Source organism: Burkholderia pyrrocinia (assembly GCF_001028665.1).
Classification (GTDB): Bacteria; Pseudomonadota; Gammaproteobacteria; order Burkholderiales; family Burkholderiaceae; genus Burkholderia; species Burkholderia pyrrocinia.
This window is the reverse complement of the sequence record NZ_CP011504.1, coordinates 864,503-1,325,875: the sequence shown is the minus strand read 5'-3', so window position 1 is coordinate 1,325,875 and position 461,373 is coordinate 864,503. Positions and strand designations below refer to the sequence as shown.

Here is a 461,373-nt window from a genome sequence, read left to right as displayed (position 1 = left end):
GCTCAACATCCTGAACGTCGGCCTGCCGCCGCTGCGCGAGCGCGCGGCCGACATCCCCGCGCTCGCGGCGACGCTGCTCGTGCAGGCCGCGCGGCGCGAGCCGCGCCTCGCCGAACGCCTGCGCGATGCCGGCGATGCCGCGCGCGTGCTCGGCGCGACGCAGGCCACGCTTGCGCGCTACCGGTGGCCCGGCAACGTGCGGGAACTGCAGAACGTGATCGAGCGGATCGCAGTGGAACTCGCCGAGGAAGTCGATGAAAACGATCCCGCCGCCGCGTGCGCCGCGCTCGATCCCGACGCGTTGCAGGCGATCGCGCCCGAGCTGTTCGCGGCGCCGCCCGACGCGGCCGATACCGACGATACGCAGACGCTGCACGCGCGCCGCCGCCGCGCGGAAGCCGACGAGATCCGCGCGGTGCTCGACGCGTGCGGCGGCGACCGCGACCGCGCATGCGCGATGCTCGGCATCAGCAAGACCACGCTGTGGCGGAAGTTGTCGGCGAAGTAGGCAGGTTCGGGTTCGACGCGCCGGTATGTGCGTGCCTGAACGGTCCCGTCAGTCGGCCTTGTGATAGTGGCGGTACGCCTTCGCGCGATTGCCGCACGACGACATCGAGCACCAGCGGCGACTGCCGTTCTTGCTGTCGTCGATGAACAGCCACTGGCATGCGTCGTTCGCGCACCGCTTGACCTTCGCGAGCCGCGCGCCGCCGAGCAGGTCGATCGCCGACCACAGCACCGGGCTCAGCAGCGCCGCGAGCGTTGCGCCCGCATCCCCGATCCGCCACGCATAACCGCCGTCGACGCGCGCCAGCGCGACGCGCGGCGACGCTTCAGCCAGGAAGCCGCCGAGCAGCGCGAGATCGTCGGCCTGCGGCTCGCGCCGCTCGGCCTGCGCATGAAAGAGCCGATACAGCGCCTCGCGCAACGCGAGCGCACGCGCCAGCATCGCCGGCTCGCCTTCCTCCACGCCGCGCACGCGGCACCGGTCGGCCAGGCCGGCCGGCACGCCGGCCTGCTCGCGGCACCACACCAGCAGGTCGTCCATCGTTCCGAAGGTTTCCGTCGGCAGGTCGCTGCCACGCCAGTACAGCGTGTTCGCGAAATCGATGCTCAGGGTTTCGGGCGGCGCCGGAATCAGGCAGTCCATCGTGACGGAAGGTTGCGTATCGCTCATGACACCATCGTATCTAACCACCATGCTGGTTGACAAGCGTCCGGACGCTTTCTAACATAACCAGCATGCTGGTTAAAAAAGGTCTGCTGCACTGACGTCCCCTTTCAGTTCAAGGAGCCACAGATGATCGATCGTCTTTCCTGCGGAGTTATCCACAACGACCGCAACCGCGCGTTCTACGACAGCACGCTTGGCGCGTTCCGCTACAAGCGGCTGGCATGGTGCTTATAAGCGGGTTTGCTGCACAGAGGTCCCCCTTCAATTCAAGGAGCCAACAGATGATCGATCACCTTTCCTTCGGCGTCGCCCACATCGGCCGCAGCCGCGCGTTCTACGACAGCACGCTCGGCGCGCTCGGCTACAAGCGGCTGTATGGCGACGACGGATCCATCGGGTACGGCACGACCGAACCGCAGCTGTGGTTGCAGCACGCTGCCCGCCCGGTCGCCGCCGATCCCGAATCGGGGCTGCACCTGTCGTTCAAGGCCGCTTCGCCCGTCGAGGTCGACGCGTTCTACCGCGCCGCGCTCGAGCACGGCGGCCAGGACAACGGCGGGCCCGGCAAGCGCGAGCACTACGGCCCCGGCTACTACGCGGCGTTCGTCGTCGATCCCGACGGGTATCGGCTGGAAGCGCATTGCGAACTCGACAACGTCGTGTGATCGAGCCCGCGTACACCGCGTACAAACGGCAAGGGCCCGATTCCGCGTTGCGCGGAATCGGGCCCCTGGTTTTGATACGTTAGTTTCAGCGTCCTGTTTCCGGCGACCGCCTGCAGCGGTCGCTCGACGGGATCGACGCTCGCGCGGTTACTGTGCGCCGCGCGTGTGCTGCAACTGCTCGCCGAGCCCGTCGATCCCCAGGCGCACCATCTGGCCGGCCTTCAGGAAAATCGGCGACGGCTTGATGCCCATGCCGACGCCCGGCGGCGTGCCGGTCGTGATCACGTCGCCCGGCTGCAGCGTCATGCAGGTCGACAGATAGGCAATCAACTGCGCGACGGTGAACACCATCGTGCGCGTGTTGCCGTTCTGATAACGATGGCCGTCGACTTCGAGCCACAGGTCGAGACGCTGCGGATCGGGCACTTCGTCGCGCGTGACGAGCCACGGGCCGATCGGGCCGAACGTGTCGAAACCCTTGCCCTTGTCCCACTGGCCGCCGCGCTCGATCTGCCACTCGCGCTCGGACACGTCGTTGACGACGCAATAGCCCGCGACGTAATCGAGCGCACTCGCTTCGTCGACGTCCTTGCACCGCGCACCGATCACGACGCCCAACTCGACTTCCCAGTCGGTCTTGACCGAACCCTTCGGGATGTCGATGCCGTCGTTCGGGCCGCAGATGGAACTCGTCCACTTGCCGAACACGACCGGTTCCTTCGGCACCGGCATGCCGGCTTCGGCCGCGTGATCGGCATAGTTCAGGCCGATGCCGATGAACTTGCCGACGTGCCCGACACACGCGCCGATGCGCGGCTCGCCGGACACGAGCGGCAGCGTCGCCGGATCGATCGCGCGCAACCGCGCGAGACCCGCGTCGGACAGCACATCGCCGGCAAGATCCGGCACGTGCGCGGACAGGTCGCGAATCCGGCCGTCCGCGTCGAGCATACCGGGCTTTTCCTGGCCGGACGGGCCATAGCGAAGCAGTTTCATCGTGGTCAACCTCTGTTGTCGAATGGGACAGGATACCGGCCGACGCGGCCATTCGCGGCCGCACGCCGGACTGATTGTCGATCGTCGATTGCGCGCGTCGGCGCCGCATCCGGCCTGCCGTCGACGCGCGAGGGTCGCGCGGGCGCAGCGATCGCGGCGCCGCACGAAAAGCACGGCGCGCATCGAACGGGCGGCCGCCGGTCTGCGCATCGGCGACGACGGCCCGGCACCCGCGACGCGTGCCGGCCGATGCCGGCCGACTTCACGCGCGGCCGCACCGTCGCTGGCCCGCAAGCCTTTGTACCATCGGCCGCGCGCCGTGAAATGACGCGCGACGGATACCGACTATTGGTGCACCTGCAGACGCTGCGGCGCAACATCGGACGCACCCGCGCAGCGCGATCCGCCGCGCAGGCCGGCATCGCCTGCCATCTGGGCATGAATACTGGCTATTCGGGGTGCCCCTGTCATCGGAAACGTTTGCCAATCCGTTCTTATCCGGTAATGATCGGTAAAAAGACGCTGCATTGCACACTGTTTGTTTATTGCTAAGCTCGTACGAATGGCTTTCATCGCCATACGCGGGCCCTACTTATGCGCGTGCAGAACCGGCCAGCGTGCGTCGCCAACCGATCGACGGTAATCCCCAACCCCACACCCAAAATGCAGACAACCAACGACCCGCTTCCCGGCAGCGACGCACGGGAATCGATGGCCGCCATCGACCGCTATCGCGCACCCGCGCTCGACAAGGGCCTCGACATTCTCGAACTCCTGTCCGAGCAGAAAGAAGGACTCACCCGCACCGAAATCACGAAGGAACTCGGCCGCAACGCGAGCGAAATCTACCGGATGCTCGAACGCCTCGTCGCGCGTCGCTATGTGATGCGCTCGACCGGCGGCGACCGCTACACGCTCAGCCTCAAGCTGTTCGCGCTTGCGCACCGGCATCCGCCGATGAGCCGGCTGATTGCCGAGGCATTGCCGCCGATGCAGCGCTTCGCCGATGCCGCCGAACAGTCGTGCCACCTGTCCGTCTACGATCGCGGCAACCTGCTCGTGATTGCGCAGGTCGACGGGCCCGGCCCATGGGGCGTGTCGGTCCGGCTCGGCTCGCGCGTCGGGCTGGCCGATACGGCGTCGGGGCGCGTGATGCTGTCGTTCCAGGGCCCCGAACAGCGCACGCACATGCTGGCCGAGCATCGCAAGGTCAAGGGTGAAGCGGCGCTGAACGAGCAGGAGCTCGCGTATGCGTGCCAGTCCATCCGGCAGGATGGCTACCTGCGTCAGGACAGCCGCCAGGCGTACGGCGTGACCGACCTGACCGCGCCGATCCTCGGGCCGGCCGGCCAGGCGATCGCGGTGCTGACCTGCCCGTACATGCGCCGGATCGACGCGCACGCGGCGCCGTCCGTCGATGTCGTCGCAGCAGGGCTGCGCGACACGGCCGCCCATCTGTCGATGGGCCGCACCGAGACCTGCTGACGCGCGGGTTCGACGAAGCGGACCGGGTACGGCGCAGTTGCGCCGGCCCGGTCGCGCGCGACACCTGTGCAGTGCGCGATGCGCGGTGCCATATCGTGCGCACACGGCGCTACGCTAGAATAGCGGCCCTCTCAAAAACTACGGCGGCCGGTTGTCACGGTTGTCGTGTCCGATGGATGTCATGGCCAAACTTCTGAACGATCAAGAATTCCAGCGTTTCTCCGAACTTCAGCAGAAGCAGGCAAGCTTCACGATCACGCCCGAAGAGGCGGACGAGCTGCGCGATATCGTCGCGCGCGCGCAGAAGAAGCGCGACGATCGTACCGCCGCGATGCAGGCGATCGAGAACTACATCGAGCAGTTCGACATCACGCCCGACGAACTCTTCTCGCCCGAGCAGATCGGCGATGCGGCCCGCACCTACGGGCTCATCACCGCGACCAAGAAGGAACGCACGCTGCCGCCGTCGATCACGTTCAACGGCAAGCCGTACCAGTGGACCAAGACGCTTCCGGACGACGTGCGCGGCGCGCTGTTCGAAGCATTCACGTCCGGCGAGTCGGTCAAGCGTTTCATCGCAATGCCGAAGGACACCGCGCGTTGCGCGCTGACGATCGCCCGCCTCGAGCGCGAAACCGGCGCAGTCTATGCCGATCCGCACCTCGAGGAACTCGCGATTTCGCGCGACCAGGTGAACGACGCGGCATCGAAACTCGCTGCCTGAATCTGAGCGCGGGCACGGTTCATGCGTGCCCGCACCCGCGTGTGACGCCGGCATTGGCCGGCGCCGCACTCGCGGGAGCGGTGCGTCCGCATGCTCCCGAAAAGTCTCACCTTGGTGTCCCGCAAGCACTCACCAACACTTCCCGAAAAAGCTCACCCAAGGCTCCTGGAGACCCTCACCAAAGTCTCCCGAATGTCCTCACCGAACCCTCCCGCAGACCCTCACCAACACGTCCCGGAAAGGCTCACCAGCGCCTCCCGCAGGTGCTCACCAGCCGCTCCCGGGAAGGCTCACCGAACGCTCCCGTATCGGCTCACCACGCATCCCCGGAAAAGCTCACTCGCAGCTCCCGAAAAGTCTCACCTTTGCGGTGATGCCGAATTGGCGAGGCCGGAATGCAGTTGCGAATGCACGTGAACACATCGCGTGAAACGGCCGTGCGGAGCGGATAGCGCGGCACACAGCAAGCGCCTCCTGAAGCTATGCGGCCATCGATATCGCCAATGCGAACGGCCCCGATACGTCTGGGCGTTTCGTACAAGAGACCGGCTTAAATGCTTTGCATCCCTGAATGAACGGATGCGTACTGCGATGAAGGACTGGCGCCATCGACCGCATACGATGACGCCGCGCTTCACGCGGCAGGCAGACGCTACTGCTGCAACTTCATCCTGAAGCCCACTACGCCGGGCTCCTCCGTCGTCGACACCGCAAAACCGCACGACTTCGCGAGCGAGATCATCGCCGAGTTCTCGCGCAGCGCCTCGCCGATCATCCATGCGGTTCCGCGCGAGCGTGCGTAGTCGATGATGCGGGTCATCATCAGCCGGCCGAGCCCCTTGCCCTTCTGATCGGGCCTCACCGCGATCGCGAACTCCGCCGTCTCGTTGTCGGGATCGGCGACCGCGCGTGCGACCGCGAGCGTATGGTCACGCCCCGACATATCGGTGAACGACACGATGAAGGCCATCTCACGGTCGTAGTCGATCTGCGTCATGCGGGCCACCTGCGAATGATCGAAGCTGCGCACCGCGCCGAAGAAACGCATTCGCAGATCGTCCGGCGTCATCGCGCCGAGCAGTTCGTTATGCGCGGCCTCGTCTTCCGGACGGATCGGACGAATCGTTACCGTCTCGCCGCGCCACTCGAGCGTCTGCTCGAGGTGGCGTGGATACGGCATGATCGCAAGCCGGCTGCGCCCCGTAGCCAGCGTGATGCGCGGCGCGATCACCTGCGCGCGGTCGGACAACACGCGCAGCGTGACGGACATCGCGACGACTTCGCGAACGTCGCAGACGACCTGCGACAGCGCCGTCAACGCGTCGAGCGTCGGCTCGACGGGCGTGCTGCGCGCATACGGCGAGCGTTCCATCACCGCGCGGGCGAGCACGGTGTTCAGCGGCGGCAGGCCGTAGACGACGAACGGCGCCGACACGCCGTCCGCAGGCGGCACGGCATAGCGAAACACCGGCCCGAAGTTCGAATCGTCGTACATGTCGACCGTGACATCGACGACTTTCGCGCCGGCCGGCTCGCCGGCCTGCTCGCCCTGCAGGCCGAAATGGGACAGCCAGCGCAGCGCGGCGTCGCCGGCCAGTTCATGCTGGCCGGCTTCGACCATCCGGCGCGCGTCGGCCTGTGCGGACGCGACGCACTCGGCCGGCTGCAGCGGCGTGCCCTCGGGCGTCTGCATCAGCAGTTGCCGCCCGAGGCTGTAGTCGACGAGACGCGCATACGCGCGCGCGAGCCGCTGCGGCGTTGTGTGCACGGGAATGCCGTTCGCGTGCAGCGCATCGCGCGTCGCCGCGTCGACCGCACCGAAGAAACACGCGAGGATGCCGCGATGCGCGTGCTGTCGCGATTCGATCAGCGTGCGCGCGACCGAATCGGCCGGCGCGCTATGGGACGTCGAATGGACGACGAACAGCGTGCCTGTTTGCGGGAATGGCGCGAGCGCCTCGATCGCCGCGGCGAAGTGCTCGGGGCGCGCATCGTCGCCCAGCGTCAGCGGATTGCCGGGCGCAGTCAGGTGCGGCAGCGCGGCCGATACGGCCGACGTTGCCGCCGGCGACCAGTCGGCGAGCGCGACGCGCACCTCCGCGACCGCATCGACCGCGAGTTTCGCGACGCCCGCGTCGCTCGTCACGAGCGTCGCCGCGCCGCGCGCTGAGACACGGCCGACGCCGAGGGTCTCGATCTCGTCGAGCAGGTCGTCGAGCGCATCGACGCGCACCATCCCCGCGCGCTGAAACGCCGCCGTATAGAGTGCGTCGCCGGGATCGGTACGCCCGGTGCGCAACGCGAGCACCGGCTTGTTGCGTGCGGCCGCGCGCGCGGCCGACATGAACTTGCGTGCCGCGCGCACGGTATCGAGTTCGAGCAGGATCGCACGCGTGCCGGGGTCGCTCGCAAGATAATCGAGCACGTCGCCCGCATCGACGTCGGACTCGCTGCCGAGCGCGACGACATGCGAAAAGCCGAGGCCCCGCGCATCGGCCCAGCCGAGCACCGCGTTCGTCAACGCGTTCGATTGCGACACCCATGCGACGCCGCCCGAGCGCGCCGTATAGGCCGGTGCGCCGAAATGCGCATGCCGCGCGGGCGACAGCACACCGAGGCTACCGGGCCCGACGATACGGAGCACGAATGGCTTTGCCGCCTTCAGCGTGCGATCGAGCGCGGTGAGATCGGCATCCGTGCGCGCCTCACCGACGATCACCGCGACGCGCGTGCCGAGCTCGCCGAGCTTGCGCACGATGCCGGCCCAGGTCGCGGGCGGCGTGCAGATCACGGCTACCGATGGCGGCGCGGGCAGCCGGTCGACGTCGGAGACGACCGTATGCCCGTTCAGCTCCCGGTATTTCGGATTGACGGGCCACACGGGTCCGTCGAACGCGCCGTCGAGCACACGCGACCACACCATCGCGCCGATACTGCCCGCGCGCGACGACGCGCCGACGACCGCAACGGACTTGGGCTGGAACAACGCATCGAGATGGCGAACGGTCACATCGGCTCCCTGCGGTAACGAAAGGCGACCCGAGCGGCATACGGCACGGACGGGCCGTGCGCCGCTCGACGCGAACCCCAAGCATAGGCGAAGCGCATGCGGCTGCCTATATGCCGAACGGCCGACTACCCGACGAACGTCAACGCTCGCACCATGGACCTGCAATACAGGCGCGGCCCGACATCGCAGCATGCCGCAAGCAACGCGGCGCGACGCTGCCGCCGCTTCCTCAAAGGTGAGGATTTACAGGAGCCAGGGTGAGTATCTTCGGGAATTGCACGGCACAACGCGCAAGCGCGCGAAAGGTGATGGGAATCCGCGGTGCATCTGCACCGCGGAAATCGCGAATGCCAATGCGCATGCACTGCGCAATTGCACGGTTGTTTACCGCAATTGACCGCGATAGGCAGCCTAATCGCGGCGAATTCGCAAAACGGGATCCGTTAATCGCGCGGCATTGCACTTCCATTCGTCAACGGGAATTGCACGGCAGCGGCACAAAAACAAAACGGTGCGACGGCCGCATGGCCGTTCGCACCGTCAGTCAACGCACGAAAGGTGAGGCTTTTCGGGAGTCAGTCCTTGATCAGGAAACGTGCGCGGTTCTTGCCGAGCCACGTCGGCGCCCGCCCGCGGCCACTCCAGGTTTCGCCCGTCTTCGGGTTCAGGTATTTCGGCGGCAACGTACGCTTCGGCTTCGCGGTAGCGGCGGCGGACCCCACCGGACGAAAACCGAGCTCTTCCGGCGTAATGTCGTATTCGTCGATTTTCGCGCGGATATCGGCAATCGCGTCGGCAATCGCCTTTTCGCGTTCCTTGTCGATCTTTTGCTGAAGTCGTTCGAGCTGCGCGGTCAGTTGCCTGTAGGTCGCCATATGGATGGGACTCCGTGAGTGTTATTCGTGAAAAATAGGTGACTCTAAGCAAACAGAAAAGCGCTTCGCCCGATCGTGGTCTCCTCAGCCGGTCATGTCGGGATCAATAACCGCTTTTCTTCTTGCATGCGAAGAGAAGGTTTCGCGACGCGTCATCAGTCGATTGCTGGATCACTTCGAAATCCCCGTTGCAGATGGCCCGGGCATTGTCCGTGCAGTTGCTCCAGCCGCTGCCGGTGCATTGCACTTGCGTGGTCGGACGCCCGTCCGAAGTGAACAGCGGCGCGCTGCCACCGCACCCGCCGAGCGCTGCAACCAGAGCCACCAATCCGGCCGCCCGAGGCCACCGACCGACCGACGCAAGCATGTGTTTCATTGTTCTTCCCGTCAACCATTTTTTGAATGTCGCGAGTATGCCATGCGTGGCCCTTCCGTCGTCAGTTCGGCGCGCGGCCAGGCTGCCCGCGCGCCTTGTACGGCAAGCTCCGGCGCGGATCGTCGGTGATGCGAACGAACACCTGCTCGACGTCCGGAAGCGCCTCGAGTTCGCGTTGCAACGCCTGGCGATCGAACGCCGTATCCGCGCATCCTTCGACATAGATAAAACGCCGCTGCACGGTGATCCACAGGCTCGTACCGTGCAGGCGATCGGAGCCCGCGAAGTGCGCCTTCGCGGCATCGCCGATCTCCGCGTCATACATATACGAGTTCGGTTTCGTGCAGCGGTGGGCGAGCCAGCAGGTCGTCCCGCGTTCGGCGCGGTAGTGCGCGTCGTCCGTCATCTCGGCGCGGGTCATCCATGGGCCGAGCGGCAACGGGCATTCGGCCAGGTCCTGCGACAGCGCAATGAACGGATCGTTGTACCAGTTGCGCCGCGCCTCGGGCACGTTCGCGTCGCCGGACTGCGCGAACGCGGCGGTCGCCAGCAACATGGTCACGCATCCTGCGATGCCGATCCGCTTCATCGTGATCTCCTGTTCGATGCTTCACGTCCGACCGCATCGGCATCGCCGATCGGCCTACCGGTCGATGCCCAGCGCCGCCAGCTTCTTGTACAGCGTCGCGCGGCCGATCCCGATACGCGCGGCCGCTTCCACGACCTTGCCGTCACAGGCCGCCAGCGCGTCGGTCAGGAACTGACGCTCCCACGCCGCCAATGCATCGGCATACGAAGCGAGCGGCGCACCGGACGCACCGGTCGCGTCGCCCGCGCCCCGCTCGACCGGCGCCGCGGCAATCCTCTGCGCCTGCGACGCGCCGTCCGTCGATACGCGCACCGGCCCGAGGAACGGCGCGAGCGCGCGCGCATCGATCACCGAACGGTCCGACAGCATCAGCGCGCGTTCGAGCGTATTGCGCAACTCGCGCACGTTGCCCGGCCACGGATACGCGCACAGCATCCGCAGCGCATCGTCGGTCAGCTCGCAATGCGCGGCACGCCCGTGCTGGGCGGCCAGTTCCTCGAGCGTCGCATAAACGAGCGCCGCGATGTCGGACGCCCGCTCGCGCAGCGGCGGCGCGTGGATCGTCAGCACGTTGAGACGGTAATAGAGATCCGCGCGAAAACGTCCGGCGTCGACGAGCGCCGGCAGGTCGGCCGACGTCGCGGCGATGATCCGGACGTCGGCGCGCACGATCCGGTTCGAGCCGACCGGCTCGAACTCCTTGTCCTGCAGCACGCGCAGCAGCTTGCCCTGCAACGGCAGCGGCATGTCGCCGATCTCGTCGAGAAACAGCGTGCCGCGATCGGCCAGCTCGAACTTGCCGATACGCCCCTTGCGGTCGGCGCCCGTGTACGCGCCGGGCGCCGCGCCGAAGAATTCGGTTTCGAGCAGCGTGTCGGGAATCGCGGCGACGTTGACGGTCACGAGCGGCTGGAGCGCACGCGCCGACGCCGCGTGGATCGCATGCGCGAGCAGTTCCTTGCCGGTGCCCGTCTCGCCGAGCAGCAGCACCGGCGAATCGACCTGCGCGGCGCGCCGCGCCTGGCGCTTCGTTTCGAGGCTCGCGGCACTCGTGCCGACGAAGCTCGCGAACGTGTATTTCGCGCGACGCGCCTGCGCGAGCGAACGCTGCGTCGCGATCAGTTGCTGCTGAAGCTGCGCGTAGCGGGAAAAGATCGGCGTAAGCGTCTTCAACTGGTCGAACAGCGCGAAGCCGATCGCGCCGACCGTCTCGCCGGCCTCGTTCTTCAGCGGCAGGCGCGTGACGACGAGCGGCTCGCGGCCCGTCTCCATGATGTCGAGCAGGATCGGCTGCCCGGTCGACACGACCTCGCGCATCAGGCTGTTCGGGATCACGGCCTCGCAGTCGAGGCCGACGGCCTGCTGCGGATCGGCGAAACCGAAGCGCGCCGCGTAACGCTCGTTCATCCACACGACGCGCGCGTCGCGATCGACCACCACCGTGCCCGCGCTCGAATCCTCGAAGGTCCGGAACAGCGACTCGGCGGCGCGCCGCAGCACGTCGCCGTAGTTGACGGGCAGGCGGGCCCAGTCATTCATCATCGTGTCTTCGTCTCCGTGTATTTTCGACCGGATGTCTCCGGAACGAGACGGATTATCTCACTTTGGAGACACGCCACAATGCGTTGTCCGGAAAAGCCCTGCCCGATTTTGCAGGCTGGCCGGACAGCCATATCGTCTCCGGATCGAGACGTTTTCTGTAGAATCGTCAGACATGGACCGGCGCGGCCCCGCCGGTCTCCGGCGGACCCACGTCCGGCGGCGCAATCCGGCCGATGGCACGAAACCTGCACGAACCTGAGCCGGTCCGCGACACGTCGCGCGATCGAACAACTATCAAAGCCATTAGGAGACTCCCCTTGTCTTTCGTGATCGTCCTCGCCGCGCTGGCGTTCCTGATGTACGCCGCGTATCGCGGCTACAGCGTGATCCTGTTCGCGCCGATCGCCGCACTCGGCGCGGTGCTCCTGACCGAACCCGCCGCCGTCGCACCGGTCTTCTCCGGCATCTTCATGGAGAAGATGGTCGGCTTCGTCAAACTGTATTTCCCGGTATTCATGCTCGGCGCAGTGTTCGGCAAGGTGATCGAACTGTCCGGGTTCTCCGAGTCGATCGTCCATGCGGCGATCCGCTACATCGGCCGCTCGCGCGCGAACGCGGTGATCGTCGCGGTGTGCGCGCTGCTCACCTATGGCGGCGTGTCGCTGTTCGTCGTGGTGTTCGCGGTCTATCCGTTCGCGGCCGAACTCTATCGCCAGAGCAACATTCCGAAGCGGCTGATGCCCGGCGCGATCGCGCTCGGCGCGTTCTCGTTCACGATGGATTCGCTGCCCGGCACGCCGCAGATCCAGAACATCATCCCGACCACGTTCTTCAAGACCACCGCGTGGGCCGCACCGGCACTGGGCACGATCGGCTCGCTGTTCATCGTTGCCGTCGGCCTCTCTTATCTGGAATGGCGCCGCCGCTCGGCGATGGCGAAGGGCGAAGGCTACGGCACGTCGCTCGTCAACGAGCCGGAGCGCGTCGAGGCGACGTCGCTGCCGCACCCGGCGCTCGCGATCCTGCCGCTGATCCTCGTCGGCGTGTCGAACTTCCTGTTCACGAAGCTGATCCCGCAGTGGTACGGCGCCGCGTCGTACACGGTCGCGCCGGACGTGCTGCCGGGCGTGCACACGCCGGTGACGACGTCGATCAAGACCGTCGTCGCGATCTGGTCGGTCGAGGCCGCGCTGCTGCTCGGCATCGTGCTGGTCGTGCTGACCGCGTTCAATCGCGTCAGCGACCGCTTCGCGGCCGGCTCGAAAGCCGCCGTCGGCGGCGCACTGCTCGCCGCGATGAACACCGCGTCGGAGTACGGCTTCGGCGGCGTGATCGCCGCGCTGCCTGGCTTCCTGGTCGTCGGCGATGCGCTGAAAAGCATCCCGAACCCGCTCGTCAACGCGGCCGTGTCGGTCAGCTCGCTCGCCGGCATCACGGGCTCGGCGTCGGGCGGCATGAGCATCGCGCTCGCCGCGATGTCGGACCTGTTCATCAAGGGCGCGCAGGCAGCCAACATTCCGATGGACGTGTTGCACCGGGTCGTCGCAATGGCGAGCGGCGGCATGGACACGCTGCCGCACAACGGCGCGGTCATCACGCTGCTCGCGGTCACGGGCCTCACGCACCGCGAGTCGTATCGCGACATCTTCGCGGTCACCGTCATCAAGACGCTCGCGGTGTTCTTCGTGATCGCCGTGTATTACACGACGGGGCTTGTGTAAGTACCTGCATGAGGCGGCGTTCCGTACGCCGCCTCCCGGCCGGCCGCATCGCCGCAGCCGGCACCCGCCTGTCACGATCGGACCGCATGCGACCCGGAATGGATTCCGGAATCCGCATTCGGTCCGATTTCATTTCCTCGCTCGCCGGAACCGGTCGAATCCGCACCGTCGCAACACTCGCGCGGCGTCTCGCCCGTCACTCTCGTCAAGCCACCATCCGGCATCCGCCCGCCCATTGTTGCCCGCAACAAAACACTGCATTGGGCGCGATCGCATTTTTCGCACGCCCGCCCCGGCCTACACTGGGTTCAACGTCGCCCGGCGCTTCGACGAACGAAGCGCGGCGAATCACCGGAATCCTGGAGTCCCGATCATGAAGCGCCTGATCCAAGCCGTTGCCATTGCCCTGGCCGTATCGGCCCCGCTCGCCGCGCAAGCGCAGTCGAACCAGCCGCTGACACGCGCGCAGGTCCGCGCCGAAGTGAAGGCGCTGAAGCAGGCCGGCTTCCAGTCGAGCGACTGGTTCTATCCGGCCAGCATCGTTTCCGCCGAAGCGACGATTGCCCGTGAGCACGACGCCGGATACGGCAGCGATCGCGGCGCGTCGTCGGAGTCGGGCCGGTAATCGACCATCCGGCCCGCTCGACGATGTGTGCGTGCGCCGTTACGCCTTCACCGGCTGGATCAGCTTCGCGCACGCCGCTGCCTGCGGATCGCCCGCGGGCAGCTTCCCGCAGACGCCGTCGAGCTGCTTCACGACCGACCGGACCGATGCATCGTGCGCGCCGCCGCTGCGCCAGCGGTTCAATTGCGTGACGACCTTCGTCAACGCGCGCAGGTTCGCACCGTAGAACGCGTCCCGGGTCTTGTCGGCCTGCGCGAGCACGCTTGCGGCAATCCCTTCGATGCGCGCCGAATCGTCCGGCGCCAGTTCGACCGCATTCGCAAAATAGGTCGCGCCCCAGCGCAGCTTCGTCGCCGGCCCGCTCGCCGAGTCATATGCCTTGCGATACCAGTCGAGCGCCGCGGCCTTGTCGCCGCGCGCCTTCGCATTCGCGGCCAGCCCTGACATGAAGTAGTACGGCGTGGACGAACGCGGCAGCTCGGCCTTCAGCAATGCATCCGACTCGTCGTACAGCCCCGCGTCGGTCAGCGTGTCCGCGCCCTCGCTGACGAGCGCCTGCCGTTCATACGCATTCGCGGCACCCTGCACCGATGCGACAATCTGCTTGCGCGCGGTGTCGGCCAGCGCCGGCGCAGCGAGCGGCGCGCCCTTGCGCGCGTCGCCGCGCGCGAGCAGCACGCGCCCGTGCAGCGCCATCAGCCGGTCGATCGACGACAGCGTGGTGTCGGTCGACAGGCGCGCGAGCGCCGTGTCGTACGCGCCGCGCAATGTCGCGCGCTGCGCGTCGTCGCCGCCGAGATACGCGACCACGCGTGCGGGCGCCGCGACCAGCACGTCCGAATCGGCCCGCGACAGCGCGGGATCGCGCAGCACCGTGCGCAGCGAATCGGCGAGCGCCGCCTTGTCGAGCGCGCCGGCCTGCGCCGGATCGTCCGACGCGGCGACCACCGCCGACTTCAGCGCGAAGCGCGCCGATTCGGCCTTCGCGCCCGCCGCCCGCGCGCGTTGCGCGAGCGACTGCAGCGTCTCGGCGACACGATCGGCCGGCACCGGCAGCGCGCCGTCGGTATCCCACGAATAATCGGCCAGCAGGCGCCATTCGTCCGGCGTCAGCGACGCGCCGTTCTTCAACGCAGTCGCGAGCGTCTGCCGCACCGGATGCGCGGCCGTCATCCCGAGCGACAGCGCCTGCATGTAGCGGTCGAGATCGGCCTCGCCCGGCAGCCGCGTCACTTCGGTGCCGTCGGGGCGGAACAGGATCATCGTCGGATAGCCGTGCACCTTGAAACGCTCGCCGAGCTTCTGCGCGCTTTCGGTATCGCCGTCGAGATACACGGGCACGAAAAACGACGAACGGGTCTTGAATGCCTGCTGGCTGAAGATGGTCGACTTCACCTGGTTGCACGACGGGCACCACACCGCACCCCAGTACAGCAGCAGCGGCTTGCCGGTGCGCTTCGCCAGCGCGAAGGCGGCATCGACATCGCCGTGCTGCCACGCGATGCCGGGCGGCAGATGCGCGCCTTCGGCCGACGCGCTCGACACGGTGGCGCCCGCAGGCGCGGCAGCGGCAAACGCCGCACCCGCGGCGGCGAACAGGCAGGCGGCAGTCAGATTCCGGAGAGCGGTTTTCATCGAAGCGGGTTCCGTTGAAAGAGACGGTTGCGGGAAGGTGTGTCACGCGAAACGACGACCATGAAGCGATGTTCATGAAGCGATGAAGCGCACCGACGTGTGGCAAGACGCACGCCGGAATGCGGTGGCGCATGGCGCGCGCAACGACGCGAAAAGGCGGACGCCGGCCGAAGCGACCGGCAAATCGATCAACGATACGACCAGCGCAGCCCGCGGGAAACGAACGAAATCTCGAATGAATATGACGCGCGGCACTGCAGAAGCGCGTTCCGTCACGCCTGCGCCGATCGCCCGTTCACGCCCGGCCCTTGATCCGCGCCATGTGATACACGGCCTCATGCACGCCGTCGCGCAATGCATAGCCCGGCGATTCGCCTTCGATCCGGAAACCGTGCTTCTCGTAGAGCGCGATTGCCGCGCGGTTGTCGGTGAACACGGTCAGCTCGAGACGCGTGATGTTCAGCCAGTTTTCCGCGAGATCGATCGCGGCCGCGAGCAGCCGGCGGCCGACGCCGCGCCCGTGATGGGCCGCATCGACCATCATGCCGAGCCCCGCCGCATGGCGCCGGCGCGGATTCGGCTCGACATGCAGGCCGAGATGGCCGACCACCGCGCCGCCAATTTCGGCGACGAGGCTCACGCCGCGCTCGTGCACGTTTTCGAGCCGCTTCTGCCATTTCTCGAGCGACGGAAACGGAAGCTGCAACGTATTCATGTACACCGCGGGATGGGCGGCGATCTGCCGGATCGCGTCGACGTCGTGCGTCTCGCTGTGCCGGATCTTGATGTCGGTCATGGGTAGGCCGGTCCGAAAAGTCGCGCCTGCGGCGCGGACTGCGCACATGCGCAGCAACGTTTCGAGCTTATCCGATTTCACGCATTTGAAACATGGGCGTCACGTCGTCGCGCGATGCCGTTGCATCCGCAACGACACGCAATCACGCTGCCGGCCGCGATTCGGAAAAATATGACCGATTCCGCTTGCGGCGATCGGTAATTCCTTACCCCTTTCCGTCATGCATCGCGCCCGAACAAATCGTTGCGCACACAACGTCACGCGCGCGACATGCGATGTCATTTCTTCATCACGTCGACGTCATGCCGCCTCCCTAGACTGGGTGCCGCCCAGTCCGGCATGCGTCGGGCCGGTGTGTGCCGACGTCCTGGCCCGCGCATCACGAGCGCGCGACGCGCAGGATCGCGACGACGGCCAATGCATCCGCGCGACGCGGTTCGACACGACGCGTCGCGCGATGCGAGCACCACCGCCTCGCGCGGCCGACGCACTCGCACGCACACGCATCGCGGATCGTCCCAGGAGGGACGACGCACGGGCGCCGCCAGACGAAGTCACGAACGCTCCCACCATCACAGGATCCGAACGCCATGACGTCACGCCGCAAATTCCTTCAACAGACCGCGACTTCCGGCCTCGCCGCCGCCGCGCTCGCCGCGTTTCCGCCGAGCATCCGCCGCGCGCTCGCCATTCCCGCGTTTCACGAAACGGGGACCATCAAGGACGTCAAGCACGTCGTGCTGCTGATGATGGAGAACCGCGCATTCGACAGCTACTTCGGCACGTTCAAGGGCGTGCGCGGCTACGGCGACCGCTTCGCGGTGCCGTCGCCGAACGGCCGCGACGTGTTCTACCAGACGTACACGAAGGCGACGCCCGCGACGACCTGCACGCCGTATCACCTCGACGCAAGCCAGGGCAACGCGCAGCGCGCGGGCGGCACGCCGCACACGTGGGCCGATGCGCAGGCCGCGTGGGACCACGGCCGGATGAACCGCTGGCCCGACGCGAAGACACCGCTGTCGATGGGCTATTACGACGCGGCGGAAGTCCCGTTCCAGCGCGCGCTCGCCGATGCGTTCACGCTGTGCGACCACTACCACTGCGGGATGCACACGGGCACGATCGCGAACCGCCTGTTCTACTGGAGCGGCACCAACGGCCCGAACGGCATCAGCCCGGCCGACGGCAGCCGCGTGAAGATCGCCGCGCTGAACAACCAGTTCAACGGCGGCAACGACATCGGCCCGTCGAGCCAGGGCTGGACCTGGACGACCTACGCCGACCGGCTGCAGCAGGCCGGCGTGAACTGGAAGGTCTACCAGAGCCTGATCGACAACTTCGGCTGCAACGAAATGATGAGCTTTCGCCACTGGCGCGCGGCGATCGAGCAGATGCCGGCCGCGCGCCGGCCCGCGTACGTCGCGTCGACGGACATCACGCAGCCCGTGACGGCGGCCGGCGCGTTCTACGATCCGGCGATCGACGATCCGTTGAGCCCGCTCGCGAAAGGCTTCGGCAACACGATGCCGTACGGCTTTCTCGAAACGTTCCGCGACGACATCCGCAACGGCACGCTGCCGGAAGTGTCGTGGATCATCCCGCCGTCCGCGTACAGCGAACACCCGGGCCCGTCGAGCCCCGCGCAGGGCGGCTGGTACGTGCAGGCCGTGCTCGATGCGCTGACGGCGAACCCGGAGGTGTGGAGCAAGACGGTGCTGCTGGTCAACTACGACGAGAACGACGGCTTCTTCGACCACATGCCGTCGCCGGCCGTGCCGTCGCGCAACACCGACGGCACGCTCGCGGGCGGCCATACGCTGCGGGATGCCGACATCGCCGTCGAATACCACGACTTCACGCCGGCCACGTCGAACCAGCCGGCGACCGACGGCCGTCCGTACGGCCCGGGCCCGCGCGTGCCGATGTGGGTCGTGTCGCCGTGGAGCCGCGGCGGCTGGGTCAACTCGCAGGTGTTCGACCATACGTCGACGCTGCTCTTCCTCGAGAAGCGCTTCGGCGTCGCCGAGCCGCAGATCAGCGCGTACCGCCGCGCGGTGTGCGGCGACCTGACGAGCGCGTTCAACTTCCGCTCGCCGAACCACGAACCGCTGCCGACGCTCGCGGGCCATACGACGAAAAGCCAGGTCGACGCGCTAAGCGCCGCGCAGCAAGCCGCGCCGAAGATCGTGCCGCCGGCCGCGCCGGCGCTGCCCGCGCAGGCCACCGGCGTGCGCCCGTCGCGCGCGTTGCCGTACGAACTGCATGCGAGCGCGCGGACCGATGCCGGCACCGGCACGGTCACGCTGAAGTTCGCGAACACGGGCCGCGCCGCCGCCGTGTTTCACGTCTACGACAAGCTGCATCTCGACCGCCTGCCGCAGCGCTACGTCGTCGAGCCGGGCAAGACGCTGCACGGCGACTGGGCCGCGCGCGCCGACAACGGCGGTAAATATGACCTGTGGGTGCTCGGCCCGAACGGCTATCACCGCCGCTTCACCGGCGACCTGAGCCGCCTGGCCGGTGCGCGCGCGCCTCATCCGGAAGTTCGCGTCGGCTATGCGGGCGCGAGCGGCAACCTCCACCTGCGGCTGCGCAACGACGGCGGCGGCACGGTGCGCTTCACGGTGAAGTCGAACCAGGTTTACGGGCCGCTGCCCGGCCGCGGCGCGAACGACGATCGCGGTCAGGGCCATGGCAACGAGGACGGCAACAGCCAGGGTCACCATTACGGCAATGGCAACGGCACGGGCACCACGTGGACCGTCACGGTGCGTGCCGGCGACCAGTCCGAACTGCACTGGAAGCTCGACTCGACCGGCCATTGGTACGACTTCATCGTCACCGCGGACAGCGACGCGAGCTTCTCGCGCCGCGTGGCCGGCCGCGTCGAAACGGGCCGCCACTCGGTCAGCGATCCGGCGATGGGGCTGGCCGACCGCTTCTGACGCCGCCGCGGCGACGCGCGTTGCACCGCGTGTCGCCCCTCGCGGCGGCGCGGCCGCGAACGCCGGTCGGGCGCCGGCCGCGGCCGCGCCCGATCCGGCTGAAACGCCCGCCTGGCGCGGCTCAAACATCAGATGGATCGGTGGTTCAGCCCTCATTTCGCCCCGCGAAAATGCTCCGTGTTGCGGACCGTTCGCGTTAAACTGCGACAAGCTGTATTCAACAAAGACATCTTTGCCGCTACGGCATCCACGACGCGAGGATAGGTTCGATGCGCACAACCGGCTCATCCGGGGCAATGACCCTGCTCACCGAACACGACCCGGCCGACGGCCGCGAACTGCGGTCGCTCCGGCTCGAAGCAACCGGCGACGGCAAGAGCGTGCTGCTGATCGAGATCGACGAACGCAAGCCCGGCATCCACCGCGAGGTTCGCTACGAGATCACGCCGGCCGAACTGATCGCGGCGATCCGCTCGCACGGCGCCGAGTTGCCCGGCGAAAACCACGGCGCCGCGTCGCTCGCCCGCACGTCCTCCTGATTTCGAACGGTGAGCCGCGCGCAGCGCGCCGGCTCACCGGTATCCCCCTGCCGCCGTCAGGCGCTTTCCGTCATTCCCGCCGCTGTCTTGAAAATGGCCGATAATCGGCCCATCTGCGTTTCCTGCCCACGCATTTCCTTTTCGGCCAAGCCGTCATGCTCCGTGACCTCGTCGCCCAATACGGGCCGCTTCTCGTCTTCGCCAACGTGCTCGCGGCGGCCGTCGGCCTGCCGGTGCCCGCGATGCCGACGCTCGTGCTGTTCGGTGCGATGGCCGGGATGCACCCGGAAATAATCGGCTCGCAGCTCGTGACGGTGGTGGCGCTGTCGGTGTTCGGCGCGCTGATCGGCGACACCGTCTGGTACGTCGCCGGGCGGCGTTACGGCGGCACGACGCTGAAGACGATCTGCCGGCTGTCGCTGTCGCGCGATACCTGCGTGCGGAAGACCGAGCGCTTCTTCGGCCGCTACGGCGTGCGCGTGCTCGCCGTCGCACGCTTCATCCCCGGGCTGTCGCTCGTGTCGGTGCCGATGGCCGGCGCGCTCGGCACGAGTTATCGCACGTTCGCCGGTTACGACGCACTCGGCGCCGCGCTGTGGACGATCGTCGGGCTGGTGGTCGGGATCGTGTTCTACCGGCAGATCGACTGGCTGTTCGCCGGCGCGAGCCACCTCGGCCACGCGGTGCTGCTGGTGATCGTCGCACTGCTGGCCGTGTACGCGGCGATCCGCTGGATGCGCCGCCGCACGCTGATCCGCCAGCTCGCCCATGCGCGGATCGGCGTCGACGAACTCGAAAATCTGCTGCGCGACGACGCCGCGCCGGTGGTGCTCGACGTACGCTCGCCCGAACACCGCAAGCTCGACCCGTTCTCGATTCCCGGTGCGCAATTCGCCGACGAGCGGCAGATCGCCGACATCGTCGCGCGCTATCCGTTCTCGCAGAAGTTCGTCGTGTACTGTTCGTGCCCGAACGAAGTGACGGCCGCGCTGATGGCGAAGCGCCTGCTCGACGCAGGCTTCACCGATGCGCTCGCGCTGCGCGGCGGCCTCGACGCATGGCGCGATACGGGCCGCCAGCTCACGTCGCTCGCGGAAGAGATGCCCGCCGCGAACGACCCGGTCGCGGGGTTGCACAAGCCGGCCTGAGCGCACTGCTCGCAGGCCGGCCGCGCGAGGCGGGGGACCCGGCGTCCCCCTTCGATCAGAACGCGTGCAGCGGCAGGTTCACGACCAGACGGTACTCCTTGTTCGTCGCGTCGGAGTAGTGAGTCGAACCGGTGTGCCACATCGCGATGAACGTGACCTTCGTGTCCTTCAGCTTGCCGCTCTGGAACGTGTACGACGGGATGAAGCCGAACTCGTGGTGACGGCCCTGGACCGGCGCGCCGTTGCTCCAGTAGATGCTCGACTTGGTCGGGTCGTTCGCCGCGCCCGCGCTGCCGTCCGCACCCCAGCCCGTCACGCCCCAGACCATCGCCTTGAAGCCCGGCAGGCCCGCTTCCTTGCCGTAGAACGTGTAACGCAGCTGCAGCGACTTTTCGTGCGGCGCGTTGTAGTCGACGTCCATCGAGTTGGTCAGGAAGATGCCGTTCGTTTCGTTCAGGTAGTCGAAGAACTGGTCGCCGAGCACCTGCTGGAAGCCGAGCAGCAGCTCGTGCGGGCCGTGCTGCGCGGCCACCGACAGGCTGTATGCGTTGTTGTCGATCTTGCCCTGCAGCGCGTCGCCCGTGTCGTGCGTCGAGTAGACGTTGCCGAAGCCGGTCCACTTGATCGTCTGCGGGCTGCCGATGCTGTGCTTCACCGACGCGTAGTACTGGTGCCACACGTCGTCGGCCTGGTTCGCATACAGCGCGACTTCGCCGTTCGGCGAGTAGTCCCACGTGCCGCCGACATACGACAGGCGATTGATGCGTGTGCCGCCGTATTGCGTCGTCAGGTTGGTGAGCGTCGTATGCCCGCGCGCGTTGGTCTTCGTGAAGCTGCCGGCCTCGAGCATCACGTTCTTGAATTCATTGCTGACGATCGTCGTGCCGAGGAACGTCGGCGGCAGCGCACGGTTGTCGTGCTGCTCCATGAACGGGTTGTCGATGGCCTGCAGACCGTACTTGATCACCGTGTTCGAGATGCGCGCCTTGATGTCGTAGATGCCCGGGTAGGCCCACGCGAGCTGGTTGCCGCCGCCGCCGCCCTTCGCGATGTGCACCATGCTGCCGGCGCCCTGGCCGCCGTCGAGCTTCAGTGCCGCATACAGCGACGCGTCGAAGCCGATACCGATCAGGCCCGTCGTATAGCCCGACTCGAAGTTCGCCATCGCGCCCTGGACCCATGCGTGGCGATGCGGGCCGCCCTTGCTGTCGAGCACGTCCGCATAGTTGCGGAACAGGAAGTCGAGATGGCTGTCGGCAATGAAGCCCTTCGACTTCGACTGCGCCGACGGCTCGTCGGGCGGCGTGACGGCCTGGGTCGCCTCGGCATTGATAATGGCGTTCTGTGTCGGTGCGCCCGTGCCGGCGGACTGCGCGACCTGCAGCGGCGCGGGCGCCGCGTCGTCGGCGTACGCCACGCCCGTCAGCGAGACACCGGCGAGTGCCGGCAGTCCCCATGCAAGCAGCATCTTCGATGCCGTCCCGATCGTCTTCTGTTTCTTCATCGTCATTCTCGTCTTGTGTTGATATCGTCCACGCCGGTTGCGATCCGCTCCCGGCCCCCCGGCGCGCCCGGTTAAGGACGCGCCTGTACCCCGCGACGCGAAGATCGTTCGCGCCGCCCCTGCCCCTGTTGACCAGCCTTGGTTTTGTTTGCCGAGTTACTTCAGATCACGCCGCGCCCGCACGAATGCACGCGACACGCGCCGCCGACCCCTGCCGCACTTCCGGCAGCGGCACGTCCTGCGCGCACGCGTCGATCGCGACCGGGCAGCGCGTGCGGAACGCGCAGCCGGACGGCGGGTTGAGCGGCGAGGGCATCTCGCCCGCCAGCAGCATCGGACGGCGAGCACGCTCGCGCGCCGGCTCCGGCGTCGGCGCCGCATCGAGCAGCGCCTTCGTGTACGGGTGCTGCGGCACGCCGTACACGTCATGCCGCGTGCCGAACTCCATCACGCGGCCGAGATACATCACGAGCACACGCTGGCTGATCGCCTTCACCACGGCGAGATCGTGTGCAACGAACAGATAGGACAACGACAGTTCGCGCTGCAGGTCGCGCAGCAGGTTCACGATCTGCGCCTGGATCGACACGTCGAGCGCCGACACGGGTTCGTCGCAGATCACGAGCTTCGGCTCGCCGATCAGCGCGCGTGCGATGCCGACGCGCTGGCACTGCCCGCCCGAGAATTCGTGGGGATAACGCAGCAGGTGATGCGCGTTCAGGCCGACGCGTTCGAGCATCGAGACCACGCGGCGGCGCACTTCGGTGCGGCCGAGGCCGGCCTGGTGCGTGACGAGGGGCTCGGCGACGACCTGCTCGATCGTCATGCGCGGATCGAGCGATGCGAGCGGATCCTGGAAGATCATCTGCACTTCGCGCCGCATCGAGTTGCCGCGCAGGTGGTCGGGCGCAACCGCTTCGCCGCGCCATTTCACGGTGCCGGCCGTCATCGGCACGAGGCCGATCAGCGCGCGCGCGAGCGTCGACTTCCCGCAGCCCGATTCGCCGACGAGCCCGACCGTCTCGCCGCGCTTCACGTCGAACGACACACCGTCGACCGCGCGCAGCGTGCCCTTTGGCGACCACGGATAGCCGCCCAGCGGCACGCGGAAATGCACCTTCAAATCGTCGACGGACAGCAGCGTGTCGTCCGTCGCGCCGGCATTGCGGCGTTCATCGACGCTCATCGCAGACCTCCCGTCAGATCGGCCACGGGGCGGTGGCACGCGCGCACCGCGCCCACGGCGCCAAAGGTTTCGAGCGCGGGGCGCGCGGCGCCGCAGCGTTCTTCCGCATACGTGCAGCGCTTCGCGAACGCGCAGCCGGCCGGCGCGGTGCCGGGCATCGGCGGATTGCCGGGAATCGCGACGAGCGGCGCATCGTCCGCGTCGGTCAGGCGCGGCAGCGCGTTGAGCAGGCCGATCGTGTACGGATGCGACGGCGCCGCGAAGATCGAATCGGCCGGCGCGTATTCGACGGTGCGGCCCGCATACATGACCATCACGTCGTCCGCGAGGCCGGCGACCACACCCATGTCGTGCGTGATCAGCACGATCGCGGTGCCGCGCTCGCGGTTCAGCTCGCGCAGCAGGTCGATGATCTGCGCCTGCACGGTCACGTCGAGCGCGGTGGTCGGTTCGTCGGCGATCAGGATTTCCGGCTCGGACAGAAGCGCCATCGCGATCATCACGCGCTGGCGCATGCCGCCCGAGAACTCGTGCGGATACATGCGGATGCGCCGCGCCGCGTCGGGAATGCGCACCGATTCGAGCGCCTCGATCGCGCGCTTGGTCGCCGCCCTGCGCGACAGCTTGCGATGCAGCTGCAGCGTCTCCGTCATCTGCCGCTCGATCGTCAGGAACGGATTGAGCGACGTCATCGGATCCTGGAAGATCATCGCGATCCGGTCGCCGCGCACCTTGTTCAGCGCGCGCGTATCCATGTCGAGCAGGTTGTCGCCGCGATAGCGCGCGGCGCCGGTCGTCGTGCCGTTGCCGGCCAGCAGGCCGAGCAGCGCCATCACGGTCTGGCTCTTGCCCGAGCCCGATTCGCCGACGATGCCGAGCGTCTTGCCGGCTTCGAGCGAAAACGACACGCCGCTCACCGCATCGATCGGCGGCGCGTCCTTGCTCGTGAAGCGCACGCCGAGGTTGTCTACTTCGAGTAATGCGCTCATGTCAGCCTCCGCCGGGCCGCCGCGCACTTCGATGGAAGCGCCTGGGGGAGACGGGGGGGCTGCGCCCCCCCGAGCGAACAAAGTGAGCGTGGGGGTTGTTTCATCTCAGCGATCCTTCGGGTCGAGCGCGTCACGCAGGCCATCGCCGACGAAGTTCACGCAGTAGAGCGTCACGCACAGCATGACGGCCGGGGCCAGCAGCAGCCACGGCATCGATTCCAGTTTCTGCGCGCCGTCCTGGATCAGCACGCCCCAGCTCGTCATCGGCTCCTGCACGCCGAGGCCGAGGAACGACAGCACCGATTCGGTCAGCACGATGCCCGGCACCGACACGGTCGCGTACACGACCACCACGCCGAGCAGGTTCGGCACGACGTGGCGCAGCACGATCGACGTCGGCGTCACGCCGATCGCGCGTGCCGCGTCGACGAACTCGCGGCTGCGCAGCGACAGCGTCTGGCCGCGCACGACACGCGCCATGTCGATCCACGAGAACGCGCTGATGGTCAGCACGACGAGCATGAACGAGCGGCCGAACAGGGTCATCATCAGGATCGCGATCAGCAGGTACGGGATCGCGTACATCATGTCGACGATGCGCATCATCACGGAGTCGACGCGGCCACCCGCGAAGCCCGCGGTCGCGCCCCACGCGACGCCGAACAGGCCCGACACGAGCGTGCCGAGCAGGCCGACCTCGATCGACACGCGCCCGCCGATCAGCGTGCGCACGAGCAGGTCGCGGCCGAGCTCGTCGGTGCCGAACCAGTGCTGGTTCGCCCAGGTCGGCGGCAGGCTGATCGAGCCCCAGTCGCTTGCGGCGGGGTCGGCCGCGAGCACCCACGGGCCGACGAAGCACGTGATCGTGATCAGCGCGAGCAGCACGAGGCTGAACACGGCCGCGCGGTTGTGAAGGAAACGCGCCATCGCAAGCGCGAGCGGCGAGCGCGAACGCGGCGGCGAGTCGGTCTGCACGGGCAGGCCGACGACGGGAGTAGTCGGAGTCATCGCTGTGCCTCGCTCAATAACGGATGCGCGGATCGAGCCACGCGTACGCGAGGTCGACCAGCAGGTTGAACAGCACGGCGCAGACGGTGGTCAGCACGACGAGGCCGAGCACGAGCGTGTAGTCGCGGTTGATCGCGCCGTTCACGACGAGCTGGCCGAGCCCCGGCAGCGCGAACACCGATTCGGTGACGACGGCTGCGGTGATCGACGAGATGCAGACCGTGCCGAACAGCGACACGACCGGCATCAGCGCGGGCTTCAGCGCGTGGCGCAGCACGATCGTCGAGCCCGGCAGGCCCTTCGCGCGCGCGGTGCGGATGTAGTTGCTCGACAGCGTCTCGATCATCGAGCCGCGCATCACGCGCGCGAGCAGCGACATGTTGATGAAGGTCAGCAGCACGATCGGCAGCAGCCGGTACTGCCAGCCGCCGTCGCCCCAGCCGCCTGCCGGCAGCCAGCCGTTGCCGGCCGAGGTTTTCAGCAGGATCGCGAAGATCCACACGAGCACCGGGCCGAGCACGAACGGCGGCACGACGTTGCCGATATTGCCGATCAGCATCACGATGCGGTCGATGAAGCTGTCGCGGCGCACGGCCGCGACGGTGCCGAGCAGCACGCCGAGCCCGATCGAGATCGGGATCGATACGCCGCCTACGCCGAGACTCACCGGCAGCGCCTTGCGCACGAGATCGTTCACGGACCAGTCGACATAGCGAAACGACGGACCGAGGTCGCCGTGCAGCAGCGCGTCGAGATACAGCAGGTACTGCTTCCACAGCGGCTGGTCGAGGTGGTACTTCGCGTTCAGGTTCGCGAGCGTTGCCGCGGAAAGCTGCTTCTCCGTATCGAACGGTCCGCCGGGTGTGAAGTGCAGCAGCAGGTAGCAGACGGTGACGACCGCGAGGATCGTCGGCACCGCCCACAACGTGCGTCTCAGTGCGTAGGCCAGCATGATCGCTCCGCTCAGTGCTTGATCAGGTACATGTCCTGCGAAGCACGCATGTCGATCACGTTCTTCAGCGAGTAGCCGCCCACGTAAGGCTTCACGAGACGGTCCGCCGAGTACTGGAACAGCGGCACCATCGGCGTGTCGTTCAGCGCGAGGTCGTGTGCCTGCGTGAGCAGCGCGGCACGCGCCTTGTCGTCGAGCTTCTGGTTGCCTTCGTCGACAAGCGCGTCGGCCTGCTTGTTGCAGTAGCCGACGGTGTTCTGCGCGCTGCCGCAGCGCAGCAGGTCGAAGAACGTCATCGCGTCGTTGTAGTCGGCGAACCAGCCGTCGCGCGCGATCTGCACCTTGCCGTCATGCCGCTCCTTCATCAACACCTTGAACTCGACGTTCTCGAGCTTGGTGTTGACGCCGAGCTTGGTGCGCCATTCCGACGCGGCGAACAGCGCGACCTTCTTGTGCAGGTCGTTGGTGTTGTAGGTCAGCGTGAACGCCAGCGGCTTCGCATCCGAGTAGCCGGCCTGCTTCAGCAGGTTCTTCGCCGTCTCGACGCGCTTGGCCATCGGCCACGACGCCCAGTCCGGCGTGAACGGCTGCACGCCCTTCGTGCCGTTCGGCATCAGCCCGTACATCGGCTTCTCGCCGGCCTGCGTGAGCTTCGAGGTCAGCACCTCGCGATCGAGCACCATCGACAGCGCCTGGCGCACGCGCTTGTCCTTCAGCGCCGGATCGCTGTTGTTCAGGTAGTAGTAGTACGTCGCGAGCTGCAGGCCCTGGCGCAGTTCGCCGCCGAACTGCTTGCTGACCTGCTGGAAGATCCCCGACGGAATCGAGTAGCTGTAGTCGATCTGGCCGGCCTGGTACATGCGCATCGCGGTCTCGTCGCTCTCGATCGGCAGGTACGTGACCTTGTTGATCACGACCTTCGGCGCGTTCCAGTACTTCGCATCCTTCGAGATCACGATGCGGTTGTTCGGCTGCCAGTCGACCAGCTGGAACGGGCCGTTGCTGACGATGTTCCCCGGGCGCGTCCACGCGTCGCCGAGCTTCGTCACCGTGTCCTTGTTCACCGGCGCGAGCGGCACCATCGCGGTCAGCTCCGGGAAGAACGCGACCGGCACGTCGGTCGTCACCTCGAGCGTGTACGGGTCGATCGCGCGCACGCCGAGCGTCGACGGCGCGGCCTTGCCCGCGATGATGTCCTTCGAGTTCTTCACGAACTCGACGAGGATCGTGTATTTCGAGCCCGTCTTCGGATCGACGAGGCGCTGCCACGCGTAGACGAAATCGGCGGCCGTCACCGGCTGGCCGTTGCTCCACTTCGCGTCGTGGCGAAGCTTGAAGATCCACGTCTGCGGCGTCTTGCGCTCCCACGACAGCGCGACGCCCGGCACGACCTGGCCGGCCGCATCGATGCGGGCAAGCCCTTCGAACAGGTCGAGGCCGATCGTGTTGCCGGTCCACGATTCGATGTGCGCGGGGTCGAGCGACTCGACCTCGGCGGGCACCTGTCGCGTCAGGTCCTGTTGAGGAGCGAGCGCGACGTTCGACGGAACGGTAACGGCGTGGGCGACGGGCGTCGTCAGGGCGAGCGCGGCCAGCACGGCCGACATGGCATGCAAGGATTTCATCGTGGCAGTCTTGAGAAAGTGTGTTCGGTGAGCGTCGCGCGGCGAATGCCGCGGCTTACGCGTGAGACGCTGACGGGTGCAGCGATTGAGGAGGCCCGTGGTTCTCGTATTGCATATTAGTATTCCTTACGTTTCTTTCGACAGGCATCCCGTCTTGGAAACGAAGGAATACCTGTGCGTTAGAACAGCCTCGGTGTACCGACCCAGACCACCACCGACTCGATCTTCGCGGTGTTGACCCAACTGTGCGGGACCGTCGACTGATAGTGCGAACTGTCGCCGGCCTGCAGGACGAACGTCTTGCCTTCCAGCGTCAGCGACACTTCCCCTTCAATCACATACAGGAACTCCTCTCCTGCATGTGTCGTCACTTCCGACCGCTTCTGCCCCGGCGGCAGCCTCACGAGGATCGCCTCGAGCTGTCGCCCTTCGGATACGTTCGTCAGCCGCGCGAACAGGTTCGCCGAATCGGCAAACCCGAAGAAGCGCAACTGCTCGCCTCGGCAGACCGAGCGTTCCTCGCTCGGTGTATCCACGAAGTACTGCACCGTCACACCGAGCGCGTGCGCGATACCGGCCAGCGACGTCAGTGACGGCGACGCGAGCCCGCGCTCGACTTGAGACAGAAACGGCTTCGAAATCCCCGCGGCGGTAGCGGTGTCGTCGAGCGTGCGCTTGAGTCGTTGGCGCAACGCGCGAATCTTGCTGCCCAGTACGGCGGCAGCGTCTGCGGACCGCGGGTTTTCAGTGGGGGGAACCATAGCAGGCCGAAAAGTAGTCGTCAAAAAATGTTTGATGGAAAATAACTAAGTTAGATCGATATAGCTTAGTCTTCGGGTTCGCACACGTCTTCGATATCGAGCCCGGTGCACTAAACAGGGCACGAAGCGAGCGAAACGACGCGCTATCTTGCCAGACTCGCCGGCTTCACAGGCAAGCTGCAAGCGGCTCTCCGGGAATCTTCGGAGGGCCGGTCGAGAATTTTACAAATAGATGACGAGACGAATGTTCCTGAAAGCTGCTGCCACATCGGGAGTTTCCCTGAGTGGCGCATACCTGACGCACCGGACCGGCGAACGTTACCATTCGCGCGCCGGTCGGGGCCACTCGCCGCCTCATCAGGCGGTGTCCGACCCCGGCCCGGGCTAGGGCCCGTTCCTGCCAATAACGGGCCCTGAGCCCGACTGTTCCATCGCCAGCGCAAGACCTACCCGGCCCATTGTGCATCGGCGCCAGTTCGACCCCAAGACGACGCGTGATCCGTGCCGTCCGTTTCAACCGAGATTGATGATGCATTCACCTGTTTCACAAACCCGATCGTTTACGACGGTCTTCCTCATCGAAATGTGGGAGCGCTTCGGCTACTACGGCATGGCCGCGCTCCTGGTCCTCTTCATGGTCGACCGGCTCGGTTTCACCGACAGCCATGCGAACCTGACCTGGGGTGCGTTCACCGCGCTCGTCTATGCGGCACCGTCGATCGGCGGCTGGATCGGCGACAAGGTGCTCGGCGCCCGTCGCACGATGATCATCGGCGCGGCCGTGCTGTGCACCGGCTACCTGATGCTCGCGGTACCGAACGACCAGCTCACGTACATGTACGCGTCGCTCGGCGTGATCGTCGTCGGCAACGGCCTGTTCAAGGCCAACGCGGCGAACCTCGTGCGCCGCATCTATGAAGGCGACGATGCGCGCATCGACAGCGCGTTCACGATCTACTACATGGCGGTCAACATCGGCTCGACGGTGTCGATGCTCGCGACGCCGTGGATCAAGGATCACTGGGGCTGGCACACAGCGTTCGCGGTCTGCTGCGGCGGCATGCTGCTCGCGATCCTCAACTTCATGCTGATGCACCGCACGCTCGCGCACGTCGGCTCGCAACCCGACGAACAGCCGATTCGCTGGAAGCGCCTCGGCGCGGTCGCGGCAGGCGGCGTCGCGCTCGCGCTGATCACGCTGTACGTGCTGCAGCACAAGCAGCTCGCAGTCGCCAGCGTGTGGACGGCGGCGTTCGCGATCCTCGCGATCTTCGCGTACATGATCGCGAAGTCGGAGCGCTCGGAACGCGCGGGCCTGATCGCGGCGCTCGTGCTGATCGGCCAGGTGATCCTGTTCTTCATCTTCTACGTGCAGATGTCGACGTCGCTGACACTGTTCGCGCTGCGCAACGTCGATCCGCGCTTCATCCTGTTCGGCACGACGCTGTTCACGTGGAGCGCCGCGCAGTTCCAGGCGCTGAACCCGATCTGGATCATGCTGCTGAGCCCGGTGCTCGTGTGGGTCTACAACTCGGTCGCGAAGGGCGGCCGTGACCTGCCGGTCGCCGCGAAGTACGCGCTCGGCTTCGGCGCGGTCGCCGCGGGCTACCTGGTGTTCACGATCAGCGGCCGCTACGCGGTCGACGGCCGCGTGTCGTCGTGGTTCATGGTGTGGGGCTACGGCCTCTACTCGCTCGGCGAACTGCTGGTGAGCGGCCTCGGCCTCGCGATGATCGCCCGCTACGTGCCGGCGCGCATGAGCGGCTTCATGATGGGTGCGTATTTCGTCGCGACGGGCGTGTCGCAGTATCTCGGCAGCGTCGTCGCGAACTTCGCGCAGATGCCGTCGCACGAACTGCCGGCCACCGAATCGCTGCCGCTCTACCTGTCGCTGTTCGAGAAGCTCGGCTGGCTCGCCGCGATCGGCATGCTGCTCGCGCTGCTGCTGCTGCCGCTGATGAACCGCCTGTCGCGCCAGCATCAGCGCTGCGCGGAAGAGCGCCGCGAAGAAGCGCTGCAGGCGCAGGGCGCCGTCGCGACCCAGTAAGTACTATCCCTTGGCGTGCGGCATGCACGCCACATTCTCCTGCCGGTTGCGCGATCGCGTCCTACACTGGTTGCAAGAAGCGCTTCGACCGATACGCGCGACAGGCAGGGGAATACGATGAAAAGCAAGACCACGCGAATCCTGAGGATACTGTCGGACATCCGGCACGCCCAGCGCTGCACCGCGATGCGCGCCGCCCGGGCCGCGGCCGAAGTCGACGCGGTACTCGCGGAGCACGACGACCCGGCGCCGGACGAACGCGACGACGCCGAATCCGGCGAAGCAACCGCCGTTCCCCGCTCCCGTATCGGCTCACCTCACTGACGCCGCGCGGCACGTTGCGTGCCGCACGCGCCTCTTCCCGCGCCGCTCACGCGGCCGCACTGCGCCACCGCGCGATCCACGTTCCCGAACCAGCGACGGCCATCATCAGCCCGAGCGCGCATGCGTCGGCCACGAGGCCCACGCCGACATGCCGCAGATCGGCCCCGTGCGCGACCGGGTGCAGCAGCGAATCGATGACGAGCGAGATCGCCGCGCCCGCGACGAAGCAGATCAGCCCGCGCTGGCCGACCGCGACGACGGGCCGCACGCCCTGCGCGATCCGCGCGATCCAGCCGTAGCGCACGCAATCGGCCATCAGCCACGCGATGGCCGCGAAGCTCACGACGCGCGGCAACGCGAGATCGCGCTTGAGCACGCCTTCGGGCAGCGGCAGCCCGGAGAACAGCTTGTAGCTCGCGCAACCGAGCACGACCGCGCACGCGACGCCGGTCGCCGCGGCGCCCCACCGCCCGAGCGCGATGCGCCGGTAGAACGGCTGGCAGCGCGCGAGCACGCCGGCGACGAACAACAGTTGCCATGCGAACGGATTGAAGCTCCAGCGGAAGCCGTCGGTGTCCAGCAGCTCGGGGCCGAGCCAGCCCGCCGCCAGCCACGACGCGACGCTGAGTGCGACCAGCAGCCATGGATGGCGGCGCGCGAACCGCACGAGCACCGGCGACGCGAGCGCGAACAGCACGTACATCGGCAGCACCGACGCGAGATACGGCTGGCGCTGGAACGTCAGCAATTCGGCGAGGCCCGTGAGCGGCGATGCGAGCATCACGCTGACGTCGTCGAGCGCGAGATTCGGCGCGTCGATCCCGTAGTGATCGAGCACGGCCGATACGACGAGCATCAGCGTCGACGTCGCGAGAAACGCGCGGTAGATCTGCATCGCGCGGTGCACGAACCGGCGCTGCGCGGCGCGCGCGCCCTGCCGTTCGGCGATCGCGCCGTACGCGCTCGCGGTCGCGAAGCCGCCGAGGAAGACGAACACTTCGGCCGCGTCGCACAGCGCGAACGCGTGCAGCGTCACGCGCGACAGCACGCTCGCTCCGATGTGATCGACGACGATCATCAACAGCACGAGCCCGCGGAAGAAATCGACTTCGATCAGGCGGCCGCTGCGCGACGGCTGAACCGCGGCGGAAGACGGCATGCTCAACGACATGAGCGCACCCGCGCAACGGCGGCGCGACATGCGCCGGGGAATGGATCGTGAAAGAGAAGGCGAGCGCGATCAGCGGCGATACGCGTATGCCCGCATCGCGCCGACCCGGCCGGCCAGGCACGGGGATGACCGTTCATCGGAAAGCTGCATACGAAGGGAAGTCGGTCAGGCCAGTCTAGTGGCCGATCCGGGGAGACCCTAAGTAACAAAGTGCAACCGAATCTTCTATTCGATTACAAGCGCGAGACCGGCAATATGAAGCAGGCAGTGTCGCCAGATCCACGCCAGCGCGACGCCAGTTTGCGGTCAGCATCGATGCGTTCGACCGCGGTTTGATCGTCGATCGTCGAGCAGTGCGCGATGCACGGCGCGTTCCGTGCGCCGCGGCACCGTATGCGAAATCGAAGCTTATCCGCGTGCGGGCAATCGCCGCATCAGCATGGCGCTGTGCCACGCGGTCAGCGCGACGGCGACCCAGATCGGCCCGTACGTCGCGAGGTTCGCGACGCTCAGCGTCTCGCCGAGCAGCAGCAGCGATACCGCGACGAGCAGCACGGGCTCGACGTAGCCGAGAATCCCGAACAGCGCCATCGGCAGCATCCGGCTCGCCTTCAGGTAACTCGCGAGCGCGAGCGTGCTGAGCACGCCGAGCCCCGGCAACAGCGCGGCCCACAGCAAAGGATGGGGGCCGACGCGCGTCGCGCTCGTCGCGACCATCGCGAACGCGATCGGACACAACAGCACGATCTCGACCGCGAACGCGGCGAGCGAATCGGCGTTGATCCGCCGGCGCAGCACGAAATACGGCGGATAACCGAGCGCGACGACGAGCGTCGGCCATGCGAACGCGCGCGTCGCCCACACTTCGTGCGCGACGCCGAGCGCGGCGCACGCGACCGCCGCCCACTGCAGCGGGTCGAGGCGTTCGTGATAGTAGAAGCGGCCGACGAGCACCATCGTCAGCGGCAGCAGGAAATAGCCGAGCGACACTTCGAGCATGCGGCCGTGCAGCGGCGCCCACAGGAACAGCCACAGCTGCAGGCCGAGCAGCGCCGCGCTCGCGGGCAGCGCGATCAGCAAACGCCAGTCGCGCACGCTGCGCCGCGCGAGCTCGGCGAGCGCGGGCCAGCGGCCGCGCAACGCGATCAGCGCGAGCGCGCCCGGCGCGGTCCACAATACGCGCCACGCGAAGATGTCGAGCCCCGTGAGCGGCGCGAGCAGTTTCGCGTAAGCCGACATCAGCGCGAACAGCGTCGATGCCATCACCGACAGCATGAGGCCGCGCCCGGCTTCCGGATACCCCGTCATGGTTGTTGCGCGCCTCTTACTGCTGCTGGAAACGCTCGAAGCGCCTTTCGGTCTGACGTTCCTCGAACGTCACCTCGGTCACGTGCGCGGCCGGCGGCCCGTGGCGCAGCCACGCGAGCATCCGGTCGATCTGCGCGCCGGGGCCCTGGATCATCGCCTCGACGCTGCCGTCCTCGAGATTCGCGACCCAGCCGCGCAGCTTCAGCGCATGCGCTTCGCGCACCGTCGCATGACGGAAACCGACGCCCTGCACGACGCCGCGCACCCGCACGTGGTAGGTCTCGATCCGTTCGTCCAGTTCATTGCGGCTCATCGCGTCGCCCTCCCGTTGCATTCAAGCCCGGCATTGTAGTCGCGTCGGCCGCTTCGCACACGCGTCCGGCGGACCGGCCGCGCGCCGCCGGATATGAACGGCCCGCCGGGTGCGCCGGCGTTGCGTCGCCGCGCGCGCCGACCACGTACAATCTCGCCGATGCTCAACCGCCGCGCCGCTCGCGCGCGGCCCCGAAGGAAACGCATGACTGATACCTCCCGCGATCTCGTTCTCGTCACCGGCGCGTCCGGTTTCGTCGGCTCGGCCGTCGCGCGCATCGCGCAGCAGAAAGGCTTTGCGGTGCGCGTGCTCGTGCGCCCGACCAGCCCGCGTACGAACGTCGCGGATCTCGACGCCGAGATCGTCACCGGCGACATGCGCGACGAGGCGTCGATGCGCGCCGCGCTGCGCGGCGTGCGCTACCTGCTGCACGTGGCGGCCGACTACCGGCTGTGGGCGCCCGATCCCGACGAGATCGAGCGCGCGAACCTCGAAGGCGCGGTCGCGACGATGCGCGCGGCACGCGCCGAAGGCGTCGAGCGGATCGTCTACACGAGCAGCGTCGCGACGCTGAAGGTCACGAGCGCGGGCGACCCGTCCGACGAAAACCGGCCGCTCACGCCCGAGCAGGCGATCGGCGTCTACAAGCGCAGCAAGGTGCTCGCGGAACGCGCGGTCGAGCGGATGATCGCCGACGAAGGGCTGCCGGCCGTGATCGTCAACCCGTCGACGCCGATCGGCCCGCGCGACGTGAAGCCGACGCCGACCGGCCGCATCATCGTCGAGGCCGCGCTCGGCAAGATTCCCGCGTTCGTCGACACGGGGCTGAACCTCGTGCACGTCGACGACGTCGCGCACGGCCACTTCCTCGCGCTCGAGCACGGCCGGATCGGCGAGCGCTACATCCTCGGCGGCGAGAACCTGCCGCTGCAGCAGATGCTGGCCGACATCGCGCAGATGACGGGCCGCAAGGCGCCGACGATCGCGCTGCCGCGCTGGCCGCTGTACCCGCTCGCGGTCGGCGCCGAAGCGGTCGCGAAGTTCACGAAGAAGGAGCCGTTCGTCACCGTGGACGGGCTGCGGATGTCGAAGAACAAGATGTATTTCACGTCCGCGAAGGCCGAGCGCGAACTCGGCTACCGCGCGCGTCCGTACCGCGAAGGGCTGCGCGATGCGCTCGACTGGTTCGGCTCGGCGGGGTACCTGAAATAACACAAAGCGGCGCGCTTCGCGCCGCGTTGCGCACTTTGTTACACGTCGCGCACGGACCGGCACCGGCGCAGCGGGTAAAATCGCGGGTCTTACGCAGAGAAGACACGCATGAACCTGAACGATCAGATCGATTCGCTCAACACGGGCGTCGATCAGCTCCTCCACGATCACCACGCCGCGCAGCAGGCGGCCCGCAGCGCAGAAGCCTTCGCGCGCGCCGCAGCCGCGGAAGCCCAGGCCGCCGCGCAACGTCACGCTGCAGCGGAAACCGAAGCGCAGGCCGCCGCGCAACGCCACACGGCGGCAGCCGCCGACGCCGAAGCCGCGCAGCAGCGCCACGCGGAAGCCACCGCCGCCGCCGAAGCCGCCGCCCACCGTCATACGGATGCCGCCGCGCAAGCCGAAGCCGCCGTGCAGCGCCATACGGAAGCCACCGCACGGACCGAAGCGCTCGCGCAACGTCACGCGGACGCCGAAGCCGCATCGCAACGGCACGCAGCGGCGATCGCCGAAGCGGAGGCCGCCGCGCAACGCCATCACGCCGCCGCGACCGAAGCCGATGCGGCCGCGCAGCGCCATGCGGCAGCGACCGCCGAAGCCGAGGCCGCCGCGAAGCGTCACGCGCAAGCGACCGCCGAAGCCGAAGCGGCCACGCAGCGTCACACGGAAGCGATTGCCGAAGCCGAGGCGCTCGCGCAGCGTCACACGGAAGCGATCGCCGAAACGCAGGCCGCCGCGCAACGTCATGCCGACGCGGCCGCCGACGCGGAAGCCGTCGCGCAGCGCCACGCCGAAGCGATCGCGCAGGCCGAAGCCGCCGCGCAACGCCACGCCAACGCCACCGCGCAGGCCGAAGCCGTCACGCAACGCCATGCCGAAGCGATCGCGCAGGCCGAAGCCGCCGCGCAGCATCACGCGAAGGCCATCGCCGACGCCGAGGCGCTGGTCGAGGCCGTCGTCAAGGAAGCCGCGACGAACGCAGTTGCCGCCACGGCGGTTGCTGCCGAAGTCGTCGAACCGGCACCGGCAGGCACGCCGGCGGCGGAACCGGCCGTGATCGCATCCGCGCCGGCTGCGGCCGATGCGACGGCCGACGCAGGCACCGCTGTCGTCGCGACGGCGCAAGCCGAAACTGCGACTGCGACTGAAACCGAAGCCGCTGCCGACCCGGCCGACAAATCGACGCTGCACGTGTCGCGTCCGACGCAGAACGAACTCACGCTGACCATCAACGGCGAATCGATCAAGCTGAATCCGGAGCAACTGGGTCAGTTGATCGAGGAACTCGCGCATGCGCGCGCGTCGATGCAGCCGGAGCCGCCGCCCGGCATCCCGGCCGGCTGGCGTTTCGTGACGACGAAGAACCCGATGATGGCCGTGCAGAAGCAGTCGAACGGCGACCGCCTGCTGGTCGCCCGCCACACCGGCTACGGCTGGGTGCCGTTCACGTTCTCGCCGGACGTCGTGGTCCAGATGTACATGATGCTGACCCAGCGGTAAGCGTGGACGCATCGGTCCGCCATTGGCCGAAAACGCAACAGCCCGACCGGTTTCCGCCGATCGGGCTGTTTGCTGTCCGGCTGCCGCAAAGGCAGCGTCCCGGGACGCGCGCCGGCGGCGCGCGAAACGCTCAGCGCTCCACCGGCGCCTGCACGCGCGCCTTCCATTGGCCGCCCTTGCCGCGCCAGTAGCGCCACGCGGACGCGAACGTCGCGCCCACATAGAACAGCGCGACGAGCGGCAGCGCGGGCGCCCACAGCGGCGAGCGCCGGTAGTAGCGCAGCATCGGCGCATACGCGGCGCACATCGACGCCCACGCGAGCCACGCCGGCCACGCGCGCGCGCCGTACGCGAGCGCCGCGACGGGCGGCACGAGGTAGATGATCGCCATCCCGAGCAGCGTGCCGGCCAGCAGCAGCGGCGAATAGTGCAGCTGCGTGAACGCGGTGCGCGCGATCATGTTCCAGATGTCGCGCCAGCTGTCGTACGGGCGCAGCGACACGCTGCGGTCGGCCAGGTCGAGGCGGATCGGATGGCGGCCGCTGCCGCGATGCTTGATCTGCGCGGCGAGGCTGCAGTCGTCGATCAGCGCGCCGCGGATCGACTCGATGCCGCCCGCTTCCTCGAGCGCCGTGCACTTCACGAGCATGCAGCCGCCCGCGGCGCCGGCCGTCCGGTTGCGCGGGTTGTTGATCCACGAGAACGGGTAGAGCTTCGCGAAGAAGAACACGAACGCCGGGATCAGCGCCTTTTCCCAGAACGAATCGCAGCGCAGCCGCACCATCAGCGACACGAGATCGCGGTTCTCGGCCTGTGCGCGCGTGACGAGCTGCGCGACGGCGTCGGGCGGATGGCCGATGTCGGCATCCGTCAGCAGCAGGTAGTCGGCCGGCAGGCCGAGCGTCTGCACCGCGACGATCCCCTGCGACTGCGCCCACACCTTGCCCGACCAGCCGGCCGGCAGCGGCTTCGCGGCCAGCACCGTCAGCCGGTCGGCGCGGTTGATCGCGAGCGCCGCCGCGCGGGCCGCGTCGGCGGTGCCGTCGTCGCTGTGGTCGTCGACAATGATCAGATGAAAGTCGCCGGGATAATCCTGCTCGAGCAGCGAAGTCGCTGCACGGGCGATCACGTCGGCCTCGTTGCGCGCCGGCACGACCGCGACGACGGCCGGCCAGCCGGCCTCGGCCGCCGCGCCGCGCGCGTCGGCCGGCAGCGACCGCGCGGGCACTGCGCGCCAGAAGCCGCCGCGCGCGACGAGCAGCACGATCCAGATCATCAGCGACAGGCCGGACACCAGGAAAGCGATCGCCAGCATCATCGGCGCGCCTCCTGCCGAACGCTGGCATTTTCAATGGGGGTCAGGAACAAAACACCCAAAACCGCACAGGCGGCCGGGCAATACGCGTAAGAATCGACGGTCATCGAATGGCCTTGAAATGAGCGCGACGCCGGGCAGCCGGAGCGGCCGCCCACGAAACCGCGTAGTTTACTGGGTTCCGCGCGCGCCAGCGCCGACGCGGCTATCCCGCAATTGCAACAGGGCCGACACGGCACCAGAGCAAGGACTGCCCGATAGGGTTAAAATGCGCGATTAATTCGGGGTTCCGGGGCCTGGCCTGGCCGGTTCGTTCCTGCCTTCATAACTTCAAGCCGGGGCGAGCGAGCGGTGCCAGCTCCTCGAACCCCGGTGTCTGTCGTCGGAGTTCGCTTACCTATGCGAGTCATCCTTGCCCAGCCCCGCGGCTTTTGTGCGGGGGTTGTCCGTGCGATCGAGATCGTCGATCGCGCGCTGCAACAGCACGGTGCGCCGGTCTATGTGCGTCATGAGATCGTTCATAACCGGCATGTCGTCGAAAATCTGCGTAATAAAGGGGCACGATTCGTTGAGGAACTCGACGAGGTGCCTCACGGCGCTGTCGCGATCTTCAGCGCGCACGGTGTCGCCCAGACGGTCGAGCGCGACGCGGAAACGCGCGGGCTCGACGTGCTCGACGCGACCTGCCCGCTCGTCACGAAGGTGCACGTGCAGGGCCGCCAGTATGCTGCGGCGGGCCGCCGGCTGATCCTGATCGGCCACGCGGGCCACCCGGAAGTCGAGGGTACGATCGGCCAGATTCCGGCCGAGGTGATCCTCGTGCAGAGCGAAGCCGAAGTCGATACGCTCACGCTGCCCGTCGATACGCCCGTCGCGTACATCACGCAGACCACGCTGTCGGTCGACGACACGCGCGGCATCATCGAAGCGCTGCAGCGCCGGTTCACCGACCTGGTCGGCCCGGACACGCGCGACATCTGCTACGCGACGCAAAATCGCCAGGCCGCCGTACGCGAGCTGAGCGAACAGGTTGACGTGCTGCTCGTCGTCGGCGCGACGAACAGCTCGAACTCGAACCGCCTGCGCGAGATCGGCACCGAAAGCGGTGTGCCGAGCTATCTCGTCGCCGACGGCTCGGAAGTGAAAGCCGAATGGTTTGCGGGCGTACAGACGGTCGGCCTGACCGCCGGTGCGTCGGCGCCCGAAGAGATGGTCGAGGATGTAATCGGCGCGCTGCGCGCGCTGGGGCCCGTCGATGTCGCGACGATGGCGGGCCGTGAGGAAAAAGTCGAATTCAAGCTGCCGGCGAAGCTCACGCAAGCTGTCGCCCGCGAAGTTTAAGGAGGACATCCCTTGTCTATTCCGCTGCTCCAGCAAGTCCGTGTCGGCGCCTATATCGTGCGCCAGCACCTGTCCGGCAACAAACGCTATCCGCTCGCGCTGATGCTCGAGCCGCTGTTCCGCTGCAACCTCGCGTGCAACGGCTGCGGCAAGATCGATTATCCGGATCCGATCCTGAACCAGCGCCTGTCCGTCGAGGAATGCCTGCAGGCCGTCGACGAGTGCGGCGCGCCCGTCGTGTCGATCGCCGGCGGCGAACCGCTGCTCCACAAGGAGATGCCGGAAATCGTCAAGGGCATCATGAAGCGCAAGAAATTCGTGTACCTGTGCACGAACGCGCTGCTGATGGAAAAGAAGATGGACGACTACGAGCCGAGCCCGTATTTCGTCTGGTCGGTCCACCTCGACGGCGACCAGCAGGCGCACGATCACTCGGTGTCGCAGGAAGGCGTGTACGACAAGGCCGTCGCGGCGATCAAGGAAGCGAAGCGCCGCGGCTTCCGCGTGAACATCAACTGCACGCTGTTCAACGACGCGGTGCCCGAGCGCGTGGCGAAGTTCTTCGACACGCTGGGGCCGATCGGCGTCGACGGCATCACGGTGTCGCCGGGCTACGCATATGAGCGCGCGCCGGATCAGCAGCACTTCCTGAACCGCGACAAGACGAAGAACCTGTTCCGCGAAATCCTGAAGCGCGGCGAAGGCGGCAAGCGCTGGTCGTTCAGCCAGTCGTCGCTGTTCCTCGACTTCCTGGCCGGCAACCAGACGTACAAGTGCACGCCGTGGGGCAACCCGGCGCGTACGGTGTTCGGCTGGCAGAAGCCGTGCTACCTGGTCGGCGAAGGTTACGTGAAGACCTTCAAGGAACTGATGGAAACGACCGAGTGGGACAACTACGGCGTCGGCAACTACGAGAAGTGCGCGGACTGCATGGTCCACTGCGGCTTCGAGGCTACCGCCGTGATGGACACGATCGCGCATCCGCTGAAGGCGTTGAAAGTGAGCCGCAAGGGCATCAAGACCGACGGCCCGTTCGCACCGGACATCTCGATCGCGAAGCAGCGTCCGGCCGAGTACGTGTTCTCGCGCCACGTCGAGATCAAGCTCGAGGAAATCCAGCGCGCCGGCAAGGGCAAGCTGCAGAAGCCGGCGAAGCCGGCAACGGCGGCTTAAGCGCGTTTCGCCACGCGGGGGCCAAGCCTCCGCGCAGGCACAGCATGAATGAAGCGCCACGGAGTTCGCTCCGTGGCGCTTTTGTTTTGGGCCGGCGGATTGCCCGCACCGCGTTGTCGCGGCAGCCGCGCAATCACCCGCGTCGCGCGATTGTATCGGCCGCGCCGGTGCGGCCGGCCCTGTCTCCTCCATCCTCCCCGCGAAACCGGTTGCGGGGCGCTACGCGGCCAGCGATTCGGCCGCGTGCATGCGCATCTTCTCCGCCGCGCTCGCCACGAGCGCCGGCTGGCCGCTCGACGCGAACGTGCAGACGTGACGCCACAGCTCGGCAAGCCGATGCCGCGTAAGCGTCGCGATGCAGGTGTCGTGCGCCGCGAGCACGCGCTCGAGCACCGCGCATTCGTCGTCGCGCAGCACCCATGCACCGCTTTGCGCCGCGCGCGCCACGCCCGCATCGAGCGCGCGCTCCGCATCGACGCACAGGTCGATGTCCGCCTCCGCGCACACCGCATCGTCGAGCGCAAGGAACACCAGATAGACGCTCGTGCGCAATCGCATCAGCAGCGCCTCGTTGCCGTGCTCGCCGCGCAGCGCGACGAGTGCCATGTGGCATTTCAGCGAGATGTCGCGGGCATGCACGGGCGGCAGCGGCAGCAGCCACTCGCGGGTCAGCGGCACGTGGCGACGGTTTTTGCGGGCGGCTTTCATGAGTCGCGCCCGCCTGCGGCAGCGTCGCTCGCCGCGAAAACCGCCGATGCGATGCGGCATGCGACAGCGCCACGGCCTGCATGGCGGTTGTGCTTCGCACGACATCGCGCGCCGTGCATGTCGTTGCGTCGCCGCGTCGCTCGCGCATCCGGCAACCAACGCGGTGCCGACGCGCGCACGACGTCGGCGAATCGGATCGGGCAAGCCATGCTCGTCTCCTGCATCAGAACGTGTTCTCGCCCTTCAGGTAGTACGCAGCCTTCACGAAGAACGCCTTGACCGGATGGCCGCCCTGCACGTCGCGCGCGGCGCGCGCTTCCATCGCGGCCCGCTCTTCGCGCGACCGGTCGGGCACCGGATTGCGGACACGTTCGAGCGCACGCTGCATCGCGAGCGGATAGTTCTGGTTGCCGGCGGTCGTCGCGCGATAGCCGGCACGCGTCATCTGCATCAGTTGCGCGTCGGTTTCGGCGCGCGCTGCCGACCAGCTCAGCCGTGCGGTATTCGGCGACCAGTCGGAACCGGCCGACTGCGCGAAGCTGACGGCGGGCAACGCAACGAGTGCGCAGGAGAAAACAGCAACGGGAACGAGGGATCGCATGGTGGCCTCCAGATGGTTGTCCCCGCATCGATCGCGATCGTCGATGCGTTGAAACCATCGTATGTCGCGCTGCATTTCGCTTGAATAGCCGATTTCGCAATTGATATTTTCTGCTTTGCTTTCGGCGCGCGATCCGCGTCATTCACCCATCTCGCCAAATCGGAATTTCTTTATTTCATTCAATTACCTGATCGCACTTTTCCGGGTGCCCCAAAGCACGCGCACACCGCTTTTTCAATTTCCGAAATGACGTGTTGCCGGTGCGATTGCGGCCAGCGCACGTGCCGACAAGGCTCCCGGCGTGATATCGCGCATACGGATACCACGGGAGCGGTTTCATCGGATCAAACGGTTCTTCTGATACAGGACAAATCATCTGCTTAGGATTGCCGGACCGCGACACGACGCATACGGCAAGGACGCGCGATAATCACGCATCGGCCGTTTCGCACGGCGCCTCATGCATTCCCTTTTTTATCGAGTCCTTCCATGGCTGCCCTCGACACCACCGCCATCGACAGTTGGCACGCGCACGTCTATTTCGATGCAGCCAGCCGCGACGCGGCCTGGGCGTTTCGCCAGGTCGTCGACGAACGGTTCGGCGCGGTCATCGAACTCGGCCGCTTTCACGAGCGCCCCGTCGGCCCGCATCCGGCATGGTCGTACCAGATCGCGTTCGACGCCGCGCGATTCGACGACATCGTGCCGTGGCTCGTGCTGAACCACGGCGCGCTCGATATCTTCCTGCACCCGAATACCGGCGACGACCTGCGCGACCATCGCGATTGCGCGGTGTGGATCGGGAAGTCGTATGTGCTGAATCTCGACGCGCTGGCGGGTTAAGGTCTGACGCGCGGCCGCCCTCAACCAGGGCCGCATCCACGTTTCGGGCCGACGTGAAACGTCTCGCGGCGGCGCGCCAATACAGTGGGTTCCGTTATCGACACTTCCGGGACCCCGCCATGACACACGCCGACGCCGATGCCCGGCGCACCCATGAAAGCTGGCACGCCGCCGTCGTCGCTCGCGACCTCGATGCGCTGATGTCGCTGTACGCCGACGACGCGATACTCGAAACGCCGCTCGTCGTCGTCACGCTGCCCGAACACGGCTCCGGCGTGCTGCAAGGCAAGGCCGCGATCGGCGAATTCTTCGCGGCCGGCCTGCGCACTCCGGGCAACAGGCTCGGACGCTGGTACCGGACCGGGCTGTTCTTCTCGAACGGCCGCCAGCTCACGTGGGAATATCCGCGCGCCACGCCGGAAGGCGACCAGGTCGATCTCGTCGAGGTGATGGATCTGCACGACGGGTTGATCGTTCATCATCGCGTGTACTGGGGATGGGTCGGCTTTCTCGCGCTGCAGGCCGCCACGCCGGCGCCCGACCGCGCATGACGGCCGCCGCGCCGAACCGGGCCAAGGCCATGCAGACCGCCGCGCGCCGATAGCGCATTTCCCGGCAGGCGCGCACTTAGCGCGTCGTCACCGGCTCAACGCGGCACTCCGCTCACGCGACATACATCGCGACACTGACGAACTGGCACAGGCTGCCGGCCAGCACGAAAAGATGCCAGATACCGTGCCCGTGGCGGATGCGCTCGTCGTTGATGAAGAAGTAGATTCCCGCGCTGTAGATCACGCCGCCGGCCACGAGCCACGCGGTGCCCACCGGCGGCAGCGCATGGATCAGCGGGCGTACCGCGACGAGCGCCAGCCAGCCCATCAGCACGTACAGGATCATCGACAGCATGCGCGTGCGCCGACCGAGCGTCAGTTCCTGCACGATGCCCAGCACGGCGAGCCCCCAGCTCACGCCGAACAGCGACCAGCCCCACGGGCCGCGCAACGTGACCAGCGTGAACGGCGTATAGCTGCCGGCGATCAGCAGGTAGATCGCCGAATGGTCGCATTTCTGCAGGATCGCCTTCAGGCGCGGGTTGCGCACGCTGTGGTACAGCGTCGAAATCGCGTAGAGCAGGATCAGCATCGCGCCGTACACGCTGAAGCTCACCACCTTGTACGGGTCGCCTTCGAGCGCGCCCATCGTCACGAGCGCCACGAGGCCAGCCACCGACAGCACCGCGCCGACAAGATGGGAAATGCTGTTGAAACGCTCACCGACATGCACGACGTGTTCTCCTGCGGGTCCATCGGGGAAAATGAACCCTATGATACCGGCGGCAGGAACTTGCCGTGCTGCGCACCGGCAAACAGCGAAGCGACAGCCGCACGACACGCGCCTCCGCCCCGCCAAAGAAAAAGCGCCGCGAAATCCATCGCGGCGCTTTCTTGTCCATCACCGAACCGTTTCACCGGCCCGGCTGGTTCAGCAACACTTCCCCGCCCCCGACCCGTACCGCGCATTCTGACGTTCGCGGAAAAATTCCTCGTACGTCATCGGCTCGCGGTCCGGATGGGTTTCGCGCATGTGCGCGACGTAGGTGTCGTAGTCGGGCAGGCCGACCATCAGCCGCAACGCCTGCCCGAGGTAACGCCCCGCGCTGCGCAGGTCGCTGCCAAGATCGCTGAACATCGCGGCCTCCCCTTAACGTCCGCTGCCGAGCGCCTGCGCGGCCGGCATCGCTTCGTACGGCGTCTCGCGCACGGTCGGCTTCGACTCGCGGCGCGCGCGCAGCACGGCGATCACGCCGTACACCGCGATGCTGATCACGACGAAGATGAACAGCCCGGCCAGCGCCGCATCGATGTAGTCGTTGAAGATGATCCGCTTCATCTGCGCGAGCGACTTGGCCGGCGCGAGCACCTTGCCTTCGTCCACCGCGGCCTGCAGCTTCGCGGCGTGCGCGAGGAAGCTGACCTTCGGGTTCGCATCGAAAATCTTCTGCCAGCCGGCCGTCAGCGTGCAGATCAGCAGCCACGCCGTCGGCACCATCGTCACCCATGCATAGCGCTCGCGCTTCATCTTGAACAGCACGACGGTGCCGAGCACCAGCGCGATCGCGGCGAGCATCTGGTTCGAGATGCCGAACAGCGGCCACAGCGTGTTGATGCCGCCGAGCGGATCGACCACGCCCTGGTACAGGAAGTAGCCCCACGCGGCCACGCACAGCCCGGTGGCGACCAGGTTCGCGGGCAGCGACTCGGTGCGCTTGAGCGCCGGGTGGAACGTGCCGAGCAGATCCTGCAGCATGAAGCGGCCCGCGCGCGTGCCGGCGTCGACGGCCGTCAGGATGAACAGCGCCTCGAACAGGATCGCGAAGTGATACCAGAACGCCATCATCGCTTCGCCGCCGATCACCTGGTGCAGGATGTGCGCCATGCCGACGGCCAGCGTCGGCGCGCCGCCCGCGCGCGCGATGATCGTCGTTTCGCCGACGGCCTTCGCGGTCTGCGTCAGCATGTCGGGCGTCAGCACGAAGCCCCACTGCGTGACCGTGTTCGCGACGGCTTCCGGCGTCGAGCCGAGCACGGCGGCCGGTGCGTTCATCGCGAAGTAGATGCCCGGCTCGATCACGCACGCGGCGACCAGCGCCATGATCGCGACGAACGATTCCATCAGCATCGCGCCGTAACCGATGAAGCGCGCGTTGGTTTCGTTGTCGATCAGCTTCGGCGTCGTGCCCGACGAGATCAGCGCATGGAAGCCCGACACGGCGCCGCACGCGATCGTGATGAACAGGAACGGGAACAGGTTGCCCGCCCACACCGGGCCCGTGCCGTCGACGAACTTCGTCAGCGCGGGCATCTTCAGTTCCGGCGCGACGACCAGGATGCCGATCGCGAGACCGAGGATCGTGCCGATCTTCAGGAACGTCGACAGGTAGTCGCGCGGCGCGAGCAGCAGCCACACCGGCAGCACCGATGCGACGAAGCCATAGCCGATCAGGATCCACGTGAGCTGCGTGCCGCTGAACGTGAACCATGCGGCGAGCGCGGGCGAAGCGCTGACGTTCTGGCCGAACGAGATCGCCGCCATCAGCCCGATGAAGCCGATGATCGACACTTCGCCGATGCGGCCCGGACGGATGTAGCGCGTATAGACGCCCATGAACAGCGCGATCGGAATCGTCGCGGCGACGGTGAACGTGCCCCACGGCGAATTGGTCAGCGCCTTCACGACGATCAGCGCGAGCACCGCGAGGATGATCACCATGATCAGGAACGCGCCGAACAGCGCGATCACGCCGGGCACCGTGCCGAGCTCCATCTTGACGAGATCGCCGAGCGAGCGGCCGTCGCGGCGCGTCGAGATGAACAGCACGATGAAGTCCTGCACCGCGCCGGCAAACACCACGCCGGCCAGGATCCACAGCATGCCGGGCGTGTAGCCCATCTGCGCGGCGAGCACGGGCCCGACGAGCGGCCCCGCGCCGGCGATCGCGGCGAAGTGATGGCCGAACAGCACGTACTTGTTGGTCGGCACGTAGTCGAGGCCGTCGTTGTACTTGACCGCCGGCGTCATCCGCAGCCCGTCGAGCTGCATGACCTTGCTGGCGATGAAACGGCTGTAGAAGCGATACGCGATCAGATACACGCAGACTGCGGCGATCACGATCCAGAGGGCACTGACGCGCTCGCCGTGCGCGAGTGCGATCGTTCCGAACGAGAACGCGCCGAGCAGCGCGACCGCGATCCAGAGCAGGGTACTGGAAGCCCGATTCATGGCGTCTCCTGGTCTCCAATGTGGTTTTGATGGCATGCGGCGAGGTGGCCGCACACGCGTGACGTCGATGCGTCGCGCCGCGGTCTCGCAAAGGCCGCGGCGATGGGCCGTAGTATTCCGTGCGATGGGGGCGGCTTACAAGCGGATAACTACGTATGCGGGGCTACGTAGAATTACGTAGAACTGCGTTCCGGCCGAACCTTGCGCGAGACTGCGGCAGGCATTGATCGATGCGCCCGGTTTGCTGCCCAAGAGCGAGGAAACCGGCACCTCGCCGTGCGCAACAGGGCCGCGAGCTGGCGCGCCACCGGCCGATGCCGGTATTCCGGCCATCGCGCGCGGCAGCCGGACGGGCGCTTCGCCGCCCGTCCGGCGCGCGCCCTCGATCATTTGACCTTGCACTGCGCATGCATGTTGGCCGCCCCGGTTTCGCGCCACGGACCCCATTCGCCGCCCTGGCCGGGCACGTCGCCCAGCACCCACCAGCCGTTCATCCAGCGCTTGCCCGCGTAAGCGACCTTCTGGCAAGGGGCGGCGTAGGTCCGCTTCGGATCCCATGACTCGACTGCCTCGCCGGCATCGGCCTGGACCGTCACACGGTGCGTGGCCACGGACTGGCGGTTCAGCACATCGGTCACCGTCACGCGGAAGTCATATCCGCGCTCGCTCCCGGCCTTCGGCGCGACGAAGCTCGCCGTCGCTCCCTGCTGGCTGAGCTGCACGCCGGGCGGGCTCGTCCACGCGTACGACAGGCCCTTCCCGGTCGATTGCGCGCCCGACAACGTGACGCGTTCGCCGCCCACGGCCCGTGTCGGGCCGGCGATCGACGCGCCCGGCGGCGCGATCGTCCCTTGCGCCTTCACCTTGAGCACGTGCGTCGTGCTGGCCGCATACCCGTTGCCGTTGATCACGGTCAGCCCGAACGCGTACTCGCGATCCCGGTCGGCCGGCGGGACGACCACGTTCGCACGGCTGCCGTTCTGCTCCAGCGCGACGCCGGCCGGCGCGCTCCATCGGTATCGCAGGCGATCGCCGACCGATGCGTCGCCGGACAACGTGACCGTTGTGTTCGCATCGGCTTGCGCGGGCCCCGTGATGGCGGCCTCCGGCAGCAGCACGCCGTCGTTCTTCACGGTGACCACGGCGCCGTCCGGCCCGACCGAGTTCACCGTGACGATCTTGCCGGACAGCGTGTCGTGCAGCGCGTGACCCGGCATCAGCGGGGCATCCTTCATGCCGCCGGCGCTGCCGGGCGTCGTATCCACCAGCGTATTCTTCAGCGAACTGCCCTGATACCGGACAGTCCTCACGATCACGCCGTTGACGAACGGATCGTCCGCCTTCCAGTCGTCGAAACCGCGCAGCGGCTGCCGGAATTCGAGCCACAGCTGCGTGCCGTCGCTTCGCGCGATGCGATAGCCTTTCGCACCCGCCTGGTCGCCGAACAGCGGCATCAGCCTGTAGGTGCCGGACTCGCGAATTTCCGGCACCTGGGCTTGATCGAGCCAGCCGGAGAACAGCTGGTAGCTGCCGGGATAAAGGCGACGGCCGCCGCCGCCGACGGTGTCGGACGGATCGTCGACCTTGCCCGTGCGGCACGCGGCACCCACCTGCACCGTGCCGCCGACGGTCGGGCAGTCGATCAGCGAATCGGGGTGGGACGCGCCGAGCGAATGACCGAATTCGTGTGTCCACATCCAGTATCCGCGGCCATTGCCGTTCGACAGGATCCAGTTGCCCGGCTGCGCCGCCAGCCCCGCCCAGCCGCAACTGCCGAGCTTCGAGAAATCGACGAGCAGGTAGTCGAATCGCGCCGGATCGGTGCCCTGCGCCAGCGCGGCCTTGCGGGCCGAGTCGAGCAACGCACCCGAGCTGCAGGTCGCCGGGCGGGCGCCCAGGTCGACGTCGCCGAGCACGGTCCCGCCCAGCGTGGCCTTGCCGTGGGACGCCACTTCGATATAGCGGCGCAGCGACGAATAGTCGTCGCCATCGCCGAACACGGCCTTGCGGACGATCTCGGGATCGTTCGCCGCGGCGTTGCTGAAGTGCGCGGTCAATGCCAGCGCCGTCCTGTTGCCCATCAGCGGGCGCTGCGGCGGCGCAAACGTCGTCGCCGACACCCACGCCGCCGATGCCTCGCCGCGGGCGAACTGCATCGCGACGCCCTGGCTCCCGGCCCGGATCGCGAGCACTTCGTCTCGCCCCGTCGAGATCCGGTACGCGTTCAGCATGCCAAGACGGCCGGCCGGCCCCGTCTCGAAGCGCCACTGGGACATCTTCGCGTCGCCGCTGGCGCACGCGTCGATCGACACGCCGCCCATGCCGGTATTGCCGGCCCGGGTGCGCAGGCACATGTCCTGGCCGCGTGCCTGCGTGGCCCCGGCATTGCGGATCTGGTAATACCCCGCGCCCGGCACAAACGCCCAGTCCTGCGCGGCGGCGCCGTCGCAGGTCGCGACGACGGGATCGGCGTTGCCCGGCTGCCACGCGAGGCATTGCTCGACACCGTCCTGGTAGTGCTTGATCGGCGCGTACGCGGGAGTGGCGGATGCGCCGGACGGTACCAGGATGGCCGCGACGGCCGCGGACAGCGCGGTCAGTGCGAAGGCATAGCTAAGGTTCTTCACGATCATGGAATGGCAAGGCGCAAACGGCGCGAATGGAAAGGAATCCGCATTGTTGCGACGCCCCGCTCCCCGCTCAAACATCCTCAACCCATTCTCAACGCGCCGACCGGCACCGCCGGTTTCGTTCCGGAGCGATTTCGCCCCGCCGCCTGCTCCCGAACGGCGCAAACAACGCTAGACTCTCCCGACGGGAAAACCCGCATGGCGCGAACCGGCAAGCATCGTTTGCCCGGGGCGCCCGGCGCTGCAGCATCCCGGTCGACATCCAACAACATCTTGTTCGAGGAAACGCCGCCCTATGCTCGACAGGCTCCGCCAGGTTCCGGGAATCGCAGCGTCGGCACGCCCGTCCACATGGCTGCTGCTGACCGGCGTCGCCGCGCTTGCGGCACTGAGCTGCACCGCCGCCGTCGAGACGCTGCTCTCGCCCGTGGATCGACTCTACTGGCACGTCGTTTCATCCGGCATCGATCGCGGGCCGCGCGACAAGGTCGCGGTGATCATGGTCGACAAGAAGACGCTCGCCGAACTGGGCGGCAGCGGGAGCTACACGCGCACGGCCTATGCGGGGGTGCTGGATCGCGTCGCCGGCGCGTCAAGCGTCGTCCTCGACATGACGATGATCTCGCCGGCGCAGGACGACGGGGTGCTGGCGGCCGCGATCGCGAGGCACGGCCGCGTGGTCTTGCCCGCCCAGATGTCGCCGGTTCACGACAGGGCCGATACCGTGATCCTGCCGGCGCGGTCGCTGCGGGAAGCGGCCGCGGCGATCGGCCAGCGCAGCATCGTGCTGGGCAGCGACCATCTGGTGCAGGGCATCGTGCCCTATGTCAAGAGCAGCAGCGGCGACGAAATTCCTCATGTCGGCCTGCAGGCGATCCGCGTCGCCAACGTGCCGCAGCCGGACAGCGACGTGCGTCGCCACGTGCAGCCGCATGTCACCAGGATGGGAAGAGTCGAAGACGGCACGATCCTGCTGGGCCTTCCGTTGCGCTTCGACCTCGCGAGCTACTCGTTCGTCGACGTGCTGAAGGGCCGCGTGCCCGCGTCGGCATGGCGCGACCGCATCGTGTTCATCGGCGACGGGATGTCCGAGATGACGGGCGTGTTCTATCTGTCGACGAGAAGCGGCGGAAGGGTGAAGCGTGTCGAGGTCGATGCGCTCGCCACCGAAGCGTTGCTCGACGGACACCTGATGCGGCGCGTGCCGGCCGGGATCCAACTGGTCGTCAGCATGGCGGTCACGATCGGCATGCTGCTGATCTGCTTGCTCGTGCCGGGCCGACGCATGTACGGATTCGCGCTGGCGTGGCTGGCTGCCTACGTCGCCGGCGAAACGGCGCTGCTCGTGTACGGCGCATACTGGACACCGGTCGGGCCGTCGCTTGCCGTGTGCGTGACGATCTTCGCCGTCTGCGGCTGGCGGCGCGCAGGCAGCCTGCGCGCCGCACTGATGAAGGAATACCGCGGGTTGCGCGGGCTGGCCGGCCGGCACGCGTTCGCGGGCCTTGCGCAAACGGGCGACGCCGACGATGCGGCGCCGACGGACGACGACGTCGCGCAGGCGATGTCGCGCATCCGCGAATGGCAGTCGACCTACGTCGACGTGATCCATACGCTGCCTTATCCCATCTTCGTCGAACAGGACGGCAGCCTGCTGATGTGCAACGAACGCGGCAACGCGATGCTGAAATCGATCGACGTCGACAGCGATGCGGCCGCCCGGCAGGTGATCGGCATCGCCTACGACAAAATCCTCGCCGCGAAGAAAACCGGGCGGATCCACTCGACCGAACTCACGCTGAACGCGCGCACGCACATGATGATGGTGACGCCGTTCGGCGACGGCGATCGTCATCGCTCCACGGCCAGCATGATCTGCCTCGTCGACATCCACAACATCACGGCGGCGGTCGAAAGCGACCGCATGACACTGCGCCACATGGCGCACGATCTTCGCAATCCGCTCTCGACCGTGCTGTCGCTGCTCGAGCAGCACAGCGTCACCGACGGTTCGACCGATCCGGATTTCCTCGCGGACCTGCACAAGCTCGTCGACTACAGCTTGCGCGTCGCGCAGGATTTCACCCAGCTCTCGCGCGCGGAGCATCTCGACCAGGGTGCCTACATACCGGTGTCCGCGAGCGACCTGGCGATGGAAGCGGTCGATCAGGTCTGGCACAGTGCGGGCGCGAAGCGGATTCGCGTCGACGGTCCGCATGAAGACGGCGACGAAGCGTTCGTGCTCGGCAATCGCGACATGCTGCTCCGCGCGCTGACCAACCTGCTCGACAACGCCATCAAGTATTCGGACGAAGGCACGGTCGTCGACGTACGGATCACCTCCGACGAGCGCCACGTCTCCATCGCCGTGGCGGACAACGGCATCGGCATCCCGGCCGAGGCGATGCCCCGGCTGTTCGAGCCGTTCTTCCAGGTGGATGGCACGTATCGCGATGCAAGCGGCGGCGTCGGGCTCGGGCTGCCGTTCGTCAAGACGGTCATCGAGCGCCACGGCGGATCGATCGACGTGACGTCCGCGCCACGGCAAGGCAGCCGCTTCACCGTGCACTTGCCGATGACCCGCGCGGGCACGGACGACGCCGCATAGCGGCCGGCGGCCGCCAGAAACAAAAAACCCTCGCACGAGGCGAGGGCCGGGCCGGCATCGGTCGATGCCGGTTCGAGGATACGGGTTCGACGCCGGCCCGGGCATGCAGCGCGGGCCGGCGTAACCGGGGAGCGGGCGTCAGTCCTTGTGTTCCTCCCAGGCCTGATCCCACGCGGTGCCCTTGCCGGGCTCGTAGGCCCAGGCAGCCATCGAGCACCAGTTGGTGTACGGGAACGGCTTGCAACGGTACAGCTTGCCGTTGTTCGACACGATGTCGCCGGCGCCGTACTTGGTGCCTTCCTTGTACTGCGGATGGTTGCCGCCGCTTTCGCCGCCGCCGTTGCCGCCGTTGCCGCCGCCTTCATCGTTGCCGAAGATCGTCCACGCATCGCTCCACGCGGAGCCCTTGCCCGGTTCGTAGGCCGCCGGCGCACCCGAGCACCAGCCGCTGTACGGGAACGGCTTGCACTGGTACAGCTTGCCCAGGTTCGACACGACGTCGCCGGCCTTGTACTGCGTCCCGGCCTTGTAGGCCGGGTACTGGCCGCCTTCGCCACCGCCGCCGTTGCCGCCACCACCATTGCCGCCGCCCGTCTCCGTCGCCTTCACGAGCACCGTGTGCTGAGCGGTGGACGACAGCTTGCCGTCGCCGACCTTGACCGAGAACGTGAACGACTGGTCCTTCGCAAGCTTCGGCGCGGTGAAGCGCAGCGTCGCGCCGGAAGGCTGCACGTCGATGCCGGACGGAGCCGTCCACTGGAACGTCAGTTTGTCGCCGTCAGGATCGGTCGATTTCTCGGCCGACAGGACCACGGCCTGACCGCCTTCCGCCTGCGCCGGACCGCTGAGTCGCGCGACCGGCGGACGGTTTTCGGCCGGCGGCGGCTCGACCGACGCTTCGGCCTGCGCGGTCACGACGACCTGCGCGGCACCCTTCAGCCCGGCCGGGTCGGTCACCGTCACGCGGAACGTGTAGCGGGTGTCCTGCTTGACCGCCGGCACGTCGACCGTCGCCTTCGCACTGTCCGGACTGCCGATCTTCAGTGGATCGCCGCCGATCTGTTCCCACTTGAAGGTCAGCTTGTCGCCGTCGGGATCGCGCGACTTCGACGCGTCGAGCGTCACCGTCTGCGGCCCGGTGACCGTCATGGCCGTTCCCGCGTTCGCGATCGGCGGACGATTCTCCGCGCCGCTTCCGCCGTCGCCGTGGCCGAGACCTTCGTGCATCGCGTTCAGGATGTCGCCGTTGTCCGCGTCGATTTCCCACGAGAACATGCCGCCGAGCTGCTGCTTGCGCACGTAGTCGCCCTTGGCGTTCACCGAGCGCGGATCGTCGAACGTGAGGAGTTCGCCGGTGCTCTTGTTGAACACGTACGGCGCCTCGGCCGTCTGGTCGTAGTGGTACTCGTAGCCGTTGATGCCCGCGTTGTTCGGGCCGATCATCTCCGCCTTGAGCTTCTTGTAGTCGAGAATGCCGGCTTCCCACTGCCCCTTGTGCGGCCCCTTCGCGGTGCCGGTGAACGGATTGCCGTCGGTGTAGCCCGAAACGCCGGTCCAGCCGCGGGCGTATGCCGCCGCGCCGACGACGAGCTTCTTCGGATCGACGCCCTGCGCAAGCAGCGCCTTGATCGAGTTGTCGGTCGTGTACTTGGTGTCCGGTCGCCACGCGGGCGCGTGCAGTGCCGTCTGGTGACCCAGCTCCGTCAGGCTGAACGCACCGTAGTAGTCGTACGTCATGTCGAAGATGTAGTCCATGTACTTCGTGGCTTCCTTGTAGTTCACCACGTCGATCTTGTCCTTGCCCGCGCCGATCGCCGACGTCAGCTCGTAGGTCTTGCCGGTGTCCGCCGACACGCGGTCGAGCATCTGCCGCAGTTCCTTCATCAGCGTCACATACAGCGCGCCGTCCGTCTGCGGATTGCCGATCGCGCCGTTCGCGCCCTTGCCGCCCGGGAATTCCCAGTCGATGTCGACGCCGTCGAAGAACTTCCAGGTGCGCAGCAACTGCTCGGTCGAATCGACGAACACCTTGCGCTTGGCCGGGTCGTGCAGCTGGAAGAACGGATCGGACAGCGTCCAGCCGCCGATCGACGGCAGGATCTTGAGGTCCGGATTGCGTTTCTTCGCGGCCATCATCTGGCCAAGCACGCCCTTGAGCTTCGAGTTCGCGGTCTGGCCGGGCAGCGTCATGCCCATCTCGCCCCACGTATCGTGGATCGCCACGCTGAAGTCGGGCAGCCCCGCGCACGTCTGCTGCAGTGCGCGGAACGAATTCGGCACGTCGCGCGCGAGCGACGCGTTGATGTTCGCTCCGCCGCAGATCGGCACGAAGCCATACAGCATGTGCGTGAGGTTCTCGACCGGCACGTTGTCGACGTTGAACTTGCGGTCGTAGACCGACCACGTCGCGAAGTAGGTGCCGACCACCGAGCCGGACGTGTTCTTGAAACGCTTGTGCGCCTTGCTCGCGTTGTCGGGCAGCGTATCGGCCAGTTCCGGAATCGTGTCGAACACGACCACGTCGATCGGCGCGCTGTCCGTCGACGCGCCGTTCGCGTCGATCACCCGGACCTGCATCTTCTTCACGCCCGGCGTCTTGACGTTGGCGATGACGGTGCCGCTCTGGGTGCCGCCAGGCGTCAGCTTGAGTTCCGACGCGGCATCGACCGCGCCGTCGACCACCGCGACCGCCTTCACGGCCGTTCCGTTGCTCCAGATGTCGAACGGCAGCGGCACGTCGACCTTCTTGTTGAGCTTGACGAGGTCCTTGTAGGGCGCGCTTCCCGCTCTCTGCAGATCGATCTCGACGAAACCGTGCGGCTTCGACGTGATTTCGTATTGCTTGAGACTGGGCTTGCCGGGGGCGGCGAACGCGGCGTTCGCGAAACACAGCGCGCTGGCCGTGGCGATCGTCGCGAATGCAAGCGTCTGGGTGCGGCCGGACGCAACGCCGATACGCGACGGATTGAGGTTGAGTTTATTCAGGCGCAATTTGATCGTCGTCCTTGAGAAATTGAAAGAGTGTCTGAATCGACCGTCGCATTGTTTTTTCCCCGCCGCCCCGTGCCAATCAATCTCAAGGATGTCTCAAGAAATGCCGGCTTTTTCAGAAACCGGAAGCCGGATTCTTGATGAATCGTTCAGGAAGATTCTCGCCCCCGCCGCGCTCGCGGAAACTGCAACCCGTGTCGCATCCCACTCGATGCACGACGCGCAAACGCCGGGCACCGTGCCGGCTTCGATCAACCGCTCTTTCGAAAGCAGTACCGACAGATACGATCCATCTCCTATACACCATGAACAAACACACCGCGAGCCGAACGCTCTTCAAACTTTCGCCGCTGGTCGCATGCGCATCCATGTTCTTCGCGCAACATGCGTTCGCGCACGGCTACCTCTCCGATCCGCCGTCGCGCAACCTGATGTGCAGCTCGAAGCAGGGCCCGGCGCAAAACTTCAACTGCGGCTCGGTCACATGGGAGCCGCAAAGCGTCGAAGGCAAGCAGGGCTTCCCTCAGGCCGGTGCGCCCGACGGACAGATCGCAAGCGGCGGCGTCGTGCAGTTCAGCAAACTGAACGAGCAATCCGTCGACCGCTGGAAAACCAACGACATCAAGCCGGGCGCGCACCAGTTCAAATGGACGTTCACAGCGCCGCACGTGACGAAGAACTTCAAGTACTACCTGACGAAGCAAGGCTGGAACCCGAACCTGCCGCTGACGCGCGACCAGTTCGACCTGACGCCGTTCTGCACGGTCGACGGCGGCATGCAGAAGGCCGACGCGATCGGGCCGCACAACTGCACGATTCCGTCGGACCGCACCGGCCATCACGTGATGCTGAGCACGTGGCACGTCGGCGATACGGCCGGCATGTTCTACAACGTGGCTGACCTCAACATCAAGGCGGACGGCGGCCCGACCGACCCGGGCAAGCCGAGCTGGTCGTCCGTCGGCACCATCGCGCCGACCGTCGACCTGAAGGCCGGCGACAAGGTCATGAACCGCGTGTTCAAGTCGGGCGGCGAAGTGCCGTCGATGAAGACGACCGTCACGATCGGCACGGCCGAACAGGGCGAACGCAACATGTGGCCGATGCTGCTCGCGAAGGAAATCAACCGCGTGCAGTCGGCCAGCCTGCTGGCAGGTATCGAGCGCGACGGGCGCATCGAGCCGGGGCTGGGCGCGAACAACGTGTTCGCCAAGAGCGGCAGCGGCATCGTGCGCACGGAGACGACGGTCGAGAAGAAGCCGGAATCGGGCATCGACGAAGGTTTCAGCGTCACGAGCAACCCGGAATTCAGGATCGAGAACGGCAAGGCCACCGCGAAGTTCTTCCTGAAGTTCAATCACGCGAAGGACACCAGCGTCACGATGAAGGTTTACGACGCGGCCAATTCGCTGGTCGGCTCGAAGACGGCAACGATGCGGATGCAGGGCGACCTGACCGTCGACATCGCGAATGCGAAGGCCGGCGCGCACACGGCCGTGGCGACGTCGCAGATCGAAGGCGGCACGCTGAAGCAGGAAACCGTCACGTTCAAGCTGACCGGCGGCACGGGCGGCGGCGAAGGCGCGCAGTGCCAGGCCGCGTGGAAGCAGGGCACGGCCTATACGGGCGGCGCGAAGGTGCAGCACAACGGTCGCACCTACGAGGCGCGCTGGTGGACCCAGAACGACGTGCCGGGCTCGCCCGCGACGACCGGCGCCGATCACACCGGCAAGGTCTGGAAGGATCTCGGCGCATGCAGCAAGTAAGGATTCCCGTATGAATCCCGCGAGCCGCGCGCCAACGGCGTGCGGCTCGCCCGTCCTCGACGGGTGCATGCGCGGCGCGTTTCGAAGTTTGTTGAGACATCCTTCATGAAAATTGCCGCGCCTGCATCGCGTTTGCAAAATGACGTTATCAAACGGCGCTCGGGCCCGAACAAGCCCCCTTCCCACAGCGCGCCATTCATCAGTCGTCCGCAATACGACGACACTCCGACCCGCGAATCGCGTCGGAACTTAAACCGAGGGCATACAACGTGAAATCGAACTATCCGAAATGGACGAAGAAGCGAGGCCAGCGTGGCTTCACCTTGCTCGAATTGCTGGTGGTGCTGCTGATCATCGCGCTGCTGGCAGGCTATGTCGGCCCGAAACTCTTTTCGCAGGTCGACAAGGCGAAGGTCCGCTCGACCGAATCTCAGATGAAGACGCTCGGCGACGCGGTCACGCAGTTCAGGCTCGACACGGGCCGCTATCCGAGCGCCGACGAAGGGCTCGATGCGCTGGTCAAGCAGCCGCAGAACACCGACGGGTGGAACGGCCCCTATCTCGCGAAGGCCGTGCCGAAGGACGGCTGGGGCCGGGCCTATCAGTGGAACGTGCCGGGCCGAGACGGCGAGGCGGAGATCGTGTCGCTCGGTCGGGACGGTCGTGTCGGAGGGAGCGGCAACGATGCGGACCTCGTCTACGGCATGTAAGGGCCTGCGTCGCTGGACCGTCGCGGCGGCGATCGCCGTCTGCGCGTCCGGCGCCGCAGCCAAGGATTGCTTTACCCAGGCAGGCGAGCGGCACGGTATCGATCCGCTCCTGCTCGTCGCGATCGCGAAAGTGGAATCGTCGCTGAATCCTCGCGCGATCAATTACAACCGCAACGGCACCTACGACATCGGGCTGATGCAGATCAACAGCTCACACCTGCCGCGATTGATCAAGACAGGCGTCACGCACGGGCGCCTGATCAACGAGCCCTGTACGTCGATCGACACCGGCGCGTCGATTCTCGCCGGCTTCATCGAACGGCACGGCTACACATGGAATGCCGTCGGCGCCTACAACGCCGGATCGTCGGCGAAGCGCGAACCGGTGCGCAAATCGTATGCGACCAAGGTCTGGCGCGAGTACCAGACGCTGACCAGCAATCGCGTCGCCAGCTCGGCGTTGCTCGACGAATGGCGGAGGTAGCCATGCAATCGTTTCAGGTTCGGGTGCTTGCCGACGGCAAGGTCACCCTGCAGACGATCGAAGCAGCGAGCGAAGCAGACGTGCGGGCCCGGATCGCGGCGCAAGGCGGTGTCGCGCTCGACATTCGCCGCGCACGCCTCGCCAGACGCAAGCGCGCACCGAAATTTGCGCTCGCGCTGTTCCTCCAGGAACTGTCGACGCTGCTCGATGCGGGCCTCGTGCTGATCGAAGCGCTCGAGGCGCTGCGCGACAAGAACGATGCCGGCAAGGCGTCGAAGCAGGTGATCGACCGGATCCTGTCGGTGATGTATCAAGGGCAGCCGTTATCCGCGGCGCTTGCGCGGCAGCCCGACGTCTTTCCGGGGCTGCTCGTCGCGACGATCGCGTCGTCGGAAGATAGCGGCCAGTTGCCCGCCGTACTGAAGCGCTACCAGCAATACGAAGTGCGGATCGAGCAGATCCGCAAGCGGGTCACCGGCGCGCTGATTTATCCGGCGGTCGTGATCGGCGTCGGCATCGCGATCCTGCTGTTCATGGCCTTTTTCGTGATTCCGCGTTTCGCGGTGGTGTTCGAGTCGCTGACCACGCTGCCGCCGACAGCGCAGGCGATGCTCTGGTGGGCGACCCTGTTGCGCGAGAACGGCGCGGCGGTCGGCATGGCGGCCGCCGCGGCGGCCGTCGGCGCGGGGCTGGCGGTGCGCTCGGCCGCCGCGAAGCGCGCGGTGCAGCGGCTGATGTGGCGGGCGCCGAAGGTGCGCGACGTTTGTGCGCTGTTCGCCCTGACCCGGTTCTATCGAACCGTCGGACTCCTGATCGCGGGCGGCACGCCCGTGATCGACGCGCTGGAATTGTCCGGCAAGGTGCTGCCCGCGCATTTCGGGGCGCGCCTCGCGACCGCGCTGACCGAGTTGCGTGCCGGACGATCGGTATCGACCGTCTTCGCGGCCCATGCACTGACGACCTCCGTCGCCGAGCGGCTGCTGCGCGTCGGCGAACAGAGCGGCGACCTGGGCGGAATGTGCGAGCACATCGCGCAGTTCCACGACGGCGCGCTCGACCGGTCGATCGAAATGATCAGCAAGGTTTTCGAACCGGTGCTGATGCTCGCGGTCGGCGCAACGGTCGGCGCGGTGGTCCTGCTGCTGTACATGCCGATCTTCGAATTGGCCGGCAGCGTCGGATAGCGGTCCCGGTCGGCCAGATGCCCGCCTTCCCGCTTCCCAACTGGAGAATTCAAGATGACTACGCAACACCTGATTCAACGCTGGCACGCGGAAAGCGAGGCGTCCGGCATCGGTTTCGCAGAGTATGTAAACGACCTGATGCGCGCCGACGCGACGCGTCTCGCCGAAGTGGCGGCCTGCCTCGGCATCGATCCGATCGACGCCGACACGCTGCGCGCCGCGCCGACGCATTTCGACCTGTTGCCGCTGCACGACGCGCTGGCGCTGCGCGCGCTGCCGATCAAGCACAACGGTGCACCGTGCATCGTCGTCGCCGATCCTGTCGCACGCACCGTGCGCGACGAACTGCTCTCGCGCGTCGGCGCCCGGCCGGTCAGTCTCGCGATGAGCACCCCCGGCGAAGTCGAGCGCCTGCTCGGCGATCTCGAATCGAACGAACGCGCGATGGACGACGTGACGATCGACGCATCGGGCGACACGCTCGCGCGCGTGACCGAATCGATTTCGCTCGCCAGCATCGCCCGGGACGAAAGCCCGATCATCCGGCTGGTCAACTCGACGCTGTACGACGCGCTGCAGAGCCGCGCGAGCGACATTCACCTCGAATCGGCGGCGGACGGCCTGTCGATCCGCTACCGGATCGACGGCGTCCTGCAGTCGATCCGCCACATTCCCGGCATCGAAGTAGCCACGCAGACGATGTCGCGGCTCAAGGTGCTCGCGGCCCTCGACATCGCGGAAAAACGCGTGCCGCAGGACGGCCGCTTCAAGATCGTGATGCAGGGGCGCGAAATCGATTTCCGCGTCTCCATCATCCCCGGCACCTACGGCGAGAACGCGGTGATGCGCGTGCTCGACAAGTCGCAACGCGGCGACAGCGTGAGCCTCGACGTGCTCGGCTTCGACGCGTCGACCGCCCGCCGCGTGCGTGCGCTCGCTCATCGCCCCTACGGGCTCATGCTCGTGACGGGGCCGACCGGAAGCGGCAAGTCGACGACGCTTTATGCCGTGCTGTCGGAGGTGAACACGGGCGACGACAAGATCATCACGATCGAGGATCCGGTCGAATACGAGCTGAAGGGCGTGCTGCAGATTCCGGTCAACGAGCGCAAGGGCCTCACCTTCGCGCGCGGGCTGCGTTCGATCCTGCGGCACGATCCGGACACGGTGATGGTCGGCGAGATCCGCGACGAGGAAACCGCGTCGATCGCGGTGCAGTCGGCACTCACCGGCCACCGCGTGCTGTCGACCGTGCACGCGAACGACGGCTTCAGCGTGATCGACCGCTTCATCTACATGGGCGTGGAACCGTCGACCTTTCTCGAGGCGCTCAACGGCGTCGTATCGCAGCGACTGGTGCGACGGATCTGCGCGACCTGCGGCGCTCCGGCGACGAGCGGCGCGGACCTGGCCGATGCGCCGCCCGACGTGCTTCGGCGCGAGGTGGCGCCCGGCGCCGGCTGCGACACGTGCCGTGGCACGGGCTATCACGGCCGGATCGGGCTTGCCGAAGTGCTTGCGCTGGATGCGCCGCTGAAGGCGGCCCTGCTCGAGCGCTCGATCGAGAAGCGCGCACGCGCACTCGCGGAGAGCCCCGACTACCAGTCGATGCGCGACGCGGGGTTGGCGGCGGTGCGCGCACGAATGACGACATTCCAGGAGGTGCAGCGTGCGATCGCCCTGGAATGACGTCACCGTGCTGATCGACGCCGATACGCTGCACGTCCGGGCGCATGAAAGCCGGCGCGCACGGCGCACCGGTGCACCGCTCGCCGTCGTCGCCCACGAGGGCCGGCCGGCCGACGCGCTCGCGCAGGTGCTCGCCGGCCTGCCGAAAGCGCGCCTGCCGATGCGCAACCGCCTCCACGTCGTCGTCGGGCATCCGTGGTCGCACGGTGTGGTACTGCCCTGGCAGGAAGGCCTGGTGTCGGACGCCGCGTGGGATGCGTACGCCCGCATGCTGTTCGCCGCGCGCGCGCAGCGCGGCGCGTTGCGCATCCTCATCGAGGACGAACGGCGCGGCCGCGCGCGCCTCGCGGTCGCGGCCTGCGACGAACTCCTCGCGGCGCTCGTCGACGCGAGCCGCGCGGCCGGCTGGCGGCTCGCCAGCTTCCGCGACGCGCTGTCGGCGTCGCTCGCCTCGCACGCCGCCCGGCTGGTCGGCGACGATTTCCGCTTCGCGCTTCGCCAGCCGCACGTCGTGACGTGCATTTTCCGGCGTTCGGGCGAATGGGCCGACATCGTCACGTTGCCGCGCGCCGGCGACCGCCCCGACGACTGGTTCGCCGCGGCGGCGCTGATCGCCGGGCAGCCGGCCGGCGGCGACGCGCATGCATGCCGGTTCGACGGTTCGATGTTCGCCGATGGCGACGCGGCGTGCGCGCCGACGGATGGCCGCACGGCCGAACCGATGGATGTCGCGGCGGAGGATCCGGCATGAAGCGCCTGTCGGAACTGAACTTCGTCGCGTCGCGCACGCGCCTGACGCCGTGGGCCGGCATCGCGCTGTGCTGCGCGCTGGCTACCGGGCTCTTCGCCGGCAGCGAATGGAACCGCGTCGAAGCACTGCGTGACGATGTCGAGCAGGTCGAGAAGCGCATCGAGCAGCGTCAGCGCGTCATCGAGCGCGAACAGCGGCGGGAGAAGGCCAAGACGCCCGAGCAGCGGCGCATCGAGCGCGTGCTGGCCGAACAGACGATGACCGACAAGGGATCCGGCCTGTCGGTGATCGACTGGATCGAGCACGCCTGGACCCCACAGATCGCGCTGAAGTCGCTGACGGTGGACAAGGCGGGCCGCGAGGCGCGCATCGAAGGCGGTGCCGCGGAGCTGTCGCACATCTACCTGTTCGTCGACCGCCTGCACGACCGCCATCCGGACCGCATGATCGGCCTGCTCCAGCATCGGATGAAGACCGAGGACGGCAAGGCCATTTTTCACTTCAGCCTGAGCATCGAACATCCATGACCCACCTGAATGCACTCGACAAAACGGCGCTTGCTGCGCGGTTGCGCTGGGGGCGCTATGTCGCGACCCGCAAGCTCGGCGTGCCCGGGCTGCTGGCGGCCGGCGCGGTCGTCGGCCTGCTCGGCCTGCACGCGCTTTATATCCAACCGGGCGGCACGCGACTCGACGCGACGCGCGGCGCGCTCGCCAAGGATCTGGCCGCGTTGCCCAAGCCCGGCCCGAAGGCCGGCGACAGCGGCATGACGCTGCAGGACGTCCAGCAGCTGCGCAGCCGCGAGCAGGCGTATTCGCTGTTCGAGATCCTGTCGCAGAACGGCCTGGAACGGAAGCACGCGACCTACCGGCGCGAGGCCGAGGTGAAGGGCAAGCTGCGACGGCTCACGATCAGCATCGCGCTGAGCGGCAGCTACGCCGGATTGCGCGAAGCGATGCGGAAAATCGCCGACCAGCCGATGGTGCGTATCGAGAGCGTCACGATCGAGCGCGAAAAGATCGACAGCCCCGTCGTCAACGTCGATCTGCGGGTCAGCCTGCTGGGGCCCGACGCATGATGCGCCGCATCTTCATACGCGTCGCGGCGGCGCTGGCCGTTGCCGCCGCCGGCGGCAGCCTCGCGCACGAGTCCGTCGACCAGCCGCGCATCGTCGACGTGTTCCCGGCCCAAAACTGGGTGTCGCTCGGCGCGGAAGACGCGCCCCCCGCCACGCCCGACCCTGTCGAACCGCCCGCGGCGGAGCCGCCAGCGCTGAGCGATCCGATCGACGCCGCCGCCGCGCCGCCGATGCCGTTCGAGATTGCCGGCGAATGGCGCACGCAAGGACAGCGCATCGTCGTGCTGGAAGGCGACGGCAAGACATTCCTGCTGTGCGGACGCCGCTGCGGTGTCCGCGATGCCGTATTGCCGGGCGGCGAGATCGCCGACGGCTACCGGCTGAAAACGCTGGGCGAAACAGGTCCGGTCGTCATGACCCGAAACGGCTCGGACATCGAGCTGTCGCCGCCGTCGCCGACCCATTGAATTGCGAATCGAACTTCTATCGAACACCATGATGAAACGAACCATCAGTCTATTGCTCCTGACCTCGGCGCTGGCGCTGGCGGGATGCTCGAGCCTCCCGGCCGGCAGCCCGCCCGCCACCGCCGGAACATCCGCCGAACGCCTCGGCACGCTCCAGCAGCAGAAGGAAGCCGCACCGGAAGACATCCGGATCGCCACGTCCCTCGAACTCACGCGGCAGGAATACGTGCGCGCCGAGCTGAAGGCCGCCGACCGGCAAAACGCACAGGGCAACCACAGCGCGGCGATCGATCACCTGAACAACGTCTTGGCCGAGGACGCCGGCAATCTGCGCGCCCGTCAGGAACTCGAGCAGGTCAAGCGCCGCCAGCAAATGGCGGTCGAGCTGTCGCGCGCACAGCGCATCCGCGGCGAGCAACCGCAGGAAGCCCTCGAGATCGCGCGGCGCATCCTTGCCGAACAGCCGAACCACGCGGAAGCCAAGCGGCTGCGCGATGCGCTGCTGCGCGCGTCGCAGGCGAGCCGTCCCGTGCGCCCGCAACTGTCCGACGCGCTGCGCAAGCCGGTTTCGCTCAATTTCAAGCAGCAACCGATGTCGAACATCTTCGACGTGATCTCGCGCGTGTCCGGCGTGAACTTCGTGTTCGACCGCGACGTCGATACCAACCAGCCCGCCACACTGTTCGCCGAGCGCACCACCGCCGAGGATGCGATCAACCTGCTGCTGCGCACGAACCAGCTCGAGAAGAAGGTGCTCGACAAGCACACGCTGCTCGTCTACCCGTCGCAGCCGGAGAAAAGCCGCACCTACACCGAGTTCGCGCTGCGCACCTTCTTCCTGTCGCACGCGGACGCGAAATCGGTGATGGCGGCACTGCGCCAGATGATCAAGCCGAAGGACATCTACGTGGACGAGCGTGTCAACGCGGTCGTCCTGCGCGACACACCCGAAACGATCCAGGTGGCCGAGCGCGTCGTGATGGGGCTGGACATCCCCCAGTCCGAAGTCACGCTCGACGTGCAGGTGCTGGAGGTCAACATGAACGACAGCCTCGATCTCGGCGTCCAGTACCCGGGCCGCGTCCAGTTCGGCGCGCTCGGCGGCGCGGAGGGCGCGGCGCTGACGCTCGGCGACCTGCTGCGCCTGAACCGCGACCGGATCGGCGTATCCAGCGAATCCGGCGCGCTGTCGCTCGCGATCGACATGCTGCAGAAGCAGGGCAAGACCAAGACGCTCGCGAATCCGAAGATCCGCGTACGCAACATGGAGAAGGCCAACATCAAGATCGGCGAACGCGTGCCGATCGTCACGACCACGAACGCCAACGGCGTCGTCACGGAATCCGTCAGCTACCAGGACGTCGGCCTGATGCTGAAGGTGGAGCCGCGCATCAGCCTCGACGACGAGGTCAGCGTGAAGGTCAACATGGAAGTCAGCAGCATCCTGTCGAAGGAAACGACCAAGACCGGCCTCGTCGCCTATTCGCTCGGGACGCGCAATGCGGAAACCCTGATGACCGCGCGAAACGGCGAAACGCAGATCCTCGCCGGCCTCGTCAAGCGCAACGAGATCGAGAACGTCTCGGGTCTGCCCGGCATGTCGGGCCTGCCCGTCGTCGGCCGCCTGTTCGGCTCGAACGGCCGCAGCAACGAGCGCTCGGAAATCGTGCTGCTGATTACTCCGCACATCGAGCGCAACCTCGACCTGCCGACGTCGGCCGTCACCACGTTCCTGTCGGGGACCGAGACGCGCGTGACGACCGAGGCGCTGACGCTCGAATCCGCATCGGCCGCACCGGCCCCGACGGCTTCGTCGGCTTCGTCGGCTTCGTCGAACGCCCCGGATCTCGATGCGCCGATCGAACCGGCTGCACCCGTCACGAACGCCGCGCCTGCCGCGCAACCGGGCCCGGACGAGGCCGTCGATACCGCGCCGGGCGCTGAAGCCTCCCCGGCTGAAGAATCGGGCGACGCCGGGGCCGTATCGGGCAGGCCCACGATGAAAGGCGGCAGCATGATGCGTGTGCGTGCAGAAGCGGCCGCCTTGCCGCTGCCTCGCGCGCATGCGATCGAGCCCGCCTCGGCCACGCGCGCCGTGCCGCCGCCGAAGGCCGAGGCCGCCGTCGTCGCGGCGGCGGACCTGCCGGCCGACGTGGCGGCGTCCGCGACCGAAAAGCGCGGGCTGCTGGCCATGGTGCGCTCGCTGATCGGCTCGCTGGTGTCGTTCGTGGCGTCCATCAACGGCGGCGCCGTGCCCGGATCGACCCTGCACGCCGATGCGCCCGGACGGCTGCCCAGCCCCTGGAGCGTCGCATGAGCGCCGCACGGCGCCGCCGCGCGCGCGGCTTCACGCTGATCGAGATGATGGTCGCGCTGACGCTGCTTGCGCTGCTCGCCACCGTCGCCTTGCCGCTGACCGATCTCGCCAGGCGCCGCGCCGACGAAACCGAGCTGCGCCGCGCGCTGGTCGTCATCCGGTCGGCGCTCGATGCCTACAAGGCGGCGGCCGGCGAAGGACGGATCGAGCACAGCGCCGACGCGAGCGGCTATCCGCCGGATCTGCGCACGCTGGTCGAGGGCGTCGAGGACAAGACGTCCCCGAACGGCGCGCGGCTGTATTTCCTGCGCAAGATTCCCGCCGATCCGATGTGCGATTGCGACGGCAAGGCGCCCGACGAAATGTGGGAAACGCGCAGTTACGCGAGCGATCCGGCATCCTTTTCGTCGGGCGAGGACGTGTTCGACATCCGTTCCACCAACCGCAAGGAGGGCATCAATGGCGTCCCGTACAACCAATGGTAGACGTGCGCGTCGCACCGCCGGCTTCACGCTCGTCGAACTGCTCGTCGTCATGGCGATCATCGCGGCGCTGACCGCGTTCGTCGCGCCCGGCTATCTGAAGCAGGGCGACCGCGCGAAGGAAACCGTGCTGCGCCACAACCTGAATACGCTGCGCCAGTCGATCGACGATTATCGCGCCGACCACGGCCGCGACCCGGCCTCGCTCGAGGCGCTCGTCGAAAATCGCTACCTGCGTGAAGTGCCGCTCGACCCGGTGACGGGCAAGCGCAATTCGTGGCGCGCTCTGGCCGGCGACAGCGGCGGCGTGGCCGACATCAAGAGCGGCGCAAAGGGAAACGCGCTCGACGGAAGCAGCTATGAGACGTGGTAACCTGCGGCAACGCCCGCGCACCCAACGCGGCATCGCGTATCTCGGCGTGCTGATGCTCGTCGCGGCGCTCGGTCTCGGGATGACCGAGGCGACGCGCATCTGGAGCACCGTTCAGCAACGCGACCGCGAAGCCGAGCTGCTGTTCGTCGGCGACCAGTATCGCGCGGCGATCGAACGCTACTACGGCGCAGCGGGGCAAAACCGCTATCCCGAGTCGCTCGACGCGTTGCTGGAGGATCGCCGGACCTTGCCGACCCAGCGCCATTTGCGACGCCTGTATGCCGACCCGCTGACCGGGTCGACCCAATGGGGGCTCGTGAAGGCGCCGGACGGCGGCATCATGGGCGTGTTCAGCGAAGCGGCCGGCCGGCCGCTGAAACGCCAGGGGTTCCCGGTCCGATACGAGTCGTTCGGCGACCGCGACACATATGGCGAATGGATTTTCGTTTACCTGCCGCCGGCGCCCGGCGACGGTGCTGCAAACGCGGCCGGCACGTCGGCAACCGGAGCCGCACACTGAAAGCGGAAACAACATGATCGTTGCAATCCTGGAAGACATCGTGACGCAGGCGGGTGTCGTAGCCCGCTGGCTGGAGAAGGCCGGCTACGAAACCGAGGTCCGTCACGACGGCGAGAGCTTCGTCGAACTGGTACGCTCGACGCGCGTCGACGTGCTGCTGCTCGACTGGGACGTACCCGGCATGTCGGGCATCGACGTGATGCGCTGGGCGCGCGATTCGTTCGCCGACGCGCTGCCGATCATCATGATGACGCAGCACGACGGCGAGGACGACATCGTGTTCGGCCTCAACAATGGCGCCGACGATTATCTCGTCAAGCCGCTGCGCGAACGCGAACTGATCGCGCGCGTGAGCGCCCAGGCGCGGAAGTACTATCCGGAAACGCAGCGGGCGAAGATCGTCGAGGTCGGGAAATTCGCGCTCGACACCGGTACGCACGTCGCCACCGTGGACGGCGCGCCCGTCGAACTGGCCCGGCGCGAATTCGATCTCGCGCTGATGCTGTTCGAGAGTGTCGGCCGGATCGTGTCGAAGGACATGATGATCAAGCACGTATGGGGCGTCGTCGACCGGAAATACGACGCGACTCTGGCAACCTACGTGAGCAAGCTGCGCAGGAGTCTCGGGCTGCGGCCGAAGAACGGGCTCGTCATCACGACGATCTACAACTACGGGTACCGGCTCGAGCGGACCTGAGCCGTTCGCGGCCGAACGCGGCCCGCGCGGCTGTGACGGGAAGGCGCCGCGCGCGTTGAGAAATCCTTCATAAACTTTTACGTCGCGCGGCACGGTCAAGATAATTCTCATCTTTAAATCATGTCGATCAACCGATCGACACCCGATCAAGGATGTTGAATCATGTCTTCCGTTTCCCTGCCGCACGTGCGGCACCGATCACCGCAGGTCCGCCGATACGATCGGCTCTCCCGCGCGATGCACTGGATCTTCGCGGCCATCATTCTCTACACGATGGTTGCCGGCATCTCGCTTCACTTCATCACGCAACCGGCGATCTGGGGCTTCGTGTCGACGCTCAACATGTCGCTCGCGACCTGCCTGATCGCGCTGTTTCCGCTGCGGTATCTCTGGTCGTTCTTCCGCAAGGCGCCGCCGGATCTTCAGTCGATTCCGGAAAAGCAACGTGCGGTCGCGCATCTGGTGCATTCGCTGATCTATGCGCTCATCGCCGTTGTCCTCGTGAGCGGCTACCTGATGGTGCCCGAAGGGTACTGGCTGTTCTGGACGGTATTCGTGAAGACGCCGTTCTCGGCAGGGCCGGTGACGGAGCACTGGTTCGCCCTCCACAAGATCGCCTGCTACACGCTGGCGGCCCTGGTGGCGGCGCATGCCGGTGCCGCGCTCAAGCATCATTTCGTGTCGAAGAACGATGTGTTGAAGCGCATGCTGTGATCTCGCATTGCATCGACATACCCCCATCTCGCAGGGCGCGGCCCGCGAATCGAGCCGCCCTCACGGAAACGTAAACTCGGCGGCGCCGGTACGGATGTATTGCGCGCGCAGCGGAATCGTCGCCATGTTGCCCACGCGCTTCATCGGGTACTGCCCGGCACTCACCGGATCGCCACAGGCAATCCACTCGCCGGTCGATGCCTCGGTCATCACGAGGTTGAAACCCTGCGCCACCGCGCGAGCTGCCGCCGCGCTCAACTGCAACAGCGTCTTGTCCGCGTTCGGTTGTGCGGCCTTGTCGTGCAAGCCGATGGTCGGCTTCGCGGAGGCCGCGCAATTGCCGAGCGAGATGCCGTTCGACAACACGTCGCATTTGTTCGGAACGGTGACCGATCCGCCGCCGCCGATGCCGAGATTGCCCGCTCCCGTATGGCTGATCGGCAGCTTGCACGGATTCGGCGGCGTGGCGGTGGCCAGCACGTCGAATACCTGGGTGAGCGAGCGAAATTCGGGGACTGAAACGACGCGTCGAGCGATGCGCTGTCGACGAATCCGGATGAAATCACCGAATCCCCTGGAATAGAGGCGGTTTTAACGAAAAAGCCATCATGTGAATGGGCGCTCGAGGTCCTGGCGTCGTCCCTCGACGCGGCGATCGCCTGCACCCCTCCATGCAGCCCGACAGGAACGCAAGGGAAGGAACCCCAGCAGGCGCCCTATCGACGCAGCCGCGACAAGAACAAATTTATGCAAACCGCCGGTCCGGCATGCGATTGATCGGGAACGGCGAGTCACGTACAGTGTTCGCCTGTCTCCCTGCCGGAACCGCCATGCCGATCGGATTTCAGAAGATGAACGCAAACGGCGATGACTTCGTCATCGTCGACCTGCGCGGTCAGGATCAGGATGGCGCGCCCCGCCTCGATCGCGACCTCGTGCGGCGCATGGGCGACCGGCACAGAGGCATCGGCTTCAACCAGCTTGCCGTCGTGTCGGACTGCGACGACGCGGCGGCCCGCGTCGCGTTCTGGAACGCCGACGGCTCGCCGCTCGACACCTGCGGCAGCGCAACGCGCGGCGTCGCGTGGCAACTGATGCGGGAAACCGGCATGGCGTCGCTCGTGCTGCGGACCCGCCGCGGGTATCTCGTGTGTTCGAGGGAGACGAACGGCCTGATCACCGTCGAGATGGGCACGCCGCTCACCGGCTGGCGGGACGTGCCGGTCGCCGACGCACTCGACACTCTCGCGCTGCCGCTGCCCGGCGCGCCGGCCGCCTGCAACATGGGCAACCCGCATTGCACGTTCTTCGTCGACGACCTCCACACGATCGACGTCGCGGCACTCGGCCCCGCCATCGAAGCGCATCCGCTGTTTCCGCAGAAAACCAACGTGCATTTCGTTCAGGTCATCGATCGCACGCATATTCGCCTGCGCATCTGGGAGCGCGGCGGCGGCGTGCCGCTCGGTTCGGGATCGTGTTCGTGCGGTGCGGTCGTCAACGGCATCCGGCGCGGGCTGCTCGACGATACGGTGCGGGTGACCTGCGACGGCGGCGACGTCACCGTTCGATGGGACGGCGCCGGCAGCGTGCTCCTGAGCGGGCCGGTTTCGTTCGGATTCGACGGGGTGTGGGTGGACGAAGAGAAGCCGGCGATCTGATCGCCGGCATCTGCGGCATTCACGGCGTGTGGCGGCGCACCGCGCCGGTCCGCACACGATGCGCAGCCGCATCGGCATCGATCGTCGGGGCAATTCGCCCGGAGCCATGATGCGAGGCCGAGCCCCCGCCGACTCGCGCCGACTCGCATGGCTATCGACGAACGGCGGTCGCCGGACCCGGCGCGGTGCGCGCCGGGCTGCGATACATCGAATCGACGATCAGTGCTTGTCGTCGACCTTCTTCGGCTTCGGCGGCGACGGCACCTTCGCGTACTGGAACGCCGGCGTCGCCTTCAGCGCTTCCTTCGTCGCGCCCGGCAGGTAGATGTTGCCGTTGCGCACGTCGAGCGACGCGATCGGCACCGCGACGTCGTGCGCGGCCACGCCGAGGAAGCCGCCGGCCGACACGATCGCCGCGGACACCGAGCCGTCCGGCGCGACGATCAGGTCGCGCACGGTGCCGACCTTCTGGTTGTCGTCGTTGTAGACGGCCTTGCCGAGCACGCTCTTCTTCACGCTCCAGCCTTCGAGCAGCGCCTGCGATTGCTCGACGGTGACGCTGATCGGCTGCGCGCCGGCGATCTGCGCGTGTGCGCTGACGCTCGATGCGAGGACGGTTGCTGCGATGAGGGTTTTGTAGAACGCCATGCTTTTATGCACTCCGGTGAATTGTTGTCGGTATCGACGGCCGGCCTCGCCGCCTCCGTGCGCGACACATCGCACCGGCCCATGTTAGCGCCACTCGCGAGATGCTGCATCGAACGTGATGACGCAGCACCCGTCGCACCGCCCGTGCGATTCGCTGCATGACGGACAACGCAGCGAATCGCGTACCTGCCGGAATTCAGGCAGATAGCGCGCGCCGTTGCCGCACCGCCTCCGCCAGCACATCGAGCACCGGCTCCGTCTGCGTCCAGCTCAAACACGCGTCGGTAATCGACACCCCATACTTCAGCGGAACACCCGGTTTCAAATCCTGGCGCCCGGCCTCGAGATGGCTCTCGACCATCACGCCGACGATCCGGTGCTCGCCCAGCGACAGTTGTCGCGCGAGATCCTGCGCGACGTCGATCTGCCGCTCGTGCGACTTGTTCGAGTTCGCGTGCGAGCAGTCGACCATCACCTGCTCGCGCAGCCCGGCCTTGCGCAGCACCGCGCAGCACGCCTCGACATGTTCGGCGTCGTAGTTCGGGCCGGTCTTGCCGCCGCGCAGGATCACGTGCGCGTCGTCGTTGCCGCGCGTTTCGAAGATCGCGGCCATCCCCATCTTCGTCATCCCCATGAACGCATGGCTCGCGGCCGCGGCGACGATCGCGTCCGACGCGACCTGCACGCCGCCGTCGGTGCCGTTCTTGAAGCCGATCGGGCAGCTCAGGCCCGATGCGAGCTGGCGATGGCTCTGGCTCTCGGTCGTGCGCGCGCCGATTGCACCCCACGCGATCAGGTCGGCGATGTACTGCGGGCTCAGCAGGTCGAGGAATTCGGTCGAGGCCGGAAGGCCGAGCGCGTTGATGTCGAGCAGCAGTTGCCGCGCGGCGCGCAGCCCTTCGTTGATGCGGAAGCTGCCGTCGAGGCGCGGATCGTTGATGTAGCCCTTCCAGCCGACCGTCGTGCGCGGCTTCTCGAAGTAGACGCGCATCGTGATCAGCAGGTCGTCCTTCAGCGCATCGGCGGCGGCCTTCAGGCGGCGCGCGTAGTCGAGCGCCTGGTCGTGATCGTGGATCGAGCACGGGCCGACGACGAGCAGCAGCCGGTCGTCGCGGCCGTGCAGGATGTCGCCGATCGCGCGGCGCGTATCCTCGACGAGCGTCTGCGTGGCGGCCGGCACCGGCAACTCGTCGAGCAGCAGCGCCGGCGAAATCAGCGGACGCACGGCGCCGATGCGGACGTCGTCGATGCGCGTGGTGTCCTGCGTCGCGTCGGCGCTGCCTACCTCGCGATCGTGGGAAGGATTGTCGAGGTTCTGCATGGTGATTCTCCGGGGGACGTCTGGAATGATGTGCAGGCTCGATTATGGCACCCGGGAGAGGCGGCAGAGGGTTGCCGCAGGGGAATGCGTGCGGCGGCGGTCGGGGCAACGCGACCGACGTCAAAACGCGCGAAAAAAAAGGGCGATCCGCAGCGGATCGCCCTGCCCTTCACCGCGTCGCCCGGCGCGTCTAGTGCAGCGTCTCGGGCGCCAGCGAATTGCTCGGCAGCAGCGCCGTCAGCCAGCAATTGCTCGGCGCAGCTTTCCCGTTGAAGCGGTCGTAGAGCCACGGCAGCATGCCGGCCACCCAGGGCACGATCGCGCCCGCATGCTCGAGCGGATACTCGGTGTACGTGACCGGCGTGCCGCTCGCGCAGAACTTCTGCGCCAGCGCGCGCACGTCGTACGCAAGCATCACGCCGTCGCCCACCTGGCTGCTGAAGGTGCCGTCGAGCGCGCCCGCCGTGCCCTGGCCGATATACATCGGGATCGTCGGCGACGCGGCCAGCCCCGCATTCACCTTGTTCGCATACGTCACGTACACCGGAATACTGTTGATGTCGTTCGCGTATTGCGGCTTCAGCAGCGTCCCCCAATGCAGGCCCGTGTACTTCGGCAGGATGTACGCGAGCGACTGGCTCTGGATGTCCTTGAACACGGCGACGCCGGTGTCGCTGAGATAGGGCGTCAGGTCGAAGTTGTAGCCGCGCGCCAGCCCGGCGAGCGCGGCCGCGGCGACGCCGCCCCAGACGATGCTGCCGTCGACATAGCGCAGGTTGTGCGCGGGGTCGACCAGCACGCCGCCTTCGGCCGCGCCGACGAGCTGCTTGTTGATGTCGGGCGCATAGCTTGGCGCGAGTTGCGCGGCCCAGTTCGTCGCAATCGCGCCGCCGGAATAGCCGATCATCGCGACCTTGCTCGACGGATTCAGGCCCGTCGACGGCGTGTTGAGCGCCGCGCGGATCGAATCGAGCGTCGTCATCCCGTATTCGGGGCCCGCGGCGAAGTCCGCAGTCTGGCCTTCCGTATCGGGCACGATGATGTTGTAGCCCAGCAGCAGCAGCGTCGACAGCGGAATCGATTCCGCGCTGTAGAGCAACGTGCCCACGTTGATGACCTTCGTGACATCGCGGTCGCCGGCGATCACCTGCGACGGTTCGTCGTACGGGTTCAGCGAATCGTAGGCCGACTGGTACGAGATGGCCTGGCCGTTGCTGACCGCGCTCCGGATCACGGACGTCACGTTGACGACCGGCTGGTTCTGCGCGTTGTTGGTGCGGTACAGCAACTGCTGCGCGGTCAGCGCGGTCGGAATGCCGGCCACGTGATAGGTGACGTTGCGCGTCTTCAGCACCGTGCCCGGTGGAATCGATGCCAATGGCGTGGCGCCGGTGTACGTATAGAACGGATCGGACACGGTCGGCGCGGCGGCGCTGGCCGGCGGTGCGGCGATGGCCAGCGCGGCGGACACGGCGACCGCGGCAATCATGAAACGTCTGGAGGACATGGGTGGGGGCCCCTGGGATAACCTGCTTTCATCGAAGGAATTTCGGCGGTGTTGCAGACCATCGTGTGTGCCGCTTCAAAACCGTTTCCGTGCCATCGACTGTCTCCTGTGAATGAATCATCCGGATTGTTCCGGATACGCAGTTTTAGTAGGAGTACAAACCGGATGAATTGAAGCACAACAGGAACGCGATCGACGTGCGTTTTCCGTTGTTTGAAGGTAAACGCCTAAATCCGCCGTAATGCCAGGCAGACGCCCCTGCCGTTCGGCCGACTGTCCGCGCCCGGATGAAGTGCCGTACGATCACGGCTGTGCGGTACCGAAGCGGCCCGTCGTGCGACGCCGGCCGCACGGCGCGCCGCCTGCCTGTGACCGATCGTTTCCTGCCCAACCGACACGCCACGATGACCGTATCCGAACTGCTCCGTGCCATCCGCCAACCCTATGCCGAACTGCTCGCGAAAGCGGCAGCGCAACCGGCGGTGATCGTCGAACCGGCCTACCGGCAGGCCGACGGCACGCTGGCCACCGAAGGGCCGCTCGCGCTGCCGTGCCGGGCCGACACGATCCCGGCCGAAGGCGACGCGGCCGGCCAGCCGTCGATGATCGATTCGACCTCGCAACTGGAATTCGAACCGTTCGCGTTCGACCTCGAGACGGCGGCCGTGTCGATCCGTCCGTTCGTGTGGGACTGGGCCGCGATCGAGGCCGACGGTCTGGACGAAAGCGCGGCGGTCGACGCGTTCAAGACGTGGTTCTTCGCGTGGTTCGATGTGGACGACGAGAACGCGCCGGCCGAAGACGGGCTGCATGGCATCGTTCACTACCTGTCGGAACCGGTTCGCACGGAACAGGGGTGGCGCGTCAACGCGGATCTCGGCTCCGCGCCCGAGACGGCCGTCGAGGATCTGCTGTTCCGGCTCGTCGATGCCGGGGCTACGCGGATCAGTGTCGGTTGAAATGCCGCTTTATCTCTTGCACACCACCATCATGAAAAAAATCCTCGCCGCGGTACTGCTTTGCAATTCGTTGCCCGCACTCGCCAAGGTGTCCACCGAAGTGATCTGCTTCACATCGGATGGCGACAAACCCGTGCGCTTCGAGATGCGCACCTACTACGACGATACGGTCAAATGGACGGGCGGCATGGTCCGGTACGCGAAATCGAAAACGGCCCTCCCGCTGGTGGTCGAACACGAGGAGGACGAAGTTCTCGCCGAAGACCGTCCACACCAGTTCACGACAACCTGGGTCGAAATGGTCGACGGCAAGATCAACGGGCGATACGAAATGATGTCCCAGGGCGCGAACATCTATTCGATGACCTACACCAATGCGCGCACCGGCAGGAAAACCGCGTTCGGCAGGGCGCTGGATGTCGACGCATCCGAACAGACCGGGTGCCGCTGGTAGCGATGGCGTCGCGGCGCGCGTGCACGCGCCGGCACCGCGTCGCATCGCGCTGTGGATCAGCCTGCGTCGCCCTGCGCGTCGACGTCGATCCCGAGTTCGCCGGCCATCCGGTGAACCAGCGCACTCAGTCGCGCCACTTCATCCGCGAGGCGTTTCTGTTCGGCCTTCAGCGCCTCGAATTCGGAAGGCGGCACGGAATCCGCGCCGCCGGCATCCGCGCCCGCGAAGTCGGCCACGTTCACCTCGCCGCACATCAGGTGCATCCAGCGGTTCTCGCGCGCGCCCGGCGCACGCGGCAGCCGGATGACGAGCGCCTGCGCGCGCGCCGCGAGTTCGTCGAGAAACGCCTCGACCGACGAGATATCCGCGAAGCCGTGCAGCCGCGCGCTGTTCAGGCGCAGTTCGGCGGCCGTCTGCGGGCCGCGCAGCAGCAGGATCGTCAGCAGCGCGATCGCCTGGCTCGGGATGCCGAGCACGCGGTTCATGTTGTGCTCGAAGCGCGGCACACGGCTGCTGCTGCCTTCCATCACGAGGCTCAGGTGCTTCAGGCCGTCGAGCGCGGTCGTGACTTCATCCTCGCTGACGTTCATCACCGGCGCGCGTGCGGTTTTCTGGTTGCAGCCCGCGGTCAGCGCATTCAGCGACAGCGGGTAGGTGTCCGGCACCGTGTGCTGTTTCTCGACCAGCACACCGAGAATGCGGGCCTCGAGAGGCGTGAGTTCGCGAAGGGCGCGTGGCGTGGGCATATCCGGCGTGGTGTTCATGGGTGGCTTCGCAGCGTGCAGCAGGTGAAGGGAAACGGTCGCGGCCCGTCCGGCATCGCAAACGGGCGAGCCATATGATAGCTCGCGACACGTGGCCCGGCGCCGCTCGCCTTGCCGGCGCGCGCACTTGCCGCAGCCGCTTTCGTCCAACGTATCGGCCTCCCGGTGCCGCGCGGCGACGCACGCGCACGGCATTTGCGAATTCGCGCTCCACACACGCCGCGGCCTGCGGCTCATGCATGGCGGAGTCACCCCCGCGTTTGCGCGACACGCATGCCGGCGCTACGATACGCGTTCACGCGGACATCCGCGGCGCCGCGCGCAACTACCTCTGCACACCTCTGCACACCTCTGCACGCCGATACCGCGCATCACCCGCCCTACACGCACTGCCGCCGCGCCTGCGCGCCGCTCGTCAACACCGCACACCCTTTCATCCCTTCACCGGTTCACCGCCATGACTGCATCCTCACCCGCGCCGCACGTGCGCGCCATCGTCACCGGACACACGCGCGGTCTCGGCGCATCGCTCGCCGAACAACTGCTGCAGGAAGGCATCGCCGTGCTCGGCGTGTCGCGCAGCCGCCATCCGTCGCTCGCATCGCAAGCCGGCGACCGCTTCGCGGAAGTCGAACTCGACCTGTCCGACACGTCGGCCGTCGCGACCTGGCTGGCCGGCGACACGCTGCGCAGCTTCGTCGACGGCGCATCGATCGTGCTGCTGTTCAACAACGCGGGGATCGTCGATCCGATCGGCCCGCTCGCCGCGCAGGACCCGGCGATCGTCGCGCGCGCGGTCGGGCTGAACGTCGCGGCGCCGCTGATGCTGTCGGCCGCGCTCGCGCAGGCGGCATCCGCCGCGACCGAATGCCGGATCCTGCACCTGTCGAGCGGTGCGGCGCGCAATGCGTACGCGGGCTGGAGCATCTACTGCGCGACCAAGGCCGCGCTCGATCACCATGCTCGCGCAGTCGCGCTCGACGCGAACCGCGCGCTGCGGATCTGCAGCGTCGCGCCGGGTGTCGTCGACACCGGCATGCAGGCGACGATCCGCTCGACCAGCGAAGACAACTTCCCGATGCGCGAAAAGTTCGACCAGTTGAAGTCGAGCGGCGCGCTCGCGACGCCCGAGGCGGCCGCACGCCAATTGATCGGTTATGCGCTGAGCGATGCGTTCGGTTCCACGCCGACGGCCGACGTGCGCGAACTGCCGGCCCGGTAAACCACGGGCCGCGAGATAAGCCGCGAAACGCGGCCCGTCACCCCTCGAGCCGTTTCGTCCAGTCTTCGACCTGCCGCTCGGTCCGGCGCTTTTCAAGCATCTTGCGCCAGCCGGGCGGCAGCACCGGGACATCGCACAGCGCATCGAGCGCGGCCATGTCGAGCGTGCGCCGGTACAGCACATCGAGCACCGTCGACAGCGGCCATTGCGGATAGCGGCGCTCATGCAGCGCCAGCACGTCGCCCGGCGCGACCCAGCCTTCGTGCAGCACGCGGTAGTACCAGCCGGTCCGGCCGCTTTGCTGCACGAGCGCGGCCATCCGCGGATGATCGAAGCGCGCGTTGAGCTTCCAGCACGGCTGCCGCGACTGCGTCACCTGAAGCACGGCGCCGCCCAGCGTGAACACGTCGCCAACGCACACGTCGTGCTCGGTCACGCCATGCGTCGACAGGTTCTCGCCGAATGCGCCCGGTTGCGCCAGCACGTCGCGTGCGCCGATCTGCGCGGACCACCACGCATAGTGATCGTTCGCATAGTGGTGGACCGCCTTGTCCGGCCCGCCGTGATGCCGCGCATCGGCCTGCTCGTCGCCGGCAAAACCGAGCGCGCCCAGCCACAGACGCGCGTCGACCGGCCGCTTGTCGATCGCGCTCGCGTGCGGCGTGCCGGCCAGCGGCCGGCTCGTGCCGACCCGCACCGCGCCGATGATGGCCGCGATCGCCGGCCGTGCTTCATCGCTCATGCCGGGACACCGTCCGGCAGTGCCGCGAGCAGGCGTTCGAGTTCGCGCGTGCGCGCATCGCCAAGCGGCAGCAGCGGCTTCCTCGGTTCGCCGGCGTCGAAGCCGCGCAGGCGCAGCCCGGCCTTCACGGTCACCGGCAGCCCGCCGTTGACGATGAACTGCAGCAGCGGCAACTGCGCATGAAAGGCCGCCCGGGCGCGCGCGAGGTCGCCCGCGCGCATCGCGTCGACCAGCGCGAGCGGCAACGCGGCGTTCAGGTTCGGCGCGGCCGTGCACCATCCGGCCGCGCCCGCGGCCAGCGCGGCGAGCGCCATCGGATTGCTGCCGTTGTAGAACGGGATCGTCCCGTCGCTCAACTGCGCGAGCCGGTGCATCCGGCTGATGTCGCCGGTGCTCTCCTTGACCATCGTGACGTTGTCGACGGTCCGGCAGATCGTTGCAATCAGGTCGGGCGACATGTCGACGCCGCTCGTCGCCGGGTTGTTGTACAGCATGATCGGAATGCCGATCGCGTCGCCGATCGCGCGGTAATGCGCGACGATCTCGTCGTTGCCGAGTTTCCAGTACGACACCGGCAGCACCATCACCGCATCGGCGCCGGCCTGTTCGGCGATGCGCGCGCGGCGCACCGCACCCGCCGTGGTGAGATCGGAGATGCCGACGACGGTCGGCACGCGCCGGCGCACCGCGCGGATCGATGCGCTGGCAACCGCCTCCCATTCGGCATCGGACAGGTACGCGCTCTCGCCGGTACTGCCCAGCGGGGCAATCGCATGAACGCCGTCGGCGATCAGGCGCTCGATCAGCGCATCGAGCGTATTCAGGTCGACGCAGCCGTCGGCGGAGAACGGCGTGACCGGGTAGGCAATGATGCCTTGCAGCAGGATAGACACGATGTGTATTCCTCAATGATCAGTGAACGTGACGGAAGCGTTGCGCTCGTTCACGCGACGCAGTCGCGATGCGTGCGCAGTGCGCGGCGCGCGTAATAGTCGAATGTCACGGCATCGCGCTTCGGTTTCGAGATCCAGTCGTGCGCTTCCCGCGCCAGCGCCGGCGGCACCGGCTTGATCTCGCCGGCCGACATCGCGAGCAGTTGCAGCTTCGCGGCCCGCTCGATCAGCAGCGCGAGCATGCATGCTTCCTCGATCGTCTTGCCGACCACGAGCTGGCCGTGATGCGACAGCAGGATCGCGCGCTTGCTGCCGAGCGCCTTCGAGATGATCTCGCCTTCCTCGTTGCCGACCGGCACGCCGGGCCAGTCCTTCAGGAACGCGCAATCGTCGTACAGCGGGCAGGTATCCATGTGCGACACGACGAGCGGCTGCTCGAGCATCGACAGCGCCGCGACGTGCGCCGGATGCGTATGGATGATGCAGTTCACGTCCGGGCGCTCGCGATAGATCCACGTGTGGAACCGGTTGGCCGGGTTCGGAATGCCTTCGCCGTCGACGACGTCGAGATCCTCGTTGACGCGCAGCAGGTTCGCGGCCGAGATCTCGTCGAAACCGAGCCCGAGCCGCTGCGTGTAGTACGTGCCGGCGTCGCCCGCGCGACAGGTGATCTGCCCGGCCAGGCCGGAATCGTGGCCGGCGTCGAACAGGATCCGGCACGCGAGCGCGAGCTTCTGCCGCGCGGACCAGCCGCTGTCGCCCACCTCGTTGTCAAGACGCCGCTCAGCCAGCGCGACCAGCGCCGCCTTCGTCAAATTCAGCGTTTCCGCCATGTTCACCTCCTGAATGGGTCGGATGTGTCGCGTCGTCCGCAGCCGTTTTCCCGGGATTCGTGACACGCGATCCATTATATGACACAACGTGTCATGCGCTACAATCGGTTTTTCGAAGGACACCTGGCGCCCCATGACGATTCGCCTGAAGCTGCTCAGAAAACAGAAGGGCTGGACGCTCGATGTGCTGGCCGACGAGACCGGCCTCACCAAGAGCTACCTGTCGAAAGTCGAGCGCGGCCTGAGCGTGCCGTCGATCGCGGTCGCGCTGAAGCTGTCGAAAGCGCTGAATGTCGACGTCGAGCAACTGTTCTCGGAAAGCAGCAATCGCGAGCTGATCACGGTCACGCGCGCCGGCGAGCGCACGGCGATGGGCGCGGCGGCCGACAGCCACGCGCACCGCTTCGAAAGCATCGCGGCCGGCGTCGCGCCGAAGAAGATGCTGCCGTTCGTCGTGCATCCGCCGCACGAGTTCGTCGCGTCGACGTTCCGCGAGCACGAAGGCGAGGAATTCCTGTTCGTGCACAAGGGGCGCGTCGAAATCGAATTTCCGAACGAGACGGTGCAACTCAAGACCGGCGATTCAGTCTATTTCAACGCACTCATCCCGCACCGCACGCGCAGCCTCGGCGCCGCGCAGGCGGAGATCCTGGTCATCGTCAGCCACGACGACTAGACTCGTCACCTCTTCGCGCAAGGATCCTCCGATGGTCACAAAGGCCACCGCACCGTTCCAGCAGATCAAGACGCTCGTTCGCCAGAACGTCGAGTCGGGCGACTGGCGCCCCGGGGACCGCATTCCGTCCGAGCTCGATCTCGCCGCGCAGTTCGGCGTTGCACGCATGACGGTCAACCGCGCGCTGCGCGAGCTGACCGAGGAAGGCGTGCTGAAGCGCATCGCGGGCGTCGGCACCTTCGTCGCCGAGGCGAAGCCGCAGTCGAACCTGCTGATGATTGCGCATATCCGCGACGAAATCCGCGCGCGCGGGCACGAATATCGCTGCCGCGTGCTGAGCCGGTCGAGCGAGCCCGCATCGTTCGACGTCGCGGCCGCGTTCGGCCTGCCGGTCAACACGCCGGTCTTTCATGTGGTGTGCGTGCACGAGGAAAACGGCCGCCCGATCCAGTTGGAAGACCGCTACGTGAACCCCGCCGCCGCGCCCGGTTTCATCGACCAGGATTTCCAGACCGAGCCGCCGTCCGAGTACCTGTACAACAACGTGTCGCACTACGAACTGGAAATCGAGCACGTCGTCGACGCGGCGCTGCCGACCGGCGAACAGGCGCGCCTGCTCGACATGCGCGCCGACGAGCCGTGCCTCACGCTCACGCGCCGCACCTGGACGGACGGGCTGCCCGTCACGTTCGTGCATTTCCTGCATCCGGGCAACCGTTACCGGCTCGGCTCGCGTTTCAAGCCGGGCGCCGGGCGCCACCCGACCTGACCTTTCGCCACACGTCGGCACGCACGAAAACGCGCGGCGGCCGTTTCGTAGGGAAACGGCCGCCGCGCTCGTTACATGCGCCGGTCAGATCGCGCGGACCTGCCCCGCGCCGCGCGACCACACGACCGGAAACAGCGGGTGGTCGAGCGGCGCGCCGTCGGGCAGTTGCTCCGCGAGCCCGGGGAACTCGGGCGACGTTTTCCAGCGGCGCGGCGCGTGACGGATATCGTCGCCGACGAAGCGGATCGAGAATGCGCGCCGGCGGTTCTGCGTGCCGCCGGACGCATGCAGCGTGAGCATCCGGAAGCACACCATGTCGCCGGGCTCGAGCGCCCAGTGGCGGATCGGGAACGCCGCGCGATCGGCTTCGATGTCGGGCAGGTCGGCGAGGCTGCCTTCCGGAAACCACTTCGCCTCCTTGTCCATGAACGTGCGCGGCATCAGCCATGGCCCGCGATGCGAGCCCGCGACGAATTCCAGCGTCGATTCGAGCGGCACCGGATCGACCGGAATCCACATGCTGACGTTGTCGTCGCCTTCGATGTTGTAGTACGGCTGGTCCTGGTGCCACGGCGTGCGCTGCCGCGTGCCGGGCTCCTTCACGAGCAGGTGATCGTGATGCAGCCGCACGTGCTCCGTGCCCATCAGCGCGGCAGCCACCGACGGCGCCGGCGAGCGCACGATGAAGTCGCGATACGCGTCGTTGTGCTGCCAGTTGCAGAAATCCTCGAAGAACCAGCCCGGATCGTCGGGCCGGCTCGCGACTTTCGCGCGCTCGCTCGGTTGCGCGAGATTCGCGTCGATGCCGGCCCGGAGCGCGGCCACTTCGTCGGGCGAAAAGATGCCCTTGATGCAGACCGCGCCTTCCTCGCGGAACGCGGCGATCAGTTCGGGCGTCACGGCTTGCGCGACGCGGTCCTGGATACTCGTCATGGTTTGCCTGTCGATTGAGTGAATCACGGAGTCACGGAGTCACGGTGCGGCGGTCAACTGCTTCGCGCCGTAGATGTCGAAGTCGAAGTATTTCGCGGCGATCTTCTGGTACGTGCCGTTCGCGCGGATCGCGACGATCGCGTCGTTCAGCCGCTTCTTCATGTCGGCGTCGCCCTTGCGCAGCCCCATCGCGACGCCGTAGCCGGTAATGCGCACGTCGGTCACGTCGGGGCCCGCGAACGCGTAGCCCTTGCCGCGCTGCGTCTTCAGGAACGAGTAGCCGGCCTGCGTCTTGTCCTGGAAGGTCGCGTCGAGGCGGCCGTTGACGAGATCCTGGTACACCTGATCCTGGTTCTGGTACGAGACGATCGTCACGCCCCTGGTCGCCCATTCGGCCTTCGCGTACGCCTCCTGCGTCGTGCCCTGGTCGATCCCGATGCGCTTGCCCGCGAGCGACGCCGCGGTCGGCAGCAGTTTCGAGCCGACCGGCGCGACGAGCGCGCCCGGCGACGCATACAGCTTGTTCGAGAAGTCGATCTGCTTGAGCCGCTCGTCAGTGGCCGTCATCGCGGACATGATCACGTCGAACTTGCGCGCGCGCAGCGCCGGAATCATCCCGTCGAAGCCCTGCTCGACCCACACGCACTTCGCACGCAGTTCCTCGCAGATCGCATTGCGCAGGTCGATGTCGAAGCCGGCGAGCGAGCCGTCGGGCTGCTTCGCCTCGAACGGCGGATACGTGGGATCGATGCCCCAGCGGATCGTCGACGTGTCCTGTGCGAACGATACGAGCGGCGCGAACGCCAGCGCGGTAACGAGGAGCTTTGCAGTGCGGTTCATGACGTGTCCTTGATGGTCTCGACGCGGCGGGCGACCGCCGGCGTCCGGTGGATGGCACCGCGCCGGGATGCCGGCACGGTGCGGTGCGCGAAAGACGGGGACTTCGATGAAACTGCGATGCAGTCTAGACCGCTCAATTTTTGAGCGCAAGCAGGAGAAGGCGGGATGAGTGAATCGAGACCCGGTGGGAGTGGGAAAAATGGGATGGCGCTCGAAACAAGCCTGTATAGCGGGCATTTTCGCGGTTTTCGGGTGTTTACCCTGCGCGACGCATGCCCACCACAGAGCGTGTTTTTCCGGATATCCGTGGAACGACGATGTCTATACAGGTCTCGCCTGGTCCCGTTCCGACGATATTGACGATGCGTCCTATACCGCTCCAGAGATTGCACGGGGCCAGTGGCTCATCCGAATGTGTAAGATATACTTTACATCCAAGAGCACCGAACCCGCGCCGGGAGGTCAACATGCAACTCTATGAAATCGGTCAGGCCGTTGCGAAACGGAGGGCGGAGCTCGACCTCACGCAGGCCCAGCTTGCCAAGCTCGCCGGACTGTCTCGGTTCACCGTCAACCAGCTCGAAGCCGGAAAGGTCAAGGATCTCGGAATCAACAAGCTGATCCCGTTGCTCAGCGTGCTCGGCATCGAACTCCTGGCGCTGCCGCGCCAACCTCACAACGGCCTCTACAAGGCCGTTGTGAGCGCGAACGTCAGCTACAAGGGTGAATTGACCGAGCGCCTGCTGGCAGACGCGTTGACCACCGGACACATTCCGGAAGGATACGAATCGCAGTTCTCCGTCATCCTCGACGAGGTGCCGCTGCCCGTGGTCGTAAAGGCGGCCGAAGAAGCCGCCGAACGCTCGGGCACGCCGCTTCGGACCATCTGGAAAAACCTCGCGGCATGGTCGAAGGATCTTCATCTCTATCGGGAGGTATGGGCATGACCGCACCAACCGCGTTACCCGACGGCCCGTGGCAGGGCCTTTTCCGTCACGCGCTGACGCTGGTCGACGAGATACGGAAGCATGGCAAGTCGAATCCGTTCTGGACGTTCGGCGGCGGCACGGTTCTCATGCTGCGCCACGGCCATCGCGTCAGCAAGGACGTCGACATCTTCGTGCCCGACCCGCAGTATCTCGGGTACGTGAACCCCCGCATCAGCGACGCCGCATCCGACATCACGACGGACTACGAGGAACACGCCGGTTTCGTGAAACTGGTGCTGCCCGACGGCGAAATAGACTTCGTGGTCTCCCGAAATCTGATGTCTCCCGGCTACGACGAATGGATGCTGATGGATCACGTCATCAAGGTCGAGACTTCCGCTGAAATCGTCGCCAAGAAGATGTGGCACCGTGGCGATCGCCCGACCGCGCGGGACCTGTTCGATCTGTGTCTGGTCATCGAGCGGGAACCGGAGAGCCTGATGGAAGCCAGTGCATTTCTCGTTCGGCATCGCGACACGTTTTTGCGTCTGCTCAACGAGCATCGTGCCTTCGTAAAGTCGCGCTTCGACGACATCCGGACACTCGGCTACACACCGTCGTTCGACTACTGTGTGGAACTGGCCGACGCATTCCTCAGGCAGCTGCCCGGCACTACCCCGGAGCGCAAATCGCGCCCCCGCTGAAACCTACCGCGCCCCCGCCCCCACCAGCACCCGCTCGATCTCCCCATACCCGCGCCGCCGCGCATGCTGCAGCGGCGTCTCGCCGTTCGAATCCGCGAGATTGACGTCCGCATGCCCGTCGACGAGCAACTGCACGATCCGCACATAACGCTCGCTGCCGTCGCCGAGCATGATCGCCTCCAGCAGCGCGGTCCAGCCGAGCCGGTTCACGTGGTCGACGTTCACGCCCGCGTCGATCAACGTGCGCACCGTGTCGACATGACCGCGCTCCGCCGCCGGAATCAGCGCCGTGCCGCGATAGCGGTTCGTGCTGCGCAGGTCCGCGCCGTGCGCGAGCGTCAGCCGCAGGATGTCGAGATAGCCACGCGCACCGGCATACAGATACGGACTGTCCTGGATCGCATCCTTCGCGTTGACATCCGCGCCTGCTTCGATCAGCACGCGCGCCGCATCGACGTGATTGCCGTGCGTCGCGATCAGCAGTGCGGTGCGGCCCTGCCTGTCGCGCGCATCGACCTGCGCGCCGCGCTCGAGCAGCGTGCGCACCTCGCCGGCTTCGCCGCGGTCGGCTGCGCTGCGTAGCCGGCCCTCGAGCGCGCCGCCGTCGGCGGCCGCCACGGCCGACGTAAGCGTCGTCAATGCAAACGAGCCGATGATCGCGATCCGTCTGAAAAACATCCCGTTTCCTCCTTGCGTGCCCGCGCTCGCCGATGCGCGGCCGATGTGTTGCGTCAGGCGCCCCCGCGACGCAGCGCGGCGCAACATCGCGCAGGTCCGGCGAAACCGCGATTGCCCGCGGCGTCCGGCCATGTTAAAAGTCGTCGCACGCATTTGGAAATGAAATGTTCGAATCAGAAAAAGTTCAGAAATGAATAGACCCCTGTTCGACCTCGACCTGCTGCGCGCGCTCGTGATGGTCGCCGACTGCGGCAGCTTCACGACGGCCTCCGCGCGCCTGCACTCGACGCAGTCGACGGTGAGTCAGAAGGTGCGCCGGCTCGAGGAAATCGCCGGACACCGCCTGCTCGACCGCGGCACGCGCGACGTGCGGCCGACCGACGCGGGCGTGACGGTGCTCAGCTATGCGCGGCGCATGCTCGCGCTGAACGACGAGATGCTGGAAGCGCTGTCGGGCGCAACGGTCGCACTGACGATCCGGCTCGGCGTGCCCGACGATTTCGCGGCGGGCCGCACGACCCATGCACTCGCCGCGTTCAATCGCGCGCATCCGCAGGTCAAGCTCGAAGTGATGTGCGGGCTGAGCCGCGACATCAGCGCCGCATACGACCGTGGCGAGCTCGACCTCGTCTTGATCAAGCAGCGCCGCGACAGCCGCGAGGCCGTCGTGCGCTGGCCCGAGAAATTGCGCTGGATCGACAGCGCGAAGCATCCGTCGATCGATCTCGACCCGGTGCCGATCGTCGTGTTTCCGCCGCGCGGGCTCTATCGCGACGACATGATCAAGGCGATCGAGGAGCGCGGCCGCCGCTGGCGGATCAGCTTCACGACGTCGAGCCTGAGCGGCATCCAGGCCGCGGTCGCGGACGGGCTCGGCATCAGCGTGCTGCCCGCGCGCGTGGTGACGGACGAGCACACCGTGCTGACCGCGAAGCAGGGTTTCGCGCCGATCGAGCACATGGACATCGCGATCCTGCATCGGCCGACGGCCGACCCGATGGTCAGCGAGCTGACGAAGACGCTCGCGGCGATGCTGGAGCACGAGGAATAGTCGAGCGGCGGAGTTCGTTCAGGAAGGAAGAAGGGGGCCGCCCACCCCGGACAACTCAGACTCAGAACATCGTGTTCCCGTTCGCGGCCTGCTCGGGCACCGGCTGGTTGACGTCCCAGTGCTCGACGATCTTGCCGTTCTCCAGCCGGAAGATGTCCATGATCGCGCTGCCGCGCGTGCCGGGTTCGCGCACCGCGTGCACGTGCAGGATCACGTAGTCGCCGTCGACGAACGAGCGTTTGATCTCGCTGTGCGACTGCGGATACTTGTCGCGCAGGAACGCGACGAACTTGCGGAAGCCGTCGCGGCCATCGGCCGCGTTCGGGTTGTGCTGCACGTAACGCTCGCCGACATACGCGAGCGCGGCGTCCGCGTCTTTCTCGTTCAAGCCTTTTTCGTAGAACGCGAGCACGGCCCGCCGATTGGCTTCCTGCTGCGCGTCGTTCGGGCCGGCCGCCACCGCATGCGCGGCGGTCACGGCGAACAGGGCCGCCGCCATCCATCGTGCGGCCCGTGCCGCTGTCGTGCGTCGCATCGTCGTCTCCCGGGAAATCCGGCTGAAAACCGGATCATACCGGGGGCGACACGCGCTCAGACCAGCGCGCCGTTGCGCGCGACGATCTTCCCCGACGACACGACGAGACGCCGCACCGGCCGCGCGACGACGGCCTCGGCGAACGTCAGCGCATCGACGAGCACGACATCAGCGCGGCCGCCCGGCTGCAGCCCGTAGTCGGCAAAACCGCAACCGCGCGCCGCGCTATGCGTCACGCAGTCGAGCGCGACTTCGAGCGCATCGTCGCGGCGGAAGTCGTTGCGCATGCCGATCAGCATCGCGCGTTCGAGCATGTCGGGCGAACCGTACGGCGTCCACGTGTCGCGCACGCCGTCGTTGCCGCCGATGACGGTCACGCCCGCCGCGCGGCACGCGGCCACCGGCGGCACCGGCACCGCCGCCGGCGCGGTCGTGACGATCGCGACGCCGAGTTCGGCCATCCGCGCGAGCAGCGCATCGCGCTCGCGTTCGGCGATATCGCCGAGACAGAACCCGTGGCTGATCGTGACCTTGCCCTGCATGCCGTGCGCGGCCGTGCGCTGCAGGATCAGGTCGAGCGAATACGCGCCCATCGACGCGCGCTCGTGCAGGTGGATGTCGAGCCCGCGGCCGTGGCGCTCGGCGATCGCGAACAGCACGTCCACCGCCTCGACCGGATCGCCTTCGATCGCGCACGGGTCGAGCCCGCCGAGCAGATCGGCGCCGGCGCCGAGCGCGTCGGACAACAGCGCGTCGGTACCCGGCCGCTTGAGCACGCCCGATTGCGGAAACGCGACGATCTGGATTTCAACCTGCCCGCGCAGCGTCTCGCGCGTCGCGAGCACACCGTGCAGGTGCCGCAACCCGGCTTCGGTATCGACGTCGACGTGCGTGCGGATGCGCGTCGTGCCGGCCGCGAGGAACGCGCGCGCCAGCGCGAGCGATGCGGCGCCCGCGTCATGGCCGCTCGTCGCGCGATAGTGCCGTTCGTTCTCGATGCGGTCGACGAGGCGCGGCCCGACCTGGTTGCGATACCACGGCATTCCCCAGTGCGTCTTGTCGAGGTGCGTGTGGCCTTCGACGAGGCCGGGCAGCGCGAGCGCGCCCGCGCCGTCCTCGATCGCGCAGCCGGCGGGCGCGTCGAGCGACGGGCCGACGCGCGCGATGCGATCGTCTTCGATCAGGATGTCGAGCGCAGCGTCGGCGCTCGTGCGGACGTTGCGGATCAGCAGGTTCGTCATGTCGGTTCCGGTGTGGTCGGTCAGTGCGAAGCGGGCACGGCGCGTGTGCGGTGCCCGCGCTCAGGTCGGTCAGCGCGTGAAGCGCAGCGACGGGGCGAACGGCGCGCCGGTGTCGCTTTCGCCGCGGCGGAACACCCGGCGTTCGGCCGGCACGCCCGCGACGGCCGCCGCCGCATTCGGCGCGCGCACCGCGACGAACGTCGCGTCGCAGCCGACCGCGATTCCGTAGTTCTCCTTGCCGATCGCGCGAGCGCCGGCATGCGTCGCCATGTCGAGCGCGACGCCGAGCGCTTCGTCGGTGTAGAAGCCCGACCGATAGCCGACCATCATCGCGCGCTGCAGCATGTCGCCGTTGCCGTACGGCCACCACGCGTCGCGGATGTTGTCGTTGCCCGCGAACACGTGCACGCCCGCATCGCGCAACTGCTGCACCGGCGGAAACGCGCAGTCGCCGGGCGCATTCGTCAGGATCGACACGCCGGCTTCGGCGAGGGCCGCGGCGGTGCGTTGAACATCGTCGTAACCGACTTCGCCGAGCGCATACGCATGGCTCACGTTCACGCGCCCGCCGAGCCCCGCCGCACGCGTGCGCGCCGCGATCCGCAGCAGTTGCGCGATGCCCGTTTCGCCCGGCTCGTGCAGGTGGATGTCGATCTTCGCGCCGCGCTTCTCGGCGATGCCGAACACGATGTCGAGCTGGCCATCCGCGTCGCCGTCGAGCGTCGTCGGGTCGATCCCGCCGACCACGTCCGCGCCTTCGCGCACGGCCGCGTCGAGGATGTCGGCGGTGCCCGGGCACGTCACGACGCCGGCCTGCGGAAACGCGACGAGTTCGATGTCGACGATCCCGCGCCATTGTTCGCGCGCGGCCATCACGGCCTGCAGGTTCGACAGGCCCGTCGTCGCATCGACGTCGACGTGGCTACGCATCGCGACCGTGCCGAATGCGGCGGCCTGCGCGATCAGTGCGTTCGCGCGCTCGACGATCGGCGGCGCGGCCGCGAGCAGGCGCTTCTCGACCACGAGCCGCTCGCGCAGCGAGCCGACCGGTTCGTGCGGCACCCAGCGATCGCCGACGAAACTCTTGTCGAGGTGAATGTGGCCGTCGACGAAACCGGGCAGCACGACGCGGCCGTCGAGGTCGATCGTCTCCGTGCCGGGCGCAGCCGCGCAATCGGCGCCGATCGCGGTGAAGCGGCCGTCACGAACGACGAGGTTGATAGGCTGGCCGCCGGCGTCGACGGCGTTGATGAAAATACGATCGGTCATGGCTCGGAATGTGGGGCGGTCGCTGCGCGACACCGGCGCGGACAGGGGAAGGAACCGCAGCCGGCGCGACGCGACCGTTGGCAGGGAATCCGGCCACGATATCGGACGCCGCTGCCCGAAGCCAATTAAATGTCGCGATGCCGCGCATTCGATTTCGCGATGCGCGGCGCAAACGCCACGCGAGCGAGGTGCGGCGGCGGGGTCCGATCTCGTCGGAGGTGGCCTGCATGCCAATGGCCCGTCGGGCGACGTCGCGAAAGCCGAGGTTTCGGGCGCCGGAATCGACGCGCCGACCGCCTCTGGAGACACTCCGCCGGACCGCTATCGATACGCGTCATCGAAGCTGCCGAACGGGCGCCGGCGCCCTTGCCGGCCCTCGCTTCAGCGCCCGACCGACCGGCGATTTACGCGGCAACAGACTTTACACGTTGTTACCCGGCCGCACCGGACGCGCATCCGGCCATTACTTATACTCACGCCGAGTTCGCCACCCTTCCGGGTTCCGCCGGCGAACACGTTGCCGATGCAGGAAACATCATGATGCGCATGCCTACCACGAAGACCGTTCTGTTCGCCTCGCTTGTCGCCGTGGCGGCGCTTCCGCTGACCGCCTGCGTCGCGCCGGGTTATTACGGCGCGCAGCCGGGCTATCCGCAGCAGCAATACGCGACGCCCGCCTATGCGCAGCCCGCGTATTCGCAACCGGGCTACGTGCAGCAGCAACCGTACGATCAATACGGCAACCAGCCGCAATACGGGTCGCAGCCATATGACCAGTACGGCAATCAGCAACAGCAATACGGCAACCAGTACGGCAACGGCTACGGCACGCAGTACGGCACGGTGGCGAACATCCAGCCGGTCAACGGCTCGGTCGGCCCGTCGGGCGTCGCCGGTACCGTCGTCGGCGCACTGATCGGCGGCGTGCTCGGCAACCAGGTCGGCCGCGGTCACGGCCGCGAAGCGGCCACCGTGATCGGCGCGCTCGGCGGCGCGGTCGCGGGCAACCAGATCGGCCAGCAGATGGGCGCCGCGCAAGCGCCGAGCAGCTACCGGATCGACGTGCAGGTCAGCGACGGCTCGACGCGTTCGTTCGACGTGCAGTCGCCGGGCAACCTGCGGCCGGGCGACCGCGTGCAGATCAACGGCAATCAGCTGTCGCGGTATTGATGCCGATTCGGTGCGCCTGACCTGAGCGGGCGCACCTCGCGCGTTTGACGTCGTGTGCGGGTTAGGCACGACGGCGCGCGTGCTTCACGTCATCCTCATCCTTCGTGCCGGCGCGACGCGCATCACGCGCCGCCGGTGCTGCCGCCGTCCGTTCACCTTCGCGTCCGCCTCCGGCGCACCCATCGCACGGCCGTCCCACCGCTCGCCTGCACGGACCGATCGCGTCGCAATCACACGCGCTCCGTACCGAGCGCGATGCGCGTCGACCGCGCGGCCGCCTGCAGACGCCGCGAACGCCGGTAGACGATCGCCATCAGCACCATCACCGCCGCACCGGCATACAGCGACCCGCGCGTCGACGGATCGAAGCCGAGCATCACGAACACGAACGCGACGAACACCAGGCAGATCCACGACGTGACCGGCGCGCACGGCATGCGGAACGCCACCGTCTCGCCGCGCGCGGCCATCATGCGCCGGAATCGCATGTGCGTCAGCACGATCATTGCCCAGATCACGGCCACGTCGAACGACAGGAACGACATCAGCCAGCCGAACACGCGCGCGGGAATCACGTAGTTCAGCACCACCCCGACCGACATGAACAGCACGGTCGCACGCACCGCGCGCGACGGCGACCCGCTCGCGCTCAGCGCCGCGAACGACGCCGGCGCGAGACCGTTCCCCGCCATGCTCGACAGCATGCGCGCGCCGCTGAACACGATGCAGTTGAAGCTCGACAGCGCAGCCGTCACGACCACGAAGTTGACGATGCCGGCCGCCTGCCGCAGCCCGAGCGATTCAAACGTCGTGACGAACGGGCTGCCGTGCGCGCCGAGTTCGTTCCACGGGTAGAGCGCCATGATGATGAACAGCGCACCGACGTAGAAGATCAGGATGCGCCACAGCACCGAGTTGATCGCGCGCGGGATCATCTTCTGCGGCTCGCGCGCCTCGCCGGCCGTGAGGCCGATCATCTCGACGCCCGCGAACGAATACGCGACGATCGGCAGTGCACTCACGACCCCGAGCACGCCGTGCGGAAACATGCCGCCGTGCCGCCACAGGTTCGACAGGCCGACGGGTTCGCCGTGATGGCCGACTCCCGTGAACACGATCAGCGCGCCTCCCGCGATCATCAGCACGATCGTCACGACCTTCACGATCGCGAACCAGAACTCCAGTTCGCCGTACACCTTCACGTTGAGCAGGTTGAAACCGGAGATCGCTGCGATCGCCGACACGACCCACAGCCACTGCGGCACATCCGGAAACCAGAAGCCCATGTAGATGCCGATGGCGGTCGTCTCCGCGACGCCCACACCGACCATCAGCAGCCAGTAACTCCAGCCGACCACATAACCGGCGAACGGCCCGAGGTATTCGAACGCATACGCGCCGAACGAGCCGGACACCGGCCGGTGCACGGCCATCTCGCCGAGCGCGCGCATGATCAGGAAAATCATCGCGCCGCCGATCAGGTAGGCGACGAGCGCGCCGGGCCCGGCCGCCTCGATCGCGGACGCCGAGCCGAGAAACAGGCCGACGCCGATGGCCATGCCGAGGGCCATGAACGAGATCTGGCGCGCGCCGAGGTCGCGCCGCATCGTGTGCTGTTGCATGTTGTCTCCAGTCGTTGATCGTCGCGGTCAGCCGGATCGGCCGGCCGCTGGACGGGCGGCCGGCGTCGTGTGCCGGGCCGCCCTGCTGCATGGCGCGGGCGCCGGGCTCAGCGGCCGCGCAGAAAGCGTTCGACGCGAAACGGCACCGGGTCGACGAACGGACGCGTGCCGGTCATCAGGTCCGCGATCAGCCGGCCGGTCACGGGGCCGAGCGTGAAACCGTGATGCGCATGCCCGAACGCGAACCACAGATCGCGGTGGCGTGGCGCGGCGCCGATCACGGGCAGCATGTCGGGCGTGCATGGCCGGCGGCCGAGCCACGGTGCGCCGTCGACGCGCGCGCCGAGCGGAAACAGCTCGCGCGCGACCGGTTCGACGGCTGCGAGCTGGGTCGGCGTCGGCGGCGTATCGCGATACCCGAGCTCGACGCCGGTCGTCAGGCGGATGCCGCGCGTCATCGGCGTGATCAGGAAGCCGCTGTCGGCATCGAGCACGGGCCGGTTCAGCCGGGCGCCCGGCTGCGCCGCGTAGTGCATGTGATAGCCGCGCTTGACCGCGAGCGGCAGCGTGTAGCCGAGCCGCTCGCACAGCAGGTCCGACCAGGGCCCGAGCGCGACGACCGCCGCGCGCGCGTCGACCGGGCCTTGCGCGGCGTCGACGCGCCAGCCGTTCGCGGCCGACAGCGTCAGCGCATCGCCGGTCAGGATGCGGCCGCCGAGTTGCTCGAAGTGCCGCGCATAGGCGGTGACGAGCGCATTCGGATCGCTGATCGAATCGGATCCCGTATAGCGCAGCGCGCCGACCAGCGCGCGGCTCAGGTTCGGCTCCGCGTCGCGCAGCGCGGCCGCATCGAGCGTGTCGAAGGTCACGCCGTATTCGGCGCGCCAGCGTTCGGCGTCGCGCGTTTCGGCATCGCGCGTCGCGGCCGTGCGGAACACCTTGAGCCAGCCGCCTTCGCGCAGCAGCGCGCCGGCGCCGGCCGCTTCGATCAGCGCGCGATGCTCGGTCACGCAGTGTTCGATCAGCGGCGCATACGCGCGCGCGATTTCGGCATGACGCGCCGGATGCGAATTGCGCCAGTAGCGGTACAGGAACGGAATCAGCTTCGGCAGCGCGCCGACGTGATAGCGCACATCGGGCGAGCGGTTGCACGCGTATTTCAGCAGCGTGCCGAAGCCGCGCGGAAACGCATACGGGTACACGCCTTCGCGCTGGATCAGCCCGGCATTGCCGAGCGACGTTTCGTTGCCGGGCGCCTTGCGGTCGACGAGCGCGACCGACAGGCCGCGCTGTTGCAGGTGAACGGCGACGGACACGCCGATCATGCCGCCGCCCAGGACGAGCGTGTCGAACTTCATCGGGGGGACTCCTCGGAGCGGGCGGCGCCGTGCTCAGGCGAGCGCGGTCACGGCGATCTCGACGTCGAGACCGGGCTTCATCAGCAGCGCCTGCACGCATGCGCGGGTCGGCGCGTGGCCAGCCGGCACCCACGCGTCCCACACCGCGTTGAACGCGTCGAAGTGCGCGGCGTCGCTGAGCCACACGTTGGCCGTCAGCACGCGCGTCTTGTCGACACCCGCCGATGCGAGCAGCGCGTCGATGCGCGTGAGGATCTCGGTCGCCTGTACGGCGATCGGCGCGCCGGCCGTATCGGGCACCTGGCCGGCCAGATGGACGAAGCCGTTCGCGATCACGACCTGGCTCATGCGCGTGCCGGTCTGCAGACGTTTGATTTCACTGGACATGGATTGCACCTTCGCGAGCCCGGCCACGACGGGCCGGGGAAATGACTGGGAAAAACCGCCGCCGCACACAGCGCCGCGAGTTTCGCGTCGTCCGATGCTAGAGTGGCCGTCACGCCCACCGTTGGCGATTTCGACGAAAATTATCATATACGAGAAAATATATTCTCGTATACGACAAAACCCGTATTCACGCCGCGCGTCGCGCCCCGTATCCGCATGCCCAAATCCACCGTTCCCGTTCCGCCGCCCACCGACGCTGCGCCGCAGCTCGACCACCAGACGGTCGGCGCGCGGCTGCGCGACGCGCGCAAGTCGCGCGGCCTGACGCTCGCGCAACTGTCCGAGCGCTCCGGTATCGCGGTGTCGACGATTTCGAAGGCCGAGCGCGGCGACATCGCGCTCACCTACGACAAGTTCGCGGCGCTCACGCACGCGCTTGCGCTCGACTTCGACACGATGTTCGGCCGACCCGCGCCTGCCGGCGCGATGACGCCGTCGTTCACGCCGGCCGGCCAGCAGATGGTCTACGACACGCCGAACTATGCATACGGGATGCTCGCGAACGACCTGACCGGCAAGCGGATGGTGCCCGTGCGCGGGCGGATCCATGCACGCAAGCTGTCGGACTTCGCCGACTACATCCGGCACAGCGGCGAAGAGTTCGTGTTCGTGCTGAGCGGCGAGCTGGAGCTGCGCTTCGAGAACGGTCATGCGTACCGGCTCGGCGCCGGCGACAGCCTGTATTTCGACAGTGCGGTCGGGCACGTGTACCTGAGCCTCGGCGACACCGATGCCGAAGTGCTCGCGTGCTGCGTCGACGGCGATGCGCGGCGGCCGCGCGACGCGATCTGAGGATCCGAGGACAAGCGCGCGCGGGCATCCACGACGCATCGAACGCCGCCACGCGTCATCCGGATTCCGATTAGCATAGCCACGATGCATCGCACGGCCGCAGCAGCCCGCGCCGGCATGCACGGTCCCTCCACCGGAATCCCCTCGATGACGATCACGACCCGCCTGCTCGACGCGACCGACGCCGCCCGTTTCCAGACCGTCCGCCTGCGTGCGGTCGACACCGCGCCCACGTCTTTCCTGCCCACGCTCGACGAAGAATCGCAGGTGCCCGTCGACGAATTCGCGACGCGCATCACGCCGACCCGCGAGCGCGCCGTGTTCGGCGCGTTCGACGGCGACACGCTCGTCGGCATCACCGGCGTGCGCCGCGATGCGCGCACGAAGATCGCGCACAAGGCGACGATCTGGGGCGTGTTCGTCGATCCCGCGTATCGCGGGCAAGGCATCGCGCAAGTGCTGCTCGAAAACGCGACCGCACACGCGGCACAGGCGTGGCAGTGCAAGCAACTGATGCTGTGCGTGAACGAGGTCAACGCCAACGCCGAGCGGCTGTACGCATCGCAGGGGTTCGTCCGGTTCGGCACGGAGCCGCGCTCGCTGTTCGTCGACGGCCGTTTCTACGACGAACACCACATGGTCAAGACGCTGGCTTGACGCGTTCGATCCGGTTTGCGTTCGCGTGCAGCGGCCGGCCGCACGCGAACGCTGCTCCCCTTTCCCCTCACGTCACCGCTTGTCGGTGATCGTCGTGTTGACGATCTGCCCGGCGATCGTCACGTTCGTCAGCGTCATCGCGCCTTCAGCGTATGGGTATCGACACGCCTGGCGGCGGACCGTTATTTATACGTCGTCACATCACAACGCGCAGTCTAAATGCGATCGAAGCCGGACACGGATTTGCCATCTACCCTGCTTTTACTGAATTAATGCAGCGAGTGTGTGCGCCTACTCACATTGTCGAATGCAATGCCAGAGATATGTTGTCGTACATTTATGCGCACAAACTTCAACTGAAACGCCCCGGCCGACACCGTCCGCCGGGGCAACGACCTACTCGCCGGCAGTCGCTACCGCACCCGTCGCCGGCTCGCGTCCAGCCGAAGCGGCCGGTTCGAACATCAGCACCAGATCGCCGTGGTAACTCCCGTTGGTCGAGGTCGCCCCGCTGACGACCGGCACATGGGCGCTGACTTTCAGGTTGCGGGTTTCGTCGTAGCCGTCAAAGCCGTCGTGCCCGGGCTTGACCAGCGTGATCGTGCGAGCGGCGCCGGATGCGATTTCCGCGTCGCCCGCCTTGCCCGTCAGCACGACCTTCGCGTTGGCCATCTCGTCTCGACCGTTCGACAGCCGCAGCGGCTGCAACAGCGTGACGTTGATATCAGGGTTCGTCGTGCGCACGCGGATCGGCAGCGTCGTGGCGAATGTCTGCTGTGTACGGTCCGTCGCGTTCAGTTCGACCACGTCGTACCACGCGGAATTGTCCGGCTTTGACACGAACAGGCTGTCGCCAATGTGCGCCGTCAGCGTGATCTTCTTGACGACCGCTTGCGGCGACGTCGGACCTGCGTGCGCGATGCCGGTCAATGCGCCGCACGCAGCGAGTGCGGCAAGATGTTTTCCGATCTTCATTGTGTTGCCCCACATTCTGGATGATTGAAATCCGATCGCCGAAAAGCCGGCCCGCTTCGGGCTCACGATCCCGCCATTACAGGAAAATCCGGTATTCTCTTATCTCGAAATTAACAAGCAAATCCCTGCGGAATTCGAAATACCCAGCCGCACGCGCGATCGATCGAGTCGACCGGTTGCATTCGCAACCGCGTATCAAATTACCCCGTCAGCCAGCGACGACCGACTCGGACGAACACCTCACGCCACGGCGTGCATTAACGATAGGCCACGAGAACCCGGATAAATATCCATGGAAACCTTCACGGTTCTTTTCGGCTTCCATTCACCAGTGCCATCTCCAAATCAAATAAAACTCTTGCGGGATACGCCTGCCGACCCGCTCGGCAACGTCATCGTCAATCGCAACGGATATTCGCGCACCCTCACTCGCCTCGGTAATTCCGCCCCTGTTCAGCCCCCCGCCTCCCGCGCTATCGTTTCCCCATCTTCACAGCCCAGGAGCCCCTCTTGTCTTCCCGCCACGGAGTCGACCTCATCCGCGCCCGCGCGCTGTTCGACCGCGAACGCCGCGCATTCACCGAAGCCATGCCGGCGTCCCGCGCACTGTCCGCGGAAGCGTCCGAGCACCTGCTGTTCGGCGTGCCGTTGCACTGGATGCAGGACTGGTCGACGCCGTTCTCGCTGTATGTGAAGGAAGCTCGCGGCGCGACGTTCACCGACGTCGACGGCCATCGCTACGTGGATTTCTGCCTCGGCGATACGGGCGCGATGTTCGGCCATGCGCCCGAACCCGTCGCCCGCGCGCTCGTCGAGCAGGCCACGCGCGGCTACACGACGATGCTGCCGAGCGAGGACGCCGCGTGGGTGTCGCGCGAGCTCGCGCGCCGCTTCCGGCTGCCGGTCTGGCAGTTCGCGCTGAGCGCGAGCGATGCGAACCGCTTCGTGCTGCGCTGGGCGCGCGCGGCCACCGGCCGCAACACGATCGTCGTGTTCAACGGCTGCTATCACGGCACCGTCGACGACGTGTTCGTCGATCTCGTCGATGGCCGCCCGGTGCAGCGGGACAGCCTGCTCGGGCAGTCGTACGACCTGCTCGCGAACACGCGCGTCGTCGAATTCAACGACCTGGACGCGCTCGAAGCAGCGCTGAAGGACGGCGATGTCGCGTGCGTACTCGCCGAGCCCGCGATGACGAACATCGGGATGGTGTTGCCCGACCCGGGCTTCTGGGATGCGGCGCGCGAACTGACGCGCCGCTACGGCACGCTGCTCGTGATCGACGAGACGCACACGATCAGCAGCGGCCCGGGCGGCTACGCGGTCGCGCACGATCTCGAACCGGACATGCTGGTGGTCGGCAAGCCGATCGCAGGCGGCGTGCCGTGCGCGGTGTACGGTTTCAGCGCGGAATTCGCGGAACGCGCGAAGCAGGCGAAGCTGAACGCGCCGCCCGGCCATTCGGGCATCGGCACGACGCTCACCGCGAACATGCTCGCGATGCATGCGATGCGCGCGACGCTGGCCGAAGTCGCGACCGACGCCGCGTATGCGCACATGTTCGAACTCGCCGCGCGGCTGGCCGCCGGGCTCGAACAGGCGATCGCGAAACACGGGCTGCCGTGGTGCGTGACGCGCATCGGCGCGCGCACCGAATTCCAGTTCGCGCCCGAGCCGCCGCGCAACGGCACGCTTGCCGGTGCGCAACTCGACAGCGAGCTCGAACACATCGTGCACCTGTATCTGCTGAATCGCGGCGTGCTGATCACGCCGTTCCACAACATGATGCTCGTGTGCCCGAAGACGACGAGCGACGATGTCGACCAACTCGTCGCGCAGTTCGACGCGTGCCTGGGCGAGCTGGCGTGATGCAGTGACGCACGGCACGGCGCGGCGCTCGCGTGAGCGGGTACCGCGCCGTGCGCTACGCAGCCCGCAACGCCCGCCGCGCCACTTCTGCGAAATAACGCGCGCCGACCGGCAGGATCTCGTCGTTGAAATCGTACGTCGCGTTATGCAGCGGCACGCCGCCGCGGTCGGCCGTTTCGCCGTTGCCGATGAACACGAAATTGCCGGGCACGGCCTGCAGGAACGCGCCGAAATCCTCGGAGATCATCATCGGCTGCACGTCGGCGTTCACCGCGCCGGCGCCTGCGACATGCGCCGCGGCCTGCACGGCCGTGTCGACCCACTCAGGAGAATTCACCGTCGGCGCGAACTCGTGCGTGTAGTCGAACGTGCAGGTCGCGCCGTGAGTACGACAGATCCCTTCGCTGATCTCGCGCATCCGCGTTTCGAGCAGCGCCTGCACGTCGCGCGAATAGCTGCGCGTGTCGCCCTTGATCGTCACGGTCGACGGCAGCACGTTGCGCAGCCCGTCGGTGATGAATTCCGTGCACGAGATCACCGCCTGCTGGCCCGGATCGAGGTTGCGCGACACGATCGTCTGCAACGCGAGCACGATCTGCGAGCCGATCACGATCGGATCGATGCCCATGTGCGGGCGCGCCGCATGCGTGCCGCGCCCGTCGATCCGGATCACGAAATTGTCTTCGCTCGCCATGATGCCGCCCGCGCGCGTCGAGAACGTGCCGGCGCGCATGCCCGGCATGTTGTGCGCGCCGAAGATCGCGTCGACCGGAAAGCGCTCGAACAGCCCGTCGACCATCATCGCCTTCGCGCCGCGGCCATGCTCCTCGGCCGGCTGGAAGATGAAGCGCACCGTGCCGTCGAAGTCCTTCCGCTCGGCCAGCAACTGGGCGGCGCCGAGCACCATCGACATGTGGCCGTCGTGCCCGCACGCATGCATCTTGCCGGGCGTGCGCGACGCGTGTTCGCGGCCCGGCGCGTGCTCGGCGATGTTCAGCGCGTCCATGTCCGCGCGGATGCCGATCGCGCGTTGGCCGGTGCCGACCGTCAGGTTCGCGACGAGCCCCGTACCGCCGATGCCGCGATGCACGTCGAGCCCGAGCGTCGTCAGGATGCGCGCGACATAGTCCGACGTGTTCACTTCTTCGAAACCCGTCTCCGGATGCTGGTGCAGATGGCGGCGCCAGGCCTTCAGTCGCCCCTGCAGCGTGCTTTCTTCGATTGCGTCGATTGCATCGATTGGGTCCATTGCGCTTGCCTCGTCGGTTGTCATGTCGTTCAGGCCGCTACCGCCGCGCGGTTCAGCCAGTCGCGCTGCCGCGCGAGCACGGCGTCGGCCGCCTCGCCGACGCAGTTCCGGTACACGGACGGAGCCGTCGCGCCTTCCGTATTGATCGCCAGCACGCGCGAGCTCGCGTCGAGCCCCGCCTGCCGCGCGAGCGCAGGGTCGCGCATCAGCACTTCCAGCCCCGCAACGCCGGCCGCACCCGATTCGCCGGCGACGAACGGGACGTCGCGCTCGCTGCCGGCCGCGAGGCCGCGCATCGCGTGCACCGCGTCTTCATCGTCGATCAGCATGAAATGGTCGATGCACAGCTCGAGGAAATCCCAGGCGAGCGGCGACGCCTCGCCGCACGCGAGCCCGGCCATCACCGAATCGACGCTGCCGGTCGCCTTCGCCGCGCGCCCCGCGAGCGCGCTCTGGTACAGGCAGTCGGCCTGGCGCGGTTCGACGACGATGAAATGCGGACGCTGCGCGCCATCGCGCTCCCACAGGTAGCTCGCCACGCCCGCGGCGAGGCCGCCCACGCCGCCCTGCAGCAACACGTGCGTGAACGGCCGCCCGTCGCGTTGCGCCGCCTGCGCGGCGGCCTCGGCGGCGATCACGCCATAACCCTGCATCACGTCGCGCGGAATCGCTTCGTAGCCGTCGTACGACGTATCCGACACGACGTACCAGCCGTTCGCCTGCGCAAGCTGCGCCGCGCAGACGACCGACTCGTCGTAGTTCCCCGCGATGCGCACGATCCGCGCGCCGTACGCCGAGATCGCGCGTTCGCGCTCGGCGTCGACATTCGCGTGCAGCACGATCACGCACCCGCAGCCGATCGCGCGCGCGGCGGCGGCCAGCGCCCGGCCGTGATTGCCGTCGGTCGCGCTGATCACCGTCAGGTCGGCCAGCTGCGCTGCGTAGCGGCCGGTGACCAGCCCCTGCGGATCGAGATCGTGAGTGCGCCGCAGGCGCTTCACGAGACGCACCAACGCGATCGGCGCGCCGAGCGCCTTGAAGCTGCCGAGCGGCGAGCGGCACGACTCGTCCTTCACGCTGATACTCGCGACGCCGAGCCGCGCGGCGAGGTCGGGCAACGCGCGCAGCGGCGTACGCGCGTTGCCGACGAGCGGCCAGTGCGACAGCCACGCGCCGCTTTCGTCGGCCGACGCGATGTTCATCACGCGGCGCAGCGCGTTCGGATAGGCGGCGCGCGACGCGCGGGGGTTGGCGATCAGCATGGCGAAAGGCTCCGGAGCAGGACCGCGCCGGCGGTCCGTCGGGTGGTTCGGATCGGGCAAGCGCGGGTTGCGTTCGCCGTCGGTCCGAAAAATAATATTGCGCATGCCGGTCAACAAAATCGCCAAATTGGTTGCCTGGACGCAAAAAATTCTCATTCTTTCGAGGTTTCGCGCACCATCATGACGACCCCACTCGATGCGTTCGATCGCAAGCTGTTGATGGAAGTGCAGCGCGACGCGCAGACGCCGCAAAGCGAACTCGGCGCGCGCGTGAATCTGTCGACGGCGGCGGTGAACCGGCGTTTGAAGCGTCTCGCGGAAGACGGCGTGATCGAGCGCTATACGGCCATCGTCGCGCAGGACAAGGTCGATCATCCGCTGACGATCGTCGTGAACGTCGAGGTCGAGAGCGAGCAGATCGACCAGCTAGACGCGATGAAGCGAACCTTCGAGCGGTGCCCGCAGATCCAGCAGTGCTATTACGTGACGGGGGAATGGGATTTCGTGCTGATCCTCGCCGTGCGCAACATGGATCAGTACAACGCGCTCACGCGCGAGCTGTTCTTCGCGAACAACAACGTGAAGCGGTTCAAGACGCTGGTGAGCATGAGCCGCGTGAAGGTCGGGCTCGAGGTGCCGGTCGAACCCGGCGAATGAGTGCCCCAATGAAACGGCCGGCGCACGACTGCACGCGCCGGCCGCATCCCATCGACGGCTACGTCAGCGGCAACTGAAGCTCGCCGCCGAGTTCACGTCGCCCGAGCCGTTGTAGCGCGCCACCTGCGGATACGGGCACAGCGGGCGCGTACGCCCCGCGCCCCACGACGCCGGCACGTCCACGTTCGGCACCGCGTTCGTCGTGTCGCGCGCGGCGGCCACGATCGCGGCGGGCGCCTGCCCCTGCTCGACCCACGCGACGAGCGGCGTCAGCATGTCGAACTGGTCGGCCGCCGGCCCGCCCGCACAGTGGTTCATCCCGGGCACCGGATAGAAGCGCGCGAAGCTCGACGCATCGCCGCCGTTCGCCTGCGCGACCCGCTGGTACCAGTCGGTCGTGTCGTTGGACGAGAACACCGGGTCGCCCGTGCCGTGATAGACCAGCAGCTTCGCGCCGCGCGACTTCAGCGCGGACAGGTTCGTCTCGTCGGGCGGCGTCATGAACGACCACGCGGATTGCGTGTACACGCCGTTGGTCGCGAAGATCGCCGGCGCGTCGTTGTCCATGTCGAAGCCGAGCGCGAAACCGGGCAGGTTCGCGAGCGTCGCGGTGCTTTTCGGCGGCGACGTGAACGTGAACGCCATCGCGACCGGGTCGAGCGTGATGGAATTCGATTGCTTCCACGCGGCCCAGCCGCCGCCGGCCACGCCCGGATCGTACGGAAAGCTCGCATAGAGCGCCGCGCCCGCGAACACGTTTTCGAGCGCGGTTTTCTGCGCGGTCGTCAGGCATGCGCCGGTGCGCGTGCCGTTCGCGCAGGTCGGGATGTCCGTCTCGACGCTGAAGTGCGCCTGGCACGCGGCGACGTCCTGCACCATCCCGTCGGTCACGCCGTCGAGCGCATCGCATTTGTCGAGGATCTTCGCGCCGACGAACTGGCGCTCCGTGTCGGTGAAGCCGCTGCGGATGTCCGGCAGCCCGTTCGATCCGGTCGCCGACGCGATCTTCGCGAACTGCTGCGCACCGTACATCTCGCCGATCGCCGCTTTCGGCAAATGGAAGCCCGGATCGCCGGCGATGATGCCGTCGTAGTCGGCCGGGTTGCGCACCGCCGTGACCATCGCGTGACGGCCGCCGTTCGAGCAGCCGCCGAAATAGCTGCGGTCGGGCGCCTTTCCGTAAGCGAGACGGATCACCTGCTTCGCCATCGGTGTCAGCGCATCGACGGCGCCATAGCCGTAGTCGAGCCGCGCCTGCGGATCGAGGCCGAACAGCGGGTTCTGCGCGCCGCTGTGCCCGGAGTCCGAGCTGATCACCGCGAAGCCCTGGTTCAGTGCATCGGTCAGCGGCCCGCCGCCGCCGATCTCGCCGGTCGCGGTCACGACGTTGCCGTCGAGACCGCCGTTCGCCTGGTAGAAGAAGCGGCCGTTCCACGCCTTCGGCAAGCGCATCTCGAAGCCGATCGCATAGGTTTTGCCGTCGACCGCACTCACGCGTTCGTTCATCTTTCCTTCGATCACGCAGTGCTCGGCGATCGGCTTGCCGGCCACCGTCAGCGCGCCGGCGGCCGCGGTCGCAACCGACGTGAACGACGTGTTCGCATACGCAAGCTTCGCGGCGAGCGCGTCGCAGGTCTGCGCCATCGCGGCCGGCGTTGCGGCGCTCAGGTGCGTGGGCGCGGAGCTGACCGAATCGTCGCCGCCGCAACCGGCGAGCATCGCGACGGACAGCGGTGCAATGCAGAGGAATACCGATTTTCTGTTCAAGATGTCTCCCGTTCGTCAGGTTGCCGGATCAGAACAAGTGCTTGACGCCGACCATCGCGCCGAGCTGCCCCATCCCCGCGCCGGGCGTCGTGCCGGGGCCGCCGCCGCTGACCGCATAGCGCGCATGCGCGCTGTTCCACAGATACGAGCTTTGCGCGTAAACCGACGTGCGCTTCGTCAGCAGGTAGGTCGCGCGCATCGTCGCCATCGTCGCGCGCGTGTCGTGCGCGCTGTTGACGATCCGGTAGCCTTCGCCGTCGACGATGAAATCCGGCTTGACCGCATACGACGCACCGACGAAGAACAGGTCGGAATGCGCGCCGGGCGCAGCCGGCGAACCGGTCGACACGCGCCGCCCGATCCAGCCCGCGCCGATCCTTGCGCCCGCCGCCTGCGCATACGCGCTAACGTGCACGCGCGCGTCCTTGCCCGCGCTGCTCGTGAACGCGGCCGGCGCGACGCCGTCGAAGAAGTTCGCGGCCGCGCCGGTGCCGCCGCGCTGCTCCTCGTACGACGCCGCCGCACCGAAATACGCGCTGTCGTACTTGAGCATCGCCGACCAGTTGCGGCATTCGACCGCGTGGCCCGGCACCTGCCCCGCGCACGTGCCCTGCCCCGGCGAGTTGCCGGTGCCCGCGCCGTCGCGGCCGAACGAATAGGCGGCGCCGAGCGTCACGCCGCGATAGGTGCCGAGGTAGGTCACCGCGTTGTCGGCGCGGCCGTTCGGCACGTACGCGTCGAACGAGCCGAGCCCGTAGATGTCCGGGCCGATGATGTCCGCGCCCTGCAGCGCGAGGTAGGTCATCGTGTACTGGCGGCCGAACGCGAGCGTGCCGAAGCCGCCCTTCAGCCCGACGAACGCCTGCCGGCCGAACAGCCGGCCGCCCTGGCCGAGATCGCCGCCGCGCACGTTGAAGCCGCTTTCGAGCACGAACACGGCCTGGTAGCCGCCGCCGAGATCCTCGCTGCCGCGCAGGCCCCAGCGCGACGGCATCTCGCCGGTCACGCCCGGCATCCGCACCACGTGGTCGCCGGCCGCGTTCGCGTGCGACACGAATTCGACGCCGGTGTCGATGATCCCGTACAGCGTCACGCTCGACTGCGCGTGCACGCTCGTCGCGGCCAGCGCGCATGCGCCGGCCGCCAGCAAGGCTTTGGTGTGCTTCATGGTTAGTGTCTCCAGACCTGCGTCGATATCGCGCTCTGCCGGCGCTCGTGGGTGAAAGTAAACAAACTCAGTCGTGTGCCTGCGGCCTGCGGATCAGCACCAGCGCCGCGACGGCGGCGACCAGCGTGACGGGGATGCTCGCGCCGATCACGACCGACGCGCTGCGGCCCATCGCGAGCAGTTCGGCGGCCGCGAGCGGGCCGACCACGGAGCCGAGCCGGCCCACCGCCACCGCGGAGCCGACGCCGGTGCCGCGCATCGCGGTCGGGTAGTACATCGCGGCCAGCGCATACAGCACCGACTGGCCGCCGACGACGAACATCCCCGCCGCGAACGCCGCGGCGGACAGCCATACGATCCCGGGCGCGATCGCGAGCGCGGCGAGCGACAGCACGATCCCCGCGTACATGCCGCCGACGACGCGCGACGGCCGCATCCGGTCCATCGACATGCCGATGCCGAGCACGCCGAGGCCGCTGCCGATGTTGAAGAAGATCTGCACGATCCCGGCCTGGCTGCGCGCGAGCCCCTTCGCCGCCATCAGCGACGGCAGCCAGTTCAGCAGGAAATACAGCACGATCAGCGTGCAGAAATAGCTGAGCCAGAGCGCGAGCGTGGTGCCCGTGCGCGCGCCGCCGAACAATGTCTGCCCGACACCCGGGCGCGCGGCGCCCGATGCGCTGACGTCGAGGAACGCGCGCGACTCCGGCAGCAGCGCGAGCAGCAGCGGGGCAAGCAGCAGCGGCCCGATGCCGCCGACGTAGAAGATGTGTCGCCACTCGGTGTCGCCGGCCAGCAGCACGCCGATCAGCGACGCGATCACGCCGCCGAACGGAATGCCGCAGTACATCACCGCGACCGCGCTGCTGCGCGAGCGCGCGTCGGCCGCTTCGGAAGACAGCGCGATCAGGTTCGGCATCGCACCGCCGAGGCCGAGGCCGGTCAGCGCGCGCACGACGACCAGCATCGCGAAGCTCGACACCTGCGCGGTCGCGATCGACAGCAGCCCGAACAGGCAGACCGACGCGATCAGCACATGCTTGCGGCCGATCCGGTCGGCGAGCCAGCCGCCGAGCATCGCGCCCGGCAACAGGCCGAACGTGCCTGCGCTGAACGCGAGCCCCATCTGCGAAACCGTGAGCCCGAACTCGTGAGCCATGCGCGGCGCGGCGACGCCGACCGACTGCAGGTCGAGCCCCTCGAGCAGCGCGATCGCGAAACACAGGCCGAGCGTCGTCGCGACGGCCGGCCTCTCGGCAACGGAAGTGTCCATGTCGTCTCCAAACCTTGTACTGCGCGTCATGCCGGGACGCATGCGCGGTGTCTTTGTCGTGATCGGACCGTGCTTCAGAAATTATCAGGTAGCCTGATTCACTGTCCGAAATAAAATCCGCGCGACCAGCCGGTCGTGCGGACCGTCATCCCATCGAAGGACGGGATGATTTAATAACAGGTAACCTGATATTTCAAGGGTGTGACGCGCCGGTGTTAACCCGCAACGCGCGCGGAAGCCGGCCGGACAAGGCCGTGCGGAACGACGAATGAAGCGAAAACGCGGCTCAGTCGCGCAGGTTGCGCACGAACAGCTCGAGCGTGCGCTGGACCTGCACGGCGTCGGCGGCGGTGAGGTCGTCGCCGAGCATCCGGCGCTCGAGCGGCCGCAGCACCCGTTCGCATTCGCGCAGGATCGCCGACCCTTCGTCGGTCAGGCGCAGCAGGATCACGCGGCCATGATTCGGATCGGCCTCGCGCGTGACGAAGCCGCGGGCCGCCATCGCGACCATCACCTCGTTCGCGGATTGCGGCGTGATGAACGAGCGCACCGCGAGCTGCGCATTGGACAGCGCGCCGCGCGCCTCGAGCACCGACAGCGCCGTGTATTGCGCGAGCGTCACGCCGAGCGGGGCGAGCGCATCGCTCATCTGGCGGCGCAGCAGCCGATCGAGATTGCCGATCAGGTAGGTCAGCCGCTGCTGGGCACGCACGGGCGGCTTCGCCTCGGAGGCACGGGCAGCGCGTTTCGCGCCGGCCGGTTTGACGGGTGTCGAACTCATGAAGGTGTCGGGAGGAAGATCGCGGGCCATCTTACCTCACGCGGCCCGCATGGCGGACAGGCTTGCATCGTCTGCTTCGCGGTGACTGGCGCGCTGTATACAGCACGAACCCGACCCGGCGGTTTCGATCGTGGTTTACCCGCTGATTTGCACGATTCAGCTTGAATGCACGGCAGGGATGTATACAATTTTATCAAGTAACCTGATAACTCCGCACGCCTGCACCGGCACTGCGGCACAGCCCCCGATATCCGCCATGACCGACCTCGACGCCCCGACTTCCGACACCCGTGCCGCTTCCCCGTCGCAAACGGTCCGCACGCTGCTCGGCCTGCGCGAGCTCATCGTCGGCGGAGAGCTCGCGCCCGGCGCGCGCATTTCCGAACTGTGGGTCGTCGAGCGGCTCGGCGTGTCGCGCACGCCGGTTCGGGCGGCGCTGATCCGGCTCCAGGAGGAAGGGCTGATCGAGCCGATCGCGACCGGCGGGTTTGCGGTGCGCGCGTTTTCGGCGCGCGAGATCGGCGATGCGATCGAACTGCGCGGCACGCTCGAAGGGCTCGCCGCGCGGTTCGCGGCCGAACGTGGCGTGCCGCCGTCGATGCTGCGCGACCTGCACGCGTGCGCCGACGAGATCGACGTCCTGCTCGCCGGCCCGCTGACCGACGACACGTTCTCGCGCTACGTCGACGCGAATGCCCGCTTCCACCGGCTGCTCGCGGCCGCGGCCGGCAGCGACGTCGTCGCGCGGCAGATCGACAAGGTCGCGACGTTGCCGTTCGCGTCCGCGAGCGCGTTCGTCGTCGTGCAGTCGCTCGATCCGCGCGCGCACGAAACGCTGATCGTCGCGCAAGCCCAGCATCGCGCGGTGCTCGACGCGATCGAACGTCGCCAGGGGGCGCGCGCGGAAGCGCTGATGCGCGAACACGCGCAGATCGCGCACGACAACCTGCGGCGCGTGCTCGACAGCCAGCGCGCGATGACGAAGCTCAAGGGCGGCAACCTGATTCGCCGCGACGCCGGCTGACCGGCACGCGGCACCTTCGCGCGGCGCACGACGCGCCGCTCATCCGACGATAGACACGGCGTGTGCACACGCCATGGAGGAGACGCATGTTCCTGAAAAACGCGTGGTATGTGGCCTGCACGCCGGACGAATTCGCCGGCAAGCCGCTGGGGCGGCAGATTTGCGGCGAACGCATGGTGTTCTTCCGCGACGCGGACGGCGCGGTCGCCGCGCTCGAGGATTTCTGCCCGCACCGCGGCGCGCCGCTGTCGCTCGGCACCGTGCGCGACGGCCGGCTCGTGTGCGGCTATCACGGGCTGACGATGGGCGCGGACGGCAAGTGCACGAGCATGCCGTGCCAGCGCGTCGGCGGCATTCCGGCGATCCGCCGCTATCCGGCCGTCGAGCGGCACGGCTTCGTGTGGGTGTGGCCGGGCGATCCGGCCCAGGCCGATCCGGCGACGATTCACCGGCTGCACTGGGCCGACGATCCGGGCTGGGCGTATGGCGGCGGTCTCTATCACATCGACTGCGATTACCGGCTGATGATCGACAACCTGATGGACCTCACGCACGAGACCTACGTGCATGCATCGAGCATCGGGCAGCCGGAGATCGAGGAAGCGGCGCCCGCGACGAAGGTGAACGGCGACACGGTCACGACCAGCCGCTTCATGGAAGGCATCGTGCCGCCGCCGTTCTGGGCCGCCGCGCTGCGCGGCAACGGGCTCGCCGACGACGTGCGCTGCGATCGCTGGCAGATCTGCCATTTCACGCCGCCGAGCCACGTGATGATCGAGGTGGGCGTCGCGCATGCGGGCAAGGGCGGTTATCACGCGGACCCGCGCGACAAGGTGTCGAGCATCGTCGTCGATTTCATCACGCCGGAAACCGAGACGTCGATCTGGTACTTCTGGGGGATGGCGCGCAGCTTCGCGGTGGACGACCGCGCGTTGACGGAGACGATCCGCAACGGACAGGGCGCGATCTTCGCCGAGGATCTCGACATGCTCGAAGCGCAGCAGCGCAACCTGCTGCGCTGGCCGGACCGGCCGCTGCTGAAGCTGAACATCGACGCGGGCGGCGTGCAGTCGCGACGCGTGCTCGACCGGCTGATCGACCAGGAGCGCGCCGCCGCGCTGTCGTGCTGACCGCGTGCCGCTCCGCGCCGCATGGCGGCGCGGCACGCCTACTTCACCATTCCCCATGAAAGTCACGCTCATCCGCAAGCTTCCCGTCGCGACCGACATCTGCGCGTTCGAACTCGCGCCGGCAGACGGCACACCGCTGCCGCCGTTTACGGCCGGCGCGCATATCGACGTCCACGTCCGCGGTTTCGTCCGCCAGTATTCGCTGTGCAACAGCCCGTCGGAGACGGGCGTCTACCGGCTCGGCGTGCTGCGCGAGCCCGCGTCGCGCGGCGGCTCGCTCGCGATGCACGCATGCGAGCCCGGCACGACGCTCGACATCAGCGCGCCGCGCAACCACTTCCCGCTCGACCCGCGGGCCGCGCACACCGTGCTGCTCGCCGGCGGCATCGGGATCACGCCGCTGCTCAGCATGGCCGCGCACCTGATCGAGACCGGCCAGTCGTTCGAGCTGCATTACTGCGCGCGCGAGCCGGCGCGCGCCGCGTTCCTCGACCGGCTCGACACGCCCGGGCTCAAGGCCCGCACGCGGCTCTGGTTCGACGACGCGCCGGACGGTCGGCGCATCGATTTCCCGCACGTGCTCGCGAAGCCGGATGCGCACACGCACCTGTACGTGTGCGGGCCCGGCGGGTTCATCGGCGCCGTGCTCGCGGCGGCCGCGCAAGCCGGCTGGGATCCTGCGAACGTGCATCGGGAGTATTTCGGTGCGGCCGGGATAGGTGCGGCCGGCTCAGGCGTGGATGCCGCGGCTGCCCCGGCCGAAGACGGAGGCGACCAGGCGTTCCAGGTATCGCTCGCGCAATCGGGCCGCGTCGTCGACGTGCCTGCCGGCACGACGATCGTCGACGCGCTGCGCGGCTGCGGAATCGAGGTGCCGGTATCGTGCGAGCAGGGCGTGTGCGGCACCTGTCTCACGCGCGTGCTGTCCGGCACGCCCGATCATCGCGACGTCTACCTGACCGACGACGAACGCGCGGCCAACGATCAGATGCTGCCGTGCTGTTCGCGTGCGGTCACGCCGCTGCTGGTGCTGGATCTGTGAAAGTGCGTGCGGCGCGGTAGACGCGCCGCACGCCGTGCGCGCGTTATGCGCCCCGCGCCGCGCCGGCGACGATCACGCCCGCATCGGCCGCGTCGCGCGCATACATCGCTTCGATCACTGCCGCGCGCTGCGTCAGCACCGCGCGCTGGTTGATCGAACCCTTGTCGGTGATTTCGCCGAGATCGAGCGACGGCGGCGTGTCGAGCAGGCACAGCCGCGTGATGAACGTCGCGCTGCCGGTCGCGTCGCGGTTCAACCGCTGCAACAGGTCCGCAAAGAACGCACGCACGGCCGGCGCCTGCAGCACGGCGCGCACGTCGGCGTCCGGCCCCGCGCCCGCGAGGCGGCGGCAATCGTCGACGCGCGGGAAGATCATCGCGCCGACGTCGTCGCGGTTCATCCCGGTCACGACCGCGTCCTGCACATACGGCGCGCCGTTCGACACGATCCGCGCGCGCATCGGCCCAACGCTCACGAAGGTCCCCGTCGACAGCTTGAAGTCCTCGGCAATCCGGCCGTCGAACATCAGCCCGATCTCCGGACGCTGCGGGTCGACGAAGCGCACCGCGTCGCCGCTGCGGTAGTAGCCTTCGTCGTCGAACACCTCGCGCGCGTCGTCGCCGCTTGCGCGCCAGTAGCCGGCCATCACGTTCGGCCCGCGAAAACGCGCCTCGAGCTTGCCGTCCACCGGCACCAGCTTCGCGTCGCAGCCGGGCGCGGGCAGGCCGATGTAGCCGGCGCCCGACATCGGCCCGGTGGTGAACATGCACGACGGCGCGGCTTCGGTCATCCCCAGGCCCGCCATGATCCGGATGTGCTCGCCGCAGTGCGCGAGCGTCACGCGTTCGAGCCGGTCCCACGCGGCCTGCGACAGCCCCGCGCCCGCGAAGAAATACATCTTCACGCGCGAGAAGAAGGTCGCGCGCAGCGTCGCGTCCGTTTCGAGCGCGGCGGTCAGTTCCTCCCAGCCTTTCGGCACGTTGAAGTACACCGTCGGCGCGATCTCGCGCAGGTTGCGCAGCGTCTCGTCGAACTTGCCGGCGACCGGCTTGCCGTCGTCGATGTACAGCGTGCCGCCGTTGTACAGCGCAATCCCCACGTTGTGGCTGCCGCCGAACGTGTGGTTCCACGGCAGCCAGTCGACCAGCACCGGCGGCTCGATGCCGAATTGTGGAAACGTTTCGAGCAGCATCTGCTGGTTGCTGCACAGCATCCGGTGCGTGGTCGGCACCGCCTTCGGCAGCCGCGTCGAACCGGACGTGAACAGGAACTTGGCGATCGTATCGCCCGTGATCGCCTCGTGCGCGGCGTCGACGCTGCCCGGCGCGGTGTCGAGCAGCGACGCGAAGCGCGTGACGCCGTGCATCCCGTCCGGCGCCGACACGACCACGCGCTCGATGTCGGGCGGCACCGTCGCATCGAGCGCGGCACGGAACGCATTGCCGTCCGCGGCAAATACCAGCCCCGGCGTCAGCAGCGCCAGCGCATGGCGGAGCTTGCCGTAGTCGCTCGACACGAGCGAATACGCGGGCGACAGCGGCGCATACGGAATGCCGGCCCACAGTGCGCCGAACGCGACCTGCAGGTGTTCGAGATCGTTGCCGGACAGGATCGCGACCGGCCGCTCGGCCGACAGCCCGCGATCGAGCAGCGCCTGGCCGATCGCGCGCGCGCGATCGAGCATCTGCGCATAGCTGATGCCGATCCATGCGCCGTCGGGGCCGCGCCGCGCGACGAGCCAGCGGTCCGGGTGCGCTTGCGCACCGCTGACGAGCCGGTCGGTCAGCCGGCGCGGATACGCGCCGAGCGCGGTCGATGCGCGCAGGGTCCAGCAGCCGTCGCGTTGCGCGATGCAGGGCGGTGCCGCACCGATCGCGACGGGGCGGTAGCCGGCGGGGGCCGGCTGCGCGGCGGCGATGCCGCGCAGTTGGGTCGGATCCGCATCCAAGGTCTGTCTCCAGTCGGTTCCGCCGGCGCGCTCGCGGCGCGCGGCGGGAACTTCATTGTGTCTTTGTCGGTGCCGCGCCGCGGCGGCCCGCTCAGATCGGGTAGTGGCGCGGCGCGGTCTGCACGGTGATCCAGCGCAGGTCGGTGAATTCGGCGATCGACGCCTTGCTGCCGAACCGGCCGTAGCCGCTCGCCTTCACGCCGCCGAACGGCATCTGCGCCTCGTCGTGCACGGTCGGGCCGTTGATGTGGCAGATGCCCGACTCGATCCGTTTCGCGACCTGCATCGCGCGTGCGATGTCGCGGCTGAACACCGCGGCCGACAGCCCGTATTCGCTGTCGTTCGCGGCCGCAAGCGCCGCTTCGTCGCCGTCGACGCGCTGCACGGTCACGACCGGCCCGAACGATTCGTCCGCATAGAGCTTCATGTCGCGCGTGACGCCGTCGACGATCGTCGGCTGCATCACCGCGCCGTCGACTTCGCAGCCGAGCGGCAACGCCGCGCCGTGTGCGCGCGCATCGGCGACCAGCGCCGCGATGCGCTGCGCGGCCGCCGCGCTTTCCAGCGTGCCGAGCACGACGCCCGGTGCGGCCGGGTTGCCGGCCTTCAGCGTACGCGCCTTCGCGACGAGCCGCTCGACGAACGCATCGGCGACTGTCCGGTCGACGATCACGCGCTCGGTCGACATGCAGATCTGGCCCTGGTTGAAGAACGCGCCGAACGCGACCGCGTCGACCGCCGCATCGAGATCCGCGTCGTCGAGCACGAGCACCGGCGCCTTGCCGCCGAGTTCGAGCAGCGCCGGCTTCAGGTGCTGCGCGGCGAGCGTCGCGACGATCCGGCCGACGCGCGTCGACCCGGTGAAGTTGACGCGCCGCACCGCCGGGTTCGCGATCAGCCGTTCGACGATTGCCGGTGCGTCCTGCGATGCATGCGTGATCACGTTGACGACGCCGTCGCCGAGCCCCGCGTCATGCAGCACGCTGCCGATCAGCCGGTGCACGCCCGGGCAGCCTTCGGACGCCTTCAGCACGACCGTGTTGCCGCACGCGAGCGGCATCGCGAGCGCGCGGGTCGCGAGGATCACCGGCGCGTTCCACGGCGCGATGCCGAGCACGACGCCACACGGCTGGCGCACGGCCATCGCGAGGCTGCCCGGCACATCGGACGGGATCACCGCGCCGTCGATCTGCGTCGTCATCGCGGCGGCCTCGCGCAGCATGTTGGCCGCGAGCATCACGTTGAAGCCGTACCAGTTCGCCATCGCGCCGGTTTCCGCGCGGCCGATCTCGATGAATTCGCCGGCGCGCGCGTCCATCCGGTCGGCCGCCGCGAGCAGCCGCCGGCGGCGCTCGGTCGGCGCGAGCGCCGACCACGCGGGAAACGCGCGCGCGGCCGCCGCGACCGCGGCATCCGCATCGGCGAGCGTCGCCGCAGCGGCGCGCGACGCCACCTGTCCCGTCGCCGGATCGATCCGGTCGAACGTACCGCCATCCGACGCGCCGCGCGACACGCCGTCGATCAACAAACTCACTTCGTGCATTTCGCTGTCTCCGCTCTGTCCGGTTGCGTGCCGCGTCGCGCGTCAGCGCTTGTACGCCTGCAGGCCCGGCTTGATGCTCTTGTCGTCGAGGAACTGCTTGAGGCCCTGCTCGCGGCCGCCTTCCGGATCGCGATAGTTCGCCTGGTCGAGCTTCGCGTACAGGTAGTCCTCGTTCTGCTCCCACGTCAGTTCGCGGCAGCGCTTGAAGCCGTGCTTCGCATTGCGGATCACGACCGGATTCTTGTCGAGCAGCTTCGCGGCGAGCGCGAGCACTTCATCGCGCAGTTGCGCACGCGGCACGCTCTTGTTGACGAGCCCCATCTTCGCGGCCTGCTGCCCGGTGAAGGTATCGCCGGTCATGATGTAGTACAGCGCCTCGCGATGCCCGACCGTGTCCGCCATCGCCTTGCTGACGAGGTTGCCCGGCGGGATGCCCCAGTTGATTTCCGACAGGCCGAACACGGCTTCGTCGGCCGCGATCGCGAGATCGCACGCGACGAGCGGCGAGAAACCGCCGCCGAAACACCAGCCGTTGACCATCGCGATCGTCGGCTTCGAATACATGCGCAGCAGTTGCCACTGCCAGCGGCTCGCGTCACGGCGGATCTTTTCCTGCAGGATCTCCGGGCCCGCGTCCACTTCGCGGAAATACTCCTTCAGGTCCATCCCGGCCGTCCACGCGTCACCCTCGCCGGTCAGCACGAGCACCTGCGCTTCGGCGTCGAGCTCGACCGCTTCCAGCACGTCGATCATCTCCGTGTTCAGCGTCGGGCTCATCGCGTTGCGCTTGTCCGGGCGGTTCAGCGACACCCAGGCGATCCCGCCCTCGACCTCGACCTTCACCGTTTTCCAGCGACCTTCGTAACTCATCTTCGTTCTCCAATGACAGTGCCGCCCTGCGCGACTCGACGCCAATTTACTATCAGGTAACCTGATATGTAAAGTAGAATGGAAGCGGCTCGGGACAAACCCCTAAACGGGCCCGAACGCGCGGCTTCGCGCCGCGCGGCGCCTGCGCTTCACGACATGAGGAGACACGCTTGGACGTCCGCAACCTGATCGCCATCGACACGCACGTGCATGCCGAAGTGTCGTGCTGCCAGCCGCCCGACCTGTTCGCGAAGGCATTCGACGACGCGGCCGACAAGTACTTCGGCACGGTGCTGAAGCAGGGCCGCCGGCCGACGATTCCGGAGACGATCGCGTATTACCGCGAGCGCCGCATCGGCTTCGTGATGTTCACCGTCGACTGCGAGACGAACATCGGCCGGCGCCGCATTCCGAACGAGGAAATTGCGCAATTCGCGCAGGACAACGCCGACATCATGATCGCGTTCGCGAGCATCGATCCGCACAAGGGCCGCTTCGGCGCGCGCGAGGCGCGCCGCCTGATCGAAGAACACGGCGTGAAGGGCTTCAAGTTCCACCCGACGATGCAGGGGTGCTTTCCGAACGACCGGCTCGCGTATCCGATCTACGAGGCGATCGCCGAACACGGGCTGCCGGCCGTGTTCCACAGCGGCCATTCGGGGATGGGATCGGGCATGCGCGGCGGCGGCGGGCTACGTCTGAAGTACTCCGAACCGATCCATCTCGACGACGTCGCGGCCGACTTTCCGGACATGAAGATCGTGATCGCGCACCCGTCGTGGCCGTGGCAGGAGCAGGCGCTGTCGATCGCGCTGCACAAGCCGAACGTGTACATCGATCTGTCGGGGTGGTCGCCGAAGTATTTTTCGCCGGAGCTGGTCAAGTATGCGAACACGCTGCTCAGGCACAAGGTGCTGTTCGCATCGGATTTTCCGCTGATCCGGCCGGATAGATGGCTGGAGGATTTCAACGGCGCCGGGTTCCGGCCCGACGTGCATCCGCTGATTTTGAAGGACAACGCGGTCGCGTTGCTGGGGCTGGGGCTCGACGCGCCGCACGAGTGACGCGCCGAGTGGTGAATGCGCCGATCGCGGCGTGGCGGCCGGCGCGGTCGTGCGACGATGTCGCGTCCGCCGGCCGCGCCGCGCCGCTCAGGTTGCGCGCTTCGGCATGAACCGCGCCGTCGGCAGCCCCGCGTGCCGCGTCTGCGCGACGAACACGCCGCCCGCATGCGCATCGCTTGCCAGCGCGTCGTCGCTCAGCCCGACGCGTGCGCTCGTCACGTACAGGCGGCCTTCGCCGTCGAGCGCCGCGCAGCTCGGCTGCGCGGTCGGCACGTCGACGCGCTCCGTCTCGACGCCGTCCGGCCCGTAGCGCACGACCCGCCGTCCGCCCCACTGCGCGTTCCACAGGCCGCCGTCGCGATCGATCGTCGAGCCGTCCGGGTCGCCGTCCGGGTCAGTCAGGCGCGCGAACGGCCGCACGTTCGCGACGTCGCCACCCGCGCGGTAATCGCAAACGAAAATCTCGCGCACCAGCGAATCGCAGAAATACATCTTCGAACCGTCCGGCGCGAACGCGATGCTGTTCGCGATCGCCGCCGGCGGCAGCGCGAGCCGTTCGAGCGTGAGATCCGGATTGAGCCGGTAGAACCCGCCGACCGCGCGCGGCGGCTCGCCGCCTTCGTCCTTCATCCCGAACACGAACGCGCCGAACGGATCGCAGCGCCCGTCGTTCAGCCGGGTCGGCAGTTCGGGCTCGACGTCGACGATCCGCGTGAACGCACCGCTGCGCAGGTCGAAGAACGCGAGATGCGTCGCGAGCCCGACGAGCAGCACGCCCGGATCGCCGGTCAGCGCGAAACACGCGAGCCGCTCGGGCATCGCCCACGACGTCAGGTCGGAACCGTCCGCGCGGCATCGCCACAACTGCGCGCCTTCGATGTCCGTCCAGTACAGCGCGTGCGTCGTATCGCACCACGTCGCGCCTTCGCCGAGCGTGCTGCGGCTGTCGGCCAGCAGCGTCGCCGACGCGGCCGGATGATTCTGTTGCATGCCGTCTCCCGATATCTGTCGCGAATATCCGTCGCGTTAGCGGGCGGCGCGCTGCCGGTCAGATCTTCATCGCGCGCCGCTGGTTGCGACGATACTGGTCGAACAGCACCGCGAGCAACAGAATTCCGCCGCGTATCAGATATTGGTAAAAGGTCGGCACGTTCAGCAGGCTCATCGCATCCTGCACCGCGCCCATGATCAGCACGCCGACCAGCACGCCGGAGATCGTCGCGACGCCGCCCGTCAGCGACACGCCGCCGAGCACGCACGCGGAGATCACGCCGAGCTCGAGGCCGACCGACGTCTTCGGATCGCCGAGGCTCATCCGCGACGCGAGCATCACGCCGGCGAAACCCGTCACGAGCCCCTGCAGCACGAACACGGTGATCTTGATGCGCATCACCGGCAGCCCCGCGAGCAGCGCCGCCTCGCCGTTGCCGCCGACGGCGAGCACGTTCTTGCCGAACACCGTCTTGCGCAGCAGGAAGCCGAACACGACGAAGCCGATGATGTTGCTCCAGATCGGATACGAGATGCCGAGGAACGAGCCGGCCCCGAGTTCGAAGAAGCGTTCCTCGGAGATCATCACCGCGTCGCCGTTCGACGTGATGAACGCGAGCCCGCGCACGACTTCCATCATCGCGAGCGTGACGATCAGCGAATTGATCCGGTAGCGCGCGATCAGCACGCCGTTGACGAGCCCGACCGCGCCGCCCGCGAGCACGCCGGCCGCGGTGCCGAACAGCACGCTGTGCGTCGCGGTGATCAGCGTCGACGCGACGACGCCCGAGAACGCGACGATCGACGCGACCGACAGGTCGACCTCGCCGAGCGCGAGCACGAACATCATCGTCACCGCGATCGAACCGATCAGCGTGACCGACAGCAGCAGGCCCTGGATATTGCGCGGCGTGAGGAAGTCCGGCACCGTCAGCGACAGCGTCGCGAACAGCACGAGAAACACCATCACGATGCCGGAACGGTTGATCAGTTGCCACACGCCGCCGCGCGCCTTCATGGGCGCGGCAGCGGCATCGGGGGATGGAGAGGTACGTTGGGGTTGCATTGCCTGGCTCATATCATTTGCATTCCGGTTGAACAGCAAGCCGCTAGCGCGGCAGCGCGAGCTTGATCAGTGCGTCGGGCGTCGCCTGCGCCTTCTCCACTTCGCCCGCGATCCGGCCTTCCTTCATCACGATGATCCGGTCCGACACGCCGATCACTTCGGCCAGATCGCTCGACACGAGGATCACCGTGCGGCCCGCTTCCGCGAGTTCGTAGAACAGGTTGTAGATTTCCGCGCGCGCACCGACGTCGATGCCGCGCGTCGGCTCGTCCATCAGGAACACGTCGATACGTTCGGCGAGCCAGCGCGCCAGCACGACCTTCTGCTGGTTGCCGCCGGACAACGCGCCGATCGGCGTGTCGCCGTCGCGGGTCTTGATCGCGAGCCGCTCGATGTAGCGTTGCGCGAGCTCGCGCTCGCGCCGCGTGTCGAGCAGCATGCGCGCCGGGCTGAAATGCCGGCGCGCGCTGATGTTCAGGTTGTCGGCCACCGACGCGATCGCGACGATGCCCTCCTGCTTGCGGTCTTCCGGGCACAGCGCGATGCCGGCGCGCACCGCGTCGCGCGGGCTGGCAAACGCGACACGCCGCCCGCCCAGCTCGACGTACCCGGCGCTCGGGCGCACCGCGCCGTACAGCAGCTTCATCAGTTCCGAGCGGCCCGCGCCGACGAGCCCGAAGAAGCCGACGATCTCGCCGCGCCGCGCAGTGAACGACACGGGCTCGGACAGCCCGGGCCCCGCCAGCCCCTTCGCCTCGATCAGCACGTCGCCGGCCGCGCGCGGCCGGTAGCCGTACACGTCCTCGATCGAGCGGCCGACCATGCAGCCGATCAGCCGGTCGCGGTCGAGATCGGCGACCGAATCGAACGTGTCGATCCGGCGGCCGTCGCGAAACACGGTCACGCGGTCGCACAGTTCGTAGACCTCTTCCATCCGGTGCGTGACGTAGATGATCGCGCGGCCTTCCGCGCGCAGCGCGCGGATGATCCGGAACAACTGCGTGGTCTCGCGCGCGGACAGCGAGCTCGTCGGTTCGTCGAACGCGATCACGCGCGCGTCGCGCATCAGCGCCTTGCCGATCTCGATCATCTGGCGCTGGCCGATCGACAGATACTTCACCGGGATGCCCGGATCGATGTGCTCGCCGAGCCGCTCCAGCGCATCGAGCGCACGCGCGGCGAGCGTGCGCTCGTCGACCACGCCGAGCCGGCTCGGCAACTGCCCGAGCATCAGGTTCTCGGCGACCGTCAGCTCGGGCACCAGGTGAAGCTCCTGGTAGATGATCGCGATGCCGGCCTCGAGCGCCGCGCGCGTCGACGCGAAGCGCTGCACCGTGCCGTTCAGCGTCAGCGTGCCGGACTGCGGCTGGTTCACGCCGGACAGCACCTTCAGCAGCGTCGATTTCCCCGCGCCGTTCTCGCCCATCAGCCCGTGCACTTCGCCTGCACGCACCGACAGCGACACGGCGTCGAGCGCGCGCACGCCCGGGAACGTCACCGTGATGCCGTCGAGCGCGAGCAGCGGGGCGTCCTGCGGCGGTGCGCCTGCCGCAGCGTCGTTGCTGCGGGACACGGCCGTCATCGTCTGCGTCGTCATCGCGTTTTCGCCTCGCACCGCTCAGATGCCGAGTTCGGCGCGCACGGCCTGCCAGTTCGCGCGCGTCATCAGCTTGCCGCTCGTCTGCGTGTCGGCCGCCGGCGTCTTGCCGTTGCGGATCCAGTCGACGAGGTTCTGCGTGCTGTCCTTGCCGTGGTTCGTCGAACTGACCGCGATCGTCCCGTAGAAGCCGGTCGGCTCCTTCTTCTGGAACTCGGCGAACGCTTCGCCCGCGCCGTTGATGCCGACGCCGATCACGTCGGCCGACGGGATGTGCAGCTGTTCGGTCGCGCGCACCGCGCCGAGCACGGTTTCCTCGTTCAGCGCGTAGACCACCCATTTCTTCACGTTCGGATGCCGTGCGAGCACCGGCGCGGCCGCGCTGAAGCCGCCTTCGTCGTCGGTCGTCTTCTGCGGCGCGTCGAAGATGTTCTCCTTGCGGAAGCCGTTCGCGAGCAGCGCCTGCGTCGCGCCGTCGGTGCGCAGCTTCGCGGTCGGCAGCTCGTTGTTGGTGATCCGCAGCGCGCCGACTTCCTCGGGCTTCCAGCCGCGCCGCTTCATCTCGTCGGTGATCGCCTGGCCGACCTGGTTACCGATCTTGGTCGCCGACATCCCGAGGTGCGGCACGTTCGCGAGCGGCTTGCCGGTCGAATCGACGAGCTGGTCGTCGACGGTCACGAACTTCATGTTGTAGCGCTTCGCGCGCGCGGAGATCGCCGGGCCGAGGCGCACGTCGGGCGCGCAGATCACGAAGCCCTGTGCGCCCTGCGAACCGAGGTTGTCGATCGCGGCGAGCACCTTCTCGCCGTCGGGCGTGCCGATCTTCACGACCGAGAAATTCTCCTTCTGGCCGAGCGCGGACGCCGCGTTCTGCTCGTTGATGAACCACGCCTGCTCGGGCATCTTCACCAGGAAGCCGATCTTCAGCGGCGCGTCGGCGCGCGCGGCGCCCTGCATGCCGAGCGGCGCGATGCAAAGCGCGGCCAGAAGGGCACGCAGGGTGTGTCGGCGAATCGTGTGAGTGGTGCGGGTCATGTGGTGTCTCCTAGTATCGACTTGGGTCTTCATCATTCATCGTGCGCGGTCGCGGCGAAGCGCGCCGGCACATTCAGCGGCCGAACGCGTCGGTCTGCACGCGCCGGCCGAACAGAAACGCATCGGCGACGAGCCGCAGCGGCCGCACGTCGACGTCGCTTTCGCCGCGCGCGATCAGCGCGCGGAAGTGAGCATACAGTGCCGGATACTCGCGTTCGGGGCCGATCTCGACCGGCTCGCCGTTGATCGACAATTGCGCGCCGCCGCGGCTGATCGCGAGCACGCCGTCGGCCGTGTCGACCGCGATCTCCCATTGCTCGACCGGGCCGTGCCGCCAGTCGAATTCCGCGCGCACGGGCACGCCGTCGGTATCCGCGCAATCGAGTTCGGCCGCGATCGGCGTCTGTACGTCGCTCGGCACGAACAGCGTCGCCTCGCGCAGCACGAGCTCGCGCGGCAGGATCCGCGTGACGATCGACAGCGCATTGATGCCCGGATCGAACACGCCGAGGCCGCCCGGCTCCCAGATCCACTGCTGCCCCGGATGCCAGCGCCGCACGTCCTCCTTCCAGCGCACCTGCACCGCGCGGATCGTGCGCGTCGCGAGCCATGCGCGTGCGGGCTCCACCGCGCTCGCGCAGCGCGAATGCCAGGTCGCGAACAGCGTGAGGCCGCGCGCGTGCGCGAGCGCCTCCAGCGCGGCCACTTCGCCGAGCGTCGCGCCCGGCGGCTTCTCGAGCATCACGTGCTTGCCGGCTTCGAGCGCGGCGCGGGCCTGAGCGTAGCGCACTTGCGGCGGCGCGCACAGCGACACCGCGTCGAGCTCGCGCTCGGCGGCCAGCAGCGCGCGGAGATCCTGATAGTTGCGCACGCCGGAAACTTCAGCGTGGCGGCTCGCGCATGCAGTCAGCGCGAAGCCCGGTTCGGCGGCGATCGCCGGAAGATGCTGGTCGCGCGCGATCTTGCCGATCCCGACGACGCCCAGCGAAACCTGCTTGCTCATTGTGCGTTCCTCCTTTGCGAATCGCTCAGTGCGCCCAGCGCAGCACGAGCGGATCGAGCCGGCGCGCGATCGCGAGCAGTTCCGCGCGCGTGTCCGGATGCAGTTCCGGCATCGGATGCCGCGGCCGCTCGCACGCGATCACGCCGCCTTCGCGCATCAGCGCCTTCGCGGTGAGGATCCCGGACTGGCGGTTCTCGTGATTGATCAGCGGCAGCCATGCCTGGTAGCGCGCGTACGCGTCGTCGTGGCGACCTTCGCGCCATGCTTCGAGGATCGGCCGGATGCCGTCCGGAAACGCGCCGCCCGTCATCGCGCCGGTCGCGCCCGCGTGAAGGTCGGCGAGCAGCGTGATCGCCTCCTCGCCGTCCCACGGCCCCTCGATCGCATCGCCACCGAGCCGGATCAGCTCGCGCAGCTTGTTCGCAGCGCCGGGCGTCTCGATCTTGAAGTACGAAACCTGCTCGATCTCGCGCGCCATCCGCGCGAGGAATGGCGCCGACAGCGCGGTGCCGCTCGCGGGCGCGTCCTGGATCATGATCGGGATCTCGATCGCGTCGGACACGCGCGCATAGAAATCGAAGATCTGCGCTTCGGGCACACGGAACGTCGCGCCATGATACGGCGGCATCGCCATCACCATCGCCGCGCCGAGCTGCTGCGCGCGCAGGCTGCGCACCGCGCACACCTGCGTGCTGTAGTGCGACGTCGTGACGATCACCGGCACGCGGCCGGCGACGTGTTCGAGGATCGTGCGCGTGAGCACGTCGCGTTCGTCGTCGGTGATCGCGAATTGCTCGGAGAAGTTCGCGAGGATGCACAGCCCGTCCGAGCCCGCGTCGATCATGAAATCGACCGCGCGTTTCTGGCTCGCGAGGTCGAGCTCGCCGGTGTCGGTAAACGTCGTCGGGACGACGGGGAAGATGCCGCGATAGCGCGGCGTGCTGCTCGATGTCATGGTTCGGTCCTGCGTCGGTCGAATCGGCGTTCAGCCGGGAAACAATGCGTTCAGGATTCGCGGGCGAGCGCGCCCGCGGCCGGCTGCGGCGTGCGCAGCGTCGCGCGGACCACGAACGTGATCAGCACCGCGAACAGCAGCGTCGCCGCGAGGAAATACAGGCCGGCCGCGAGGCTGCCGGTCGCCTGCTTGATCAGGCCGATGCCGTACGGCCCGACATAACCGCCGAGATTCGCGAGCGAATTGATCGCGGCGATGCCGACCGCCGCGCTCGTCCCGGTCAGGAACTCGCCGGGCAGCGCCCATACGACGGCCTGGATCGAGTAAAGCGAAAACGCGGTGAGGCAGATGAACAGGAACTGCAGCGCGGGCTGCCGCGCCCATGCGCTCGCGGCCATCGTCAGCGCCGCGGCGGCCGACACGACGACGATGTGCCAGTAGCGTTCACGCGTGCGATCCGAATGACGCGGCACGACCAGCAGCCCGACCACCGCGAACAGGTACGGCACGGCGGACAGCAGGCCGGTGGCCGTGTCGCCCGCGCCGAACGCGTGAATGATCGTCGGCAGCCACAGCGACAGCCCGTAGATGCACAGCGGGAACGGCAGGAACAGCGCCGCGAGCAGCAGCACGCGCCGGTCGGCCAGCGTGGCGAGCGGTTTGCGGTGCGCGTCGGGGCGATACGTGTCGCGATCGGCGGCGAGCTGGCGCGCGATCCAGCGCCGCTCGTCGTCGTTCAGCCAGCGCGCGCGGTCCGGCGATTCGGGCAGCAGCCGCAGCGTCGGCCACACGAGCAGCACGGCCGGCAGGCCGCTGACGACGAACAGCGTCTGCCAGTTCGACAACCCGAACAGCCCGTGCGTCGACAGCAGCCAACCCGCGAGCGGCCCCGTCACGATGCCGGCGATCGGCTGCGCGAGCACGAGCAGCCCGATCACGCGCGCGCGGCCGCGCATCGGAAACCACTGCGTGAGGAAATACAGGATGCCCGGATACAGGCCGGCTTCGGCCGCGCCGAGCAGGAAGCGCAGCACGTAGAAGCTGGTCGGCCCCTGCACGAGCGCCATCGCCATCGTGATCACGCCCCACGTCGCGAGAATGCGTGCGAACCACACGCGCGCGCCGAAGCGGCCGAGCGCGAGATTGCTCGGCACCTCGCACAGGAAATAGCCGATGAAGAACAGGCCCGCGCCGAGCCCGTACGCGGCGTCGCTCAGACCGACGGCCGCGTTCATGTGCAGCTTCGCGAAACCGACGACCGTGCGGTCGACATAGGCCACCACGTAGATCAACGCGAGAAACGGCACCAGCCTGCGCGTGAGCGTGCGCATCAACTGCCGTTCGTCGACGGCAGCCGACGGGCCGGATTCAGCCGCGGCCGGTGTCGCGGACGGGTGCTGCGTCGTCGTCATCGTGTCTCCATGGGTGGGCTGCGCCGGCGTCGTCGCCGGTCTGCCCTGCTTCACCTGTGCGTCGTTTCGCGCACGCCGATCAATGCGAATGGCTCGGCACGTCCGCGCCGCGCATGCCGACCAGGAAGTCGAGGTCGCACCCCTCGTCGGCCTGCAGCACGTGATCGATGTACAGCCGCGCGTAGCCGCCCTTGCCGAGCTGGCCGGCCACGCCCGGCGCCGCGGTCGGATCGACATCCGACAGGCGGCGCTGCAGTTCGTCATCCGCGATGTCGAGATGCAGCGTGCCGGCGTCGCAGTCGAGCTCGATCCAGTCGCCGTTGCGCACCGCCGCGAGCGGCCCGCCGGCGGCGGCCTCCGGCGCGACGTGCAGCACGACCGTGCCGTAAGCGGTGCCGCTCATCCGCGCGTCGGAAATCCGCACCATGTCCTTCACGCCCTGGCGCAGCAGCTTCGGCGGCAGCCCCATGTTGCCGACCTCGGCCATCCCCGGATAACCGCGCGGCCCGCAGTTCTTCAGTACCAGCACGGAGCTCGCGTCGACATCGAGCGCTTCGTCGTTGATCGTGGCCTTGTAGTGTTCGAGGTTCTCGAACACCACCGCACGGCCGCGATGCTTCAGCAGCTCGGGGCTCGCCGCCGACGGCTTCAGCACCGCGCCGCGCGGCGCGAGATTGCCGCGCAGGATGCGGATGCTGCCGTCCGCGATCAGCGGCCGGTCGAGCGGGCGGATCACCTCGTCGTCGTAGTTCGGCGCTTCGCGCACGTTGTCCCACAGCGATTTGCCGTTGACCGTCAATGCGTCGGGGTTCGGCAGCAGCCCGCCTTCGCCGAGCCGGCGCAGCACGGCCGGCAAGCCGCCCGCGTAATAGAACTCCTCCATCAGGAAGCGGCCCGACGGCATCAGGTCGACGATCGTCGGCGTGTCGCGGCCGATGCGCATCCAGTCCTCGAGTTCGAGCGGCACGCCGATGCGGCCCGCGATCGCCTTCAGGTGAATCACCGCGTTCGTCGAGCCGCCGATCGCCGCGTTCGCGCGGATCGCGTTCTCGAACGCGGCGCGCGTCAGCACCTTCGACAGCACGAGCCCTTCGAGCGCCATCTCGACGATGCGGATGCCCGACATGTGCGCGAGCACGTAGCGGCGCGAATCGACGGCCGGAATCGCCGCGTTGTGCGGCAGCGTGACGCCGAGCGCCTCGGCCATGCACGCCATCGTCGACGCGGTGCCCATCGTGTTGCAGGTGCCGGCCGAGCGCGACATGCCGGCTTCGGCCGACAGGAAGTGATGCACGTCGATCTCGCCGGCCTTCAGCGCTTCGTGCAATTGCCACACGGCCGTGCCCGAACCGATGTTCTTGCCTTCGAGCTTGCCGTTCAGCATCGGCCCGCCCGACACGACGATCGCCGGCACGTCGCAGCTCGCCGCGCCCATCAGCAGCGCGGGCGTCGTCTTGTCGCAGCCGGCAAGCAGCACGACCGCATCGATCGGGTTGCCGCGGATCGCCTCCTCGACGTCCATCGACGCGAGGTTGCGCGTGAGCATCGCCGACGGCCGCAGGTTCGATTCGCCGTTCGAGAACACAGGGAACTCGACCGGGAAACCGCCCGCTTCGGAAATTCCGCGCTTCACGTGCTCGGCGAGCTTGCGGAAGTGCGCGTTGCACGGCGTCAGTTCAGACCACGTGTTGCAGATGCCGATGACCGGCCTGCCGTCGAACTCGTGATCGGGGATGCCCTGGTTCTTCATCCAGCTTCGGTACATGAAGCCGTTCTTGTCGTTCGTGCCGAACCATTGGGTGGAGCGCAGCCTGGGTTTTGTTGCCGACATCGTCAGTCCTGTGGTGACGGGATACCGGCGCAGTCTAGGCAGAATTTTGATAACTCGCTAATGACGTTTTAGGCGATTACGATATCGATTCCGATATCGATATAAACCCGTACGATGACTGACGCCAGCCCGTGGGGCAACCGCAGCCGCCTGAAAACCCGCCAACTCCTGCTGGTCGTCGCGCTCGCCGACGAAGGCAGCATTCATCGCGCGGCGGCCGCGCTGAACATGACGCAGCCGGCCGCGTCGAAGCTGCTGCGCGAACTCGAGGAGTCGATCGGCGCGGTGCTGTTCGAGCGCCTGCCGCGCGGGATGCGGCCGACGCTGTACGGCGACGCGCTGATCCGCCACGCGCGCGCGGCGCTCGGCAGTCTCGACCAGGCGCACGAGGAACTGGCCGCGCTGAAGGCCGGCCATCTCGGGCATGTGGCGGTGGGCGCGATCACGTCGCCGGGCCTGCGGCTCGTGCCGCCGGCAGTCGCCGCCGTGAAGGGCACGCATGCGGGCCTGCATGTTTCGGTCGAGATCGACACCAGCAACGTGCTGCTCGAACATCTCGCGCAGGACAAGATCGACATCGTGCTCGGCCGGCTCTCCGCCGAACACGACAAGCTGCGGCTGCGCTACGAACCGCTGACCGGCGAAACGGTGGCCGCGGTCGTGCGGCCCGGCCATCCGCTGCTCGCGCACGCGCCGCTGTCGCTCGCCGACGTGCAGCGCGCCGCATGGGTCGTGCCGCCGGCCGGCAGCGTGCTGCGCCATCGCTTCGAGCTCGTGTTCCAGCGCGCGAGCCTCGCGCCGCCCGCGAACCTCGTCGAGACGTCCGCGCTGCTGTTCATCACGCAACTGCTCGAACAGAGCGACATGATCGCGGTGCTCGCGGAAGACGTCGCGCGCTACTACGCGCGACACGGGATCGTCACGGTGCTGCCGCTGGAGATGGATTGCCGGATGGACGATTTCGGGATCATCACGCGCACCGACCGGCTGCATTCGCCGGCCGTCACGGTGATGGCCGATGCGATCCGGGCGGCTGCGCGCGAGGTTTATGGCGTCGCGCTGTGATGCGGTGGCTGGAATCCTGGACGCCTGGGGGAAAGCTTTGCCCTTTCGTCGATCGAAACACTTCCGTCGTGCAGTTCGTAGGGTATCAAGTGTTCAGATAGCTCACGTTTGTTCGCCCACGATATGCATTCGGCCGTCCCGATCGATCACCTCCCGTCGCATCGAAAACAGCCGACCGCATCCTGCACATGACCAGCCGCGGCCATCCGTATGTTGCGCCGTTCCCACACGGCCACAAAACGGACACGGCGTCGTCTCGTCTGGCGTGACACCCAAGCGGATTCTCGAGGACAGGCTGCCGCTCGGGTCGAGTCGCAGCAACCAGCTACGCCAGGCCGTGACGCGCTCCGCGATATCTGAAGACAGGCTGCCCATCCGCTCTCCCGCTTCGAGACATGAGATCGGTTGCGACAGCAGGGACACGAACAGGTCGAGCTTCTTGAGGTGTTTTTCGCCCAGCGGCGTGTCGACGGTGCGGCCGAAATAGCGCTGGCACGTCTGGCATTTGAACATCGGCAGCCGGCCGATCGGGCGTGTTCTGAATCCCGCACTCGTGATATGGCTGCCGCCGCGCCGTGGACAACGGGGCCGCGGCTCGTGGCTCTCGGACAGCAGCGTGGCGATCTGCTCGGTCAGAAAGACTGTCAGTTCTCGATCCTCGCCGGTGTCGTCTCCGACGACACCGGGCCGAGTATGGGATTGCGCCCTCATCATCAGAACTGTGCCGTGACCTGAAAACCAACCGTTACTCGCGCTGTCGGGAACCCGGACGGCTTGTAGATCGGTGTGCCGGCAAACAGGTCGTAACCATAGGCTCCCAATCGGGTCGCGATGCTGCCCTTCACGCCGATCACCGCGCCCGCCAGTTGCGTGCCGACGAGGGCGACCGGCTGCGGGCCCCACACCCGCCCGTAATCGAGTCCGGCGTAGACCGCCTGCCCGGTCTGCCCGATCGGCGCCTGCAGTTCGTTGCGCCAATAGAAGCCACGTGACGCGGCCAGCATCGTCTCGCCGTCGAAGCCGCGCACCGTGTAACGGCTGCCGATCGTCAGGTCGTCGATGTAGTACAGCGTATTGCCCGTGTACTGGCCGTGGAACGTCGTCACGTAGCGGAACGGCTGGTTGGCGATGGCGAACGGTACGGACAGGTTGGCGTCGAGCACGGCCATCTTGTAGCGGTAGGTCGGGCCGCCGTCGGCCGACAGGGTGTCGTCCTGCGCGCCGAACGCGCCGATCCCCTGCCGGTACGCGAGCGTGCCGTCGAATTGCGCGTTGCCGAAGTAGTGGCGATCGGTCAGGCCGAACTCAACGAACGTGTTGTTGCGGCGCTGCTGCGGAATCTCAGTGTCCTCGATGAAGCTCTGGCCGAACCGACGCGACAATCGGAACTGCGCGCCGAACACATCGTTCTGGCTACGCGACAGCACACGGTTCAGCTTGAAGTCGACCGTCTTCGAATTACCACTGGCGATGAAGGTCTGGTTCACGCCGGCGATCTGCTGGTAATACGTATTCGTGTACGCCGAGAGCGTCGCGGTCCAGTAGCCCCACGGGATCGAATAGAACCCGTTCCAGCCGTGCGAGCCGAACCGCTTGTCGCCGAACTCGAGATCCTGGCTCACGCCGACATTGAAGACGTCGTTCAGGCCCAGGGGATTGTCGATGCCGAGCGACAGGTTGCCCTGCAGCCGGCCGGTCGCACGCGTGCCCGAGTTGTCGATCGAAGCGACGACCGTCCACGGCTTCCCGCGCTTCACGTCGAGCACGACGTCGCTTTCGCCGGGCACATCGGCCGGGACGATCTGCATCGACACGTCTTGGCTCGTCACGCGCTTCATCTGCTCGAGGCCCTGTTCGAGGTCGCGCAGGTTCAGTAGCTCACCGTCGCGAGTCGGAAAGGCAGTTTTCCAAGTGCCGCGGAGCTTCTCGTCGGCAAAACGCACATGGCGGATTACGCCGGGGATCAGTGAAAACCTGAGGGTGCCGGTTGACAGATCCTGTTCGGGCAGCAGCACGCGTGTCGTCACATACCCGCGCGCCAAGATGGCTTGCGATAGGCCCTTGACGAGCATGTCGAGACCCTGTTTGCCAACGCACTGGCCGGTGTAGTGCTCAAGCCATTCACGCGCGAACGCGAAGCGGTCCATCGGCAATGCCGACGCGCCTTGCGATTTCACGGAAGCGGGTAGCGCATCGGGTACGTCGAGTGCGAAACGCTCGATCCGAAAGCAGGGCGTTTCCGAAGGCAGTGTTGGATACTCAGCGCTCGCCACCACTTCCGATCGCACCCCGGGCGCGGAGACTGCCCGTTCGCGCTCACGCGCTTCTTCCTGCTGTCGAGTTTTCTGATCGTTGCCCGGGATGATCAGGTGCGGAGCTTCCTGCGCCGACACGCTAGTTGCGATAAACAGCAATGCAGCCGCAGCAGAATTTCCCCGGCGAATAGTTTTCATGTGTTTTTCTAGATATGTGATCGCGGACTAAGTCAGGTGTCGGGTCGATCTTCCTTGGCTTTCTTGGCAGCGCTGCGACCAAGGTATGCGACAAACGTCGTGCTCACCGATAGGCTTGTGAAGATGAGCAAGGGAAACGGGGCAAACAATTCGGAAAATATTGGCAGAGCTTTTTCAAAACCGACCAATACAATTCCCATTAGAAATGCTCCTCCATATAAAATCGCAAACGTCACTACGAATACTTTCCATAGGCGGAATTTTCCGAGAATTTTTGCAATGAAGGTCCCGAACAACCCACCAATTAATCCGTTTATGATCTCGCCTGGCATAGCCCCTCCTGTCACAGTACGTTCTCGACCGATGCGGACGAATGCACAAACATAAGCAGGCCCAAACTCACCAAGTCGATCATCATTTGAACCAGGGGCCAAATTTTTTGGGGTCATCACTTAGAAAACCAGATTTCCTAAATTGCGCCGGAAATCGTTTTACAAAAAAAACAAACAGCGCAAGAAAAATAGGTAGCCCAATGAAAAATATTGATATAATTTCGCTTACGCCAATAAATTTTTGTGCGCCAAATATTATCAAGAACGCATAAAAGCCTGCGGCAGCGATAGACGCCCCCCCGACAACAAAAAACGTCTGAATGGTTGCATACAATCGCATCCAATTCACTTTTTACCTCCTGATCCTTGGATATCGTTTATGACGCTCATACCTTTTGCGCCGACACCGAATAATAACATTCCTTGCGTCGCCCCGTATGGCAGCGCTTGATTTACAAATGGGATCAATGTTTTGTTGTTAATTCTAGGGACCATCACTCCGAATATTGAATTTGGACGATTCAACCCATCCGCGACTCCCATTTTTAGCGGAACCGGTGCGTAAAGAGCTGCAAGAGATGCAGCCAGACTCAACCCATCGTATGCGATGGGACCCCAATATCCGGATAATGTTTGATTAAACTGATCGCGAAGAGCGTTTGTTCCGGGTACATTAATTCCATTGTATCGGTTATACAGGCCGTCAGCGCCTTCGGCGATTTCACTTGTTCCAAATACGATCATCGGAACGCCAGCCGCGCATCCAAGGCCAGTCGTGCAGAACCCTACCCCGGTTTTTGTCGTTACACTGCCGAGGGCCACTTTGACAGCATCCTTTGCCACTCCGACTGGATCGTTCTTGATGGCGTCTCCACCTTTCTGCAAAGCGGTATATTCGAATAGACCAGAACTCTTCTGTTGGTTCACCCAGTCGAGTTCCTTTGTGAGTGATGCCACCTCAACTTCGCTCACAAAATTCTTTGTTCGTTCATCGCTACCAGCGGGATATTCCGCCCAGCATTTCACGGCATAACACGCGGCACGCGTAAGACGTTTTTCCTCATCTTTGTCGCCGTTTGCCTTATCTTGAATAGCCTTCTTTTCGTCCGGATGCAACTGCCGATTGAACCGGTCAACGTTGTACCCCGAGAACGCCCCCGATTCCCCGCCCACTGCCGCTCCAGCCCCCGTCGCGAGCGCGTTCACCACGATATTACCCAGCGCCTGATTCATATTGGCGTTACCGGTCGGATCGCTGCCTGCGATCGCGCTACTCAGTTCGTTCAGCTTGCCCGACGCGATCGACGCAATCGCCGCACCGGCTGCGCCACCTACCGCATTGCCGCCCGCCAACCCCGTTACCAGCGCCGCGCCGGCGCCTTGCATCAGCGCCCGGTTCGCTCCGCCTTCCTTCCATGCGTCGACGCCTGCCTGGTCGCCATTCGCCGCGGCATCTTTCATCATCTTGTCTGCATAGTCCCCAATCCGGCGCGACACCGCTTCACCAGCCGCGCTGGCCGCAGCCATCATGTCCGCTTGATTGCTCAACAGATTCTGCATGTCGGGGAGTTTGGCGACCGTACCGTTCGTATTCGTCGTGTCGCGGTTCAAGCTCGCCACGTCCTGCGTCTGGTTCGCCGAATCCGTGATCGTGACCGCCCCCGTGCTGACGCCGCTCTTCGTCGTCGCGCTATCACTGCCGCTGTCGTTCTGGCCAAGCATGGGCGCGGCGCCCCCCGCATTCTTGCCCGACGTGCTGCCGTGCGTGCTGTAATTCATCCCGCCGTCGCCGGTCGTCGCGCCCGCGCTGAAGCCGCTCGAGCTCGCGTCGTAGTGCGACTGGTTCCGGATGTCCGAGAAGGACAGCGAACCCGTCGTCAGCGAGTTCTTCGACGCATCCGCGTCGCTCGCGATCAGCCCGCCTTTCAGGTCGGTATTGCCAGTGACGTTGATATTGAAGCCACCGTCGCCCGCATGAATCCCGGCTTGCTCGTTGACACCAGCATAACTGCCCGAGGCATTGCCCTTGCTCTGGCTGAAGTTCGCACTCGCACCACCCTGGCTGACGCTGAAACCGCCGCCCGAACTCGACTGATGTGCCGCACTCGACAACGTGTCCTGCACACTCTCGATGTTCAGGTTCCCGCCCACATCGGCGTTCACCTGATTGCCCTTCACGTTCGAGCCGATGATGTTCGTATCGCCGCCCGAGATGATCGTCACACTGTTTGCCGCGTTCACATGGCTGTTGTTCTGCGTGGCCAGATCGCTGTTGCCGTCGCCGTTAGCTTTCGACATCGCCGCCGAGATACCGAAGCCGCCCGTGCCGACCGATACGCCCACACTCGCGCTCTTCGATTCATTCGTGCTGCGCGTCGAATCGGTATCCGTCGTATTGATGATATTGACCTGATTCTTCGCTGCCAATATCACGTCGTTTGCGTTCACGTTCGAGCCGGCGATCGTCACATTGCCGCTGCCCGACTGACCGTTGCCGGTCGCCGCAAACGCCACCGTCCCGCCTGCATTCACGTTCGAGCCTCGATTCGTCACGCTGTTCTCGGTGAATGCGCTGTTGCTGTGGCTGCTGCCGACACTGACTTCAACCTTGAACTGAGGTGTCTCACCCGCTCCCAGCGTCCTGACCAGATCGCCGGCCGCCATGTTCGCATCCCACGCCGCGCTCGCCGCGGCCATTCCGTGCAGCGCTGCCGCGCGACCATCCTGGCTACTGCTGGACGCGCGCGACTGATCCACCGCGTTCGACACCGCATCGATTACCGGTGCCTTCAATGCCAGTGTCAGGCCGCTCTTCGACACTTCCTGCGTCTCGCCGCGGTGACGCGTGTCCTGCGCAGCATCGATCGTCACGTTCGCGCCTGTACCGCTGAGATTCTTCGCTGCGATCAAGTCGCTTCCCGTCACGTGCAGGTCGTTTCCAGCAGTAATGCTGACGTTGCCCTTCAGCGAACCGATCGTGCTGCCGTTGTTCGACACCTCGGTCGACAGACTGGTCGTCTTCAGCGAACTGCTGCCAACCGACACCGACAGGCCGCCCCCCGACATCAACCCCGATTCCTTCTTGTCGTAGTAGCTCGACGACTGCAAGGTATCCTGCGACGTCGTAACCGTCACGTTGCGTGCTGCCGTGAGTGTCACGTCGTTCGTTCCGACGATGGTGCTACCCTGAACATTGACGTCCTTCCCGCTGACGATATTCACGCCGTCCGCTGACACCAGACTGCCCTGATTCAACGTCATGGTCTGGTCGATCCCGCTTGCGATCTTCGCGCCGCTCACCACGTTGCTATGGCTATGCGTTTCGTGCGAGTTCAGCTCGTGTGTCTCGGTTGCCGCGCCGATGTTCACATCGCCGGCCGCCAGCAGGTTCGCGTTGCCCTTATCGAGACTGATCGCGCTGCCGGAGAGCGTAATGTCCTTGCCCGACACGATGTTGACCGTGTCGCCGCCCTTGAGCGTCGTGCCGGTCAGTGCTTGATCCGACGTGTGCAGTGTTTCCGCGTAGCTGCCATGGCTATCGCTGCCGGAACTGTTGCTGTTCACGGTCGACGTCGCGCTCGCCGCGCCGAGCGTCACGTTGCCCTTGGCTGCAAGCGTCCCACCTTGCCCGAGATCGATCTGCGCGCCCTTCGCGGTAATGTCGCCGCCAACACCGATAATCGATTGCCCACCGACCGTCACCGAGCCGCCGGTGACCTTGTTGATGTCGGTGTTGGACACACCGTTCGCCCGCTGCACGATCTTGTGCTCGCCCGTCTGCACCGCGCCGAGATCCCAGTTGCCGCCAACGTTCATGCCGAGATTGCCGCCGACCGACAGGTTGCCCGCGTTCTGCTGGAAGTTGCCGCCCGTCGTGATCGACGCATCGCCCGCAACGTCAAGTTTGGCGGTCGGCCCGAGCGTGGTCACCACGCTCGTCGCGCCGTCGCGGCTCACACGCGTGTTCGTCTTCGTCGCCGTGTCGAGAATCAGATCCTTTCCGGCGTCCAGCTGCAAACTGCCGGCTTTCACGTTCGCCGACGTCAGGTCGATGTTGTTCTCGGTCTTCAGCGACATCAGCCCACCGCTTTGCAGCGCGCCGAATGCGTTGTCGATCTGCTTGCCCTGGATCGCCAGCGTGTTGTCCGCCTTGATCGTGCCGCTGTTCGTGAACGACTGTGCATTCTGGAAATCGACGTTCGTCGCACTGATCAACGGGCCATCGATATTCTGCTGGCTGGCCTTCGCGAGATATACGACCGGCACGAGCACCGACTGACCGTCGACCACCCGCGTTTCCATCATGACCACGTTGCTGGTCAGCCTCGACACCTGATCGGCCGACAGGCTCGCGCCGATCGGTAGATCGAGCGACTTCGACAGATTCGCACCGGCCGCCATCAGCGATTGATACATCGTCTCGAGGTCGGCGTACGGCCCGAGTACCGCCTTGCCAGTCAACGACGTGACTTCGTTGCGCACGAGCTGCTGCTCATAGAAACCGTCGCCGAGCCGCTTCGGGATATGCGTCAGATCGACGCCGATCTGGCTGAAGAAGTAGTCGCTCGAGATGAAATTCTTCTGGTTCGTGAACGCCGGATTCGTCTCGATCACGTAGTTCGCGTTTGGCGCCGTGGTCGGCTTGTACAGTCCACCCTGCGGAATGGTGAGGTTGTTCAGCACGTTCAGCGCCGTCGCACTGGCGATAATCGGGTCGACCGGCGCGAGCGCACCACCGTGCACAGACGACGCCCCCGATTTCGCACCGCTCGCGTTACCGCTCAGGTTCGTAGGCGTGAGACCCGGCACCGACTGACCCGGCAGCAGCCCGAGCGACGGAATCGATGCGTTGCCCGCCGAGTTGTTGACGCTGACACCCGTTCCCGAAATCGTGCCGTTCGAACTCAGCGTCGAGCTGTAGCCCGGCAGCTTGTAGTCCTTGATCGAGGCCGGCGCCGCCTGCGTGTAGCCGCCTGGCCGAGAGCCGACAAACGGCGCATTGCCGAACGGCAGCTTCCAGTCATATTCGGAATTATCGTAGTTGTTGTAGTGATATTGCCCCGAGTACGAGACCGTCACACCCGGCAGTTTCTGACCGGACGCCGCCCAACCATCCGCATCGTAGCGCGCCGGCATCTTGACATCGCCGACCGCCGCGATGTTGCTCCAGTAGTTTTGCAGCGTACCGACCGAAGATGCGTCGATCTTGCCACCCGACACGATCTGGGCGGCCGGGCTGATGTCCGTTACGGTCGTCGCCGTTGCGCTGTCCGCATAGTAGGTCGTGAACTGATACGTGCTGTTCCACTGACCGCCATGAGGCGGCTCCGTGTAGACGCCGCCGATGCTGTCCGGATCCTTCACGCCGACCTGACCCGTGCGGCCGCTGATCGGAATGCCGAACTGCGCGAGCGATGCCGGATCGATCTGGCTGGTGGAAGTCTTCATCACGCGGCGCGTACTCGTTACCTTGTCAGCATGCAACTCCATGTCGCCGCCGGACTGGATCAGGGCAGACACGTTATTGACCAGCGCCGCGTTCGTGTAGTTGCCGCTCGCGTCTTTGCCGCCTGCCAGCACGACCTTGCCCATGCCGAAGATGGCGGTCGTGGCCATCGAATCAGTCGCGGTCGTATCCTCCCGGTTCTCGATGTCATGCGCGAGAATCTCGAGCGTACCGTTGCTGTCTGAACCGCCAATCAAAGCGGTCGGTCCAAGGTTCGAAATCGTATTCGTCGCGTTGAGCGATACGCTGGCGCCGACCAGCGCACCCGTGTTGGTCAAATCGGTCGACTGCGTCCGCAGCAAGCCGCCGGCCGTCAAGGCGCCCGCGTTGACGATGTTGCCCGCGTTGACGCTCAGGTTGTTGACCGATTGCAGGTTCGCGTTGTTCGTAAAGGTGCCGGGCAACGTGAAGGCGAGATCGTGACCGACGTTGAACTGCGTGTCGGATGCCGCCGTGTAATCGCCCTGCAGGTTCACGTTGGCGTCATGCGTCGCGCTATATGTGCCGCCGCCTTGCAGCGTGGCCGCCGCGACCGACAGATCGTGCGTCGAGCTGATCTGACCGTTCGTGTTCGTGATCGCGCCGGTCGTAGTGACGTTCACGTCGCCCTTCGAATTCGTGACGTTGCCGATGGTGCCGCCACTGTTGTCGAGGGTGTTCCCCCGGACATGCAGCGATGCACCGCTGAGCTGACCACCCTGCGTGTTGCTGATCGACGCGGCACCAACCGTCACGTCGCCGTTACCGGTGATGGCCCCCATACCCGACACACCACCGGCACGGCTGTTCGAGATCTGGCTACCGCCTTGCACCGTCATCTTGCCCGCACCGAGGTCGACAATGGCGCCGTCCGCGTTGTCGATCGAGGCCGATTGAATGTCGAGCGTGCTGGTGTCGCCCGCAGCCGATTGCCCGGCCTGGACGTGGCCGCCTCGGTTCGACAACGCGCCGCCGTTCTTCAATGACAGCGACCCATCCGAACGAAGCAGGCCCTGTGCGTTGTTCACGTCGCCCGCAATCGTGGCGTTGATGCCGCGCTGCGCAGCGAGGATACCGCTCGCGTTGTTCCAGGTGGCCGCGTTGACGATGGCTTGTCCCTTCATCACGATGGTGCCTGATGCGTTGTTCAGCGCGCTGGCGCCATTACCCGGCGCGATCGTCAGCGTGCCCGTGCCGGCATGTGTGATGGTGCCGCCTGCGTTGTTCAGCTCAGCTGGCGTGAGCGTCAGATCCGTGCTGTTCGTCTGGATCACGCCAGCGGCCGAGTTGTCGAGCGTGCCGCTGACATTCATGCCCATCGCTGACGACCCATACTGCGTGATCGTGCCGCCGTGGTTGACGAGGTTGGCGGCCGTCAGCGCAAGCTGATTGGCCTCGAGCTTGCCGCCGCTGTTGTCGAGCGTCGAGTCGGCTGTGACCGACAGGTTCGGCGCGACGATCGAACCGCCCTGATTCGTCATCGAGCCTGTGTGGATTGTCGCGTTCGTGCCTGCGCCGATTTGCCCACCGTCGTTCGTCAGCGTGCCGCTGGTGACGCTCAGATCCGTATTCGACAGCAGCTTGCCGTTCGCGTTGTTCAGCGTGCCGCCGACGGTTGCCGTCAGTCCGGTCTGCGCATTGATCGAGCCCGACGTGTTGTTCAGCGTGCCGGTTTGCGCGACGACGCGCCCGTTGCTCGCAATCGCACCGCCCACGTTCGACACCGAACCTGCGCCGCTGCCGAGCGTCAGCGTGCCGGTGCCTGCATGTGTAATCGTGCCGCCGTCGTTAACAAGCACTGCCGGGGCGAGCGTCAGGTCGGTACTGTTGGTTTGCAGCGTGCCGCCATTGGAATTGTCGAGCGTGCGCGACACATTGACGGCCATCGGGCCAGTCCCGGTCTGCGTGATCGTGCCGCCGTGGTTCACGAGGTCGGTCGCGTTCAACGATACCTGGCCGGCCTGCACTGTGCCGGCGCTGTTGTCGAGCGTCGTTGCGCTGACGGTTGCCGTCTGACCGGCAATCGCGCCGCCGTTGTTCGTGAGGCGTGCACCGGCATCGACCGCGACGTTCTGCGCGGCCTGCAGGGTGCCGCTGCCGTTGTCGACCGACTGGCCCGCGACATGCAGATTCGTGTTGGATGTGATCGCGCCGCGGTTGACAACGTTTGCGCCCTGGACCGACACATCACCGTTGCCGCCGATGACACCGCCTTGCGCGCCGTTCGCGGTCGTGCCCGCGGCGTTGGTCAATTGGCCGCTCGTCGTCACCGACAGGCCGTCGCCGTTGAGCGACGTAATCCGTCCTGCCGTGTTATCCAGCGACGCACCGGCCACCTTCATGCCGGCCGCGCTTTGGAGGGTGCCCTGGTTGTTCGCGATGGCGCCGCCGTGCACGTCCGCCGTGCTCTCGGACACCATCTCGCCAGACTGGTTAGCGATCTGGTTGGCGACATTCACCGACAGCGGCCCCTGCGACGAGACCTTGCCGCTCTGGTTCGAGAGGGCACCACCGGTCAGCGTCGTGCTGCCGCCGCTCGACAGGCTGCCGTGGTCGTTGATCACCGTGCCCGAAGCGTTCGCAGAGACTGCGCCTTGCGCGCTCGTCGTCGCGTTCGCGAGATTCATGTCGCCGGCCGTCGCGTTCAGCGACAGATTGCCGTTTGCGGCCGTCGTGCTGCTGGCGAGATTCACGCTACCACCGGTCAGCGACGCATTGCCGCCCGCGACATTCTTGCCGGTTGCGCTCAGTTGGCCTGAGACTGCCAAGTTCAGATCGCCGCCATGGCCTACCGAACCGTCGTCGTTCACGCCCGCGCCGAGCGTGCCGGTCGAATTGACACTGCCGGCATTCACTGTTGTATTCTGCTGCGCCGCGAGCGTCCCGCTGTTCGTGAGATCGGCGCTTGTGCTGGCCGACAGCGATTGCTGCGCGTACGTCGTGCCGCTGTTCTGGATGCCGCCTGCGGCCGACAGCGCCAGGTTGCCGCTCGCTGTCGTCCTGCCCGTGAGCACGAGCCGGCCGTTCGACTGCAGCGTCAAATCGCCCGCCTGCGCCGCGATCGTACCGGCGTTGGCCACCCCCACGCCGTTCTCATTCGCAGCGAGGAAGATCCGATTGCTATACATGCCGCCCAACTGACTCACGTCGATTGCAACCGACGGCGCGGGGCCGTCGCCAGCGATCGGCGTCGCGGCAAGCGTGTCGTGGTTGACCTGGCTCGCGCCGGCGATCACGTTCAGATTCTTCGCATAGACCGCCGCGTTCACCTGCACCGCTCGTGCAATCAGATCGACCTGATCGATATTGGCTGCATTCAGGCCCGCGCCAGCGACGGTCACGAGGCCGCGGTTAACGTTGTAGCCGGCAAGCGACCCATCGGCACCATAGAACGGCACGCCGGTTGTCAGGGTCGCGCGACTGGTATTGAGAAAGCCGCCGCCGTCGACAAAAATCCCGGACGGGTTAGCCAGGACGAGTTCTGCACGGGCGCCTGCTATCTCGACTGTGCCGCGGATTTGTGACGGGTTCGGGCTGTTGACCTGATTGACGATGATCCGCGCGGCCTGTCCGGCTCCGTAATTCGGGTTGCCGTTGATCCAGCCCGCTTGCTGGGTCTGAACCATCGTCGCCGAGTTGTTCAGGATCGCCCCAGCCTTCTGTACATCAAACTGGTTGTAGGTGTTGACCGAGACACCTGCGCTCGACGGACGCGCCACGTTGACTTGAGGCAAGCCGTTCGGCGTCTGGATCACCTGCGTGCTGGTACCCGGCGTCGGGACGATCTGCGCACCGGACAGGGCGGGTAGCACGCCGAGCACCGCGACGCCCAACGCAACGGCGCGCGTGCCCGACGCCGATGAACGCCGCCGCGCACGCCTCTCACCCGTTGCCGATTTCCCCTCAGCCGTCGCCGTCTCCGCGACGGCGACCACCATACCCCGAAGCCTGGAATACACCAGGCGGTGCGTATTCTTGTTCATTCTCGTCGACGCGGCCCGCGTCCATTCGTTGGTTATTGGACGCGAGCTTACTGAAACACCGAAAAATGACTGTCAAAAATTGCCAAGCTGTTGAGGGGAAACCACAAATTTCAAATTTCAGATTCGTTCAATTGACGTGCGCTCGCGCATCTCTGATCGAGTTCCTAAGGCATACCGGAAACAAACCAGATCGACTTCTCGCGTCTGTCGTGTGCCTACCTGTTACGCACGAATTTTGTTCACGGTTGAACGTTTCGACGTGCGATTAATCGCACAAGAGCCTTTCGAGATTTATGTAAAGTCGCCAATCCCCCTCGCATCGCGGAACTCACAACCTGAATCGCGATCGCGAGGCTGCATCCCTGCGGTTCAGTAGGCAACGGTATAACTTTGCACCCAGTGCAAAATTATCCTTCCTGTCTCGTTCCGCGCTGACCTCGCACTCTTTGAAGGGCCCGCTTACGGCTTTGAACGTGCAGTCCGGTTACACCCACGGCGACGCGAGCCCTTCGGTCTGCAACGCCCGCTGGATGGCCGGGCGCGCGAGAACCTGCTGCAGATAACCGCCGAGCCGCGGCCGTTGCCGCGGCTCGGCAAAGCCGCGGGTCCAGCGGCACAGCATCAGCGCATACGGATCGAGCACCGTGTAGTGCGCGCCGAGCAGCCAGGGGCCGCCGCTCACATCGAGCTGGGCTTCGAGCTGATCCAGCAGCGTGCCGATTTTCGCCTCCGCGTGCGCCTTCACCTGCGCGGCGCCCGACGTATTGCCCGCATCGACCCAGCGCTCCGGATAAAAATACGCGATCAGCGTCGCCTGGAGCGTGTTGGTGAGCCACATCAGCCATTTGTAGAACTGCGCGCGCTCGGGTGTGCCGAGCGCCGGGGCAAGCCGCTGCTCCGGGTGCGTATCGGCGAGATGCAGGCAAATGGCGGCGGTTTCGTACAGCACGAGGTCGCCATCGACCAGCACCGGGATGAGTCCGTTCGGATTGAGCGCGAGGTAGTCCGGCGACTTGTGCTGATCGTGGGAGCGGTCGACGAATGCAAGCTCGAACGGCTTGCCGATTTCTTCGAGCACGAAGTGCGGCGCCATGCTTGCGTTGCTGGGGTAGTAGAAAAGCTTCATCGTGATTTCCGTTGCCGACGCGTCACGCCGCCGCAAACTCGATTACCGGTTCGCAGCGGATCGGGAAGTTGACCGAGTTCGCGATATAGCACTTCGCGTGCGCATCATGATGCAGATGTTCGGCCCGCTCGCGATCGTCGCCGGCCTGGATGGTCACGTGCGGGCGCAGCACGATTTCGGTGAAGCGTCCCTCGTCGGGACTGTCGAGCATCGTTCCTTCCGCGTTGTCGACGTACGCGAGCACGCGGATACCGGCCTCGGAGCACAGATGCAGGTACCAGAGCTTGTGGCACGCCGATGCCGACGCCAGCAGCAAGTCTTCGGGGTTCCAGCGCGACGCGTCGCCGCGGAACGCCGCATCGGACGAACCGGGAATGTCCGGCTTCGAACCGGCACGAATCACATGATCGCGGCCGTACTCGCGATAACCCGACGTGCCGGTGCCGCGATTGCCCGTCCACTGCACTGCGACACGATATTTGTGTTCACCAGATGCCATCTCGCTCTCCATGGATATCGGTTGCTTCGACCGGGCCGGATTTCATTTCAAGGAGCCCGCCCGTGGCCGCCATTGTGGCACCGGATTTCCATTTGGTATACCATTATTCCAAATTGAGGAACACGCAGGCATGGAAGCCAAACTCGACTCCACCGCCGACGCGGTGGCCGCATCGCTGCGGGACATGATCATCAACGGCGAGCTGGAAGCCGGCGAGCGGCTCGTCGAGCGCGACCTGGCCGAGCGCTTCGGCATCAGCCGGATTCCGATGCGCGAAGCGATCCAGCGCCTGGAACGCGAAGGATTGCTGGATATCTTCAGGAATCGCGGCGCCGTCGTGCGGATGCTGAGCGCGTCGGACGTGCAGGAAATCTACGATCTGCGCGCGCTGCTCGAAGGCGATGCGATCTACCGGAGCGTGAAACGGCTCGACGACGAGACGCTCGCGCGTGCCGAGCTCGTCCATCGCCTGCTCGGCGACGCGACCGTACCGCGCCGGCAGGGCGAACTGAACCGCGAATTCCACGCGTTGCTGTATTCGTGCTGCGGCAACGCGCGGCAGTTGAAGACGATCGGCGAATTGCGCAGCCAGGTCGAACGCTACGAACGCCTGCAGGCCACGCTGCTCGCGGATACGCCGTCGTTCCAGGTCGAGCACGAGGAGATCCTGCAGGCGTGCCGCGAACGCAACGCGCGCGCCGCACGAGCGATGACGGTCGCGCATCTCGAATCGGCCAGAAGCATCGTGATGCGGCTCGTCGAAGGCGAGTGAGGCCGGCACTGCGTTTGCCGTTTCCTACACCGCACGCAGCTCCGCGCCGGGCCGCGCCGATTGCGTCGGCAAACTCGACGTACTCGGCGCCGCCCCACGCGGTGTCTTCTTCTTTCTACCGCGTCGCGCTCTCACGCGGAACACGGCCTGTCGTACCGCGCACCACCAGCCGCGGCAGCGACGCGGTACGCACGCGCGACGCATCGTCTAAACGGTCGCCCGCCTCGCGCAGCGCGTTGAGCAACTCGACCGCGAGACCGGCGGCTTCGCCGGTCGGGATCGCGACGGTCGTCAGCGTGGGCCGCGTGTCGCTTGCCAGATGGATGTCGGTAATGCCGACGATCGACAGGTCGTCGGGCACGCACCTGCCGCGATCGGCCGCCGCGTGCATCGCGCCGATCGCGGGCAGGTCGTTGGTGGCGACCAGTGCGGTCAGCCGCGGGTGAGCGTCGAGCAGCCGACCCGCCGCGCGCACGCCGCCTTCGATCGAATCATGCTCGGCCGCGACGATCGACGCGTCGAGCCCCACTTCGCGCATCACGTCGACGAAACCGTCGTAGCGCGCCGCCTGCACGCCGCTCGCCGCCCCGCCGACGATCACGCCGATGCGCTCATGGCCAAGTTCGATCAGATGCCGCGTCGCGATCCGCCCCGCCTCGCGGAAATCGATGGCCACGCACGGCAATCCGTCGGGCGGCGCCTCGGGCCGCTCCCACAGGCACAGCACGACCGGCACGCCGCGCCGCGCGACGTCGAGCAGATCCGGCAGGTGCAGGTTCGCGTTGGTCACGAGGATGCCCTCGGAAACCGTGCCGGCAATCTGGTCGAGATAAGCGCGCCCCTGCAGCGGGTCTTCGTTCGTATTGCAGACGATCAGGAACTGCCCGTTGCGGCGCACCGCGCGCTCGACCGCCAGCGCGAACTCCGGATAGAACGGGTTCGCGATGCTCGACACCATCAGCGCGACCGTCGGCGCGCGCCCTTCCGCCAGCGCCCGAGCAGCAAGATGCGGCCGGTAGCCGAGCGCCTCCACGGCCTCGAGCACCCGAGCGCGCGTGGTTTCGCCGACCCGGCCACGGTCGCGCAGCACGTTCGATACCGTCGCGGCCGTCACGCCGGCGCGGCGCGCAACTTCATCCAGTGTCGCCATGGTTTGCTCACTATATGAGACGTCGATCCAGTATTTGCTTCGGTTATCGAAGCGGCGCACTATCGCCGCACACCTTGCCGCCCGACCATCGGGTGCGACTCGGCCGCGATCGCGTCGCCTCTTTTTTTGATCGCGATGATTAAGCGCTTAATCAGACATGATGGCGCATTAAAACATGGAGCGGAGACAATGGCGAGCATCTCGATGCGACGCGTGCAGAAAGCCTATGGCGATCACGCGCCGGTCATTCGCGACGTCGATCTGGAGATCGGCGCGCACGAGTTCTGCGTGTTCCTCGGGCCGTCCGGATGCGGCAAGTCGACGCTGCTGCGCATGATTGCCGGGCTCGAGGACCTGAGCGCGGGCGAGCTGTCGATCGACGGCCGCCGCGTCGACGACGTTCCGGCCGCCGAGCGCGGCGTCGCGATGGTGTTCCAGAGCTACGCGCTGTTTCCGCACATGACGGTCTACGAGAACATGGCGTTCGGGCTGAAGCTCGCACGCGTGCCGAAAGCCGAGATCGACCGGAAGGTGCGCGATGCGGCGCGCATCCTGCAGCTCGACACGCTGCTCGATCGCAAGCCGAAGGCGCTGTCGGGCGGCCAGCGGCAGCGCGTCGCGATCGGCCGCGCGATCGTGCGCGAGCCCGGCGTGTTCCTGTTCGACGAACCGCTGTCGAATCTCGACGCGGCGCTGCGCGGCCAGACCCGCATCGAGATCGCGCGGCTGCACCGGCAGTTCGAACGCGCGAGCGTCGTCTACGTGACGCACGACCAGACCGAAGCGATGACGCTCGCCGACAGGATCGTGCTGCTGCACGCCGGCGCGGATACCGCGCAGCACGGCAGCATCGCGCAGGTCGGCGCACCGCTCGACCTCTACCACCATCCGGCCAGCCGCTTCGTCGCCGGCTTCATCGGCTCGCCGCGCATGAACTTCCTGCCGGCCGTCGTCACTGCCTCCGATGCCCGCCGCACGACCGTCACCGTCGCGCCTTCCGGCGAAACCTTCACGCTGCCGCGCGACGGCTCCGCGCTCGCTGCCGGCGCAACCGTGACGCTCGGCATTCGCCCCGAGCACCTGACGCTCGGCGACGCGCACGACGCGACGACGCTCGTGCGCGACGTCGCGCTCGTCGAACGCCTGGGCGAACAGACCTACGTGCACCTCGACCAGCCCGGCGGCGCGCCGCTGATCGCGAAGGTGCCCGGCGACGCGCAGGTGCACAGCGGCGAACGCGTGCACGTGCATGCGCCGGCCGCGGCCTGCCATCTGTTCACCGAAGACGGCCGCGCGGTGCCCGCGTGCGCCGACGTCCACGTTCATCACTACGCTTAAGGATCGCGTATGCGCCTCGGAGTCTGCTATTACCCGGAACACTGGCCGGAATCGATGTGGGCGAACGACGCCCGCCGGATGAAAGCGCTCGGCATCGAGCAGGTGCGGATCGCCGAATTCGCATGGAGCCGCATCGAGCCGTCGCCGGGCGAATACGACTGGGGCTGGCTCGACCGCGCGGTCGACGTGCTCGGCGCGGCCGGCCTCGAGATCGTGATGTGCACGCCGACCGCGACGCCGCCGAAATGGCTGGTCGACCGTCATCCCGACATCCTCGCGATCGGCGCGGACGGCCGGCCGCGCGCATTCGGTTCGCGCCGCCACTACGATTTCTCGTCGCCGACCTATCTCGAAGCGTCGCGCCAGATCTGCACCGCGGTCGCCGAACGCTACGGCCGCCACCCGGCCGTGCGCTACTGGCAGACCGACAACGAGCTGGGCTGTCACCAGACCGTCGTCAGCTACTCGCCGGCCGCGCTCGTGCGCTTTCGTGCATGGCTGAAGGCACGCTACGGCACGATCGACGCGCTGAACCGCGCGTGGGGCACCGTGTTCTGGAGCATGGAGTATCGCCATTTCGACGAGATCGACGCGCCCGTCGGCACCGTGACCGAGGCCCATCCTTCGCATCGCCTCGACTACCGGCGCTTCGCGTCGGACGAGGTCGCGCGCTATCACCGGATGCAGGTCGACGTGATCCGCGCGCACTCGCCGGGGCGACCGGTCGCGCACAACTTCATGCAGCTGTTCACCGAGTTCGACCACTACGAGGTGGCGCGCGACCTCGACATCGCGACGTGGGACAGCTATCCGCTCGGCGCGCTCGAGGAGCAATGGTTCGCGCCCGACGTGAAAGCACGCTGGCTGCGCACCGGCCATCCCGATTTCGCGTCGTTCAATCACGACGTGTATCGCGGCATGTCGAAGCTGCCGTTCTGGGTGATGGAACAGCAGCCGGGGCCCGTGAACTGGGCGCACTGGAACCCCGCGCCGCTGCCGGGTATGGTGCGCCTGTGGAGCTGGGAGGCGTTCGCGCACGGCGCCGGCTGCGTGTCGTACTTCCGCTGGCGGCAGGCGCCGTTCGCGCAGGAGCAGATGCATGCGGGCCTGCACACGCCGGACGACCAGCTCGACGAAGGCGGCCGCGAGGCGCAACGCGTTGCGCGCGAGATCGCGGCCGTGCACGACGCCGGCGCGGATGCGGACGATCCGGTGCGCGCGCCGGTCGCGCTGATCTACGACTACGAAGCGAAGTGGCTGTTCGAAGTGCAGCCGCAAGGCGCCGATTTCCACTACCCGCGTTTCGCGTTCGAGTACTACTCGGCGCTGCGTTCGCTCGGCCTCGACGTCGACGTGGTCTCCGTGCATGCGCCGCTCGACGGCTACCGGCTCGTGGTCGTGCCGCCGCTGCCGATCGTGCCGGACGATTTCGCGGCACGGCTCGCCGCATCGGGCGCACATGCCGTGTTCGGGCCGCGCACCGGCTCGAAGACCGTCGACCTGCAGATTCCGCCGGCGCTGCCGCCCGGCCCGCTCGCATCGATCCTGCCGATCCGCGTGTGGCGTGTCGAATCGCTGCGGCCGAACGTGACCGAGCGGATCGACGGCACGCTGCGCGACGGCTCGCCGCTCGCGGGCGATGCGCGCCACTGGCGCGACTTCGTCGAGCTGCACGACGACACGCGCAGCGTCGTGCGTGCGCGCTTCGCCGACGGTCATCCGGCCTGCGTGTCGCATGGCACGCTGCACTACTGGGCCGCGTTGTTCGACGACGCGACCACCGCGCAACTGTTCGCCGATGTCGCGGCCGAAGCAGGCCTCGTGCCGACGCCGCTCGGCGACGGCGTGCGCGTCAGCCGGCGCGGCGGCCTGACCTACGTATTCAACTATGGCGACACGCCGCACACGATCGACGCGGTGCCGCCGTCGGCGTTCGTGCTCGGCGCCGCGCAGGTCGAGCCGCAAGGCGTCGCCGTGTACCGAAGCCGTTCGTAGCACCCGCCACTGGCGCGGCGACGCGCCGGTCACGCACAACGACACACAGGAATGGAGACAACCATGACACATCGCCCCCTTCGCGCCGCCGCCCGGCTCGCCGCGGCCGCCGCCATCGCGTTCGCTTCGTTCGGCGCCGCCGCGCCGGCGAGCGCCGGCACGCTGACGATCAACATCGCGTTCAAAGGCGCCAGCCAGCGCGCGGTCTGGCAGTCGACGCTCGACGCGTTCCACAAGGCGCATCCCGACATCGACGTGAAGGCGACCTTCGTCGACGAGGAAGCGTACAAGGTGCAGCTCCCCGCGTGGCTCACGACCGTCGCGCCCGACGTCGTGAACTGGCACGCGGGCGAGCGGATGGCGTACTACGCGAGGCGCGGGCTGTTCGAGGACCTGAGCGGCGACTGGACGAAGAACGGCTGGGGCGCGATGTATGCGTCGACGCGCGACGCATCGTCGTATAACGGCAAGCAGTACGCGGCGCCGACCGTCTATTACTCGTGGGGCCTGTTCTACCGCAAGGACCTGTTCCGCAAGGTCGGCATCGCCGACGAGCCGAAGACCTGGGACCAGTTTCTCGATGCGTGCAAGAAGCTGAAGGCGGCCGGCATCACGCCGGTCGCGGTCGGCGGCCGCGACGCGTGGACGCTCGCCGGCTGGTTCGACTATCTCGACCTGCGCGTGAACGGCAACGCGTTCCACCAGCAGCTGATGGCCGGCGATGTGCCCTACACCGACCCGCGCGTGAAGAAGGTCTACACGACGTGGAAATCGCTGATCGATGCCGGCTACTTCATCGACAACGCGCTGTCCTACGATCTCGACGGCGCGCAGCCGTTCCTGTTCCAGGGCAAGGCCGCGATGATGCTGATGGGCACCTTCATCGCCGCCGGCTTCCCGCCGAACGTGAAACAGGAAATGGGCTACTACCGCTTCCCGATCATCGACCCGAAGGTGCCGACCGCCGAGGACGGCCCGGTCGAATCGCTGCACATCCCGGCGAAGGCGAAGAACAAGGCCGACGCGCACACGTTCCTCGCGTTCGTGGAGACTCCCGAGATGGGCGCGAAGCTCGCGGAAGGCCTCGGCTCGCTGTCGGCCAACAGCAAGTCGCCCGAGCCGGCCGACCCGATCTCGCGCATCGGCTTCCGGATCCTCGCCGACACGAGGGGCGGCGTCGCGCAGTTCTACGACCGCGACATGACGAAGGAAATGGCCGACGAAGGGATGAAGGGCATGCAGCAGTTCCTGGCCGATCCCGCGCAGCTCGATACGGTGCTCGCGCAGCTCGAACAGACCCGCAAGCGGATCTACAAGAAGTGACCGCGTGACCCAGACGGCGGCCCGGTGCCGCCGCGTCAGTACAGGAGGCTTGCCGTGTCCAGTCCGATCACGTCCACCCCGCCCGCCGGCGCCGCGCCGCCGCCGCGCGGCGCACCCGCCGCCGCATTGCCCGCGCGCCGCCCTTCGCCCGCCGTGCGGCGGCAACGGCGCGCCGCGTGGCTCTTTCTCGCGCCCGCCTGCGCAATGGTTGCCGTCTATGTGATCTGGCCGATCCTGTCGACGCTGTGGCTGAGCCTGTACAACTGGGACGGGATGACCGAGCGCAGCTTCGTCGGGCTCGCGAACTACGTCGAACTGCTGCACGCGCCGACGTTCTACACCGCGCTGCGCAACAACGTGATCTGGCTCGCGCTGTTCATGCTCGCGCCGCCGCTCGGCCTCGCGCTCGCGCTGTACCTGAACCAGGCGGTCGGCGGCATCCGGCTCGTGAAATCGCTGTTCTTCGCGCCGTTCGTGCTGTCCGGCGTGGTCGTCGGCCTGATCTTCTCGTGGTTCTACGATCCGACGTTCGGGCTGCTCGCGCTGCTCGCCGGGCACGGCATCCCGGTGCTCGGCGATGCGCGCTACGCGACGCTCGGCATCGTATTCGCCGCGCTGTGGCCGCAAACGGCGTACTGCATGATCCTGTACCTGACCGGCCTCACGTCGGTCAACCCGGAACAGATCGAAGCGGCGCGGATGGAAGGCGCGCGCGGCTTCGCGCTGCTGTGGCACGTCGTGCTGCCGCAACTGCGGCCGACCACCTTCATGGCGATCGTCGTCACGGTGATCGGCGCGCTGCGCAGCTTCGACCTGATCTCGGTGATGACGAGCGGCGGCCCGTTCGAGAGTTCGACCGTGCTCGCGTATTACATGTACGACCAGGCGATCAAGTACTACCGGCTCGGCTATTCCGCGTCGATCGCGGTCGTGCTGTTCGCGATCATGCTCGTCTACATCGTGTTCCAGTTGCGCCGCATGCTGCGCAACGAGCAATAACCTGACCGGTGGCCATCATGTTTCCGACTCCCGTTGCCCAATGGAAGCCCGTCTCGCGCCGGCTGTACAAGCTGTCGCTGCCCGTCGCGCTGCTGATCTGGCTGCTGCCGATGATCGCGGTGTTCGTCACGTCGGTGCGCTCGACCGAGGAACTGGTCGAAGGGCACTACTGGGGCTGGCCGCGGCACTTCGCGATGGTCGAGAACTATCGCGACGCGCTGACGACGTCGCCGATGCTGCATTACTTCTGGAACAGCGTGCAGATCACGGTGCCGTCCGTGCTCGGCTCGATCGCGCTCGCGTCGATGGCCGGCTTCGCGCTCGCGACCTACCGGTTTCGCGGCAATGCCGCGCTGTTCGGCACGTTCGTCGCCGGCAACTTCGTGCCGGTGCAGGTGCTGATGATCCCGGTGCGCGACCTGTCGCTCCGGCTCGGCGTGTTCAATACCGTCGAAGCGCTGATCCTGTTCCATGTCGCGTTCCAGACCGGCTTCTGCACGCTGTTCCTGCGCAACTTCATCAAGCAGCTGCCGTTCGAGCTGATCGAGGCCGCGCGCATCGAGGGCGCGGGCGAATGGACGGTGTTCTGGCGGATCGTGCTGCCGCTGATCCGGCCCGCGCTCGCGGCGCTCGCGATCCTCGTGTTCACGTTCGTGTGGAACGACTACTTCTGGGCGCTGTGCCTCACGCAAGGCGACGAAGCCGCGCCGATCACGGCGGGCGTCGCGGCGCTGAAGGGGCAATGGACGACGTCGTGGAATCTCGTATCAGCCGGCTCGATCCTCGCCGCGCTGCCGTCGGTCGCGATGTTCTTCGCGATGCAGAAGCATTTCGTCGCGGGGCTCACGTTCGGCGCGACGAAAGGCTGAACGCGCGCCGCCTGCACACTCGCATCTCCTCCTCCGCATCGTGAGGTTGCCCGCTTCGGCGGGCTTTTTTCATGCAGCGCGGATTTCCATGGGTGACGCTGATCGACCCTGACGAAACACTCGGGCCTCTCGAAAGCGGCCGTTCGAAATGCCGGCTGGCTAGCTGGAGCCGGCTCCGACGCTGCGAGCAACGTGTGCGACGCAGACATCGATCCGCCCGTAGACGACACGGGCCGGCTCAGCCCTGTTCGTCGCCGGACGGCTCCCATGCGATCACCAGTTGCAGCAGTCCCGGAAATCGCGAATCCAGATCCTCGGTTCGCACGCGGCTGCGTCGCTCGAGCCCGTATTGACGCTGGCGAATCACGCCCGCTTCACGCAGCGCCTTGAAGTGATGGGTCAATGACGATTTCGCACGATTGAAACCGAACCAGCTGCACGGGTGGTCGTACGCCTCGGATTCCAGCAACAACCGGCGGACGATCGTCAGGCGCAACGGGTCGGCCAGTGCGCCGAATATCGCGTCCAGGCGCAAATCGGACACTGCCGGTTCCGGCAGCGGATCGGGAAGGTTCGCCGGTACTGCGGCGGCCAGGTCGGGGTGGGGCGTGCGTTTCATGTTCACGACTATATCACTGTACGAGTTTTTTCGAACTAAGCTATAGTACGAAAAAACTCGTACAAGGAAGATCATCGTGTCCGACACTGCCGCAGTGCAATCCAGCCGCGCGTCCGCGCACATTTCCCCCGACATGTGGCGCGCCGCATGGACGGTCACCTCCGTGTTCATGCTGTCCAATTCCCCGACGCCGCTGTATGTGGTCTGGCAGCGCACGCTCGGTTTTTCATCCGGCACGCTGACGGTCATCTTCGCCCTTTACATCCTTGGACTACTGGCCACGCTGTCGGTCGCCGGACAGTTATCGGATCGTTACGGCCGCAAGCCGGTTCTTCTGCCGGGGATCCTCGTGGCGCTGGTCGCATGTGCGTTGTTCGCCAGCGCAACGTCCATTGCAACGCTTGCCGTGGCCCGGCTGCTGACGGGTATCTCGGTCGGCGTCATCGTGTCGGCGGGCATGGCGTCCGTGGCGGACCTCGGCGGCGGTGAGCGTCGACGTCAGGCCGCCCTGCTCGCATCGGTGGCGATGGTTCTCGGCGCGGGCCTCGGGCCGTTGCTGGCCGGCGGCGCTGCGCAAACGGTCGCGCATCCGGTCGCGCTGGTGTTCGGTATCGAGTTCCTCGTGCTGCTGAGTGCGCTCGTCATTGCGTGGCGGTTGCCCCTTGGCCGGCCGGCAACGGCAACCGGCAATGTCGCGCGTCTGCATCTGCCGTCGGTCCCGGCGACGAATCGACGGCACGTCGCGGCCGGTATCGGCGTGTTCGGGCCCGGCATTACGGCAACATCGTTCGTGCTTGCGTTGGGGCCTTCGTTACTCGCCCGTCTGCTCGAGGTTCGCAGCCCGTTGCTCGCCGGCGGCATGGCATGCACGATGTTTCTCGCTGCAACGGGCGTTCAGTTCGCCGTGCGGCACTGGTCGGTACGTGCGTTGTTCATGGCAGGTACGGCGGCGACCATGCTGTCGATGGGTGCACTGTGTGGCGCGGTGCATATGCTGTCGGCACCCGTTCTGGTGGCCGCCGCGCTGTTCGCGGGGGTAGCGCAGGGCCTTGGGCAGTTGGGCGGCTTGACGCTCATCGGCCTGCATGTGCCGGACACGCGCAGGGCCGAAGCCATTGCCGTCATGAATATCGGCGGTTACCTGCCGGCGGGGCTGCTGCCCGTCATGACCGGCTACGCGATCGACTTCTTTGGCCTGGCGGCCGGTGCCACGGCATTTGCCATCGCACTGGCGCTGATTGCGCTTGGGGCCGGTTGCATGGTGTTTCGATCGTTGAAACTCGGCGGCGATTGACTGTAGGCACGCGTCATTCCGTGGGTGTCGCCGAACGGCCCGTTCCCGCCATTGGAGACACCGGACCGCAATCGACAACTTTCGCGTGTTCGACGGTCGAATGGCTGGCCGGGAGCGGCCCGCGCGCAGGCTCAGCGTCGTTCGAGCCCCCGCTCCCGGTTCGCTACGCGGCAATCACGCGGTTTCGCCCCTGATGCTTTGCCTGATACAAGCGCTCGTCCGCCTTGCGCAGAATCGCGTCGATCGTCTCCCCGTCACGGCCAAACTCCGATATGCCGACGCTCACCGTGACCTCGATCGGTTTGCCATCGCCATTCTCGAATGGCGTGCCGGCAATCGCTGCGCGAATGCGCTCGCCGACCGAGCGGGCAGTATCCAGGGCGGCCTGCGGCAACAAGACCATGAATTCTTCGCCGCCCACCCGCGCCACGCCGTCGTACGGGCGGATCGCGTCGAGGCATTTCTTGACGAAGCGTTGCAGGACCTGGTCGCCCGTCTGATGCCCATAGCTATCGTTGATTGCCTTGAAGTGGTCGAGGTCGAGTGAAAGCAGCGAGAACGGTGCGCCGTTACGTCTCGCGCGGGCAATTTCCGCCTCGACGCGTTCGATGAACCGCCGCCGGTTGGCCGCGCCGGTCAACGGATCGGTTGAGGCCATGTATTCGAGTTTCTCGTTGGTTCGCTGCAGTTCCTGCAACGCACGTTCCGTGCGGGCCATCGCTTCGCGCAAGCGGGCAAACAGCTCTTCCTGGCTATAGATGGTCGAGAACGAGCGCGTTGTGTGAAATGCTTGCACGACACCGTAACTCAGCAGGAAAAACCCGCTGGCGAAGATCACATGCGCGAGCCACCACATATGGTTCCACGGGCGGCCGAGGATGAACGCAAGCGACGAGAGCGCGAACGACGAAACCGAGATGCCGTAGATCAGCATGAGCGGGGTGCGGATGCGCCGCACCACCAGCGCGATGACGTTGATGGTCGAAAAGGCGAGTGCACCGCCTTCCATCGACAGGCGAACCCACGGACTGCCGGCAAATGGCGAGTACGCGACCCAGGCCACCAGCACATCGATCAGCACGAACAGGACGACCCACGGCACCCACGCCCGACGATCGACGCGGAACGCCTCGCTGTCCGCCGACCGACTGTACGAGAGCTGTCCTACAAAGATCAAGATCGACATGACGAGGCGCGACGCCGGTCCATACAACAGGAACAGCCAGATATTGTGGTGCGCCATGCCGGTGAAGGCGCCGTGCAATGCGTAGATCAGCGAAAAGCCCAGAAAGCCGAGCGTCAGCCAACGCAACAGCGGCTCTCCCGACAAGCGATAACAACGCCAGCACACGTAGGTGACGAACACTCCTTCGAGCGTCGCGGCTGCGATCGCCAACTCGTGGAATGCGTGATTCTCGAATTTCAGCGAGGGGTCCTGAAAGAAATAGAGGTACGCGATCAGAAATGCCGGCACCAAAGCGAAGCCGGCGAGCAGCAGCCTGGCGTAGACCCTGGTGATGAACTGAATGGCGGCGGCCGGCTCGTTTGCGGATGCGGCGATGCTCATCGTTTCCCCTCCGGATTTCGTCGGATCAATCCAGTATAGGCATAGCGATTTGCATTTGATACTGGCCGGACATCTTAGAATCGCGTGCAGTAAACAGATCGTTGAATTGAATCGAATCGAAACCGGTTCTTACAACCGTAATCCGAGCGTTGCGGATGACGGGGATGGTCAGTGACGCAACGTTCGCTTTCGCCAATCGAACGTTTGTTTGCAGGACGGGCCGGATGTCGGCGCGGTCAGGCGGCGCACTTGGCGAGTGACGCTTCGTGGCCGGCCGCCGCCCCTTTGCCCGCGTTCCCCGCCATTCCGCGAAGCACCCGTTTTTCGGGCGGCCGCCACTACACGCTGCCCGACTCCCCGTCGCGCAACCGCGCATCCACTGCGCCGATGTTCTTCTCGTGCGCGACCAGCATCAGCGACAGCGCGTGGTGGATGTCCGGATCCGCGAGCGTCGGCAGCAGCGTCTGCAACTTGCGGACGACCCAGCGCTGGCCGCGGCTCAGGAACGCCATGCGCTCCGCCAGATCGTCGATCGCCATCGCCTTTTCGTAGAACGCGCCGGTCGCGCGCGTCGGCGTCGCGTCGAGCGACCGGATCGCGTCGACCAGCACGCTGCACCAGTGCGCTTCGTCCTGGCGGATATGTGCGATCAGCCGATGCAGTTCGGGGTCGTCCGTCACCTCGGCCGCCGTCTCGGAAGCGACACGCGCGCCCGCGCGCTCGGCCTCCAGCAGTTCATCGAGCGCCGCCAGCAGCGCGGTGCGGCGTTCATGCGGAATCTGGACGGCGCGGGCGTCGGGCCCGTCACCACGCGTCGGGATCGACATGCGGCATCCTCCTTTCAGGATCGGCGGCGCGTCACGCTCGACGGCTCGAAACGCGTGCTGCGCGGATGTGCGCAGGTCATGACGACGCGCACGCCTAATAGATCACATTGTGACATATTCTATTGTGGCGCCGCATCGGCAACGCACTTTTCTTGATTCGCATCATCGCGCGAACGATCCGGCGCCCGCTCACGTCCCCCCTTCGAGCCGCAACATCGAGCGCACGAGCCGCTCGACGCGCTGGACGATGCGACGCCACGCCGCGTCGCGGTCCACTGCCCGTGCACGCTGCAGCACGCGCAGCGCCCCGGCGGCGCGGTCGAACGCATCCTGACGCGGCTCGGCTTCGATCTGACGAATGTCGCCGACGGCCACCGGTGCTGCGGCTCGGCCGGCACGTATTCGCTGACGCAGCCCGAACTCGCGACGACACTGCGCGACAACCGGCTCGACGCGCTCGAAGCCGCGCGGCCGGACCTGATTGTCACGGCCACCGTCGGCTGCCAGACTCACCTGAACGGCGCGGGCCGCACGCCCGTGCGCCACTGGATCGAGCTCGTCGACAACCGGCTCGTCAACTGACCTGGTTCCGGAGGACATCCATGCAAACGAAACCCGAACTCGAACTCGCCGATGCCGACCGCATGCTCGCCGCCGCCCGCGCGGAAGCGGAGCGCCACGGCTGGGCCGTGTCGATCGCCGTCGTCGACGACGGCGGCCACCTGCTCGCGTTCGCACGGCTGAACGGCGCATCGCCGGCCAGCTCGACTATCGCGCAGGACAAGGCGCGTGCGGCGGCGCTCGGCCGTCGCGAGACGAAGGCGTATGAGGATATGATCAACGGTGGCCGCACCGCGTTTCTCAGCGTGCCGCTGACGGGGTTGCTCGAAGGCGGCGTGCCGGTCACGGTCGGCGGCCGGATTGCGGGCGCGATCGGTGTGTCTGGCGTAAAGTCCGAACAGGACGCGCAGATCGCCCGCGCCGGCGCACAAAGCGTCGTGGAATAACCAGCCAAGCCGCGCGCATTTTTCCCCGGGAGGATTAACGATGATCGACCAAGCAGGACTGCAAGTCGCGCCAGCGCTGAGCCAGTTCATTGAAAACGAAGCGCTGCCGGGCACCGGCATCGACAAGGCCGCGTTCTGGAGCGGGTTCTCGGCCCTGGTGCACGACCTGGCGCCGCGCAACCGCGAACTGCTCGCGGAACGCGACCGCCTGCAGCAGGAACTCGACACCTGGCACCGCGCGCACCCCGGCCCCGTACGCGACCACGCCGCGTATCGCGCCTTCCTCGAACAGATCGGCTACCTCGTGCCGGTCCCGTCGAGCGTCGCGGCAGCCACCGCGAACGTCGACAGCGAGATCGCCACGCAGGCCGGCCCGCAGCTCGTCGTGCCGCTGTCGAACGCGCGCTACGCGCTGAACGCCGCGAACGCCCGCTGGGGCAGCCTGTACGACGCGCTGTACGGCACCGACGCGCTGCCTGAAGACGGCGGCGCCGAACGCACCGCGACCTACAACCCGACGCGCGGCCAGCGCGTGATCGACTACGCGCGCGACGTGCTCGACAACGCGGCGCCGCTCGCGAGCGGCTCGCACCGCGACGCGCTGCGCTACCGCGTGCAGGACGGCCAGCTCGCCGTCGAAACAGGCAAGGGTGTCGTGCATCTGGCGCAGCCGGCGCAATTCGTCGGCTACCAGGGCGCGGCCGACGCACCGTCCGCGATCCTGCTGAAGCACAACGGCCTGCACCTCGAGATCCAGATCGATGCGTCGACGCCGATCGGCCGTGCCGATCTCGCGAACGTGAAGGACGTCGTGCTCGAAGCCGCGGTCAGCACGATCATCGACTGCGAGGATTCGGTCGCGGCGGTCGACGCCGACGACAAGGTCCAGCTCTACCGCAACTGGCTCGGCCTGATGCAGGGCACGCTGGTCGAGGAAGTCGCGAAGGGCGGCAAGCGCTTCACGCGCCGCCTGAACGCCGACCGCGAGTACACGACGCCCGACGGCGGCACGCTGTCGCTGCACGGCCGCTCGCTGCTGTTCGTGCGCAACGTCGGCCACCTGATGACCAACGGCGCGGTGCTCGACCGCGACGGCAACGAGATTCCGGAAGGGATCCTCGACGGCGTCGTCACGACGCTGTGCGCGCTGCACGACCTGAAGGCGAAGCGCAACTCGCGCACGGGTTCGATCTACATCGTGAAGCCGAAGATGCACGGCCCGGTCGAAGTCGCGTTCGCCGATACGCTGTTCGCGCGCGTCGAGGATCTGTACGGCCTGCCGCGCAACACGCTGAAGATGGGCATCATGGACGAGGAGCGCCGCACCAGCGTGAACCTCGCCGCGTGCATCGCGGCGGCCGCCGCGCGGGTCGCGTTCATCAACACCGGCTTCCTCGACCGCACCGGCGACGAGATGCACACCGCAATGGAAGCGGGCCCGATGATCCGCAAGGGCGACATGAAGTCGTCTGCGTGGATCACGTCGTACGAGCGCAACAACGTGCTCGCTGGCCTGTCGGCCGGCCTGCGCGGCCGCGCGCAGATCGGCAAGGGCATGTGGGCGATGCCGGACCTGATGCACGCGATGCTCGAGCAGAAGATCGCGCATCCGCGCGCGGGTGCGAACACCGCGTGGGTGCCGTCGCCGACCGCCGCGACGCTGCACGCGCTGCACTACCACCTCGTCGACGTGCAGGCCGTCCAGCAGGAACTCGAAAAGACGCCGTACGCGAGCGAGCGCGACGCGCTGCTCGAAGGCCTGCTGACCGTGCCGGTCGTCGAGCGCGCCGAATGGAGCGAAGACGAGATCCTGAGCGAGGTCGAGAACAACGCGCAGGGCATCCTCGGCTACGTGGTGCGCTGGGTCGAACAGGGCGTCGGCTGCTCGAAGGTGCCGGACATCCACGACGTCGGCCTGATGGAGGACCGCGCGACGCTGCGCATTTCGAGCCAGCACATCGCGAACTGGCTGCGCCACGGCGTGATCACCGAGGCCTTCGTGCTCGACGTGTTCAAGCGGATGGCGCGCGTCGTCGACCAGCAGAACGCCGGCGACCCGAACTATCGCCCGATGGCGCCCGGCTACGACCAGTCGACCGCGTTCAAGGCCGCGTGCGCGCTCGCGCTGCAGGGTACGTCGCAACCGAGCGGCTATACCGAGCCGCTGCTGCACCGGTTCCGGCTCGCGTACAAGGCGCAACAGCACGGCGCCTGAGCATGCGCATGCGGGCCCGCCCCGCATGCCGGCTCCACGAAACGGGCGGCCTTCATGGCCGCCCGTTTTCATTCTTACGTTCGCGCGGCCGTTGAAACCGTACGTAGAACCGATAATCGGCACATATCGCGCGCTTTCAAGTTTCGCCTGCGACTGCCGTTAATCCGCCTGAATCGGCGGCCGTACGCGGCGCGCGTGCACCCGCCATGCGGCAAAGCCTTGCGCAGTAACGCTTTGCCCGATATTTGCAAGTCCGGGATTCCACTGTAATTTGATCCGGATCAACGGGTCGCAACATTTTCCGCGCGCGCGAATGCGCGCGTTATACTCCGTTGAATCCGCGCCGCCCGATTCGTCGGATCATCGAATCGCGGCAGATGTCACCGATGAATGCACGATTTACCGGTATATCTGGCCGCGAATATCGATAATCGGTGCCCGTTTTCTCCGCCGGGCGGGAAGAAGGCGCCGGAAGGGCCGCGCACCGGATCGCCGCCGACACGTCATACGAACAATCGCATCGGCCCGCCGCCTGGCGACGATGCCCATCGATCCACGGACCATGGCAGAAACCGACTACGCAATGCCCAGCGAATCCGGCCGGACAAGCCGTGTCGCCGCTCATTTGCGCCGGTTCCTGCTGCCGCACCTGATCTTCTATACGGGGCTGCTGATCGCGCTGCTCCTGCTGCTCCTGTGCGGGATCCTGCTGTACGAAGGCCGCATCGACGCGCGCGACCGCTCGCGCACGATGCAGCAGAACCTCGCGCTGATGGCGTCGTGGGACATCGAGCGCAACATCGAGATCTATTCGCTGTCGCTGCAGGCCGTCGTCGAAGGCGAGAACGACCCGGCGGTCGTCGCGCTGCCGATGTCGCTGCGCCGCCAGGTGCTGTTCGACCGCGCGACGACGGCCAAGTACCTCGGCGGCATCTACGTGCTCGACGCCAAAGGCGACATCGCGGTCGACGGCATGAGCGACATACCGCGCAAGGCCAACTTCGGCAACGAACCGTACTTCACCGTCCACCGCGACCGCCCCGACGTCGGCCTGTACGTCAGCAACCCGTACCATTCGCGGCTGCGCGGCGGCTCGCCGAGCATCGCGCTCAGCCGGCGGATCACGAAGCCCGACGGATCGTTCGGCGGCGTCGCGGTGATGTCGATCCGGCTCGAATATTTCCAGAACCTGTTCTCGCGCCTGTCGCTCGGCGACCGCGGCTCGGTCGCGCTGATCAACACGAGCGGCCTGATGCTCGCGCGCGAACCGTACGACCCGAAGATCGTCGGCCGCGACATCAGTCGCGCCAGCACGTTCCGGCATTTCATGACCGCCAGCGAAGGCAGCTTCGCCGACACCGCGTCGATCGACGGCGTGCGGCGCCTGTACGTGTTCCGGCACCTCGATCACCTGCCGCTCATCATCATGGTCGCGCGGTCGGAAGCGGACACCTACGCCGCGTGGTACGACCGCGCGATTCCGATCGGCTCCGCGATGTGCGCGCTCGCGATCGGCTTCGTCGGCCTGTCGCTGCTGCTCGACGTGCAGCTGCGCAAGCGCCACCGCGCGGAAACCGAACTGCAGGCGCTCGCGCGCACCGACGGCCTCACCGGCCTCGACAACCGCCGGATGCTCGACGTCACGCTCGCGCGCGAATGGCGCCGCGCCGCGCGCTCGCAGCATGCGCTGTCGCTGCTGTTCATCGACGTCGATTACTTCAAGCGCTACAACGACACACAGGGCCACCAGGCCGGCGACGACGCGCTCGCCGCGGTCGGCCATTGCATCGCCGGCTGCCTGCGCCGCCCGGCCGACTATGCGGCGCGCTACGGCGGCGAGGAGTTCGTCGTCGTGCTGCCCGACGTCGACACTGACGGCGCGGTGACGATCGCCGAGACGATCCGCACGGGCATCCTCGATCTCGGCATCCGGCACGACGCCGGCATGAGCGGCCGCCTGACGGTGAGCGTCGGCGTGACGACGAGCTATCCCGAACACGACGACGACATGCAGGCCGCGCTGAAGCTCGCCGACGATGCGCTGTATCGCGCGAAGGAAGGCGGGCGCAACCGCATCGTCGTGCTGACGCCCGCGCCCTCCGACGATCTCGAGTCGCGACGGGCCTGAGCGGCGGGGCGGCCGCCCGGTCGCAGCCGCCCGCGTGCAAAATCGCCGACAATGTCGGTTCGATACGCCGCCGCGCGGCTGACGCACCTGGCCGGCCGCACCTCGCCGGCCGCACCGGTTCGCGGCCGCTTCGCACCACCATGAGACTCAAGGCAAAGATCTTCCTTCTGGCCATCGTGCCGTTCCTGCTCGCGATCGCCGGCATCGGCTTCGGCGTGCGCCAGCAGGCGACGTCGCTCGCGCGCACGCAGCACGCGACGATCCAGGCCGCGTACCTGTCGAGCAAGGAAGTCGAGCTGAAGCACTACGTCGAGCTCGCGACGAGCGCGATCATGCCGCTCTACGACGCGAGCGGCCGCAATGCGCGCGACGACGCGCTGCTGCGCACGCAGGCGCTCGCGATGCTGCAGAAGATGGATTTCGGGCCCGACGGCTATTTCTTCGTGTACGACCTGCACGGCAATGCGCTGATGCACCCGCGCGAGCCCGAACGCGTCGGTCACAACTTCTGGTCGATGCGCGACCCGCAGGGTGCGCTGACGATCCAGAAGCTGATCGGCGCGGCATCGCACGGCGGCGGCTACGTGCGCTACGCATGGCAGCGGCCGTCGACGGGCCGCGTCGCGCCGAAGCTCGGCTACGTGGTCGCACTCGAACGCTGGGGCTGGATGGTCGGCACGGGCATCTATCTCGACGACGTCGACACCGCGCTGCAGCGCATCGACGCGCGCGCGTCCGCGAACATCGAGCGCACGATGAGCTGGCTCACCGCGATCGCGCTCACGGGCGCGGCGGCGATCGCCGTGTGCGCGCTGGTGCTGAACGTCAGCGAGTCGCGCAGCGCCGACGCGAAGCTCAAGCTGCTCGCGCAGCGCGTCGTCGAATCGCAGGAGCAGGAGCGCGCGCGGCTGTCGCGCGAACTGCACGACGGGATCAGCCAGATGATGGTGTCCGCGAAGCTGATGCTCGAATCCGCGCTCGCGCGTTTCGAACGCGGCGCGTCGCGCGTGCCCGAGGCCGAACAGGCGCTCGTATCGGGCGTCGGGCGGCTCGGCGACACGCTGCGCGAAGTGCGGCGCATCTCGCATGCGCTGCGTCCGTCGATGCTCGACGATCTCGGTCTCGCGGCCGCGCTCGAGCAGCTCGTCCGCGAGCTCGGCGCCGAAAGCGGCATCGACATCGGCTATACGCAGGTCGCGCACAGCGGCACGCGGCCGCTGCCCGAGGCTGTCAACACCGCGCTGTTCCGGATCGCGCAGGAGGCGCTCAGCAACATCGTGCATCATGCGCAGGCGACGCGCGCAGCCGTCACGCTCGACGTCGGCGCGCACTCCGTCACGCTGACCATCGCCGACAACGGCTGCGGCTTCGACGCCGAACGCTCGCAGGCCGACGCGCGCCGCGGCATCGGCCTGCGCAACATGCGCGAGCGCCTCGACGCGCTCGGCGGCATGCTGACGATCTCGTCGCAGGTCGGCCACACGATCGTCGCCGCACGCGTGCCGCTACGCAGCGCCGCGTGAAAACACCCCCCATAACAGGAGACCTGTCACGCATGAGCGCCCCCGACACTGCCCGGCCCGCCGCCCGATTGCTGCTCGTCGACGATCACCCGCTCGTGCGCGACGGCTTGCGGATGCGGCTCGAAGCAGCCGACCTGTCCGTGGTCGGCGAGGCCGGCAACGCCGACGAGGCGCTCGCGCTCGCCGCGTCGCTCGAACCCGATCTCGCACTGATGGACGTCGGCATGAACGGGATGAACGGCATCGCGCTGTCGGGCGTGTTCCACGAGCGTTTTCCCGGCATCCGCGTGCTGATGCTGTCGATGCACGACAACATCGAATACGTGACGCAGGCCGTGCGGGCGGGCGCGAGCGGCTACCTGCTGAAGGATTCGCCCGCGAGCGAGATCGTCCGCGCGATCGGCGCGGTGCTGGCCGGGCAGACGTTCTTCAGCGAAGGGCTCGCCGCGCGGATGATCCATGCGAGCGCGACCGCGTCGCCGCTCGATCGGCTGACGCCGCGCGAACGCGACATCCTCGACGCGCTGGCCGAAGGGTTGTCGAGCAAGCAGATCGCGCAGCAGACGGGGCTGTCGGTGCGCACGGTCGAAACGCACCGGCTCAATTTGAAGCGCAAGCTCGAGATCGAAGGGCAGGCCGAACTGATCAAGTTCGCGGTCGAGCATCGGCGGCGGTAGGCACGCCCGACGCGGCGATCCGCTGCGGAAGACTCGACCAGCCGGCCTGCACGCAGCATCTTCCGGCTGCGAAGACGTCATGCACGACGCCGTCGTCGGCGATTGCCTGCGGATGCTCGGCGCCGGCGAATAATGCGCGACGGGCGGGTGCCGCACGCGCGGCCCGCAACGAACAAGGGCGCCCGAGGGCGCCCTTCATGCATCCGGACTGCGGACCGCGCGGCGGCCGTCAGTTCGTCCGCGAATTGTGCTTCTGCAGATACGCGATCAGCCCGGCGATCCCGCCCGACGCGAGCTGGCTCTTGAACTGGCCCTGGTAGACCTGGATCAGCCACGCGCCCGACATGTCGATGTCGTAGATCTTCCAGTCGTTGCCGACCTTGCCGAGACGATAGCCGACCGACTGGCTGTCGCCCGGCGTCGTCACCGTCGACTGCACGAGCGCGTCGGCGCCCGACGCGCCGCCGGCCTTGAACGAGAACTTCGCGTCCTGGCCGCCGAGCTGCGCGAGCGACGCGGCATAGGTGCGCGTCATCAGCAGCTTGAACTGCTTGTACAGCTCCTGTTGCTGGTCCGGCGTCGCCTGCTTCCACGCGTCGCCGACGGCGATGCGGGTCGTGCGCTCGAAGTTGGTCGCGGGCAGGAAGCGCTGCTCGACGACCTGCGTGACCTTCGCCATGTCACCGCCGCGGGCGGCCGGATCGGCCTTCATCGCGGTGACGGTGCCCTCGACCGCATTGCGGACGATATCGACCGGCGCGCTCTGCGCGAAAGCGGAAACCGACACGGCGGCGGCCGCGACGAAAGCAAACAGATGACGTTTCATACGGATATCGATATCGCACTCAATGGGAAAAAACGACCGGCTCTTTGCATCGGCCGGTGGGGCAAAGTATACCGGGGCTGACGCCCGGTTGCCGCGCCGTGACCGACTGTTACCTTTCAGCTTCGTTTGTCACAGGTGCGCGCGGCGTCGCGGCAAGGCAGCGCGGCGCCGATTATGTAAGTATCCCCTTACAAAACAACCAGCCGCCGGCATCGATTCCGCCGCCGCGAACAAATCTCCTTCCCGCCCCGAAACCCGCAACGTCACGTCCGTCGCCACGCCGCGCCGGTATACTTGGCTACTTTGCCCTTGCCAGCCGCTCCCCACCGCCACATGGTGACATCTCTCATCGTCCGACTCGTTGCGTGGTCGGTGCGCCGCCCCGTCTGGGTCGTCGTCCTGTCGCTCGTCATCGCTGCCCTCAGCGGTGTCTACGTCGCGCAGCATTTCAAGATCAACACCGACATCAGCAAGCTCGTCGATGCGGAACCGCAATGGGCCGCGCTCGGCCAGGCCGTCGACAAAGCGTTCCCGCAACGCAACGGCACGATCCTCGCGGTCGTCGAAGCGCCCGCGCCCGAATTCGCGAATGCCGCCGCGCAGGCGCTGACCGAAGCGCTGCAGAAGCAGGCCGAAGCCGGCCGCATCGGCCAGGTCGCCGAACCCGGCGGCGGGCCGTTCTTCGAGCACAACGGGCTGCTGTTCCTGTCGCCGCAGGAAGTCTCCGATACGACGTCTCAGCTCGCGAGCGCGCGCCCGCTCGTCAACGAACTCGCGAAGAACCCGAGCCTGACCGGGCTCGCGACGACGCTGGCCACCACGCTCGGCCAGCCGCTCCTGACCGGCCAGGTGAAACTGCCCGCGATGGCGAAGCTGCTCGCACGCAGTGCCGCGACGGTCGACGACGTGCTGGCCGGCAAGCCGGCCGCGTTCTCATGGCGCGCGCTGGTCGACAGCGACGCCGCGCGGCAGCCCGCGCGCGCATTCGTCACCGTGCAGCCCGTGGTCAACTACGGCGCGCTGAAGGCCGGTGCGGAAACCAGCCAGGTGATCCGCGACGCTGCCCGTTCGCTCGACCTCGAGAAGCGATACGGCGCGGCCGTGCGCCTGACCGGCGAACAGCCGCTCGCCGACGACGAATTCGCATCGGTCGAGGACGGCGCGGCGCTCAACGGCGCGCTCACGCTGCTCGCCGTGCTCGTCATCCTGTGGCTTGCGCTGCGCTCGAAGCGGATGATCGGCTCGGTGCTCGTCACGCTGTTCGTCGGCCTCGTCGTGACCGCCGCGCTCGGCCTCGCGATGGTCGGCTCGCTGAACATGATCTCGGTCGCGTTCATGGTGCTGTTCGTCGGCCTCGGCGTCGACTTCTCGATCCAGTACGGCGTGAAGTACCGCGAGGAACGCTTCCGCGATCCGCGCATCGATCACGCGTTGATCGGCGCCGCGCACTCGATGGGCATGCCGCTCGCACTGGCCACCGCGGCCGTCGCGGCGAGCTTCTTCTCGTTCATCCCCACCGCCTATCGCGGCGTGTCCGAGCTCGGCCTGATCGCGGGCGTCGGGATGTTCGTCGCGCTGCTGACCACGCTTACGCTGCTGCCCGCGCTGCTGCGCCTGTTCGCGCCGCCGGGCGAATCGAAGACGCCGGGCTTCCCGTGGCTCGCGCCGGTCGACGATTTCCTCGATCGTCATCGCAAGCCGATCCTGATCGGCACGCTCGTGGTCGTGATCGGCGCGCTGCCGCTGCTCGCGTTCCTGCGCTTCGACTTCAACCCGCTGCACCTGAAGGATCCGCACAGCGAATCGATGGCGACGCTGCTCGCGCTGAAGGATTCGCCCGAAGCGGCCGTCAACGACGTCACGCTGCTCGCGCCGTCGCTCGCCGACGCCGATGCGGCCGCGAAGCGTCTCGACGCGCTGCCGGAAGTCGGCCGCACGACCACGCTGTCGACCTTCATCCCCGCCGACCAGCCGGCCAAGCGCGCGGCGATCGCCGCGGCCGCGAGCGACCTGCTGCCCGCGCTGACGCAGCCGGCCGCGCCGCCTGCGACCGACGCGCAGCGCGTCGCCGCGCTCAAGCGCGTGTCGGACCTGCTCGGCTACGCGGCGGAAGATCACCCGGGCCCGGGCGCGGCTGCCGCGCAACACCTGTCCGCGTCGCTCGCGAAGCTCGCCGCCGCCGACAGCGCGACGCGCGACCGCGCCGAGCGCGCGTTCTCCGATACGCTGCGCATGGCGCTCGGCCAGCTCGCGGCGCTGCTCCAGCCGCAGGACATCACGCGCGAATCGCTGCCGCCGCAACTCGTGCGCGACTGGGTCGCGCCGGACGGCCACGCGCTCGTGCAGATCTCGCCGAAGGTGCCGAAGGGCGTCGACCCGAACGACGACACGATGCTGCGCCGTTTCGCGCAGACCGTGAAGGCCGCGGAACCGGGCACGACCGGCGGGCCGATCTCGATCCTGCATTCGGCCGACACGATCATCAACGCGTTCCTGCACGCGGCGCTGTGGTCGATCATTTCGATCACGATCCTGCTGTGGCTCACGCTGCGCCGCTTCGGCGACGTGCTGCGCACGCTGGTGCCGCTGCTCGTGTCGGGCGTCGTGACGCTCGAGATGTGCGTCGTGCTCGGCATGCCGCTGAACTTCGCGAACATCATCGCGCTGCCGCTGATGCTCGGCGTCGGCGTCGCGTTCAAGGTGTATTTCGTGATGGCGTGGCGCGCGGGGCAGACGGGGTTGCTGCATTCGAGCCTCACGCACGCGGTGCTGTTCAGCGCCGCGACGACGGCGACCGCATTCGGCAGCCTGTGGCTGTCGCACCACCCGGGCACGTCGAGCATGGGCAAGCTGCTCGCGCTGGCACTGACCTGCACGCTGATCGGCGCCGTGGTGTTCCAGCCCGTCCTGATGGGCAAACCGCGCGTCAGACGCGCCAAGAACCAATTGCAAGGAATCAATGAATAAGGTGCGAATCATTGCGGCGACCGTCGCCGCCAGCGCAATGCTGACCGGCTGCGCGACGGGACCGAACCGCAATCCGAACGACCCGCTCGAGCCGATGAACCGGACGATGTACAAGATCAACGACGCCGTCGATTCGAACATCGCGGTGCCGATCGCGAAGGGTTACCAGAAGATCACGCCGACGCCCGTGCGCACCGCGATCAGCAACTTCTTCTCGAACCTCGGCGATCTCGGCAACATGGCAAACAACCTGCTGCAGTTGCGCATCACCGATGCGACGCAGGATCTGATGCGCGTGGCGATGAACTCGCTGTTCGGCGTCGCCGGCCTGATCGACATCGCGACGCCGGCCGGGCTGCCGAAGCATCACCAGGATTTCGGCCTGACGCTCGCGCGCTGGGGCGTGCCGTCCGGCCCGTACCTCGTGTTGCCCGTGTTCGGGCCGAGCACGGTCCGCGACGGCGTCGGCCGCGCGGTGGACGTGCGCTTCAACCTGCTCAACTACATCGAGCCGGCCGCGCGCAATCCGATGTACATCGCGCAATTCATCAGCGCGCGTTCGGACCTGCTCGGCGCGACCGACCTGCTGAAGCAGGCCGCGCTCGATCCGTATTCGTTCGTGCGCGACGCGTACCTGCAGCAGCGCAAGTCGCTGACGTATCGCAGCCAGTCGTCGTCGACCGCGCTGCCGAACTACAGCGAGCCGGGCGAATCGGGCGCCGCGCCGGCCGCGACGCCGGCCGTGCCGGGGCTGCCGAACTACGAGGATCCGGGCGAGTCGGGCGGCGCATCGGGCGCCACGCCGAACAACGCGCCGGCCGCGCCGGGATTGCCGCAGTACGACGATCCGGGTGCGGACAATGCGATGCCCGCGAGTACGCCTGCCGCGGCACCGGCGCCGGCATCGTCGGGCCCGGCGACGGTGCCGGCTGCTGACGTCACGCCGGCCGGGCCGGCAACGCCTGCGAGCAGTCCGGCCGCGCAGTAACGCCGCACCGGCGACCGCCGCACAAGACAAAGAGCGCTGCATCGTGCAGCGCTCTTTTTTTGTCCGCGAGAAACGGGAAACCGGGAAGAGGAGGGTGAGAAACGCGGCGCGTGCCGCTCAGACGATCCGCATCGCGCCCGTACGCTCGAATGCGTGCCGTGCCTGGATCAGCGTCGTGCGCGCCGCGCGCGCATCGCTCGCGACCTGCAGCAGCGGGCCGAGCTGCGACGGCTGCTTCAGCAATTCGCGCAGAATCGGCAGGATCGCCGTGCTGCCGTCGTCGCGCAGGCCGGCCGTTGCCGCGCGCGGCAACGTGCGCCACGCCGGATCGACGATCGCGCGGCACACCGCGAACGGCACGCCGCGCGCAGCCGCGAAGGCCGCCGCGATATGCGACTCCATGTCGACGGCGAGCGCGCCCTTCGCGTGGTGCAGCGACGCCTTTTCCTGTTCGCTGACGACCGGCGCACCGACCGCCGCGATCGTGCCGCGCGTGACGCGCGCCCAAACCGGCGTGTCGTGCAGCGCCGCGACGAGCCGCGTACTCCAGCCCGCATCGGTCTCGACGCGGCCGAACGGCCCGTCGATCGCGGTCGCGATCACGAGCGCGCCGGGCGCCAGGTCGGGCGCGAGCCCGCCCGCGGTGCCGAAGCTCACGATGCCCGCGCAACCGCGCGCGGTCGCGTCGGCCAGCGCGCGCTCGAGCCGGTCGGCCCGCGCGGCGAATACGGCCTCGACGCCGTCGCCGCGTGCGATGCGCGCCTCGAACGCCATCCCCGTCACCGCGATGACGGGCAATGCGCCGTTGTGCCGTGAGGTGCCCACGCGTTACATCCCGACCGTGACGCGCGTCGTGTTGTCGCGCTTCAGGTTGCGGTAGCGCGCGAGCGCCCACAGCGGGAAGAACTTGCGATAGCCGTGATAGCGCAGGTAGAACACGCGCGGGAAGCCTGTCGCCGTGAAGCGCGTCTCGTCCCACAGACCCTCTTCGTTCTGCTCGGCGATCAGGTAGTCGACACCGCGCGCAACGGCCGGGTTGTTCACCTCGCCGGCCGCCATCAGGCCGAGCAGCGCCCAGGCCGTCTGCGACGCCGTGCTCGGCGCCTGCTCGAAGCCGCGGTAGTTCAGCTTGTAGCTGTCGCCGTCCTCGCCCCAGCCGCCGTCCTTGTTCTGGATCGACAGCAGCCACTGCGCGCCGCGCTTCACGCGCGGATCTTCCGGCCCGAGGCCGGCGGCGTTCAGCGAGCACAGCGCCGTCCACGTGCCGTACACGTAGTTCATCCCCCAGCGGCCGTACCAGCTGCCGTCCGGCTCCTGCTCCTTCAGCATGTAGTCGAGCGCGCGACGGGTCGGCTCGCTGTTCGCGGCCGTCTCGCCGAGTTGCGACAGCATCGACAGGCACCGGCCCGACACGTCGGACGTCGGCGGATCGAGCAGCGCGCCGTGATCGGAGAACGGGATGTTGTTCAGGTAGTACTGCGTGTTTTCCGGCTCGAACGCGCCCCAGCCGCCGTCGCTGCTCTGCATGCCGACGACCCATTCGCGTGCGCGCGCCATCGAATCGCGGTACGCGTCCGACTTCCTGAGCTTCTGCGCGCGGTCCATCGCCATCACGACCACGGCCGTATCGTCGACGTCCGGGTAGTGCGCGTTCGCGTACTGGAACGCCCAGCCGCCGGGCCGCACGTTCGGGCGGCGCGAGATCCAGTCGCCGCGCACGTCGAGGATCTGCAGCGGGCGCAGCCAGTCGAGGCCGCGCAGCACGGCGTCCTCGGCGCGCGCATCGCCGGTTTCGAGCAGCGCGTGCGCCGCGAGCGACGTGTCCCACACCGGCGACAGGCACGGCTGGCAATATGCTTCGTCCTCCTGCACGACGAGCAGCTTGTCGAGCGCCTTGCGCGCGATCGCGCGGTTCGGATGATCTTCCGCGTAGCCGAGCACGTCGTACATCATCACCGCGTTGGCCATCGCCGGATAGATCGCGCCGAGGCCGTCCTCGCCGTTCAGGCGCTCGTCGACGAACGACACGGCCTGGCGGATCGCGCGTTCGCGCGTGTAGCTCGGGAACAGGCCGTCGACCGCGCGCAGCGCATGGTCGACCACGCGGAAGAACGCGAACCAGCCGGCGCTCTGGTGCCCCTGGCGCGGCAGCAGCCCGGCGTTGACGGGCGGATCGATGAACAGCTCGTCGATGCGCACGCCGCGCGGGTTCTTCGCGAGCGGGCGCTTCGCGTTCAGCACGAGCAGCGGCACGATCACGGTACGCGCCCAGTACGACACCTTCGACAGGTGGAACGGGAACCACTGCGGCAGCAGCATGATCTCGACCGGCATCATCGGCACCGCGCGCCACGGAATCGCGCCGTACAGCGCGAGCTGGATGCGCGTGAACACGTTCGACATCTCGGCGCCGCCCATCGCGTGGATCGCCTTGCGTGCGCGCTGCATGTGCTCGGCGTTCTCGTCGTCGCCGATCACCTTCAGCGCGAAATACGCCTTCACGCTCGCGCTGATGTTCGGCGCGCCGTCGGTGAACAGCGGCCAGCCGCCGTCCGCCTGCTGGATGCGGCGCAGATACCGGCCGATCTTCTGTTCGAGCTCGAGGTTCGGCGTCTCGCCGAGATAGTGGACGAGCAGCACGTATTCGGCGGGAATCGTCGAATCGGCTTCGAGTTCGTAGACCCAGTGTCCGTCCGCGTTCTGCGCGGCCAGCAGCGCGTCGGTCGCACGCGCGACGGCCGCGTCGACGCCGGCCGGCACGGTGCCGGCGGACAGGGTAGCCATTTCGGTGAGATCGTTCATCGGTCCCTCTCTTATTGTGTCTGGAGCACGTCCGCGGCCAGCTGGCCGGAACGGATCGCGCCCTCGATCGTGGCGGGCAAACCGGTGGCAATCCAGTCGCCCGCCAGCACAAGATTGGTCCAGCGCGTACGCACGGCCGGACGTTTCATTTCCTGCGACGGCACCGCCGCAAAGCCCGCGCGCGGCTCGACGACGAGCTGCCACGCAGGGATGGTTTCCGGGTTCGCGCCGGTCACGCGCGCGACGTCTTCCCAGATTCGCCGCGCGAGCACGTCGCGCGGCGTGTCGAGCCAGCGGCCCGCATCGCGGATCGTCGCCGCGAGCTGGCCGCCGCCGGCGCGCACCGCGTCGACGGTGCCATTGACGACGGTCGTCTGCAGCGGGCTGCCGGCTGGCGGCTCGACCGCGAAATAGGCGGTCACGACCGCGCTGAAGGTATCCGGCGCGGTGAGTTCGGGTACGAGCGGCAACGCGACCTCGGGCGGCACGGCCAGCACGACCGCGTCGCCCGGCGCGAGATCGATGCGCCCGCCGCCGATCGCGACCGCGTCGACCGCATTGCCGTGCGCGCCGAACTCGAACGCGTCGAGCCGCGAGTTCAGCCGGATCTGCGCGCCGCCGTGCTGCAGCATGCGCAGCGCCGGTTCGACGAATGCGCTGCCGAGCCCGTGGCGCGCAACGAGCGGACGGCAACCGGGGCCGCCCGCGGCAAACATGCTGCACAGCACCGCGCGCGCGAGTTCGGCACTCGCGTGGCGCGGCTCGACGTTCAGCACCCCGAGCCAATACGGCCGCAGCCAACGATCCCACAGCACGCCGTCGCATCGCATCGTCTGTGCGAGTGAACGGCCCGTGAGCGCAAACGCGAGCGGGGCGAGCGCGAGGTAGTCGAGCGGCGTCGTGCCCGGCGCGCGCGACGCGGCATCGAACAGCCACGACGGCCAGTGCCCGTTGCCGAAACGCAGCGTCCAGCGCTGCTGCGACGCGACGTCGACGACCGGAAATTCAGGCAGCGCGGGCCCGACCAGTTGATCGGCCGCGCCGGTCGCGCGCAGGTAGCGCTGCGTTGCCGCCTGCCCGGCGAACACCGAATGCAGCCCGCTGTCGAGCGTCGTGTTCAGCGTCCCGTCGAACCATGACCGGCAGCGGCCGCCCGCATGCGCGTGCGCATCGTGCAGCACGATGTGCCGCCCGCGGCGTTGCAGCTCGACCGCGGCCGACAGGCCCGCGAGTCCGGCACCGATCACGTGGACGGTTCTGGGCATCGACTCGGTCGACTCAGAACAGCGCGTAGCGCGCGGCGACCATCAGCATGCGCGCTTTCGGCTTGCGCAGCGGGGCGCGCGGGGCGGCAAAGCCGCGTGCGACCGCGGCTTCGAGAATGCAGCGATACGCGCCCGACATGATGCGCGGCGCCTTCACCTGCGCACGCGGACAGGTATCCATCACCGCGTCGGCCTCGCGGAAGTGCTCGAGCGCGCGCTCGACGAGCGTCGCGCACACGCGCGGCAGCGCCGGATCGCGCACGATCGTCGCCGGATCGGTGATCGCGATGCCTTCGCGCGCAAGCAGCTCGCGCGGCAGGTAGCAGCGGTTGATCGCCGCGTCGTCGTCGATGTCGCGCAGGATGTTGGTCAGTTGCAGCGCGCGGCCGAGGTGGTGCGACAGCTCGATCCCTTCGGCTTCCGGCATCCCGAATATCCTCACCGACAGCCGGCCGGCCGCGCTCGCCACGCGATCGCAGAAGAGGTCGAGCGTCGGCTCGTCGGGCGCGCAGATGTCTTCCACCGCGTCCATCGCCATCCCGTCGATCATCGCGTGGAAATCGTCGCGCTGCAGGTTGAATGCGCGGATCTCGCGATCGAGCGCGGCCAGATGGCGCGGCGGGCGGCCCGCGAAGCACGCGTCGATGTCCGCGCGCCAGCGATCGAGGCCCGCGTTGCGCTCGGCGCGCGGCAGGTCGCTGTCGGCGATGTCGTCGACCGCGCGGCAGAACGCATAGACCTGGAACATCGCATCGCGCTGCACCGCCGGCAGGATGCGCATCGCAAGATAGAAAGAACTGCCCGATGTGACGGCAGCGGCGTCGGTTTCTTGTTCGTCCACGACGGAATTGGAAACGGCCAAGACAAGCTCCACGGAGACACCCACGCGGGGCGATTGAAGAAGCCATGCCCGGCTGGGATGGTCAGGGTGTCAAATGCGTGCGAGATATGCGAACGATCGACGCAGACAGGCACAAATTACCGGCCGGATGCCGGAATTGGGCGAAAGTATAGCAATCTTTGAAGTTCGATGGCGGACACGCGCCACGCCCGGCGGGGCGCCGCGAGCCGTTCGCAGGCCGGCCTCGGCGGGAACAGGCGCCGCGCGGCGCCGGCGGCTCGTCAGCCGTAAACGATGTCGCGCTGCAGGTCGAGCGCAATGAGCCCCATTTCGCGGGTGAGCTGCAGCATCGAGCGGCGTTCGAGGCGCGAGCCCATGAAACTCGTCACCCGGCCGTCGGGCTCCGCGGTGAACTGGAATACCGCGCCGCCCGTGCCGAACCACGCGCCCGGCACGTCGGGCGATTCGTGCCAGTCGATCTGCTCGAACACGCGCGCGATGCCCGCGCGCACCAGGTCGCCCGGGCCGATCGGCGGCGCGATCTCGCCCAGGTCGTCGAGCGAATAGGGGCCAGGTTTATTCGGCCTCCGATAGAAGAGATAGTCGACGTTCATGGGGCGCAATCACGGGCAAAGCAACAAATTAGCGCGCTTCGGCTCAAATGCATATCGGATATGGACGAAATGTGGCCTGCGTGAGACAAGAGGGACGGATCGCAGCCCGTCGCGCAATCGTGCCGTGCGTTCGCGCTTGGATGCGCACGGGTTCGTCTAAGATGACACCTTTCTCGAAAAAACACGAACGCCATGGAGACGACCGTAACCGCCCCCCCGCAGTCCGACCATCCCGTCTTCGTCCTCGTGCACGGCGCCTGGCACGGCGCGTGGTGCTACGCGCACGTCGCGGCCGCGCTGGCCGCGCGCGGCTACCTGTCGATCGCGCGCGACCTGCCCGCGCACGGCATCAACGCCCGCTTTCCCGCGTCTTATCTCGAACGGCCGCTCGACAAGGGCGCGTTCGGCGCCGAGCCGTCGCCGGTCGCGAACACGACGCTCGACGATTACGCGTTGCAGGTAATGCAGGCCGTCGACGACGCGTATGCGCTCGGCCGCGGCAAGGTCGTGCTGGTCGGGCACAGCATGGGCGGCCTCGCGATCACGGCGGCCGCCGAACGCGCGCCGGAAAAGATCGCGAAGATCGTCTATCTCGCGGCATTCATGCCGGCCTCGGGCGTGCCGGGCCTCGACTACGTGCGCGCGCCCGAGAACAACGGCGAGATGCTCGGCCCGCTGATGCTCGCGAGCCCGCGCGTGGCCGGTGCGTTGCGCATCGATCCGCGCAGCGGCGACGCCGCGTATCGCGACACGATGAAGCGCGCGCTGTACGACGACGTGCCGCAGGCCGACTTCGCGGCCGTCGCGAACCTGATGACCTGCGACGTGCCGGCCGCGCCGTTCGCGACCGCGATCCCGACGACCGCCGCGCGCTGGGGCGCGATCGACCGTCACTACATCAAGTGCCTGCAGGACCGCGTGATCCTGCCCGCGCTGCAGCAGCGCTTCATCGACGAAGCCGACGTGTTCGCGCCCGGCAATCCGACCCACGTGCACCAGCTCGACAGCAGCCATTCGCCGTTCGTGTCGCAGCCGGCCGTGCTGGCGGGCGTGCTGGCCGACATCGCGAAGAGCTGAACGCGGCACGCGCGGCGTGCAGCCGCTGCGCGCAATGCGGGGCGGGCGCGCCTATGCGTAGGCGACCGAGCGGTCGCGCCCGAGCCGCTTCGCGCGATAGAGCGCAGCGTCGGCCTCGTTGACGAGCACGTCGCTGGTCGGCGCGCCCGTCTTCGCGCACGCGCCGCCGACGCTCGCCGTCACCGGCACGCTGACGCCTTCCGCATCGACCGGCACGCTGCCGATCGCGTCGCGCACCTTGTCGGCCACCAGCATCGCCTCGTCGAGATTCGTGCACGGCAGCAGCAGCGCGAATTCCTCGCCGCCGAAACGGCCGAACGTATCCTGCGCACGCACGATCGACGCGACGCGGCGCGCCGTCTCGCGCAGCACGGCGTCGCCGGCCGCATGCCCGAAGCGGTCGTTGATCGTCTTGAAGTGGTCGAGGTCGAACAGCAGCACCGACATGTCGCCGCCGTAGCGCTGCCAGCGCGCGAATTCGTCGCCGAGCCGCGCTTCGAAGAAACGCCGGTTCGCGATGCCGGTCAGGCCGTCGCGATTCGCGTGTTCGCGCAGCTTCGCGACCGCTTCCTCGCGCTCGCGCTGCATCACGCTCACATGCGTGACGTCCGAGATCGTCACGCACACGGCCTCGACATCGCGGCCGCGCGTGAGCGGCATGAACGTACAGTCCTGCTGCATGTAGTCGATGCCGCCGGTAATCGGCCGGTCGTGCTCGAAGCGGAACAGGTAGGGCCGCTGTTCCCACGAGCTGAACGCGAAGCTGCCGAGCTGGAACACGCTCTCGAGCTTGCGCGACAGCCACGCGCGCGGCAGGTCCGGAAAGCAGTCGAACAGCTTGCGGCCGATCACGTCGGCGGCCGGGATGCCGCTGTGGTCCTGCATGAAGCGATTCCACATCAGCACGGTCATCGACCGGTCGAGCACGAACAGGCCGAAGCCCACCCGCTCGATCACGAGGTCGCTCAGCGACGGCGCGGCGGCCGTCATAGCGCGGACAGCAACGCGTCGAGCGCGTCGCCCATCAGCCGGATCGAATCCTCGGCCATCAGCATCACGAAGTGGGCACGGAATGTGTGGTCCTCGAGCCCGAAGTTCACCTCGAGCAGCAGCGCGACGCTCCACGCGAGCACGTTCGGCTGGAATACGTCGTCGAACGACACGTTCGCGCCGAGCAGCCCCGGCGGAAAGAACACGGGTTTGCGGCCGAGCTCGTCGAGGATCGATGCGACGCATGCGCCCATCAGCACGTTCGCGACGTCGAACACGAGTTCGTCCGGCGTCGCCATCCCGCCGGACACGCCTTCGCCGAACGTACGGTCGACGATCGACATGAGCCGCGCGACGCCCGCGCTGCGGCACAGCACGATCGCCTCGCCCTTGATGTCGGAACGGAAGCCCTGGCGCACGGCGGTCACGTTGTCGTGAATGCCCGTCATCTCGCGCAGCGCGTCGCCCGCGTCGGCCGCTTTCACGACGCGCACGCGCGGCACCGACAGTTCGATGAAGCGCCCGAGCAATAACGCAAGCCGCGCGGCGGCGCGGCCCATTGCAAGGTTGGCGATCTCCTGCAACGCGTCGCGTTGCTCCGCCGTGAACACCGATTCAGGCATACAACCCATACTCCTTGAGAATGGGCAGCAATGCCTCCGACGTCACGGGCTTGGCAACGAATGCGATCGCGCCCAATTCACGCACGCGTGCTTGCGCCTGCGGCTGGATATCGGCGGATACCACGATCACGAACGTGTTCAGATCTTCGTGGCGCAGTGTTTCCAGTACCTGATATCCGCTCATGTCGGGCATCGTCAGGTCCAGAAACATCACGGAAGCTTTGCCGTCACGATAGAGCGCCAAGGCCTCGCGACCATTCGCTGCATACGCGACGTCAACGTCCCAGTCTCCCGGCAACGCCTTTGTCAGAAGTTTGCGAGCGAGCAGTGAATCGTCGGCAATTACAATCGGCAAAGGCATGGAGCGAAGCGGTATACGGAATGGTCTCTCTCGCGTTAACGACCGCGCGGCGCGCTTCTTGAGGCGCCATGCGTTCGGGCGCGGGCAACCGCCTTGCAGCCGCGCGCGGGCGCCGCGAGCGGGTGCGCGCGACGCACCGCGCGGCGAATGCCGGCGGGCGCATATATCTGTCATAGGGAAAGCAAGGCGCGATTCTCTGAGTAAACCGGAGGCGATGCAACTCGCCATATTCACCATTTCGAACAGAATCGGTCCGATCGCGCGTCATTCCGAAAACAGCCGCGACCATTTTCGAGATAAGTACGCAAAATTTTTCCTTGTGTACGTTTGCGCTGCCGGATTCGTCGCGTTTTCAATCTGACAATCTCCCCCTGTCGGAATCGACAGGATCGTGCGCGTACGGGGCCGCGCGGCGGGCCGTCGCAACTCGTTTATGATGGCAGGCACCTCTGCCTCACCGCTGCTTCGATGACGTCCGACCGGCCTGCCGACTCCCACGATCCCGCCTCCACTCCCGCCGACGACTGGCAGGACGACGGCAACTATGCGGCCGGCGCGCCCGAGCACGATTTCGCGGTCCGCCGCGTGACGCTGATCGTGCTGCTCGTCGCGGCGATCGTGCTGCCGTGCATCTACGTGATGGTGATGGCGTACAACGACCTGAAGGCGCGCGAGGCCGCCGCGAGCGACGTGACGATGCGCACGGTGCGGGTCGCCGAAGAGCACGCGCTCAAGGTGTTCGACCTGAGCGAAACGCTCGATGCGCGCATCGTCGATCTCGTCCAGGACATGGACGACGCGACCGTGCGCAACAGGGAATCCGACATCCACGAAGCGCTGAACACGATCGGCGGCGGTTATCCGCAAGTGGCCGCCGTGTCGATCTTCGGCGCGAGCGGGATGCTGCTCGCCAACAGCCTCTACTATCCGGCGCCCTATGCGTCGATCGCGAACCGCGACGACTTCGCCGGCATCCGCGACGGCAAGGTCATCGAACACATCTCGCGGCTGATGATGGGGCCGCTCAAGCTCGAGAACATTCCGGTGTTCAACACGGGCGTCGCGCGGCGCCATAGCGACGGTTCGTTCGCCGGGATGGTGTCGATCGCGCTGAAGTCGTCGTATTTCAACGCGTTCTACCGCGACCTGCTCGGCGGCGCGAGCACGCCGATGACGATGGCGCTCGCGCGCTCGGACGGCGCGGTGATCGCGTCGTATCCGCCGCCGCCGTCGCTCGCGCACACCGATCGCGCAGCCACGTTCGGCGATGGGCGCAACGATCCGCGTGCGGGCGTCGTGCGCGTGCGCCACGACGGCGCGAGCAGCGAGATCGTCGCGTACCGCCAGGTCGGCAGCTATCCCGTCTACGTGTCGTGTGCGTATCGCACGTCGGCGATCTGGCATGAATGGTACGAACACCTGAGCGTGCTGTTCATCTCGATGTTCGCGCCGTCGATCGCGCTGTGGTCCGTGATCTGGCTGTCGCTCAAGCGGCTGAAGGCGGAAGAGGAGGCGTGGGACCGCTGGCAGGCCGAAGCGTCGATGCGGCGCTCGATCGAATCGGCGTACCGGCAGTCGCGCAAGATGCAGGCGCTCGGCAACCTCGTCGGCAGCGTCGCGCACGACTTCAACAACCTGCTGATGATCATCTCGAGCAACGTGCAGATCGCGCGGCGGCGCGGCGTCCAGCATCTCGACAAGGAACTCGGCGCGATCGAGCGCGCGCTGAAGAACGGGCAGTCGCTCACGCGCCAGCTCCTCGGCGTCGCGCGCAAGCAGCCGCTGCACAGCGAGACGATCGACGTCGGGCAATGGGTCGGCACGTGCCGCGAACTGCTGAAGACGTCGCTCGGTTCGAAATCGTCGCTGGTCGTCGCGATCGAGCCCGGCGTCTGGCCGATCCGCGTCGACGTCGCGGAGCTCGAGCTCGCGGTGATCAACCTCGCGGTCAACGCGCGCGACGCGATGGCGGTCGGCGGCCGCTTCACGGTCGGCGCGCGCAACGTGACGCTGCGCCGCGAGGACGGCTTTCCGCTGACCGGCGATTTCGTGCAGATCTCGCTCGACGACACCGGCTCGGGCATGGCGCCCGACGTGCTCGCGCGCGCGTTCGAACCGCTGTTCACGACGAAGGCGCAGGGAATGGGGACGGGGCTCGGCCTGCCGCAGGTGTTCGCGTTCTGCGAACGCTCGGGCGGCCTCGCGACGATCGACAGCGCGGTCGGCGCCGGCACGTCGGTGCGCCTCTACCTGCCGCGCGCGCGTGCCGAGGACGTCGTCGCGCGGCCGCCGGCCGTCGTGCACGACACGAGCGCGCTCGCCGGGCTGCACGTGCTGCTCGTCGAGGACAACGGCGAGGTCGCGGCCGGCACCGAAGCGCTGCTGTCGCTGCTCGGGCACCGCGTGACCTATGCGCCCACCGCCGACGACGCGTTGCGCCTGATCGAAGGCGCGGCCGCGAACGACGCGTTCGACCTCGTGATTTCGGATATCCACATGCCGGGCCGCCTGAACGGCATCGACCTCGCCGAAGCGGTCGAGAAGCGGCCGGGGAAGCTGCCCGTGATTCTCGTCACGGGTTACGCGGAGGAGCTCGACCGCACGCGCACCGTCAACGTCCGCGTGCTGTCGAAGCCGTTCGACATCGCACTGCTCGACGAGATCCTGCTGGGCATCCGCGAAGCGCGCGACGCGCGACACGCCGGCGCGTGACCCGCGGTGTGCGGGCCGGCGCCGGCGTCGGCGGCATGAACAGCCGCGGCGATCGGGCCGAAGTCGTCAGGCCGCCTTCAGCAGGCGCACCCAGCCCGCGTAGCGATCGACGAAGCCCTGCAGGAACTTGCGGGTGTCCTCGCTGACGATCTGCCCCTGCTCGTCGATGCGTGCCGGGTCGTGCTTGATGAACATCTCGGGCTGTCCGAGCGTCTTCACGTCGAGGTACGCCAGCACGTTGCGCAGGTGCTGCTGGGCGAGCGCCGTGCCGGTCGCGCCCGGCGACGTGCCGAGCACCGCGCCCGGCTTGCCCGACCACGAGTTGGCACCCCACGGGCGCGAACCCCAGTCGAGCGCATTCTTCAGCACGCCCGGCATCGACCGGTTGTACTCGGGCGTGACGAACAGCAGTGCGTCGGCGGCTTCGATCGACTGCTTGAAGCGCTTCGCGACGTCCGGGAAATCCGCGTCGTAGTCCTGGCTGTACAGCGGCAGTTCGCCGATCTCGACGAACTCGAACGAAAAATCGGCGGGGGCGAGCGAAATCACGGCGTGCGCGAGCGCGCGGTTCGACGAAGCGCGGCGCAGGCTGCCGACGACGACCGCAATACGATAGGACATGGCATTCTCCTTCCGGTGAGTGAGGAATCGGATCGATTGCTTCCGAACAGGCGACAAAGTTCTGTTTATAGGCAAGCCAGCCCGTGAACCGCCCCACGGGGCCGTCAGGCCGACTTTCCACAAGGTTTTCCACAGAAATTGTGGATAACTCGGCCGTTATGTTCTGATGTTACAAACCACCCGCCGCGCGACGCCGTCGACGCGCGATACGGGTTTCGGCAAGCATAGCGCAGCGCGCCGGCCGGTTTCGTGAATTCGTGACGGAACATACGTTGCAGGCCGGCACGGCGCCCAGTAAGCTGCTCGCACCGCGATGCGCCCGCCCGGTGGCGCCAGCGCGATCGCCTCGAGACACTGCTACCCAGACATGCCGTCCGCGTACGACGACCCCGTTTATCTCGCGCAACTGCGGCGCGACCTGCTGCGCTTCGCGCGACTCCAGCTCCGCGATGCCGACGCGGCTGAAGACGCCGTGCAGGAAGCGCTGACCGCCGCGTGGTCGCACGCAGGCGATTTCGCGGGGCTGTCGGCCCACAAGACCTGGGTGTTCGGCATTCTGCGCAACAAGCTGATCGACGTGCTGCGTGCGCGGCAGCGGACGGTGAGCCTGTCCGCGCTCGACGCCGAGCTCGACGGCGAATCCGTGCTCGATCGCGAGCTGTTCAAGGAAAACGGGCACTGGGCTCCGCATGCGAAGCCGCGGCCGTGGCCGCGCCCCGAAACGCTGTTGCAGCAACAGCAGTTCTGGACGCTGTTCCAGGCCTGCCTCGATCACCTTCCGGAGCAGATCGGGCGCGTGTTCATGATGCGCGAATTCCTCGATGTCGAGATCATGGATATCTGCAGCGAATTGACGCTGACGACGAATCATTGCAGCGTGCTGCTGTATCGGGCGCGCACGCGCCTGCGAACCTGCCTGAGCGAAAAAGGACTGACGACCGAAGATGCTGCCGGGGAAATGTACTGACGTGACGCGACTGCTGTCGGATGCGCTCGACCGGCATCTGACCTTGCATGAACGCCTGCAGGTGCGCGTGCACCTGCCGACCTGCAGTGGCTGCAGAGCCTATCGCGGGCAGATCGCGCTGCTGCGAACGGCCGCGAAAGCGGCGGCGGGGCGGGAACCGGGCGATGACGACACGTCGCCCGGGGCAGGCTAGACGCGGCCGGAGTTGCCGCTATCGTCCGGGCGGCCGGTGGTGCGCTGCCCGACAATCGCACCGGCTTCGACTGCGGGTGCGATCGCCTGGCTGATGCAATAAGAAAAATACGCCGGCCAAGAATTATTCGAACAGCGCTTGCACCGCTTCGGGCGGCCGACCGATGGCCGCCTTCCCGCGATAGACGACGATCGGACGCTGCAGCAAAACCGGATGAGCCGCAATCGCTTCATAGGCTTGCGCATCGGTCAGATCCGCACGGGCCAGATTCAGCGTCTTGTACGGCTCCTCGCCGTCGCGCAGCATGTCGCGAACCGGGCGGCCGAGCTGCCGATGCAGCGCTTCCAGTTCCTCGACCGTCGGCGGCGTCTTCAAGTACTCGACGACGTTCACCGGCGTGCCGGTCGTGTTCAGCGTCTCGACCAACGCAAGCGTCTCGCGCGACTTCGAGCATCGGGGGTTGTGGTAGATCGTGATCATCATTCGGGCCTGGATGGGAGAGGGCTGTATTGTAGCCAGTCTGCATCGGGGGTTTTTGCGCGGGCGGCAGTGGGGTAGCGGTGTGCGGATTCGGTGCTTTGGAGAAGCTGGTTGGCGGGAAGGTGCCGCCAGCGACACGGGCCTCGGGCGAAGCGATGCATCCGGGATGTGCTTCAAAGGACCGATGTGTTTATGCGCATAAAGTCGTGCGGCCCGCTATCTCGCGGCAAGGATAAGGATTCGCAAGCCTGCGCATCGTGATGTGTGTTTCGGGTGGCAAAGAGCGCAGGCGATCGCGTGGTACATCGACTGGTTTATGCGCATAAAGCCCGTGATCGCTCGACAGGGTACCGGGGTTCATCGCGCCGACGAGCATCGACAGTCACGGCACCGATGCGATCGTCGCATCGATGTGCTGCCGTGTCAGCGCATCCCGGTTTGCCGACATTGATGCAGGGTCGGCACGAGATCGCTCCGCACGCGCCGTTCATCGACCGCGGTTTATGCGCATAAACGTAGCGGCTCGACATCGCGTGATGCCGATGCACATAGGCTCAATGGCGCACCTCCCGAGCTGCGTATCTGACCAAGGCGGACAAGACCACACCCGCGCTCGGGAATGCCCCGTTGTCCTGCCGCACGGTTGACCTCCCCGGTCGCCGCAGAGTTTATGCGCACAAACTCGCCCGCTCGCGGCCCGACCACCCACCACCATCACGCGAAAGGGCAGCGCACTTCGATCTCGCCAGAACCCGCTGCACGTGCCGACGACGCGCGTCGTGATGACACAACCATCGTGTGGCTCGTCAACGTCCGCAGACATCACCCACACCATCCGATCACGCCACCGATCGCCGCAGGTCCGTTTATGCGCATAAACCGATAGCCCGAATGGCTAACGCGTAGTTGTCGAACGACAATTTCATTGAAATATAAATATCGTCCTGTAGAATTCCAACGACCAAAATAGGAGTGAAAATTGGCCGCGGAAATCATTGCAGTCACTCAACAAAAAGGTGGCGTCGGCAAAAGCACGATTGCCATGCACCTCGGCGCCGCGTTCCATGAAAAAGGGAAGCGCATCCTCGTCATCGACGCAGACCGTCAAAACACCCTGGTTCACTGGTCGAGCGCATCCGGCGACAGCGACACCGGCATCCCGTTTCCGGTCGTCAACCTCGCCGAAGCCGACGGCCAGATCCATCGCGAGATCAAGAAGTTCATCAACGACTACGACATCATCGTCGTCGACTGCCCGCCGTCGATCACCGAGAAGGTATCCGGCGTTGTCCTGCTGGCCGCATCGATTGCCGTGATCCCGACTTCGTCGTCGCCGGCCGATTACTGGTCGAGCGTCGGGCTGGTCAAGCTGATCCAGCAGGCGCAGGTCATGAACGAAGACCTTCGCGCGGTATTCCTGCTGAACAAGACCGAAGAGAAGCGCATGCTGACCCGCGAGCTCAAGCGCGCGCTCGAAGAGCTCGGCTTCCCGCTGCTGAAGACGCAGATCCCGACCCGGGAAGCGTACAAGCAGGCGATGGCGCTCGGTCAGACCGTGCTGCAGATGAACGATCGTGGCGGCAAGCTCGCCGCCGCCGAAATTCGCGCATGTGCCGACGAAATCGTCGCCATGCTGCCCTGACTTTATGCGCACAAAGGAGTCACATGAAACCTTCCCAATTTGCAAAAGGATTCCAAGCGCGCCCGGATATCACGACGAGCGAGAAGCGCACGGCACTCGACCGGCTCAATGCGATTGACGGCATCGTCAAGTCCGAGACGCCCGCCGCCGTACCGACCAAATCCGCGAAGAAAGACATCGCGCCGCCACCCGCGCCGGAGCTCACGCTCGATCCGTCGATCGACGAATCGACGCAATATCGCGCGTGGCGTCTCGAGAACCGCTATGCACCGGGGCAGGTGATCGAGTTGTCGCTGAAGGCGATCAAGCATAGCCCGTTCAACCCGCGACACTTCTATCTGAAGTCGTCGATTGCCGAACTCGCGGTCAACCTCGCGAAGCAGGGGCAGCAGCAGGCGATCCACGTGATTCCGGATTACGACAATCCGGGCACGTATTTCGTCAGCGACGGCGGCCGTCGCGTGCGGGCGCTGAAAGAGGCGAACAAGGAATCGGTCAAGGCGATCGTGATCGACGTGCCGATCGGTATCCAGAGCTACAAGCTCGGCTACGACCTCAACGTCCAGCGCGATTCGCAGACGGTGTTCGACAATGCCGTCGTGTGGCGCCGCTTCCTCGACGACAAGCATTTCCAGAGCCAGAAGGAGCTTTCCGAGCATCTCGGCCTCGACGAGTCGACGGTGGCCGTCGCGTTGTCGATCGGCAAGTTGCCGGAAGCGATCATGCAGGAAATGGTCGCGCGTCCCGATCGCTTCGGTTCGAACATGGCGTATCAGGTCGGCCGCTATCACAATGCGCGCGGCACCGAGGCCACGCTCCGGCTGATCAACAAGATCGTGTCGGACGATCTCAGCACGCGCCAGGTGTCGGACATCGTCAAGGGCCGTGTCGCCGCGCAGGAGACGCCGAAGGCCGCAGGCCGTCAGCGCTACGCGCAGCGTCTCGAGATCAAGCTCGGCGGCAAGTCGGTCGGCGACCTGAAGTCGTATGGCGAAGACCGCATCGAATTGCGCCTGCGCGGCCTCCCGAAGGACAAGCGCGACGCGATCCTCGAGCAGCTCGAGCGGATGCTGTTGTCGGAATAATGGAAGCGGCCGGCAGGGCCTGGTGAGGACGCCGGGCCCGCCCGGCTGAGCGGGCGGCCGGCGGCGGCCCGTCAGCGGGCCTGAGCGGGCCTCAGGCGGCCCGCGACTGATTCAGCGTGAACGACAGCAGGTCGCCGTCCGTCGGCTCGCCCCAGGTCTTCTGGGCCAGCCAGTCGAAAAAGGCCGTCTCGGCCAGCTTGGAATCGAGGCCGCGCTTGCGCCAGTCGTCGCGCAGATGCGTGCCCATCGTCGGCAGCGCCTCCGACTCGAACGACTCGCGCGCCACTTCGCGCTCGGCGTCGCCCTGCTCCTCGTACAGCACCTTCGCTTCCTTGCGGCGGAACGCCGCGAACTCGCTCAGCAGGCGTGCCTTCAGATCTTCCGGCTGCGCCGCTGCGACCTTCGCGGACGGCGTGCCGGCAGGCAGCGCGTCGACCGACTCGACCGGCGGCGCATAACCCTTCTTCAGCGCATCCTTGAACAGCGCAGGCGCGCTGCGCACCGGCGGCAGCGTCGTGCTGCGCATCCGCTGCTCGGTCATCTGCAGGGCGGCGCGAATCCGGTTCTCCTCGCTGTCCGCATAGAGCGTCTGCGCTTCCTTCAGCGGGATCCCGAGCTTCACCATCCGGTCGACCAGCGTGCTGTCGAACACGTTCGGGTGTTCGTCGAGCGCCAGCATCGGCTGCTTGCGCTCGGTCACGCGGAACTGGATCTCCGCAACCCGGCGCCCTTCACGGTGCTCGATCAGCTCGACGAAGATATTGGTGACCGCGTTGACTTCCGCGATCGCGGGACGCAGATAGTCGCGCTTGAAGTACTTGTACTCGCGCTTCGCCTCGTCGCCCGCTTCCGTGTCGGGCGTGCCCGACAGGATCGGCCGCCACCACTCCCACGGCTCGCGCATCGTCAGGTGGCTCGGGTTCGTCAGATAGCGCACGCAGATCTCGTACAGCGCCAGGCCGGCGCTGCTGCGCAACTGGCTCTGGAACTGCAGGCTCAGACGCGCATACTGGACCGGGTCGAGCAGCTTCTTCTTGATCTTCGGCGCGAACGAGAATTCGACCCACACGCGGCGGGTCGTCGGATCCTCGAGAATTTCCGCGTCGGCGATCAGCGTCGAGATCCCCCACTTGCGGCCCGGCTTCTGGCTCGACGTCCCCGTGCTCCATTCGACCTGCACCGACACCATGCGGCGCAGGTGTTCCTTCACCAGTGCGGTGTCGTTCGAATCGAAGGCGGAGTTGGCGACGATATCCGACAGCAGCGCGCGATACGTATCGCCCGAGTCGTCGGCCTGCTGCGCGACGGCCAGCAGGACATTGAACAGCTTGCGGGTCAGCAGCGTGATCTTGCCGCTCTTCGGCTGAATGGCGATCGCCTCGACGGCCTTGCGCAATTCGGCTGAACTGGCACTCACCACATCCACATCGGTTTTCTTGGCGCGCTTCGTCGTGGCCATACGTCGGGTCGGAGGAGAAGTTTTCCGGAAGGATAGCGCCTGCGGTGATGTGCGTCCAGAACGACATGCTCACCATAGCCGGTGAAGTGCGCGTGCAAAACGGCACTCACCCCAACCACTCCCGAAAACGCTCACCGGTCCGGAATTGCAGCGTTCCGGACTCGTCCAGACGTGCCGCGGGATGCGCCGATTCACAGAATTTCGCCTGTGCGTGACACGTGCGAAACTCGCTCCCGTATCGGCTCACCTTTCGATTTGTCGTAATTTTGCGACTGCATGGCTGTGAGTTCGCCACAGGGTTGCGATCGCACCTCACAGTGCATCCCCGATCGCGCCGCATCGGGCTGTATGCATGTACAGGCGCGGCTCGCCGGGAGATCGGGATCGCATCCGGCACCCGGAAACGCGCCTTCGAAACCGGCCCGCGCCGCCCGATCGGACCTGCTTTGCCGGCCCGGGCGCGCATTGTACAGCGCACAAACCGTGTCGGGTCCCGAAAATACTCACCTTGAGCACAGTGTGTTCTTTCGTCTCGATGCCGCCGAATGTCCGGCACACGCGGGATTGGCCACCAGAGTCTCCCGAAAACGCTCACCTCATTGAAAAAATGCGGCACAGCAACGGGCACGGGAATGGCTCCCGAAAAATCTCACCGTAACTGTCGCGGTATCAAAAAACCCAATGCCTTCCGATACTTATGCACTGAAGGCATTTGGCTGTGCCCGGTAGACATCCCCCGAAAAACCTCACCTTTCGACGGAAATCCTTCATACGACAACCGTATGTAGGCTCCCGAAAAATCTCACCTGTACCAAAAAGGGGCACAGCAAAAACGAGTTTTCTTCCAGTCCTGGCGGGCTTTTCGGCGAATTCGGCCGCTTACAGGTCCCGAAAAGCCTCACCTGTGACCATTTTTCGAGCAAATACCGTTCCCGAAAATGCTCACCTGTGACCACGATCACAGCCTGTGATCCATGCCCCGAAAAAGCTCACCTTAGCGAGATCGGGGCAGGAAAACCCGGATTTCCCTCCCGAAAAGCCTCACCTTTAGTGCATCACAGGCCCCGGAAAGCACTTTTGCTGTGCAAAATGGCGTTCGCCTCCCGGAAATCCTCACACCAAATTCCCGTGGAGTCCCGTGAAACCTCACCTTTCGCCAAAACTGCCTAAAAGATGGGCAGAATCGGGGCGCGAAGAAGGTCCCGCAAATTCTCACCTATGTCTGCACAGGCAGAAAACTGTGCAGTCAGGCACAGCGCGGGTTCTGTGGCTGTGAGGCCCCGAAAAACCTCACCTCTGGGAAATCTCGTGTTTCACTGTGATCCCGAATCCGCTCACGACCTTTCCTGCAACGGCTCACGCAGCTCCCTGAACCCAATCACGTCAGCTCCCGCAGACGATCACCTTGGCTCCCGTAAAACTTCACCTTGCCGGCCGGAAAGCCTTGCTACATAAGGCTGTGCCGTGGTGTTAACGTTTTTAACTAAGGGTTCAAGGGTGTTTACTTCTAATACTCTCAAGACATTGGCTGACGAGTTTTCCACAGATACCCCAACCCCTGAACACCCACAGGGAATCGGATCGTCCGTCATGTGAAACAAATGCCGATTTTCGGTGACTGCTGGAAAACGCTTGTATTACAAAGGCTTGGCTGGCTTTCCTCGCTTTGTTTCACGGAATTCTGGACCACGTTCGTCCGGAATGACTCACAGGCCCGATTTCTGTGCAAAGCGACGTAAATTCGCAACGTCGACCCGGAACAGGTATCAATAGATACGTATTTCGTTATGATTGCCACATTTCAATGTCTGTGAGCTCTGCCATGACCCTGGACGAAATGCGCCAAGTCATTCGGGACGAACTGGAATCGCTGCGTGCAAGCGGTGCGCGGCGTCAGGATTTGTCGTTGCACGCATGCAAGCGTCTGTTCTTCGATCTTGGCATCCGGCCGTCGGCCGCCAACGTCCGCGATCTCACCCAAACCGGCAGCGCCAGCGACATCCCGAAAGACATCGACCATTTCTGGGAACGCATCCGTTCTGCGTCCAAGATCAGGCTCGACGGTGCGGCAATTCCGAAGGCCGTCGAGGAAAAGGCTGGTGCGCTGCTCGGCGCACTCTATGAAGAAGCGTTGAAAGCGGCACGTGACAGTCTCGACGGCGATCGCGAGCAGGTTCGCGCCGGCATGGCCGACGCCGAACAGCGGTTGCGCGATGCAACCGTCCGCCATGAGACGCTCGAAAGTGCGCTCGCGCGAGGTGAAGCCCGAAACGAGCAATTGCAGGCGCGCGTGACCGAACTCGAGGTTCAGCTCGCGTCGCAAACGACGCACGGTTCGGCAAGTGAAGCGACGTTGCTCACCACAGTTGCCCGACTGGAGAAGGAACTGGCCGCCGCGGCCGGCCGCGTCGACGCCGAACAAGCGCAAAACGCCACGCTGCGCGACCGCATCGATGCGCTACAAGCCGAATTGCAGCAGCGCACCGAGCACTACGCACAGCAGATCAAGGACGCGGTGGCCGAAGCCGAGCGCCGCGTGAAGCCGATGCTGGTTGAGCTGGACTCGCTACGCAGCATGGCGTCGACCTACCAGAGCGGTTTGCGCGACGTTCAGCGCAAGGAATTCGATTTCCTTCAGCAACTGAGCTCGGCCAAGGCACGCGCCGACCGGCTTGAAGAACAGTTGCGCAGCCAGAGCGATGAACTGGCACGTGCGACGCGCGACGTGAGTTCGTTGCGCGCGAGCCGTGGGATGAATCCGGAAATTGCCGCGCTGATCCGGCGTCTGGCCGATGCCGGACAACTCGATGCGGACGCGTTTGCAGCGATCGGGACCTCGCTGGATGAGGAGATTCCGGTGCCGGCCCAGTGCCCGCGTTGCGACGGGGAGCCGGAGCTGTCGCACGGCGAAGAGGGTTTTGAAGTGGCGTGCCCGGAATGTGAGCACGCGTCGGGCGCATGGCCGTCCCGGTTCGAAGCGATCGCGCGCTTTGCGCACACCTGACCCGAAGATCGGCCGAACCTGCACAGGTGAGACGATCCGGGACGCTTGAGGTGAGGTTTTTCGGGAGCTGTGAAACGGTGAGGCTGCGCCACGCAAGGCTGCTCACGGATCGTGTCACGTGAGCAGCCGTTTTCCGATCAGTGAGTTTCGTCGCTGTCGGATGCGTCACCGTTGCTGTCGGCCAGGCCGTTGCGCCAGTTTTTCCATGCGCGATGCAGGCGGTTCGACGAGATCGGCCGCATGAAGCCCAGCCATGTGCCGACCCGCTCGGGCGGCACGTCGTGTTCGAACAGTTCGGCCGCGTAGGAATTGCGCAGCGTCTGCGGGCTCGCGCGCGCGGTGCGCGATGACGTGAGCCCGGCCGATTCGACGATCGCGTCGATGGCGCGCAGCATCGTCGCCTTGTGCATCGGCCGCCCGGCATGCGATGCCGGGAATACGAGCTCGCCAGGAATGTCCTGGCGCTTGCGTTCCGTGAGCCACGCTTCGAGCAGCGCGATCGCGAACGAGGCCAGATGGGTGTCGCGCGCGTGATTCGGGTGCGCCGACTGGATCTGCAGCGACGTTCCGCTGGTATCGATGCAACTAATCGTCAGCGCCCGCGCTTCGCCGGTTTTAATGCCGGCGCCGAGAAACGCGGCCACGAGTGCGCGGTCGCGCCGCTCTTTCCAGTACGCGGAACCGGATACGCCGATCGGTGAAAACAGATACGCGAGCAATGTCGCGCGTTCGGCCGGCGTCAGGAAACCGGTCGGCTCGTTGTCGCGCGCCTTGCGCCAGTTCGCTTCGCCATCCTGAGCAATGAAACGGGCCGGGTTGGTCGATGCGTACTCGGTGCGCCGGATATGATCGAGCACGCGCTCGATCAGCCGCAGATAGCGCATCCGCTGGGTTTTCCGGATCGGCAGCTCGCCGACGAAGTTCGCAATCGTTGCGGTATCGACCGTTGCCAGATTTTTCTGATGTGCGCGCATCCACGTGAGAAACGCGCCCCATTGCGCACGATAGACGTCGGCCGACGAGCGGCGATAGTCCTGCATGGCCAGCCATGCGTCGAATGCGGCTTCGGGCGACACGATCCAGTCGGATGCACCGCGGTCGAACAGATCCTTTTCTTCCGGGCGTGCAGGCGTGTCGGGAGATGCGGGAAGGGACATGTTATTTGTTCCGTTAGTTGCGTATATGGTAGCCCTTTCCGCAACGTCTCGGGCAGCAAGAGGCTGAACGGGCCGCCATGCGCGGCGGCTTGGGGTTGGCAGTCAGTCGCCCCACGCCTTGGACGGGCGGTGAGCGCGCTCGCGAGGCGCCGTGCCGTGCGACGTTGCCGCCGCTTCATACGCGAGAACCGCGAACGAAAAGACGGCGGGCAGCGCGTTCGAGCGCCCGAAGTCGATCGGATCGTCCGTTTCGGGAAACGTCATGTCCGACGGCCGTTCGAACAATTGACGCATGCCGGCCTCGTGCCGGCTGGCAAAGCCGAGATCGGCGAGCGCCTCGGCTTCAATCGCGTGCAGCAGGCGCCACGTCAGCGGGACGCGCTGACGGATGTAGCGCCCGGCAATATGGCGAACGATCAGCTCGAGGTCGTGCGCGGCAGCCTTGAAGCTGAGCGCGGCCAAATCTTGTTCTTCTGTCATCGCAGGCTCCTGTCGGCCGGAGCGGGCGCCTCGGTGCGCCGGCTCCGGCCCATGCATGGCGGAATGTCCGTATACTGTACAAACATACAGTACTTTCCGCAACTGGGCCTTTGGCCAGCTATACGCGCCGTCAGCGATGTATCACGATCAGCAGTGCCCGCGCTTCGGCCTTGCCGGGATTGCGGATCGCATGCGGCTCGTCGGCCGGGTAGCGTGCCGTGTCGCCGGCCTTCAGGCGCCGGCTGGCCGCCGCGGCTTCGATCTCCATCGCGCCCTGCAGCACGGTGAGGTGCTCGCGCGTGCCGGGTTCGTGCGCGTTCGATACGAGTGCGCCGCCGCCCGGCAGCGTCAGCTCGTACCACTCGAACTTGCCGGCGAGGTCGATCGGGCCCCATACACGAAGCTGGTACCGGCCGTCGTGGCCGGCGAGTGTCGGAATGTCGTGCGGGCCGTCTACACGGATCGTCTCCGGTGCCTTCGGCTGCGAGAACAGCTCGTCGAGCGTGATGCCGAGTGCGTTCGTCAGCCGCCAGGCGACGGCGATCGTCGGGTTGGCCTTGTCGCGTTCGATCTCGGAGAGCATCGATTTCGATACGCCGGCCGCGCGCGACAGGTCGTCGAGTGTCAGCTTGCGCTCGTTGCGCAGCCGCTGGATCTGCTCGCCGACACGCGGCGGCGTGGCGGCCGGCGGTTGCGGTGCGGCGCCGGCAGGCGTGCGCCGCGATCCGGAGGAACTTGCCATTTGGATTCCGTTCGCTTAGAGTTGTTCGGTATTTCGAATTCTAGTTCGGAATATCGGATAAATGCGGTCAACCGAACGACCGACTATAACAGTAGCAGGCCGCTGCGCCGCCGCCACGAGCGGTGCGCTGCGGAATGCGAATCCCTGTCAGGAGCTTTGCGATGCGTGATGCCTTTCTCGCCCGGGTGCGCGGGACGCTCGACCAGATCCGCGCGGACGGTTTTTACAAGACCGAGCGCGAGATCGCGAGTCCCCAGGCCGCGGCCGTGCGGCTCGCCGGCGGTGCCGGCGTGCTCAATTTCTGCGCGAACAACTATCTGGGTCTGGCGAACGATCCGCGCCTGATCGACGCGGCCAAGGCCGGTCTCGACCAGGACGGCTTCGGTATGGCATCGGTGCGCTTCATCTGCGGCACGCAAACCGTGCACAAGCAACTGGAAAGCGCGCTGGCCGCGTTTCTCGGCACCGAGGACAGCATCCTCTACTCGAGCTGCTTCGATGCGAACGGCGGGCTGTTCGAGACGCTGCTCGACGAGAACGACGCGGTGATCAGCGACGAGCTGAACCACGCGAGCATCATCGACGGCATCCGCCTGTGCAAGGCGAAGCGCTTTCGCTACCGGAACAACGACCTGTCCGACCTCGAGGCGAAGCTCAAGGAAGCCGATGCGGCGGGCGCGCGCCACAAGCTGATCGCGACCGACGGCGTATTCTCGATGGACGGCATCATTGCCGACCTGAAAGGCATCTGCGATCTCGCCGATCGCTACGGCGCGCTCGTGATGGTCGACGATTCGCACGCGGTCGGCTTCATCGGCGCGCACGGCCGCGGCACGCCCGAGCATTGCGGCGTCGAAGGCCGCGTCGACATCATCACCGGCACGCTCGGCAAGGCGCTCGGCGGCGCATCGGGCGGCTATGTCGCCGCGCGCCGCGAGGTCGTCGAACTGCTGCGCCAGCGCTCGCGCCCGTATCTGTTCTCCAACACGCTCACGCCGAGCATTGCCGCGGCATCGTTGAAGGTGCTGGAACTGCTCGGCAGCGACGAAGGCGCAAAGCTGCGCGAGCGCGTGCGCGAGAACGGCGTGCGATTCCGCGAGCAGATGACAGAAGCCGGCTTCACGCTCGTGCCCGGCGCGCATCCGATCATCCCGGTGATGCTCGGCGACGCGCAGCTCGCGACGAACATGGCCGACAAGCTGCTCGCCGAAGGCGTCTACGTGATCGGCTTCTCGTTTCCCGTCGTGCCGCGTGGTCGCGCGCGTATCCGCACGCAGATGAGCGCCGCGCATACGCCCGAGCAGATCGACCAGACGGTCGCCGCGTTCGTGCGCGTCGGCAAGTCGCTCGGCATCGTTTGACGGAGGCGCGACCATGAAAGCACTGGCAAAGCTCGAACGCGGCCCCGGCCTCACACTCACGCGCGTGAAGCGTCCGGAAGTCGGCCACAACGACGTGCTGATCAAGATCCGCCGCACGGCGATCTGCGGCACCGACATCCATATCTGGAAGTGGGACGACTGGGCGCAGAAGACGATCCCCGTGCCGATGCACGTCGGTCACGAATACGTCGGCGAGATCGTCGAGATGGGGCAGGAAGTGCGCGGTTTCGCGATCGGCGATCGCGTGTCCGGCGAAGGCCACATCACGTGCGGCTTCTGTCGCAACTGTCGCGCGGGGCGCCGGCATCTGTGCCGCAACACGGTCGGCGTCGGCGTGAACCGCGAAGGCGCGTTCGCCGAGTATCTGGCGATTCCGGCGTTCAACGCGTTCAAGATCCCGCCCGAGATCTCCGACGATCTCGCGTCGATCTTCGATCCGTTCGGCAACGCGACGCATACGGCGCTGTCGTTCAACCTCGTCGGCGAAGACGTGCTGATCACCGGCGCGGGCCCGATCGGCATCATGGCCGTCGCGATCGCGAAGCACGTCGGCGCGCGCAACGTCGTCATCACCGACATCAACGACTACCGGCTGGAACTCGCGCGCAAGATGGGCGCGACGCGCGCGGTCAACGTCGCACGCGAGTCGCTGCGCGACGTGATGGCCGACCTGCACATGACCGAAGGCTTCGACGTCGGTCTCGAGATGTCCGGCGTGCCGAGCGCGTTCACGAGCATGCTCGAGGCGATGAACCACGGCGGCAAGGTCGCGCTGCTCGGCATCCCGCCCGCGCAGACGGCGATCGACTGGAACCAGGTGATCTTCAAGGGGCTCGAGATCAAGGGCATCTACGGCCGCGAGATGTTCGAGACCTGGTACAAGATGGTCGCGATGCTGCAGAGCGGCCTCGACCTGTCGCCGATCATCACGCATCGCTTTGCGGCCGACGATTACGAGAAAGGCTTCGCCGCGATGCTGTCCGGCGAAAGCGGCAAGGTAATTCTCGACTGGACGGCCTGAGTGCCGAAGGGGCAGCGCGGCTTGTTGGTCGCCTGCCCCGCTTTCGTTTGCGGGTGCGTCGTCGAGATCGGAACGCGCGAATCCGGGCTTGAGGTGAGATTATTCGGGAGCTGTGTTTGCGCGCCGAATCGCGATGCGATCGCACATCGGTGACTTGCAATCGCACGTTCGATTCACCTGTCAGCCCTCGTCACGCTCCCCCCATCACGCCATTCGGCGCCTGTTCTGCCTCTTCCGCACGCTTCCCTGCTTCGCTTGTCGAGCAATCGCTCGCTACACATCGCGTGCGATGCCGTGCCGAACCGGGACGTCAACCGTGAGTCGGTGAACCTCGTCACGACTCACTCATACGCCAGGCAATCTGCATCGAGCGGTGCGCAGACCGCTACTTGTTCTGTTCACCCTTCAACCATCGCGGTTCGAGCTGGAGATTCAACACGACGAGCCAGCGCTTCGGGCACTGCGGGGCAACGTCGATCAGATCGCCGTCCATGCCGGAAACCGTAACGAATCCGTGCTGCGCCGCGTACCGATAGGCGCGCAACGCATCGGCTTGCAGCCAGAAACTGACGAGCGCGCAGGTCACGAAGCGGAACAGCAGCAACGTCGCGGCTTCGGGCGCGAAACCGGCTGCCACCAGCACACCTTCGAACGCGAACGTCAGCGCATGCGCGACCGCGATCGTGACGATCGTCAGCTTCATCACGCCGCGCAGCCGCAGCGCCGCACGCACGCGTGCCTGCCTCACGGCGAGCTGCGCGCGATCGTCGTCGCCATCGTGCTTCGGCACGTCGTGTTTCATGACGCCGCACCGGCTTGCCGCGCAACGTCGATCTGCGCCGTGTCGCAGGCACGCATGCGGTCGTCCGCGACGCCGACCGATTTGCACAGGATCGCGCTGTCGTAGTTGTGTCCCGGGAAGCGCATCACGTCGACCGGTTGAAATCCTTCGCGACGATAAAAAACGATGAGCCGGACCGCCGCGTACGGCGCGTCGAGCGCGAGGTGCGTCGCGCCGCGCGCGGCAGCCCGCCGTTGCGCGAACGCGAGCAGCGAGCGGCCGATGCCGCGTTCCTGCCAGACGGGATCGACGGCCAGTTGGCCGAGTGTCGCGACGCGCCGGCTGCGATACGGATCGCAGCGCGAATCGGGATCGTGCGAATGCATCGTCATCGTCGCGACCAGATGCGCGTTGCCGAGCGCGACGAAGCACTCGCCGGTGAGCACGCGTTCGCGCGTCGCCGATGCCGGCTGGTCGACGCACGGGCAGTTGAAGCCCAGCGCGCTGAGCGGCGCGAACGCACGATGCAGCAGCGCGGTCAGCGTGTCGTACGAATCGCTGCGCGGATCGAAGCGCCGCACGACGATGCGGCCGTCGAGCCGCTTGGCATAAGCCGCATAGGCGCGCGCGGGGCGCGCGGATTCCGGTCGCTGCATGATGTCCTTTCGCCCAGACAGGGTGACGGAAGTGTAGTGAGCGTCGCGTATCCGCTTCAAGAAAAAATGTCGTAAACGCGGTGGGCTGCATCGCACGGCGGCCGCGCAGTCAGGCCGCGAATCAGCCCTCCCGCCGACATGGCTTTTTCACACAGGAGTTGACGAGGGAGAACGATCGTTCTACCGTAAACGCATGAACACACCACACGACACTTCCGGCGAACCGGGCGTTCGCGACCGGCTGCTCGACGCGGCCGAAGCGCTGATTTATTCGGGCGGCATCCACGCAACGGGTGTCGACGCGATCGTGAAGCGGTCCGGCGCGGCACGAAAGAGCTTTTATTCGCAGTTCGAATCGAAAGAGGCACTGGTAGTCGCCGCGCTCGAACGCCGCGACGAGCGCTGGATGCGCTGGTTCGTCGACGCCACCCATGCGCGCGGCAAGGCGCCGCGCGCGCAGTTGCTCGGCATGTTCGACGTGCTGCGCGACTGGTTCGGGCAGCCCGACTTTCATGGTTGCGCTTTCCTGAACGCGTCGGGCGAGATTCCCGACGCCGACGATCCCGTGCGTGTCGTCGCGCGTATGCACAAGGCGCGTCTGCTGGCATTCGTGCGCGAGCGGTTCGATGCGTATGCCGACGAAACGGGAATCGAGCGCCGCGGGCTCGCGCGCATAGCGCGTCAGTGGCTCGTGCTGATCGACGGCGCGATCGGCGTGGCGCTCGTCAGCGGCGATGCAAACGCCGCGCGCGATGCGCGCGCGACGGCCGAACTGCTGCTCGACACCGTTTCGCGGTAGTCGGTGCAGCGAATCCGAACCGGCCGCGGGCGTCCGCGGCCAGAACCCTGAACAGGAGCAACTCATGTCAGCTTCCCCCGAAGTCCGTCCGCCCGTTCCGCCTTTTACGCTCGAATCGGCGCGCCAGAAGGTGCGCGCCGCCGAGGATGGCTGGAATACGCGCGACCCGCAGCGCGTGTCGCTCGCCTATACGCCGCAAAGCCAATGGCGCAATCGCGCGGAATTCGTGACCGGCCGCGACGAGATCGTCGGGCTGCTGCAGCGGAAATGGACGCGCGAACTCGACTACCGGCTGATCAAGGAGCTGTGGGCGTTCGGCGGCAATCGCATCGCGGTGCGCTTCGCGTACGAATGGCATGACGATGCAGGCAACTGGTTCCGTTCGTATGGCAACGAAAACTGGGAGTTCGATGAAAACGGCCTGATGGCGCATCGTTACGCGTGCATCAACGACCTGCCGATTCGCGAGGAAGATCGTCTTTATCACTGGCCGCTCGGCCGCCGTCCCGACGATCATCCGGGGCTGTCCGATCTCGGACTGTGACGTTGTCGCCGCGCCTGTTCAGCGGATCGGCGAACGCATCACCTGAGTCCGAAGGTGAGGAAATTCGGGAGGCGATGCGCTGAAGGTGAGGTTTTTCGGGACCAGGTGAAATGTCGCGTCGGACTGTGCGCTTCGCGCAGATCGATGCGGTATCGCACCGGGCATATCGGACACGTCGCTCACGCCGATATCGCTTGATGCAAGTATCGGCGCGCAGCGGTGTGCTTCACCACGCGATGCATCTCACCGATCGAACCGGTTCGACAATCTGTTGCTGACCGGTGTGCGTGAACGTGACGTGCAACTCACCGATCGGATCGATTTCAACCTGAGTCAGCGCAAGCAGTGCGCGTGGTGGTGTGTCGTTGCTCACCGCTCGACCTCACCACGCACGCATCGGAACCTGCGCGGGTGTGCAACCGCATCGCGTGTTGCTCACCGCCGCCTGATTCGTGAAGTGGTTTCCCGGCGCGATCGCTCGCGCCGGGCCTGATCGTCAGCCTGCAATCCGTGCGGCGATCGCCTCGCCCACTTCCTGCGTCCGTGCGTTGCCGCCGAGATCGCGCGTATGCGGCCCGGCGCGCAGCACGTCCTCGATCGCGGCGACGATCGCATCGTGCGCTTCGCGTTCGCGGCCCGCGCCGTTGCCGAGGAAGTCGAGCATCATTGCCGCCGACCAGATCATCGCGACCGGATTCGCGATGTACTGCCCCGCGATGTCGGGTGCGGAGCCGTGCACGGGTTCGAACAGCGACGGAAACGTGCGGTCGGGGTTCAGGTTCGCCGACGGCGCGATGCCGATCGTGCCCGTACAGGCCGGCCCGAGATCCGACAGGATGTCGCCGAACAGGTTCGATGCGACGACGACGTCGAAGCGGTCCGGCTGCAGCACGAAGCGCGCGCACAGGATGTCGATGTGCTGCTTGTCGACGGCGATCTCGGGATAGCGTTCGGCCATCTCGGCCGCGCGCGCGTCCCACCACGGCATGCTGATCGCGATGCCGTTGCTCTTCGTCGCGACGGTGAGACGCTTCGCGCGCCGCTGCGCGAGCTCGAACGCGAATTTCAGCACGCGCTCGGTGCCGTGACGCGTGAAGATCGACTGCTGCATCACGACTTCGCGATCGGTGCCTTCGAACATCGTGCCGCCGACCGACGAATATTCGCCCTCGGTATTCTCGCGCACGATCATGAAATCGATGTCGCCCGGGCGGCGGCCGGCGAGCGGCGACGGCACGCCGTCGAACAGGCGCGCGGGCCGCAGGTTGATGTACTGGTCGAACTCGCGGCGGAATTTCAGCAGCGAGCCCCACAGCGAAATGTGATCGGGCACCGTCGCGGGCCAGCCGACCGCGCCGAACAGGATCGCGTCCATGCCCGACAGTTGCGCCTTCCAGTCGTCCGGCATCATCGTGCCGTGCTGCGCGTAGTAGTCGCAGCTTGCCCAGTCGATCTGTACGAAGTCGAAGCGGATGCCGAAGCGCGCGGTGACGGCGTCGAGCGCGCGCAGGCCCTCGGGCATCACTTCACGGCCGATGCCGTCGCCGGGGATCACGGCAATTCTGTAGGTCCTGTCGGTCATGCAAAGCTCCTTGGCTGGTTGGCCTGCTGCCGGGGATGCAGTGGCACGTCACGCCATTCTATTTATTTCCATTCGGATTAGAATCGTGCGAAAGGTTAATCGACTTTCCACGAATCGTGAACAAATCACCGAACCTCGACGACCTGCGCGTGTTCAGCCTGGTCGTCCGCCTGACGAGCTTCAGTGCGGCCGCCGAGCAGCTCGCGGTGTCGCCCGCCTATGTCAGCAAGCGCATTGCGCTGCTCGAGGCGCAGCTCGGCACGCGCCTGCTGCACCGGTCGACACGCCGCGTGACGGTCACGGAAGCCGGCGAACGCGTGTTCGCGCGCGCCGAGAAGATTCTCGACGACGTCGATCATCTCGTCGAGGACGTGTCGACGACGCGCACGGTGCCGCGCGGCACGCTGCGCATTTCGAGCAGCTTCGGCTTCGGCCGGCACGTCGTCGCGCCGGCGCTGCTCGACTTCTCGGCACGCTATCCGCAACTGAACGTGCGGCTCGATCTGTTCGACCGGCTCGTCGACGTCGCGGGCGAAGGCTACGACCTCGACGTGCGCATCGGCGACGACATCTCCGATCACCTGATCGCGCGCCGCCTCGCCGCGAACTACCGCGTGCTGTGCGCGTCGCCCGACTATCTCGCACGACGCGGCACGCCGCGTTCGCTCGCGGATCTCGCGTCGCACGACTGTCTCGCGATCAAGGAGCGCGATCACCCGTTCGGCGTCTGGCGGCTGAACGTGCGCGGCGAAACGGCCACGGTGAAGGTTGGCGGCGCACTGTCGACGAACCACGGCGAGGTGGCCGTGCAATGGGCGCTGGCCGGGCGCGGGATCGTGTTGCGCTCGATCTGGGAAGCCGGGCCGCTGATCGAACGCGGCGCGTTGTGCCGCGTGCTGCCGGACGCGATCCAGCCCGCGAACATCTGGGCGGTTTATCCGGAACGCGTCGCGGCGTCGGCGAAAGTGCGCGTGTGCGTGGATTTTCTGGTGGAGACGCTGGCCGGCCTGAATGCCGCAGCGGGTGACGATACGGCCTGAGAACGGCCAAAGGTGAGCTTTTACGGGGAGATGAACCGTGGGTGACCGGCCAGGCGCGCAAAGTCGAAACGTGAGGCGCGCGACGTCGTGCAAATCACCATTGAACTTGCGCGACGACGGCGCCGATCCGTTCGCTTGTCACAGCCGGTTGTCCTTCGCCAGCATCAGCACGCGCGCCCAGCGCTGCGCATCGCGCTTGTCCGTCATCGGCAGCTTCCATTCGCTGCGCACCGCGTCGCGCACGCGCACGACGAGATGCCAGCGGCCGCCGATCGGCGCGGCCTGGCAGCCGTCGAGCTGCGACAGCGTATAACGGCCGTCCGCGCCGTCGTGCGACAGCCACAGCAGCCCTTGCGTCGCGGACAGGCGCAACTCGCCCCACGCGCGATGCACGACGTGCGTCCAGCCTTCTTCCCTGGTGTTCGGTGCGATGTCGCGGCGGCGCTTGATCCACCACGCGACCAGCGCGATCAGGATCGCGGCGGCGAGCACGGCGGCCGCGATCGCGACCGGCTGCCCGAACTGCGCGGCGATGACGTGAAACAGGTGAACCGCGCCCCATCCCATGGCGATGAGCGCGAACAGTGCGATGAAAATCGGCATGTCGAATCGGAGAAGAGGACGGACCGGCGCATGCATCGCGCCGATCCGTCGCACACGGCATCACCGGCGGCGGTGAATGTCGTGCGTCACGAAGCCCGCGTCGTTGTTGGGCAGCGCGAGGCCGTCCTTCACTGCGAGCGTCTTGCGGATGTCGTCGAGACCTGCGGACCAGTGGTCGCGCATCGTCGACAGACCGAACTGATAGTCCTTGTAGTGATGCTCGTACGCCTTCTGCTGATAGATCAGGTGCTGGATGTTGTACTTCTTCCCGCTCGACATCGCGTCGGCCTCGACGCACCACGGGTCGTTCTTGCGCTGCTCTTCCGGCACCTGCTCGAGCACGTGGCGCAGCACGTTGCGGTAGCGCTGTTCGCGCTGCAGCGTATCGGTGACGAAACGCGTGCGGCTCGAATACTGCACGTCTTTCGTGCGTTCGGCGACGTCGGCCATCGTGCGCGGCAGCGGCCCGCGTGCGCTCCACAGATCGACCTGGAACGCGAGCGTGTCGCGGCGCGGTCGTGCGCGGAGCACTTCCATCAGCGGCGTGTTCGACACGACGCCGCCGTCCCAGTAATACTCGCCGTCGATCTCGACCGGCGGGAACGCGGGCGGCAGTGCACCGGACGCCATGAAATGCTCGGGCGCGAGACGGATGCGCGAGTTGTCGAAGTACACGAAGTTGCCGGTGCCGACGTTGACCGCGCCGACCGATATGCGCGTCTCGCCCGAATTGATCCGGTCGAAGTCGCACAGCTTCAGCAGCGTCGTGCGCAGCGCCGACGTGTCGTACCAGCTGATCTTTTCCGGATGGTCGGACACGCCCGGCAGCGGCGGCGGGAAGCGCGGCGAGAAGAAGCCCTGCTGGCCCTGCATCATCGCGCTTGCAGCCTGCGACGCGGTGAAGAACGTGCGGATCTGGTCGATGCTGTTGAACAGCGCGAATTCGAACGCGGCCGGAATCGCCGGAAAGAACGCCGGCTGGCAGATCGTTTCCCAGAACTCGCGCAGCCGCTCGACGCGATGCTCGGGTGCATTGCCGGCGATCAGCGCGGTGTTGAGCGCGCCGATCGAGATGCCCGCGATCCAGTCGAGCGGAATGCCCGCCTCGTGCAGCCCTTCGAACACGCCGGCCTGATACGCGCCGAGCGCGCCGCCGCCCTGCAGGACGAGCGCGATCGTTTCGTACGGCAGCGACCGCGCAGCAGTCGGCGCGCCGGCTTCGTGCAGGTCCGTCTCATCGACGGCCTGCTTTTCGGTGCGGGCGTGCGGCTTCATTGCATGTACCAGCCGTGACTGACCACGAACGACTGGCCCGTCAGCGCGGCGCTCGGGAACGCCGACAGGAACAGCACCGTCTGCGCGACGTCCTGCACCGTCGTGAACACGCCGTCGACCGTGTTGCCGAGCATCACCTTCTTCACCACCTCCTCTTCGCTGATCCCGAGTTCCTTCGCCTGCTCCGGAATCTGCTTGTCGACCAGCGGCGTGCGCACGAAGCCCGGACACACGACGTGCGAACGCACGTTGTGCTTCGCGCCTTCCTTCGCGAGCACCCGTGCGAGGCCGAGCAGGCCGTGCTTGGCCGTCACGTACGCCGACTTCAGCGGCGATGCTTCGTGCGAGTGCACCGAACCCATGTAGATCACGACGCCGCCGCGATCGTCCTTGTACATGTGCTTGAGCGCGGCCTTCGTCGTCAGGAATGCGCCGTCGACGTGGATCGCCTGCATCTTCTTCCAGTCGGAGAACGCGTAGTTCTCGATCGGGTTGACGATCTGGATGCCCGCGTTCGACACGAGGATGTCGACCGAGCCGAACGTTTCGGCAACCTTGTCGATGCCGCTGTTCACGGCTTCCTCGTTCGTCACGTCCATCGCGACGCCGATCGCCTTGCCGCCTGCCTTGTTGATCTCGTCGGCGACCGCATTTGCGCCGTCCTGGTTCAGGTCGGCGATCGCGACGGCCGCGCCCGCTTTCGCGAGCTCCAGTGCGATTTCCTTGCCGATGCCGCTCGCGGCGCCCGTGACGACTGCGGTCTTGCCATTCAGGTTGCTCATTTCGAATTCCCGTGGTGAAAGGTTTGACAGGGAGAAAGGACTGCGGACGTGTTACTGAGCCAGGTAATCGTAGACGACTTCGCCGAGACCGAGCGTCAAATCTGCGACGAGGTGCCGGGCTTCGACGATCTCGAGCACGGGCAGGTCGGCGACCGGCGCGAGCGCGTGCGGCGCCAGCTCGAGCGATGCGGGGCCTGTCCACGCGCCCTTCATCTTGATGTCCTGCAGGTAGTAGCGCACGAGTTCGCACACACGCGCGGTGCCGTCGACGTGCGGAATGATCTTCAGCAGGAAATTGGGGCCGGCGAGACGCCTGGTCTGCTCGGCGATGTCGAGCTCCTTGTGCTTGTAGCCCATCGTGCCGGTCGCGACGCGCACCTTGCCGTAGTCGAGCGTGCCGAGGAGGTGATCGGTGTTCACGTGAAGGGTGGGCGACGCGAGCTTCTTCGGGAAGCCCCACAGCTCGCGGCCGCCGGCGATCGGCGGGTGATCGTCGAGATACATCGCGAGCGTGTAGCCGCCCGGCTGGCCGTTGTATTCGACGGGAATCACCTGGCCGCTTTCGGTGTAGTCGCCGAAGCCGGTCGAATCGGCCATGCGGATGAATTCGTAATGCACGAGCGGCTCGGTGACCTGCAGCGGCTCGGGGACAATTTCGCGGAGACGATCCGGATCGGTGCGATACGTGATGATCAGAAACTCACGGTCGACGAAACGGTACGGGCCCATCGGGAAGGCGGGGCTGGTCAACGGCATCGCAAACGCTTTCGATCGGACATCGCTGGGTTTCATGCGGACTCCTTGTTGTTGATCGCTTCGTGGATGAGTGCTCGTAATCGTATGCCTGTGCGTTGCCGTTGTGCGATGCCGCATCTGGAATTAATTGTTGCCGATTTCGAGAGATTTACGGCGTAAATATTGAGACGAATGACGCAAACGGCCTGGATGGCGCCCGGCGCCCCGATGTTCGCACGCGTCGATGACGCCACGATGTGAAACAGGTGAGCCTTTACGGGATGCCAGGTGAGCCTTTCCGGGAAGCGGTCGCGCTGGAATATGACAATTTCGTGAACTTGTGTTGCACTGCAGGTTCTAAGTGCGTTCGCCGCGGCGGTCGCGCCCTGTCCCGCAGGTCTGCCGCATTAAGCATCGCTTAAGCGGGCGCGCCCTAGCATCGTTCCTGTCCGACCGGGTAACCGGTCGAATCTTTACGTCCCACGCAACCGGATTCATGCAGAACCTCAATCTCGCCCTCTTTTCCGCCATCAACGCCGGGCATGCGCCGCAGCCGGGCGTGGCCCGCCTTGCCGTCTTCGCCGCCGACTGGCTCGTCTATGCGCTGCCCGCGATGCTGCTGCTGACCTGGATCTTCGGCGCCCGCCCGACGCGGCGCCAGGCGATCGAAGCCGGCGTCGGCGTATTCGTGGCGCTCGCGCTCGCGCAGGTGCTCGGACACTTCTGGTTCTCGCCGCGCCCGTTCATGGCCGGCGTCGGCACGCAACTGATTCCGCACGTGCCGGACAGTTCGTTTCCGAGCGATCACATGACGTTCGCATGGAGCATGGCGGTCGGCCTGATGGTCGGCGGCACGACCCGGCTCACCGGGTTCGTGATGGCCGCGATGGCCGCGGCGATTGCGTGGGGGCGCGTCTATGCGGGCGTGCACTGGCCGTTCGACATGGCGGGCGGCGTGCTGGTCGGTACGGCCGGCGCACTGGCCGCGCACCTGTACGGGCAACGCGTGACTGCGCTGCTCGAACGATTCGGCGATTCGGTGCACGCGGTCGTGATGGGGCGTCGGCACGCGCCGTAAGCGGAAGGAAGCCGGGCAGGACGCCGTCAGCCGGGCGAACCGGGCGCGCGGGCCGGTTCGGCCGATGTGGACGGGCCGCCGCCCGCATCGTGCAGTTCGGGCGTATCGGCCGGGTGCTGCGCGGCGTCGCGCTCAAGGGCGCTTTCCTTCAGGATCGCGCACATCGCGACGAACAGCGCGAGTACGACCGCGGCGAGGCCGCAATAGCCGGCGATCTTCAGGTTGCGAAGGAAAGGCGAAGCGTGGCTTTCTTTTGTCATGACCGGGCGCTCCTGGGCGGGCTGCGGCGGCTGTCGCGTGATAGCGGCGTCGCAGACATACATATATACCAGCCGCGATGCCGATGCCAAGCCCGTCGGTGCGCAGGCGCCACGGTCGCATCCCCCGCCTTCTGCCGGCCGGGTGCCCGTAAGCCGGGTATCAGTCAGCCGGATGCCCGTCGCCGGGTGCCCGTATGCCGGATGCCCGTCGCATCAATCTTCCAGCGTTTCGTGCACGGCCGCCGTGCCGCGCTTCCAGTAGGCCGCCGCGCGGATGCGCGACTTGTCGACGCCGCGCTCGCCGGTCAGGTGCTGACGCACTGCGCGCATCGACAGCGCTTCGCCGGCCGCCCACACGTAGCCGTCGCCGGACGGCGGCAGCGGCAGGTCGCGAACCGCATTCAGCAGCACGTCGCCGTGCGCCGCGTCGGCTTCGGCGCGGAAGCGCCAGATTTCATGCACGTCGGCACGCGTATCGAACGAAATCTGCGCGGTGCGATCCGCGACTTCCAGCACGACCGCCGCGCGCGCACCGGCGGGCAGTTCCTCGAGACGCCGTGCGACAGCCGGCAGTGCCGTATCGTCGCCGATCAGCAAATGCCAGTCGAAACCGGTCGGGATGACGAACGAACCGCGCGGCCCGCCGATACCCAGCCATTGGCCGACACGTGCCTGCGCAGCCCACTGCGATGCGGGGCCCGGATGGTTCAGCGCGAATTCCAGATCCAGTTCGCATGCGGCGCGGTCGAAGCGGCGCGGCGTGAAGTCGCGCGCGACCGGCTTCGGCTCGCCTTCGGGAAACTCGGGGCCGTTCGCGCCGAGCGTCGGCATCGCGGGCCGTTCGGCGCCGGGCGGCGGGAAAAACACCTTCACGTGATCGTCGAACGATGCGGATTCGAAATCCGCGAGATCGGGGCCGCCGAGCGTGACGCGCAGCAGATGCGGCGTCACGGCGTGCACGCGCAGGACCTGCAGCAGGCGGAACTTGAGGGTATGGCGCACGCGGGTGACGGTGCGCTCGGATGTGTTCTGCATCGATCCGTACTCCTTGGTTTTTGACGGGGCGGCGCGGGTTACGCGCCGGTGCCGCCTTCGATTTCGGCCGTCGCGCGGCGCATGATGGCCGCGATACGGCGCTGTTCGTCGGGGCCGGCTGCGCTCTTGTGCAGCAGCGCCCGCTTGAGCGCGACGCGCGCCTCGACGAACTCCGGCAGCCAGCCGGCCTGCGATTCGTCCTGCGCGTCGTTGCCCGCCGATTCCCCGGCGAACGCACGGCGCATGAATTCCATCTTGCGGGCGAGGTGCGTGAGGCGCGCGAACAGCGTGTCGACGCGTTCGCGCTGCGCGTCGAGATGTGCGCGGCCGGCGTCGGTCAGCGCGTAGCGCTTGCGATTGCCTTCCGCCTGCGACGCGACGAAGCCGACTTCTTCGAGATACGTGAGCGCCGGATACACCATGCCCGGGCTCGGGCTGTAGAAACCGTTCGAACGCGTGTCGAGCGCCTTGATCAGCTCGTAGCCGTGGCTCGGTTGCTCGGCAACCAGCGCGAGCAGCAGCAACTGGAGATCGTCGGAGCTGAACTGGCGGCCGCGCGGCATGCCGTCGTCGCCGAAATCGCCAAAGCCGCCGCGCCCGCCACGGCCGCCGAACGGGCCGCCACCGAAAGGATCGTGGCCGCGACGGTGGCGGCCGATCGCGTACCAGAGACCTGCGAACCAGTCAGGGCGGGCATGCGCGCCATGACCGTCGCATCGGGCATGGCCGCGGGAGGGGTTGTGTCGCATGATCATGTCCTATATGTCGTAAAACATATCTAAAGATATATATCGAAAGATATGTCGTCAAGGGGGTTTATTTGGGGTGCGATGGGCGGGGAATGTCTTGTAGGTTGGCAAAAAAGGGCCTTTTTTGCAGTATTTGAACAAGACTATCTATTTGTTCTAATCGATAGTAATGAAGCTGCAACGCAGGCTGGACTGCCGTGGATATTCGGACGCGAGCCACCGGCACCGCGGTACTTGGCTAACTACCCGGGGAGGTTTTCGAAACTGCCCTTTACACAAATTTGCGCATCGTCACCGAAAGCTCCTGGGCCTGGAAAAAACCCGGTGCCATGGGGTCGAGGCGAATCCCCCCCTCCCGACCCTCGAGCCAATATCCGGCAATGACGCGCTGTAGCTGCATTCCGTTTCGAAGTATCGAAACAGCGTGTTGCGTCGTTATCGCTCGGCCGGCGACAACGTGACTATCCGATGATGCGTCACCTGTTTGCGACTCTGCTCCACCCGATTCATACCGATGATTCCCCTCGTGGAAAAAGAACATTTCCGGCTGATCGATGGGGGCAAATTCGACGCTGGAATCATCACTGTCGATTCGTTTTGGATCGGATACGTTCCCTGCAGGTTGATATCCGGCAACAGCGACGTGGCACAGCCTTGCCAACGTCGACAATTGAGGGGCGTCGATTTTGCCGGACAGGTAAGGAAGCAGCGCCGGCAATCCGGAAAAAGCGGTACAGACAAGCGCCTCGCGGCGCCACCCCTGATTCTCCAATCGTTCGATCCATGCGGGAACATCGGACGGGGGCAAGGCGGTCATGGCACGATAAAAGAGTTCGGGGCATTCCAGATCCGCCCACTGAGCGCCCCAAAGCCGATCGAGCGCTGCGGCATCATCGAGCCGAAGCAGCGCCATCAACGCTGCGCACCTTACCGCTTGGTCCTGATGTTCCAGCAGGATCGTCATATCGGCCGCAAAACGCTGTAATCCGAACTTGCGTACCGTATTGGCAATCGCCGTCAAAACTTCTGGTGTCGAATTCCTTGGGGTGGACGCAATGACATCATCAGCCTCCCCGGGCGTTGCTGCCGCGGTCAGCCTCCATATGACGTCGAGACCGTTATCGTTCCGGGCGAGGCTAAACTCACCGATCCGATGCCAGGCAGGCGCGATCCATCTTGCAATTTTTTCCATCAATGGATAACGCGGCACCCGATCGTCCAACCATGCCCGATATTCCTCGAGTCGTTGTTGATCGCCGCCCGCGAACGCAACGATGCCTGCCGCAAACAACACACCAGGTTTGGCCCCTTGAACGTCGATGTAATTCCTTATGCATCGCCACGCCATCGCTTCGCGTAACGTCAAACCTCTCAAGTGGCCGAGCAGGCGCCTGTCCATTCGGACGAAATCACCGAGCGTAAAATCCGACAGAAGCAAGGCCCGCTCGCGGACCCGGTCCAGATGCGCGATTTCCTCAAGGTGCTCCGTGCAGAAACGTTCGGAAAACAGTTCGTTGTTATCGGACATGGCATCAGGACACTGTCAGTCCGCGGATTCGCCGACCATCACGATGCATTCTCGACAGATAGCCAACGAGCGCGTCGAAGCATGCCAGATCGACTCTGAAGACGTAGTCGAAACTCGAAGCAATGGTATGCGAGTCGTACTGATAGGGGCCGCTCGCGAACGTTCCGGCATTGGCCGGATCGATGCCGGGTGGAGCAAAGCCGCTCCGGGCGACAACGTTCGCCCAAGTCTCGATCTCGGTACAGATCGGGGCTGCGACATCTTTGGTGAGGGGCTGGTCGAATTCAATGTGCACTTCGCACCCGCGAATCGAGTCACGCTCGTCGAGTTGCCGTGCGAACGTAAATGGCGCTTCGACCAGAGGTTGCGGCCATGCCCCTTGATCCACAACAAGCGCCCGCTCTACCAAACCGACGTCAAATTCTTCGACTTGCACGATGCTGGATCGAATGCCCATGGCCGCGAGAAGATTGGTCGCGATACGCAACTGCCAGTCAGGCATGTGCTCCGTGGCAAGGCACCAACGTTGCGTTTCGCTCGCCGGATCCCACGTCGACGACATAACCTCCACGGATGCGTGACGATTCTCGCCGGAGTCGCTCACATAAAAGCCGAGATCGATGTACCGGGCAAATAGCGGCATCGGATCGGACATGACCAGATCGGAGGTCTCAAGCGAGGTACCCTCCGCATTCTTCTCGAGATAGGCGACGCCCATGCCTTGCCCCGTGATGTCGACTCGCATCACTCACACCTCGTCAGTTATCCGATCGATCGAAGGCATCGAGCCATTCCTGCACCCCGTGCTGTCGAAACTCCCACGGCAGCAGGCCGCCATCCACCGTATCGAGCCTGACCGGCCGCACCAGTTTTGCCACGGGACCATATGCAATCACGTAGTCGTCGCGCGAGGCATCCCCAAGCTGCGGCTCCGGCGCGGCCTGCAAGCAGACACCATGTTCGAGCTGGCGCAGACGCACCGATGTTCCGGCAATGCGCTCCTCGATCCCCGAAAGGCCGCCGATCCAGTCGACCTGATTCTCGCTCAGGAAGGTCAACCAGTTCGCCCGCTTCAGATAGGGGCGCGCCATAGCCGCCTGATGCCGCTCCGTGAACTCGGGGTCACGCTGCCGCAACTTGTTGCCCACACCGACCATGACGCTCACGACATCAAACCCCGGGTATCGCTGCATCAGCGCAGCTACCCGGTTGCGGGTCTCCGAATCGAGATCGGGTGACGGAAAATTGATGGGAAAGTTGAGACCAAACCCGCAGGACCCCGAAATGAAGCGTCTGTTCGCAACGATATCGAACTCGCACAACCAGTCCGCGACACGATTGCCGGTCACCAGCGGATGGTCGAGCGGCAACGTCAGATTGAGCATGGTGTGCATCGGGAGCGATCGCCGCTCGGTCGCACGCCATTGCTTCAGTTCGGCGGGTGCCGGCTCGACATAGGGACGATGGGCGAAGTCGATCCTCAGGCTGCTGGCCGTCGCCCCCACGTCGGCACCGTTTTCCATCAGGCAATAGAATTTTTTCGGAAACGGGACCGGGTTTTCGCACCAGGTCGCAACGAGGCTTTCCGAGCGCTTGTTGATGGGTTTCCAGCGTCCGTCACCGGTGTTGTAGTGCGTCAGACGATCGCCCAGTGCTTCACGCGCACGCCTGTAGAAATCGAGGATTTCAGGACCTTCGTCAAATTCCATCGCCCACTCGAACAACAGGCACGGACTGATCAAAGCGACATCGGCCTTTTCGAAGCCGAGATTCGTTGCGTCTTGCATCATGCTCCTCACGGAATGACGAATTCGGGCACCATCCCGCCAGCCCCGGCCCCACCCAGGCCGAAAGATGGCAACCCACCGGGATATTCCAGAAGCGGCATGCCATACATCCCCATGCCCGGAACGGGAACCTGCTTCAAGACCTCTTCCTGCTGGACTTTGGTCCCCTTTCCGCACCCGCATTTCTCAGGGTCCAGACTCGGATCCTCATTGGAGTACGGATTACGTCCGCCGTTCTCCTGCTCGTTGATCGTGTTGTAGTCCTGACGCTGCAAATTGCCATTACCCGCACCGGGGTTCGTCCGCCAGGTATCCACGGTTCCATCGGATCGCGTGAACTTCAGATCGAGTACGCTCGTTTTCCCTCCGTTAGTCACCGTGAGGTCCGGAAAGCGCATTTGTTCGGTCGACCCTTTGAGAAAACTGTTGAGCAAGTGCTGCCAGCTGGAATAGTTGCTGTTCCAGCTGCCGTCGGAACGTTGCCCCCAAGGCTTCTGGGACTCGATATCCAAGTCCTTGTTGCCGGTTGCGTCCTTGTATTTGTCCCATGCTTCCTGGAAGCATTTCTCTTTCGCCGACATCTTGGGCATATCGAATCTCCGAGCGTCAAGCCGTTATCCCGCCCATTGGCACGTTCTTGATCTTGACGAAATCACCACCATCGTTCCCCGCATCGCACCAGCAAAAAATGCGGCAAAGAATTCCACCCTGATCGAGCAGATTTGACTGCACCTCGGCAGGAGTATTGGTATTCGGGTTGTTGCCATTCATCATCATGGGATCGGAGAGCCGCGCGACATTGCGCCCCTCGATCTTGACGTCGTAGCTGTAGTTCGTAAATTTTGCCCATCCGCGGTTGACCCCCGACACCACGCCGCCCCCCACACCTGGCTCGTCGCCATAGCTGGGCTTGAACTCCGACTCTTTCAGCGCTGCGGGAACCCCATTCGTACGAACGGTCTTCGATCCATTGACGAGATCGCGCGAAAACGCAACATTCGTATAAGGCACAACGCCGGCGCCCGGTGTCTTGCAGAAGTCGGGTGCTGCGCAGGTCGCCACCCCTCCGCTTTTCGAATGAACATTGGTCAGCTTGTTGACGATTACTGTAGATGCCATGACGCCCCCTCTCCATCAGAACCAATACGTTCAAGCAGGCAGGCTGCGCGTGACAGCCTGGTGTCGGACGCGGCAAAAATCAGCGAATGTCGCCGCGGCGTCACGATATCCATTAATTCGTCGTGCGCCAACATGCACAGCATTGCCGCAGATGCCGCGCCGGTGTCTCCCCAGATGTCCGCCGGGTGGCTGATATCGAGCGGGTGCGCGAATTGGCGGCCGTTGCGCAAAAACGCGAAATCCCACTCCGCACTGCGCCAGGTCTCGCCGGTCAGATCGCCATAGCAATTGTCCACCCGGACGCCTGTAGACAAACACTGCGAGATTGCAGCTGTCAGGCCATCGCCACGCGAGGCATGATCGGCATACCACGGCATGGTTTCCGCAGCGAAACCAACGGCGCGCAACACGACGCGTGGCGTGTTCTCCGCCGACGCTCGCCCCGCGTCTGCCCGCAGAAGGGCAAAAACCGCACCCTCGCCAGGAACCATGCCGAACGGATTGTCCTGGTGCTTGAGTCGATCGGTATCGTCGAGCCAATGCAGATAATCCATATCGAGCGGTGAATCCACACCGCCGACGATACAAAAATCCGCCTCTCCGGCCGTCAGGATGTCGAATGATTTGGCCAGGCCCGCGATAAACCCCGTATGGCCGCTGCAAAAAAAACGACTCCCGCTACGGGAAAATTGCGGCATCGACTTGCAGATTTCCCCGGCGACAGAAGCGATATCTGCGTGCGACAGCCCAGGACGCTCCGGGGGGAGTGAAAGCAGAACCGGAATGCCCCGTGCCGACATCCCGCCGGCTGCGCTCAGGATATGAGCGTGACGAGACAACAAATCGGACAGTGCGCGATGAGCCAGTTCCGTCATTCGCGAAGCACAGGCCATGTTGTCATCCAGACACTCCTGCTTCGCCAGTGCAATGGCGCCACCCCTGCGGGCATACGGGTAGCGTTTGTGTCGCGCGATGCGTGACACGCTCGAAAGTACGGCGTTGCAGGATTCGGCGGCGGACAAGCCCACCGACGTGCACGCACCGAATCCGCTCACCATGATCGGGCTGTCAAACACCATAAAATCTCCCGGTGTGCAGATCCTTCCTGGTATCGACATACGTGGCCTGCACACGACGAGCATCGCGCCCGCATGGCAGGACACTGCGCCAAACCATCACCACCCGGCTGTCGTCCGGCTCGATGATGACGCGGTCCAGTTGCGTGCGTTGCCGAACCGTGCGGCCCTCCATCGTCGTCAACAAATTGAAGTGCACGCGAGGCAGCCGAAATGCGATCTTTGTCGACGGCGTAAGGTTGGCGAGCACAACACGTTCGCCGCCGCGCAGCGGAACGTTTGTCGCCATGCCCGGAGAGGCCGCGTTGAAGAACGCTACGTCGAAATCGTCTGGAACCAGCGGCGCGCGCGTCGTGATCCACTGCTCGTCGGTCGTGCCACCGAGGCGCGCACGTGCCGGCCACGCTGGCGGAATCGCGTTCATACCGGCCGGCGCGGGTCGATCTTTCCACGATTTGATCAGGCAGCGCGGATCCTCGATATGGGGCAGCTTGCCATCGCGTGCATCGTCTCGGTCCACAAAGAATCCCATGCCCACCGGATTGTCCGAAAACCATTCCTCTTGCCGCGGACTCATTCCACCGTAGGCAAATTCGTAACGTAACGGCCAACGTGAAAACAGTTCCGGCTCGGTCATATGCAGCCCGAAGAATCCAGCCTCCCAGTGACGCGCACCGAATACCTTGAGTACTCGATGCATCGGTCCGACCGAGACGCCGACGTCAAGCTCACGCAAGGGTTCACCCTCGGGCGCGCATGCGGAACCGTTGACCATGATGGCCGTACCCGGATGCGCGAACACGATTTCGGCATCTCGTCTCAAAGTCGAGTGCCCCTGTTCCCCGAAATACTCCGGATGCGTTTTCACCGGCTCCTGCTGCTTTGACAGCGACAGCGTGCCGTCAGGGTGCAGATCGTAAGTTGCCTTGACAACCACGACCCAAAGGTGCCCCCCTTGTCGGTCGAACTGCACGGCCCGTTCCGCAGCAAACGGCGTCACATTTTGCAATTGCAACATGTCGAGTTCAGTTCAGCTCGACAACGGCTCCGCGCAACCGGAGCGTACCGTCAGCATAGGTCGCAACATTCGTCCCGCGAACAATGACGCGCCCGTCCTTGTTCAATGTGAGACTTGCCTGCCCGCACTTCAGCGTCATCGCTTCGATGGCTTCGAGGCACACATGCGATGCTTCCGTAGCGGTGGCGGTGTCCGTGGCGGGTATGACGGCATGAACGCCGGCCTCGGATTCGGCCTGATTTCTCACGCCATGCCGCCGCAGGAGGCCCATGAGAATAGGTTGGCCCGGGTCGCCCTGCACGAACGCCAGTACTACTTCGCGCCCGACATCGACGGCAGCGACACTCGCGGCGCAAATCGCGACAAGCGGAGTTCGGTATGGGTTGTCAGCGTAGTCGATCCAAACGCCACGATTCGACTCGACCTTGACTATGGTTCCGAGAACCAGTTCCGCCGTTCGTTGAACCGGCTGCGCAACGCTGAATGCGGCAATCTGCTCTGCGACTCCCATCGAGGCCCCCTATGAATTGATATCCACGTTATTTCCGCTGATTTTCACCGGACCCGAGCCATCGATGGACAGCGTAGCCCCGCTGATCGCGATGTTCCCGTTGCTCTCAAGGATGATGCGCGCCTTGCCGACCTTGATCTCGAGCCGATCGCCGGCGCTGATCGACCAGGTCTTGCCGACGACCGTATTTTTTGACAGACCGATTTCTTCCGCCTGAGCGAGACCTACCGCCGTGTTCATCGCGCCGGCAACCGTCACGGTATAGCCGGCACCGATTGTCAACGCCTTGGCAAGCCCGATCGTCTCGGCCGAGGCAAGCGCAATCAGGAGGTTTTGCCAGCCCTCGATCGTCTCGTTCCGATTACCCCCAACCGTCAGCGTCTCGTTGCTGCCGACGCGTTCAGTACGATCCACGCCGATCGTGACGGTCTCGTTGTTGTCAACCGTCTCGGTTCGGTCATGGCCGACATGCACGGTCTCGTCGTGGTCGATGTTCTTCTTGCGATCGTTGCCGACCCAGTGCGACTCATCATGCTCGACCTCGAGGCGCTGATCCTTCTCGGCGTGCAACCAGACCTCCTCCGAGCCCTTTTTGTCCTCGAAGCGAATGGCATTGGCCGTGTTGACGTTCCCGGTCTTGGTCGAGCGGGTCAGAATTCCGCTCTGCGTCGCATTCGTGGGCAATCCCCACGGCGGCATGTTCCCCGAGTTGTAGACGCTCGAGATAATCAGGGGTCTATCCGGATTACCGTCGAGGAAAATGACGACCACCTCGTCACCTATCCGCGGAATCTGGATCATCCCGAATCCGCGACCGGCCCATGGCTGCCCGACGCGCACCCAACATGAACTGCCCTGATCGCGCTTGCCCAGCCGATCCCAATGGAACTGCACCTTCACGCGGCCGAGGTTGTCCGTGTAAATTTCCTCGCCTTCCGGCCCTACAACGACAGCAGTTTGAGGACCGATGATCGACGGTCGCTCGATCGTGAAAGCCGGGCGATACGGGATCTTCTTGCGGATGCAGGTGAAACTGCACTGGTAGTTCGCCGCACCTTCGCCGGCCTGATAGTTGTTCGTGCCGCTGTGGGAGACCGTCGTCAGCAGAAACTGACGGTCCTCGGCTTTGGCGTTGCTGTGGTCGTAGTGATCGTCGAGCTCGAAATACTGGCACGGCGACAACCGCCGGCTCGTGCTGGTCCCGACGAAAATCTTGCTGTGTGCGGCGAGCGCCTGCGTCCTGAAACGCGTCAACGCTTCGCCGCGATCGCTGTCGGCAAAGCCGTGCTCGCCCAGGTAGTCGTAGACTTCGTACGATGGCACTTCGCCCTGGTTGACTTCGGTTCCGCCCGACACGAATCGCCGTGCGTGTGGCGCCTTGTAGTCGAACGTCTTCAATCCGACGCTACTGGACTCCAGTTGCCGGCTCGCCTGGAACGACGTGACGACAGCCAGGTTGTCGAGTGCTTCGCCTTTGGTGTACTGCAGCACCGGGCTGCGGCCGCTGATCGGCTTCGCGGCAATCGAGTTGTCCGAGATGATCAGCTTGTGGCTGTCGTTCGCGTGCTCGAAGAAGAAGAACAGGCCGTCTTCCTGCATGAGGCGCTCGACGAATTCCAGGTCGGTTTCCCGGTACTGCGTGCAGTAGCTGCGATTCTTCGTCGCCCTCGACAACCGAAACTCGAACGATGCAATTTTTCCGTATTCCTGAAAGATTTTCGAAAGAATTGCCTCGGTATTCTCTTCCTGAAAAATTCGGATGTCGCGACTGCGCGAGAGCATCCAGAGCCATGGCACGAGCGTCGCGCCATAGACAGTGAAGCTGCCGTCGTGGTCGAGGTGTGTGAAGTTGGCCACGTAGCCGTGGAAGTACCGTTCTTCGGAACTTGCCAGCGCATCGGTCAGCTGTAACGTAATCGTCACAGGTTGACCGATCAGCTTTTTCAGTTCGATATTCGAGTCTTGAGAGGCGAGCCGAACATGGAACTCAAAATTCCGGGATAAGCCCTCGGTACCGTGAAAATCGACGAGCACCAAGTCGGACCGGCCCTTCATGGGCGTCTGGATGGTGAACAGCCGGTTGCTCTGTAGCCCAAAGAAACTTGGAATATCTGACAGTTGCATGGCGCCCTCGGAACCCCGCATCGGAACGGCAGGATATTATTCGTCAGTGAATTTTAAACTGCGTTCCGTCGTAAAGATCAAGTTTCGCGATTCTTGTACCTTGAATATGGGGACGGAGTTGTAGGGGAGGTGAATGGATAACCTGCTGCCCCACTACGAATACGAGGTCGGCCTGCTGTTACGCGGCGTCACGGAATTTGCCCGACGCTATCCGAAGATCGGCGCGCGACTCGGGGTTGCAAACGGGCAAGGCGATCTGCATGTCGACCGGATGATCCAGACGTTTGCACTGCTTGCCGCGCGTGTTGACGCGAAGCTTGAGGACACCTATCCAGAATTTACCGATTCGTTGCTCGAAGTACTGTACCCGCAATACCTGCGGACCGTGCCTTCGTGTGCTATCGCGCAATTCGACCCGACCGATCTATTCGGTCAACTGACGACGCCGTTCACGATGCCCCGTGGCACGTTGCTCGATGCCAATGCGGCACCGTGCCGGTTTCAGACGATTTACGACGTCGCGTTGTCGCCATTGCGAATTCACTCGGTACGCTACGCGCCGGCCACATTGGTTCCCGCCGTCGTCAGATTGCCTGCAAATGTCACCGGCATACTCTCCGTCGGGTTCGCCAGCACGACGCCGACCGAGACCTTCGATGACGCGATCCCGTCCGGTGCGGTTCGCATTTACCTGTCCGGCGATCGGCCGCGTGTCGCCGCGCTCGTCGATGCGCTGCTGCTGCGTGCGGGCGCCGCGTTTGTCGAGGTCGATCAGAGTGGCCGGTGGACGGCACTATCCAAAATCCCGATTGAATCGGTGGGCTTCGGCGAGAATGAACGGCTGTTGCCGAAGGAATCGACCGACACGTCGGACGCGTACCAAGCCCTGATCGAGTCTTTCGCGTTCCCCGAGAAATTCGACTTCGTTGACATCGATCTGGGACGAATGCGGCGCGCTGCGCACGCGACGGCGGCAAAGCGACTGACGTTGCACCTCGCAATCCTGGACACACCGGCGGAATCGGCCAGCGCACAGGTATTGACCGACCTCGATGCTGCATCCTTCCGGCTGTTCTGCACACCGGTGGTCAATCTGTTCAGGCGAGATGCGACGCCGATCCAGTTGACGAGCGCCGATAGCGCGTACCCGGTCACGCCGGAGCCGCTGGAAACCGGTTCCCCGCTCGACGTGTATTCGGTCGATGCCGTTCATCTGGGCGATCGGATGCAGTCTGAACAGGAAAAAAGCGCGCCATCGACCAGGAACCCGGCACGAACGAACGTGCTGCCCTATCGCGCGTTCAGCCATGCCCGCTCCGTCGATCCCGCGGTCGCCTACTGGACCGCGTTTCGCGATCCGTACGCAGCGGCCGGAACCGCGCGAGCGCCGCTCCTGCTATCGCTCGTCGGACTGGAAGGTAATGCCGCCCAACTGAAGCATCCGCAAGTCGACGTCGATGTCACGGCCACCAACGGCGACCTGCCTTCGCGGTTGCCGATCGGCGCGCGGGACAGCGACCTGCTTCACGAGGGCGCGGCGCTGGCGTGCCCGATTCGGTTGCTCACGCGCCCGACCTTGCCGAGTACTCTGCCGCGCGGGCACGATACCTTGTGGCGAGTCTTGGCCGGCATGTCCTTGCACCCGTTCGACCTGACCCGAACGGGCTTGAAGGCGTTCAAGGACTTTTTGAGATTGCACGCGCCGCGTGCGAGCATCGTCGCGCAACGGAGCATTGACGCGATCGCCGGCCTCGACCACCAACCCGCTATCCGGTGGATGTCACTCGACAGCCAGTTTCCGTCGTTTGTGCGCGGTGTCGAAATTGTCGTATCTCTTGATGAAACAGCGTTGCGCGACGTCACGTTGCACCTGTTCGCGCGTATGCTCGACCGGCTGTTCGCACCGTACGCTCCGGCGAACAGTTTCGTAGAACTGGTTATTTCCTCGTCGCAGACGGGTCGGGAACTGCAACGCTGTCCCGCGCGGACCGGAACGCGGCCGTTGATCTAGTCAATGCAGATAGCCGACCAATATGCCGGCGCCAGCGCCTGCCTGCAAGCCAACGGTCGTGCCGCCCATCAGCAGAACCGCAGGGGCATGCGCAATCGCGATATCCGCGAGCCAGGTCATCGCGGGATTCGACAACCCCAGGGCGAGCTGCGCTGAATTGATTCCAAGAATCATCGCCGACCCTGCCTTGCCGTATCCGATACCTACGCCGCCGTCGAGGTACACCGTGGCGCCCTGCAAATCGGACTTGGCGAGTTCAGTACCACTGAACGCTGGCGCCATGTACACGAGCCCTGCACTGTCGAAGGACTTGAGAGAGCCCGCTCCCCCGACCTCGTGCCCGGCGATCTTCGGTATCTTGATCTCCGGCAAGGAAAACCGCGGGAGCTTGATCTTCGGGAGACGAAGACCGAAACCGATGCCGACTCCTGCACCGCCGTAGTAAAAATCGGTTTCATGTCCGCCGGGGTCGGCGAGAACGATTGTGCCTCCCGAAGCGACGACGAATTCGATGCTGATGCCCCCCGTCGCGCCGGTCTTATAGCTCCAGTTGCTTGGTCTCAGAATTGACACGGCCGATCCTCTCAGATGCTGTTATTTTCTGGGCGGAAAATTCATCACCGCAAAGAAGATGAATCCGGCGCCGAAAATTGCCGCCATCAACGTCCAGTTCCACACGGCGCCAAACCGGTCGATCGTGGCAGTGCGTGCGGGCGCCTCCGGTTGATACAAAACAGTGACCTTATCGCCGACCTTGGTGCCGTAGATCATCCCGCCTTGCGGATAAGATACGCGTTCGCCGGTTTTCGTCACGAACTCGATCTGCGGGTGGCTTCCACCGGCATTGAGGCTCACGACTTCGCCGGGGACGGCGATCGCAGTGTGCAGAAAATCGCGGGTAGACCATCCGATGACAGCCGCGATAACGAGAAAAACGACCCCGATCGCAATGCCTGCTATAGCCTTGAACATGAGCCCTCTCGATTTCTTTCTATGGCACGCAAGGTTCGAACGTCTGCCTGCCCGCGGTGATTCTAGCGCATTGCCCGTCACCGATTGCTGGTGAGCCGGTCAGATAAATAGCGGTGCCAGATTGCGCTTGGCCGGTCCGTCGCAACCCTGCGTCGGTACTCATTTCCAGGCAATTTCCTGTCGTCGCTTTCGGTGCGCACGCTGCCGACATGTAATTGCTGCCTGGCGAACTGCTGTCGCCGACGTCGACGCAACAGGCGCTGCGCGGCGCGTTCAATAAGGCGCCGCCGTGCCGACCCTTATTCGCTTGCCGATCACACTGCGAGAAATTCGCCGTGACGCAAAGGCATGTCGGAATAAATGAAGGAACGCTGATTTACAAAACGCCGGCGACCATCATTTAAATTACCGAAATGATTTAATTTATTATCGGTTCATCAAACAAAATGTCCGCGCCGGCAAAGGTGCTTGAATCCGTCACGTCATTCAATGTGATCTCACCCAGGAAATGCACATCGGTCATGGCCCGCAAGCCGATGAAGATTTTCGACCCTTTATTTGCACCCCGAAAATCCGTAGAAAATGTAAAGCATTGCAATATAAAACCCGGGATTGAGTATTCCGGTTGCGGTGCATGATTTTATTTGGCAGGATTTTCAACAAGTTGCTCGATTTTAAAACAACAAAACGGTCGATAATTCAATCGATCGAAATAACACGTGCCGGATGAGCAACGATTCGAAAGGAAGCTGACGAGAAAACAGGTAACGAGGCGGCGAACAGTCGGCATTGTTCGCGATCATCGAATCAATCGCTCGCCCGGCAGCGCCGATGCGTCACTCGAGCGATCCGGGCGAATCCGACGCGGAGCGGCCATGGCGATACTGAAGAACGATTCCTCCGGAGAAGCATGCCTGCTCCGCGCGTATCACGTGTTCGGCCGCGACGCCGCGCGCTGCGACACGGTCATCCGGGATGCGTCGGTGTCCCGTGTTCATGCCCATATCCGCTGGATCGGCGGGCTGTGGGAGCTCCACGATCACAGCAGCAACGGCACGTCGGTATCGGGCGTGCGGTTGCGCGACGGCGAGCACGCGGTGCTGCAACCAGGCGACGTGATCCGGTTCGGCAGGGCAGGCACCGCACCGTGGCGGGTCGATGCGCTCGACGATCCGGCCGATACGTTGTGGCCGATACGAGGCGCCGCGCATCCGATCGTGCTCGCGCCGCGCCAGATCCTGGCCGCGCGCGCCGCGCAGCCGGTCACGATCGTCCGGTCGCCGGCCGGCGAATGGCTGTGCGACGACACGTTGCCGCCGCGCGCGCTCCATGACGGCGATGAAGTATCGACCGGCGACATCACGTGGCGCCTGGCGCTCGTGCGCAACGGCTCGACGATGATGCTCGCCGCGCCCGCCGATCCGGCCGCGTCGGCGCAACTGCTCGAATTCTTCGTCAGCCGGGACGAAGAGCACGTGCGCATGCTGCTGCATGTTCGCGGCGGCGTGGTCGACCTCGGCGAGCGCGCCCATCATTACGGTCTCGTCACGCTCGCCCGGGCGCGCTCGGCCGACATGCAGGCCGGCTACGACGCCGCCACGCAAGGCTGGATCGAACTCGAGCGGCTGGCGCGCATGCTCGGCATCGATACGTCCCACGTCAACGTGCAGATTCACCGCGCCCGGAGCCAGTTCGCGGCGCTGCCGGGGCTGGACGCGAGCCAGCTCGTCGAGCGCCGGCGCGGCAGCGTCCGGTTCGGCGAATTTCCGTTCCGCGTGATGCGCGGCGAGCATCTCGAATGCCAGTCGGTGCCGGTCGGCCAGCCGCGTATCGACGTGCATCGTCCGGCGCCGGACCCGGTCGTCCATTGCTCGTGAACACGCGAGAACCGGCCGTGTTGCCGATCGCGCTCCGCGCGCCCGTCGTGCAGGAAGCACTTGATCCCCGGCGGCCCGCCGCGCCTTTCGCCGAACTTGCCGGCAAGTGGCATTACCGGCTCGGCGCGCTGCTCGGCGAAGGCGGCAATGGCGTGGTGTTTCGCGCGACCTGCGGCGAAACGGGACAAGACGTCGCGATCAAGCTGATGCGGGATGACGCCACGCGGACCGCGACGGAGCGCATGCGCCAGCGTGCGCGCTTTCGGCGCGAGACGAGCCTGTGCGAGGCGCTGCGGCACCCGAACATCGTGGCGTTGCTGGACAAGGGGGAAGCACCCGACGGCCGGCTGTTCGCCGTATTCGAGCTGGTACAGGGCCGGACCTTGCGCGACCGGCTTGCGGTGGAGGGGCCGCTGTCGGCCGTCGACACGGGCCGGCTGATGACGGAGGTGCTCGACGGGCTCGCGGCCGCGCATCGACGGGGCATCGTGCATCGGGACCTGAAGCCGCAGAACATCGTGATCACGATGGCCGACGACGGGCCGCACGCGAAGCTCCTCGATTTCGGCATCGGCGCGTTGTTGCCCGGCACGGAAGACATCGCGCGCCAGACCTCGACGCTGGCGACCGAGGTGCTCGGCTCGCCGCCCTATTGCGCGCCCGAGCAATTGCGCAACGAGCCGCCGACGCCCAGAAGCGACCTGTATGCGTGGGGACTGGTCGTGATCGAATGCCTGACGGGCGATGTCGTCATGCGCGGCGCGAGCGTGGCCGACATTCTCTATCAGCAGCTCAGCCCGGTGGATGTCGCGCTTCCTCCGTCGATCGCGTCGCATCCGCTCGGCTCGGTATTGCGGCGCGCGCTGAGCAAGAATCCGGAACAGCGCGCCGCGTCGGCCGACGAACTCGCGGCGACGTTTCGCACGCTCAACTTCGCCGCGCTCGTCGGCCAGTTCGATGCCGGCCGCGCAAGCGGGCAGACGCGTCCGCGCCCGTTCGCACCGCGTAACGAGACGAGCGCGACGGCCGGCGAGTACCGGCAGATCACCACGCTGTGCTGTTGCGTGACGATTACCGGAACGGGCCGGCAACGCCACGCCGGAACCGATCACGGCGACTTGCTCGGCGGCTACGAGGAGCAATGGTTGACGAAGTGCGCCGACATCGCCGTCGGTTATGGCGCGCAGGTCGACGGACAGCTCGGCGACACGCTGCTGTTCCATTTCGGCCTGCGAGGCGACATCGACCGGCCGGCGCGCCGCGCGGCGCGCGCGGCACTCGACATGGTGCGGGTGGCCGAGCGCGCACGGCTGCCGGCGGCGGCCGGCAGCCACGCCGGTGGCGAAAGCTGGCGCGTCGAAGTGGCCGCCGCGATTCACGTCGGGCAGGTTCTCACACATGCGTCGCGCATGTCGGGCGTATCGACGCCCGCGGCGGCGGCGCGGCTGCTGCGGCTTGCCGGGCCCGGGCAGATCCTGATCAGTGACGATGCGCGGCTCGCGCTCGAACGGCATGCCGACTACCGGCCGACCTCGTTGCGGCTGGCGCGGGCGGGCGTCGTGCCGCAGCCGGTTCATGAATTGCTCGGCGAACGTCGCGCCGATACGCCGTTCGATTCGCTCGATGCCGGCATGCGGGCGCCGATGGTCGGCCGCGCGCGCGAACTCGACGCGCTGTTGCGCGCGTGGCAGGAGACGCTTGCACGACATCGTCGTGCGATGCGCGGCGAGCCTGCGCCGTGCGGCGTGCCAAGGCTCGTCGTCGGCGACGCGGGAATCGGCAAGTCGCGCCTCGTGCACGAGTTGTGCGAGGCCGTCCGGATCCAGGGCCACGCCTTCGCGCATTGCGGGTGCCTGCCCGAGCGGGAGAATCATGCGCTGTTTCCGATCCTGCGATTCATCGGCGCGCATTGGCATATCGACGCCGACAGCCCGGCCGGTTTCGCGCTCGCGGCGATCGACGCCATGATCGCGCCGCTCGAATGCGATCATGCGGCAGCCCGTGTCGCGCTCGCGACCTGGCTGGGGCTGCCCTGCGATGCGAAGGGGCTGCTGTGGTCGAGTGCGCGCGAACAGCACGCGCTGTTCGACGTCCTCGAGCAACTGATCGTGTCGCTCGGCAACGGCGCTCCGGTACTGCTCGTCGTCGAGGACGTCCAGTGGATCGATCGCTCGACCGAGGACTTTCTTGCGTACCTGCAGCGCTCGCCGCGCGCAGCGGCGCTCGGCATCGTGTTCACGTCGCGCCCCGACAAGCTCGGGCGCTGGCGCGGCGCGACCGAACGCCTGGTGCTGCGCCGCTTGCCGCGCGACGACGCGCGGCGCCTGATGTCTGCGTGTCTGGGCCAGGGCGCGCTCGATCCGGCCTGGCTCGACCAGCTCGCCCATCGCACGGCGGGCATCCCGCTGTTCATCGAGGCCGTCGCGCGCGAGCTGACGATGAGCGGCGCGGACGGCTCGCTCGCCGCGCTGCGGGACACGGACCCTTATCCGCTTCCGCTGAGCCTCGGCGGCATGCTCGGACTCGCGTTCGACCGGATCGACGACGCGCGCGACACCGCGCAGCTTGCCGCGACCATCGGGCTCGAGGTGGATGCGCAATTGCTCGCCGACGCATCGCCGCATGATCGCGCCACGCTCGACACGCATCTGCGGCTGCTGCTCGAAGAGCGGATCGTGTACGCGCAACATCGGCGCGATCGCGTGTTCTATTCGTTCCGCCACGCATTGATTCGCGATGCGGCCTATGAATCGATGCCGCCCGCCGTGCGGCGCGCCAACCACGCACGCGTCGGCCGCGCGCTGGTCGCTCAAGCCGATCGCGGCGCCGGTGCGCATGCGTTCGGCATCGCCGGGCACTTCGCGCGCGCGGGTGCGTTCGCCAACGCGATCGCCCACGGCATCGACGCGGCGCGCGGCGCGCTCGAACGTTCCCGGTACGACGATGCGATCCGTTACGGGCAGGCCGTGTTCGACTGGCTCGGCAATGCCGACTACGCGCAACGTGAGCACGACAGCGCGCGTATCCGCACCACGTTGACGCACGCGACGATGGCCCGGTTCGGCTGGGCGGATCCGCAGGTGCGCGAGCATGCGGAGCAACTGTTGCGGCAGATGCAGACGCTCGACGACCCGGTGCTCGAGATCAGCGCGCTATGGACGCTGTCGACCTACTACCACGTCGCCGGCGATCGCCCCACCGTGCGCGGGATCGGCATGCGGCTCGACGCGCTCGCGACCGAGCGCGGCGACGCCGGCGTCCAGGTCGCGGCGGACGCGATGCGCGGCATGAGCCTGTGGGTCGACGGCGACTATACGCGCGCCCGCGCCGCGTTCGACGCGGTGCTGGCCGGCTACGACGTGCGGCGCGACGCGGACCATCGGCGCCTCCTGGGGCTCGATACGCGCGCGTGGACGATGGCGTCGCTCGCGAGCGTGCGCTGGTGCATGGACGACGATCCGCAGGCCTCGCTCGCGTTGGCGCGCGACGCGGTGTATTGCGCGACCTGCCTCGACCATCTGCCGACGCTCGGCGTCACGATGATGTACCTCGCACGCACGCACCAGCTGGCGGGCGATCGCGACGCAGCCCGCACGCTGTCGGAAGCGATTCTCCGTCTGTCGGAAGTGCATCGGCTGCGCGCGGTCGGGCACTACGCCGCGATCATTCATGCGTGGGCGCAAGGGGATCGCGCGGGCGTCGTCGCGCATCTCGATGCGCAGCGGCGGTCGGGCGGCCTGCTCGGGCTGACCTACTACGCGTCGCTGCTTGCCGAGCTGGATGCCGAGCGCGGCGACTACCCCGCCGCGCTCGCGCAGATCGAGCAGTGCCTCGCATGGTGCGAGTCGACCGGAGAACGGTATTACGAAGCACAGCTGCTGCTGAAGAAGTGCGAGTACCTGCGCCAGGCCGACCCGCGATGCGGCGGCGTGGCCGCGCTGGCCGCGTGCCGGCGCGCATGCGAAGTTGCAACAACGGCGGGCATGGGCCGCATTGCCAGGCTCGCCGGAGCGATGTTGCAGTCGTTGCCGTAAGTCGTTCCATTCGTCAATCAGGAGAACATACCGATGAGCAAGGATCTTCGATTACCGACGTACGAACAGTTTCTCGAATACCGGGCAACCGTCATCCGGGCGATAGCGCTCGCGTGGCATTCCAAGGCGTTTCTCGAGGAACTCGAGGCCGATCCGGTCCACGCGTTGCGCGAGCATTTCGACTATCACTTTCCGTTCGATCTCGACCTGAAGGTGCAGACCAAGTCGTCGGCCTGGACACCGGGCGTCAACGGCGACTGGACGGCCGGCCAGAAAAACAAGCTCACGTTGTTTCTGCCGCCCGCGCCGGCGTACGAGAAGCACTTCGCGCAGGCGCTGGCTGCCTACAACGCGAACCACATCACCATCATGGAATGACTTCAGGGAAACCGACATGGCAAAGGACAACGCTAATCCGACGCTCGAATCGATGCTGGAGTTTCAGAAGGTCTATCTGCGTGCGATCGCGCTTTCATGGCGAAACCCGGACTTCAGGGGCGAGCTGCTGGAGAAGCCGCTGGACACGCTCGCGAAATACTTCGGTTACCAGTGTCCGTGGATCATCGATATCGAGGTCGTCGAACCACCGGACGGCGATCATGGCTGGAGGGACAACGGGAAGGACGGCGGGAGCTGGCACCTGCCGCGCAACGTGATGACGGTCGGCATACCGGAACAGCCGTTGAGCCGGGACGAAGAGGCCGTTGCACTCGCGGCGTACTGCGACGCCGGGTCGACTTACCTGTTCACCTGCTGCTGACCCGGCGCGGTCGAGCCGCGCACCGTCGCGCGGCGCGACCGCGATGTTTGCTTACCCGCTGCACGGAACCAGACGATGCTTGATGATTTTTCGCGCGTGTTGCGCTTCAAACCGCATTTGCTCGTGCTCGATGCGGGCCCCGAGACGCTGTTCGTCGTCGACGAATTCAAACGCGCGATGCTGTCCGGCGCGATCTTCGTGCGGATCGCCGCCTGCTTGCGGGCGCGGATGACGATCGCCGAGATCGTGACATCGCTTGCCGGCACGTTCGGAGAATGGGACGTGCTCGCGCGGCTCGATCACCTGGTGCGCCGCGGGTACGTACGCGCCGACTCGCCGCACGACGACGATGCGGTGCGCGGTTTCTTCGAGCGCGCCGGACTCGACGGCGACGCGGCTTGTGCGCGCGTCGTTCAACTGCGCGTCGCAGTCGAAGCGTTCGGCGCCGACGATGCGGCGCTCAGGCGCGCGCTCGATACGGCCGGCATCGATGTCGTGCCGGACGCCGAATTGACCGTTGCGATCACGGATACGCACGACCGCGACGATCTCGCCGCGTGCGCCGCCCGCGTGGCGGCGCACGGCGGGGCCTTGCTCGTCGTGGCGGCCGGTGGCGTGCAGACGCTGATCGGGCCGTTGCTGGCCGGCGGCGGCGCGCTGGCCGACGCGCCGTGCATCGAATGCGTGCGCTACTGGATTCGCATCAACCGGCCTGTCGAGGCGCTGCTTGCGCGCCATCACGGCAGCGACGCGACGCGTCTGCCGCCGGCCGCCTCGCGCGCCGGGGCAGCAGCAGCGGCGGCACTCGTGGTGGCGACGGTCGAGCAGATCGCGGTCAACCGCACGGCATCGGAACGGTCGCAAACGCATATCGTGGCGCAGCGCATCGACACGCTGGCCGCCGAGCGGCACCGTGTGCTGAAGCGTCCGCAATGCCCGTGCTGCGGCAATCCCGCGTGGATGCGCGAGCAGGCGGCGCGGGCGCCGCGTCTCGCCGATCATGCGCCGTTGGCGCGCGCCGACGGCGGCTACCGTACCGCCGATCCGCAACAGGTGTTCGAGCGTTATGCCCATCTGATATCGCCGGTCAGCGGCGCGATCGCGTATCTGCACCCGATGCCGAAGCGACACGCGGGCCTGCGCAAGGTCTATGCGTCGGGTTTTCTCGTGTGCCCGGCCGCGATACCGGCCAGCAACCGGTTCGACAGGATCTGCTCAGGCAAAGGCCGCACCGACGATCAAGCGCGTGTGAGCGCGCTATGCGAGGCGCTCGAACGATACAGCAGCGTGTATCAAGGCGACGAGGCGACGCTGACCGGAAGCATCGAAAGCCTGCTCGCCGATCCGGCATGCGATGCCGTACCGATTCACGTGAACGATCTTCAGCAGTTCAGCGAACGGCAATTCGACGCACGCGATGCGATCAACGCATTGACCCGCGATGTTCGAAAGCAGGTGCCGCCGCGTTTCACGGCGCGCGACGTCATCGACTGGACGCCGGCCTGGTCGCTCGTGACCGGCAGGCGCCACCTCGTACCGCTCAGCTACTGCTATGCGGAAACGCCAGACAGTGCACAGGCGCGCGCCGCATGCGTTCACAATCCCAACGGCTGCGCGGCGGGATCGAGCGTCGACGAGGCGATTCTGCAGGGCATGCTCGAATTGATCGAGCGCGATGCGGTCGCGATCTGGTGGTACAACCGGATCCCGCGCCCCGGCATCGATCTCGCGAGTTTCGACGATCCGTATTTCGATGCGCTCGTGCGCGAATACGCGACGTTCGGGTGGCGTTTGTGGGCGCTCGACATCACCACCGATCTCGGCGTGCCGACCGTGGCCGCGCTGGCGGAAAATCCGCAGGACGGGCGTTTCTCGATCGGCTTCGGCTGCCATCCGGACGGCCGAATCGCGGTGCAGCGTGCGCTGACCGAAGTCAACCAGTTGCTCGATGTCGCAGCGGAGGCGCCGCACCCGTGGGATCGCGACAAGCTTTCGGCAACCGGATTCCTGTATCCGGCGAACGGCGTGCGTTGCACGATGCGCGCGACGTGGCAGCCGATCGACGCTGCGTCGTTGCCGGCGGCGCTCGCGCATTGCGTCGCGCGCATCGCGGCAGCCGGCATGGACGTGCTCGTCGTCGACAAGACGCGGCCCGACATCGGCTTGTCCGTGGTGCAGGTCATCGCGCCGGGGCTGTGCCATTTCTGGCCGCGTTTTGGCGCGCGACGGCTTTATTCGGTTCCGGTGGAATTGGGATGGCGCGCGCAGCCGTGCGGCGAACCGGAACTGAATCCGGCGCTGCTGTTTCTGTGACTTGACCGATTGTCCTTGCATGGCGGCGGGATGGATTCGCCAGCGGCAAGCGGCGGGCGGGCCGAATTTGCCCGCCCGGTGCTGCCGGGCGCCTCGCGCCGATCAGGTCGCGGTCTTGTCGAGGCGCCGCTTCGAGATCACCGGCTGCTGATGGAGATGAAAGCATTCCAGGTGACGTAGCCCTTCAGTTGCGCGTGCCGGTCGTAAACGGCGGCGACGAACGCATAGGTCTCCTGGCCGGGACAGAGCACGGTGGCTTGCGCCCAGTAGTCCGCGCGCTGCTCTGTTTTCACACCGTTGCTGTCGGGCCAGCCCTGTTCCGGGTAAGGCTCGTAGACGTTCTCGGTGTGGTACGTAACCTCGCCCAGAAGGTTGCGGCCGGTCGCTTTGAAGCGATACAGGAAGCACTTGTAGTTTTCCTTGTCCGTCAGCGACACGGTGCGCCAGTAAATCTCGTCCTCGACGTTGGCCTTGATCCGCATGTTGTTGCCGGCCTCGCCCTGGTTGATACCCTGCAGCGGGCCCTGGCTGTAGCCATACGCCGCATCCGCGAGAGGGGTGATCATGTAGACGGAATCGGGGATGTTCGCGAGCGAGGTCGCCTGATTCGGATCCGTGCCGAGCGCGTTGTTGTTCTTTTTCAGGATCTCCTCGACATCGAACGCAATCAGGACGTCGATGAATTTGACGCTATCCAAGCTATGAGACATGGCAGTTCCTTTCACGTTTTATCGTTGAAGAACACGCTGCTGAGTGATGACGCCCGTGGCGCCGGCATCTCTCCCATCCTGCGAAGCAGCGCCTGCGGAGAAATCGGGCGCGCGGAAGAGTATCGACAGCGTACGAAGGATTGATCCGCGAGTCGATTACACGTGGTTACAGTGCGCGCGCTTGTTTGGTCGGCGCTTCGGCGTCGCGCCGTCGCCGTGTCATGACATGGCCATGCATGACCTGGACCGAACGGATTCGTTGCGTTAGCCGCGGTTGCCCGAACGCTTTTCGATCCGATACGCGGGCGGGCGACCGGTACGCGTGCGACGACGAAGGCGGCAGGCCGTGCCGGCGCCGCGCCTTCGTCGTCAGGCGATCCGGTCGCGGGATCGCCGACAGGAATCACCGGGGGCTGGAACCTAGAACCGCGTGCTGAACCCGATCCGCGCGATCGACTGCAGCGCGCCGCTCGACGCGCCGTTGGCATCCATCACGCCGTTGACCTGCGCGTTGCTGCCATGGTTCGCGCGCTGATGCACGCCCGCCACATACACCATCGTGCGCTTCGACAGCCAGTACTGAACGGTGGCCAGGATCTGATGCGCATGTGCGTTGTCGAGCGTGTCGTTGCCCTTCATGTACGTGTACGACGCGCCGACCACCCACGCAGGCGACGGATGCCACGCCGCGCCGGCTTCCGCCGACCACACGCCCGCGCCGTTCTGCGCGTTGCGCACGGTCGTGAAGAGCGCCTTCCCCGTGACCGCGCCGAGCGTGTAGTGCACGCCCGCGCCCCAGTTGCGCACGCTGGTCGGCGGCAGTCCCGCCGACGCGCCGTATTTCTGGTTCGTATAGGCCGCGCCCGCGCCGAACGGGCCGTTGTCGTAGCTCGCGCCGACGCTGGCCGTGTTGTTCGCGCCGACCGACCCCGCAACGTTGCCGAAACCGTACAGCGCGCCGAAGGTCAGGCCCGACAGCGACGGGCTCGTGTACTTGACGGAGTTCGCGACGCGATTGCTGCCCGCAACGCGATCCCAGTCGAACGCACCGGTCGGGTTGTTCGGCAGCGCGAGCTTGTCGAACGGCCCGTTGCGGAAACCGTACAGGCCGACGAGATCCTGCGCGATCTCGTTGCCGCTCGCGGCCAGCGAGTCGACCATGAACTCGTACTGGTTGCCGAGCGTGAGCTTGCCGTAGCGGTCGTTTTCCAGCCCGACGTAGGCCTGCCGCGCGAATAACCCGCCGCCGATGATCGAACCGTTGCCGAGCGAATACTGGTTCACGAGCCGGAAGATTGCGCGCGTGCCCGCGCCGAGATCCTCCTTGCCTTCGAATCCGAGCAGGTTCGGAAAGAAGATGTTGTCGTCGAATTTCGCGTTTCCGTGGCCGCCTTCGTTGCTGACGTAGCTGATGCCGGTGTCCATCAGCCCGAACATCGTCACGCTGCTTTGCGCGAACGCCGCCGCCGGGATCGCGCAGGCCGCGAGTGCCAGAAGGGTCTTTTTCGTCATCTCCAATGTGCTCCTCACATGTTTCCGATCGGGTCGGATATTTTTGATTGGACTACTGATTGATATGAATAAACCTGAGCCGTAACGATCCCGATTCAGGCGCAACCGAAGGGGAATGGTTTGCGCACCGCGCATCGGGAGCGACTGCCTGCCGCCGACACGCCGTGCGCCGGGCGCTAGACCGTCGAATACCCGCCGTCCACCGGCACGATCGCGCCGGTCACGAACGACGCGCCGGGCGAGCACAGGAACAGGATCACGTTCGCGACCTCGTCGGCGGTGCCCCAGCGCCCGAGCGGGGTGCGATCGAGGATCTGCCGCGACGCGTGCGCGTCGGCCATCAGCCCGCTGCTGAGCGGCGTGTCGATCCAGCCGGGCGCGACCGCGTTCACGCGGATGCCGCGCTCGGCCCACGCCTGCGCGAGCGAACGCGTGAGCTGCGCGATACCGCCCTTGCTCGCGCTGTACGCGGGCCGGTCCTTGCTGCCGAAGTACGTGTACATCGACGCGACGTTGACGATACTGCCGCCGTGGGCCGACAGCGCCGGCAACGCGGCGTCGGACGCGCGCATCACCGACGTCAGGTTCACGTTCAGCACGAGCTCGAACTGGTCCATCCGGTATTCGTCCGCGTGCCGGCTGATGCCGACGCCGTTGACGAGCACGTCGAGCCGCGGCAACGCGGCGATCGTGCGCGTCAGCGCGTCGCTGTCGGTCACGTTCAGCTCCATGCACCGGACGCGCGGATGCACCGGCGCATGCGGGCCGGCGACGTCGAGCCCGAGCGCGACGACCGACGCGCCCGCTTCCGCGAAGCGCCAGGCGGTGCTCGCGCCGATGCCCGACGTGCCGCCCGTCACGACGACGGTCTTGCCTTCAAACGCCCACGAACGACTCATGCTCGACGCTCCCGACAATGTGTGCGCGGCGGGCGGACCGCTGCGCGGGGGAAACCAGGATCTTGATCTGCGTACGATCGGCGAGCAGCGCGTCGAAGCCGTCGACGACGGCATCTTCGAGCGACACGGTGCGCGTGACGATCGACGTGAGGTCGAGCGCGCCCGACGCGACGATGCGCAGCAGGTCTTCGTACGCATGCCGATAGCCGACGCTCGCCGTGAAGGTCAGTTCGTCGTTGACTGCGCGAAACGCATCGAAGCCCGCTTGCGGCATCAGGCCGACCATCACCACGCGGCCGCCCTTGCGCAGCGCCTGCATCGCCGCTTCGAACGTGGCGGGCAAACCGGCCGCCTCGAAGCTCGCATCGACGCCGAGCCCGCCCGACGCCTCGCGGATCGCATCGCGCAGTACGGACGCGTCGAGCGTGCGCGCGTTGAACGTGTGCGTCGCGCCGAAGCGCGCGGCGGCCGCGAGGCGCTCGGGCGACATGTCGACCGCCACGATGGTGGTCGCGCCCTGCAGCTTCGCGAGCTGGATCAGCAACAGGCCGATCGGCCCTAGCCCGAATACCGCGCAGGTGTCGCCGAGCCGGAGTTCGGCGCGGCGCAACGCATGCAGCGCGACGGCGGCGGGCTCCATCACGGCGGCCTGTTCGAGACTGACGCCGTCGGGCAGCCGATACAGCATGTAGGCTGGCACGACCGCGAAGTCGGCCATCCCGCCGTCGCCCATCAGCCCGGCGAAGCCCATCGACACGCACAGGTTGTACGACCCCGAGCGGCAGTACGCGCATTGGCGGCAGCGATATTCGGGCTCGACGGCGACGCAGTCGCCCGGGTTCAGCGACGTCACGCCTGCGCCGACTTCGACGACGGTGCCGCAGAACTCGTGGCCGAGCGTCAGCGGCGCGGTGCGGCCGGACAGCGGATGCGGCGTGTCGACCGGAATCGCGTGCGGGCCGTCCGCGTATTCGTGCAGGTCGCTGCCGCAGATGCCGCAATACGCGACCGCGATGCGCACCTCGCCCGGGCCGACGCGCGGCGTGTCGATTTCCACGAGACGGACGTCGCGCGGGCCATGCCATTGAAGTGCGCGCATGTCAGCGTCCTCCGAGGTTCTGCGTATCGAGACGGTTCGCGGCGGCGCCGGCGAGCGCGCGCTTGCGCAGCACGGCGGGCGCGGTTTCGACGAGACCGAACGACAGCACGCACGCGAGGATCGCGCCGGTTGCCGACGTCCACATCGCGAACTGCAGGCCGTACTTGTCCGCCGCGAAGCCGGCGACGGTCGGCGCGACGAAGCCGCCGATCAGCTCGCCGGCGCCCATGATCAGCCCGAGCGCGCTGGCGATCGAGCGGGGCGGCACCGTTTCGGCCGGGATCGTCGCCATGAACAGCGTGAAGCAGCCGAGGCCCGTGTAGGTCGCGAGCACGAGCGCGCAGAGCGCCCCCAGCGAATTCGCGTGAATCATCGCAACGGGGCACGCGGCGGCGATCAGTGCGAATACGATCATCGTCGGCTTGCGGCCGATCCGGTCGGAGATCGCGGGCACCGCGAAGCCCCAGAACACCCACGCAGCGCCGAGGCAGGTCATCACGACGCCCATGTCGGCGGGCGACAGGTGGCGACTGTCGACGAGGAACACCGGCGCGAACGAGATGATCACGATGAACCACGTGAGGAAGAAGCAGCTGATCAGCACGCACAGCAGGATGTTGCGTTCCTTCAGCAGCGCCCAGCGGCTGATCGCCGCGCTGCCCGCCGCCGGCGTGCCGACGGTGTCGGCCTGCGCATGCCGTGCGCCGCCGGGCGGCATTTCGCGGACCCAGCGCCAGATGCAGAACGCGATCAGGAAGCCGGGAATGCACGATACGAAGAACGCGTGGCGCCAGCCGTACGCGGTCGCGATCCCGATCACGACCGGCGGGCCGATCATCGCGCCGAGCAGGCCGGCGGCCGAGCCCTGCAGCAGGCCCATGTTCAGCCCGCGGCGGCTCGGCGTCGAACTCTCGACCATCAGCGACTGCGACAGCGGCAGCACGGGGCCTTCGGCGATGCCCATCAGCGCGCGGAACGCGATCAGGCTCGCGAAGCCGCCGACCAGCCCCGACAGCGCCGAGCACACGGAAAAGCCGAGCACCGCGGCGATCAGCAGCGGCTTGCGCGTGCCGCGCGCGTCGGACCACGCGCCGGTCGCGGCGCCCGACAGCGCCCACGTGAGCGCGAGCGCGGACGACACCATGCCGAGCTGCGCATTCGTCAGGTGCAGTTCGGCAGACATGAACGGGAACAGGAACGACAGCGCGAGGCGGTCGAAGAACACGAAGCCGAACGTCATGAACAGGATCAGCAGCAGCCTGTTCTCGTACGTCCATGCAAGCTTGCGGGAAGGGTGGGATGTCATGGCGGGCCTCGTCGCGCGTCAGCGGAACAGCTTCTCGATCGCCTGCGCGCCGAGGCCGACCTTCTCGTAATGCGCCTTGCACATCGCGATGTACGAATGCACGTCGAAATAGCCGTCGGGGTTGCCTTCTTCGTCGAGCCAGATCAGCGGCCCCTTGACGATGAAGAACGCGCGCATCGGCTCGGGGTGATCGAACGCGACGAGCGTGTGGCCTTCGCCCGGCGTCTCGTACACGAAATCGCCTTTCGTCGCGGTCCATTCGTGTTCCAGGTAGCCCCATTTGCCGGACAGGGTGTAAGCGAACACCTCGTGCGGGTGATAGTGCCGGTTCACGAGCCCCGCTTCCTTCGCCATCAGGATGTCGCACCATTTGTTCTGCGACGGCGAGATCCACAGCGGCCGCGACGAAACCGTTTCGGTGAACGGAACGTAATAGCGCTCGTCGTCGGTGGCCGCGTTCGCGATGTAGGCTTCCGGCAGCGCATCGGGCTTGAACGGATTGGCAATCGGCGGGATGTTTTGCCAGAATTCGGCTACGGCTTGGTCGACCACGGTTTGTCTCCTTGTGTTTGGGTGTCGTGGGCTCGACTTTAGCCAGCCGGTGCGCGCCGCTCTTGACTGGGCTGGACGAATTGCTTGATCGGGCCGGACATCGCACCGCACGACGTTTAAACGATCCATCCCCCAATTCCGCAATGCATGTCGCTCCGTATGACGGGCGCCAGCAGGAGGCGACGTGACGAATTCGACCGTTTTTTCACGCACGCGAGGCTCGACGGCCGACGTGCCGGCGCGCGACCGGATGGCGTACTGGGATGCGTTCAACGCGGCGACGCTGGTCGGCCTGCGTTGTTCGTCGCTGTCGCCGGCCGGGCTCGAAGTCGAGAAGACCGACATCGCGCTGCCGGGCCTCGGCGTCGCCGACATCAGCGGCCAGGATCACGTGATCGAGCGCAGCCCCGCTTTGGTGCGGCAGTTGCCGAAGGAATCGCTGTTCGCGTGCCAGATCCTGAGCGGGCGCGCGTATTTCATCCAGCGCGACCGGTGCCTGCTCGCGGAAGCCGGCGATGTCGTCGTCTACGACACGCGCGTGCCTTATCTGTTCGGATTCCTGACGCCGATGCGGCAACTGCTGATCGATATCCCGATCACGACGTTCGACGACCGGCTCGATGCGGAACTGGCCGCGCTGCCGTTGCGGATCGCGCCGAAGCCGGGCGCGGGTGCGATGCTCGGCGCGACGCTGCGCGCGAGCGTCGAGCGGTTCATGAGGGATCCGGTCGAGCGCGATGCCGCGCGATTCGCCGAGCACACGCGCACGCTGATCGCGGAACTCATCGACGCGGAAGTGAACGGCGCGGGCGCATCGCGCGCGTCACTGTCGTACCTGCTGACCGCGAAGCAGTACATCGCGACGCATCTCGGCGAGCCGGAGCTCGGGCCGCAGGCGGTGGCCGACGCGGTGGGCCTGTCGCTGCGTCATCTCGGCCGGCTTTTTGCGGCCGAAGGCGAGTCGATCACGCAGCACATCTGGTCGGAACGGTTGTCGCATGCGTATCGCGAGCTGACGGATGCGCGGCTGCGCAAGACGAGCGTCGGCGAGATCGCGTTTCGCTGGGGGTTCTCGAGCCAGGCACACTTCAGCCGCGCGATTCGCGAGCGCTACGGCGCATCGCCGATGGCGCTGCGCGACGCGGCGCGCGCGGCTGAGTGCTGACGTCGGCAGGTTGCGGTTGCGGCGGCGCGTGCGTCACGCGCCGTTTTAGTTTGCAGTGCAGTGCGGTTCGGCGCACACGCGCCGCGTCAGTCCGCCAGCATGAATTCGGCGCAACGCTCCGCGATCATGATCGTCGGCGCGTTCGTGTTGCCGGACACGATGCGCGGCATCACCGACGCATCGCAGATCCGCAATCCGTCGACGCCCTGCACCGCGAGGCGCGGCGTGACGACTGCGTTCCCGTCGTTGCCCATGCGGCAGGTGCCGGCCGGGTGGTAGACGGTTTTCGCGCGGCGCCGCACGTAGTCGGCGAGTGCCGCCTCGGTCAGCGTCTCGGCTTCGCGAACGATGCGCGCGAGCGACGGCGCCCGGATGATCCGCCGGGCGAGCGCGACGCCGCGCACGAGGCCGTCGACGTCGGCCGGGTCGGACAGCGCGCCGCTGTCGAACCGGATCGGCGCGGCCGGATCGTTGCCGCGCAGTTGCACGGAGCCGCGCGAGCGCGGCCTGAGCAGGCACGGGTTGATCGACAGGCCGTGGCCGGGCAGCGGCTCGCGATCGACGTCGCCGACGAGCGTCGGCAGCACGTGGAACTGGATATCCGGCCGGCCGCTGCCCGTCGTATCGACGAACGCGCCGGATTCGACGACGTTCGATGTCAGCAGGCCCGTGCGGCACAGCATCCACTGCAGCCCGTGCCGCAGCGCCTTCAGCCCGCGATCCTCGCCGAGCAGGCTGACCGGCGCGTGGCTATGGCCGTAGATCGATACTTCGAGGTGATCCTGGTAGTTCGCGCCGACGTCGGGGCTGTCGTGCAGCACGTCGATGCCGTGCGCGTGCAGGTGCGCGCCGGGTCCGATGCCCGACAGCATCAGCAGTTTCGGCGTGCTCAGCGCGCCGGCCGCGAGCACGACGTCGGCGCGCGCGGCGGCCGAGCCCGTCGCGCCGCTTTCGGTTCGCCATTCGACGCCGGTCGCGCGCCGGCCGTCGAACCGGATGCGCGTCACGCGGCAGCCGGTCAGCACGCGCAGGTTCGGGTGGCCGATCGCATCGGCGAGATAGGTGGCCGCGGTGCTGCCGCGCTGTCCGTCGAAGATCGTCGTGTGATAGAAGCCGACGCCGTGCTGCGCGGCGCCGTTGAAGTCGTCGTTGTACGCGATGCCGGCTTCCTGCGCGGCCTTCACGAACGCGAGGCTCAACGGATGACGGAAGCGCGTGTCGCCGACCTTCAACGGCCCGGCGGTACCGTGGAACGGCTCGGAGAGCCGCAGGTGCGATTCGGCGCGCTTGAACACGGGCAGCACGTCGTCCCAGCCCCAGCCCGTGCAGCCGAGCGCGGCCCAGTCGTCGTAGTCGTCGCGCGTGCCGCGCACGTACAGCATCGCATTGACCGAACTGCCGCCGCCGAGCGTGCGGCCCTGCGGCACGTAGGTCTTGCGTCCCGCCGCGCCGGGCTGCGGTTCGCTTTCGAACGTGACCGTGCGCCGCGTGCCGAGCACGCGGATGAACGTCGCCGGAATCCGGATGAACAGGCTGTCGTCCTTCGGGCCGTCCTCGAGCAGCAGCACGCGCCTGCCGGCCTTCACCAGCCGATGCGCGACCGTGCAGCCGGCCGAACCGCCGCCGACGACGATATGGTCGTACGTCTCCATCCCGCTTCTTCTCCTTGCTGTCGGGCGGCGAAACGTGTGCCGCCGCGGAAGAAGCCAGCTTAGCGACCGCTATGCGGCCCGATTTGACCGGGATGGACGCCGTGCTTGCCTCGCACGGACACCGCGGCGGGTGGCGGGTTCTGCGGCGTCAGGTTATCGCGCGTCGGCCGGCGCGCGCGCGTCGCTCGGCGTCTCGCCGAAGCGTGCGCGATAGCTGCGGCTGAAGTGCGCGCTGTTGTTGAAGCCCCAGCGGAACGCGATTTCGCTGACCGTCAGGTGCTTCAGCGACCGGTCGCGCAGGTCGGCGCGGCAGCGTTCGAGCCGCCGCGCGAGGATGTAGCGCGTGAGCGGCATCCCTTCGATCTCGAACACGCGCGCGAGCTGGCGCGGCGACAGGTTGATCGCGCGGCTCACCGACTGGCTGTCGAGATCGTCGTCGGCGAGATGGCTGTCGATGAACGCCTTCGCGCGCGACAGCGTGTGAACGGTCGACTTCGTCGGCGACGCATCGCCGTCGCGCAGCCGCAGCATCGACTGCACGAGCTCGAGTATCGCGGCGGCGCGTCGTTCGCGTGCGTCCGGCGCCGGTTCCTGAGGCGCGGCGAGCAGCGCGTACGCCTGTCGCACGGCCCACGACGTCACGCCGTCGTCGCGATCGATCTTGACGAGGCTGCGGTAGCGCCACGGCCCGACGCGCGCTTCGAACACGTCGCGCGGCACGTCGAGCACGGTCATCGCCATGTCGGCGGGAAAGCCGTGGCCGTACGGCACCGATGTGTCGTAGAGGACGATATCGCCCGGCGCGTGCTGCATGCAGTCGACGTCCTGGAACGTATAACCTTGCCCTTCGTGCATCAGGCAGATGAACACGGCGTCGCGCTGGTCGGCGTGGATGTTGTGCGGCGTGCGCACGACCGCGTGCCGGTTCGCGACGATGTCACATGCGCTGAACAGCCCGAGATCGCGCTTGCGCAGCGACGCGTCGATGCCTTCGGACGATTTTCCGCTGCATTCGATCCGCACGAGCGTGCGGGCGACATGGTCGACCCAGAAGTCGACGCGCTCGGCGCCGCGTACGGCGCGCGTCGAGATCGTGACGATCTCCGTGCTGGTGTCCGGCATGACGTTCTCCCAATGACCGCCCGAGCGGCGCAGTCTCGGGCACGTCGAATGCCGCGGTCAATCCGTGAAAGACCGGGGCCGGTGCGCGACGCGCTTGCAGCGGGGCGTTGCGGCCGGATGCGCGAACGATGTCCGGTTGAGTCAACGGAAGTGGCCGTGTGGGTCAAAACGCGAGTGCGATTTTCGGCTAGGTGGCGCACGTATCGCGACGTGTTGCCGGCAGGCGCCGCCGGCTTACTTCGACGAAGACGACGGTAGCCCGAGCGAAACGTCTTCGTCGTATCCCATCTTGTTGCCGCGGAATTCGACGCTCACGTGGCCCGCCCGCTGCGCGTCGGTGACGTTCGCGTAGATTCCCGATTTTTCCCGCATCCGCATCCGCGACTGCGGCGATAGCGGGGCGCACTTGATGCAGGCCGATCGCGGAGCCGAGAGACTGCGCGACTCCGCCCGCCGGCCTGCCGCCGACGACTTCAGGTCGCGCTGGCCTCGTCGATCTGGCGAATGTCGTCATGATCGAGCCGGACGCGGATCGCTTCGCCGAGCAATTCGAGTTGCGCGAGCGACGTCGCGCTCGCGATCGGCGCGGTGATCGACGGCCGCGCGATCTGCCACGCGAGCGCAATCGCGGCCGGCTGCGTGCCGTGCTTGGCCGACACGGCGTCGAGTGCCGCGAGTATGCGCAGGCCGCGTTCGTCGAGATAGCCGGCGACGCGATCGCCGCGCACGCTCTTCTTCAGGTCGGCCTCGCTGCGGTACTTGCCCGACAGGAAGCCGCTCGCGAGCGCGTAATAGTTGACGACGCCGAGCTTCAGGTCGCGCACGACCGGCTCGAGATCGCGTTCGTATTCCGCGCGGTCGATCAGGTTGTATTCAGGCTGGATGACCTGGTATGCGGGCAGGCCGTCGCGCTTGCTGATGTCGGCGGCTTCGCGCAGGCGTGCGCCGCTGTAGTTCGATGCGCCGATGATGCGCACCTTGCCCGCATCGATCAGCGTCTGGTACGCGCCGAGCGTTTCCTCGAGCGGGGCCGTATCGGCGAGGTCGCGGTGCGAGAAATACAGGTCGATGTAATCGGTCTGCAGGCGGCGCAGCGAATCGTCGGCGGCCTTCAGGATGTTGTCCTTCGTCAGGCCCGCGCGTGCCGAGAGCAGGCCGACCTTGGTCGCGATCACGACCTGTTCGCGCTTGCCGGAACGCTTGAGCCACTTGCCGATGATCGTTTCCGATTCGCCGCCGCTGTTGCCGGGCGCCCAGGCCGAATAGACGTCGGCCGTGTCGATGAAGTTGATGCCGGTGTCGGCGAGCGCGTCGAGCAGCGCAAACGATGCGTTCTCGTCGACGGTCCAGCCGAAGACGTTGCCGCCGAAGGCGAGCGGCGAAACCTGGATGCTGGACGTGCCGAGGGTGCGTAGTGCCATGTTCTGCTCCGATATCGGTGGGGTGACGGGATTGAACTGCGCGATTGGCCAGGTCGAGCGCGACGAGACGACGGGGTGCGCGGTGCGGTTCCGCCGTTGTCGCAGGACACCGGACATTCTCGCCGATCGGTTCGATTCGTGCAGGCGGCGCTCCGCCGTGATGATGGACGGCTTGCGACAGATGACGGATGCATCGTCCGTCAAGTGGGCGGTCCGTACGGCTGCGTTGGATCTGGAACTGAATTTCGCGGCAGCGATGCGCTGCGGGAAGCGGGATACCGTGTTGGCGGAAGCGGAAGCGGAAGCGGAAGCGGAAGCGGAAGCGGAAGCGGGAGTGAGGGCTGAAGGGTGGGATGCCTCGACGTTGCTTCGGAGCGGATCGGCAGACGGGCGGCACGCAGCCGCCCGTGCGTCGCCGAGTCGGTCAGCGCAACTGCACCGCCGCGAGAAACAGCACCATGCTGCCGATCGCGCCATCCAGCACGCGCCACGCGACGGCCTTGCGGAACCACGGCGCGAGCAATCGCGCACCGTAGCCGAGCCCGAGGAACCACACGAAGCTGACCGTCATCGCGCCGATCGCGAACGCGAGCCGCGCGCCTTCCGGCTCGCGCGCGCCGGCCGTGCCGATCAGCAGGAACGTGTCGAGATACACGTGCGGGTTGAGCCAGGTGAACGCGAGCGTCATCAGCACGATCGCGAGCCCGCTCTGCGGCGGCGGCGCGACCGCGTCGCCGCGCACGTCGAGCGTTGCGTGGCCCGGCTTGAACGCGCGGCGCAGCGCGTTGATGCCGAACCATGCGAGATACGCGAGGCCGACGTACAGCACCGCATGGACGAAGGTCGGATAACGCTCGACGAGCACCGATGCGCCGCCGACGCCCGCGCCGATCAGGATCATGTCGGACAGCGCGCACAGCAGCACGATCTTGCCGACATGCGAGCGCATGATGCCTTGCCGGAGCACGAACGCGTTCTGCGCGCCGATGGTGACGATGAGCGACGCGCACAGTGCGGCGCCGTGGGAAAAAGCGAGCCAGTTCATGATGGGTGAAAGCAGTAGACGCAGTAGACGGATGAATCGGGTAGCGCTAGTCTGCGGTCAGCATGAAAATAAGAGAAGCTAATTCACCTAATGCGGATTAAGGAAATCTAATGCTCGACTACGCCCTGCTCGATGCGCTCTCGGCCGTGATCCGGTACGGCTCGTTCGAGCGCGCGGCCAAGGAGCTGAACGTCACGCCGTCGGCCGTGTCGCAGCGCGTGAAACTGCTCGAGGAGCGCGTCGGCAGCGTGCTCGTCAAGCGCGGGCAGCCGTGCGTCGCGACGACGTCGGGCGCGCTGCTGTGCCGGCATACCGAGCGCGTGCAACTGCTCGAGGCCGAACTGGGCGGCCGGATGCCGGCGCTACCGGGCCAGATCGCGGGCGCATGGCCGATGTTGCGCGTGGCCGTCAACGACGACAGCGTCGCGACGTGGTTCATCGATGCGGTGGGGCCGTTCTGCACGGAGCGCGAAACGTTGCTCGACCTCGTGATCGACGACCAGGACTACACGGCGGCGCGCATCCGCGACGGCAGCGTGCAGGGCGCCGTGACCGCGCAGGCCGAGCCGATCCAGGGATGCCGGTCTGAGCGGCTCGGGCGTATCCGCTATCGCGCGGTGTGCTCGCCGGCGTTTTACGAACGCTATTTCGCCGCGGGCATTACACGCGATGCGCTGCGTCGCGCGCCGTGCGTGATGTTCAATCCGAAGGACGGGCTGCAGGCGCGTTTCATCCGGCGCGTGACGCGCGCGGATCTCGATCCGCCGCAGCACTGGATACCGCACGTCGCGGGTTATCTGCGCGCATGCGAAACGGGATTGGGATGGGGGATGTGCCCGGACCGGATGGTCGACCGCCAGCTGGCGGCGGGCGAACTGGTGGACATGTCGCGCGGGCGTACCGTCGACATCGATCTGTACTGGCAGAGCTGGCGCCTGTCGATCGGCTGGCTCGACGATTTCAGCGCGGCGCTGAAGGCGCGCGCCGCGCTGTTTCTCGATTGATCGGTAACGTCATGCGGGCGGCGCGCGAGATTCGCGCGCCGGGCGCGATCAGACTTGATGGAGGCCGTCGAAGTCGACGATCTGCACGTGGCGACCCTGCATTTCGATCAGGCCGCGCTTCTGGAATTTGGACAGCGTGCGGCTGACCGTTTCGAGCGTCATGCCGAGGTAGCTGCCGATGTCTTCGCGCGTCATCCGCAGGTTGAATTCCGACGGCGAGTAACCGCGCTTCAGGTAGCGCGACGACACGTCGAGCAGGAACGCGGCGACACGTTCTTCGGCATTCAGCGAACCGAGCAGCATCGTTTGCGACGTTTCGCGCACGATCTGCTCGCTCATCAGCTTGTGCATGCGCAACTGCATCGAGCCGGCTTCCGAGCACAGTGTCTTGAGCGCGCTGTACGGAATCACGCAGACGGAGCTGTCTTCCAGCGCGACCGCGGTGCGCGGATGCGTGTCGTCGCAGATGCCGTCGAGGCCGAGCGCTTCGCCCGCGAGATGCAGGCCCGTGACCTGTTCGCGGCCGTCATGGCGCGTGGCGACGGTTTTCAGCGAACCCGAGCGCACCGCGTACAGGTTGTCGAATGCGTCGCCCTCGCGGAACAGCGCTTCGCCGCGCTTGACGGGGCGAGCCGCGCAGATGACCGACTCGAGGCGACTGAGCGCTTCGGGCGCCAGGCCCTGCGGCATGCACAGGTGCCGCATTGCGCATGACGAGCAGTGCGCGGCCTGGCGAGGAGCCCAGCTGCCGGCATGAGGCGTGGCGGCGGGACGTGTGGCGACGGGCGTCAGCATGATCGTTTACTCCGGCGTTGAATCGACGGAATCATTGTCCCACCGCAAGTTGCCGCTGTCGGGTGACAAAACGTCGCGACCGCCGCGCATGCCGAACGCCGTTCAGGCGGCTTGTTCGTCCACGTTGGCGGCGGCCGGAATCAGCAGCACGGGCAGCGTCGCGTGCCGCACGCATTGTTCGGCGATGCTGCCGAGCACGAGACGGCGGAACCCGCGGCGGCCGTGCGTGCCGAGCACGAGCAGATCGGCGCCGAACGCCTTCGCGCCTTCGAGGATCAACGACGACACATCGACGAGCGATGTCGCTTCGGTCAGCCGCGTCTCGCCCTTCACGCCCGCTGCCTGCATCAGCTTCGTGAAATCCTTCGCGAGTTCGTTGCCTTGCGCGACGAGCTGATCGCGCAGCACGGACGGATCGTAGCCCGGCACGTTGTAGTAGATCGCGGCGTTCTCGACGACGTAGAACGGTTGCAGCTCGGCGCCGTGCGCTTTCGCGAGCGCCAGCGCCGCATCGAACGCATGGCGGGACGTGTCGCTGCCGTCGACGGCAACCAGAATACGCTTGTACATAGTGTCTCCGAGTGGCGGGTTGAAACGAAGTCGGCCGGCTGGCCGATCAGTCCGGGCAATGCTGCGAGGCAGAGTAAACCAATGGCGGGGACTTTGCAGTGCGGTGCCCGTCGCACCGCGCGGGCGCGACGCTTCCGGCGCTGCCGTGCACGCGATGCATCCCGCACTGCGCGACGCGTGTCGCATGGCTGCGTCGTATCCGTCGTTCGCGTGGTCGCCGGGCGGTTCGAGACAGTCGGCTCCAGCGTGATGACGGGTGAAGACCGCATCGCCGCCGGGAACGGATGCGCGGGCATCGGAATCGCGCAATGCACGGGTGCACGCATCGCGGCGCGTGCATGTCGCACCGACACGGTGCGCCATGCCGCGCCGATGAACTGCACGCATCGTCATTCAATCGCAACCGCGCCGTTTCGACATGACTTCGATCAACCCATGTGCGTCGCTGCGATTCGCGGCATGCATGCAACCGCCGATGCCGGTGCGCGGAATCGTTCGCTTGAGCACCCGTCGCGTGCGCCAATCCGCCGGCATCGGTCGTCGACCGACGTCGGTCCGCAAACGAACGATCGATTCAAACGCCGCGCCGGTTACCTCGGCACGGCCGTCAGTTCGATCACGCGTTCCGGCCGCCGTCCGTGGCCGGGCCAGTACGCGCTGCCGTACATCCGGTGGACGGGACCGAACTGCGCATCGCTCGCGGGCGACGGCGCGGCGAAGCCTTTCTCGATCACCGCGTAGCCCGCGCGCAGCGCGAACGCCGGATGGTTGCCGCCGTGGCGGCTGTCGAAACCGGCGATGCCGTCGCCGGCTTCGGGCATCGAATTGACGAGCGACGCGTTGCTGCCCGTGATCTGGTCGGGCGAGATCGGCCCGCCGCCGGCGAGAAGCCACGCCTCGCGGTTCTTGCCGTCGGTGTCGACGGTGCTGTCGTGGGTTTCGTCGTTGTCGAGCTCGACGCTGTGCGGATGCAAATGACCTGTTCGACCGGATGATTCCATCGCGGCTCTCCTGACGGCGAAGCGGTCCGGATCGAAGCAAATCCCGTTCCGGGCATGACGGGAAAAGGCGCGCGGGCGATCGCCGCGGTCGTGTGACGCGCACTGATTTGTCATGATTTATTTCAGCTAGAAGACGCGTTTTCTACAGAGTATGATTCTTTTCCTGCGGAGTGGCGACAGGGGGATGCAATCTCGCCGCCTCTGCCCGCGACGGGCGCCGCAGCACCCTTAAAGACGGGTAGTGAACAACAAACAAGGGACTAGAGGTGGCGGATTCATGCAAGCGACTACTGCCTTCACGCACCGCGGTTATCTGTTGAATTGCGCGCCCGCGCGCGCCAGTGACGGTTCGTTCAAACCCTACGTCGTGATCTCCCGATCGAGCGACGGGGAGTTGGTTGCGAACCGTTTTTTCCCGACCGAACTCCAGTTCAACGACGAAGGCGCCGCGATCGCGCACGCGCGCGACTGGGCCGTGCGCTGGATCGACGCGAGCAGCATCACGATGTGACGCCGTCGCGCGTCGGCCGTCCGGCCGATTCCCGGTGCGCCGCTCCCGGACAAAAAACGCGGTAATCTTGTGGAACCCGTCACTTTATTAGCGGCCGTGCGACCGAGCGCGGCCGCCTGCATTGGCATATGTCGACATCACCCGTCCGTCAGTGGGGCCTCGAAGAAATCGTTGCCGGCTTGCGCGAGTCGCGCGAGGAACTCCATCGCACGCGCCATCCGCGCGGCATCCGCGAACTGCCGTCCCGCGACGCGATCTGCAAGATTGTGACCGGCCTGCGTGCGTCGATGTTTCCGACGCATTACGGTGCGCCGGATCTCACCGACGAAAGCGTCGACTACTACGTCGGCCACACGCTCGAAAGCACGCTGCGCATCCTGTCCGAACAGGTTCGTCGCGCGCTGCCGTTCCTGCCCGAATATGCGGACACGTCGTTCGCCGAGCTCGACGAGCGCGCGTTCGAGATCGCGCGCGAATTCGGCCGGCAGTTGCCGGCGGTCCGTGCGCTGCTCGTCAGCGACATCCAGGCCGCGTACGCGGGCGATCCGGCCGCGCAGCACATCACCGAAATCCTGCTGTGCTATCCCGGCGTGCTGGCGATGATGCACCATCGGCTCGCACACGCGCTGCACCAGCTAGGCGTGCCGCTGCTCGCCCGTTTCATCAATGAAATCGCGCACTCGGCCACCGGCATCGACATCCACCCCGGTGCCCGGATCGGCCCGAGCTTCTTCATCGACCACGGCACCGGTGTCGTGATCGGCGAGACGGCGATCATCGGCGAGCGTGTGCGCCTGTACCAGGCCGTCACGCTCGGCGCGAAGAGCTTCCCGGCCGATGGCGACGGCGCGCTGGTCAAGGGCAACGCACGGCACCCGATCGTCGAGGACGATGTGGTGATCTACGCGGGTGCGACGATTCTCGGCCGCGTGACGATCGGGCGCGGCTCGGTGATCGGCGGCAACGTGTGGCTTACGCACAGCGTGCCGCCCGGCACGAGCGTCGCGCAGAGCAAGGCCCGCGAAGGCGGCAGCGGCGAGAAGCCGTAACGCGGCGCGCGGCCGCCGCTGCGGGTGCGTCAGTGCTTGCCGGCGGGCGAGCGGTGCTTGTACAGCACGTCCTGGTCGACGCGGATCAGGTTCTGCCCCGCATCGACGACGAAATCCACGCCGTTGTATGCATTGCCCGTCAGCAGCAGGATCGCGCTCGCGACGTCGTCGGGGCCCGCGATGCGCGCGAGCGGCGTCGATGCGCGGCTCGCATGTTCGAAGTCGGCCTGCGTCTGGTCGTCGCTCGGCAGCATCAGCCCCGGGAACACCGCATTCACGCGCAGCACCGGCGCGGACGACAGCGCGAGCATCTGCGTGAGGTTGCCGAGCGCGGCCTTCGCGACCGTGTAGCTGAAATGGTCGCGATGAAAGTTTTCCTTGATCTTCTGGTCGACCACATTCACGACGACACCCTGCGTGCCGGCCGCGCGCGCCCGTTCGTAGAACGCGCGCGTGAGCAGGATCGGCGCGCGGCAGTTGACGGCCCACGCCTGGTCGAACGCCGCGAGATCGAAGCTCGGGAAATGGTCCTGCCAGAACACCGACGCGTTGTTGACGAGCACGTCGAGGCGCCCGAAGCGCGCATACACCTGGTCGATCAACGCGGTGATCTGCGCGGCATCCGACAGGTCGGCCTGCAGCGCGATCGAATCGTGCCCGCGTTCGGCGATCGCGCGGGCCGCTGCCTGTGCGGCATCGGCCGAACGGTCGTAGTGCACCGCAGTGCGATAGCCGTGCGCGGCGAAATACTCGGCGAACGCGCGTCCGGCCCGGCGCGCGGCGCCGGTCACGAGCACGACGGGCGCGTGCGCCGTTTGCTTCGTCGACTCCATTACGTATTCGTCAGGTTGACTGAAGAAGGATTGGCGACGATCGACAGGAATTCGCGACGCGTCGACGGATCGGTGCGGAACGAGCCGAGCATGCGCGACGTGACCATCTCGACGCCCGGCTTGTGCACGCCGCGCGTCGAGATGCACTGGTGCGCGGCTTCGAGGATCACGCCGACGCCCTTCGGCTGCAGCACGTCGAACAGCGTATCGGCGATCTGCACGGTCATCTTTTCCTGGATCTGCAGGCGCTTCGCGAACGCGTCGACGAGGCGCGCGAGCTTCGAGATGCCGACGACGCGATGGTTCGGCAGATACGCGACGTGCGCGCGGCCGATGATCGGCACCATGTGGTGCTCGCAGTAGCTCTCGAAGCGGATGTCCTTCAGCACGATCATCTCGTCGTAGCCGTCGACTTCGCTGAACGTGCGCGCGAGGATGTCGCGCGGCTCCACCGCATAACCGGCGAAGAACTGTTCGTACGCGCGCACCACCCGTGCGGGCGTGTCGACCAGGCCTTCGCGTGCGGGATCGTCGCCGGCCCAGCGCAACAGCACGCGGACGGCGTCTTCTGCTTCTTTACGGCTCGGTCGGGATGCGGCCGGCTCGGGCCGCGCGGATTTTTTACCCATGTACAGGCTCCATCGAATGCGGCCGCCCGAGGCGGCCGGAATCCGGCCATTGTTTCATGCTTTCGCGGGTCGTGTGCGTGGCCCGGCGCTCACTTCGGCCATTCGTCCTGCTCGTCGTTGAACAGCGATGCGACCACGCCGCGCAGCCACGCGGTGCGCGGATCGTTGTGATACTTGCGATGCCAGTGCTGCTTCAGGTCGAAGCGCGGCAGCGCGAGCGGCGGCTCGACGGGCACGATGAACGCGTGCTCGGCCGCATACGCATAGCCGATCGCATGCGGCACTGTCGCGATCAGGTCGGTGCGGCTCAGGATGAACGGCAGGCTCATGAAGTGCGGCGTCTCGAGCACCGCGCGGCGTTGCATGCGCTGCTTCGCCAGGTACTTCTCGAGCACTTCCTGGCTGCGCCCTTCGGCACGCACCACCGCGTGCCCGCATGCGAGGAACTGCTCGACCGTAAAGGGCGGCGCCTGTTCGAGCGGATGGCCGCGCCGCATCAGGCAGACGAACCGGTGCGTGAACAACCGCTGCTGGAAGAAGTTGTTGCCGTCGAGATCGGGGAAGTAGCCGACCGCGAGATCGATCGAGCCGGCTTCGAGGCCGCGTCCGACTTCATCGTGCGCGAGCGACACCGAACGCAGGTTCGCGTGCGGTGCGCGCGTCGCGAACGCCTGCAGCAGCTTCGGCAGGAACACGATCTCGCCGACGTCCGACAGCGCGATCGAGAACGTGTGCGTGCTCGCGGCCGGATCGAAGTCGTGCGGCGCGACGAGGCCGCGCTCGATCTGCGCGAGTGCGTCGCGTGCGGCCGGCAGCAGCGCGAGGGCGCGCGGCGTCGGCTCCATCCCGCGCGACGTGCGCACGAACAGCGGATCGCCGAAATACTCGCGCAGCCGGCCGAGCGCCGTGCTCACGCGCGGCTGGCTCACGCCGAGCAGGTCGCCCGCGCGGCTGACGTTGCGCGTGTCGTCGAGCGCGACGAGGTAGGGAATGAGGTTCAGATCGAGCGTATCCATCACCGGGCCAATATCTTCAAAACGTATACAACATATCTCCTGAATCGCGTTGCCGCATAGTCGGGAAAGCGCTCAAATGTATTCCATTACTCGAACCAATGTTCAGCTTTGCATGGGACCGGAGTAAGCGCTGAAGCGCTAACTCCGGTCGACAAGGAGACAAACTATGCGCACCCAAGTCGCGATCATCGGCGCCGGTCCGTCCGGCCTTCTGCTTTCCCACCTGCTGCGCCTGCAAGGCGTCGATTCCATCCTCGTCGAAGCGCGTTCGCGCGAATACTGCGAGAACCGCATCCGCGCCGGCGTGCTGGAGCAGGGCACGGTCGATACGCTGAACGACGCCGGCCTCGGCGACCGGATGCGCCGCGAAGGGCTCGAGCATCACGGCATCGAGCTGCTGTTCTCCGGGCAGCGCCACCGCATCGACCTGTCCGAGCTGACCGGCGGGCGCGCGATCACCGTCTACAGCCAGCATGAAGTCGTGCGCGACCTGATCGCGGCGGGCGTCGAGCATGGCCACCAGATGCATTTCGAAGTCAGCGACGTCGCGCTGCACGACGTCGAAGGCGAGCACCCGTTCGTCACGTTCAAGCACGCGGACGGCCGCGCGGACCGTATCGACTGCGACTACATCGCCGGCTGCGACGGCTTCCACGGCATCGCGCGCCAGACGATCCCGGCCGAGCGGCTGAACACGTTCGAGCGCGTCTACCCGTTCGCGTGGCTCGGCATCCTCGCCGACGCGGCGCCGTCGCTCGACGAACTCGTCTATGCGCATCACGACAACGGCTTCGCGCTGTTCTCGATGCGTTCGCCGACGGTCACGCGCCTGTACCTGCAGTGCAAGCCCGACGAAGACCTCGCCGAATGGTCCGATGCGCGGATCTGGGACGAACTGCACACGCGCTTCTCGAACGACACGGGCTGGACGCCGACCGAGGGCCGGATCACGCAGAAGAGCGTGACGCCGATGCGCAGCTTCGTGTCGGAGACGATGCAGCACGGCCGGCTGTTCCTCGCCGGCGACGCCGCGCACATCGTGCCGCCGACCGGCGCGAAGGGGATGAACCTCGCGGTCGCCGACGTCCGCGCGCTGTCCCGCGCGCTCGGCGCGCGCTACCGGACGGGCGACACGACGCCGCTCGACACGTATTCGGCGACCTGCCTCGAACGCGTGTGGCGCGCCGAGCACTTCTCGTACTTCATGACGAACATGCTGCACTCGTCGCCGGAGGATTCGCCGTTCGTCAATCGCCTGAAGTTTGCCGAGCTGAAATACGTGACGCGCTCGCGGGCCGCCGCGCAGTCGCTCGCCGAAAACTACGTCGGGCTGCCGTTCGACGACGCAGCGACCCCCGAGGCAACCCGCCTTGACAACGCGCTGTGCGCGACTCTATGATCGGCCCATCGTTCGCTAATCGAATCTAGGTTCGAATAGCGAACAAATGCCGGGATCGAGATCGGCCCCGGCGCGGCACGCGGCACGCGCGTGTCCCCTCGACAGGCCGCGCATCGTGCCGCGGGTTCGTATCAGGAAGAGACATGGTCAACAAGATTTTCGAATCGCTTCAGTCGGCGGTTGCCGACGTCCACGATGGCGCGACAATCATGATCGGCGGCTTCGGCACGGCCGGCATGCCGTCCGAGCTGATCGACGCGCTGATCGAACAGGGCGCGCGCGACCTGACGATCGTCAACAACAACGCGGGCAACGGCGAGACCGGCCTGGCGGCGCTGCTCAAGGCGAAACAGGTGCGCAAGATCATCTGCTCGTTCCCGCGCCAGAGCGACTCGCAGGTGTTCGACGGGCTGTACCGCGCGGGCGAGATCGAGCTGGAACTCGTGCCGCAGGGCAACCTCGCGGAGCGCATCCGCGCGGCGGGCGCCGGCATCGGCGGTTTCTTCACGCCGACGGGCTTTGGCACCAAGCTCGCGGAAGGCAAGGAAACGCGCGTGATCGACGGCAAGCAGTATGTGTTCGAGACGCCGATCCACGCCGATTTCGCATTCGTGAAGGCGTACAAGGGCGATCGCTGGGGCAATCTCGTGTATCGCAAGACCGCGCGCAACTTCGGGCCGATCATGGCCAGCGCGGCGAAGGTCGCGATCGTGCAGGTGTCGGAAGTCGTGCCGCTCGGCGCGCTGAACCCGGAACACATCGTGACGCCGGGCATTTTCGTTCAGCGCATCGTCGAGGTGCCGCAGGCCGCTCATGCGGCCGAGCTGGCCGCCGAACACGCTGCATCGCAAGCCGCTTGAGGGAGATATCCAGATGAAACGACTGACCCGCGATGAAATGGCCAAGCGCGTCGCCCAGGACATCCCCGAAGGCGCATACGTGAACCTCGGCATCGGCGTGCCGACGCTGGTGGCGAACCACCTCGACCCGAGCAAGGAAATCTTCCTGCACAGCGAGAACGGCCTGCTCGGCATGGGCCCCGCGCCCGCACCCGGCGCAGAAGACGACGAACTGATCAACGCCGGCAAGCAGCACGTGACGCTGCTCACCGGCGGCGCGTATTTCCACCATGCCGATTCGTTCGCGATGATGCGCGGCGGCCACCTCGACTACTGCGTGCTCGGCGCGTTCCAGGTGTCCGCGAACGGCGATCTCGCGAACTGGCATACGGGCGCGCCCGATGCGATTCCGGCCGTCGGCGGCGCGATGGACCTCGCGATCGGCGCGAAGCAGGTGTTCGTGATGATGGAGCACCTGACGAAGCAGGGCGAGAGCAAGATCGTCGCGCAGTGCTCGTATCCGGTCACCGGCGTGCAATGCGTGAGCCGCATCTATACGGATCTCGCCGTGCTCGACGTGACGGCCGATGGTCTCGCGGTGAGCGAGATCTTCACCGACCTGTCGTTCGACGAGTTGCAGAAGCTGACCGGCGTGCCGCTGATCGACGCGACGCAAAAGGCCGCCGCCTGAACCGCAGGCGTGCCGGCGCGCGCGGTCGAGCGCACGCCGGCACGCTTGGGTGGACAATAGGCGCACGCCGTTTCCCCAATCTGATGCCATGCTCGAAGACAGCGCCCGCCTGACCTCCCTCATCTGCGGCACCGAGCCGCTCAACCGGATCTGGTCGCCGCGCGCGACGATCCAGCGGATGCTCGACGTCGAGGCCGCGCTCGCGCGCGCGCTCGCCGCGCAGCAGGTGATTCCCGCCGCCGCGGTCGCGCCGATCGAACGCGCGTGCGACGCAAGCCGGCTCGATGCCGACGCGCTCGCGCACGGCGCGGCGCTCGGCGGCAATCTCGCGATTCCGCTCGTCAAGCAGCTCACCGCGCAAGTGAAGGCCGACGACCCCGAGGCCGCGAAGTTCGTGCACTGGGGCGCGACGAGCCAGGACATCATCGATACCGCGACCGTCCTTCAGCTGCGCGACACGCTCGACGTGCTCGAGCCGCTGCTCGACGAAGCGTGTGCATCGCTCGCGGCGCTCGCGCGCACGCACCGTGCGACGCCGATGATCGGCCGCACCTGGCTGCAGCAGGCGCTGCCGATCACGCTCGGCCTGAAATTCGCCCAATGGCTCGATGCGCTGCTGCGCCATCGCGCGCGCTTCGCCGAATTGCGCGAGCGCGCGCTGGTGCTGCAGTTCGGCGGCGCGGCCGGCACGCTCGCGAGCCTGCGCGAGCACGCGCGTGGCGTCACGGCCGCGCTCGCGGCCGACCTGAAGCTCGCCGTGCCGGCTGTGCCGTGGCATACGCAGCGCGACCGCATCGCGGAAGCCGCGTCTTGCTTCGGGATGCTGACGGGTACGCTTGGCAAGATCGCGCGCGACGTGTCGCTGCAGATGCAGACCGAAGTCGGCGAGCTCGGCGAACCGGCCGCCGCCGGCAAGGGCGGTTCGTCGACGATGCCGCACAAGCGCAACCCGGTCGGCTGTGCGGCCGTGCTGACCGCCGCCGTCCGCGCGCCGAACCTCGTCGCGACCGTGTTCGCGGGGATGGTCCAGGAACACGAGCGCGCGCTCGGCGGCTGGCAGGCCGAATGGGATGCGCTGCCCGACCTCGCGCGTCTGACGGGCGGCGCGCTCGCGCAGATCGCACAGATCGTCGCGGGCCTCGACGTCAACACCGAACGCCTTGCCGCGAACCTCGACCTGACGCACGGGCTGATCCTCGGCGAAGCCGTGATGCTCGCGCTCGGCGACCGGATCGGCCGGCTCGATGCGCACCACGTCGTCGAGCACGCGTCGAAGGAAGCCGTGCGCACCGGCGCGCCGCTGTTCGACGTGCTCGCCGCCGATGCGACCGTGTCGGCTCACCTGTCGCGCGACGCGCTCGCGCGGCTGCTCGATCCCGCACATTACGTCGGCGAGGCGCAGGCCTATGTCGACGCCGTGCTCGCGCTGCATGCGGGCACGACCCAACCAGGAGAACATTGATGCCTTTCGCCACTGTCAACGGCGTGAAACTGCATTACCGGATCGACCGTGCGGCGCGCGACGACGCGCCGTGGCTCGTCTTCTCGAACTCGCTCGGCGCCGACCTGCAGATGTGGGCGCCGCAGATCCGTCCGCTCACGCAGCACTTCAATATCCTGCGCTACGACACGCGCGGCCACGGCCATTCCGATGCGCCGGCCGGTTCGTACACGATCGAGCAGCTCGCCGGCGACGTGATCGGCCTGCTCGACCACGTCGGCATCGCGCGCGCGCATTTCTGCGGGATCTCGATGGGCGGGCTGACCGGTGCCGCGCTGGCCGCGCGCTTCCCGTCGCGCATCGTTCGCGCGGTGCTGTCGAACACCGCCGCGAAGATCGGTTCGCCGGAAGTGTGGGCGCCGCGTGCGCAGAAGGCGCGCGCCGAAGGGATGGCCGCGCTTGCCGACGCCGTGCTGCCGCGCTGGTTCACCGATGCGTTCGTCGAACGCGAGCCGCGCCTGTTCGACGCGATCCGCGACACCTTCGTGCATACCGACAAGGACGGCTATGCGGCGAACTGCGACGCGCTGAACGCGGCCGACCTGCGCGAAGAGGTGAAAGGCATCGCGCTGCCGGTGCTCGTCGTGACCGGCGCGAAGGACATGTCGACGCCGCCCGATCAGGGTCGCGCGCTCGCGGCCGCGATTCCCGGCGCGCTTCACATCGAATTCGATGCCGCGCATATTTCGAACATCGAGTGCACCGGCGGCTTCAACCGCGCGCTGCTCGATTTCCTGACTGCGTGAGGCACCGGCAATGGACGACCAGGAACGTTACGAAGCAGGGATGAAGGTGCGTCGCGCGGTGCTCGGCGATGCGCACGTCGACCGTTCGCTCGAGAACCGCACCGAGGTGACCGACGAATTCCAGAACCTGATCACGCGCTATGCATGGGGCGAGATCTGGACGCGCGACGGCCTGCCGCGCCATACGCGCAGCCTGCTGACCATCGCAATGATGGTGGCGCTGAACCGTGGCGAGGAACTGGCGCTGCATCTGCGCGCCGCGCGCAACAACGGCGTGACGCGCGACGAGATCAAGGAAGTGCTGCTGCAGACCGCGATCTATTGCGGCGTGCCGGCTGCGAATTCCGCGTTCCATCTCGCAGACAAGATCTTCAAGGAACAGGACGGGGCCGAGTAAGACGGCCAGTCAGGTGCGGCCGGCTGAGGGCGGCCGCAACCGATCGCGTGGCCCGCTGTCGCAAGGGGCCATCGACGACGGGATCGATGAACGCGCCGGCAGAGCATCGGCGCGCGGCACACCGGATGGCCGGTGGGCGAACAAAGGAAGGGCGCGGCAACCATGCCGTATTGCTCATAACTATTAGCGTTGCATGGGACCGGAGTAAGCGCTGAAGCGCCAACTCCGGTCGACCGCGCAGCATGGGATCCAAGTAAGCGCTAAAGCGCTAACTTGGATCGACACAGGAGACACGCGATGAATCGCACACCCGTGGTCGATGTCCAGACCTTCATCAACGAGCAGCCGTTCGGCGGCTTTCAGTGGCTCGTGTTCCTCATGTGTTTCGTGATCGTGCTGCTCGACGGCTTCGATACGGCCGCGATCGGCTTCATCGCGCCGTCGCTGCTCGGCGAATGGAACCTCACCAAGCCCGATCTCGCACCCGTGCTGAGCGCCGCGCTGTTCGGCCTCGCGTGCGGCGCGCTCGTGTCGGGCCCGCTGTCCGACCGGCTCGGGCGCCGCTCGCTGCTGCTCGGCTCGGTATTCCTGTTCGGCGTCGCGTGTTTCGTGTCCGCGTTCTCGACGACCATCGGACACCTGACGATCCTGCGCTTCATCACCGGTGTCGGGCTCGGCGCGGCGATGCCGAACGCGGTCACGATGATGGGCGAGTTCTGCCCGGACAAGCGCCGAGCGACCGTGATCAACCTGATGTTCTGCGGCTTCCCGCTCGGTGCCGCATTCGGTGGTTTCCTGGCCGCGTGGATGATTCCGCATTTCGGCTGGCGCAGCGTGCTGATGCTCGGCGGCGTGACGCCGCTGCTGCTCGGCGTGCTGTTGCTGCTGAAGATGCCGGAATCGGTGCGCTTCATGGTCGCGAGCGGCCAGGCGGTCGACAAGATCCGCGCAACGCTCGCACGCATCTCGCGCGACGCGCTGAATGCCGGCGCGTTCGCAATGACCGAATCCGCGCCGCAGACGGGCAGCAAGGGGCTCGGCGTCGTGCTGTCGCGTTCGTACATCGTCGGCTCCGTGATGCTGTGGATCGCGTACTTCATGGGCCTCGTGATCTTCTACGCGTCGATCAACTGGATGCCGATCCTGCTGAAGGATGCCGGCCTGACGCCGAAGAGCGCGACGCTGATCTCGGCGCTGTTCCCGCTCGGCGGCGTGGGCGCCGTGCTGTGCGGCGTGCTGATGGACCGCTTCAACGCGAACCGCGTGATCGCCGTGTGCTATGCGCTGACGGCGGTGAGCGTGTATGCGATCGGGCAGGCGGCCGGCAACGTCGGGTTGCTCGTGCTGGTCGTGTTCGTGGCCGGCGTGCTGATGAACACCGCGCAATCGTCGATGCCGGCGCTTGCCGCCGCGTTCTATCCGACCGAGGGGCGCGGCACGGGTGTCGCGTGGATGCTCGGCGTCGGCCGCTTCGGCGGGATCGCGGGGTCGTTCCTCGTCGCCGAACTGACGCGCCGGCACTTCACGTTCGCGGGTGTGTTCGCGACGATCGCCGTCGCGGGCGTGCTCGCGTGCGTCGCGTTGCTGATCAAGCAGATGGCGCGGCCGCATGGCGTCGCGCAGCCGGCGGGCAAGATCGAGTCGCTCGGGCATTGAGCGAAGCGTGGGCCGGTGCGATGCGCCGGCCCACTGTGAGCGGCACTCTTCGTGCCGCTATTCCTCCGCGTCGTGTTCCTTGACGAAGTTGCGCAGATACGCGCGCAGCGCGGCCTCCCGGCTGCGATGATCGGCGAGGTTCGCGGCGCCCATCTCTTCCTCGTCGCCGAACAGCGTTGGCGGCGCGCAGTAAGTGCCGACTTCGATGTTGTCGCGCAGCACGAGGATGTCGTGCGTGAGCGGGTGATACTCGGCGATCCAGTGCATCCCCTCGATGTGCTCGCCCGTCCTCAGGAATGGCTTCATCGGCTTGTCTCCCGGCAGCAGCGGCGCGACCGCGAAGCGGCTGCGCGCGCCCGTACCGAAAGGGTACGCCTGCATCACATGAATCTCAACGGGCGCGCTGTGAGCGCTCACTGCGGCAGCAGGTGCGCGATCAGCGGATACAGCGACAGGATCAGCAGCACGGCCATCGTCACGTTGAAGATGCGCAATGCGCGCTGGTTCGACAGGAAGCGGCGCAGGCCGAGGCCGAACGCGGCCCACAGGCAGATGCACGGAAAGCCGATCAGGATGAACACGACGGCCATCCACGCGGCGTTCATTCCGTAGTCGGCGGACAGGCGCACCGTCGTCGCGGCGGTCAGCACCATCATCCAGGCTTTCGGGTTGACCCACTGGAATGCGGCGGCTTCGATGAACGTCATCGGCCGCGGCTTGCCGCCGTTCGCCTTCACTTCGCCCGACGTGCCGATGCGCCACGCGAGGTACAGCAGGTACGCGACGCTTGCGGCTTCGAGGATCGTGTACAGCAGCGGCAGGCGCTTGAACGCTTCGCCGAGGCCGAAGCCGACGCAGAGCATCAGGATCGCGACGCCGATGCTGATGCCGAACAGGTGCGGCATCGTGCGGCGGAAGCCGAAATTGACGCCGGACGCGAGCAGCATCGTGTTGTTCGGGCCGGGCGTGATCGACGTGACGAGCGCGAACAGCATGCCGGCGGGCAGCGCGCTCAGGGTGAGGAATTCCATCGCGGATTCTCCATTCGGTTCGAGACTGGGATGGAGATCAGTTTAGCGACGGTTGGCGGTACGGTACCGGTACAGTTGGTTTGACGATTGCCGGTACGGGGAGGGGGCTGGCGACGGTAGGAGGTTGTTGTTGTCTTGTTGTCTCTCAGAAAAGATGTCCGCAGTCTCGATATGTTGTCTTTGAATAATTGGCTATCCTCGTACGTGCTCGTCGATGTTGAACCTCATTATCGAATCACGAGATCAAACATGTCATTTGAAAACAAGGTGATCGCCTATGCAGAGTTGGTGCAATCGACTCAAATTCTCGTTGGCCAATGTCTGGCTGCTGCCGCGGTCGAGGAGATGATGGCCCCGAAGTTGGCACACGTCGATTTTGCTCAGGGGGATTGCTTGCTTTGGTATCGGATCGCATCGCGACTAGCGTCGAAGAACGCGGGCGAAAACTCTCGATTGAGCAAGACGACAAGCACGTCAAAGAACTCATCGACCGTGCGTTGCCAACGGGTGCCTGACGCGTTGTCGCTCGCGGATGGTCGCGGCGTTCCGTGAAAGGAGGGGCACACTCGACCACATGTCTGCGTTGTAGACAACGGGCCTAGTTTGCGCAATCGATCTACGGGATGCCTTTCTCGAGTCAGCATCGACACGATTTGGCGATCGGCGATTTGAATGTCGCAATACATGCGAGGCCTGTATAAACATCAAAATAATAGAGGGATGTATGAAGCATTGGATTGATGCGGTACGCGGGGTACTGCGACGCCCGGAGATTCGGCTTGTAGTCGCGTTTTCCGGATTGGCGTTGGCGACGAGAATTGTCACCTATAGCTGGGGAGTCACGCTTGTAGGCACAGCCTTGTTCAGTTTTATGTTGTGGGACCTGTTCGTGGAGTGGCGGCGATTCCTGCCGCCTTTTCGCAGGATGATGTTGAAGCGTGCAATGCGCATCATGAAAGCGCTACGGCCGCTGCGTAAGCTTCCCCCCGATGTCCCGGTCCTGTATGGCGCTGTCATGATGTACATAATTGCTCGTCTGATCCTGGCCACCCTGCATTGGATGCCCTTGCTCGGTTCCATACACGAGATGTTCTGCATCGGTGTGGTGACCTCGATTGCGGCACTTCGGCACGCACATCTGATACTTGCCCGGATCGCGAAGTGGTCGTGGGGAAAGATGCTCGGAAAAGCGTTGTATGCGCTGTCGACTGCGGTATGTGTCGCAGTCGGAACTGCGCAAGCAATACGTACGACGCGACTGTTGACCCACGCAGATGCGAAGTACTTTCCGAGCTTCGTTGGTCTTCTGTCGTCCTGGTATGTAGTTCTAAACTTTGTCCGTTGCGCGGCAATTTTCCTTACCGTGTGCGGCACAATACTTATTCTGATCAACCTGCCGTCGCTCTTGTTGCGATCCGTGCGAGCCTGGTTCAAGTTCCTCCCGAAGGAGAGGACGAACAGGGTATTCATTTGGTGGCGAAGAGTGCGCTTCGGGCGTCGAGGCGATCCGGCGCTGCAAGGTCGCTACTTGCGCGACATTATCGAGCTGTTTACCCCGATGGCTTTACTCGGTATCGCGGCGGTGATCGTCGCTGCACCGGAGTCGATAGCAGGCGCACGGGCTACTGCAATAATCCTCAACCAGACGCTATTTGCTATGGAGTACACCGCTGATGGCGGTTGTCCGGCAGTCGGCAACCTGCCGACCGTGCATCTTGATCGAGATTTTGTGTCGACGGGGGTGTTGGTAGGGAACCGGCTGATTACAATGCGGCAAGAGTGTCATGGCCCCGAGAAAGCGAAGTAGCGACTGGCGCTGATGGCCTAGGGGAAAGCCGGTGAGTATGGAGCGGAAAACCTAGTCGTGCCGGATGCGGATGTCGGAGTTCGAGCCGAGGATGAGAGTGCTTGAATGACTGAGAGGTGAGACGGTCGACGTGAGTAAGGCGATGCTGCGCGGCAGTTGCATTTGCTTATGTCGTCGCGCCATACACCGATCTGGACCTCGCGGTATGTCGTTGGCTATTGATGACGGCGCGTTGCTGTATCGAATCCAAGGCTGATCCTATTGTGATCTTGGGCCGACCATATAAGTCGACTGCGGAGTTCGACTGTAGTCAGTCGCGGTTATTGGGTTGTTGACGTAAGATTGACGATGACTAGTCACACTGCGACGTCATCGAACGATGAAAATAAAGCTGTTGTACTGAGGCGTCAGTGTTCAAGACAGTTTGATATCGGGGAGAAATCGCATGCGCCTGTGTCGCTTCGAGGTCAGAAATTTTAAGTGCGTCGAGTATGCCAGCTTGGAGTGGGAGGACTTGCTGGTGCTAATCGGTGAAAACAACGCCGGCAAGTCAACCATCCTGTCGGCCATTGCTGCTTTCCTGAGCGGCAGCGCTATTAAAGACCCATCGTTGTTCCGGCGACATCTGACCGATGTGGCGAACGCGATCGAGCTCATTGGACATTTCGACGGTCTCAGCGACGAAGAGACAACTCAGGTAGCAGTTCGTGGTCGCATGAGCGGCGACCGCTGGGTCTTGAAGAAGCGCTACTGGTTCGAGCCCGGCGAGGACGGCGAATCGGGTGGGTGGAAAGAGGCGCTGTATTCCTTCTCCGGCGCGGAGCGATTTGAAGGCTGGCCAGAGGCTGACGCGACTTGGAATGCATTTCCAGAGGAATATCAGCCGCTCATTGCGGCGCTGCCAAATCGCGGAGTTCGCCCTACGAACGCTGCGAGAGAGACCCTGCGCGAGGCGGTGCGACGGCAACGGCCTGACCTCGTGGCTTTCGGGGCGCCCAATTGGGTGCCTAACCCAGGTGGCGGCGGAAATTGGAAAAGCAACGCCAACTCCATCCTGCCACGCCCCATATTGGTACGGGCGGTGCAAGAAGCTAGCGACGAGACCAACGCGAAGGATGCGTCGACCTACGGCAAGTTGGTGAATCTCATTGTCGAGCGAAGCTTGGCACAGCGTCCGGAAATGGTTCGGTTGCAAGAGGCGTTGGACGAGGTGTTGGCCTTGTTCCGCCCTGACGAGGCCAATCCTCAACGCCAAGCCCAGGAGGTTCGTGACCTACAGGACCGGATCAACCGGAGCCTTAACGAAGTAGTAGGAGGCCAGGCGCTGATTCGTACGGAAGCGCCGGAGATTCGATCGATGGTGCTGCCATCAACGTCTCTGGTCATCCGTGACGTGGAAGCAGGCATCGATACTGACGTTGGACACCAAGGACACGGCCTTCAGAGGACATTGGTCATTACCTTGCTGCAATCACTGGCCGATGCGCAGGCGCAGGTTGTACCTGGTGCGGCCCTCGCACCGGTAAGAGCCAACATCTTGCTGATCGAAGAGCCGGAGCTATATCTTCATCCGCAAATGGAGCGGTTGATGCGTGACGTGCTGTATCGTTTGGCTGAGCAAGCTTCTACCCAAGTGGCATGCTGCACTCATTCACCAGTGTTCCTTGATATCGCCACCAAGTATCGAGCCATCATTAGGATGTTCAAGACGCCACAAGGTGACGCGGCTGCGCATCAGGTGACCCAAGATCTCTTTCCCGGGCAACCTCTCCAAGCCGACAGGCAGCGACTGAATACTGTTGCACGCTTCGATCCTACCGTGAACGAGCTTTTCTTCGCCAAACGGGTCGTGCTTATGGAGGAATTTAGCGCTATTGCAGCTTTCGAGCGAGGCGCAGAGCTAATGGGACTGTTCGAACGACATCTACGACTTCGGCGCGAGGTGTCGCTTGTGGACTGCAACGGCAAATCGAACATCCCAGCGTTTCAGCGCGTGCTGAACGCATTCAACATCCCCTATCGCGTACTGCACGACGAAGATCCTGGCAATCCGGCCGAGCAGGCAAACAACCAGAATATTCTCGCTCTGTTAGTCGCTGGTGCAAATCAACGGCATTTGGTTGCGCCAGATCTGGAGGGCCTCTTGGGATATCAAGCACCTCGCAAAAACAAGCCTTTTCTAGCCGTCAGCACCGTGGAAGATCTCCACGCCCAAGGCCAGCTACCAGCTGCGTTTCGGGAGGCTGTCTGCATGGTCTACTTTGGTCAAGCGGTCGAACCGCTGCCGCCTCCCTGATCACTGAACTACCTTGCGCCGTCAGAGTTTGTGGCGAAACACCGGGCGACCGCGGATGCTCCTGCCGCTTTCCAGGAGTTGGTTTAAAGGGACTTTGCTAGAAGCCCATTGGCCCTATTGAAGGGGGCAGGTCACCCCAGCACCTCGATCATCGTCTTGACTAGACCTGCGTCTTGCCCCCTGCATTTAAGTGCGACGATCGCCCCGTTAAGCATTGCGAGCACAACTTGATACCGTTAGACTTGGTGCAATAATCGTGTGAATCGAAATTTCAACGAGGGTGTTCATGAAAATTGCAAATGTACTGGTATCGACTAATCATGGTCCACTCATCGTTAACAGGAATGACGAAAATCATAATCAAGAATACGGAACATATGGCGTTGGCTGGAATCTTCTGGAGACTGGTAATTTTTACCAGAGTGACATCGAATTACTCAAAGCAGTCTTGCGAATAAAGAAAACGGAAAATGCAGGCAGGAGACCGACTATTGCGGTTGACTGTGGTTCCAATATCGGTGTGCATACTATCGAATTCGCTAGAATGCTCGACGGAGTGGGTAATGTAGTCTCAATCGAGGCGCAACGGCCCATTTATTATGCGCTGTGTGGAAATATCGCCATCAACAATTGCTTTAATGTCGATGCTCGGAACGTCGCCATTGGTGATTCAAATGGTTCTTTGCGCATTCCGTTCATAGATTATCATCGGAAATCGAGTTTTGGTAGTTTAGAATTGATTCAGGGTGATGGAAATGAAAACATTGGTCAAAGTGTCGATTATGACTCCGGGTATGAAATTCCTTTAATTTCGCTCGACTCGTTGAACCTCAAGTGCATTGATTTGATAAAGATCGACGTAGAGGGTATGGAAGATGCGGTGATCCGTGGCGCAATCGAGACGCTGAAATCGACGCGCCCTGTAATGTTTATTGAGAAAATAAAATCGAACTCAGATAAAATGTTACGGACATTGGCTAACTTGGAATATTGTTTGCATGATCTTGGTCCCAACGTCTTAGCCATAGCAAGTGACGACTCTGCTGCTCTCGAAATCCGTGAATTGGTAGATCACCATTCCTGATCGGCTGGCATTATTAATTCGGAATCGGGGCGAGGCAGAGATGAAGCGTGTTTTATAAGACGCGTCTCGTACGGAAGTTTGACCGTGAAAACCGCCCCCTTTCCGACATCGCTTTCCACGGCGATACTACCTCCCAAGACTTCAACTAGGCCGCGCACTACGGCGAGTCCCATACCATACCCGCTGACCGGCGAGTTCTCGTTGAGCGGACTTTGGTAAAATGGCGAAAACAGAAACTCAATCTTGTTTTTTTCTATTCCGATTCCTTCATCGATGACTTGGACCTTTACGCCGTTGCCGAGGAAATCAGGAAAAATAGAGCATCGAATCTGAACTACACCACCCGACGAGTATTTGATCGAATTTTCAACGAGATTGTCCAAGATCTGCTGGACGCGCTGCCCATCCGACCGGAACCTTGTTGTTGGTCCATCAAAATTCGCTTGTAGACGGATCCCCTTTTCACTCGCTTTCGGTTTGAAGCGACGAATAACTTCACTAGTAATCTCCTTGAGATCAACGGAGCAAACACGAAGGTTGATCTTGTGTGTTCTCAGTCGAAGATAATCAGTTAGATCCCGCATATGGGTTTCGATATGCCTTACCGCTTGGTCGATATTTGTGACTGCACACATGAGTTCCCGGTTGGTGGCGTAGTGCGAAATGTTTTCTGTTGCAGACACGATTGTTTGCAGTGGATTACGCAACTCATGATTAATTGATGCGAGAAACACTTGCTTCGTATGCGCTACTTGCCGCGCGGTTTGGAGCGTCTTTTCGAAATATCGAGCCGAGCGCAAAAACGTGAGAATCGCAATAAAAAACAATAGCGAAACACCGATATTGCTATAGAGCAAGATGCTTCGATTTCGCAATGTCTCGGCAAGGTGAGCATCGCGCCGCCTGACTTCGGAAAACCCGACAGCACCGACAAATTGGTCGTACGCGGTGACGAACACCGTAGATTCCTCGATCATGGCGTTCGCTATCCTTTCGCCCCCATTGGGGAGTTCGTCCATCAATACGTCCATCTTCAAGAACGATCGTCGGAGATCGTCGACCGTCCTCGAGTATAGGGGCTGTTGGTAGGCCGATTTGGTTGTTTCAGAACGCTGTGAAATCACAAAAAATTTGGAAACCAGGATTTCGTAGTCGAATCGCACCTTGTCAAGATTATTTTGCTCGCTTATTTTGTATTTGAGTAACGAGTTTCGAAATTCATCTGAGGCAATTCGAAATTGCGCGATTCCCCAATAAGGATTCTCTGTGGGGCCAACGATGTCGTAAACGGATTGAAACCGTATGATATAAACAATGAAAATTATCCAAATAAAGAATAAAAATATAATTGCCGGTATCAAATGCTTGGACTTGAGGATTGCGTTTGTTTTATTGGTTTTCATTTTACAACGATCGCCCTGATTTGACGTATTTCTCGAGTTGCATAGTCTGAGGTTCTGAGAGATTTCTCGTTTCGATCCAGCGGATAGACCAAAAAAAGTGGACCGAGATCTCTCAACTTAAGGGGAACTCCATCTCTCGTGTAGGCCAACAGGGGATGAAAGGTCTCAATGTCTGTAGTCGGAATGTCTCGAGAGACATAGCCGTCGTACGCGACTATGTCTAGTTGAGTACCGCTCGCCTTCACATGGTCAAGTACATCCTCGAGAAGCGGGCCCCGAAATTTCGCGGTCGGTGTCCAAGGCGTTGACGTAGCTATCTCGTGTTGAGGCAGAGACAACAGCGCGCGCTCGTCGAAGTAATACGTTTGTCCGTCGGATGCATTTCGAATCTCGATCTTCCCGGATACAGTCAACGCGAGCGGCACGATGTCAGCATCACAAGCGGCGCTCGTTGCGAGAGCGACGCAGAAGAGCATTAGCGTCGCCTGCAACTGCCTGGTAGCCGAGCCTAACAATAGGGTGGCAAGCATGGATTTATCGGTTGCAAAATGGCTCGAGCGCAGCGGCGATAACGGGAGCGCGTGCAGGTTTCTCATAGGGACCAATGATTCGATAGGTCGTCATCATTTCGGCAATTGTATTCATATGTTCGGCATGTCCCATGTATGCAGTCAGGATAATGATCGGGGAACGAATGTTGTGCCTGTCTCGGATCACTTCTATGCACCGTCTCGCGGTTTCGTGTCCTATTAGCCAGTCGAGGATGAACCCACTAAAGCAAATATTCTCTACTGAGGCAAGAAGCGCATCGATCGAGTAGAACGGCACTGTTGAAAAGCCTCGCTTGCGCAATGAGCGGGCGAGTTCGTCTGCTGCGTCTGAGTTGTCATCGAGGATTGCGACCGCCGGGGCGTCTAGCGCAGGGCGCCGTCCGTCGATCTCGATCTTCTCGACCCGGTAGTGCATGCCAGCCGGTGCATGTTCGGCGCGATGTATATGCCACTGATTGTCTGTTCGTATCGCCACGAATGCAGACGAAGGATCCCCCGCAATAGTCTGTGAACCAATCCGGGCGATGCACGGTAATTCGTCATTGCCGATAACAAAAATGGAATTCTGACCGAAACAATTCAATTTGTCGGTGTCGCTGACATCTTGAAATAGATCGCCGGGTGAAACGTCAAATGCCGATGCAATCTCGCGTATCTGGACGAGTGTCCACGGGCTTTCGCCTTTGATTTTCCGATGCGCCTGCGAAGGGCTCAGATGTAGATACTCGCTGATCGTCGCCGCGTGGCGACGCCTCGGGATGCCGTTTCTTTCGAAGAGACTTCGCACACGCTCGGCAATCAGAGGCGCATCGAAATCAGGCTGAATCTCATCTAAAGGCCTTGAATCTGGAATCATTATTTCTCACCCAGAAAAATTGTATGCAATGCAATCATTTAGTTGAAAAATGCACTTGACACCACTTTTGCGTAAGGCTATCGTCAGATCAATCGCATGATATTCCATGATTTGCTCATGTTACAAGCGAAATGTAGCATGTAATGCAACTTAATAATTGCATTGCATGCAATGATGGCGGAGTGAAAACTGATTTATCCGGTTGTCCGTGGGTACCGGAGGACATGGTTGCTGAAAATATTGTGGCTGAACTGTTCTGAGAATCACTTCAATTAACTTTTCTCCTAGCGTGGGGCCGAAATTGGACCAACGTTGGGGCGACATTTATTCTCGGAAGTTTTGATCGCTTTTTTCACGAGTCAATTGATGTTTGATGCCAGTTTTATACCGATGCGACAGCTGTGGTGTGCCGTTCGAGTTTGCCGTGGATCGAAGGAATGTTGGTGTGCTCGTGTTTTTAGTATTATTAACTAAACAGTCGATAAGTTATAGCAATGAACGCGAATCCAGCTGTAGAAAACGAAGATCGTCTGCAAATCAACTTGAACCCAAACGGGACTTCTGTCGTCGCACCCTATGATTTGGGCATCAGTAAGACGTTTTTGCATCAATTCGGTGTGAGGTCGAGGTGGAGCCGTTGTCCATGGTGACGTACCTCCGTTGATCAGGCTGGTGGTGTACGGCGCCCAGTTTTTGATGCGGTAGCGCGCCTTCGGCTCATACGTCCTGCCCAGTCCTCGCGTCTCTTTTCGGCAAAAAAATCGAAAATCTACACAGAAAAGCGAATTACTGAAAGAGATATCGCCCCAGTCGTTGCGCACAAAATTAACTGAGAATTGTCCGAATTTATGCAACAACGCCTGTTGACCGCAAAGTACCGAACGAGCGAGTGAATGATGAAGCGTAGTGTTTTAATTATCATCGCAACGGCTTTGATGTCCGTCGCCTTCGGCTATACGATGCCGCTGCTGGCGATCACATTAAAATCTGCTGGCGCAACACAGACGCAGATCGGCGTCAGCGCATGCGCACCATCACTTGCAATCATCCTCACGGGGCTCGGTTCAAGACGGTTGATTGCATTGCTTGGATATAAAAAAATACTCGCATTTAGTACGTTAGTGTTGTGCGGCGGGCTCTTTATCCTGGAGCAAAGTAACAATCTGTATGTATGGTTTGTCGTCAGAGCCTGCATAGGAGCGACCAATGGGATGCTCTGGATCGCCTTGGAGTCCCTTTTGAATCACTCTACACCCGCCCCAATCAAAGGACGGGTAATTGGGATTTATGCAGCGGCAACGACTTTCTCCTTGGCCATGGGATCCATGATTCCAATCGATACGGCCGCACTCGAACGCGCATTTCTCACGTCTGCATTGTTATTTTGCATTGGCGTCGCAATATGTTACCTGTCGGGCTCTCTCATCATGCCGGAGGAAAAGGGAGCAACGTTTGGGCTCGCTATCAAGTCGCTGAGGAAAATGCCGGTCGAATGCATGATCGCAACTTGTGGCGGTGCTCTGGTGGCCGCACAGATTACCTTGCTTCCTACCTCAACGACCGTGAACGTGAATGGTCTGACCGGAAAGGATCTGCTGTCGACCACATTGCTTGGTTCCGCCGCTGCCCAGATTTTGATGGGCATCACCGCCGACAAATTAGGAATCTATAAATCAGCTTTTGTTATTGCCGCCGCAGGAATTCTGCTTTCCCACTTGATATGGATGAACGACCACGGTGTTGGCAGTGAAATTTTATATTTTCTTTGGGGAGGGGTTTGTAGTGTTTTATACGGATTAGCGCTTATTATGTTTGGCCTGCGGGCGCGCCCCAATGAATTGATGATAGGAAATGCCGGATTGCTTTTGCTGTATGAAACAGGATCACTACTTGGTCCGGTTACGGGCGGTGTGCTGCACGACATACTGGGCACCTCTTCGTTACCGATTGTTAGCGCCTTGGCATTTTATACCATCCTTTCATTTTTGATTTTCAATAAGCACGCCGAAATTAAGGTTATTCTAAGAGACATCATTGGATTTAAACGTTAAAAGGATTGAAAATGACGAACGTCGATGAAAAATTCTTGTTGGCCAAGCAAGTGCTCGGCCAGATCAAGTTGGGCATTTTGGCCGGTGGCTACTCCAGTGAAAGTCACGGCTCTATCGCGAACGCGCATGCTCTGCTCCCATACTTTCAGCGAGTTTGTCAATCGGCGGCCGTCATCGAGTATGACGGGAAACCGAGCCTCGCTACGCGCCTTGCCAAGTGCGATTTTGTGCTGAACATATGCTATGGCGTGGGAGGGGAAGACGGACAGATCCAAGGCTTGATGTCCTCGCTGGAAATCCCCTATTCAGGCTCTCCGGTACTGGCATCGGCGATCGGGATGGATAAGAACGTCTTCAAGGCCATGGTCCGAAGCTGGGGCTTCGCCACGCCCAATGGACGCCTTGTATCGTCGCTCGATCCAGATCTAACAAAGAATCAGGATCTCGAATCCGGTCCGTTTGTCGTCAAGCCGTTAAGTGAGGGAGACAGCGAAGGAGTCGTCTTCGTCGATTCTCTTGATAATCTGGCCATGGTCATCAACGATATTCCCAAGGCCTCGCACAACAATTGGATGGTTGAGGAATACATCCAGGGCGACCACGGAACCGTCTCAATGTTCCGGGACGAAGATGGCTTGCATATCAGTGACGCCATCGTTTTCGATCTCCCCGATGGACACCGGCTATACGATCAAGCACTGAAGTACCGGATTGACAATCCGATCTCCATTCATCTTCTCGAGCCCACAGTCGCGGAACGGCTGGAGCGCGAGACCAGCATGATGTATATGGCGCTTCAGTGCGAAGGCGTCGCAAGATTTGACTACGTAATTCGGTCTGGGACGCCACACTATCTCGAAATCAATACGATTCCGGGACTTTATCCCGGTAGCAACTCGTCGCGGTGCTTTAGCCGCACGATGTCGTTCGAACAATTCCTATACATCTCGACAGCGGCGAACATCAGGAGATGCAAGAGTTCATCCACCCGCCGCCTCTACGCAAAGGGGGGCGACGTATGAGTGAAGTCTTTGTCGATAATCTGGTTGGTATGCGCTATATCTCACAGGACACGCTCTCCCCGAGTTACTTCGGGAACGGGTTCTCCTCGAAAGCCGAGGCAGAGGCATGGCGCGATCGCGCCTGCGGAATAGCATGCGTAAGCATGATTCTTTCAGCAAAGCTGCAATCCACGCCTCCGTTGGGTAACTTGATCAAAGAAGGCATCGAACGGCGGGCCTATGTCCCTGAGATCGGTTGGTCACATTATGGTCTTGCATCCATGCTCGCCGAGCGTGGCGTTGAGGCTGAAGTAAAGGCCCTGTCCGGGGTGGGAGCCTTGATCGAACTACTGTCGCTCGGGAAATCGGCCATTCTGTCGGTCGCGCCCGGGCTGACACCGGCAATCTCCGATGGAAACATCAAGAAGAGCGGTCATTTGATACTGGTGCACGGATTGGTCCTGAAGGAAAGATCGCCGACTCATTGCATATTCTCCGATCCCGATTACGAACAAGGTCCGGGAAATTTCTCGTTTAGGCGTGAAATCCATGATGTGACCTCGTTTTGCAGCTTCAGAGGTATCGTCATCTAGCGTTCAAGAACGCGCGCCCCCTCAATGCATCGAGAGACTCAATGTGGCATGTAAAATAAAATCTATTATTTAGGAGTACAAATTGTCAACCGTAGCTTTTCTTGTATTTTTCGCCATCGGTCTACAGCTCATCGACCACTTCTATTACCATAGGGGCTTTCCGGATCTTGCTCTGATCCCGAGCGACTCTTCCATTCGTGAGATAAGAAGATATCTAGCTCGCACCGGACTGAAAAAATTTGAAAAATTCTTTGCCGTGTTTCCATTTATTTGGAGCTATCTTTACATCATTGCGGCGATCCTTGTTTCTGGGATAACGAACAGCATATTTATCAAAATTATTCTGATTTTGTTCGTCACTGGAAGATTTCGAACGCTACAGGAAGCAGGGCATTTCGCCGTTCATGGGGCGTTGTGCAAGAACATCAATTTTGGCCTCTGGTTGGCCAATTTACTATACCAATTCCCCGCGTTTATGCCCGAGGCTAGCGTCCGACGCGATACGCATGTCAGGAGACATCACAGCTCGGTCAACATGCCTCACGATCCAGATTTATTGGAACTCGAAGACAAGCGCTTTCGGCCTGGTATTTCGTCAGTGAGGTTCTGGACCGGTGTGTTCTATCCGATCACCCCGGTTGGAATTAAGGATCGACTAATCGAATGCACGTCGTATATCTGGTATGACCGCAAGAACCCTGTTCATCTCTTGTCGAGGATTACGACCGTGGCAGTCATCGTCGCCCTCTTTGCACATTTCGGCATGTACGAAGAGATGCTCCTGTATTACATCATTCCCGTGTTGATCACCTACCCATTGTTCTACTGGATTGCCCACATCTCGCTGCACCGATGGTACGAGGATGTGTCGGATGAAATTGATTATGACACCCGGGAACTCACGCTTGGGCGGCCCACCGAATTCCCCGGCATCGTAGGCCTGATCGTCAGGAACAACATATTTCCGCTTGGCGATTCCTATCATCTAGCGCATTCGCTGTTCCCAACGGTTCGATGGAACCATTTGCCCCGAGTCGATAAATATCTCAAGGCGACGTTTCCAATCTACTCGCAGGACATCACACATGGTCTATTCATATCAGCCAGGGGCGGTCAATCGATACTGGCAGGTCTGAAAAAAACAATGGTTAGACATTGATCATCGCGGAGAGGCGCTATGTCGAAGCTAAACATTGATCTTGAAAAAATTAGACACAACCTTAGTGTGATCAAGAGGGCATGTGATCGGCGTGATCTCAAGTTGAACGCGGTACTGAAAAGCTGCCAGTTGCTACCTGAAGTCGTGTATGCATTGATCCAATGCGATATAGAAAGAATGAGCTTTTCCGGACCGGTTGACTTCGCCGGCGCAGGCCCAGGAAAGCTCCCGCATACCACGCTGTTGAAGATGCCCGCGCCATCAGGAATTGACTCCGTAGTCAGATACGCCAATTCAAGCGTCAACTCAGAACTCGGCACTGTCAAGCAGCTGGCCGACGCGGCTGCACGCGATGGACTCTGCCACGAAATCGTTGTCATGGTGGATCTGGGGGATCGTCGCGAAGGCATTCTCCCAAATGAAATTGGGCGATTCTCCGAGCAGATCAGGAATCTCCTCAGCGATCACATCGTCTTTTCCGGGATTGGCGTCAATTTCGGTTGCCTAAGCTCATATTGCCCGAGCGACCACGAGTTCTCGCTCATCGACGATCTTGTCTTGACGGCACAAAAAATCATAGGGTATAGGCTACCGAGGATTTCAATCGGCGGGTCGATCCTGCTGGATCGCGTGCTTTCAGATGGGTACTTAGGCATGGCCAACGAACTGCGAGTCGGCGAAGCGATTTTTCTTGGCACTTCGCCAGGCCGGCAGGGCGCTCACACCGATCTTTTCGACGATGCGTTTGTTTATTCTGGGGAGATACTTGAGATCAAGGATAAACCTCGCCACAGCGACCGGTGGAATACCGGAACGATGAAGCGGGCGGTCGTAAACTTCGGCTCATTGAACACCGTGCCTGAAGGACTCCACTGCTTGGATCACGGCGCAAGATATGTTGGGAACACGTCCGACTACACGGTGTTCGACGTAACCCAATGCGAGCGATCATTTAAAACCGGAGACGTGTTGAGGTTCATACCCGACTACGAAGCGCTCGCGCAGTGCCTGATCTCGCCGTACAACCTCCATGAGATCAGAGACCGTGCGTCATTCACCTCCGCGCTGTTGGGCGCAAAGTAATAATGAGCCACTTCGCGCGAAGTAAATCTAAGCCACCTTTCAGTACAGTCAGCCTTTTGCGCGCAAAGGCTGGCGATGCTCCAGAAGGAACAGTGGATGCAAATCCATGTGCTCAAAGCCCAAGGCGTATCGGAGCGCGAGATCGCGCGGCGCCTGGGCATTTCTCGCAACACGGTGGCGCGGTACCTGTCGGCTGAGGAAGTGCCGCGCTACAAGCCGCGTGAACCGCGGCCAACCAAGCTCGGAGCGTTCGAGGCGTACATCATCGAGCGCATGAGGGCCGCAGCACCGGAGACCATCGCAGCGCCGGCGCTGCTGCGCGAGTTGCGGGCGCGCGGCTACGAGGGCCAACTGCGAAGCCTGCAGGCTTTCATGAACACGCATAAGCCCATGCCGAAGCCCGATCCAGTCGTAAGGTTCGAGACCGAGCCCGGTCGGCAGATGCAGTGCGATTTCGTTGTCTTCCGACGAGGCACCGACCCGCTTTACGCCTTCACCGCCACGCTCGGCTTCAGTCGTTGGCGCTGGGCACGCTTCACCACCGATGAACGCGCCGAGACGCTGGTTGCCTGTCATCATGCGCTGTTCGAAGCCTTGGGTGGCATTCCTCGCGAGATCCTTTACGACAACGCCAAGACCATCGTTGTCGAGCGCGATGCTTATGGCGACGGCCAACATCGCTGGCACGCCGGCCTGCTCGATCTGGCCAAGCGGTACGGCTTCCTGCCCAGATTGTGCCAACCGTACCGCGCGCAGACCAAGGGCAAGGTCGAGCGATTCCACCGCTATCTGCGCGGCAATTTCTATGTGCCGCTGGCAAGCCAGCTTAAACAATCCGGCTTGATGCTCGATGCCGCGACTGCGAACGTCGAGGTGAGTAAATGGCTGCGCGACGTGGCCAACCAGCGCGTGCATCCGGTTACCGGGCAGGCACCCGCGATTCTGTTGGAGCAACGAGAACGGGCTTGCTTGCTCGATATGCCTGGCTACACATTGCCCCGATTGCCGGCTCGCGCCGTCGCTCGGCCGCGCGTTGATCCCGCGATGTCGATCCAGCACCCGTTGTCCGTCTACCAGCAATTACTGACCGAGGTGCGCGCATGAACTTGCAGCAGGAACGCATCGACGGGCACTGCCAAAGCCTGAAGCTCGAGGGACTCATGCACCGATACGTCGCTCTGGCCAGCGACGCGGCGGCCAAGCAATGGAGTTTCCTCGACTTCCTCGAGAACGCGCTCGCGCACGAACGAGAGACGAGGCAAGTTCGTTCGCGGCAAACACTGGTGCGCATGGCCGGGTTTCCCGCCATCAAGACACTGGATGACTACGACTACAGCTTCGCCGTCGGGGCCCCGCGCGAGGCAATCGACGAGCTTGCCACGCTACGCTTCATCGAGCGAGGCGAGAACGCCGTGTTGCTTGGTCCGTCGGGCGTGGGCAAGACGCACCTCGCGATCGCCATCGGATATGCAGCGACGCAGGCCGGCATCAAGACGAAGTTCATCACGGCGGCGGATCTGATGTTACAGCTCGAGGCTGCACGCCGACAGGAGCGATACGACGCCGTTCTTCGGCACAACATTCTCGGCCCGAGGCTGCTCATCGTCGATGAGATCGGCTATCTACCGCTCTCGGGCGATCAGGCCAGTCACTTCTTCCAGATCGTCGCCAAGCGCTACGAGCGTGGCTCGATGATCCTGACCAGCAACCTGCCGTTTGCGCAGTGGGACGAAACCTTCGGCGGCAACACCACCCTCACTGCAGCGATGCTCGACCGCATCCTCCACCATGCCCACATCATCCAGATCAAAGGAGACAGCTACAGACTGAAACAGCAACGCAAAGCCGGGCACGTCCCGACATCGAAGAAGTAACGACTGGCTCAGTTTTACTTTGCGCGATCAGGCGCGAAGTGGCTCAGATTTCAAATGCGTTTGACACGCGCAAAAGAGCAACGCCCGGGCGTTGGACTATGCGACAACTGTGATGCCTTGATCGTAAGCGATCCATTATCCGCGTCTACTCGACGGCGCTCTGAGCGACGAGCATAGGTGTCCACCTATTTGGGAGGTGGACACCTACGGCTGACAAAGACTCCGAGTTGAGAGTAGTTCGTCATAACAGCGATGGCCGTCGCCGCTACGGCGAGAAGGGCGAACACGCATTGGTCGAGGCGGTATTGTAGTGGTCAACTAATCCCGGACACTGCGTTAAGTTTTTCTTCCGCAACCGCCGGCGCCAGTCCGTCATTGAACTGATGCGGCCGTATCCAGTTGTACCGGTGCATCAGGTAGTGGCTGATGTCCCGGTGTGCCTCCTGCGCCGACATGTAGCCCACTGACGGTAGCCATTCGGTCTTGAAGCTGCGGAACAGCCTCTCCATCGGGGAGTTATCCCAACAATTTCCTCGACGGCTCATGCTCTGCTGTATCCGATAGCGCCAGAGGCGCTGACGGAATTTCCGGCTTGCATATTGGCCGCCTTGATCCGAGTGAAACAGCAAGCCTTGCGGTCGACCACGTTGCTCATAGGCCATCTCCAACGCCTGCACGACCAGATCGGCATCAGGGCGTGTCGAGAACGCCCAGCCAACAACCCGACGCGTGAACAGGTCGAGTACTACGGCCAGATAATGCCAACGGCCCTGCGCCCAGACATACGTGATGTCACCACACCACACCTGATTCGGCGTACCAACCTCGAATTCGCGATTGAGATGGTTCGGGATATCGATCCGCTCGACCGTGGCCTGCTTGTAGGCATGGCGGCCCGGCTGCTTGCAGATCAACCCGAGTTCTTCCATCAAGCGGCTGACCTTGAAGCGGCCAATCGCCGTACCTTCCTCGCGCATCATGCCCATGATGCTGCGACTGCCAGCAGAGCTTCGACTCTCGATGAACAGCTCGTGTACCCGGCTACGCAGCGCCATGCGCTCGGCATCAACGCGTCGGGCTCGCCCTCGGTGTGCATACAGGCAGGACCGCGACACGTCGAATACCGCGCAGATCAGCTCGACCGATTCGCTTGCGCCAATCTGATCAATTACTTCGTACGTTCGATGCCTTCCGACATCAAGAGCGCGGTAGCCTAATGGAATGGTCTGCCCCACCTCCTGCGCGATACTAGGCGCGTCCACCCTGGGAGAGCAACCATGAACGATCATCGCGTCTATGTCATCGGCATTGATCTCGGCAAGAATTGGTTCCACCTCGTAGCGAACGACGAGCGAGGTAACGAACTATTCCGCAGGAAGCTCAACCGAGGTCAACTTGCAGAATTTGCAGTCACGGCGCCTCGATGCTTGATCGCCATGGAGGCATGTCCTGGATCTCAATTCTGGGGGCGACGATTTCAGCAGGCTGGCCACGAGTTGCGCATTATCCCGGCTCAGTTTGTGAAGCCGTACCTCAAATCGAACAAGAACGATTTCAACGATGCTCAGGCGATCGCGGAAGCTGCAAGTCGCGGAAGCATGCGCTGCGTCCCGCTAAAGACAACTGATCAAATCGAGCTACAAGCATTGCATCGAGTTCGCCAGCGATTCATTGTCGAGCGAACCGCCGTCGTCAACCAGATGAGAGCGCTGCTTCTCGAGCATGGCATTGTCATACCGGTTGGGCGTGCTCTCTTCGCTCGACGCCTTCCAGCGGTATTGGCCGATCCCCAGAGCGGCTTGTCGCCACGACTGAGTCAGCTCATTGCGCGGTTGCGTCAGCGATGGTTGGCCTTGGACGAAGAGATCGACACAGCATCGGCTGAAATTACCCAGATCGCTCGCGAATCGGAACTCTGTCGACGTGTCTGCACGGTACCCGGCGTCGGACCGGTTGTCTCAACGGCTCTCATTGCTGCGGTCGGGAATGCGGCTGCGTTCAAGCGGGCCCGCGATATGTCAGCCTGGCTCGGCCTTGTGCCGAAGCAGTACTCAACGGGAGGCAAGCCGAATCTTGGTGGCATCAGCAAGCGCGGTAACGCCTATTTACGGATGATGGTGATCCAGGGCGCACGTGCTTTGATGATTCACATGAAGCGCGACCAGTCCCGAATGGGCTTATGGCTACGCGAGGTCGAGCAGCGTCGTCATCCGCACGTCGCCCTAATCGCACTGGCCAACAAGATCGTCCGTATCTGCTGGAAGGTGTTGACTAGCCAGCAGTCCTATCAACCGTTTGTGGAAGTATCCGCAGTCACCTGAGCAATTTTGAGCACTACCGTCCTGTTTTGCGAGCCCTGTACAGCTGATGACACAGAACCGTTGACCGGCATGCCGAAAGCCCGGCTAAAAAAGCAGTCTGTCATGACTGAACGCTTTATTGGGTTAGGTGTGCGCGGATTCCATCACGGCCAGCAGTCTCGAACTGCGCGAACAGGCCGAATACATTGACGCAAACGATGTTCTGTCGAAACGGCAACACAGTCCTTGCAAACCTGGGGCAGACCATACATTTTTTAAAATGGCCTTCTCACGCTCGAGGCGTTCGATACGCGCCTCGAGTTCCTGAATACGCTGTTGATCCGGCGTGATTGCCTTGCCCTGCGGCGTGACACCCTGGCGTTCCATCTGAAGTTGCTGCACCCAGCGGCGGAGCACCGTCTCGCCGACGCCGACCGAGCGGCTTGCTTCCATATGGCTATAGCCCTGGTCGAGCACCAGACAGGCGGCTTGTTGTTTGAACTCTGGGGAAAACGTACGTCGTTGCTTGCTCATCAGACACCTCTTCATGGCGACCATTCTCGCCTAAATCAGTGTCCGGATTCATTAGACCACTACACACAAGCAGTGTCGGCGGTGCAGGCCGCCGAAACGCCCGTTCATGGCGCCGCTTGTCGCCAAGTTCCATCGGGACGCCTAGGCAGGACCGTGACATTCCCAAAGACGACTTTTCTGAGAATTTCGGCGGACAAGGACATCTTTTCTGAGACGAGCAGCATGCAGTCGTCTCAGAAAAGATGTCCAAGTCCTTGATTTGTCTAGGGGGCCAAAGACACCATTTCTGAGAGCCCACAGTTGTCTCTCGGAAAAGATGTCCGCAGTCTCAATATGTTTTTTTTGAATAATTGACTGCGTTCCGCGCGTGAAGGGTGTGACATACCGCGTCTTGCAGGAAATGATCGGAGAATATTTGTCAACATGGGCTTTTGCCACAATGTTTGATCGAGTTCGCCGTGTTGTTGTTTTCGTATTGGAGGCGCTTATCTGCACATTTATAGCGCACGATTTGCGTCCCGTCAGGTTCTTGTGTCGGCCTCTGTGGCGGCGCTCGTCGTCAAAGCTTGCTGGGACATCCCGACGTAGATGGGCAACCTGCCCAAGGACGACTTTTCTGAGAATTCCCGTGCCCAAGGACACTTTTTCTGCGAAGGGCGCAATGCAGTCGTCTCAAAAAAGATGCCCAAGTTCTTGATTTGTATAGGGTGCCAAAGACATCTTTTCTGAGAGCCCACATGTCTCTCGGAAAAGATGTCCGCAGTCTCAATATGTTTTTTTGAATAATTGACTGCGTTCCGCGCGTGAAGGGTGTGACATACCGCGTCTTGCAGGAAATGATCGGAGAATATTTGTCAACATGGGCTTTTGCCACAATGTTTGATCGAGTTCGCCGTGTTGTTGTTTTCGTATTGGAGGCGCTTATCTGCACATTTATAGCGCACGATTTGCGTCCCGTCAGGTTCTTGTGTCGGCCTCTGTGGCGGCGCTCGTCGTCAAAGCTTGCTGGGACATCCCGACGTAGATGGGCAACCTGCCCAAGGACGACTTTTCTGAGAATGACCTGCCCCCGGTTTTAGTCCGAACTGCAGTTAGAGTCCGAGGTTAAAAACTGCTGCTTCGCGTCGTGCGCCCGAGCGAACTGCGCAGGCGTCAGATAGCCGAGTGAACTATGGGGCCGCTCGGTGTTGTACTCGATACGCCATTCCTCAATCAGCCGCTTGGCGTGGCGCATTGAGACGAACCAGTGCTCATTCAGGCATTCATCGCGGAACCGCCCGTTGAAGCTCTCGATATAGGCATTCTCCACCGGCTTGCCAGGCCGAATGAACGACAGCGTGACACCGGCTTCGTAGGCCCATGCATCCAGCACCTTACCAGCGAACTCCGGCCCGTTGTCGACCGTGATGGATGCGGGCAAGCCTCGCATCTCCTTGAGCCGCTCGAGCACTTGCTGCACGCGTAGGCCCGGCAATGAAGTATCGACCTCGATGGCCAAGCACTCGCGTGTGTAGTCGTCGACCACGTTCAGGCATCGAAACTGCCGACCATAGGCCAGCCCGTCAGAAACGAAGTCCATCGACCAGCTCTGATTCGGGCCTGTCGGTAACGGCAGCGGCGTGCGCTCGACAGCCGCAATACGCTTGCGTCGCCGCTTGCGCACGCTCAGCCCCGCCTTGCTGTACAGGCGCCAGATGCGCTTGTGGTTGGCGAAGCAGCCATCCCGCTGCAGCAGCACGTGAATCCGGCGATAACCGTAACGGCGCTTCTGCGCAGCGATGGCCATCATCCGGCCAGTCAGCGCTTCGTCGTCAATTCGGCGGCGTGATTCGTAGTGAAACAGCGAGCGCGAAATCCCTACCAGCCCGCAGGCCCGGGTAACACCCATGGCACGTTCGGTCATCAATATCCGGACCGCTTCGCGCTTGGCCTGCGGGCTTGCTACTTTCGAGCCAGCAGGTCCTTCAGCGCGGCGTTGTCGAGCATCGATTCGGCCAACAGACGTTTGAGCTTGCTGTTCTCCTGCTCCAGTTCCTTCAGGCGCTGTGCTTCGGAGACCGTCATCCCGCCGAACTTCGCTTTCCAGTTGTAGTAGGTCGCTTCCGATATGCCGTACTTGCGGCACAGCTCGGCCGGCTTCAAGCCAGCCTCGGCTTCCTTCAAGATGCCGATGATTTGTTCTTCAGTGAATCGCTTTTTCATTGCCGTTCCTCTCTGGAACGGACTCTACACCGTCACCGTACTAAACGCGGGGAGCAGGTCAAGAATTCCCGTGCCCAAGGACACTTTTTCTGCGAAGGGCGCAATGCAGTCGTCTCAAAAAAATGCCCAAGTTCTTGATTTGTATAGGGTGCCAAAGACATCTTTTCTGAGAGCCCACAGGTGTCGTGAAGCGCGCCACATCCCGGGTCGTCCTGACCGTCCCGGCAACAAAGACCGACGCACCCGATCCGAACATGCGCTCGATCGCCGTGCAAGTCATCGGTACGGCGTCGTACCTGGATCGAGCGCGTTGCGCTTGCCTGACTTGCCTGACCGGATGGCGCCGCATCCGGCGATCCGGTGTGTGAACCGCCGGCAGCGCACCACGAAACGTGCCCCGGAGACTGTTCATCAGCGTACCGACTCGTCGAGCCGCCGCGATGCACGATGACGTTCGTCTCATTCGTCTGTCGGGAGCGGTTCATGAAATATCCGATCTATATCACGCGGCACCGGAATCCCCGCTATCGCGGCGCGCTTCCGGATTTTCCCGAGGTCGATGTGGAAGGTGACTCGTATGGCGAGTTGCAGGCGGCCGCTGCGCAACGGGTCATGGCCCGCTATGACCGGTCCGCACGTCTCGTTCCGCCTCCGACCACGGACATGTCGGTATTGCAGGCGTCGGATGTCGATGCCGGCGACGGGATCTGGCGGTTCTTCGACATCGACCTGACCCGGATGACGTCGAGTTCCGTGCGGATCGAACTGTGCTTGCCGAAGCGCATCGTGCACGACATCGATCGGACGGCGAGCGCGCTGCATACGACGCGCGATGCGTTCGTGTCGATGGCGTGCGGGAACGCCACCGACCGATCCGTGCAGCATGACGCGCTGCGTGGCGAGCCCGTCGCGACATCGCTGTCGGAAGCGATTTGACGGCGCGGCGCGCCGGGCGTGAAACCCGGGCGGACGATGCGGCGATTTCGGAGGAGGCGCCTTGAAGATTCACGTTGCGCGTATGTCGCGACGCCGGACATCGCCATGGAGCAATGCCCGGCCGATCCGCGAGGAGTTCTTCGGCGAGGAGCGACTGGCGCAGCATGCGGACAGCCTGGCCCGCGCGCAGAAGGTGTTGCCCGGGGTGGCCTCGGGCCCCTCGCTGGCCACACGGCTGAAGGACAACGCGGATCATCTGCTGAAGGCCTACCGGAACACGGTGGCCGCAGACGCGCGCGGCGAGGAAATCACGCCCGCGGCAGAGTGGCTGCTCGACAACTACTATCTTGTCGCGGAACAGGTGCGGCAAATCCGCGACGATCTTTCCCCTCGCTATTACCGGCAACTGCCCAAACTCAGCAACGGTCCGTTCGCCGGTTATCCGCGCGTGTTCGGGATCAACTGGTCGTTCGTCGCGCATACCGACAGTCGTTTCGATCCCGATGCGCTATGCCGTTTCATGCTGGCCTATCAGGCCGTGGAACCGCTGACGATCGGCGAACTGTGGGCGGTGGCGATCACGCTGAGGATCGTGCTGATCGAAAACCTGCGGCGCCTCGCGGATCAGATCATCGACGACCGGCGCGCGCGGCTCGACGCCGATGCGCTCGCGGATCGCCTGCTCGGCGAAGGCGGGCAGGCGCGGGTGGAGGCGGAGCCGCTCGTCGCCCGTTATGAGCAGGCCGTATTGCACGATGCGTTCGCGGTGCAGTTGATTCAGCGGCTGCATGACCACGATCCGGCCGTCGCGCCGGCACTGGCGTGGCTGCATCGGCACCTGGCGGCGCGCGGCGCGACGCCGGACCAGATCGTCGCCTCCGTCAACCAACAGCAGGGTGCCGCCAGCCTGACCGTGCGCAACGTGATCACCAGCATGCGGCTGATTTCGGAGGTGGACTGGACCGATCTGTTCGAGCGCATCAGCCTGGTCGATCAGGTGCTGCGCAACCACCCGGGCTTCGCGGAGATGGATTTCCCCACGCGCAACCTGTATCGCGACGCGGTCGAAGCGCTTGCCCGCGGCGCGCCCGTCAGCGAGCTCGAGATTGCCCGCCGCGTCGTCGCCGATGCGGCGGCGCAGGGTGCGAGCGGCGCGCCGGCCGCCGGCGCGGTGCCGGACCGCGAGACGGACCCCGGTTACTACTTGCTGGCGGACGGCCGCGCCGCGCTCGAAGCCGAGATCGGCTATCGGCCGCCCGTTGCGTTGTGGTTGCGGCGCCTGACACGCCACGCCGGTCTCGGCGGCTATCTCGGCCGTATCGGGCTGATCGTCGCGCTGCTGCTGGCGGGCATGCTGGCGTGGCTCGCGCGCGTCGAACCGCCCGGCCACTGGATGATCTGGCTCGGCCTCGCCGGCCTGCTGCCCGCGCTGGATGCCGCGGTCGCGCTCGTCAATCGCGGCGTGATGCGCGATGTCGGCGCGAAGATCCTGCCCGGTCTCGCATTGCTCGACGGCATCCCGCCGGGCCTGCGCACCATGGTCGCAGTGCCGGTGCTGCTGACGACGGATGCAGCGCTCGCCGAGCAGATCGAGCAACTGGAAATTCATCACCTTGCGAGCCCCAACGGGGCGCTTTACTTCGCGTTGCTCTCCGACTGGGTGGATGCGCCGACCCCGCACGCGGACAGCGACGACGGGCTGCTGGCATCCGCGGCGGCGGGCATCGACCGGTTGAATCGCCTCTATCCGGCGGCACCGGGCGAAGGCGAGCGCTTTCTGCTGCTGCACCGCAAGCGCGTGTGGAACGACGGCGAACGGTGCTGGATGGGCTGGGAGCGCAAGCGCGGCAAGCTGCACGAGCTGAACCGGTTGCTGCGCGGGGCGTCGGACACGACGTTCATCGCGCTGGAAGGCCGGCCGCCGCGCGTGCCGCCGGACGTGCGCTACGTGATCACGCTCGATGCCGATACGCGGCTGCTGCGCGATACGGTGCGCCGCCTGGTCGGCAAGATGGCGCACCCGCTCAACCGGCCGGTATTCGACTCGGCGAGCCGGTGCATCGTCGGCGGCTACGGTATCCTTCAGCCGCGCGTCACGTCATCGCTCGCGAGCGGCGACGAAGGGTCGCTGTTCCAGCGCGTATCGTCGAGCGCGCACGGCATCGATCCCTACGTGTCGGCCGTTTCGGATGTCTATCAGGACCTGTTCGACGAAGGCTCCTATGCGGGCAAGGGCATCTACGACGTCGATGCGTTCGAGGCGGTGCTCGCCGGCCGCGTGCCGGAGAACACGGTGCTCAGTCACGATCTGTTCGAAGGCATATTCGCGCGGGCCGGGCTGGCGTCGGATATCGAGGTCGTCGAGGCGTCGCCGTCCCGCTACGACGTCGCGGCAAGCCGCCTGCACCGATGGGCGCGCGGCGACTGGCAGCTCCTGCCGTGGTTGATTTTCGGCCACGAATCGCTGACGGCGGTCGGCCGCTGGAAGATGCTGGACAACCTGCGCCGCACGCTTACGGCGCCCGCCATGCTGGTCGCGCTGCTGGCCGGATGGATGCAGCCGCTCCCCGTATCGCTTGCCTGGAGCGCGTTCGCGCTGGTGACGATCGCGCTGCCGTTCCTGTTGCCCGTATTGAGCGGACTGGTGCCGCGCTGGCGGCGCACGCACGTCAAGATGACCACGCACAGCGTGCTCCATGCGTGGGCGACGGAGCTGCAGTTCGCGTTGACGCGGTTCGGCCTGTCGATCGTCATGCTGCCGCAGCAGGCGTGGTCGATGGGCGACGCGATTGCGCGCACGCTGTTTCGCGTGGGGATCAGCCGTCGCCACCTGCTCGAATGGACCACGGCGGCCGAGGCAGGCGCGCGCGACCGGCGGACCCTGGTGCTCACGTATCTGCAGATGCGCGGCGGCGTGACGCTCGCGCTGCTTGGCGCGGCCGCCAGCCTGATGGCGGGCTGGCGCTTCGATCGTCATGCTGGCTGGCTGGCCGTTCCGTTCACGCTGGTCTGGCTCGCCGCGCCGGCGATCGCCTACTGGCTGAGCCGCGCACCGCGGCCGGCGGGCGAGCTGGCGGTGGCCCCGCACGATGCGCGCCAGCTGCGGCGCGACGCGCGCCGGACCTGGCGTTATTTCGAGACCTTCGTGACGGCCGACGATCAGATGCTGCCGCTGGACAATTTCCAGGAGGACCCGAAGCCCGTTGTCGCGCACCGGACTTCGCCCACCAATATCGGGCTGTACCTGCTGTCCGCCGTCAGCGCCCGCGAGTTCGGCTGGCTTGGCACGCTGGACGCGGTGTCGCGGCTGGAGGCGACCTTCGCGACGATGCGGCTGATGTCGCGCTATCGCGGTCATTTCTATAACTGGTACGACACGCGCGACCTGCGGCCCCTCGAGCCGAAGTATGTGTCGTCGGTCGACAGCGGCAATCTCGCTGGCCACCTGATCGCGCTCGGCAATGGTTGCCGCGCGTGGGCGAATCAGCCCGCCGGCGTGGGGTGGCAGGCCGCGTACGATGGGATCGGCGATACGCTCGCGCTGTTGCGCAAGGCCGTGTGCCGGGATGGCGATGCCCGGACGACCCTGCACGGCGAATTCGAGCGGGCCGCGACCGAACTGGAGGAGACGCTCGCCGCGCCGGCCGGGGAGGACGGCGCACCGGACGGCCGCGCGGCTCCGGAATGGCCCGCGATCACCATCCTCGCCGCGACGGTCGCCGATGTCGCGCGCGCGCTGATGGACGACGTCGGCCGGGTGCGGGGCGGCGACGTCGACGACGTGCTGTTCTGGGCGCAGGCGCTGGAGCACGCGGTGCAGGGGCATTGTCGCGACGCGACGCGCACGTCGGACGAAGCGGACGTGTTGAACAAGCGTCTTCATGCGCTGGCCGATACCGCGTTGCAGATGGCCTATGCGATGGAGTTCGGTTTTCTGCTCGACCCGGTGCGGAATCTGCTGTCGATCGGTTATGCGGTGGCCGAAGGACGGCTCGATCCGGGCAACTACGATCTGCTGGCATCGGAGGCTCGCCTGGCGAGTTTCGTCGCGATCGCGAAGGGCGATGTGCCGGCGCGGCACTGGTTCCGGCTCGGCCGCCTGGCGACGCCGATCGGGCACGGCGCGGCGCTGATCTCGTGGTCGGGATCGATGTTCGAATACCTGATGCCGTCGCTGGTGATGCGCGCGCCGGACAGCAGCCTGCTCGCGCGCACCAATCACCTGGTGGTGCGTCGGCAGATCGCCTATGGCGACGGGCTGCGCCTGCCGTGGGGCATGTCCGAATCGGCGTACAACACGCGCGACATCGAGCTGACCTATCAGTATTCGAGTTTCGGCGTGCCGGAGCTGGGGCTCAAGCGCGATCTCGACCAGAACCTGGTGGTCGCGCCCTATGCGACCGCGCTCGCGGCGATGGTCGCGCCGGACGCCGCCGCGCGCAACTTCGAGCGGTTGCGCGCGGCCGGCGCATGCGGGCGCTTCGGCTTCTACGAAGCGCTCGACTACACGCCCGCGCGCGTGCCGGAAGGCATGCCGGTTGCCATCGTGCGGGCGTTCATGGCGCATCACCAGGGCATGTCGATCGTGTCGATCGCCAATGCGCTGCTGGGCGGGCGCATTCGCACCTTCTTCCACGCCGAGCCCGCCGTCCGCGCCACCGAGCTGCTGTTGCAGGAGCGGGTACCGGGCCGGGTCGCGGCAGGGCGGCCGCGGGTCGACGCGAGCCCCGCCGGCAGGATGCATGGTATCGATGCCGGCGTCGCGCGGCGTCTGCTGTCGGCGAACGATCCCGCGCCCGTCACGCATCTGCTGTCCAACGGCCGCTACGCGGTGATGCTCACGTCCGCGGGTTCCGGCTACAGCCGCCGCGACGATCTGGCCGTCACGCGTTGGCGGGAGGACGCGACGCGCGACGATTGGGGCAGCTATCTGTATCTGCGCGACGCCGAGAGCGGCGACGTCTGGTCGGCCACGTGGCAGCCCACCGGCGTGGTGCCGGACAGCTACGAAGTGACGTTCACCGAGGATCGCGCCGAGTTCGTGCGTCGCGACGGCACCTTGACGACGTCGGTCGAGGTGGTGGTATCCGCCGAGGACGATGCGGAGGTGCGGCGGGTGTCGGTGGCCAATTCGGGCACCCGGGCCCGCGTGATCGAATTCACGTCCTACGCGGAAATCGTGCTCGCACCGCCCGCCGCCGATCACGCCCATCCCGCGTTCTCGAAACTGTTCATCGAGACCGAGTACGTGCCGGCGTCCGGCGCGATTCTGGCGACGCGGCGCAAGCGCGCGCCGAACGAGGCGGAGGTCTGGGCCGCCCATCTGGCGGTGACGTCCGGCGAAACCGTCGGCGCGGAAGAATTCGACACCGATCGATTGCGCTTCATCGGGCGCGGGCGCAGCGTTCGCCTGCCGCTTGCGCTGGCCGAACAGCGTGCGCTGAGCGCTTCCGAAGGCGCGGTGCTGGACGCGGCGTTCGCGTTGCGGCAGCGGCTGCGCATCGAGCCGGGCGCGAAGGCGAGCATCGTCTACTGGACCATCGTCGCGGATTCGCGCGCGCAGCTGCTCGACCTGGTCGACAAGCATCGCGACGGCGAATCGTTCGCGCGCGCGGCGATGCTCGCGTGGACCCAGGCGCAGGTGCAGCTGCGGCATAGCGCGGTGAGCCTCGACGAGGCCGCGTTGTTCCAGCAACTGGCCGGATACATGCTCTACAGCGATGCGTCGATGCGGCCGGGTTCCGCCGCGCTGCTGCGCCATGCGACGGCGGTGTCGGCGGCTGGCGGCGTGGGCGCGTCGCCGCTATGGACGCATGGCGTATCGGGGGATCTGCCGATCCTGCTGGTGCGGATCGACGACATCGAGCACATCGCCATGGTGCGGCAGCTGATCCGCGCGCACGAGTATTGGCGGATGAAGCGGCTCGAGGTCGATCTGGTCATCATCAACGAGCGCGCGGCGTCGTACGTGCAGGATTTGCAGGCGGCGCTCGAGGGGCTGGTGCGGACCCGGCAGCCGCCGGACGAAGCCGGGCGCGGCAGTATTTTCGTGCTGCGCGAGGACCTGATGGCGGCGGCGTCGCGCGCGCTGTTTCCGTCGGTCGCGCGCGCTGTGCTCGCCGCGCGCAACGGCCGGCTGGTGGACCAGTTGCGACGGCTCGCGGGCTCACCGCTGCCCGCTCGCCCGGATGCCGCGCGCGCGCCGCTGCCGCCGCCCGCGTGGCTGCCGCCGAAGGGCGCGCAGGCCGGCGCCGGTCTCGAATACTTCAACGGCATCGGCGGTTTCGCGCGCGGCGGCCGCGAATACGTCGTGATCCTGCAGCCCGGTCAATGCACTCCGATGCCGTGGGTCAACGTCATCGCGAATCCATCGTGCGGCTTCCTGACCTCGGCGGAAGGGGGCGGCTATACGTGGGTGACGAACAGCCGCGAGCATCCGCTGACGCCGTGGTCGAACGACCCGGTCACCGATCCGCCGAGCGAGGTGTTCTATGTGCGCGACGACGAGACCGGCATGCGCTGGGGGCCGCAGGCGGGTTCGATCGGCGACGATGCGCCGGGCGCGACGGCTTTCGTCGCGAGTCACGGCCAGGGCTACAGCCGGTTCGTGCATACCGCCGCCGAGGTCGCCGTCGAATTGCTGCAGTTCGTGCCGCTGGCCGATCCCGTCAAGATTTCCCGCCTGACCCTGCGCAACCTGTCGGACCGGCCCCGCCGGCTGTCCGTCGCCACCTATGCGGAGTGGGCGCTGGGCGCGTCGCGCAGCGTCGCGGCGCCGCACACCGCGAGCGAGATCGATCCGCCCACCGGCGCGCTGTTTGCCCGCAACGACTGGAGCCAGGCGTATCGCGGCAGGGTGGCGTTCGCCGATCTGTGCGGCCTGCAAACCTCCTGGAGCGCGGACCGGCGCGAGTTCATCGGCCGCAATGGCGTCCTGAGCGATCCCGCCGGTTTTCCGGGCCGCGTCGGCGCGTCGCCGCTGTCGGGCCGGGTCGGCGCCGGCCTCGACCCGTGTGCCGCGTTGCAGACCACGGTCGATCTCGAACCCGGCGGTGTCGTCGAAGTCGTCCTGCTGCTCGGCGAAGGCGCCGATGCGGCGGCGGCGCGGCAGTTGATCGAGCATTACCGTCAGGCGGAAATCGACGCGATATTCGCCGCCGTGACGGCGTTCTGGGACGAGACGCTCGGCGCAATCCAGGTCGAGACGCCGGACCGCGCGATGGATCTGATGCTGAACCGCTGGCTGCTGTACCAGACGCTGTCGTGCCGGATCTGGGCGCGTGCGGGCTTTTATCAGGCCAGCGGCGCGTACGGCTTTCGCGACCAGTTGCAGGACGGCATGGCGCTCGCGGTCGCCCGCCCGGACCTGACGCGCGAGCATCTGCTGCGGGCGGCGGCGCGCCAGTTTCCGGAGGGCGACACGCAGCACTGGTGGCTGCCGGAAAGCGGCAGCGGCGTACGCACGCGGATTTCCGACGACCGCGTCTGGCTCGCCCATGCGGTTGCGCACTACGTCGACGTCAGCGGCGACCGGGCGATTCTCGATGCGTCGATCCCGTTCATCGACGGGCGACCGCTGGCCGCCGACGAGCAGGATGCGTTCTTCATCCCGCGCATCTCGGAAACGAGCGCATCGCTGTTCGAGCATTGCGTGCGCGGGCTGGAGTCCAGTCTCGCGCAGGTCGGCGAGCATGGCCTGCCGCTGATCGGCACGGGCGACTGGAACGACGGCATGAACCGGGTCGGCGAGGCCGGGCGGGGCGAAAGCGTCTGGCTCGGGTGGTTCCTGCATGCGACGCTCACGGCGTTCGCCCCGCTCGCCACGGCGCACGGCTCGGGCGAACTGGCGGCGCGCTGGTTGACGCGCGCCGGCGCGTTGCGCGATGCGCTCGCCGATGCGGGGTGGGATGGCGAGTGGTATCGGCGCGGCTACTTCGACGACGGTACGCCGCTCGGCTCGGCTGGCAATGCCGAATGTTCGATCGACGCGATCGCGCAGTCGTGGAGCGTGCTGTCGGCTGCGGCGGACCCGGCGCGCGCCGCGCAGGCGATGGACGCGCTGGAAGCGCGGCTGATCCGCCGCGACGATGGCCTGGCGTTGCTGTTCGCGCCGCCGTTCGATCGATCGCCGGTCGATCCCGGCTATATCAAGGGCTATCCGCCGGGCATCCGGGAAAACGGCGGCCAGTACACGCATGCGGCCACGTGGTCGGTGCTCGCGTTCGCGCAAATGGGTGACGGCGATCGCGCCGCGAAACTGTTCGCGCTGCTCAATCCGGTCAATCGCAGCCGCACGCGCAGCGGCGCGAATCGCTATCGGGTGGAGCCATACGTGGTCGCGGCCGACGTCTATTCGGTCGCGCCGCACGTCGGCCGGGGCGGCTGGACCTGGTACACCGGCTCGGCGGGCTGGCTGTATCGCGCGGGCGTCGAAGGCCTGCTCGGCCTGCGCAGGCATGGCGACATGCTGTCCATTCAACCGTGCATACCGCGATCCTGGCCGGGCTTCAGGGCGACGCTGCGCCACGGTGCGTCGCACTACGACATCGTCGTCGAGAATCCGGACGACGTCAGCGGCGGCGTGTCCCGCCTCGTCGTGGATGGCGTGCGGCTCGCCGCCGGCGAAGCGGCGGTGCGGCTCGTGGACGACGGCCGGCGTCACAGCGTGGTCGTGACGCTGGGGACTGTGCAGGCGGTGCTTATGTGAAGCGGCAGGTCGCCATCCGGGCCGGTACGTTAGCGGACGGACTGCGCGCGATTTACCCCCCATCATGAACTGACGTTTCGAATTTCATCGGGATGTCAGCGCATGGGCTTCCGTGCGTCGGGCCGGATCGGACGGCGCCGCGGCAACCCGAGGAGATGATCATGAGAAAGCTACATTCCGTGGCAGTCGAGATGGCGGTAGTCACCATGACGATTGCGGTGCTGGCGGGTTGCGGCGGTATGTCTCGCCGCGGAACGGATACCGTGATCGGGGCGGGTGTCGGCGGTGTTGCCGGTGCGGTCCTGACGGGCGGCAGTGCATTGGGCACGGTGGGCGGCGCGGCCGTCGGCGGCGTTGTCGGCAACCAGGTCGGGAAATAGGCCGGCCGAAGGGTAGGGAATCGGCACGCGTACTCGCCGTCACGGCGAAGCGCGCGCGGATACCTGCGTGGCGCGGAGCGCGACCGGTATGTCGGCATTTCTCCTGAACGGCGAGCTGAGGCTGTCCTGGTGGCAGCTTGCGTGGGTCGTGTTCGCGCTCACGCATGTCACCATCATCAGCGTGACGGTGTATCTGCACCGCTGTCAGGCGCATCGGGCGCTGGATCTGCACCCGTGCGTCAGCCACTTCTTCCGGCTCTGGCTGTGGTTGACGACCGGCATGCTGACCCTGCAGTGGGTCGCCGTGCATCGCAAGCATCACGCGAGAAGCGAGACCCCGGAAGATCCGCATAGCCCGCGAACCCGCGGCCTCGCGACCGTGCTGCTGCGCGGCGCGGAACTGTACCGTGAGGAAGTGCGGAACGAGGAAACGCTGCGCCGATATGGATCGGGTACGCCGGACGACTGGCTCGAGCGCCACGTCTATGCCCGCTATCCGAATCTCGGCGTCGGGCTGCTGGCCGTGATCGACGTCGGGCTGTTCGGGCTGCCCGGCGTGGCGGCGTGGGCGATCCAGATGATGTGGATTCCGTTCTGGGCCGGCGGTGTGATCAACGGTTGCGGCCACTTCAGCGGCTATCGGAATTTCGCGACGTCCGATGCGAGCACCAACCTTTTCCCGCTGGGCATTCTGATCGGCGGCGAAGAGCTGCACAACAATCACCACGCATACGTGACGTCCGCCAGGCTGTCGAACCGCTGGTTCGAGTTCGACATCGGCTGGCTGTACATCCGCCTGCTGGCGGCGTTGAAACTGGCGACCGTTCGGCGAGTCGCAACGAAGCCGCGCCTGCTCCCGAACAAGGAAGTGGTCGACGACGCAACGCTGCAAGCGGTCATCCGCAACCGGCATGCGGTGATCGCCGCCTATGCGCGCATGCTCGAACCCGCCTGCCGGCGGGAGCTGCGCCGCATCAAGGACATGAGCCGCGACGACAAGCGCGCGTTCGCGCTCGGCATGAAACGCTGGCTGCGCCAGGCGTGGGGCCATCAGGGCAAGCCCGATCTGCGCGCGCTGACGAGCCCCAATGCCAACCGGCGAATACGCGTGTACATGGACATGTACGAGGCGTTGCTCGAGCTATGGACGTGGTCACACGCATCGCACGAGCAATTGCTGGTTCAGTTGCAGGATTGGTGCCGTTGCGCGGAGCAGAGCGGCATCAAGGCGATCGCGGATTTCTCGATGCGCCTGCGCCGGTATGCGTGATCCGGGCACGCCCGCGACCCGCCATGCGGGACCGGCGTGCCACAGTGCGCTGCGCAAGCGCCGCTCATCTCGCCCGATTGTCGGGACGCGAATAGCGCCACTTGCTCGCATTGGAATTGATGCCGGCATCCTGGCGGATGCGCTTTTCGGCGCGTTCGACGTCGGCACGGGCCAGATCATCCCGCTGCTTTTGCCGGGTCGCGTCATCGCGCCGATCAATTGAGGTGCCTGAGTAATATTTCATGGATCGCTCCTGGGTGAGGTGTGCTCGCGTCGCGAGACGCCGCGTCGAGTCGGATGCGGCGGACGGATCAGATCGCCGCAGGGGCGATCTTGCCGTCCACGATGTCCTTGCCGAACTGCATCGCCAGATCGAGTGCGAGCGCCGCCGTTTGCGGAGCGCCATGCTCGAAAATGGTCGAGTAACGCGGTGCCGTTGCCGAGGTCGCCGGAATCGTGTCGATGCGCACGATTGAAGCGAAACGCTTCGGGCCGGGGGCGTGGGGATCGCCGAACGGCGGGAAAAGCATTTGTGAATAGACGCGGAGTTCACGTCCGCGATATTCGAGAGTGGGGATGGTCATGATTTGCTCCTGACAGAGCAACCGTTGGCGCCGAAGGATTCAAGGGCGCCGATGCCTTGACAAAGAACCGGCAGGTATCTTCAGTGTGCGCGCTTGACAAGGCTTTCGCAAGAAAAACATCGGATGCCGAAGCATATTTTCGATGCGGGTAAATCACAGGGTTGCAGTGCGGTTACGGAAGAACCTGCTTCCAAAATAGTCGATACCGTACAGACCGACGCGTGCCGTCCGGTTCACGATGAACTCAACACCGAGGAGGCTGCCATGTGCATCCCACTTTCACCCGAGGTCGTCGAGACCCTCAAATCGCTTGATCGAATTCCGGATTCCCAAGCCGATATTCCACGCCCCATAGCCAATGAACTATTGACTCACGGGCTTGCATACGAGTCGCGCACCGGCGGCTCGATCAACATGACGGCCGCAGGCCGGCTGTGGCTGAATCGGTGCGCGGATTAGCGCACATGCGTCGGCCAGGCGGGACCGGAGTTTTGTCCTGCACAACGATCCATGGACCCATGAGGAGGCAATGATGAAAACCCAATCTACACGATGGTTTACGCTGGACCAATACGCGCCTGTTCGCAACGGATGGTATGAAGTGCGAATGGTGAGCGGCGACACGGCGTTTGCGAAGTTCGGCGACGGCGAATGGACCGAAAAGCCGATGCTCACCTTTACGCGCTGGCGAGGCTTGTGTTCCGATCCGGCCAAGTCGGGCGACCAGGAGACGATTGCCGCGGATGCGACCGCAGCGAAAGGTGTCCGCGATGCGTGGGACGCGTTCTTTCCCGGCATGGGAGACGAGCAGCACAAACCACTTGCCGCCGCGCACGGCGACCACACCCGACGCATTGCGGCATCGTGACGGCCAGTCGGGAAACGGGTATCGCCGGATGTTGCATGCACGCGCCGTCAACACCCGGTGAATCCGCGCACGTTGCCTGTTCGCGCGGCGCGACGGAACCGTTCGCGCGAACACCCTACGGCCGCTTCCTGAACTGCTCTTTCGCGTCACCGAATGACGCTTGTGTCTTCCCGACGACCTGCTCGACCTTGCCCTGCATTCTGGTCGATCGATTTCCCATGACCCTGCCGACCATTTCCTTCAGTCTGCCTTTCGCTTCCGCGATGCGACCTCTCACCTGATCCCTGTTCATCACACTGCTCCTTGACATGGGTCGCCTGCTTTGCCGATACGAAACCTGGAACCATCGAAGCGTCATATCGGGCGCTTCAGCGCGGAACAATCAGGGCGCCCGAAGACACACTGCGCGCAATCGAGACGGAAGTCGGTACGATGCCGTACGCGATCGACGCCGGCGTGCCGTCGAATGCACGCGGGCGGCGATCGGGGCGATCACCGCGAAGAGAGGTTGTGCAGGTTGTCGGTTTTTGCATGCTTGGTACGCTTTCGTACCGCATTCGTATTCGCCTGTGTGTAGCGTCAGGGATATCCACGAACAACCTTGGGGTGAATCATGCAGCGACGAACATTTCTATGGGGTACGCCGGGATCGATCCTGGCTATCGGCCTCGCGGTCTCGGGATGCACGACGACCGGCACATCCGACGCCAGCGGCCACCAGACCGACAAACGCCACACCATCGATGCAGGCGTCGACTCGACCCTTGCGCGCCTTTACACGACCGCCAAAGGGTCGCGTGAACTCGTCGGCAAGGCACGCGGCGTGCTGGTATTCCCGTCAGTCATCGCGGCCGGCCTCTTCGTCGGCGGCCAGTACGGCGAAGGCTCGCTGCGCGTTGCCGGCAGCACGGTCGGGTACTACAGCACCACCACCGGCTCGATCGGGCTGCAGATCGGTGCGCAATCGAAAGCCATCATTTTCCTGTTCATGACCGAGGATGCGCTTGGTCGCTTCCGTAACAGCGAAGGCTGGTCGGTGGGCGGCGACGCGTCGGTGGCAGTACTGAAAATCGGCGCGAACGGCAACGTCGACACCAGCACCGCGACCGCGCCGATCGAAGCGTTCGTGCTGACGAACAACGGGTTGATGGCCGGCGTCACGCTCGAAGGCACGAAGGTCACCCGGCTCAAGTCGCTGTAACGAGCGGCGGAGGCAGGGCGGCTTCGTATCCCTGTGTTGTTGTCAATCTTGCGGAGGGCGTATGCACATCCTCACGACCGCGGGCCCGCTGGTTTCGCTGATCGCCGGCATTCTGATTCTTGTGGTGCCCCGTTTGTTGAACTACATCGTTGCGATCTACCTGATCGTCATCGGGTTGCTCGGGCTGTTCGGCGGACATATCCACTGAACTAAGCTCCAACCAAGAAAAGGCAGACGACGAACCTCGCATGCGGCACCCGCGATCGTCGACCCGTTGCCGTTGACAGGTCCGCACGGTGTCGACCGAAGAACGATGTGCCGGCACGTTGCCCGGTTGCGCCATCGCGTGCCGATCGCAATCGCGGTCGCGCGGCCGGAGCGACGTGCCGCGACGTTCGCGATGACGCGCGTGCGTCCGGTACGTTGCCGGACAGACTCCACGCCCGCGCCCGTCTACCTTGAAATCGAAAGCGTCGATGCACGTCCCGAACCGGGTGCGTCGAGCGCGAGTCCTGCATCAGGAAGCAGGATGATTTACGTCCGGGGTGCTCCGGCATTCGAAACGCGGCACGCCAATTTCGACGCGACAGGCGACGAACGGCGCGTGCGCGCGTCGACGCGGGAGCGCATGTGAGCATATCGACGTAAACATCGGTTCGAATGCATTCGGCGGGGCCAGCGGTGCGCACGCATCGCGACATGACCGGCCGGATTGATCGAGGAGAGACGACATGTCACTGGGACTTCTTCTACTGATCGTTGTCGTGCTGCTGATGGTCGGGGCGATCCCGACCTGGCGCTACAGCAACGGCTGGGGTTATGGGCCAAGCGGATTGCTGGGCTTGGTATTGGTCGTGTTGCTCATCATGATGCTGCTGGGCAGGCTGTGAAGCGGGGCATCATCGACGCTGCAGGTTCACGGAAAGACGGCCGCCCGGCACCTCGAGTGTCGGGTGTGGCGCCGCGCCGAACCGTTCGACCCACGCACGCATCGCGCCACTGCACGCGCGCTGGATCTCACGCATAGCGGCGCATGAGCGGCGCCGCTGAAATGCCGTGCAGCACGATCGACATCGCGACGATGGCCAGTACCCACGGAACCAGCGGCAACAGTTCCGCGCGCGGCCCTTGCTCGAGGGCCAGCATCAGGTAATACAGGGAACCCACGCCGCGAATGCCGAACCAGCTGATCAGCCGGCGCTGGTGGTGCGACGCCCGGGAGCCGATCAGCGCGAGCTGGGTGGCGGCCGGCCGGATGACGAACAGCAGTGTCGCGACCACGGCCGCGCCCATCCACGTCAGCATGTCGGCCCAATAGCGGGAGACGAGCGCGCCGATCAGCAGGATCAGCACGGCTTCGGCGATGTGTTCAAGCTCGATCGTGAATCCCATGACCGATTCCGCGACGAAGGCATGGGCCTTGTCGGGATCGGTGGCGGTGGCCTCGACATCCTCGCTGTCCACGACGCCGACCGTCTCCTTCGACGTCTTCCGGCCGCTCGTTCGATGCTCGACGCGCCGCATCGCGACGCCCGCGGCGAACACCGCCAGGAACCCGTAGCCATGAATGGCGAGCGTCACGCCGTACGACAGCATGATCAGGCCGAGCGCCTGCCCGTGACGGCTGCGCAGGAATGCGACGAGCCGGGCCGTGGCAAGGCCGAGCAGCCAGCCGGCGCCCACACCGGACGCGATGCCCCATGCAATGCCGCCGACCATGCTCCAGTGCAGTTCCGACGTCGCGCCGGAACCGCACAAAAGCAGGCCGAGCACCGCGCACGGGTAGGCCGTGCCGTCGTTGATCCCGCCTTCGCCGGACAACGAAAAACGCACCAGTTCGACGTCACCCGCATCGCGCACGCCGACGTCATGAGCGAGCACGGGGTCCGTCGGCGCGATGATCGCGCCCAGCAGTACCGCGACGCCGAGACTCAAATGCAACACCAGCACGCCGAGCGCGGCGATCGATGCGACGGTGAAGATCATCGCGACGATGCCAAGCCGCAGCGGCAGCATCCAGCGGCGATCGGCGGGCGGGACACGCAGCCTCAGGCCGATCGCGAACAGCGAGATCAGCAGGCCGATTTCGGCCGCGATGCGCAACCGCGTGACGTCATCCGGCAATGTCATCGACAGGAAGCCGGTGCCGGCGGGGCCGATCAGAAAACCGATCCCGAGATACACCATGGCCGCGCTGAGCGGCAGGCGCTCGAGCGACGATCCGATGAGTCCCATGGAAATCAGCAGGGCTCCGAAGATGAGGCATCCGATCGTTTCGGTCACTTTGCATACCCCGCATGAATGACGTCGCGCTCGCCGCGCTTCGGTTGCAGGTCGCCATGTGGCGTCGCGGAGGCTGTACGCGGCGCGCACCGGACGCGGCGTCGATGCCCCACACTCGTCGCACAGTATCGCGCCGATCGTCCCACGTTCGCAGCGAGCCGGTCCGGCGTCTGTCCGATGGCGGACAAAGGACCGGGCACGACCATTGCGGTCGCAGCGACGCGTGCCTGCGGCCGAAGCGGTCGGGAACGCGTACCAGAAGCGGCACGCGTGCGATGTACGGTAGCGGGCAGAGTGGCGCCGTGCGTCGTCATAGACTGGTCGCCGATCCTCACGACAACCGGAGCGTTGCCATGGCCCACTCAGCAATCGAGGGAGACCTGCGTTCGCTTGAACGACTCATTGCACGCGTCACGCTCGGTGAACCTGCGCCATTGGCACTCTGGCGAATTCGGCTGGAATCGATGCTGGAGAACGGCCGTCTGACGCCCCCGGAACGCACGCATTTCGTCAGCATCATCGCCCTTATCCTCATGCTCGAGCGTCGAGCGGGCAAGCCGGCCGCGCATTGAGCACGGACGGCCATCGGGTACCGGGGTCCCTACCGGATCGATGCGGAAAGCTTCAACAGAGAGGACCACGTGGCGCGCATCGGGTCCGATGCCCAGTCGATGGTCGACGCGGTGCTCGAAGCCGGCACGCGCCATGCCGGCGGCGGCCCGAATGCCTGATACGCGGACGGGCCGTCCGCGGTTTACGCGAGCAGTTTCAGCGCGCGGTCGCAGACGTTCTCGACCGTGAAGCCGAAATCGCGCATCAGCTCGGCGCCCGGCGCGGACGCGCCGAAACCCGCGATGCCGAGCACGTCGCCGCGATCGCCGACATAGCGGTGCCAGCCTTGCGACACGCCCGCTTCGATCGCCAGCCGCGCGCCGACCGCCTTCGGCAGCACGGCGTCCTGATACGGCTGGGGCTGGGCGTCGAACAATCTCCAGCAGGGCAGCGACACCACCCGAACCGCCACGCCGCGCGCGAGCAGTTCGACTTGCGCCGCCAGCGCGAGCGCGACTTCCGAGCCCGTCGCGATCAGGATCAGCGTGGGGCGGCCGTCGGGCGCATCGGCCAGCACGTAGCCGCCGCGTCGCAAGCCCTCGGCCGGCGCGAACCGGAGGCGATCGATGGTCGGCACGTCCTGGCGGGTCAGGACCAGCGCGGTCGGCCGCTCCCGCGCTTCGAGCGCCACACGCCACGCGACGGCTGTCTCGTTGGCATCGGCCGGTCGAATCACCAGCAGGCCCGGGATCGCGCGCAGGCCGGCCAGCTGCTCCATCGGCTGATGCGTCGCGCCGTCCTCGCCGACCGCGAGGCTGTCGTGCGTGAACACATAGATCACCTGCAGGCGCATCAACGCGGCGAGCCGGATCGGCGGACGCATGTAGTCGGAAAAGATCAGGAAGGTCGCGCCGAACGGCAGGATGCCGCCGTGGGTCGCCAGGCCGTTCAGGATGGCGCCCATCGCATGCTCGCGCACGCCGAAATGCAGATTGCGGCCGCTGCGGCTCCAGCCGCCGCCGTTGGAACCTTGCCGGTCGAGCGCGTTCGTGCCGGCGGCCTCGAAATCGCCGTGCCCGGCCAGCGCGGTGAAGGTGGACGGATTCAGATCGGCGGAGCCGCCGACCAGCGACGGGACGCGGGAGGCGACGGCATTCAGCACCTGGCCGGACGCAACCCGCGTCGCCATGCCTGTCGGATCGGCCGGAAACACCGGGATATCGCGGTCCCACCGGTCGGGCAGCGTGCCGCGCACCGTGTTCAGCAGCGCTTTGGCCAGCTCGGGAAACGCGTGCGCATAGGCTGTAAACCGCGCGTTCCAGTGATCTTCCCGTGCGCGCCCCTCTGCCAGCGCGCGACGAAAATGCGCGAGTGCCGGTGCGGGGATATGAAACGCGGGGTCGGGCGGCCAGCCGAGGTTGTGCTTGGTCAACCGCACCTCGGCGTCGCCGAGCGGCGATCCGTGAGCCTGGTACGTGTCTTGCCGGTTGGGCGAGCCATAGCCGAGATGCGTGCGCACGAGGATCAACGACGGACGCAGCTTCTCCGCACGTGCGTTGGCCAGCGCCGCGTCGATGGCGGCCAGGTCGTTGCCGTCGTCGACCGTTTCGGTATGCCAGCCGTAGGCGTCGAACCGCTGCGCGCGATCTTCGGTGAAGGTGATCGCGGTGCCGGCGGACAGCGTGACGCGATTGTCGTCGTACAGGCAGATCAGCTTGCCGAGCCGGAGATGGCCGGCAAGCGATGCGGCCTCCGCCGCGACGCCCTCCATCAGGTCGCCGTCGCTGACGAGTGCGTAGGTGTGGTGATCCACGATCTCGAAACCGGGACGGTTGTAGCACGCGGCGAGCTGCGCTTCCGCCATCGCCATGCCGACGGCGTTGGCGAAGCCCTGGCCGAGCGGGCCGGTCGTCGCCTCGACACCCGGCGTGAGGCCGCGCTCCGGATGGCCGGGCGTGAGGCTGCCCGATTGCCGGAAGCGCCCGATCTGGTCGAGCGGCAGATCGTAGCCGGTCAGGTGAAGCAGGCCGTACAACAGCATCGAACCATGTCCGGCCGACAGGATGAAGCGATCGCGATCGAACCACGCCGGATTGGCGGGGTGGTGCTTGAGATGGCGCATCCATAACGCATAGGCCATCGGTGCGGCGCCGAGCGGCAGGCCTGGATGGCCGCTCGCCGCTTTCTGCACGGCATCGATCGACAGGAAGCGCAACGTGTTGATGCAGAGCGCATCGAGTGCCGAACCTTCGATTGGCGGGAAATCGGTTGAGGTCATGCAGCTGCTCCCTGGCGTCCGGTCACGAGATATCCCGCACGGGATGGTGGTTGCGTTGGTGACCCATTGCGCGGGTCTGCGTTATCGGTCTCCGGGCCAATAGCCGTGCTTGCCGTAGAACTCGTGCAACTCGATCTCGTAGCTGCGATGCACGAGCTGCGAGTCGTCGTATGGAGGGCTCCGGCGGATCGCGTCGCGCGTGAGCGTGGTCGACACCGTTTCCGTGGGCCAGTCCACCTGGTCGAGCCAGTGAGTCGCGATCAGCACTTCCTTGCCGGTCGACCACCAGCTCGACGTGTCGATCGCCAGATAGCGGATCACCCAGGCTTCTTCGTCGTAAATGAAGTCGGACACGTGACCGATATGGCCGTCCGTGGCTTCGAGCCGATATCCGTCGACCTCGCCGGTGCTGCGCAGATGCGTATCCGCCGCTGCGCTGGCCGGCGCGGTGCGCGAGACAAGCGGATCGCCCGCTTCAGGGTCCTGCGACGGCCCGGCGGGATCGAAAGCCGGGTACGCGCCCATTCCCCAAAGGTTCGGGCCGCCCCAGTAAGTCGGGTAGTTGTAGTAACGCAGGTACTCGATCTCGTGCTGGCGGGATACCGGCTTGTGCGTGTCCACGTTCGGGCTGTCCCTCACCTGCTGTTGCGTGAGGCTGACGTAGAGCGTGCGGGTGTCGGGATCGGCATGCGTGACGGAATACGGCGAGACCAGCACCTGCCTGTCGTGCAGCCAGTCGCCCGTCTCGACGACGAGGTAACGGATGCACCAGTTGTCATCGTCGAAGTAGGCCTGGTGGATGTGCCCGATATCGCCGTCCTTCGCTCGAACCGTGTCTCCGTGCAACCTTCGAATGCTTCGCAACATGATGTCCTCGCCAGAGCGATGCCCGGCACGTCGGGGAACCGGCTGACCTGCCTGCCGTGCGGTGGCATCCAGTCGTTCGTCCGTCGATGCGGAGCGATTCCTGCCGATTGCGTCCCCTCGGATGGCCGGCATGGTTGAGACGCTACACGCGACGAATGGCCGATGCGGTACGAAACCGTACAAAGCGTGTACGGGGGTGGACCATCCGGCGGCGAACCGTCCGTCCCGGCATGTCGCGAAACATCCTCTGGATCTTCGTCATCAGGATCACGAAGCAGTGAGGATCGCCATGTCGATGGGCTGCCGGGCGAACGGGGCAGCCGGAATCGGCCCGGTAGCGTAGCTATACGCGCGATGTGCGGGCTCAGTCTGTCCGATGCCGGACAGTTTGCCTGCGCGCTTGTCGGCGCTGCGACCGTGCCCGATTCCCGATGTCCGGTGTTACGCGTTGGATCCCGACCGTGTCCAGCGGAATTTTCAAATCGGGCCTATGCTGGGGTCGTGACCGGCGGCATTCCACGCTGGCGGGTCGTCCGCACGCGGCGAGTCGAATCCGGGTCCGCCTGGTCCGACAATCAGCTCCATGGAGGCGGCTATGCGCAACAGGTATCGAGAGCAGCATACGAACGGCGGCAAGAGCGAACGCAATGTCGACGAGGCGGTCGAGGGGACGTTCCCCGCCAGCGATCCGCCGTCGATAGGCGGTGTCACCAGGATGATTTCCCGCCCGGCCCATCGAAAGCATCACCGGAAGTCGTCGCACATCAAGCACCGTTAGCGCCGGCCGCGCGGCGCGGGTCGGCGCCTTGCGCAGACGGACGACGACGAAGACGAATGGAATGGCCCGATACGCGTCGGCCTTGCCACCCGCCAGTAGGGAACGCGCTTCCACCGATTCGATCGCCGGGTTGACGACGATGCCCCCGCACGAGGCATCGTATGGCGTGGAGTCCGGTTCGCAATCGCGAATGCGCTGTCGACGGTCGACAGCTTCGGACATGACGGACGACAGCGCTCTATGCCGTCTTCATCAAGCTCAAGCGGATCCTGCCGTACCTGAGCGTCGGCTTCCGATGTGACCGGGAACCATCGAGTCGTCGCCGGCATTCGGCGATACCGATGAACGCGGCGGTATCGGACAGCGCGACGGCGGGCCGATATTCCCGGTATGTCCGGGTACGGAACCGTACCGACTTCCGATGCCTTTGCGCGCAGCGTTTTCTCGTGCGTTGAGTGCCATCGTCAATGTCGAGACTGTGCACGAAATGGATATTCGCGGATCTCGTCCAAGGAGGACATCATGAGGATGTTCCATACCCCCAATCGATCTGGGGATGATGGCAACGGGGGGAGGCTTGCCGGACGCGACGCAGGCGATGAACCCGGTCGTATGGTCACGACCGCGGATGTCCTGAAGGGCAGCAAGATCATCGCGTCGGACGGTGAGGATATTGGAAATGTCTTCGACATCGTGCTCGATTTGCACCACGGCAGAATTGCGTACGCGGTTGCTTCCAGCGGAGGAGCGGGCGAGATGCTTTGCGCCATTCCGTGGAGTGCGATGAAATACGATACCGGCGACAAATGTTTCCATCTGGATGTGACCGGCGCGCATGTCAAAGGCACCCCGGGCTTCGACGACGAGCATTGGCCGGTGATGACGCAATCACAGTGGGGAATGTCGCTTCATCAGTACTACAACCGGACGCCGTACTGGGTAGCCTGACGGTATCTGGTCCGTCGCGTCGCTGGCGGCAAGGTGTCGCTCGTCCGCTTCCACGCCTTCGCAGGGATCAAGGGCATCTGCAGTGAAGGCCGGTACGATGCGGTGCAGTGGCGGCTAGAGCCGCTTCAGATCGGGAAGCAGGCGATCGAATTCGCGTTTGACCACGCTGTAGCATTCGCACACGCGCTTTTCGAGCCCGGGCCGGTCCAGCACCTCGATATGGCCGTAGTTGTAGCGGATGAGGGCTGCGTCCTGCAGTTTCAATGCCGCTTCCGTCACGCCCGACCGGCGCACGCCCAGCATGTTGGCGATCAACTCCTGCGTCATGCGCAGCTGGTTCGAAGGCAGGCGGTCGAGGCTGAGCAACAGCCAGCGACACAGTTGCTGATCGATCGAGTGATGCCGGTTGCACACCGCGGTCTGAGCCATCTGCGTGATCAGCGCCTGGGTATAGCGCAACAACAGGCGCTGCATCGAGTTGCCGCGCCGGAATTCTTCTTTCAGGATGCTCGCGTCGAGCCGATAGGCCTGCCCCGCGCTTTGCACGACGGCGCGACTCGGCGTCGTTTCGCCGCCCATGAACAGCGACACGCCGATTATGCCTTCATGGCCGACGATCGCGATTTCAGCGGACGAGCCATCCTCCATCACATACAGCAGCGACACGATCGACGTGGTCGGAAAATAGACGTGATGAAGCTGGCCGCCCGACTCGTACAGCACCTTTCCCAACGGCATGTCGACGAGCGTCAGGTGTGCGGCGAGGTGGGCGCGCTCGTTTTCCGGCAGCGCGGCAAGCAGGTGATTTTCGGTAATGGGCGGGATGTCCTGCATGCGTGGCTCCTGCACGTGCGCCCGGCTGACGACGGAGAATCCGGCCGATGTGGGCGCAGCGGGAATCGGCGGGAGGGGCCAACCGTCATATCTTACCGGTCCGATGACCTGACGGGTGGGTGGCAGCAATGCGACCCTTTTCTCGATGAGTTCGGGATGACCGTTCGAATGCGAATCGACCTTCAAAAATTATAGTGTCGGCACATGTCCCATCAAGGTGCGCGCAATCGCGCGCGCTCGATATGGAACCGATATTTCACGGAACACGTTACGGGAAATCGCGGTCGCCAGGCCCCATGGCGTCGATCGCGCAGTGGGGCGCCGATCCTATGTTTTGCAGACCCGCAATGTACGGTTGGGACAACCCGTCAAACGTGTTGCGTATGGGCGTCCGCATGTTTCGCATGCTCGGTGCCGCCACGCATTTCCTGTTCCAGAAGCGATTTCGCCGCTTGCCACGCTCGCCCCGCGGACGCCGAATCGTTGAACGCTCTTGCGTCGACGGTCGCACCGTCCAGCAGCATCATGTAAACGGCTGCCAGCCGTTTTGCTGTTTCGGGAGAGACGAGATCCGCGAGCAGTTCGGCGATCCATTCGACCATCTTGCGGCGATAGCGGATCGCGACATCCGAGATGGGCGCATACGCCGTTCCGAATTCGGCCAGTGCGCGCTCGAACAGGCAGCCGGCGAACGCCGGCGTATTGAACCACGCTTCGTACCAGTCGAAGATCGTCTTGACCCGCTCGATCGGATCGGCGACGTGCTGCAGTTGTGCGTCGATACTGCCTATGATCAGGTCGTAACGCTGGACCAGCACTTCCCGGATCAGTTCGTCCTTGCTCGGAAAATGCCGATACAACGTCATTCGGGCAACGCGGGAATCGTCGATGATCCAGTCGACACCGACCGGATGAAAACCGTGCTTCGAGAACAGTTCGGTAGCTTTGTCTACCACCAACTGGCGTTTGCTGGCTCTCACGAACAATTCCCTCCTTGACTTCCGACTGCGTAAATCGACCATTTTAGCATCGTACCGATCGGTCACATCCGGCCTCGCCACCGGCCTCCCGGGCCTGGCGGGCCCACATGATGCGCGTTCGCAAGTTGTCTTGACTATGATATAGACCGATATGTATCATTTGAAAACAGAAAATGACGATCGATGATGCGTGCTTTAAAAAACCAGGAGCGCCAGCCATCGATTCACCGCTCGACGGTGCCGCAGCGGGCACGGTGGCGGAGTTGAACGGATGCCGGGGCGGCGCGCTGTGCCTCTCGCCGGCTTCTGACGGTGCAGTGGTCATGCAGGACGAAAAGAGAACCTGAGAGAGCTTTGGGCTGCGTGTCGGCGCTGGCGGATGGTGTTCGCCGCGCCGCGCGCAAACCGGTGCGTGCTCGCAGGGCGGGGTCGCGCGAAGCAGTCGGCGCGAATAAAACTTGAGGGAAGTACCAAAATGTACCGCCGTTTACTCGCACCGGGGCTGCTGTTGCTGTTGGCCGCGTGCGCGCAGGACCCGTCCGTGACCGGCAACACGGTGCGGATCTGCGACGACACCGGCTGTTCCGATCGACCTAAAGATCAGGTCTCCTACCCAAAGAAGGACGATGCGGAAGATCGCGAAGACCCGCGCATCGTCGCGCTGAAGCAGGCCGCGAAGGCCCAGCCGAAGGCGGCCTACGACCTCGGCCTGCGTTATTTCCGCGGCGACGGCGTGCGCCAGGACAGCTACCAGGCACTCAAGTGGATGCGCGACGCCGCCGAGCGCGGCGACCTGCAGGCGCAGAAGGCGCTCGGCAGTTTCTACCTGTTCGGCCTTGAGGAGATGGGCTCCGATCCGCGCGAAGCGGACAAGTGGCTGTCGATCGCGGCCAGCCGCGGCGACAAGGAATCGAAGAAGCTGCTCGAGCTCGCGCGCAAGGCGAAGAAGGAAGACGAAGAAGACTGGAAATGGCGCACGCAATGGCGTGACGTCTATTACGGCTACTGGTACTCGGGCTATCCGTACTACGGCGTCTGGAATCAGACGTACTGGTACTACTGACCCGGGCGGAAGCAACGGGGGCGGCAGCGGGGAGACCACCAACGCGCCATGCCCGGGGGGCTTACGAAGTTCGCACGAACACATAAGCCGAACAACGACTCTATCGATCGATAACGACATGAAGACCATCCTTTCCCATCGTCTTACTCAAGGTGCGCTGGTCGCAGCGCTTTGCGCGTCCGTCGCGGGGTGCGGCGGCGTGGTGACGCCCGGCGGCCAGAACGCCGGCGTGACAGGCGCCGCGGCAGGCGGCACGAGCGCGGGCGCCGATTCGGGGCTGCAGCGCTGCGCGTCGCCGCTCGGCACGATCGCGGTCGACGACGGCCGCAACGCCGACTGGTGGGGCCCGTTCGGCAGCGCGACCAAGATGACGACGATCGACCCGCTGCTGCGGCTGGCGGTCCAGCAGTCGAACTGCTTCGTGATCACGTCGATCGGCAACCAGAAGAGCGACGCGCGGCTGTCGCGCATCACGCAGCTGCAGCGCGGCTCGGGCGAATATCGTGCGGGCTCGAAGCAGCAGAAGGGCCAGCGTGTGGCGGCCGACTACTACATGGAACCGCAGATCGTCATCAACGATTCGCCGATCGGCGGCATCGGCAGCATGATCGGCGGGCTGATCGGCAACGGCGCGGTGGCGGCGGTGGCCGGCCACCTGCAGACGAAGGCGTCGGTTGTCACGCTGACGCTGTTCGACGTGCGCTCGGCGGTGCAGATCGCGGCGTCGGAAGGCAGTTCGACGGCGACCAACTACGGCGCGGCGCTGGGCGGCTTCGGCGGCGGCGTGGGCGGCGCGCTTGCGGGCTTCTCGTCGACGCCGGAAGGCAAGGCGACGGTCGTCGCGTTCATCGACGCGTTCAACAAGATGGTCGTCGCACTGCGCAGCTACAAGGCGCAGGACGTCAAGGGCGGCCTCGGCCGCGGTGGCCAGTTGCAGGTCAACTGACGTCCCCGGGCCGGCGGTGCGCTGCCGGCCGATTCCCGATACGTGAATGTCCATGCGCGCGGCGTGATCCGTGCGCACCGGCTTCGTTCTTCCTTTTCGCTTCGAGGTGATCCCGATGAAAGCCGTTGCATTGATCGCATTGACCTGTCTGGTGCTGACCGCTTGCGGCGGCGACGACAATTCCTCGCCCGCATCGTCCGGCGGCGGAGCGGGCACGAGCAACAACGGCGGAAGCGGCGGCACCGGCGGCACGGGTTCCGGTGGCACGGGAAGCGGTGGCGGCGGCGGTTCGGGCGGCTCGGGCGGCAGCACGCTGGCGCTGCGCTACGACGCGCAGCCGACCGCGGCGGATCAGGCGAGCTTCCTGACGCTGCTCAACAGTGAAGGCGCGAAGGGCTATCGCTATCTGGGCGACTACTTCTACAACGCGACCAACGGCGGTTCGCGCTCGATCTTCGTGAGCGACGGCACCGTGCAGACCTACACGTACCAGTTGCAGGCGACGCCGGCCGACATGACGGGCTTCGTCAACCAGGCCAATACGCAAGGCGCGAGCGGTTACCGCTTCGAAGGGCCGCTCACGTACGGCTATCTCTATCGCAAGGACGGCGGCTCGTCGGCTACCTACACGTACGCGACGACGGGCCTGCCGGCCGACACGAACGCGTTCCTCACGCAGGCGAACGGCCAGGGCCAGTCGGGCTACTGGTTCCTGGGCCCGATGATGGTCGGATCGGTGCAGGCGAACGTGTACATGAAGAACAACGCGTCGAACGCGACCTATGCGTACGATGCGCTGGTGCCGACGACGAACGTCAGCGACTTCATCGCGCAGGCCAACAGCGAAGGCGCGAAGGGCTATCGCGCGAAAGGCGGGATGCAGTTCGGCAGCACGATCTCGTGGGTCTACGTGAAGGACCAGACGCAGTCGCCGACCTTCACGTACCAGTCGGCCGCGATCCAGTCGACCGGCGCCGGCTTCGTCCAGCAGTCGAACAATTACGGCGCGCAGGGCTCTGCGTACCTGAGCGATCTCGCGCTCGGCACGACGACCCCGGTGATGGCGTCGTTCTATTTCAAGCCGACGAACTGCACGGGTTTCCTGTGCACGACGCTGAATCCGCTCACGCAGAACTGAGCGGGCGCCTCCGGCGCGGCAGCGTCGCACGGGTCATTCGCTGCTGAATGACCCGCACTCGCCGAATCGAGTGCCTCAGGTGCGCCACGTCATCCGTGGACGCATCTTTTGCCGCCGGCTTGCCGGCGGTATTTCGTTTACGCGTGCGGCAGATGCCAGCCGTAGCGTACCGCGGTGAGCCGCAGGGCAAGGCAGGCGGCGCCCGCACCCACAGCGGCAACGACAGGCGGCAATCCTGCTCGACGGCCGGCGACGACCAGCGCTCCGCCGACGAACGCCGCGCTCGCGTAAATGTCAGACACCAGCACCGTCGGCACGCGCGCGAGCAGCAGGTCGCGCACCACGCCACCGCCGACGCCCGTCACGACGCCCATCAACGCCGCGATGAATGGGCCGATCCCGTATTCGACCGCTTTCTGCGTGCCGGCGACTGCAAACAACGCGAGCCCTGCCGCGTCGAGCGCGACGAGGACCAGGCCGGGAATGCCAAGGACTTGCGCGTGAAACGCGAAGGTGACGAGCCCCATCGTGAACGCGAGCGCGGGATAGCGCCAGTCGCGGATTGCATTCGGTGGCGCTGCACCGATCAACAGGTCCCGGATTACGCCGCCACCGAGCGCGACGGTGAACGCGATGACCATCACGCCGAGCAGATCGAGGCCGCCGCGCATTGCGGCGACCGCGCCCTCGACGGCGAACACGGCCGTGCCGGCCAGATCGGCTGCCAGAACGAGTTTTGTTGTCGTTTTCATGGAGCGCAGAAGAGGTAGAACCCGCGCTTGCGCGCGGACGTTGCATGAAAAAGGCGAAACAAGCGGCACCGGTTTCCGGGTTCAGGCCATTGGCGACGCGATCTGGTGGTTACGACGCGTTTCCCGACACCGAACCGGGCCTCGGAGTATCGGCAGCGGTGAAACGAATCCTACGCGAATCGAATCCGGAACCCGACGCGACTTGGCCTCTTGAGCTGCAGGTTGATCCGATCGTGATTGTATGTGCGGTGTGCGCGGGCTTCGCAACGCGAGATGTAGTGGACTACGTAGTAAGCCGCTATGGGTTGGTGACGGCGCGCGTGCCGGCTGGTGACGCAATCGCACTGCGTTCTGAACCGCCACGCAAATCCTGAGCGTCAGTCGCAAGACTGCTGGCGAACAGTCGGCAGAAGCCGGCCAAACGCCGGGCTCTTTTGTCCGGCGTACCGGAAAATTGACCGGAACCGAAGCAAAGCTGGCGGCCTTCATTTGGCCACCGGACCATGGAAATGCCGATTCATTTTCCTGAGGGACAGGAGCCGTGCCGGACGCTGGTTTCCGTGAATGCATCACCTACAATGTAAAGATGGTCGCAACCTTGAAAGGAGGCTGCCATGACTCAGTCGATGATCAGCTTTGTGGTTGGCCTGGCGGTCGTATTGGCCATCGTGGTCATGCTGGCGGTACGTTACCTGCGCGACCACAAGGGCGAAGGGATGGTTCAGTGGCTCGATGCCCATCACATGGGCTGGATGCACCACAAGCACTGACGGCGTGGTCAACGATGCGGTGCCGGTCCCGCTCAGCAGAACAGTGATTACCGTTGTGCGCGGCGCGGAACAAGCTGCCGCCCACGCTGCGCTTTGCTGTGGTCGTGGGGCCGGAAGAATGCCGGCCGCCATGCCCGGATTGATGACGTTAGTGTGGCTTGGAAGGAATCGTGCCATTCATGGCCCTGACGCGAGATAGCGCTTGCATGGCCGGGATATAGGGCGCATTCTCGTGAGGTTCGATGTGCGCGACCGGTGGTTTTGCTTCGACTCCTTACGGTTCCCCCTGTCCGCACGGCTCCGCAGAACGCTCACCACCACGATCCCGCGCGCAAACGTCGAAGCTGCGAACTTCGCGCGTCAACCCGGCCTTCCCGTGAGGCTCGATCCGGCAGTTCAGTGCGCATCAGAGGCCGTCGGCGGCAAGCCCGCGGGTAGTCCGTCCGTGCGCCCTGCAGGACGCACGACGACGATATTCGGTCACCGCGACGGTTCTGACATTTGAAATTCATTTTTCTGGAACCGGCATGCCCAAGCAAACCGAACGGAAGTCTGCCACGCCCGTCAGGCAAAACGATTACGTCGACGCGCAAAAGTCTCGCGCCCAGGCACTGAAGCGCGCGGATGCCGAACGTGCCGAGAAGCGGCGCGAAAATGACGCCCGCATCAATGTCAACGCGAGCAAGTGGCGTTATATCTGTCAGGAGGATTAGATGGGGAACAGTGACGCGACAATCAACTTTCCTAATCCCAGCCGCACCTACGACATGTCCAGACACTGCGTGTGCTTCTGGGGCTACGACAATTCTTCTCGCGAGATTACCTTTCTGGTCGACGATGCGATGCTGGCGAAGCTGAACGCCGACATGGATTCCAGCGAGCCCGCGTTGCTTGCGGCCTTCGACCGCAACCGCGACCGGATTCTGGGACTCGCCAGGGACCTTTACAAGGGCGGTCCCCAGAACAGGTACACGATCTCGTGAGAGGGGGCGCAGTTTGCGCACGCACCCGATGCGTGCCTTCCTGCTGACCTGCACGGGCCTTGAGTAGTCGTCCGCGGGCGTCGGGGCCGCCGATCGTTCGGGTGGCTCGGTCAGGCGGGCAGGTGGCTGTTTTCCGGCGATCGCCTACCGACGACCCTCGCGGAACACAAGGGCTCGCCCCTCGGCGAATTCGACGTTGAACGCGCGCACCGGATTCCACGACGTGATGACGGCCGTGCTCCAACGTCGGGCCATCCGGTTTTGTACAGTCGCGTGTGCGGGTATTCCGGGTCTGAGGTGGACATGGATCGGTCAACGCATGCGCTGCTCGATTATCACGAACGCAGCAAGCACCGTCTCGACTTCTACGCGCCCGGCCCCGGGAGGCTCGACTGGGCAACCCAGCCGGACCCGTTCCGGGTGTTTCACGGCGCACCGCGCGTCGATCTGCCGTTGGCCGCGGACACGCTGGCCACGCGCTACAACGCGTTGCGCTGCGGCAGCCTGCCACCCGCGCACGGTTTCGATCTGTCAAGTCTGGCAATCCTGTTCGAACTCTCGCTCGGCTTGTCGGGGTGGAAATCCTATGGCGCCGAGCGGTGGGCACTGCGCTGCAATCCATCGAGCGGAAATCTGCATCCGACCGAAGGCTATCTTCTGTGTCCGGCCCTGCCCGGCTTGTCCGCAGGCGTCTACCACTACCTGAGCCGGGATCATGCACTCGAACATCGCGCTGCGGTGGATGACCCGCAATGGACCGAGGCGTTTTCGGAAAGCGGTGTCCTGGTCGGCATCAGCTCGATCCATTGGCGCGAAGCGTGGAAATACGGGATGCGCGCGTGGCGCTACTGCCAACAGGATTGCGGTCATGTCATCGCTGCGATGAGTTACGCAGCAGCTGCGCTCGGCTGGCAGACGCGATTGATGGAGGCGGCCGCAGATGACGAAGTGGCCGCCTTGCTTGGAGTGGATCGCAACGAAGACTTCGATGAAGCGGAAACGGAGGCGCCGGATCTTTTGCTGTGGATTGGCAACCCCGACGCGCGACCCGATCTCGAGAGGATGCGGATCGCTTTGGACAACGCACTGTGGCACGGGCGCGCCAATCGGCTGAGTTCGGGACATGTGGTGTGGCCGGACATCGATTCGATTCATCGCGCCACACACAAGCCCCGTACGCGCGAACCACCGTCGCGGAACCCCGAGCCGTGCCCGGCGCCGGCGACGCCAGCGCGCGATCTCGGCTTCGCCGGGATCGCCAGACAGCGTCGCAGCGCCGTGAGTTTCGATGGCACGACGCGCATCGGCGACGCGGCTTTCTTCAGCATGCTGACCTGCCTGCTGGCACATCCCGGCACGCCGCCGTGGAATGCGCTGACGTCTCCTGCCGCAGTGCATGCGGCGCTGTTGGTGCATCGCGTCGATGGCCTGGAGCCGGGCCTCTATATGCTCGCAAGAACCCCGGACGCACTGCCGGATCTCAAGCGATCCCTGCGTCCGGAATGGCTGTGGGAAAAGACCGGGCCGGCCGACCTGCCGCTCTATCTTCTACTGCCTTACGATCTGTGCGCGGTGGCAAGGTTGATCTGCTGCCACCAGGATATCGGCGCCGATTCCTGCTTTGCGCTCGGGATGATCGCGAGATTCGAAATCGCGTTGAAGCAACCGTGGCGTTATCGCCATCTGTTCTGGGAGTGCGGGATGCTTGGCCACGCGCTCTATCTCGAAGCAGAAGCCGCCGGCGTGCGCGCGACGGGAATCGGCTGCTTTTTCGATGATGAAATGCATGCGTTGCTCGGCGCGAAGGATCAGGTCTGGCAGTCCCTGTATCACTTCACCGTCGGTGGCGCGGTGGACGATCCACGCCTGTCGGCATTTCCGCCGTACGAGGTTCAGCCTTGACGGACAGCTCGCGCATGTCCTTGCCGGCTTCCGCGTGACCGGTCGGGATTCGACCGCATCCGTGCAATTTCACCCGGAGTGCTAGGATGATTGAACACATGCGGAAGTCATCATGGACGATTTCGCATTCACTACCGAAACGCACTTCGCACGCATTCGTGTGATGGAATCCGCGCGTGGTGTGTACCGAGGCTATGTGTATCTGCGCCGCACCAATGAGGGGCCGAACGACGATCCCCCATACGAGACCGATTCCGATCGGGAGCAGTACGATCTCGCGCTCGAGGACGCCAAGATCCTCGCGCAACGTCTGCTTCGCGAGTTCGAGTCTTGAGCCGATGACGCTTCTCGATCGATCAACAGCTGTGCCGCTGGCTTCTGCTCAGCCTCGACCGGCTGCCATCGAGCGAACTGAAGATGACGCAGGAGTTGATCGCCAACATGCTCGGCGTCCGGCGATCGGGCGTGACGGAGGCTGCGCTGAAACTTCAGGATGCCGGGTTGATCCGGTACAACTACGGGCACATCGAAGTACTGGATCGCGCCGGGCTCGAGCAGCGTGTGTGCGAATGCTACGGCGTGGTCAGGCGAGAATTCGACCGCTTGCTCCCGGATTTGAAACGCCTTTAGAACCGGCACCGAGGCCACGCGCCTGTTCGTGCCGTCAGGTCCGTACGGCAGCGTACCGACTGCTGACGCCCGCAGGCGCATGGTGCTATATGACGCACAGACTGCAGATCGGCCGAGGACTTCATGGAGATGGGTACGCCGTGATGGACGTGGGCCGTTGCAATTCCATATCGCTTGCGCCGTTGTAGCCCGACTCGGGCGGCGCGAGCCCATCCATGACGAACAGCGGTTTCTTGACGGAGCCTGTTGATGAACGATTACCCGAAACGAGAAAAAAATCCGGAGGACGGGCAGCAGGAGCAGGCGGACGCGCGTGCGACCGACGATGGCATGCCCGTGGTTCATCCGGAGCAGCAAAGACGCCATACCTTTTCGTGGAAAGCCGTCACACCCAAGCGACGAATTTCCGATGCAAGGAAACGTCTGGGCATGGGTTTTATGTCGAACCATTGACATAGGCGTAGCAAAACTCCTCGAACTCAAACAGAACGTGGAGCCGCCTCAGCAAGGCGGAACTCGAAGCCGGCCAAACGCCGGCTTTTTTGCTTTGGCTCGTCGCTCGTCGCTCGTCACGACAAACGGCGCACGCGAGGCCCGCCCGCATCGGTGACGCGACGCAACCCGGGCAGATGAATCCGCCGAGTCGCGTTCGCAAGCTACGCCAGGACAAGTTCGTGGCACGAGGACCGCGATGCGGGTACGCCGATTCCCTTCGTACACTCGGCCACCAACGCTTCGCGGCTTATATGGCGCGTTTTCGCCACGGCATCGATTGTGTCCACGAGTTCCTTGGGCAGGCATAACAAGACCAGCACCGAACACGACGTCGGCCGGGCAATATCGATGAACCGCCAGATGCCCTCGCCGTCGTCGATGCACGATGCCTGCAATGCCGCCATGTCCGTTGTCGGGGAGGGGACGAGGCGCGCGTGTTGGTCATACAGCGCGTCGACCCTGTCGTTTGCGGCGTTTGCCAACTCGCCGTACGAGCGGCCCTTCACGTCCACGCCGGGAAAATCCGGCAGCCATCCGCGATAGCCTGAGCCTTCCTGTCGGGTGATAAAAATGGGGTATTCCAAGATCGGCTCCAGGATTCATGTGTGATGTCGATCATTGTTCATCCCGGGGCCACGCGTGTCGGTACGTTGGAGAACCATCTCCGGGGATCCGGCCTCATGCCGGCCGGTCTGCATCGCGGTTTGCCGCAAATCGGCGCGCCGCGCGCGAGCACCTCCCTTCGGGATTCGATACCGCCGGCTCTGCGCATCACTCACAGCGGCAGCTACGCCGTAGCCCAGCCCGGGTACGTCACCGTACAGATTTGCATCGCGATCCGGCGCACGTTCTGAACGAGCGCCCAAACCGCTGATGCCTGGGCGCGAGAAGGCAACCCGGCGAATGGGTGTCGTGCTTCGTGACGCTTGCCGGACGTCGGCATCATCGAATGGAGCGCCACCATGAACCCCGTCACACTATTTCTTTCCGCCGCCTTCATGCTTGCGGCACTAGCCGTCGGCGCCCTGGTCAATCCGTATCTCGCGTTACCGTTCGTCATCGTCGCCGTCCTGATCGCACTCTCCGTGAAAGTGGCCAATGTCTGGGAGAAGTTCGTGATCCTGCGCGTCGGAAAACTGCAGAGCGTCAAGGGTGCCGGTTTTTTCATGATCATCCCGATACTGGACAACGTCGTCGCCGTGATCGACGAGCGTATTCAAACGACGGCGTTCAACGCACAGGAGGCGCTTACCAGGGATACCGTTCCGGTCAACGTCGACGCCATCATTTTCTGGCACGTACACGACGCCCGGAAAGCAGCGCTCGCCATCACTGATTACCGGCAGGCCATCGATCGTGTCGCGCAAACCTCGCTGCGGGAGATGATCGGTTCATCGATGCTGGCCACGCTGCTCTCCGATCGGAAGGCTGCCGATGAACACCTGGCAGAGGAGATCGGCAGAAAGACCGCGGATTGGGGCATCACGGTGCGGTCCGTGGAAACCCGGGACGTCGCGATCCCCGTCGCGCTGCAGGATTCGATGTCGCGGCAGGCGCAAGCCGAACGCGAGAAACAGGCGCGCGTGATACTCGGTTCGGCGGAGGCCGAGGTGGCGGCGAAATTCGTCGAAGCTTCGCGAGTCTATGAAAATCACCCGTCCGCACTTCAGTTGCGGGCAATGAACATCATCTACGAAACGACGAAGGAGCGCGGGGCCACGATCCTGATTCCGAGTTCGATGGTGGACAGCTTGAACCCGGTTGTGGCATTGGCAATTGCCGGGCACGACGTGACGGAGTCCACATCGCCGCCGACACTCAAGACAGCGGCATAGGCATGCAGACAGCTCGTCCTGCGGAGCATCCTGATCGGCGCCGGCGGTACATCCGCCTCGCCTTTCGGTGGCATCGAGATTGGCGACCATTCGGCGTGCGGCAATGAAACCGCGCCTGCTCCCAAGCAAGGCCCGTGATCGACGACGCGACGCTGCAAGCACCCACCTTCATCGAACGAGCCGTTGCCGGCCCGGTTGCGCGAGCGGTGTCGTTGTGCGGAGTTGTGCGGAGTCGTGCGGGATCAAGACCAGCGCCGAATTCTCGATCCGTCCGCGCCAGGGTGCCTGATGCCGGAACGTCGGCGGTGCAGCCTGCGCGACGCGCGTACGACGACGCGAGGCGCGAACGTCATCCGCCGCCTGCGGCGGGAGCAATGTCGCGTCATTTACTTCACCTGCTGGTCGGGACGGACGTAACGCCACTTGCCCGCATTGGAGTCGATGAGGGCATCGTTTTGCGTACGCTTGTCGGCCCGTTCGATGTCGGCGCGGGCGAGGTCGTCGCGCTGCTGTTGCCGGGTTGCCTGATCACGTCGATCGATTGCCGTGCTTTCCGGGTATTTCATGGTTCCCTCGCAGCGAGGTGAGCGGGTTGTTGGCCAGTCGCGGCGGATCCGCTGCGGTTGGTGGGTCTGATAGCTATCCGCAGCCTGCGCGCTTGACGAACGCGACGCAAGCGAAATCCCGGGAAAAACGCACTCTCGCCGTGCGTGATCAGTTCGACGGATACGCTATGCCCCAGCGCTTTCTCGAGTCGGCGATCCGCTCTTTCGCGGTTCGTAGTCGTTCTTGCTCGCCAGGGCGCGCATGCACCGGCGCTTCGGGGGCGACGGGCATGCCGTCGTCGGTTGCGTTGTCCTGCTCGAATTTGCGGTGTTGCTGACTGGCGTCGTCGTTCCTGTGCTTGAGGTCGATCATGTGTCTGCTCCGGTGAATTCGGCGATCGCGTGCGCGGTGGCGACGGCGATACACGTATGTCGACCCAGCATGGCACGGCGGGGAGAGGAAGTCGGTACGATGCCGTGCAGTGGGGCGCGTGTCGATTCAGGTCGACGGCTGGCTGCAAATGGGCGACCTCGCGCGCAGGGACGACGAGGGCTTCATCTACGTGGGCGACCGCGAGAACGACTTGATCATTCTTGTTTCCCTCCGCCCGAATCTCGCCCGGCGATGTGCCGGTCCCGCAGCTACCGAGAGGTGATGAACCTGCCCGGAGGCGCTGCGGGCCGGCACCGACGACGGAAAGTTCTTCCGGATGTCCGATGGGGTGCAACGCACCGGTGTGAACGCATTGTCGCCCGAGCGAGTGCTGCCGCGATCAGACATTCTCCCGGAGGTAGCGGATGCACTTCATCCGTAAACTCGACCGACCCGCGAGCGCGTCTCGCGGAGGGGGCGTCGAGTCTTTTGCCGCGCCAGGGAGCGGCCCTGAAAATGCAGCGTTGTCGACCGGGCGGACTGCCTTCGCGATCTGAAGCGACGCATGGCCTATCCAGACCCGATCGCGCCACTCGCATTTCGCGCGATGGACGATCAACCATCCTTGCAGCGATTCGACGAGCTGAAACGGCGACAGCCACTCGCGACTCTGCCGTTGAGTGACGAGTTGCAGGACAACGAGGAAATAGAGCAAATCAACGTACTTGGTCCGGACGCGCATAGTCCATCTTCTGGTTGTCGATGCTCGCGAGCGTGCCGGCGTCGGTTCATCCCTGGATGCTGAGCGCCTTCTCGATCGCGGCAATCAGTTTGAACGCATCGTCCCGCCCGATCAGGAAGCCGCGGCTGGTGTACTCGCATCCGAACGCATAGAAGCTCGGCAGCAGCGTCACCATGTCTTTCTGCTGATCGAAATCGACTTCGCATTTCGTCAGCGGGAAAAACGGCGGCTCGTCGCCCGGCATCTTGTACACGGTGTGCTCCCTAGTACATTTTGCGCGGCGGCAACATGCGCTTGGCCCGCAGGCGCTGCCTGGAAACGGCGCTGGCCTTTTTCCGCTTGCGTTCCGTCGTGGGTTTTTCGTAGCTGGTGCGGCTGCGCAGCTCCCGAATCAGCCCGGTTTTCTCGATGGTGCGTCGGAATCGTCGCAGCGCGACGTCGATCGGTTCGTTGACCTTGAGTGTGACAGTTGTCATGTAGATCCTGTTTGGGAGCGTTTGAACGGAAAACTAGCCGAGTCGTGTCATGACGGCGCTCGCGATCTCGTCGGACTCGAATTCCGAATATCCGGCTCCGATCGAGAGGGCGCGTACCGCCACGAACATTTGCAGCTCTTGCTGATGGCTCTGTGCCGAGTCGGCGATTCCGGCGGGCAGGACGGCATCGGTCCGCGTGACCTCACGTCGTCCGATCAAGCCAAGTAGTTCGTCGATGATCATTTTGTCCTCCAGAATGCCGCCACATTGCGTTGCCGTAACGAGCCGCGTCAGACCGCGCTGGAAAAGAAACCCTGCGTTTCGCGATTGTCGTCGATCATGCTCTCGGCATAGCGCAGAGAAGCACGACGCGCGTCACCGGCGTTGTCGAACGGAGAGTTGTCGCGCAATCTGAACGTCTGGCTCTGCGTCAGCGTGTCGGTGGTGCCGCGCAGGCAAATCTTGACTGCCGCGTCGAAACCGGCGTCGTAGTTATGCGAGCTGCCATTCGGCGCCGGCACGTGAGGGTAAATCAGTGGATAAATCTCGAATCCACGGTAGACATGCATGCTCATGGCAATCTCCTGGCGTTCGGCCACGGCGAATCGCATGGGCGAACACATCCGGCCAGTATCGCCGTTGCAGGGCGTGCCGGTGGGTGAAAGGAACAACGTTGCAGCGCAGGGGAGGGGCGATGCAGCAAGAGGGTAGATGGAGGGGCGGGCAGTCAGACGGCAAGTGATCGCCCGAATAAACCCATCATACGCGCATCGATTGTCGGGCGTTCACTTTATTCCGGATTGCGCGCTTTGACGCATCACGTTGCACGGCAGCGGTGGCCGCCTCTTCGTCACGCTGCGGTTGGTTCGTCCGCTACTACGGAGCAGGCGGGCGCTTCTTCGGGTTCGATTTCGTGATGACGGGAGCCTTGGGCGGCACCCAGTTCAATGCCGTGCCGAGCCTGGGCAATGTCAGGGCAAGTTTGGCACGCGAAGGTGTCTTGTTACTGCGAGCTTGACTTCTGGTCATGCGGGTTCTCCTGCTGCGCCGCTTGCGCGATCCGGTGAGCGGGACCCGTCCGGATCACGCACGCGCGGCTGGATACGCGCGCTGCGAGGGCACTGGGCATCTGCATACGCGCACGCTCGACGTCCGGATGCGAAACGAATGACCCGGTCGAGCTTGCATCGGGACGCGTGGCGTCCGCGATGGAGGCGCGTATGCGCAGGAAGCGGCAGCGACGTGCCGCTTCGTAAACGGGGCTTGACGGCTTGTGGGGACTACAGGGCGGTAATGTTCGACGCCTGCAGGCCTTTGGGGCCGCTCTTCGTTTCGTAGCTGACTTTCTGGCCTTCGGCGAGCGTCTTGAAGCCGTCGCCGCGAATTTCGGAGAAGTGCGCGAACAGATCGTCACCACCCGCGTCGGGGGTGATGAAGCCGAAGCCCTTGCTGTCGTTGAACCACTTGACGGTACCGGTATCCATGTTAGATCTCCTGAAAATGGACGTACGTATGCGCCCTGAATGGACGCGGGAAAAAATAATCAAGGAGGGAGAGGACAACGAATACCGCAGGCCGCGGTCAATGATGGGCAGCAATCGCGCTTCTTGAATACTTCAGCGACTGACAGTACGCCTCGGCAACGAGGGTGTCAAGCGCTTTCGGCCGAGGGGCAGAACAAGCGGCCGCCCAAAAAAATCAGCATTCCGTAAAAGTGACCGAAAAATCTCCGCGCGCGGCCCTTCGTCGATCATGACCGTCCGTCGCCCCCGCGGCAACGTCAGAGGGTTGCCAGCAAATGCAACTGATGCTCGGTTTCGGTTCCGGTGATCAACGTAAAGAACCCTGTTTCCCGACGCTCGATCACTGACAGGCCTTCTGCGTCGGAGAAGAGGTTCCACGCGACGTCGTCGACATGCGCGAACCGTCCGCGAGTTCGCGCGAACGCTCGCAACAGCGGGCTCGCTTCGCGGCGGAGCACCAGGCGGTCGGCATTCAACACATAGGGTGGCCAGCCGGCACGCAGGACGAGGTAGTGGGGAACGGAACTGCGGTCGATTTTCATGGGCGGCGCGGTTTCTTCAGAGGGGCTTGCGTTAGGCGGTCCAACTCGTGTCGACGCGATCCCCCGAGCGCTGCCTGCTTCGAAGTCGACGACGCTGCATGATGCCAACCATGAGAATCGGCTCCGATGCGCGGCCGGGCGCCCGGACGATGCCGCCCCCCGAATGCCGAACTGTGTTCCGGAACCGGCGGTAAGGCTAGCCCCACTATACGCGCTGTCGCTGCGACTCACACCTCGCTACGGTACGAAGGCAGGCTCTGGCGACAGGAATGCGCCGGAAATTTCGCTATACAAATTGATGGAACGGCGTAGCATCGAACCATCGGATGACCCATTGCCGATTCCAGCGCCTTGCTCAGCATGCCCCTCCGAATGCGATCGGGCCTCTCGCCCTAACCGATCGTCCGGGCACCATCATCGTGCTGACGCTCCCCTCTTGTCCCATCGCTTGAGAGTGGCTCCGAAGGTATTCCGGAGCAACGTGCTTCCATCTCCGCTTGCGGGTTGCACTTCATTCGCCGGTCTATCCGTGGCCATCGTCGCGAGGCCGATGCGGATGCCTTCCCGATGTCCGACGCTTTCTCGTGCTGCTCCCGCGACAGCCTGGCTCGCGGTAACCCGACAGGGAGGAGCCATGCTCTTCAATTCGACACGATTCCGGATCGATCCGACACCCCGCAGGGCGGATGGAGAGTTCATCGCGCATGTGAGGATCACCACGGTTCTGCTGGACGGCGGTGAGCGGGAAGTACACGCCAGCGGTGATCTGGCTGGCTTCGATGTGCGCGATGACGCAGTTGCCTACGCGACAAAATGGGCCGAAGGATGGCTGACTGCCCAGTTTGGTTGAGGGCGACGGGTCACTCGTCTGAAGTGTTCGCCGCAGGATCGCACTGCAATGAGTAAGAGGTCGGTTTTGTCAGCGAGCGAGATCGAAGCGATCGCGTTGCGATCGCTTTGTGCCCGGCGCTACCCGCGCTTGTGCACACGCCAACGCGTGCACTTGAACAGCAACCGAAACGCACCGACACCGCCTGCCACCGGAATTCGCGGCAGCAGAAACGGATCGTCGGACGCATCGGCGCATCCGCGCCGGGTCGTCGTCGCATTGCCGTACCCGGCGGCGGCGACCTGATCGCGGACGCGCGCGTCGAGATCGCCGTACGGATAGCAGAACGATTCGACGCGCCGGCCGCCCAACGCTTCGAGCCGCCGCTTCGATTCGGCTACCTGAACGCCCGACACGTGCGCCGGCACGCGCGACAGCGGGACGTGATCGAGCGTGTGCGAGCCGATTTCATGACCGTGATCGCGCCACGCGAGCATGTCCTCGAACGCCATCAGCGGCGAGTGCGCGGTATCGGCACCCGCGTCCCAGTCGTTCACGCCACCGAACCGGCCGGCGACGAAATAGCAGGTCGCGGTGAACCCGAGCTCGTCCAGCACCGGCATCGCGTGCGTGAGCACGTTGAGAAAGCCGTCGTCGAACGAAATGCCGAAGACCTTCCCGCTGCGCTCACCGCGCAGATACGGCTGCAATTCGCGCACGCTCAGGCCGCGGTAGCCGAGCCGCCTGAACAGCGTCATCTGGCGGCGGAACGCGTCGGGCGCAACGCTCAGGCTGCGCAGCCGGTCGGCCGGCGGCGGCAGCGGGCGTATCTGGTGATACATCAGGATCGGATGGCGTGTGGCGGACAGAAGCATCGGCGGATCGTAACAACGCAGGGTTACGCGTCCTTGCGGAAAATCCGCAGGGTCTTGAAGCCGCCGACCTCGACGAAATCGGCGTTCGCCGCCCATTGCTCGATGATCGGTTCGGCCTTCCGGTACGCCGCCGAGCCCTTGTAGAACAACAGGTGGCCTTCGCGTGCGGTATGGCGTGCGAACAGCTCGAGCACTTCCGCGTCGGTCTGCGCGCCGTAGCGGCTGTTCGTCTCGTCGCGGAATTCGCACAGGTGGAACAGCGTGACGACGTCGAACGACGGCAGCAGGTCCGAGTTGCTGGTATAGATGTCGCCGAAATAGGCCAGGTAGGTCTTGCTCACCTCCGGTTGCCGCGTGACGAGGTCGACATACGACTTGTATTCCTTCGGCGACGCCGTCACGCCGAAGACCGTGTTGTTCAGGTGCGGCCGCGCGCATGCCACGCCGACATGGTGGTGGCCGCCGGTGCCGAAGTGATAGATGCGGATGCCGTTGAGGCGAACGGATTCCAGCCACTCGACGAAGTGCACGTCGCACGGGCACTCCTGCGTCCGCAGGTCCCAGTACTTCTTCCAGATATTCATGGCCATTACATGGACCTCAGGGATGTCACCCGACGATACGGGTTGTGTCGAACCGATTTCTGATAGACGGACAAAGTCGCGTCGACGAAGGTGTCGAACGAGAACTCGCGCTTGCCTTTCAGCCGCGCGCTGCGTCCCATCGCGCGCACGCAGCCGGGCTCGCGCACGATCGTGCGCAGGATCTCCTCGATCGCTTCGGGCTCGCGCGGCGGAACGACCCATCCGTCCACGCCCGGCTCGACGTTCTCGGGCAGCCCGCCCACGCGTGTCACGATCGCGGGGCAGCCCAGCGACATCGCTTCGCGGCACGCGTACGACAGGCTCTCGTGGTACGACAGCACGAACGACACGTCGATGATCGAGAACGGCGCGCAGACGTCGTCGAGCCGTCCGGTGAACGCCGTGCGCGACGTCATGCCGTGCCACGCGATCTGCTCGCGCTGCGCGCAGGACGGCTCCGCGCCGACCAGCAGCACGCGAAACCGCTCGCGCTCGTGTTCGGGCAAGCGGCCCAGTGCCGCGATCAGATCCATCCAGCCTTTTTCCGGCGCGGTGCCGGCGCTGCTGCCCAGCACGATTGCGTCCGCGCCCGACGGCCCGAACAGCGCGACCTTGCGGCGGCGGATCTCGTCGCTCGCCAGTTGTTCCGCGGCCTGCCTGCGCACGCCGTGCTTGACGACCGTGACGTTCCCGTACGGCGACCGGAGCGCGAGCATGCTCGCCACGTAGTCGCTGACCGCGATGGTGTGGTCCGTCGCAAGCCGCGCGCGCAGCAGGTTGCCGAAGCTGTCGGCGCGATACGTGTTGTGCTTGGTGAGCACGACTGCGGGCCGATACCGGCACCCGAGCAGCGCCAGCATCACCTGCCGGTGATCGGCAGACCCGTTGACATGAATGACGTCGAAGCGCTCGGCGACGATCCGCTGCCGAAGCCGGACAAGCTCCTGGCACAACCGGTTCCAGCGCGGTTTGAATTCCATGTCGAAGATGGCCACGTCGGGGCTGCCCTTCAACAGTCGCGACAGGCGGCTTCCCTCCGGCGACGCGACGGTCACGCGGTGATGCCGGCTCATCGCGGCGGCGAGATCGCGGACGTAGGTATCCTGGCCGCCGCCGTAGTCGCCATGGAAGTTGGTGTACAGAATGTTCATCACGATACCGGTTTTTCCCGTTCATTCATTGGGAGGACTGCTTATCAAGAGAACGACTTGCTCTGTCTGGAACAATGAAATGACTCGAACGCGGTTCTGCATTCCCGACTCGCGATCGCGCATTGCCGCTCGGGCGTAACGGCAACGCGAATTATTTCGAAATATTACATAGAGGTTACGCGCGGTAGTGTCGAGGTCTGCGCATCTTTGTGAGAATGTGTCGCGATCGTCTTTCTCTGTCGGCGTCGGTCGTCTCGGGCGGCCTGTCCGTCGAGGTCGCAGCGCTCGACGGCCGCTCGCGCCGTTCGGCCGGATCGCGACAAAACCCGCCTTTTCGGCGCCGAATGGACGCAGATCAATCCTCTCTGCTTTCAGATTTGAAAGCATCCGCGCCATTTGCGTTAGAATGCCCCCCCTGTCCGCCCTGGCGACCGCCAGAAGCGGACCTGTCGCATGCATGGCGACGTGGGTTCCGATTCGCAGCCGGACGCGAATGATTTTCCAGCCGTTAGAAGCACACGCTCTGTAATTTGGATTGCTAATGAAGAAGAGACACAACATTACCAAGTACATCGTCGTCGCGATGATTCTTGGTATCGCCGTGGGTTACGCGTGCCACAGCGCGTTTCCCGACCCGAAGATGGCCAAGGAAGTCGCCGGCTACGTGTCGTTGCTGTCCGACGTGTTCCTGCGATTGATCAAGATGATCATCGCGCCGCTGGTATTCGCGACGCTGACCGTCGGCATTGCGCAGATGGGCGACGGCAGCGCGGTGGGCCGCGTGGGCGTCAAGGCGTTCGGCTGGTTCTTCATCGCGTCGTTCACGTCGTTGCTGCTCGGCCTGCTGACCGCGACGATCCTGCAGCCGGGCAGTCACCTGAGCCTGCCGTTGCCGGCGTCCGATGCGGCCCTCAACCTGAAGACGGGCGCATTCACGCTGAAGGATTTCGTGGTTCACCTGGTGCCGAAATCGATCGCCGAGGCGATGGCGAACAACGAAATCCTGCAGATCGTCGTGTTCTCGATCTTCTTCGGCACCGCGTTGTCCGCGCTCGGCGAATCGGGCAAGCGCCTGACCGGCGTGATCGACGATCTTGCGCAGGTGATGCTGAAGGTGACGGGCGCGGTGATGTGGTTCGCGCCGGTCGCGGTGTTCGCGGCGCTGGCGTCGACGATCACGACCGAAGGGCTCGGCATCCTGCTCACGTTCGCGAAGTTCATGGCGAGCTTCTATCTGGCGCTGGCGCTGCTGTGGTGCGTGCTGACGCTCGCCGGCGTGACGTTCCTCGGCAAGCGCGCGTTCACGCTGATCCGGCTGATCCGCGAGCCGTTCCTGCTGTCGTTCGCGACGGCGAGCTCCGAGGCCGCGTATCCGAAGCTGCTGGACGCGCTCGACCGCTTCGGCGTGAACCGCAAGATCTCGAGTTTCGTGCTGCCGATCGGGTACTCGTTCAACCTCGACGGCTCGATGATGTACTGCACGTTCGCGGTGCTGTTCATCGCGCAGGTGTACGGCATCCATCTGCCGCTGGGCACGCAGATCACGATGCTGCTGATGCTGATGGTGACGTCGAAGGGGATGGCGGGCGTGCCGCGCGCGTCGCTGGTCGTGATCGCGGCAACGCTCAACCAGTTCAACATGCCCGAGGCGGGACTGCTGCTGATCATGGGCGTCGACATGTTCCTCGACATGGGGCGCTCGGCCACCAACGCCGTCGGCAACTCGATCGCGGCTGCCGTGGTCGCGAAGTGGGAAGGGCAGCTCGACGCGCCGCGCGACGACGACGATCCGGACGGCGGGCGCGTCACGCAGGTGAAGGTGCAGGAGACGTCGGCATCGGCATGATGCGCGGCAACGCGGCGGCGACCGCGCGTTGCCTGCTCCGCGGTCAATGACTATCGCCGGCCTGGATTCGAAACGGATTCAGGCCGGCGATTTGTTTTGGGGTAACGATTTCGCATTGCATGCGGCAGCTTTTCCCCGATTCTCCGGAAACCGCATTCGCGGTTTCAATCCGTCGTCGTCGAACAAGCGGCGATATTCCCGCAGGCGAACAGCCTGATTTATCCGATTTCCGTCATTCCCGATCGAGCGCGCAAGTGAACGTTCACTGTCGCGCAGCCGCGCACGCCGTCGGGGCGCATGGTTGCCACGGGCAATGCGATCGAAACCGATCCGGTGAAATGTGCGACTGCACGAGCGGTTCGCAATTTTTTTCGATTTATATAACGCTATTCTCGCGCTGCTCATTATCGGAGTTATGCCGCACGTAATACCGACTGCGCCGGATGATTCAGCGGAAGAATTTACGCATCGCGGATTTCAAGCCCTCTGGCCGGCCGACCCCTCATGTGAATGTTTGCCCCAGTCAGGAGCGCATCAGTCATGGTTGCTGGAAAACGTATTCAGGCTGCACTTCTTGCCGCAGCGATCGCCGCGATCGCGCCGGCCGCTCACGCAGGCAACACCACCGACTGGCTGGCGAACACGTACGGCACGCTCGCGGCCCACGTCGGCAACGTCGCGCGTTCGATGTGGGTCGCGCCCGAAGGCGTCATCTACACGGCGTCGATGTGGGACGAAGACGAAGGCGGTGTCGCGATCTACCAGAACGGCAAGAGCGTCGGCTCGATGGGCACGCATTCGGAATTCCAGGGCAGCGCGATCACGGGCAACGCGACGTCGCTGTTCGTCGCGCTGCAACCCGGCAAAACCTACGGCAGCGGCGCGGTCGGGCGCTACAACCGCGCCACGAAGTATCGCGACCGCGTGATCCAGATCAGCGCGGCGACCAACCAGCCGCGCATCGACGTCGTCACCGGGCTCGCGACGGCCGGCTCGCTGCTCTATGCGAGCGACTTCTACGGCAACCGCGTTCGCGTGTTCACCACCGACGGCGTCTGGCAGCGGGACATCAACGTGTCGGGGCCCGGCGCGCTCGCGGTGGATGGCGCGGGCAACGTGTGGGTCGCGCAGAAGAGCGCAGGCTCGGTCGTCGGCTTCAGCCCGGCCGGCGCGCTGCTGAACACGATCCGGATGCCGGCCGGGTCGCAGCCGTCGGCGCTGGTTTTCGATGCGGCGGCCGGGCAGCTGATGGTGGGCGACGAAGGCCCCGACATGAACATCAAGCGCTATACGGTGACGGGCCGGCCCGCGCAGGCCGGCACGTTCGGCGTGCGCGGCGGTTTTCTCGACACGACGACGGGCATCAAGGGGCAGGTCGGCGCGAAGCGCTTCACGCGCATCGCCGGGATCGGCAAGGACAGCGCCGGCAATCTGTATGTGCTCAACAACCCGTGGGGCGGAAGCTGGGATCTCGGCCGCAACGGCGCCACCGACATTCATGCGTACAGCAGCGCCGGCAGCCTGCGCTGGACGCTGCAGTCGCTGAACTTCGAAGGCATCGCCGCGCCGGACCCGGTCACGGACGGCGCGCTGTTCTACGGCGGCACGCACGTGTACAGCGGCAGCGCGGGCGGCACGTTCGTCGCGAACACCGTCGATCCGTTCGCGTACCCGTCGGATCCGCGCATCAACATGAGCGATACGCAGCGCGACGAGCATTTCGGGCTGCTCACCGCCGTCGGCGCGAACCGGATCCTCGTCGCGGCGGGGCAGAACCCGCCGGTCTTCTACTTCTTCCATTTCAACGCGGCGAACGGCTATATCGCGATTCCGGACGGATCGATTCCGGGCCCGGCGTTCAACACGACGCAGCGCGTCACGAGCGGGTTCAGCATCGACAGCAAGGGCGGCGTGTGGGCCGGCCTCGACAAGACCGGCGCGATCTACCACTACCCGCTGACCGGTTTCGACGCGAGCGGCAAGCCGTCATGGGGGCCGGGCGTCGCGACCCGCGTTCCCGCCAGCATCCAGCCGCTGACGCGCATCGTCTACCTCGCGGACAGCGACACGATGGTGCTCGCGCAGGGCGCGGTCGGGACCAACGACTGGACGTCGATCGGCACGCGCATCGAGGTGTATCACGGCTGGAGCGCAGGCAACACGACGAAGCCGGATCCGGTGATCACGCTGCCGCACAGCGGCGCGAAATCGATCGACGCGGCCGGCAACCATCTGTTCGTCGGCTACTGGTTCAGCAGCAGCGGGCCGCTCTGGCCTAATGTCGACGCGTTCAACCTCACCACTGGCAACCTCGACACCACGCTGGTCAACGCGAGCCCCGCGACCGTGGATACCAGCAGCGCGATCGATGCGATGTACAGCATTCGCGCGTACCGCCGATCGAACGGCGAGTATGTGGTGATGAAGAACAACGTGAAGGGGAACAGCATCACCGTGTATCGATGGACGCCTTGACGGCGGTGCGGCCGATGCCGGTGACGCATGCACGTCGCCGCTTCGACTGGCGGACTGGCTCGCGAAGCAACGATCGTATTCGACGTTTCCGTTGAACGGGGCGCGCGCAACGCGCGCCTCGCCGCCTTTGTCGGCCGTCTCCAACCTCCCGACGCATAAACGCGGTTCCGTGCACAATGATAGCGGCACGGGCGGAGGCTGCCTGTGCTCGCGATGATGAACCCGAATGAACGGTTGCGCCGGCGCATTGCAGCGCCGACGAACCTGCGCGGCAGCCCATGCCGCGTTCCTTGAGCACGAAGCGACGAAACGATGAAGATGAAAACCACACCGAACCGCCTGTTGCTGATTGCCGTGCTGGCCGTCGCGCTGAGCGGTCCTGTCCACGCACAGACGGCGGCTGCGTCGCAGCCGTCCGGCGCGACGGCCACCGTCGCGACCGTCAACGGCACGGCGATCACGCAGGCGGACGTCGATGCGGTGCTGCGCGCGTCGGGGCAGCCCGACTCGCCGCAGATCCGCGACGCGATCAAGCAGCAACTGATCACGCGCGTGCTGGTTCAGCAGGCCGCCGAGAAGGCGAACTACGGCGACAAGCCCGAGGTCAAGGCGGCGATGCAGCAGGCGAAGGCGACTGCCGAAGTGCAACTGTACGTGCGCGACAACCTGAAGCCCGAGCCGGTGACCGACGAACAGGTCAAGGCGCGCTACGACGCACTCGTCGCGGCGCTCGGCAAGAACGAGTACAAGCCGCGGCTGATCATCGTCAAGGATCCGGCGACGGCCGCGACCGTGCTGAGCGAGCTGAAGTCGGGCAAGTCGTTCGACGGGCTGGCGCGCCAGTACAGCATGGCGCCGAGCCGCGATGCCGGCGGCGAGCTGCCGTGGGTGAGCTTCAATACGCCGGCGGCGGAAGGCAAGACGGCCGGATTGCCGCTGCCGATCGCACAGGCGCTCGAGAAACTGACGGTCGGCGCCGCGACGAAGGATTCGATTCCGGTCGATGGCGTGCGGGCCATCGTGAAGCTGGATGCGAAGCGGCCGACGCAGGTGCCGGGCTTCGAGACTGCGAAGCCGGTGCTTCAGCAGCAACTGCAGGCGATTGCGGTCGAGAAGGCGAGCGCGCAGATGATGGGCACGCTGCTGAAGGACGCGAAGATCACGCAGTAATGCAGCGGCGAAACGGCGGGCGCTACGCGCGCCAGATCATGCTCGCGCTCGTTTCCGTTTCCGACTCGATGCGAAAGCCGAGCCGTTCGTAGAGCCGCCGTGCGGGGTTGCCGTGCAGCACGCTGAGCGACACCGGCACGTTCGCGCATGCCGCGTCGCTCAGCAATTCGCGCAGCACGGCCTCGCCGATGCCCTGGCCCTGGCGGGCAGGGAGGATCTGGATCTGATGGACGTGCCATTCGCCGGCGCCGCGCGTCACTTTCAGCAAGCCGATGGCGGTGGCGCCTTCGCAGACGATCATCGCGTCGTCGAAATGCGCACGGATGCGCCGGTCGTGCGCTTCGTCGTCGGCCGGCGCGCCGACCCGTTGCAGGTGCTCGGACATCGTGAGTTGACGGAGCGTCAGCAGGAAGGGGAGGTCGGCGGGGGATGCGGTGCGCAGGTTGATTGCGGGTGTCATGGCGGGTAATTGTTCGCTCCAACGCTGATTGCGAACTGAATGGGTCTCCGGGACGCGAAGCGCAATGCTTTCGTATTTCTTTCGAATCGACTGCCGTTCAGCCGGTCAGCACAATTCTAGCGACCTTGCCCGAGGCTTTCGGTCGGCAGCACCCATTCGCCCGCGATCTTTTCCCGTGTTTTCCGGTCACAAGCACCGGGCGTCGCGGGCCCTCGGTGGCGGCCGCCGATGCGGTCCTGCCGGTATTCCAAGGCCTGCCCCGTCCGCATATCATGCGCACATCGCGTACGTGCCGGAGGTCGGCGCACCCGCCGCTGACAACGCGGCCGGCGCGCTCGCCCGCACGGCGCAGCACACAGGAATCCTCGATGGACACCAAACGTTCCCGCCCGGGGCTCGTCGCGGCGCTGCTCTGGGCGGCGCTGTATCTCGCGACCGGCTACATCTCGCACGCGTTCAACGGCCCCGTCCGGCTGACGGGCTATATCTGGCTGCCGGCCGGCGTGACGGTCGGCGCGTTCATGCTGCGGCCGCTGCGAGAATGGCTGACGCTGGCCGGCTCGTTCCTCGTCGCGCAGCTCGCGCTGACCGGCATCGAACACGGCAGCCTGGTCAACGCGACGCTGTTTACGGTCGACGAGGTCGGCGCGGCCGCGCTCGCGGTGTGGCTCGTTCAGCGCGTGCGCTTCTCGCTCGAAGGGCTGTATTTCCTGCGCTCGGTGATTCTCGCCGGGCTGATCGCGGGCGTCGTCGGCGCGATCGGCGGCGCGGCGTGGTACGCGACGCTCAAGGACGCGTCGTTCTTCGACGTGTGGTTCGTGTGGGCCGCGTCCGATTTCGTCGGCGTGCTGCTGGTCACGCCGGTGCTCGCGTCGTGGTCGCGCTTTCGCGCGCACCGTTCGGGCGATCACGAGCGCTTCGACCTGATGCTCGGCGTCGTCTCGTTCGTGCTGCTCGCGATCGTCGCGCTGGTGATCTTCGACGGCGACACGTCGCAGAAATTCGGCACGGGCGCCGGCTTCGCGCTCACGTATATCCCGCTGTTCCTGACCGTCGCGGTGACGCTGCTGCTCGGCGGCCGCGCGGGTTCGTCGTCGGTGCTGGTATTTGCCTTGATCGTCATCGAGCAGACCGCGCAGGGCGACGGCCCGTTCGCGTCGTTCCACGAGCACTACGGCAGTTCGCTGCTCGAAGCGCAGCTCTATCTGGCGGTCGCGTCGCTGCTGGTGCTGACGGTGAGCACGCTGAAGACGACGCGCGAACGCGTGCACGAGCATGCGGCGGTGCTGCAGAACAACATGGAGCTCGCGCTCGCGAGCGCCGGCCAGATCGCATACGTGCTCGATCCGGAGTCGGGCCGCATCGAGTGGAGCGGCGACGTCGAGCGTGTGTTCGGCGTCGGCGTCGAACACGCGCAGATCGCGAGCGTGCCGCTCGTGCTCGAACGCGTGCAGCCGGGCGACCGCGCTGCGCTGAGCGACTACTGGAATGCGGAGATCGCGGGCGAGGATCGCGCGTCGCTGTCGCTGCGCGTCGTGCAGCGCGACGGCGGCACGCAGACGATTACCGATCACGGCGCGCCGCTGCTCGATTCGAACGTCGACGTGACGGTGGTCGCGGGCGTCTGGCAGATCGAGCGCGTGTGGCCGGCGGACGAATGAGCGGACACGTGTCATGACAGGCCGCACGGGCGTGTTGCTGATCCACGGGCTCGGCGGCACGCAATACGATCTCGGTTCGCTGCACAAGGCGATGCGGCGCGCGGGCGGCGACACGCACATGATCACGCTGCCGGGGCACGGCACGCGCCCCGAGGATCTGGTCGGCGTGCGCGCGGAGGCGTGGCTCGACGCGGTGATCGAACAGTATCGCGCGCTGGAAAGCGAGTACGACACGCTGCATGTCGCGGGCATGTGCATGGGCGCGCTGGCCGCGCTGCTGCTGTGCCACCGCGTGCAGCATGCGCGCGGCCGGCTCGCGTTGCTGGCCACGCCGGTGTTCATCGACGGCTGGTCGACGCCGTGGTACCGGTCGCTGCGGCACGTGCTGTATCGCGTGCCGGGCGTGGCCGAACGGATGCGCGTCGAGGAAGGCGAGCCGTTCGGCATCAAGAATGCGACGATCCGCGCGATCGTGAAGAAGAAGTTCGAGCGGCAGGACAGTTTCCACTATCCGTGGGTGCCGCTTGCATGTGTGCGGCAGGTCGACCGGATGCGCGACTGGGCGCTGGAAGCCGCGGCCGGTACGCGGTGCCCGACGCTCGTCGTGCATGCGCGCGAGGACGAACTGACGAGCCTGCGCTCGGCCGATTTCCTGCTGGAGAAGATGCCCGACGCGCGCGGGATCGTGCTGGAGAACAGCTATCACATGATCTGCGCGGACAACGATCGCGACGACGTCGCGCGGCACGTGCTCGAATTCTTCGGGTTCGATCCGGGGCATGCGGTGAGCCCGGCGATGGCGCGCAGGATGGGGCGGCTGGAGTCGTGACGATGGGGGCCGGCATGTTGCCGGCGCTGCGAACGGATGACGGCTTACGCCATGCCCGATCGACGGGATGGAGAAAGACGCGTAAAGGCAGCGTTATCCGCCAGCCGGCCGGGATGGCTCGTCGAGGGCAATCCGGTAAACGCGCACCGCGTTGTCATGCCAGATCGCGCGGCGTGCCGCGTCGTCGAGGTTCGTCATCGCACGGGCGAACGTGCGCAGCAGCCCGGGATAGGACACGCGCAGGCCGGCCACCGGGAAGTTGCTGGCGAACAGGCAGCGTTCCCAGCCGAAGATCGCGATCGTGTCGCGAATGATCCGCGCGTTGTCCGCGTCGTTCCACGCGGCGTCGCGCAAGCCGAGTTCGGAAATCTTCACGACCACGCGCGGCGATGCCGCGAGCGCTTCCATGCCGCGGCGCCAGCGCGCGAGCCCTGCGTCCGAGCGATCCCACGGCAGCCCGGCGTGTTCGAGCACGACGTCGACAGCGGGTGCATCGGCGAGCAGCGCGGCCGCGTCGCCGAGATGCCAGAACGGCACGCGCAGATCCCAGCACAGGCCGTGCGCGGCGACGCGTTCCAGCGCGGCCGGCCAGCGCGGATCGTGCAGCGTGCCGGGCCCGTCGACGGGCGCATCCGGCGACGATGCGGTGCGCGGCTTGAAGCGCACGCCGCGCACGCGCGGCCACGCGGCCTGTTCGGCGAGCCGTTCGTCAGCATCGCCGGCCAGCAGGTCGACCCACGCGACGACCGCCGACGGCAGCCCATGCACCGCCGCGACCTCGTGCAGCCAGCGCGTTTCCGCCAGTGCTTCGTCGCGCGCGCGTTCGGCCTCGACATGCACGCTGGCGACGATCGGTGCGCGTTGCGCCGCGTGCCGGAATTCGTCCACGCCGAAATCGCGGCACAGCGCCGCGTAATCGCCGAACATGAAGTGCGCCGGATCGTAGTGCGTCTGCAGCCACGGATAGTGCGCGTCCGCATCGAGCCGCCACAGGTGGTGATGCGCATCGACGAGCGCGTCCGGCATGCCGTCGGGCGGCGATCCGTCGGGCGGCGCTCCGTCGCGCATGTCAGCGCGCTCCCGCGAGCACGTACGACGCATCGGGCTCGCGCAGCGTCGCCAGCGCACCGACGAAACGCCAGGTATCGAGATCGAGTTCGCGCACGTAGTCGTCCTGGAACGACACGTAGGCGACGCGCCGCGACGGATGGAACGACAGCGCGGTCGGGTTCGCGGGCAGCGCGATGCGTTCGATCTCCTCGAGCTGGCGTGCATCGAACACGGAGATCGACCGTTCGCCCGAATTGGTCAGCAGCAGCAGGTCGCGGCCGTCCGGCGCGCTGGTCCGGTAGATGCGGTTCGGATCGCTGCGCGTCTTCACGCGGCGGCCGCAGGTCATCGTCTCCGTGTCGATCTCGACCAGCGTGTCGTCGCCGCGATTCGCGACGAACAGCGTGCGCTCGTCGGCCGACAGCGCATTGCCTTCGGGGCGCGGGCCGGGCATCACCGCGCGCGGCGCGACCGTCGCGTCGCGCGGGTGGAACTGCGTGACCGTGTTCGACAGCAGGTGCACGCCGTACGCGCGGCTCGCGTCGCGCGTGAGCGTCACGAGGTGCGTCTTCACGCCGCCGGACGGCACGGCCATGTTCGGCACCGGCTGCCGGGTCGGCTCGTCGAACACGAGCAGCATGTCGTGCGCCTCGCTCATCGCGTACAACCGGCCGTCGCGGTCGCTCGCCATGCCGTGCGGCCGGTAGTACGGCCACAGGTCGAGCATGCGCGTGTGCGTGCGTTCGACGAGGTCGATCTCGGCGATCCGGTGGTCGCCTTCATGGCCGCGCGTCCACGCGGTCTCGATCCCGAAGATGCCGACGTACGCGTAGCGCTCGTTCACGTCGACGGTGAACTCGTGCGGGAAGTTCGGCAGCACGATGTGCTTGAGCGCGGCTTTCGTGTCGAGGTCGTAGAAACTGAAGGTATGGGCGCATTTCTGCACCAGCAGCAGGATGTCGTTCATGGTGTCTCCGTCATTTCGTTCGCGGGGCTGCTTATCAGGTATCAGGGTTCAGTCTTCGCAGCGCTTCGGCAGCGTCAGCGCGAGCAGGCCGGCCACCGCGAGCGTGACCGCGAGGCTGAGCACGCCGGCCGCCGCGCTCACGTGCTGGGTCAGCACGCCGACCGCATACGGGCCGCAGAACCCGCCGAGATTGCCGAGTGCATTGATCAGGCCGCGCGCGCTGCCGGCCGTCTCGACGCTGCAGAGCTTCGGCGGAATCGCCCAGAACACGCCGGCGGCCGCCTGCAGGAAGAAGCCGCAGCCGATCAGGAACGTGAACGACACGGCCATCGACGCGTGCGTGAGCACCGACAGCGCGAGGCACGCGGCGAAGCCGACCAGCGGCAGCAGCACGAACAGGCGGCGCTTGCCGGTTCGGTCAGACAAATACGACGTGACGAACATCCCGATCACCATCGCGACATACGGCAGCATCGCGAGCAGGCCGACCTGTCCCATGCCGCCATGCGTGAGGTTTTTCAGCAGCGTCGGCAGCCACATCGTATAGCCGTAGATGCCGACCTGGTAGCAGAAGTTGATCGCGATGAGCAGCCAGATCGTCGGGTTGCGCAGCATCTCGCCGAACGACGCGGCGGCCGGCGCGCCGGCCGCGCGCTTGCGTTCCTGCTCGTCGCGCAGCGCGTCGAGGATGTACGCCTTCTCGCGCGGCGACACCCAGCGCGCGGTTTCCGGGCCGTCGTCGGCGAACAGCATCCACGCGACCAGGCACAGCAGCGACAGCGCGCCCGCGCTGAAGAACAGGTGACGCCAGTCGTACGCGGCGAGGATGAGGCCGGACAGCGGCGCGGTGATCATGCCGGCGAGCGGCACGAACATGATGACCATCGCATTCGCGCGGCCGCGTTCGCGGTCGGGGAACCAGTGGCTGACCATCGTGAGCACGACGGGCAGCATGCCGCCCTCGGCCACCCCGAGCAGGAAGCGCAGCGCCAGCAGCTGCCAGGTATGCGTGACGAGCCCGGTCAGCACCGACAGCACGGCCCAGCTCACGAGCGACCACCCGATGAATTTCTTGCCGCTGCCGAGCGCCGCGCGCCGGCCGCCGGGAATCTGCAGGAACAGGTAGCCGAAGAAGAAGATGCCGCCGGCGAGGCCGGCCATCGTTGCGTCCATGCCGAGATCGGCGTTCATCCCGCCGGGCATCGCGAACGCGATGTTCACGCGATCCATGTAGGAAATGATGCAGGCGAGCAGCAGCGGCGGAATCACGCGCAGCCAGCGGCGGCGCGGAATGGCTTCGCCGGCTTCGTAGGCCGGGGTGGCCGGGGTCAACAGGGTCATGGTGTCTCCATCCAGTTTGGGTAGTCGGCCGCGGCGGCCTTCTGATGAGCCGCTGTCCTGCCGTGGCGAGCCGGCGGGTGCCGGCCGCCGACGCGCAACGCCTCTCGCGTCGCGCGTGCATTCGATGTCTAGCGTCCCCAGCGCAACACGAGCGGGTCGAGCCGGCGCGCGACGTCGAGCAACCCGGCACGCACCTGCGGATGCAGTTCCGGCCACGGCGCGCGCGGCCGGTCGCACGCGATCACGCCGCCTTCCCGCATCAGCGCCTTCGCGGTCAGGAAGCCCGACTGGCGGTTCTCGTAGTTGATCAGCGGCAGCCAGCGCGCGTACTGCTCGTACGCTTCGTCGCGGCGCCCGGCGAAATACGCGTCGGTGATCCGGCGAATCCCGTCCGGATAACCGCCGCCCGTCATCGCGCCGGTCGCGCCGGCATCGAGATCGGCGAGCAGCGTGATGCCTTCCTCGCCGTCCCACGGCCCCTCGATCGCGTCGCCGCCGAGCGCGATCAGCTCGCGCAGCTTCGACGCGGCACCGGCCGTCTCGATCTTGAAGTACGACACGGCGTCGATCTCGCGCGCGAGCGTCGCGAGGAACGACGCGGACAGCGCGACGCCGCTGGCCGGCGCGTCCTGGATCATCAGCGGAATGCGGAGCCCGTCGGCCGCTTCGGCGAAGAACGCGCGAACCTGCGCTTCAGGCACGCGGAACGTCGCGCCGTGGTACGGCGGCATCACCATCACCATCGCGGCACCGAGCGCCTGTGCGCGCCGGTTGCGCTCCGCGCAGATCCGCGCGCTGAAGTGCGACGTCGTGACGATCACCGGCACGCGGCCCGCGACGTGCTCGAGCGTGGTGCGCGTGATCAGTTCGCGTTCGTCGTCGCCGAGCGCGAACTGCTCGGAGTAGTTCGCGTGGATGCAGAGGCCCTGCGAACCGGCATCGATCATGAAGTCGAGGCAGCGGCGCTGGCCGTCGAGATCGAGCGCGCCGTGCGCGTCGAAGATCGTCGGCGCGACCGGAAAGACGCCGTGGTAGCGTGCGTTCATGGTCGGCCTCACTCGACGATGTCGAACTGGTCGAGGAATTCGGTCTTCAGCGTGAGGCCGAGGCCCGGCACGTCGTCGCGCAGTTGCAGGAAGCCGTTTTCGGCTACCGGCTCGCCGTCGAAGATGTAATAGAACAGCTCGTTGCCGACCTCGACGTCGAACATCGGGAAGTATTCGCTCATCGGCGACGCGAGCGTGCTCATCGTCAGGTGATAGTTGTGCATCTGGCCCGCGTGCGGAATCACCGGCACGCTGTACGCCTCGCACAGCGCGTTGATCTTGTGCGCCATCGTGATCCCGCCGACGCGGTTCGTGTCGTACTGGACGACCGACACGGCCTTGCGGTCGAGCAGCTGCTTGAAGCCGTACAGCGAGAACTCGTGCTCGCCGCCGGAGATCGGAATGCGCGTCAGCTGGTTCAGCTCCGCGTAGCCGTCGATGTCGTCGGCGATCACCGGTTCCTCGAGCCAGCGCGGCTGGTATTTCTCGAGCTTCGGCAGGATGCGCTTCGCGTACTCGAGGTTCCAGCCCATGTAGCACTCGAGCATCAGGTCGTTGTCGTAGCCGATCACCTCGCGGATCGCCGCGACCGACTTCAGGTTCTCGACCACTCCCTGCTGCCCGTGCGCGGGCCCGTAGCCGAAGCGCATCTTGAACGCGCGGAAGCCTTCCCTCAGATACTGCTGCGCCTCGTCCTGCATCGCCTTCAGGTCGGTGCGGTAGAGCTTCGAGTAGTAGCAGGGGATCTTTTCCTTGGTGCGGCCGCCGAGCAGCTTGAACACCGGCTTGCCGACGCTCTTGCCGAGGATGTCCCAGATCGCGATGTCGACCGCCGAGATCGCCGCCATGCCGATGCCCTTGCGGCCCCACGCGTGGGTGGCGCGATACATCCGCTGGTTCAGGTATTCGTAGTCCCACGGATCATGGCCGATCACGAGCGGCGCGAGGTACTGGTCGATGATGACCTTCGCGACGTGCGGCGCGAGCGCGACGTTGCCGAGGCCGACGATGCCGTCGTCGGTCTCGACTTCGACGACCGTCCACGAATGGAAGCGGAACGTGCTCATCGTTTCCTGCGGTGCATACAGCAAATCCATCGCGTTCGAGCAGAAGTTGCCCTGCGGCGGGACGGTCTTTCCTTTCCACTGGAATACGCGAGCGCGCACGGACCGGATTTTCATGGTGGTGTCTCCGAGAATCGATGTTGTCGTGTGTGAAAGGCGGGCGGCCGGCGTGGCCGTCACGCCGAAACGGCGGGGGTGCGGCGCGCGGCGCCCATCCGGCACGCGATCTGCAGCGCCTGCCAGGTGGCGCCGACGTCGGCCGTGCCGCGGCCGGCGATGTCGTACGCGGTGCCGTGCGCGGGCGTCGTGATCGGCACGGGCAGCCCGCCCTGCACGGTCACGCCGCGCGAGAAGCCGAGCAGCTTGATCGCGATCTGCCCCTGGTCGTGGTACATCGTGACGATCGCCTGGTAGTCGCCGGCCTGCGCCTTCAGGAAGATCGTGTCGGCGGGGAACGGGCCGTGGAACGGCGCGTCGGTCGGCCAGTCGCGCGACTGCAGCTTGCGCACCGCGGGCTCGATGATGTCGACTTCCTCGCGGCCGCAACTGCCGCCGTCGCCCCCGTGCGGGTTGAAGGCGGCGATCGCCACCTTCGGCGCGGCGACGCCGTTCGCGAGCAGCGACCGGTAGATCAGTTCGGATGCCTGTTCGATCCGCTCGATGCTCAGGCAGCCCGCCGCGTCCTTTAGCGGGATGTGCGACGAGATGCGCGCCGTCCATAGTTCGCCGAGCGTGTTGAATTCGCAGAAATAGCCGGTCACGCCGAGCGCTTCGGCGAAGTGGTGCAATTCGTCGTCGTGGCGGAGCCCGCCGAGCTTCATCGCGTACTTGTTCAGCGGCGCGAAGCAGATCGCGTCGATGTCGCCGGCGAGCGCGGCGTCGAGACACCGGTCGAGCACGGCGAGCGTCGAGCGGCCGCCGGCCGCACCGGCCTGGCCGACCGTGACCTGCGCGGGATCGATCGTATGGACTTCGACGAACGCGGCGCGCGCGGTCGACGGCCGGCCGCGCGCCGCGGCCAGCGAAGCGACGGGTTCGACGTCGACCTGCACGCCGGCGACGCGCTGGCCGGCTTCCCACAGCCAGCGATCGCCGATCAGCACGAGATTCGCGCGGGCCGTGGCGTCGGGCCGTGCGAGCAGTTTCGCGATCAGTTCGGCGCCGATGCCGGCGGGGTCGCCGAGCGTCAGCGCGACGACGGGCAGGGGGGCGGCGGTCGAGGGGGTGTTCATGCGGCGTCTCCGGTGGCGGCGCGTGGCCGTTCGTGTATGGGGTTGATGCTAGGTAGACGGAATGAGTCGGTAAATTGAAAACTCTTGATGAATCGATAACCTGGAGTAATCAAAGATGGGCTCGATCGACCGACGAGACTCGACCCCGCAGTTGCTGAACCGGCTGCGCATGCGGCAGATCGCGCTGTTGCTTGCGGTGGACGAATGCTCGACGCTGCGCGCGGCGGCCGAGCAGATGGGCCTCACGCAGCCGGCCGCGACGAAGATGCTGGCCGAACTGGAGAGCGCGCTCGGCCAGCGGCTGTTCGATCGCATCGGGCGCGGGCTCGTGCTGAATCCGGCCGGCGAGCGCGTGCTCGGCTATTTCCGCGGGATCCGCGGCAGCATGGAGGCGCTGAATCGCGAGCTTGGCGAACTGCAGCTCGGCAGCGCGGGGCGGCTGGCGATCGGCAGCATCATGGCGGCGTCGCCGGGGCGGCTCACCGAGGCGCTGGTGCAGCTGAAGGCGCGCTATCCGCTGCTTGCGATCGATATTGCGGTGGACACGAGCGACCGGCTGATGCCGCAGCTTCGCGAAGGCGTGCTCGAAGTGGTGATCGGGCGCAACGCGGGGACCGATTGCGACTTCCGCGTGGTCGACGACGAGGCGCTCGCGATCATCGCGGGCCGCGACCATCCGCTCGCGGGCGCCGGGCCGGTCGGGTTCGATGCGCTGCTCGATTACACGTGGATCCTGCAGCCGGCCGGCAGCCCGGCGCGCGAGGTCGTCGAGCGCGAGTTCCAGGCGCGTCACCAGCCGATGCCGCGCGGGATGGTCGAAACGGGCTCGATCCTGACCACGATGAACCTCGTCGACCGTTCGACGATGCTCGGCGTGATTCCGCTGACGGTCGCGCAGCGCAACGCGGAGCACGGGCTCGTCGCGATCATCGACTACGCGCTCGATCAGAGGCTGCCGTCGTACGGCAGCATCGTGCGGCGCGACCGGCCGCTGAGCATCCCCGCACAGCAGTTTCTCGCGCTGTTTCACCGGGAGGGTGCAGCGGAGGATGACGACGCTTGACGGAGCGGTTCGCCGGCCGCGCCGATCACGCATCGCGGAACGTGGCGATGCGTGATGGCGGCACGGGGGAAGCCGTGGCGAGCCGCTTCAGCGCGCCGACGGCGCGGCGGGTGCCTCGGCGAGGGTCGGCGTCGATGCCGACAGCGTGCGGTCCGGGCGAATCCGCAGCGCGGCGACGATGCCGATCAGCAGCATCGCGACCGAACCGACGAACGGCAGCGTCCAGCTGCCGGTGCGGTCGACGAGATAGCCGAACAGGATCGGCGACAGGATTCCCGCGATCGCGGAACCGGCGTTCATCATCCCGCTCGCGATGCCGGCGTGGGTCGGCGCGATGTCGCTCGGCACCGCCCAGATCGGCCCGATCGTCAGTTCGAGGCACAGGAACGACCCCGACAGGCACAGCGCGACGCCGGCCGTCGAGTGCACGAACGCGAGCGGCAGCAGGCAGGCGAGCGCGCCGGCGAAGCTCGCGACGATCACGCTCTGGCGCGACAGCGCGAGGTTGCCGGTCTTCCGGTAGATCCGGTCGCAGAGCCAGCCGCCGAGCGTGTCGCCGACCACGCCCGCGAAGAACACGCCGGACGCGAACAGCGCGGTCGATTTCAGGTTCAGGCCCTGGCCGTTCAGGAAGAACGTCGGCAGCCACGTGAAGAACAGCCACGCGGTCCAGCCGTAGCAGAAGTAGACGAAGATCGTCGGCGCCATCCGGCGGAACAGCGGCCCCCACGGCGTCGGGCCGGACGGCGGCGCGGGGCGGGCGGCGCCGCGTGCGTGGCTGTCGTCGTCGCCGAGCGGATGCTCGCGGAAGCCGATGATCCACCATACGAGCCACACCAGCGTCACCGCGCCGATCACGAAGAACGCGGCGCGCCACGACAGCCACGTCATCAGAGCGGCGACGATCGGCGGCGTGACCGCGTTGCCGAGCCGCGAGAACGAATGCGTGAAGCCTTGCACGACGCCGCGCCGTTCGCGCGGGAACCAGTGCGTGATCGCGCGGGCCTGGGCGGGCAGCGTCGCGCCTTCGCCGATGCCGAGCAGCAGGCGCGCGGCGAACAGCAGCGTGAGACTGTGCACGAGCCCCGTCGTGAAGGTCGACACGACCCAGATCAACCCGCAGCCGATCAGCGTGATGCGGGCGCCGAACCGGTCGGCGATCCAGCCGCCGCCGATCTGGCAGATTGCATACGAATACGCGAACGCGGAGAATGCGACGCCGAGCTCGGTGTTCGACAGGCCGAGCTCGGCCTTGATCGCGCCGGCCGCCGTCGCGAGGTTGACGCGGTCGACGTAGAGGATGAACGAAAGCGCGCACAGCAGCCACAGCGTGTGGCGCCGTTGACGATGGTCGTTGGGCATGTGTCTCACTCCATTCGCGTGCGCGGCGTTGCAATGACGCCGCGTTCACTGGCGGGGCCAGCATCGCGCGGCGGCGGAGACACTGTCTAATGAATCTTTGGGATCAATCGATAACCTGAGGTATTCATTCGTATTTCGGTCGGGCGCGGGTAACGCAGCGCCGGTGGCGCAACGGAACTCCACAGGTGAGACATTGACGGACATCGAACAACTTTCGCTCCACCGGGAAAGCCGCTTCTGGCAGCTGTCGCTGGTGAAATGGTGGATCCAGGGGCACGGTCGCGGCGGTTATTCGTTCCGTCTGCTGCTGGTCCCGCTCGTCATCGTGTTCGTGCTCGAATTCGTCTGCGTGATGTTCGATGCGCTGTACAGCGGCATCGTCGTCAGCGCGGTCGCGACGCTGTTCCTCGGCATCGCCGGATACCACGGCGCGCAGCGCGAATGGCTCGTGACGTCCGCGGCCGCGCGCGCACTCGTGAAGGCACGCATGAAGAAGGCGGCCGAGCGGTTCTCGTCGCTCGGCGTGGGCGCGACCGTGCTTGCGATCTTCGTCGCCGCGACGTCGCTGTCGCTCGTGATGTCGGGCCAGCCGATGCTCGACAGCGTGTCGAAGGACGCGGTGTCGATCTTCATCGCGCTGGTGTTCCTGCCGGTGTACGTGTCCGGCGCGGTGCGCAAGCTGGCGATCGCTCGGATCGAGGAGCTGGAGGCGCTGCGCAACGCGACTGTCGGCACGAAGCTGAAATTCGACCGGGCCGGCGCCGTGCGCGCGGTGGTGGTGCAGGGCGCAGCCGGGAAAGGGACGGTGTCCGTGACGGAGTACACGGTGCTCGGGTTCAGCCCGCCGCTCGAACAGGTCGGGCGCGAGCCGCGCGCGTGATCGCGGGAACGCGGCGCCAGCGCAGGCCCGTTATCGGCCGGAACAGCCCCTAAGCCGGAAACCGCTCGCTCTCGGGCGCCGGCACGAGGTTGTCGGGCCACTGCACCTCGAACCGCGTGCCGCCGGCGCCCGTCGGCACGCAGATCGCCTCGCCGTGGTGCGCATGCGCAATCGCCGCGACGACCGCGAGCCCGAGGCCGGTGCCGCCGGGCTGCGACTCGTCGACGCGCCTGAATGCCTTGAACACGTGCGGCGCGAAATCGGCCGGGATGCCGGGGCCGTCGTCTTCGACACGCAGCCGGCACATCCCGTGTTCGATGCGCGTCTGGATCCGGATCGCACCGGGCACCGCATGGCGGCGCGCATTCTCCAGCAGCGCCAGCAGCGCCTGGCGGAGGCGGACCGGGTCGCAGCACATGCGGCGCGGTTCGAGATCGAGCACCGGATGCTGGCCGGCGGCCTGCAGCGCGTGAGCGAACACGTCGACCACGGCGCGCACGTCGGCGGCGAGATCGGTGTCGCGGATCTCGATGCTCAGGTGGCCGCTATCGGCGAGGCTGACCACGCGCAGATCCTCGATCAGCCGCGTCAACCCTTCGACCTGCGCGAGCAGGCTGCGATACAGCGCTTCGCTGGGCGTGAACACGCCTTCGGCGAGCCCTTGCAGCCGCCCGCGCAGCACGGTGACGGGCGTGCGCAGTTCGTGTGCGATCGCGGCATTCCAGAATGTCTGCTCGTCGGTCACGCGCTGCAGTTCGCTCGCGAGCGCGTTGAAATTGTCGGCGAGCCGCGCGGCTTCGTGCAGCGAGCGGTCGCCGGCGACGGCGCGCGCGCCGAGATCGCCGCGCGCGACGCGGCGGATGCCGTCCGTCACCGAATTCAGCGGCACGAGGATGCGCCGCGACAGGTTGACCGCAACGATGATCGAGATCACGAGACCGACCAGCGCGGTCGAAGTGATCCACACCCACTCCGGCCCGGTCGGGAACCAGCCCGTCTGCTTGAAATCGTCCGGCCAGTAGGTGTACAGCACGTAGTAGAACGCGTAGGCCGTCACGACGACCAGCAGCGTGACGCCGAACGCGATCGCGCCCATCGTCAGCGCGATCTGGCGGCTCAGTCCGTCGAGCTTCAATCTCCGCTCCACAGCTTGTAGCCGACGCCGCGCACGCTCGCCGGCACGCCCGCGACACCGAGATCGTCGAGTTTCTTGCGCAGCTTGCTGACGTGGCTGTCGACGGTGCGCTCCAGCGCATCGCCTTCCGGCAGGCAGGTGGCCATCAGCTCGGCGCGGCTGAACACGCGGCGTGGCGCGCGCGCGAGCTGCGCAAGCAGCTTGAATTCGGTGAGCGTCAGCACGAGCGTGTGCCGTGTGCTGCCGACCTCGACCGTCGCTTCGTGGCGTTCGAGATCGATCTCGAACGGCGCGGCGCGCAGCACGCGCTGTTCTTCGTGGCGCGAGCTGGCCATCGACCGGCGCAGCACGGCCTGCGCGCGCGCGACGACTTCGGCGGGATTGAACGGCTTGACCACGTAGTCGTCGGCGCCGATGCGCAGCCCGGTCAGCTTGTCGATGTCCTGGTCGAGCGCGGTCAGCATGATGACGGGCGTGTCGCCGCGATGGCGGATCTCGGCGAGCACCTTCCAGCCGTCGACGTGCGGCATCTGCACGTCGAGCAGCACGAGGTCGGGCTTGAGCGACAGGTGGAGTTCGAGCGCGCGACGGCCGTCGGCGGCGTGCACGGTGCGCAGGCCGCTGCGCGCGAAATAGGCGATCAGGATCTCGGCGATCTCGGGTTCGTCCTCGGCGATGAGGACGAGCGCCTGGGCGCCCTGGCCGGCGCCGGAAGACGAAGAAATATCGGGCATGGCCACTCGTTCAGATCCATCGGGGTTCCATCGAGCCGCCATACTACCGCACGGCCGGTTCCATCGAACGCAGACATCGGGCGCCACCGATCCGCATCGTGCGCGCCGTCTTTCACAGACCTTTCAGAATTGGCACGATTCGCATCGCGACAGGGGAATACCCTGTCTTTTTTTTTCAATCTTGTTTTATGTATCATGACCTAACTTTTGCAACATTTACTAATTACAAGGGCCGGCAAATCCTTATCGATACAAGGAAATACGGCACGCGTACAGGCAGGAATGCGAACTGGATCGCACACCGGAATCGAGGTGGGCGGGCCGGCGGCAGGTGAAGCGGAACGAGGTCGCATCCAGTCGTCAGATCCCGCGCGAGCGATGGCCGCGTGCCGCCGAGGCGGCCGCCGCTCGCGCCATTTGCAGGCGGTAACCAACACATCATGTCCAGGAAGTCATCCACCAGCGGGTCGGCCGACATGCAGCGCAGGCAGTGGCTCAAGGTCGCGGGCGCGTCCGTCGCGGCGGGCGGGCTTGCGCTCGGCACGGTGCGGGCGAAGGCCGATGCGGTGCCTGCCGCCGGCAACGACGGCGACGTGCTCGATGTCGCGATCGTCGGCGCCGGGCTTGCCGGCCTGACGGCCGCGCGCGATCTGCGCTACGCGGGCTGCGAATCCTTCGTCGTGCTCGAGGCGCGCGATCGCGTGGGCGGCCGCACGCTCAACTACGACGTGGGCGGAGGCTATGTGACGGAAGTCGGCGGCCAGTGGATCGGCCCGGGCCAGACGGCTGTTGCGGATCTCGCCCGCGAGCTGGAAGTCGGCACGTTCCCGAGTTATTACGCAGGCAAGACGGTCATTCTCGGCGGCGACGGGCGCGCCGAGATCGACCTGCAGGGCACATTCGGCACCGACGAGGCCGTCGCGGCGAAGCTCAGCCGGCTGTCGCGCGACGTGCCGTCGGCCACGCCGTGGACGTCGCCGAAGGCCGGCGAACTCGACCGGCTGTCGGTCGGCGACTGGCTCGCGCAGCAGGGCATCAAACCCGAAGACCGGATGGGCTGGAACGCGTCGATCTCGCTGTCGGGCGGCGTCGCGCCGGCGAAGATGGGGCTGCTGCATTTCCTGTCGATGATCAATTCCGCCGATTGCGATTACGCGCAGCTCGACTCGATCAAGCACAGCGCGCAGGAAACCCGTTTCGTCGGCGGCTCGCAGATCCTCAGCACCCGGATGGCGCAGCAACTGGGCGACAAGGTGCGCCTGTCGTCGCCGGTGCGCCGGATCGTCGGCTGGGATCGCGACGTCGTCACGTTGCAGACCGATCGCGGCACGGTGCGCGCGAAACAGGTCGTGATGGCGCTCCACCCGGCGCTGTGCCACCAGGTGCAGTTCGACCCGCCGCTGCCCGAAAAGCGCAACGCGCTGCAGCGCGCGTGGCCGGCCCATTCGCCGGCGCGCAAGACGGCGATGGTCTACCGCCGCCCGTTCTGGCGCGACAAGGGATTGAACGGCCACCTCTTCCAGACCGACGGGCCGATCTTCTGGGCTTACGACAATTCGCCGCCGGGCGGCGAGATCGGTGTGATCAACGCGTTCGTCCGGAATGCGCTGGTGCCGTCGGACCCGCAGGCCGCAAAGCAGATGCACATGGATCTGTACGCGCAGGCTTGGGGCGACGACGCGCGTGCGCCGGTGTCGTACCACGATCGCGACTGGGGGCTCGCCGACCCGTGGACGCTCACGTGCGTATCGGCAATCCCGCCCGGCTTCTGGAGCGCGCACGGCGAAGCGTTGCGTGCGCCGTGCGGCAACCTGATCTGGTCGGGCACCGAGACCGCGAATATCTGGGCCGGCTACATGGACGGCGCCGTTCGCTCCGGTCACCAAAGCGCGCTTCAGGCGCTCAATGCACTGCGTCGCGCATAGGAGAGCGGAGATGAAGAAACGCATGCTGCTGCTCGCGGCGCTCGTGGTGGCTGGCGCGCTGCTGGCCCTCTACGGCCCGACGCTGCTCGGCTTCTATCGCCTGCAGCGCCATATCGATACGACGGCGCAAGCCGACGACGCCGACGGCGGCCCGTGGCCGCGCGTGACCGACGCGTGCATGGGCTGCCACGGCGTGAAGGGCACGTCGCTCAGCCAGGCGTATCCGAGCCTCGCCGGCCAGCCGGCCCAATACGTCGCCGCGCAGTTGCGCGCGTTCGCGAGCGGGCAACGGGCGAACCCGACGATGGGCCCGCTCGCGATGACCATGAGCGAAGCGGAGATCGCGCATCTGGCCGGTTACTACGCGAAACAGGCGCCGGCGGACAACCGCTATTTCAAACCGGATGCGCGACTGCGCGCGAAGGGCGAGCAGCTGGTGGCGGGCGGCGCGTGTGCTGCCTGTCACGGCGCGCGGCTGACCGGGCAGGCGCAGTTTCCGCGCCTGGCCGGGCAGGGCTACGACTACCTGCTCGCGCAGCTCGACGCGTTCGCGAACGGCTCGCGCAGCGAGGCCACGGGCACGATGCAGCGCGTCGCGCGGGCAATGTCGGCGGACGATCGCGCGGCGGTCGCGACCTATCTCGCGAGCGTCGGCCCCGGCAAACAGTGAATCATCGAAAGCAATCGACCTCCGGAGTTCTCACCATGGATCACAGATCACTTGCTCTTTGTCTTGCCAGCGCGACGCTTGCGATGACGACTGGCATCTACGGCTTCAAGTTCGTCCGCAAGCGCAACTTCCTGCTCGGCTTCGAATGGTGGATCGTCACGATCTCCGCGACCAACGCGCTGATCTTTTTCGCGACGGAATCCCCGGTGTCGTACGGCATTTCGCACTTTCTCGATGCATTCTCGCGGGGGTTCGGGATGCCGGTCATCGCCGTCGCGGGCCTGATGACCGTCACGCACGGCTACCGGCCGTCGGTGTGGCAGGACGTGCTGCTGTTCGTGCTCGCGACCGCCGGAACGATCGCGCTGGTAACGGCCGATTTCCTGAAAGGCCCGCTGCCGTATTTCTACGTGACGATGTGGACGTTGCTCGCGATCTATCTCGCCGGCTTCGTGATGCGGCTGCTGCGCGCCGGGCACGCGTTCCATGCGCTGACGACGCTCGTCGCGCTCGCCGCGTCGCTGGCGATCGCGTGCATCTACGACTTCTACAAGATACCGGGCGACGAGACCAATGTCGTGTTCAATTTTTACGTGCTCGCGCTGCTCACATGGTCGTACTTCACGGTCGTGATCTATTACGCGTATTGCGCGCTGGAGCGGGAACAGGGGCGAAGCCGTGACGGCGCGGGCGTGTTGTCGTATCCGAAATGAGTAGCTGTACTGAAAAACAGGTCGGGATTCACGAATCGGAATCGGCTGGCCGAGGCGGTGGCGGAGCGTGCTGACGGAAGCGACCCGCCTGACTCGGGCGCAGTGGCGCCGCGCGCGATCTTCGCGGAGAAGAGGCCTGCGGCCGCGTGCGCGGATGACGTTGCGACCAAGTGCCGGCCGCGCTTCGTCGCAAGCTTGTATGAAGGCCGAAAGCCGATTGTCATGACGAGCCGGCGGCCCGTCGCGATGCGCGTTCGATCATGCAGACAAAACAGGGAATACCCCGCCTATTTCTTTATTTTATTTTTGTCATGATGACCTAACATTGTCACCATGTTCTACTGAAGAGGTCGGCAGTCGAGGTTGATCGCCGGCTATCGTTGGACGAATCAGGAGATCTACGATGGATGCATCCAAACGCAGGGCTTTCTTCGAGGATGGTGCGGTGCTCGTCGAAGGCGTGCTCGACGACGAACAATTGGCGCAATGCCGTGCGGTGTTCGACTGGGGGATGGAGAACCCGGGCCCGATGGCGACGACGCTGCTCGACGGCACCGAGTACAAGTCGCACAACGACAACGCGAACCCGTATGCGAAGGCCCGGCTCGACGAACTCGTCGGCACGCTGCCGTTCGGGCAGTTGTTCGCCGACCTGTGGGGCTCTAAGCACGTGTGGTACTTCGCGGAGGAGCTGTTCATGAAGGGCGGCGGCAAGAGCGCGCGCTCGCCGTGGCACCAGGACACGTCGTACCTGCCTTGGCAAGGGATGCACTTCGGCAACGCATGGATCAGCTTCGAGGCCGTGCCGAAGCGCAATGCGCTGGAGATCGTGCGCGGTTCGCATCACGGCGTGCGCCACGACGGCACCACGTTCCAGAACGCCGACGACCCGACCGACCCGCTCCATGGCGGCGACGTGTGGCCGCGCCTGCCGAACATCGAAGCCGAACGCCGCGCGGCGCCGGGCGCATACGACATCGTCTCGTGGGAAACGAAGCCGGGCGACGTGCTGCTGCTCCATCCGGGCGTGCTGCACGGCGGCGGCGCGGTCGATGCGGATTTGCCCGATCGCCACACGCTGGTGCTGCGCTTCTTCGGCGACGACGCGGTGTTCAGCCCGCTGCCCGATGAAAGCCGCTCGGGCTTCACGCCCGCCGGCGTGCTGTTCGTCGAGGAACTCGCCGCGTTGAAGGCAGGCGATCCGTTCCGCGCACCGTGTTTCCGTCAACTCGTCTGAGCCAGGAGATTTCCATCATGGCAGCTACCCCCAAGCGGCAATCGATCGTTCCGCCCGCATTCCAGCCGTGGTACGACGCGTACCACTTCTCGCCGGCGACGCGTGTCGGCGACACGATCTGGGTCTCGGGCCAGGTCGGCCTCGACGCGCAGATGCAGCCGGCGGACGGCGTGCAGGCGCAGGCGCGGATCGCGTTCGAGTGCCTGAAGATGATCCTCGAGGAGGCAGGCGCGAGCCTCGCCGACGTCGTCGAACTGACGACGTTCCACACGGATCTGCAGCGCGAGACCGAGGGTTTCGCCGCAGTGAAGGACGAGTATTTCCCGAACCGCTATCCGTCCTGGACCGCGGTCGGCGTGACGCAGCTGGCGCTGCCGGGCCTGTGCGTGGAGGTCCGCGCGGTAGCGGTGGCCGGTTCCGGCAAGGACTGACGGGCGGCAGCGACGAATTTCAGGACGGGTTCGCGTTCCAGATGAATCGCAGTCCTGACGGAAAGGCACGAGCGAATCGAAGAAGGCAATGCAAGCGGCAGGCGGCCGGCCGGAACCCCGGCCGGCCGCGATCAAGGAGCGACGCAATCGTCGGTCGACGAAAGCGGTCGGAGTGAACGCGTTTCGCCCACGGCGGGCGAACGAAGGCGGAGTGGGAAGGAGAACCGTGATGAAGAAGCATAGTTTCTGGGCCGTGTCCGCGATCGCGGCCGCTGCATGTCTCGCGATCGGCACGGCCGTCGCGGCGGACGACCTGACACCGGCCGGCGCCGATCGAGCGGCGAGCAAGGACGGCGTGGTGCCGGCCTATGCCGGCAAGCAGTCGCCCGATGCGGGCTGGGAGTGGGGCAAGGTGCGCGCCGATTTCTGGAAGCACCGCAACGAGAAACCGCTCTACTCGATCGATGCCGCAAACGTCGACAAGTACGCGGACAAGCTGTCGCCCGGGCAGGTCGCGCTGATCAAGCAGAAGAAGGGCTACCGGATGGACGTCTACCCGTCCCATCGCGAATGTCAACTGCCGGACGCCGCCGAGCAGAACTCGAAGGCGAACCTCACGGCCGCGAAGCTGGATTCGACCGGCGAGAACCTCGCATCGGCCGCGTTGCCGGGCGTGCCGTTCCCGCAGCCGAAGAGCGGCGTGGAAGCGATCCTGAACTACGAGATGCGCTATCGCGGCGAAGGCGTCGAATGGGCGCAGGTTGCCACGGCCATTTCGCCGCGTCCGGGCGGCAGCGACTGGATCGACGCGGTCGGCCCGCAGACGTTCTACTTTCCGTCCGCCAAGCTCGGCAAGCGCTCGCCGCAGGATGTCGACCAGTTGAGCGCGGCCGTCTACTTCCAGATGAATTCGCCCGCCGCGCTCGCCGGTCAGGCCTTCGTCCAGCGGCAGTACTTCAACAAGGACTCGGAAACCTACTACTACTTCCCGGGCCAGCGGCGCGTGCGACGCATGCCGGCCTATACGCACGACGCACCGTTGATCGGGTTCGAGAACCAGTACCTGATCGACGAGGCGAACATGTTCAACGGCTCGCTCGACCGGTTCAACTGGAAGCTGGTCGGCAAGAAGGAAATGATCGTCCCGTACAACGCGTTCGGCATGTACCGGTTCAAGAGCAAGCTGCATGACGTCGCGACCCCCGACGGCCTCGCCGCTGCGAACCGCCGTTACGAGACGCATCGCGTGTGGGCGGTCGAAGCGACGCTGAAGCCGAGCGCGCGGCACGTCGCGTCGAAGAAGGTGTTCTATCTCGACGAAGACAGCTGGCTCGCGCTCGTCGGCGAGGACTACGACGCGCAGGGCAAGCTGTGGAAGGTGCGGGAAAGCTACCCGATTCCCGTGTGGGAGCTCGGCGGCACCTGCGACAACGAACCGCTCGCGCAGTACGACATGATCAACGGCCGATACGTGTTCGACGCGTCGTCGATCGGTCAGGGCAAGGACATTCGCTGGCTCGAGCAGCCGGACGACCCGCGCTTCAAGTCGGACTTCTACACGGCGGAATCGCTGCGCTCGGTCAGCGAACGGTGACGGTCACCGGCTGACGGATACAAGGACCGGCGCGCGCAACGATCGTGCGCCGGCATCGAACAGGGGCGGAGGTGGATCATGGAATCGGCAAGATTAGTAAGGAATGCTACGATCTCGATTGCAATGGCGGGGGCTGCGACGTCGAGCGCCTATGCGTACGATTTCACGATGGGAGGCGGGGCACTGCAGGGCTCGTGGGTGTCGAACCTGACGGCCGGCGCCGGTATTCGCACCAAAAACCCGAGTTGCTCGCTCACCGGCGACCCGAACGCCTTCGGCTGCGGCGCGGGCGCGAACACCAACCAGTGGGGCTACGCGGACAACGGTGACCTGAACTACCGCAAGGGCCAGCCGTTCAGCACCTACATCAGCGCGACCAGCGAGCTGCTGCTGAAGATGCCGAGCGAAGGGCTGAAGTTCATGGTGCGCGGCACGGGCATGTACGACTTCATGGCCAAGAACACGAACCGCACGCCGTTGTCGAGCACCGCGGCCGCGCAGGTGGTGTACAACGCGCAACTGCTCGACCTGTGGGCGCAGAAGGATTTCACGATCGGCGGGCGCAACGCGCACGTGCGGCTCGGCAACCAGGTGATCAACTGGGGCGAGAGCATGTTCGCGCAGAGCGGTATCAACGCGACCAACTCGATCGACGTGCAGAAGTTGCTGATTCCCGGTTCGCAGCTCAAGCAGGCGCTGCTGCCGGCGCCGATGGCGAGCCTCGCTGCCGACCTGTCGCACGGGTTCAGCACCGAGGCGTATTACCAGTTCCAGTGGAACGGCAATCGCTACCCGCCGGTCGGTTCGTACTGGTCGGTGACGAACGGCTTCGGCCGCGGTGCGGAGCCGTTCACGATCAACACGAACAACCTGAACGTGACCGGCCCGAGCGCGGGCACGATCGCCAACGCGATCGGCGGGCCGGGCGCCGCCGGCAACCAGGACACGCTCAACGCAATCAAGAACGGGCTCGTGAACGGCACGTACGCAGGGCCGCCGTTCAACGACATCGGCCTGCCGAGCACGACGAACCTGCCGGCGAAATACCGGCCGCAGTTCGGCGTGAAGTTCAACTACTCGCCGCGCTCGTTCGACGCGAACTTCGCGTTCTACTACCTGAACTACACGGACAAGTCGCCGGTGCTCGCGTCGCTCGCGAACGGGACCGTGCAATGGTCGTATCTCGGCCGGCGTCAACTGTTCGGCGTCAGCGCGAACTTCGGGCTCGGCCCGTGGGCGATCGGCACCGAGCTGTCGTACCGGCCGCGCGACGCGGTCGCGCTGTCGAGCTGCTACGGCGCAGGCGGCCCGCTCGACCTGAACACGAACGGCGTGGCGGGCATCAACTGCCAGCAATGGGCCGACAAGAAGAAATTCCAGTACGACATCAACGGGCTGCTTGCGCTGACGCGCAGCGAATACCCGTTCCTGAAGCTGCTCGGCGCCGATTCGGCCGCGCTGACCTGGGAGCTGACGTGGATCTACTACCCGGGCCTGAAATCCAGCGGCGTCACGCGCACGATCGACGGCCAGACCGTCACGCAGGTACCGCAGGCCGGCTACCTGCCGTGGCTGAACAACGGGTCGGCGGCCGGCTATCCGATCGGGATGGGCCAGGGCACCTCGAGCTCGGTGGGCGCGACGATCGACTTCAACTGGACCTACGACGGCTCGCTGATCCCCGGCTGGCAGGTCACGCCTGGCGTGACGTTCAGCACCGGCCTGTACGGCTACACGCCGACCTTCACCGCGAATTACATGCAGGGCGCGAAGTCGGTGAACGTCTACGTGCTGTTCAACCAGAACCCGCCGAACTGGCAGGCCGGCATCAACTTCACTTCGTTCTGGGGCGGCCACAACACGGTGGGCCAGCCTTACGCGGACCGCAATTTCGTCGGCTTGTTCGTCACGCGGAATTTCTGACGGCGGCGGGTGGCAAGCGGCAGGTGGCAGGTGGCGTACGCCACCGGAATACATGAAGGGGTAACGTCGTGCTCAATCGTCTGGTCAGTCGCCTGGAAAGGCTTTTCTTCGGTCACCGCGCGATCGTGCTCGCGGCGATCGCGTTGTTCACCGTCGCGATGGCCGTGTTCGCCGTGCAACTGCGCATGGACGCCGGCTTCGAAAAGCAGATGCCGATCGGGCACGAGTACATCCGCACGTTCCAGCAATACCGGAACGACCTGCTCGGCGCGAACCGGATCACGGTGGTCGTGCGCGCGAAGCACGGCTCGATCTGGTCGAAGCAGGGGCTGACGCGGCTGTACGACGTCACGCAGGCCGTCACGTACCTGCCGAACGTCGACCGGATCGGCGTGCGTTCGTTGTGGACGCCGAACGCGTTCGTCAACGAAGTGACCGACGAAGGGTTTCGCGCGGAGCCGATCATTCCGGGCACGGTCACGCCCGACCAGTTGACGTCCGACATCGTGGCGCGCGTGCGCCGCGCGACGACGCTCGGCGGCTACGTCGGCACGCTCGTGTCGCACGGCGAGGACAGCGCGATGATCACGGCCGAGCTGAACGAGCGTGACAGCGCCGGCAAGGTGCTCGACTACGTGGCGTTCAATCACCTGCTCGAAGACAAGATCCGCAAGCCGTTCGAGGATGCCGGCTACGAGATCCAGATCATCGGTTTCGCGAAGCAGATCGGCGATATCGCCGACGGCGCGACGGCCGTGCTCGGCTTCTGCGCGGTCGCGCTGCTGCTGACCACGCTCGCGGTGTACTGGTACTGCCATTCGGTGCGCTTCACGGTGCTGCTGGTCGCGTGCTCGCTCACGTCGCTCGTGTGGCAGTTCGGCACGTTGAAGCTGCTCGGCTTCGGCCTCGATCCGCTCGCGGTGCTCGTGCCGTTCCTCGTGTTCGCGATCGGCGTGTCGCATGGCGTGCAGCAGGTGAACTTCATCGTCCGCGAGATCGCGCACGGGCAGAGTTCGTTCGATGCGGCGCGCCACAGCTTCAGCGGCCTCTTGATCCCCGGCGTGCTCGCGCTGATCACCGCGTTCGTGTCGTTCATCACGCTGCTGCTGATCCCGATCCCGATGGTGCGCGAGCTGGCGATTACCGCGTCGCTCGGCGTCGCGTACAAGATCGTGACGAACCTGATCCTGCTGCCCGTCGCGGCATCGTGCTTCAACTTCACGAAAACCTATGCGGACAATTCGCTGAAGCGCGCGCAGCAGCGTGCGAAGCCGCTGCGCGTGCTCGCCCGCGTGGCGGAGCCGAAGTACGCGGGCATCACCGTCGCGCTGACGGTGGCGATCTTCGCGCTCGCCGCGTGGCAAAGCCGCGATCGCGTGATCGGCACGCTGCAGCCGGGCGCGCCGGAACTGCGTGCGGACGCGCGATTCAACCGCGACGCGACGTCGATTGCCGGCAACTACGACATGGGCCTCGACTGGCTCACCGTTGCGATCGAGTCGAACGGCAAGGCCTGCGACAACCCGGCGGTCGGCCTGTACGAGGACGACTTTTCGGCCGCGATGAAGACCGAGCCGGGCGTCGTGTCGGTGCAATCGTACTCGGCGATGCTGCGCGCGTACAACCAGGGCTACAACGAGGATTTCCCGAAGATGAACGTTGTGCCGATCGCTGCCGAGAACTACGGCGCGGTGTCGGTCGACGTGTCGCGCTTGAAGGGCTTCATGAGCCGCGACTGCGGGATGACGGCCGTACATCTGTTCCTGACCGATCACAAGGCGACGATGATCAACCGCATCCTCGACGACGTGAAGCAATACCGCGCGTCGCATCCGTTCCCGGGCATCACGGTGCGGCTGGCCGCGGGCAACGCGGGCGTGCTCGCCGCGACCAACGACGAAGTCGAGAAGAGCGAGCTGCCGATGATGCTCTACGTGTATGCGGCGATCCTGGTGCTCGTGTTCCTCGCCTACCGCGACTGGCGCGCGATGCTCGCGTGCTGCGTGCCGCTGTCGGTCGCGACCTTCATCGGCTACTGGTTCATGAAGGAGTTGCAGATCGGGCTGACGGTCGCGACGTTGCCGGTGATGGTGCTGGCGGTAGGCATCGGTGTCGATTACGCGTTCTACATCTACAACCGGCTGCAGGTGCATCTCGCGGGCGGGCAGGACATCGTGAAGGCCGTGCAGCACGCGATGCTCGAAGTGGGCGTGGCCACGATCTTCACCGCGATCACGCTGGCGATCGGCGTCGCGACGTGGAGCTTCTCGGCGCTCAAGTTCCAGGCCGACATGGGCAAGCTGCTCGCGTTCATGTTCATCGTGAACCTGGTGATGGCGATGACCGCGCTGCCCGCGCTCGCGTCGCTGCTCGAACGCTGGTTCCCGCGCCGCAAGCCGGCCCGCGCACCAGGCCTGTTCAGCCACTGAAGTAGACGCACATCCCGACGGAGATCCAGTCATGGTCAAGACCTTTGCTGTTTGCGGCGCACTTTGCCTCGTGGCGACAGGCTTCGCACGCTTCCATGAAACGGTTGCGCAACAACCCGCGCCGGCCCGCACGTTCGCGACCGACGCGCAACGCGTCAGTGTGCGCCACGTCGCGGTCGACGAACCGGCTATGGCCCCGTCGTCCAACGACGGCGACGCCGGACGGCAGGCGGCGGCCGCGCAGGGTGCCGACAAGCCCGCCGTCGTCGCGCTCGGCGTCGCGCATGCCGGCTGGTCGGTGCTGTTCAGCCACTGATGCCGGCGCATACCACTACGGAGGTTCTTCCATGATCAAGACGCTCGTTGCCTGTACCGCGCTCTGCGCCGCCGCGGCGGCCTTCGCGCAACCGCAGGACGGAACGGTTGCGGCCTGGGCCGCGAAACCCGCGCATGCCTGGGCCGCGCCGACGCACCGGATGCTGATGGATGCGACGCGCGCCGGATCGCGGATCGTCGCGGTCGGCGAGCACGGCATCGTGCTGCTGTCCGACGACGACGGCAAGACCTGGCGGCAGGCGCAACGCGTGCCGGTAGCGGCGACGCTGTCGGCCGTGTCGTTCGCGGATGCGAAGCACGGCTGGGCCGTCGGCCAGTGGGGCGGGATTCTCGCGACCGACGACGGCGGCGACACGTGGGTCACGCAGCGGCTCGATACGTCGGTCGACCAACCGCTGTTCTCGGTGCTGTTCACGAACGCGCGGGACGGCATTGCCGTCGGCCTGTGGTCGCTGATGCTGCAGACGCACGACGGCGGCAAGACGTGGGCGCGCACGACGCTGCCGAAGCCACCGGGCGGCGGCAAGGCCGACCGCAATCTCTATCACGTGTTCGCCGACGCCGCGCAGGCGCTTTACATCGTGTCCGAACAGGGGATGGTGCTCAAGTCGGCCGACGGCGGTGCGAACTGGACCTATCTGCCGACCGGCGGCAAGGGCACGTTGTGGTCGGGCGTCGCGATGCCGGACGGCCGGATCGTGGTCGGCGGGCTGCTCGGTAGCCTGTTCGAGAGCCGCGACGGCGGCGCGACGTGGGTGGCGCAGCACACCGGCACGCGTAGTTCGATCACCGATCTCGTCGCGACCGGCGGCGGGCTGACCGGCGTCGGGCTGGACGGCCTCGTGCTGACGCAGCGCGTGGCCGGCGGCCCGTTCGACGTCGCGCAGCGCACAGATCGCGCGACGCTCACCGCGGCGCTGATCGATGCGCGCGGCAAGCCGATCCTGTTTTCGCAGGACGGCGTGCTGGCTGCGCCGTGAGTTGAATCCACTAAAAAAGCCAGGAAGGATGGAGCACCCAAGATGAATCGCAAGCACAAGCCGGACCCGCGGGCCCGGCGTCAGGTACTGCGCGTCGCGGCCGCGGGCGCCGCGTCGCTCGCGGCCGGAGACATGTCGTTCGCGGCAAGCACGGCGCCGGCTTCGGCGGAGCGTGGCGTGTTCGATGTCGTCATCATCGGGGCCGGGCTCGCCGGGTTGACCGCCGCACGCGACCTGAAGCGCGCCGGTTGCGAATCGTTCGTCGTGCTCGAGGCGCGCGATCGCGTCGGCGGCCGGACCTTCAACCATGACCTCGGGCATGGCGTCGTGTCCGAAGCCGGTGGCCAGTGGATCGGCCCCGGGCAAACGGCGATCGCCGATCTCGCGCGCGAACTCGGCGTCGATACGTTCCCGACCTGGTATGCGGGCAAGACGGTCGTGCTGGCCGGCGACGCGCGCGTCGCACAGGATCTTCACGGCGGCTCGGGCGGCGACGACGCGATCGGCACTAAGCTCGGCGCGCTCGCGCGCGGCGTGCCGTCCCGCGAGCCCTGGACCGCACGGCATGCGGCGGAACTCGACAAGCTGACCTACGGCGACTGGCTGCTCAAGCAGGGCGTGACCTACGAGGACGGCTACTTCCTCGGCGTCGCGGCCAAGCTGTCGCTCGGCGGCGCACCGGCGCAGCTCGGGCTGCTGCACTACCTGTCGATGATCAACAGCGCCGACTGCGATTACGCGAAACTCGAATCGATCAAGGGCGGCGCGCAGGAAACGCGCTTCGTCGGCGGCTCGCAGGTATTGAGCATCAGGATGGCGAACGAACTCGGCGCGAAGGTGCAACTGTCCTGCCCGGTGCGCAAGATATCGGGATGGGATCGCGAGGTGGTCGACGTGCAGACCGATCGCGGCGTGATCCGCGCACGGCGCGTAGTCGTTGCGCTCAATCCGGCGCTGTGCAACCAGATCGTGTTCGATCCGCCGCTGCCGGACGGTCGCGCGCAGTTGCACCGGAACTGGCCGGCGAACGCGCCGATGCGCAAGACGGTGCATGTGTACGAGCGTCCGTTCTGGCGCGACGACGGCTACAACGGGCAGATCTTCGAGGTCGGCGGGCCGGTCTTCATGGCGTACGACAACTCGCCGCCGGACGGTTCGGTCGGCGTGCTGAGCGCGTTCGTCGCGCCGGGCGCGCTGCCGGCCGAATCGAAGGCCGCTGAACAGATGCTGTCGGCCATCTTCGCGCGGGCGTTCGGCGACAAGGCGCTGCATCCGACGCAGTTTCACGACTACGACTGGGGCCGCGTCGATCCGTGGACGCTGCAATGCATCCATCCGCTGCCGCCCGGCTTCTGGACGAAGTGGGGCAAGTTCCTGCGTCCCGAGGTCGGCCGGCTGATCTGGTCGGGCACCGAGACGGCCGACCTCTGGCCCGGCGCGATGGATGGCGCGGTGCGCTCCGGGCATCGCGCGGCGCTGCAGGCGCTCGGCAAACTGGCCGGCCGCGGCGGGGAGGCGTGAATGAAACGGACACTGACGATCGGCGCCGCGCTTGCGGTAGCCGGTGTGGTGGCGGCAGGCGTGCTGTTCGGGCCCGACCTCGTCGACGGCATGCGTTACCAGAAGGCGATGGCCGCGATCGGCGATATGGACAAGGCCAACAGCGGCGCGTGGCCGCAGCCGCAGGAGACGTGCTTCTTCTGCCACGGCGTGCGCGGCCAGTCGCAGAACGCGTGGTATCCGTCGCTGTCCGGGCAGCCGGCCACGTATATCGCCGCGCAACTACGCGCATTCGCTAGCGACCGGCGCGGCAACGCGTATATGGGGCCGCTCGCGCGCGAACTCGACGACGCGAAGATCGACGCGCTGGCGACCTATTTCGCACGGCAGGCGCCGGCGCGCAACGAAGCCGTGCCGGCCGACGCCGCGCTCGACAAGCGCGGGATGGCGCTGGTGGCGGCCAGAAGCTGCCAGGCGTGCCACGGCGCGGCGCTGACGGGCAAGGACCAGGCGCCGCGGCTCGCGGGCCAGGGGCAGCTTTACCTGGAAGCGCAGCTCGCGGCGTTCCGGTCGGGCCAGCGCCACGATCCGGGCGGTGCGATGAACGGCGTCGCCGCGACGCTGTCGGGCGACGACACGCGGGCAGTCGCGCACTACCTGGCCGGCCTGTCGCCGGGCGGTGCGGCCCGATGATGCGCGTCGCGCGACAGGACCGGGAATACCCTGCCTTTTTCTTTGCCGTTTACTTTGTCATAGTGACCTAAGATTGGTAATGTGTTCTACAAAAGAAACACCCCCCGGATGTGAAGCGGCAGTACCCGGCGTTCGGCCGAATCGATTTTGAACAACGTACGTTTCAGGAGACAACCATGGCTAAGCACCCCGTCGTCGTTTATGGCGCAAGCGGTTACACCGGCATGTTGATCATGGACTGGCTGATCGACCAGAACATCCCGTTCACCGCGGTCGCGCGCAACGCGGGCCGCGCGAAGGAAATGATGGCGCAGCGCGTCGTGCGCCTTGAATCGGCGAACTTCGAGATCATCGAGGCGGATCACAGCGTCGATTCCCTCGTCAACGCATTCCGTGGCGCAAAGGTCGTATGCAACACGGTCGGACCGTTCTTCAATTTCGGTTTGGTGTCTGTCGAAGCAGCGCTCAAGGCAGGTTGTCATTACCTCGACACCACGGGCGAACAGCACTATATCCGCCAGGTCCGAGAACAGTTCGGCGAACTGTATCGGCAGGCAGGGCTGCTGCTGTCCCCTTCGGTTGCGTACATGTACTCGTTCGCGGAAATTGCCGCGGAGCTGGCACTCGAGACGCCGGGCATCGATGCGCTGGAAACCGCAACGCTTACGCGCGGCCCGCGGGGCGCAGGCGCCGGCGTAAGCGTCGGTTCGACGGCAACCATCTTCGAAGGGTATCGACAGGAAGCCTGCTATCTGTGGGAAAAGCAGCTGGTGCCGCACGAACAGCACGCTTCGTTCAGCATCGTCTCCCCGGATTTCATTCAGCCGGTGTTCTCGCTGCCGTGGGGCGGCACGTCCCTGCCGGTGTACTTCGAGCATGACGCGCGTGTGCGCAGCTGTATCTCGTCCGTCGGTTTCTACGATAACAACGCGATGCAGATGGTGCATGCGCTCGGCCAAAAATGGGATGCGGAGTACAAGCACTTGCCGCGCGAACAGCAGGACGCGGTGCTGAAGCAGATCGTGGATTCGACGACGCCGTCGATGCCACCGCGCGAGCGTACGTCGCTTCATCGCACGGTCGACTTCGCGATCGGTCGTGGCCACCTTAACGCAGTCCGCGCGACGCTGCATGGCATCACGCCGTACATCGCGACCGGTGCATTGCATGCAGCGGGCGCCATCAAGCTCCTGGATGGCGATACCGCGAAGGTCGGCTTCGCATCGGGTTCGAAGGCGTTCGGCCATCGCTACCTGCTCGGCTTTCTTGAACAACGCGGGCTCGCGCGCGCCACGGTCACGCAACTGTGACGACCGCAGCCGTACCGGTACAGACTCAACGGAACCTGTGAAATGGCCATTATCGATTTCTACGACCGCGGGTGGCGCAGCAATCCCGACGGCGTTGCGTATATCCAGGGCGACCGCAGCTATACGTTCCAGGAGATCGGCGAGCTGTCGTGCCGCATCGCCAACGGACTTCTTGCCGCCGGCTTCGCGAAGGAGACGAAGGCGGCTGTGTGGGCGGACAACGACGTGATCGGCTGGAGCTGCGCGCTCGGGATGTGGCGGGCCGGGCTCGCGTATATACCGGTGAACGGTCGCAACGCGCCGGCCGAGAATCAGTACGTGCTCGAAGCGTTCGACTGCGAAGTGCTGTTCTTTCACCAGGCGTTCGCATCATCGATCGACGCGTTGCGGCCGAGCCTGCCGAAGGTCCGGCTGTGGGTGTGCCTCGACGCCGACCTGCCGTGGGCGCCGTCGCTGGCCACCTGGAGCGGAGCCCAGCCGTCGACGCCACCGGCGGTGGATTACGCAATGGATGACGTCGTTGCATTGTCGGCGACGGGCGGCACGACCGGTGCGCCGAAGGGCGTGATGAACACGCACCGTTCGCTGCAGACGTACTTCGCACAGTTCATGATCGCAATGTCGTACGGAAACGAACGCCCGGTGAATCTCGCCGCGGCGCCGATGACGCACACGGCCGGCATGTTGTCGTTGCCATGCACCGCGCGTGGCGGCACGGTGGTCGTGCTGCCGAAGCCTGATCCGGCGCTGCTGCTTGATGCGATCGTGACGCATCGCGTGACCGAGTTCTTCCTGCCGCCGACCGTGATCTACAGGCTGCTCGATATTCCCGGCATCGACAAGGTCGATTTCTCGTCGCTGCGCTACTTCCTTTACGGTGCGGCGCCGATGTCGGTCGAGAAGCTCAAGCGTGCGATCGACGTATTCGGGCCGGTGATGACGGGCGGCTACGGGCAGACCGAGGCCCCCGCGTCGATCTCGTACCTGACGCCGGCCGAGCACTTTGTCGACGGCCGGCTCGCGCCGGACGAGCGGCTGTCGTCGGTCGGCCGCCCGAACCCGCTGGTGCGCGTCGAGATCGTCGACGATCGCGGCGACGCGCTGAAGCAGGGCGAGACCGGCGAGATCTGCGTGCGCGGCGATCTCGTGATGAAGGGGTACTACAACGCGCCGAACAAGACGGCCGAGACGATCGTCGACGGCTGGCTGCACACCGGCGACATCGGTCATCTCGATACCGAAGGCTATCTGCACATCACCGACCGCAAGAAGGACATGATCATCAGCGGCGGCTTCAACGTCTATCCGAGCGAGGTCGAGCAGGTGATCTGGGCGCACCCGGCGGTGCAGGACTGCGCGGTGATCGGCGTGCCCGACGACAAGTGGGGCGAGGCCGTGAAGGCCGTCGTCGAGCTCAATGCCGGCCAGCACGTGAGCGCGGACGAACTCGTCGCGCTGTGCAAGGAGAAGCTCGGCTCGGTGAAGGCGCCGAAGAGCGTGGACTTCGTCGCCGCGCTGCCGCGCAGCACGGCCGGCAAGGTGCTGAAGAAGGACCTGCGCGAACAGTACTGGCAGGGCCAGCAACGCAGGATATGAGCCTCCTTCATATGGATTCCAGACGATGAGCAACATCTACATTGCCGGTATCGCGATGACCGTGTTCGGCCGGCACCTCGACCGTAGTCTCGACGACCTGGCGCGCGAGGCGCTGCAGCGTGCGTTGCGCGACGCGGGCTGTCATGCCGATGCGATCCGCGCGGCGTTCTACGCGGGTATCACCAATGGCGCGCTGCAGGGGCAGCTGTCGATTCCCGGTCAGGTCGTGTTCAGCAAGATCGGCCTCGAAGGCATTCCGGTGTTCAACGTCGAGAATGCGTGCGCGTCCGGCAGTACGGCCGTGCACCTGGCCGTGCGGCAGCTTCAGTCGGGCGCATGCGACGTCGCGCTTGCGCTCGGCGCGGAAAAGATGAACGTCGCGGACAAGGCGAAATCGTTCGCGCTGTTCGAGGCCGGCTGGGACGTGTCGCGCATCGACGAGAACTTCGCGACGCTCGCGCAGCTCGGCGAAGGGATCGAGCCGCCGCCCGGCTCGGAATCCGACCGGCCGTACAGCCGTTTCATGAAGATCTACGCGGCGCTGTGCCGGCATCACATGCGCACGTACGGCACCACGCAGCGGCAGATCGCCGCCGTGTCGGCGAAGAACCACGGGCATTCGGTGCACAACCCGTATTCGCAGTTCCGCCAGCCGTTCACGATCGACGAGGTGCTGGCGGCGGCGCCGATCACGTATCCGATCACGCTGCCGATGTGCGCACCGCTGTCGGACGGCGCGGCAGCCGCGATCCTCTGCACCGACGAAGGGCTGGCGCGCATCGGCGCCGATCGCAGCCGCTGCATCCGGATCGCCGCCAGCGTGCTGCGCAGCTTCACGCGCCGGCGCATCGACGAGCCGCACAAGCACATCGGCCGGCTCGCCGCGTTGCAGGCCTACGAGCAGGCCGGCGTGGGGCCGGAGGACATGGACGTCGCCGAAGTGCACGACGCGTCGGCGATGGGCGAAATCATCCAGGCCGAGAACCTCGGCTTCGTGCCGTTCGGCGAAGGCGGCCCGGCTGCCGAGCGGGGCGAATTCACGCTCGGCGGGCGGATCCCGATCAACACGTCGGGCGGCCTCGAATCGAAGGGCCATCCGCTCGGCGCGACCGGCATCGGGCAGCTGTACGAGCTGGTCACGCAGTTGCGCGGCGAGGCGGGCGGGCGCCAGGTGCAGGGCGCGCGCCATGCGATCCAGGAAAACGGCGGCGGATTGCAGGGCGTCGAGGAAGCGGCGCTGGCGATTCACATTCTCAGCAGGGACTGACGGAGGCGGACATGAGCGACGCACACGGCGCGATGGCGCTCGGGCAGGCAGGACAGGCGGCGCGGCGCGCGCCGGACGGCGTCGGCGCGGCGGCGTCGATGCAGGCGGTGGGCGCGGACGCGGCCGGGCCGCTGGCGCGCTGGGGCGAGGAAATCCGCGCCGACGCCGCGTTGCAGAAGTATCGTCCCGTCGGCGGATGGATCGAGCCGCCGGATCACGCGCAGCCGCAGCTCGAAGGCGACGTCCGCGCGGACGTGATCGTCGTCGGCGCCGGTTTTGCGGGCTTGTCCACCGCGCTGGAACTGGCTGCGCGCGGCGCGAGCGTCGTCGTGCTCGAACGCGAGTTCGCGGGCTTCGGCGCGAGCGGGCGCAACGCCGGTTATCTCGCCGGCGGCCAGGGGCTCGAGTACGAGCTGTTCCTCAAGCGCGTCGGGCGCGAACAGGCAAGGCAGATCGTCGGCTTCTACGACGAAGGCGTGGCCTACGTCGAGCGCAAGCTCGCCGAATACGCGATCGACTGCGACTACCGCGCGTCGGGCATCATCCGCGCGGGCGTGCATCCGTCGCAGGAGAAACGGTTGCGCGAGAGCATGGAAACCGGCATCGAACTCGGCTCGCCCGCGCAGTTTCTCGATGGCGCGGCGATGCGCGCGCGCGGGATTCCGCCGGCCTTCCTGTTCGGTGCGTATGTGCCGGGCGGCGGCACGCTCGATCCCGGCAAGTATGTGACGGGGTTGCGGCGCGCGGCGCTCGCAGCCGGCGTGAAACTCTACGAGAACACCGCGCTGCTCGATTTCGACGAAGGCGAGACGGTGCGCGTGCGCACGGCACGCGGCAGCGCGAGTGCGCCGGTGCTGGTGCTTGCCACCAACGCCTACACGCCGCAGCTCGGCCTGCTCGGCGACAAGGTGATGCCGTTGCGCGTGTCGGCGCTCGAAACCGAGCCGCTGTCCGATGCGCAACTCGCGGCGCTCGGCTGGCCGCGCCGCGAGGGCATCGTCACGTCGCACCTGACGATGGAGAGCCATCGCCTCACCGCCCGCAACACGCTGCTGCTGACGACCAAGCGGCTGCATTACGTCTACGGTTCGCAGACGCCGAACGTGCCGGACGACGACGCGTATCGCGCGCTCGTGAAGGCGCTGCACGCGCGCTTTCCGCAACTGGGCAACGTGCCGGTGCGCGCGTGCTGGAGCGGCTATATCTCGTTCGCCGGCGACGCGTTGCCGGTGGTCGGCGCGGCCGGCGCGCACCGGAACGTGTTTTATACGGCCGGATGCTCGGGGCATGGCGTGGGCACGCAGTCGCTGATCGGGCGCGTGCTGGCCGAGCGGATCCAGGGCGAGCAATCGCCGCTGCTCGAGGCGCTGACGCACAAGACGCCGTCGGTGCCGCCGGAGCCGCTGCGATGGTGCGCGATGAATGCGATGCTCGGCGTCGCAAACCTGCTCGACGAACGCGTGAACCGCAAGGCGCGGCAGAGGTAGCGATAGCACGCGATCGTCACGACGCTGAAACGTGCATCTGGCCGGACCGCCCCGGCGACGGGCGGCTCGATGGAAAATGAGGCTCGCATCGGGTATAGTCGTTGGCGCTCCGTAAGGTACGGAGCGTCAATTCGACGAAGCCGAAACGCCACCTTCACGACGAACACGATGACAGTGCCCAACGAGCAGCGCAGCGGCAAAAAGCGGCGCACTTCGACTGCCACCACCGCAGCGGCAAGCAACCCGGACGGTTTGCGGGCGCAAGGCCTGCGCACCCGCAACACGATTATTCGCGTCGCGCGGAAGCTGCTGCTGGAAGGCGGCCCGCTGGAATTCTCGCAGCGCGCGGTTGCCGCGGCGGCAGGCATCAGCGTCAGCAATCTGCAGTACTACTTCCCGACCCGGATCGCCGTGTTGCGGGCCGTCATCGAGCCGGTCATCGACACGTACCTGGACGACATGAAGCGCGCGCTCAGCAGCGACGCGTCGCCGCGCGACGTGTTCGAGGAGATCGTGGAGCGCTCGATCCGCGATGCGAAGGATGCCAAGTACAACGCACTGTTCCGGCATTTCCTGTCGTTCGCGGCGACCGATCCCGAGTGCTTCAAGCTCTACGACGAATGGTATGCGACGCTGACGCATGATCTCGCGCAACTGCTGCGCGCCGTCAATCCCGCGTTCAGCGCGGCCGACAGCCGGCATGCGGCGACGATGCTCATCGCACTGGCGGATGGCTTCGCGATGCAGTACGGCACCGGGCGGCACACGCAGGCGCTCGACGCATATTTCGCGGCGACGTCTCGCGCGCTCGCATACGGCACGCTGACAGTACCCGCAGGCAAATAGCGGCCGGACCTCACAGCCGACACGCGAGAGAAGACAGGGGAATACCCTGTCTTTTTTTTGCTTCCTGTGTTTGTCATGATGACCTATGTTTGGTATGTGTTACTAGAAGTGGGATGGCCGGGCGCGTTCGCTGCCTGGTCGACATGATTCGAGTCCAGGAGGAGAACGGAGATGATTCGTCTGAACAAGTCCGCGGCGCTGCCGCTGGTCGGCATGACCGGCTTCGAGACGCCGCTGAGCGAAGAGGAAAGCGCAATCCAGCACACGGTTCACCGCTTTGCGCGCGACGTGTTGCGGCCGATCGGCCGCGAGCTCGACCGGATGACGCCGGACGAGGTGATCGCGCCCGGCTCGCCGTACTGGGCCGCGATCGTCGAGAGTGCGAAGCTCGGGCTCGATCCGCAACTGATCGCGCAGTTTCCGCCGGAGACGGCCGTGCGCATCGAGTCGCTGATCGGCGAGGAACTCGGCTGGGGCGATTCGGGCCTCGCCGTGTCGATCGGCGCCGCGACGATGCCGCTGATGATGGCGCAGACGGTCGGCAATCAGGAACTGATCGAGATGTGCGCGGGCAAGGTCGGCTGCTGGATGAACACGCAGCCCGATCGCGGGTCGGACGCGGCCATCCTGTATCGGCAGGAACTCAGCGCGAACGGCAGGCAGCCGGTGGGCAACGTGTCCGCGAAGGTCGGCGCCGATGAAATCGTCATCAACGGGCAGAGTTCGGCGTGGATCTCGAACGGGTCGGTCGCGCAGGTCGCGCTCGCGTACATGGCGGCCGACTACGGCGACGGGTTCTACGGCGAAGGCGAGCGCAGCGCATTCACGAACGGCATTGCGATGATCCTGCCGCTCGATCTGCCGGGCGTGTCGCGCGGCAAGCCGCTCGACAAGATCGGCCAGCGCGCGCTGCCGCAGGGCGAGATCTATTTCGACAACGTGAAGGTGCCGAAGCGCTTCGCGGTCGCGCTGAAGGACGACTATCTCGGCAACCTCGCGTCGACGTGGTCGTACGCCGGCACGCACATGTGCCAGGTGTTCGTCGGCGTCGCGCGCGCCGCGTTCGAACTGGCGCTCGCGTATTGCCACGAGCGCAAGCAGGGCGGCGCGCTGCTGATGGATCACCAGATGACGCACCTGCGCATCGGCGAGATGCTGCGCCGGCTGGAGATGGCGCGTGCGATCGCGCGCCGCAGCCTCGCGTTCTCGCGCCTGTCGCCGCAGAGCCATCCGTATGCGACCGCGCAGGCGAAGGTGAGCGTGACCGAGGAAGCGATGAAGATCACGCACGAGGCGTTCCAGCTGTTCGGTGGGAACGGCACCACGCGCGAGTTCCCGATCGAAAAGCTGTTCCGCGACGTGCGCTCGGCGCTGATCGAGGACGGCGAGAACTACGTGCTTGCGTCGCGCCTCGGCGTGCTGGCCGGGCAGCTCTATCAGAACGGCTGGACGCGCGAGTAACGCGGCGCGATGCCGCCATGCGGCCGCACTCCCGGCAGAACGCCGCCGGGGCGCGGTGCGCGCGGCGTCAGTTCCCCACGTCCTTCAGCAGTGCGGCGGCCGCGAGATCGCCGGCGACATCGTTGCGGTCGGGCGCGACGTCACGCGGTTCGTCGTTGGCGACCGCGTCGGCGCACTGATTCCGGGCGGCGGCTACGCGGAATACGCGGTGGCGAACGAGAGCAACACGCTCGCGATTCCCGACGGCCTCGGCATGGCCGAAGCGGCGGCGCTGCCGGAGACCTTCATGACGGTCTGGCTGAACCTGTTCCAGCGCGGTGAGTTCAAAGCCGGCGAAAGCGTGCTGATCCACGGCGGCGCATCGGGGATCGGCACGACGGCGACGATGCTGGCGAAGGCGTTCGGCGCGTCGACGATCATCACGACCGTCGGTTCGGACGCGCAGCGCGACGCGAGCATGCGGCTCGGCGCGGATCTCGCGATCGACTACCGCAGCGAGGATTTCGTCGAGGAGGTCGCGCGCTTCACGGGCGGCAAGGGCGTCGACGTGATCGTCGACATCATCGCCGGCGACTACGTCGCACGCAATTTCGCGGCGGCCGCGATCAACGGCCGCATCGTGCAGATCGGCGTGATCAAAGGCCCCGCGAAGGAGCTCGACCTGTTTCCGATGCTGACGAAGCGGCTCACGCACATCGGCTCGACGCTGCGCTCGCGCACCTACGCGGAGAAGGCGCAGCTCATTCGCGAGCTCGAAGAGGCCGTGTGGCCGCTGATCCGGCAAGGGGCCGTCAAGCCGCAGGTCTACCGGCTGTTCGATTTTCGCGATGCGCGCGCCGCGCACGAGCTGATGGATTCGGGCCGCCATATCGGCAAGATCGTGCTGGTGACGCCCGCGGCGGAACGATCGCTGCAGGCGGCCGTCGACGGAAGCGTCACGCATTCCGCGTGACCGGCCGGCGCTTGCCATATCCCCGGGCGCCCGCGGCCCGGGGAAGGAATTCACAGGGTGAATACCCGAAGATTCAGAAAATAAAGTTTAAAAATGTACACCCGCTGGCTATGCTGAATCCTTCTGATCTGGCGGGCATGCGATGGCTGAACTCTTTCTGGTACGGCACGGGCAGGCGTCGTTCGGCACGGACGACTACGACCGCCTTTCCGCGGCCGGCGAGCAGCAGGGCGTCTGGCTCGGCGAATACTTCGCGCGGCAGGGTCTGGCGTTCGACCGCGTGATCTGCGGCACGCTGAACCGCCACGCGCAGACGGTCGACGCGATCCTGCGCGGGATGGGCCGCGCAGGCGTGCCGGTCGACCGCCATCCGGGCCTGAACGAATACGACTTCCACGGGCTGTTCGCGGCGGCCGCCGGCGACTATCCGGAGATCGCGCGGCTCGCGGCCGGATCGATGAAGGAACATTTCCGTGCGCTCCGGCAGGTGCTTCAGCTGTGGTCCGAGGACAAGCTCGGCGATGCGGCCCCCGAGAGCTGGGCGCACTTCCAGCAGCGCGTCGCCGAGGCGCGCGCCGCGATCCGCCACGGCGGCGGCCAGCGCGTGCTCGCGGTGAGCTCCGGCGGCCCGATCGCGGTCACCGTGCAGCAGGTGCTCGCGGCACCCCCGTCGAGCGCGATCGCGCTGAACCTGCAGATCCGCAACAGCAGTCTTTCGCAGTTTTTCTTCAACGCCGATGCGTTCCACCTCGCGTCGTTCAACGGCATCCCGCATCTGGAGGATCCCGAACGACACGCGCTTCGAACCTACGGCTGACCCACGAACGATCGCGACGATGACGAACCCTTCCCAGCAACTCGACGTAGCCCGCCTCACGCGCTATCTGGAAGCGCACGTGCCGGGTTTCGAAGGCCCGGTCGACACGGAGAAGTTTGCCGGCGGCCAGTCGAACCCGACTTTCCTGCTGCACGCGAAGAGCGGCCGCTATGTGCTGCGCCGCCAGCCCCCGGGCGAACTGCTGAAATCCGCGCACGCGGTCGACCGCGAATTCCGCGTGCTGACCGCGCTGTCGGGCACCGCGGTGCCGGTCGCGCGTCCGTATCACCTGTGCGTCGACCGCGACGTGATCGGCAGCATGTTCTACGTGATGAGCTTCGAGGACGGCCGGATCTTCTGGGATCCCGCGCTGCCGGAACTGCCGAAGGCCGATCGCGCGGCGTGCTACGACGCGTTGCTGCAGACGATGGCCGCGTTGCACGACGTCGATGTCGACGTGGTGGGCCTCGCCGACTACGGCCGCCCCGGCAACTACTTCGAGCGCCAGATCGGCGTGTGGACGAAGCAGTATCGCGCGGCGGAAACGGAGCGCCTCGACGCGATGGAGACGCTGATCGACTGGCTGCCAAAGGCGTGCCCCGAGGACACGGGCCGGCCGGCGCTGGTGCACGGCGATTTCCGGATCGACAACCTGATGTTCGCGCGCGACGGCTATCGCGTGCAGGCCGTGCTCGATTGGGAGCTGTCGACGCTCGGCAATCCGCTCGCCGATCTCGCGTATTTCTGCATGTGCCTGCGGCTGCCGTCCGGCGGGCAGGTGCGCGGGATCGCGGGTCTGGATCGCGCCGAACTCGGCGTACCGGATGAAGCGGCGATCGTCGCGCGCTATTGCGAATTGCGCGGGATCGAGCCGATCCGCGACTGGCATTTCTACCTCGCGTTCAGTTTCTTCCGCCTCGCGGCGATCGCGCAAGGCGTGAAGGCGCGAGCGCTGCAGGGCAACGCGTCGAGCGAGCAGGCGCTGCGCGTCGGCGCAATGGCCGGCCGGCTGGCCGAACTGGCCGTGAGCGTGATCGACGCGCATCGCTGAAATCGCTGAAATCGCTGACATCGCCGGGATCGCAGAGCGGCGACACGACAAACCATCAATGGAGGAGCACAACGACATGGCAACGAATCTGTTCGACCTGACCGGCAAGATCGCACTGGTGACGGGCGCGAGCCGCGGCATCGGCGAGGAAATCGCGAAGCTGCTTGCAGAGCAGGGCGCACACGTGATCGTGTCGAGCCGCAAGCTCGACGACTGCCAGGCGGTGGCCGACGCGATCGTCGCGGCGGGCGGCCGCGCCGAGGCGCTGGCCTGCCACGTCGGGCGGCTGGAAGATATCGCCGCGACGTTCGAGCACATCCGCGGCAAGCACGGGCGGCTCGACATCCTCGTGAACAACGCGGCCGCGAACCCGTATTTCGGGCACATCCTCGATACCGATCTCGCCGCGTACGAGAAGACCGTCGACGTGAACATCCGCGGCTACTTCTTCATGTCGGTCGAGGCCGGCAAGCTGATGAAGACACACGGCGGCGGCGCGATCGTCAACACGGCATCGGTGAACGCGCTGCAGCCGGGCGACCGTCAGGGCATCTACTCGATCACGAAGGCGGCCGTCGTCAACATGACCAAGGCGTTCGCGAAGGAATGCGGGCCGCTCGGCATCCGCGTGAACGCGCTGCTGCCGGGCCTGACGAAGACGAAGTTCGCGGGCGCGCTGTTCGCCGACAAGGACATCTACGAGAACTGGATGGCGAAGATCCCGCTGCGCCGCCACGCGGAGCCGCGCGAAATGGCCGGCACCGTGCTGTATCTCGTGTCGGACGCGGCGAGCTACACGAACGGCGAATGCATCGTCGTCGATGGCGGCCTGACGATCTGAGCGCACGATGAAACTCGACAGCTACGCCGGGCAGGCCGTGATGATCACCGGCGCCGCGAGCGGCTTCGGCGCGTTGCTCGCGAGCGAGCTGGCCGCGATGGGCGCGCGGCTGGCGCTCGGCGACCTGAACGGCGACGCGCTCGAACACGTGGCCGCGCCGCTGCGCGCGGCCGGCGCCGACGTGATCGCGCAGCGCTGCGACGTGCGTGTCGAGGCTGACGTCGCGTCGTTGGTGCACGCAGCCGCCGCGCGCTTCGGGCGGCTCGACGTCGGCATCAACAACGCGGGCATCGCGCCGCCGATGAAGGCGCTGATCGACACCGACGAAGCCGATCTCGACCTGAGCTTCGCGGTGAACGCGAAGGGCGTGTTCTTCGGGATGAAGCACCAGATCCGCCAGATGCTCGCGCAGCGCGAAGGCGTGATCCTGAACGTCGCGTCGATGGCCGGGCTCGGCGGCGCGCCGAAGCTGGCCGCGTACGCGGCGTCGAAGCATGCGGTGGTCGGGCTCACGAAGACGGCCGCGCTCGAATACGCGCGCCACGGCATCCGCGTGAACGCGGTGTGCCCGTTCTACAGCACGACGCCGATGGTCACCGACAGCGATATCGGCGACCGCCAGGATTTTCTCGCGCAGGGCTCGCCGATGAAGCGGCTCGGCCGGCCCGACGAAATCGTCGCGACGATGCTGACGCTGTGCGCGAAGGAAAACACTTACCTGACCGGGCAGGCCGTCGCCGTCGACGGCGGTGTCTCGGCCTTCTGACCGAACCGAACACGGAATCTCGAGGAGTCGATCATGGACTTTGGCTACACCCCGAAAGTGGAAGAACTGCGCGAGCGCGTAAGCGCGTTCATGGACGCGCACATCGTGCCGCGCATCCGCCAGTGGAACGAGGAAGTGCATGCGGGCCAGTATCCCGTGTCGTTCATGGAGGAACTGAAGGAACGCGCGAAGGCGGAGGGGCTGTGGAACCTGTTCCTGCCGCACCTGAAGGACGACGAGCCCGGCACGGGCCTGACGAACCTCGAATACGCGCCGCTCGCCGAGATCATGGGGCGCGTGAGCTGGGCGTCGGAGGTGTTCAACTGCAATGCGCCGGACACGGGGAACATGGAGCTGCTGCACATGTTCGCGACGCCCGAGCAGCGCGAACAGTGGCTGCTGCCGCTGCTGCGCGGCGAGATCCGTTCGGCGTTCGCGATGACGGAGCCCGACGTGGCGTCGTCGGATGCGACGAACATCACGACGCGCATCGAGCGCGTGGGCGACGAGTACGTGATCAACGGCCGCAAGTGGTTCATCACGAACGCCGCGCATCCGAACTGCAAGATCTTCATCGTGATGGGCAAGACCGATCCCGATGCCGAGTCGCACCAGCAGCAGAGCATGATCCTCGTGCCGCGCGACACGCCGGGCGTGACGATCGTGCGCAACATCACGGTGGTCAATCACCATGCGCCGGAAGGGCACTGCGAGATCACGTTCGACAACGTGCGCGTGCCGGCGCGCAACCTGCTCGGCGCGGAGGGCAGCGGCTTCGCGCTCGCGCAGGCACGCCTCGGGCCGGGCCGCATCCACCACTGCATGCGATCGATCGGCGCGGCCGAACTCGCGCTGGAGCTGATGGTCGACCGCGCGCAGTCGCGCGTCGCGTTCGGCAAGCCGTTGAACCGGCACGGCACGGTCGGCGAATGGATCGCGCGCTCGCGCATCGAGATCGACCAGGCGCGCCTGCTGGTGCTGAAGGCCGCGTGGATGATCGACAAGGTCGGCGCGAAGGCCGCGCGCAAGGAAATCTCGATGATCAAGGCGCTCGTGCCGACCGTGTATACGGACGTCTGCGACCGCGCGATGCAGGTGTTCGGCGCAGCGGGGTTGAGCCCCGATACGCCGCTCGCCGATCTGTGGACCTGGGGCCGCGCGCTGCGCTTCGCCGACGGCCCGGACGAGGTGCACCTGCAGGCGATCGCGCGGATGGAGATCAAGGACGGCGAGCCCGGCTCGACCGCGCCTTACTTGACCCCGCCGCTGCGCGGTTGAGCGGCGCGCCGGGATGCGCAGCGCGCCTGGTGCAGCCCGCGGCGCCGGCATGGACGAACGAGAGGCGCCCGCCGTAAGATGCCGGCAAGGAGATCCGGCGATGCGCCTTTCGAAGATTGATCTGAACCTGTTCGTCGTATTCGAGGCGATCTACAACAAGCGCAACCTGACGCGGGCGGCCGAGGTGCTGAACCTCACGCAACCGGCCGTCAGCAACGCGCTGGCGCGGCTGCGCAAGACGCTGAACGATCCGCTGTTCGTCAGCACGCCGGCCGGGATGATGCCGACGCCGATGGCCGAGAACATCGTCGGCCGCGTGCGCGAGGCGCTGCAACTGCTCGACTCGAGCGCGCACGAAGGCGACGTGTTCGATCCGGCTTCTTCCGAGCGCGTGTTCCGGCTCAGCATGAGCGACCTGACCGAAGCGCTGCTGCTGCCCGCGCTCGGCGAACTGCTGCAACGGGAAGCGCCCGGCATGCACGTGCGCAGCTACACGATGGACCGTCGCGAAGTGGCCACGGCGCTCGCGAACGGCTCCGTCGACATCGCGATCGACGCGCCGCTGATCGGCGATCCGCATCTGCACCAGGCGCTGCTCGTGCGCGACCGCTACGCGTGCATGGTCCGCGACGATCACCCGTTCAAGGGCGATACGCTGACCATGGACGACTACCTGTCGATGGGGCATATCCACGTGTCGAGCCGCCGCAAGGGCAGCGGGCACGTCGACGCGGAACTGACGCGTCTCGGGCTGCGCCGCAATATCCAGATGCGCGTGCAGCACTACATGGTCGCGCCGCTGATCGCGATGCGCGGCGATCTTGCGCTGACGGCGCCGCTGCGATTGCTGCAGCGCTATCCGGCGCGCATCCTCGAACTGCCGTTCGAGATGCCGGGCCTCGAATACTTCTGCTACTGGCATCGCAGCGCCGATCAGGATCAGGGCAGCCAGTGGCTGCGCGAACAGTTGATGACGCTGATGGGCGGGATGGGTGAGCCGCAGTGACGCAGGTGCGGCGTCCGGCCATCGCTTTGCTCGCATATCGGCTGCTGTGCGGTGCGTCGCGCGCCGCCCCCACACAACATCCCGTTACAACGCCGCCCGTTGCCCCTCTCTCGGCCCGTGCCCGGTCCAGCGCTTGAACGCGCGCCGGAAGTTGTGCGCGTCGCTGAAGCCGACTTCGTGCGCGACGTCCTCGATCGACAGCCGCGGGTTGCTCAGCAGCGTGAATGCGCGCTTGCGGCGGATCGTGTCGATCACCGTCTGGTACGACACGCCCTGGTCGGCCAGCCGCCGTCGCAGCGTACGCTCGCTCATGCACAGTTGCGCGGCGATCGCCGCGAGCGACGGCGTATGCCGCAGGTCGCGCCGCATGATCCGTTCGATCGATTCGAGAAAGTCGGTGCCTTCGGGTTCGGGCGGCAGCGCACCTTGCAGGAATTCGAGCACCTGGCGATGCGCGAGCGGATCGTGTGTCGCGATCGCGCGGCTGCCGAGCGACGCGTCGCACGACAGCAGGTTCTGCTCCTGCTCGAAGCGCACCGGGCACGGGAACACGCGCGCGTACTGTTCCGCATAGGCCGGCGGCGGGTAGCTGAGATCGATGACCTTCGGCTGGAATGTCGGGCCGACCAGCGAGCGGCCGATCTTCATGAAGCTGCCGAACGCTTCCTCGACGAGGAACGCCTCGATGTCCGGTTCGAGGAACACGTTGGTCGCGCGGATCGACAGCGTGCGCGCGTCCGACACCAGGTCGAAGCGCATCAGCGGCCCCGTGTGGCGCTGCAGTTCGAGGCCGACCGTGATCGCGTCCTTCAGCGTGGGGCTCGTCAGCATCGCGTAGCCGACCAGCCCGATCGACGCGATCGTCTCGCTCGTCCCGAGTTCGAGGCCGAGCGCACGCCCCGGCGCCATCTCGAGCGCGCGCCGGATCATCGTGCTCGCCTGGCGCAGCGAAATCCGGCACGACGGATTCGACAGGTCCGCGACGTCGAAGCCGAGCCCGAGGCACAGCCGCACGGGATCGATGCCCAGTTCCTTGCTTGTCTCCGCGAGGCACCGCAGTAAATGCACCGGCAGATTCGCCGTCGTATAACGGGCGGTATCGTCCATGGATGCTCCGTGTTTTTTTCCACGGATTGTACTCGTCCCGTCCGGCCGGGGTGCCGCCCCGGCCGTCATCGGCCACATGCCATGCGACCCCGCTGCAGATTCAGAAGTAGTGGCGCAGGCCGACCGTCGCGCCGAGCTGCGTGGTGCTCGTGCTCGGCGCCTGCCCGTTCATGCCGACGAGCTGCGCGCCGACCAGCCCGCCGCGATAGATCGCATAGTCGACTTCCGCATAGAGCATGCTGCGCTTCGACAGGTTGTAGCCGGCGATCACCTGGAACTGGCGCGCGCGGCCGTCGAAGTCCGACGTATAGCCGGACTGCGTGGTCCACCATGCGTTGACGGCCGCCGTGAACGCCGGCGTGAAGCGGTAGGTCAGCCCCGCGAGCGCCATCTTGCGGCGGCGGAACCCGCCGGGCACCGTCGGGTCGACCACCTGCGCGGGCGAGATGATGCCGAGCGCCGCGAGATCGGTCGGGCTGAACGGGCCGTTCTCGAACGACGTGAAGTCGTTGTCGCGCGCGTTCTCGATGTAGCCGGCGTTGACGGTCGCGTTGCCGAGCGTCAACGAGCCGCCGCCGCCGTAGACGTCGAACTTCGCGTGCGTGACGTCGTCCCAGCTGCGCATGAACGATGCGCCGACCGTGAACGGCCCCTTGTCCGGCGCGTACGCGACGGCCGCGCCGAGCTGGCTGCCGAGCACGCCGCCGCCCGCGTGGCCGCCGGGCGAGTATTGCGCGAGCAGGTACAGGCTGCCGAGCTGCGCGCCGTACTGGATCATGTTGCTGGTGCGCGCGGCCGCGAGCATCGTCTGCTCCGGTTTGAACAGGTTGAAGTACGGATCCTGCGGGCCGGCCCACAGGTTCGATCCGTAGGTCAGCGACACCATCTCGAACGGCACGTTGTACTGGCGGCCGAGCGTGAGCTGGCCGAGCGACGTCGAGGTCAGCCCGACATACGCGACCTGGAAGAAGTTCGGGGAGCCGGCCGGCACGATGCTGCCGCTGTTCGGGCCGAAGTGGCTCTCGACGTTGAACTGCGCGGACAGCCCGCCGCCGAGGTCCTCATTGCCCTTGAGGCCCCAGTAGCTTTCGGTCAGGCCGCCGCCGTCGGCCATCGAGATCTTGCGGCCCGTCGATACCGGCGTGCCGTCGGCGCCGTAGGACACGCCATGCGTTTCGTAGCGGATGCCCGCGTCGATCACGCCGTAGAGCGTCACGTTGCTTTGCGCGTGCGCGCCGGCACCGGCCAGGACCATCATCGCGCAGCACGCCGCGCGAATGCCATCGGGACGATTCATTCTGCACTCCGCATTTCTGCATGGAACGGGGGACCGGCGGCATCGCACCGCCGGAAACGACTGTAGAAAGCCAAATTTGCGCGGGCCAAGGCCGCGGCGGCCAATCTCGTGGTGCGTCGCGGCCACCGCATGGCGCAGTGCGGTCAGGGCGACGTGCGGGCCACCGCGCCGGGCGCTGCACGGCGCAGCGCGATGCGCACGAACGGCGCGGCAGCCAGCACGGCCACGCACAGCACATGCGCGACATGCGTGCCGCCGAAGCGGCCGAGCAGCGCGCCGGACAGCGCGGTGCCGATGCCGGCCGCGAAGAACGTGACGACCAGCGTGCGCGCGACGAGCGAGCCGTCCGGGTCGACGTCGGACAGCATGCCGGTGAGGAACGGCACGATCACGAAGAACGCACTGTTCAGCACGAACTGGCTCAGGAAGTACGCGCTGCCGCCGTGCGCGCCGAAGAACCATTCGATCGACCCGACCATCGCGAGCTGCGCGGCCCAGATCAGCACGAGGCGGTGCTTGTGGCTGGCCGGATGCGACGGAATCGCCGCACCGACGAAGCCGAGCAGCGACGATACCGACAGCAGCATGCCGATCGTCGTCGGCGACAGCCCGGCGCGCGCGCCGACGAAGCCGGCGATCGCCCACTGCGACGCCTGCACGCCATAGACGAGCGCGGTCACGACCCAGATCGCGACGACCGGCCGCCACGGCAGCGCATGGCCGCGCGCGCGTGCTGGCGACTGCGCGCTCGCGAACGCGTCGATGCCGCGGATCGCGGGCGCGAGCACCGCGACGACGGCCGCCAGCAGCGCGAACACCCAGCGCCCGAGCCATGCGGCCGGCAGCGCGGAGATCAGCACGAGGATGCCGCCGTTGATGCCGCCCGCGAGCAGGTTGATTTGCCCCCACAGGCGGTCGGTCGACGCGCGCTGCGACACGCCGGACGCGACGACGACGAACAGCATCCCTTCGAACAGCCCGGTCATGCCGCGCGCGGCGGCTGCCGACGCGATGCCGGGCGCGACCGCGCTCAACGCCTGGCCGGCGATCGTGCCGGCCACGCCGGCCAGCGTGAACGGCCGCGCGGCGCGTGCGATCCGGTGCGACAGCAGCGCGCAACTGATCGCGATGCCGAGAATCTCGGCGCTGACGAGCGCGGTCGCGGTGCCTTCGTCGAGCCGGAAGCGCGTCATCACGGCCGCGACGAGGAACGGCGACAGGATGAGCCCGTTGGTGGCCGCAGCGAATGCGAGCGCGAGGCGAACGACCGCGCCGGCCGACGGATCGGGGCGCGACTGCGCGGCCGTGCGCAGCGTGGCGGTGGTCATGAGGCCTCCTGGCTGGATCGCGGCCGGTCCTGCTCGACGCGCGCCGTTTCGTGCATCGGGTGGGCCCCTCGGCGGGCCGGCGCAGCGGGAGCGGATGCGGTCGCGGTTGCGTGTTGCGGCAGGCCGAACAGCGTGCGCAGGTACGGCGTCAGGAAGCGGCCGTGCGGGTCCATCCGTTCGCGCAGCGCGAGGAAATCGTCCCAGTGCGGATAGCATGCCGCGAGTTCGGCGGCTTTCAGCGCATGCACCTTGCCCCAGTGCGGCCGCCCGCCGTGATTGCGGCAGATCGCCTGCACGCCCGAGAAGTACGCGTCGAACGGCATCCCGCGATACTGGTGCACCGAGATGCGCACGCTGTCGCGCCCGTAGTCGGGGCTCAGCCAGATGTCGTCGCCACGCACCCAGCGGTATTCGATCGGGAACATCAGCGGGAAACTGCGGCGCGCGATGAACGCGCGGATTTCGCGCAGCGCGTCGGCGCCGCGTTCGGCCGGCACCGACCATTCCATTTCGTTGAAGCGCACGCGGCGCACCGTCGACAGCATCGCGTAGCTCGCGTCCACATGCAGGCCGGCCGACACGGTTGACGCGCACAGCCGGCTCAGCGCGGGGCACAGCGACGGCACCCGCTTGCCGAGCCCGCACAGTGCGCCGAACACGGTGTTCTCGAGGAACGACTCGGACGCGCGGCTCGCCCAGTGCACGGTATCGGCCGGTTCGTCGGTCATGTCCCACGCCTTGGTCAGCACCGTGTCCGTATGCGGGAACCAGTAGAACTCGAACGAGCGGTGCCGGGCGATCAGTGCGTCCGCTTGCGCGAGGCAGTCGTCGAGCTGCATGCCGCCGCGCTCGAGGCGCAGCCGGAATGCGGGCACGAGGCGCAGGCCGATCTCGGTCAGCACGCCGAGCGCGCCGAGCCCGATCCGGCCGCCCGCGAACAGTTCGGGATGCGTATCGGCCGTCGCGCGGATCTCGCTGCCGTCCGCGCACATGAACGTTAGGCTGTCGATCTGCGTCGACAGGTTGCCGAGCGTGATGCCGGTGCCGTGCGTGCCGGTGCTGGTCGCGCCGGCGATCGACTGCACGTTGATGTCGCCGAGGTTCTCCATCGCGAGGCCGTGCGCGGCGAGCGCGGGGCCCAGCGCCCACAGCCGCGTGCCGGCATGCACGCGCGCGACGCGCCGGTCGCGATCGACGTCGATCACGCCCTGCATCGCGTCGAGCGACAGGATCACGTCGTCGGTCTGCACGAGCGGCGAGAACGAGTGACCGGCGCCGGCCGCGCGTACGGTCGCGCCGGACGCGGCCGCATCGCGCAGCACGGCCGCAAGCGCGGCGCGCGACGCGGGCGTCGACACGGTTGCATCAGGACTGCAGACATATCCCGACCAGTTGCGCCACATGGCGTTGTCTCCGTGGTTGTCGTTTGAATCGTTTGGATGATTGGATCGACTGGCCGCGCGGCCCGCTAGAAGAAACTCTTGCCTTCGCCGCGATAGGTGGGCGCGTCGCCGACCACACGGCCGCCGCGGATCAGCAGCAGCGTGTTGAAGCGCTCGCACAGCTCGCCGGCTTTCGCGTGACGGAACAGGATCGGCTCGCCGATCGCCGGCGCGACGCCGCGCGGCACGCGCACGGGCGTCTGCACTTCGCCCGCGCCTTCGTTGCCGATCAGCGTGCAGCCGGCCGGCAGCCACGGCCGCGGCAGGCGGCTCTTGCCGGCCGGGCCGGACGCGATGTAACCGCCGCCCGAGCAGGTCACGATGCCCGGCTGCGGAATCCGCACGACCGGCAGCGCGAAACCGGCGGCCGGCTGCGCGTGAAACGCCGCGTAGTGATCGAACAGTGCGGGCGCGTAAAGGCCGGAGCCGGCCGCGAGTTCGGTGACCGACGCGTCGCCGAGCGTGCTCTCGAAGCTGCCGGTGCCGCCGCCGTTCACGAAGCGCAGCGTGTGGCCGGCCGCGATGAGCGCCTGTACGGCCGCGTGGCGGCGCGCGTTGATCTCGCGCGCCGAGCGCCGTTTCAGGTGACGCACCAGCGCGTTGCGTGCGCCGCCGCCCGGCTCGGTGTCGGCGACGCCGGCGATCTGTCCTTCGTAGCCCATCAACCCGTCGAGCCGGACGTGCTGCCGCTCGCCGATGCGGTTCGCGAGCGCGAGCGCGCCGGCCGCGTTGCGCACCGGCGAACGGTACATGCCGAAGTACAGGCCCGGATACGACGACGACATGTCGAGATCGATCGCGAGCGGGATCGTCACGCGTTCGTCGCGCGCGATGCGGTCGATCGCATCGACCTGCGTTTCGTCGTCGACCATCAGCGTGATCGAGCGGCCCTGCCGGAGCTGCGCGGCCACCGCGCGCAGGTCGTCGGGCTCGACGGTCGGATACGCGACGACGATGTCGTCGAAGCCGCCCGCCGCGAGCCACGCGGCTTCCGCAGCCGAATAGCACAGCAGCCCCTGCATGAACGGGCCGGCGGCCAGCACCGCGCCGATCAGCTCGCGCGAGCGTACCGATTTCGTCGCGAGCCGGATCGGCAGGCCGCGCGCGCGGCGTTTCAGGTCGGCGAGATTGGCGTCGAGGCAATCGAGATCGACGAAGGCGGCGGGAAGCCGGCGGCCCGCGAGTGCGTCGCGGTAGGTCGGATAGTCGTGGACGGCGGCGGGCGCGCGATGCGGGATGTCGGCACGGCTCATGGAACGGGCTCGGTTGGGTCAGGTATGTGTCGCGCCGACCGTTCGGCGCGGGTCGGAAATCAGCATAGGGTCGGCCAAAATGTCGACCAAGCGCTCAGCGGGTCGTTCGACGGGTCCGATCCGGCCATCCGTATCGGCCACGCGGATGACGTGCCGCCGTGCGCCGCGCGGCTGGACCGAGGTTTGCTTGGTGTCGCAACGCGCGTGGCGCGTGTCGGCTCGAAGCGCCGCTGGACGGGCGACGCGCGCGAGATCGCGCGTTCCCGCACGCGGCACTGAAACGCGTTTCAAACGTTTTGCCGGGCAGCGCCGATACGCGCGGGTTTAGTGCGTGCGTTCTAGATCCGCTTTTGACGACGTGCCGGATTCGACCTAGAACCTACTCGCGGATGTACCGGCGAAGAACGGCATGACGTGACAAGGAGGCGACGTGAAGAACAACAGCGCACTCTGGCGGCGGACGGGCGCGATCGCGGCGATCGGCGTGGCCGTCGCGATCTGGCGATACGAAGCGGCGACGCCGGCCGAGGCCGCTTCATCCGGCACGCCGGGCGCGGCGGCGAGCACGCAGTCCGTCGCGGCCGATGCATTCGGTACCGGCGCCGCGACGCCCGGCCCCGAGGAGCGGCGGCTCGACGTCGACGCGTTGCGCCGCAGTCTCGCGGGGCGGCTCGACGCGGATGCCGAAGTGCAGCGCATCGTCGCGTTCGCGCGCTTCCGCGACGAAGTCGCCGCGTACGGCGATCGCCGCAACAGCCTGCCGCAAGCCGAGCGCAGCGCGCTCGCGCGCCGGATTCTCGACGAACTGCCCGACCACGTCGCGCGCAACGAGATCGTGCCCGTGCAGGCCGAAGCGCTCAGCGCGGCGCTGCTGACCGATACCGAAGCCGATCCGGCGACGCGCGGTGCGGCGATCCGGTCGATGCGCGCGCAATGGGATGCGTATGCGCAGCAGACGGTCGGCCCGTCGCCGGCGCAGGACCCGCGCTATCTCGCGTACGAACAGCAGAGCCGCGACGTGATCCGGCAGGTCCAGGCGAGCATTGCCGATCCCGACCAGCAGCAGACCGACATCGCGCAGCGCCTGCAGGCGCTGCGCGTCCAGCTGTTCGACGGCGCTTCACCGTCCGGCGCGCACTGAGCGCCGAATCCGCGACGCCGGAACGATGCCCGGCCGCCGCGTCATGCCCATCGACAAGGAGGGGAGATGTCACCAGCACGAAGCCTGCTGCGCGTCGCCGTCGCCACGCTGCTCGGTTGCGCCGCACCGAACGGCCATGCGGCCGATACGACGATGCCGGACCCGTCGATTCCCTATTATTCGTGGTACGAAGTGACGTTGCCGGAGAGTACCGGCGCGTCGTGCGGCAACGGCACGCCGATGCGCTTCTACGTCAATCGCGCGCAGTCGGACAACCTGCTGTACATGATGGAGCCGGGCGGCGCGTGCTGGAACTACGGCACCTGCACGCAGACATCGACCGGCGCCGAGGCCGGCCTCGGCGGCTTCAATCCGGACGGCATCCCGCACAACTACATGAACGGCACCGCGAACGAGAGCCTGCTGTCGTCGTTCCTGTCGCCGCTGCTGACGCGCATGGATCTCGCGCACATCCTGGTCGGCGAACCGAAGGTCGAGACGCAGCAGTGGACACAGGTTTTCGTTCCCTATTGCACCGGAGATATCCACATGGGCAGCGCGGTGCGCAACTACACGTCGCCGACAGGCGACTGGCGCATCCAGCACTACAGCGGGCTGAAGAACATCCAGGCCGTCGCGCAATGGCTGACGTCGCACGGCTTCGGCAAGCCGAACCGGCTGCTCGTGTACGGGATGAGCGCCGGCGGCTACGGCACGCTCGCGAACTACGCGACGCTGCGCAACACGCTGCAGCCGCAGGCGCACAGCTCGCTGCTCGACGATGCCGGCACGGTGTTCAATACGCCGTTCGATGCGGATGCGGCCACGCATCCGTCGGTCGGCCTGTACGACAAGGTGCGCACCGAGTGGGGGATGACCGGCCCCGACGGGATGATCACCGTGAACAGCCGACTGACCAGCCGCTTCGATCCCGGCAACATGGGGAGTGCGTACGCGGCGCTGTCGGCGACCTTTCCGCACGACCGCTTCGGCTTCTCGAGCTACCAGCGCGACAAGATCATCGCCGCGTATCACTATCGCGCGTTCGTGCCGGCCGTGATCGCGGCGCCCGACGACGCGACGAAGGATACGCTGTCGCTCGCGATGTTCGCGCAGGAGCTGGACGGGCTGAAGCAGACGCTGAACCCGCTGCCGAACTTCGGCTACTTCATGCCGTGGGCGCGCAACGACTTCATCGACAATCACCAGGTGACGGCGGTCAGCTTCACCGGGTCGGGGATCCACGAGAACGGCACCGACGCCGATATCGGCACGTTCGTCGACAACCTGCTGAACCAGCAGGACCCGGCCGATACGCCGGTGATGAAGGCGTTCCGCACGCAGCGGTGGTCGGATTTCACGTTCTCGACGTTTCTCGCGTGGATCGACAGCGTGTTCAACCTGACCGGCGAGGCGGGGCCGATCTCGGGGCACCGGGCGTAACGCGGTTCGCTTGAACGGGTGACGGCGGCGGGGTAAGCCGCCGTTCCGTCAGGCCGGATACGCGCTCGCCGTGCTGCGGGCAGAGCGCGTGCGCGCTTAGAACGGATCGTCGTCGAAGCGGGAGGACGCCGGCCGGCGCTTCATGTCTTTCAGCCAGTCCCTGACCTTTTCCGGATCGTCGAACTCGCGCAGCGCCACGGTCAGGTCGTGGTTGCTGCGCTGCATGCCGGTTATGTCGCGCGTGAGCATGCGGACGACGGTATCGGGCGCCAGCTTGACGGACGACGCGATGCCGTAAGTCCGCCGGAAACCGGTCTCGACGTGCAGGATCTCCTGATCCAGCTCGCGGATCTGTTCCTCCAGGATGCCGTTGTAGCGCGTCAACCGGTCTTCGCCGAGGCCGGCGATCGCGCGCCGGTCGATCTGCTCGATCTCCAGTTGCAGTTCCAGCAGTTGCAGGAGATTGCCCTTCGCATATGCTTGGTTGACCCGCTGCATCAGCACGGTCTTGCGGTCCTGCTCCTGCGGATCGGTTGCGCGATCGGGGTGCAGCGCGCTCGCGAGCTTGCGATAGACCTCGCGGATCGACTTGCTCGATTCGGCCTGCTCGGCTTCGCGTTTGGCCGCCGCGGCCGATTGCCGGGGTGCTTTCTTGCGCTTCGCGCGCTGTGCTTCGCGGGCCTCGTGGTCGGCCATGTCGCGCCTGAACTGCTCGTCCAGTTCGGCTTGCATGCGCTCGACAAGTTCGTCGGGAGACAGCGTGTCGAGATCGTCCGCGGGTTCAGCAGCGGGTGTCGGCTCTGATGCTTGCTTCGTCGGTGCGCGATCGGCCGCTGCGCGGTCGTCGTCGCCGGATGCGGCGTGCCGGTTGTAGATGACTTTCAGTTGCGCGTCGTCGCTGAAGTCGAGCAAGTCGCGAGCCATATCCGCGATCAGCCCGGACAGGGTGCGTTGCTCGGCCTTGCTCAATCCTTTCTGCAGGAAGGCGTCGTCGAGCCGATGGAGCAATCTGATCCGCAACGCCGTCGACGCCTGTTCGAGCGGCAACAACCCGTCGACGAATTTTTTCTGGAAGACCGGCATGACGGCTTCCCACGCACCGAGACGTTCGCGCCGCTTTTCGATTTGCTTGACGAGCGTATTGAACGTCTTCTGGGCTTTCGACAGGCTGGCTGTCTCGTGGCTTGGCGCGATGACGACCGCGGCTCCGCGACGTGCGGTCATGATTGATGTCCTCCGGCCGCGGCAGGAGGCGCAGCAGGCCGGTATTTTAGCCGGATGGGCGCTCCCCCGAAACGACCGGCGGCGCGTTATCGCTTCACCGTCGCAACCGCCGGCGCGCCCGAATCCGTGCCCGCTGCGCCGGTCGACCCGTAGGCCGCTTCGGCGCTCTTGCGTTTGGCGACGCGCTTGGCGGCCAGGCGCTCCTGCGCGGCGACGATGTCGCCCGGATAGTTGTCGCCGTCGCCGGCGATCGGCTCGTAGCCGACCGATTCGAGGTCGAGCAGTTCCTGGCGTACTTGTGCACGCGTGAGCGTCGAGTGCGACGACTGCGCGTACGACGCGGCCGGTGCGGCGAGAAGAGCGGTGGCGGTAGCGGCGACAGCTGCGATGGTGACGATGATGGATTTCACGGTTTCCTCAGACGGTTTCGTTGCGGTTCGGCACGAAATCGCCTGGCTGAACCGACGAGACAAGTTTAGGAACCCGGACCGGCCGGATAAATGGCGATTTCCGACGAGCTGTGTTCCAGAATGCGTCAGAGTGCGTGATGCGTGCGGAACGTGACGGAGAGCGACGTCACGCGGCGAAGAGGTTGCGGTGACTGCGCAGCGGCGTGCGCGGTGCGTCATCGTTCCGTCAGTCGCCGAACAACTGCCCCTGCCCGGAGATCACGCGTTCGAAATCGTCGCGCAGGAACGGCAGGATCGCATCGGCGACGGGCTGCAACTGGCGGCTCAGGTAGAACGCATAGTCGATCGGCGAGCGCATCGTTTCGAGCGGCTCGGGGCCGGCCGTCGTCATCACGTAGCTGATCCAGCCGCCGCGCTGGTACTGCAGCGGCCGGCCCTGAGCCTGGTTGAACTCGTCGGCGATCCGTGCCGCACGCACATGCGGCGGCACGTTGCGCTCATACTCGCGCAGCGGCCGGCGCACGCGCTTGCGATAGACGAGCTGGTCGTCGAATTCGCCGGCGAGCGTGCGTTGCACGGTGTCGCGAATGAACTCCTGGTACGGCTCGCGCCTGAACACGCGGCGGTACAGCTCGCGCTGGAACTGCTGCGCGAGCGGCGTCCAGTCGGTGCGCACCGTTTCGAGCCCCTTGAAGACGAGGTCCTCGCCGCCGTCGGCCGTCGCCGCGAGGCCCGCGTAGCGCTTCTTGCTGCCTTCCTCCGCGCCGCGCACGGTCGGCATCAGGAATCGCCGGTAATGCCGCTCGTACTGCAGCTCCAGTGCGCTTTCGAGCCCGAAGCGGTCGCGCAGGTGCGCGTGCCACCAGCGGTTCACATGCTCGACGAGCGCGCGGCCCTTGGCGCCGGCTTCGTCGTCGTCGTGCGCGCGGCCGAGCCACACGAACGTCGAATCGGTATCGCCATAGATCACTTCGTAGCCCCGCGCTTCGATCAGCTCGCGCGTGCGGTGCATGATCTCGTGGCCGCGCATCGTGATCGACGATGCAAGGCGCGGGTCGAAGAAGCGGCAGCCCGTCGAGCCGAGCACGCCGTAGAACGAGTTCATGATGATCTTCAGCGCCTGCGACAACGGCGCGTTGCGCTGCCGCTTCGCGTCGTCGCGACCTTCCCATACGCGGCGCACGACATCGGGCAGGCAGTGCGCGGTGCGCGAGAAGCGCGCACCGAGAAAGCCGGGCACCGATGCGTCGTCGCCGGGGTTCGCGAGCCCTTCGATCAGCCCGACGGGATCGATCAGGAACGTGCGGATGATCGACGGATAGAGGCTCTTGTAGTCGAACACGAGCACGGAGTCGTACAGGCCGGGGCGCGAATCCATCACGAAGCCGCCGGGGCTGTTCTGTCCCGTCACGTCGCCGAGGTTCGGCGCGACATAGCCGAGCCGGTGCATGCGCGGCAGGTACAGGTGCGTGAAGGCCGCGACCGAGCCGCCGGTGCGATCGGCCGCGAGCCCCGTGACGCTCGCGCGTTCGAGCGCGAAGGACAGCAGGTCGGCCTTGTCGAAGATACGCGTGACGAGCTCGCAGTCCTTCAGGTTGTAGCGCGCGAGCGCCGGCTTGTCGTGGTCGAAGCGGCGCTGGATCTCGTCCATCCGCTGGTACGGGTTGTCGATCGACTTGCCTTCGCCGAGCAGCGCTTGCGACACGTATTCGAGGCTGAACGACGGGAACGTCCACGTCGCCGATTTCAGCATGTCGATGCCGTCGAGGATCAGGCGGCCGGCCGCGCCCGCGAAGAAGTGGTCGGGCTGCTGGCCGTGCGCGCGCCAGTCGAGCACGCTGCCGCCGCGCCCGAGCTTCAGCGGCACGCCGTATTGCTCCGCGTGCGCGTGCAGGATGCGCAGGTCGAACTGCACGAGATTCCAGCCGATCACCGCGTCGGGATCGTGTTCGTCGAACCAGTCGTTGAGCCGCGCGAGCATCGCGGGCCGGCTGTCGCAGTAGTCGAGGCGGAAGTCGACGGCGTTCGCGTCGGCGTCGCCGTTCGGCGGCCCGAGCATGTAGACCTGTCGTTGCCCGCAGCCTTCGAGCGCGATCGAATACAACTCGCCGTGGACGCTGGTTTCGATGTCGAGCGACACGCAGCGCAGCGCCGGGCGATAGCCGGTCGCGGGCTTCAGCTCGCCGCCGGTCAGCGTGTTGTCGTTGCCGGGCTGGCCGCGAAACTGCACGCATGCCGTGATGAAGCGCTCCATCGCGTAGCGGTCGGGCGGCTGCACGTCGGCTTCGTAGACATCGACGCCGGCCGCCGCGAGGCGCTTCTGGAGCCCGGACAGATGGCGATAGCGCCGGCAATAGAGGCCGACGACCGGGCGCCGGCGGAAGTCGCGCAGCGCGAGCGGGCGCAACTCGGCATCGCGTTCGCCGGCCAGCGCGCGTTCGGCGAGCGCCTGCTGCTCGGCCGGGATGAACGCGACGGCTTCCTGCGGGCGCAACCGCACGCGGCGCGGACCGTGCTCGGTTGCCAGCCAGAACTCGATCTCGATACCGGTCGCGGTGTCCCGCCAGTGGCGGGTAAGGATGAAACCCTGCTCGAACGCAGTCAAAACGCTTGCTCGTCGTGGATGCCCAGGCGGCGGATTTTAGCGCTTGGGCGAGGGACGTGCCGATGGTGGCCGTGAGCGAATTGGGGATGGAACGATATCGATTTATTGACTGGTCTGTCCATAACGCCTATTCTGCCGCAATGGTGAGACCACGTGAATTCGATCGGGACGAGGCACTGGAGCGCGCGTTGCGCGTGTTCTGGGAGAAGGGTTATGCCGCGACGTCCACTGACGACCTGCTGAGTGCGATGCAGATCGGCAGGCAGAGCCTCTACAACGCGTTCGGCGACAAGCGCAGGCTGTACGTCGAAGCGCTCGAACGCTACCAGTCGGACAGCGTGTCGGGCCACGTCGCACGTTTGACGGCGCCAGCGTCCGCGATCGCGGGTATCGTGGCACTGCTGCTCGGCGTGATCGCCGGCAACGCGGCCGAGCGCGTGCTCGGCTGCATGGGTGTCAATGCGATCTGCGAATTCGGCACGGCCGATCCCGAGCTGGTCGAGCTGCGCGAGAAAGCCGGCGCGGTGCTGCTCAAGCAGGTCGTCGCGCGCGTCCGCGAAGGGCAGGACGCGGGCGAGATCGACCGCGCGGTCGATGCGCGCGAGGCCGCGAGTTTCATCCTGACGACGATGCAGGGTCTCCAGCTCGGCGCGCGTGCCGGGGCGAAACTGCAGGCGTTGCGTGCGACCGCCGAATTCGCGGCCGATCGCCTCAGGGCGCACTGATACCGATACACGCAAGATAACGCGCCGGCATGGCTGCCGGCGTTTTTTTGGATAACTTATTGACTAATCAGTCCATAAAGGAGGGAGTCATGAAAGGCATTTCCGGCGGCGCGCGCAAGGCTGCAATCGTATTCGGCGGGGCGCGCGGGATTGGCGCGGCCATCGCCCGGCGGCTCGCGGCCGATGGCGCGGATGTCGCATTCACCTATGTCTCGGCGCCCGAGCGCGCGCAGGAAACTGCTGCCGCGATCGAGGTGACCGGGCGGGCTGCGCTGGCAATCCGGGCCGACAGCGCGAACGCGGACGCGATCCGCCAGGCCGTTGCGCAGGCGGTCGGGCGCTTCGGGCGGCTCGATGTCGTCGTGGTCAATGCGGGCATCCTGAAGCTGGGCGATGTGGCCGAGGTCAGCGTCGACGATCTCGACCGGATGCTGGCGGTCAACGTGCGGGGCGTGTTCCTGGCCGTCCAGGCCGGCGCCGCGCACCTGACGCACGGCGGCCGCATCGTCACGATCGGCAGCAACACGGCTGTGCGCAGCGGGCATCCGGGGTCGAGCGTCTATTCGATGACGAAGGCCGCGGTGGCCGTGATGGTCAAGGGCATCGCCGTCGACCTCGCGCCGCGCGGGATCACGATCAACAACGTACAGCCGGGGCCGGTCGAGACCGACATGACGGCCGATCACCTCGACCGGATTCGCCCGCTGATTCCGCTGCAGCGGGCCGGCAGCCCGGACGAGATCGCATCGCTGGTTGCGTGGCTCGCGAGTGCCGAATCGGGATACATGACGGGATCGAGCTTGACGATCGACGGCGGGATGGCGTTATAGCGCGATGCGTATTGGAGCCGCGCGATCCCGCAGGATAGTCCCGTCACTCCTTCGGCAGCAAATACGCTTGCCGCGCGAACAGCCGCCAACCGTCCGGATGCCGCTTCCACACCTGCAGCACGCCGATATGCGCGGTGCTCGTCTTGCCGTCCGGCAGGTTATTCACCGAATCGAACGTATGGCGTACCCATGCGCTGTCGCCGTTCACCGTCACCGTCTGGCCCGACAGCGCGATCGACTGGAACGCGTGCGTGCCGTCGAGCGTCTTCAGGAACGCGGCGCGGTCCTGCAACAGGCCGGACGAGTGGCCGTAGGTGAGATCGTCGTCGATGAGCGTGCGCAGCGCGGCGCCGTTGCTGTCGAGCATCGCGACGCGCAGGCGCTCGACCGCATCCGCGACGCGCTCGGCATCGGAATCGGCGGCGTGAGCGGCGGCGCTGCCGGCAAGCAGCGCGGCCACGGTGACGAAACGGGCAGCAGCGCCGAAGCGCTGGAGAAATGACATGACGAACGGATGTCCTGTGACGGGAGAGGGGAGCGACGTCAACCGCGCATCACACATGCCCTTCATGCTCGATCGGGCTTCCGTGCGCGGGCCGTGCGGTCATCAACGGCAGCGACGCACCGCTTGCCCGCGCCGCCCTCCGCGCCCACATCGCCGTCAGAATCGGCACGAGAATCGCCGTAACGAGGCAAGCAGTCGCAACGATCGCCGTCGCGGCCGGCACCATCGGTTTGAACTTCGGAATCATCTCGCCGATGATCGCCGGGTTCGCGACCGCGGCGCCGGCCGTCGACGACGCGGCGAGCCCGGCCGTGCCATTGCCGCCGCCGATAAATTTATCGGCAAAGATCAGCGGCACACCCGTCACGACGATCACCGCAAGCCCGAGCGCGAAGCCCGGCAGCCCGCTTTTCGCGATCACGTTGAGATCGATGCCGTTGCCGAGCGCGAAGCCGAAGAACGGGATCAGCGGATGCACGCAGCGCCCGAACAGTTCACGCAGGTCCGCATCGAGATTGCCGAGCGTGAAGCCGATCAGGAACGGCAGCACCGCGCCGACGAACAGCCGCGTCTCGAACACCGCGACGCCGGCCGCGCCGAGGATCAGCATGCTGACGAGCGGCCCCGATTCGATCGACATCAGCACGAACGCGCCGGCTTCCTCCTTGCTGCCGTACTGCTGCATCACGGCCGCATAGAGGCCGCCGTTGGTCATGTCCATCGACGTCGTGATCGCGAGCAGCGACAGGCCCGCGAACAGGCCCGTGCGGATGCCGTCGTCGGGGATGAACCGCGCGGCGATCAACGTCGCGAGCCACGCGACCAGGATCTTCGTCGCGAGCAGCGTGCCCGATTTGCGCAACACGACGCCCGTCGCGCGCAGGTTGATCGTCGCGCCCATGCAGAAGAACCACACGGCGAGGATCGGCACCGTGCCCGCGATCAGGCCGTTGGTGAACGAGCCGAAATACTTCCCGGCGTTCGGGGCGAACGTATGCACGCACGCGCCGAGCAGCATCGGGACCAGCATGAGCCCGCCGGGAATGCGGTCGATGGCCTGTTTCAGCTTCACGTCTCCTCCGTGGACGTCGATGCGCCCAGTTGTCGAATGATGTCTGCTGACCGACTATAGAACATGATTCGGAACGCTGGTCCGTTTTTATGATTCTGTCGGCTAGTCGTATACCCGTAACTCGTTAAATTACTGATCGGAAAGGCATTAAGTGCGTCATGGTGCGGTGCGAGAAATCCGGTCCATCGTTCCGAATCTAAAAAAACTATGCTTCAATTCATCGTATGACCACCGGCCGTACAGGCGTCGGCGGCCTGTCCATTCCCCACGGAGAACCGGCATGGAAGTGCGGCAAGGCATTCACAGCGAACACGCGAAGGCGCTCGACACAGCCGGCCTGCGCCGGCATTTCCTGGTGGAAAACCTGTTCGCGCCGGACGCGCTGTCGCTCACCTACAGCCATATCGACCGCATCATCGTCGGCGGCGCGTGGCCGGCCACGCGGCCGGTCGAGGTGCCCGTGTCGCTCGGCGCCGCGATGGGCGTGAGCCATCTGCTGGAGCGGCGCGAACTGGGCGCGATCAACATCGGCGGCCCCGGCTGGGTCGAGGTCGGCGGGCAGCGTCACGCGGTCGGCACCGAGGAGGCGATCTACATCGGGCAGGGCGCGCAGGACGTCGTGTTCGGCAGCGACGATCGCGCGCATCCCGCGAAGTTCTACGTGAACTGCGCGCCTGCGCACACGGCCTATCCGACGCGCACCATCACGCTCGCGCAGGCGTCGCCCGAAACGCTCGGCGATGCGGCGACGAGCAATCGCCGCACGATCTACAAGTTCATCGTGCCCGACGTGCTGCCTACGTGCCAGCTGTCGATGGGGATGACGAAACTCGAGCCGGGCAGTCTGTGGAACACGATGCCGTGCCATACGCACGAGCGCCGGATGGAGGTGTATTTCTACTTCAACCTCGCCGACGATGCGGCTGTGTTCCACCTGCTCGGCGAGCCGCAGGAAACGCGCCACGTGGTCGTGCACAACGAGCAGGCGGTGATCTCGCCGAGCTGGTCGATCCACTCGGGCGTCGGCACGAAGGCGTACACGTTCATCTGGGGGATGGTCGGCGAGAACCAGGTGTTCAAGGACATGGACCCTATCGCCGTCGCCGACCTGCGCTGACATCATGAAACGCGACAACCCCGATCTTCCTTCCGCCGACGCGCGTTCCGCGCTCGCCGGCCTGTTCGACCTGACCGGCAAGGTCGCGATCGTCACCGGTTGCAACACGGGGCTCGGTGCGGCGATGGCGGTCGCGCTCGCGTCGGCCGGTTGCGATATCGTCGGTGCGAACCGCTCGGCGCCGGATGCGACGTCGGCGCGTGTCGAAGCGGCCGGGCGGCGTTTCGTCGACGTGCGCGCGGACCTGTCGACGCTGGAGCCGGTCGAGCGGATCGTCGGCGGCGCGGTCGATGCGTTCGGCCAGGTCGACATCCTCGTCAACAACGCGGGCATGATCCGCCGCTGCGATGCGCTCGATTTCACCGAAGCGGACTGGGATTCTGTCGTCGACGTGAACCTGAAGAGCGTGTTCTTCCTGTCGCAGGCCGTCGCGCGGCAGATGGTGCGGCAGGGGCGCGGCGGCAAGATCGTGAACATCGCGTCGATGCTGTCGTTCCAGGGCGGCATCCGCGTGCCGTCGTACACGGCGTCGAAGAGCGGCGTGCTTGGCCTCACGCGCTTGCTCGCGAACGAGTGGGCCGCGCGCGGCATCAACGTGAACGCGATCGCGCCAGGCTACATGGAGACCGACAACACCGCGCAGTTGCGCGAGGACAGCCGGCGCAGCGACGAAATCCTCGGCCGCATCCCGGCCGGCCGCTGGGGCGTGCCCGACGATCTCGCGGGTGCGGCCGTGTTTCTCGCGTCGCGCGCGTCGGACTACGTGCACGGCCACACGCTCGCCGTCGACGGCGGGTGGCTCGCGCGCTGACCGTGTCGCGCGGCGGACACGTTATGCTCTCCCGATTCGCATCTGATGGATTCACGGACATGACAGCAACGCCCAGGCAGCACAAGCGCGATCACGCGAACCTGGAACCGGGGGGCGGCCATCCGCGGGCCGGCCATCCGGTGGCCGACCCGTCGGCGGGCGGCGCGGCGGAGAAGGCCGATTCGGTCGCGGCCGTCGGGAAGGTCTTCACGATCCTCGCGGCACTCGGCGATCGTCGCGAGATCGGCATCAGCGAGCTGTCGCAGCAGCTCGGCATGTCGAAGACGACGGTCCACCGCTTCCTGCAGACGCTCAAGACGCTCGGTTATGTCGCGCAGGAAGGCGAGACCGACCGTTACCGACTGACGATCCGGCTGTTCGAGCTCGGCAGCAAGGCGCTGGAGAGCGTGGACCTCGTGCGCGAGGCCGATCTCGAGATGCGCCGCATCGGGCAACTGACGCGCGAAGCCGTGCACCTCGGCGCGTTCGACGAGGACGCGATCATCTACATCCACAAGATCGACGCCGAATACGGGCTGCGCATGCAGTCGCGGATCGGCCGGCGCAATCCGCTCTACAGCACGGCGATCGGCAAGGTGCTGCTCGCGTGGATGTCGCCCGACGAGGCGCGCGCGGTGCTGGCCGGCATCGAGTTCAGGAAGTCGACCGCGAAGACGCTGTCGTCGGCGGACGCTGTGATGAGCATCCTGCCGCACGTGCGGCAGCAGGGCTACGGGGAGGACAACGAAGAGCAGGAAGACGGCCTGATGTGTCTTGCCGTGCCCGTGTTCGACCGTTTCGGCCGCGTGATCGCGGGGCTGTCGATTTCGTTTCCGACGATGCGCTGCGGCGCGGATACGAAGGCGCATTACATCGCACTGCTGATGGAGTCCGGGCGAGCCATTTCGGAACGGCTCGGGTATCGCCCGGAAGCGGCCGGCATCGAGCCGGCGGCGGTCACGCCGGATTGAGCGTTCGGAGTGCGCGCAAGATGGCCGCACACCTCGGCGGCGATGCCGCTACGCCCATGCGCAATCGCGCCTCAGGTTCTCCGCCCGCTGCGGCCACTGATACAGGTAGCCTTGCGCATACTGAATCCCGATCGCCTCCAGTGCGCAATGCTCTGCTTCGGTCTCCACGCCTTCGGCGATGATCTTCAAGCCGTAGTAATGCGCGACGGCGGCGATACCCTCGATCAGCCCTGCGCCGCCATCGCTCAGTCGGGCGATGAACTGGCGATCGATCTTCACGTAGTCGAACGGAAAGCGCGACAGCATGTCGAGATTGCTGTGATTGGTGCCGAAATCGTCGATCGCGAACTTCGCGCCTTTCGACCTGAGTGCATGGAATATCGTGGTGGTCCGCGCATTCTTTTCGAGCAGGATGCGCTCGGTGACTTCGAGCACCAGCGTAAAGCCGGGCGGCAGCGAGCGGATTGCTTCGTCGACGACGGACACGAACTGCGCGCGTTCGAGATCCTTCGGCGAGATGTTCACGGCGATGCGCAGCGGCACGGACGGCGTCAGCGCGGTCAGTTCGGCCACGGCCGTCCGCAGCACGAATTCGGTCACCTTCGGCAGGATCGTGCTCGATTCAACCTGCGGGATGAACACGGCCGGACTGATGGACCCCCATTTCGGATGGTTCCAGCGCAGCAGTGCCTCGACGCCGACCGTCCTGCACGTCTGGACATCGACGATCGGCTGGTACACGACGTGGAACTCGTTGCGCTTGAGCGCGAGACGAACGGCCTTCAGCAATAGCCGCTGCGGCGCCATCGCCAGCAGGTAGGCGGCTATCACGAGGCCATCCGCGAGCAGCACGATCGTCATGCAGATCAGCCGATAGTGGTGCTGGACCTGCGACGCGTAGTGCGTCGACGCGGCGACCGACACCATGAACGGCCAGCGGAGCGACGCGATCGCGCTGCCGCCTGCGGGGCCCGGCTCCGATTCCGGTGTGAACTTCCCTTGCTCGTCGAGACGGCCCGAACCTTTGACCGACAGCGTGGCGGTTTCCACGCCGGATCGGGCGCTGTGCGCGAGCGCGTCGGCCAGGTAGTCGCCCTCGATCAGGTAGAGGACGCCCGCGCCGCGCGCGGTGGCGCGAAACACGGCCAGCACCGGAATGCCATGCTGGAACGGTGTCTGGCGCAGCAGCGTGACGGTCGTCGATCCCGGCGCCGGCTTCTGCTCGCGCGTGTACGCGTCGAGCGGCACGTCGATCGCGCCGAGCGCCGACGAGCACGTGACGCGGCCGTCGTTCACCAGCCCGACGGCACGCAGGTAACGCAGGCGAGTGCCCACTTCGGCCAGCGTCCGGAATATCGTCGTGCATCGCCGCCCGACGAGCGCGGTCAGCTCGTCCGCATGTCGCAGACGAACACCGTCGAGGATGTGGTCCATCGATGCGACGATGTCGTTCGCGACGACGCGTTCATGCGTGGTGACGGCATCGCGCGCGTAGCGATCGGCGAGCACCACCGCGAAAGCGGGCACGAGCACGCAAACGATTACGGCAACGAAAAAGACAACCCGCGGCCACGTGCCGCTGCGCTGGAAAACTGGCTTCGAGCCTGGCGTGAGCGCCGACATTCCCGCTGTTGCCTTTGGTGTTGTTCGCATGGAGGTGCAAGTCGAACCGGTCGATGCGCAAACGGCGAGCATGCGTCGTGCCTGGTCCGGCAATACGGCGCGCGCGCCATATCCCGATGCTAATCGATTCGACGGTCGCGAGGGTCATCGGCAGCAGCACCGTCGCGATCGGCCATTCATCCGGGGGCTTTCCTATATAACATGTGCCTGTTGCGCATGTATATTGACGTAGCACACCGAAAAAAACCCCGGCCGCAGGGTCGTGCGGCCGGGATGAAAGACACCTTCTCTTGGCACGAGGATGGTGCGCGGCAAGTATAAGATGTGATGCGCGATTGCGAAATATTGTTATTTAACAATTGGTGCAGTTTTGTGATTGCATCTCGACAAGAAATATTTTCGCGAGACACCGTTTTCGGTGGTTTGCCGCGCCGCTACGACGCAATCACAGGAGGGCGCGGTCCGCTGTCGAAAGGTGAACGACAGGAATGGCTCGCGCTGCAGGGGCTGAAGCGGTCTGCCGTTGAACGATCGATGCGGCGCCGGCGCGTCGCACCGGCCGCGATTCAGAAATCGTTGCGCATCTTGTGAAGCAGGTCGCCGGGCGACTGGTGCGTGTCGACCGCGGTGAGCACATCGGTCAGGAACCACGGCAGGTTCAGTTGCGTATCGGAATCGCCGACGCACACGCGGATCGGCGGCGCCTTGGACGGGGAGCGGGCGTCATGCGTGGCGTCCCGGGACGGGACGCAATTTTTCGCATGCGCTGGAACTGGAACCGGCGCATCGGCGCCGGATGATGGTGCGCCAGCGGCCGCCGGCACGCTGACGGCGGCAAGCAGGGTCAGTACAGCGAAAGCGGCAACGCGTTTCATGGGAATCTCCGGCGATGCTCGTTCGACCGCGCGGGCGGACTCGAGTTCGTCCGCGACGCGGTGGCGTGACACGTTCACCCGCTCACCCCGCGCGACGCTTGCCGCCCGCGCCGGCTGTCGGCTGCCCCATTGCCGCGGCGATTCACCGGTCCGGCGCCGAAAGGCGCGCGTAAACGCTGTGTTCCGAATAGCCGAGCAGCCAGGCGACTTCCGCGAGCGTCAGCCGCGGATCGTTCAGATGGTCGATCGCGAGCCGCCGCCGCGTGTCCTCGCGCAGTATCCGGAAGTTCAGCCCGAGTTCGGCAAGCCGGCGATGCAGCGTGCGCGACGATACATGCAGGTCCGATGCGATCTGCTCGATGCTCGCTTCGCCCTGCGTCAGCAAGCGCGCGACGGCATCACGCAGCAGATCCGTTCGTACAACTTTGTTGTGCTGAACCTGCGCGAGTTCGTCGATATGTGGCGCGACGTGTTCGCGCCGGGTCTGCTCCTGCAGCATCTGAAGCATCTGTGGATGCCGCCCGAGCGGGAGCGGCCGGGGCATCGGCCGATCTACACGTGGAACGTCGAATGCAAAAGGGGGCGAGGTTCGGGCCGGCGTGGCGATCCAAACGTCAAGAATCGTTTGGAGCACCGGTCGGACGCTTGCGATGCCGAGTGCGCTCATTTATTGTGCCGCCACGACAACGCCGACACCGGGCGTCAAGCCAGATCGCAAGGAGCACCCGTCATTACCGCATCGAATCGTCGCACGCATGTTCGTGCATTTCTCGTGGCGTCGCTCGCCTGTCTCAATCTTGCGCATCCTGCGTCAGCGGCCTACACGGAGGCGTGGATGAGCGACCGCGACGTGAAGGAGTACGCGCGGCAGGTCAAGCATCCGACCGTGGCGGCGAGCAGCTCGACGGCCGCGAAGCAGGTTCGGCAACCCGTTCGCTCACGCTCGACCGGCGCGGTCGTCGCGCATGCCGACGCGAAGCCTGCTGCAAAGGCGCACCCGGCTGCCGCCAAGGGCCGGAAGCTTCAGGATGCGCGGAGCGTCGAGCCGAAGCCGAAAGCCGTCGCGAACCCGCAGGGAGCACGGGCGCTACGCACGGGCACGGCGGTGCGGCCTTGAAGCATTGATGCATTGAAGCCACGACGAGCGTCGAACCGTCGACGCGCTCGTCGATAATCGCAGCATTCGACGGTTGCGGAGAATATCGTGTCGTTGATGGACCGCCTGTTGTCACGCGGCGTGCAGAGCACCTCATCGCGAAGGCGAGTGATCGTGCGTGTCTGGCTCGACGAGCAGGGGCGTGTGCGCGATCTCAAGGTCCGGCACGGTTGTGGCGATCCCGCTCTCGACGAGAAGGCGCTCCATGCGATTGCCGTGATGCGCTTCCCTGGCGGTCACCTCGGCTCCGGCGGGAAATCCGCCAAGCGCTGGCACGATCTCGATTATCCGGTGGACTGACGGCGCGCCACGCCACGGCTTCCTGCCGAAGACGCGGGTGCGCCGCTGTACATCACCGATACCCGTAACACTGCTTCAGCCCCGCATAGTCGTAGAAGTGGCTGCCCGGCGCGATCTTCGCGCCGTCGCACGCGGCCTGGAAATCCGTCTCGCGCTCGTTGTACAGCATCTTCACGACGAGCCGCGATCCGTTGCGATAAACATCCCACTGCATGTTCGTGGCCATCGGCGACACCTGATCGCCGCGCCACGGGTTGTTCGCATACGTATAGGTCTGTGCCTGCGGCGTCGGCACGAACACGTTCTTCAGGTTCATGATCGACGCGAACGGAATCACGATCTCCGCATGCGTGAAGCGCAGCTTCGCGGCGCGGGTCAGGTCGCCGCGCGCGATCGCATCGACTTCGCCGAAGAAGTCGTCCTGCAGCACCTTCGCGATCCGGTACGTGACGGGATTCGCTTCCTGGATGCCGGGCCCCTTCTGATAGTAGTCCTCGGCATCCTGCAGATACGCGAGATACTGCGCCTGCTCCGCGCCGATGTACTTCTCCATCGTGACGCCGCCGGTTTCCGCCGTCATCGCGGGCGCGACCTGAAGCAGGTTGTACAGCACGTTCACCGCATCGACGGCCGTCGCGATCTTGGTCTTGCCGTCGCCCTTCAGCGTATTGGTGAACTTGCCGTCCGGAGATGTGAACGCATAGGTTCCCGTGTTCGCGAACGTGTAGCCGTCGGTGCCGAGCTTCGCGATGAACGCCGGCGACACGAGCGCCGACAGCACCGCTTGCGCGACGTCGGTCGCCTGCGGTGCGGCCTTGATCGCCTTCAGCTTCGCGGCCACCGCCGTGTCGTTCGCGTAGGCCTGATAGGCCTGGCTTGCCTGATAGGTCTCGTAGTACGGATCGCTCGTGGCGGTCACGAGATCCGTGGCCGGTTTCAGCGAATGGAAATACAACAGGAAGCGGTTGGTGCCGGCCGGTTGCGCGGCCGGCAGCGTGATCGCGGCGGCCAGTGCCGGCTGCGCGGCGACGAGCGCCGCGGAGAAAAATGTCGAGCTGTCGACCGCGCGATCCTGGCCCGAGTTGACGACGGCGTTCAGTGCAGGTCGGCCGATGCGATCGAGCGTACCGTATCGGTGATGTTCACGCAGCGCGACAGGCCGAAATGCTCGGCTTCGCGGCGTTCCGGTTCGCTGCTCGCAATCGCCACCGCCCGTTCGGGCGGCACGCCGAGCGCTTGAAGCGCAACGTCGAAAGGATGCTGGTTTGATCTGGAGTCCTGCTGATTGGCGTCCGTGACGACGACCGAGAAGCGGTCGAGGTTCGCGCGGCCGAACTGGCCTTCGAACATGTCGCTGAGCCGGGCGGCCGGCAGCGTCGTGACGAGACCGAGCCGATATCCTTCTTCCGACGCACGGTCGAGCCACTGGATGATCGCGTCCCGCTGATGGCGCGATTCGCGCGAGTCCGGTGTTGCTTCGATCTGCGCGAATGCAGCGTCGAGACGGGTGACGATGGCTTCGATGACCACGGTGATTCCTCTTCAGAAACGTGATGATCCGTTCGCCGACGGGAATGCCACACACCTTAGCGTCGATCCGGAAAACGCGACCAATTAATATTTTTATACGACTCATACGATTCGACTAATGAATCGGGTTGTGAGCCAGCGTGGGCGCGGGATGCGTGTCGCGCAATGTTTTTTTGCACGCAATGCATCGTATCGACAGCCTTCAATGTGATGCACCAAACTCGCGCACGTTGCGCATGCACCGGTCATATGCATATGAAAAAACGGCGTATCGGGCGATGCACGCCCGATACGCCGTCTTGCGATGCCGCGTGTCGGCTGTCGATCAGTGCAGCTTGATCGACGGCTGGTTGCGGCTTTGCAGCCAGTGGCTCAGCGACTGGAACAGCGCGCGCTTCGCGCCGTACACGCTGAACAGGTGCTTGCGGTACAGGAACTTGTACAGGCCGATCGCGGCGAGCCCGTCGACGATCAGCGAACGCGAACGCGAACGCACGCCGAGGTCGGCCTGGTACACGGCGCCGGTGTGCCCGAGCGACACGACGGTGCCTGCATCGCGGAACGTGAAGCCGGCCACCGGCTTGCCGGCGACGCGGCGCGCGAACGCGTGAACCAGATACACGGCCTGCTGGTGCGCGACCTGCGCGCGCGGCGGCAGGAAGCCGCTCGCACCGGCCGACGGGCACGCGGCGCAATCGCCGAACGCATACACGTGCGGATCGTCGGGCGTCTGCAGCGTATCGGTCACGATCACCTGGTTCGACCGGTTGAGCGCGATGTCGCCGATCTCCCGCAGGATCGTGGGCCCCGCAACGCCGGCCGCCCAGATCGTGATGTCGCTCGCGAGCCGTTCGCCCGTCGCGGTCGTCACGGCATCGGCGCTCACTTCCGCGACGCGCGTATCGGTCAGCACGTCGACGTTCAGCGTGCGAAGCTGCGCATGCATCTTCGCGGACAGCCGCGCGTCGAGCGCCGGCAGGATGCGTGGGCCGCCTTCGATCAACCGGATGTGCACGTCGCGCGCGGACACCAGCGCCTTGAAGCGGTACGTCGTCAGTTGCTGGATCGCGTGCCGCAGCGCGGCGGCCAGCTCGACGCCCGTCGCGCCCGCACCGATCACGTTGATGCAGATCGGCGCCGCGCGCCGCGCGGGCTGCTGCTCGGCCAGGTGATTCGCCTTCGTGCAGGCCGCGAGAAACTTGCGGCGGAAGTCTTCGGCCTGGTCGAGGTTTTCGAGCGGCAGCGCATGGCGTGCCGCGCCCGGCACGTTGAAGAAGTTCGTCACGCTGCCGACTGCCAGCACGAGATCGTCATAACCGAGCGCGCGTTGCGGCAGGATTTCCGTGCCGTCCGCGTCCTGCACGGCGGCGATCGTCGCCGTGCGTGCGGCGCGGTCGACCTGCTGCAGCGCGCCCTGCACGAAGCGAAAGCCGTGGCGCTTGGCCTGCGCCGCGTATTCGATCGTGTGGGAAGCCGGGTCGCGATGGCCCGATGCGGCCTCGTGCAGCAGTGGCTTCCAGAAGTGCGTCGGGTAGCGGTCGACGAGCACGACTTCGGCTTGCCCGCGGCGTCCGACCGTATCGCCGAGACGCGTGGCGAGCTGCAGGCCGCCGGCGCCGCCGCCGACGATCACGATGCGCGGCATGCGCGGCGCGCGGTCCGTTGCAAGGTTGGGCGTGATGTTGTCCATGTTGGGCTCCCGCTGATGACGATTCGGATGACATTGCTCAAGAACCGACGATATAGTTTCGAACCCACTCGAACAATTTAATGTTTATAAGCGACTCATATGTATTCACTTATAGGAAAGACCGCGACGTTCCGGCAGCTGAAGGCGCTGGACATGATTGCGCGGCTCGGCAGCGTGTCGCGCGCGGCCGAGGAGCTGAACCTGACGCAGCCGGCCGTGTCGCTGCAGGTTCGCCTGCTCGAGGAGGCGGTGGGCGCCGCGTTGCTGCAGCGGGTGGGGCGCGGCGTGCAGCTGACCGCGGCCGGCGAGATCGTGTCGCGTTATGCGCGCGAGATCCTGCATCTGTGGAGCGAGGCCGGCGACGAAGTGGCCGCGCTGACGGGCGATCTCGGCGGCACGCTGCGGATCGGCGCGATCACGACGGCCGAGTACCTGATCCCGCCGCTGCTCGTCAAATTCACCGCGACGCGCCCGCATGTGAAGACGTATTTCAAGGTCGGCAACCGCGACGACATCATCCGCATGCTCGCGACGCATGAAATCGATCTCGCGGTGATGGGCAGCGCGCCGAAGGAGCTGCGCACGCACGCGGTCGAGTTCGCGAAGCATCCGATGGTGTTCGTCGCGGCGCCCGGCCATCCGCTGATGCAGCGCAAGCGCGTCGCGCTGAAGGATCTCGAATCCGCGCACCTGCTCGTGCGCGAACGCGGCGCGGGCACGCGCTCGACCGTCGAAAGCCTGTTCAAGACGGCCGGCTACCGCTTCCATGTGGGGTCCGAATTGTCGAGCAACGAGGCGATCAAGCAGATGGCCGAAGCGGGGCTCGGCATCGCGTTCCTGTCGTTGCACGCGTGTGCACTCGAACTGCGCACGGGGCTGCTCGGGCAACTTCCGTTCCCCGGCAACCCGATCGAGCGCGAATGGTATGTGGTCACGCTCGCCGACCGGCGGATTTCGCAGGTGACGGGGCTGTTTCGCGATTTCCTGATCAAGCAGGGCGCGCCGGTGATCGACGGCGCGACGGTGGCGCCGCACGAGCGGCGGCGCAAGTAGGTGGATGACGTTGGCCGGCGGTCAGCCGAGCCCGAAGTCGTCGTTGCTGTCGGGAATCGACGCGAGCAGCCGTTCGAGCCGATACCAGCCGACGATGCGCAGGCACCACGCGGCGATGGCGGTCCGGTCGTTGCGGGCGTCGGGGCGGGACGGGAGGCGGGCGGCGCGGGACGGTGAGCGGGCGATGAACGCCGCACATTGCGGGCAGTAATGGGGCATGACGGTCTCCGTAGGTGTCGGATGGGGCGATCGTAAGCGTCGCGGTGGCCGTCGGCGCTCATGTAAGGATCGGCTTGAGCAGAAACGGATGATCTTTTTCTGTCCGTCCGGATGCGGCCTCCGCAGGCCCGGCACGCCGGCGGAAAACGCGTCACAATGCGCGTTCGATACACGATCTGGTGGAGCCAAGCCATGAGCGACCCGATTCTCGCCGCGCCGCCCGACAACGGCGTGCCGGTCAGCCTGCGTTCCAGCCGCGGGCTCGGCTGGCGGGGCTTCGGCGCGGCGCTGCTCGACATTCGCGCCGGCACGTACCGGATTCCGGCGGCCGATCATCACCGCATCGGCGTGCATATCGGCGGGCCTGTTCGTGCGGACTGCGTGTGCGACGGCGAGCGCGTGTCGCGCATTCAGGCGCATGGCGACGTCGACGTGATTCCGGCCGGCCTGCCGGGCCAGTGGACCGACAGCGCCGACTGCCGGATCCTGCACATCATGCTCAGCGACACGTTCGTGCGGCGCACCTTCGAGCATCTCGAACTGAAGCCGTCGCAGGCGCAGATCCGCCGCCGGCTGCAGGTGCGCGACCCGCGCATGCAGCACATCGCGTGGGCGATGGCCGCCGAACTCGAAGCGGAAGACGCGTCGGACCCGCTCTATGCGGAAAGCCTGTGCACGGCGCTCGTCGCGCGGCTGGTCGACAGCCAGCCGGCGTTCCGCGAGCGCCAGCGTACGCTCGCGCCGAAGGCGGCGGCGCGCGTGATCGACTATGTCGAAGCGAACCTCGACCAGCGCCTGACGCTTGCCGAACTCGCGGCGCTCGTATCGATCAGCGTGCCGCATTTCAAGGTGCTGTTCCGCGAAACGCTCGGGATGCCCGTGCACCAGTACGTCGTGCGGCGCCGGGTCGAGCGTGCGAAGGCGCTGCTGCTCGAAGGCCGGCTCAGCATCAGCCAGATCGCGCTCGAAGCCGGTTTCGCGCACCAGAGCCACATGGCGAACTGGATGAATCGCGTGCTCGGCGCGACGCCGACGGAGATCGCGCGGTCGGGGGTGCGAGGGGGGCTGCGGCTGGCTTGCCCTCAACGTTGAAATTGGCGCCGCCTTCGTCAATTGCGCAGGCGCGACGCAGCGGGCGTATGCACTGATCTCCAACGCGTGCAATTGCAGGTCCCATAACAGTGCTGGTTTCGGCGTGAGTGTCGACACGATCACCACGGTTATGCAGGTAGCCACATTGTCCCTCATGGGTTACAATGGGTTCATGTTCAAAGTCCTGACCACTCCCCAATTTGATGAATGGCTCGACAAGCTTTGGGACCCGGTCGGTTGCGCTGCGATCAACTTGCGCATCGAGCGGGCGAAGCTCGGCAACCTCGGCCAATGGCGGGCAGTCGGCGACGGCGTCAACGAAATGAAGATCGATGTAGGGCCGGGATATCGAGCCTACTTCGTGCGACGCGGGAAAATCATCGTCGTCGTGTTGTGCGGCGGGGACAAGTCGACACAGAAGAAGGACATCAGGGTGGCGAAGCAAATCGCCGGCGAACTGGAGGATTGAGTATGAAAATCAGCGAACTGGCCGAATTCGACGGCTCGAAGTACCTGAAGGACGAGGAAACGATTCGTCACTACCTGGCGCAAGCGTTCGAAGATGGGGATCCGCGACTGATCCAGGCCGCGCTCGGGAATGTCGCGAAGGCACGCGGCATGACGGCGCTGGCGCGCGAATCTGGCGTGAAGCGTGAAGCGCTCTACCGCGCACTGTCGGAGGGTGGGAACGCCGAATTCGCAACGATCATGAAGGTTGTCAGCGCGCTGGGATTGCACCTGACCGTTGCTCCGGCCGCGCCAGCGACCGAATCGGCGTCGGCGTCTGCTCCCGCACCAACGCGTGCGCGTTCGCGCGCTCGCCCGGCGGCGCACGCATAACGGTCATTGGCGGCCGGCCGCGCATACCGCACCGCGCCGGCCCACGTGCGTTCGTCCAGCCGGTATTGCCGGCGGGATGGCGTACGGATCAAAGCTCACGATTTCTTCGCCGCGGCAGTCGATCAAATGCAAAAACCGGGACTGCGACGGCACCCTCACCGCTGCGCCGTCGGCCTGTTGAAGTGCAACGCCTTCAGCGTGAACGGCTCATTCATCGCAGGCGTGTCGCTGTCCGTCATCGGCAGACCGTACGATTCAAAGTGAGAGGTGACGCAGCGGGCAATACGCATCGCGGCTGCCACACAATCCATCATCCGTTCCTGTCCGATTCATCTGTCCGTGCGCGCCGGGCCGATCGAGCATGCCGACAATCACCCCACCATCATCCCTCCAGGAGCAGATCGTGTTCGTGATCTTCGGTGCATCAGGCAACGTCGGCCTGTCGACCGTAACAACCTTGCGCAACGCCGGCCATCCCGTGCGCGCGGTGCTGCGCGACGCACGCCATCGTGAACGTTTCGCGCAGCTCGGCTGCGACGTGGCGATCGCGGCGCTGACGGACGCGAACGCGATCGCGTCGGCGCTCGACGGCGCGCAGGCCGTGCAGATGCTGTGCCCGGTGCCCGTCGCCGACCCCGATCCGGCCGCGACGATGGAACGGACGATCGACGTCGCGACCGCCGCGCTCGCCGCGAACCCGCCGCCGGCGCTGCTCGCGCTGTCGGACTACGGCGCGGAGCGCGACGGCAATACGGGCATCACGCGTCTCTTTCATCACTTCGAGGAACGGCTCAAGACGATCCCGACGCAGCTGACGCTGCTGCGGTCGGCCGAGCATCTGCAGAACTGGACGCGGATCCTGCCGGTCGCGCTCGGCACCGGCGTGCTGCCGAGCTTTCATCATCCGGTGGCCAAGGTGTTTCCGACGGTGTGGGCGCCCGATGTGGGCGTCGTCGCGGCGCGGCTGCTGCTCGATGCGCGCGAAGGCGGCAGCGGGCCGCGCATCGTCAGCGTCGAAGGGCCGCGGCGGGTGAGCGTGACGGCGATCGCGGATACGCTCGGCGCGGCGGCCGGCCGCGCGATCGTCGCGCACGAGCTGCCGCGCGACACCTGGAATGCGACGCTGCTGCGCGCGGGCCTCAGCGAACGTCATGCGCAGCTGATCGTCGATCTGTACGACGTGCACAACGCCGGGCAGATCGACGTCGAGGCCGGCGTGTCGGAGCGGCTTTACGGCACGACGACGCTGGTCGATGCGCTCGCGCAACTGGTGCGCCAGCACGCGCGGTGATCAACGCGGCGGCGAGCGGTGTGCGCGATGCGCATTACGCTTGCCGCCGCACCTTGTTCAGCACCGCATACGAAAGCGACCCGATCACGATCCCCCAGAACGCGGAGCCGAGCCCGAGCCACGTCATCCCCGACGCGGTCGCGAGGAACGTGATCAGCGACGCTTCGCGGTGGTTCTCGTCCTCGAAGATCCCGTGCACGTTCGCACCGATCGCGCCGATCAGCGCGAGCCCCGCGAGGATCGCGACGAACGCCTTCGGCAACGCGAAGAACACCGTGACGATCGTGCCCGCGAAGAGCCCGCCGATCAGGTAGAACGCGCCGTTCGCGAGCCCCGCGACATAGCGCCGGTCCGGATCCTCGTGCGCGTCCTTGCCCGTGCAGAGCGCCGCGGTGATCGCCGCGACGACGATCGTGATCCCGCCGAAGCATGCGACGACGAGCGACATCACGCTGGTTGCCGTGATGATCGGGCGTGCGGGCGTGTGATAGCCGGATACGCGCAGGATCGTCATCCCCGGCAGGAACTGACCGGTGAGGCTGACTACGACGAGCGGCAGCGCGAGGCTGAGCGTCGTGCCGAGCGTCCATTCGGGTGCGATGAAGATCGGCTGCGCGATGCTCGGCGACACGTTGCCGAGATGCGTCATCCCGAGCAGCGTCGCGAGCGCGGCGCCGGTGAGCAGCACGAGCACGATGCTGTAGCGCGGCAGCAGGCGTTTGAAGATCACGTACGCCGCGATCATCCCGAACGCGAGCGCCGGCTGCTCCGACGCGGCGGCGAACGCGTGCGTGCCGAACGGCAGCAGGATGCCGGCCATCATCCCGCACGCGATGCCGCGCGGAATGTGGCGCACGAGCCGGTCGAAATAGCCGGTCACGCCGATCAGCAGGATGATCAGCGCGGCCGTGATGTATGCACCGACGGCCTGGTTGAGCGTCAGTTGCGGAAACAGGCCGACGAGCAGCGCGGTGCCGGGCGCCGACCACGCGGTGATGACCGGCACCTTCAGCTTCCAGCTTGCGAACAGGCCCGATACGCCCGCGCCGATCGAGATCGCCCAGACCCACGACGACACCATCGCGTTCGACGCGTGAGCAGCCTGCGAGGCCTGGAAGAAGATCGCGAGCGGGCCCGCGTAGGAAATCAGGACCGCAAGAAAGCCCGCGGTGATTGCGGAAACGGACCAGTCGTTGCCGATCGCGCGGATCGCGCCGGGCGGGGTGTTCGATTGCATCGTCGTCGGAGAGTGGCGCGCCCGGCCAGGGGCGGAGCCGGGGCGAATGGCTTGTTTTGGGGGCCCCGGATGACCCGCCATTCTGGACATTGCCGACGCGATTGGCAATTCGCCGACGAGTCTCTTCGTTGTCGGCATTTCGTAAGGAATTCGCGCGACGCGGGCGGATCGGCATGCCGTCAGGCGTTGCGCCTGCATCGTCGAACCGGGCGACTTCACGACGAAGCGCGGCTCCGTCGAACGTTACGTGCTGATCTGCAGCACCTTGTCGACCACCGCCACCTTCACTCCGCCACCCGTCGACAGCGACGCGGTGCCCTGGTCGAACGGATGCACGGTCGCATCGGTCGGCGTCCACGCATGGCGCGCCAGCAGCTCGCGATACCCGCCGCGAATCACGAAGCCGCCGCATTTTTCCGCATACGCGTCGCGACGCATCCGGTACGCGCGCGGCAGGTCGTACCACGGCAGCTTCGGCAGGTCGTGATGGACGAGGTGGTAGTTGTTGTTCAGGTACAGCAGCCGCATCGCGAAGCCGGCTTCGTTGATCGCGATGCGCGCCTTCGGGTGTCGCGCGGCGCGGTGTTCGTACAGCGAGCGGATCATCGCGAGCGATAGCGCAGGCCACGTGACTGCGAGCAGGTAATACCACCACGGCACGCCGATCGCCCATTGCAGCCACGCGAGCAGCGCGACCACGCATGCAACGTGCGTCGCCCACATCGGCAAGTAGCGGAAGTCGCCGCGCCGGAACGCGGCGAACGCATCGACGAACATCGCGGCGATGCTCGTCGGCGGGCCGCATACCAGCCGCCCGACGAACGTCTTGCGCGCGACCGTCAGCACGCGACGCCAGCGCGGCAGCGCCGCCCAGCGCGCGCGCGACACGTAGTTCGTTTCGGGATCGACGCCGGGCACGGTCAGGTCTTCGTCGCGATGATGGTCGAGGTGCGTGTCGCGATACAGCGCGTACGGATACCAGACCGTCAGCGGCGGATAACCGAGCAGCTTGTTCACGAACGCGGAACGCGTCGGATGGCCGTGCAGCAGTTCATGCTGCAGCGACAGGTGCCACGCGCCGAGCAGGATCAGCGGCGGCGTCGCGGCTGCGAGCGACAGATGCTGTGCGCGCACGAGCAGCAGCACCGCGAGCCAGCCGCCGTAGATCGCGGCGATCAGCAGCCAGGTCGGCCATTCGGTGCGGGCGGTGAAGCGTGCGTCGAGCGCGGCAATCGCGCGCGCGTGGTCGACGTCGAAGTATTCGGCCATGGTTTTGTGATGGAGCGAACCGGACGCGGTGCGCCGGCCCGGACAACGACGAGCGAAAACGGAACACGGAGGCGAGCGCCGCTCAATCAGGCGCGAGCCGCGCCGCGGCCGGCGCGAATGCGCGGCCGGCCTGGCCGAGCACGTCGTACACCGCGACCGCAAGCAGCGCGACGACGATCCCGCCCTGCAGCACGAACGCGGTGTTCGACGTCTGCAGGCCCGCGATGATCACGTCGCCGAGCCCTTTCGCGGCGACCGTCGAACCGATCGTCGCGGTGCCGAGGTTGATCACGACCGCGAGCCGGATGCCGTTCAGGATCACCGGGAACGCGAGCGGCAGCTCGACCGCGAACAGTTGCTGGCGCGCGCTCATGCCCATCCCGCGCGCGGCGTCGAGCGTCGCGGCGGGGATGTCGCGCAGCCCGGCGATCGTGCTCTCGAACACGGGCAGCAGCCCGTACAGCACGAGCGCGATCAGCACCGGCTTCACGCCGAAGCCGACGGCCGGCACCGCGAGCGCGAGCACCGCGACGGGCGGGAAGGTCTGGCCGATGTTGACGATGCTGCGCGCGATCGGCAGGAAGTCCGCACCTGCCGGCCGCGTGACGAAAATGCCGGCGGCCAGCGCGACGATCGCGCCGACGGCACTGGACACCGCAACGATCGCGAGATGCGCAAGCGTCAGGTCGAGCAGGCTCGCACGGTCGTAGAGCGCCGGCGCGCCGTTGTCCGCGAACGGTGCGAACAGCGGCGCGAGCCACTCGCTGCGCAACAGCAGCACGAGCAGCGCGGCGAGCACGGCGGCGCGCGCGGCGCCGGAAGCGAACGCGGCGGCCCTCATCGCGGCTGCCTTGCACGCGCGACGATCGCGGGCAGCGAGATCCGGCCGCCCACGCTGCCATCCGCGCCGGCGACCGGCAATGCGTCGACGCCGCGCCACAGCAGCTCGGCGATCGCATCGCGCAGCGATGCGGCACCGGATAGCGGCGCGCCGTCGGCCGTGCCGGGTTCGACCGCTTCGTCGACGCGGGTCAGCGCAAGCAGCCTGAGCGGCCGGTCGTCGCCGGCGACAAGCTGTTCGACGAATCCGGGCGCGGGCCGCGCGAGGATGTCGGCGGGCGATGCCGCCTGCAGTACTCGGCCGCGATCCATCACGACGATCGTGTCGCCGAGCTTCAGCGCTTCTTCCATGTCGTGCGTGACGAGCACGATCGTGATGCCGAGCCGGCGCTGCAGCGCGAGCAGGTCATCCTGCGCCTTGCTCCGGATGATCGAGTCGAGCGCGCCGAACGGCTCGTCCATCAGCAGGATGCCGGGTTCGGCCGCGAGCGCGCGCGCGACGCCGACGCGCTGCTGCTGGCCGCCCGACAGTTCGTGCGGCAGCTTGCCTGCATAGACGGCCGGATCGAGCTCGAACAGCGCGAGCAGTTCGCGCACGCGCGCGTCGATGCGATCGGCCGGCCAGCCGAGCAGGCGCGGCACGGTCGCGATGTTGCGCGCGACGCTCCAGTGCGGGAACAGGCCGTGCCCCTGGATCGCGTAACCGATGCCGCGCCGCAGTTGTTCCGGGGGGAGGGTTGCCGTATCGACGCCGTCGATGCGGATCGTGCCGCTGGTCGGCGCGATCAGCCGGTTGATCATCCGCAGCAGCGTCGACTTGCCGCTGCCCGACGCGCCGACCAGTGCGGCAATCGTGCCGCGGCGAATCGACAGCGTGACGTTGTCGACGGCGGTCTGTTCGCCGAAGCGGCGGCTGACGTGTTCGATTTCGATCATGCGCGGCGTCCCTTTGCGAGTGCGGTGGCGGCGTCGAACACGACGGCGGCGGCGAGCGCCAGCGCGATCGTCGGGATCGCGCCGAGCAGCACGAGGTCGGTCGCCGACTGCCCGATGCCCTGGAAGATGAAGGTGCCGAAGCCGCCGCCGCCGATCAGCGCGGCGACGGCGGCGAGGCCGATGTTCTGCACGAGCACGATCCGAACACCGCTCAGGATCACCGGCAGCGCGAGCGGCAACTCGACCTGGAACAGCCGCTGCGCGCGCGTCATGCCCATCGCGGCGGCGGCTTCGACGGCCTGCGGCGGAATCTGCCGCAGCCCGACCACGACGCTCGACGCGATCGGCAGCAGCGAATACAGGAACAGCGCAAGCGCGGCCGGCGCGGCGCCGATTCCGCGTATGCCGAGCGCGGCCGCGAGCGGCACGTGCGCGGCAAGCAGCCCGAGCGGCACCATCAGCAGCCCGTACATCGCGATGCTCGGAATCGTCTGCACGATATTGAGAGCCGGCAGCAGCACGCCGCGCAGCGTGGCCGAGCGCGCGCACGCGACGCCGAGCGGCACGCCGGCCGCGGTCGCGGTGGCGACCGAGCCGCCGACGAGCGCGGCGTGCCGGCCCGCTTCCTGCCAGAACGTGTCGGCGCGCGCCGCGTATTCCTGCATCACGGAGAGACCGTCCCACCACCCGGCGTGCAGCAGCGCGGCGAGTACGGCGAAGGCGGCGGCCAGCGCGGCGAGGCGTTTGACCGGGCCGAGCGCGAGCCGTGCGGACGCATCGACGACGAGCGCCGCGTACGCGAAGAACAGCAGCCACGCGCCGGTGGCCGGCGACACGCGCGCGAGCGGATTGTCGTCGGTGACGAGATGGGCAGGTACATGGCCGACGAGCGCGCCGAGGCCGAGCAGCCGCACTGCGCCTGCCGCGAAACGCGACGCCGGCCGGCCGCGCAGCAGCGCGAACAGTGCACTCGCCGCGCCGGCCGCGTACAGCGTGACGGCTTGCCAGTGCGGGAAGATGTCGGCCAGTGCGAGATCGTGCCCGGCGACGATCCGGTTCGCGCGGAACGTGACGAACGGCGCGAACGCGAGCATCGCGGCGATCGTGCCGGCGATCAGCACGCCGACGCGGTCGACGCGCGGCGCGCGCACGTTCGCGGCGTCGGCGCTCGAACCGGTGTCCGCCGGCTGGCCGGCCGCTGCGTGCGCGCCGGCGATCATTTGACGAAGCCCTTCGCCTTCAGATAGCCGGCGGCGACGGCCGACGCGGGTTCGCCGTTCAACTGGATGCGGCTGTTGAGCGTCTGCAGCGTCTTCAGGTCGAGGCTCGCGAACACCGGCTTCAGGTAGTCGGCGATCTGCGGATGCGCTTTCAGCACCGCCTCGCGGATCACCGGCGCCGGCGCGTAGACGGGCTGCACGTGCTTTGCATCGTCGAGCACGACGAGGCCGGACGATGCGATGCCGCCGTCGGTGCCGTAGACCATCGCGGCGTTCACGCCGTCGGTCTGGTTCGCCGCGGCCTTGATCGTCGCGGCCGTGTCGCCGCCCGACAGCACGAGCAACTGATCCTGCTTCAGCTTGAAGCCGTACGCTTTCTCGAATGACGGCAGCGCGGACGCGCTGTTCACGAACTCGGCCGACGCCGCGAGCTTCACCTTGCCGCCGTTGACGGCCCATTTGCCGAAGTCGTCGAACGTCTTCAGCCCGTTCGCCTTCGCGACGGTGCCGAGCACCGCGACGCCCCACGTGTTGTTGGCCGGCGCGGGGGCGAGCCAGACGAGATGGTTGGCCGCGTAGTCGAGCTGCTTTGCAGTGTCGTAGCCTTTCGCGGCGTCCCTCCAGACCGGATCGTCGGCCTTGTTGAAGAAGAACGCGGCGTTGCCGGTGTATTCCGGATAGATGTCGATCTCGCCGGTCGTCAGCGCCTTGCGCACGATCGGCGTGGTGCCGAGCCCGATCTTGTCGGTAACGGCGAGGCCGTGCGACTTCAGCACCTGCGAAATCAGGTTGCCGAGCAGGTTGCCTTCGGTGTCGATTTTCGATGCGACCGTGATCGACGGCGCGGCGCAGACGGCGGCCGAAGCGGTCACGGCGAAGGTGGCGACGCCGAGGCGGCGGATCGATCGGAGGAATGTCATGGGGACCGGGGCTCCAGCGTGTTGTCGAGGCTTGCCGAATGCCGCGCCGCGAGGCGTGTCGTGCGCGCGGTTTCGGGGCGCACGTCGCGCGGGTGACGCGACGGACACAAGCTGCGAAACGGCCGACCCGGTGCGCCGGCCGCGTTGCGACGTGCGGGCGAACCGCAGGAGGCTCGCGACGATTCGGAAGGAACGCGAACTTTACCGAACCGATGTCGGACGGCCAATCAATCGATTCGCATTTGCTTATCGCGATGGCTCACAAGACCGCCGGCCGGCGTCTGACGGGGCGCGGCCGGAAATTTCTGGAATCGAATTCTCGATTCGTTCGTTGGCGCGCGCCGGGCGCATCGATATAGTCCCGCATTCCCTGCAGACGGTTCGCATCTCTGAACAAATAGAACGGAACATCCCGATGAAGAAGCTCCTGTTCGCGCTGCCGCTCGCCGCGGCCGCCACCGCACACGCGCAAAGCAGCGTCACGCTGTACGGCATCGTCGAGGACGGCGTCGACTACGTATCGAACGTGCAGGGCAAGCATCTCGTGCAGCTCGCATCGGGCGTGACGGCCGGCAGCCGTTGGGGCGTGCGCGGCACCGAGGATCTCGGCGGCGGCTTGAGCGCGATCTTCCGGCTCGAAAGCGGCTTCGACATCAATTCCGGCCGTCTCGGCAGCGGGCTCGCGTTCTCGCGCAACGCATACGTCGGCCTGAACGATGCGAAGCTCGGCACGCTCACGCTCGGCCGCCAGTGGGATTCGATCGTCGACTACGTCGAACCGTTCACGTTGAACGGCAATATCGGCGGCTATTACTTCGCGCACCCGAACGACATGGACAACACCGACAACGGCTTCCCGATCTCGAACGCGGTCAAGTACCGCAGCCCGACGATCGCGGGCGTCACGTTCGGCGGCCTCTACGCATTCGGCGGGCAACCCGGCCGCTTCTCGGACAACGCGACGTTCAGCGTCGGCGCGAGCTACGCGGCGGGGCCGGTCGGCTTCGGCATCGGCTACCTGAGGATCAACAACCCGGGCGTGTCGACGCAGGGCTACCAGAACTATGCGGGCTTCACGAACGCGATCTACGGCAACTACCTCGACGCGGCGCGCGCGCAGAAGGTGTTCGGCGTAGGCGCGTCGTACCAGGTCGTGCAGTGGCTGAAGGTGCTGGCGGACTTCACGAACACGAACTTCCAGCAGGGCAGCGCCGGGCACGACGCGACGTTCCAGAACTACGAGCTGTCGGCGCTCGTCACGCCGACGCCGGCGGTGACGATCGGCACCGGCTATACGTACACGACGGGCCGCGACCATGCGACGAACGCGGAGCCGAAGTATCACCAGTTCAACCTGAGCGTCGAATACGCGCTGTCCAAGCGCACGAGCGTCTATGTGATGGGGGCGTTCCAGAAGGCGGCGGGCGATGCGCCGGTCGCGCAGATCGCGGGCTTCAATCCGTCGAGCAACCAGAAGCAGGCGGTCGGGCGCGCGGGTATCCGGCACGTGTTCTGACGTTTCGATCGTAGAATGCGCGCATGAGCCAATGGATCGCAGCACTGCCGATGTATAACGTGACGCCGCGCCACGCCGTGCTGTGGCGCGCGCTGCTGCGCGACGCGCTCGATGCGTTCGCGAACGCGGGCGGGCCCGCCGGCGTCGCGCTGCCCGACGAACCGTTCGATGACCTGCATGCGCTGTGGCGGCGCGACGATCTGCTGCTGTCGCAGACCTGCGGCTATCCGTACCGGATGCTCGGGTTGCGCGATACGGTGCATCTGGTCGCGACGCCCGTATTCGATGCCGAAGGCTGCAATGGCGCGCGCTACCGCAGCGTGCTGGTCGTGTCGGCGCGCGTGCATGCTGGCGGCGCGACGACGCTCGCCGCCTGTCGCGGGCTGCGGGCCGCATTCAACGGCGGGGATTCGCACAGCGGAATGAACGCGTTACGGCATGCGGTCGCGCCGCATGCGCACGACGGAAGATTCTTCGGATCGGTCACGCCGTTCGGCTCGCACCTGAACGCGCTGCGTTCGCTGGCGTCAGGCGAAGCCGATTGCGCGGCGATCGACTGCGTGACGTTCGCGTATGTGCGCGATGCGCTGCCCGATTTGCTGAAGGAGATCCGGATCATCGGCACGACGGCATCCGCGCCGGGGTTGCCGTTCATCGCATCGCGGGCGCTGGAGGAAACGCAGGTCGCCGCATTGCGGGATGCGCTCGATCGCGCGGTCGCGGCCGATGCGGAACGCTCGCGCGTGCTGAGACTGAAGGGATTCGAACGGCTGTCGCCGGACGACTATGAAACGATTGCGCGGTTTGCGCGGGAGGCCGCCGCGCACGGGTATCCGGAACTGGCGTGAGGTGCGGGTAGTGCAGGGCGGCGCGCAACGGTGGGACCGTCCGCGCCGCTTCCCGTCACTCTTCGTCCATCAGCCGGACCTTGACCCGCTTGCCCTTGATCTTCCCCGCATTGAGCTTGCGCAGCGCGTCGTGCGCGACGCCGCGCTCGATCGCGACATAGGTCGAGAACTCGGTCACGTTGATCTTGCCGATCTGCTTGCCGTCGAACCCGGCATCGCCGGTCAGCGCGCCGAGCACGTCGCCCGGGCGGATCTTGTCCTTGCGTCCGCCGAGGATCTGCAGCGTTTCCATCGGCGGCAGCAGCGTGTCGTCGCCGGCCGGCTTCAGCTCGGCGAGCGGATGCCATTCGACGTCGCGCTTCTGCGCCTGTTCGATCGCGCCGACGCGGCCCATCTCGTCCATGCTCGCGAGGCTCAGCGCCCAGCCGTCCTGATCCGCGCGGCCCGTGCGGCCGATGCGGTGCACGTGCACTTCGGGGTCGGGCGTCACGTCGACGTTGATCACCGCTTCGAGCTGCGCGATGTCGAGCCCGCGCGCGGCGACGTCGGTCGCCACCAGCACCGAGCAGCTGCGGTTCGCGAACTGGATCAGCACCTGGTCGCGTTCGCGCTGGTCGAGCTCGCCGTGCAGCGCGAGCGCGTGGAAGCCCTGCGCATGCAGCACGTCGAGCAGGTCGCGGCACTGCTGCTTCGTGTTGCAGAACGCGATCGTGCTGACGGGCCGGTAGTGGTTCAGCAACTGGCCGACCGCATGCAGCCGCTCGTTCTCGGTCACTTCATAGAAGCGCTGGCGGATCTTGCTGTTGTCGTGGCGCTCTTCGAGCTTCACTTCCTTCGGATTGCGCAGGAACTGCTGGCTCAGCTTCACGATGCCGTCCGGATAGGTCGCGGAGAACAGCAGCGTCTGGCGTGTCGTCGGGCACATCCGCGCGACCTTCGCGATGTCGTCGAAGAAGCCCATGTCGAGCATCCGGTCGGCTTCGTCGAGCACGAGCGTGTTCAGCGCGTCGAGCTTCAGGTTGCCGCGATCGAGGTGATCCATGATGCGGCCCGGCGTGCCGACGACGATATGCGCGCCGTGCTCGAGGCTCTGCGCCTGCGGGCGCATCGGCGTGCCGCCGCACAGCGTCAGCACCTTCACGTTTTCCTCGGCGCGCGCGAGGCGGCGCACTTCCTGCGCGACCTGGTCGGCGAGCTCGCGCGTCGGGCACAGGATCATCGCCTGCACGTCGAAGCGGCGCGCGTCGAGGCGCGACAGCAGCGCGAGCGAGAACGCGGCGGTCTTGCCGCTGCCCGTCTTCGCCTGCGCGATCAGGTCCTGGCCGGCCAGCGCGATCGGCAGGCTCGCGGCCTGGATCGGCGTCATGTCGACATAACCGAGCTGCGCGAGGTTGGCGAGCGTGGCGGGCGTCAGCGGCAGCGCGCTGAAGGGCGCTGCGGTCGGTTGGGTCATTCCAGGTCTCCGAGGTAAGGCTTGCCTTCCATCTGTTCGTAGACGATGGTGCCGTCGTCGGCTTCGAAGCGCTCGAGATAGTTGCGCGCGCCGCACAGCGGGCAGCGGAACAGCAGCCCCTGGCCCTCGTCCTTGATGACGACGTCGGACGTCTCCCACTGCGTGCCGCAGCTCTGGTTTCTGCAGGTAAACACGGTCTTTCTCCAGCTGAATTCGGTTGGTGGCGCGCCCGGGCGGGCGCGGCAACGGTGTGCGGCGCTCGCGCGGCTCGGGCGCGGGCCGCACCGGCGGTCGCTTGGACTGCGTCGATGCGGATGATGGATCGGGCGGCGACGGGGTCGCGCGTGCCGCAATTCTAGCGGAAGCGGGCGACCGGCTGGGCGACGCCGCCCGTGCCGCCTGTCCGCCCCATGAAAAATGGCCGCCCCGGAGGGCGGCCATGTCGTGCGGCGCGGCGGCGCGTGGCCGCTTACAGCGCCATGTCGGCCGACGCCTTGGCCGGGCGGGCCGGTGCGGTGCCGGTCGCCTGCGACGGCACGTTGACGTCGATCTTCGGCGGCGGCGAGAGCTGCAGCACGTCGCTCGTGTAGGTCCATTCCTCGACGACCTTCGCCGGGCTGTCGTTCAGCTTCGTGCCGTAGCTCGGCACGATCTGGCGGATCTTCTGCTGCCACTCGGGCGTCGCGACCTTGTCCTTGAACACCTTCTTCATCAGGTTCAGCATGATCGGCGCGGCCGTCGACGCGCCCGGCGACGCGCCGAGCAGGCCCGCGATGCTGCCGTCCTGCGAGCTGACGATCTCGGTGCCGAGCTTCAGCACGCCGCCCTTCACCGGGTCGCGCTTGATGATCTGCACGCGCTGGCCGGCCTGCCACAGGCGCCAGTCTTCCTTCTTCGCGTTCGGGAAGTATTCCTTCAGCGCGTTGAAGCGGTCGTCGTCGGACAGCATCAGCTGGCCGGCGAGGTACTGGACCAGCGGGAATTCGTCGACGCCCACGCGCATCATCGGTGCGACGTTGTGCGTGTTGGTGCTCGTGAGCAGGTCGAAATACGAGCCGTTCTTCAGGAACTTGGTCGAGAACGTCGCGAACGGCCCGAACAGGATGATCTTCTTGCCGTCGATGATCCGCGTGTCGAGGTGCGGCACCGACATCGGCGGCGAGCCGACCGACGCCTTGCCGTACGCCTTCGCGAGATGCTGCTTCACGACGTCGGGATTGTCGGTCACGAGGAACGAGCCGCCGACCGGGAACGCGCCGTAATCCTTCGCCTCGGGGATGCCCGACGCCTGCAGCAGGTGCAGCGCACCGCCGCCCGCGCCGATGAACACGAACTTCGCGTCGACGGCCTGCGGCGGTTCATCCGAATGCAGCTTGACCCACGACACGTGCCACGTGCCGTCCGTGTTGCGCGTGATCTCGCGCACTTCGCTCGACAGCGACAGCGTGAAGTTCGGCTGCGTCTTCAGGTAGCCGACGAACTGGCGCGTGATCTCGCCGAAGTTCACGTCGGTGCCGATCGGCGTCCACGTCGCGGCGACCTTCTGCTTGCGGTCGCGGCCTTCCATCATCAGCGGCACCCACTGCTTGATCTGGTCGTAGTCTTCCGAATACTGCATGCCGCGGAACAGCGGGCTCGCCTGCAGCGCTTCGTAGCGCTTCTTCAGGAAGCGGACGTTGTCGTCGCCCCACACGAAGCTCATGTGCGGCGTCGAGTTGATGAACGAATGCGGGTTCTTCAGCACGCCCTGCTTGACCTGCCACGCCCAGAACTGGCGCGAGATCTGGAACGACTCGTTGATCTCGATGGCCTTCGAGATGTCGACCTTGCCGTCGGCCTTTTCCGGCGTGTAGTTCAGTTCGGCGAGCGCCGAGTGGCCGGTGCCCGCGTTGTTCCAGCCGTTCGAACTTTCCAGCGCGACGCCGTCGAGGCGCTCGACCATCGTCATCGACCAGTCAGGCTGAAGCTCGTGCAGCCAGACGCCGAGCGTCGAGCTCATGATGCCGCCGCCCACCAGCAGGACGTCGACCTTCTTCGTATCGGCGGCGTGCGCGGACGACGCGGCGACGCACAGCGCGAGCGCCGACAGTATTACCCGTAACGTTTTGATCACAGCAGATCCCTTTTTCAACTTGGATGCATCGGTTTGCCATGCCGCCCGGCGAGCGTGTCGATCGCGGCCGATACGCGCATCCGGAGATCCGGATCGCGAATCCGGAATTCCGGATCGACGCTGTTCGCCGTTGCATTTGCGCACGCGAAGCCGTTGAGGAGGACACCTTCGGATCGGCTTCTTGCGGGCCGGCAATCACCTGCTTCGCGGTGGCGCGCAACGCGCCCGGGCCCCTGCGGCAAGCCTGCGCGGAGGACGCTTCAGGCTGCGTGAAAAGAGGCCGCGCGCGACGCGTGTGGCGGGGGCGGGGTGGCAAGGGGCGCGTAATATAACCGAAGTCGATTGCCGTGTCGCACGTGAAAAATGTCCTTGTTTTTGTGGGGTTTTTCGCGTGTCCGGGTTTCCGGAATCGGGGTGCGCCGCGCCGGAAAACCGGTGGGAATCTGACGGCGCGGTGCGCGCGATTGGCGCGCCGCGTGCCGATGTGAAACGTCGGAATGTCGGTATGTCGATGTGCCGATGCAATGCGCGAGCGATCGCGCAACGCTTCGCGCCGGCACGTCATTGCGTCACGGCATCGCGCCGCGATCCGCCTACCTCGCCGAATTGTTCCTGCAGAACTGCTCGTACGCTTGCGCCGAATTCGCGAAGCCCTTTTGCTTCGCAAGTTCCCACGGGCGCTCGCATTGCTGCGTCTGTTCGCACCATGCGTAGCCGGCCGAGCCGATGCAGCCGTGCGCATCGCGATCGCCGCCGACCATCGGCGGTGCGGCCGGCGCCGACGAATCGGCAGGCGCCGACGATTGCGCCGCACAGGCGCTCAATGCGAACGCGCAGGCAAGCGCGGCGACAAGCGAGGCAGAGGAAGTGAAACGCTTCATAGGGTAGTGCTCCATGGGATGAGGGTCGGGAGCGGAATGACGGCTCGCCTGTTCGTCGCGCCGTTCACGCGTCCGGCACCGGCACGCGCGACGAGAACTTCACCTCGCGCAACGCGAGGCTCGACTGGATCGACGACACGCCGGCCTGCTTTCTCAGCACACGCTCGACGAATTCCGCATACGCGTCGAGATCGGCCGCGACGACCTGCAGGATGTAGTCGGCCGCGCCGGTGATCTTGTGGCACGACGTTACTTCGTCGTGCCGCCGCATCACGTCCTCGAAGTGATCGGAATCCTGGTCCGAGTGCATGTTGAAGGTCACCTGCACGAACGCGAACACGTTCATCCCGAGCGCGCGCCGGTCGAGGTTCGCCTGGTAGCCGGTGATCACGCGCTCGTCCTCGAGCCGCTTGCGGCGGCGCCAGCACGGCGTGACGCTCAGCGACAGCTTTTCGCCGAGCGTCGCGTTCGACAGCGCGCCGTCTTCCTGCAGCAGGCGGAGCATCGCGCGGTCGACGCCGTCCAGTTCAACCGAAGCGCGATTTTTGCTCATATCCGGGGTTCCATAGACAGTTTTCTCAAAATTGTACGAAACGGGAATGCGAAAAGCAAAGTTATTGCCGGTGGGCATCAATAGACTGTTTCCACCCCCTCACTGCCATCACTGCAACGGTCAACCATGCTCACGGTCTACAGCAGCGATCACCACCTGCATCGCGGCGTCGAACTGAAGGACGGCGCGATCACCGAGTCGTTCGAAAACCCCCTTCGCGCCGAAACGGTGCTCGCGCAGGTCCGCGCGGCCGGCCTCGGCGACGTGATCGCGCCGCGCGCGTTCGATCGCGCCAGCTATGCCGGCGCGCACAGTGCGCGCTACGTCGATTTCCTCGCCGGCGCATGGGACGAATGGACCGCGACCGGCCGCACCTGCCAGGCGCTGCCGCTCGTGTGGCCGGTGCGCGCGATGCCGGCGGCCGCGACGCTGCCCGACTTCATCGACGGCAAGCTCGGCTTCTTCGCGATGGACGCCGGCGCGCCGATCAACGCGGGCACGTGGGACGCGGTGAGCGCGAGCGCGAACTCGGCGCTCACCGGCGCCGACCTGCTGTCGAACGGCGGCGCGCGCGCGGCGTTCGCGCTGTGCCGGCCGCCCGGCCACCATGCGGGCCGTGAATACATGGGTGGCTACTGCTATCTGAACAATGCGGCGATCGCGGCGCAGCACGGCATCGCGAGCGGTGCCGCGCGCGTCGCGGTGCTCGACGTCGATTTCCATCACGGCAACGGCACGCAGGACATCTTCTACGAACGCGCGGACGTGCTGTTCGCGTCGATTCATGGCGAGCCGTCGGTGTCGTATCCGTACTTCTCCGGCTACGCGGACGAGCGCGGCGCAGGCGCGGGCGAAGGCTTCAACCTGAACCTGCCGCTGCCGAAGGGCACGCAGTGGGACACCTACGCAACGGCGCTCGGCCATGCGGCGGCCGCGATCGTTGCGCATGCTCCCGACCTGCTCGTCGTGTCGCTCGGCGTCGACACGTTCGAGCACGATCCGATCAGCCACTTCCGGCTGCGCTCGCCCGATTACCTGCGCATCGGCGAGGCGCTCGCGCGCCTGAATCTGCCGACGCTGTTCGTGATGGAAGGCGGCTACATGGTCGAGGAGATCGGCATCAACGCGGTGAACGTACTGCTGGGATTCGAAGGGCGCGCGTGAGCGCGTTGTTTTGCCTTCAACGAACGACGTATCCGAAACACAGACGAAGAGCGACAAGGAAGGAGACAGCCATGAATCGACATCACAAGACGACATTCGCTACCGCGGCTGCGCTGACGTGCGCACTGTCCGCGTTCCCGGCGCACGCGGATGAAGTCGTGCGCATCGGGCACGTCGCGCCGCTGACCGGCGCGATCGCGCACCTCGGCAAGGACAGCGAGAACGGCGCGCGGCTCGCCGTCGAGGAAATCAACGCGAAGGGGCTCGCGATCGGCGGCACGAAAGTCACGCTGCAGCTCGACGCGCAGGACGACGCGGGCGATCCGCGCACCGCGACGCAGGTCGCGCAGCGGCTCGTCGACGACAAGGTAGTCGGCGTCGTCGGCCATCACAACTCGGGCACGTCGATCCCGGCGTCGCGCGTCTATCGAGACGGCGGCGTCGTGCAGATCTCGCAGGCCGCGACCAACCCGACGTACACGCAACAAGGCTTCAAGACGACCTATCGCGTCGTCGCGACCGATGCGCAGCAGGGGCCGGCGCTCGCGATGTACGCGGCAAAGAACATGGGTATCAGGACGGTAGCCGTGGTCGACGATTCGACCGCGTATGGGCAGGGCCTCGCGACCGAGTTCGAGAAGGCCGCGAAGGCGGCCGGGATGAAGGTCGTGTCGCGCGACGCGACGAACGACAAGGCGATCGATTTCCGCGCGATCCTCACGAAGATCAAGGGAGCGAACCCCGACGCGATCATGTACGGCGGGATGGACGCGACGGGCGGCCCGCTCGCGAAGCAGGCGCGCCAGCTCGGCATGCGCGCGAAGATCCTCGCAGGCGACGGCGTGTGTTCGACCGACTTGCCGAAGCTCGCGGGCCCGGCATCGGACAATGTCGTGTGCTCCGAGGCCGGCATCGCGCTCGAGAAGATGCCGGGCGGCGCGGCGTTCGCGAAGCGCTACGAAGCGCGTTACCACCAGCCGATGCAGGTGTATGCGCCGTTCTCGTATGACGCGGTGTACATCATCGTCGACGCGATGAAGCGCGCGAACTCGACCGACCCGGCGAAGGTGCTGGCCGCGATGCCGGCCACCGACTATCGCGGCGTGATCGGCGAAACGAGCTTCACGCCGCAGGGCGATCTGAAGCACGGCGCGATCTCGGTGTTCACGTACAAGAGCGGCAAGAAGGCGCTGCTCGATATCGTGAAGATGTGACGACGAAGCCGGGGCGCGCCGCGCCGTGCGTCATGCGCGGTTCCGCGCCCCGATGTCGTTACGCGTTACGACGCCCGTACGCGCACGCTGTCCGCGCGACGTTCCGCGTCGTGCACGATGTGCAGCTCGCGCGTGCGGATCGGCAGCGCGCAGTCCGCATCGGCGAGCGTCTTGCGCACCTGGCGCGCGAGGCGCCAGCGCATCGCCCAGAACGTGTCGGTATGCGTCCACACGCGCATGTTCGCGACGGCCGTGCTGTCGTCGAAGCGCATCACCATCACGTCCGGTGCCGGATCCTGCAACACGTCGGGGTCGGCGATAGCCAGCGCGCGCAGCGCGTCGAGCGCGCGATCGATATCGTCATGCACGGACACTTCCACTTCGAGATCGAGGCGGCGCGTCGGATTGCGCGTGTAGTTGCGGATCGAGCTGCCCCACAGCGCGCTGTTCGGCACGAATTCGCAGATGCCGTCCGGCTTCGTCAGCCGCGTCATGAACAGGCCGACCTCGTCGACGGTGCCCGCGACGCCGGTGCCGCCGTCGATATAGTCGCCGACCTTGAACGGCCGCAACAGCAGGAGCATGATGCCGGCCGCGATGTTCTGCATCGTGCCCTGCAGTGCGAGCGCGATCGCGAGGCCGGCCGCGCCGAGCACCGCGACGATGCTCGCGGTTTCGACGCCGAGCTGCGACAGCGCGCCGACGATCGCAACGATGCGGATGCCCCACACGGCGACGTCGCAGAGAATCGGCCGCAGCGTCTCGTCGACGCGCTCCTTGTTCGAGAGCAGCCGGTTCAGCCAGTTGCCGATGCGTTTCGACAGCCACCAGCCCGCGACGAGCAGCGCAAGGCCCGCGCACAGCTTGATGGAAAGGGTGGACAAGGCGTTCCACAGGAACGTCCAGCGTTCCGGATGTAGTTGATCGAGAAACATGACGGGATTCCGGGTTGAAGACACATGGCGCAACGCGCCGCGCTTCCGTCGCAATCGGACAGGCGGGAGCGCGCGCCGGCAGCGTTCGACTGTACACGGCACACGATGGTTCGCGCGAATGCGTGGGGTCGGAGCGCCATGCCGTCGGACGGTGAAATCGCGATTTCGTTCTAGTACTAATCGGCAAGTCCATAAAATAGGATTTGTCCTATTCAGCCGTTTCACGCACGCCGGTACACTCGGTTTCAAGTTGCCGGATCGCGACGATAGTCCCTCCGCGATACCCGGTCCTTTCCCGATTTTTCATCGATAGCGAGTGACGACGTCATGCGGTTGGACCTGCGTTTCCGTCTCGCACGCGAACAAGGTCAATCCGCTCGACGCGGCGTTCGCTGTTTCCCGATTCGCCGCGCGCTGCTGCGCGGTGTCATCGCGGCGGCCTGTGCCGCCGGTACACAGGGTGCAACAGCGCAGGCGTTTCACGATGCCGCGCCGTTCACGCCCGTGACGGCTGAAACGGCAGACCTTGTCGACGTGCCTTTTTTCAGTTCCGCCCGGACGACGTGGGGCGGCTTGCGTGCATCGTCGGCCGCGCCGCTCGATGTCGCGTACGCATCGCATGCGTCGAACGTGCCGACAGGCGCCGATCGCGACGATCCCGTTGCCCGCTTCGGCGCATGCGTGGCTTACCGCGTGCTCTGCGATGCGGCGCGCGGTGCGATCGAACGTGGATACGCGACGCGGTTCGCCTACGGCATTGCATCGCCGTTGCCGTCGATGGGTGCGCGGCCGGCATTCGAGCGAGGCCCGGTCGATCTGGCGTCGGCCGAGCCGTTCATGCTCGCGCAGCCGGATCGCGGCACGCGCGCCGGTGCGATTACCGGCAGCCTGCGGGCGTCGCTGGCGCGCGCCGAACTGCCGGCCGGCGTTGCCGCGCAGATCACCCGCCTGCTGGCCGGGCGCATCGATCCGAAGCAGCGCGGCGGGGTAGGCGATACCTTCCGCATCGCATTCGAACCCGACGAGAGCGCAACGCTGCCGCATGGTGTGCGCGTGACGGCGCTCGACATCCGCTTTCGCGGCCAGCAGGTAGCGGGCGTGTGGTTTGCGCCCGACGCGGGTTCGCCGGGCGCGTACTACGACCTCGACGGCGTGCCGCTCGCCGGCGCTCGGTTCGCGATGCCGGTCGCCGCGACGCGGATCAGCTCGGAGTTCGGCGCGCGCGTGCATCCGGTGACCGGCGCACGCCACGTGCATTCGGGCGTCGATCTGGCTGCGCCGGCGGGCCGTGCCGTCCGTGCGTCGGAGCGCGGTGTCGTGACGTTCATCGGCACCGAGCCGCGCGGCTACGGCAAGTATGTGGTGATTCGTCATGACGGCGGCTATGCGTCGTACTACGCGCACCTGTCGGCATTCGAGCCGAAGCTGCGAACCGGCGCTCGCGTCGCTCGCGGTCAACGCGTCGGTGCGGTCGGTAGCACCGGGACGGCGACCGGCCCGCATTTGCACTTCGAAGTCCGTCGACATGACCGTCTCGTCGATCCGGTCGAACTGGTGCAGGCCGCCAAAGCGGCGACGCTGAAGGGTGAGCGGCGTGTCGCGTTCAACCGCGTGGCTCATGCCGCGCGTACGCAGTTGGCCGCGGCCACGTGGTCGCAGCCGGTCGCAATGTCGACGGCTGTCGCGCCGCATGCGGGCTGACCGCTGACCACGTGCCGGCCAGGCCGGCCGGAATCGTTGCTGGCGCGCATGGACGGCCGGGCAGATCGGCGCGGGGCTCGTCGCGCAGTTGACGAAGCGCGGCAGCGTGTATGCGACGGTCAGCTACCTGACGAACCTGGGCGGCGAGCATCAGCGCACGATTACCGGGAATGCGGGCGCGCGGTGGGCATGGTGATGTCGATGGTGATGACGCGTTGATCGATCGGCCGCGGCGAGCGTCGTCGCGGCCGATCGGCGCCGACAGCCGACTCACGCTGATTTTTCTACAGGTAACCAGATTTCGAGCACCCCGGTGCCGGTAACCGGATCGTAGTCCCCGCTGTAGCGTTCGAACTCGGGCGCGTCCACCGCGTTGAACCCCGACGTCGGCAGCCAGCCGTTCCAGATGCTGTAGAAGGTCTGGTGAAGCGTGGAGATATGTCCGCTGTGTTCGAAGACTGCATAACGTTGCGGTTCGAGTTCGACGCAACGAAATGAAGCGGGTAACCGGTCGCGACTCCTGACCTCCACGCCCGCGATGTATTCGAAGCTGCCATCCGCATCCGGGTTGCAGCACACGCCATACGTCACGTCGCCGACCTGGCCGGGGATGGTGCCGATGTACGGGATAAAGGCTTGCCAGAGCGCCGGAATCCCTTCATTGGTTTCGAAGGTATAGCGGCTGCTCATGCCCGCGATCAGCTGCCTTTCGGCGACTTCGAAGCGTGATGGTGCAACGGCGATGATTTTCAGCTCTTTCATGCGAAGCGGCTCCACAAGAGACAACCCGTCGAGAGTGCGCCGTGCCCGCACTTCCTCCGGCGTGACGCCGAAGAGATCGCGGAAGGCGCGCGTGAACGCCTCATGGGAGCCATATCCGGCATCGAGCGCCACGTGAAGGATGTCCGGCGCGCCTTGCGCCAATGCCCGCGCCGCACGCGTCAGCCGCCGCGACCGGACATAGCGCATCACCGGCCAGCCGGTATTCATCGAGAACAGGCGCGAAAAACCGAAGCGCGTCATGTCGCAATCGGCGGAGATCCTGTCGAGTGTCAGTTCCCTGTCCAGTTCGGTTTCGATAAACCAGAGTGCTTTTCCAACCGGGTTCATAGCGTGCCAATGAGGGTGTCGGGCGGACTATATGGTATCGGTGGCGGGAGCATTTGATCGTTCTTGCGAAACGCGGCCTGGCCTGGCCGGGGCGCCAAAGCAAATCGCCACGCCGGGCGGCGTGGCGATGGTCGGCAGGATTGCGCTGCTTAACCGAGCGGCCAGTTCAGGATGGCGATGCCGTCGTTGTAGTCGCCGTCTGCACCGTCTTCCGACCCGACCAGCCCGAAGTAGGTCTTCTTGAAGATGTCGACCTGCCGCGAGCCGATCTTCGACGGCTTGCCGTTCGCTGTCACGATCACGCGCACCTTCCCCTTGCCCGAATTCAGCACTTGCGTGTTCAGGTTCGCGTCCTGCGTGCCGGCGCCCTGGAACGTCGCGGCCGGTTTCGGGTTGTCGTCGACGAACACCTCGATCGTCTGCTGCGCGGACGAGTTCACGAGCGCCGTCACGCCGAACGCGATGTTCGGCGGCAGGTTGAAGACACCGTCGCGTTCGCCGCCGGCATTCGTCACGGGGTCCGGCTGCGCGGGTTGCGCCGTCGCTTTCGCGAAGTACGTGACCACGGCGCCGATGCCGAACTTGGCGGCTGCACCCGGCAGCACGCCGGGTGCGCCGGCCCACGTCACCGTGCAGGCGACCACCTGCCCCGTTGCATCGGTCTTGACCTTGTTCTGCCAGTTGCTGATGTCGAAGCTGTACGGCACGGTGGAGAGGTCGACGAACACGTCGTATTGCGGCAGCTTCTCCACGAGTTGCGCGGTCATGAACTGACGCATCCTGTCCAGCACCGCCTGGTCGCCGCCGGCCTGCACGGCGAGCGCGTCGTTGCCGGCGAGTTGCAGAAGTGCATACAGGTCATCATGGGTAAAGGGTTGTGACATGTCGTCCTCGTCTGAATGGAAGGTCTCGCGTCGCGCGGCCGACGAATCGGTTTCGCCGTGTCGCGCGCGGAGCAAGGCATGGGGCAGCCGTGGCTGCCCGAACGATTCGCAATGGATGGTCGGTCCCGTCGCCATTGCGATATCGACAGTGGCGCGCAGGACATGCCGCGCCGTGATTCTGCGTGAGCGTCTGCCGTTGCTTAGCCCAGCGGCCAGTTCAGGAACACGATGCCGTCGTTGTAGTCGTCGTCCGTACCGTCTTCCGACCCGACGATCCCGAAGAACGATTTCTTGAAGATGTCGACCTGTCGCGAGCCGAGCCGCGACGGCTTGCCGTTCACCGTCACGATCACGCGCACGCGCCCCTTGCTCGAGTCGAGCACCTTCGTGCCGAGGTTCTCGTCATGCGAGCCGGCGCCCTTGAACGTGGCGGCCGGCTTCGGGTTGTCGTCGATGTAGATGTCGATCGTTTGCTCGTTCGATGCGTTCGCGAGCGCGGTGACGCCGAACTTGATGTTGGCCGGGAGATTGAACGTGCCGTCGCGTTCGCCGCCGCCGCCGATGTTGCCGGCGCCGGCGGTTCCGCTGCTACCGCTGCCGCTGCCGGTTTCGGCGCCCTGATTACCGCCGGATTGCGACGACGATTGCGCGGCGGTTTCGCCGATCGCGGAAAGGCTCGCGAACGAATCGATATGCATCACGCTGCCGCGCACGCTTTTCCACTGGCCTTTCACGAACGTGACGCCGCTGCCGACGTCGATCGCGACGACGAGCGTGAACGGCACGCGCCCGCTGGTTTCCGGCGCCTTGGTGGAATGCGTGAAGCATCCATCCGCGACGACACCCTTGTCGGTCGCGATCGCGAAATAGATGCCGGGATAGTTGTCGCCGGTGGCATATGGCGTCGGCACGTTGAGCGTGACGAGCAGCTTGCCGTCGCGAATGTTCTCTTTCGCGATGTCGATATGCAGGCCCGGGATGTCGACGTAAGTCTCGGACGTGAGGACCGGCGCATTGGTGATCGAAGCTGAAAGGATGGGCATAGTGGTCTCCTGAAAGCGAAACGGGTTTCGGGTGCGATGCCTCGCGATGCGATGCAGCCCCGCCGGGCTGCGCGAAAGGTGGCTGCCCGGCGGTCGTCAGTGGATCGGCGGAGCGATCGTTCAGCCGATCAGCCGATCGGCCACTGGAGCACGACGATGCCGTCGTTGTAGTCGCTGTCGTGGCCGTCTTCCGACACGACGATCCCGAAGTTGACCGTGTACGGCGAACCGTCCGATTTCTTGCCGTTGATCGGCGCGAGGCGCGCGTCGGTGGCCGACGGCTTGCCGTTCACCGACACTTCGAAACGGATCTTGCCGTTGCCGGAATTCAGCGTGACTTCGCGCGTGCCGTCGCGCGTGGTCAGCTTGTGATAAGCGGCGGGTTCCTTGCTGTCGCCGATAAACAGCTTGATGTGCTGTTGTTCAGCGGCATTCGCGAAGAAAATCGCACGGAAATCAGTATTCGGCGGAATCGAAAATTCGCCGGCGCGATTGGATGACGTTTGAGAATCGGCCATGCTTTCCTCCTGAAGAACAGTGGTAAGGCGTCTCGCCGCGTTGCGCAAACGTTTTCCGTTTGAAGCGCGGTTCAACAAGCATGTCGAAAAATAAATAAAAAAATATTCGTCTGAGAATGGTAATTGTTCAGCAAATCGAAAATCGAGGTTAATCGATTTAATGAAATGCATTTAATCGGGAATGTTTTTATATATTCTGGAAATTATGCCGACGCACGTGCCGTTTTTCTGAATAGTGCGCGGTACAGGCGGATCGGCTGCGGTGCAATCAGGCTTCGGGGCGAGCGCTCGGTGTTCGCATCTGGCAGCGTTTCGTTTCAACATCAGCATCTCTGTCATGGCCGCGCCCACCGGCCACCACCGAACGCCCACGCCGAAGCCCGATCGTAAAGGGAAGGCGTGCGGCGACCGGCGAAGAGGATGGACCGACTCACTCCGAACATGAATAGGGCCTCACCGGCGCCGCACCCATGAAGCATATCGACGGGGCTGGCCGCCGCCTGTCGGACTGGACTGATTCTGCGGGCACCCCAGCCGCGCGATCGGTGCCCGTCCGGCGAGCAGCCCGTTGACAGCCCCCTCCACCCTGTGATCTGATTCCGGCCATGCAAGCCGCCCAGCCCCTCTTCTCGCTACGACTACTAGCCCGCTTCTCCGGGCTGGGTCTGCGGCTGCGCGCTTTCCATCTGCTTCGTTCCTGAAGCGCCAGATTTCCCCCGCATCACCGACCTGGCCCCGGTTGTCGACCGGCGCCTGAGTTCGTCTTTCCCCCGTATCGCTCCGCTCCGTCCCGGTCGCTCAACCGCCAAGGCTGTCGTTTGCCGTACCGCTTTGCCGTTGTGCCGTTTCATCGCTGCGCGCGCAGCCGGCCTCCGCTGCTGATGGCCGCCGCGCCGCGGTTTCCCGATAAACAGACCGAGGACCGAACACCATGATGCTGAAGAACCCCGCGACGAAGTACCGACCGTTTACGCCCGTCAACCTGCCGAACCGCACGTGGCCGTCGCGCACGATCACGCATGCGCCGATCTGGATGAGCACCGACCTGCGCGACGGCAACCAGGCGCTGTTCGAACCGATGGACGCCGCGCGCAAGATGCGGATGTTCAAGACGCTCGTCGCGATCGGCTTCAAGGAGATCGAGGTGGCGTTCCCGTCGGCGTCCGAGACCGATTTCAACTTCGTCCGTGAACTGATCGAAGGCGGCCACATTCCCGACGACGTGACGATCGAGGTGCTCACGCAGGCGCGCGACGACCTGATCGAGCGCACGTTCGAATCGCTGCGCGGCGCGAAGCGCGCGATCGTGCACCTGTACAACGCGACCGCGCCGGAATTCCGCAAGATCGTGTTCGGCCTCGATCGCGACGGCGTGAAGCAGCTCGCGGTGAACGCTGCGCGCACGATCAAGCGCTGCGCCGATGCCGCGACCGACACGCAGTTCACGCTGCAATACAGCCCCGAAACCTTTACGGCGACCGAGCTCGACTTCGCGAAGGAAGTCTGCGACGCCGTGTTCGACGTGTGGCAGCCGACGCCCGAGCGCAAGTCGATCGTGAACCTGCCGGCGACCGTCGAAATCGGCACGCCGAACTTCTATGCGGACCAGATCGAATGGATGCACCGCAACCTCGCGCGACGCGATTCGCTGATCCTGTCCGTGCATCCGCATAACGACCGAGGCACCGCGGTCGCGGCGGCCGAGCTCGCGGTGATGGCCGGTGCGGACCGCATCGAGGGCTGCCTGTTCGGCAACGGCGAACGCACGGGCAACGTCGATCTCGTGACGCTCGCGCTGAACCTGTACACGCAGGGCGTCGATCCGGGCCTCGATTTCTCGCAGATCAACGAAGTCGCACGCACGTCCGAGGAATGCACGCAGTTGCCGATCCACCCGCGTCATCCGTACGTCGGCGACCTCGTGTTCACCGCGTTCTCCGGCTCGCACCAGGACGCGATCAAGAAGGGCTTCGCGGTGCAGCGCGCCGATGCCGTGTGGGAAATGCCGTATCTGCCGATCGATCCGAGCGACCTCGGCCGCACCTACGATTCGATCATTCGCGTGAACAGCCAGTCGGGCAAGGGCGGCATCGCGTACCTGCTCGAACAGGGCTATGGCGTCGCGCTGCCGCGTCGCCTGCAGGTCGACTTCAGCGCGGCCGTGCAGCGCCTGACCGACGACAGCGGGCACGAGGTGACGAGTGCGCAGATCTGGTCGCTGTTCCAGCAGGAGTATGTCGAAAGCGATGCGCCGCTGCGCTATGTCGGCCATGAGCTGACCGAACGTGACGGTCGCGAGACGATCGTGCTGACCGCCGACGTGCACGGCGAGCGCCGCGTGCTGCGCGGCGAAGGCAACGGCCCGCTCGACGCGCTGATGCACGCGCTGCGCACGCCGCTGCGGATCCAGCACTACGAGGAACGCGCGTTGTCGCAGGGCGCCGATGCGAAGGCGATCGCGATCGCGGAACTGGCCGGCTCGGGCGTGCGGGGCAGCGCGTTCGGCGTGAGCGTCGACGCGAACCTGACGACCGCGTCGATCCGCGCGGTGATCAGCGGCGTCAACCGCGCGTATGCGCGGGCCGACGAAGCGGCGCAGGAGACGTTTTTCGACGTGCAGCACGCGGTGAAGGCTGTCGCGTAAGCGGGGCGGTCATGGCCGCGCCGGCGAGGTCCGGCGTGGCCTGACAAACCTGACAGGAGATGACTTCGCGCAACGGGCGTATCGTGCTAGCGGCGCGCGCGGGGCCATTTTCCCGCGCCCATCACCATGAGGAATGCGTCATGTCGAAGCTCGATGCCCTGCGGGGCGACATCAAGGGGCAGGCCCAGGAAGCGGATCGCCACAACCTGGCTCGGCCGGATGCGAACGGTGCGCTGTGGGCGCGTGGCCTGACGACGAAGCGGGTCGCCGACCTGTTCCGGACCCTGCCGGGTTTGCCGGGTCACTGGATGCAGCTGCAGAACGAGGTCAATGCCGGGAATCGCTACTTCTACGGCGGCATCCAGAACGGCAGCGTGACGACCGACGAAGGGAAGGCGCTGATTCGCTGGATCGCCGATGCGGTCGTGAGCGCCGCCGGGAAGGCGTCGTTCGATTTTCCGCTGCAGCAACTGCGCTTCACGGCCGACATGGGCTGGCTCAAGCTGCAGCGCGTGTCGGGGCGCGTGATGGTGTTCTCGCGGCCGTAAGTCGCGTGTCGGGCCGATGACGAGAGCTGACTAGTGCGTCAGGAACCGCGCAACGGGTAGTTGAAAGTGGGGTTGCTGTCGTGCGCGCGGTACACCGATCGCAGCTGATGTGGCGCGGGTGCGCTTGCGCGCACGCGTGGCCGAGCCGGACTGGTCACCCAAGATCGAGCGCTTCGCGTACGACATGCTGGCACTCCCGTTCCCGCAGTTGCCATGTACCCGATCCGATGGCGGGCATTCTCCCACCGCTTTTCAAGTCGATGTAGTTCATCTGCAGTCCAAGGGGGCGAAAGCGTCCATCAGCGATAGCGCACATGCAGCGATTGCTGCACAGAACAGCCCGAACAGACAGATTCCTGTCCAGCCATAGGTTGCCCAGGCAGCACCGCCTATGACACTGCCCAACGCGCCTCCGCTGAAATTGAGCACCATGTATACGGTGTTGATCCGGCTACGCCCTTCCGCACTCAGTCTGAAGACTCTGGCTTGATTGGAAATCTGCCCGGCCTGTAATCCAAAACTGATCAGATTCGCGGCGAGCACCAAAGCCAGGTAGTGAACCGACAAAGTCAGCGCGAGCGCAAATCCCAGCGCACTGATGGTTAGGGCTGCAAAGCTCATGCGCCTCGTGCCAAGGCGATCACACAGGTGGCCTACAACCGGCGTGAGCAGACCACCGGCGGCGCCCCAGAATGCGAACAGGCCGATTTCTCGCAAATCCAGCAGATACGGTGGTTTGCCCAGCTTGAAGGCGATGATGGTCCAGAACGCCGAAAAGCCGGCAAAGAGCGTCGCACCCAAGATGCAAGAGAGCCGCAGCGCAGGTTCGCGGAGAAAAATGTGCCACAGGGAGCGCAGTAGCGCGCCATACGAGATACTCGCTGATCGGTCATTTGCTTTCGGCAGGAGAGCAGGCACGCAGAGCGCTGATATCAGCATCGCAAGCATTGCTGCGATGTACACCGCGCGCCAACTCCAGGTACTGGCTATCCAGCCAGCCAGGGTGCGTGATAGCAAGATCCCCACCACCAGCCCCGTCTGCACCGTGGCGATAACCCGTCCTCTGCGCTCGACGGAAGTGAATCCGGCAACCAGAGGCATCAGCACCTGCGGCACACAGGTACCCATACAGGCCAGCAGGCTGAACAAGGCCAGGAATTCAAAGGACGATGCCAGACTTGCCGCAAACAATGCACCGGCGACGCACAGCAGCAGCACACGAACCAAAATATGGGGCCTGGCGCTGTCACCGAGAGGCACAATCAGCAGAATTCCCAGCGCATAACCGACTTGCGACAAGGTGGCGATCCAGCCGACCTGCTGTATCCCCAACTTGAAACTGTCGGCGACAGTGGGCAGAAGCGCTTGATTGAAATACACGTTGGCGACGGTCAGCCCGGAAACGATGGCCATTGCCAGCACCGCCACGGGTGCCAACTCCGTCGAGTCATGTTGCAGTCGCATGGTCATGCTTGCGCCGCGAGATTCAACGAACGCCTCAACGAGCTGCCTGCAAGCTCGAACAAACGACGGGCTCCAGGCGTCACGCCCAGCATGTGGATGCAGCCATGCACCATGCCGTCCAGGCGATGACACTCCGTGGCGACGCCAGCCTCGCCGAGACGACGGGCATAGGCTTCACCCTCGTCACGAAGCGGGTCGTATTCGCAAACCAGGATCGTGGCGGAAGGGAGATTCGACAGGCTTGCCGCTCTGAGTGGGGACGCCCACGGCGAGTCGCCATCCGCCTTGTCGTTCAGATAGGCGGACCAGCAGAACTCCATCGTACTGCGGGTCAGGAAGTAGCCCGTGGCAAACTCGCGATAGGACGTTGACGACATCGCCGCATCCAATGGCGGATACAGCAGCAGTTGGTGCGCAATGGCCGGGCCTGTCGCGTCATCCCGCGCACGCAACGTTGCCGCCGCAGCGAGGTTGGCACCCGAGCTATCGCCACCCGCCACCAGGCGGGTGCGGTCGATCCCCAACTTGTCCGCATGACTCGCGGCCCAGCACAAGGCCGTGTAGTAGTCGTTCAGGGGAACCGGAAACTTGTTTTCGGGTGCCAGTCGATAGTCGACTGACAGGACGACACAGCCCGTGGCGTGAGCCAACGCTATGCAAGGGTTGTCGTACAGATCGAGCGAGCATCGGAACCAACCGCCGCCATGTGCGTAGACGATGGCTGGCAAGGGTACGGAATTCGACGTGACCGGTGTATAGGCACGAATCCGGATCGGATGGCCGTCGCTGCTCAGAACGCTATGAGTTCGAACGTCGGCGATGGATTCCAGCGGGCCATGCAAGAGCCGCAATTGCACTTCGCCGGCGGTACGCAGGGCATCCAGTGAGGCGGTGGGCCCGCCCGCAGGACGAAGTTTGGCGAGAAAGTCGGCGATGAGAGGATCGAGCGCCATGTTCAGCCCCTCGGTTCAGTGGAGGCCACGGAGGCGAACACATCCTTGGCTGTTTGCATTGCCAGCAAAGCCGCCGGCATACCGGCGGCAAAACCGACCTGAATGAAAGTCTCGACGATGGCCTCTTGAGTGAGCCCTGAGCGCAAGGCTGCTCCCACATGCAGTCGCAATGGGCCTTGGCCGGTAGCTCCAAGTGCCGCGCAGGCCGCAAGCACTACCAATTCGCGTTCACGCAGGCTCAATGCCGGCCTGCTGTAGACATCTGCGAATTCCCATTCCATGACGTGGCGCGCGAAATCCGGCGATACGTCAGCCAACGCATCCAGGAATGTCTTGGCCGGCAGGCCGAACACATGCTCGAAGGTGGCACATCCTCGTTCAAAGCGGCTGCCAGCCGGAGGTGCCGATGGATGCTCAGGAGACAAATTTCGGGACATGTTATGCTCCATAGACTGCACAGTGCAGTGCATATTTCTTGCACTGTACTGTGCAGTGCAATTTCCGTCAATAGGAGTCGAACTTGAAGAAGGCCGTTGCCCCCACTCCCGTGCCACGTGTCCCACCCACACAGGAGGCGGTCCTCGATGCCGCTGTCGCGTCTTTCCTCACGCGCGGCTACGGCGGCACAAGCATCGATCTGGTAGCACGCGATGCAGGCGTTGCCCGCAGGACGATCTACAATCAGTTCAAGAGCAAGGAAGCCTTGTTCGAGGCGGCGGTCCGGCAGGTCTGGCGCGACTTTCCGGTGCTGGAAATCACCCAGGATACGGCTGCGTTATCCAATCCCGAACATGGATTGACGCTAGTCGGACAAGCTGTTGCCGACTTCTGGGCGCCACCGGAGGCCGTTGCCCTGCTACGCATGGTGATTGCAGAGGGGGCGATCTTCCCGGACCTGGCCGAGCGCTTCATGGCTGCTGGTAAAGAACCCGCAATGAAGGCTTTGGTGACCTATCTCGAGACATGCGCCCAGCGGGGCACATTGAGCTTCGGTGATGCTGTGCGTGTGGCCAAACAATTCCTGGGTTTGATCAATGAACCCCTGTTGTGGCTGCGTGTCGTTGGCGCGGAAGCAAGAGCGCCTGGTCGAGCCGAACGCAAACGAGTGGTACAAGAGGCGGTTTCCGTGTTCTTGAGTGCATACGCAACGCGCCCGAAGTAACAGAAAACGGACCTATGGCTGCGGCCTCGGTTGCCGTCCAATCTCCCGCGACCAGGTCGCCCAGCCCCTTGCCTCCGCCGACCCACTGCTGGTCGAGCCAGTCGTGAACTGCACTGCTGCGTTCGAATGCGGTACAAAAAAGCGTGGCATCACAATCGGGACGTTCACGATGGACTCCTGAGTAGTATCGACGCGGGTACAGGCAACTCGCGCTGATACTTCAGGTTCGCGGACGCCATCGCGCGTTGTCTACCTCGGGTTGAAGTTGGTTTACAGAATTCGATATTTCTATTATCGTCGAATTATGGAAACGAACCAGACCATCGCCGCCCTTTCGGCACTCGCGCACGAATCCCGGCTCGCCGTCTTCCGCGCGCTCGTGCAGGCGGGGCCGCAGGGCCTGCCGGCCGGGCAGATCGCCTCGCTGCTGGATGTGCCCCCCTCATCGCTGTCCTTTCATCTGAAAGAACTGGCCCATGCAGCGCTCGTCACGAGCCGGCAGGAAGGCCGTTTCGTCATCTATTGCGCGAACTTCGCGACGATGAACGGCTTGCTGGCCTATCTCACGGAGAACTGCTGCGGCGGTAATCCGTGCTCGCCGATGTCGGCCTGTTCGACATCCGGCACACAATCTTCCTGAAGCGCCTTCGCGTACCTTGCCCATGACCACGAACGTCCTGATCCTCTGTACCCACAACTCCGCGCGCAGCGTGCTCGCGGAAGGCATGCTCAATCATTGGGCCGCGAAGCTCGGCAAGGACGTGCGCGCGTACAGCGCCGGCAGCGCACCGAGCGGCCGGCTCAATCCGTTTGCGCTGGAAGCGTTGACGAACGCCGGTGTCGACGTCGGCGGCTACCGCAGCAAGAGCCGGGATGAATTCGTCGGAGAAGGTGCGCCTGAAATGCGCGTCGTCATCACGGTGTGCGACAGCGCAGCCGCGGAGACGTGTCCGTACTGGCCCGGCAGCCCCGTCAAAGTGCATTGGGGCTATGCCGATCCGTCGAACGCGGTGGGCGGCGACGAAGGCAAGCGGCTCGCGTTCGAGCTCACGCGCCAGGCGATCGGTTATCGGATGTTGCAGTTGCTGGCGCTGCCGCTCGATCGGATGAGCAACGCCGAACTCCAGGCGGCCCTGACCGATATTTCGCGAAACTGAGCATTCACGCGGCGGCCGGCCGAATCCACCGGCCGCCAGCGCCTTCAAGACCGATACCCGTCCAATGAACACGTCCAACGTCGCCCCGCCGGAGCCGGCCGTTGCAAAGCCTTCCATCAACTTCTTCGAACGCTATCTGACCGTCTGGGTGGCGCTGTGCATCGTCGCCGGCATCGCGCTCGGCCAGGCGCTGCCCGGCCTGTTCCAGCAGATCGGCCGGATGGAATATGCGCAGGTCAATCTGCCGGTCGGGCTGCTGATCTGGGTGATGATCATCCCGATGCTCGTCAAGGTCGACTTCGGCGCGTTGCACGAAGTGCGTCAGCACGTGAAAGGCATCGGCGTCACGCTCGTCGTGAACTGGCTCGTCAAGCCGTTCTCGATGGCATTCCTCGGCTGGCTGTTCATCCGGCATCTGTTCGCGCCGATGCTGCCGGCCGAGCAACTCGACAGCTACATCGCCGGCCTGATCCTGCTGGCCGCCGCGCCTTGCACGGCGATGGTGTTCGTGTGGAGCCGGCTGACGGGCGGCGATCCGCTGTTCACGCTGTCGCAGGTCGCGCTGAACGACAGCATCATGGTGATCGCTTTCGCGCCGCTGGTCGGCCTGCTGCTGGGGATGTCGGCGATCACGGTGCCGTGGGCGACGCTGCTTACGTCGGTGGTGCTCTATATCGTCATCCCGGTGATCCTCGCGCAGCTCTGGCGCAAGCGGCTGCTCGCGAACGGTCAGGCGGCGTTCGACGCCGCAATGGCGAAGATCGGCCCGTGGTCGATCGCCGCATTGCTGGCCACGCTCGTGCTGCTGTTCGCGTTCCAGGGCGAGGCGATCCTGAAGCAGCCGCTGGTGATCGCGCTGCTCGCGGTGCCGATCCTGATCCAGGTGTTTTTCAATTCGGCGCTCGCTTACTGGCTCAATCGCGCCGTGGGCGAGAAGCACAACATCGCGTGCCCGTCGGCGCTGATCGGCGCATCCAATTTCTTCGAGCTGGCCGTCGCGGCCGCGATCAGTTTGTTCGGTTTTCATTCCGGCGCGGCGCTGGCCACCGTCGTCGGCGTGCTGATCGAAGTACCGGTCATGCTGTTGGTGGTGCGCATCGTGAATCGGTCGAAGGGCTGGTACGAACGGGCTTGAGCAAACAGGAGAATCAATCCGCATGACCATGACCGACACCACGATTCATCGCAATCACACGGAACGCAAGCATGTCTGATTATCTGAGCGATCTACCGCAACTCGACGTCGAACTGTTCCGCGTGCCGGACGCCGGCCAGTTGAGACCGGCGTCGCCGTCGACCCATCCGCCCCGGTTCCTGCTCTTGTACGGCTCGCTGCGCGAGCGTTCGTTCAGCCGGCTGCTGATCGAGGAAGCCGCGCGGCTGCTCACCGCGATGGGCGCCGAGGTACGCGTGTTCAATCCGAGTGGCCTGCCGCTGCCCGACGATGCGCCCGAGCGTCATCCGAAGGTCGTCGAGCTGCGCGAACTCGTGCAATGGTCGGAAGGCATGGTGTGGTGCTCGCCGGAACGGCATGGCGCGATGACCGGCATCATGAAAGCGCAGATCGACTGGATTCCGCTGTCGATGGGTGCTGTTCGGCCGACGCAGGGCAAGACGCTCGCCGTGATGCAGGTCAGCGGCGGCTCGCAATCGTTCAATGCGGTGAACCAGATGCGCGTGCTCGGACGCTGGATGCGCATGCTGACCATCCCGAACCAGTCGTCGGTGGCGAAGGCGTTCGCAGAATTCGACGAAGCAGGGCGGATGAAACCGTCGGCTTATTTCGACCGTGTGGTGGATGTGCTGGAGGAGCTGGTCAAGTTCACGTTGCTGACGCGGGATGTTGGTCCTTATCTCGTCGACCGGTATAGCGAGCGGAAGGAAAGCGCGGAGGAACTGTCGAAGCGCGTCAATCAGCGCAGTATCTGACGCGCCATGGTGCGGCGTGTAGGCCATCGGCACCTCGCGCGAGGCCATACGCGCCTGCGAATCGCTGCCGCCTGCAAAGCTTCCACCCTCCGAGGATCGCCGCCATGCAACTTCGCGCTGCCGCAGTATCCGATCTGATTCCGATAGAGTCCCTGCTTCGCGCCTCTGACCTGCCTGTCGCCGGCGTGGCGGAATACTTGCCGAATTTCATCGTGGCCGTCGATGCCCGGAGCGTCATTGCATGCGGCGGCATCGAATACCACGGCAACTTCGCGCTGATCCGATCGATTGCCGTCGCTGCACAAGCGCGCGGGCGAGGCTTGGGAAAGACGATAGTTTCGCGCTTGCTTGCGGAATGCCGAGGTCGCGCGATCGAAGCGGTAGCGTTGCGCACGACCACGGCGGAGAACTACTTTGCCGGGCAGGGTTTCGTGCGTGTCACGTTCGGCGATGTGCCCCGGCCACTGCTGTCGTCCGGCCAGTTCGCGGGTGTGTGCCCGGCCTCTGCCACGGTCATGCTCAAGGTGCTTTAGCCAAATTCGCGCGGTGAAGACGAGCAGGTTCGGGATCGCCGTTCATCTAACCGTGCGTGGCTGGATGCGATGCGGCCGATCGCCTGACGCCGGCACGCGCTCACGCGCACGAATGGCGCGCAGGCGGGTTGATCTGATCGGGAAGGGCGGGACGCAAGCACGGGGTTCGATCACTGTGCAAGCCACCCGCCGTCGACGCCTAACGCCATGTCCACGCCGTGTTCCGCCAGTGATACCCCAGAACCTCAACGACTGAACCGCGTATTCACCGTGTCCTTCAGCCGCGCGGCGGTGATCTCGCCCATGTGCGACTCGACCAGTTTGCCTTGTTCATCGAAGAACAGCGTCGTCGGCAACCCGCGCGAACCGTAGGTCTTCATCGCGCCGAGCGAGCGATCGAGCAGCACGTGGTCGAAGCGCAGCCCTTCGCGTTCCAGAAACGCGCGCACGGTCTGCACATCCTCGCCTTGATTGATCATCAGGAAACTGACGCCCGGGTAATCCCGCTGCGCCTGCGCCAGGATCGGCATTTCGCGCTGGCACGGCGGGCACCAGGTCGCCCACAGGTTCACGACGACGGGTTTGCCTGCGTAGCTGTTCGGTGCGACGGGCGTTGCATCGAGCGTTTCCACCCGCAGCGCGGACAACGGTGCAGCCGTGCGGTCGAACGTCGCCAGCACACCCTGCGCCGCACCCCATGCCAGCATGCCGGCGGCGATGCCGGCGAGCGCGGGGCGCGCCAGTCCGGGCAGGCGGCGCGACTGCCAGCCGATATAGGCGAGCGCGACCGGCAACCCGATCCACCAGGTAAAGCCGCCGTCGCCGAGCGCGACGATGGATTTCGGCGCGGCGAAGTAGTCGGGCCACCAGCGTGCGATATAGCCGACGCGCGCGGCGATCAACCCGATCAGCAGCGCGTCGAGCAGCAGGCTCGCGGAAGTTTTGTGCTGGCCGGCGGATCGGTTGCGCTGCGCGAATCGCGCGACGAGCCACGCGATCAGGGCGGCGACGGCGACGGCCACGACCCTGACGGAAAAGGGGCCGATGCTCAGCATGAGAAAGCGTTCATTGTCGTTTATCGAATGAGGAATGCGTTGATGATGGGCGGTCGGGCGCGCGCTGTGTTGCTCCGGCGATCGCATCGTCGCGTTGCTTCGATGCGCATGCGCCGCAATGCGGACAGACCGTCGCGCCGGCGTCGCCGGACGATGCCTGCTGCGCCCGTCCGCGTTCGAGCGCGGACGCGACGAGTTCGGCACCCATGATACCGGTCGGGAACGCGATGATGCCGTAACCGAGCAGGATCGCGCACGACGTGATCAGCCGGCCGAGCGGCGTGTGCGGCGTCAGGTCGCCGTAACCGGTCGTGCTCATCGTCACGGCGGCCCAGTACACGCCGACCGGAATGCTCGTGATGCCGTTCTCGGGGCCTTCGACGAGGAAGATCACCGTGCCGAGGATCACCACGATCACGAACATCCCGCCGATGAACACGAAGATCTTGCGGCGGGCGCGCGTGAGCGCGCGGATCAGCATCTGGCCTTCCTCGAGATAGATCGCGAGCCCGAGGATGCGGAACACGCGCAGCAGCCTGAGCAGGCGCACGTCGATCAGCGCATGCAGGCCGGGGAAGAAAAACGCGAGATAGGTCGGCAGGATCGACACGAGATCGACGATGCCGAAGAAGCTGCGCGCATAGGCGGCGGGCTTGCGCGCGGTGAACAGGCGCACCGCGTATTCGGCGGTGAACAGCAGCGTAAACGCCCATTCGGCCGCGTACAGCGCATTGCCGTATTGCGCGTGCAGTTCCTGCACGCTGTCGATCATCACGACGAAGACGCTCGCGACGATCAGCGCGAGCACCGCGATGTCGAGGCCACGGAGAAAGCGGGGATGACGGATCGCGTCGCGGATCGCGGCGCGCATCGTCTGGACGAGGGGTTCGGTCGAGAGGTTCACGGCCCGGAGTTTACGAGCGGCCCGATGCCAATCCAATCGGACATGTCCGAATTACCGGCGGGACTTCTTGCGCTTGCAAATCAGACCAGGCTGATTCCCGAACGAGGGGAAGCAGTGGAGCCGGCGCTGGAGACAGGCATCCGCTGCCGCGGCGCCGACCATTTGCGTGCGATCACTGGCCGTTGCCGGATGCCGCGCCGCCGAGCCGGTAGGCCGTGAAGAATTCGTACCACGGCGAACCTTCCGCGACCGGCACCCCGAGCGCCGATGTACGTCGCTTCAGCGCACCGAACACGTCGTTGATGCGGGCCGTCTGCGCGGCGTCAGTGAACGGATAAGGCCGGGACCTTCCCGCCGCGAACGCACCATAGGCGATCGCGAGCAGGCGTGCGCTGTCATCGGTGCCCGCGATCGCCGTGTCGATCGCGTCGACGAAACGCGGCCGATCCGCGTCGCGCGACCCGGACAGACACAGGAACACGATGGCCGACAGTTCGTGCAGGTCTTTCACCTGCAGCAGGCCCGGCAACCGCGCGACGATCCGTTCCACCGGCTCTTCACGCAGCGCGTCGCCGAAGTCGAGCACGGCGGCCATCGGATTCCTGTCCGCTTTCAGGCGGTCGAGCGCAGGCGACGTGGCCGACGCACCGTCCGGCAACGATGGCGGCGCGGATCGCAATGCGTCGACCACCTGCTGCGTCCATTCCGGAAAAATCATCCTGACCGCCCCGAACTGCTCGCCGCCTTCGGCCGCCGGATTCCATCGATAAACGATCGTGCCGCCGCGAATGAACGGCGAATACAGGTGCTCGGGCGTTTGCGGCAGCGGCCGCCGGTTGATCGGCAGCCACGTGAGCGTCAGCCAGTCGTAGCGGCCGGTCGCGGGCACCGACGGGCTCGAGCTCGCGACGACCTGCCACGTGCCGCGATTCGCATAACGGCGGCGTGCGTCGGGCACGGGGACGGTCCGGCCTTTCGCGGTGTCGAAATACGTCGTGCCGGTCACGTTCGCGCCGCTGTCCGCGGCCGGCGTGACGATCGAGATGACCCACGACGATCCGTCCGCCGAACGGTAGTCGGACGGCTTCAGCGTGGCGACGTCGTGAACCATGCGCGTTTCCGCCGCGACGAGGCTCGGGGGGAGATTGGCGGGAGCGGCGACGATACTCGGCATGGGTTTTCCTCGGAATCGGGTGCGACTCGTCGAACGGCGGCGCAGGTTGTTTCCTGTAACTGTAGAACTTTGCCTCCGGAAACGGAAAGCGCCGGATGTGGCGCAACCCGGTCATGCGTTCCGCCGCTTTGGCTTACCATGCGCAACCCGAGCCACGGATGATGAACCCTGATCAGGAGCGCCGATGACCGACACGAAACCCATCACCGCCCACTGGACACAGGTGGCCGGACAATGGATCGACTGGGCCGGCAGGCCCGGTCACGATGCGTTCTGGAAATACCGCGCGGGCCTCGCGGCCTACATCGGCCGCGATACTGGCCGTGCGCTGGAGATCGGCTGCGGCGAAGGCCGCGTGAGCCGCGAACTGAAGGCGCTCGGCTACGACGTGACCGCGACCGACGCGGTGCCCGCGATGCTCGACGCCGCGCGCCGCGCGGATTCCGCGCATCGCTACGAACTGGCCGACGCGGCGTCGCTGCCGTTCGACGCGGCCAGCTTCGATCTCGTGATGGCGTACAACGTGCTGATGGATTTCGACGACATGCAGCGCGCGCTGAACGAGGCACACCGCGTGCTGAAGCCGGGCGGCCTGCTGTTCATTTCTCTCGTGCACCCGTTCCGCGACCGCGGCAGTTTCGCTGGGCCGCAACCCGATGCGCCGTTCGTGCTGAAGGGCAGCTATTTCGGGCGCGAGCACTTCGATGGCGTGGAGACGCGCGACGGGCTGTCGATGCACTTCGCGGGCTGGTCGCTGCCGCTGCAGGCGTACATGGAAGCGCTGGAAGCGGCCGGGTTCGCGATCGTGTCGCTGCGCGAACCGCCGCCGGACCATGCCGATACGGACCAGTTGAAGCAGTGGGCGCGCGTACCGCTGTTTTTGTGGATCAAGGCGCGGCCGGTGGGTTGAGCCGATCGATGGTCGGCCGGGGTTTCAGGCGGGTATCACGCCATTCGTTTATTGTAGTAACATACCTACATTGATGTGTTCGAGGAGTCCACGATGACCATCACCACGCTCTCGAGTCGCGAACTCAACCAGGACGTGACCAAAGCGAAGAAAGCGACAAAGGACGGCCCCGTGTTTATTACGGACCGCGGCAGGCCTGCTCATGTGCTGTTGAGTTTCGAGGAATACCAGCGTCTCACGCAGCAGAGGCGCAACATTGCCGACGCGCTGGCGATGCCCGGCGTCGAGGACATCGAGTTTGACCCGCCGCGCGCGGACGTCAGCATCAAGCAGGTCGATTTCTGATGATGTTCGTTCTCGATACCAATGTCGTTTCGGAGCTTCGGAAGGTGCAAACGGGCAAGGCAGACAGGAATCTGGCGGCCTGGAGTTCGACCGTCGACGCCCCGACGCTTTTTGTTTCCGCCATCACGATCATGGAGCTTGAGACCGGTGTCTTGCAGATCGAGCGCAGAGACCCGGTCCAGGGGGCGCTCCTCAGGGCCTGGCTCGACGGACATGTCCTGCCCGAGTTCGCGAGTCGCGTGCTGCCGGTTGATACTGCAGTGGCTCAAAAATGCGCGCGGCTCCATGTGCCGGATCGACGATCCGAGCGGGATGCGCTCATTGCCGCAACGGCGCTCGTGCACGGCATGACTGTCGTAACGCGCAATGTGGCCGACTTTGCCGCAACCGGCGTCGCCATCGTGAATCCGTGGGATTGAACGATCGACTCATGCTTTCGCTTGCTGATCGCGGCCACTCGGTTGGCTACCCACCCCGCCGCGCTCAGCGCGGCAACACCTTCCTGTAGACCACGAACCCCGATTTTTCCGCGACGGAGTCGTACAGCCGCATCGCCGTGCGATTCGTCTCGTGCGTTTGCCAGTACACGCGTTCGGCGCGATGCTGGCGCGCGGCGTCGTACACGGCTGCGATCAGCGCGCGGCCGACGCCCTTGCCGCGTTCGCTGTCGAGCGTGAACAGATCCTGCAGGTAGCAGGTCGGCCCGGCGAGCGTCGTGCTGCGGTGATACAGGAAATGCACGAGCCCGACGAGCTGGCCGTCGCGCTCCGCGACGAAGGCATGCACGGGTTCGTAGCCGTCGAAGAAGCGCGACCACGTGAGCTGCGTGATCGCCAGCGGCAGCGCGGTGTCGCCGAAGCGGCCGTAGAAGCGGTTGTAGCCGTCCCACAGCGGCAGCCAGTTGTCGTAGTCGTCTTCCCGGACCGCGCGTACGGTCAGGCCGGCGTCGGTAGCGTTCATGTGCGCGAACCTTTCGATGAGGGTTGGACGTGTTGCCGGCTCGGCCGACAACGACGCAGACCTCCACGATAGGCAGTTCGCGGCGCGCCGGGTAGGCCCATGACGGTCGCGGTTTCTGGTGCCACGGCGGGTGATGTCGTGCCGAACTGCCGACAGCCGTCGTCCCGGACTGCGTCGCCCCTTACCCGCGCATCGGCGGATTGAGCCGCGCGAACGCCTGTTGCCGGCGATACGGGAAGTACGGATACGGCGCTTCTACCGCGCTCGCCGCATCGAGCTTCGCGACCTGCGCATCGGTCAGCGACCAGCCGACCGCGCCGAGGTTCTGGCGCAACTGTTCCTCGTTGCGCGCGCCGACGATCACCGACGACACGGTCGGCCGCTGCAGCAGCCAGTTCAGCGCGATCTGCGGCACGGTCTTGCCGGTTTCCTCCGCGATCGCGTCGAGCGCATCGACCACGTCGTACAGGCGTGCGTCGTCGACCGGCGGCCCGTAGCTGGCCGTTTCATGCAGGCGGCTGCCTTCGGGCAGCGGCGCGTTGCGGCGGATCTTGCCGGTGAGCCGGCCCCAGCCGAGCGGGCTCCACACGAGCGCGCCGAGCCCCTGGTCGGCGCCGAGCGGCATCAGGTCCCACTCGTAGTCGCGGCCGACGAGCGAGTAGTAGACCTGGTTCGCCACGTAGCGCGACCAGCCATGCCGGTCGGCCGCCGCGAGCGATTTCATGATCTGCCAGCCGGCGAAGTTCGACACGCCGATATAGCGCAGCTTGCCCGCGCGTACGAGATCGTCCAGCGTCGACATCACTTCGTCGACCGGCGTGCCCGCGTCGAACGCGTGCAGCTGCAGCAGGTCGATGTAGTCGGTGTCGAGGCGGCGCAATGCGTCGTCGACGGCGCGCACGAGCCGCGCGCGCGACGTGCCCGCGTCGTTCGGACCGTCGCCGGTCGGCAGGCCCGTTTTCGTCGAGATCAGCACCTGGTCGCGACGCCCGTTGATCGCGGCGCCGAGCACGCGTTCGGACGCGCCGTCCGAATACACGTCGGCCGTGTCGAACAGGTTGACGCCCGCTTCCAGGCAGATGTCGACCAGGCGGCGCGCTTCGTCGACGCCCGTGTTGCCCCATGCGCCGAACAACGGGCCGGTGCCGCCGAACGTGCCGGCGCCGAAGCTCAGGACGGGAACCTTGAGGCCGGAGCGGCCGAGCGTACGGTATTCCATGTGCGTTTCCTTTGAATGGTCGAAGCCCGGCGCGTGCCGGACGGGCGCTCGTCGGCGGAATCACACTGTATCGCTTGCGGATATCTCAGATAATTGGGCAGACTTCGAAAATATCCTTCGGAGAAGGCGAATAATGCTGCTCGATAACCTCGCGCTGTTCCTGCGCATCGTGGAGAAGGGCGGGCTGGCTGCGGCGGGCCGGGAGATCGGTCTGTCGCCGGCCACGGTGTCCGAGCGGCTGGCGGCGCTCGAGCGCCACTACGGCGCGGCGCTGCTCACGCGCACGACGCGCGCGATCAGCCTGACCGACGAGGGCCGCACGCTCGTCGCCGGCGCGCGGCGCCTGCTGGCCGAGGCCGACGAACTCGAAAGCCGCGTGCGCGTCGGCGCGCAGACGCTGTCGGGGCCCGTGCGCCTGAGCGCACCGGCCGATCTCGGGCGCGAGCGCGTCGTGCCCGTCGTCGACGCGTTCCTGGCCGAGCACCCGGGCGTCACGGTCGACCTGCATCTCGGCGACGGCTACGTCGATCTCGTCGGGCAGGGGCTCGATTTCGCGATCCGTCGCGGCACGCTGGCGGACAGTTCGCTGCGCAGCCGTTCGCTCGGCCGTGCACGGCGCGTGGTGTGCGCGTCGCCCGCGTATCTCGCCGCGCACGGCACGCCACGGCATCCGGACGATCTCGCCGCGCACGACTGCATCGTGATGCGTTTCGGGCCGGACCTGTATGCCGAATGGCCGTTCAGCATCGATGGCGAATTGAAGCGCGTGATGGTGCGTGGCCGGCGCGTCGCCAATGACGGCGCACTCGTGCGCGCGTGGTGCGTCGCGGGGCACGGCATCGCGCTGAAGTCGCTGGTCGACGTCGAACGGGATCTGGCGTCCGGCGCACTCGTCGAGGTCCTGCACGCGTTCTCGCCGGGCGACGTCGATTTGCAGATCGTCTATCCGGGCAGCGCCGTGCAGCCGCGGCGCGTGCGTGCGTTGATCGAGCGGCTGGCGCAGGCACTGGCGGCGGCATAAAGGCGCGTTGCTCACGCTGCCTGCCGGACGTTGTGACAGCCGTCTTGCCGCGATCGCATCGAATGCCGATGTCGCGCTCCCGAACGTGACATGACAGCCTGAAATCGGGCCTCGAACAGATTGCCCACGTTTCGTCATTTAGCTAATATACGAAACGTCAAACGCAGCCCTCCCACCCCATGGACGACGTCACCCGCATCAGCGCACTGGCCAACGAAAGCCGTCTGGCCGTGATGCGCTGGCTCAAGCAGCCGCGCAAGCATTTCCCGCCGCAGCCGCACGGCGATTTCGACGAACTCGGCGTGTGCTGCACGTACATCACCGAGAAGCTCGGCATCGCGCCGGCCACGACCACGCGCCACATGCGCATCCTCGCGGATGCCGGGCTCGTGCAGGCGACCCGCGTCGGCAAGTTCACGTACTACAAGCGGATCGACGGCGCGCTGAAGCAGCTCGGCCGCGATCTCTCGCAACTCTGATTCGACCGATCTCCACCGAGGCAACCGACATGGACGAACTTGCATTGCTGGCCGACGCCGACCGGCGCGCGCACGCATATCTCGCAGCGACGAACGAACGGCGCGCGTTTCCCGACGCGACCGCGCTGGCCGGCCTCGCCGCGTTCGACGAGCCGCTGCCCGATGCGGGCCGCCCGGCCGACGACACGCTGCGCCTGCTCGACGAAAAAGGCTCGCCTGCCACTGTCGCGTCGAACGGCCCGAACTACTTCGGCTTCGTGATCGGCGCGGCGTTGCCGCCGGCCGCCGCCGCCGAACGGCTGATGCTCGCGTGGGATCAGTGCGCGTCGTCTTACGCGAATTCGCCGGTGGCCGCGACGATCGAGCGCCAGGCCGCGCGATGGGTCGTCGACGCGCTTGCGTTGCCCGAAGGCAGCGCAGTCGGTTTCGGCACGAGCGCGACGGCCTGCACGCTCGTCGCGCTGGTGGCCGCGCGGCGCGCGCTGCTTGCGCGCAAGGGCTGGGACGTCGACGAGGACGGCCTGATCGGTGCGCCCGAGGTGAAAGTCGTGATCTCCGAGCTCGCGCACATCACGGTGAAGAAGGCGCTGCGCGTGCTCGGCTTCGGGCTGAAGCGTCTTGTCGTCGCGCCGGTCGATGCACACGGTCGCATCGACCCGGCGCAGTTGCCGCCGCTCGATGACATGACGATCCTCTGCTTGCAGGCCGGCGAAGTGAACACCGGCGAATTCGATCCGTTCGCGGCGCTGATTCCGCGCGCGAAGGCGGCCGGTGCATGGGTGCACGTGGACGGCGCGTTCGGCCTGTGGGCGCGCGCGTCGTCGAAACGCGCGCTGACGGATGGCATCGACGGCGCGGACAGCTGGACCACCGACGGCCACAAGTGGCTCAACACGCCGTACGACGGCGCGATGGTGATTTGCCGCGACGCGGACGCGCTCGCGACCGCGATGAACAGCGATGCCGTCTACCTGAGCGGTGCGAAGGACGCGCAGAAGAACCTGAACCTCGAGTTCTCGCGGCGCGCGCGCGGCATTCCCGTGTGGGCCGCGCTGCGCTCGCTCGGCCGCGCCGGCGTGGCCACGATGGTCGAGCGGCATTGCGCGCAGGCGGCGCGTGTCGCGGACGGCCTGCGCGCTGCCGGCTACGACGTGCTGAACCGCGTCGTGCTGAACCAGGTGCTCGTGCGCGCCGGCACGGATGACGAAACCGTCGCGATCCGCGAGGCCGCGCAGGATTCGGGCGACGTGTGGTTCGGCGCGACTGTATGGCAGGGGCGTCCGGCGTTTCGTATCAGCGTGTCGTCATGGCGCACGGAAGATGCGCACATCGATCGGCTTGTCGCGCTGCTGACTGAGCTGCGCAGCACGCCCGTGCGCTGAAGGGTGGCGGGGGCGGCGGCGAACCGGTGTCGTCGTGCGATGCCGTGTCTCCACGCGGCCGGAAATATCGGACAATGCCGGAGCGCGCTCATGCGCCGCATCGCCCGTCGGCCGATTACCCGTTCCGCCGGCCCGGGTGGCGCGTCCAAACGATGCAGTCACGCTAACGAGAGCCCCCCATGTCGACCACCCCTCCCCGGGAATTGCTGAAGGCCGCCGATATCGCGAAGATGGAACCGACGCGCGCCGTGCATTCGCTGAATCCCAATGCCGTCCGCCTTAAGAGACAGCTGAGTGACCTGACTGGTCTGACGCAGTTCGGCGTCCACCTGCTGACGCTGATGCCTGGTCACGAATCGGCCGAGTATCACCGTCACCTGTATGAAGAAGAATGCGTATACGTGCTGTCCGGCACGGGCACGGTCACGATTGGCGAATGCCAGTACGACGTTGGGCCCGGCGATTTCCTCGGCTTCGCGCGCGGCGGCGCAGCGCATACGCTGCAGAACACCGGCGACGCGTCGCTTGAATTGATCGTCATGGGCCAGCGTCTCGAACACGACGTGTGCGAATACCCGAGAATCGGCAAGCGGCTTTACGTGGCCGGCGAGCTCGAGGATTTTGTCGATCTGCCGAAGCAGCCATAACCCGGCTCGGATTATCTAAACATCGCGTAAAAATCGATATAACGGAAATTTGTTTAGATAAACAAAATAAAAATTCGTAAAAACACGGGGTAGAGAAATCACGTTTATTTGGGCACGCTTGTGCCCATTGTTCGTTCCTGGGCGCCGGTATTTCGACATGCCGGCGCGTATTTTTTCCAGGCAACCGAATGCGGAAATAAATACATGCGCCCGGGATTTTCGACCGATCGACCGGGCAGGCGACAAGTCACGAAAAGATTCCTGGTTAAAAGCTCAGTAGTTCGAAACAACAGCTTGATTCAAGAACGATACGGAGACAGGCGATGTCGAGGAACTGGGGGTTGGGAACGGCGCTGCTGGCGCTGTGCGTTGCCGTGACGTCGTGCGGCGGCGATGGCGATTCACCGTCGGCAGCGGCTGCAAACCTGTCGGCCGCCGCGCAGGCGCAGGGCAATGAAAGCGACAACAGCAATGGTAACGAGAACGGCAACGCAGAGTCGAAGAAGAACGCCGACATCCGTGTCGTCCAGTACGTCAATCCGTTGATCGGCACCGACTACGCCACCGACCAGCCGGCCGATCCGGTCGGCTCGGGTCTGGGCGGCGGCACGTTCCCGGGGCCGACGGTGCCGTTCGGGATGATGCAATGGAGCCCGATGACGCCGACCGCGCAATACGACCCGCGCAAAGGCGACGGTTCCGGATTCTCCGGCGGCTACTGGTACGGCGACACGTCGATCAATGCGTTCAGCGTGCTGCACCTGAGCGGCACCGGCTGCTGGTCGAACGGCGGCTACCTGAACGTGATGCCGCAGCTCTCGCCCGGCGCGGCCGGCACACCGGCCAGCTTCAGCCACGCGAACGAAACCGCGCAGGTCGGTTACTACGGTGTCACGCTCGGCAACGGCATCAAGGCCGAGCTGACGACCACGTTACGCACCGGCTTCGCGCGCTTCACGTATCCGGCGCTCGCGCAGGGCCAGCAGGCGACCATCGCGATCGATCCGACGGTGCAGAACAACCGCTCGCAGGGCACGACGGCCGATACGGTGAAGCAGGTCGGCGATCGTGCGCTGTCGGGCACGATCGCGGGCAGCGGCTTCTGCTGGGCCGGGCACGCGGTGCCGCTGTACTACTACGCGGAGTTCAGCCAGCCGTTCGCGGCGAAGCCGTCGCTGGCCGCCAACAGTCCGATCGCCGTCACGTTCGCGGTCGACAAGCAGCATCCGGCCGTGATGATGAAGCTCGGCATCTCGTTCGTCAGCGAAGCGAATGCGAAGGCGAACCTCGACGCGGAAAACCCGGGCAGCGATGCGCATGGCCGCGCCGGCTGGCATTTCGACAAGGTGCGAAACGCGGCGAGCGCCGCATGGAACGCGCGCCTGAACGCGATCCAGGTGAAGGGCGGCAGCGACGCCGACAAGACGAAGTTCTACACCGCGCTCTATCACGCATCGCTCCATCCGAACGTATTCAACGACGTGAACGGCCAGTATCCGGACTTCTATGCGTCGAACGGCGCATCGACCGCGCCGACGCGTCAGGTCGACAAGGGCCGCACGATGTACGCGAACTTCTCCGGCTGGGACATCGACCGCTCGTTCATCCAGTTGCAGGCATTGCTCGATCCGGTGCGCACCAGCGACATCGTGCAGTCGCTCGTGCTCGATGCGACCGCATGCGGCGCGTTCCCGCGCTGGGCATACTTCAATACGGAGACGGCCGTGATGCCCGGCGATGCGGGCTCGATCATCGCTGCGAACGCGTATGCGTTCGGCGCGACGAACTTCGATACGCAGCGCGCACTGTCGATCATGAAGAGCAGCACGGCGCCGGGCGCCGCGTGCGCGGGAACGCCCGTGATGAGCAGCCGTGCGGATTACGACCGGCTCGGCTACGTGCCGTCGTCCGGCAACGGCGACAACCAGACCGCGTCGAACACGCTCGAATATGCGCTGCGCGATTTCGCGGTGTCGCGCTTCGCGACGGCGCTCGGCGATTCGGCGACGGCCGGCGCGCTGCTGAAGTCGAGCGGCAACTGGCGGAACCTGTTCGACAGGAACGCGATCCAGCCGAAGACGTCGGCGGGCGCGTGGGTCACCGACGGTTCGGGTTTCATGGAAGGCAATTCCGAGCAGTACACATGGTACGTGCCACACGATCTTGCCGGCGTGGTCGCGCAGGCCGGCGGTGCCGCGTCGGTCGTCAACCGGCTCGACACGTTCTTTACGCACCTGAACATCGGCACCGTGCAGCCGTATTTCTACGTCGGCAACGAAGTGACGATGGCCGTGCCGTGGGTCTATGCGTGGGCCGGCGCGCCGTCGCATACGCAGCGCGTGCTGCACGCGTCGCTCGCGAACGAGTTCGGCACCGGCGCGGCGGGGCTGCCCGGCAACGACGATCTCGGCGCGATCTCGGGCTGGTACGTGTGGGGCGCGCTGGGTCTCTACCCGGTCGTGCCGGGCGTGAGCGGCGTCGCGGTGTCGAGCCCGCAGTTCGAGAAGATCGACGTGCGCGTCGGGCAGATGGACGGCAGCTACCGCCTGCTGCGGATCGCCGCGCCGGGCGCGGGCTCGGCCGATACCGCGTCGTTCTACGTGAAGTCGCTGCGACTGAACGGCGCGTCGTGGCCGGCCGCATGGCTGCCGCTCGACAAGATCGCGAAGGGCGGCACGCTGTCGTATTCGATGACGGCGGACGCGAGCGCCGCGACGTGGGGCACCGATGCGTCGGCGATGCCGTCGTTCCCGCAGGCGGCCGGCGCGCCGTAAGTCGCGAACGGCGAAACACAACCGGTACATGTTGCAGACGGAGGAAGTTCAACGAGCGGTTCTGGCGAACCGGGGCGACGCAGAGAGAGGGAGGGACGAACGAATGAAGCTACGTCATGTGGTGGGTATCGGGTGCCTTGCCGTGTTGTCGGGTTGCGGGGGCGATCAGGCTTCGACGGATGCGAGCGTGCTTGCGCAGATGTCTAACCCGGCCGGATCGGGATCGTCGCAGGGCGACCAGAACGATCAAGGCGACCGGAACGATCAGGGCGAGCACGCGGAGGCGCGCGGAAGGTCGATCCTGCGCAGCGTCGATCCGATGATCGGCACCGCGAATCTCGACATCAATGCGGACTGGAGCAGCGGCGTGCGCGGTCACGGCCATGTGTACCCGGGTGCGACCGTGCCGTTCGGGATGGTGCAGCTCGGGCCGGACACGACCGGCGGCGCGCATACGCTGCCGTGGAACTGGGATCGCACGTCGGGCTATCAGTACGACGATCCGTTGATCACCGGCTTCACGCATACGCACCTGTCGGGTACCGGCATCGGCTCGGGCGGCGAAGTGCGGTTCCTGCCGACGCTCGCGCCGGTCGACAAGGCGACGCTGGCGAAGGTCGCCGCCGATTCGTCGATCACCTACAACGCATCGTTCAGCCACGACGACGAAAGTGCGAGCCCCGGCTACTACCGCGTGCGGATGTCGCCGCAAGGCACCGGCAACCCGCCGTGGAACGTGCAGGGCGCGAAGATCCTCGCGGAGATGACGGCGACCACGCATGCGGGCGTGCACCGCTACACGTATTTCCCGAGCGCGGCCGGGCAGAAGCGCAGCATGATCGTGAGCATCGACAACCCGATCGGCGGCTCGACTGCGAGCGGCAAGATCCAGGTCATCGACGCGCAGACGATCGCCGGCTGGGAATTCACGAACAACTGGGCGAACAACAAGCCGACGTATTTCGTCGCGCGTTTCTCGAAGCCGTTCGATACGAAGAACGTCGCGTTCAGCGCGGACGGCTTCAACGCGTATCTGACGTTCGCGGCCGACGGGAACGATGGCGGCGGCGTGGTCACGGTGAAGGTCGGCATCTCGCCGTCGAGCATCGCGGATGCGCAGGCCAATCTCGCGTCGGAAGTCGGCGCGAAGTCGTTCGACCAGGTGCGCGGTGCGGCCGAGCGCGTGTGGAGCGCCGCGCTCGACCGGATCAGGATCAAGGGCGGCAGCGCCGACCAGCGGACGATGTTCTACACGTCGCTGTATCGCACGATGCTCGCGCCGACCGTCTACAACAACGCGGACGGCAGCTACGTCGGCACGGATTCGACCAACGACGGCACCAGCTCGCCGCCGACGACGAGCAAGCACGCGAATCCCGGCTTCGATTATTCGTCGACGTTCTCGCTGTGGGATACGTTCCGCGCCGAATCGCCGTTGATGACGCTGGTGCAGCCGGAGCGCGTCGACGGCTGGGTGAAGTCGCTGCTCACGCAGTTCAAGCAGAACGGCAAGGGCGAGCTGCCGGTCTGGCCTTTGGCGCAAACGGAAACCTTCACGATGGCCGGCCACCCGTCGATTCCGCTGATCGCGGATGCGTATCTGAAGCACCTGACGAGCGCGGGCATCGACGATATCTGGACCGCGTTGACGACCACGCAAGGCGCGAGCGCGCATGGCTTCGACCAGTATCGTCAGAGCGGCTACGTGTTCGCCGGCGACAACGCGTCCGTGTCGACGACGCAGGACTATTCGTTCGACGACTGGGCGACGGCCGCGGTCGGCAAGGCGGCCGGCAAGAGCGCGGCCGACTACCGGCCTTACCTGCAACGCAGCCAGAACTACCGGAACGTTTTCAACCCGGCACCGAACAACGGCTGGAAGTTCTCGCAGCCGAAGGACTCGCAGGGCAACTGGGTGCCGGGCTTCGATCCGACGGCCGCCGAGAAGACGGACTTCTCCGAATCGAATTCGTGGGTCGATACGTGGAACATCTTCCACGACTTCCCGGGGCTCGTTGCACTGCTCGGCGGGAAAAGCCAGTTCATCGCGCAACTCGACCGGACGTTCGATCCGGCCAATCCGCTGACCTTCCTCAACAACCAGGGCTTTCCGGACCTGACCGGGCGCAGCGGCCAGTTCTTCGCCGGCAACGAACCGGCGAACCACCTGCCGTACCTGTACGACGTCGTGGGGATGCCGTCGAAGACGCAGGATCGCGTGCGCACGGTGATGGACGACATGTACTCGCTGACGCTGACGGCCGGCGACCGTGCATTGCTGAGCGGCGACAGCCTGAAGGCCGCGCTGGCCGATCCGCGGCGGGTGCGAAACTCGGCGATTCCCGGCAACGACGATTGCGGCCAGCTTTCCGCGTGGTACGTGCTGTCCGCGCTCGGCATCTATTCGCTGAACCCGGTCGGCGGCGTGTTTTACCTCGGTACGCCGCTGTTCGAGGAAGCGTCGATCGACATCCCGGTTGCGTCGGGAGGCGGGGCAAGCGGTGCGCTGAAGTTCGGCGCGACGCGGCGCTTCAAGGTGACCGCGCATACGGCCGGTGGCGGTGCGCCGTCGGCGGTCAATCGCTACGTTCAATCGGTCAGCCTGAACGGCACGCCGCTGCACCGGCCGTACATCACGTACGACGAGATGAAGGCCGGCGGTACGCTCGACTTCGTGATGGGTTCGACGCCGAACGATGCGTGGGTCAGCCAGTGGAACGGACAGGACCCGAACAGCGCGCTCGCGCCGTCGGTGGCGTTGGCCGGGAATTCGTAACCCGGCGTGCGGTTCGCCGCGACCGCGCCGCACGTTGCGGTGGTGGCATCTCGTACGATGGACGCAACCGAAACGCGTGTCCGGTTGCGGCGTCGCGCTTATGATGCGGGAACGCCACCGACAGGGTTCCCCGATATGGACGCGCCGCTCCCGCCGATGCATGCCCCGATTTCCGAAACAGAACCTGAAACCGAAGCCGCCGCCGAGCCGCGCGCGTCACGCCTGCATCGGCCCGTCGCGCTCGTCACCGGCTCGACGTCGGGGATCGGCGCGGCCATCGCGCGCCGCCTGACGGCGGATGGCTACGCGGTGATCCTGCATTCCCGCAGTTCGGCCGACACGGGGCGTGCGATGGCGCGCGAGCTTGGCGCGGCCTATGTGCAGGCCGATCTCGCCGACGATGCCGAGCGCGTGCGGCTGATCCGCGACGCGCTCGCCGTGCACGGGCGCCTCGACGTGCTCGTCAACAATGCGGGGATCAGCCGCGTGATTCCGCATGAGGACCTCGCGGCGGCGACGCCCGATGTGTGGCACGAGATGCACGAGATCAACGTGATCGCGCCGTTCCGGCTCGTCGCCGAAGCGCAGGCCGCACTGCTCGAAGCGGCGTCGCGCGGGCGGGCCGGCTGCGTCGTGAACGTCAGCTCGCATGCGGGCGTGCGGCCGAAGGGCGCGTCGATTCCGTATGCGGCGGCGAAGGCCGCGCTCAATCACACGACGCGGCTGCTGGCGCGCACGCTTGCGCCGGCGATTCGCGTCAATGCGGTCGCGCCGGGGCTGGTCGATACGCCGCTGACCGCCGACTGGACGGAAGCGCAGCAGCTCTGGCGCGAGCGCGCGCCGATGCGCCGCGCGGCGACGCCCGATGACATCGCACAGACGGTCGCGATGCTCGTCGCGTCCGATTACGTGACGGGCGAGATCGTGATGCTCGACGGGGGATTGAACCTGACGTGATGCAGTGCGGGCGGCCGCGTGCGCGACGTTGCGTGCCGACGCGACAGGGCAACCGGGCCGCCTCGCGCAGGCGCCGATGCCGCCGCCCGGTCGGCTCGGCCAACCCGATCAACCCGGCCAACCCGGCCAACCCGGCCAACCCGGCCAACCCGATCAACCGATCAACCGATCAACCGATCAACCGATCAACCGATCAACCGATCAACCGATCAACCGAGATCCGCCCGCAGCCGCGCGAGTGCGCCGTCGTGCGTGCGCTCGAACTTCAGCGGCGTGACGGCCACATACCCCTCGCCGAGCGCGACCGTTTCCGAATCCGCATCGTCGTCGCGCGGTGCGCGCGCGAGCTTCAGCCAGTGATAGTCGATCTCGCGCGGGTCGCGGCCCGACACGATCTCGACGCCCTGCAGCGTGCCGGCGCCCTGGCTCGTCACCTTCAGCCCGCGCACGTCCTGCGCGGGGCGCGCCGGGAAATTCACGTTGAGGCACGCGTCGCTGTCCCAGCCGGCGGCGACGAGCCGGCGAATGACGTCCGGCGCATGCGCGAGCGCCGTGCTCCACGGCACCGCGTTGCGATCGATGAACGCCTGGCTCAGCGCGATGGCCGGCACGCCGAGCAGCATGCTCGTCATCGCGGCGCCGACCGTGCCGGAAAACACCGTTTCGGTACCGAGATTCGCGCCGCGATTCACGCCGGACAGCACGACGTCGGGCCGCGCGTCCTTCATCAGGTGGCTGACCGCGATCGCGACGCAATCGCCGGGCGTGCCGCGCACCGCGAAGCGGCGTTCGCCCTTGCGATGCACGCGCAGCGGTTCGTGCAGGCTCAGCGAATGCGACGTGCCGCTCTGGTCTTCCGCCGGCGCGACGATCCACACTTCGCGCGCCAGTTGCGTGGCGACCTGTTCGAGCACGTCAAGGCCGGGGGCGTCGAATCCGTCGTCGTTGGTGAGCAGGACACGGTCGAAAAGCGGGCGGGTTTCTTGCATCGGGACGATCCTCGCGGAGATGGGCGATGGGAGGGAAGTGCTGCGTGGCGCAAGCCACAAGGCTAGCATCCCGGCGTGAGAGTCGTCGTGTCGCGTCGTCGGTGCGGACGTGAAAACGGGCGCATCGCGCGCCCGTTCGTCGGTGGTTGTGCCGCGCACGCGGCGGGTCGGAACCGCTTATCCGAGCAGGTGCCGCAGCAGCCCCGCCGATGCGACGCCGACGATCACGGTCGGCAGGATCGACAGGCGCGTCGCCGCGAGCAGCGTGACGGCGAGCGCGAGCAGATCGGCCGGGCGTGTCGACACGAAGGCCGGCGCGATCACCGAGATCAGCACGCAGCCGGGCACGTTCTCCATTACGGACGCCATCCGCGGGCTGAGCGTGCGGTTGCGCAGCAGCACATAGCCGAGGATGCGCGACAGGTAGGTCGTCGACGCCATCAGCACGATCGTCGCGACGGTGCTGAAATCCGGAAGCTCAGGCATCGCGCGGCTCCCACAGCAGCGCGGCGATCAGCCCCGCGCACGCGCCGGCAGCGACGTACCACGCGCCGGGCACGGCCAGGTGCGTGGCCGCCGCAACGACGAGGCTCACGAACCACGGGCGGCTCGCGCGCATCCCTTTCCACATCCCGCGCAGCAGCACCAGGAATACCGCCGTGAACGCCATGTCGAAGCCGTATTGCTCGACGTTGCCGATCGTCGGGCCGACCGCGGCGCCGAGCGTGGTCATCGAGATCCACGTCAGGTAGAGCCCGACACAGATGCCCGCGTAATAGGGCACGCTGATGTGCGTGGCCGAGCGCGAGCGCGCATCGGCGAGCGACATCGCCCAACTCTCGTCGCACATGAAGAACAACGCGACGAACGCGCGGCGGCGCGGCAGGCGCCGGATGTACGGCTCGAACGCCGCACCCATCAGGATATGGCGCGAATTCACGAGGAACGACATCGCGACGATCAGCGCGATGTGCGGCGGCGAGGTCCACAGATGGATCGCCGCGAATTCGGAACCGCCGCCGAAGTTCAGGCCCGTCATCATCGGCACTTCGAACAGGCTCAACCCTTTTTGCGCGGCCTGCGCGCCCAGCACCAGCGCGAACGGCACGAAACCCAGCATGACGGGCAGCGCCGCGCGCAATCCGCGACCCATCTCGGCGACATAGGCGGGCTTGTCGCGAAGCCCGGACGACGTTGAAACGCTACTGCTCATTACTCCTCCTTCGGGGGAGGAATTGTCTGCTTTTTTGACTCGAATCGGGTTGCGTTGTGGCCATAACTTTCGGAGAATTTGGCATTGAACGCGTGATTTGCGAATTTTTTGGAATCGGATGCCAAATGAAACTGGATGCCATCGACCGGCGGATCCTGAGCGCGCTCCAGCGCGACGGCCGCATGCAGAACGTGGAACTCGCGCACGAGGTCGGGCTGTCGCCGTCGCCGTGCCTGCGGCGCGTGCGGCTTCTCGAGGAAGCCGGTGTGATCGAGAAATACGTGGCCGTGCTGAATCCCGCGAAGGTCGGCAAGGGGCTGACGATCTTCACGCGCGTGTGGCTGAAGGGGCAGGACGCGGAATCCGTAAACCGTTTCGCCGATGCGGTCCAGCAGATGCCGGAAGTCGTCGAATGCCACCTGATGGCGGGCGACTGCGATTTCCTGCTGCGGGTCGTCGCGGCCGACATCGACGACTATCGGCGCTTCCAGATGGAAACCCTCACGCGCATTCCTGGTGTGCTGAGCGTGAAGACCGATATTCCGATGCAGAAGGTCAAGCTCACATCGGCGCTGCCGACCTAGCGCCGCGCGAGTGCGGGGCGATGACTCGACGAACGGTCACGGGCCGGTGACAATCACCCGATAAGCTGGTGGGGTAAGCCGCTTCGTACGTCCTGCTTGTGTTGTCGTGCGACGTTCGATGCGCAAGCAACTAACGGTCAATGTCGACGCGATCGGGCAGGCGGCGCTGCGCGCCGGGTCATGCGCCGGCGCGGATGCGTTTCTTCTTGTCGGGTCATTCATGCAGCCATTCAACAATCCGTGGAATTCGCTGGAAATCGTCAAGCTCGTGCTCGGCGTGCTGACGCCGTTGTCGGTCGCGTGTCTCGGCTGGCTCGTCGCGCGCCGGCTGAAGCGGCTCGAACTCGTGCAGTGGACCAACCAGCGGCTGATCGAAAAGCGCCTCGCGCTGTACGACGCGGTCGCGCCGCAGCTCAATGCGCTGCTGTGCTTCTACACGTGGATCGGCTACTGGAAGGACATCTCGCCGGACGACGTGATCCGCGCGAAGCGCGAGCTCGACCGCACGTTCCACATCTATCGCTACCTGTTCGACAACGACGTGTACGACGCGTATCACACGTATATCCACGCGCTGTTCGACATGCATACGGGCCCGGGCCGCGACGCGCGGATCCGTTCGCTGATCCAGGCGCCCGACGGCGACCGCAGCGTGCACGGCTCGTATGAATGGAAGCCGGCGTGGTCCGATCGTTTCGCGACCGCGAATGTCGTGCCGAAGGATGACGTGCTGCGGCATTACACGCAGTTGATGGAACGGCTGCGCGTGGCGCTGGGCGCGACGCGCTGACGGCTCGGCGTCACACCTCACGCCTCGCGCCTCACGCCGGTATCGAAATCCGCCACCCGGCGGCACGGATTCGCGCCCTCGCGCATGCCGCGGATGCGGTGCGCGGCCGCGGCTGACATGCTGTCCCGCGTGTTCACTTGCGCGAGGTCCCCATGTCCATCGATACCGGTTGCCAGCCGCTGATGAGCCGCCCGCTCGGCGTCAGCCGGCGGCGTCTCTTTACCGTCGATTCCGCCGATTCTGTCGATACGCATGAAGTGTCGTTGCCGGTCGCGCCGGAGATCGGCGACATCGTCTTCATCCGCGTGACGGTGCGGCCGTTTCTCGAAGTGGCGAGCGCGACGCGGTCGTGGACGAATCACGTCGGGATCGTCGTCGGCCGGCGCGGTGGCGAGCCGCTGGTCGCGGAGAGCACGTTCCCGCTGTCGCGCGTCACGACGATGTCGCGGTTTCTCGCGCGCTCCGACCGCGGCGCGTGCGTGATCGCACGGCTGAAGCAGCCACTAGATGCCGCGCAGCGGCGCCGGCTTGTCGACGCGGCGATGCGCCGGGTCGGCGTGGTCTACGACACGGGTTTCAATCTCGCGTCGCGCCGGCAGTTCTGCTCGCGTTTCGTGCGCGAAGTCGTGAGTGACGCGACACGGATCACGCTCGGCGATGTCGAGACCTTCGACATGCTGTTGCGCGGGAATCCAGATCATCCGCTCGGTTTCTGGAAGGTGTGGTACTTCGGCCGGATTCCGTGGCAGCGCCGCACGGTGACACCGGCGAGCTTGATGGACAGCCGGGAACTGCGCGTGGTGGTAGATACGCGCGATCGTGCCGACGATGGATGCGCGGGTGGGGAATAGGCGGGATGCGGGGCAGGTGGGCCGTCAGTCGCTCGAGGAACTGGCGGCCGATTCATGCATGTCCGGGCCTTGGCGTGACTCAGGCGAAAGAGATCACGAGTTTCTTGCCGCACGCGGCGGCATACTTGCGCAGCGTATCGATCGACGGCGAGTGCCGGCCTGTCGCGAGCGCGCTTTCGAGCCGCGTGACGGCAGGCGCCTTCGTGCCCATGCGCTCTGCCACATCGGCTTGCGAAAGACCGGCGGCTCGCCGGGCGGCCAGCATTGCGTCGAGCAGCGCGAATTCCTCGCGGTTCAATCGTTCGTATTCGGCACGGATCTTTGGATTGGCCAACGCGCGCTTGCGCAGTGCGATATAGGTTGTCATCTCGAATCTCCTTCAATTGGCGGCGCGCGATCAGTTCCGCCCCGCCACCGCGAGCCTTGCCGCGAGCCCCACGAACACGGTGCCGAGCAGATACTGCGGCAGCTTCGACGGGCGGCGGCGCGCGCCGATCCGCTGGCTCAGCCGGCTCGCCGAGAGAATCACCGCGCCATTCACGACGATCCCGATCAGGTTCAGCACCGTTGCGAGCACGAGAATCTGCACGGCGATCGAACCGTGCCCGGGCCGCACGAACTGCGGGAACAGCGCGAGCACGAACAGCGCCATCTTCGGATTCAGCAGGTTCGTCGTCAGGCCCTGACGGAAGATCGCGGCGGTCGAGTGCCGGCGCTGCGACGCGACGGGCGATAACGAGGTTGCGTCGGAACGGAACGTCTTCCACGCGAGATAGAGCAGATACGCGGCGCCGGCGAAACGCACGATGTCGTACGCGATCGGCACCGCGAGAAAGAGCTGCGACAGCCCGAGCGCGGCGGCGAGCGCATGACAGTAAGTGCCGGCCTGAATGCCTGCGAGCGTCGCAAAACCCGCGCGCCGGCCCTGGCTCACGCTGCGGGACGCGATCAGCAGCATGTCGGGGCCCGGCGTGGCGGTCAGCGCGAGACACGCGCCGGAGAACAGCGCGAGCGTCGAGAGGTCGATCATGGGAATCCTTTTTGCGTGAGCGGCGAAAAAAGGAATGCCAGTTTAGAAGTGCCGCTGCAGGTGGTCAACCGTGGCCGTGCCTGGGGCATGGCCGAAGGCCGATTGGCTTCCATCCTTCCGATAAAGCGGAAGCCGTTTTTGTCATCCAGACATTTCGTGCGACTGCACCAGCAATTAACAATTTAGTCACGAATTTTCGTACGTGATCTAAATACATGCGAAATGTCTGTCTGTAGCATTCGGCGCTTGAGTTACAGCTGGCAAGTGCCTTGCCGGCAAGGTCCGAATGTGTTCCATGTGGGTAGATCATATGCAAGTCGTCGACCACCGTCGGGTCGATACCGGTAACGTCGAAGCGACGCGGTCGCTCGACGCTGGTTCGTATGCGGTGCCGCGCGACGCAAGCGTGACGCGGCGGGCGCGCCACGCATTGTGCGCGGCGCTGATCTGCGGCGGTGCCGCGGGCCTGTTCGAACCGGCACATGCGCAAGTGCCGGACGCGGGGCGAGCGATGCGCGACATCGAGACGCCGCGTCCGGAACTGCCGCAGGAAACCGCGCCAGAGCTGACGGTTCCGCCGTCGGAAGAGGCCGCCGAGAGCGCGCCGGAGTCGGGGCCGCGCGTGTTCGTTCGCGCATTCGCGCTCGACGGCAATACCGTGTTCGGCAGCGACAAACTGCTGCCGCTCGTCGCCGATCTGGCCGGCAGCACGCTGAGTTTCGCCGACCTGCAACGCGCCGCCGGGCGCATCACGGCCTACTATCGCCGCCATGGCTACGTGCTTGCGCGTGCCTACCTTCCCCGCCAGGACATCGACGACGGCGTCGTGCGTATCGAAATCGCCGAAGGGCGCTACGGCGCAATCACGATCCAGAACCATTCGCGCGTGCTCGATGCCGCGCTGCGCCAGCCGCTCTCGGCGCTGCATCCGGGCAATGTCGTACGCGGGCCCGATCTTGAGCGCAGCCTGTTGCTGCTCGACGATCTGGCCGGTGTCGGTGCGCGCGGCACATTGCGTCCGGGCGAAATGTCCGGCACCACCGATCTCGTCGTCGACGCCGACAAAGGGCCGCTCGCGTCCGGATCGCTCGAATTCGACAACTTCGGCGACGTGGCACTCGGGCGTTACCGTTTCGGCGGCAGCGTCGACGTCAATTCGCCGCTGCGGCTCGGCGATCGCCTGAGCCTGCGCGGGCTCGTCAGCAACGAGCTGCAGCGCTACTATCGTGCCGCGTACCAGGTACCGGTCGGGCCCGCGTCGACGCGGGTCGGCGTCGCGTATTCGTCGCTGCACTACCGGCTCGGCGGCGCTTTTTCCGATCTCGAATCCCAGGGCCGCGCGAGTGTGCAAACCGCGTACGTGACTCAGCCGCTCATGCGCGCGCGCAACCTGAGCGTCACCGCGCAGATCCAGTATGAAAACAAGAACCTGCGCGACGACTACGGCGTATTCGACATCCGGCGTGACAAGAACGTCGGCCTGTGGACCTTCGGCGTCAGCGGCAACAGTCAGGACGGCTTGCTGGGCGGCGGCCGCAACGGGTTCTCGGTGATGTTCGGCGTCGGACGGCTGCGCAGCAACGATCCGTTCGAAGCGGATTCACTGAAGAAGTCGATCGGAAGTTTTGCGAAGCTGAATGTGAGTGCACTGCGTGTGCAGGCGCTGGGGCGCCGGTTCGAGTTGTACACGCAATTCAGTGCGCAGCTTGCGTCGCGCAACCTCGACGAATCGGAGAAGTTCAGTCTTGGCGGCCCGTACGGCGTGCGCGCGTATGCGCTCGGCGCCGGCAGCGGCGATCAGGGGTGGCAGGCCAGCGCGGAGTTGCGTTATCTCGTCGCGCCGGGATGGCAGGTCAGCACGTTTGTCGACGCCGGGCGCGTGCAGGTCGACAAGCACCCGTGGACCCGAGGGCGAAACATGCAGCACATGCAGGCTGGCGGGGTCGGCGCGAGCTGGTATGGCGCGAAGCGCCAGGTGACGCTGACGGCCGCGTGGCCGCTCGGCGCGGCGATTGGCTCGCCGACCCGCGCGCCGAGCGTATGGGTTCAGGCCGCTCAGTATTTCTGAGTACGCTTGATCGGTCCGTCCGGCAAGGCGGGGTTGTAAATATAAATTGAAGAGGATACCAAAATGAACAAGGCCTATTCATTGGTGTGGAATGAAGCACAGAGCGGCTGGTGCGCAGTCGGGGAAACCGCGCGCCGTCGCGGCAAGTCGGGCGGCGGCAAGCGCCTGCTCGCGGCGGGCGTGTCGCTGCTGGGGCTGGCGGCCGCGTCGGGCGCGTACGCGCTGCCGACGGGCGGCGAGATTGCGTCGGGTAAGGCGGACATCGCGACGTCGGCGGACAACAAGACGATGTCGATCAACCAGCACACGGACAAGCTGATCACGAACTGGCAGGACTTCAGCGTGGGCGGTGGCGAGCGAGTGTCGTTCCAGCAGCCGACGAGCCAGTCGATCGCGCTGAACCGGGTGATCGGGGCGAACGGCAGCCAGATTCACGGTCAGATCGACGCGAACGGGCGCGTGTTCCTGGTGAACCCGAACGGGGTGATGTTCGGCGCGGGCGCGCAGGTGAACGTGGGCGGTCTGGTGGCGTCGACGCAGAACCTGTCGGACGTGGATTTCCTGGCGGGCCGCTACCGGTTCGCGGGGACGTCGGGCCAGTCGGTGGAGAACGCAGGGACGATCACGGCGAAGGAACGCGGCAGCGTGGCGCTGCTGGGCGCGCGGGTGTCGAACACGGGCGTGATCCGCGCGCAGATGGGTCGCGTGGCGCTGGGCGCGGGCAATGCGTTCAACGTGAACTTCGACGGCAACGGGCTGCTGAACCTGCAGGTCGAAGGCGGGGCGGTGGACGCACAGGCGCACAACGGCGGGCTGCTGAAGGCGGACGGCGGGGAAGTGCTGATGACGGCGCGCGCGGCAGGCGACCTGCTGGGCTCGGTGGTGAAGAACAGCGGCACGATCGAGGCGAAGGGGCTGAGCAGCCGCGCCGGGAAGATCACGCTGGACGGCGGCCAGGTGCATGTCGCGGGCAAGCTGGACGCGAGTGCGCAGGACGCATCGACGGCGGGCGGTACGGTGACGACGCGCGGCGAGCGGGTGGTGGTGTCGCGTGACGTGCAGGTCGATACGCGCGCCTCATCGGGCCGCACGGGCCAGTGGGCGATCGAGGCGGCGAACGCCGGCGTCGATGCGGCAGGACATGCAATCACCGGAGAGACGCTGTCGCGCAACCTGGGTACGACGAACGTGGCGCTGACCAACACGTCGGGCGACCTGACGGTGGGCGATGCGGTGAACTGGGCGAGCGACAACACGCTGGCGCTGACGTCGAAAAAGGGCAGCGTCGACCTGAAGCAGTCGCTGACGGCGAGCGGCGCGAACGCGGGCGTGACGGTGAACGCGGCGCAACAAATTCGCATCGGCAACAAGGTGGCGCTGACGGGCGAAAACGCGAGCCTCGCGCTGAATTCGGGCAGTGGCCATACGCTGACGAACGACGATGCGGTGGTCACGCTGTCGGGCCGCAATGCGTCGTTCTCGGCGAACGGCGAAGGGTATCGCGTGATCCACGATCTCGCGGGGCTGCGCGGTGTCGACGGCAACATGAACGGCCGCTACGTGCTGGGTAACGCGATCGACGGCAAGGGTGCGCAATTCCGCAGTCTCGGTGGCGCCAACGCATTCGAAGGCGTATTCGACGGGTTGGGCAACACGATTTCCCGCTTGACGATCAATGGCAACGGTCAATACGTCGGCCTGTTCGGGATGAATCGCGGCCGTATTGCGAATCTCGCGCTCGACTCGTTCGCCGTCAACGAAGCGTCGACTGGAGCGCCCGCGTCGGTCGGTGCGCTTGCCGGAGCCAATTATGGCGGGACGATCTCGAACGTTCGCGTGACGAAGACGACGGTTTCGTCGAACGGGAAGAGCAGCAATCTCGTCGGCGGCCTCGTCGGCGACAACATCGCCGGCGTCATCGACGGCGCCCGATTCCAGGGCCGCATCGCAGCCAACGAGGCGGCCGATTCGATCGGCGGCATTGCCGGCAGGCATGCTTTCGGGGCACTGATCACGAATAGCCACGCCGATGCCGAGATCACGAGCATGCGATCGTCGAACTCCATGCGTGCCGTCGGCGGTCTCGTCGGCAGGAATCTTCATGCGACGGTGTCGGATTCGACGAGTGCCGGCAGGATCTCGGTGGGCGACCGCATGCACGCGGGCGGCCTCGTCGGTCAGTCGGTGAACGGCATGATCGACAACGCGACGTCGACGGTTGATGTGTCTGCCGGGAAGTCGAGCTTCGTCGGCGGCGCGGTCGGCCGAAGCGATGGCGGCACGATCCTCGGTTCGTCGGCACGCGGCACCGTTCGCGCGACGGACGGCAGCACGGTCGGCGGTTTCATCGGCCTCAACAAAGGAGGTGATATCGCGGACTCGAAAGCGTTCGGTGCGGTGAACGCGAAAGGCGCAGCAGCCATTGGCGGCTTCGCTGGGGAGAACGTCGACGGCGGCGTGCTCGAAAACGTGGCGGCGAACGGTAGCGTGAGCGACATCGCGAGCAGCGCCGTTGGCGGCCTGGTCGGCAGGAACGCCGGCATGATCCGGCTGGGCGAGGCGGCAGGCGATGTACGCGCGGGCCAGGCGAGCAGCGCGGGCGGGCTCGTCGCGGTGAATGACGGGACCATCGAGCAATCGAAGGCGAGCGGAGTCGTGCGCGCCGGCTCGGAGAGCCGGGTCGGCGGGCTCGTCGGCGTGAACCGCGGGACGATTTCGGGGTCGCGCGCGACCGGATCGGTCTACGCGGCTCGCGACAGCTACGCCGGCGGTCTGGTCGGCGAAAACATTGGCCAACGGGCCAGCATCCGGGGTTCGAAGGCATCGGGCAACGTGACGACCGTCGGCGGCATGTTCGTCGGCGGGTTCGCCGGGTGGAACAACGATGGCGCGCTGATCGCCGATTCGGAATCGTCGGGGACGGTCGCTGGCACCGGTTTGTTCGCCGGTGGGTTCGCGGGCGTGAATCATGGCGCGATCCGTTCGTCGCATACGAGTTCGAAGTTTGACTACTCGGAGATGGGCATGCCCTTGGTGAGAGGCGGATTCGTTGCATTCAACTCGGGGCGCATCGAATCGAGCAACACGAGCGGCGCGGGCGCACGTGAACCGTTCGCCAGCGTCAACGTGGGCTGGATCGACGGCAAGCGGTAATTCATCTCGGTGAAGAGCAGGGCGCGAATGGCCCGGGGCGGCAACCAGGATCGACCGGTTGCCGCCCCGGATACGGCATGCCGGCTCCCGGGCAGGTTGGAGCCGGCGAGCATGGCGCGGATGGTGCTGTAACCCGCGAAACGAGCAACGGACATGTTCGTTCCACGCTCGATAAGCAGTTTGTGTAGGTATACGAAATGATTGGCGTATGCCAATCGATCATGAGGAAATGAAAAAATGAACAAGGCCTATTCATTGGTATGGAATGAAGTGCAGGGCGGCTGGTGCGCAGTCGGGGAAACCGCGCGCCGTCGCGGCAAGTCGGGCGGCGGCAAGCGCCTGCTCGCGGCGGGCGTGTCGCTGCTGGGGCTGGCGGCCGCGTCGGGCGCGTACGCGCTGCCGACGGGCGGCGAGATTGCGTCGGGTAAGGCGGACATCGCGACGTCGGCGGACAACAAGACGATGTCGATCAACCAGCACACGGACAAGCTGATCACGAACTGGCAGGACTTCAGCGTGGGCGGTGGCGAGCGGGTGTCGTTCCGGCAGCCGACGAGCCAGTCGATCGCGCTGAACCGGGTGATCGGCGCGAATGGCAGCCAGATTCACGGTCAACTGGACGCGAACGGGCGCGTGTTCCTGGTGAACCCGAACGGGGTGATGTTCGGCGCGGGCGCGCAGGTGAACGTGGGTGGCCTGGTGGCGTCGACGCAGAACCTGTCGGACGCTGATTTCCTGGCGGGCCGCTACCGGTTCGCGGGGGCGTCGGGTCAATCGGTGGAAAACGCCGGGACGATCACGGCGACGGAAGGCGGCAGCGTAGCGCTGCTGGGCGCGCGGGTGTCGAACACGGGCGTGATCCGCGCGCAGATGGGCCGCGTGGCGCTGGGTGCGGGCAATGCGTTCAACGTGAACTTCGACGGCAACGGGCTGCTGAACCTGCAGGTCGAAGGCGGGGCGGTGGACGCACAGGCGCACAACGGCGGGCTGCTGAAGGCGGACGGCGGGGAAGTGCTGATGACGGCGCGCGCGGCAGGCGACCTGCTGGGCTCGGTGGTGAAGAACAGCGGCACGATCGAGGCGAAGGGGCTGAGCAGCCGCGCCGGGAAGATCACGCTGGACGGCGGCCAGGTGCATGTCGCGGGCAAGCTGGACGCGAGTGCGCAGGACGCATCGACGGCGGGCGGTACGGTGACGACGCGCGGCGAGCGGGTGGTGGTGTCGCGTGACGTGCAGGTCGATACGCGTGCGGCGTCGGGCAAAGCGGGCCAGTGGGCGATCGAGGCGGCCAACGCCGGGGTCGGCGCGGCTGGGCAGCCCGCCAAGCGCGGCCTCATCATTGGCGGCGGGATCAACGGTAATACCGGCAACGGCGGGACGGGCAACAACGCCGATGTCGCGATCGACGGAGAGACGCTGTCGCGCAACCTGGGCACGACGAACGTGGCGTTGACCAACACGTCGGGCGACCTGACGGTGGGCGAGGCGGTGAACTGGGCGAGCGACAACACGCTGGCGTTGACGTCGAAAAAGGGCAGCGTCGACCTGAAGCAGTCGCTGACGGCGAGCGGCGCGAACGCGGGCGTGACGGTGAACGCGGCGCAACAAATTCGCATCGGCAACAAGGTGGCGCTGACGGGCGAAAACGCGAGCCTCGCGCTGAATTCGGGCAGTGGCCATACGCTGACGAACGACGATGCGGTGGTCACGCTGTCGGGCCGCAATGCGTCGTTCTCGGCGAACGGCGAAGGGTATCGTGTGATCCACGATCTTGCGGGGCTGCGCGGTGTCGACGGCAACATGAACGGCCGCTACGTGCTGGGTAACGCGATCGACGGCAAGGGCGCGCAATTCCGCAGCCTCGGTGGCGCCAACGCGTCGTTCGGCGGCGTGTTCGACGGTCTGGGCAATACCGTGCGCAACCTGTCGGTCACGAATCCCGGCGTGGTGGTCGTCGGGCTGTTCGCATCCAATTCCGGCCGTATCGCCAACCTCACGCTTGAAAAAATCACGGCGCGGGCATTTGCTCCGGCCGGCGGCTCGCCCGTCAGCGTCGGCGCATTGGCCGGCTACAACGTGGGCGAGATCTCGAACGTGAAGGCGAAGGACGTTCTGGTCAGCGGCAGCGGCCGTGCAATCGTCGGTGGCCTGGTCGGCAGCAACCTGAGCGGGCGGATCGATCGCGCATCCGTTTCCGGCCGTGTCGAAGGTGACAAGGATGCGCTGTCCGTCGGCGGTCTGGCCGGCGAAAACCTCACTGTCCTGCGGCCGAATCGTGGCGACGCGATCATCAGCAACAGCCGCGCCGACATACAGGCCAGCAGCCAGTCGGCCGGCAACACGGGTGGTCTGGTCGGTGTCAACCGGGGCGTCATCACGGCGTCGACGGCGGCAGGTAGCGTTACCGCCATGGCTCGTGGCGCGCGTGTCGGCGGTCTCGTCGGTTTCAACGACGGCGGGGACAAGGCCGGGCACATCAACGCCTCTGCGTCGAGCGCAAGCGTGCGAGGCGGTCATTATGCGACGGCGGGTGGCCTCGTCGGCTACAACGCCGCGTCGATCGAAGCCTCCGACGCGACGGGCAGCGTGACCGTGGGCGACAACGCCAAGGCGGGTGGCCTGGTCGGCGTCAACACCGGGAGCGCGAAGTCGTCCGATGCGCGTGGGTCGGTTGTCGCCGGCGCATCGAGCACCGCGGGCGGCCTCGTCGGCGAGAACGGCGGTTCCGTGGTCGCTTCCTCGGCGGCCGGCAGCGTATCGGCCCGCGCGAACGGCTTTGCAGGCGGGCTCGTCGGCAAGAACTCGGGCACGGTGGCAAGTTCCAGCGCGCGCGGAGCCGTCAACACTGCCGGTACGGGCCGTGCCGGCGGCCTGATCGGGTACAACGAAGGCAGCGTGTCGTCGTCGAGCGCGTCGGGTGACGTCGTTGCGGGCGCCGATAGCTACGTCGGCGGCCTGGTCGGCCATAACTTCATGGGCGCATCGATCGATGCATCCAACGCGTCCGGTTCGGCGAAGGGCGGCGATGGCAGCAGGGTCGGCGGTCTCGTCGGCGAAAACGACGGCAAGATCGCGTCGTCGTCGTCGTCGGGTGCGGTGTCCGGCGGGCGCAATGCACGGCTGGGTGGCGTGGCAGGCGAAAACTTCGGCAACGTCAATAGTTCGAGCTCGAGCAGCCGTATTGCCTACACGGCCGGCTACGGCCAGTTCTACGGCGGGCTGGTCGGCTTCAACTTCGGCTCGATGCGCGGCACTAGCGTGAGCGGAAGCGCGGCGGCGGTGCCGCTCGCGGGCCTCAATTTCGGCGAAATCCGGAACTGATCGATCCCGTTCCGGGAGGCGGGGTTCGTTGCAACGAAACCCGCTTCCCGGGCACGTCGCGCTGTCGCGACTTCGTTTCGATGCCCGTTCGGCACAGGTGCCGGGCGGGCTGGCCGACCGGCGATGGTGGCAGGTGCGCCATCGCCGGCTCGGTTTCCGTCGACACGAAGCTTTCAAGGGTTCTTCACGTTGATCCGCGACGACTCTTTTCTTTTTTTGCGTCGAGCCAGGCATGGCCGGAGCATCGTCGGAACAGTTCATATTCGCGCTGCCGATACGCATCAACGTAATAGCCCGAACGGCGCTATCCCTAAACAACTTTGACAAAATGCGTTGCCCGAGCGGTTGATCCGCCGAACGCTCAATCAACGCAATGCGAAAAAACGACCCATATTTGCCGCATCAAATTTCGGTCAAGTCCGAAATTGTGAGGGCATGCGATCTAACATGTACGAAATGGTTCACGCGGTGAGGACGCCCACGCGGGCCTTTGGCATGATCGGAAATCCCTTTTTCTTCAGGTGTTTTCCGAGACGGTCACGGGGGCCGGAACGACGTCGTTCCGGTCGCGCTCGCGATCGTCGCCGCGCGCCATGCCGCAGAGCCCGCTTCAATCCCTTCGTCGCTATCAGAGCATCTCGGTGTTCGGTGGCGGCATCGTCGTTACCGTCCTTGTCCTGATCGCTTGCGGTCTCGGGATGGCGTCGATCGTCTCGGGCTATGTCGAGGGGGCGCGGCGCAACTACCTGAACGGCCTGGAGCAGACGCTCAACGAAATCCAGGTGAGCGAAACCTCGTTCCGCAACGGCGTCGCGAACGCGCAACTGATCTGGCAGGAGGCCAGCGGCGCGCCGGCAGCTGTCGTCGACGAGTTCCTCCTCAACGACCAGCGCGTCGCGACCCGTCCGCATCCTTCGCTCGTCGTCGGCGTGCCCGCGCAAACCGGTAACCGGGCCGAAGTCGCGCGCTATCTGTCGCTGTCGGTCCTGCTGGCACGCATCTGCGCGGCCAGTTCGATCAATCGCGGGCGTACGCTGGAGGGCTACCACTACAGCACGCGCACGGGTTTGTTCGCGCTGATTCCCCATCGGGACCGCGACGATCCGGCGCTGGTTTCGCCGGAAAGCCGCGCACGCGTGCTGGACGCGCTGCGCGTCGATTTCGAGCGCCCGTATCCGGGTATCGTCGATGCGCGCCCGCATGTGCGCTGGCTGGCGCCGTTCATCGATCCCGTGTCGGGGCAATCGCGCATCCGGATTGCGGCCGAGGCGCGCGATAACGGCAAACCGTTCGCGGTGCTCGTCACCGAATATCCACCCGAGTACCTGCTGTCGTGGCTTGCGGACTATCGCCCGGAGGGCGCGTTCTACATCACGACGGCCGATGGCCGGCTCGTCACGATGGATCCGTCGGCGGGCGATGCCGATCGCGTGGAAAGCCTGTTGAAGCTGAACCCGTCGCGGGGCGGCGCGTCGTCGTCGGGCGCGCCCGTGTTCCGCGACGGCTTCCTGTTGTTTCACGGCAAGCTCGAACCGACTGGCTGGACGCTTGCATATGCGCTGTCGTGGACCGACATCGCGGCCGGCGTCGCGCGTTCGGCCGGTACGCTCGGCGCCGCGACACTGCTCGCGCTCATGGTCATGTGGGGGCTGCTGCTGCGCTTTCATCGGCGGGAGTTCGTGCCGCTCTACGCGCACTCGCAGCGCGTGTTCGACAGCGAAGCGCTGTGCCGCAGCGTGATCGAGATGGCGCCGATCGGGCTCGGGCTGATCGCGCGCGAAGACGGGCGTTTCATGCTCGTGAGCCCCGCGCTGACGGACATGGTCGATCGAATCGGCGGCGACTATCACGCGCTGTCGAGCCAGGTGGCCGACGCATGGCAGGCGCGCGGCGACGCAGGCGGCGTGCCGCACGACGAGCTCCTGCTGGGAGGCGTGGAAGCCGCGCATCTGCACCTCGAATTCGTTGCGTGCGGCGCGCGCTATCAGGGCACGGACGTGCTGATCGCCGCGGTCGCCGACATGACAGCCAAGCGGCAACTTGTGCAGCAGCTGGAAGAGGCCGTGCGCGCGGCCGATTCGGCCAATGCCGCGAAATCGTCGTTCCTCGCGGCGATGAGCCACGAGATCCGTACGCCGCTGAACGTGATTCTCGGCAACCTCGAACTGCTCGAGCGCTCGGCGCTCGATGCGGTCCAGCATGACCGCGTGCACACGTTGCGCACGTCGGCGACGAGCCTGCTCGCGCTCGTCAGCGACATTCTCGATTTCTCGAAGATCGAGGCCGGTGCGATGTCGGTGGAATCGATCGAGTTCGACGTGATCGCGACGGTCGAGCGCGAGTTGAACGCGTTCGCGACGATCGCGAAGGCGAAGGGGGTGCAGCTATTCTGCGAGATCCGCGCGAGCAGTACGCAACAGATGCGCGGCGATCCGACCCGGTTCGCGCAAGTGCTCCGCAACCTGCTGAGCAACGCGCTCAAGTTTACCGACGTCGGTCGCGTGACCGTGCGCGTCGCGGTCGTTGCCGAAAGGCACGACACGCCGGAGCTGTCGGTCGAGGTCGAGGATACAGGCATCGGTATCGCCGCCGAACATCGACACAAGCTGTTCAAGGCATTTTCGCAGGTCGACACGTCGATCACGCGACGTTATGGTGGTACCGGCCTCGGGCTCGCGCTGTGCAGCCGGCTCGTCGCGGCGATGGGCGGCCGCCTCGCGGTGGACAGCAAGCCGGGCGCCGGCAGCCGTTTCATGGTGCTTCTGCCGCTCGGCATGAACGTCGTCGCGCTCGACCGGCCGCGCGCGGCCCGTGCACACGCGCTGACGCTGATCGCCGCGCATCCTGCGTGGCGCGATTTTGCGTTGCCGCATCTGCATGCATGGGGACTCGACGTCAGCGTGTACGACAGCCCGTCAAGTCTGCCGGGCGGCGTCGTGCGACGCGGCGCGGTCGTGCTGTTCGGCGATTCCGACACGTGGTCGCACGCGGATCTGGCCAGCCTGAGCGATTGCGAGTTGCTGATACTCGCGATACCCGACGGCCCGCTCGAACCGTATCGCGCGGGCGACACGGTACGTGTGTCGAGCTATTCGCTCGGCGGCTTGCGCGCCGCGTTGGCGCTTGGCGGGCCGATGGGCGATGAAAGCGGGTTCGATGTCGTATCGGGCGATGACCCGCGGCGTGACGATTCGCACGCTCGCGATTCGGCGACGGTCGAAATGTCGCGCGCGGCCGCCAAGCACGGCAGTCGAGCATTGCGCGTGCTCGTCGCCGACGACGAAACCATCAACGGCTCGATTTTCAGCGAGCAGTTGACCGCACTCGGCTGCACGGCAGCCGAGTGCGGATCGGGGCGCGCGGCGCTCGAATCGCTGGCCGGCGGCGACTGGGACGTGCTGCTGATCGGCGACGATCTGCCCGACATGCGCGCGCACCAACTGGCGGAAGCCGCACACGGCGTCGATCCCGCGTGCGACGTGCTGGTCGTGACGTCGCATTTGACGCCCGAAGGCATGCACCGCTGCGCGGCAGCCGGTGTGCGGCGCGTATTGACAAAACCCGTGACGCTCGGTCACCTGCGCGGCGCGCTTGCGCATGCGTGGCAGCGGCGTGCCGCGACTTCGGCGAAGGAACCCTGCGCGGCCGCTTGCCCATCGGGCTCTACCAATCATGAAACGACTTTGCATGACAAGTAACCGACAGCAGCATACGCGTCAACGCGTATCCAAAATAACAAAGGCAGGTTGCCGACGCACGTCCACGTCGCGCGGCAGATTTCAAATCAATACTGGAGGGGAACGTCGTGCGTCACGTAGGGAAGATATTCGCACTGTTGCTCGAGTTTGCCGCACTCTCTGAGAAGTCCCGTCGGGAATTCCTGACGATGATGAACGAGTTTCTGCTCATGTCGCCGGTTCAGCGGCGCCGTACGCTGACCGAGTGGAAAAACAGGGTGGATGGCAACGCACAAGACCTGCCCGGCGATTCAAGCCACCGATAGCGCACCGCGTCGCGGCACGGCCGCGCTGCGTGAGCGCGCGGCCGGCATCCCGTAACGGCGCCGAGCTGTCGTGCACTTCGGCAATCTGCGCGGCGCGTCCGTGCGGACAGGTCGTGCGCATCGCCGGCGCCGGCACCTATCGTCCGCCGCGTGGCCCGCGCTTATATTGCAGGGCGAACCGGGATTTATCTTAAAATTGAGTCACTATTAGTCCGGTGCGCCGAATACGGCCGGCCATCGACACGATGGCGCGAGCATGCTCCCCGTCGCGACGGGGACCGGTAGCGTGACTGAAAGCCTCGGGGAAACAGGAACATGGACGAATTCTTTGTGC

At 65.8% G+C, this 461,373-nt stretch carries 418 protein-coding genes and 6 pseudogenes (2 of these 424 only partly in view); 214 read left to right on the top strand and 210 right to left on the bottom strand.

The features are described 5' to 3' along the window. A protein-coding gene (gene prpR / locus ABD05_RS22185) for a propionate catabolism operon regulatory protein PrpR (protein ID WP_047902225.1) crosses the window boundary here: on the top strand, positions 1-508 show its end. 1,475 nt of this gene lie to the left of the window's left edge; only the last 508 of its 1,983 coding nucleotides appear in the window; its start codon lies off the left edge, out of view; its stop codon occupies positions 506-508. Between the two features lie 48 nt (positions 509-556). On the opposite strand, the gene ABD05_RS22180 is transcribed toward prpR, so the two are convergent. Beyond that, positions 557-1,201 (bottom strand): CGNR zinc finger domain-containing protein, encoded by a 645-nt coding sequence (locus ABD05_RS22180; protein WP_047902224.1) that lies wholly within the window; start codon positions 1,199-1,201, stop codon positions 557-559. 254 nt (positions 1,202-1,455) lie between these two features. Between ABD05_RS22180 and ABD05_RS22175 the strand changes: the two genes are divergently transcribed. Continuing rightward, positions 1,456-1,839, top strand: coding sequence for a VOC family protein (locus ABD05_RS22175; RefSeq protein ID WP_047902223.1), 384 nt, complete (start codon positions 1,456-1,458; stop codon positions 1,837-1,839). A gap of 147 nt (positions 1,840-1,986) precedes the next feature. On the opposite strand, the gene ABD05_RS22170 is transcribed toward ABD05_RS22175, so the two are convergent. Then, entirely contained in the window at positions 1,987-2,835 is an 849-nt protein-coding gene (locus ABD05_RS22170) for an ureidoglycolate lyase (protein ID WP_047902222.1), read from the bottom strand. A 249-nt stretch (positions 2,836-3,084) separates the two neighbouring features. On the opposite strand from ABD05_RS22170, the gene ABD05_RS38355 reads away from it, so the two are divergent. The 3 genes from ABD05_RS38355 (at position 3,085) to ABD05_RS22155 (ending at position 5,044) form a co-directional block, all read left to right on the top strand. Beyond that, the gene (locus ABD05_RS38355) at positions 3,085-3,387 is read left to right on the top strand and encodes a hypothetical protein (protein WP_141685094.1); all 303 of its coding nucleotides are present in this window, start codon (positions 3,085-3,087) and stop codon (positions 3,385-3,387) included. Positions 3,388-3,498: 111 nt separating this feature from the next. Continuing rightward, positions 3,499-4,320, top strand: a complete 822-nt coding sequence (locus ABD05_RS22160; RefSeq protein ID WP_047902221.1) for an IclR family transcriptional regulator — start codon at positions 3,499-3,501, stop codon at positions 4,318-4,320. A 172-nt stretch (positions 4,321-4,492) separates the two neighbouring features. Next, on the top strand, positions 4,493-5,044 hold the full coding sequence (locus tag ABD05_RS22155) for a hypothetical protein (protein WP_047902220.1): 552 nt from the start codon (positions 4,493-4,495) through the stop codon (positions 5,042-5,044). A gap of 652 nt (positions 5,045-5,696) precedes the next feature. Here ABD05_RS22155 and ABD05_RS22150 read toward each other — a convergent pair. The 5 genes from ABD05_RS22150 to ABD05_RS22135 form a co-directional block, all read right to left on the bottom strand. Further along, positions 5,697-8,054 carry a bifunctional acetate--CoA ligase family protein/GNAT family N-acetyltransferase gene (locus ABD05_RS22150; RefSeq protein WP_047902219.1) on the bottom strand — a complete coding sequence of 786 codons (2,358 nt, stop codon included), beginning with the start codon at positions 8,052-8,054 and terminating at the stop codon, positions 5,697-5,699. A 575-nt stretch (positions 8,055-8,629) separates the two neighbouring features. After that, positions 8,630-8,929, bottom strand: a complete 300-nt coding sequence (locus ABD05_RS22145) for an H-NS histone family protein (RefSeq protein WP_047902218.1) — start codon at positions 8,927-8,929, stop codon at positions 8,630-8,632. Positions 8,930-9,032: 103 nt separating this feature from the next. Then, entirely contained in the window at positions 9,033-9,305 is a 273-nt protein-coding gene (locus ABD05_RS36530) for a hypothetical protein (protein WP_082146193.1), read from the bottom strand. A 61-nt stretch (positions 9,306-9,366) separates the two neighbouring features. Then, on the bottom strand, positions 9,367-9,894 hold the full coding sequence (locus ABD05_RS22140; RefSeq protein WP_047902217.1) for a BON domain-containing protein: 528 nt from the start codon (positions 9,892-9,894) through the stop codon (positions 9,367-9,369). Between the two features lie 54 nt (positions 9,895-9,948). Beyond that, complete coding sequence (locus tag ABD05_RS22135; protein WP_047902216.1) at positions 9,949-11,436, bottom strand: sigma-54 interaction domain-containing protein; 1,488 nt, start codon at positions 11,434-11,436, stop codon at positions 9,949-9,951. Positions 11,437-11,753: 317 nt separating this feature from the next. Between ABD05_RS22135 and ABD05_RS22130 the strand changes: the two genes are divergently transcribed. Together ABD05_RS22130 and ABD05_RS22125 are read left to right on the top strand one after the other, a co-directional pair. After that, complete coding sequence (locus tag ABD05_RS22130) at positions 11,754-13,157, top strand: GntP family permease (RefSeq protein ID WP_047902215.1); 1,404 nt, start codon at positions 11,754-11,756, stop codon at positions 13,155-13,157. Positions 13,158-13,530: 373 nt separating this feature from the next. Further along, on the top strand, positions 13,531-13,782 hold the full coding sequence (locus ABD05_RS22125) for a DUF4148 domain-containing protein (protein WP_047902214.1): 252 nt from the start codon (positions 13,531-13,533) through the stop codon (positions 13,780-13,782). A 39-nt stretch (positions 13,783-13,821) separates the two neighbouring features. Here ABD05_RS22125 and ABD05_RS22120 read toward each other — a convergent pair whose 3' ends face one another. Continuing rightward, the gene (locus ABD05_RS22120; protein WP_047902213.1) at positions 13,822-15,417 is read right to left on the bottom strand and encodes a thioredoxin family protein; all 1,596 of its coding nucleotides are present in this window, start codon (positions 15,415-15,417) and stop codon (positions 13,822-13,824) included. Positions 15,418-15,712: 295 nt separating this feature from the next. Further along, positions 15,713-16,213 carry a GNAT family N-acetyltransferase gene (locus ABD05_RS22115; protein ID WP_047902212.1) on the bottom strand — a complete coding sequence of 167 codons (501 nt, stop codon included), beginning with the start codon at positions 16,211-16,213 and terminating at the stop codon, positions 15,713-15,715. 590 nt (positions 16,214-16,803) lie between these two features. On the opposite strand from ABD05_RS22115, the gene ABD05_RS22110 reads away from it, so the two are divergent. From ABD05_RS22110 to ABD05_RS22100, 3 genes are all read left to right on the top strand, one after another. Beyond that, entirely contained in the window at positions 16,804-19,161 is a 2,358-nt protein-coding gene (locus tag ABD05_RS22110; protein ID WP_047902211.1) for a phosphocholine-specific phospholipase C, read from the top strand. A 269-nt stretch (positions 19,162-19,430) separates the two neighbouring features. Continuing rightward, complete coding sequence (locus ABD05_RS22105) at positions 19,431-19,700, top strand: hypothetical protein (protein ID WP_011353737.1); 270 nt, start codon at positions 19,431-19,433, stop codon at positions 19,698-19,700. Between the two features lie 155 nt (positions 19,701-19,855). Then, complete coding sequence (locus tag ABD05_RS22100; protein ID WP_047902210.1) at positions 19,856-20,848, top strand: DedA family protein/thiosulfate sulfurtransferase GlpE; 993 nt, start codon at positions 19,856-19,858, stop codon at positions 20,846-20,848. 55 nt (positions 20,849-20,903) lie between these two features. Here the strand turns inward: ABD05_RS22100 and ABD05_RS22095 are convergent, their stop codons facing one another. The 7 genes from ABD05_RS22095 to ABD05_RS22065 form a co-directional block, all read right to left on the bottom strand. Continuing rightward, positions 20,904-22,352 carry an OprD family porin gene (locus tag ABD05_RS22095; RefSeq protein ID WP_047903728.1) on the bottom strand — a complete coding sequence of 483 codons (1,449 nt, stop codon included), beginning with the start codon at positions 22,350-22,352 and terminating at the stop codon, positions 20,904-20,906. Between the two features lie 166 nt (positions 22,353-22,518). Next, entirely contained in the window at positions 22,519-23,538 is a 1,020-nt protein-coding gene (locus ABD05_RS22090; protein WP_047902209.1) for an ABC transporter ATP-binding protein, read from the bottom strand. Next, positions 23,535-24,527: an ABC transporter ATP-binding protein gene (locus tag ABD05_RS22085; RefSeq protein WP_047902208.1), complete on the bottom strand. Its 993-nt coding sequence runs from the start codon at positions 24,525-24,527 to the stop codon at positions 23,535-23,537. The genes ABD05_RS22090 and ABD05_RS22085 overlap by 4 nt, the downstream gene beginning before the upstream one ends. A 105-nt stretch (positions 24,528-24,632) precedes the next feature. Then, positions 24,633-25,535, bottom strand: a complete 903-nt coding sequence (locus ABD05_RS22080; protein ID WP_047902207.1) for an ABC transporter permease — start codon at positions 25,533-25,535, stop codon at positions 24,633-24,635. 13 nt (positions 25,536-25,548) lie between these two features. Continuing rightward, entirely contained in the window at positions 25,549-26,487 is a 939-nt protein-coding gene (locus ABD05_RS22075; protein WP_047902206.1) for an ABC transporter permease subunit, read from the bottom strand. 11 nt (positions 26,488-26,498) lie between these two features. Continuing rightward, positions 26,499-28,112: a peptide ABC transporter substrate-binding protein gene (locus ABD05_RS22070; protein ID WP_047902205.1), complete on the bottom strand. Its 1,614-nt coding sequence runs from the start codon at positions 28,110-28,112 to the stop codon at positions 26,499-26,501. A 179-nt stretch (positions 28,113-28,291) separates the two neighbouring features. Then, complete coding sequence (locus tag ABD05_RS22065; protein WP_047902204.1) at positions 28,292-28,873, bottom strand: cupin domain-containing protein; 582 nt, start codon at positions 28,871-28,873, stop codon at positions 28,292-28,294. A 526-nt stretch (positions 28,874-29,399) separates the two neighbouring features. On the opposite strand from ABD05_RS22065, the gene ABD05_RS22060 reads away from it, so the two are divergent. Beyond that, the gene (locus ABD05_RS22060) at positions 29,400-30,920 is read left to right on the top strand and encodes a peptide MFS transporter (protein ID WP_047902203.1); all 1,521 of its coding nucleotides are present in this window, start codon (positions 29,400-29,402) and stop codon (positions 30,918-30,920) included. 117 nt (positions 30,921-31,037) lie between these two features. Then, on the top strand, positions 31,038-31,244 hold the full coding sequence (locus tag ABD05_RS22055) for a hypothetical protein (RefSeq protein WP_047902202.1): 207 nt from the start codon (positions 31,038-31,040) through the stop codon (positions 31,242-31,244). Positions 31,245-31,290: 46 nt separating this feature from the next. On the opposite strand, the gene ABD05_RS22050 is transcribed toward ABD05_RS22055, so the two are convergent. The 3 genes from ABD05_RS22050 to ABD05_RS22040 all read right to left on the bottom strand — a co-directional run bounded on the left by ABD05_RS22050 (position 31,291) and on the right by ABD05_RS22040 (position 34,036). Further along, positions 31,291-32,415 carry an OpgC domain-containing protein gene (locus ABD05_RS22050; RefSeq protein ID WP_047903727.1) on the bottom strand — a complete coding sequence of 375 codons (1,125 nt, stop codon included), beginning with the start codon at positions 32,413-32,415 and terminating at the stop codon, positions 31,291-31,293. Between the two features lie 408 nt (positions 32,416-32,823). Beyond that, positions 32,824-33,723 carry an EamA family transporter RarD gene (gene rarD / locus ABD05_RS22045; protein ID WP_047902201.1) on the bottom strand — a complete coding sequence of 300 codons (900 nt, stop codon included), beginning with the start codon at positions 33,721-33,723 and terminating at the stop codon, positions 32,824-32,826. A gap of 16 nt (positions 33,724-33,739) precedes the next feature. Continuing rightward, positions 33,740-34,036 carry an acylphosphatase gene (locus ABD05_RS22040; protein ID WP_047903726.1) on the bottom strand — a complete coding sequence of 99 codons (297 nt, stop codon included), beginning with the start codon at positions 34,034-34,036 and terminating at the stop codon, positions 33,740-33,742. A gap of 204 nt (positions 34,037-34,240) precedes the next feature. Here ABD05_RS22040 and hpnA point away from each other — a divergent pair, with 204 nt between their 5' ends. Both hpnA and ABD05_RS22030 read left to right on the top strand, forming a co-directional pair. Then, complete coding sequence (gene hpnA / locus ABD05_RS22035; RefSeq protein WP_047902200.1) at positions 34,241-35,248, top strand: hopanoid-associated sugar epimerase; 1,008 nt, start codon at positions 34,241-34,243, stop codon at positions 35,246-35,248. 108 nt (positions 35,249-35,356) lie between these two features. Then, positions 35,357-36,748 (top strand): hypothetical protein, encoded by a 1,392-nt coding sequence (locus ABD05_RS22030; protein WP_047902199.1) that lies wholly within the window; start codon positions 35,357-35,359, stop codon positions 36,746-36,748. A 130-nt stretch (positions 36,749-36,878) separates the two neighbouring features. Here the strand turns inward: ABD05_RS22030 and ABD05_RS22025 are convergent, their stop codons facing one another. Beyond that, a complete protein-coding gene (locus tag ABD05_RS22025; RefSeq protein ID WP_047902198.1) occupies positions 36,879-38,066 on the bottom strand; it encodes a glycosyltransferase in 1,188 nt (395 codons plus the stop codon). A 396-nt stretch (positions 38,067-38,462) separates the two neighbouring features. On the opposite strand from ABD05_RS22025, the gene ispH reads away from it, so the two are divergent. Beyond that, a complete protein-coding gene (gene ispH, locus ABD05_RS22020; RefSeq protein WP_047902197.1) occupies positions 38,463-39,404 on the top strand; it encodes a 4-hydroxy-3-methylbut-2-enyl diphosphate reductase in 942 nt (313 codons plus the stop codon). Between the two features lie 12 nt (positions 39,405-39,416). Then, positions 39,417-40,577 carry an adenosyl-hopene transferase HpnH gene (gene hpnH, locus ABD05_RS22015; RefSeq protein WP_047902196.1) on the top strand — a complete coding sequence of 387 codons (1,161 nt, stop codon included), beginning with the start codon at positions 39,417-39,419 and terminating at the stop codon, positions 40,575-40,577. Between the two features lie 219 nt (positions 40,578-40,796). On the opposite strand, the gene ABD05_RS22010 is transcribed toward hpnH, so the two are convergent. Then, a complete protein-coding gene (locus tag ABD05_RS22010) occupies positions 40,797-41,285 on the bottom strand; it encodes a hypothetical protein (RefSeq protein WP_047902195.1) in 489 nt (162 codons plus the stop codon). A gap of 223 nt (positions 41,286-41,508) precedes the next feature. Then, positions 41,509-41,886 (bottom strand): hypothetical protein, encoded by a 378-nt coding sequence (locus ABD05_RS22005; protein ID WP_047903725.1) that lies wholly within the window; start codon positions 41,884-41,886, stop codon positions 41,509-41,511. Positions 41,887-42,375: 489 nt separating this feature from the next. Between ABD05_RS22005 and ABD05_RS22000 the strand changes: the two genes are divergently transcribed. Continuing rightward, a complete protein-coding gene (locus tag ABD05_RS22000; RefSeq protein WP_047902194.1) occupies positions 42,376-42,729 on the top strand; it encodes a DOPA 4,5-dioxygenase family protein in 354 nt (117 codons plus the stop codon). A gap of 119 nt (positions 42,730-42,848) precedes the next feature. Further along, a complete protein-coding gene (locus ABD05_RS21995; RefSeq protein ID WP_047902193.1) occupies positions 42,849-43,280 on the top strand; it encodes a nuclear transport factor 2 family protein in 432 nt (143 codons plus the stop codon). Positions 43,281-43,392: 112 nt separating this feature from the next. Here ABD05_RS21995 and trhA read toward each other — a convergent pair whose 3' ends face one another. From trhA to ABD05_RS21975, 4 genes are all read right to left on the bottom strand, one after another. Next, a complete protein-coding gene (trhA, locus tag ABD05_RS21990) occupies positions 43,393-44,013 on the bottom strand; it encodes a PAQR family membrane homeostasis protein TrhA (RefSeq protein ID WP_047902192.1) in 621 nt (206 codons plus the stop codon). Between the two features lie 198 nt (positions 44,014-44,211). Next, positions 44,212-44,418, bottom strand: a complete 207-nt coding sequence (locus ABD05_RS21985) for a YbdD/YjiX family protein (RefSeq protein ID WP_006480280.1) — start codon at positions 44,416-44,418, stop codon at positions 44,212-44,214. 12 nt (positions 44,419-44,430) lie between these two features. After that, on the bottom strand, positions 44,431-46,509 hold the full coding sequence (locus ABD05_RS21980; protein ID WP_047902191.1) for a carbon starvation CstA family protein: 2,079 nt from the start codon (positions 46,507-46,509) through the stop codon (positions 44,431-44,433). Positions 46,510-46,895: 386 nt separating this feature from the next. Then, positions 46,896-49,142 carry a carbohydrate-binding protein gene (locus ABD05_RS21975; RefSeq protein ID WP_082146191.1) on the bottom strand — a complete coding sequence of 749 codons (2,247 nt, stop codon included), beginning with the start codon at positions 49,140-49,142 and terminating at the stop codon, positions 46,896-46,898. Between the two features lie 292 nt (positions 49,143-49,434). Between ABD05_RS21975 and ABD05_RS21970 the strand changes: the two genes are divergently transcribed. Continuing rightward, positions 49,435-51,747 (top strand): ATP-binding protein, encoded by a 2,313-nt coding sequence (locus ABD05_RS21970; protein WP_047902190.1) that lies wholly within the window; start codon positions 49,435-49,437, stop codon positions 51,745-51,747. 138 nt (positions 51,748-51,885) lie between these two features. Here ABD05_RS21970 and ABD05_RS21965 read toward each other — a convergent pair whose 3' ends face one another. Further along, positions 51,886-54,738 (bottom strand): glycosyl hydrolase family 18 protein, encoded by a 2,853-nt coding sequence (locus tag ABD05_RS21965; protein ID WP_274521915.1) that lies wholly within the window; start codon positions 54,736-54,738, stop codon positions 51,886-51,888. Positions 54,739-55,106: 368 nt separating this feature from the next. Here ABD05_RS21965 and gbpA point away from each other — a divergent pair, with 368 nt between their 5' ends. The 15 genes from gbpA to ABD05_RS21890 all read left to right on the top strand — a co-directional run bounded on the left by gbpA (position 55,107) and on the right by ABD05_RS21890 (position 67,970). After that, entirely contained in the window at positions 55,107-56,504 is a 1,398-nt protein-coding gene (gene gbpA / locus ABD05_RS21960; protein ID WP_238594181.1) for an N-acetylglucosamine-binding protein GbpA, read from the top strand. A 269-nt stretch (positions 56,505-56,773) separates the two neighbouring features. After that, complete coding sequence (gene gspG, locus ABD05_RS21955) at positions 56,774-57,214, top strand: type II secretion system major pseudopilin GspG (protein WP_027790298.1); 441 nt, start codon at positions 56,774-56,776, stop codon at positions 57,212-57,214. Further along, positions 57,189-57,698 (top strand): lytic transglycosylase domain-containing protein, encoded by a 510-nt coding sequence (locus tag ABD05_RS21950; RefSeq protein WP_027790297.1) that lies wholly within the window; start codon positions 57,189-57,191, stop codon positions 57,696-57,698. The genes gspG and ABD05_RS21950 overlap by 26 nt, the downstream gene beginning before the upstream one ends. Before the next feature lie 2 nt (positions 57,699-57,700). Then, positions 57,701-58,882 carry a type II secretion system F family protein gene (locus tag ABD05_RS21945; RefSeq protein WP_047903722.1) on the top strand — a complete coding sequence of 394 codons (1,182 nt, stop codon included), beginning with the start codon at positions 57,701-57,703 and terminating at the stop codon, positions 58,880-58,882. Between the two features lie 54 nt (positions 58,883-58,936). Then, a complete protein-coding gene (locus tag ABD05_RS21940; protein ID WP_047902188.1) occupies positions 58,937-60,571 on the top strand; it encodes a GspE/PulE family protein in 1,635 nt (544 codons plus the stop codon). Then, positions 60,552-61,322, top strand: coding sequence for a hypothetical protein (locus ABD05_RS39015; protein WP_238594180.1), 771 nt, complete (start codon positions 60,552-60,554; stop codon positions 61,320-61,322). The genes ABD05_RS21940 and ABD05_RS39015 overlap by 20 nt, the downstream gene beginning before the upstream one ends. Beyond that, on the top strand, positions 61,319-61,849 hold the full coding sequence (locus ABD05_RS21930; protein ID WP_047902187.1) for a hypothetical protein: 531 nt from the start codon (positions 61,319-61,321) through the stop codon (positions 61,847-61,849). Before ABD05_RS39015 ends, ABD05_RS21930 begins: the two co-directional genes overlap by 4 nt. Further along, positions 61,846-62,400 carry a hypothetical protein gene (locus ABD05_RS21925; RefSeq protein ID WP_047902186.1) on the top strand — a complete coding sequence of 185 codons (555 nt, stop codon included), beginning with the start codon at positions 61,846-61,848 and terminating at the stop codon, positions 62,398-62,400. The genes ABD05_RS21930 and ABD05_RS21925 overlap by 4 nt, the downstream gene beginning before the upstream one ends. Further along, positions 62,397-62,867 carry a hypothetical protein gene (locus ABD05_RS21920; protein ID WP_047902185.1) on the top strand — a complete coding sequence of 157 codons (471 nt, stop codon included), beginning with the start codon at positions 62,397-62,399 and terminating at the stop codon, positions 62,865-62,867. The genes ABD05_RS21925 and ABD05_RS21920 overlap by 4 nt, the downstream gene beginning before the upstream one ends. 31 nt (positions 62,868-62,898) lie before the next feature. Next, complete coding sequence (locus ABD05_RS21915) at positions 62,899-65,184, top strand: secretin N-terminal domain-containing protein (protein WP_047903720.1); 2,286 nt, start codon at positions 62,899-62,901, stop codon at positions 65,182-65,184. Beyond that, positions 65,181-65,669 carry a type II secretion system protein gene (locus tag ABD05_RS21910; RefSeq protein ID WP_047902184.1) on the top strand — a complete coding sequence of 163 codons (489 nt, stop codon included), beginning with the start codon at positions 65,181-65,183 and terminating at the stop codon, positions 65,667-65,669. Before ABD05_RS21915 ends, ABD05_RS21910 begins: the two co-directional genes overlap by 4 nt. Further along, complete coding sequence (locus tag ABD05_RS21905) at positions 65,644-66,039, top strand: type II secretion system protein (RefSeq protein WP_047902183.1); 396 nt, start codon at positions 65,644-65,646, stop codon at positions 66,037-66,039. Before ABD05_RS21910 ends, ABD05_RS21905 begins: the two co-directional genes overlap by 26 nt. After that, complete coding sequence (locus ABD05_RS21900; protein WP_047902182.1) at positions 66,026-66,559, top strand: type II secretion system protein; 534 nt, start codon at positions 66,026-66,028, stop codon at positions 66,557-66,559. The genes ABD05_RS21905 and ABD05_RS21900 overlap by 14 nt, the downstream gene beginning before the upstream one ends. A 13-nt stretch (positions 66,560-66,572) precedes the next feature. Continuing rightward, a complete protein-coding gene (locus ABD05_RS21895; RefSeq protein ID WP_027790286.1) occupies positions 66,573-67,256 on the top strand; it encodes a response regulator transcription factor in 684 nt (227 codons plus the stop codon). Between the two features lie 162 nt (positions 67,257-67,418). Further along, positions 67,419-67,970: a cytochrome b gene (locus ABD05_RS21890; RefSeq protein ID WP_053059963.1), complete on the top strand. Its 552-nt coding sequence runs from the start codon at positions 67,419-67,421 to the stop codon at positions 67,968-67,970. 60 nt (positions 67,971-68,030) lie between these two features. Here ABD05_RS21890 and ABD05_RS21885 read toward each other — a convergent pair whose 3' ends face one another. After that, the gene (locus ABD05_RS21885) at positions 68,031-68,450 is read right to left on the bottom strand and encodes a hypothetical protein (protein ID WP_053059962.1); all 420 of its coding nucleotides are present in this window, start codon (positions 68,448-68,450) and stop codon (positions 68,031-68,033) included. Between the two features lie 350 nt (positions 68,451-68,800). On the opposite strand from ABD05_RS21885, the gene dapF reads away from it, so the two are divergent. Beyond that, positions 68,801-69,631, top strand: a complete 831-nt coding sequence (gene dapF, locus ABD05_RS21880) for a diaminopimelate epimerase (RefSeq protein WP_047902180.1) — start codon at positions 68,801-68,803, stop codon at positions 69,629-69,631. A 219-nt stretch (positions 69,632-69,850) separates the two neighbouring features. Here the strand turns inward: dapF and ABD05_RS21875 are convergent, their stop codons facing one another. The 3 genes from ABD05_RS21875 to ABD05_RS21865 all read right to left on the bottom strand — a co-directional run bounded on the left by ABD05_RS21875 (position 69,851) and on the right by ABD05_RS21865 (position 73,107). Continuing rightward, positions 69,851-70,279 carry a PRC-barrel domain-containing protein gene (locus ABD05_RS21875; protein ID WP_047902179.1) on the bottom strand — a complete coding sequence of 143 codons (429 nt, stop codon included), beginning with the start codon at positions 70,277-70,279 and terminating at the stop codon, positions 69,851-69,853. 196 nt (positions 70,280-70,475) lie between these two features. Then, on the bottom strand, positions 70,476-71,600 hold the full coding sequence (locus tag ABD05_RS21870; protein WP_047902178.1) for a 3-deoxy-7-phosphoheptulonate synthase: 1,125 nt from the start codon (positions 71,598-71,600) through the stop codon (positions 70,476-70,478). A gap of 190 nt (positions 71,601-71,790) precedes the next feature. Beyond that, positions 71,791-73,107: a lipase family protein gene (locus tag ABD05_RS21865; protein WP_047902177.1), complete on the bottom strand. Its 1,317-nt coding sequence runs from the start codon at positions 73,105-73,107 to the stop codon at positions 71,791-71,793. A gap of 404 nt (positions 73,108-73,511) precedes the next feature. On the opposite strand from ABD05_RS21865, the gene ABD05_RS21860 reads away from it, so the two are divergent. Beyond that, positions 73,512-74,066 carry a hypothetical protein gene (locus tag ABD05_RS21860; RefSeq protein ID WP_047903718.1) on the top strand — a complete coding sequence of 185 codons (555 nt, stop codon included), beginning with the start codon at positions 73,512-73,514 and terminating at the stop codon, positions 74,064-74,066. A 31-nt stretch (positions 74,067-74,097) separates the two neighbouring features. Continuing rightward, positions 74,098-74,520 (top strand): hypothetical protein, encoded by a 423-nt coding sequence (locus tag ABD05_RS21855; RefSeq protein ID WP_047903717.1) that lies wholly within the window; start codon positions 74,098-74,100, stop codon positions 74,518-74,520. 56 nt (positions 74,521-74,576) lie between these two features. Here the strand turns inward: ABD05_RS21855 and ABD05_RS21850 are convergent, their stop codons facing one another. Then, complete coding sequence (locus tag ABD05_RS21850; protein ID WP_047902176.1) at positions 74,577-75,284, bottom strand: YceH family protein; 708 nt, start codon at positions 75,282-75,284, stop codon at positions 74,577-74,579. A 457-nt stretch (positions 75,285-75,741) separates the two neighbouring features. Between ABD05_RS21850 and ABD05_RS21845 the strand changes: the two genes are divergently transcribed. After that, entirely contained in the window at positions 75,742-76,506 is a 765-nt protein-coding gene (locus ABD05_RS21845; protein WP_047902175.1) for an SDR family oxidoreductase, read from the top strand. Between the two features lie 37 nt (positions 76,507-76,543). Here ABD05_RS21845 and ABD05_RS21840 read toward each other — a convergent pair whose 3' ends face one another. Genes ABD05_RS21840 through ABD05_RS21830 form a run of 3 tightly spaced genes read right to left on the bottom strand, consistent with a single transcriptional unit; the run spans position 76,544 to position 78,974 of the window. After that, a complete protein-coding gene (locus ABD05_RS21840; protein ID WP_047902174.1) occupies positions 76,544-77,248 on the bottom strand; it encodes an MOSC domain-containing protein in 705 nt (234 codons plus the stop codon). After that, positions 77,245-78,141 carry a dihydrodipicolinate synthase family protein gene (locus tag ABD05_RS21835; protein WP_047902173.1) on the bottom strand — a complete coding sequence of 299 codons (897 nt, stop codon included), beginning with the start codon at positions 78,139-78,141 and terminating at the stop codon, positions 77,245-77,247. The genes ABD05_RS21840 and ABD05_RS21835 overlap by 4 nt, the downstream gene beginning before the upstream one ends. A 50-nt stretch (positions 78,142-78,191) precedes the next feature. Beyond that, positions 78,192-78,974 (bottom strand): aldolase, encoded by a 783-nt coding sequence (locus tag ABD05_RS21830; RefSeq protein WP_047902172.1) that lies wholly within the window; start codon positions 78,972-78,974, stop codon positions 78,192-78,194. Between the two features lie 133 nt (positions 78,975-79,107). Here ABD05_RS21830 and ABD05_RS21825 point away from each other — a divergent pair, with 133 nt between their 5' ends. Then, on the top strand, positions 79,108-79,650 hold the full coding sequence (locus tag ABD05_RS21825) for a helix-turn-helix domain-containing protein (RefSeq protein ID WP_047902171.1): 543 nt from the start codon (positions 79,108-79,110) through the stop codon (positions 79,648-79,650). A gap of 31 nt (positions 79,651-79,681) precedes the next feature. Beyond that, the gene (gene hutC, locus ABD05_RS21820; protein ID WP_047902170.1) at positions 79,682-80,419 is read left to right on the top strand and encodes a histidine utilization repressor; all 738 of its coding nucleotides are present in this window, start codon (positions 79,682-79,684) and stop codon (positions 80,417-80,419) included. An 84-nt stretch (positions 80,420-80,503) separates the two neighbouring features. Here hutC and ABD05_RS21815 read toward each other — a convergent pair whose 3' ends face one another. Together ABD05_RS21815 and ABD05_RS21810 are read right to left on the bottom strand one after the other, a co-directional pair. Beyond that, on the bottom strand, positions 80,504-81,352 hold the full coding sequence (locus ABD05_RS21815; protein WP_047902169.1) for a phytanoyl-CoA dioxygenase family protein: 849 nt from the start codon (positions 81,350-81,352) through the stop codon (positions 80,504-80,506). A gap of 39 nt (positions 81,353-81,391) precedes the next feature. Continuing rightward, positions 81,392-82,192, bottom strand: coding sequence for an ABC transporter substrate-binding protein (locus tag ABD05_RS21810; RefSeq protein WP_047902168.1), 801 nt, complete (start codon positions 82,190-82,192; stop codon positions 81,392-81,394). A 467-nt stretch (positions 82,193-82,659) separates the two neighbouring features. On the opposite strand from ABD05_RS21810, the gene ABD05_RS21805 reads away from it, so the two are divergent. Continuing rightward, positions 82,660-83,139: a helix-turn-helix domain-containing protein gene (locus tag ABD05_RS21805; RefSeq protein ID WP_047902167.1), complete on the top strand. Its 480-nt coding sequence runs from the start codon at positions 82,660-82,662 to the stop codon at positions 83,137-83,139. Beyond that, complete coding sequence (locus ABD05_RS21800) at positions 83,136-83,825, top strand: nucleotidyl transferase AbiEii/AbiGii toxin family protein (RefSeq protein ID WP_047903716.1); 690 nt, start codon at positions 83,136-83,138, stop codon at positions 83,823-83,825. Before ABD05_RS21805 ends, ABD05_RS21800 begins: the two co-directional genes overlap by 4 nt. A 3-nt stretch (positions 83,826-83,828) precedes the next feature. Here the strand turns inward: ABD05_RS21800 and ABD05_RS21795 are convergent, their stop codons facing one another. Next, positions 83,829-84,503 (bottom strand): ankyrin repeat domain-containing protein, encoded by a 675-nt coding sequence (locus tag ABD05_RS21795; RefSeq protein ID WP_047903715.1) that lies wholly within the window; start codon positions 84,501-84,503, stop codon positions 83,829-83,831. A gap of 190 nt (positions 84,504-84,693) precedes the next feature. Here ABD05_RS21795 and ABD05_RS21790 point away from each other — a divergent pair, with 190 nt between their 5' ends. Then, positions 84,694-85,554: a LysR family transcriptional regulator gene (locus tag ABD05_RS21790; RefSeq protein WP_047902166.1), complete on the top strand. Its 861-nt coding sequence runs from the start codon at positions 84,694-84,696 to the stop codon at positions 85,552-85,554. A gap of 61 nt (positions 85,555-85,615) precedes the next feature. On the opposite strand, the gene ABD05_RS21785 is transcribed toward ABD05_RS21790, so the two are convergent. From ABD05_RS21785 to ABD05_RS21775, 3 genes are all read right to left on the bottom strand, one after another. Beyond that, positions 85,616-86,089, bottom strand: coding sequence for a nuclear transport factor 2 family protein (locus ABD05_RS21785; protein ID WP_047902165.1), 474 nt, complete (start codon positions 86,087-86,089; stop codon positions 85,616-85,618). 56 nt (positions 86,090-86,145) lie between these two features. Continuing rightward, a complete protein-coding gene (locus tag ABD05_RS21780; protein WP_047902164.1) occupies positions 86,146-87,330 on the bottom strand; it encodes an amidohydrolase family protein in 1,185 nt (394 codons plus the stop codon). A gap of 69 nt (positions 87,331-87,399) precedes the next feature. After that, positions 87,400-88,599 carry an amidohydrolase family protein gene (locus ABD05_RS21775; RefSeq protein ID WP_047902163.1) on the bottom strand — a complete coding sequence of 400 codons (1,200 nt, stop codon included), beginning with the start codon at positions 88,597-88,599 and terminating at the stop codon, positions 87,400-87,402. Positions 88,600-89,136: 537 nt separating this feature from the next. On the opposite strand from ABD05_RS21775, the gene ABD05_RS21770 reads away from it, so the two are divergent. Then, entirely contained in the window at positions 89,137-89,769 is a 633-nt protein-coding gene (locus tag ABD05_RS21770; protein WP_047902162.1) for an outer membrane lipoprotein, read from the top strand. Positions 89,770-89,999: 230 nt separating this feature from the next. Here ABD05_RS21770 and ABD05_RS21765 read toward each other — a convergent pair whose 3' ends face one another. The 3 genes from ABD05_RS21765 to ABD05_RS21755 form a co-directional block, all read right to left on the bottom strand. After that, on the bottom strand, positions 90,000-91,391 hold the full coding sequence (locus ABD05_RS21765; protein ID WP_047902161.1) for an amino acid permease: 1,392 nt from the start codon (positions 91,389-91,391) through the stop codon (positions 90,000-90,002). 107 nt (positions 91,392-91,498) lie between these two features. Then, entirely contained in the window at positions 91,499-92,749 is a 1,251-nt protein-coding gene (locus ABD05_RS21760) for an NAD(P)/FAD-dependent oxidoreductase (protein ID WP_047902160.1), read from the bottom strand. Positions 92,750-92,782: 33 nt separating this feature from the next. Further along, complete coding sequence (locus tag ABD05_RS21755; protein WP_011353678.1) at positions 92,783-93,136, bottom strand: RidA family protein; 354 nt, start codon at positions 93,134-93,136, stop codon at positions 92,783-92,785. Between the two features lie 216 nt (positions 93,137-93,352). Between ABD05_RS21755 and ABD05_RS21750 the strand changes: the two genes are divergently transcribed. Further along, positions 93,353-93,988, top strand: a complete 636-nt coding sequence (locus ABD05_RS21750) for a helix-turn-helix domain-containing protein (RefSeq protein WP_047902159.1) — start codon at positions 93,353-93,355, stop codon at positions 93,986-93,988. Between the two features lie 147 nt (positions 93,989-94,135). Next, complete coding sequence (locus ABD05_RS21745; protein WP_047902158.1) at positions 94,136-94,645, top strand: GNAT family N-acetyltransferase; 510 nt, start codon at positions 94,136-94,138, stop codon at positions 94,643-94,645. 396 nt (positions 94,646-95,041) lie between these two features. Here the strand turns inward: ABD05_RS21745 and ABD05_RS21740 are convergent, their stop codons facing one another. Next, positions 95,042-95,620, bottom strand: coding sequence for a CS1 type fimbrial major subunit (locus tag ABD05_RS21740; RefSeq protein WP_047902157.1), 579 nt, complete (start codon positions 95,618-95,620; stop codon positions 95,042-95,044). A gap of 510 nt (positions 95,621-96,130) precedes the next feature. On the opposite strand from ABD05_RS21740, the gene ABD05_RS21735 reads away from it, so the two are divergent. After that, on the top strand, positions 96,131-97,489 hold the full coding sequence (locus tag ABD05_RS21735) for an aspartate aminotransferase family protein (protein WP_047902156.1): 1,359 nt from the start codon (positions 96,131-96,133) through the stop codon (positions 97,487-97,489). A gap of 55 nt (positions 97,490-97,544) precedes the next feature. On the opposite strand, the gene ABD05_RS21730 is transcribed toward ABD05_RS21735, so the two are convergent. Then, positions 97,545-98,729 (bottom strand): M20 aminoacylase family protein, encoded by a 1,185-nt coding sequence (locus ABD05_RS21730; protein WP_082146271.1) that lies wholly within the window; start codon positions 98,727-98,729, stop codon positions 97,545-97,547. Positions 98,730-98,767: 38 nt separating this feature from the next. After that, the gene (locus ABD05_RS21725) at positions 98,768-100,000 is read right to left on the bottom strand and encodes a diaminopropionate ammonia-lyase (protein ID WP_047902154.1); all 1,233 of its coding nucleotides are present in this window, start codon (positions 99,998-100,000) and stop codon (positions 98,768-98,770) included. Positions 100,001-100,180: 180 nt separating this feature from the next. Between ABD05_RS21725 and ABD05_RS21720 the strand changes: the two genes are divergently transcribed. Then, positions 100,181-100,657 carry an Lrp/AsnC family transcriptional regulator gene (locus ABD05_RS21720; protein ID WP_047902153.1) on the top strand — a complete coding sequence of 159 codons (477 nt, stop codon included), beginning with the start codon at positions 100,181-100,183 and terminating at the stop codon, positions 100,655-100,657. A gap of 63 nt (positions 100,658-100,720) precedes the next feature. Here the strand turns inward: ABD05_RS21720 and ABD05_RS21715 are convergent, their stop codons facing one another. The 4 genes from ABD05_RS21715 to ABD05_RS21700 form a co-directional block, all read right to left on the bottom strand. Beyond that, complete coding sequence (locus ABD05_RS21715) at positions 100,721-102,424, bottom strand: tannase/feruloyl esterase family alpha/beta hydrolase (protein WP_047902152.1); 1,704 nt, start codon at positions 102,422-102,424, stop codon at positions 100,721-100,723. 28 nt (positions 102,425-102,452) lie between these two features. Beyond that, complete coding sequence (locus ABD05_RS21710; RefSeq protein WP_047902151.1) at positions 102,453-103,592, bottom strand: porin; 1,140 nt, start codon at positions 103,590-103,592, stop codon at positions 102,453-102,455. Positions 103,593-103,659: 67 nt separating this feature from the next. After that, a complete protein-coding gene (mhpT, locus tag ABD05_RS21705) occupies positions 103,660-104,865 on the bottom strand; it encodes a 3-(3-hydroxy-phenyl)propionate transporter MhpT (protein ID WP_047902150.1) in 1,206 nt (401 codons plus the stop codon). A gap of 286 nt (positions 104,866-105,151) precedes the next feature. Beyond that, the gene (locus ABD05_RS21700) at positions 105,152-105,646 is read right to left on the bottom strand and encodes a MarR family winged helix-turn-helix transcriptional regulator (RefSeq protein ID WP_047902149.1); all 495 of its coding nucleotides are present in this window, start codon (positions 105,644-105,646) and stop codon (positions 105,152-105,154) included. A gap of 256 nt (positions 105,647-105,902) precedes the next feature. Between ABD05_RS21700 and ABD05_RS21695 the strand changes: the two genes are divergently transcribed. The 3 genes from ABD05_RS21695 (at position 105,903) to ABD05_RS21685 (ending at position 108,842) form a co-directional block, all read left to right on the top strand. After that, positions 105,903-106,670, top strand: a complete 768-nt coding sequence (locus ABD05_RS21695; RefSeq protein WP_047902148.1) for a GntR family transcriptional regulator — start codon at positions 105,903-105,905, stop codon at positions 106,668-106,670. Between the two features lie 86 nt (positions 106,671-106,756). After that, positions 106,757-107,800: an aromatic ring-hydroxylating dioxygenase subunit alpha gene (locus ABD05_RS21690; RefSeq protein ID WP_047902147.1), complete on the top strand. Its 1,044-nt coding sequence runs from the start codon at positions 106,757-106,759 to the stop codon at positions 107,798-107,800. Positions 107,801-107,855: 55 nt separating this feature from the next. Then, the gene (locus ABD05_RS21685; RefSeq protein ID WP_047902146.1) at positions 107,856-108,842 is read left to right on the top strand and encodes a PDR/VanB family oxidoreductase; all 987 of its coding nucleotides are present in this window, start codon (positions 107,856-107,858) and stop codon (positions 108,840-108,842) included. Between the two features lie 43 nt (positions 108,843-108,885). On the opposite strand, the gene ABD05_RS21680 is transcribed toward ABD05_RS21685, so the two are convergent. From ABD05_RS21680 to ABD05_RS21670, 3 genes are all read right to left on the bottom strand, one after another. Beyond that, positions 108,886-110,790: a feruloyl-CoA synthase gene (locus ABD05_RS21680; protein WP_047902145.1), complete on the bottom strand. Its 1,905-nt coding sequence runs from the start codon at positions 110,788-110,790 to the stop codon at positions 108,886-108,888. A gap of 91 nt (positions 110,791-110,881) precedes the next feature. Continuing rightward, positions 110,882-112,333, bottom strand: a complete 1,452-nt coding sequence (locus ABD05_RS21675) for an aldehyde dehydrogenase (protein ID WP_047902144.1) — start codon at positions 112,331-112,333, stop codon at positions 110,882-110,884. A 42-nt stretch (positions 112,334-112,375) separates the two neighbouring features. Beyond that, positions 112,376-113,203 carry a p-hydroxycinnamoyl CoA hydratase/lyase gene (locus ABD05_RS21670; protein WP_047902143.1) on the bottom strand — a complete coding sequence of 276 codons (828 nt, stop codon included), beginning with the start codon at positions 113,201-113,203 and terminating at the stop codon, positions 112,376-112,378. Between the two features lie 170 nt (positions 113,204-113,373). Between ABD05_RS21670 and ABD05_RS21665 the strand changes: the two genes are divergently transcribed. After that, on the top strand, positions 113,374-114,267 hold the full coding sequence (locus ABD05_RS21665) for an amidohydrolase family protein (protein ID WP_047902142.1): 894 nt from the start codon (positions 113,374-113,376) through the stop codon (positions 114,265-114,267). Between the two features lie 87 nt (positions 114,268-114,354). Here the strand turns inward: ABD05_RS21665 and ABD05_RS21660 are convergent, their stop codons facing one another. The 8 genes from ABD05_RS21660 to ABD05_RS21625 all read right to left on the bottom strand — a co-directional run bounded on the left by ABD05_RS21660 (position 114,355) and on the right by ABD05_RS21625 (position 124,156). Beyond that, entirely contained in the window at positions 114,355-115,257 is a 903-nt protein-coding gene (locus ABD05_RS21660) for an SMP-30/gluconolactonase/LRE family protein (protein WP_047902141.1), read from the bottom strand. A 58-nt stretch (positions 115,258-115,315) separates the two neighbouring features. Then, on the bottom strand, positions 115,316-116,335 hold the full coding sequence (gene araH, locus ABD05_RS21655; RefSeq protein WP_047902140.1) for an L-arabinose ABC transporter permease AraH: 1,020 nt from the start codon (positions 116,333-116,335) through the stop codon (positions 115,316-115,318). Positions 116,336-116,366: 31 nt separating this feature from the next. Further along, positions 116,367-117,920, bottom strand: coding sequence for an L-arabinose ABC transporter ATP-binding protein AraG (gene araG, locus ABD05_RS21650; RefSeq protein ID WP_047902139.1), 1,554 nt, complete (start codon positions 117,918-117,920; stop codon positions 116,367-116,369). Between the two features lie 21 nt (positions 117,921-117,941). Continuing rightward, positions 117,942-118,955 carry an arabinose ABC transporter substrate-binding protein gene (locus tag ABD05_RS21645; protein WP_047902138.1) on the bottom strand — a complete coding sequence of 338 codons (1,014 nt, stop codon included), beginning with the start codon at positions 118,953-118,955 and terminating at the stop codon, positions 117,942-117,944. 73 nt (positions 118,956-119,028) lie between these two features. After that, on the bottom strand, positions 119,029-119,958 hold the full coding sequence (locus ABD05_RS21640) for a Gfo/Idh/MocA family protein (RefSeq protein WP_047902137.1): 930 nt from the start codon (positions 119,956-119,958) through the stop codon (positions 119,029-119,031). A 25-nt stretch (positions 119,959-119,983) separates the two neighbouring features. Continuing rightward, positions 119,984-120,913 (bottom strand): dihydrodipicolinate synthase family protein, encoded by a 930-nt coding sequence (locus ABD05_RS21635; RefSeq protein WP_047902136.1) that lies wholly within the window; start codon positions 120,911-120,913, stop codon positions 119,984-119,986. Between the two features lie 50 nt (positions 120,914-120,963). After that, positions 120,964-122,325, bottom strand: a complete 1,362-nt coding sequence (locus ABD05_RS21630) for an MFS transporter (protein ID WP_047903714.1) — start codon at positions 122,323-122,325, stop codon at positions 120,964-120,966. Between the two features lie 79 nt (positions 122,326-122,404). Continuing rightward, a complete protein-coding gene (locus ABD05_RS21625) occupies positions 122,405-124,156 on the bottom strand; it encodes an IlvD/Edd family dehydratase (protein ID WP_047902135.1) in 1,752 nt (583 codons plus the stop codon). Positions 124,157-124,270: 114 nt separating this feature from the next. On the opposite strand from ABD05_RS21625, the gene ABD05_RS21620 reads away from it, so the two are divergent. Further along, positions 124,271-125,221 (top strand): LysR family transcriptional regulator, encoded by a 951-nt coding sequence (locus tag ABD05_RS21620; RefSeq protein WP_047902134.1) that lies wholly within the window; start codon positions 124,271-124,273, stop codon positions 125,219-125,221. Between the two features lie 102 nt (positions 125,222-125,323). On the opposite strand, the gene ABD05_RS36495 is transcribed toward ABD05_RS21620, so the two are convergent. The 7 genes from ABD05_RS36495 to ABD05_RS21595 form a co-directional block, all read right to left on the bottom strand. Further along, on the bottom strand, positions 125,324-125,935 hold the full coding sequence (locus tag ABD05_RS36495; protein WP_082146188.1) for a DUF746 domain-containing protein: 612 nt from the start codon (positions 125,933-125,935) through the stop codon (positions 125,324-125,326). After that, positions 125,935-127,674, bottom strand: coding sequence for a ShlB/FhaC/HecB family hemolysin secretion/activation protein (locus tag ABD05_RS21610; RefSeq protein WP_047902133.1), 1,740 nt, complete (start codon positions 127,672-127,674; stop codon positions 125,935-125,937). Before ABD05_RS21610 ends, ABD05_RS36495 begins: the two co-directional genes overlap by 1 nt. Positions 127,675-127,706: 32 nt before the next feature. After that, on the bottom strand, positions 127,707-128,006 hold the full coding sequence (locus ABD05_RS37800) for a hypothetical protein (protein ID WP_141685091.1): 300 nt from the start codon (positions 128,004-128,006) through the stop codon (positions 127,707-127,709). An 82-nt stretch (positions 128,007-128,088) separates the two neighbouring features. Then, entirely contained in the window at positions 128,089-128,355 is a 267-nt protein-coding gene (locus ABD05_RS37795) for a hypothetical protein (protein WP_141685090.1), read from the bottom strand. Next, positions 128,352-137,474 (bottom strand): hemagglutinin repeat-containing protein, encoded by a 9,123-nt coding sequence (locus ABD05_RS21605; RefSeq protein WP_158361638.1) that lies wholly within the window; start codon positions 137,472-137,474, stop codon positions 128,352-128,354. The genes ABD05_RS37795 and ABD05_RS21605 overlap by 4 nt, the downstream gene beginning before the upstream one ends. 484 nt (positions 137,475-137,958) lie before the next feature. Then, on the bottom strand, positions 137,959-138,600 hold the full coding sequence (locus ABD05_RS21600; RefSeq protein ID WP_047903712.1) for a glutathione S-transferase family protein: 642 nt from the start codon (positions 138,598-138,600) through the stop codon (positions 137,959-137,961). A 22-nt stretch (positions 138,601-138,622) separates the two neighbouring features. Continuing rightward, positions 138,623-139,099 carry an OsmC family protein gene (locus ABD05_RS21595; protein WP_047902131.1) on the bottom strand — a complete coding sequence of 159 codons (477 nt, stop codon included), beginning with the start codon at positions 139,097-139,099 and terminating at the stop codon, positions 138,623-138,625. A 130-nt stretch (positions 139,100-139,229) separates the two neighbouring features. On the opposite strand from ABD05_RS21595, the gene ABD05_RS21590 reads away from it, so the two are divergent. Next, positions 139,230-139,871 carry a GntR family transcriptional regulator gene (locus ABD05_RS21590; protein ID WP_047902130.1) on the top strand — a complete coding sequence of 214 codons (642 nt, stop codon included), beginning with the start codon at positions 139,230-139,232 and terminating at the stop codon, positions 139,869-139,871. Between the two features lie 115 nt (positions 139,872-139,986). On the opposite strand, the gene ABD05_RS21585 is transcribed toward ABD05_RS21590, so the two are convergent. Continuing rightward, a complete protein-coding gene (locus ABD05_RS21585; RefSeq protein WP_047902129.1) occupies positions 139,987-141,021 on the bottom strand; it encodes a LacI family DNA-binding transcriptional regulator in 1,035 nt (344 codons plus the stop codon). Between the two features lie 189 nt (positions 141,022-141,210). Here ABD05_RS21585 and ABD05_RS21580 point away from each other — a divergent pair, with 189 nt between their 5' ends. The 5 genes from ABD05_RS21580 to ABD05_RS21560 all read left to right on the top strand — a co-directional run bounded on the left by ABD05_RS21580 (position 141,211) and on the right by ABD05_RS21560 (position 147,545). Further along, a complete protein-coding gene (locus ABD05_RS21580; RefSeq protein ID WP_047902128.1) occupies positions 141,211-142,359 on the top strand; it encodes an ABC transporter ATP-binding protein in 1,149 nt (382 codons plus the stop codon). Between the two features lie 9 nt (positions 142,360-142,368). After that, positions 142,369-144,354 (top strand): beta-galactosidase, encoded by a 1,986-nt coding sequence (locus ABD05_RS21575; RefSeq protein ID WP_047902127.1) that lies wholly within the window; start codon positions 142,369-142,371, stop codon positions 144,352-144,354. A 63-nt stretch (positions 144,355-144,417) separates the two neighbouring features. Continuing rightward, positions 144,418-145,677, top strand: a complete 1,260-nt coding sequence (locus ABD05_RS21570; RefSeq protein WP_047902126.1) for an ABC transporter substrate-binding protein — start codon at positions 144,418-144,420, stop codon at positions 145,675-145,677. Between the two features lie 54 nt (positions 145,678-145,731). Beyond that, the gene (locus ABD05_RS21565; RefSeq protein WP_047902125.1) at positions 145,732-146,676 is read left to right on the top strand and encodes a carbohydrate ABC transporter permease; all 945 of its coding nucleotides are present in this window, start codon (positions 145,732-145,734) and stop codon (positions 146,674-146,676) included. A 17-nt stretch (positions 146,677-146,693) separates the two neighbouring features. Next, positions 146,694-147,545: a carbohydrate ABC transporter permease gene (locus ABD05_RS21560; protein ID WP_034181814.1), complete on the top strand. Its 852-nt coding sequence runs from the start codon at positions 146,694-146,696 to the stop codon at positions 147,543-147,545. Positions 147,546-147,783: 238 nt separating this feature from the next. Here the strand turns inward: ABD05_RS21560 and ABD05_RS21555 are convergent, their stop codons facing one another. Further along, positions 147,784-148,335 carry an ArsR/SmtB family transcription factor gene (locus ABD05_RS21555; RefSeq protein ID WP_202967911.1) on the bottom strand — a complete coding sequence of 184 codons (552 nt, stop codon included), beginning with the start codon at positions 148,333-148,335 and terminating at the stop codon, positions 147,784-147,786. On the opposite strand from ABD05_RS21555, the gene ABD05_RS21550 reads away from it, so the two are divergent. After that, positions 148,334-149,458 carry an MFS transporter gene (locus ABD05_RS21550; RefSeq protein ID WP_238594185.1) on the top strand — a complete coding sequence of 375 codons (1,125 nt, stop codon included), beginning with the start codon at positions 148,334-148,336 and terminating at the stop codon, positions 149,456-149,458. The two genes, ABD05_RS21555 and ABD05_RS21550, sit on opposite strands and share 2 nt — an antisense overlap. Before the next feature lie 163 nt (positions 149,459-149,621). Here ABD05_RS21550 and ABD05_RS21545 read toward each other — a convergent pair whose 3' ends face one another. Continuing rightward, a complete protein-coding gene (locus ABD05_RS21545; protein ID WP_047902123.1) occupies positions 149,622-151,025 on the bottom strand; it encodes a GGDEF domain-containing protein in 1,404 nt (467 codons plus the stop codon). A gap of 338 nt (positions 151,026-151,363) precedes the next feature. Beyond that, positions 151,364-151,915 (bottom strand): annotated as a pseudogene (locus tag ABD05_RS21540) (DUF6306 domain-containing protein); the annotation flags it as partial. Positions 151,916-152,071: 156 nt separating this feature from the next. Between ABD05_RS21540 and ABD05_RS36490 the strand changes: the two are divergent. From ABD05_RS36490 to ABD05_RS21510, 6 genes and pseudogenes are all read left to right on the top strand, one after another. After that, positions 152,072-152,434, top strand: a pseudogene (locus tag ABD05_RS36490) (heterodisulfide reductase-related iron-sulfur binding cluster); the annotation flags it as partial. Positions 152,435-152,454: 20 nt separating this feature from the next. After that, positions 152,455-152,859, top strand: coding sequence for a GlcG/HbpS family heme-binding protein (locus ABD05_RS21530; RefSeq protein WP_047902120.1), 405 nt, complete (start codon positions 152,455-152,457; stop codon positions 152,857-152,859). A gap of 40 nt (positions 152,860-152,899) precedes the next feature. After that, positions 152,900-155,074, top strand: coding sequence for a malate synthase G (locus ABD05_RS21525; protein ID WP_047902119.1), 2,175 nt, complete (start codon positions 152,900-152,902; stop codon positions 155,072-155,074). A 562-nt stretch (positions 155,075-155,636) separates the two neighbouring features. Continuing rightward, positions 155,637-157,202 (top strand): sensor domain-containing diguanylate cyclase, encoded by a 1,566-nt coding sequence (locus ABD05_RS21520; protein ID WP_047902118.1) that lies wholly within the window; start codon positions 155,637-155,639, stop codon positions 157,200-157,202. A gap of 140 nt (positions 157,203-157,342) precedes the next feature. Continuing rightward, entirely contained in the window at positions 157,343-158,725 is a 1,383-nt protein-coding gene (locus ABD05_RS21515; RefSeq protein WP_047902117.1) for a cache domain-containing protein, read from the top strand. 32 nt (positions 158,726-158,757) lie between these two features. Beyond that, complete coding sequence (locus ABD05_RS21510) at positions 158,758-159,402, top strand: response regulator (protein WP_047902116.1); 645 nt, start codon at positions 158,758-158,760, stop codon at positions 159,400-159,402. Positions 159,403-159,631: 229 nt separating this feature from the next. On the opposite strand, the gene ABD05_RS21505 is transcribed toward ABD05_RS21510, so the two are convergent. Next, positions 159,632-160,228 carry an MlaC/ttg2D family ABC transporter substrate-binding protein gene (locus ABD05_RS21505; RefSeq protein ID WP_047902115.1) on the bottom strand — a complete coding sequence of 199 codons (597 nt, stop codon included), beginning with the start codon at positions 160,226-160,228 and terminating at the stop codon, positions 159,632-159,634. Positions 160,229-160,561: 333 nt separating this feature from the next. On the opposite strand from ABD05_RS21505, the gene hpnN reads away from it, so the two are divergent. Both hpnN and ABD05_RS21495 read left to right on the top strand, forming a co-directional pair. Then, on the top strand, positions 160,562-163,195 hold the full coding sequence (gene hpnN / locus ABD05_RS21500) for a hopanoid transporter HpnN (protein ID WP_047902114.1): 2,634 nt from the start codon (positions 160,562-160,564) through the stop codon (positions 163,193-163,195). Next, positions 163,188-164,183 carry an MlaA family lipoprotein gene (locus ABD05_RS21495; RefSeq protein ID WP_047902113.1) on the top strand — a complete coding sequence of 332 codons (996 nt, stop codon included), beginning with the start codon at positions 163,188-163,190 and terminating at the stop codon, positions 164,181-164,183. The genes hpnN and ABD05_RS21495 overlap by 8 nt, the downstream gene beginning before the upstream one ends. A 117-nt stretch (positions 164,184-164,300) precedes the next feature. Here ABD05_RS21495 and ABD05_RS21490 read toward each other — a convergent pair whose 3' ends face one another. The 5 genes from ABD05_RS21490 to ABD05_RS21470 form a co-directional block, all read right to left on the bottom strand. Beyond that, positions 164,301-164,957, bottom strand: coding sequence for a phosphorylase (locus ABD05_RS21490; protein WP_047902112.1), 657 nt, complete (start codon positions 164,955-164,957; stop codon positions 164,301-164,303). 54 nt (positions 164,958-165,011) lie between these two features. Next, positions 165,012-166,985, bottom strand: a complete 1,974-nt coding sequence (gene shc / locus ABD05_RS21485; protein ID WP_047902111.1) for a squalene--hopene cyclase — start codon at positions 166,983-166,985, stop codon at positions 165,012-165,014. A gap of 11 nt (positions 166,986-166,996) precedes the next feature. After that, positions 166,997-168,250: a hydroxysqualene dehydroxylase HpnE gene (gene hpnE / locus ABD05_RS21480; RefSeq protein ID WP_047902110.1), complete on the bottom strand. Its 1,254-nt coding sequence runs from the start codon at positions 168,248-168,250 to the stop codon at positions 166,997-166,999. A gap of 13 nt (positions 168,251-168,263) precedes the next feature. Continuing rightward, positions 168,264-169,112 (bottom strand): presqualene diphosphate synthase HpnD, encoded by an 849-nt coding sequence (gene hpnD / locus ABD05_RS21475; RefSeq protein ID WP_047902109.1) that lies wholly within the window; start codon positions 169,110-169,112, stop codon positions 168,264-168,266. A gap of 260 nt (positions 169,113-169,372) precedes the next feature. Then, positions 169,373-169,705: a hypothetical protein gene (locus ABD05_RS21470; protein ID WP_047902108.1), complete on the bottom strand. Its 333-nt coding sequence runs from the start codon at positions 169,703-169,705 to the stop codon at positions 169,373-169,375. Positions 169,706-169,897: 192 nt separating this feature from the next. On the opposite strand from ABD05_RS21470, the gene ABD05_RS21465 reads away from it, so the two are divergent. After that, positions 169,898-170,782, top strand: a complete 885-nt coding sequence (locus ABD05_RS21465) for an alpha/beta fold hydrolase (RefSeq protein WP_047902107.1) — start codon at positions 169,898-169,900, stop codon at positions 170,780-170,782. Positions 170,783-170,833: 51 nt separating this feature from the next. Here the strand turns inward: ABD05_RS21465 and ABD05_RS21460 are convergent, their stop codons facing one another. From ABD05_RS21460 to ABD05_RS21450, 3 genes are read right to left on the bottom strand one after another with little or no spacing between them, the layout of a single operon-like run. Further along, on the bottom strand, positions 170,834-171,772 hold the full coding sequence (locus ABD05_RS21460) for a GGDEF domain-containing protein (protein ID WP_047902106.1): 939 nt from the start codon (positions 171,770-171,772) through the stop codon (positions 170,834-170,836). Further along, positions 171,769-172,395 (bottom strand): chemotaxis protein CheC, encoded by a 627-nt coding sequence (locus ABD05_RS21455; RefSeq protein WP_047902105.1) that lies wholly within the window; start codon positions 172,393-172,395, stop codon positions 171,769-171,771. The genes ABD05_RS21460 and ABD05_RS21455 overlap by 4 nt, the downstream gene beginning before the upstream one ends. Further along, a complete protein-coding gene (locus tag ABD05_RS21450) occupies positions 172,388-172,756 on the bottom strand; it encodes a response regulator (protein WP_011548759.1) in 369 nt (122 codons plus the stop codon). Before ABD05_RS21450 ends, ABD05_RS21455 begins: the two co-directional genes overlap by 8 nt. A gap of 468 nt (positions 172,757-173,224) precedes the next feature. Here ABD05_RS21450 and ABD05_RS21445 point away from each other — a divergent pair, with 468 nt between their 5' ends. Continuing rightward, on the top strand, positions 173,225-175,468 hold the full coding sequence (locus tag ABD05_RS21445; RefSeq protein WP_047902104.1) for a hybrid sensor histidine kinase/response regulator: 2,244 nt from the start codon (positions 173,225-173,227) through the stop codon (positions 175,466-175,468). 66 nt (positions 175,469-175,534) lie between these two features. Here the strand turns inward: ABD05_RS21445 and ABD05_RS21440 are convergent, their stop codons facing one another. Continuing rightward, positions 175,535-176,089 carry an NADPH-dependent FMN reductase gene (locus ABD05_RS21440; protein ID WP_047902103.1) on the bottom strand — a complete coding sequence of 185 codons (555 nt, stop codon included), beginning with the start codon at positions 176,087-176,089 and terminating at the stop codon, positions 175,535-175,537. A gap of 367 nt (positions 176,090-176,456) precedes the next feature. Here ABD05_RS21440 and ABD05_RS21435 point away from each other — a divergent pair, with 367 nt between their 5' ends. Together ABD05_RS21435 and ABD05_RS21430 are read left to right on the top strand one after the other, a co-directional pair. Next, positions 176,457-177,056 (top strand): RNA polymerase factor sigma-70, encoded by a 600-nt coding sequence (locus tag ABD05_RS21435; RefSeq protein WP_047902102.1) that lies wholly within the window; start codon positions 176,457-176,459, stop codon positions 177,054-177,056. Beyond that, a complete protein-coding gene (locus ABD05_RS21430; RefSeq protein WP_047902101.1) occupies positions 177,034-177,249 on the top strand; it encodes a zf-HC2 domain-containing protein in 216 nt (71 codons plus the stop codon). Before ABD05_RS21435 ends, ABD05_RS21430 begins: the two co-directional genes overlap by 23 nt. Positions 177,250-177,372: 123 nt before the next feature. On the opposite strand, the gene arsC is transcribed toward ABD05_RS21430, so the two are convergent. Further along, complete coding sequence (gene arsC / locus ABD05_RS21425; RefSeq protein ID WP_047903710.1) at positions 177,373-177,729, bottom strand: arsenate reductase (glutaredoxin); 357 nt, start codon at positions 177,727-177,729, stop codon at positions 177,373-177,375. Positions 177,730-178,708: 979 nt separating this feature from the next. Here arsC and parA point away from each other — a divergent pair. Both parA and ABD05_RS21415 read left to right on the top strand, forming a co-directional pair. Further along, positions 178,709-179,371 (top strand): ParA family partition ATPase, encoded by a 663-nt coding sequence (gene parA / locus ABD05_RS21420; RefSeq protein WP_034181507.1) that lies wholly within the window; start codon positions 178,709-178,711, stop codon positions 179,369-179,371. 23 nt (positions 179,372-179,394) lie between these two features. Beyond that, positions 179,395-180,456 carry a ParB/RepB/Spo0J family partition protein gene (locus ABD05_RS21415; RefSeq protein ID WP_047902100.1) on the top strand — a complete coding sequence of 354 codons (1,062 nt, stop codon included), beginning with the start codon at positions 179,395-179,397 and terminating at the stop codon, positions 180,454-180,456. 91 nt (positions 180,457-180,547) lie between these two features. Here the strand turns inward: ABD05_RS21415 and ABD05_RS21410 are convergent, their stop codons facing one another. After that, the gene (locus tag ABD05_RS21410) at positions 180,548-181,915 is read right to left on the bottom strand and encodes a replication initiation protein (RefSeq protein ID WP_047902099.1); all 1,368 of its coding nucleotides are present in this window, start codon (positions 181,913-181,915) and stop codon (positions 180,548-180,550) included. 1,822 nt (positions 181,916-183,737) lie between these two features. Here ABD05_RS21410 and ABD05_RS21405 point away from each other — a divergent pair. Beyond that, positions 183,738-184,919 carry a DNA-binding protein gene (locus tag ABD05_RS21405; RefSeq protein WP_047902098.1) on the top strand — a complete coding sequence of 394 codons (1,182 nt, stop codon included), beginning with the start codon at positions 183,738-183,740 and terminating at the stop codon, positions 184,917-184,919. A gap of 137 nt (positions 184,920-185,056) precedes the next feature. Here the strand turns inward: ABD05_RS21405 and ABD05_RS21400 are convergent, their stop codons facing one another. The 3 genes from ABD05_RS21400 to ABD05_RS21390 form a co-directional block, all read right to left on the bottom strand. Then, complete coding sequence (locus ABD05_RS21400) at positions 185,057-186,076, bottom strand: tyrosine-type recombinase/integrase (protein WP_047902097.1); 1,020 nt, start codon at positions 186,074-186,076, stop codon at positions 185,057-185,059. Between the two features lie 102 nt (positions 186,077-186,178). Then, positions 186,179-186,556, bottom strand: a complete 378-nt coding sequence (locus ABD05_RS21395) for a DUF2471 family protein (protein WP_047902096.1) — start codon at positions 186,554-186,556, stop codon at positions 186,179-186,181. A 130-nt stretch (positions 186,557-186,686) separates the two neighbouring features. Next, positions 186,687-187,298, bottom strand: a complete 612-nt coding sequence (locus ABD05_RS21390; RefSeq protein ID WP_047902095.1) for a helix-turn-helix domain-containing protein — start codon at positions 187,296-187,298, stop codon at positions 186,687-186,689. A 161-nt stretch (positions 187,299-187,459) separates the two neighbouring features. Here ABD05_RS21390 and ABD05_RS21385 point away from each other — a divergent pair, with 161 nt between their 5' ends. Both ABD05_RS21385 and tdh read left to right on the top strand, forming a co-directional pair. After that, on the top strand, positions 187,460-188,659 hold the full coding sequence (locus ABD05_RS21385; protein ID WP_047902094.1) for a glycine C-acetyltransferase: 1,200 nt from the start codon (positions 187,460-187,462) through the stop codon (positions 188,657-188,659). A 13-nt stretch (positions 188,660-188,672) separates the two neighbouring features. Continuing rightward, positions 188,673-189,701: an L-threonine 3-dehydrogenase gene (gene tdh / locus ABD05_RS21380; protein WP_047902093.1), complete on the top strand. Its 1,029-nt coding sequence runs from the start codon at positions 188,673-188,675 to the stop codon at positions 189,699-189,701. 385 nt (positions 189,702-190,086) lie between these two features. Here tdh and ABD05_RS21375 read toward each other — a convergent pair whose 3' ends face one another. Together ABD05_RS21375 and ABD05_RS21370 are read right to left on the bottom strand one after the other, a co-directional pair. Then, positions 190,087-190,503, bottom strand: coding sequence for a hypothetical protein (locus tag ABD05_RS21375; RefSeq protein WP_047902092.1), 417 nt, complete (start codon positions 190,501-190,503; stop codon positions 190,087-190,089). Continuing rightward, a complete protein-coding gene (locus tag ABD05_RS21370; protein WP_047902091.1) occupies positions 190,500-191,138 on the bottom strand; it encodes a GNAT family N-acetyltransferase in 639 nt (212 codons plus the stop codon). Before ABD05_RS21370 ends, ABD05_RS21375 begins: the two co-directional genes overlap by 4 nt. A 193-nt stretch (positions 191,139-191,331) precedes the next feature. Between ABD05_RS21370 and ABD05_RS21365 the strand changes: the two genes are divergently transcribed. Together ABD05_RS21365 and ABD05_RS21360 are read left to right on the top strand one after the other, a co-directional pair. Next, positions 191,332-191,937: a TetR/AcrR family transcriptional regulator gene (locus ABD05_RS21365; protein ID WP_047902090.1), complete on the top strand. Its 606-nt coding sequence runs from the start codon at positions 191,332-191,334 to the stop codon at positions 191,935-191,937. Between the two features lie 64 nt (positions 191,938-192,001). Next, positions 192,002-192,481 (top strand): nuclear transport factor 2 family protein, encoded by a 480-nt coding sequence (locus tag ABD05_RS21360; RefSeq protein ID WP_047902089.1) that lies wholly within the window; start codon positions 192,002-192,004, stop codon positions 192,479-192,481. Positions 192,482-192,977: 496 nt separating this feature from the next. On the opposite strand, the gene ABD05_RS21355 is transcribed toward ABD05_RS21360, so the two are convergent. Continuing rightward, positions 192,978-194,063 (bottom strand): tartrate dehydrogenase, encoded by a 1,086-nt coding sequence (locus ABD05_RS21355; RefSeq protein WP_047902088.1) that lies wholly within the window; start codon positions 194,061-194,063, stop codon positions 192,978-192,980. 116 nt (positions 194,064-194,179) lie between these two features. On the opposite strand from ABD05_RS21355, the gene ABD05_RS21350 reads away from it, so the two are divergent. Next, positions 194,180-195,103, top strand: coding sequence for a LysR substrate-binding domain-containing protein (locus ABD05_RS21350; RefSeq protein WP_047902087.1), 924 nt, complete (start codon positions 194,180-194,182; stop codon positions 195,101-195,103). A 138-nt stretch (positions 195,104-195,241) separates the two neighbouring features. Here the strand turns inward: ABD05_RS21350 and ABD05_RS21345 are convergent, their stop codons facing one another. The 4 genes from ABD05_RS21345 to ABD05_RS21330 are packed head-to-tail and all read right to left on the bottom strand — an operon-like array spanning position 195,242 to position 198,555. Next, complete coding sequence (locus ABD05_RS21345) at positions 195,242-195,706, bottom strand: hypothetical protein (RefSeq protein ID WP_047902086.1); 465 nt, start codon at positions 195,704-195,706, stop codon at positions 195,242-195,244. Positions 195,707-195,766: 60 nt separating this feature from the next. Then, a complete protein-coding gene (locus ABD05_RS21340; RefSeq protein ID WP_047902085.1) occupies positions 195,767-196,981 on the bottom strand; it encodes a patatin-like phospholipase family protein in 1,215 nt (404 codons plus the stop codon). Next, positions 196,978-197,763: a 3-hydroxybutyrate dehydrogenase gene (locus ABD05_RS21335; RefSeq protein WP_047902084.1), complete on the bottom strand. Its 786-nt coding sequence runs from the start codon at positions 197,761-197,763 to the stop codon at positions 196,978-196,980. The genes ABD05_RS21340 and ABD05_RS21335 overlap by 4 nt, the downstream gene beginning before the upstream one ends. A gap of 51 nt (positions 197,764-197,814) precedes the next feature. After that, positions 197,815-198,555: an acetoacetate decarboxylase gene (locus ABD05_RS21330; protein WP_047902083.1), complete on the bottom strand. Its 741-nt coding sequence runs from the start codon at positions 198,553-198,555 to the stop codon at positions 197,815-197,817. A 439-nt stretch (positions 198,556-198,994) separates the two neighbouring features. Between ABD05_RS21330 and ABD05_RS21325 the strand changes: the two genes are divergently transcribed. Continuing rightward, positions 198,995-199,576 (top strand): undecaprenyl-diphosphatase, encoded by a 582-nt coding sequence (locus ABD05_RS21325; protein ID WP_047902082.1) that lies wholly within the window; start codon positions 198,995-198,997, stop codon positions 199,574-199,576. A 26-nt stretch (positions 199,577-199,602) separates the two neighbouring features. Here ABD05_RS21325 and ABD05_RS21320 read toward each other — a convergent pair whose 3' ends face one another. From ABD05_RS21320 to ABD05_RS21265, 12 genes are all read right to left on the bottom strand, one after another. Then, positions 199,603-199,836 (bottom strand): hypothetical protein, encoded by a 234-nt coding sequence (locus tag ABD05_RS21320; RefSeq protein WP_047903709.1) that lies wholly within the window; start codon positions 199,834-199,836, stop codon positions 199,603-199,605. A gap of 213 nt (positions 199,837-200,049) precedes the next feature. After that, the gene (locus ABD05_RS21315; protein ID WP_047902081.1) at positions 200,050-200,871 is read right to left on the bottom strand and encodes a siderophore-interacting protein; all 822 of its coding nucleotides are present in this window, start codon (positions 200,869-200,871) and stop codon (positions 200,050-200,052) included. Between the two features lie 38 nt (positions 200,872-200,909). Further along, entirely contained in the window at positions 200,910-201,620 is a 711-nt protein-coding gene (locus ABD05_RS21310) for a PadR family transcriptional regulator (RefSeq protein WP_047903708.1), read from the bottom strand. A 271-nt stretch (positions 201,621-201,891) separates the two neighbouring features. Next, the gene (locus tag ABD05_RS21305) at positions 201,892-203,148 is read right to left on the bottom strand and encodes a HEAT repeat domain-containing protein (RefSeq protein ID WP_047902080.1); all 1,257 of its coding nucleotides are present in this window, start codon (positions 203,146-203,148) and stop codon (positions 201,892-201,894) included. A 4-nt stretch (positions 203,149-203,152) separates the two neighbouring features. Continuing rightward, entirely contained in the window at positions 203,153-203,893 is a 741-nt protein-coding gene (locus tag ABD05_RS21300) for a hypothetical protein (RefSeq protein ID WP_047902079.1), read from the bottom strand. Positions 203,894-203,906: 13 nt separating this feature from the next. Then, the gene (locus ABD05_RS21295) at positions 203,907-204,938 is read right to left on the bottom strand and encodes a type VI immunity family protein (RefSeq protein WP_047902078.1); all 1,032 of its coding nucleotides are present in this window, start codon (positions 204,936-204,938) and stop codon (positions 203,907-203,909) included. Between the two features lie 5 nt (positions 204,939-204,943). Beyond that, the gene (locus tag ABD05_RS38350; protein ID WP_047902077.1) at positions 204,944-205,525 is read right to left on the bottom strand and encodes a hypothetical protein; all 582 of its coding nucleotides are present in this window, start codon (positions 205,523-205,525) and stop codon (positions 204,944-204,946) included. Between the two features lie 16 nt (positions 205,526-205,541). After that, positions 205,542-206,054, bottom strand: a complete 513-nt coding sequence (locus ABD05_RS21285) for a DUF4150 domain-containing protein (protein ID WP_082146183.1) — start codon at positions 206,052-206,054, stop codon at positions 205,542-205,544. After that, the gene (locus tag ABD05_RS21280) at positions 206,039-207,133 is read right to left on the bottom strand and encodes a hypothetical protein (protein WP_047902076.1); all 1,095 of its coding nucleotides are present in this window, start codon (positions 207,131-207,133) and stop codon (positions 206,039-206,041) included. Before ABD05_RS21280 ends, ABD05_RS21285 begins: the two co-directional genes overlap by 16 nt. Continuing rightward, positions 207,123-208,148, bottom strand: coding sequence for a DUF2169 family type VI secretion system accessory protein (locus ABD05_RS21275; protein WP_053059959.1), 1,026 nt, complete (start codon positions 208,146-208,148; stop codon positions 207,123-207,125). The genes ABD05_RS21280 and ABD05_RS21275 overlap by 11 nt, the downstream gene beginning before the upstream one ends. 7 nt (positions 208,149-208,155) lie before the next feature. Then, positions 208,156-208,659: a DUF6484 domain-containing protein gene (locus tag ABD05_RS21270; RefSeq protein WP_047902075.1), complete on the bottom strand. Its 504-nt coding sequence runs from the start codon at positions 208,657-208,659 to the stop codon at positions 208,156-208,158. Positions 208,660-208,668: 9 nt separating this feature from the next. Further along, on the bottom strand, positions 208,669-210,783 hold the full coding sequence (locus ABD05_RS21265; protein WP_047903705.1) for a type VI secretion system Vgr family protein: 2,115 nt from the start codon (positions 210,781-210,783) through the stop codon (positions 208,669-208,671). 133 nt (positions 210,784-210,916) lie between these two features. On the opposite strand from ABD05_RS21265, the gene tssF reads away from it, so the two are divergent. After that, positions 210,917-212,794 (top strand): type VI secretion system baseplate subunit TssF, encoded by a 1,878-nt coding sequence (tssF, locus tag ABD05_RS21260; RefSeq protein ID WP_047902074.1) that lies wholly within the window; start codon positions 210,917-210,919, stop codon positions 212,792-212,794. Here the strand turns inward: tssF and ABD05_RS21255 are convergent, their stop codons facing one another. Together ABD05_RS21255 and ABD05_RS21250 are read right to left on the bottom strand one after the other, a co-directional pair. Then, complete coding sequence (locus ABD05_RS21255) at positions 212,795-213,367, bottom strand: hypothetical protein (RefSeq protein ID WP_047902073.1); 573 nt, start codon at positions 213,365-213,367, stop codon at positions 212,795-212,797. A gap of 21 nt (positions 213,368-213,388) precedes the next feature. Further along, positions 213,389-213,766: a DUF3592 domain-containing protein gene (locus ABD05_RS21250; protein ID WP_047902072.1), complete on the bottom strand. Its 378-nt coding sequence runs from the start codon at positions 213,764-213,766 to the stop codon at positions 213,389-213,391. Between the two features lie 875 nt (positions 213,767-214,641). On the opposite strand from ABD05_RS21250, the gene ABD05_RS21245 reads away from it, so the two are divergent. The 5 genes from ABD05_RS21245 (at position 214,642) to ABD05_RS21225 (ending at position 222,750) form a co-directional block, all read left to right on the top strand. Next, on the top strand, positions 214,642-215,643 hold the full coding sequence (locus ABD05_RS21245) for an FHA domain-containing protein (RefSeq protein ID WP_047902071.1): 1,002 nt from the start codon (positions 214,642-214,644) through the stop codon (positions 215,641-215,643). Continuing rightward, on the top strand, positions 215,640-219,677 hold the full coding sequence (locus ABD05_RS21240) for a TOMM system kinase/cyclase fusion protein (RefSeq protein ID WP_047903704.1): 4,038 nt from the start codon (positions 215,640-215,642) through the stop codon (positions 219,675-219,677). Before ABD05_RS21245 ends, ABD05_RS21240 begins: the two co-directional genes overlap by 4 nt. A 33-nt stretch (positions 219,678-219,710) precedes the next feature. Then, positions 219,711-220,055: a BMA_0021/BMA_0022 family TOMM bacteriocin gene (locus ABD05_RS21235; protein ID WP_047902070.1), complete on the top strand. Its 345-nt coding sequence runs from the start codon at positions 219,711-219,713 to the stop codon at positions 220,053-220,055. Between the two features lie 16 nt (positions 220,056-220,071). Continuing rightward, complete coding sequence (locus tag ABD05_RS21230) at positions 220,072-220,437, top strand: BMA_0021/BMA_0022 family TOMM bacteriocin (protein ID WP_047902069.1); 366 nt, start codon at positions 220,072-220,074, stop codon at positions 220,435-220,437. Between the two features lie 75 nt (positions 220,438-220,512). Beyond that, a complete protein-coding gene (locus ABD05_RS21225; RefSeq protein WP_047902068.1) occupies positions 220,513-222,750 on the top strand; it encodes a TOMM precursor leader peptide-binding protein in 2,238 nt (745 codons plus the stop codon). A gap of 137 nt (positions 222,751-222,887) precedes the next feature. Here the strand turns inward: ABD05_RS21225 and ABD05_RS21220 are convergent, their stop codons facing one another. The 6 genes from ABD05_RS21220 to ABD05_RS21195 form a co-directional block, all read right to left on the bottom strand. After that, positions 222,888-223,475 carry an AidA/PixA family protein gene (locus ABD05_RS21220; RefSeq protein WP_238594179.1) on the bottom strand — a complete coding sequence of 196 codons (588 nt, stop codon included), beginning with the start codon at positions 223,473-223,475 and terminating at the stop codon, positions 222,888-222,890. 405 nt (positions 223,476-223,880) lie between these two features. Further along, a complete protein-coding gene (locus ABD05_RS21215; RefSeq protein ID WP_047902066.1) occupies positions 223,881-224,972 on the bottom strand; it encodes a porin in 1,092 nt (363 codons plus the stop codon). Positions 224,973-225,148: 176 nt separating this feature from the next. Then, complete coding sequence (locus ABD05_RS21210; RefSeq protein ID WP_047902065.1) at positions 225,149-225,871, bottom strand: SDR family NAD(P)-dependent oxidoreductase; 723 nt, start codon at positions 225,869-225,871, stop codon at positions 225,149-225,151. Beyond that, positions 225,849-226,970 (bottom strand): 2,3-butanediol dehydrogenase, encoded by a 1,122-nt coding sequence (locus ABD05_RS21205; protein ID WP_047902064.1) that lies wholly within the window; start codon positions 226,968-226,970, stop codon positions 225,849-225,851. Before ABD05_RS21205 ends, ABD05_RS21210 begins: the two co-directional genes overlap by 23 nt. A 1-nt stretch (position 226,971) precedes the next feature. Beyond that, positions 226,972-228,276: an MFS transporter gene (locus ABD05_RS21200; RefSeq protein WP_047902063.1), complete on the bottom strand. Its 1,305-nt coding sequence runs from the start codon at positions 228,274-228,276 to the stop codon at positions 226,972-226,974. 18 nt (positions 228,277-228,294) lie between these two features. Then, positions 228,295-228,828: a 2,4'-dihydroxyacetophenone dioxygenase family protein gene (locus ABD05_RS21195; RefSeq protein WP_047902062.1), complete on the bottom strand. Its 534-nt coding sequence runs from the start codon at positions 228,826-228,828 to the stop codon at positions 228,295-228,297. Between the two features lie 184 nt (positions 228,829-229,012). On the opposite strand from ABD05_RS21195, the gene ABD05_RS21190 reads away from it, so the two are divergent. After that, positions 229,013-229,993, top strand: coding sequence for a helix-turn-helix domain-containing protein (locus tag ABD05_RS21190; RefSeq protein ID WP_047902061.1), 981 nt, complete (start codon positions 229,013-229,015; stop codon positions 229,991-229,993). Positions 229,994-230,079: 86 nt separating this feature from the next. On the opposite strand, the gene ABD05_RS21185 is transcribed toward ABD05_RS21190, so the two are convergent. The 4 genes from ABD05_RS21185 to ABD05_RS21170 all read right to left on the bottom strand — a co-directional run bounded on the left by ABD05_RS21185 (position 230,080) and on the right by ABD05_RS21170 (position 235,233). Beyond that, positions 230,080-231,645, bottom strand: a complete 1,566-nt coding sequence (locus ABD05_RS21185; protein WP_047902060.1) for a GMC family oxidoreductase — start codon at positions 231,643-231,645, stop codon at positions 230,080-230,082. A 153-nt stretch (positions 231,646-231,798) separates the two neighbouring features. Further along, entirely contained in the window at positions 231,799-232,767 is a 969-nt protein-coding gene (locus ABD05_RS21180; protein ID WP_047902059.1) for a helix-turn-helix domain-containing protein, read from the bottom strand. Positions 232,768-233,240: 473 nt separating this feature from the next. Continuing rightward, positions 233,241-234,188, bottom strand: a complete 948-nt coding sequence (locus ABD05_RS21175; protein WP_047903703.1) for an aldo/keto reductase — start codon at positions 234,186-234,188, stop codon at positions 233,241-233,243. A 424-nt stretch (positions 234,189-234,612) separates the two neighbouring features. Then, on the bottom strand, positions 234,613-235,233 hold the full coding sequence (locus ABD05_RS21170; RefSeq protein WP_047902058.1) for a LysE/ArgO family amino acid transporter: 621 nt from the start codon (positions 235,231-235,233) through the stop codon (positions 234,613-234,615). A gap of 110 nt (positions 235,234-235,343) precedes the next feature. Between ABD05_RS21170 and ABD05_RS21165 the strand changes: the two genes are divergently transcribed. Further along, positions 235,344-236,237, top strand: a complete 894-nt coding sequence (locus tag ABD05_RS21165) for a LysR family transcriptional regulator ArgP (RefSeq protein WP_047902057.1) — start codon at positions 235,344-235,346, stop codon at positions 236,235-236,237. 48 nt (positions 236,238-236,285) lie between these two features. Here ABD05_RS21165 and fnr read toward each other — a convergent pair whose 3' ends face one another. The 3 genes from fnr to ABD05_RS21150 form a co-directional block, all read right to left on the bottom strand. Beyond that, complete coding sequence (fnr, locus tag ABD05_RS21160; RefSeq protein WP_047902056.1) at positions 236,286-237,032, bottom strand: fumarate/nitrate reduction transcriptional regulator Fnr; 747 nt, start codon at positions 237,030-237,032, stop codon at positions 236,286-236,288. A gap of 102 nt (positions 237,033-237,134) precedes the next feature. After that, positions 237,135-237,602: a universal stress protein gene (locus ABD05_RS21155; RefSeq protein ID WP_047902055.1), complete on the bottom strand. Its 468-nt coding sequence runs from the start codon at positions 237,600-237,602 to the stop codon at positions 237,135-237,137. Positions 237,603-238,192: 590 nt separating this feature from the next. Further along, positions 238,193-238,603, bottom strand: a complete 411-nt coding sequence (locus ABD05_RS21150) for a DUF3005 domain-containing protein (protein ID WP_047902054.1) — start codon at positions 238,601-238,603, stop codon at positions 238,193-238,195. Positions 238,604-238,880: 277 nt separating this feature from the next. Between ABD05_RS21150 and ABD05_RS21145 the strand changes: the two genes are divergently transcribed. Together ABD05_RS21145 and epsC are read left to right on the top strand one after the other, a co-directional pair. Then, positions 238,881-239,114: a hypothetical protein gene (locus ABD05_RS21145; protein WP_047902053.1), complete on the top strand. Its 234-nt coding sequence runs from the start codon at positions 238,881-238,883 to the stop codon at positions 239,112-239,114. A gap of 128 nt (positions 239,115-239,242) precedes the next feature. Beyond that, positions 239,243-240,163: a serine O-acetyltransferase EpsC gene (gene epsC / locus ABD05_RS21140; RefSeq protein ID WP_047902052.1), complete on the top strand. Its 921-nt coding sequence runs from the start codon at positions 239,243-239,245 to the stop codon at positions 240,161-240,163. 29 nt (positions 240,164-240,192) lie between these two features. On the opposite strand, the gene ABD05_RS21135 is transcribed toward epsC, so the two are convergent. The 3 genes from ABD05_RS21135 to ABD05_RS21125 all read right to left on the bottom strand — a co-directional run bounded on the left by ABD05_RS21135 (position 240,193) and on the right by ABD05_RS21125 (position 242,641). After that, complete coding sequence (locus ABD05_RS21135; protein WP_047902051.1) at positions 240,193-240,996, bottom strand: SDR family oxidoreductase; 804 nt, start codon at positions 240,994-240,996, stop codon at positions 240,193-240,195. Then, on the bottom strand, positions 240,996-241,625 hold the full coding sequence (folE, locus tag ABD05_RS21130) for a GTP cyclohydrolase I FolE (protein ID WP_047902050.1): 630 nt from the start codon (positions 241,623-241,625) through the stop codon (positions 240,996-240,998). Before folE ends, ABD05_RS21135 begins: the two co-directional genes overlap by 1 nt. Before the next feature lie 89 nt (positions 241,626-241,714). Then, positions 241,715-242,641 carry a LysR family transcriptional regulator gene (locus ABD05_RS21125; protein WP_047902049.1) on the bottom strand — a complete coding sequence of 309 codons (927 nt, stop codon included), beginning with the start codon at positions 242,639-242,641 and terminating at the stop codon, positions 241,715-241,717. 166 nt (positions 242,642-242,807) lie between these two features. Here ABD05_RS21125 and pobA point away from each other — a divergent pair, with 166 nt between their 5' ends. The 7 genes from pobA to ABD05_RS21090 all read left to right on the top strand — a co-directional run bounded on the left by pobA (position 242,808) and on the right by ABD05_RS21090 (position 249,870). Continuing rightward, on the top strand, positions 242,808-244,040 hold the full coding sequence (pobA, locus tag ABD05_RS21120) for a 4-hydroxybenzoate 3-monooxygenase (RefSeq protein ID WP_047902048.1): 1,233 nt from the start codon (positions 242,808-242,810) through the stop codon (positions 244,038-244,040). A 143-nt stretch (positions 244,041-244,183) separates the two neighbouring features. After that, complete coding sequence (locus ABD05_RS21115; RefSeq protein WP_047902047.1) at positions 244,184-244,900, top strand: 3-oxoacid CoA-transferase subunit A; 717 nt, start codon at positions 244,184-244,186, stop codon at positions 244,898-244,900. A 13-nt stretch (positions 244,901-244,913) separates the two neighbouring features. After that, entirely contained in the window at positions 244,914-245,570 is a 657-nt protein-coding gene (locus ABD05_RS21110; RefSeq protein WP_047903702.1) for a CoA transferase subunit B, read from the top strand. Between the two features lie 88 nt (positions 245,571-245,658). After that, positions 245,659-247,032 (top strand): 3-carboxy-cis,cis-muconate cycloisomerase, encoded by a 1,374-nt coding sequence (locus ABD05_RS21105; RefSeq protein WP_047902046.1) that lies wholly within the window; start codon positions 245,659-245,661, stop codon positions 247,030-247,032. Continuing rightward, positions 247,032-247,817: a 3-oxoadipate enol-lactonase gene (gene pcaD, locus ABD05_RS21100; protein ID WP_047902045.1), complete on the top strand. Its 786-nt coding sequence runs from the start codon at positions 247,032-247,034 to the stop codon at positions 247,815-247,817. Before ABD05_RS21105 ends, pcaD begins: the two co-directional genes overlap by 1 nt. A gap of 10 nt (positions 247,818-247,827) precedes the next feature. Next, positions 247,828-248,214 (top strand): 4-carboxymuconolactone decarboxylase, encoded by a 387-nt coding sequence (pcaC, locus tag ABD05_RS21095; RefSeq protein ID WP_047902044.1) that lies wholly within the window; start codon positions 247,828-247,830, stop codon positions 248,212-248,214. A 297-nt stretch (positions 248,215-248,511) separates the two neighbouring features. Beyond that, positions 248,512-249,870: an MFS transporter gene (locus ABD05_RS21090; RefSeq protein ID WP_047902043.1), complete on the top strand. Its 1,359-nt coding sequence runs from the start codon at positions 248,512-248,514 to the stop codon at positions 249,868-249,870. A 57-nt stretch (positions 249,871-249,927) separates the two neighbouring features. Here ABD05_RS21090 and ABD05_RS21085 read toward each other — a convergent pair whose 3' ends face one another. Both ABD05_RS21085 and ABD05_RS21080 read right to left on the bottom strand, forming a co-directional pair. Further along, a complete protein-coding gene (locus ABD05_RS21085; protein WP_047903701.1) occupies positions 249,928-250,176 on the bottom strand; it encodes a hypothetical protein in 249 nt (82 codons plus the stop codon). 107 nt (positions 250,177-250,283) lie between these two features. Beyond that, positions 250,284-250,901 (bottom strand): LysE family translocator, encoded by a 618-nt coding sequence (locus ABD05_RS21080; RefSeq protein WP_047902042.1) that lies wholly within the window; start codon positions 250,899-250,901, stop codon positions 250,284-250,286. A 249-nt stretch (positions 250,902-251,150) separates the two neighbouring features. Here ABD05_RS21080 and ABD05_RS21075 point away from each other — a divergent pair, with 249 nt between their 5' ends. The 4 genes from ABD05_RS21075 to ABD05_RS36475 all read left to right on the top strand — a co-directional run bounded on the left by ABD05_RS21075 (position 251,151) and on the right by ABD05_RS36475 (position 256,088). Then, positions 251,151-251,453 carry a hypothetical protein gene (locus tag ABD05_RS21075; protein ID WP_047902041.1) on the top strand — a complete coding sequence of 101 codons (303 nt, stop codon included), beginning with the start codon at positions 251,151-251,153 and terminating at the stop codon, positions 251,451-251,453. Between the two features lie 172 nt (positions 251,454-251,625). After that, complete coding sequence (locus tag ABD05_RS21070) at positions 251,626-252,708, top strand: hypothetical protein (protein WP_047902040.1); 1,083 nt, start codon at positions 251,626-251,628, stop codon at positions 252,706-252,708. Positions 252,709-253,153: 445 nt separating this feature from the next. After that, positions 253,154-255,004 carry an ATP-dependent nuclease gene (locus tag ABD05_RS39010; protein WP_047902039.1) on the top strand — a complete coding sequence of 617 codons (1,851 nt, stop codon included), beginning with the start codon at positions 253,154-253,156 and terminating at the stop codon, positions 255,002-255,004. A gap of 286 nt (positions 255,005-255,290) precedes the next feature. Beyond that, positions 255,291-256,088: an FkbM family methyltransferase gene (locus ABD05_RS36475; protein ID WP_082146182.1), complete on the top strand. Its 798-nt coding sequence runs from the start codon at positions 255,291-255,293 to the stop codon at positions 256,086-256,088. On the opposite strand, the gene ABD05_RS21060 is transcribed toward ABD05_RS36475, so the two are convergent. Both ABD05_RS21060 and ABD05_RS21050 read right to left on the bottom strand, forming a co-directional pair. After that, complete coding sequence (locus tag ABD05_RS21060) at positions 256,076-257,491, bottom strand: sensor histidine kinase (protein ID WP_047902038.1); 1,416 nt, start codon at positions 257,489-257,491, stop codon at positions 256,076-256,078. The two genes, ABD05_RS36475 and ABD05_RS21060, sit on opposite strands and share 13 nt — an antisense overlap. 534 nt (positions 257,492-258,025) lie before the next feature. Beyond that, entirely contained in the window at positions 258,026-258,898 is an 873-nt protein-coding gene (locus tag ABD05_RS21050) for a helix-turn-helix domain-containing protein (protein WP_047902036.1), read from the bottom strand. An 893-nt stretch (positions 258,899-259,791) separates the two neighbouring features. On the opposite strand from ABD05_RS21050, the gene ABD05_RS21045 reads away from it, so the two are divergent. The 7 genes from ABD05_RS21045 (at position 259,792) to istB (ending at position 266,659) form a co-directional block, all read left to right on the top strand. After that, positions 259,792-260,949, top strand: coding sequence for an MFS transporter (locus ABD05_RS21045; RefSeq protein WP_047902035.1), 1,158 nt, complete (start codon positions 259,792-259,794; stop codon positions 260,947-260,949). Between the two features lie 11 nt (positions 260,950-260,960). Next, positions 260,961-261,971, top strand: coding sequence for a D-alanine--D-alanine ligase family protein (locus tag ABD05_RS21040; RefSeq protein ID WP_047902034.1), 1,011 nt, complete (start codon positions 260,961-260,963; stop codon positions 261,969-261,971). After that, the gene (locus ABD05_RS21035; protein WP_047902033.1) at positions 261,968-262,543 is read left to right on the top strand and encodes a cysteine peptidase family C39 domain-containing protein; all 576 of its coding nucleotides are present in this window, start codon (positions 261,968-261,970) and stop codon (positions 262,541-262,543) included. Before ABD05_RS21040 ends, ABD05_RS21035 begins: the two co-directional genes overlap by 4 nt. An 82-nt stretch (positions 262,544-262,625) precedes the next feature. Further along, a complete protein-coding gene (locus tag ABD05_RS21030; RefSeq protein ID WP_047902032.1) occupies positions 262,626-263,702 on the top strand; it encodes a fatty acid desaturase in 1,077 nt (358 codons plus the stop codon). A gap of 18 nt (positions 263,703-263,720) precedes the next feature. Beyond that, complete coding sequence (locus ABD05_RS21025) at positions 263,721-264,785, top strand: alanine racemase (RefSeq protein ID WP_082146181.1); 1,065 nt, start codon at positions 263,721-263,723, stop codon at positions 264,783-264,785. A gap of 75 nt (positions 264,786-264,860) precedes the next feature. Then, positions 264,861-265,889, top strand: coding sequence for an IS21 family transposase (istA, locus tag ABD05_RS21020; RefSeq protein ID WP_047898709.1), 1,029 nt, complete (start codon positions 264,861-264,863; stop codon positions 265,887-265,889). After that, on the top strand, positions 265,886-266,659 hold the full coding sequence (istB, locus tag ABD05_RS21015) for an IS21-like element ISBcen13 family helper ATPase IstB (protein ID WP_047898708.1): 774 nt from the start codon (positions 265,886-265,888) through the stop codon (positions 266,657-266,659). The genes istA and istB overlap by 4 nt, the downstream gene beginning before the upstream one ends. A gap of 314 nt (positions 266,660-266,973) precedes the next feature. Here the strand turns inward: istB and ABD05_RS21010 are convergent. Next, positions 266,974-267,873: pseudogene (locus ABD05_RS21010) on the bottom strand (IS3 family transposase); the annotation flags it as partial. 63 nt (positions 267,874-267,936) lie between these two features. Between ABD05_RS21010 and ABD05_RS21005 the strand changes: the two are divergent. After that, positions 267,937-268,980: an IS110 family RNA-guided transposase gene (locus ABD05_RS21005; protein ID WP_047902030.1), complete on the top strand. Its 1,044-nt coding sequence runs from the start codon at positions 267,937-267,939 to the stop codon at positions 268,978-268,980. Positions 268,981-269,232: 252 nt separating this feature from the next. Here ABD05_RS21005 and ABD05_RS37780 read toward each other — a convergent pair. Further along, positions 269,233-269,493: pseudogene (locus ABD05_RS37780) on the bottom strand (transposase); the annotation flags it as partial. Positions 269,494-270,568: 1,075 nt separating this feature from the next. Continuing rightward, positions 270,569-271,695, bottom strand: a protein-coding gene (locus ABD05_RS20995) for an IS3 family transposase (protein WP_141685150.1) whose coding sequence is annotated in 2 segments (ribosomal slippage) — positions 270,569-271,455 and positions 271,455-271,695 — 1,128 coding nt in all. Because the reading frame shifts where the segments join, the coding sequence is not laid out codon by codon here. 483 nt (positions 271,696-272,178) lie between these two features. On the opposite strand from ABD05_RS20995, the gene ABD05_RS20985 reads away from it, so the two are divergent. The 4 genes from ABD05_RS20985 to ABD05_RS20970 all read left to right on the top strand — a co-directional run bounded on the left by ABD05_RS20985 (position 272,179) and on the right by ABD05_RS20970 (position 282,988). After that, positions 272,179-272,631: a type II toxin-antitoxin system HicB family antitoxin gene (locus tag ABD05_RS20985; RefSeq protein ID WP_047902027.1), complete on the top strand. Its 453-nt coding sequence runs from the start codon at positions 272,179-272,181 to the stop codon at positions 272,629-272,631. 82 nt (positions 272,632-272,713) lie between these two features. Next, positions 272,714-281,338, top strand: coding sequence for a glycoside hydrolase family 94 protein (locus tag ABD05_RS20980; RefSeq protein WP_047902026.1), 8,625 nt, complete (start codon positions 272,714-272,716; stop codon positions 281,336-281,338). Between the two features lie 161 nt (positions 281,339-281,499). Next, positions 281,500-281,718 (top strand): glycine zipper 2TM domain-containing protein, encoded by a 219-nt coding sequence (locus ABD05_RS20975; RefSeq protein WP_047903699.1) that lies wholly within the window; start codon positions 281,500-281,502, stop codon positions 281,716-281,718. An 88-nt stretch (positions 281,719-281,806) separates the two neighbouring features. After that, positions 281,807-282,988 (top strand): DesA family fatty acid desaturase, encoded by a 1,182-nt coding sequence (locus ABD05_RS20970; RefSeq protein WP_047902025.1) that lies wholly within the window; start codon positions 281,807-281,809, stop codon positions 282,986-282,988. A gap of 64 nt (positions 282,989-283,052) precedes the next feature. Here the strand turns inward: ABD05_RS20970 and ABD05_RS36470 are convergent, their stop codons facing one another. Both ABD05_RS36470 and ABD05_RS20965 read right to left on the bottom strand, forming a co-directional pair. Then, positions 283,053-283,232, bottom strand: a complete 180-nt coding sequence (locus ABD05_RS36470; RefSeq protein ID WP_014725342.1) for a hypothetical protein — start codon at positions 283,230-283,232, stop codon at positions 283,053-283,055. A 67-nt stretch (positions 283,233-283,299) separates the two neighbouring features. Then, entirely contained in the window at positions 283,300-283,572 is a 273-nt protein-coding gene (locus ABD05_RS20965) for a hypothetical protein (protein ID WP_014725341.1), read from the bottom strand. A 123-nt stretch (positions 283,573-283,695) separates the two neighbouring features. On the opposite strand from ABD05_RS20965, the gene ABD05_RS39000 reads away from it, so the two are divergent. Both ABD05_RS39000 and ABD05_RS20960 read left to right on the top strand, forming a co-directional pair. Continuing rightward, a complete protein-coding gene (locus ABD05_RS39000; RefSeq protein ID WP_231944111.1) occupies positions 283,696-284,031 on the top strand; it encodes a hypothetical protein in 336 nt (111 codons plus the stop codon). Between the two features lie 73 nt (positions 284,032-284,104). After that, the gene (locus ABD05_RS20960; protein WP_047903698.1) at positions 284,105-284,440 is read left to right on the top strand and encodes a hypothetical protein; all 336 of its coding nucleotides are present in this window, start codon (positions 284,105-284,107) and stop codon (positions 284,438-284,440) included. 115 nt (positions 284,441-284,555) lie between these two features. On the opposite strand, the gene ABD05_RS20955 is transcribed toward ABD05_RS20960, so the two are convergent. Continuing rightward, positions 284,556-284,732, bottom strand: coding sequence for a CsbD family protein (locus ABD05_RS20955; RefSeq protein ID WP_034194764.1), 177 nt, complete (start codon positions 284,730-284,732; stop codon positions 284,556-284,558). A gap of 321 nt (positions 284,733-285,053) precedes the next feature. Between ABD05_RS20955 and ABD05_RS20950 the strand changes: the two genes are divergently transcribed. From ABD05_RS20950 to ABD05_RS36455, 3 genes are all read left to right on the top strand, one after another. After that, complete coding sequence (locus tag ABD05_RS20950) at positions 285,054-285,641, top strand: BPSL1445 family SYLF domain-containing lipoprotein (protein ID WP_047902024.1); 588 nt, start codon at positions 285,054-285,056, stop codon at positions 285,639-285,641. 61 nt (positions 285,642-285,702) lie between these two features. Then, the gene (locus ABD05_RS36460) at positions 285,703-285,849 is read left to right on the top strand and encodes a DUF3096 domain-containing protein (protein WP_082146180.1); all 147 of its coding nucleotides are present in this window, start codon (positions 285,703-285,705) and stop codon (positions 285,847-285,849) included. A gap of 523 nt (positions 285,850-286,372) precedes the next feature. Then, entirely contained in the window at positions 286,373-286,531 is a 159-nt protein-coding gene (locus ABD05_RS36455; RefSeq protein WP_082146179.1) for a DUF3309 family protein, read from the top strand. Positions 286,532-286,658: 127 nt separating this feature from the next. Here ABD05_RS36455 and ABD05_RS20940 read toward each other — a convergent pair whose 3' ends face one another. Then, complete coding sequence (locus tag ABD05_RS20940; protein ID WP_047902022.1) at positions 286,659-287,924, bottom strand: cation:proton antiporter; 1,266 nt, start codon at positions 287,922-287,924, stop codon at positions 286,659-286,661. Between the two features lie 353 nt (positions 287,925-288,277). On the opposite strand from ABD05_RS20940, the gene ABD05_RS20935 reads away from it, so the two are divergent. Continuing rightward, positions 288,278-288,496, top strand: coding sequence for a hypothetical protein (locus ABD05_RS20935; protein WP_047902021.1), 219 nt, complete (start codon positions 288,278-288,280; stop codon positions 288,494-288,496). A gap of 182 nt (positions 288,497-288,678) precedes the next feature. Here ABD05_RS20935 and tkt read toward each other — a convergent pair whose 3' ends face one another. Next, a complete protein-coding gene (gene tkt / locus ABD05_RS20930; RefSeq protein WP_047902020.1) occupies positions 288,679-290,754 on the bottom strand; it encodes a transketolase in 2,076 nt (691 codons plus the stop codon). A gap of 81 nt (positions 290,755-290,835) precedes the next feature. Next, entirely contained in the window at positions 290,836-291,621 is a 786-nt protein-coding gene (locus ABD05_RS20925; protein ID WP_047902019.1) for a PRC-barrel domain-containing protein, read from the bottom strand. A gap of 1,300 nt (positions 291,622-292,921) precedes the next feature. On the opposite strand from ABD05_RS20925, the gene ABD05_RS20915 reads away from it, so the two are divergent. Further along, on the top strand, positions 292,922-293,347 hold the full coding sequence (locus ABD05_RS20915) for a PRC-barrel domain-containing protein (RefSeq protein WP_047902018.1): 426 nt from the start codon (positions 292,922-292,924) through the stop codon (positions 293,345-293,347). A 114-nt stretch (positions 293,348-293,461) separates the two neighbouring features. Here the strand turns inward: ABD05_RS20915 and ABD05_RS20910 are convergent, their stop codons facing one another. Together ABD05_RS20910 and ABD05_RS20905 are read right to left on the bottom strand one after the other, a co-directional pair. Beyond that, positions 293,462-294,181 (bottom strand): Crp/Fnr family transcriptional regulator, encoded by a 720-nt coding sequence (locus ABD05_RS20910; protein ID WP_047902017.1) that lies wholly within the window; start codon positions 294,179-294,181, stop codon positions 293,462-293,464. 368 nt (positions 294,182-294,549) lie between these two features. Then, positions 294,550-295,161 carry a TetR/AcrR family transcriptional regulator gene (locus tag ABD05_RS20905; RefSeq protein WP_047903696.1) on the bottom strand — a complete coding sequence of 204 codons (612 nt, stop codon included), beginning with the start codon at positions 295,159-295,161 and terminating at the stop codon, positions 294,550-294,552. A 173-nt stretch (positions 295,162-295,334) separates the two neighbouring features. Here ABD05_RS20905 and ABD05_RS38345 point away from each other — a divergent pair, with 173 nt between their 5' ends. The 4 genes from ABD05_RS38345 to ABD05_RS38740 all read left to right on the top strand — a co-directional run bounded on the left by ABD05_RS38345 (position 295,335) and on the right by ABD05_RS38740 (position 298,308). After that, entirely contained in the window at positions 295,335-295,508 is a 174-nt protein-coding gene (locus tag ABD05_RS38345) for a hypothetical protein (protein WP_157776441.1), read from the top strand. Positions 295,509-295,636: 128 nt separating this feature from the next. After that, entirely contained in the window at positions 295,637-296,224 is a 588-nt protein-coding gene (locus ABD05_RS20900) for a tetratricopeptide repeat protein (protein WP_047902016.1), read from the top strand. A gap of 118 nt (positions 296,225-296,342) precedes the next feature. Further along, the gene (locus tag ABD05_RS20895; protein WP_047902015.1) at positions 296,343-297,170 is read left to right on the top strand and encodes a hypothetical protein; all 828 of its coding nucleotides are present in this window, start codon (positions 296,343-296,345) and stop codon (positions 297,168-297,170) included. Between the two features lie 115 nt (positions 297,171-297,285). Then, positions 297,286-298,308 carry a hypothetical protein gene (locus ABD05_RS38740; RefSeq protein ID WP_047903695.1) on the top strand — a complete coding sequence of 341 codons (1,023 nt, stop codon included), beginning with the start codon at positions 297,286-297,288 and terminating at the stop codon, positions 298,306-298,308. A gap of 137 nt (positions 298,309-298,445) precedes the next feature. Here ABD05_RS38740 and ABD05_RS20885 read toward each other — a convergent pair whose 3' ends face one another. Continuing rightward, positions 298,446-299,060: a trimeric intracellular cation channel family protein gene (locus ABD05_RS20885; protein WP_047902014.1), complete on the bottom strand. Its 615-nt coding sequence runs from the start codon at positions 299,058-299,060 to the stop codon at positions 298,446-298,448. Between the two features lie 614 nt (positions 299,061-299,674). On the opposite strand from ABD05_RS20885, the gene ABD05_RS38640 reads away from it, so the two are divergent. From ABD05_RS38640 to ABD05_RS36450, 7 genes and pseudogenes are all read left to right on the top strand, one after another. After that, positions 299,675-299,830: a hypothetical protein gene (locus ABD05_RS38640; protein WP_167347854.1), complete on the top strand. Its 156-nt coding sequence runs from the start codon at positions 299,675-299,677 to the stop codon at positions 299,828-299,830. Between the two features lie 527 nt (positions 299,831-300,357). Continuing rightward, complete coding sequence (locus ABD05_RS20880) at positions 300,358-300,543, top strand: hypothetical protein (protein ID WP_047902013.1); 186 nt, start codon at positions 300,358-300,360, stop codon at positions 300,541-300,543. Continuing rightward, the gene (locus tag ABD05_RS20875; protein WP_047902012.1) at positions 300,544-300,813 is read left to right on the top strand and encodes a DUF1488 family protein; all 270 of its coding nucleotides are present in this window, start codon (positions 300,544-300,546) and stop codon (positions 300,811-300,813) included. It abuts the gene before it with no gap. A 303-nt stretch (positions 300,814-301,116) separates the two neighbouring features. After that, positions 301,117-302,715 carry a nitroreductase family protein gene (locus ABD05_RS20870; protein WP_047902011.1) on the top strand — a complete coding sequence of 533 codons (1,599 nt, stop codon included), beginning with the start codon at positions 301,117-301,119 and terminating at the stop codon, positions 302,713-302,715. Between the two features lie 112 nt (positions 302,716-302,827). After that, entirely contained in the window at positions 302,828-303,049 is a 222-nt protein-coding gene (locus tag ABD05_RS20865; protein WP_047902010.1) for a hypothetical protein, read from the top strand. 14 nt (positions 303,050-303,063) lie between these two features. Continuing rightward, positions 303,064-303,345, top strand: a pseudogene (locus ABD05_RS20860) (Crp/Fnr family transcriptional regulator); the annotation flags it as partial. Between the two features lie 249 nt (positions 303,346-303,594). Continuing rightward, the gene (locus tag ABD05_RS36450) at positions 303,595-303,798 is read left to right on the top strand and encodes a hypothetical protein (RefSeq protein WP_082146178.1); all 204 of its coding nucleotides are present in this window, start codon (positions 303,595-303,597) and stop codon (positions 303,796-303,798) included. 203 nt (positions 303,799-304,001) lie between these two features. Here ABD05_RS36450 and ABD05_RS20855 read toward each other — a convergent pair whose 3' ends face one another. Next, entirely contained in the window at positions 304,002-304,424 is a 423-nt protein-coding gene (locus tag ABD05_RS20855; RefSeq protein WP_047902009.1) for a type II toxin-antitoxin system HicB family antitoxin, read from the bottom strand. A 24-nt stretch (positions 304,425-304,448) separates the two neighbouring features. On the opposite strand from ABD05_RS20855, the gene ABD05_RS20850 reads away from it, so the two are divergent. Then, a complete protein-coding gene (locus ABD05_RS20850) occupies positions 304,449-304,694 on the top strand; it encodes a hypothetical protein (protein ID WP_047902008.1) in 246 nt (81 codons plus the stop codon). 108 nt (positions 304,695-304,802) lie between these two features. Next, positions 304,803-305,675: a slipin family protein gene (locus tag ABD05_RS20845; RefSeq protein ID WP_047903694.1), complete on the top strand. Its 873-nt coding sequence runs from the start codon at positions 304,803-304,805 to the stop codon at positions 305,673-305,675. Between the two features lie 386 nt (positions 305,676-306,061). Here the strand turns inward: ABD05_RS20845 and ABD05_RS20840 are convergent, their stop codons facing one another. Together ABD05_RS20840 and ABD05_RS20835 are read right to left on the bottom strand one after the other, a co-directional pair. Then, positions 306,062-306,241, bottom strand: a complete 180-nt coding sequence (locus ABD05_RS20840; RefSeq protein WP_047902007.1) for a hypothetical protein — start codon at positions 306,239-306,241, stop codon at positions 306,062-306,064. A gap of 148 nt (positions 306,242-306,389) precedes the next feature. Then, positions 306,390-306,593, bottom strand: coding sequence for a hypothetical protein (locus tag ABD05_RS20835; protein WP_047902006.1), 204 nt, complete (start codon positions 306,591-306,593; stop codon positions 306,390-306,392). A gap of 118 nt (positions 306,594-306,711) precedes the next feature. Between ABD05_RS20835 and ABD05_RS38735 the strand changes: the two genes are divergently transcribed. After that, complete coding sequence (locus ABD05_RS38735; protein WP_158361635.1) at positions 306,712-306,876, top strand: hypothetical protein; 165 nt, start codon at positions 306,712-306,714, stop codon at positions 306,874-306,876. Positions 306,877-306,993: 117 nt separating this feature from the next. Here ABD05_RS38735 and ABD05_RS35315 read toward each other — a convergent pair whose 3' ends face one another. The 7 genes from ABD05_RS35315 to ABD05_RS20800 all read right to left on the bottom strand — a co-directional run bounded on the left by ABD05_RS35315 (position 306,994) and on the right by ABD05_RS20800 (position 309,876). Beyond that, positions 306,994-307,335, bottom strand: coding sequence for a hypothetical protein (locus ABD05_RS35315; RefSeq protein WP_053059958.1), 342 nt, complete (start codon positions 307,333-307,335; stop codon positions 306,994-306,996). A gap of 46 nt (positions 307,336-307,381) precedes the next feature. Beyond that, entirely contained in the window at positions 307,382-307,579 is a 198-nt protein-coding gene (locus ABD05_RS20825) for a hypothetical protein (RefSeq protein ID WP_034181799.1), read from the bottom strand. A gap of 19 nt (positions 307,580-307,598) precedes the next feature. Beyond that, entirely contained in the window at positions 307,599-307,811 is a 213-nt protein-coding gene (gene rpsU / locus ABD05_RS20820) for a 30S ribosomal protein S21 (RefSeq protein WP_034181433.1), read from the bottom strand. A gap of 33 nt (positions 307,812-307,844) precedes the next feature. Next, positions 307,845-308,054, bottom strand: a complete 210-nt coding sequence (locus ABD05_RS20815; RefSeq protein WP_047902005.1) for a hypothetical protein — start codon at positions 308,052-308,054, stop codon at positions 307,845-307,847. Between the two features lie 47 nt (positions 308,055-308,101). Further along, on the bottom strand, positions 308,102-308,386 hold the full coding sequence (locus ABD05_RS20810; RefSeq protein WP_047903692.1) for a hypothetical protein: 285 nt from the start codon (positions 308,384-308,386) through the stop codon (positions 308,102-308,104). 705 nt (positions 308,387-309,091) lie between these two features. Further along, positions 309,092-309,295: a cold-shock protein gene (locus ABD05_RS20805; RefSeq protein ID WP_047902004.1), complete on the bottom strand. Its 204-nt coding sequence runs from the start codon at positions 309,293-309,295 to the stop codon at positions 309,092-309,094. Between the two features lie 296 nt (positions 309,296-309,591). Then, complete coding sequence (locus ABD05_RS20800; protein ID WP_047902003.1) at positions 309,592-309,876, bottom strand: hypothetical protein; 285 nt, start codon at positions 309,874-309,876, stop codon at positions 309,592-309,594. Positions 309,877-310,510: 634 nt separating this feature from the next. Between ABD05_RS20800 and ABD05_RS36445 the strand changes: the two genes are divergently transcribed. Next, positions 310,511-310,726, top strand: coding sequence for a hypothetical protein (locus ABD05_RS36445; RefSeq protein ID WP_082146177.1), 216 nt, complete (start codon positions 310,511-310,513; stop codon positions 310,724-310,726). 119 nt (positions 310,727-310,845) lie between these two features. Here ABD05_RS36445 and ABD05_RS20795 read toward each other — a convergent pair whose 3' ends face one another. From ABD05_RS20795 to ABD05_RS20785, 3 genes are read right to left on the bottom strand one after another with little or no spacing between them, the layout of a single operon-like run. Then, positions 310,846-311,580: a polysaccharide deacetylase family protein gene (locus ABD05_RS20795; RefSeq protein WP_047902002.1), complete on the bottom strand. Its 735-nt coding sequence runs from the start codon at positions 311,578-311,580 to the stop codon at positions 310,846-310,848. Between the two features lie 23 nt (positions 311,581-311,603). After that, positions 311,604-312,164, bottom strand: a complete 561-nt coding sequence (locus ABD05_RS20790) for a hypothetical protein (protein ID WP_047903691.1) — start codon at positions 312,162-312,164, stop codon at positions 311,604-311,606. Positions 312,165-312,169: 5 nt separating this feature from the next. Beyond that, positions 312,170-313,315 (bottom strand): glycosyltransferase, encoded by a 1,146-nt coding sequence (locus tag ABD05_RS20785; protein ID WP_047902001.1) that lies wholly within the window; start codon positions 313,313-313,315, stop codon positions 312,170-312,172. Positions 313,316-313,856: 541 nt separating this feature from the next. Between ABD05_RS20785 and ABD05_RS20780 the strand changes: the two genes are divergently transcribed. The 3 genes from ABD05_RS20780 to ABD05_RS20770 all read left to right on the top strand — a co-directional run bounded on the left by ABD05_RS20780 (position 313,857) and on the right by ABD05_RS20770 (position 318,806). After that, a complete protein-coding gene (locus ABD05_RS20780) occupies positions 313,857-315,161 on the top strand; it encodes a dicarboxylate/amino acid:cation symporter (RefSeq protein WP_047902000.1) in 1,305 nt (434 codons plus the stop codon). Positions 315,162-315,701: 540 nt separating this feature from the next. Beyond that, complete coding sequence (locus ABD05_RS20775) at positions 315,702-317,636, top strand: SMP-30/gluconolactonase/LRE family protein (RefSeq protein WP_047901999.1); 1,935 nt, start codon at positions 315,702-315,704, stop codon at positions 317,634-317,636. A 312-nt stretch (positions 317,637-317,948) separates the two neighbouring features. After that, positions 317,949-318,806, top strand: coding sequence for a peptidylprolyl isomerase (locus tag ABD05_RS20770; RefSeq protein ID WP_047901998.1), 858 nt, complete (start codon positions 317,949-317,951; stop codon positions 318,804-318,806). 22 nt (positions 318,807-318,828) lie between these two features. Here the strand turns inward: ABD05_RS20770 and ABD05_RS20765 are convergent, their stop codons facing one another. Further along, positions 318,829-319,266: a GNAT family N-acetyltransferase gene (locus ABD05_RS20765; RefSeq protein ID WP_047901997.1), complete on the bottom strand. Its 438-nt coding sequence runs from the start codon at positions 319,264-319,266 to the stop codon at positions 318,829-318,831. 368 nt (positions 319,267-319,634) lie between these two features. Here ABD05_RS20765 and ABD05_RS20760 point away from each other — a divergent pair, with 368 nt between their 5' ends. Together ABD05_RS20760 and ABD05_RS20755 are read left to right on the top strand one after the other, a co-directional pair. Beyond that, positions 319,635-320,927 carry an MASE1 domain-containing protein gene (locus tag ABD05_RS20760; RefSeq protein WP_047901996.1) on the top strand — a complete coding sequence of 431 codons (1,293 nt, stop codon included), beginning with the start codon at positions 319,635-319,637 and terminating at the stop codon, positions 320,925-320,927. A gap of 13 nt (positions 320,928-320,940) precedes the next feature. Further along, the gene (locus tag ABD05_RS20755; RefSeq protein WP_047901995.1) at positions 320,941-321,756 is read left to right on the top strand and encodes an alpha/beta hydrolase; all 816 of its coding nucleotides are present in this window, start codon (positions 320,941-320,943) and stop codon (positions 321,754-321,756) included. Positions 321,757-321,849: 93 nt separating this feature from the next. On the opposite strand, the gene ABD05_RS20750 is transcribed toward ABD05_RS20755, so the two are convergent. The 6 genes from ABD05_RS20750 to ABD05_RS20725 all read right to left on the bottom strand — a co-directional run bounded on the left by ABD05_RS20750 (position 321,850) and on the right by ABD05_RS20725 (position 328,456). Then, positions 321,850-322,824 (bottom strand): amidohydrolase family protein, encoded by a 975-nt coding sequence (locus ABD05_RS20750; RefSeq protein WP_047901994.1) that lies wholly within the window; start codon positions 322,822-322,824, stop codon positions 321,850-321,852. 1 nt (position 322,825) lies between these two features. Beyond that, on the bottom strand, positions 322,826-323,773 hold the full coding sequence (locus ABD05_RS20745) for a YncE family protein (protein ID WP_047901993.1): 948 nt from the start codon (positions 323,771-323,773) through the stop codon (positions 322,826-322,828). A 48-nt stretch (positions 323,774-323,821) separates the two neighbouring features. Continuing rightward, on the bottom strand, positions 323,822-325,114 hold the full coding sequence (locus ABD05_RS20740) for an MFS transporter (protein ID WP_047901992.1): 1,293 nt from the start codon (positions 325,112-325,114) through the stop codon (positions 323,822-323,824). Between the two features lie 128 nt (positions 325,115-325,242). Further along, positions 325,243-326,160, bottom strand: coding sequence for a dihydrodipicolinate synthase family protein (locus ABD05_RS20735; RefSeq protein ID WP_047901991.1), 918 nt, complete (start codon positions 326,158-326,160; stop codon positions 325,243-325,245). Between the two features lie 8 nt (positions 326,161-326,168). Continuing rightward, positions 326,169-327,341, bottom strand: coding sequence for an L-rhamnonate dehydratase (locus tag ABD05_RS20730; protein ID WP_047901990.1), 1,173 nt, complete (start codon positions 327,339-327,341; stop codon positions 326,169-326,171). 59 nt (positions 327,342-327,400) lie between these two features. Then, positions 327,401-328,456: a 4-hydroxythreonine-4-phosphate dehydrogenase PdxA gene (locus tag ABD05_RS20725; RefSeq protein WP_047901989.1), complete on the bottom strand. Its 1,056-nt coding sequence runs from the start codon at positions 328,454-328,456 to the stop codon at positions 327,401-327,403. 115 nt (positions 328,457-328,571) lie between these two features. Here ABD05_RS20725 and ABD05_RS20720 point away from each other — a divergent pair, with 115 nt between their 5' ends. Then, positions 328,572-329,519, top strand: a complete 948-nt coding sequence (locus ABD05_RS20720) for a LysR family transcriptional regulator (protein ID WP_047901988.1) — start codon at positions 328,572-328,574, stop codon at positions 329,517-329,519. A gap of 87 nt (positions 329,520-329,606) precedes the next feature. Here the strand turns inward: ABD05_RS20720 and ABD05_RS20715 are convergent, their stop codons facing one another. Then, the gene (locus tag ABD05_RS20715; RefSeq protein ID WP_047901987.1) at positions 329,607-330,881 is read right to left on the bottom strand and encodes an MFS transporter; all 1,275 of its coding nucleotides are present in this window, start codon (positions 330,879-330,881) and stop codon (positions 329,607-329,609) included. Between the two features lie 193 nt (positions 330,882-331,074). Between ABD05_RS20715 and ABD05_RS20710 the strand changes: the two genes are divergently transcribed. Further along, positions 331,075-331,761: a hypothetical protein gene (locus ABD05_RS20710; RefSeq protein ID WP_047901986.1), complete on the top strand. Its 687-nt coding sequence runs from the start codon at positions 331,075-331,077 to the stop codon at positions 331,759-331,761. A gap of 49 nt (positions 331,762-331,810) precedes the next feature. Here ABD05_RS20710 and ABD05_RS20705 read toward each other — a convergent pair whose 3' ends face one another. After that, entirely contained in the window at positions 331,811-332,896 is a 1,086-nt protein-coding gene (locus tag ABD05_RS20705; protein WP_047901985.1) for an ATP-binding protein, read from the bottom strand. Then, a complete protein-coding gene (locus tag ABD05_RS20700; RefSeq protein WP_047901984.1) occupies positions 332,893-333,630 on the bottom strand; it encodes a response regulator in 738 nt (245 codons plus the stop codon). The genes ABD05_RS20705 and ABD05_RS20700 overlap by 4 nt, the downstream gene beginning before the upstream one ends. 440 nt (positions 333,631-334,070) lie before the next feature. Here ABD05_RS20700 and ABD05_RS20695 point away from each other — a divergent pair, with 440 nt between their 5' ends. The 25 genes from ABD05_RS20695 (at position 334,071) to ABD05_RS20575 (ending at position 362,739) form a co-directional block, all read left to right on the top strand. After that, positions 334,071-335,555 (top strand): flavin monoamine oxidase family protein, encoded by a 1,485-nt coding sequence (locus ABD05_RS20695; RefSeq protein ID WP_047901983.1) that lies wholly within the window; start codon positions 334,071-334,073, stop codon positions 335,553-335,555. A 10-nt stretch (positions 335,556-335,565) separates the two neighbouring features. After that, positions 335,566-336,225 carry a c-type cytochrome gene (locus ABD05_RS20690; RefSeq protein WP_047901982.1) on the top strand — a complete coding sequence of 220 codons (660 nt, stop codon included), beginning with the start codon at positions 335,566-335,568 and terminating at the stop codon, positions 336,223-336,225. Between the two features lie 35 nt (positions 336,226-336,260). After that, the gene (locus ABD05_RS20685; RefSeq protein WP_047901981.1) at positions 336,261-336,938 is read left to right on the top strand and encodes a hypothetical protein; all 678 of its coding nucleotides are present in this window, start codon (positions 336,261-336,263) and stop codon (positions 336,936-336,938) included. 403 nt (positions 336,939-337,341) lie between these two features. After that, on the top strand, positions 337,342-338,175 hold the full coding sequence (locus ABD05_RS20680) for a phytanoyl-CoA dioxygenase family protein (protein WP_047901980.1): 834 nt from the start codon (positions 337,342-337,344) through the stop codon (positions 338,173-338,175). Positions 338,176-338,192: 17 nt separating this feature from the next. Beyond that, the gene (locus ABD05_RS20675; protein WP_047901979.1) at positions 338,193-338,606 is read left to right on the top strand and encodes a RidA family protein; all 414 of its coding nucleotides are present in this window, start codon (positions 338,193-338,195) and stop codon (positions 338,604-338,606) included. A 229-nt stretch (positions 338,607-338,835) separates the two neighbouring features. After that, on the top strand, positions 338,836-340,200 hold the full coding sequence (locus ABD05_RS20670) for a DUF1329 domain-containing protein (protein ID WP_047901978.1): 1,365 nt from the start codon (positions 338,836-338,838) through the stop codon (positions 340,198-340,200). 78 nt (positions 340,201-340,278) lie between these two features. Next, positions 340,279-342,123, top strand: a complete 1,845-nt coding sequence (locus ABD05_RS20665; protein WP_047901977.1) for a DUF1302 domain-containing protein — start codon at positions 340,279-340,281, stop codon at positions 342,121-342,123. A 68-nt stretch (positions 342,124-342,191) separates the two neighbouring features. Further along, positions 342,192-344,552 (top strand): efflux RND transporter permease subunit, encoded by a 2,361-nt coding sequence (locus ABD05_RS20660; protein WP_047901976.1) that lies wholly within the window; start codon positions 342,192-342,194, stop codon positions 344,550-344,552. Between the two features lie 31 nt (positions 344,553-344,583). Continuing rightward, entirely contained in the window at positions 344,584-344,868 is a 285-nt protein-coding gene (locus ABD05_RS20655; RefSeq protein ID WP_047901975.1) for a hypothetical protein, read from the top strand. A 31-nt stretch (positions 344,869-344,899) separates the two neighbouring features. After that, positions 344,900-345,868, top strand: a complete 969-nt coding sequence (locus ABD05_RS20650; RefSeq protein ID WP_047901974.1) for a WD40/YVTN/BNR-like repeat-containing protein — start codon at positions 344,900-344,902, stop codon at positions 345,866-345,868. 42 nt (positions 345,869-345,910) lie between these two features. Next, complete coding sequence (locus tag ABD05_RS20645) at positions 345,911-347,389, top strand: flavin monoamine oxidase family protein (RefSeq protein WP_047901973.1); 1,479 nt, start codon at positions 345,911-345,913, stop codon at positions 347,387-347,389. Continuing rightward, positions 347,390-348,061: a c-type cytochrome gene (locus ABD05_RS20640; protein ID WP_047901972.1), complete on the top strand. Its 672-nt coding sequence runs from the start codon at positions 347,390-347,392 to the stop codon at positions 348,059-348,061. A gap of 176 nt (positions 348,062-348,237) precedes the next feature. Continuing rightward, positions 348,238-349,371 (top strand): saccharopine dehydrogenase family protein, encoded by a 1,134-nt coding sequence (locus ABD05_RS20635; protein WP_047901971.1) that lies wholly within the window; start codon positions 348,238-348,240, stop codon positions 349,369-349,371. A 42-nt stretch (positions 349,372-349,413) separates the two neighbouring features. Further along, positions 349,414-350,967, top strand: coding sequence for an AMP-binding protein (locus tag ABD05_RS20630; protein ID WP_047901970.1), 1,554 nt, complete (start codon positions 349,414-349,416; stop codon positions 350,965-350,967). A gap of 25 nt (positions 350,968-350,992) precedes the next feature. Then, a complete protein-coding gene (locus tag ABD05_RS20625) occupies positions 350,993-352,234 on the top strand; it encodes a thiolase family protein (RefSeq protein ID WP_047901969.1) in 1,242 nt (413 codons plus the stop codon). Between the two features lie 11 nt (positions 352,235-352,245). Next, positions 352,246-353,721, top strand: a complete 1,476-nt coding sequence (locus tag ABD05_RS20620) for an NAD(P)/FAD-dependent oxidoreductase (RefSeq protein WP_047901968.1) — start codon at positions 352,246-352,248, stop codon at positions 353,719-353,721. A 168-nt stretch (positions 353,722-353,889) separates the two neighbouring features. Further along, complete coding sequence (locus tag ABD05_RS20615) at positions 353,890-354,567, top strand: TetR/AcrR family transcriptional regulator (RefSeq protein WP_172903022.1); 678 nt, start codon at positions 353,890-353,892, stop codon at positions 354,565-354,567. A 171-nt stretch (positions 354,568-354,738) separates the two neighbouring features. Beyond that, on the top strand, positions 354,739-356,028 hold the full coding sequence (locus ABD05_RS20610) for an acyl-CoA dehydrogenase family protein (protein ID WP_047901966.1): 1,290 nt from the start codon (positions 354,739-354,741) through the stop codon (positions 356,026-356,028). Further along, complete coding sequence (locus ABD05_RS20605) at positions 355,967-356,980, top strand: zinc-binding dehydrogenase (protein ID WP_238594178.1); 1,014 nt, start codon at positions 355,967-355,969, stop codon at positions 356,978-356,980. Before ABD05_RS20610 ends, ABD05_RS20605 begins: the two co-directional genes overlap by 62 nt. A 142-nt stretch (positions 356,981-357,122) precedes the next feature. Further along, positions 357,123-357,797 carry a histidine phosphatase family protein gene (locus tag ABD05_RS20600; RefSeq protein ID WP_047901965.1) on the top strand — a complete coding sequence of 225 codons (675 nt, stop codon included), beginning with the start codon at positions 357,123-357,125 and terminating at the stop codon, positions 357,795-357,797. A gap of 19 nt (positions 357,798-357,816) precedes the next feature. Continuing rightward, positions 357,817-358,848, top strand: a complete 1,032-nt coding sequence (locus tag ABD05_RS20595) for a phosphotransferase (RefSeq protein ID WP_047901964.1) — start codon at positions 357,817-357,819, stop codon at positions 358,846-358,848. A 76-nt stretch (positions 358,849-358,924) separates the two neighbouring features. Beyond that, a complete protein-coding gene (locus tag ABD05_RS20590) occupies positions 358,925-359,689 on the top strand; it encodes an SDR family oxidoreductase (RefSeq protein ID WP_047903689.1) in 765 nt (254 codons plus the stop codon). 7 nt (positions 359,690-359,696) lie between these two features. After that, positions 359,697-360,455, top strand: coding sequence for an SDR family NAD(P)-dependent oxidoreductase (locus ABD05_RS20585; RefSeq protein ID WP_047901963.1), 759 nt, complete (start codon positions 359,697-359,699; stop codon positions 360,453-360,455). A gap of 33 nt (positions 360,456-360,488) precedes the next feature. After that, complete coding sequence (locus tag ABD05_RS20580; protein WP_047901962.1) at positions 360,489-361,733, top strand: acyl-CoA dehydrogenase family protein; 1,245 nt, start codon at positions 360,489-360,491, stop codon at positions 361,731-361,733. 100 nt (positions 361,734-361,833) lie between these two features. Further along, a complete protein-coding gene (locus ABD05_RS20575) occupies positions 361,834-362,739 on the top strand; it encodes a LysR family transcriptional regulator (protein ID WP_047901961.1) in 906 nt (301 codons plus the stop codon). An 84-nt stretch (positions 362,740-362,823) separates the two neighbouring features. Here ABD05_RS20575 and ABD05_RS20570 read toward each other — a convergent pair whose 3' ends face one another. The 5 genes from ABD05_RS20570 to ABD05_RS20550 all read right to left on the bottom strand — a co-directional run bounded on the left by ABD05_RS20570 (position 362,824) and on the right by ABD05_RS20550 (position 369,166). Beyond that, positions 362,824-363,846: an AraC family transcriptional regulator gene (locus ABD05_RS20570; RefSeq protein WP_047901960.1), complete on the bottom strand. Its 1,023-nt coding sequence runs from the start codon at positions 363,844-363,846 to the stop codon at positions 362,824-362,826. Positions 363,847-363,946: 100 nt separating this feature from the next. After that, complete coding sequence (locus ABD05_RS20565; protein WP_047901959.1) at positions 363,947-365,143, bottom strand: porin; 1,197 nt, start codon at positions 365,141-365,143, stop codon at positions 363,947-363,949. Between the two features lie 143 nt (positions 365,144-365,286). Next, a complete protein-coding gene (locus tag ABD05_RS20560) occupies positions 365,287-366,471 on the bottom strand; it encodes an MFS transporter (RefSeq protein ID WP_047901958.1) in 1,185 nt (394 codons plus the stop codon). Then, complete coding sequence (locus ABD05_RS20555; protein WP_047901957.1) at positions 366,468-367,874, bottom strand: D-arabinono-1,4-lactone oxidase; 1,407 nt, start codon at positions 367,872-367,874, stop codon at positions 366,468-366,470. The genes ABD05_RS20560 and ABD05_RS20555 overlap by 4 nt, the downstream gene beginning before the upstream one ends. A 65-nt stretch (positions 367,875-367,939) precedes the next feature. Further along, positions 367,940-369,166, bottom strand: coding sequence for an amino acid deaminase/aldolase (locus ABD05_RS20550; RefSeq protein WP_047901956.1), 1,227 nt, complete (start codon positions 369,164-369,166; stop codon positions 367,940-367,942). Positions 369,167-369,596: 430 nt separating this feature from the next. Between ABD05_RS20550 and plcR the strand changes: the two genes are divergently transcribed. Continuing rightward, positions 369,597-370,307 (top strand): phospholipase C accessory protein PlcR, encoded by a 711-nt coding sequence (gene plcR / locus ABD05_RS20540; protein ID WP_047901954.1) that lies wholly within the window; start codon positions 369,597-369,599, stop codon positions 370,305-370,307. 66 nt (positions 370,308-370,373) lie between these two features. Then, the gene (locus tag ABD05_RS20535) at positions 370,374-371,750 is read left to right on the top strand and encodes a pectin acetylesterase-family hydrolase (RefSeq protein ID WP_047901953.1); all 1,377 of its coding nucleotides are present in this window, start codon (positions 370,374-370,376) and stop codon (positions 371,748-371,750) included. Positions 371,751-371,846: 96 nt separating this feature from the next. On the opposite strand, the gene ABD05_RS20530 is transcribed toward ABD05_RS20535, so the two are convergent. The 3 genes from ABD05_RS20530 to ABD05_RS20520 all read right to left on the bottom strand — a co-directional run bounded on the left by ABD05_RS20530 (position 371,847) and on the right by ABD05_RS20520 (position 375,989). Further along, positions 371,847-372,974, bottom strand: coding sequence for a J domain-containing protein (locus tag ABD05_RS20530; RefSeq protein WP_047901952.1), 1,128 nt, complete (start codon positions 372,972-372,974; stop codon positions 371,847-371,849). A gap of 86 nt (positions 372,975-373,060) precedes the next feature. Next, positions 373,061-373,384: a DUF4148 domain-containing protein gene (locus ABD05_RS20525; protein WP_047901951.1), complete on the bottom strand. Its 324-nt coding sequence runs from the start codon at positions 373,382-373,384 to the stop codon at positions 373,061-373,063. Positions 373,385-373,610: 226 nt separating this feature from the next. After that, the gene (locus tag ABD05_RS20520) at positions 373,611-375,989 is read right to left on the bottom strand and encodes a DNA polymerase II (protein ID WP_047901950.1); all 2,379 of its coding nucleotides are present in this window, start codon (positions 375,987-375,989) and stop codon (positions 373,611-373,613) included. 140 nt (positions 375,990-376,129) lie between these two features. Between ABD05_RS20520 and ABD05_RS20515 the strand changes: the two genes are divergently transcribed. After that, positions 376,130-376,714 (top strand): TetR/AcrR family transcriptional regulator, encoded by a 585-nt coding sequence (locus ABD05_RS20515; RefSeq protein ID WP_047901949.1) that lies wholly within the window; start codon positions 376,130-376,132, stop codon positions 376,712-376,714. A gap of 89 nt (positions 376,715-376,803) precedes the next feature. Further along, positions 376,804-377,544, top strand: coding sequence for an SDR family oxidoreductase (locus ABD05_RS20510; RefSeq protein ID WP_141685121.1), 741 nt, complete (start codon positions 376,804-376,806; stop codon positions 377,542-377,544). A 43-nt stretch (positions 377,545-377,587) separates the two neighbouring features. Here ABD05_RS20510 and ABD05_RS20505 read toward each other — a convergent pair whose 3' ends face one another. Both ABD05_RS20505 and kdgT read right to left on the bottom strand, forming a co-directional pair. Beyond that, a complete protein-coding gene (locus ABD05_RS20505; RefSeq protein ID WP_047901948.1) occupies positions 377,588-378,049 on the bottom strand; it encodes a nuclear transport factor 2 family protein in 462 nt (153 codons plus the stop codon). A gap of 49 nt (positions 378,050-378,098) precedes the next feature. Next, positions 378,099-379,121 carry a 2-keto-3-deoxygluconate transporter gene (kdgT, locus tag ABD05_RS20500; protein WP_047901947.1) on the bottom strand — a complete coding sequence of 341 codons (1,023 nt, stop codon included), beginning with the start codon at positions 379,119-379,121 and terminating at the stop codon, positions 378,099-378,101. A 280-nt stretch (positions 379,122-379,401) separates the two neighbouring features. Between kdgT and kduI the strand changes: the two genes are divergently transcribed. The 3 genes from kduI to kdgR are packed head-to-tail and all read left to right on the top strand — an operon-like array spanning position 379,402 to position 382,020. Then, positions 379,402-380,238, top strand: coding sequence for a 5-dehydro-4-deoxy-D-glucuronate isomerase (gene kduI / locus ABD05_RS20495; protein WP_047901946.1), 837 nt, complete (start codon positions 379,402-379,404; stop codon positions 380,236-380,238). Between the two features lie 4 nt (positions 380,239-380,242). Next, on the top strand, positions 380,243-381,049 hold the full coding sequence (kduD, locus tag ABD05_RS20490; RefSeq protein WP_047901945.1) for a 2-dehydro-3-deoxy-D-gluconate 5-dehydrogenase KduD: 807 nt from the start codon (positions 380,243-380,245) through the stop codon (positions 381,047-381,049). Between the two features lie 59 nt (positions 381,050-381,108). After that, on the top strand, positions 381,109-382,020 hold the full coding sequence (gene kdgR / locus ABD05_RS20485; RefSeq protein WP_082146176.1) for a DNA-binding transcriptional regulator KdgR: 912 nt from the start codon (positions 381,109-381,111) through the stop codon (positions 382,018-382,020). Between the two features lie 48 nt (positions 382,021-382,068). Here the strand turns inward: kdgR and ABD05_RS20480 are convergent, their stop codons facing one another. The 3 genes from ABD05_RS20480 to ABD05_RS39440 form a co-directional block, all read right to left on the bottom strand. Then, positions 382,069-383,673: an EAL domain-containing protein gene (locus tag ABD05_RS20480; RefSeq protein WP_047901944.1), complete on the bottom strand. Its 1,605-nt coding sequence runs from the start codon at positions 383,671-383,673 to the stop codon at positions 382,069-382,071. A gap of 536 nt (positions 383,674-384,209) precedes the next feature. Next, complete coding sequence (locus ABD05_RS20475) at positions 384,210-384,518, bottom strand: hypothetical protein (protein ID WP_047903686.1); 309 nt, start codon at positions 384,516-384,518, stop codon at positions 384,210-384,212. 142 nt (positions 384,519-384,660) lie between these two features. Then, complete coding sequence (locus ABD05_RS39440; RefSeq protein ID WP_338012466.1) at positions 384,661-384,810, bottom strand: hypothetical protein; 150 nt, start codon at positions 384,808-384,810, stop codon at positions 384,661-384,663. Between ABD05_RS39440 and ABD05_RS38995 the strand changes: the two genes are divergently transcribed. Together ABD05_RS38995 and ABD05_RS20460 are read left to right on the top strand one after the other, a co-directional pair. Further along, positions 384,757-385,635 (top strand): hypothetical protein, encoded by an 879-nt coding sequence (locus ABD05_RS38995; protein ID WP_238594177.1) that lies wholly within the window; start codon positions 384,757-384,759, stop codon positions 385,633-385,635. The two genes, ABD05_RS39440 and ABD05_RS38995, sit on opposite strands and share 54 nt — an antisense overlap. Before the next feature lie 96 nt (positions 385,636-385,731). Further along, positions 385,732-385,974 (top strand): energy transducer TonB family protein, encoded by a 243-nt coding sequence (locus ABD05_RS20460; protein ID WP_047901943.1) that lies wholly within the window; start codon positions 385,732-385,734, stop codon positions 385,972-385,974. A 52-nt stretch (positions 385,975-386,026) separates the two neighbouring features. Here ABD05_RS20460 and ABD05_RS20455 read toward each other — a convergent pair. The 3 genes and pseudogenes from ABD05_RS20455 to ABD05_RS20445 form a co-directional block, all read right to left on the bottom strand. Continuing rightward, positions 386,027-387,064 (bottom strand): annotated as a pseudogene (locus ABD05_RS20455) (histidine-type phosphatase); the annotation flags it as partial. A 5-nt stretch (positions 387,065-387,069) separates the two neighbouring features. Continuing rightward, a complete protein-coding gene (locus ABD05_RS20450) occupies positions 387,070-387,504 on the bottom strand; it encodes an HAD family hydrolase (protein WP_047901942.1) in 435 nt (144 codons plus the stop codon). A gap of 325 nt (positions 387,505-387,829) precedes the next feature. Then, the gene (locus ABD05_RS20445) at positions 387,830-389,194 is read right to left on the bottom strand and encodes an NAD(P)/FAD-dependent oxidoreductase (protein ID WP_047901941.1); all 1,365 of its coding nucleotides are present in this window, start codon (positions 389,192-389,194) and stop codon (positions 387,830-387,832) included. A 99-nt stretch (positions 389,195-389,293) separates the two neighbouring features. On the opposite strand from ABD05_RS20445, the gene ABD05_RS20440 reads away from it, so the two are divergent. Further along, on the top strand, positions 389,294-390,247 hold the full coding sequence (locus ABD05_RS20440) for a LysR family transcriptional regulator (RefSeq protein WP_047901940.1): 954 nt from the start codon (positions 389,294-389,296) through the stop codon (positions 390,245-390,247). Positions 390,248-390,268: 21 nt separating this feature from the next. Here the strand turns inward: ABD05_RS20440 and ABD05_RS20435 are convergent, their stop codons facing one another. Next, positions 390,269-390,466 carry a hypothetical protein gene (locus ABD05_RS20435; RefSeq protein WP_047901939.1) on the bottom strand — a complete coding sequence of 66 codons (198 nt, stop codon included), beginning with the start codon at positions 390,464-390,466 and terminating at the stop codon, positions 390,269-390,271. Positions 390,467-390,658: 192 nt separating this feature from the next. Here ABD05_RS20435 and ABD05_RS20430 point away from each other — a divergent pair, with 192 nt between their 5' ends. The 4 genes from ABD05_RS20430 to ABD05_RS20415 all read left to right on the top strand — a co-directional run bounded on the left by ABD05_RS20430 (position 390,659) and on the right by ABD05_RS20415 (position 393,689). Further along, on the top strand, positions 390,659-391,558 hold the full coding sequence (locus tag ABD05_RS20430; RefSeq protein ID WP_047901938.1) for an AraC family transcriptional regulator: 900 nt from the start codon (positions 390,659-390,661) through the stop codon (positions 391,556-391,558). 172 nt (positions 391,559-391,730) lie between these two features. After that, positions 391,731-392,027: a type II toxin-antitoxin system RelE/ParE family toxin gene (locus ABD05_RS20425; RefSeq protein WP_047903683.1), complete on the top strand. Its 297-nt coding sequence runs from the start codon at positions 391,731-391,733 to the stop codon at positions 392,025-392,027. A 2-nt stretch (positions 392,028-392,029) separates the two neighbouring features. Further along, entirely contained in the window at positions 392,030-392,398 is a 369-nt protein-coding gene (locus ABD05_RS20420) for an addiction module antidote protein (RefSeq protein ID WP_047901937.1), read from the top strand. A 403-nt stretch (positions 392,399-392,801) separates the two neighbouring features. Further along, entirely contained in the window at positions 392,802-393,689 is an 888-nt protein-coding gene (locus tag ABD05_RS20415) for an NmrA family NAD(P)-binding protein (RefSeq protein WP_047901936.1), read from the top strand. A 34-nt stretch (positions 393,690-393,723) separates the two neighbouring features. On the opposite strand, the gene ABD05_RS20410 is transcribed toward ABD05_RS20415, so the two are convergent. From ABD05_RS20410 to osmF, 6 genes are all read right to left on the bottom strand, one after another. Continuing rightward, positions 393,724-394,926, bottom strand: coding sequence for a benzoate/H(+) symporter BenE family transporter (locus ABD05_RS20410; RefSeq protein WP_047901935.1), 1,203 nt, complete (start codon positions 394,924-394,926; stop codon positions 393,724-393,726). 243 nt (positions 394,927-395,169) lie between these two features. Then, the gene (locus ABD05_RS20405; RefSeq protein ID WP_047901934.1) at positions 395,170-396,195 is read right to left on the bottom strand and encodes a fatty acid desaturase; all 1,026 of its coding nucleotides are present in this window, start codon (positions 396,193-396,195) and stop codon (positions 395,170-395,172) included. 82 nt (positions 396,196-396,277) lie between these two features. After that, positions 396,278-397,036: an ABC transporter permease gene (locus tag ABD05_RS20400; protein WP_047901933.1), complete on the bottom strand. Its 759-nt coding sequence runs from the start codon at positions 397,034-397,036 to the stop codon at positions 396,278-396,280. Continuing rightward, positions 397,033-397,971: an ABC transporter ATP-binding protein gene (locus ABD05_RS20395; protein ID WP_047901932.1), complete on the bottom strand. Its 939-nt coding sequence runs from the start codon at positions 397,969-397,971 to the stop codon at positions 397,033-397,035. Before ABD05_RS20395 ends, ABD05_RS20400 begins: the two co-directional genes overlap by 4 nt. After that, positions 397,968-399,191 (bottom strand): ABC transporter permease, encoded by a 1,224-nt coding sequence (locus ABD05_RS20390; protein WP_047901931.1) that lies wholly within the window; start codon positions 399,189-399,191, stop codon positions 397,968-397,970. The genes ABD05_RS20395 and ABD05_RS20390 overlap by 4 nt, the downstream gene beginning before the upstream one ends. After that, entirely contained in the window at positions 399,188-400,111 is a 924-nt protein-coding gene (osmF, locus tag ABD05_RS20385) for a glycine betaine ABC transporter substrate-binding protein OsmF (RefSeq protein WP_082146175.1), read from the bottom strand. Before osmF ends, ABD05_RS20390 begins: the two co-directional genes overlap by 4 nt. A 415-nt stretch (positions 400,112-400,526) precedes the next feature. Here osmF and ABD05_RS20380 point away from each other — a divergent pair, with 415 nt between their 5' ends. Then, complete coding sequence (locus tag ABD05_RS20380; RefSeq protein ID WP_047901930.1) at positions 400,527-401,627, top strand: porin; 1,101 nt, start codon at positions 400,527-400,529, stop codon at positions 401,625-401,627. Positions 401,628-401,650: 23 nt separating this feature from the next. After that, entirely contained in the window at positions 401,651-402,475 is an 825-nt protein-coding gene (locus ABD05_RS20375; RefSeq protein ID WP_047901929.1) for a phosphate/phosphite/phosphonate ABC transporter substrate-binding protein, read from the top strand. 55 nt (positions 402,476-402,530) lie between these two features. Here ABD05_RS20375 and dbpA read toward each other — a convergent pair whose 3' ends face one another. From dbpA to ABD05_RS20350, 5 genes are all read right to left on the bottom strand, one after another. Next, positions 402,531-403,928: an ATP-dependent RNA helicase DbpA gene (gene dbpA, locus ABD05_RS20370; RefSeq protein WP_047901928.1), complete on the bottom strand. Its 1,398-nt coding sequence runs from the start codon at positions 403,926-403,928 to the stop codon at positions 402,531-402,533. Further along, positions 403,925-404,122, bottom strand: coding sequence for a hypothetical protein (locus ABD05_RS20365; protein ID WP_034181070.1), 198 nt, complete (start codon positions 404,120-404,122; stop codon positions 403,925-403,927). Before ABD05_RS20365 ends, dbpA begins: the two co-directional genes overlap by 4 nt. Positions 404,123-404,397: 275 nt before the next feature. Then, entirely contained in the window at positions 404,398-406,059 is a 1,662-nt protein-coding gene (mqo, locus tag ABD05_RS20360; protein WP_175804841.1) for a malate dehydrogenase (quinone), read from the bottom strand. A gap of 575 nt (positions 406,060-406,634) precedes the next feature. Further along, positions 406,635-406,922, bottom strand: coding sequence for a hypothetical protein (locus ABD05_RS20355; protein WP_047901926.1), 288 nt, complete (start codon positions 406,920-406,922; stop codon positions 406,635-406,637). A 64-nt stretch (positions 406,923-406,986) separates the two neighbouring features. Then, the gene (locus tag ABD05_RS20350) at positions 406,987-407,475 is read right to left on the bottom strand and encodes an Lrp/AsnC family transcriptional regulator (protein WP_047901925.1); all 489 of its coding nucleotides are present in this window, start codon (positions 407,473-407,475) and stop codon (positions 406,987-406,989) included. Positions 407,476-407,601: 126 nt separating this feature from the next. Between ABD05_RS20350 and ABD05_RS20345 the strand changes: the two genes are divergently transcribed. Together ABD05_RS20345 and ABD05_RS20340 are read left to right on the top strand one after the other, a co-directional pair. After that, the gene (locus ABD05_RS20345) at positions 407,602-408,639 is read left to right on the top strand and encodes a histone deacetylase family protein (RefSeq protein ID WP_047901924.1); all 1,038 of its coding nucleotides are present in this window, start codon (positions 407,602-407,604) and stop codon (positions 408,637-408,639) included. 71 nt (positions 408,640-408,710) lie between these two features. Beyond that, complete coding sequence (locus ABD05_RS20340; RefSeq protein ID WP_047901923.1) at positions 408,711-409,853, top strand: branched-chain amino acid ABC transporter substrate-binding protein; 1,143 nt, start codon at positions 408,711-408,713, stop codon at positions 409,851-409,853. A gap of 65 nt (positions 409,854-409,918) precedes the next feature. Here ABD05_RS20340 and ABD05_RS20335 read toward each other — a convergent pair whose 3' ends face one another. Beyond that, complete coding sequence (locus ABD05_RS20335) at positions 409,919-410,788, bottom strand: mechanosensitive ion channel family protein (protein WP_047901922.1); 870 nt, start codon at positions 410,786-410,788, stop codon at positions 409,919-409,921. Positions 410,789-411,115: 327 nt separating this feature from the next. Between ABD05_RS20335 and ABD05_RS20330 the strand changes: the two genes are divergently transcribed. Then, positions 411,116-412,489, top strand: a complete 1,374-nt coding sequence (locus ABD05_RS20330; RefSeq protein ID WP_047901921.1) for a M23 family metallopeptidase — start codon at positions 411,116-411,118, stop codon at positions 412,487-412,489. 106 nt (positions 412,490-412,595) lie between these two features. Further along, positions 412,596-412,685: a hypothetical protein gene (locus ABD05_RS20325; RefSeq protein ID WP_238594184.1), complete on the top strand. Its 90-nt coding sequence runs from the start codon at positions 412,596-412,598 to the stop codon at positions 412,683-412,685. A gap of 74 nt (positions 412,686-412,759) precedes the next feature. Here ABD05_RS20325 and ABD05_RS20320 read toward each other — a convergent pair whose 3' ends face one another. From ABD05_RS20320 to ABD05_RS20305, 4 genes are all read right to left on the bottom strand, one after another. Next, complete coding sequence (locus ABD05_RS20320) at positions 412,760-413,599, bottom strand: AraC family transcriptional regulator (protein ID WP_047901920.1); 840 nt, start codon at positions 413,597-413,599, stop codon at positions 412,760-412,762. A 149-nt stretch (positions 413,600-413,748) separates the two neighbouring features. Further along, positions 413,749-414,483 carry a fucose-binding lectin II gene (locus ABD05_RS20315; protein WP_047903680.1) on the bottom strand — a complete coding sequence of 245 codons (735 nt, stop codon included), beginning with the start codon at positions 414,481-414,483 and terminating at the stop codon, positions 413,749-413,751. Positions 414,484-414,683: 200 nt separating this feature from the next. Next, on the bottom strand, positions 414,684-415,526 hold the full coding sequence (locus ABD05_RS20310; protein ID WP_047901919.1) for a fucose-binding lectin II: 843 nt from the start codon (positions 415,524-415,526) through the stop codon (positions 414,684-414,686). Between the two features lie 128 nt (positions 415,527-415,654). Next, positions 415,655-416,044: a fucose-binding lectin II gene (locus ABD05_RS20305; RefSeq protein ID WP_047901918.1), complete on the bottom strand. Its 390-nt coding sequence runs from the start codon at positions 416,042-416,044 to the stop codon at positions 415,655-415,657. 934 nt (positions 416,045-416,978) lie between these two features. Here ABD05_RS20305 and leuA point away from each other — a divergent pair. After that, positions 416,979-418,688 carry a 2-isopropylmalate synthase gene (gene leuA, locus ABD05_RS20300; protein WP_175804842.1) on the top strand — a complete coding sequence of 570 codons (1,710 nt, stop codon included), beginning with the start codon at positions 416,979-416,981 and terminating at the stop codon, positions 418,686-418,688. 140 nt (positions 418,689-418,828) lie between these two features. Then, a complete protein-coding gene (locus ABD05_RS20295) occupies positions 418,829-419,236 on the top strand; it encodes a hypothetical protein (RefSeq protein WP_047901916.1) in 408 nt (135 codons plus the stop codon). 267 nt (positions 419,237-419,503) lie between these two features. On the opposite strand, the gene ABD05_RS20290 is transcribed toward ABD05_RS20295, so the two are convergent. The 3 genes from ABD05_RS20290 to ABD05_RS20280 are packed head-to-tail and all read right to left on the bottom strand — an operon-like array spanning position 419,504 to position 422,090. Further along, the gene (locus ABD05_RS20290) at positions 419,504-420,706 is read right to left on the bottom strand and encodes an MFS transporter (protein WP_047901915.1); all 1,203 of its coding nucleotides are present in this window, start codon (positions 420,704-420,706) and stop codon (positions 419,504-419,506) included. Continuing rightward, positions 420,703-421,653, bottom strand: coding sequence for an alpha/beta hydrolase (locus ABD05_RS20285; RefSeq protein WP_047901914.1), 951 nt, complete (start codon positions 421,651-421,653; stop codon positions 420,703-420,705). Before ABD05_RS20285 ends, ABD05_RS20290 begins: the two co-directional genes overlap by 4 nt. 2 nt (positions 421,654-421,655) lie before the next feature. Further along, positions 421,656-422,090, bottom strand: a complete 435-nt coding sequence (locus tag ABD05_RS20280) for a carboxymuconolactone decarboxylase family protein (RefSeq protein WP_047903679.1) — start codon at positions 422,088-422,090, stop codon at positions 421,656-421,658. A gap of 83 nt (positions 422,091-422,173) precedes the next feature. Here ABD05_RS20280 and ABD05_RS20275 point away from each other — a divergent pair, with 83 nt between their 5' ends. The 6 genes from ABD05_RS20275 to arsN2 all read left to right on the top strand — a co-directional run bounded on the left by ABD05_RS20275 (position 422,174) and on the right by arsN2 (position 426,434). After that, entirely contained in the window at positions 422,174-422,815 is a 642-nt protein-coding gene (locus ABD05_RS20275; RefSeq protein ID WP_047901913.1) for a TetR/AcrR family transcriptional regulator, read from the top strand. 304 nt (positions 422,816-423,119) lie between these two features. After that, on the top strand, positions 423,120-423,455 hold the full coding sequence (locus ABD05_RS20270) for an ArsR/SmtB family transcription factor (protein ID WP_047901912.1): 336 nt from the start codon (positions 423,120-423,122) through the stop codon (positions 423,453-423,455). Between the two features lie 22 nt (positions 423,456-423,477). Further along, the gene (locus ABD05_RS20265; RefSeq protein WP_047901911.1) at positions 423,478-423,972 is read left to right on the top strand and encodes an arsenate reductase ArsC; all 495 of its coding nucleotides are present in this window, start codon (positions 423,478-423,480) and stop codon (positions 423,970-423,972) included. 64 nt (positions 423,973-424,036) lie between these two features. Then, positions 424,037-425,107: an ACR3 family arsenite efflux transporter gene (arsB, locus tag ABD05_RS20260; RefSeq protein ID WP_047901910.1), complete on the top strand. Its 1,071-nt coding sequence runs from the start codon at positions 424,037-424,039 to the stop codon at positions 425,105-425,107. Between the two features lie 71 nt (positions 425,108-425,178). Further along, positions 425,179-425,901: an arsenical resistance protein ArsH gene (gene arsH, locus ABD05_RS20255; RefSeq protein ID WP_047901909.1), complete on the top strand. Its 723-nt coding sequence runs from the start codon at positions 425,179-425,181 to the stop codon at positions 425,899-425,901. A gap of 104 nt (positions 425,902-426,005) precedes the next feature. After that, complete coding sequence (gene arsN2 / locus ABD05_RS20250) at positions 426,006-426,434, top strand: arsenic resistance N-acetyltransferase ArsN2 (protein ID WP_047901908.1); 429 nt, start codon at positions 426,006-426,008, stop codon at positions 426,432-426,434. Between the two features lie 245 nt (positions 426,435-426,679). Here arsN2 and ABD05_RS20245 read toward each other — a convergent pair whose 3' ends face one another. The 3 genes from ABD05_RS20245 to ABD05_RS20235 all read right to left on the bottom strand — a co-directional run bounded on the left by ABD05_RS20245 (position 426,680) and on the right by ABD05_RS20235 (position 429,567). After that, complete coding sequence (locus ABD05_RS20245; protein ID WP_047901907.1) at positions 426,680-427,489, bottom strand: TlpA family protein disulfide reductase; 810 nt, start codon at positions 427,487-427,489, stop codon at positions 426,680-426,682. A gap of 10 nt (positions 427,490-427,499) precedes the next feature. Continuing rightward, the gene (locus ABD05_RS20240; RefSeq protein WP_082146269.1) at positions 427,500-428,360 is read right to left on the bottom strand and encodes an ion transporter; all 861 of its coding nucleotides are present in this window, start codon (positions 428,358-428,360) and stop codon (positions 427,500-427,502) included. A 205-nt stretch (positions 428,361-428,565) separates the two neighbouring features. Further along, complete coding sequence (locus ABD05_RS20235) at positions 428,566-429,567, bottom strand: hypothetical protein (RefSeq protein WP_047901906.1); 1,002 nt, start codon at positions 429,565-429,567, stop codon at positions 428,566-428,568. 184 nt (positions 429,568-429,751) lie between these two features. Between ABD05_RS20235 and ABD05_RS20230 the strand changes: the two genes are divergently transcribed. The 3 genes from ABD05_RS20230 (at position 429,752) to ABD05_RS20220 (ending at position 431,241) form a co-directional block, all read left to right on the top strand. Continuing rightward, positions 429,752-430,477, top strand: coding sequence for a class I SAM-dependent methyltransferase (locus ABD05_RS20230; protein ID WP_047901905.1), 726 nt, complete (start codon positions 429,752-429,754; stop codon positions 430,475-430,477). A gap of 93 nt (positions 430,478-430,570) precedes the next feature. Beyond that, the gene (locus ABD05_RS20225) at positions 430,571-430,822 is read left to right on the top strand and encodes a type II toxin-antitoxin system Phd/YefM family antitoxin (RefSeq protein ID WP_047903677.1); all 252 of its coding nucleotides are present in this window, start codon (positions 430,571-430,573) and stop codon (positions 430,820-430,822) included. After that, positions 430,822-431,241, top strand: coding sequence for a type II toxin-antitoxin system VapC family toxin (locus ABD05_RS20220; RefSeq protein WP_175804840.1), 420 nt, complete (start codon positions 430,822-430,824; stop codon positions 431,239-431,241). Before ABD05_RS20225 ends, ABD05_RS20220 begins: the two co-directional genes overlap by 1 nt. Positions 431,242-431,305: 64 nt before the next feature. Here ABD05_RS20220 and ABD05_RS20215 read toward each other — a convergent pair whose 3' ends face one another. Both ABD05_RS20215 and ABD05_RS20210 read right to left on the bottom strand, forming a co-directional pair. Beyond that, positions 431,306-431,782, bottom strand: coding sequence for a GNAT family N-acetyltransferase (locus ABD05_RS20215; RefSeq protein ID WP_047901904.1), 477 nt, complete (start codon positions 431,780-431,782; stop codon positions 431,306-431,308). Between the two features lie 181 nt (positions 431,783-431,963). Continuing rightward, complete coding sequence (locus tag ABD05_RS20210) at positions 431,964-433,001, bottom strand: aldo/keto reductase (protein ID WP_047901903.1); 1,038 nt, start codon at positions 432,999-433,001, stop codon at positions 431,964-431,966. Between the two features lie 133 nt (positions 433,002-433,134). Here ABD05_RS20210 and ABD05_RS20205 point away from each other — a divergent pair, with 133 nt between their 5' ends. From ABD05_RS20205 to ABD05_RS20175, 7 genes are all read left to right on the top strand, one after another. After that, positions 433,135-434,022 (top strand): LysR family transcriptional regulator, encoded by an 888-nt coding sequence (locus tag ABD05_RS20205; RefSeq protein ID WP_047901902.1) that lies wholly within the window; start codon positions 433,135-433,137, stop codon positions 434,020-434,022. A 179-nt stretch (positions 434,023-434,201) separates the two neighbouring features. Further along, positions 434,202-434,501: an ArsR/SmtB family transcription factor gene (locus tag ABD05_RS20200; RefSeq protein ID WP_047901901.1), complete on the top strand. Its 300-nt coding sequence runs from the start codon at positions 434,202-434,204 to the stop codon at positions 434,499-434,501. Between the two features lie 29 nt (positions 434,502-434,530). After that, positions 434,531-435,883 carry a pyridoxal phosphate-dependent decarboxylase family protein gene (locus ABD05_RS20195; protein ID WP_047901900.1) on the top strand — a complete coding sequence of 451 codons (1,353 nt, stop codon included), beginning with the start codon at positions 434,531-434,533 and terminating at the stop codon, positions 435,881-435,883. 179 nt (positions 435,884-436,062) lie between these two features. Continuing rightward, positions 436,063-436,530, top strand: coding sequence for a cupin domain-containing protein (locus tag ABD05_RS20190; RefSeq protein ID WP_047901899.1), 468 nt, complete (start codon positions 436,063-436,065; stop codon positions 436,528-436,530). A 323-nt stretch (positions 436,531-436,853) separates the two neighbouring features. After that, positions 436,854-439,304 (top strand): GH92 family glycosyl hydrolase, encoded by a 2,451-nt coding sequence (locus ABD05_RS20185; protein WP_047901898.1) that lies wholly within the window; start codon positions 436,854-436,856, stop codon positions 439,302-439,304. Positions 439,305-439,407: 103 nt separating this feature from the next. Next, the gene (locus ABD05_RS20180) at positions 439,408-442,080 is read left to right on the top strand and encodes a GH92 family glycosyl hydrolase (protein ID WP_047901897.1); all 2,673 of its coding nucleotides are present in this window, start codon (positions 439,408-439,410) and stop codon (positions 442,078-442,080) included. 135 nt (positions 442,081-442,215) lie between these two features. Further along, positions 442,216-443,037 (top strand): SDR family NAD(P)-dependent oxidoreductase, encoded by an 822-nt coding sequence (locus ABD05_RS20175; protein ID WP_047901896.1) that lies wholly within the window; start codon positions 442,216-442,218, stop codon positions 443,035-443,037. Between the two features lie 209 nt (positions 443,038-443,246). Here the strand turns inward: ABD05_RS20175 and surE are convergent, their stop codons facing one another. The 3 genes from surE to ABD05_RS20160 all read right to left on the bottom strand — a co-directional run bounded on the left by surE (position 443,247) and on the right by ABD05_RS20160 (position 445,239). After that, positions 443,247-444,026 (bottom strand): 5'/3'-nucleotidase SurE, encoded by a 780-nt coding sequence (gene surE, locus ABD05_RS20170; RefSeq protein WP_047901895.1) that lies wholly within the window; start codon positions 444,024-444,026, stop codon positions 443,247-443,249. Positions 444,027-444,203: 177 nt separating this feature from the next. Then, positions 444,204-444,512, bottom strand: coding sequence for an AzlD family protein (locus ABD05_RS20165; RefSeq protein ID WP_047901894.1), 309 nt, complete (start codon positions 444,510-444,512; stop codon positions 444,204-444,206). Continuing rightward, on the bottom strand, positions 444,505-445,239 hold the full coding sequence (locus ABD05_RS20160) for an AzlC family ABC transporter permease (RefSeq protein ID WP_047901893.1): 735 nt from the start codon (positions 445,237-445,239) through the stop codon (positions 444,505-444,507). The genes ABD05_RS20165 and ABD05_RS20160 overlap by 8 nt, the downstream gene beginning before the upstream one ends. A gap of 125 nt (positions 445,240-445,364) precedes the next feature. On the opposite strand from ABD05_RS20160, the gene ABD05_RS20155 reads away from it, so the two are divergent. The 3 genes from ABD05_RS20155 to ABD05_RS20145 all read left to right on the top strand — a co-directional run bounded on the left by ABD05_RS20155 (position 445,365) and on the right by ABD05_RS20145 (position 447,464). Further along, complete coding sequence (locus ABD05_RS20155) at positions 445,365-445,823, top strand: Lrp/AsnC family transcriptional regulator (protein WP_006749370.1); 459 nt, start codon at positions 445,365-445,367, stop codon at positions 445,821-445,823. 220 nt (positions 445,824-446,043) lie between these two features. Beyond that, positions 446,044-446,613, top strand: coding sequence for a hypothetical protein (locus ABD05_RS20150; protein ID WP_047903675.1), 570 nt, complete (start codon positions 446,044-446,046; stop codon positions 446,611-446,613). A gap of 152 nt (positions 446,614-446,765) precedes the next feature. Beyond that, positions 446,766-447,464 carry a YebB family permuted papain-like enzyme gene (locus ABD05_RS20145; RefSeq protein ID WP_047901892.1) on the top strand — a complete coding sequence of 233 codons (699 nt, stop codon included), beginning with the start codon at positions 446,766-446,768 and terminating at the stop codon, positions 447,462-447,464. 79 nt (positions 447,465-447,543) lie between these two features. Here the strand turns inward: ABD05_RS20145 and ABD05_RS20140 are convergent, their stop codons facing one another. Both ABD05_RS20140 and ABD05_RS20135 read right to left on the bottom strand, forming a co-directional pair. Continuing rightward, entirely contained in the window at positions 447,544-447,831 is a 288-nt protein-coding gene (locus tag ABD05_RS20140; protein WP_047901891.1) for a helix-turn-helix domain-containing protein, read from the bottom strand. Positions 447,832-447,861: 30 nt separating this feature from the next. Beyond that, on the bottom strand, positions 447,862-448,494 hold the full coding sequence (locus ABD05_RS20135) for a LysE family translocator (protein WP_047901890.1): 633 nt from the start codon (positions 448,492-448,494) through the stop codon (positions 447,862-447,864). Between the two features lie 295 nt (positions 448,495-448,789). Between ABD05_RS20135 and ABD05_RS20130 the strand changes: the two genes are divergently transcribed. From ABD05_RS20130 to ABD05_RS20105, 5 genes are all read left to right on the top strand, one after another. After that, the gene (locus ABD05_RS20130; protein WP_238594175.1) at positions 448,790-450,562 is read left to right on the top strand and encodes a ShlB/FhaC/HecB family hemolysin secretion/activation protein; all 1,773 of its coding nucleotides are present in this window, start codon (positions 448,790-448,792) and stop codon (positions 450,560-450,562) included. 63 nt (positions 450,563-450,625) lie between these two features. Beyond that, a complete protein-coding gene (locus ABD05_RS20125) occupies positions 450,626-453,715 on the top strand; it encodes a two-partner secretion domain-containing protein (RefSeq protein ID WP_047901889.1) in 3,090 nt (1,029 codons plus the stop codon). Between the two features lie 237 nt (positions 453,716-453,952). Next, positions 453,953-457,036 (top strand): two-partner secretion domain-containing protein, encoded by a 3,084-nt coding sequence (locus tag ABD05_RS20120; protein WP_047901888.1) that lies wholly within the window; start codon positions 453,953-453,955, stop codon positions 457,034-457,036. Between the two features lie 593 nt (positions 457,037-457,629). Continuing rightward, the gene (locus ABD05_RS20115) at positions 457,630-460,734 is read left to right on the top strand and encodes an ATP-binding protein (RefSeq protein ID WP_047901887.1); all 3,105 of its coding nucleotides are present in this window, start codon (positions 457,630-457,632) and stop codon (positions 460,732-460,734) included. A 620-nt stretch (positions 460,735-461,354) separates the two neighbouring features. Then, positions 461,355-461,373: the beginning of a response regulator gene (locus tag ABD05_RS20105; protein ID WP_047901885.1), read on the top strand. 641 nt of this gene lie beyond the right edge of the window; 19 of the gene's 660 nt are visible here — the first part of the coding sequence; its start codon is at positions 461,355-461,357; its stop codon lies beyond the right edge, outside the window.

Coding starts and splice junctions, on each gene's coding strand:
- ABD05_RS20355 (WP_047901926.1), bottom strand. CDS start 406,922: ATGAAGCGTTTCACTTCCTCTGCCTCGCTTGTCGCCGCGCTTGCCTGC.
- surE (WP_047901895.1), bottom strand. CDS start 444,026: ATGCAAGAAACCCGCCCGCTTTTCGACCGTGTCCTGCTCACCAACGAC.
- ABD05_RS21925 (WP_047902186.1), top strand. CDS start 61,846: ATGACCCACCTGAATGCACTCGACAAAACGGCGCTTGCTGCGCGGTTG.
- pobA (WP_047902048.1), top strand. CDS start 242,808: ATGCGCACCCAAGTCGCGATCATCGGCGCCGGTCCGTCCGGCCTTCTG.
- ABD05_RS21465 (WP_047902107.1), top strand. CDS start 169,898: ATGGAGACGACCGTAACCGCCCCCCCGCAGTCCGACCATCCCGTCTTC.
- ABD05_RS21515 (WP_047902117.1), top strand. CDS start 157,343: ATGAGACTCAAGGCAAAGATCTTCCTTCTGGCCATCGTGCCGTTCCTG.
- ABD05_RS20785 (WP_047902001.1), bottom strand. CDS start 313,315: ATGAACATTCTGTACACCAACTTCCATGGCGACTACGGCGGCGGCCAG.
- hpnE (WP_047902110.1), bottom strand. CDS start 168,250: ATGCCCAGAACCGTCCACGTGATCGGTGCCGGACTCGCGGGCCTGTCG.
- ABD05_RS21505 (WP_047902115.1), bottom strand. CDS start 160,228: ATGAAACGTCATCTGTTTGCTTTCGTCGCGGCCGCCGCCGTGTCGGTT.
- ABD05_RS21700 (WP_047902149.1), bottom strand. CDS start 105,646: ATGAGTTCGACACCCGTCAAACCGGCCGGCGCGAAACGCGCTGCCCGT.
- ABD05_RS21520 (WP_047902118.1), top strand. CDS start 155,637: ATGGCAGAAACCGACTACGCAATGCCCAGCGAATCCGGCCGGACAAGC.
- ABD05_RS20910 (WP_047902017.1), bottom strand. CDS start 294,181: ATGCAGGACATCCCGCCCATTACCGAAAATCACCTGCTTGCCGCGCTG.
- rpsU (WP_034181433.1), bottom strand. CDS start 307,811: ATGACAACTGTCACACTCAAGGTCAACGAACCGATCGACGTCGCGCTG.
- ABD05_RS20560 (WP_047901958.1), bottom strand. CDS start 366,471: ATGACCACCGCCACGCTGCGCACGGCCGCGCAGTCGCGCCCCGATCCG.
- ABD05_RS20970 (WP_047902025.1), top strand. CDS start 281,807: ATGTCGGCATTTCTCCTGAACGGCGAGCTGAGGCTGTCCTGGTGGCAG.
- ABD05_RS21355 (WP_047902088.1), bottom strand. CDS start 194,063: ATGACCGACAGGACCTACAGAATTGCCGTGATCCCCGGCGACGGCATC.
- ABD05_RS20695 (WP_047901983.1), top strand. CDS start 334,071: ATGTCCAGGAAGTCATCCACCAGCGGGTCGGCCGACATGCAGCGCAGG.
- ABD05_RS20420 (WP_047901937.1), top strand. CDS start 392,030: ATGAAAATCAGCGAACTGGCCGAATTCGACGGCTCGAAGTACCTGAAG.
- ABD05_RS21865 (WP_047902177.1), bottom strand. CDS start 73,107: ATGTCCTCCAGACGTTTCATGATTGCCGCGGTCGCCGTGTCCGCCGCG.
- ABD05_RS20735 (WP_047901991.1), bottom strand. CDS start 326,160: ATGAACGCACGCTACCACGGCGTCTTTCCGGTCGCGCCGACGATCTTC.
- ABD05_RS20140 (WP_047901891.1), bottom strand. CDS start 447,831: ATGACAACCTATATCGCACTGCGCAAGCGCGCGTTGGCCAATCCAAAG.
- ABD05_RS36445 (WP_082146177.1), top strand. CDS start 310,511: ATGCTCTTCAATTCGACACGATTCCGGATCGATCCGACACCCCGCAGG.
- arsC (WP_047903710.1), bottom strand. CDS start 177,729: ATGATCACGATCTACCACAACCCCCGATGCTCGAAGTCGCGCGAGACG.
- ABD05_RS20665 (WP_047901977.1), top strand. CDS start 340,279: ATGGAATCGGCAAGATTAGTAAGGAATGCTACGATCTCGATTGCAATG.
- ABD05_RS20210 (WP_047901903.1), bottom strand. CDS start 433,001: ATGGAATACCGTACGCTCGGCCGCTCCGGCCTCAAGGTTCCCGTCCTG.
- ABD05_RS20750 (WP_047901994.1), bottom strand. CDS start 322,824: ATGCGCGACGGAGCGCCGCCCGACGGATCGCCGCCCGACGGCATGCCG.
- ABD05_RS21635 (WP_047902136.1), bottom strand. CDS start 120,913: ATGACATCGAGCAGCACGCCGCGCTATCGCGGCATCTTCCCCGTCGTC.
- arsN2 (WP_047901908.1), top strand. CDS start 426,006: ATGCAACTTCGCGCTGCCGCAGTATCCGATCTGATTCCGATAGAGTCC.
- ABD05_RS36470 (WP_014725342.1), bottom strand. CDS start 283,232: ATGAAATATTACTCAGGCACCTCAATTGATCGGCGCGATGACGCGACC.
- ABD05_RS20875 (WP_047902012.1), top strand. CDS start 300,544: ATGGGGAACAGTGACGCGACAATCAACTTTCCTAATCCCAGCCGCACC.
- ABD05_RS21530 (WP_047902120.1), top strand. CDS start 152,455: ATGCAAACGAAACCCGAACTCGAACTCGCCGATGCCGACCGCATGCTC.
- ABD05_RS21250 (WP_047902072.1), bottom strand. CDS start 213,766: ATGTTCAAGGCTATAGCAGGCATTGCGATCGGGGTCGTTTTTCTCGTT.
- ABD05_RS21830 (WP_047902172.1), bottom strand. CDS start 78,974: ATGGCGGAAACGCTGAATTTGACGAAGGCGGCGCTGGTCGCGCTGGCT.
- ABD05_RS21745 (WP_047902158.1), top strand. CDS start 94,136: ATGACGATCACGACCCGCCTGCTCGACGCGACCGACGCCGCCCGTTTC.
- ABD05_RS20515 (WP_047901949.1), top strand. CDS start 376,130: ATGGTGAGACCACGTGAATTCGATCGGGACGAGGCACTGGAGCGCGCG.
- ABD05_RS21590 (WP_047902130.1), top strand. CDS start 139,230: ATGGAAGCCAAACTCGACTCCACCGCCGACGCGGTGGCCGCATCGCTG.
- ABD05_RS21460 (WP_047902106.1), bottom strand. CDS start 171,772: ATGACGGCCGCCGCGCCGTCGCTGAGCGACCTCGTGATCGAGCGGGTG.
- ABD05_RS20350 (WP_047901925.1), bottom strand. CDS start 407,475: ATGAGCAAAAATCGCGCTTCGGTTGAACTGGACGGCGTCGACCGCGCG.
- ABD05_RS21940 (WP_047902188.1), top strand. CDS start 58,937: ATGACTACGCAACACCTGATTCAACGCTGGCACGCGGAAAGCGAGGCG.
- ABD05_RS21315 (WP_047902081.1), bottom strand. CDS start 200,871: ATGCAGAACACATCCGAGCGCACCGTCACCCGCGTGCGCCATACCCTC.
- ABD05_RS22085 (WP_047902208.1), bottom strand. CDS start 24,527: ATGAGCGCATTACTCGAAGTAGACAACCTCGGCGTGCGCTTCACGAGC.
- ABD05_RS36450 (WP_082146178.1), top strand. CDS start 303,595: ATGAACGATTACCCGAAACGAGAAAAAAATCCGGAGGACGGGCAGCAG.
- ABD05_RS20345 (WP_047901924.1), top strand. CDS start 407,602: ATGCTCACGGTCTACAGCAGCGATCACCACCTGCATCGCGGCGTCGAA.
- ABD05_RS22080 (WP_047902207.1), bottom strand. CDS start 25,535: ATGACTCCGACTACTCCCGTCGTCGGCCTGCCCGTGCAGACCGACTCG.
- ABD05_RS21920 (WP_047902185.1), top strand. CDS start 62,397: ATGATGCGCCGCATCTTCATACGCGTCGCGGCGGCGCTGGCCGTTGCC.
- ABD05_RS21270 (WP_047902075.1), bottom strand. CDS start 208,659: ATGGGAGTCGCAGAGCAGATTGCCGCATTCAGCGTTGCGCAGCCGGTT.
- ABD05_RS20320 (WP_047901920.1), bottom strand. CDS start 413,599: ATGAACCCGGTTGGAAAAGCACTCTGGTTTATCGAAACCGAACTGGAC.
- ABD05_RS21890 (WP_053059963.1), top strand. CDS start 67,419: ATGTCTTCCGTTTCCCTGCCGCACGTGCGGCACCGATCACCGCAGGTC.
- ABD05_RS21045 (WP_047902035.1), top strand. CDS start 259,792: ATGATGAAGCGTAGTGTTTTAATTATCATCGCAACGGCTTTGATGTCC.
- ABD05_RS22030 (WP_047902199.1), top strand. CDS start 35,357: ATGAACCTGAACGATCAGATCGATTCGCTCAACACGGGCGTCGATCAG.
- ABD05_RS21235 (WP_047902070.1), top strand. CDS start 219,711: ATGAGCAAGGATCTTCGATTACCGACGTACGAACAGTTTCTCGAATAC.
- ABD05_RS22060 (WP_047902203.1), top strand. CDS start 29,400: ATGATGCATTCACCTGTTTCACAAACCCGATCGTTTACGACGGTCTTC.
- kdgR (WP_082146176.1), top strand. CDS start 381,109: ATGACAGCAACGCCCAGGCAGCACAAGCGCGATCACGCGAACCTGGAA.
- ABD05_RS21390 (WP_047902095.1), bottom strand. CDS start 187,298: ATGGCAAGTTCCTCCGGATCGCGGCGCACGCCTGCCGGCGCCGCACCG.
- ABD05_RS20125 (WP_047901889.1), top strand. CDS start 450,626: ATGAACAAGGCCTATTCATTGGTGTGGAATGAAGCACAGAGCGGCTGG.
- ABD05_RS22040 (WP_047903726.1), bottom strand. CDS start 34,036: ATGAGCCGCAATGAACTGGACGAACGGATCGAGACCTACCACGTGCGG.
- ABD05_RS20155 (WP_006749370.1), top strand. CDS start 445,365: ATGAAACTGGATGCCATCGACCGGCGGATCCTGAGCGCGCTCCAGCGC.
- ABD05_RS21740 (WP_047902157.1), bottom strand. CDS start 95,620: ATGAAGATCGGAAAACATCTTGCCGCACTCGCTGCGTGCGGCGCATTG.
- ABD05_RS37800 (WP_141685091.1), bottom strand. CDS start 128,006: ATGCCAGGCGAGATCATAAACGGATTAATTGGTGGGTTGTTCGGGACC.
- ABD05_RS20640 (WP_047901972.1), top strand. CDS start 347,390: ATGAAACGGACACTGACGATCGGCGCCGCGCTTGCGGTAGCCGGTGTG.
- ABD05_RS35315 (WP_053059958.1), bottom strand. CDS start 307,335: ATGCGCGTCCGGACCAAGTACGTTGATTTGCTCTATTTCCTCGTTGTC.
- ABD05_RS21275 (WP_053059959.1), bottom strand. CDS start 208,148: ATGTTGCAATTGCAAAATGTGACGCCGTTTGCTGCGGAACGGGCCGTG.
- ABD05_RS21755 (WP_011353678.1), bottom strand. CDS start 93,136: ATGTCCAGTGAAATCAAACGTCTGCAGACCGGCACGCGCATGAGCCAG.
- ABD05_RS21985 (WP_006480280.1), bottom strand. CDS start 44,418: ATGTTCAGCGATCTTGGCAGCGACCTGCGCAGCGCGGGGCGTTACCTC.
- ABD05_RS21840 (WP_047902174.1), bottom strand. CDS start 77,248: ATGAGCGATGAAGCACGGCCGGCGATCGCGGCCATCATCGGCGCGGTG.
- ABD05_RS21285 (WP_082146183.1), bottom strand. CDS start 206,054: ATGGCATCTACAGTAATCGTCAACAAGCTGACCAATGTTCATTCGAAA.
- rarD (WP_047902201.1), bottom strand. CDS start 33,723: ATGACGGGGTATCCGGAAGCCGGGCGCGGCCTCATGCTGTCGGTGATG.
- ABD05_RS20745 (WP_047901993.1), bottom strand. CDS start 323,773: ATGAACGACATCCTGCTGCTGGTGCAGAAATGCGCCCATACCTTCAGT.
- ABD05_RS20205 (WP_047901902.1), top strand. CDS start 433,135: ATGCTGCTCGATAACCTCGCGCTGTTCCTGCGCATCGTGGAGAAGGGC.
- ABD05_RS20475 (WP_047903686.1), bottom strand. CDS start 384,518: ATGAAACGCGTTGCCGCTTTCGCTGTACTGACCCTGCTTGCCGCCGTC.
- ABD05_RS20295 (WP_047901916.1), top strand. CDS start 418,829: ATGTCGAAGCTCGATGCCCTGCGGGGCGACATCAAGGGGCAGGCCCAG.
- ABD05_RS20900 (WP_047902016.1), top strand. CDS start 295,637: ATGTACCGCCGTTTACTCGCACCGGGGCTGCTGTTGCTGTTGGCCGCG.
- ispH (WP_047902197.1), top strand. CDS start 38,463: ATGCGAGTCATCCTTGCCCAGCCCCGCGGCTTTTGTGCGGGGGTTGTC.
- ABD05_RS21780 (WP_047902164.1), bottom strand. CDS start 87,330: ATGACGAACCTGCTGATCCGCAACGTCCGCACGAGCGCCGACGCTGCG.
- ABD05_RS20675 (WP_047901979.1), top strand. CDS start 338,193: ATGGCAGCTACCCCCAAGCGGCAATCGATCGTTCCGCCCGCATTCCAG.
- ABD05_RS20390 (WP_047901931.1), bottom strand. CDS start 399,191: ATGATCGCCGGCGCGCACGCAGCGGCCGGCCAGCCGGCGGACACCGGT.
- ABD05_RS21800 (WP_047903716.1), top strand. CDS start 83,136: ATGACCGCACCAACCGCGTTACCCGACGGCCCGTGGCAGGGCCTTTTC.
- ABD05_RS20285 (WP_047901914.1), bottom strand. CDS start 421,653: ATGGCGCTCGATCCTCTCATCGCCGACTTTCTCGCCAAACTTCGTCCT.
- ABD05_RS20185 (WP_047901898.1), top strand. CDS start 436,854: ATGTCGAGGAACTGGGGGTTGGGAACGGCGCTGCTGGCGCTGTGCGTT.
- ABD05_RS20960 (WP_047903698.1), top strand. CDS start 284,105: ATGAAAACCCAATCTACACGATGGTTTACGCTGGACCAATACGCGCCT.
- ABD05_RS21470 (WP_047902108.1), bottom strand. CDS start 169,705: ATGAACGTCGACTATCTCTTCTATCGGAGGCCGAATAAACCTGGCCCC.
- ABD05_RS21435 (WP_047902102.1), top strand. CDS start 176,457: ATGCCGTCCGCGTACGACGACCCCGTTTATCTCGCGCAACTGCGGCGC.
- ABD05_RS20180 (WP_047901897.1), top strand. CDS start 439,408: ATGAAGCTACGTCATGTGGTGGGTATCGGGTGCCTTGCCGTGTTGTCG.
- ABD05_RS36460 (WP_082146180.1), top strand. CDS start 285,703: ATGCACATCCTCACGACCGCGGGCCCGCTGGTTTCGCTGATCGCCGGC.
- ABD05_RS21405 (WP_047902098.1), top strand. CDS start 183,738: ATGACCCTGGACGAAATGCGCCAAGTCATTCGGGACGAACTGGAATCG.
- ABD05_RS20380 (WP_047901930.1), top strand. CDS start 400,527: ATGAAGAAGCTCCTGTTCGCGCTGCCGCTCGCCGCGGCCGCCACCGCA.
- arsB (WP_047901910.1), top strand. CDS start 424,037: ATGAACACGTCCAACGTCGCCCCGCCGGAGCCGGCCGTTGCAAAGCCT.
- shc (WP_047902111.1), bottom strand. CDS start 166,985: ATGAACGATCTCACCGAAATGGCTACCCTGTCCGCCGGCACCGTGCCG.
- ABD05_RS22005 (WP_047903725.1), bottom strand. CDS start 41,886: ATGCGATCCCTCGTTCCCGTTGCTGTTTTCTCCTGCGCACTCGTTGCG.
- ABD05_RS20690 (WP_047901982.1), top strand. CDS start 335,566: ATGAAGAAACGCATGCTGCTGCTCGCGGCGCTCGTGGTGGCTGGCGCG.
- ABD05_RS20570 (WP_047901960.1), bottom strand. CDS start 363,846: ATGGACGATACCGCCCGTTATACGACGGCGAATCTGCCGGTGCATTTA.
- ABD05_RS38740 (WP_047903695.1), top strand. CDS start 297,286: ATGAAAGCCGTTGCATTGATCGCATTGACCTGTCTGGTGCTGACCGCT.
- ABD05_RS38355 (WP_141685094.1), top strand. CDS start 3,085: ATGCCGGCCGACTTCACGCGCGGCCGCACCGTCGCTGGCCCGCAAGCC.
- ABD05_RS21770 (WP_047902162.1), top strand. CDS start 89,137: ATGATGCGCATGCCTACCACGAAGACCGTTCTGTTCGCCTCGCTTGTC.
- ABD05_RS21585 (WP_047902129.1), bottom strand. CDS start 141,021: ATGGCGACACTGGATGAAGTTGCGCGCCGCGCCGGCGTGACGGCCGCG.
- ABD05_RS20290 (WP_047901915.1), bottom strand. CDS start 420,706: ATGACCATGCGACTGCAACATGACTCGACGGAGTTGGCACCCGTGGCG.
- ABD05_RS20340 (WP_047901923.1), top strand. CDS start 408,711: ATGAATCGACATCACAAGACGACATTCGCTACCGCGGCTGCGCTGACG.
- ABD05_RS21430 (WP_047902101.1), top strand. CDS start 177,034: ATGCTGCCGGGGAAATGTACTGACGTGACGCGACTGCTGTCGGATGCG.
- ABD05_RS21810 (WP_047902168.1), bottom strand. CDS start 82,192: ATGAACCGCACTGCAAAGCTCCTCGTTACCGCGCTGGCGTTCGCGCCG.
- ABD05_RS21625 (WP_047902135.1), bottom strand. CDS start 124,156: ATGTCGGCAACAAAACCCAGGCTGCGCTCCACCCAATGGTTCGGCACG.
- ABD05_RS21870 (WP_047902178.1), bottom strand. CDS start 71,600: ATGCAGAACCTCGACAATCCTTCCCACGATCGCGAGGTAGGCAGCGCC.
- ABD05_RS20310 (WP_047901919.1), bottom strand. CDS start 415,526: ATGCCCATCCTTTCAGCTTCGATCACCAATGCGCCGGTCCTCACGTCC.
- ABD05_RS20480 (WP_047901944.1), bottom strand. CDS start 383,673: ATGCGAACAACACCAAAGGCAACAGCGGGAATGTCGGCGCTCACGCCA.
- ABD05_RS20270 (WP_047901912.1), top strand. CDS start 423,120: ATGGAAACGAACCAGACCATCGCCGCCCTTTCGGCACTCGCGCACGAA.
- ABD05_RS21685 (WP_047902146.1), top strand. CDS start 107,856: ATGAAAGTCACGCTCATCCGCAAGCTTCCCGTCGCGACCGACATCTGC.
- hutC (WP_047902170.1), top strand. CDS start 79,682: ATGGTCACAAAGGCCACCGCACCGTTCCAGCAGATCAAGACGCTCGTT.
- ABD05_RS20425 (WP_047903683.1), top strand. CDS start 391,731: ATGTTCAAAGTCCTGACCACTCCCCAATTTGATGAATGGCTCGACAAG.
- ABD05_RS21035 (WP_047902033.1), top strand. CDS start 261,968: ATGAGTGAAGTCTTTGTCGATAATCTGGTTGGTATGCGCTATATCTCA.
- ABD05_RS38995 (WP_238594177.1), top strand. CDS start 384,757: ATGGTCGATCGCGAGCCGCCGCCGCGTGTCCTCGCGCAGTATCCGGAA.
- ABD05_RS21910 (WP_047902184.1), top strand. CDS start 65,181: ATGAGCGCCGCACGGCGCCGCCGCGCGCGCGGCTTCACGCTGATCGAG.
- istA (WP_047898709.1), top strand. CDS start 264,861: ATGCTCCAGAAGGAACAGTGGATGCAAATCCATGTGCTCAAAGCCCAA.
- ABD05_RS20625 (WP_047901969.1), top strand. CDS start 350,993: ATGAGCAACATCTACATTGCCGGTATCGCGATGACCGTGTTCGGCCGG.
- ABD05_RS38350 (WP_047902077.1), bottom strand. CDS start 205,525: ATGCCCAAGATGTCGGCGAAAGAGAAATGCTTCCAGGAAGCATGGGAC.
- ABD05_RS21180 (WP_047902059.1), bottom strand. CDS start 232,767: ATGCCGGACACCAGCACGGAGATCGTCACGATCTCGACGCGCGCCGTA.
- ABD05_RS21845 (WP_047902175.1), top strand. CDS start 75,742: ATGACTGCATCCTCACCCGCGCCGCACGTGCGCGCCATCGTCACCGGA.
- ABD05_RS21555 (WP_202967911.1), bottom strand. CDS start 148,335: ATGAACACGGAGGTGACCGTCCATGCGGCGCGCCACATGTCGGGGGAA.
- ABD05_RS21620 (WP_047902134.1), top strand. CDS start 124,271: ATGACTGACGCCAGCCCGTGGGGCAACCGCAGCCGCCTGAAAACCCGC.
- tssF (WP_047902074.1), top strand. CDS start 210,917: ATGGATAACCTGCTGCCCCACTACGAATACGAGGTCGGCCTGCTGTTA.
- ABD05_RS21765 (WP_047902161.1), bottom strand. CDS start 91,391: ATGCAACAGCACACGATGCGGCGCGACCTCGGCGCGCGCCAGATCTCG.
- ABD05_RS21855 (WP_047903717.1), top strand. CDS start 74,098: ATGAAAAAAATCCTCGCCGCGGTACTGCTTTGCAATTCGTTGCCCGCA.
- ABD05_RS20925 (WP_047902019.1), bottom strand. CDS start 291,621: ATGTTGCGAAGCATTCGAAGGTTGCACGGAGACACGGTTCGAGCGAAG.
- ABD05_RS21710 (WP_047902151.1), bottom strand. CDS start 103,592: ATGAAGCACACCAAAGCCTTGCTGGCGGCCGGCGCATGCGCGCTGGCC.
- ABD05_RS21905 (WP_047902183.1), top strand. CDS start 65,644: ATGGCGTCCCGTACAACCAATGGTAGACGTGCGCGTCGCACCGCCGGC.
- ABD05_RS22000 (WP_047902194.1), top strand. CDS start 42,376: ATGGCTGCCCTCGACACCACCGCCATCGACAGTTGGCACGCGCACGTC.
- ABD05_RS20190 (WP_047901899.1), top strand. CDS start 436,063: ATGTCGACCACCCCTCCCCGGGAATTGCTGAAGGCCGCCGATATCGCG.
- ABD05_RS21340 (WP_047902085.1), bottom strand. CDS start 196,981: ATGAAGCCGCACGCCCGCACCGAAAAGCAGGCCGTCGATGAGACGGAC.
- ABD05_RS20215 (WP_047901904.1), bottom strand. CDS start 431,782: ATGAACGCTACCGACGCCGGCCTGACCGTACGCGCGGTCCGGGAAGAC.
- ABD05_RS21310 (WP_047903708.1), bottom strand. CDS start 201,620: ATGCGACACAACCCCTCCCGCGGCCATGCCCGATGCGACGGTCATGGC.
- ABD05_RS21110 (WP_047903702.1), top strand. CDS start 244,914: ATGAAACGACTGACCCGCGATGAAATGGCCAAGCGCGTCGCCCAGGAC.
- ABD05_RS21400 (WP_047902097.1), bottom strand. CDS start 186,076: ATGTCCCTTCCCGCATCTCCCGACACGCCTGCACGCCCGGAAGAAAAG.
- ABD05_RS22180 (WP_047902224.1), bottom strand. CDS start 1,201: ATGGTGGTTAGATACGATGGTGTCATGAGCGATACGCAACCTTCCGTC.
- ABD05_RS21210 (WP_047902065.1), bottom strand. CDS start 225,871: ATGAGTCGTTCGTGGGCGTTTGAAGGCAAGACCGTCGTCGTGACGGGC.
- ABD05_RS21370 (WP_047902091.1), bottom strand. CDS start 191,138: ATGCAGCGACCGGAATCCGCGCGCCCCGCGCGCGCCTATGCGGCTTAT.
- kduD (WP_047901945.1), top strand. CDS start 380,243: ATGAAACGCGACAACCCCGATCTTCCTTCCGCCGACGCGCGTTCCGCG.
- kduI (WP_047901946.1), top strand. CDS start 379,402: ATGGAAGTGCGGCAAGGCATTCACAGCGAACACGCGAAGGCGCTCGAC.
- ABD05_RS20315 (WP_047903680.1), bottom strand. CDS start 414,483: ATGTCACAACCCTTTACCCATGATGACCTGTATGCACTTCTGCAACTC.
- ABD05_RS21640 (WP_047902137.1), bottom strand. CDS start 119,958: ATGAGCAAGCAGGTTTCGCTGGGCGTCGTCGGGATCGGCAAGATCGCG.
- ABD05_RS21135 (WP_047902051.1), bottom strand. CDS start 240,996: ATGGAGTCGACGAAGCAAACGGCGCACGCGCCCGTCGTGCTCGTGACC.
- ABD05_RS20885 (WP_047902014.1), bottom strand. CDS start 299,060: ATGAAAACGACAACAAAACTCGTTCTGGCAGCCGATCTGGCCGGCACG.
- ABD05_RS21175 (WP_047903703.1), bottom strand. CDS start 234,188: ATGGCACTACGCACCCTCGGCACGTCCAGCATCCAGGTTTCGCCGCTC.
- ABD05_RS39000 (WP_231944111.1), top strand. CDS start 283,696: ATGCCGAAGCATATTTTCGATGCGGGTAAATCACAGGGTTGCAGTGCG.
- ABD05_RS38345 (WP_157776441.1), top strand. CDS start 295,335: ATGACGATCGATGATGCGTGCTTTAAAAAACCAGGAGCGCCAGCCATC.
- ABD05_RS21805 (WP_047902167.1), top strand. CDS start 82,660: ATGCAACTCTATGAAATCGGTCAGGCCGTTGCGAAACGGAGGGCGGAG.
- ABD05_RS20825 (WP_034181799.1), bottom strand. CDS start 307,579: ATGCCGGGCGACGAGCCGCCGTTTTTCCCGCTGACGAAATGCGAAGTC.
- ABD05_RS20630 (WP_047901970.1), top strand. CDS start 349,414: ATGGCCATTATCGATTTCTACGACCGCGGGTGGCGCAGCAATCCCGAC.
- ABD05_RS21280 (WP_047902076.1), bottom strand. CDS start 207,133: ATGGTGTTTGACAGCCCGATCATGGTGAGCGGATTCGGTGCGTGCACG.
- ABD05_RS38640 (WP_167347854.1), top strand. CDS start 299,675: ATGACTCAGTCGATGATCAGCTTTGTGGTTGGCCTGGCGGTCGTATTG.
- arsH (WP_047901909.1), top strand. CDS start 425,179: ATGTCTGATTATCTGAGCGATCTACCGCAACTCGACGTCGAACTGTTC.
- ABD05_RS22135 (WP_047902216.1), bottom strand. CDS start 11,436: ATGATGAATGACTGGGCCCGCCTGCCCGTCAACTACGGCGACGTGCTG.
- ABD05_RS20965 (WP_014725341.1), bottom strand. CDS start 283,572: ATGACCATCCCCACTCTCGAATATCGCGGACGTGAACTCCGCGTCTAT.
- ABD05_RS21725 (WP_047902154.1), bottom strand. CDS start 100,000: ATGCTGATCGCCAACCCCCGCGCGTCGCGCGCCGCCTATCCGAACGCG.
- ABD05_RS22025 (WP_047902198.1), bottom strand. CDS start 38,066: ATGATGCTGGCGATCGCTTTCCTGGTGTCCGGCCTGTCGCTGATGATC.
- ABD05_RS21945 (WP_047903722.1), top strand. CDS start 57,701: ATGCAATCGTTTCAGGTTCGGGTGCTTGCCGACGGCAAGGTCACCCTG.
- ABD05_RS21105 (WP_047902046.1), top strand. CDS start 245,659: ATGCTCGAAGACAGCGCCCGCCTGACCTCCCTCATCTGCGGCACCGAG.
- ABD05_RS20440 (WP_047901940.1), top strand. CDS start 389,294: ATGTATTCACTTATAGGAAAGACCGCGACGTTCCGGCAGCTGAAGGCG.
- ABD05_RS20850 (WP_047902008.1), top strand. CDS start 304,449: ATGTCGATCATTGTTCATCCCGGGGCCACGCGTGTCGGTACGTTGGAG.
- ABD05_RS21040 (WP_047902034.1), top strand. CDS start 260,961: ATGACGAACGTCGATGAAAAATTCTTGTTGGCCAAGCAAGTGCTCGGC.
- ABD05_RS20580 (WP_047901962.1), top strand. CDS start 360,489: ATGGACTTTGGCTACACCCCGAAAGTGGAAGAACTGCGCGAGCGCGTA.
- ABD05_RS21560 (WP_034181814.1), top strand. CDS start 146,694: ATGTTTCCGACTCCCGTTGCCCAATGGAAGCCCGTCTCGCGCCGGCTG.
- ABD05_RS20955 (WP_034194764.1), bottom strand. CDS start 284,732: ATGAACAGGGATCAGGTGAGAGGTCGCATCGCGGAAGCGAAAGGCAGA.
- ABD05_RS21305 (WP_047902080.1), bottom strand. CDS start 203,148: ATGTCCGATAACAACGAACTGTTTTCCGAACGTTTCTGCACGGAGCAC.
- ABD05_RS20135 (WP_047901890.1), bottom strand. CDS start 448,494: ATGATCGACCTCTCGACGCTCGCGCTGTTCTCCGGCGCGTGTCTCGCG.
- ABD05_RS20195 (WP_047901900.1), top strand. CDS start 434,531: ATGGACGAACTTGCATTGCTGGCCGACGCCGACCGGCGCGCGCACGCA.
- ABD05_RS22050 (WP_047903727.1), bottom strand. CDS start 32,415: ATGTCGTTGAGCATGCCGTCTTCCGCCGCGGTTCAGCCGTCGCGCAGC.
- ABD05_RS21245 (WP_047902071.1), top strand. CDS start 214,642: ATGGCGATACTGAAGAACGATTCCTCCGGAGAAGCATGCCTGCTCCGC.
- ABD05_RS21205 (WP_047902064.1), bottom strand. CDS start 226,970: ATGCGCGCACTTCAATGGCATGGCCCGCGCGACGTCCGTCTCGTGGAA.
- ABD05_RS21115 (WP_047902047.1), top strand. CDS start 244,184: ATGGTCAACAAGATTTTCGAATCGCTTCAGTCGGCGGTTGCCGACGTC.
- ABD05_RS21365 (WP_047902090.1), top strand. CDS start 191,332: ATGAACACACCACACGACACTTCCGGCGAACCGGGCGTTCGCGACCGG.
- ABD05_RS20755 (WP_047901995.1), top strand. CDS start 320,941: ATGACAGGCCGCACGGGCGTGTTGCTGATCCACGGGCTCGGCGGCACG.
- ABD05_RS21185 (WP_047902060.1), bottom strand. CDS start 231,645: ATGGAGACGTACGACCATATCGTCGTCGGCGGCGGTTCGGCCGGCTGC.
- ABD05_RS20165 (WP_047901894.1), bottom strand. CDS start 444,512: ATGCCTGAGCTTCCGGATTTCAGCACCGTCGCGACGATCGTGCTGATG.
- ABD05_RS21545 (WP_047902123.1), bottom strand. CDS start 151,025: ATGAGCATCGCCGCATCCGCAAACGAGCCGGCCGCCGCCATTCAGTTC.
- ABD05_RS20985 (WP_047902027.1), top strand. CDS start 272,179: ATGAAATATCCGATCTATATCACGCGGCACCGGAATCCCCGCTATCGC.
- ABD05_RS22155 (WP_047902220.1), top strand. CDS start 4,493: ATGGATGTCATGGCCAAACTTCTGAACGATCAAGAATTCCAGCGTTTC.
- ABD05_RS20645 (WP_047901973.1), top strand. CDS start 345,911: ATGAATCGCAAGCACAAGCCGGACCCGCGGGCCCGGCGTCAGGTACTG.
- ABD05_RS21785 (WP_047902165.1), bottom strand. CDS start 86,089: ATGCGACGCACGACAGCGGCACGGGCCGCACGATGGATGGCGGCGGCC.
- ABD05_RS20650 (WP_047901974.1), top strand. CDS start 344,900: ATGATCAAGACGCTCGTTGCCTGTACCGCGCTCTGCGCCGCCGCGGCG.
- ABD05_RS20445 (WP_047901941.1), bottom strand. CDS start 389,194: ATGGACAACATCACGCCCAACCTTGCAACGGACCGCGCGCCGCGCATG.
- ABD05_RS20240 (WP_082146269.1), bottom strand. CDS start 428,360: ATGCGCGCCGCGATCCGCGACGCGATCCGTCATCCCCGCTTTCTCCGT.
- ABD05_RS21630 (WP_047903714.1), bottom strand. CDS start 122,325: ATGACGACGACGCAGCACCCGTCCGCGACACCGGCCGCGGCTGAATCC.
- ABD05_RS21495 (WP_047902113.1), top strand. CDS start 163,188: ATGAATAAGGTGCGAATCATTGCGGCGACCGTCGCCGCCAGCGCAATG.
- ABD05_RS20715 (WP_047901987.1), bottom strand. CDS start 330,881: ATGCCCAACGACCATCGTCAACGGCGCCACACGCTGTGGCTGCTGTGC.
- ABD05_RS21970 (WP_047902190.1), top strand. CDS start 49,435: ATGCTCGACAGGCTCCGCCAGGTTCCGGGAATCGCAGCGTCGGCACGC.
- ABD05_RS22145 (WP_047902218.1), bottom strand. CDS start 8,929: ATGGCGACCTACAGGCAACTGACCGCGCAGCTCGAACGACTTCAGCAA.
- osmF (WP_082146175.1), bottom strand. CDS start 400,111: ATGACATTCCTCCGATCGATCCGCCGCCTCGGCGTCGCCACCTTCGCC.
- ABD05_RS21675 (WP_047902144.1), bottom strand. CDS start 112,333: ATGCACGAAGTGAGTTTGTTGATCGACGGCGTGTCGCGCGGCGCGTCG.
- ABD05_RS21670 (WP_047902143.1), bottom strand. CDS start 113,203: ATGAGTTACGAAGGTCGCTGGAAAACGGTGAAGGTCGAGGTCGAGGGC.
- ABD05_RS21975 (WP_082146191.1), bottom strand. CDS start 49,142: ATGATCGTGAAGAACCTTAGCTATGCCTTCGCACTGACCGCGCTGTCC.
- ABD05_RS20395 (WP_047901932.1), bottom strand. CDS start 397,971: ATGATCGAAATCGAACACGTCAGCCGCCGCTTCGGCGAACAGACCGCC.
- ABD05_RS21825 (WP_047902171.1), top strand. CDS start 79,108: ATGACGATTCGCCTGAAGCTGCTCAGAAAACAGAAGGGCTGGACGCTC.
- istB (WP_047898708.1), top strand. CDS start 265,886: ATGAACTTGCAGCAGGAACGCATCGACGGGCACTGCCAAAGCCTGAAG.
- ABD05_RS20375 (WP_047901929.1), top strand. CDS start 401,651: ATGAGCCAATGGATCGCAGCACTGCCGATGTATAACGTGACGCCGCGC.
- ABD05_RS20555 (WP_047901957.1), bottom strand. CDS start 367,874: ATGTGGCGCAACTGGTCGGGATATGTCTGCAGTCCTGATGCAACCGTG.
- ABD05_RS20870 (WP_047902011.1), top strand. CDS start 301,117: ATGGATCGGTCAACGCATGCGCTGCTCGATTATCACGAACGCAGCAAG.
- ABD05_RS21895 (WP_027790286.1), top strand. CDS start 66,573: ATGATCGTTGCAATCCTGGAAGACATCGTGACGCAGGCGGGTGTCGTA.
- ABD05_RS21550 (WP_238594185.1), top strand. CDS start 148,334: ATGCTGTCCAATTCCCCGACGCCGCTGTATGTGGTCTGGCAGCGCACG.
- ABD05_RS21125 (WP_047902049.1), bottom strand. CDS start 242,641: ATGGATACGCTCGATCTGAACCTCATTCCCTACCTCGTCGCGCTCGAC.
- ABD05_RS20245 (WP_047901907.1), bottom strand. CDS start 427,489: ATGCTGAGCATCGGCCCCTTTTCCGTCAGGGTCGTGGCCGTCGCCGTC.
- ABD05_RS21075 (WP_047902041.1), top strand. CDS start 251,151: ATGTCATTTGAAAACAAGGTGATCGCCTATGCAGAGTTGGTGCAATCG.
- ABD05_RS20530 (WP_047901952.1), bottom strand. CDS start 372,974: ATGACCGCACGTCGCGGAGCCGCGGTCGTCATCGCGCCAAGCCACGAG.
- ABD05_RS20805 (WP_047902004.1), bottom strand. CDS start 309,295: ATGGATACCGGTACCGTCAAGTGGTTCAACGACAGCAAGGGCTTCGGC.
- ABD05_RS21320 (WP_047903709.1), bottom strand. CDS start 199,836: ATGACAAAAGAAAGCCACGCTTCGCCTTTCCTTCGCAACCTGAAGATC.
- ABD05_RS21875 (WP_047902179.1), bottom strand. CDS start 70,279: ATGGCGTTCTACAAAACCCTCATCGCAGCAACCGTCCTCGCATCGAGC.
- ABD05_RS21850 (WP_047902176.1), bottom strand. CDS start 75,284: ATGAACACCACGCCGGATATGCCCACGCCACGCGCCCTTCGCGAACTC.
- ABD05_RS20615 (WP_172903022.1), top strand. CDS start 353,890: ATGACAGTGCCCAACGAGCAGCGCAGCGGCAAAAAGCGGCGCACTTCG.
- ABD05_RS20150 (WP_047903675.1), top strand. CDS start 446,044: ATGCAGCCATTCAACAATCCGTGGAATTCGCTGGAAATCGTCAAGCTC.
- ABD05_RS21325 (WP_047902082.1), top strand. CDS start 198,995: ATGCAGAACCTCAATCTCGCCCTCTTTTCCGCCATCAACGCCGGGCAT.
- ABD05_RS21575 (WP_047902127.1), top strand. CDS start 142,369: ATGCGCCTCGGAGTCTGCTATTACCCGGAACACTGGCCGGAATCGATG.
- ABD05_RS21610 (WP_047902133.1), bottom strand. CDS start 127,674: ATGAAAACTATTCGCCGGGGAAATTCTGCTGCGGCTGCATTGCTGTTT.
- ABD05_RS21410 (WP_047902099.1), bottom strand. CDS start 181,915: ATGGCCACGACGAAGCGCGCCAAGAAAACCGATGTGGATGTGGTGAGT.
- ABD05_RS21775 (WP_047902163.1), bottom strand. CDS start 88,599: ATGACCGATCGTATTTTCATCAACGCCGTCGACGCCGGCGGCCAGCCT.
- ABD05_RS21695 (WP_047902148.1), top strand. CDS start 105,903: ATGACCGACCTCGACGCCCCGACTTCCGACACCCGTGCCGCTTCCCCG.
- ABD05_RS21145 (WP_047902053.1), top strand. CDS start 238,881: ATGCAAGCGACTACTGCCTTCACGCACCGCGGTTATCTGTTGAATTGC.
- ABD05_RS21605 (WP_158361638.1), bottom strand. CDS start 137,474: ATGAACAAGAATACGCACCGCCTGGTGTATTCCAGGCTTCGGGGTATG.
- ABD05_RS20770 (WP_047901998.1), top strand. CDS start 317,949: ATGAAGATGAAAACCACACCGAACCGCCTGTTGCTGATTGCCGTGCTG.
- ABD05_RS22095 (WP_047903728.1), bottom strand. CDS start 22,352: ATGAAGAAACAGAAGACGATCGGGACGGCATCGAAGATGCTGCTTGCA.
- ABD05_RS20840 (WP_047902007.1), bottom strand. CDS start 306,241: ATGAAATACCCGGAAAGCACGGCAATCGATCGACGTGATCAGGCAACC.
- ABD05_RS20635 (WP_047901971.1), top strand. CDS start 348,238: ATGGCTAAGCACCCCGTCGTCGTTTATGGCGCAAGCGGTTACACCGGC.
- ABD05_RS20330 (WP_047901921.1), top strand. CDS start 411,116: ATGCGGTTGGACCTGCGTTTCCGTCTCGCACGCGAACAAGGTCAATCC.
- ABD05_RS20700 (WP_047901984.1), bottom strand. CDS start 333,630: ATGCCCGATATTTCTTCGTCTTCCGGCGCCGGCCAGGGCGCCCAGGCG.
- ABD05_RS22105 (WP_011353737.1), top strand. CDS start 19,431: ATGCGCACAACCGGCTCATCCGGGGCAATGACCCTGCTCACCGAACAC.
- ABD05_RS21265 (WP_047903705.1), bottom strand. CDS start 210,783: ATGCAACTGTCAGATATTCCAAGTTTCTTTGGGCTACAGAGCAACCGG.
- ABD05_RS21900 (WP_047902182.1), top strand. CDS start 66,026: ATGAGACGTGGTAACCTGCGGCAACGCCCGCGCACCCAACGCGGCATC.
- ABD05_RS36475 (WP_082146182.1), top strand. CDS start 255,291: ATGAAAATTGCAAATGTACTGGTATCGACTAATCATGGTCCACTCATC.
- ABD05_RS20280 (WP_047903679.1), bottom strand. CDS start 422,090: ATGTCCCGAAATTTGTCTCCTGAGCATCCATCGGCACCTCCGGCTGGC.
- ABD05_RS21085 (WP_047903701.1), bottom strand. CDS start 250,176: ATGAAGCCATTCCTGAGGACGGGCGAGCACATCGAGGGGATGCACTGG.
- ABD05_RS21345 (WP_047902086.1), bottom strand. CDS start 195,706: ATGCCGATTTTCATCGCACTGTTCGCGCTCATCGCCATGGGATGGGGC.
- ABD05_RS20405 (WP_047901934.1), bottom strand. CDS start 396,195: ATGGCCGAATACTTCGACGTCGACCACGCGCGCGCGATTGCCGCGCTC.
- ABD05_RS21720 (WP_047902153.1), top strand. CDS start 100,181: ATGACGACCCCACTCGATGCGTTCGATCGCAAGCTGTTGATGGAAGTG.
- ABD05_RS21050 (WP_047902036.1), bottom strand. CDS start 258,898: ATGATTCCAGATTCAAGGCCTTTAGATGAGATTCAGCCTGATTTCGAT.
- ABD05_RS20670 (WP_047901978.1), top strand. CDS start 338,836: ATGAAGAAGCATAGTTTCTGGGCCGTGTCCGCGATCGCGGCCGCTGCA.
- ABD05_RS20575 (WP_047901961.1), top strand. CDS start 361,834: ATGCGCCTTTCGAAGATTGATCTGAACCTGTTCGTCGTATTCGAGGCG.
- ABD05_RS21790 (WP_047902166.1), top strand. CDS start 84,694: ATGAATAGACCCCTGTTCGACCTCGACCTGCTGCGCGCGCTCGTGATG.
- ABD05_RS20880 (WP_047902013.1), top strand. CDS start 300,358: ATGCCCAAGCAAACCGAACGGAAGTCTGCCACGCCCGTCAGGCAAAAC.
- ABD05_RS20680 (WP_047901980.1), top strand. CDS start 337,342: ATGGATGCATCCAAACGCAGGGCTTTCTTCGAGGATGGTGCGGTGCTC.
- ABD05_RS21200 (WP_047902063.1), bottom strand. CDS start 228,276: ATGACATCCCACCCTTCCCGCAAGCTTGCATGGACGTACGAGAACAGG.
- ABD05_RS20235 (WP_047901906.1), bottom strand. CDS start 429,567: ATGCCGAGTATCGTCGCCGCTCCCGCCAATCTCCCCCCGAGCCTCGTC.
- ABD05_RS21025 (WP_082146181.1), top strand. CDS start 263,721: ATGTCGAAGCTAAACATTGATCTTGAAAAAATTAGACACAACCTTAGT.
- ABD05_RS21980 (WP_047902191.1), bottom strand. CDS start 46,509: ATGAATCGGGCTTCCAGTACCCTGCTCTGGATCGCGGTCGCGCTGCTC.
- ABD05_RS20175 (WP_047901896.1), top strand. CDS start 442,216: ATGGACGCGCCGCTCCCGCCGATGCATGCCCCGATTTCCGAAACAGAA.
- ABD05_RS21525 (WP_047902119.1), top strand. CDS start 152,900: ATGATCGACCAAGCAGGACTGCAAGTCGCGCCAGCGCTGAGCCAGTTC.
- ABD05_RS22140 (WP_047902217.1), bottom strand. CDS start 9,894: ATGAAGCGGATCGGCATCGCAGGATGCGTGACCATGTTGCTGGCGACC.
- ABD05_RS21335 (WP_047902084.1), bottom strand. CDS start 197,763: ATGAGCAACCTGAATGGCAAGACCGCAGTCGTCACGGGCGCCGCGAGC.
- ABD05_RS20895 (WP_047902015.1), top strand. CDS start 296,343: ATGAAGACCATCCTTTCCCATCGTCTTACTCAAGGTGCGCTGGTCGCA.
- ABD05_RS20845 (WP_047903694.1), top strand. CDS start 304,803: ATGAACCCCGTCACACTATTTCTTTCCGCCGCCTTCATGCTTGCGGCA.
- mhpT (WP_047902150.1), bottom strand. CDS start 104,865: ATGGACACTTCCGTTGCCGAGAGGCCGGCCGTCGCGACGACGCTCGGC.
- ABD05_RS22075 (WP_047902206.1), bottom strand. CDS start 26,487: ATGCTGGCCTACGCACTGAGACGCACGTTGTGGGCGGTGCCGACGATC.
- ABD05_RS21595 (WP_047902131.1), bottom strand. CDS start 139,099: ATGGCATCTGGTGAACACAAATATCGTGTCGCAGTGCAGTGGACGGGC.
- ABD05_RS21230 (WP_047902069.1), top strand. CDS start 220,072: ATGGCAAAGGACAACGCTAATCCGACGCTCGAATCGATGCTGGAGTTT.
- ABD05_RS20265 (WP_047901911.1), top strand. CDS start 423,478: ATGACCACGAACGTCCTGATCCTCTGTACCCACAACTCCGCGCGCAGC.
- ABD05_RS20145 (WP_047901892.1), top strand. CDS start 446,766: ATGTCCATCGATACCGGTTGCCAGCCGCTGATGAGCCGCCCGCTCGGC.
- ABD05_RS21510 (WP_047902116.1), top strand. CDS start 158,758: ATGAGCGCCCCCGACACTGCCCGGCCCGCCGCCCGATTGCTGCTCGTC.
- ABD05_RS20430 (WP_047901938.1), top strand. CDS start 390,659: ATGAGCGACCCGATTCTCGCCGCGCCGCCCGACAACGGCGTGCCGGTC.
- ABD05_RS20790 (WP_047903691.1), bottom strand. CDS start 312,164: ATGAATATCTGGAAGAAGTACTGGGACCTGCGGACGCAGGAGTGCCCG.
- ABD05_RS21860 (WP_047903718.1), top strand. CDS start 73,512: ATGACCGTATCCGAACTGCTCCGTGCCATCCGCCAACCCTATGCCGAA.
- ABD05_RS21750 (WP_047902159.1), top strand. CDS start 93,353: ATGCCCAAATCCACCGTTCCCGTTCCGCCGCCCACCGACGCTGCGCCG.
- ABD05_RS20620 (WP_047901968.1), top strand. CDS start 352,246: ATGAGCGACGCACACGGCGCGATGGCGCTCGGGCAGGCAGGACAGGCG.
- ABD05_RS20220 (WP_175804840.1), top strand. CDS start 430,822: ATGATGTTCGTTCTCGATACCAATGTCGTTTCGGAGCTTCGGAAGGTG.
- ABD05_RS20980 (WP_047902026.1), top strand. CDS start 272,714: ATGTCGCGACGCCGGACATCGCCATGGAGCAATGCCCGGCCGATCCGC.
- gbpA (WP_238594181.1), top strand. CDS start 55,107: ATGTTCTTCGCGCAACATGCGTTCGCGCACGGCTACCTCTCCGATCCG.
- ABD05_RS20810 (WP_047903692.1), bottom strand. CDS start 308,386: ATGAGCATGCATGTCTACCGTGGATTCGAGATTTATCCACTGATTTAC.
- ABD05_RS21570 (WP_047902126.1), top strand. CDS start 144,418: ATGACACATCGCCCCCTTCGCGCCGCCGCCCGGCTCGCCGCGGCCGCC.
- folE (WP_047902050.1), bottom strand. CDS start 241,625: ATGGGTAAAAAATCCGCGCGGCCCGAGCCGGCCGCATCCCGACCGAGC.
- ABD05_RS21445 (WP_047902104.1), top strand. CDS start 173,225: ATGACGTCCGACCGGCCTGCCGACTCCCACGATCCCGCCTCCACTCCC.
- ABD05_RS21455 (WP_047902105.1), bottom strand. CDS start 172,395: ATGCCTGAATCGGTGTTCACGGCGGAGCAACGCGACGCGTTGCAGGAG.
- ABD05_RS21070 (WP_047902040.1), top strand. CDS start 251,626: ATGAAGCATTGGATTGATGCGGTACGCGGGGTACTGCGACGCCCGGAG.
- ABD05_RS20600 (WP_047901965.1), top strand. CDS start 357,123: ATGGCTGAACTCTTTCTGGTACGGCACGGGCAGGCGTCGTTCGGCACG.
- ABD05_RS20780 (WP_047902000.1), top strand. CDS start 313,857: ATGAAGAAGAGACACAACATTACCAAGTACATCGTCGTCGCGATGATT.
- ABD05_RS20800 (WP_047902003.1), bottom strand. CDS start 309,876: ATGAAAATCGACCGCAGTTCCGTTCCCCACTACCTCGTCCTGCGTGCC.
- hpnN (WP_047902114.1), top strand. CDS start 160,562: ATGGTGACATCTCTCATCGTCCGACTCGTTGCGTGGTCGGTGCGCCGC.
- ABD05_RS20975 (WP_047903699.1), top strand. CDS start 281,500: ATGAGAAAGCTACATTCCGTGGCAGTCGAGATGGCGGTAGTCACCATG.
- ABD05_RS22090 (WP_047902209.1), bottom strand. CDS start 23,538: ATGAGCGTCGATGAACGCCGCAATGCCGGCGCGACGGACGACACGCTG.
- epsC (WP_047902052.1), top strand. CDS start 239,243: ATGTCGACATCACCCGTCCGTCAGTGGGGCCTCGAAGAAATCGTTGCC.
- ABD05_RS20115 (WP_047901887.1), top strand. CDS start 457,630: ATGCCGCAGAGCCCGCTTCAATCCCTTCGTCGCTATCAGAGCATCTCG.
- ABD05_RS21330 (WP_047902083.1), bottom strand. CDS start 198,555: ATGAAACCCAGCGATGTCCGATCGAAAGCGTTTGCGATGCCGTTGACC.
- ABD05_RS20225 (WP_047903677.1), top strand. CDS start 430,571: ATGACCATCACCACGCTCTCGAGTCGCGAACTCAACCAGGACGTGACC.
- ABD05_RS21090 (WP_047902043.1), top strand. CDS start 248,512: ATGAATCGCACACCCGTGGTCGATGTCCAGACCTTCATCAACGAGCAG.
- ABD05_RS21225 (WP_047902068.1), top strand. CDS start 220,513: ATGCTTGATGATTTTTCGCGCGTGTTGCGCTTCAAACCGCATTTGCTC.
- ABD05_RS20305 (WP_047901918.1), bottom strand. CDS start 416,044: ATGGCCGATTCTCAAACGTCATCCAATCGCGCCGGCGAATTTTCGATT.
- ABD05_RS21415 (WP_047902100.1), top strand. CDS start 179,395: ATGAAACCTTCCCAATTTGCAAAAGGATTCCAAGCGCGCCCGGATATC.
- fnr (WP_047902056.1), bottom strand. CDS start 237,032: ATGCTGACGCCCGTCGCCACACGTCCCGCCGCCACGCCTCATGCCGGC.
- ABD05_RS20915 (WP_047902018.1), top strand. CDS start 292,922: ATGAGGATGTTCCATACCCCCAATCGATCTGGGGATGATGGCAACGGG.
- ABD05_RS21645 (WP_047902138.1), bottom strand. CDS start 118,955: ATGACCCGCACCACTCACACGATTCGCCGACACACCCTGCGTGCCCTT.
- ABD05_RS21690 (WP_047902147.1), top strand. CDS start 106,757: ATGTTCCTGAAAAACGCGTGGTATGTGGCCTGCACGCCGGACGAATTC.
- ABD05_RS21155 (WP_047902055.1), bottom strand. CDS start 237,602: ATGTACAAGCGTATTCTGGTTGCCGTCGACGGCAGCGACACGTCCCGC.
- tkt (WP_047902020.1), bottom strand. CDS start 290,754: ATGACCTCAACCGATTTCCCGCCAATCGAAGGTTCGGCACTCGATGCG.
- ABD05_RS21170 (WP_047902058.1), bottom strand. CDS start 235,233: ATGAACTGGCTCGCTTTTTCCCACGGCGCCGCACTGTGCGCGTCGCTC.
- ABD05_RS21660 (WP_047902141.1), bottom strand. CDS start 115,257: ATGCAACAGAATCATCCGGCCGCGTCGGCGACGCTGCTGGCCGACAGC.
- ABD05_RS21450 (WP_011548759.1), bottom strand. CDS start 172,756: ATGCCTTTGCCGATTGTAATTGCCGACGATTCACTGCTCGCTCGCAAA.
- ABD05_RS21950 (WP_027790297.1), top strand. CDS start 57,189: ATGCGGACCTCGTCTACGGCATGTAAGGGCCTGCGTCGCTGGACCGTC.
- ABD05_RS21300 (WP_047902079.1), bottom strand. CDS start 203,893: ATGCGAGTCGACATCACGGGGCAAGGCATGGGCGTCGCCTATCTCGAG.
- ABD05_RS20775 (WP_047901999.1), top strand. CDS start 315,702: ATGGTTGCTGGAAAACGTATTCAGGCTGCACTTCTTGCCGCAGCGATC.
- ABD05_RS20410 (WP_047901935.1), bottom strand. CDS start 394,926: ATGCAATCGAACACCCCGCCCGGCGCGATCCGCGCGATCGGCAACGAC.
- ABD05_RS20610 (WP_047901966.1), top strand. CDS start 354,739: ATGATTCGTCTGAACAAGTCCGCGGCGCTGCCGCTGGTCGGCATGACC.
- ABD05_RS20950 (WP_047902024.1), top strand. CDS start 285,054: ATGCAGCGACGAACATTTCTATGGGGTACGCCGGGATCGATCCTGGCT.
- ABD05_RS22115 (WP_047902212.1), bottom strand. CDS start 16,213: ATGACCGACATCAAGATCCGGCACAGCGAGACGCACGACGTCGACGCG.
- ABD05_RS21795 (WP_047903715.1), bottom strand. CDS start 84,503: ATGTTTTTCAGACGGATCGCGATCATCGGCTCGTTTGCATTGACGACG.
- ABD05_RS20230 (WP_047901905.1), top strand. CDS start 429,752: ATGACCGACACGAAACCCATCACCGCCCACTGGACACAGGTGGCCGGA.
- ABD05_RS21215 (WP_047902066.1), bottom strand. CDS start 224,972: ATGACGAAAAAGACCCTTCTGGCACTCGCGGCCTGCGCGATCCCGGCG.
- dapF (WP_047902180.1), top strand. CDS start 68,801: ATGCCGATCGGATTTCAGAAGATGAACGCAAACGGCGATGACTTCGTC.
- ABD05_RS21165 (WP_047902057.1), top strand. CDS start 235,344: ATGCTCGACTACGCCCTGCTCGATGCGCTCTCGGCCGTGATCCGGTAC.
- ABD05_RS21375 (WP_047902092.1), bottom strand. CDS start 190,503: ATGAAACACGACGTGCCGAAGCACGATGGCGACGACGATCGCGCGCAG.
- ABD05_RS22120 (WP_047902213.1), bottom strand. CDS start 15,417: ATGAAAACCGCTCTCCGGAATCTGACTGCCGCCTGCCTGTTCGCCGCC.
- araH (WP_047902140.1), bottom strand. CDS start 116,335: ATGAGCCAGGCAATGCAACCCCAACGTACCTCTCCATCCCCCGATGCC.
- ABD05_RS20535 (WP_047901953.1), top strand. CDS start 370,374: ATGTCACCAGCACGAAGCCTGCTGCGCGTCGCCGTCGCCACGCTGCTC.
- ABD05_RS20335 (WP_047901922.1), bottom strand. CDS start 410,788: ATGTTTCTCGATCAACTACATCCGGAACGCTGGACGTTCCTGTGGAAC.
- leuA (WP_175804842.1), top strand. CDS start 416,979: ATGCTGAAGAACCCCGCGACGAAGTACCGACCGTTTACGCCCGTCAAC.
- ABD05_RS22170 (WP_047902222.1), bottom strand. CDS start 2,835: ATGAAACTGCTTCGCTATGGCCCGTCCGGCCAGGAAAAGCCCGGTATG.
- ABD05_RS20505 (WP_047901948.1), bottom strand. CDS start 378,049: ATGTCATTTCTCCAGCGCTTCGGCGCTGCTGCCCGTTTCGTCACCGTG.
- ABD05_RS20510 (WP_141685121.1), top strand. CDS start 376,804: ATGAAAGGCATTTCCGGCGGCGCGCGCAAGGCTGCAATCGTATTCGGC.
- ABD05_RS36495 (WP_082146188.1), bottom strand. CDS start 125,935: ATGATGAGGGCGCAATCCCATACTCGGCCCGGTGTCGTCGGAGACGAC.
- ABD05_RS22070 (WP_047902205.1), bottom strand. CDS start 28,112: ATGAAATCCTTGCATGCCATGTCGGCCGTGCTGGCCGCGCTCGCCCTG.
- ABD05_RS22010 (WP_047902195.1), bottom strand. CDS start 41,285: ATGAAAGCCGCCCGCAAAAACCGTCGCCACGTGCCGCTGACCCGCGAG.
- pcaC (WP_047902044.1), top strand. CDS start 247,828: ATGGACGACCAGGAACGTTACGAAGCAGGGATGAAGGTGCGTCGCGCG.
- ABD05_RS20935 (WP_047902021.1), top strand. CDS start 288,278: ATGGCCCACTCAGCAATCGAGGGAGACCTGCGTTCGCTTGAACGACTC.
- tdh (WP_047902093.1), top strand. CDS start 188,673: ATGAAAGCACTGGCAAAGCTCGAACGCGGCCCCGGCCTCACACTCACG.
- ABD05_RS21600 (WP_047903712.1), bottom strand. CDS start 138,600: ATGAAGCTTTTCTACTACCCCAGCAACGCAAGCATGGCGCCGCACTTC.
- ABD05_RS21150 (WP_047902054.1), bottom strand. CDS start 238,603: ATGGAATCATCCGGTCGAACAGGTCATTTGCATCCGCACAGCGTCGAG.
- ABD05_RS21080 (WP_047902042.1), bottom strand. CDS start 250,901: ATGGAATTCCTCACCCTGAGCGCGCTGCCCGCCGGCATGCTGTTCGCG.
- ABD05_RS22055 (WP_047902202.1), top strand. CDS start 31,038: ATGAAAAGCAAGACCACGCGAATCCTGAGGATACTGTCGGACATCCGG.
- ABD05_RS20160 (WP_047901893.1), bottom strand. CDS start 445,239: ATGAGCAGTAGCGTTTCAACGTCGTCCGGGCTTCGCGACAAGCCCGCC.
- ABD05_RS21060 (WP_047902038.1), bottom strand. CDS start 257,491: ATGAAAACCAATAAAACAAACGCAATCCTCAAGTCCAAGCATTTGATA.
- ABD05_RS21815 (WP_047902169.1), bottom strand. CDS start 81,352: ATGACGAGTATCCAGGACCGCGTCGCGCAAGCCGTGACGCCCGAACTG.
- ABD05_RS21915 (WP_047903720.1), top strand. CDS start 62,899: ATGAAACGAACCATCAGTCTATTGCTCCTGACCTCGGCGCTGGCGCTG.
- ABD05_RS20590 (WP_047903689.1), top strand. CDS start 358,925: ATGGCAACGAATCTGTTCGACCTGACCGGCAAGATCGCACTGGTGACG.
- ABD05_RS22100 (WP_047902210.1), top strand. CDS start 19,856: ATGCTCCGTGACCTCGTCGCCCAATACGGGCCGCTTCTCGTCTTCGCC.
- ABD05_RS20865 (WP_047902010.1), top strand. CDS start 302,828: ATGGACGATTTCGCATTCACTACCGAAACGCACTTCGCACGCATTCGT.
- ABD05_RS36530 (WP_082146193.1), bottom strand. CDS start 9,305: ATGAAACACATGCTTGCGTCGGTCGGTCGGTGGCCTCGGGCGGCCGGA.
- ABD05_RS20585 (WP_047901963.1), top strand. CDS start 359,697: ATGAAACTCGACAGCTACGCCGGGCAGGCCGTGATGATCACCGGCGCC.
- ABD05_RS20720 (WP_047901988.1), top strand. CDS start 328,572: ATGGGCTCGATCGACCGACGAGACTCGACCCCGCAGTTGCTGAACCGG.
- ABD05_RS22065 (WP_047902204.1), bottom strand. CDS start 28,873: ATGGTTCCCCCCACTGAAAACCCGCGGTCCGCAGACGCTGCCGCCGTA.
- ABD05_RS20730 (WP_047901990.1), bottom strand. CDS start 327,341: ATGAAAATCCGGTCCGTGCGCGCTCGCGTATTCCAGTGGAAAGGAAAG.
- ABD05_RS20460 (WP_047901943.1), top strand. CDS start 385,732: ATGGACCGCCTGTTGTCACGCGGCGTGCAGAGCACCTCATCGCGAAGG.
- ABD05_RS21995 (WP_047902193.1), top strand. CDS start 42,849: ATGACACACGCCGACGCCGATGCCCGGCGCACCCATGAAAGCTGGCAC.
- ABD05_RS22110 (WP_047902211.1), top strand. CDS start 16,804: ATGACGTCACGCCGCAAATTCCTTCAACAGACCGCGACTTCCGGCCTC.
- ABD05_RS20725 (WP_047901989.1), bottom strand. CDS start 328,456: ATGAACACCCCCTCGACCGCCGCCCCCCTGCCCGTCGTCGCGCTGACG.
- ABD05_RS20760 (WP_047901996.1), top strand. CDS start 319,635: ATGGACACCAAACGTTCCCGCCCGGGGCTCGTCGCGGCGCTGCTCTGG.
- ABD05_RS36455 (WP_082146179.1), top strand. CDS start 286,373: ATGTCACTGGGACTTCTTCTACTGATCGTTGTCGTGCTGCTGATGGTC.
- ABD05_RS20685 (WP_047901981.1), top strand. CDS start 336,261: ATGGATCACAGATCACTTGCTCTTTGTCTTGCCAGCGCGACGCTTGCG.
- ABD05_RS21440 (WP_047902103.1), bottom strand. CDS start 176,089: ATGTCCTATCGTATTGCGGTCGTCGTCGGCAGCCTGCGCCGCGCTTCG.
- ABD05_RS22160 (WP_047902221.1), top strand. CDS start 3,499: ATGCAGACAACCAACGACCCGCTTCCCGGCAGCGACGCACGGGAATCG.
- ABD05_RS20565 (WP_047901959.1), bottom strand. CDS start 365,143: ATGAATCGTCCCGATGGCATTCGCGCGGCGTGCTGCGCGATGATGGTC.
- ABD05_RS20835 (WP_047902006.1), bottom strand. CDS start 306,593: ATGATCGACCTCAAGCACAGGAACGACGACGCCAGTCAGCAACACCGC.
- araG (WP_047902139.1), bottom strand. CDS start 117,920: ATGACGACGCAGACGATGACGGCCGTGTCCCGCAGCAACGACGCTGCG.
- ABD05_RS20795 (WP_047902002.1), bottom strand. CDS start 311,580: ATGCTTCTGTCCGCCACACGCCATCCGATCCTGATGTATCACCAGATA.
- ABD05_RS22175 (WP_047902223.1), top strand. CDS start 1,456: ATGATCGATCACCTTTCCTTCGGCGTCGCCCACATCGGCCGCAGCCGC.
- ABD05_RS21295 (WP_047902078.1), bottom strand. CDS start 204,938: ATGATGCAAGACGCAACGAATCTCGGCTTCGAAAAGGCCGATGTCGCT.
- ABD05_RS20740 (WP_047901992.1), bottom strand. CDS start 325,114: ATGACCCTGTTGACCCCGGCCACCCCGGCCTACGAAGCCGGCGAAGCC.
- ABD05_RS21005 (WP_047902030.1), top strand. CDS start 267,937: ATGAACGATCATCGCGTCTATGTCATCGGCATTGATCTCGGCAAGAAT.
- ABD05_RS21385 (WP_047902094.1), top strand. CDS start 187,460: ATGCGTGATGCCTTTCTCGCCCGGGTGCGCGGGACGCTCGACCAGATC.
- ABD05_RS21760 (WP_047902160.1), bottom strand. CDS start 92,749: ATGAAGTTCGACACGCTCGTCCTGGGCGGCGGCATGATCGGCGTGTCC.
- ABD05_RS21360 (WP_047902089.1), top strand. CDS start 192,002: ATGTCAGCTTCCCCCGAAGTCCGTCCGCCCGTTCCGCCTTTTACGCTC.
- ABD05_RS39010 (WP_047902039.1), top strand. CDS start 253,154: ATGCGCCTGTGTCGCTTCGAGGTCAGAAATTTTAAGTGCGTCGAGTAT.
- ABD05_RS20200 (WP_047901901.1), top strand. CDS start 434,202: ATGGACGACGTCACCCGCATCAGCGCACTGGCCAACGAAAGCCGTCTG.
- ABD05_RS20400 (WP_047901933.1), bottom strand. CDS start 397,036: ATGAGGGCCGCCGCGTTCGCTTCCGGCGCCGCGCGCGCCGCCGTGCTC.
- ABD05_RS20550 (WP_047901956.1), bottom strand. CDS start 369,166: ATGAGCCGTGCCGACATCCCGCATCGCGCGCCCGCCGCCGTCCACGAC.
- ABD05_RS20655 (WP_047901975.1), top strand. CDS start 344,584: ATGGTCAAGACCTTTGCTGTTTGCGGCGCACTTTGCCTCGTGGCGACA.
- ABD05_RS20815 (WP_047902005.1), bottom strand. CDS start 308,054: ATGATCATCGACGAACTACTTGGCTTGATCGGACGACGTGAGGTCACG.
- hpnA (WP_047902200.1), top strand. CDS start 34,241: ATGACTGATACCTCCCGCGATCTCGTTCTCGTCACCGGCGCGTCCGGT.
- pcaD (WP_047902045.1), top strand. CDS start 247,032: ATGCCTTTCGCCACTGTCAACGGCGTGAAACTGCATTACCGGATCGAC.
- dbpA (WP_047901928.1), bottom strand. CDS start 403,928: ATGACCCAACCGACCGCAGCGCCCTTCAGCGCGCTGCCGCTGACGCCC.
- ABD05_RS20765 (WP_047901997.1), bottom strand. CDS start 319,266: ATGACACCCGCAATCAACCTGCGCACCGCATCCCCCGCCGACCTCCCC.
- ABD05_RS20120 (WP_047901888.1), top strand. CDS start 453,953: ATGAACAAGGCCTATTCATTGGTATGGAATGAAGTGCAGGGCGGCTGG.
- ABD05_RS21490 (WP_047902112.1), bottom strand. CDS start 164,957: ATGGCGTTCGAGGCGCGCATCGCACGCGGCGACGGCGTCGAGGCCGTA.
- ABD05_RS21580 (WP_047902128.1), top strand. CDS start 141,211: ATGGCGAGCATCTCGATGCGACGCGTGCAGAAAGCCTATGGCGATCAC.
- ABD05_RS21395 (WP_047902096.1), bottom strand. CDS start 186,556: ATGACAGAAGAACAAGATTTGGCCGCGCTCAGCTTCAAGGCTGCCGCG.
- ABD05_RS20435 (WP_047901939.1), bottom strand. CDS start 390,466: ATGCCCCATTACTGCCCGCAATGTGCGGCGTTCATCGCCCGCTCACCG.
- ABD05_RS20595 (WP_047901964.1), top strand. CDS start 357,817: ATGACGAACCCTTCCCAGCAACTCGACGTAGCCCGCCTCACGCGCTAT.
- ABD05_RS20130 (WP_238594175.1), top strand. CDS start 448,790: ATGTGGGTAGATCATATGCAAGTCGTCGACCACCGTCGGGTCGATACC.
- ABD05_RS22125 (WP_047902214.1), top strand. CDS start 13,531: ATGAAGCGCCTGATCCAAGCCGTTGCCATTGCCCTGGCCGTATCGGCC.
- ABD05_RS21930 (WP_047902187.1), top strand. CDS start 61,319: ATGAAGCGCCTGTCGGAACTGAACTTCGTCGCGTCGCGCACGCGCCTG.